The sequence below is a fragment of the Wujia chipingensis genome (genome assembly GCF_014337155.1).
Taxonomy (GTDB): domain Bacteria; phylum Bacillota; class Clostridia; order Lachnospirales; family Lachnospiraceae; genus Coprococcus_C; species Coprococcus_C hominis.
This window is the reverse complement of the sequence record NZ_CP060632.1, coordinates 2,316,790-2,778,162: the sequence shown is the minus strand read 5'-3', so window position 1 is coordinate 2,778,162 and position 461,373 is coordinate 2,316,790. Positions and strand designations below refer to the sequence as shown.

The 461,373-nt window shown below is 43.5% G+C and carries 428 protein-coding genes, 2 tRNA genes, 16 pseudogenes and 2 other annotated features (1 of these 448 only partly in view); of the genes and pseudogenes, 382 read left to right on the top strand and 64 right to left on the bottom strand.

Annotated elements, in window-relative coordinates:
- The 3 genes in view from H9Q76_RS13005 to H9Q76_RS12995 are tightly spaced (at most 4 nt apart) and all read right to left on the bottom strand, a layout consistent with a single transcriptional unit that may run on beyond the window.
- Window positions 1-874, bottom strand: the 5' portion of a protein-coding gene (locus H9Q76_RS13005; RefSeq protein WP_249321286.1) for an asparaginase domain-containing protein. The gene continues 56 nt to the left of window position 1, outside the view; only the first 874 of its 930 coding nucleotides appear in the window; the start codon lies at window positions 872-874; its stop codon lies off the left edge, out of view.
- 4 nt (window positions 875-878) lie between these two features.
- Window positions 879-2,213 (bottom strand): sensor histidine kinase, encoded by a 1,335-nt coding sequence (locus tag H9Q76_RS13000; protein ID WP_117780378.1) that lies wholly within the window; start codon window positions 2,211-2,213, stop codon window positions 879-881.
- Entirely contained in the window at window positions 2,210-2,953 is a 744-nt protein-coding gene (locus H9Q76_RS12995; RefSeq protein WP_249321285.1) for a LytR/AlgR family response regulator transcription factor, read from the bottom strand. Before H9Q76_RS12995 ends, H9Q76_RS13000 begins: the two co-directional genes overlap by 4 nt.
- A 223-nt stretch (window positions 2,954-3,176) precedes the next feature.
- On the opposite strand from H9Q76_RS12995, the gene H9Q76_RS12990 reads away from it, so the two are divergent.
- The 12 genes from H9Q76_RS12990 (at window position 3,177) to H9Q76_RS12930 (ending at window position 16,832) form a co-directional block, all read left to right on the top strand.
- Window positions 3,177-4,616: a hypothetical protein gene (locus H9Q76_RS12990; RefSeq protein ID WP_249321284.1), complete on the top strand. Its 1,440-nt coding sequence runs from the start codon at window positions 3,177-3,179 to the stop codon at window positions 4,614-4,616.
- A 245-nt stretch (window positions 4,617-4,861) separates the two neighbouring features.
- A complete protein-coding gene (cbiD, locus tag H9Q76_RS12985; protein ID WP_227573126.1) occupies window positions 4,862-6,055 on the top strand; it encodes a cobalt-precorrin-5B (C(1))-methyltransferase CbiD in 1,194 nt (397 codons plus the stop codon).
- Window positions 6,040-7,881, top strand: a complete 1,842-nt coding sequence (cobM, locus tag H9Q76_RS13855; protein WP_330594669.1) for a precorrin-4 C(11)-methyltransferase — start codon at window positions 6,040-6,042, stop codon at window positions 7,879-7,881. Before cbiD ends, cobM begins: the two co-directional genes overlap by 16 nt.
- A 101-nt stretch (window positions 7,882-7,982) precedes the next feature.
- A complete protein-coding gene (gene cobJ, locus H9Q76_RS12970; RefSeq protein ID WP_021984583.1) occupies window positions 7,983-8,735 on the top strand; it encodes a precorrin-3B C(17)-methyltransferase in 753 nt (250 codons plus the stop codon).
- Entirely contained in the window at window positions 8,732-9,544 is an 813-nt protein-coding gene (gene cobK / locus H9Q76_RS12965; RefSeq protein ID WP_249321283.1) for a precorrin-6A reductase, read from the top strand. The genes cobJ and cobK overlap by 4 nt, the downstream gene beginning before the upstream one ends.
- Window positions 9,534-10,904, top strand: a complete 1,371-nt coding sequence (gene cbiT, locus H9Q76_RS12960) for a precorrin-6Y C5,15-methyltransferase (decarboxylating) subunit CbiT (RefSeq protein WP_117780372.1) — start codon at window positions 9,534-9,536, stop codon at window positions 10,902-10,904. Before cobK ends, cbiT begins: the two co-directional genes overlap by 11 nt.
- Window positions 10,905-11,086: 182 nt before the next feature.
- Entirely contained in the window at window positions 11,087-12,481 is a 1,395-nt protein-coding gene (locus H9Q76_RS12955; protein ID WP_021984586.1) for a cobyrinate a,c-diamide synthase, read from the top strand.
- Window positions 12,482-12,538: 57 nt separating this feature from the next.
- Window positions 12,539-13,186: a precorrin-8X methylmutase gene (locus tag H9Q76_RS12950; RefSeq protein ID WP_021984587.1), complete on the top strand. Its 648-nt coding sequence runs from the start codon at window positions 12,539-12,541 to the stop codon at window positions 13,184-13,186.
- A 6-nt stretch (window positions 13,187-13,192) separates the two neighbouring features.
- Window positions 13,193-14,254 (top strand): nicotinate-nucleotide--dimethylbenzimidazole phosphoribosyltransferase, encoded by a 1,062-nt coding sequence (cobT, locus tag H9Q76_RS12945; RefSeq protein WP_249321282.1) that lies wholly within the window; start codon window positions 13,193-13,195, stop codon window positions 14,252-14,254.
- Between the two features lie 10 nt (window positions 14,255-14,264).
- Window positions 14,265-15,044: a hypothetical protein gene (locus tag H9Q76_RS12940; RefSeq protein WP_021984589.1), complete on the top strand. Its 780-nt coding sequence runs from the start codon at window positions 14,265-14,267 to the stop codon at window positions 15,042-15,044.
- A gap of 17 nt (window positions 15,045-15,061) precedes the next feature.
- Window positions 15,062-15,763 carry a bifunctional adenosylcobinamide kinase/adenosylcobinamide-phosphate guanylyltransferase gene (locus H9Q76_RS12935; RefSeq protein WP_249321281.1) on the top strand — a complete coding sequence of 234 codons (702 nt, stop codon included), beginning with the start codon at window positions 15,062-15,064 and terminating at the stop codon, window positions 15,761-15,763.
- 247 nt (window positions 15,764-16,010) lie between these two features.
- The gene (locus tag H9Q76_RS12930; protein WP_249321280.1) at window positions 16,011-16,832 is read left to right on the top strand and encodes an adenosylcobinamide-GDP ribazoletransferase; all 822 of its coding nucleotides are present in this window, start codon (window positions 16,011-16,013) and stop codon (window positions 16,830-16,832) included.
- An 11-nt stretch (window positions 16,833-16,843) separates the two neighbouring features.
- On the opposite strand, the gene H9Q76_RS12925 is transcribed toward H9Q76_RS12930, so the two are convergent.
- A complete protein-coding gene (locus H9Q76_RS12925) occupies window positions 16,844-17,881 on the bottom strand; it encodes a hypothetical protein (RefSeq protein WP_196020846.1) in 1,038 nt (345 codons plus the stop codon).
- 284 nt (window positions 17,882-18,165) lie between these two features.
- Here H9Q76_RS12925 and H9Q76_RS12920 point away from each other — a divergent pair, with 284 nt between their 5' ends.
- The 18 genes and pseudogenes from H9Q76_RS12920 (at window position 18,166) to H9Q76_RS12835 (ending at window position 29,890) form a co-directional block, all read left to right on the top strand.
- The gene (locus H9Q76_RS12920; RefSeq protein WP_117780365.1) at window positions 18,166-18,513 is read left to right on the top strand and encodes a bifunctional adenosylcobinamide kinase/adenosylcobinamide-phosphate guanylyltransferase; all 348 of its coding nucleotides are present in this window, start codon (window positions 18,166-18,168) and stop codon (window positions 18,511-18,513) included.
- A 1-nt stretch (window position 18,514) separates the two neighbouring features.
- Window positions 18,515-19,303 carry a histidine phosphatase family protein gene (locus H9Q76_RS12915; protein ID WP_249321279.1) on the top strand — a complete coding sequence of 263 codons (789 nt, stop codon included), beginning with the start codon at window positions 18,515-18,517 and terminating at the stop codon, window positions 19,301-19,303.
- Between the two features lie 122 nt (window positions 19,304-19,425).
- Window positions 19,426-20,415 carry an adenosylcobinamide-phosphate synthase CbiB gene (gene cbiB / locus H9Q76_RS12910; protein WP_249321278.1) on the top strand — a complete coding sequence of 330 codons (990 nt, stop codon included), beginning with the start codon at window positions 19,426-19,428 and terminating at the stop codon, window positions 20,413-20,415.
- Between the two features lie 69 nt (window positions 20,416-20,484).
- Window positions 20,485-20,586, top strand: a pseudogene (locus H9Q76_RS13940) (Fur family transcriptional regulator); the annotation flags it as partial.
- Window positions 20,579-21,199: pseudogene (locus tag H9Q76_RS13935) on the top strand (flavin reductase); the annotation flags it as partial. The pseudogenes H9Q76_RS13940 and H9Q76_RS13935, both read left to right, overlap by 8 nt.
- An 18-nt stretch (window positions 21,200-21,217) precedes the next feature.
- Window positions 21,218-21,760 carry a rubrerythrin gene (gene rbr / locus H9Q76_RS13930; RefSeq protein WP_117947600.1) on the top strand — a complete coding sequence of 181 codons (543 nt, stop codon included), beginning with the start codon at window positions 21,218-21,220 and terminating at the stop codon, window positions 21,758-21,760.
- An 83-nt stretch (window positions 21,761-21,843) separates the two neighbouring features.
- Window positions 21,844-22,242, top strand: coding sequence for a bacteriohemerythrin (locus H9Q76_RS12890; RefSeq protein ID WP_117780362.1), 399 nt, complete (start codon window positions 21,844-21,846; stop codon window positions 22,240-22,242).
- Window positions 22,243-22,511: 269 nt separating this feature from the next.
- A complete protein-coding gene (locus H9Q76_RS12885; protein WP_181985651.1) occupies window positions 22,512-22,682 on the top strand; it encodes a hypothetical protein in 171 nt (56 codons plus the stop codon).
- A 327-nt stretch (window positions 22,683-23,009) separates the two neighbouring features.
- Complete coding sequence (locus H9Q76_RS12880; RefSeq protein WP_249321277.1) at window positions 23,010-24,299, top strand: ATP-binding protein; 1,290 nt, start codon at window positions 23,010-23,012, stop codon at window positions 24,297-24,299.
- Between the two features lie 31 nt (window positions 24,300-24,330).
- Window positions 24,331-24,744, top strand: a complete 414-nt coding sequence (locus H9Q76_RS12875; RefSeq protein ID WP_249321276.1) for a hypothetical protein — start codon at window positions 24,331-24,333, stop codon at window positions 24,742-24,744.
- Between the two features lie 120 nt (window positions 24,745-24,864).
- The gene (locus H9Q76_RS12870) at window positions 24,865-25,281 is read left to right on the top strand and encodes a GNAT family N-acetyltransferase (protein WP_118671615.1); all 417 of its coding nucleotides are present in this window, start codon (window positions 24,865-24,867) and stop codon (window positions 25,279-25,281) included.
- 134 nt (window positions 25,282-25,415) lie between these two features.
- Entirely contained in the window at window positions 25,416-26,009 is a 594-nt protein-coding gene (locus tag H9Q76_RS12865) for a DUF3267 domain-containing protein (RefSeq protein WP_021984419.1), read from the top strand.
- Window positions 26,010-26,083: 74 nt separating this feature from the next.
- Window positions 26,084-26,782, top strand: coding sequence for a transglutaminase-like domain-containing protein (locus H9Q76_RS12860; protein ID WP_249321275.1), 699 nt, complete (start codon window positions 26,084-26,086; stop codon window positions 26,780-26,782).
- 150 nt (window positions 26,783-26,932) lie between these two features.
- The gene (locus tag H9Q76_RS12855) at window positions 26,933-27,664 is read left to right on the top strand and encodes a MerR family transcriptional regulator (protein WP_330594667.1); all 732 of its coding nucleotides are present in this window, start codon (window positions 26,933-26,935) and stop codon (window positions 27,662-27,664) included.
- An 82-nt stretch (window positions 27,665-27,746) separates the two neighbouring features.
- Window positions 27,747-28,676, top strand: a complete 930-nt coding sequence (gene rhuM / locus H9Q76_RS12850; protein WP_118671619.1) for a RhuM family protein — start codon at window positions 27,747-27,749, stop codon at window positions 28,674-28,676.
- A gap of 75 nt (window positions 28,677-28,751) precedes the next feature.
- Window positions 28,752-29,090: a hypothetical protein gene (locus H9Q76_RS12845; protein WP_117684373.1), complete on the top strand. Its 339-nt coding sequence runs from the start codon at window positions 28,752-28,754 to the stop codon at window positions 29,088-29,090.
- A 94-nt stretch (window positions 29,091-29,184) separates the two neighbouring features.
- Entirely contained in the window at window positions 29,185-29,349 is a 165-nt protein-coding gene (locus H9Q76_RS12840; RefSeq protein ID WP_178089311.1) for a hypothetical protein, read from the top strand.
- A gap of 301 nt (window positions 29,350-29,650) precedes the next feature.
- Window positions 29,651-29,890, top strand: coding sequence for a DUF6061 family protein (locus tag H9Q76_RS12835; protein WP_006858432.1), 240 nt, complete (start codon window positions 29,651-29,653; stop codon window positions 29,888-29,890).
- A 76-nt stretch (window positions 29,891-29,966) separates the two neighbouring features.
- On the opposite strand, the gene H9Q76_RS12830 is transcribed toward H9Q76_RS12835, so the two are convergent.
- From H9Q76_RS12830 to H9Q76_RS12795, 8 genes are all read right to left on the bottom strand, one after another.
- Window positions 29,967-32,180: an FtsX-like permease family protein gene (locus H9Q76_RS12830; RefSeq protein ID WP_006858431.1), complete on the bottom strand. Its 2,214-nt coding sequence runs from the start codon at window positions 32,178-32,180 to the stop codon at window positions 29,967-29,969.
- Window positions 32,170-32,937, bottom strand: coding sequence for an ABC transporter ATP-binding protein (locus tag H9Q76_RS12825; RefSeq protein ID WP_006858430.1), 768 nt, complete (start codon window positions 32,935-32,937; stop codon window positions 32,170-32,172). Before H9Q76_RS12825 ends, H9Q76_RS12830 begins: the two co-directional genes overlap by 11 nt.
- A 111-nt stretch (window positions 32,938-33,048) precedes the next feature.
- A complete protein-coding gene (locus H9Q76_RS12820; protein WP_006858429.1) occupies window positions 33,049-34,062 on the bottom strand; it encodes a sensor histidine kinase in 1,014 nt (337 codons plus the stop codon).
- Window positions 34,059-34,727 (bottom strand): response regulator transcription factor, encoded by a 669-nt coding sequence (locus tag H9Q76_RS12815; RefSeq protein WP_006858428.1) that lies wholly within the window; start codon window positions 34,725-34,727, stop codon window positions 34,059-34,061. The genes H9Q76_RS12820 and H9Q76_RS12815 overlap by 4 nt, the downstream gene beginning before the upstream one ends.
- A gap of 108 nt (window positions 34,728-34,835) precedes the next feature.
- Entirely contained in the window at window positions 34,836-35,582 is a 747-nt protein-coding gene (locus tag H9Q76_RS12810; RefSeq protein ID WP_006858470.1) for a DUF6040 family protein, read from the bottom strand.
- Window positions 35,521-37,242, bottom strand: coding sequence for a MobA/MobL family protein (locus H9Q76_RS12805; RefSeq protein ID WP_249321274.1), 1,722 nt, complete (start codon window positions 37,240-37,242; stop codon window positions 35,521-35,523). The genes H9Q76_RS12810 and H9Q76_RS12805 overlap by 62 nt, the downstream gene beginning before the upstream one ends.
- 327 nt (window positions 37,243-37,569) lie before the next feature.
- A complete protein-coding gene (locus H9Q76_RS12800) occupies window positions 37,570-37,884 on the bottom strand; it encodes a relaxasome subunit MobC (RefSeq protein ID WP_118178380.1) in 315 nt (104 codons plus the stop codon).
- Window positions 37,885-38,024: 140 nt separating this feature from the next.
- Window positions 38,025-38,255 carry a helix-turn-helix domain-containing protein gene (locus tag H9Q76_RS12795; RefSeq protein ID WP_004843519.1) on the bottom strand — a complete coding sequence of 77 codons (231 nt, stop codon included), beginning with the start codon at window positions 38,253-38,255 and terminating at the stop codon, window positions 38,025-38,027.
- 171 nt (window positions 38,256-38,426) lie between these two features.
- On the opposite strand from H9Q76_RS12795, the gene H9Q76_RS12790 reads away from it, so the two are divergent.
- The 4 genes from H9Q76_RS12790 (at window position 38,427) to H9Q76_RS12775 (ending at window position 41,621) form a co-directional block, all read left to right on the top strand.
- Entirely contained in the window at window positions 38,427-39,056 is a 630-nt protein-coding gene (locus tag H9Q76_RS12790) for a helix-turn-helix domain-containing protein (protein WP_015529844.1), read from the top strand.
- Between the two features lie 86 nt (window positions 39,057-39,142).
- The gene (locus H9Q76_RS12785; protein WP_006859611.1) at window positions 39,143-40,438 is read left to right on the top strand and encodes a tyrosine-type recombinase/integrase; all 1,296 of its coding nucleotides are present in this window, start codon (window positions 39,143-39,145) and stop codon (window positions 40,436-40,438) included.
- 279 nt (window positions 40,439-40,717) lie between these two features.
- The gene (locus H9Q76_RS12780) at window positions 40,718-41,065 is read left to right on the top strand and encodes a hypothetical protein (RefSeq protein WP_249321273.1); all 348 of its coding nucleotides are present in this window, start codon (window positions 40,718-40,720) and stop codon (window positions 41,063-41,065) included.
- Between the two features lie 97 nt (window positions 41,066-41,162).
- The gene (locus H9Q76_RS12775; protein WP_249321272.1) at window positions 41,163-41,621 is read left to right on the top strand and encodes a GNAT family N-acetyltransferase; all 459 of its coding nucleotides are present in this window, start codon (window positions 41,163-41,165) and stop codon (window positions 41,619-41,621) included.
- Between the two features lie 90 nt (window positions 41,622-41,711).
- Here the strand turns inward: H9Q76_RS12775 and H9Q76_RS12770 are convergent, their stop codons facing one another.
- The 3 genes from H9Q76_RS12770 to H9Q76_RS12760 are packed head-to-tail and all read right to left on the bottom strand — an operon-like array spanning window position 41,712 to window position 43,701.
- Window positions 41,712-42,620, bottom strand: a complete 909-nt coding sequence (locus H9Q76_RS12770) for a TlpA disulfide reductase family protein (protein ID WP_117780002.1) — start codon at window positions 42,618-42,620, stop codon at window positions 41,712-41,714.
- A 30-nt stretch (window positions 42,621-42,650) separates the two neighbouring features.
- On the bottom strand, window positions 42,651-43,565 hold the full coding sequence (locus H9Q76_RS12765) for a 4Fe-4S binding protein (protein WP_249321271.1): 915 nt from the start codon (window positions 43,563-43,565) through the stop codon (window positions 42,651-42,653).
- Complete coding sequence (locus H9Q76_RS12760; protein ID WP_117780134.1) at window positions 43,558-43,701, bottom strand: CD1871A family CXXC motif-containing protein; 144 nt, start codon at window positions 43,699-43,701, stop codon at window positions 43,558-43,560. The genes H9Q76_RS12765 and H9Q76_RS12760 overlap by 8 nt, the downstream gene beginning before the upstream one ends.
- A 98-nt stretch (window positions 43,702-43,799) precedes the next feature.
- Here H9Q76_RS12760 and H9Q76_RS12755 point away from each other — a divergent pair, with 98 nt between their 5' ends.
- The 20 genes from H9Q76_RS12755 to H9Q76_RS12660 all read left to right on the top strand — a co-directional run bounded on the left by H9Q76_RS12755 (window position 43,800) and on the right by H9Q76_RS12660 (window position 66,798).
- Window positions 43,800-44,480, top strand: a complete 681-nt coding sequence (locus H9Q76_RS12755) for a response regulator transcription factor (protein ID WP_249321270.1) — start codon at window positions 43,800-43,802, stop codon at window positions 44,478-44,480.
- Window positions 44,477-45,625, top strand: coding sequence for a sensor histidine kinase (locus H9Q76_RS12750; RefSeq protein WP_249321269.1), 1,149 nt, complete (start codon window positions 44,477-44,479; stop codon window positions 45,623-45,625). The genes H9Q76_RS12755 and H9Q76_RS12750 overlap by 4 nt, the downstream gene beginning before the upstream one ends.
- Before the next feature lie 318 nt (window positions 45,626-45,943).
- Window positions 45,944-46,945, top strand: coding sequence for a calcium/sodium antiporter (locus tag H9Q76_RS12745; RefSeq protein WP_249321268.1), 1,002 nt, complete (start codon window positions 45,944-45,946; stop codon window positions 46,943-46,945).
- Between the two features lie 16 nt (window positions 46,946-46,961).
- Window positions 46,962-47,651, top strand: a complete 690-nt coding sequence (locus tag H9Q76_RS12740) for a TMEM165/GDT1 family protein (protein WP_249321267.1) — start codon at window positions 46,962-46,964, stop codon at window positions 47,649-47,651.
- A gap of 125 nt (window positions 47,652-47,776) precedes the next feature.
- Window positions 47,777-48,769: a Fic family protein gene (locus tag H9Q76_RS12735; RefSeq protein WP_249321266.1), complete on the top strand. Its 993-nt coding sequence runs from the start codon at window positions 47,777-47,779 to the stop codon at window positions 48,767-48,769.
- Between the two features lie 30 nt (window positions 48,770-48,799).
- Window positions 48,800-49,894 (top strand): pyridoxal phosphate-dependent aminotransferase, encoded by a 1,095-nt coding sequence (locus H9Q76_RS12730; RefSeq protein WP_249321265.1) that lies wholly within the window; start codon window positions 48,800-48,802, stop codon window positions 49,892-49,894.
- Window positions 49,895-50,025: 131 nt separating this feature from the next.
- Window positions 50,026-51,105, top strand: coding sequence for a Fic family protein (locus H9Q76_RS12725; protein WP_118374336.1), 1,080 nt, complete (start codon window positions 50,026-50,028; stop codon window positions 51,103-51,105).
- An 18-nt stretch (window positions 51,106-51,123) separates the two neighbouring features.
- Window positions 51,124-52,638: a cobyric acid synthase gene (locus tag H9Q76_RS12720; RefSeq protein ID WP_249321264.1), complete on the top strand. Its 1,515-nt coding sequence runs from the start codon at window positions 51,124-51,126 to the stop codon at window positions 52,636-52,638.
- A 70-nt stretch (window positions 52,639-52,708) separates the two neighbouring features.
- Window positions 52,709-53,257 (top strand): cob(I)yrinic acid a,c-diamide adenosyltransferase, encoded by a 549-nt coding sequence (locus H9Q76_RS12715; RefSeq protein ID WP_249321263.1) that lies wholly within the window; start codon window positions 52,709-52,711, stop codon window positions 53,255-53,257.
- 50 nt (window positions 53,258-53,307) lie between these two features.
- Window positions 53,308-54,840, top strand: a complete 1,533-nt coding sequence (locus H9Q76_RS12710) for a serine/threonine protein kinase (protein ID WP_249321262.1) — start codon at window positions 53,308-53,310, stop codon at window positions 54,838-54,840.
- Between the two features lie 32 nt (window positions 54,841-54,872).
- Window positions 54,873-56,525 (top strand): hybrid sensor histidine kinase/response regulator, encoded by a 1,653-nt coding sequence (locus H9Q76_RS12705; RefSeq protein WP_118374337.1) that lies wholly within the window; start codon window positions 54,873-54,875, stop codon window positions 56,523-56,525.
- Between the two features lie 22 nt (window positions 56,526-56,547).
- Window positions 56,548-58,182 carry a class I adenylate-forming enzyme family protein gene (locus tag H9Q76_RS12700; RefSeq protein WP_249321261.1) on the top strand — a complete coding sequence of 545 codons (1,635 nt, stop codon included), beginning with the start codon at window positions 56,548-56,550 and terminating at the stop codon, window positions 58,180-58,182.
- Between the two features lie 23 nt (window positions 58,183-58,205).
- Window positions 58,206-59,948 (top strand): indolepyruvate ferredoxin oxidoreductase subunit alpha, encoded by a 1,743-nt coding sequence (iorA, locus tag H9Q76_RS12695; protein ID WP_249321260.1) that lies wholly within the window; start codon window positions 58,206-58,208, stop codon window positions 59,946-59,948.
- A 1-nt stretch (window position 59,949) separates the two neighbouring features.
- On the top strand, window positions 59,950-60,525 hold the full coding sequence (locus H9Q76_RS12690) for an indolepyruvate oxidoreductase subunit beta (protein ID WP_118734694.1): 576 nt from the start codon (window positions 59,950-59,952) through the stop codon (window positions 60,523-60,525).
- Between the two features lie 98 nt (window positions 60,526-60,623).
- Window positions 60,624-60,953: a hypothetical protein gene (locus H9Q76_RS12685; RefSeq protein ID WP_021985904.1), complete on the top strand. Its 330-nt coding sequence runs from the start codon at window positions 60,624-60,626 to the stop codon at window positions 60,951-60,953.
- A 36-nt stretch (window positions 60,954-60,989) separates the two neighbouring features.
- On the top strand, window positions 60,990-62,045 hold the full coding sequence (locus H9Q76_RS12680) for a hypothetical protein (RefSeq protein ID WP_249321259.1): 1,056 nt from the start codon (window positions 60,990-60,992) through the stop codon (window positions 62,043-62,045).
- A 1-nt stretch (window position 62,046) separates the two neighbouring features.
- A complete protein-coding gene (locus H9Q76_RS12675; RefSeq protein ID WP_249321258.1) occupies window positions 62,047-62,625 on the top strand; it encodes an FHA domain-containing protein in 579 nt (192 codons plus the stop codon).
- Window positions 62,597-64,396 (top strand): RNA polymerase sigma factor, encoded by a 1,800-nt coding sequence (locus tag H9Q76_RS12670; RefSeq protein WP_249321257.1) that lies wholly within the window; start codon window positions 62,597-62,599, stop codon window positions 64,394-64,396. Before H9Q76_RS12675 ends, H9Q76_RS12670 begins: the two co-directional genes overlap by 29 nt.
- A gap of 37 nt (window positions 64,397-64,433) precedes the next feature.
- Complete coding sequence (locus tag H9Q76_RS12665) at window positions 64,434-66,203, top strand: RNA polymerase sigma factor (protein WP_249321256.1); 1,770 nt, start codon at window positions 64,434-64,436, stop codon at window positions 66,201-66,203.
- A gap of 34 nt (window positions 66,204-66,237) precedes the next feature.
- Window positions 66,238-66,798, top strand: a complete 561-nt coding sequence (locus H9Q76_RS12660) for an alpha/beta hydrolase (protein WP_249321255.1) — start codon at window positions 66,238-66,240, stop codon at window positions 66,796-66,798.
- Between the two features lie 85 nt (window positions 66,799-66,883).
- Here H9Q76_RS12660 and H9Q76_RS12655 read toward each other — a convergent pair whose 3' ends face one another.
- A complete protein-coding gene (locus tag H9Q76_RS12655) occupies window positions 66,884-68,539 on the bottom strand; it encodes a SulP family inorganic anion transporter (RefSeq protein ID WP_249321254.1) in 1,656 nt (551 codons plus the stop codon).
- A 59-nt stretch (window positions 68,540-68,598) separates the two neighbouring features.
- Window positions 68,599-69,954: a sodium-dependent transporter gene (locus tag H9Q76_RS12650; RefSeq protein ID WP_021985910.1), complete on the bottom strand. Its 1,356-nt coding sequence runs from the start codon at window positions 69,952-69,954 to the stop codon at window positions 68,599-68,601.
- 178 nt (window positions 69,955-70,132) lie between these two features.
- Here H9Q76_RS12650 and H9Q76_RS12645 point away from each other — a divergent pair, with 178 nt between their 5' ends.
- The 23 genes from H9Q76_RS12645 to H9Q76_RS12535 all read left to right on the top strand — a co-directional run bounded on the left by H9Q76_RS12645 (window position 70,133) and on the right by H9Q76_RS12535 (window position 93,643).
- The gene (locus H9Q76_RS12645) at window positions 70,133-72,250 is read left to right on the top strand and encodes a glutamine synthetase III family protein (RefSeq protein WP_021985911.1); all 2,118 of its coding nucleotides are present in this window, start codon (window positions 70,133-70,135) and stop codon (window positions 72,248-72,250) included.
- A 141-nt stretch (window positions 72,251-72,391) separates the two neighbouring features.
- Window positions 72,392-72,661: a hypothetical protein gene (locus tag H9Q76_RS12640; RefSeq protein WP_021985912.1), complete on the top strand. Its 270-nt coding sequence runs from the start codon at window positions 72,392-72,394 to the stop codon at window positions 72,659-72,661.
- A gap of 4 nt (window positions 72,662-72,665) precedes the next feature.
- Window positions 72,666-72,881, top strand: coding sequence for a hypothetical protein (locus H9Q76_RS12635; protein WP_021985913.1), 216 nt, complete (start codon window positions 72,666-72,668; stop codon window positions 72,879-72,881).
- Between the two features lie 78 nt (window positions 72,882-72,959).
- On the top strand, window positions 72,960-73,406 hold the full coding sequence (locus H9Q76_RS12630; RefSeq protein ID WP_227573148.1) for a response regulator: 447 nt from the start codon (window positions 72,960-72,962) through the stop codon (window positions 73,404-73,406).
- Window positions 73,403-74,233 (top strand): substrate-binding periplasmic protein, encoded by an 831-nt coding sequence (locus H9Q76_RS12625; protein ID WP_021985915.1) that lies wholly within the window; start codon window positions 73,403-73,405, stop codon window positions 74,231-74,233. Before H9Q76_RS12630 ends, H9Q76_RS12625 begins: the two co-directional genes overlap by 4 nt.
- A complete protein-coding gene (locus H9Q76_RS12620; protein ID WP_195540997.1) occupies window positions 74,224-74,571 on the top strand; it encodes an Hpt domain-containing protein in 348 nt (115 codons plus the stop codon). Before H9Q76_RS12625 ends, H9Q76_RS12620 begins: the two co-directional genes overlap by 10 nt.
- Before the next feature lie 167 nt (window positions 74,572-74,738).
- On the top strand, window positions 74,739-75,287 hold the full coding sequence (gene spoVT, locus H9Q76_RS12615; protein WP_021985917.1) for a stage V sporulation protein T: 549 nt from the start codon (window positions 74,739-74,741) through the stop codon (window positions 75,285-75,287).
- A 173-nt stretch (window positions 75,288-75,460) separates the two neighbouring features.
- Window positions 75,461-75,733 carry an HU family DNA-binding protein gene (locus H9Q76_RS12610; protein WP_021985918.1) on the top strand — a complete coding sequence of 91 codons (273 nt, stop codon included), beginning with the start codon at window positions 75,461-75,463 and terminating at the stop codon, window positions 75,731-75,733.
- A 99-nt stretch (window positions 75,734-75,832) separates the two neighbouring features.
- Window positions 75,833-76,072 (top strand): RNA-binding S4 domain-containing protein, encoded by a 240-nt coding sequence (locus H9Q76_RS12605; protein ID WP_021985919.1) that lies wholly within the window; start codon window positions 75,833-75,835, stop codon window positions 76,070-76,072.
- An 85-nt stretch (window positions 76,073-76,157) separates the two neighbouring features.
- Entirely contained in the window at window positions 76,158-76,409 is a 252-nt protein-coding gene (locus H9Q76_RS12600; protein ID WP_181985554.1) for a YabP/YqfC family sporulation protein, read from the top strand.
- Between the two features lie 39 nt (window positions 76,410-76,448).
- On the top strand, window positions 76,449-76,784 hold the full coding sequence (yabQ, locus tag H9Q76_RS12595) for a spore cortex biosynthesis protein YabQ (protein WP_181985648.1): 336 nt from the start codon (window positions 76,449-76,451) through the stop codon (window positions 76,782-76,784).
- Between the two features lie 31 nt (window positions 76,785-76,815).
- Window positions 76,816-77,127 (top strand): FtsB family cell division protein, encoded by a 312-nt coding sequence (locus H9Q76_RS12590; RefSeq protein WP_181985649.1) that lies wholly within the window; start codon window positions 76,816-76,818, stop codon window positions 77,125-77,127.
- A 183-nt stretch (window positions 77,128-77,310) separates the two neighbouring features.
- Window positions 77,311-79,308 (top strand): SpoIIE family protein phosphatase, encoded by a 1,998-nt coding sequence (locus tag H9Q76_RS12585; protein ID WP_249321253.1) that lies wholly within the window; start codon window positions 77,311-77,313, stop codon window positions 79,306-79,308.
- 69 nt (window positions 79,309-79,377) lie between these two features.
- Complete coding sequence (gene tilS, locus H9Q76_RS12580; protein ID WP_249321252.1) at window positions 79,378-80,796, top strand: tRNA lysidine(34) synthetase TilS; 1,419 nt, start codon at window positions 79,378-79,380, stop codon at window positions 80,794-80,796.
- The gene (hpt, locus tag H9Q76_RS12575) at window positions 80,780-81,301 is read left to right on the top strand and encodes a hypoxanthine phosphoribosyltransferase (RefSeq protein ID WP_021985925.1); all 522 of its coding nucleotides are present in this window, start codon (window positions 80,780-80,782) and stop codon (window positions 81,299-81,301) included. Before tilS ends, hpt begins: the two co-directional genes overlap by 17 nt.
- Before the next feature lie 30 nt (window positions 81,302-81,331).
- Window positions 81,332-83,227, top strand: coding sequence for an ATP-dependent zinc metalloprotease FtsH (gene ftsH / locus H9Q76_RS12570; protein WP_021985926.1), 1,896 nt, complete (start codon window positions 81,332-81,334; stop codon window positions 83,225-83,227).
- 358 nt (window positions 83,228-83,585) lie between these two features.
- Entirely contained in the window at window positions 83,586-85,691 is a 2,106-nt protein-coding gene (locus tag H9Q76_RS12565) for a glycoside hydrolase family 13 protein (RefSeq protein WP_249321251.1), read from the top strand.
- Window positions 85,692-86,017: 326 nt separating this feature from the next.
- Window positions 86,018-86,371: a helix-turn-helix domain-containing protein gene (locus H9Q76_RS12560; protein WP_021985928.1), complete on the top strand. Its 354-nt coding sequence runs from the start codon at window positions 86,018-86,020 to the stop codon at window positions 86,369-86,371.
- Window positions 86,372-86,431: 60 nt separating this feature from the next.
- Entirely contained in the window at window positions 86,432-86,731 is a 300-nt protein-coding gene (locus H9Q76_RS12555; RefSeq protein WP_021985929.1) for a Dabb family protein, read from the top strand.
- 268 nt (window positions 86,732-86,999) lie between these two features.
- On the top strand, window positions 87,000-88,991 hold the full coding sequence (gene uvrB / locus H9Q76_RS12550; protein WP_021985930.1) for an excinuclease ABC subunit UvrB: 1,992 nt from the start codon (window positions 87,000-87,002) through the stop codon (window positions 88,989-88,991).
- Window positions 88,992-89,049: 58 nt separating this feature from the next.
- On the top strand, window positions 89,050-89,370 hold the full coding sequence (locus H9Q76_RS12545; RefSeq protein WP_118545443.1) for a hypothetical protein: 321 nt from the start codon (window positions 89,050-89,052) through the stop codon (window positions 89,368-89,370).
- Window positions 89,371-89,397: 27 nt separating this feature from the next.
- The gene (uvrA, locus tag H9Q76_RS12540) at window positions 89,398-92,232 is read left to right on the top strand and encodes an excinuclease ABC subunit UvrA (protein WP_118670993.1); all 2,835 of its coding nucleotides are present in this window, start codon (window positions 89,398-89,400) and stop codon (window positions 92,230-92,232) included.
- Between the two features lie 421 nt (window positions 92,233-92,653).
- Window positions 92,654-93,643: an aldo/keto reductase gene (locus tag H9Q76_RS12535; protein ID WP_117780027.1), complete on the top strand. Its 990-nt coding sequence runs from the start codon at window positions 92,654-92,656 to the stop codon at window positions 93,641-93,643.
- Window positions 93,644-93,694: 51 nt separating this feature from the next.
- Here H9Q76_RS12535 and H9Q76_RS12530 read toward each other — a convergent pair whose 3' ends face one another.
- On the bottom strand, window positions 93,695-95,080 hold the full coding sequence (locus H9Q76_RS12530) for an MATE family efflux transporter (protein ID WP_118734728.1): 1,386 nt from the start codon (window positions 95,078-95,080) through the stop codon (window positions 93,695-93,697).
- A 267-nt stretch (window positions 95,081-95,347) separates the two neighbouring features.
- Between H9Q76_RS12530 and H9Q76_RS12525 the strand changes: the two genes are divergently transcribed.
- Window positions 95,348-96,133, top strand: a complete 786-nt coding sequence (locus H9Q76_RS12525; RefSeq protein ID WP_021985936.1) for a Uma2 family endonuclease — start codon at window positions 95,348-95,350, stop codon at window positions 96,131-96,133.
- Between the two features lie 161 nt (window positions 96,134-96,294).
- Here H9Q76_RS12525 and H9Q76_RS12520 read toward each other — a convergent pair whose 3' ends face one another.
- Window positions 96,295-96,936, bottom strand: coding sequence for a hypothetical protein (locus H9Q76_RS12520; protein WP_021985937.1), 642 nt, complete (start codon window positions 96,934-96,936; stop codon window positions 96,295-96,297).
- A 443-nt stretch (window positions 96,937-97,379) separates the two neighbouring features.
- Between H9Q76_RS12520 and spoIIID the strand changes: the two genes are divergently transcribed.
- The 15 genes from spoIIID to H9Q76_RS12440 all read left to right on the top strand — a co-directional run bounded on the left by spoIIID (window position 97,380) and on the right by H9Q76_RS12440 (window position 113,447).
- On the top strand, window positions 97,380-97,634 hold the full coding sequence (gene spoIIID, locus H9Q76_RS12515; RefSeq protein ID WP_021985938.1) for a sporulation transcriptional regulator SpoIIID: 255 nt from the start codon (window positions 97,380-97,382) through the stop codon (window positions 97,632-97,634).
- Between the two features lie 88 nt (window positions 97,635-97,722).
- Window positions 97,723-98,499 carry a PocR ligand-binding domain-containing protein gene (locus tag H9Q76_RS13810; RefSeq protein ID WP_207738807.1) on the top strand — a complete coding sequence of 259 codons (777 nt, stop codon included), beginning with the start codon at window positions 97,723-97,725 and terminating at the stop codon, window positions 98,497-98,499.
- A 167-nt stretch (window positions 98,500-98,666) separates the two neighbouring features.
- The gene (locus H9Q76_RS12500; protein ID WP_181985556.1) at window positions 98,667-99,050 is read left to right on the top strand and encodes a DUF3783 domain-containing protein; all 384 of its coding nucleotides are present in this window, start codon (window positions 98,667-98,669) and stop codon (window positions 99,048-99,050) included.
- Window positions 99,047-100,114, top strand: coding sequence for a metallophosphoesterase family protein (locus H9Q76_RS12495; protein WP_249321250.1), 1,068 nt, complete (start codon window positions 99,047-99,049; stop codon window positions 100,112-100,114). Before H9Q76_RS12500 ends, H9Q76_RS12495 begins: the two co-directional genes overlap by 4 nt.
- A 2-nt stretch (window positions 100,115-100,116) precedes the next feature.
- Window positions 100,117-101,802 (top strand): ATP-binding protein, encoded by a 1,686-nt coding sequence (locus tag H9Q76_RS12490; protein WP_249321249.1) that lies wholly within the window; start codon window positions 100,117-100,119, stop codon window positions 101,800-101,802.
- A 58-nt stretch (window positions 101,803-101,860) separates the two neighbouring features.
- A tRNA-Thr gene (locus H9Q76_RS12485) sits at window positions 101,861-101,933 on the top strand.
- 148 nt (window positions 101,934-102,081) lie between these two features.
- Window positions 102,082-103,479, top strand: a complete 1,398-nt coding sequence (locus tag H9Q76_RS12480; protein ID WP_249321248.1) for a hypothetical protein — start codon at window positions 102,082-102,084, stop codon at window positions 103,477-103,479.
- The gene (locus H9Q76_RS12475; protein ID WP_118374362.1) at window positions 103,472-104,134 is read left to right on the top strand and encodes a DUF6320 domain-containing protein; all 663 of its coding nucleotides are present in this window, start codon (window positions 103,472-103,474) and stop codon (window positions 104,132-104,134) included. The genes H9Q76_RS12480 and H9Q76_RS12475 overlap by 8 nt, the downstream gene beginning before the upstream one ends.
- Window positions 104,135-104,159: 25 nt before the next feature.
- Window positions 104,160-105,083, top strand: a complete 924-nt coding sequence (locus tag H9Q76_RS12470; RefSeq protein ID WP_117780032.1) for an alpha/beta hydrolase — start codon at window positions 104,160-104,162, stop codon at window positions 105,081-105,083.
- A gap of 21 nt (window positions 105,084-105,104) precedes the next feature.
- Entirely contained in the window at window positions 105,105-105,959 is an 855-nt protein-coding gene (locus H9Q76_RS12465) for a nitrilase-related carbon-nitrogen hydrolase (protein ID WP_249321247.1), read from the top strand.
- A gap of 118 nt (window positions 105,960-106,077) precedes the next feature.
- Window positions 106,078-106,776, top strand: a complete 699-nt coding sequence (locus H9Q76_RS12460; protein WP_118545455.1) for a response regulator transcription factor — start codon at window positions 106,078-106,080, stop codon at window positions 106,774-106,776.
- Between the two features lie 4 nt (window positions 106,777-106,780).
- Window positions 106,781-109,138: a sensor histidine kinase gene (locus tag H9Q76_RS12455; RefSeq protein ID WP_249321246.1), complete on the top strand. Its 2,358-nt coding sequence runs from the start codon at window positions 106,781-106,783 to the stop codon at window positions 109,136-109,138.
- A 66-nt stretch (window positions 109,139-109,204) separates the two neighbouring features.
- A complete protein-coding gene (locus H9Q76_RS12450; protein WP_249321245.1) occupies window positions 109,205-110,977 on the top strand; it encodes a Na/Pi cotransporter family protein in 1,773 nt (590 codons plus the stop codon).
- A gap of 246 nt (window positions 110,978-111,223) precedes the next feature.
- Window positions 111,224-112,171: an ABC transporter ATP-binding protein gene (locus tag H9Q76_RS12445; RefSeq protein WP_117780037.1), complete on the top strand. Its 948-nt coding sequence runs from the start codon at window positions 111,224-111,226 to the stop codon at window positions 112,169-112,171.
- Window position 112,172: 1 nt separating this feature from the next.
- Entirely contained in the window at window positions 112,173-113,447 is a 1,275-nt protein-coding gene (locus H9Q76_RS12440; RefSeq protein WP_249321244.1) for an ABC transporter permease, read from the top strand.
- 37 nt (window positions 113,448-113,484) lie between these two features.
- Here H9Q76_RS12440 and ymfI read toward each other — a convergent pair whose 3' ends face one another.
- A complete protein-coding gene (gene ymfI, locus H9Q76_RS12435; protein WP_249321243.1) occupies window positions 113,485-114,213 on the bottom strand; it encodes an elongation factor P 5-aminopentanone reductase in 729 nt (242 codons plus the stop codon).
- A 213-nt stretch (window positions 114,214-114,426) separates the two neighbouring features.
- On the opposite strand from ymfI, the gene H9Q76_RS12430 reads away from it, so the two are divergent.
- The 20 genes from H9Q76_RS12430 (at window position 114,427) to H9Q76_RS12340 (ending at window position 134,244) form a co-directional block, all read left to right on the top strand.
- Window positions 114,427-114,981, top strand: a complete 555-nt coding sequence (locus H9Q76_RS12430) for a LytR C-terminal domain-containing protein (RefSeq protein WP_021985953.1) — start codon at window positions 114,427-114,429, stop codon at window positions 114,979-114,981.
- A gap of 75 nt (window positions 114,982-115,056) precedes the next feature.
- Window positions 115,057-115,887: a YitT family protein gene (locus H9Q76_RS12425; RefSeq protein WP_249321242.1), complete on the top strand. Its 831-nt coding sequence runs from the start codon at window positions 115,057-115,059 to the stop codon at window positions 115,885-115,887.
- A gap of 188 nt (window positions 115,888-116,075) precedes the next feature.
- A complete protein-coding gene (locus H9Q76_RS12420) occupies window positions 116,076-117,188 on the top strand; it encodes an ABC transporter ATP-binding protein (protein ID WP_021985955.1) in 1,113 nt (370 codons plus the stop codon).
- Between the two features lie 231 nt (window positions 117,189-117,419).
- The gene (locus H9Q76_RS12415) at window positions 117,420-118,508 is read left to right on the top strand and encodes a PucR family transcriptional regulator (RefSeq protein WP_117780041.1); all 1,089 of its coding nucleotides are present in this window, start codon (window positions 117,420-117,422) and stop codon (window positions 118,506-118,508) included.
- 27 nt (window positions 118,509-118,535) lie between these two features.
- Window positions 118,536-119,225: a cell division ATP-binding protein FtsE gene (gene ftsE, locus H9Q76_RS12410; RefSeq protein WP_021985957.1), complete on the top strand. Its 690-nt coding sequence runs from the start codon at window positions 118,536-118,538 to the stop codon at window positions 119,223-119,225.
- Window positions 119,215-120,123 (top strand): permease-like cell division protein FtsX, encoded by a 909-nt coding sequence (gene ftsX / locus H9Q76_RS12405; protein WP_118670981.1) that lies wholly within the window; start codon window positions 119,215-119,217, stop codon window positions 120,121-120,123. The genes ftsE and ftsX overlap by 11 nt, the downstream gene beginning before the upstream one ends.
- Window positions 120,124-120,134: 11 nt before the next feature.
- Window positions 120,135-121,340 (top strand): murein hydrolase activator EnvC family protein, encoded by a 1,206-nt coding sequence (locus H9Q76_RS12400; protein WP_021985959.1) that lies wholly within the window; start codon window positions 120,135-120,137, stop codon window positions 121,338-121,340.
- A 37-nt stretch (window positions 121,341-121,377) separates the two neighbouring features.
- Window positions 121,378-122,643, top strand: a complete 1,266-nt coding sequence (locus H9Q76_RS12395; RefSeq protein ID WP_118374372.1) for a S41 family peptidase — start codon at window positions 121,378-121,380, stop codon at window positions 122,641-122,643.
- Window positions 122,644-122,837: 194 nt separating this feature from the next.
- Window positions 122,838-124,379 carry a glutamine-hydrolyzing GMP synthase gene (gene guaA / locus H9Q76_RS12390; RefSeq protein WP_118670980.1) on the top strand — a complete coding sequence of 514 codons (1,542 nt, stop codon included), beginning with the start codon at window positions 122,838-122,840 and terminating at the stop codon, window positions 124,377-124,379.
- A gap of 400 nt (window positions 124,380-124,779) precedes the next feature.
- Window positions 124,780-126,057 carry an AAA family ATPase gene (locus H9Q76_RS12385; RefSeq protein ID WP_249321241.1) on the top strand — a complete coding sequence of 426 codons (1,278 nt, stop codon included), beginning with the start codon at window positions 124,780-124,782 and terminating at the stop codon, window positions 126,055-126,057.
- Window positions 126,047-126,676, top strand: coding sequence for a hypothetical protein (locus H9Q76_RS12380; protein WP_249321240.1), 630 nt, complete (start codon window positions 126,047-126,049; stop codon window positions 126,674-126,676). The genes H9Q76_RS12385 and H9Q76_RS12380 overlap by 11 nt, the downstream gene beginning before the upstream one ends.
- Before the next feature lie 26 nt (window positions 126,677-126,702).
- Entirely contained in the window at window positions 126,703-127,596 is an 894-nt protein-coding gene (locus H9Q76_RS12375) for a macro domain-containing protein (RefSeq protein ID WP_249321239.1), read from the top strand.
- 183 nt (window positions 127,597-127,779) lie between these two features.
- The gene (locus H9Q76_RS14020; RefSeq protein ID WP_408646511.1) at window positions 127,780-128,025 is read left to right on the top strand and encodes a TIR domain-containing protein; all 246 of its coding nucleotides are present in this window, start codon (window positions 127,780-127,782) and stop codon (window positions 128,023-128,025) included.
- Between the two features lie 21 nt (window positions 128,026-128,046).
- Window positions 128,047-128,859, top strand: a complete 813-nt coding sequence (locus H9Q76_RS12370; protein ID WP_249321238.1) for a hypothetical protein — start codon at window positions 128,047-128,049, stop codon at window positions 128,857-128,859.
- A complete protein-coding gene (locus tag H9Q76_RS12365) occupies window positions 128,856-129,746 on the top strand; it encodes a macro domain-containing protein (RefSeq protein ID WP_249321237.1) in 891 nt (296 codons plus the stop codon). Before H9Q76_RS12370 ends, H9Q76_RS12365 begins: the two co-directional genes overlap by 4 nt.
- A 13-nt stretch (window positions 129,747-129,759) precedes the next feature.
- Window positions 129,760-130,314, top strand: a complete 555-nt coding sequence (locus tag H9Q76_RS12360) for a TIR domain-containing protein (RefSeq protein ID WP_249321236.1) — start codon at window positions 129,760-129,762, stop codon at window positions 130,312-130,314.
- A 491-nt stretch (window positions 130,315-130,805) separates the two neighbouring features.
- Window positions 130,806-131,489, top strand: coding sequence for a response regulator transcription factor (locus H9Q76_RS12355; RefSeq protein WP_172674890.1), 684 nt, complete (start codon window positions 130,806-130,808; stop codon window positions 131,487-131,489).
- Between the two features lie 51 nt (window positions 131,490-131,540).
- Window positions 131,541-132,494: an ABC transporter ATP-binding protein gene (locus H9Q76_RS12350; protein WP_009263183.1), complete on the top strand. Its 954-nt coding sequence runs from the start codon at window positions 131,541-131,543 to the stop codon at window positions 132,492-132,494.
- Window positions 132,487-133,332 carry an ABC transporter permease gene (locus tag H9Q76_RS12345; protein WP_118734544.1) on the top strand — a complete coding sequence of 282 codons (846 nt, stop codon included), beginning with the start codon at window positions 132,487-132,489 and terminating at the stop codon, window positions 133,330-133,332. Before H9Q76_RS12350 ends, H9Q76_RS12345 begins: the two co-directional genes overlap by 8 nt.
- A gap of 3 nt (window positions 133,333-133,335) precedes the next feature.
- Entirely contained in the window at window positions 133,336-134,244 is a 909-nt protein-coding gene (locus tag H9Q76_RS12340) for a sensor histidine kinase (protein ID WP_118734543.1), read from the top strand.
- A gap of 393 nt (window positions 134,245-134,637) precedes the next feature.
- On the opposite strand, the gene H9Q76_RS12335 is transcribed toward H9Q76_RS12340, so the two are convergent.
- Both H9Q76_RS12335 and H9Q76_RS12330 read right to left on the bottom strand, forming a co-directional pair.
- Window positions 134,638-135,807, bottom strand: a complete 1,170-nt coding sequence (locus H9Q76_RS12335) for a methyl-accepting chemotaxis protein (protein ID WP_249321235.1) — start codon at window positions 135,805-135,807, stop codon at window positions 134,638-134,640.
- A gap of 12 nt (window positions 135,808-135,819) precedes the next feature.
- Window positions 135,820-136,716: a methyl-accepting chemotaxis protein gene (locus H9Q76_RS12330; protein WP_249321234.1), complete on the bottom strand. Its 897-nt coding sequence runs from the start codon at window positions 136,714-136,716 to the stop codon at window positions 135,820-135,822.
- Between the two features lie 255 nt (window positions 136,717-136,971).
- Here H9Q76_RS12330 and H9Q76_RS12325 point away from each other — a divergent pair, with 255 nt between their 5' ends.
- The 40 genes from H9Q76_RS12325 to H9Q76_RS12130 all read left to right on the top strand — a co-directional run bounded on the left by H9Q76_RS12325 (window position 136,972) and on the right by H9Q76_RS12130 (window position 177,726).
- A complete protein-coding gene (locus H9Q76_RS12325) occupies window positions 136,972-139,077 on the top strand; it encodes a PTS sugar transporter subunit IIC/EAL domain-containing protein (RefSeq protein WP_249321233.1) in 2,106 nt (701 codons plus the stop codon).
- A gap of 82 nt (window positions 139,078-139,159) precedes the next feature.
- Complete coding sequence (locus tag H9Q76_RS12320) at window positions 139,160-139,639, top strand: DUF308 domain-containing protein (protein ID WP_249321232.1); 480 nt, start codon at window positions 139,160-139,162, stop codon at window positions 139,637-139,639.
- A gap of 219 nt (window positions 139,640-139,858) precedes the next feature.
- Window positions 139,859-140,257 carry a hypothetical protein gene (locus tag H9Q76_RS12315; RefSeq protein ID WP_249321230.1) on the top strand — a complete coding sequence of 133 codons (399 nt, stop codon included), beginning with the start codon at window positions 139,859-139,861 and terminating at the stop codon, window positions 140,255-140,257.
- Between the two features lie 24 nt (window positions 140,258-140,281).
- The gene (locus H9Q76_RS12310; protein ID WP_249321229.1) at window positions 140,282-141,265 is read left to right on the top strand and encodes a diacylglycerol/lipid kinase family protein; all 984 of its coding nucleotides are present in this window, start codon (window positions 140,282-140,284) and stop codon (window positions 141,263-141,265) included.
- Window positions 141,266-141,345: 80 nt separating this feature from the next.
- The gene (locus tag H9Q76_RS12305; protein WP_249321227.1) at window positions 141,346-141,696 is read left to right on the top strand and encodes an arsenate reductase family protein; all 351 of its coding nucleotides are present in this window, start codon (window positions 141,346-141,348) and stop codon (window positions 141,694-141,696) included.
- A 230-nt stretch (window positions 141,697-141,926) separates the two neighbouring features.
- A complete protein-coding gene (locus tag H9Q76_RS12300) occupies window positions 141,927-142,109 on the top strand; it encodes a helix-turn-helix domain-containing protein (RefSeq protein ID WP_249321226.1) in 183 nt (60 codons plus the stop codon).
- Window positions 142,110-142,150: 41 nt separating this feature from the next.
- A complete protein-coding gene (locus H9Q76_RS12295; RefSeq protein WP_249321225.1) occupies window positions 142,151-142,531 on the top strand; it encodes a hypothetical protein in 381 nt (126 codons plus the stop codon).
- Window positions 142,532-142,673: 142 nt separating this feature from the next.
- Window positions 142,674-143,501 (top strand): phospholipase D-like domain-containing protein, encoded by an 828-nt coding sequence (locus H9Q76_RS12290; RefSeq protein ID WP_249321223.1) that lies wholly within the window; start codon window positions 142,674-142,676, stop codon window positions 143,499-143,501.
- Between the two features lie 188 nt (window positions 143,502-143,689).
- The gene (locus H9Q76_RS12285) at window positions 143,690-143,857 is read left to right on the top strand and encodes a hypothetical protein (protein WP_172678503.1); all 168 of its coding nucleotides are present in this window, start codon (window positions 143,690-143,692) and stop codon (window positions 143,855-143,857) included.
- A gap of 112 nt (window positions 143,858-143,969) precedes the next feature.
- Entirely contained in the window at window positions 143,970-144,551 is a 582-nt protein-coding gene (locus tag H9Q76_RS12280; protein ID WP_249321221.1) for a TnpV protein, read from the top strand.
- A 4-nt stretch (window positions 144,552-144,555) separates the two neighbouring features.
- Window positions 144,556-145,461, top strand: coding sequence for a ParM/StbA family protein (locus H9Q76_RS12275; protein WP_055306297.1), 906 nt, complete (start codon window positions 144,556-144,558; stop codon window positions 145,459-145,461).
- 21 nt (window positions 145,462-145,482) lie between these two features.
- Window positions 145,483-145,914, top strand: a complete 432-nt coding sequence (locus H9Q76_RS12270) for a ribonuclease H family protein (RefSeq protein WP_147581223.1) — start codon at window positions 145,483-145,485, stop codon at window positions 145,912-145,914.
- Window positions 145,915-146,286: 372 nt separating this feature from the next.
- Window positions 146,287-146,655, top strand: a complete 369-nt coding sequence (locus tag H9Q76_RS12265; protein ID WP_055306294.1) for a plasmid mobilization protein — start codon at window positions 146,287-146,289, stop codon at window positions 146,653-146,655.
- Window positions 146,628-148,601, top strand: coding sequence for a relaxase/mobilization nuclease domain-containing protein (locus H9Q76_RS12260; protein ID WP_055306293.1), 1,974 nt, complete (start codon window positions 146,628-146,630; stop codon window positions 148,599-148,601). The genes H9Q76_RS12265 and H9Q76_RS12260 overlap by 28 nt, the downstream gene beginning before the upstream one ends.
- Before the next feature lie 202 nt (window positions 148,602-148,803).
- Window positions 148,804-150,099: an IS30 family transposase gene (locus H9Q76_RS12255; protein ID WP_249321220.1), complete on the top strand. Its 1,296-nt coding sequence runs from the start codon at window positions 148,804-148,806 to the stop codon at window positions 150,097-150,099.
- A 448-nt stretch (window positions 150,100-150,547) separates the two neighbouring features.
- On the top strand, window positions 150,548-153,361 hold the full coding sequence (locus H9Q76_RS12250; RefSeq protein WP_055306292.1) for a Z1 domain-containing protein: 2,814 nt from the start codon (window positions 150,548-150,550) through the stop codon (window positions 153,359-153,361).
- A complete protein-coding gene (locus H9Q76_RS12245; protein WP_055306291.1) occupies window positions 153,351-155,438 on the top strand; it encodes a hypothetical protein in 2,088 nt (695 codons plus the stop codon). Before H9Q76_RS12250 ends, H9Q76_RS12245 begins: the two co-directional genes overlap by 11 nt.
- Window positions 155,438-156,379, top strand: a complete 942-nt coding sequence (locus tag H9Q76_RS12240) for a hypothetical protein (protein WP_055306290.1) — start codon at window positions 155,438-155,440, stop codon at window positions 156,377-156,379. The genes H9Q76_RS12245 and H9Q76_RS12240 overlap by 1 nt, the downstream gene beginning before the upstream one ends.
- A gap of 5 nt (window positions 156,380-156,384) precedes the next feature.
- A complete protein-coding gene (locus H9Q76_RS12235) occupies window positions 156,385-157,107 on the top strand; it encodes a hypothetical protein (protein WP_055306289.1) in 723 nt (240 codons plus the stop codon).
- The gene (locus H9Q76_RS12230) at window positions 157,107-158,438 is read left to right on the top strand and encodes a DNA cytosine methyltransferase (protein WP_118017675.1); all 1,332 of its coding nucleotides are present in this window, start codon (window positions 157,107-157,109) and stop codon (window positions 158,436-158,438) included. The genes H9Q76_RS12235 and H9Q76_RS12230 overlap by 1 nt, the downstream gene beginning before the upstream one ends.
- A 3-nt stretch (window positions 158,439-158,441) precedes the next feature.
- The gene (locus H9Q76_RS12225) at window positions 158,442-159,341 is read left to right on the top strand and encodes a PD-(D/E)XK motif protein (RefSeq protein ID WP_118017673.1); all 900 of its coding nucleotides are present in this window, start codon (window positions 158,442-158,444) and stop codon (window positions 159,339-159,341) included.
- 16 nt (window positions 159,342-159,357) lie between these two features.
- Window positions 159,358-160,617, top strand: coding sequence for a DNA (cytosine-5-)-methyltransferase (gene dcm, locus H9Q76_RS12220; protein ID WP_243003552.1), 1,260 nt, complete (start codon window positions 159,358-159,360; stop codon window positions 160,615-160,617).
- Entirely contained in the window at window positions 160,614-161,369 is a 756-nt protein-coding gene (locus tag H9Q76_RS12215; protein WP_118017669.1) for an HNH endonuclease, read from the top strand. Before dcm ends, H9Q76_RS12215 begins: the two co-directional genes overlap by 4 nt.
- Window positions 161,370-161,371: 2 nt before the next feature.
- A complete protein-coding gene (locus H9Q76_RS12210) occupies window positions 161,372-161,581 on the top strand; it encodes a helix-turn-helix domain-containing protein (RefSeq protein WP_012741086.1) in 210 nt (69 codons plus the stop codon).
- A 13-nt stretch (window positions 161,582-161,594) separates the two neighbouring features.
- Window positions 161,595-162,044 carry a very short patch repair endonuclease gene (locus H9Q76_RS12205; RefSeq protein ID WP_055306284.1) on the top strand — a complete coding sequence of 150 codons (450 nt, stop codon included), beginning with the start codon at window positions 161,595-161,597 and terminating at the stop codon, window positions 162,042-162,044.
- An 82-nt stretch (window positions 162,045-162,126) separates the two neighbouring features.
- Window positions 162,127-163,572, top strand: coding sequence for an RNA-binding domain-containing protein (locus H9Q76_RS12200; protein WP_249321218.1), 1,446 nt, complete (start codon window positions 162,127-162,129; stop codon window positions 163,570-163,572).
- An 815-nt stretch (window positions 163,573-164,387) separates the two neighbouring features.
- The gene (locus H9Q76_RS12195; protein WP_158569753.1) at window positions 164,388-164,546 is read left to right on the top strand and encodes a hypothetical protein; all 159 of its coding nucleotides are present in this window, start codon (window positions 164,388-164,390) and stop codon (window positions 164,544-164,546) included.
- 645 nt (window positions 164,547-165,191) lie between these two features.
- Complete coding sequence (locus H9Q76_RS12190; RefSeq protein ID WP_173849754.1) at window positions 165,192-165,374, top strand: hypothetical protein; 183 nt, start codon at window positions 165,192-165,194, stop codon at window positions 165,372-165,374.
- 43 nt (window positions 165,375-165,417) lie between these two features.
- The gene (locus H9Q76_RS12185; RefSeq protein ID WP_249321217.1) at window positions 165,418-167,127 is read left to right on the top strand and encodes a recombinase family protein; all 1,710 of its coding nucleotides are present in this window, start codon (window positions 165,418-165,420) and stop codon (window positions 167,125-167,127) included.
- Window positions 167,128-168,825: a recombinase family protein gene (locus H9Q76_RS12180; RefSeq protein WP_249321215.1), complete on the top strand. Its 1,698-nt coding sequence runs from the start codon at window positions 167,128-167,130 to the stop codon at window positions 168,823-168,825.
- 1 nt (window position 168,826) lies between these two features.
- Entirely contained in the window at window positions 168,827-170,455 is a 1,629-nt protein-coding gene (locus tag H9Q76_RS12175) for a recombinase family protein (RefSeq protein ID WP_055306279.1), read from the top strand.
- Window positions 170,456-170,522: 67 nt separating this feature from the next.
- Window positions 170,523-171,266 carry a hypothetical protein gene (locus tag H9Q76_RS12170; protein WP_055306278.1) on the top strand — a complete coding sequence of 248 codons (744 nt, stop codon included), beginning with the start codon at window positions 170,523-170,525 and terminating at the stop codon, window positions 171,264-171,266.
- A 288-nt stretch (window positions 171,267-171,554) separates the two neighbouring features.
- Window positions 171,555-172,733 (top strand): Shedu immune nuclease family protein, encoded by a 1,179-nt coding sequence (locus H9Q76_RS12165; RefSeq protein ID WP_055306277.1) that lies wholly within the window; start codon window positions 171,555-171,557, stop codon window positions 172,731-172,733.
- 216 nt (window positions 172,734-172,949) lie between these two features.
- Window positions 172,950-173,240 (top strand): hypothetical protein, encoded by a 291-nt coding sequence (locus H9Q76_RS12160; protein WP_249321213.1) that lies wholly within the window; start codon window positions 172,950-172,952, stop codon window positions 173,238-173,240.
- An 88-nt stretch (window positions 173,241-173,328) separates the two neighbouring features.
- A complete protein-coding gene (locus H9Q76_RS12155) occupies window positions 173,329-175,539 on the top strand; it encodes a DUF3427 domain-containing protein (protein ID WP_249321899.1) in 2,211 nt (736 codons plus the stop codon).
- A 10-nt stretch (window positions 175,540-175,549) separates the two neighbouring features.
- Window positions 175,550-175,936 (top strand): 8-oxo-dGTP diphosphatase MutT, encoded by a 387-nt coding sequence (gene mutT / locus H9Q76_RS12150; protein WP_249321212.1) that lies wholly within the window; start codon window positions 175,550-175,552, stop codon window positions 175,934-175,936.
- Window positions 175,937-175,942: 6 nt separating this feature from the next.
- Window positions 175,943-176,233 carry a hypothetical protein gene (locus tag H9Q76_RS12145; protein WP_021985982.1) on the top strand — a complete coding sequence of 97 codons (291 nt, stop codon included), beginning with the start codon at window positions 175,943-175,945 and terminating at the stop codon, window positions 176,231-176,233.
- Window positions 176,234-176,248: 15 nt separating this feature from the next.
- Window positions 176,249-176,593, top strand: coding sequence for a phenylpyruvate tautomerase MIF-related protein (locus H9Q76_RS12140; protein ID WP_118374049.1), 345 nt, complete (start codon window positions 176,249-176,251; stop codon window positions 176,591-176,593).
- Window positions 176,594-176,748: 155 nt separating this feature from the next.
- Window positions 176,749-177,180: a GNAT family N-acetyltransferase gene (locus tag H9Q76_RS12135; RefSeq protein ID WP_249321210.1), complete on the top strand. Its 432-nt coding sequence runs from the start codon at window positions 176,749-176,751 to the stop codon at window positions 177,178-177,180.
- 87 nt (window positions 177,181-177,267) lie between these two features.
- A complete protein-coding gene (locus H9Q76_RS12130) occupies window positions 177,268-177,726 on the top strand; it encodes a ferritin-like domain-containing protein (RefSeq protein WP_118734533.1) in 459 nt (152 codons plus the stop codon).
- A gap of 179 nt (window positions 177,727-177,905) precedes the next feature.
- Here H9Q76_RS12130 and H9Q76_RS12125 read toward each other — a convergent pair whose 3' ends face one another.
- Complete coding sequence (locus H9Q76_RS12125; protein WP_249321209.1) at window positions 177,906-179,237, bottom strand: sodium-dependent transporter; 1,332 nt, start codon at window positions 179,235-179,237, stop codon at window positions 177,906-177,908.
- Between the two features lie 210 nt (window positions 179,238-179,447).
- Complete coding sequence (locus H9Q76_RS12120) at window positions 179,448-180,296, bottom strand: LysR family transcriptional regulator (protein ID WP_249321207.1); 849 nt, start codon at window positions 180,294-180,296, stop codon at window positions 179,448-179,450.
- Window positions 180,297-180,424: 128 nt separating this feature from the next.
- Between H9Q76_RS12120 and H9Q76_RS12115 the strand changes: the two genes are divergently transcribed.
- Complete coding sequence (locus H9Q76_RS12115; protein ID WP_249321205.1) at window positions 180,425-181,795, top strand: beta/alpha barrel domain-containing protein; 1,371 nt, start codon at window positions 180,425-180,427, stop codon at window positions 181,793-181,795.
- Window positions 181,796-181,810: 15 nt separating this feature from the next.
- On the opposite strand, the gene H9Q76_RS12110 is transcribed toward H9Q76_RS12115, so the two are convergent.
- On the bottom strand, window positions 181,811-183,133 hold the full coding sequence (locus H9Q76_RS12110; protein ID WP_249321203.1) for a sodium-dependent transporter: 1,323 nt from the start codon (window positions 183,131-183,133) through the stop codon (window positions 181,811-181,813).
- A 341-nt stretch (window positions 183,134-183,474) separates the two neighbouring features.
- On the opposite strand from H9Q76_RS12110, the gene H9Q76_RS12105 reads away from it, so the two are divergent.
- Both H9Q76_RS12105 and H9Q76_RS12100 read left to right on the top strand, forming a co-directional pair.
- A complete protein-coding gene (locus H9Q76_RS12105) occupies window positions 183,475-184,344 on the top strand; it encodes an acyltransferase family protein (RefSeq protein WP_249321202.1) in 870 nt (289 codons plus the stop codon).
- 16 nt (window positions 184,345-184,360) lie between these two features.
- Window positions 184,361-184,978, top strand: a complete 618-nt coding sequence (locus H9Q76_RS12100) for a sugar O-acetyltransferase (RefSeq protein ID WP_196020974.1) — start codon at window positions 184,361-184,363, stop codon at window positions 184,976-184,978.
- 52 nt (window positions 184,979-185,030) lie between these two features.
- Here H9Q76_RS12100 and H9Q76_RS12095 read toward each other — a convergent pair whose 3' ends face one another.
- The gene (locus H9Q76_RS12095; protein WP_249321200.1) at window positions 185,031-186,488 is read right to left on the bottom strand and encodes a helix-turn-helix domain-containing protein; all 1,458 of its coding nucleotides are present in this window, start codon (window positions 186,486-186,488) and stop codon (window positions 185,031-185,033) included.
- A gap of 283 nt (window positions 186,489-186,771) precedes the next feature.
- On the opposite strand from H9Q76_RS12095, the gene H9Q76_RS12090 reads away from it, so the two are divergent.
- From H9Q76_RS12090 to H9Q76_RS11925, 34 genes and pseudogenes are all read left to right on the top strand, one after another.
- Window positions 186,772-189,123, top strand: coding sequence for a hypothetical protein (locus H9Q76_RS12090; RefSeq protein WP_249321198.1), 2,352 nt, complete (start codon window positions 186,772-186,774; stop codon window positions 189,121-189,123).
- Window positions 189,124-189,309: 186 nt separating this feature from the next.
- On the top strand, window positions 189,310-190,419 hold the full coding sequence (locus tag H9Q76_RS12085; protein ID WP_249321196.1) for a hypothetical protein: 1,110 nt from the start codon (window positions 189,310-189,312) through the stop codon (window positions 190,417-190,419).
- 237 nt (window positions 190,420-190,656) lie between these two features.
- On the top strand, window positions 190,657-191,952 hold the full coding sequence (locus H9Q76_RS12080) for an IS30 family transposase (protein ID WP_118546369.1): 1,296 nt from the start codon (window positions 190,657-190,659) through the stop codon (window positions 191,950-191,952).
- 449 nt (window positions 191,953-192,401) lie between these two features.
- Window positions 192,402-192,854, top strand: coding sequence for a DUF2975 domain-containing protein (locus H9Q76_RS12075; protein WP_021985995.1), 453 nt, complete (start codon window positions 192,402-192,404; stop codon window positions 192,852-192,854).
- Between the two features lie 33 nt (window positions 192,855-192,887).
- Window positions 192,888-193,109 (top strand): helix-turn-helix domain-containing protein, encoded by a 222-nt coding sequence (locus tag H9Q76_RS12070; RefSeq protein WP_021985996.1) that lies wholly within the window; start codon window positions 192,888-192,890, stop codon window positions 193,107-193,109.
- A gap of 33 nt (window positions 193,110-193,142) precedes the next feature.
- Window positions 193,143-194,765 (top strand): DUF4153 domain-containing protein, encoded by a 1,623-nt coding sequence (locus H9Q76_RS12065; RefSeq protein WP_249321194.1) that lies wholly within the window; start codon window positions 193,143-193,145, stop codon window positions 194,763-194,765.
- A gap of 64 nt (window positions 194,766-194,829) precedes the next feature.
- Entirely contained in the window at window positions 194,830-195,552 is a 723-nt protein-coding gene (gene cobI, locus H9Q76_RS12060) for a precorrin-2 C(20)-methyltransferase (protein ID WP_021985998.1), read from the top strand.
- A gap of 147 nt (window positions 195,553-195,699) precedes the next feature.
- Entirely contained in the window at window positions 195,700-196,617 is a 918-nt protein-coding gene (locus H9Q76_RS12055; protein ID WP_118546292.1) for a ketopantoate reductase family protein, read from the top strand.
- 31 nt (window positions 196,618-196,648) lie between these two features.
- Entirely contained in the window at window positions 196,649-198,484 is a 1,836-nt protein-coding gene (ftsH, locus tag H9Q76_RS12050; RefSeq protein ID WP_117780065.1) for an ATP-dependent zinc metalloprotease FtsH, read from the top strand.
- A complete protein-coding gene (locus tag H9Q76_RS12045) occupies window positions 198,481-199,023 on the top strand; it encodes an HdeD family acid-resistance protein (RefSeq protein ID WP_117780066.1) in 543 nt (180 codons plus the stop codon). The genes ftsH (H9Q76_RS12050) and H9Q76_RS12045 overlap by 4 nt, the downstream gene beginning before the upstream one ends.
- 71 nt (window positions 199,024-199,094) lie before the next feature.
- Window positions 199,095-199,409, top strand: a complete 315-nt coding sequence (locus tag H9Q76_RS12040) for a DUF6110 family protein (RefSeq protein ID WP_117780067.1) — start codon at window positions 199,095-199,097, stop codon at window positions 199,407-199,409.
- Entirely contained in the window at window positions 199,393-201,468 is a 2,076-nt protein-coding gene (locus tag H9Q76_RS12035; protein WP_249321192.1) for a heavy metal translocating P-type ATPase, read from the top strand. Before H9Q76_RS12040 ends, H9Q76_RS12035 begins: the two co-directional genes overlap by 17 nt.
- Before the next feature lie 11 nt (window positions 201,469-201,479).
- Window positions 201,480-201,956: an LURP-one-related/scramblase family protein gene (locus H9Q76_RS12030; protein ID WP_021986004.1), complete on the top strand. Its 477-nt coding sequence runs from the start codon at window positions 201,480-201,482 to the stop codon at window positions 201,954-201,956.
- Between the two features lie 166 nt (window positions 201,957-202,122).
- Window positions 202,123-202,701 carry a TetR/AcrR family transcriptional regulator gene (locus tag H9Q76_RS12025; RefSeq protein WP_249321190.1) on the top strand — a complete coding sequence of 193 codons (579 nt, stop codon included), beginning with the start codon at window positions 202,123-202,125 and terminating at the stop codon, window positions 202,699-202,701.
- A gap of 317 nt (window positions 202,702-203,018) precedes the next feature.
- Window positions 203,019-203,957 carry an ABC transporter ATP-binding protein gene (locus tag H9Q76_RS12020; protein WP_118374039.1) on the top strand — a complete coding sequence of 313 codons (939 nt, stop codon included), beginning with the start codon at window positions 203,019-203,021 and terminating at the stop codon, window positions 203,955-203,957.
- Window positions 203,957-205,123, top strand: a complete 1,167-nt coding sequence (locus tag H9Q76_RS12015) for an ABC transporter permease (protein ID WP_249321188.1) — start codon at window positions 203,957-203,959, stop codon at window positions 205,121-205,123. Before H9Q76_RS12020 ends, H9Q76_RS12015 begins: the two co-directional genes overlap by 1 nt.
- Window positions 205,110-206,288 (top strand): ABC transporter permease, encoded by a 1,179-nt coding sequence (locus tag H9Q76_RS12010; protein ID WP_249321186.1) that lies wholly within the window; start codon window positions 205,110-205,112, stop codon window positions 206,286-206,288. Before H9Q76_RS12015 ends, H9Q76_RS12010 begins: the two co-directional genes overlap by 14 nt.
- A gap of 128 nt (window positions 206,289-206,416) precedes the next feature.
- Window positions 206,417-208,060, top strand: a complete 1,644-nt coding sequence (locus H9Q76_RS12005; RefSeq protein WP_249321185.1) for a putative DNA modification/repair radical SAM protein — start codon at window positions 206,417-206,419, stop codon at window positions 208,058-208,060.
- 9 nt (window positions 208,061-208,069) lie between these two features.
- A complete protein-coding gene (locus H9Q76_RS12000; protein WP_249321183.1) occupies window positions 208,070-208,834 on the top strand; it encodes a TIGR03915 family putative DNA repair protein in 765 nt (254 codons plus the stop codon).
- A gap of 43 nt (window positions 208,835-208,877) precedes the next feature.
- Window positions 208,878-209,423 carry a histidine phosphatase family protein gene (locus H9Q76_RS11995; protein WP_021986011.1) on the top strand — a complete coding sequence of 182 codons (546 nt, stop codon included), beginning with the start codon at window positions 208,878-208,880 and terminating at the stop codon, window positions 209,421-209,423.
- A gap of 46 nt (window positions 209,424-209,469) precedes the next feature.
- Entirely contained in the window at window positions 209,470-209,628 is a 159-nt protein-coding gene (locus H9Q76_RS14015) for an AAC(3) family N-acetyltransferase (protein WP_118374061.1), read from the top strand.
- A 25-nt stretch (window positions 209,629-209,653) separates the two neighbouring features.
- Window positions 209,654-210,043: a ribosomal maturation YjgA family protein gene (locus H9Q76_RS11985; protein WP_330594653.1), complete on the top strand. Its 390-nt coding sequence runs from the start codon at window positions 209,654-209,656 to the stop codon at window positions 210,041-210,043.
- Entirely contained in the window at window positions 210,033-210,674 is a 642-nt protein-coding gene (locus H9Q76_RS11980; RefSeq protein WP_249321182.1) for a GyrI-like domain-containing protein, read from the top strand. Before H9Q76_RS11985 ends, H9Q76_RS11980 begins: the two co-directional genes overlap by 11 nt.
- A gap of 114 nt (window positions 210,675-210,788) precedes the next feature.
- Window positions 210,789-211,181, top strand: coding sequence for a FliH/SctL family protein (locus tag H9Q76_RS11975; RefSeq protein WP_249321181.1), 393 nt, complete (start codon window positions 210,789-210,791; stop codon window positions 211,179-211,181).
- Between the two features lie 102 nt (window positions 211,182-211,283).
- Window positions 211,284-211,895 carry a hypothetical protein gene (locus H9Q76_RS11970; protein WP_118734513.1) on the top strand — a complete coding sequence of 204 codons (612 nt, stop codon included), beginning with the start codon at window positions 211,284-211,286 and terminating at the stop codon, window positions 211,893-211,895.
- A 48-nt stretch (window positions 211,896-211,943) separates the two neighbouring features.
- On the top strand, window positions 211,944-212,399 hold the full coding sequence (locus H9Q76_RS11965) for a GNAT family N-acetyltransferase (protein WP_227573532.1): 456 nt from the start codon (window positions 211,944-211,946) through the stop codon (window positions 212,397-212,399).
- A gap of 75 nt (window positions 212,400-212,474) precedes the next feature.
- Entirely contained in the window at window positions 212,475-212,963 is a 489-nt protein-coding gene (locus H9Q76_RS11960) for a hypothetical protein (RefSeq protein ID WP_118546266.1), read from the top strand.
- Entirely contained in the window at window positions 212,950-213,327 is a 378-nt protein-coding gene (locus H9Q76_RS11955) for a hypothetical protein (protein WP_227573533.1), read from the top strand. The genes H9Q76_RS11960 and H9Q76_RS11955 overlap by 14 nt, the downstream gene beginning before the upstream one ends.
- Window positions 213,328-213,673: 346 nt before the next feature.
- Complete coding sequence (locus tag H9Q76_RS11950) at window positions 213,674-214,183, top strand: hypothetical protein (protein WP_227573534.1); 510 nt, start codon at window positions 213,674-213,676, stop codon at window positions 214,181-214,183.
- Between the two features lie 35 nt (window positions 214,184-214,218).
- A complete protein-coding gene (locus tag H9Q76_RS11945; protein ID WP_249321179.1) occupies window positions 214,219-214,977 on the top strand; it encodes an arginase family protein in 759 nt (252 codons plus the stop codon).
- Between the two features lie 78 nt (window positions 214,978-215,055).
- Entirely contained in the window at window positions 215,056-215,967 is a 912-nt protein-coding gene (locus H9Q76_RS11940) for a hypothetical protein (protein ID WP_249321177.1), read from the top strand.
- Window positions 215,968-216,013: 46 nt separating this feature from the next.
- Window positions 216,014-216,103: pseudogene (locus H9Q76_RS13920) on the top strand (VOC family protein); the annotation flags it as partial.
- 50 nt (window positions 216,104-216,153) lie between these two features.
- Window positions 216,154-216,651, top strand: coding sequence for a flavodoxin family protein BilS (gene bilS / locus H9Q76_RS11930; protein WP_249321175.1), 498 nt, complete (start codon window positions 216,154-216,156; stop codon window positions 216,649-216,651).
- Window positions 216,652-216,682: 31 nt separating this feature from the next.
- On the top strand, window positions 216,683-218,014 hold the full coding sequence (locus tag H9Q76_RS11925; protein WP_249321173.1) for an MATE family efflux transporter: 1,332 nt from the start codon (window positions 216,683-216,685) through the stop codon (window positions 218,012-218,014).
- 377 nt (window positions 218,015-218,391) lie between these two features.
- Here H9Q76_RS11925 and H9Q76_RS11920 read toward each other — a convergent pair whose 3' ends face one another.
- The gene (locus H9Q76_RS11920; RefSeq protein ID WP_249321171.1) at window positions 218,392-219,294 is read right to left on the bottom strand and encodes an AraC family transcriptional regulator; all 903 of its coding nucleotides are present in this window, start codon (window positions 219,292-219,294) and stop codon (window positions 218,392-218,394) included.
- A 203-nt stretch (window positions 219,295-219,497) separates the two neighbouring features.
- On the opposite strand from H9Q76_RS11920, the gene H9Q76_RS11915 reads away from it, so the two are divergent.
- From H9Q76_RS11915 to H9Q76_RS11895, 5 genes are all read left to right on the top strand, one after another.
- Window positions 219,498-221,498 (top strand): glycoside hydrolase family 31 protein, encoded by a 2,001-nt coding sequence (locus H9Q76_RS11915; RefSeq protein ID WP_249321170.1) that lies wholly within the window; start codon window positions 219,498-219,500, stop codon window positions 221,496-221,498.
- Window positions 221,499-221,623: 125 nt separating this feature from the next.
- Entirely contained in the window at window positions 221,624-221,947 is a 324-nt protein-coding gene (locus tag H9Q76_RS11910; RefSeq protein ID WP_249321168.1) for a PadR family transcriptional regulator, read from the top strand.
- Between the two features lie 119 nt (window positions 221,948-222,066).
- Complete coding sequence (locus tag H9Q76_RS11905) at window positions 222,067-224,556, top strand: excinuclease ABC subunit UvrA (RefSeq protein ID WP_118734504.1); 2,490 nt, start codon at window positions 222,067-222,069, stop codon at window positions 224,554-224,556.
- Window positions 224,557-224,638: 82 nt separating this feature from the next.
- Window positions 224,639-224,905 carry a hypothetical protein gene (locus H9Q76_RS11900; RefSeq protein ID WP_249321166.1) on the top strand — a complete coding sequence of 89 codons (267 nt, stop codon included), beginning with the start codon at window positions 224,639-224,641 and terminating at the stop codon, window positions 224,903-224,905.
- 54 nt (window positions 224,906-224,959) lie between these two features.
- On the top strand, window positions 224,960-225,610 hold the full coding sequence (locus H9Q76_RS11895; protein ID WP_249321164.1) for a sce7726 family protein: 651 nt from the start codon (window positions 224,960-224,962) through the stop codon (window positions 225,608-225,610).
- On the opposite strand, the gene H9Q76_RS11890 is transcribed toward H9Q76_RS11895, so the two are convergent.
- Window positions 225,607-226,857, bottom strand: a complete 1,251-nt coding sequence (locus tag H9Q76_RS11890) for a CapA family protein (protein ID WP_021986255.1) — start codon at window positions 226,855-226,857, stop codon at window positions 225,607-225,609. The two genes, H9Q76_RS11895 and H9Q76_RS11890, sit on opposite strands and share 4 nt — an antisense overlap.
- Window positions 226,858-227,053: 196 nt before the next feature.
- Here H9Q76_RS11890 and H9Q76_RS11885 point away from each other — a divergent pair, with 196 nt between their 5' ends.
- From H9Q76_RS11885 to H9Q76_RS11870, 4 genes are all read left to right on the top strand, one after another.
- Complete coding sequence (locus H9Q76_RS11885) at window positions 227,054-228,550, top strand: protein kinase domain-containing protein (protein ID WP_188332057.1); 1,497 nt, start codon at window positions 227,054-227,056, stop codon at window positions 228,548-228,550.
- Between the two features lie 9 nt (window positions 228,551-228,559).
- Complete coding sequence (locus H9Q76_RS11880) at window positions 228,560-229,408, top strand: L,D-transpeptidase family protein (RefSeq protein WP_021986253.1); 849 nt, start codon at window positions 228,560-228,562, stop codon at window positions 229,406-229,408.
- Between the two features lie 61 nt (window positions 229,409-229,469).
- Entirely contained in the window at window positions 229,470-230,072 is a 603-nt protein-coding gene (gene thrH / locus H9Q76_RS11875; RefSeq protein ID WP_117780141.1) for a bifunctional phosphoserine phosphatase/homoserine phosphotransferase ThrH, read from the top strand.
- Window positions 230,073-230,226: 154 nt separating this feature from the next.
- Window positions 230,227-231,615: an MATE family efflux transporter gene (locus tag H9Q76_RS11870; protein ID WP_227573545.1), complete on the top strand. Its 1,389-nt coding sequence runs from the start codon at window positions 230,227-230,229 to the stop codon at window positions 231,613-231,615.
- A gap of 108 nt (window positions 231,616-231,723) precedes the next feature.
- On the opposite strand, the gene H9Q76_RS11865 is transcribed toward H9Q76_RS11870, so the two are convergent.
- On the bottom strand, window positions 231,724-232,101 hold the full coding sequence (locus H9Q76_RS11865; RefSeq protein ID WP_021986250.1) for a metal-dependent transcriptional regulator: 378 nt from the start codon (window positions 232,099-232,101) through the stop codon (window positions 231,724-231,726).
- 244 nt (window positions 232,102-232,345) lie between these two features.
- On the opposite strand from H9Q76_RS11865, the gene H9Q76_RS11860 reads away from it, so the two are divergent.
- The 6 genes from H9Q76_RS11860 (at window position 232,346) to H9Q76_RS11835 (ending at window position 238,740) form a co-directional block, all read left to right on the top strand.
- On the top strand, window positions 232,346-232,558 hold the full coding sequence (locus H9Q76_RS11860; protein WP_021986249.1) for a FeoA family protein: 213 nt from the start codon (window positions 232,346-232,348) through the stop codon (window positions 232,556-232,558).
- Window positions 232,559-232,590: 32 nt separating this feature from the next.
- Window positions 232,591-232,812 carry a FeoA family protein gene (locus H9Q76_RS11855; RefSeq protein ID WP_021986248.1) on the top strand — a complete coding sequence of 74 codons (222 nt, stop codon included), beginning with the start codon at window positions 232,591-232,593 and terminating at the stop codon, window positions 232,810-232,812.
- A 42-nt stretch (window positions 232,813-232,854) separates the two neighbouring features.
- Window positions 232,855-235,359 (top strand): ferrous iron transporter B, encoded by a 2,505-nt coding sequence (feoB, locus tag H9Q76_RS11850; RefSeq protein ID WP_021986247.1) that lies wholly within the window; start codon window positions 232,855-232,857, stop codon window positions 235,357-235,359.
- 408 nt (window positions 235,360-235,767) lie between these two features.
- Complete coding sequence (locus H9Q76_RS11845; RefSeq protein WP_021986246.1) at window positions 235,768-235,929, top strand: FeoB-associated Cys-rich membrane protein; 162 nt, start codon at window positions 235,768-235,770, stop codon at window positions 235,927-235,929.
- A gap of 437 nt (window positions 235,930-236,366) precedes the next feature.
- Window positions 236,367-237,527 carry a rhomboid family intramembrane serine protease gene (locus H9Q76_RS11840; RefSeq protein ID WP_118546240.1) on the top strand — a complete coding sequence of 387 codons (1,161 nt, stop codon included), beginning with the start codon at window positions 236,367-236,369 and terminating at the stop codon, window positions 237,525-237,527.
- A 238-nt stretch (window positions 237,528-237,765) separates the two neighbouring features.
- Complete coding sequence (locus tag H9Q76_RS11835; RefSeq protein WP_249321163.1) at window positions 237,766-238,740, top strand: ATP-dependent 6-phosphofructokinase; 975 nt, start codon at window positions 237,766-237,768, stop codon at window positions 238,738-238,740.
- On the opposite strand, the gene H9Q76_RS11830 is transcribed toward H9Q76_RS11835, so the two are convergent.
- Window positions 238,718-239,608, bottom strand: coding sequence for an AraC family transcriptional regulator (locus H9Q76_RS11830; protein ID WP_117780094.1), 891 nt, complete (start codon window positions 239,606-239,608; stop codon window positions 238,718-238,720). The two genes, H9Q76_RS11835 and H9Q76_RS11830, sit on opposite strands and share 23 nt — an antisense overlap.
- A gap of 262 nt (window positions 239,609-239,870) precedes the next feature.
- Here H9Q76_RS11830 and H9Q76_RS11825 point away from each other — a divergent pair, with 262 nt between their 5' ends.
- Window positions 239,871-241,451, top strand: a complete 1,581-nt coding sequence (locus H9Q76_RS11825) for a family 43 glycosylhydrolase (RefSeq protein WP_249321162.1) — start codon at window positions 239,871-239,873, stop codon at window positions 241,449-241,451.
- A 160-nt stretch (window positions 241,452-241,611) separates the two neighbouring features.
- Here H9Q76_RS11825 and H9Q76_RS11820 read toward each other — a convergent pair.
- A pseudogene (locus H9Q76_RS11820) lies at window positions 241,612-241,785 on the bottom strand (TrpB-like pyridoxal phosphate-dependent enzyme); the annotation flags it as partial.
- Window positions 241,786-241,996: 211 nt separating this feature from the next.
- On the opposite strand from H9Q76_RS11820, the gene H9Q76_RS11815 reads away from it, so the two are divergent.
- The 10 genes from H9Q76_RS11815 (at window position 241,997) to H9Q76_RS11770 (ending at window position 253,616) form a co-directional block, all read left to right on the top strand.
- Window positions 241,997-242,911, top strand: a complete 915-nt coding sequence (locus H9Q76_RS11815) for a hypothetical protein (protein WP_249321160.1) — start codon at window positions 241,997-241,999, stop codon at window positions 242,909-242,911.
- 24 nt (window positions 242,912-242,935) lie between these two features.
- Complete coding sequence (locus H9Q76_RS11810) at window positions 242,936-243,676, top strand: sugar phosphate nucleotidyltransferase (protein WP_118670950.1); 741 nt, start codon at window positions 242,936-242,938, stop codon at window positions 243,674-243,676.
- A 10-nt stretch (window positions 243,677-243,686) separates the two neighbouring features.
- Window positions 243,687-244,244: an aminoacyl-tRNA hydrolase gene (gene pth, locus H9Q76_RS11805; protein ID WP_118670949.1), complete on the top strand. Its 558-nt coding sequence runs from the start codon at window positions 243,687-243,689 to the stop codon at window positions 244,242-244,244.
- A gap of 31 nt (window positions 244,245-244,275) precedes the next feature.
- Window positions 244,276-247,812 carry a transcription-repair coupling factor gene (gene mfd, locus H9Q76_RS11800; protein WP_195541056.1) on the top strand — a complete coding sequence of 1,179 codons (3,537 nt, stop codon included), beginning with the start codon at window positions 244,276-244,278 and terminating at the stop codon, window positions 247,810-247,812.
- The gene (locus H9Q76_RS11795; RefSeq protein ID WP_249321158.1) at window positions 247,802-248,878 is read left to right on the top strand and encodes a peptidyl-prolyl cis-trans isomerase; all 1,077 of its coding nucleotides are present in this window, start codon (window positions 247,802-247,804) and stop codon (window positions 248,876-248,878) included. The genes mfd and H9Q76_RS11795 overlap by 11 nt, the downstream gene beginning before the upstream one ends.
- Window positions 248,879-250,048 (top strand): hypothetical protein, encoded by a 1,170-nt coding sequence (locus tag H9Q76_RS11790; RefSeq protein ID WP_249321156.1) that lies wholly within the window; start codon window positions 248,879-248,881, stop codon window positions 250,046-250,048.
- A gap of 135 nt (window positions 250,049-250,183) precedes the next feature.
- On the top strand, window positions 250,184-250,564 hold the full coding sequence (locus H9Q76_RS11785) for a GntR family transcriptional regulator (RefSeq protein ID WP_249321154.1): 381 nt from the start codon (window positions 250,184-250,186) through the stop codon (window positions 250,562-250,564).
- A gap of 35 nt (window positions 250,565-250,599) precedes the next feature.
- A complete protein-coding gene (locus tag H9Q76_RS11780) occupies window positions 250,600-251,301 on the top strand; it encodes an ABC transporter ATP-binding protein (RefSeq protein WP_249321152.1) in 702 nt (233 codons plus the stop codon).
- Window positions 251,295-252,101, top strand: coding sequence for a hypothetical protein (locus H9Q76_RS11775; protein WP_249321150.1), 807 nt, complete (start codon window positions 251,295-251,297; stop codon window positions 252,099-252,101). The genes H9Q76_RS11780 and H9Q76_RS11775 overlap by 7 nt, the downstream gene beginning before the upstream one ends.
- 153 nt (window positions 252,102-252,254) lie before the next feature.
- Window positions 252,255-253,616: a hypothetical protein gene (locus tag H9Q76_RS11770; RefSeq protein ID WP_249321149.1), complete on the top strand. Its 1,362-nt coding sequence runs from the start codon at window positions 252,255-252,257 to the stop codon at window positions 253,614-253,616.
- A gap of 27 nt (window positions 253,617-253,643) precedes the next feature.
- On the opposite strand, the gene dut is transcribed toward H9Q76_RS11770, so the two are convergent.
- Genes dut through nrdD form a run of 3 tightly spaced genes read right to left on the bottom strand, consistent with a single transcriptional unit; the run spans window position 253,644 to window position 256,765 of the window.
- A complete protein-coding gene (dut, locus tag H9Q76_RS11765; RefSeq protein WP_243023022.1) occupies window positions 253,644-254,090 on the bottom strand; it encodes a dUTP diphosphatase in 447 nt (148 codons plus the stop codon).
- On the bottom strand, window positions 254,087-254,617 hold the full coding sequence (gene nrdG, locus H9Q76_RS11760; RefSeq protein WP_117780105.1) for an anaerobic ribonucleoside-triphosphate reductase activating protein: 531 nt from the start codon (window positions 254,615-254,617) through the stop codon (window positions 254,087-254,089). The genes dut and nrdG overlap by 4 nt, the downstream gene beginning before the upstream one ends.
- Before the next feature lie 21 nt (window positions 254,618-254,638).
- On the bottom strand, window positions 254,639-256,765 hold the full coding sequence (gene nrdD / locus H9Q76_RS11755) for an anaerobic ribonucleoside-triphosphate reductase (protein ID WP_021986224.1): 2,127 nt from the start codon (window positions 256,763-256,765) through the stop codon (window positions 254,639-254,641).
- A 360-nt stretch (window positions 256,766-257,125) separates the two neighbouring features.
- On the opposite strand from nrdD, the gene tig reads away from it, so the two are divergent.
- The 7 genes from tig (at window position 257,126) to H9Q76_RS11720 (ending at window position 266,113) form a co-directional block, all read left to right on the top strand.
- Window positions 257,126-258,277 carry a trigger factor gene (tig, locus tag H9Q76_RS11750; protein WP_118546222.1) on the top strand — a complete coding sequence of 384 codons (1,152 nt, stop codon included), beginning with the start codon at window positions 257,126-257,128 and terminating at the stop codon, window positions 258,275-258,277.
- An 83-nt stretch (window positions 258,278-258,360) separates the two neighbouring features.
- Window positions 258,361-258,444, top strand: a tRNA-Leu gene (locus H9Q76_RS11745).
- Window positions 258,445-258,556: 112 nt separating this feature from the next.
- Window positions 258,557-260,275 carry an alpha/beta hydrolase fold domain-containing protein gene (locus tag H9Q76_RS11740; RefSeq protein ID WP_118546220.1) on the top strand — a complete coding sequence of 573 codons (1,719 nt, stop codon included), beginning with the start codon at window positions 258,557-258,559 and terminating at the stop codon, window positions 260,273-260,275.
- 82 nt (window positions 260,276-260,357) lie between these two features.
- A complete protein-coding gene (locus H9Q76_RS11735) occupies window positions 260,358-261,122 on the top strand; it encodes an ABC transporter ATP-binding protein (protein WP_021986221.1) in 765 nt (254 codons plus the stop codon).
- Window positions 261,119-263,155 (top strand): ABC transporter permease subunit/CPBP intramembrane protease, encoded by a 2,037-nt coding sequence (locus H9Q76_RS11730; RefSeq protein ID WP_118546218.1) that lies wholly within the window; start codon window positions 261,119-261,121, stop codon window positions 263,153-263,155. Before H9Q76_RS11735 ends, H9Q76_RS11730 begins: the two co-directional genes overlap by 4 nt.
- Window positions 263,156-263,194: 39 nt before the next feature.
- Window positions 263,195-264,184, top strand: a complete 990-nt coding sequence (locus tag H9Q76_RS11725; RefSeq protein ID WP_118546216.1) for a glycoside hydrolase family 25 protein — start codon at window positions 263,195-263,197, stop codon at window positions 264,182-264,184.
- Window positions 264,185-264,199: 15 nt separating this feature from the next.
- Window positions 264,200-266,113, top strand: a complete 1,914-nt coding sequence (locus H9Q76_RS11720) for a GGDEF and EAL domain-containing protein (RefSeq protein ID WP_249321147.1) — start codon at window positions 264,200-264,202, stop codon at window positions 266,111-266,113.
- 1 nt (window position 266,114) lies between these two features.
- On the opposite strand, the gene H9Q76_RS11715 is transcribed toward H9Q76_RS11720, so the two are convergent.
- Window positions 266,115-267,386: an ATP-binding protein gene (locus H9Q76_RS11715; RefSeq protein ID WP_118546212.1), complete on the bottom strand. Its 1,272-nt coding sequence runs from the start codon at window positions 267,384-267,386 to the stop codon at window positions 266,115-266,117.
- A gap of 142 nt (window positions 267,387-267,528) precedes the next feature.
- On the opposite strand from H9Q76_RS11715, the gene H9Q76_RS11710 reads away from it, so the two are divergent.
- From H9Q76_RS11710 to leuS, 4 genes are read left to right on the top strand one after another with little or no spacing between them, the layout of a single operon-like run.
- Window positions 267,529-268,911: an AI-2E family transporter gene (locus H9Q76_RS11710; RefSeq protein WP_118373999.1), complete on the top strand. Its 1,383-nt coding sequence runs from the start codon at window positions 267,529-267,531 to the stop codon at window positions 268,909-268,911.
- Between the two features lie 36 nt (window positions 268,912-268,947).
- Window positions 268,948-269,850 carry a hypothetical protein gene (locus H9Q76_RS11705; RefSeq protein WP_021986215.1) on the top strand — a complete coding sequence of 301 codons (903 nt, stop codon included), beginning with the start codon at window positions 268,948-268,950 and terminating at the stop codon, window positions 269,848-269,850.
- On the top strand, window positions 269,850-270,035 hold the full coding sequence (locus H9Q76_RS11700) for a DUF4250 domain-containing protein (protein ID WP_021986214.1): 186 nt from the start codon (window positions 269,850-269,852) through the stop codon (window positions 270,033-270,035). The genes H9Q76_RS11705 and H9Q76_RS11700 overlap by 1 nt, the downstream gene beginning before the upstream one ends.
- Window positions 270,036-270,062: 27 nt before the next feature.
- Window positions 270,063-272,456 (top strand): leucine--tRNA ligase, encoded by a 2,394-nt coding sequence (leuS, locus tag H9Q76_RS11695; RefSeq protein WP_021986213.1) that lies wholly within the window; start codon window positions 270,063-270,065, stop codon window positions 272,454-272,456.
- A gap of 73 nt (window positions 272,457-272,529) precedes the next feature.
- On the opposite strand, the gene H9Q76_RS11690 is transcribed toward leuS, so the two are convergent.
- The 3 genes from H9Q76_RS11690 to H9Q76_RS11680 all read right to left on the bottom strand — a co-directional run bounded on the left by H9Q76_RS11690 (window position 272,530) and on the right by H9Q76_RS11680 (window position 273,715).
- On the bottom strand, window positions 272,530-272,784 hold the full coding sequence (locus H9Q76_RS11690; protein WP_021986212.1) for a hypothetical protein: 255 nt from the start codon (window positions 272,782-272,784) through the stop codon (window positions 272,530-272,532).
- A gap of 16 nt (window positions 272,785-272,800) precedes the next feature.
- Entirely contained in the window at window positions 272,801-273,322 is a 522-nt protein-coding gene (locus tag H9Q76_RS11685) for a hypothetical protein (RefSeq protein WP_021986211.1), read from the bottom strand.
- Window positions 273,323-273,472: 150 nt separating this feature from the next.
- Window positions 273,473-273,715, bottom strand: a complete 243-nt coding sequence (locus H9Q76_RS11680) for a hypothetical protein (RefSeq protein ID WP_021986210.1) — start codon at window positions 273,713-273,715, stop codon at window positions 273,473-273,475.
- Window positions 273,716-273,841: 126 nt separating this feature from the next.
- Between H9Q76_RS11680 and H9Q76_RS11675 the strand changes: the two genes are divergently transcribed.
- The 3 genes from H9Q76_RS11675 to H9Q76_RS11665 all read left to right on the top strand — a co-directional run bounded on the left by H9Q76_RS11675 (window position 273,842) and on the right by H9Q76_RS11665 (window position 277,837).
- Complete coding sequence (locus H9Q76_RS11675) at window positions 273,842-274,756, top strand: hypothetical protein (RefSeq protein ID WP_118546208.1); 915 nt, start codon at window positions 273,842-273,844, stop codon at window positions 274,754-274,756.
- Between the two features lie 27 nt (window positions 274,757-274,783).
- Complete coding sequence (locus H9Q76_RS11670) at window positions 274,784-275,281, top strand: hypothetical protein (RefSeq protein WP_243029295.1); 498 nt, start codon at window positions 274,784-274,786, stop codon at window positions 275,279-275,281.
- Between the two features lie 507 nt (window positions 275,282-275,788).
- A complete protein-coding gene (locus H9Q76_RS11665; RefSeq protein WP_249321145.1) occupies window positions 275,789-277,837 on the top strand; it encodes a leucine-rich repeat protein in 2,049 nt (682 codons plus the stop codon).
- 120 nt (window positions 277,838-277,957) lie between these two features.
- Here the strand turns inward: H9Q76_RS11665 and H9Q76_RS11660 are convergent, their stop codons facing one another.
- The gene (locus H9Q76_RS11660) at window positions 277,958-278,959 is read right to left on the bottom strand and encodes an Rpn family recombination-promoting nuclease/putative transposase (protein ID WP_249321143.1); all 1,002 of its coding nucleotides are present in this window, start codon (window positions 278,957-278,959) and stop codon (window positions 277,958-277,960) included.
- 392 nt (window positions 278,960-279,351) lie between these two features.
- Window positions 279,352-279,592 (top strand) — a binding site (T-box leader).
- 289 nt (window positions 279,593-279,881) lie between these two features.
- Between H9Q76_RS11660 and pheS the strand changes: the two genes are divergently transcribed.
- The 4 genes from pheS (at window position 279,882) to H9Q76_RS11640 (ending at window position 286,350) form a co-directional block, all read left to right on the top strand.
- Window positions 279,882-280,901, top strand: coding sequence for a phenylalanine--tRNA ligase subunit alpha (gene pheS / locus H9Q76_RS11655; protein ID WP_021986206.1), 1,020 nt, complete (start codon window positions 279,882-279,884; stop codon window positions 280,899-280,901).
- A 15-nt stretch (window positions 280,902-280,916) separates the two neighbouring features.
- Window positions 280,917-283,343, top strand: coding sequence for a phenylalanine--tRNA ligase subunit beta (gene pheT / locus H9Q76_RS11650; protein WP_249321141.1), 2,427 nt, complete (start codon window positions 280,917-280,919; stop codon window positions 283,341-283,343).
- Window positions 283,344-283,393: 50 nt separating this feature from the next.
- A complete protein-coding gene (gene queA / locus H9Q76_RS11645; RefSeq protein ID WP_118546298.1) occupies window positions 283,394-284,419 on the top strand; it encodes a tRNA preQ1(34) S-adenosylmethionine ribosyltransferase-isomerase QueA in 1,026 nt (341 codons plus the stop codon).
- Window positions 284,420-284,508: 89 nt separating this feature from the next.
- Window positions 284,509-286,350 (top strand): glycerophosphodiester phosphodiesterase family protein, encoded by a 1,842-nt coding sequence (locus H9Q76_RS11640; RefSeq protein WP_249321140.1) that lies wholly within the window; start codon window positions 284,509-284,511, stop codon window positions 286,348-286,350.
- Window positions 286,351-286,412: 62 nt separating this feature from the next.
- Here the strand turns inward: H9Q76_RS11640 and H9Q76_RS11635 are convergent, their stop codons facing one another.
- The gene (locus H9Q76_RS11635; protein ID WP_249321138.1) at window positions 286,413-287,660 is read right to left on the bottom strand and encodes a M18 family aminopeptidase; all 1,248 of its coding nucleotides are present in this window, start codon (window positions 287,658-287,660) and stop codon (window positions 286,413-286,415) included.
- 311 nt (window positions 287,661-287,971) lie between these two features.
- Here H9Q76_RS11635 and H9Q76_RS11630 point away from each other — a divergent pair, with 311 nt between their 5' ends.
- Together H9Q76_RS11630 and aroA are read left to right on the top strand one after the other, a co-directional pair.
- A complete protein-coding gene (locus H9Q76_RS11630) occupies window positions 287,972-289,000 on the top strand; it encodes a DNA/RNA non-specific endonuclease (RefSeq protein ID WP_249321137.1) in 1,029 nt (342 codons plus the stop codon).
- A 254-nt stretch (window positions 289,001-289,254) separates the two neighbouring features.
- The gene (gene aroA / locus H9Q76_RS11625; RefSeq protein WP_021986200.1) at window positions 289,255-290,535 is read left to right on the top strand and encodes a 3-phosphoshikimate 1-carboxyvinyltransferase; all 1,281 of its coding nucleotides are present in this window, start codon (window positions 289,255-289,257) and stop codon (window positions 290,533-290,535) included.
- 139 nt (window positions 290,536-290,674) lie between these two features.
- Here aroA and H9Q76_RS11620 read toward each other — a convergent pair whose 3' ends face one another.
- A complete protein-coding gene (locus H9Q76_RS11620) occupies window positions 290,675-291,028 on the bottom strand; it encodes a hypothetical protein (RefSeq protein ID WP_021986199.1) in 354 nt (117 codons plus the stop codon).
- Between the two features lie 187 nt (window positions 291,029-291,215).
- On the opposite strand from H9Q76_RS11620, the gene H9Q76_RS11615 reads away from it, so the two are divergent.
- From H9Q76_RS11615 to H9Q76_RS11595, 5 genes are all read left to right on the top strand, one after another.
- On the top strand, window positions 291,216-291,428 hold the full coding sequence (locus H9Q76_RS11615) for a hypothetical protein (RefSeq protein ID WP_249321135.1): 213 nt from the start codon (window positions 291,216-291,218) through the stop codon (window positions 291,426-291,428).
- The gene (locus H9Q76_RS11610; RefSeq protein ID WP_249321133.1) at window positions 291,412-293,232 is read left to right on the top strand and encodes a MutS-related protein; all 1,821 of its coding nucleotides are present in this window, start codon (window positions 291,412-291,414) and stop codon (window positions 293,230-293,232) included. Before H9Q76_RS11615 ends, H9Q76_RS11610 begins: the two co-directional genes overlap by 17 nt.
- 176 nt (window positions 293,233-293,408) lie before the next feature.
- Window positions 293,409-295,496, top strand: a complete 2,088-nt coding sequence (locus tag H9Q76_RS11605; RefSeq protein ID WP_249321131.1) for a hypothetical protein — start codon at window positions 293,409-293,411, stop codon at window positions 295,494-295,496.
- A gap of 171 nt (window positions 295,497-295,667) precedes the next feature.
- Window positions 295,668-297,485: an excinuclease ABC subunit UvrC gene (gene uvrC / locus H9Q76_RS11600; protein WP_249321898.1), complete on the top strand. Its 1,818-nt coding sequence runs from the start codon at window positions 295,668-295,670 to the stop codon at window positions 297,483-297,485.
- Between the two features lie 53 nt (window positions 297,486-297,538).
- Window positions 297,539-298,051 carry a YqeG family HAD IIIA-type phosphatase gene (locus H9Q76_RS11595; RefSeq protein WP_021986194.1) on the top strand — a complete coding sequence of 171 codons (513 nt, stop codon included), beginning with the start codon at window positions 297,539-297,541 and terminating at the stop codon, window positions 298,049-298,051.
- Window positions 298,052-298,130: 79 nt separating this feature from the next.
- On the opposite strand, the gene rpsT is transcribed toward H9Q76_RS11595, so the two are convergent.
- Together rpsT and H9Q76_RS11585 are read right to left on the bottom strand one after the other, a co-directional pair.
- Window positions 298,131-298,394, bottom strand: a complete 264-nt coding sequence (gene rpsT / locus H9Q76_RS11590) for a 30S ribosomal protein S20 (protein ID WP_021986193.1) — start codon at window positions 298,392-298,394, stop codon at window positions 298,131-298,133.
- A gap of 202 nt (window positions 298,395-298,596) precedes the next feature.
- Window positions 298,597-302,496, bottom strand: a complete 3,900-nt coding sequence (locus H9Q76_RS11585; RefSeq protein ID WP_249321129.1) for an EAL domain-containing protein — start codon at window positions 302,494-302,496, stop codon at window positions 298,597-298,599.
- Window positions 302,497-302,704: 208 nt separating this feature from the next.
- On the opposite strand from H9Q76_RS11585, the gene H9Q76_RS11580 reads away from it, so the two are divergent.
- From H9Q76_RS11580 to H9Q76_RS13805, 11 genes are all read left to right on the top strand, one after another.
- Window positions 302,705-303,358, top strand: a complete 654-nt coding sequence (locus H9Q76_RS11580; RefSeq protein ID WP_118670929.1) for a lipoprotein intramolecular transacylase Lit — start codon at window positions 302,705-302,707, stop codon at window positions 303,356-303,358.
- A gap of 37 nt (window positions 303,359-303,395) precedes the next feature.
- A complete protein-coding gene (glgB, locus tag H9Q76_RS11575) occupies window positions 303,396-305,699 on the top strand; it encodes a 1,4-alpha-glucan branching protein GlgB (protein ID WP_249321128.1) in 2,304 nt (767 codons plus the stop codon).
- Between the two features lie 12 nt (window positions 305,700-305,711).
- Window positions 305,712-306,425: a SanA/YdcF family protein gene (locus H9Q76_RS11570; protein ID WP_249321126.1), complete on the top strand. Its 714-nt coding sequence runs from the start codon at window positions 305,712-305,714 to the stop codon at window positions 306,423-306,425.
- Window positions 306,426-306,457: 32 nt separating this feature from the next.
- Window positions 306,458-307,177: an IMP cyclohydrolase gene (locus H9Q76_RS11565; RefSeq protein ID WP_118373988.1), complete on the top strand. Its 720-nt coding sequence runs from the start codon at window positions 306,458-306,460 to the stop codon at window positions 307,175-307,177.
- A 21-nt stretch (window positions 307,178-307,198) separates the two neighbouring features.
- Window positions 307,199-308,380 carry a phosphoribosylaminoimidazolecarboxamide formyltransferase gene (locus tag H9Q76_RS11560; protein WP_117780130.1) on the top strand — a complete coding sequence of 394 codons (1,182 nt, stop codon included), beginning with the start codon at window positions 307,199-307,201 and terminating at the stop codon, window positions 308,378-308,380.
- A 212-nt stretch (window positions 308,381-308,592) separates the two neighbouring features.
- Window positions 308,593-309,066: a transcription elongation factor GreA gene (gene greA, locus H9Q76_RS11555; RefSeq protein WP_021986186.1), complete on the top strand. Its 474-nt coding sequence runs from the start codon at window positions 308,593-308,595 to the stop codon at window positions 309,064-309,066.
- A gap of 18 nt (window positions 309,067-309,084) precedes the next feature.
- Entirely contained in the window at window positions 309,085-310,680 is a 1,596-nt protein-coding gene (lysS, locus tag H9Q76_RS11550) for a lysine--tRNA ligase (protein WP_249321124.1), read from the top strand.
- Between the two features lie 239 nt (window positions 310,681-310,919).
- Window positions 310,920-311,141 (top strand): DUF6462 family protein, encoded by a 222-nt coding sequence (locus H9Q76_RS11545; RefSeq protein ID WP_005340583.1) that lies wholly within the window; start codon window positions 310,920-310,922, stop codon window positions 311,139-311,141.
- 8 nt (window positions 311,142-311,149) lie between these two features.
- Window positions 311,150-311,608, top strand: a complete 459-nt coding sequence (locus H9Q76_RS11540) for a DUF6462 family protein (protein WP_004611514.1) — start codon at window positions 311,150-311,152, stop codon at window positions 311,606-311,608.
- 3 nt (window positions 311,609-311,611) lie between these two features.
- Window positions 311,612-311,896 carry a DUF6462 family protein gene (locus H9Q76_RS11535; protein WP_005340582.1) on the top strand — a complete coding sequence of 95 codons (285 nt, stop codon included), beginning with the start codon at window positions 311,612-311,614 and terminating at the stop codon, window positions 311,894-311,896.
- Between the two features lie 153 nt (window positions 311,897-312,049).
- Complete coding sequence (locus H9Q76_RS13805) at window positions 312,050-312,172, top strand: hypothetical protein (RefSeq protein ID WP_004611516.1); 123 nt, start codon at window positions 312,050-312,052, stop codon at window positions 312,170-312,172.
- Between the two features lie 200 nt (window positions 312,173-312,372).
- On the opposite strand, the gene H9Q76_RS11530 is transcribed toward H9Q76_RS13805, so the two are convergent.
- Together H9Q76_RS11530 and H9Q76_RS11525 are read right to left on the bottom strand one after the other, a co-directional pair.
- Window positions 312,373-313,062 carry an IS630 family transposase gene (locus H9Q76_RS11530; protein ID WP_249321123.1) on the bottom strand — a complete coding sequence of 230 codons (690 nt, stop codon included), beginning with the start codon at window positions 313,060-313,062 and terminating at the stop codon, window positions 312,373-312,375.
- Window positions 313,059-313,523 (bottom strand): helix-turn-helix domain-containing protein, encoded by a 465-nt coding sequence (locus H9Q76_RS11525; protein WP_006855331.1) that lies wholly within the window; start codon window positions 313,521-313,523, stop codon window positions 313,059-313,061. Before H9Q76_RS11525 ends, H9Q76_RS11530 begins: the two co-directional genes overlap by 4 nt.
- A 199-nt stretch (window positions 313,524-313,722) precedes the next feature.
- On the opposite strand from H9Q76_RS11525, the gene H9Q76_RS11520 reads away from it, so the two are divergent.
- The 50 genes and pseudogenes from H9Q76_RS11520 to H9Q76_RS11270 form a co-directional block, all read left to right on the top strand.
- Window positions 313,723-313,872 (top strand): hypothetical protein, encoded by a 150-nt coding sequence (locus H9Q76_RS11520; protein ID WP_015567903.1) that lies wholly within the window; start codon window positions 313,723-313,725, stop codon window positions 313,870-313,872.
- A gap of 292 nt (window positions 313,873-314,164) precedes the next feature.
- Window positions 314,165-315,082 (top strand): ParM/StbA family protein, encoded by a 918-nt coding sequence (locus H9Q76_RS11515; protein WP_249321121.1) that lies wholly within the window; start codon window positions 314,165-314,167, stop codon window positions 315,080-315,082.
- A gap of 14 nt (window positions 315,083-315,096) precedes the next feature.
- Window positions 315,097-315,543, top strand: coding sequence for a hypothetical protein (locus H9Q76_RS11510; RefSeq protein ID WP_005340579.1), 447 nt, complete (start codon window positions 315,097-315,099; stop codon window positions 315,541-315,543).
- A 5-nt stretch (window positions 315,544-315,548) separates the two neighbouring features.
- Window positions 315,549-315,722, top strand: a complete 174-nt coding sequence (locus H9Q76_RS11505) for a hypothetical protein (RefSeq protein WP_015516967.1) — start codon at window positions 315,549-315,551, stop codon at window positions 315,720-315,722.
- A gap of 181 nt (window positions 315,723-315,903) precedes the next feature.
- Window positions 315,904-316,746 (top strand): ICP22 family protein, encoded by an 843-nt coding sequence (locus H9Q76_RS11500; protein ID WP_334298700.1) that lies wholly within the window; start codon window positions 315,904-315,906, stop codon window positions 316,744-316,746.
- Between the two features lie 91 nt (window positions 316,747-316,837).
- Window positions 316,838-322,216, top strand: a complete 5,379-nt coding sequence (locus tag H9Q76_RS11495; protein ID WP_249321117.1) for a SpaA isopeptide-forming pilin-related protein — start codon at window positions 316,838-316,840, stop codon at window positions 322,214-322,216.
- A gap of 73 nt (window positions 322,217-322,289) precedes the next feature.
- On the top strand, window positions 322,290-323,285 hold the full coding sequence (locus tag H9Q76_RS11490) for a DUF5688 family protein (protein ID WP_015567847.1): 996 nt from the start codon (window positions 322,290-322,292) through the stop codon (window positions 323,283-323,285).
- Window positions 323,286-323,394: 109 nt separating this feature from the next.
- A complete protein-coding gene (locus tag H9Q76_RS11485) occupies window positions 323,395-323,934 on the top strand; it encodes a JAB domain-containing protein (RefSeq protein WP_004611525.1) in 540 nt (179 codons plus the stop codon).
- Window positions 323,935-323,938: 4 nt separating this feature from the next.
- The gene (locus H9Q76_RS11480; RefSeq protein WP_249321115.1) at window positions 323,939-324,916 is read left to right on the top strand and encodes a DUF3991 and TOPRIM domain-containing protein; all 978 of its coding nucleotides are present in this window, start codon (window positions 323,939-323,941) and stop codon (window positions 324,914-324,916) included.
- 391 nt (window positions 324,917-325,307) lie between these two features.
- Window positions 325,308-325,832, top strand: coding sequence for a multidrug transporter (locus H9Q76_RS11475; protein ID WP_117715737.1), 525 nt, complete (start codon window positions 325,308-325,310; stop codon window positions 325,830-325,832).
- Between the two features lie 4 nt (window positions 325,833-325,836).
- Window positions 325,837-326,169, top strand: a complete 333-nt coding sequence (locus tag H9Q76_RS11470; protein WP_155881277.1) for a plasmid mobilization protein — start codon at window positions 325,837-325,839, stop codon at window positions 326,167-326,169.
- A gap of 10 nt (window positions 326,170-326,179) precedes the next feature.
- The gene (locus H9Q76_RS11465; RefSeq protein WP_334298713.1) at window positions 326,180-327,604 is read left to right on the top strand and encodes a relaxase/mobilization nuclease domain-containing protein; all 1,425 of its coding nucleotides are present in this window, start codon (window positions 326,180-326,182) and stop codon (window positions 327,602-327,604) included.
- A 29-nt stretch (window positions 327,605-327,633) separates the two neighbouring features.
- Window positions 327,634-328,818 (top strand): hypothetical protein, encoded by a 1,185-nt coding sequence (locus H9Q76_RS11460; RefSeq protein ID WP_249321111.1) that lies wholly within the window; start codon window positions 327,634-327,636, stop codon window positions 328,816-328,818.
- 9 nt (window positions 328,819-328,827) lie between these two features.
- Window positions 328,828-329,232, top strand: a complete 405-nt coding sequence (locus H9Q76_RS11455; RefSeq protein WP_006858865.1) for a hypothetical protein — start codon at window positions 328,828-328,830, stop codon at window positions 329,230-329,232.
- Window positions 329,232-330,350: a PcfB family protein gene (locus H9Q76_RS11450; protein ID WP_117915269.1), complete on the top strand. Its 1,119-nt coding sequence runs from the start codon at window positions 329,232-329,234 to the stop codon at window positions 330,348-330,350. Before H9Q76_RS11455 ends, H9Q76_RS11450 begins: the two co-directional genes overlap by 1 nt.
- A gap of 6 nt (window positions 330,351-330,356) precedes the next feature.
- Window positions 330,357-332,552: a VirD4-like conjugal transfer protein, CD1115 family gene (locus H9Q76_RS11445; RefSeq protein ID WP_117922573.1), complete on the top strand. Its 2,196-nt coding sequence runs from the start codon at window positions 330,357-330,359 to the stop codon at window positions 332,550-332,552.
- A gap of 101 nt (window positions 332,553-332,653) precedes the next feature.
- The gene (locus tag H9Q76_RS11440) at window positions 332,654-332,992 is read left to right on the top strand and encodes a hypothetical protein (protein ID WP_117684373.1); all 339 of its coding nucleotides are present in this window, start codon (window positions 332,654-332,656) and stop codon (window positions 332,990-332,992) included.
- A gap of 301 nt (window positions 332,993-333,293) precedes the next feature.
- A complete protein-coding gene (locus H9Q76_RS11435) occupies window positions 333,294-333,695 on the top strand; it encodes a hypothetical protein (protein ID WP_044986705.1) in 402 nt (133 codons plus the stop codon).
- Window positions 333,696-333,748: 53 nt separating this feature from the next.
- Window positions 333,749-334,591 carry a hypothetical protein gene (locus H9Q76_RS11430; protein ID WP_004611540.1) on the top strand — a complete coding sequence of 281 codons (843 nt, stop codon included), beginning with the start codon at window positions 333,749-333,751 and terminating at the stop codon, window positions 334,589-334,591.
- 12 nt (window positions 334,592-334,603) lie between these two features.
- The gene (locus tag H9Q76_RS11425) at window positions 334,604-335,014 is read left to right on the top strand and encodes a DUF4313 domain-containing protein (RefSeq protein ID WP_249321109.1); all 411 of its coding nucleotides are present in this window, start codon (window positions 334,604-334,606) and stop codon (window positions 335,012-335,014) included.
- 12 nt (window positions 335,015-335,026) lie between these two features.
- The gene (locus tag H9Q76_RS11420; protein WP_118374824.1) at window positions 335,027-335,539 is read left to right on the top strand and encodes a PrgI family protein; all 513 of its coding nucleotides are present in this window, start codon (window positions 335,027-335,029) and stop codon (window positions 335,537-335,539) included.
- Window positions 335,540-335,631: 92 nt separating this feature from the next.
- Window positions 335,632-338,013, top strand: a complete 2,382-nt coding sequence (locus tag H9Q76_RS11415; protein ID WP_119242196.1) for a VirB4-like conjugal transfer ATPase, CD1110 family — start codon at window positions 335,632-335,634, stop codon at window positions 338,011-338,013.
- A gap of 123 nt (window positions 338,014-338,136) precedes the next feature.
- Window positions 338,137-340,029 carry a C40 family peptidase gene (locus H9Q76_RS11410; RefSeq protein ID WP_249321897.1) on the top strand — a complete coding sequence of 631 codons (1,893 nt, stop codon included), beginning with the start codon at window positions 338,137-338,139 and terminating at the stop codon, window positions 340,027-340,029.
- A 50-nt stretch (window positions 340,030-340,079) separates the two neighbouring features.
- Window positions 340,080-340,976: a hypothetical protein gene (locus tag H9Q76_RS11405; protein WP_249321107.1), complete on the top strand. Its 897-nt coding sequence runs from the start codon at window positions 340,080-340,082 to the stop codon at window positions 340,974-340,976.
- A gap of 27 nt (window positions 340,977-341,003) precedes the next feature.
- Complete coding sequence (locus tag H9Q76_RS11400; protein WP_015567852.1) at window positions 341,004-341,222, top strand: DpnD/PcfM family protein; 219 nt, start codon at window positions 341,004-341,006, stop codon at window positions 341,220-341,222.
- A complete protein-coding gene (locus H9Q76_RS11395; protein WP_249321105.1) occupies window positions 341,219-341,587 on the top strand; it encodes a hypothetical protein in 369 nt (122 codons plus the stop codon). The genes H9Q76_RS11400 and H9Q76_RS11395 overlap by 4 nt, the downstream gene beginning before the upstream one ends.
- A 14-nt stretch (window positions 341,588-341,601) precedes the next feature.
- Complete coding sequence (locus H9Q76_RS13850) at window positions 341,602-349,134, top strand: helicase-related protein (RefSeq protein ID WP_330594646.1); 7,533 nt, start codon at window positions 341,602-341,604, stop codon at window positions 349,132-349,134.
- A 13-nt stretch (window positions 349,135-349,147) separates the two neighbouring features.
- Window positions 349,148-349,765 carry a class D sortase gene (locus H9Q76_RS11380; protein WP_118489331.1) on the top strand — a complete coding sequence of 206 codons (618 nt, stop codon included), beginning with the start codon at window positions 349,148-349,150 and terminating at the stop codon, window positions 349,763-349,765.
- Window positions 349,758-350,156, top strand: a complete 399-nt coding sequence (locus H9Q76_RS11375) for a hypothetical protein (RefSeq protein WP_118489332.1) — start codon at window positions 349,758-349,760, stop codon at window positions 350,154-350,156. Before H9Q76_RS11380 ends, H9Q76_RS11375 begins: the two co-directional genes overlap by 8 nt.
- 3 nt (window positions 350,157-350,159) lie before the next feature.
- Complete coding sequence (locus tag H9Q76_RS11370; protein WP_118489333.1) at window positions 350,160-350,849, top strand: SpoVG family protein; 690 nt, start codon at window positions 350,160-350,162, stop codon at window positions 350,847-350,849.
- A gap of 60 nt (window positions 350,850-350,909) precedes the next feature.
- Window positions 350,910-351,830: a DUF6674 family protein gene (locus H9Q76_RS11365; RefSeq protein ID WP_118489334.1), complete on the top strand. Its 921-nt coding sequence runs from the start codon at window positions 350,910-350,912 to the stop codon at window positions 351,828-351,830.
- 135 nt (window positions 351,831-351,965) lie between these two features.
- Window positions 351,966-352,652, top strand: a complete 687-nt coding sequence (locus H9Q76_RS11360; protein ID WP_118489335.1) for a PAS domain-containing protein — start codon at window positions 351,966-351,968, stop codon at window positions 352,650-352,652.
- A gap of 4 nt (window positions 352,653-352,656) precedes the next feature.
- Entirely contained in the window at window positions 352,657-353,037 is a 381-nt protein-coding gene (locus H9Q76_RS11355) for a DUF4186 domain-containing protein (RefSeq protein WP_118489336.1), read from the top strand.
- Window positions 353,034-353,405: a VOC family protein gene (locus H9Q76_RS11350; RefSeq protein ID WP_118489337.1), complete on the top strand. Its 372-nt coding sequence runs from the start codon at window positions 353,034-353,036 to the stop codon at window positions 353,403-353,405. Before H9Q76_RS11355 ends, H9Q76_RS11350 begins: the two co-directional genes overlap by 4 nt.
- 20 nt (window positions 353,406-353,425) lie before the next feature.
- A complete protein-coding gene (locus tag H9Q76_RS11345) occupies window positions 353,426-353,899 on the top strand; it encodes a YaiI/YqxD family protein (protein ID WP_151197305.1) in 474 nt (157 codons plus the stop codon).
- Window positions 353,886-354,104 (top strand): aspartate dehydrogenase, encoded by a 219-nt coding sequence (locus H9Q76_RS11340; protein WP_118489339.1) that lies wholly within the window; start codon window positions 353,886-353,888, stop codon window positions 354,102-354,104. Before H9Q76_RS11345 ends, H9Q76_RS11340 begins: the two co-directional genes overlap by 14 nt.
- A 1-nt stretch (window position 354,105) precedes the next feature.
- Window positions 354,106-354,447, top strand: coding sequence for an arsenate reductase family protein (locus H9Q76_RS11335; protein ID WP_118489340.1), 342 nt, complete (start codon window positions 354,106-354,108; stop codon window positions 354,445-354,447).
- Window positions 354,448-354,690, top strand: a pseudogene (locus H9Q76_RS11330) (macro domain-containing protein); the annotation flags it as partial. It lies immediately after the preceding gene.
- A gap of 54 nt (window positions 354,691-354,744) precedes the next feature.
- A complete protein-coding gene (locus H9Q76_RS11325; RefSeq protein WP_001129922.1) occupies window positions 354,745-355,119 on the top strand; it encodes a TnpV protein in 375 nt (124 codons plus the stop codon).
- Between the two features lie 366 nt (window positions 355,120-355,485).
- On the top strand, window positions 355,486-357,405 hold the full coding sequence (gene tet(O) / locus H9Q76_RS11320) for a tetracycline resistance ribosomal protection protein Tet(O) (RefSeq protein ID WP_151197289.1): 1,920 nt from the start codon (window positions 355,486-355,488) through the stop codon (window positions 357,403-357,405).
- A 50-nt stretch (window positions 357,406-357,455) separates the two neighbouring features.
- A complete protein-coding gene (tet(40), locus tag H9Q76_RS11315; protein ID WP_118489342.1) occupies window positions 357,456-358,676 on the top strand; it encodes a tetracycline efflux MFS transporter Tet(40) in 1,221 nt (406 codons plus the stop codon).
- Window positions 358,677-359,275: 599 nt separating this feature from the next.
- Window positions 359,276-359,785 (top strand): sigma-70 family RNA polymerase sigma factor, encoded by a 510-nt coding sequence (locus H9Q76_RS11310; protein ID WP_105116765.1) that lies wholly within the window; start codon window positions 359,276-359,278, stop codon window positions 359,783-359,785.
- A 94-nt stretch (window positions 359,786-359,879) separates the two neighbouring features.
- Window positions 359,880-360,305: an RNA polymerase sigma factor gene (locus tag H9Q76_RS11305; protein WP_249321104.1), complete on the top strand. Its 426-nt coding sequence runs from the start codon at window positions 359,880-359,882 to the stop codon at window positions 360,303-360,305.
- A gap of 83 nt (window positions 360,306-360,388) precedes the next feature.
- A pseudogene (locus H9Q76_RS11300) lies at window positions 360,389-360,863 on the top strand (RNA polymerase sigma factor).
- Window positions 360,864-361,017: 154 nt separating this feature from the next.
- Window positions 361,018-362,050: pseudogene (locus H9Q76_RS11295) on the top strand (AAA family ATPase).
- Between the two features lie 517 nt (window positions 362,051-362,567).
- Window positions 362,568-363,533 (top strand): MobV family relaxase, encoded by a 966-nt coding sequence (gene mobV / locus H9Q76_RS11290; RefSeq protein WP_001820668.1) that lies wholly within the window; start codon window positions 362,568-362,570, stop codon window positions 363,531-363,533.
- Window positions 363,534-363,541: 8 nt separating this feature from the next.
- Window positions 363,542-364,396 carry a ParB/RepB/Spo0J family partition protein gene (locus tag H9Q76_RS11285; RefSeq protein ID WP_000743700.1) on the top strand — a complete coding sequence of 285 codons (855 nt, stop codon included), beginning with the start codon at window positions 363,542-363,544 and terminating at the stop codon, window positions 364,394-364,396.
- 45 nt (window positions 364,397-364,441) lie between these two features.
- Complete coding sequence (locus tag H9Q76_RS11280) at window positions 364,442-364,672, top strand: YdbC family protein (RefSeq protein WP_001206986.1); 231 nt, start codon at window positions 364,442-364,444, stop codon at window positions 364,670-364,672.
- Window positions 364,673-364,743: 71 nt separating this feature from the next.
- Window positions 364,744-364,935, top strand: coding sequence for a hypothetical protein (locus tag H9Q76_RS11275; protein ID WP_001820669.1), 192 nt, complete (start codon window positions 364,744-364,746; stop codon window positions 364,933-364,935).
- Between the two features lie 54 nt (window positions 364,936-364,989).
- Window positions 364,990-365,181, top strand: a pseudogene (locus tag H9Q76_RS11270) (recombinase family protein); the annotation flags it as partial.
- 7 nt (window positions 365,182-365,188) lie between these two features.
- On the opposite strand, the gene H9Q76_RS11265 reads toward H9Q76_RS11270, so the two are convergent.
- The 6 genes from H9Q76_RS11265 to H9Q76_RS11240 form a co-directional block, all read right to left on the bottom strand.
- A complete protein-coding gene (locus H9Q76_RS11265) occupies window positions 365,189-366,862 on the bottom strand; it encodes a recombinase family protein (protein WP_002604471.1) in 1,674 nt (557 codons plus the stop codon).
- A gap of 77 nt (window positions 366,863-366,939) precedes the next feature.
- The gene (locus tag H9Q76_RS11260) at window positions 366,940-367,113 is read right to left on the bottom strand and encodes a transposon-encoded TnpW family protein (RefSeq protein ID WP_002604472.1); all 174 of its coding nucleotides are present in this window, start codon (window positions 367,111-367,113) and stop codon (window positions 366,940-366,942) included.
- A gap of 458 nt (window positions 367,114-367,571) precedes the next feature.
- On the bottom strand, window positions 367,572-367,814 hold the full coding sequence (locus H9Q76_RS11255; protein WP_002604473.1) for a helix-turn-helix domain-containing protein: 243 nt from the start codon (window positions 367,812-367,814) through the stop codon (window positions 367,572-367,574).
- Window positions 367,798-368,235, bottom strand: coding sequence for a sigma-70 family RNA polymerase sigma factor (locus H9Q76_RS11250; RefSeq protein WP_002604474.1), 438 nt, complete (start codon window positions 368,233-368,235; stop codon window positions 367,798-367,800). The genes H9Q76_RS11255 and H9Q76_RS11250 overlap by 17 nt, the downstream gene beginning before the upstream one ends.
- A 473-nt stretch (window positions 368,236-368,708) precedes the next feature.
- On the bottom strand, window positions 368,709-369,692 hold the full coding sequence (gene rlmN / locus H9Q76_RS11245) for a 23S rRNA (adenine(2503)-C(2))-methyltransferase RlmN (RefSeq protein WP_002584956.1): 984 nt from the start codon (window positions 369,690-369,692) through the stop codon (window positions 368,709-368,711).
- 16 nt (window positions 369,693-369,708) lie between these two features.
- Window positions 369,709-369,894: a cysteine-rich KTR domain-containing protein gene (locus H9Q76_RS11240; RefSeq protein ID WP_003431289.1), complete on the bottom strand. Its 186-nt coding sequence runs from the start codon at window positions 369,892-369,894 to the stop codon at window positions 369,709-369,711.
- Between the two features lie 398 nt (window positions 369,895-370,292).
- Here H9Q76_RS11240 and H9Q76_RS11235 point away from each other — a divergent pair, with 398 nt between their 5' ends.
- From H9Q76_RS11235 to H9Q76_RS11225, 3 genes and pseudogenes are all read left to right on the top strand, one after another.
- A complete protein-coding gene (locus H9Q76_RS11235) occupies window positions 370,293-370,649 on the top strand; it encodes a helix-turn-helix transcriptional regulator (RefSeq protein WP_002584957.1) in 357 nt (118 codons plus the stop codon).
- A 201-nt stretch (window positions 370,650-370,850) separates the two neighbouring features.
- Entirely contained in the window at window positions 370,851-371,180 is a 330-nt protein-coding gene (locus H9Q76_RS11230) for a plasmid mobilization protein (protein ID WP_002584958.1), read from the top strand.
- A pseudogene (locus tag H9Q76_RS11225) lies at window positions 371,141-371,644 on the top strand (relaxase/mobilization nuclease domain-containing protein); the annotation flags it as partial. The gene H9Q76_RS11230 and the pseudogene H9Q76_RS11225, both read left to right, overlap by 40 nt.
- Here H9Q76_RS11225 and H9Q76_RS11220 read toward each other — a convergent pair.
- Together H9Q76_RS11220 and H9Q76_RS11215 are read right to left on the bottom strand one after the other, a co-directional pair.
- A pseudogene (locus tag H9Q76_RS11220) lies at window positions 371,608-372,129 on the bottom strand (helix-turn-helix domain-containing protein); the annotation flags it as partial. The pseudogenes H9Q76_RS11225 and H9Q76_RS11220 overlap by 37 nt on opposite strands.
- 128 nt (window positions 372,130-372,257) lie before the next feature.
- Complete coding sequence (locus tag H9Q76_RS11215) at window positions 372,258-372,476, bottom strand: hypothetical protein (RefSeq protein ID WP_002604486.1); 219 nt, start codon at window positions 372,474-372,476, stop codon at window positions 372,258-372,260.
- Between the two features lie 164 nt (window positions 372,477-372,640).
- Here H9Q76_RS11215 and H9Q76_RS11210 point away from each other — a divergent pair.
- From H9Q76_RS11210 to H9Q76_RS11195, 4 genes and pseudogenes are all read left to right on the top strand, one after another.
- Window positions 372,641-374,334, top strand: a pseudogene (locus H9Q76_RS11210) (recombinase family protein); the annotation flags it as partial.
- Window positions 374,323-374,607, top strand: a pseudogene (locus H9Q76_RS11205) (macro domain-containing protein); the annotation flags it as partial. The pseudogenes H9Q76_RS11210 and H9Q76_RS11205, both read left to right, overlap by 12 nt.
- A gap of 20 nt (window positions 374,608-374,627) precedes the next feature.
- Window positions 374,628-375,017: a DNA-directed RNA polymerase subunit alpha C-terminal domain-containing protein gene (locus tag H9Q76_RS11200; RefSeq protein WP_249321102.1), complete on the top strand. Its 390-nt coding sequence runs from the start codon at window positions 374,628-374,630 to the stop codon at window positions 375,015-375,017.
- A gap of 176 nt (window positions 375,018-375,193) precedes the next feature.
- Window positions 375,194-375,556 (top strand): annotated as a pseudogene (locus H9Q76_RS11195) (methionyl-tRNA formyltransferase); the annotation flags it as partial.
- Between the two features lie 111 nt (window positions 375,557-375,667).
- On the opposite strand, the gene H9Q76_RS11190 reads toward H9Q76_RS11195, so the two are convergent.
- Window positions 375,668-375,868 carry a helix-turn-helix transcriptional regulator gene (locus tag H9Q76_RS11190; RefSeq protein ID WP_004611564.1) on the bottom strand — a complete coding sequence of 67 codons (201 nt, stop codon included), beginning with the start codon at window positions 375,866-375,868 and terminating at the stop codon, window positions 375,668-375,670.
- Between the two features lie 85 nt (window positions 375,869-375,953).
- On the bottom strand, window positions 375,954-376,688 hold the full coding sequence (locus tag H9Q76_RS11185) for a helix-turn-helix domain-containing protein (RefSeq protein ID WP_151197255.1): 735 nt from the start codon (window positions 376,686-376,688) through the stop codon (window positions 375,954-375,956).
- Window positions 376,689-376,923: 235 nt separating this feature from the next.
- Between H9Q76_RS11185 and dinB the strand changes: the two genes are divergently transcribed.
- The 34 genes and pseudogenes from dinB (at window position 376,924) to H9Q76_RS11015 (ending at window position 400,713) form a co-directional block, all read left to right on the top strand.
- A complete protein-coding gene (dinB, locus tag H9Q76_RS11180; RefSeq protein WP_117627418.1) occupies window positions 376,924-378,174 on the top strand; it encodes a DNA polymerase IV in 1,251 nt (416 codons plus the stop codon).
- A gap of 42 nt (window positions 378,175-378,216) precedes the next feature.
- Window positions 378,217-378,459, top strand: a complete 243-nt coding sequence (locus H9Q76_RS11175) for a LexA family protein (RefSeq protein ID WP_151197254.1) — start codon at window positions 378,217-378,219, stop codon at window positions 378,457-378,459.
- 14 nt (window positions 378,460-378,473) lie between these two features.
- Window positions 378,474-378,719, top strand: a complete 246-nt coding sequence (locus H9Q76_RS11170; protein ID WP_154266625.1) for a hypothetical protein — start codon at window positions 378,474-378,476, stop codon at window positions 378,717-378,719.
- Between the two features lie 548 nt (window positions 378,720-379,267).
- Entirely contained in the window at window positions 379,268-379,615 is a 348-nt protein-coding gene (locus tag H9Q76_RS11165) for a helix-turn-helix domain-containing protein (protein ID WP_008395283.1), read from the top strand.
- 150 nt (window positions 379,616-379,765) lie between these two features.
- Window positions 379,766-380,173, top strand: a complete 408-nt coding sequence (locus H9Q76_RS11160; RefSeq protein WP_151197253.1) for a recombinase family protein — start codon at window positions 379,766-379,768, stop codon at window positions 380,171-380,173.
- On the top strand, window positions 380,167-380,388 hold the full coding sequence (locus H9Q76_RS11155) for a terpene synthase (protein WP_249321100.1): 222 nt from the start codon (window positions 380,167-380,169) through the stop codon (window positions 380,386-380,388). The genes H9Q76_RS11160 and H9Q76_RS11155 overlap by 7 nt, the downstream gene beginning before the upstream one ends.
- The gene (locus H9Q76_RS11150; RefSeq protein ID WP_004611636.1) at window positions 380,378-380,698 is read left to right on the top strand and encodes a helix-turn-helix domain-containing protein; all 321 of its coding nucleotides are present in this window, start codon (window positions 380,378-380,380) and stop codon (window positions 380,696-380,698) included. Before H9Q76_RS11155 ends, H9Q76_RS11150 begins: the two co-directional genes overlap by 11 nt.
- A 10-nt stretch (window positions 380,699-380,708) precedes the next feature.
- On the top strand, window positions 380,709-381,080 hold the full coding sequence (locus H9Q76_RS11145; RefSeq protein WP_012741001.1) for a recombinase family protein: 372 nt from the start codon (window positions 380,709-380,711) through the stop codon (window positions 381,078-381,080).
- 2 nt (window positions 381,081-381,082) lie between these two features.
- Window positions 381,083-381,520, top strand: coding sequence for a type II toxin-antitoxin system PemK/MazF family toxin (locus H9Q76_RS11140; protein ID WP_151197252.1), 438 nt, complete (start codon window positions 381,083-381,085; stop codon window positions 381,518-381,520).
- Entirely contained in the window at window positions 381,504-381,716 is a 213-nt protein-coding gene (locus H9Q76_RS11135) for a DUF6462 family protein (protein WP_004611639.1), read from the top strand. Before H9Q76_RS11140 ends, H9Q76_RS11135 begins: the two co-directional genes overlap by 17 nt.
- A 134-nt stretch (window positions 381,717-381,850) precedes the next feature.
- Entirely contained in the window at window positions 381,851-382,027 is a 177-nt protein-coding gene (locus H9Q76_RS11130; RefSeq protein WP_004853384.1) for a DUF6290 family protein, read from the top strand.
- A gap of 32 nt (window positions 382,028-382,059) precedes the next feature.
- Complete coding sequence (locus H9Q76_RS11125) at window positions 382,060-383,295, top strand: tyrosine-type recombinase/integrase (protein ID WP_004611641.1); 1,236 nt, start codon at window positions 382,060-382,062, stop codon at window positions 383,293-383,295.
- 267 nt (window positions 383,296-383,562) lie between these two features.
- Window positions 383,563-384,042: pseudogene (gene metG, locus H9Q76_RS11120) on the top strand (methionine--tRNA ligase subunit beta); the annotation flags it as partial.
- Window positions 384,043-384,571: 529 nt separating this feature from the next.
- Window positions 384,572-384,784, top strand: a complete 213-nt coding sequence (locus tag H9Q76_RS11115) for a helix-turn-helix domain-containing protein (protein WP_008703822.1) — start codon at window positions 384,572-384,574, stop codon at window positions 384,782-384,784.
- Window positions 384,785-384,789: 5 nt separating this feature from the next.
- The gene (gene vanR, locus H9Q76_RS11110) at window positions 384,790-385,491 is read left to right on the top strand and encodes a VanR-ABDEGLN family response regulator transcription factor (protein ID WP_004853366.1); all 702 of its coding nucleotides are present in this window, start codon (window positions 384,790-384,792) and stop codon (window positions 385,489-385,491) included.
- Complete coding sequence (locus H9Q76_RS11105) at window positions 385,478-386,563, top strand: sensor histidine kinase (protein WP_004853368.1); 1,086 nt, start codon at window positions 385,478-385,480, stop codon at window positions 386,561-386,563. Before vanR ends, H9Q76_RS11105 begins: the two co-directional genes overlap by 14 nt.
- Window positions 386,564-386,700: 137 nt before the next feature.
- Window positions 386,701-387,555, top strand: coding sequence for a hypothetical protein (locus H9Q76_RS11100; RefSeq protein WP_243023095.1), 855 nt, complete (start codon window positions 386,701-386,703; stop codon window positions 387,553-387,555).
- Between the two features lie 4 nt (window positions 387,556-387,559).
- On the top strand, window positions 387,560-388,273 hold the full coding sequence (locus H9Q76_RS11095; RefSeq protein WP_004853372.1) for an ABC transporter ATP-binding protein: 714 nt from the start codon (window positions 387,560-387,562) through the stop codon (window positions 388,271-388,273).
- A complete protein-coding gene (locus H9Q76_RS11090; protein ID WP_004853375.1) occupies window positions 388,263-389,447 on the top strand; it encodes an ABC transporter permease in 1,185 nt (394 codons plus the stop codon). Before H9Q76_RS11095 ends, H9Q76_RS11090 begins: the two co-directional genes overlap by 11 nt.
- Before the next feature lie 27 nt (window positions 389,448-389,474).
- The gene (locus H9Q76_RS11085) at window positions 389,475-389,978 is read left to right on the top strand and encodes a hypothetical protein (protein ID WP_044998360.1); all 504 of its coding nucleotides are present in this window, start codon (window positions 389,475-389,477) and stop codon (window positions 389,976-389,978) included.
- Window positions 389,979-390,022: 44 nt separating this feature from the next.
- The gene (locus H9Q76_RS11080) at window positions 390,023-390,979 is read left to right on the top strand and encodes a D-alanyl-D-alanine carboxypeptidase family protein (RefSeq protein WP_118374775.1); all 957 of its coding nucleotides are present in this window, start codon (window positions 390,023-390,025) and stop codon (window positions 390,977-390,979) included.
- Window positions 390,954-391,442, top strand: a complete 489-nt coding sequence (locus H9Q76_RS11075; RefSeq protein WP_227572935.1) for a winged helix-turn-helix domain-containing protein — start codon at window positions 390,954-390,956, stop codon at window positions 391,440-391,442. Before H9Q76_RS11080 ends, H9Q76_RS11075 begins: the two co-directional genes overlap by 26 nt.
- Window positions 391,443-391,986: 544 nt before the next feature.
- Window positions 391,987-392,163 (top strand): DUF6290 family protein, encoded by a 177-nt coding sequence (locus H9Q76_RS11070; protein ID WP_004853384.1) that lies wholly within the window; start codon window positions 391,987-391,989, stop codon window positions 392,161-392,163.
- Window positions 392,164-392,195: 32 nt separating this feature from the next.
- Window positions 392,196-393,431, top strand: coding sequence for a tyrosine-type recombinase/integrase (locus H9Q76_RS11065; protein ID WP_004853386.1), 1,236 nt, complete (start codon window positions 392,196-392,198; stop codon window positions 393,429-393,431).
- A gap of 270 nt (window positions 393,432-393,701) precedes the next feature.
- Window positions 393,702-394,148, top strand: a pseudogene (locus H9Q76_RS11060) (lysine--tRNA ligase); the annotation flags it as partial.
- Between the two features lie 212 nt (window positions 394,149-394,360).
- A complete protein-coding gene (locus H9Q76_RS11055) occupies window positions 394,361-394,963 on the top strand; it encodes a Type 1 glutamine amidotransferase-like domain-containing protein (protein ID WP_118670904.1) in 603 nt (200 codons plus the stop codon).
- Window positions 394,964-395,231: 268 nt separating this feature from the next.
- Complete coding sequence (locus tag H9Q76_RS11050; RefSeq protein WP_238298039.1) at window positions 395,232-395,723, top strand: hypothetical protein; 492 nt, start codon at window positions 395,232-395,234, stop codon at window positions 395,721-395,723.
- 242 nt (window positions 395,724-395,965) lie between these two features.
- Window positions 395,966-396,589: an ATP-binding protein gene (locus H9Q76_RS11045; protein WP_243032653.1), complete on the top strand. Its 624-nt coding sequence runs from the start codon at window positions 395,966-395,968 to the stop codon at window positions 396,587-396,589.
- Window positions 396,590-396,715: 126 nt separating this feature from the next.
- The gene (locus tag H9Q76_RS11040; protein WP_117781707.1) at window positions 396,716-397,408 is read left to right on the top strand and encodes a DUF3879 family protein; all 693 of its coding nucleotides are present in this window, start codon (window positions 396,716-396,718) and stop codon (window positions 397,406-397,408) included.
- A 547-nt stretch (window positions 397,409-397,955) separates the two neighbouring features.
- Window positions 397,956-398,051: pseudogene (locus H9Q76_RS11035) on the top strand (lantibiotic ABC transporter ATP-binding protein); the annotation flags it as partial.
- Window positions 398,052-398,140: 89 nt separating this feature from the next.
- A complete protein-coding gene (locus H9Q76_RS11030; protein WP_330594644.1) occupies window positions 398,141-398,578 on the top strand; it encodes a hypothetical protein in 438 nt (145 codons plus the stop codon).
- Window positions 398,579-398,693: 115 nt separating this feature from the next.
- Window positions 398,694-399,131, top strand: a complete 438-nt coding sequence (locus H9Q76_RS11025; RefSeq protein WP_117781494.1) for a radical SAM mobile pair system MarR family transcriptional regulator — start codon at window positions 398,694-398,696, stop codon at window positions 399,129-399,131.
- Window positions 399,128-399,817 carry a radical SAM mobile pair protein A gene (locus tag H9Q76_RS11020; RefSeq protein WP_117781493.1) on the top strand — a complete coding sequence of 230 codons (690 nt, stop codon included), beginning with the start codon at window positions 399,128-399,130 and terminating at the stop codon, window positions 399,815-399,817. Before H9Q76_RS11025 ends, H9Q76_RS11020 begins: the two co-directional genes overlap by 4 nt.
- Entirely contained in the window at window positions 399,805-400,713 is a 909-nt protein-coding gene (locus H9Q76_RS11015) for a radical SAM mobile pair protein B (protein ID WP_117781492.1), read from the top strand. The genes H9Q76_RS11020 and H9Q76_RS11015 overlap by 13 nt, the downstream gene beginning before the upstream one ends.
- Window positions 400,714-400,890: 177 nt before the next feature.
- On the opposite strand, the gene H9Q76_RS11010 is transcribed toward H9Q76_RS11015, so the two are convergent.
- The 4 genes from H9Q76_RS11010 to H9Q76_RS10995 all read right to left on the bottom strand — a co-directional run bounded on the left by H9Q76_RS11010 (window position 400,891) and on the right by H9Q76_RS10995 (window position 403,231).
- The gene (locus H9Q76_RS11010) at window positions 400,891-401,547 is read right to left on the bottom strand and encodes a DUF1648 domain-containing protein (RefSeq protein WP_118374584.1); all 657 of its coding nucleotides are present in this window, start codon (window positions 401,545-401,547) and stop codon (window positions 400,891-400,893) included.
- Window positions 401,548-401,647: 100 nt separating this feature from the next.
- Window positions 401,648-401,812 carry a helix-turn-helix domain-containing protein gene (locus H9Q76_RS13845; protein WP_330594643.1) on the bottom strand — a complete coding sequence of 55 codons (165 nt, stop codon included), beginning with the start codon at window positions 401,810-401,812 and terminating at the stop codon, window positions 401,648-401,650.
- A gap of 144 nt (window positions 401,813-401,956) precedes the next feature.
- On the bottom strand, window positions 401,957-402,016 hold the full coding sequence (locus H9Q76_RS14010) for a hypothetical protein (protein ID WP_242995531.1): 60 nt from the start codon (window positions 402,014-402,016) through the stop codon (window positions 401,957-401,959).
- Window positions 402,017-402,343: 327 nt separating this feature from the next.
- Window positions 402,344-403,231, bottom strand: coding sequence for an AraC family transcriptional regulator (locus H9Q76_RS10995; RefSeq protein WP_117781490.1), 888 nt, complete (start codon window positions 403,229-403,231; stop codon window positions 402,344-402,346).
- 135 nt (window positions 403,232-403,366) lie between these two features.
- On the opposite strand from H9Q76_RS10995, the gene H9Q76_RS10990 reads away from it, so the two are divergent.
- From H9Q76_RS10990 to H9Q76_RS10895, 20 genes are all read left to right on the top strand, one after another.
- Entirely contained in the window at window positions 403,367-405,625 is a 2,259-nt protein-coding gene (locus tag H9Q76_RS10990; protein WP_117781489.1) for a glycogen/starch/alpha-glucan phosphorylase, read from the top strand.
- Between the two features lie 240 nt (window positions 405,626-405,865).
- Complete coding sequence (locus tag H9Q76_RS10985; RefSeq protein WP_117781488.1) at window positions 405,866-407,197, top strand: ABC transporter substrate-binding protein; 1,332 nt, start codon at window positions 405,866-405,868, stop codon at window positions 407,195-407,197.
- A gap of 98 nt (window positions 407,198-407,295) precedes the next feature.
- Window positions 407,296-408,138, top strand: a complete 843-nt coding sequence (locus H9Q76_RS10980) for a carbohydrate ABC transporter permease (protein ID WP_021984042.1) — start codon at window positions 407,296-407,298, stop codon at window positions 408,136-408,138.
- Entirely contained in the window at window positions 408,138-408,971 is an 834-nt protein-coding gene (locus H9Q76_RS10975) for a carbohydrate ABC transporter permease (protein WP_118374580.1), read from the top strand. The genes H9Q76_RS10980 and H9Q76_RS10975 overlap by 1 nt, the downstream gene beginning before the upstream one ends.
- Before the next feature lie 31 nt (window positions 408,972-409,002).
- Entirely contained in the window at window positions 409,003-410,007 is a 1,005-nt protein-coding gene (locus H9Q76_RS10970; RefSeq protein WP_118374579.1) for a LacI family DNA-binding transcriptional regulator, read from the top strand.
- 32 nt (window positions 410,008-410,039) lie between these two features.
- Entirely contained in the window at window positions 410,040-411,536 is a 1,497-nt protein-coding gene (gene malQ, locus H9Q76_RS10965; protein WP_118374578.1) for a 4-alpha-glucanotransferase, read from the top strand.
- A gap of 189 nt (window positions 411,537-411,725) precedes the next feature.
- Complete coding sequence (locus H9Q76_RS10960) at window positions 411,726-412,766, top strand: alpha/beta hydrolase (RefSeq protein WP_243100424.1); 1,041 nt, start codon at window positions 411,726-411,728, stop codon at window positions 412,764-412,766.
- 168 nt (window positions 412,767-412,934) lie between these two features.
- Window positions 412,935-413,891, top strand: a complete 957-nt coding sequence (locus H9Q76_RS10955) for an L-lactate dehydrogenase (protein WP_117781483.1) — start codon at window positions 412,935-412,937, stop codon at window positions 413,889-413,891.
- Between the two features lie 14 nt (window positions 413,892-413,905).
- Complete coding sequence (locus tag H9Q76_RS10950) at window positions 413,906-414,673, top strand: hypothetical protein (protein ID WP_249321098.1); 768 nt, start codon at window positions 413,906-413,908, stop codon at window positions 414,671-414,673.
- A gap of 157 nt (window positions 414,674-414,830) precedes the next feature.
- Window positions 414,831-415,214, top strand: coding sequence for a hypothetical protein (locus tag H9Q76_RS10945; RefSeq protein ID WP_249321096.1), 384 nt, complete (start codon window positions 414,831-414,833; stop codon window positions 415,212-415,214).
- Between the two features lie 359 nt (window positions 415,215-415,573).
- Window positions 415,574-417,130 carry an ABC-F family ATP-binding cassette domain-containing protein gene (locus H9Q76_RS10940; RefSeq protein ID WP_117781480.1) on the top strand — a complete coding sequence of 519 codons (1,557 nt, stop codon included), beginning with the start codon at window positions 415,574-415,576 and terminating at the stop codon, window positions 417,128-417,130.
- 75 nt (window positions 417,131-417,205) lie between these two features.
- Complete coding sequence (locus H9Q76_RS10935; RefSeq protein ID WP_249321094.1) at window positions 417,206-418,159, top strand: hypothetical protein; 954 nt, start codon at window positions 417,206-417,208, stop codon at window positions 418,157-418,159.
- A gap of 307 nt (window positions 418,160-418,466) precedes the next feature.
- Window positions 418,467-419,729, top strand: coding sequence for a substrate-binding domain-containing protein (locus H9Q76_RS10930; protein WP_117781478.1), 1,263 nt, complete (start codon window positions 418,467-418,469; stop codon window positions 419,727-419,729).
- A gap of 92 nt (window positions 419,730-419,821) precedes the next feature.
- Complete coding sequence (locus H9Q76_RS10925) at window positions 419,822-421,330, top strand: sugar ABC transporter ATP-binding protein (RefSeq protein ID WP_117781477.1); 1,509 nt, start codon at window positions 419,822-419,824, stop codon at window positions 421,328-421,330.
- 18 nt (window positions 421,331-421,348) lie between these two features.
- A complete protein-coding gene (locus H9Q76_RS10920) occupies window positions 421,349-423,001 on the top strand; it encodes an ABC transporter permease subunit (protein WP_249321092.1) in 1,653 nt (550 codons plus the stop codon).
- Window positions 423,002-423,589: 588 nt separating this feature from the next.
- Window positions 423,590-425,194: a response regulator gene (locus tag H9Q76_RS10915; protein ID WP_117781475.1), complete on the top strand. Its 1,605-nt coding sequence runs from the start codon at window positions 423,590-423,592 to the stop codon at window positions 425,192-425,194.
- A 78-nt stretch (window positions 425,195-425,272) separates the two neighbouring features.
- The gene (locus tag H9Q76_RS10910) at window positions 425,273-427,114 is read left to right on the top strand and encodes a cache domain-containing sensor histidine kinase (protein ID WP_118671657.1); all 1,842 of its coding nucleotides are present in this window, start codon (window positions 425,273-425,275) and stop codon (window positions 427,112-427,114) included.
- Window positions 427,101-428,075: a substrate-binding domain-containing protein gene (locus H9Q76_RS10905; RefSeq protein WP_118671640.1), complete on the top strand. Its 975-nt coding sequence runs from the start codon at window positions 427,101-427,103 to the stop codon at window positions 428,073-428,075. The genes H9Q76_RS10910 and H9Q76_RS10905 overlap by 14 nt, the downstream gene beginning before the upstream one ends.
- On the top strand, window positions 428,068-429,111 hold the full coding sequence (locus H9Q76_RS10900; RefSeq protein WP_118671641.1) for a galactose ABC transporter substrate-binding protein: 1,044 nt from the start codon (window positions 428,068-428,070) through the stop codon (window positions 429,109-429,111). The genes H9Q76_RS10905 and H9Q76_RS10900 overlap by 8 nt, the downstream gene beginning before the upstream one ends.
- Window positions 429,112-429,283: 172 nt before the next feature.
- Window positions 429,284-429,898, top strand: coding sequence for a DUF6553 family protein (locus tag H9Q76_RS10895; protein ID WP_118671642.1), 615 nt, complete (start codon window positions 429,284-429,286; stop codon window positions 429,896-429,898).
- 7 nt (window positions 429,899-429,905) lie between these two features.
- Here H9Q76_RS10895 and H9Q76_RS10890 read toward each other — a convergent pair whose 3' ends face one another.
- Entirely contained in the window at window positions 429,906-430,769 is an 864-nt protein-coding gene (locus H9Q76_RS10890; protein WP_118671643.1) for an AraC family transcriptional regulator, read from the bottom strand.
- 246 nt (window positions 430,770-431,015) lie between these two features.
- Here H9Q76_RS10890 and H9Q76_RS10885 point away from each other — a divergent pair, with 246 nt between their 5' ends.
- Both H9Q76_RS10885 and H9Q76_RS10880 read left to right on the top strand, forming a co-directional pair.
- Window positions 431,016-434,054 carry a glycoside hydrolase family 2 TIM barrel-domain containing protein gene (locus H9Q76_RS10885; RefSeq protein ID WP_118671644.1) on the top strand — a complete coding sequence of 1,013 codons (3,039 nt, stop codon included), beginning with the start codon at window positions 431,016-431,018 and terminating at the stop codon, window positions 434,052-434,054.
- A gap of 16 nt (window positions 434,055-434,070) precedes the next feature.
- The gene (locus H9Q76_RS10880; RefSeq protein ID WP_021985028.1) at window positions 434,071-435,456 is read left to right on the top strand and encodes an MFS transporter; all 1,386 of its coding nucleotides are present in this window, start codon (window positions 434,071-434,073) and stop codon (window positions 435,454-435,456) included.
- 75 nt (window positions 435,457-435,531) lie between these two features.
- Here H9Q76_RS10880 and alr read toward each other — a convergent pair whose 3' ends face one another.
- The gene (alr, locus tag H9Q76_RS10875; protein WP_118671645.1) at window positions 435,532-436,701 is read right to left on the bottom strand and encodes an alanine racemase; all 1,170 of its coding nucleotides are present in this window, start codon (window positions 436,699-436,701) and stop codon (window positions 435,532-435,534) included.
- Window positions 436,702-436,878: 177 nt separating this feature from the next.
- On the opposite strand from alr, the gene H9Q76_RS10870 reads away from it, so the two are divergent.
- From H9Q76_RS10870 to H9Q76_RS10860, 3 genes are read left to right on the top strand one after another with little or no spacing between them, the layout of a single operon-like run.
- Window positions 436,879-437,175 (top strand): hypothetical protein, encoded by a 297-nt coding sequence (locus H9Q76_RS10870; RefSeq protein ID WP_021985030.1) that lies wholly within the window; start codon window positions 436,879-436,881, stop codon window positions 437,173-437,175.
- Window positions 437,176-437,179: 4 nt separating this feature from the next.
- Window positions 437,180-438,376: an exonuclease SbcCD subunit D gene (locus tag H9Q76_RS10865; RefSeq protein WP_182439296.1), complete on the top strand. Its 1,197-nt coding sequence runs from the start codon at window positions 437,180-437,182 to the stop codon at window positions 438,374-438,376.
- On the top strand, window positions 438,363-441,611 hold the full coding sequence (locus H9Q76_RS10860) for an AAA family ATPase (protein WP_118671647.1): 3,249 nt from the start codon (window positions 438,363-438,365) through the stop codon (window positions 441,609-441,611). Before H9Q76_RS10865 ends, H9Q76_RS10860 begins: the two co-directional genes overlap by 14 nt.
- Here H9Q76_RS10860 and H9Q76_RS10855 read toward each other — a convergent pair.
- Genes H9Q76_RS10855 through H9Q76_RS10845 form a run of 3 tightly spaced genes read right to left on the bottom strand, consistent with a single transcriptional unit; the run spans window position 441,596 to window position 443,166 of the window.
- Entirely contained in the window at window positions 441,596-442,495 is a 900-nt protein-coding gene (locus H9Q76_RS10855; RefSeq protein WP_118671648.1) for an aldose 1-epimerase family protein, read from the bottom strand. The two genes, H9Q76_RS10860 and H9Q76_RS10855, sit on opposite strands and share 16 nt — an antisense overlap.
- A 12-nt stretch (window positions 442,496-442,507) precedes the next feature.
- The gene (locus H9Q76_RS10850; RefSeq protein WP_117781465.1) at window positions 442,508-442,840 is read right to left on the bottom strand and encodes a DUF3137 domain-containing protein; all 333 of its coding nucleotides are present in this window, start codon (window positions 442,838-442,840) and stop codon (window positions 442,508-442,510) included.
- Complete coding sequence (locus tag H9Q76_RS10845; protein ID WP_118374559.1) at window positions 442,837-443,166, bottom strand: hypothetical protein; 330 nt, start codon at window positions 443,164-443,166, stop codon at window positions 442,837-442,839. The genes H9Q76_RS10850 and H9Q76_RS10845 overlap by 4 nt, the downstream gene beginning before the upstream one ends.
- 283 nt (window positions 443,167-443,449) lie before the next feature.
- Here H9Q76_RS10845 and feoB (H9Q76_RS10840) point away from each other — a divergent pair, with 283 nt between their 5' ends.
- The 14 genes from feoB (H9Q76_RS10840) (at window position 443,450) to H9Q76_RS10775 (ending at window position 461,161) form a co-directional block, all read left to right on the top strand.
- Window positions 443,450-445,834, top strand: coding sequence for a ferrous iron transport protein B (gene feoB, locus H9Q76_RS10840; protein ID WP_249321091.1), 2,385 nt, complete (start codon window positions 443,450-443,452; stop codon window positions 445,832-445,834).
- Between the two features lie 108 nt (window positions 445,835-445,942).
- Window positions 445,943-446,240, top strand: a binding site (T-box leader).
- Window positions 446,241-446,320: 80 nt separating this feature from the next.
- Window positions 446,321-448,009 carry a carbon starvation CstA family protein gene (locus H9Q76_RS10835; RefSeq protein WP_021985038.1) on the top strand — a complete coding sequence of 563 codons (1,689 nt, stop codon included), beginning with the start codon at window positions 446,321-446,323 and terminating at the stop codon, window positions 448,007-448,009.
- 326 nt (window positions 448,010-448,335) lie between these two features.
- Window positions 448,336-449,310, top strand: a complete 975-nt coding sequence (bsh, locus tag H9Q76_RS10830; RefSeq protein ID WP_021985039.1) for a choloylglycine hydrolase — start codon at window positions 448,336-448,338, stop codon at window positions 449,308-449,310.
- 585 nt (window positions 449,311-449,895) lie between these two features.
- Window positions 449,896-450,510 (top strand): TetR/AcrR family transcriptional regulator, encoded by a 615-nt coding sequence (locus tag H9Q76_RS10825; protein ID WP_249321089.1) that lies wholly within the window; start codon window positions 449,896-449,898, stop codon window positions 450,508-450,510.
- A gap of 186 nt (window positions 450,511-450,696) precedes the next feature.
- A complete protein-coding gene (locus H9Q76_RS10820; protein ID WP_118734447.1) occupies window positions 450,697-451,398 on the top strand; it encodes an ABC transporter ATP-binding protein in 702 nt (233 codons plus the stop codon).
- A gap of 1 nt (window position 451,399) precedes the next feature.
- Window positions 451,400-453,901 (top strand): ABC transporter permease, encoded by a 2,502-nt coding sequence (locus H9Q76_RS10815; protein ID WP_249321087.1) that lies wholly within the window; start codon window positions 451,400-451,402, stop codon window positions 453,899-453,901.
- Window positions 453,902-453,995: 94 nt separating this feature from the next.
- Window positions 453,996-454,796 (top strand): SDR family NAD(P)-dependent oxidoreductase, encoded by an 801-nt coding sequence (locus H9Q76_RS10810; RefSeq protein WP_021985044.1) that lies wholly within the window; start codon window positions 453,996-453,998, stop codon window positions 454,794-454,796.
- Window positions 454,797-454,896: 100 nt separating this feature from the next.
- Window positions 454,897-455,670: a sodium ion-translocating decarboxylase subunit beta gene (locus tag H9Q76_RS10805; protein ID WP_021985045.1), complete on the top strand. Its 774-nt coding sequence runs from the start codon at window positions 454,897-454,899 to the stop codon at window positions 455,668-455,670.
- 169 nt (window positions 455,671-455,839) lie between these two features.
- Window positions 455,840-456,748 (top strand): NAD-dependent epimerase/dehydratase family protein, encoded by a 909-nt coding sequence (locus tag H9Q76_RS10800; protein ID WP_021985046.1) that lies wholly within the window; start codon window positions 455,840-455,842, stop codon window positions 456,746-456,748.
- Window positions 456,749-456,795: 47 nt separating this feature from the next.
- Entirely contained in the window at window positions 456,796-457,464 is a 669-nt protein-coding gene (locus H9Q76_RS10795) for a hypothetical protein (RefSeq protein WP_117781657.1), read from the top strand.
- A 317-nt stretch (window positions 457,465-457,781) separates the two neighbouring features.
- Window positions 457,782-459,035 (top strand): ATP-binding protein, encoded by a 1,254-nt coding sequence (locus tag H9Q76_RS10790; protein ID WP_008400146.1) that lies wholly within the window; start codon window positions 457,782-457,784, stop codon window positions 459,033-459,035.
- 288 nt (window positions 459,036-459,323) lie between these two features.
- Window positions 459,324-460,370 carry an EndoU domain-containing protein gene (locus tag H9Q76_RS10785; RefSeq protein ID WP_118671979.1) on the top strand — a complete coding sequence of 349 codons (1,047 nt, stop codon included), beginning with the start codon at window positions 459,324-459,326 and terminating at the stop codon, window positions 460,368-460,370.
- An 18-nt stretch (window positions 460,371-460,388) separates the two neighbouring features.
- On the top strand, window positions 460,389-460,661 hold the full coding sequence (locus tag H9Q76_RS10780) for a hypothetical protein (protein WP_117781655.1): 273 nt from the start codon (window positions 460,389-460,391) through the stop codon (window positions 460,659-460,661).
- 128 nt (window positions 460,662-460,789) lie between these two features.
- Window positions 460,790-461,161: a hypothetical protein gene (locus H9Q76_RS10775; protein WP_249321085.1), complete on the top strand. Its 372-nt coding sequence runs from the start codon at window positions 460,790-460,792 to the stop codon at window positions 461,159-461,161.
- Window positions 461,162-461,373 lie beyond the last annotated feature (212 nt).

Here is a 461,373-nt window from a genome sequence, read left to right as displayed (position 1 = left end):
ATTCTGGAAGCGGGATGATCCCAAGAGATTCGTATATCGCTTTGCTGTCATAATCAGTAGAAGATGCAGAGATTCCGGTCAGATAGACCGGGATCTTTTTTTGTGCCGCCTGTTCGGCGAGTGCAAGCAGAGATGGATTTTTCGTATTGATCGTACCGGAGTGGTAAGCGTGGATCAACACTACGCATGCATTGTCCGGCAGATAATACTGCATACCCGGCATGGACTGGAAGAAGCATACTGGGCAGGATGTATCGAAGTGGACGGATGTTTGCCGCAGGTCGGAAAACTCCTGAAGGACAGGTGCAATTGCATCCGCATATGCATCATAAGAACGTTCGTACAAACTGTCGTCAAACGGATAATGGTTGTAGACGCCAAGTGCATTGTAGATCTTCGGCGTACTTCCGGTGTTACAGTAGGCGATGCCGACGGCTGTTGGCAAAGTTGGGGAAGTGATATAATCAACGGCAGCGGTAAAGTTCGTCAGTCCATTTGCACGCGGATCATCTAAGATATAATTGCTTGACACGAGCAGGATTGGAACCTTTGCATAGGCAAAGCACATACCAAGCGCCGCGGCGGTAAAAGGAAGCGTATCCGTGCCATGCGTCACAATGATGCCGTCAATATCCTTTGTGAGCTGCTCCCGGATGCAGGAGATAAGCAGGTTCAGATGCGAACCATCCATATACTCACTCAGGGTTGTATAAGGAGCTTCCGTCTGAAAGTGCGGGATGGCTGCTCCTTTTTTCTTTTGCTCGGTCTCATACATTGCCAGCAGTCGATATGGCATCTGTGTATCGGTGGAGACAAAGTTCTGCTGTACGGACGAACCAATCGTGCCGCCGGTGAAGATAACTGTGATATTCATAGAATTACTCCGTTTCATTTTCCTTTAGTTTTAACATGATATTCGAGATAAATTCATGTTGTTCGGTATAAAAATTCGAGGAACCGTGGTATTTTTGCGTCGTAGCCTGAATCGAGGCAAGACCGATACCGCTTTTCCGCTCCTTGGTGGAGATGTATTTTCCGTTCCGTGTGCAGACATTGCCGTCAAAGCTGTTTACCATTGTGATATACAGGTGCCCCGGGGTGTCGAGATCCGCGGATAAGCGGATGAAACGGGCATCGGTCCGGACATGGCGGCATGCGGTGACTGCGTTATCAAGCAGATTGCCGAAGATCAGGCACAGGTCAATATCCGAGATCGCTATCTCCTTTGGAATAACAACCTGCAGCTTCGTCCGGATGCCATAGCTTTGGGCGATATCGATATAATAATGAATCGTTGCGTTGACCACGGGGTTGTCACAATAGGTGGCAGGTGCCTGTACATTCGATATCTCGGAAGAATAGTTGGAGATATATTCCTGTAATTTCTCATATTGGCCGGTCTGGGAAAGTTCGTTCAATACTGCAATCGTATGCTTGAAATCATGCCGGATACGGCGTGTCTCATCCAGATACGCCTGCATTTTCTCATACTGGTCTGCCTGAAGCTGGTACATCAGGGCGGTGGAATCTGCTTCGATCTTCCGGGAGGTCGTGACGGCGATGATGTACAACAGGGACTGGAACAGCATGAAGAACAGGAACAGCACACCTTCGATCACCATTGCAATCTGGAAGACCCGCCCGACGCGGATGTTGGCATAATCAATCGGAATCATATAGATGTTGCAAAAGGAGATGATTGCAGGAATCATCCATGCGATTCTCCAGAATAATGTCGTGTTGAAATTCTCAAACAGCCATCGGTATTTGTGCCGCATGCGGAGCAACACAGACATAATGAGGAGACTGACCGCATATTGTATGATCAGACCGGGCACGGAGTCGTCATGTATGTTGGAATGCGGATCGATCCGCGCGATGATGTAATAGTTCATGATGCAGCCGAAGGATAACGCAGCGGTTGCACATAAAAACATGTAAAGTAATTTCAACTTTTCCAGTTTTACAGTCAAAAAATACGCAATCAGACAGATGCCGAGCAGAGGGAAGAAGAATATGTTTGTGTAGTAGGAGCCGGAAGAATCCACCCACGCCAGCATAAAACAGACTGCAACCATGCATGGCAGCAACACCGGATAGAGCTTTCTCTGGGGAATGATGAGCCAGTCCGCAACAGGGATGATGCAAAGAAAGATGCCGGGGAGGATAATGCCGTATTCGGCGGCTCTGTAAACGAGGTTCCAGAAATTCATGAGAGTCCTCCTTTCGTCAATGCCTTCGTGCGCCGCTTAAACTGGTGAGAGATATAAGCCTGTGTGATGGCGGCTGCATTTTTCCTATGAATCGAAAATGTTGTGGAGTCGCACATGGTGCAGGAAGCGTTCTCCATATGCTGCACATAGTCCAGGTTGATGAGTATCCCCCGGTTGATGGTCAGAAACCGTTCGTCCTGTGTGAGGATGGATGCGGCTTCGCGAAATGGCATGCGGCAACGGAACACATCGCGCCCCTGAATCTGTAGATAGTTGGAATCCGAGGTGATATAGCGGATGTCAGAATATAAAACCGGAATCTGCTTCCGGTCTATCGAGATTGAAAATGCCTGTGTGTCAGTCTCTTCTTCCTGCGTGATCGCCAGCTCGTCGAACAGCCGGGCGATCATCTCCCCGGTTACGGGTTTTTCGAGATAATCAAATGCATGCACCCGGAATGCATCTGCCCGATGTTCCGGACTGCTGGTCAGGAACACGATAGGTGTCCGGGGAGCATTCCTGCGGAATTCTGCCGCCAGATCAATTCCGGTTGTATCCTGTAAATAAATATCAAAGATAACAAAAGAATATGAGATCTGTGCGCATGCAGAAAGAAATGCAGCAGATGTCGCGAAGCAGTCACAGGCGATTGCAACATCGTGCGTGCGGCTGTAATCCATAATGGTTTTATATAATTTCTGTAATTCTTCCGGATTGTCATCCACGATGGCAAGGTTCATATTCATTTCCTCTCTGATGAATGGTTAAATTGTAATTTTTAACATTGTAACACAATTTCCTATAGGAATCTATGCATCCAAATGACATTTCGTCCCAGAAAAATGCATTTCGTCCCAGAAGGGTTGACGTGCCCCCAAAGGTATGGTAAAGAAAAAGAATGAAAAAAATGTAAAGAGGATAATATTTGGGACAGGAAAGTCCTGGGTAGTAGGAGGAGAGAAAATGAAAGTAAGAGAGAGGTTAATGCGGAAGGTGATGGCAGTTGTGATCGCAGCAGCCACAATTTTTTCGATAAGCGGAGGGACGAAGGTTGTGCCGGTCAAGGCTGCGGTAGAAGTGGCAGAGGTATTGGATGAGACTGGAATGAAGATAGCGGGATATACAACGTTTGAAGTAGCGGCGAGAAATGTATATAATAATTATACAATCAAGATGCTGGCAGACGCAACGGAGACCTGTTCTGTTGATATTGGAAACAAAAATCTTACGATTGATCTGAATGACAAGAATTTGACGATTACACAGATTTCCACTATGAATGCATTGACGATAAAAAATGGAAGTATGTCAGCGGAAATTGATAATGCAAATGTTGGAAATGATCCAGTGTTGACATTGAATGATGTAAAACTAACGATATCACATCTTTACTGGGCTACTAATGGTGGTGTTGCATTGGAAGGAACAAGTCAGGTGGATATGGTTGGTGATTATTGCTGGCTTGAGAAGCTAACAATGCAGGAAAGTTGTGTGTTTGAGGTTGGAACAAACGCATATATCAATAATTATGGTAATGTCGCGAATGGTTTAGATGTAAAAGAATTTCTGCCAGAAGGGTATCGTTTTAATGCAAAGGGAACAAGAATCTTTGACCAACAGAGGAATGAGGCAAGCAATTATGTACTTCGTTATCGCAGGCTCACCGATTCACAGCTTACCGTTACACTCAATCCGGATACATATGTCTATGATGGCAATGAAAAAAAACCTACCGTGACAGTAACCTATGACGGACAGATACTGACAGAGAACACAAGCTATAAACTGACTTATGCAAATAACAAAGATGCAGGAACAGCGAGTGTCACGATCAACGGAATAAATAGTCTACATGGACAAATTGTGAAAAACTTCATCATCAAAAAGGCAGATCAGAATGCACCGACGGGATTGACACCGACGGCAGAAACAATTGATGGAAAAAATGATGGTCAGATTGCCAATCTGGCAACGACGATGGAATATAGTGTTGATCAGACAAGCTGGACCGCCTGCACAGGCACGACGCTGACGCAGCTTTCCGATGGCGATTATTACGTAAGATATAAGGAAACAAACAATTACTATGCGTCGCCATCTACCAAGGTAGTTGTTGCAAAGGGCGTGGCTCCATCCACAACAGGCGAGCAGACGACGACAGAAGGAACGACAACAACAGAAAATCAGACGACAGGTGAGCAGGCAACCACACAGCAGACATTCGTGGAACAGCCGGATGGAGCAACTACACAGGCAGGTGCCCCGAAGACAACAGAGACAAGCAAGAAAACGGATAAAACGGTTTCCACCGGAGATGCATATCCGATAGCGATTATGATTACGCTTATGCTTGGCGCAGGCGTCGGTATCACAGGTATGATCCGAAGAAGAAAAGAAAAATAGTTAATTGTGCAATTCATACACATGAGAGCAGGATGGAAGTCCTGCTCTTTTTTCGGAAGTAAATCATGTGGTATAGTGAAGTGAGCGCGATATATGACCGGAGCCCATGCGATGGGCGTGGGAGGAAGAAAGTAAGCAGAAAAACCAGGATTGAAAATAGAGGTGCATAGCGGGAACGGAAATAAATTTACAATTTCCGTATGAAATGGTATAAATAAAGAAGATTTTACAGATTGGAAATGCGTATGGAAGAATATGTGATCAAAAATCAAAAAAAGCTCCGGCTGGGCATTACGACAGGAACGTGTAGTGCAGCGGCGGCACAGGCAGCAGCGATACAGCTTCTGCTTGGGGTAGAAAGCCATGCGGTAACCTTGCGCACGCCGAAGGGGATGACGGTTTCCGTTCCGGTGTATCTGTTGGAGGCGGATGCAGACAGGGTAAGCTATAAGGTTGTGAAGGACAGCGGCGATGATCCGGATGTGACAAACGGCACGGATGTCTGTGTGACGGTGGCGTATGCGAAGCAGCGTGTGCGAGAGCAGATAGATGGAAGCCAAGACAGGTCCTGCGCATTTACCAGCGAATCATTTCCATATCTGACATTAGATGGAGGAATCGGCATCGGGCGTGTCACGAAAGAAGGCCTGGAACAGGCAGTCGGACAGGCGGCAATTAATCGTGTACCGCGGCAGATGATATTTGCGGCGGTGGCAGATGTGTGCGAGAAAGCAAATGTCAGTGAGCCATTGCACATCACGGTTTGGATGCCAGAGGGCGAGGCTCTGGCGAAGCGCACATTTAACCCGAAGCTTGGCATCGAGGGCGGACTGTCGGTGCTAGGAACAAGCGGAATCTTAGAGCCGATGAGTGAGCAGGCGATTGTGGCAACGATCGAGACGGAGATCCGGCAGTTGCATGCGGTCGGCGAAGAGAAAATATTAGTCACACCGGGAAACTATGGACAGGCGTATGCGTCTGAATATTTGAAACTTGATCTGACAAAGAGCGTCAAGTCAAGCAATTATATCGGTGATACGATTGACCTTGCAATCTCATATGGCATGAAGGATTTCTTGCTGGTTGGAAATATCGGAAAGCTGGTGAAGCTGGCGGCAGGAATTTTCAACACACATTCCAAGGTGGCAGATGGACGAGGAGAAATCTTCGCGGTGCATGCAGCGATGGCGGGCGCCGAAGCGAAGGTGGTACAGGAAATCTACGACTGTATCAATACCGATCGGATGTTGGATGTGTTGGAACGAGAAGGCTTGCGGGAAGTGGTGATGCAGAGTATCCTTGCGGCGATCGAGAAGCATGTCGCAGGCAGAGTCGGCGATACGATGCGGTTTGGAGTTATTGTATTTTCGGAGAAGTATGGATATCTGGGGCAGACGAGTGATGCGGAAAGAGAGTTAAATAAATGGTACATTTTGTAGGAGCGGGTCCCGGTGCGTGTGATCTGATCACTGTGCGGGGCATGAATCGAATCAAGGAAGCGGACGTGATTATCTATGCGGGTTCGCTTGTAAATCCAGAGCTGCTTTCCTATGCAAAGGCGGATTGCAAGATCTATAACAGTGCGCATATGACACTCGATGCGGTTGTGGATGTGATGCGGGAAGCAGAGGCAGCAGGTAAAGGGACGGTGCGCCTGCATACGGGAGATCCGTCGGTGTATGGGGCAATCCGCGAGCAGATGGATCTGCTGGATGAATATGGAATTGCATATGATGTGTGCCCGGGGGTGAGTGCGGTGTTCGGTGCCGCGGCGTCGCTGGCGTGTGAGTATACGCTGCCGGATGTGACGCAGACCTTGATTCTGACAAGAGCAGAAGGGAAAACGCCAGTGCCGGAGAAGGAAAATCTGCGGAGTCTGGCGGCACATCGCGCCAGTCTAGTGTTGTATCTGTCGTCCGGGCTTGCAAGAAAGGTACGGCAGGAGCTTTTGATCGGTGGATATGCAGAGGATACGCCGGTTGCTGTCGTGTATAAAGCAACGTGGCCGGAAGAGAAAATCATCCGCACGACACTGGCAAAGCTTCCGGAAGATATGGAAGCTGCGGGAATTACGAAGACGGCACTGATCATCGTATCTCCGGCACTTGGAAGTATCTATGAGAAATCAAAGCTCTATGACGCAGCATTTGCAACGGAATACCGCGGTGCGACGGAGATTGCCCTTCCGGCAGGGATCCGCCGCGTGCTGCTTATCACATGCAGTGTGCGTGGGTATGCAACAATGCAAAAATTGGCGAAGAAGCTGGAAAATATTTCCGGTGCAGAAATTATTGCGAAGGTAAAATGCGAGGCGCTTCCAGAGGTTTCAATGAAGGAAACAGTGAAGGCATGTGTTGACGAATATTTTGAACAGGTGGACGCTATCGTGTTCGTAACAGCAAGTGGAATCGCGGTACGGAGTGTAGCGGAACACCTGACACACAAATCCAAAGATCCAGCAATCGTGTGCATGGACGAATGCAGCAAACACGTGATATCGTTGGTGAGCGGGCATGCCGGCGGGGCAAATGCACTCACACAGATGCTGGCGGATGTGATGTGGGCAACACCGGTTATTACGACGGCGACGGACGTGGAAGGACAGTTTTCTATCGATGATTATGCGCGGGAACATAATTTAGTTGTGACGGACTGGGCGAAGGCGAAGGCAATCAGCGCAGAGGTGCTGGCGACCGGGGCGAAGCCTGTGTGGGTGGATGAAGCAGAGGTTTCGCAGGAAGAAGAGAAGAACGCATGCGGGAATAGAATCGATGTTCGGAGATTAAAGATAGGTTCGTATCAGGTTATTGTAACTCCACGAGATATCCTGCCAGATGAGAAAATGTTGCAGCTTGTTCCACTCTGCATCGTAGCAGGAATTGGATGCAGGAAGGAAACATCTTCGGATAAAATCGAGCATGCGGTGCAGGATGCATTTGCGAAAGCAGGCTTGCGGATGGAAGCGTTATGTGCGGTGGCGAGCATTGATTTGAAGAAGGAAGAGGCTGGATTGCTTGAATTCTGCGAGACGAGGAAAGTGCCGTTTGAGACATATACGGCAGAAGAATTGCAGGCGGTGTCGGGGACGTTTTCCGCATCCGAGTTCGTGACAGGCGTGACAGGCGTGGATAATGTATGTGAGCGCAGTGCAGTGAAATATGCAAGCGAGCATGGCGCGAATGATGGAGAGCTGTTGCTTCGCAAGCAGGCGCAGGATGGCGTGACGGTAGCACTGGCGTATGTGGGTGTAGCGAGTGGAAAGTAAGCAGAAAAACCCACGCGGTGGGTGTGGGAGCCGAAAAACAAGCGAAAAAACCCAAACCAGAAGCTATAACATAGAAATATAGAGCAATAACGGAGAGAAATATGAGCGCAGATAGTAAGAAGGAATTGTATATTGTCGGGCTTGGCCCCGGCGCGAGACAGAAGATGACGCAGGAAGCAATCGACGTCGTGGAAGCCTGCGAAGTGATTGCGGGATATAAGGTGTACATTGATTTGCTGAAACCGTATTACCCGGATAAGGAATATCTGGTGAATGGTATGAGGCAGGAGGTAGAACGATGTCGGTTGGCACTGGAAACTGCGGCAGGCGGAAAGAAGACAGCGCTTGTCTGTAGTGGTGACGCTGGCGTATATGGCATGGCAGGAATCACATTGGAGCTGGCAACAGAATTTCCGGAGGTGGATGTACATGTGATTCCGGGCGTGACGGCAGCATTATCCGGTGCGGCATTGCTTGGCGCGCCACTTGGGCATGATTTTACAGTGATCAGTCTGAGTGATTTGCTGACACCGTGGGAGCTGATAGAGCGGCGTCTTGCGGCAGCCGCTGAGGGTGATTTCGCAATCTGTCTGTACAATCCGTCCAGTCACAAACGACATGATTATCTGCAGAAAGCGTGTCAGATTCTGTTACAGAAAAAATCTGGAGATACAATCTGTGGAATCACGCGGAATATCGGGCGCGATGGCGAAGAAAAACGAATTCTGACATTGGATGAGTTACTGGAGACGCAGGTGGATATGTTCACGACAGTATTTATCGGAAATTCCCAGACACGAAAAGTTGGTGACGCGATGGTGACACCGCGCGGATATAGAAGAGATAACGCATGAAAGTAGTCATATTTGGCGGTACAACGGAGGGGCGACAGCTTGCCGAGTATCTGATACAATTAAACAAGAAGCAGAAAATGCAGACTATCGAAGTCCATGTTTGCGTGGCATCGGAGTATGGTGCACAGGTACTGCCGGAGGATGCCGCGCTCAAGGTGCATGTGGGTCGGCTGGAGCAGGCAGATATGCAGGAATTCCTGCAGGCAGTACAGGCGGACCTCTGTGTGGATGCGACACATCCGTATGCGGTGATCGTGACACAGAATATCTATCAGGCGTGTAAGGCGGTGGAAGTTCCGTATATTCGCGTGCGGCGAGAGATGCATACCTGTGAAGCATCGGACAGTGTCTATGTTGAGGATACACAGGCGGCGGTTGATTATCTGAAAGGCGCGACCGGAAACATTCTGATTACGACAGGCAGCAAAGAATTACATTTGTATACGCAGATCCCGGACTATGAATCGCGCTGTACGGCGCGTGTGCTTCCAACGCAGTCTGTGGTAGAGGCATGTACGGAACTGGGATTTACCGGCAAGCATCTGATCTGCATGCAGGGCCCTTTTGATCTGGAGATGAATCTGGCAACTTTGCGCTATGCAAATGCTGATTTCCTTGTGACAAAGGCAAGTGGGAAGAACGGCGGCTACGATGAAAAATGTGAGGCTGCGCTTGCCACGGGAGTGCATCTGGTTGTGATCGGGCGTCCGAAGGAGCAGGTAGAACCGGTGATGTCACTTGCACAGGCAGAAAAATATTTGTTTGATATGATAAGGGGCAGAAAGGAGAATCAAAAGAATGGGGAATAATGAACACACAATCGTATATTTGATCGGTATGGGACCGGGAAATTCGGATTGCCTGACGCGGGAAGCGGTACAGGCATTATCGCAGGCGACCGTATGTATCGGTGCTTCCCGCATGCTTGCGATCTGGAAGAGTCTCTGTGAAGAAGATGGACGCGACGCGGAGCAGACATTTTATAATGCGTATAAGGCAGAAGAAATTGCAGAACTGATTCAAAATCATGTCGGAGAGACGATTGCGGTAGTGTTCTCCGGGGATATTGGCTTTTATTCTGGCGCGAAGAAGCTTTCCATGATGTTGCGGAAGGCTGTGGGGAAAGTCTGCAATATGGTGGATGACACGACAGGAACAACCGAACAGATACAGGCAGATAAAACAATTTATGAGCTTTGTTATATTCCGGGACTCTCGTCTGTTCAGTATTTGTTTGACAAAATTGGCTGGGCATGGGAGGATGCAGAGCTTATCAGCAATCATGGCGTCTCTGCAAATATTCCAGCGAAGGTGCTGCATCATGCGAAGGTTGGTACATTGCTTGGCGGTGAAAATCAGGTGGCAGAGGTCTGTAAGCGGCTTACTGAAGTGGGATTGGGAGAAATCGCGGTAGTCGTTGGAGAGCGGTTGTCATATCCTGATGAGAAAATTACAAAGAAGTATGCCAAAAATCTATGTGAGGAAACATTTGATAAGCTGGCGGTTGCGATATTTATAAATGATCATCCGCAGCCAAGGCGTTTAGCTCCGGGAATCAAAGATGAAATGTTTATCCGGGGTAAGGTGCCGATGACGAAGGAAGAAGTGCGGATGGTTGTAATCGCAAAGCTTGGAATTCAGGAAGACACAGGACTGGTGAAATATGATCAGAACAGCGGGCAATGCATGACAAGCAATCCTGCACCAGTCATTTACGATGTAGGAGCGGGAACGGGTTCAGTATCCATTGAGTTGTCACTCCTGACAGAGCAGGGAACGGTATATGCGATTGAGAAAAAGCCAGAAGCTGTGGAATTGTTGCATGCGAACCGAGAGAAGTTTCATGTGGGAAATATGGAGATCCTTGCGGGCGAAGCATCGGAAGTGATTCCAACGCTTCCTGCACCGACGCATGTATTTATCGGAGGAAATGGCGGAAATCTGTTCAAGATCATGGATCAGATCTATGCGAAAAATCCGAACGCACGCATTGTTCTGACTGCGGTCACATTGGAGACGCAGGCAGAAATGCTTACATTGGCAGACATAGCGAAGCGGCATAACGTGGATTTTAATATGGTACAGATGGCGGTGACGCGCAGCCGCGAAGCTGGCCCGTATCATATGATGCAAGCACAAAATCCGGTGTGGATCGTGACGATGGGATAGAAAATGTACAGGAGCGACCGGAAGAAACAATAGTATAGAAAATGCACAGGAGCGACCGGAAGAAACAATAGTATAGAAAATGCACAGAAACAGCCGAGAAGAAACAATAGTATGGAAAATGGACAGGAACAGCTGGTAAGAATCAATGGTATAACATGTACAGTTACAGTCGGGGAGAAACAATGCAACACAAGAATAATATCCAGGTAAATACCCCACGCGTGATGTTCGCAGCGACACGGAGTGGCAGCGGAAAAACAACCGTGACGTGTGGTGTGCTGGCAGCATTAAAAAAACAGAATATAAAGGTACAGGCGTATAAATGCGGTCCGGATTATATCGATCCGATGTTTCACCGGACGGTGCTCGGAATCGACACTGGAAATCTGGATACCTTCTTTGCGGATGCTGATGCGATTGGACGCATCCTGGCGCGAGACACGAAGGATGCAGAATTGATCGTGATGGAAGGCGTCATGGGATATTACGACGGTGTTGGTGGAACAACGACGATGGCAAGCTCTTATGAATTAAGCAAGGTTACGAAGACACCGGTCGTTCTAATCGTGGATGCGAAGGGCGCGAGTGTCACGCTTGCGGCGATCATCCGCGGAATTATGGAATATAAGAAGGACAGCCGGATTGTAGGGGTGATATTAAACCGTGTATCACCGATGTTTTACAGCCGGATCAAGCATGTGATCGAGACGGAATGTGGGATTCCAGTGCTTGGATATCTGCCGGAAGATGCATCATTTGCGGTACCATCCAGACACCTTGGACTGCTGCAACCGGATGAAATGCTGAAGCAGAGAGACTGGGTGGAAACAGTTGCGGAAGCTGCCAGAAAAACGATTGATATTGACGGGATTCTGGAGATCGCGGCACAAGCAGAGATGTTGCAGATACAGAAGGCGACAGGTGAGACAGAAAAAAGCAAGTTCCCAGCCGGTTATCGCATTGGCGTGGCAAGAGATGCGGCATTTTCCTTTTATTATCGGGAGAATCTGCGCATGTTAGAGGATATGGGAGCGACACTTGTGTACTTTTCTCCGCTGACAGATGCGCATGTGTCGGAGGTGGACGCACTGATCTTTGGCGGCGGTTACCCAGAGCTTTATGCAAAGCAGTTGTACGAGAATCAGTCGATGCGTGCGTCTGTCTGGCAGGCATTGGAAGCAGGCATGCCGTGCCATGCAGAATGTGGCGGTTTCTTATATCTTGGCAAATCACTTGCCGATGCAGAGGGAAATGTATATGAGATGGTCGGTTTCTTGGATGGTGCAGGATTCCGGACAGAGCGGCTACAGCGATTTGGGTATGTGGAGCTGGCACCGCAGGAAGCGGATGCATTTGCCGTGAATACGGTTTTGCGCGGACATGAGTTTCACTACTGGGATAGCACGGATTGTGGCGATGCCTGTTTGGCGTGGAAGCCCCTTTCCAAGCAGAAGACCTATCCGTGTATGGTGAAGAAGAAAGGAACGTTCGCCGGATTCCCACACCTGTATTACGCGGGTGCGGAGAATTTTTTCTATCATCTATTTTTAAATAGTACAGAGAATGAAAATAGATGAAAATAGATAATATAGTTTTTGGTTAGTAATGAGGGAAGAGAAGAGTAAGAGGGTATTATGTTAGAAGAGATACAGTTACAGCAGGTGCTGCCACAGGAAATTGAAAAACGAAGCTTCGAGATTATCACAGAGGAGCTAGGAAATGTTGAATTAGATCCGCTTCAGGCACCGATTATCAAGCGGGCAATCCATACGTCGGCGGATTTTGATTATTTGAAGAATCTGACATTTTCTGAGCTGGCAGTGGAACAGTTCCATACGGCGATTAAAAATGGAGCCTGTATTGTCACGGATACGCAGATGGCGAAATCCGGCATTAACAAGAAAGAACTTGCGAAATACGGTGGTGAGGTCTACTGCTTTATGAGCGATGACGACGTGGCAGAGATTGCGAAGAAACAAGGTTCCACGCGGGCAGTAGCAAGTATGGAGAAGGCGTGCATGTTAGACAAGCCGCTTATTTTCGCGATTGGAAATGCACCGACCGCGCTGGTGCGTCTGTATGAGCTGATCGACGAAGGAAAGCTGCATCCATGCGGCATTATTGGTGTGCCGGTTGGCTTCGTGAATGTGGTGGAAGCGAAAGAACTCATCATGCGGACACCTGTGCCGTATATTGTGGCACGAGGCAGGAAGGGCGGTAGCAATATTGCCGCGGCAATCTGCAATGCGCTGTTGTATGAACTGCGGGATATGGAGAAGTAAGAAATTATGAACGAGACACAGCAGAAAATCTATACACAGGCAAAGGGAAAATGGGATGCGATCGCGAAGCCAATCGACAGTCTCGGCGTGTTCGAGGATATGGTTGCCAGACTTTGTGCGATCGCCGGGACAGTGAATCCCGGTGATTATAAGCGGCGGGCACTGCTGACGCTGTGCGCAGATCACGGCGTTGTGGCAGAGGGCGTGACGCAGACCGATGCCAGCGTGACAAAGGTCGTAGCGGAGAATATTGCACACGGCTGTTCCGGTGTCAATTATATGGCGCAGATGGCAGGCGTGGATGTGTATGCCGTCGATATCGGTATGCGGGGAGAAGCATATCCGGATGCGACATTCGGTATGGGACATATGATAAACCGGAAGGTACAGGCTGGAACCGGGAATCTTGCGAAGGAACCTGCGATGTCGATGGAAATCTGCGACCGCGCAATTGAAGCAGGAAAAGAGCTTGTACGGGAATGTAAAGAAAAAGGCTATGAGATATTAGCGGTTGGTGAGATGGGAATCGGAAATACAACTCCGACCTCTGCCCTGCTTGCGGCACTGCTTGATCTGCCAGCGGATACGGTGACCGGGCGCGGCGCCGGACTCAATAATGCCGGACTTGCAAGAAAGGTGCAGGTGATCACGCAGGCACTTGCGCGTGTGCAGGGAACGACCGATGCGAAGCAGCTACTCGCTGAGCTTGGCGGGCTGGAGATCGCCGGGATGGTGGGCGTATTCTTAGGTGCCAGACAATATCAGATTCCGGTCGTGCTGGATGGTGCGATCACCTGTGTGGCGGCGCTCGTTGCGATGCGGATGGAACCGGAAGTTGTGGATTATCTTCTGGCATCGCATGCGTCGGAGGAAGCGAGTGGAAGGCTGGCACTGAACGCACTCGGACTTCCGGCAGTGATTCATGGCAAGCTGTGTCTGGGCGAAGGCAGCGGCGCAATGATGTTATTTCCGCTTTTGGATATGACATTATCCATCTATAAAAACATGGGAACGTTTGATGATCTGTCAATCGAAGCATACAGCCGGGATGGAAAGCCGGAAGAATAGGGGGGAACGCATGAAACATAGAAAGATATGGATAATTATAGCGGGTGTAGTACTGATTGTGGCTGGCGTACTCGGCGTTGTATTTGTAAGACAAAATTGGAATTCGAAGGATACGGGACCGCATTCGATTGAATTTACGTTTGGATTTGATGAGTTTACATTTATGAAGCATACGCTGTCCGAGGGTGACAGAATGAGTGCGATTATGATGGAGAACAATATTGGCATGGCAAACAGTGTGAATGATACAAGGGATTATTTTGTGTACTATGCTGATAATATGAAGGCGCAGGTTCTGATGTGTCCGTATGAGATTGACGGGGATAGAAACTACAGAGCTTCCGTGTATATTGTCTCGAAAGAGAGCGAAAATGACAGAAGAATCCACATGAGCATAGATAAATCGCAGCCGGAGTATGATACATATTATAAGGGACCGATTCAGATCGGGGATTCGCTGGAGCAGGTATACGAGTATCTTCATATAGATGAGATCAAGAAATATGGAGAACTGGAGGAGAAAAATAACCGGAAATATTACACATGTGACAGTAACCTTGGCGTGATCACGTTTCACGAAGAACCGTTTACCGGATTGCAGGAACTGGAGAAATATAAGACGCCGGAGGAATATTTGAAGACAGGAAATACGATCCAATACATTATTAATTTTGCTACATATGACCTGCAGGTTCAGGTTGATGAAAGCCTGACAGTTTCGCACATTAGTTTAGCCTATGATCCGGATCGGACGACTACAAGCAGTGACCTTGCGGATATGGGCTTCTAAAGAAAGGTAAATAGACGATGTTACATATTGTGTATGGCGGAAGTGCCAGCGGGAAATCATCGTATGCAGAAAGCTTCGCCATGTCCTTGCAGGGCGAAGGACGGCTGCTCTACATTGCGACGATGTATCCGTATAAATGGAATACGACGGAGATTGATCCGGAGACGATGCAGCGGATTGAACGCCACCGCGCGATGCGTGCCGACAAGGGGTTTGATACGGTCGAATGTTACCGGCATGTGGAACATATTGTGGCGAAGCGGCAGGATGTGCTGCTGCTTGAATGTATGTCGAACCTGCTTGCAAATGAGATGTATCTGGAGCCGGATGCAGAAGCGGTAGGAATAGCCGGTAAAGCAGAGGTGGATACAGAAACGGTAGGAATGGCCGGTAAAGCAGGAGCAACGGCAGAGGTGGATACAGAAACTGCCGGAACCGATAGTAAAGCAGATTCCGGTATGTCAGAGACACTGTCACCGGTGAGCAAGAAAATCGTACAGGCGCTCATTGATTTATCTACGCGTGTGCAGGAACTGGTGATTGTCACAAATGATGTGTTCTCCGATGGCGGAAGTCTGACCTACGATGAAAGCACGCGGGAGTATGTGAAGAATCTGGCAGAGATTAACTGTGCACTCGCACGGGAGGCAGCAACCGTGACGGAGGTTGTCTGTGGGATTCCGGTCATAGTCAAGAAAAATCACCCAATGGGGAAGTAAGGTTAAGAGTAGGAATTGGGTAGAAATTGTGAATGGAAGAAAATTCCCCAATCATAATGCAGAAAAATGAGAAATCATTGGGGAGAAAATTGGAATATGAAAAACATCCCCAATTTCAGAGAAATGGGTAAGTCAAAATTGGGTAAAAAGTTTAGAATTATCAAAAAATCCCCATGTAGGAACAATAGCAAGTAGGAGAAATAAGAACAAAAAGTTCGAGTAAATTGATCAGAGGAGATAAGCAACCATGATGAAAGCAATCTTAATCGCATTTTCGACATATTCCAAGATACCAATGCCGCATTTCAAATGGGATCCGAAAGCCTTGCAGTACAGCATGTGCGCGTTCCCGTTGGTTGGGGCTGTGATTGGCGCGGGTGAGTTCGCGATCTGGTATCTCTTTGGTTTTCTCTTGCAGTGGTCGGAAGTCTTCACAGCGGCGCTTCTTACGATATTCCCGATCCTGATCACAGGCGGCATCCACATGGATGGATTCCTAGATACCGTGGATGCGAAATCTTCTTATAAGTCCAAGGAGGAGAAGCTGCAGATTCTGAAAGACCCACATACCGGGGCGTTTGCAATTATCCGCGGCTGTCTGTATTTCCTGATTTATTTTGGATGCATGGCAGAAGTTGTGCATGCGCTGAACAGAGAGATACAATCCGGGACACAGTCTGGTGCGCCGGCACACGCAATGCGGTTGATGGGCGTGTTCGCGGCAGGATTTGTGCTGGAACGTGCTTTGTCCGGACTTTCGGTACTTACATTTCAGAAAGCAAAAAAAGAAGGCATGCTGGCAGATACCGCACGCCTTGTAAATAATCGCTCGAAGGTGATCATGTTCGTATGGCTTATTGCCTGCATTGCCGCAGGCTGTGTGATACAGCCGGTTGCAGCACTTGTGGTCGCAGGCATCGCCATACTGATGTTTTTCTATTATCGTTTCATGTCGTATCGCACCTTTGGCGGGATCACCGGCGATCTGGCTGGATATTTCCTGCAGATGTGCGAACTCTGGATGTTAATTGGAACCGTCGTTTTGGTGCATGTGATTGAACGACGATGACACCAATGCGGTTATTTGTTCGTTGTTTCAGCGTCGGTTGCCGATGCATTTCCTTTGGCAGAATTAACGAGCTCCACGATCTTCTCGTCTGCGGTTAAATATTCGACATCGCCGAACAAAGCCGTTTTCTCTGCCATCAGTTCTTTCACGATGTTTGTTCCATAGCGACCATCAAAGGTGTCTAAGAAATAGTCTTCCAGGGTTCCTTTCTGGATTGGAACGTATGTAAATCCAACTTCATTCTCCGGATATACGTAATATCCGCTTGTCTCACTGTAACGAAAAGTGTCAAAGAAGTTTACCGCAATTCCAAAATCTTCAAATTGCCAGCCAATGTACATTAGATATGATGAGAACTGGTCATCCGATTTTTCCGGATGCAGGAACGTGTCAACGAAGTACTGGGTATTTTCTTCGGCTGACTTTTCTGCATCATAGTCGTTGCCGAAACAGATATAATTCGGGGTACCAAACATGGTTGTCAGCATATCCATATAGATATATGCAGGATTCGGATCGCCGTAAAAGTTGTAGACGTCGTTGTAAGAATCCTCGGAAACCCCGAAAGCATCGTAATCTAAATATGTACTGAACAGTGACCAGAGATTCTTGTCAAGGGCTTCGCCAATGGTCATATCGTCTTCGTCTATCATCAGCTGGGGAAGGGAGTAACTATCCTCATAAAATGATACGGAATATGCAGATTCATCCAGTGCATCCGTAAGTGGCACGCTGGCTGCGCTGTAAGGCATGCTAAAAAGCGTATCCGTCGTAACCGGGAACGTCAGTCCGTACAGACCGGCACCCTCAGGTAATTCCAGTGTCTCTGCGTCTGAAAGCCCGCGGCTAAATACCCATGGACAGATGGCGTAGTCGATCGTACCGGCTGCTGTTTCGCTTCCGGAATTATCGGAACTGCTTTCGCTTGTTACTGCCGGAGCAGGAGTGTCCGACGTGGTATCTTCTTTCTTGCCACAACCGGTTGTCAGTGTAAGGGCGGCTGCCAGTGACAGTCCAAGTGCCAGTGTCTTTGTAAGTTTTTTCTTCATTTTGATAGTCTCTCCTTTAAGTAAATATTTAATAAGACACGCGTTATGCGCAGATAGAATCGTCTGTTGCACATAATCATGTATTGAATATAAATGATACGGAACAATTTTGCAATCCGTCCGTTCAATATATAGACGGACGAGAAGGGGAAAAGGTTGGGAAAAATAAAAAAATTTATGCAATATGAAAATGTATCTTGCAGAAAAAGTATAAAGAAGTATAAAATAATCGAAAAAGTATAAAAAGGTATAAAGAAATATAAAAAGTATAAAGAGGGAACGCTATGATCTTAATAATCGGCGGTGCATATCAGGGAAAGTTCGAGTATGCCAAGGCAAATTTCAAAGAAGGACATCAGATTATCAATAATTTTCATAAATATGTGCGGAAGACGATGCAGCAGGGCGGCGATCCGGAATTAGAGGCAAAGCAGCTTATGAACAAAGCGGTTCTTGCCGGAAATGCAGACAAGCTCGTCTTGGTCAGCGATGAGGTCGGAAGCGGCATTGTGCCGATTGATGCATTTGAACGGGAGTTTCGCGAGAAGAACGGGCGCGTGAATTGCTATCTGGCAAGCCAGGCGGAGCAGGTTATCCGCGTGACGGCAGGAATCGGGACGAGGATTAAGTGATATGAAAGCAAAAATTGTATTAATCCGTCATGGCATGACGCAGGGAAATCAAGAACATCGGTATGTCGGTACGACGGATGAAGGACTGCTTCCGGAGAGTGTGGAAGAGTTGCGAGGCATGCAGGAGTTCTGGCAGAAACAGGTGCCGATGAATGGTAGAACCGTGGCAGATAGTGTACATGACGAAATCGAAATTGTACCGGGGAAAGTCACATGTGAGCAGCACTGTCAAAAAAACGGTAGTAAAGAGCAAATCGTCTACGTCAGCCCGTATCTGCGCGCAAAGCAGACGGCGGATATTCTGTTCCCCGATGCAGGAAAGGTGGAAATCGCGGAATTTGCAGAGTGCAGATTTGGCGATTTTGAATATAAGAATTATGCGGAATTAAATGGCAATCCCGATTACCAGCGCTACATCGACAGCGGCGGTACGACGGCGTTTCCGGGCGGTGAGACAAAAGCGGAGTTTACAGACCGTGTGATGCGGGGATTTGAGAAGGTGTTTGTGGATGTGGAAAGCAGGGAAGAGCAAAAACGGTTACGATGTGACGTTTCATTGAGAATAGAGACGGCGCACACATCCCTGTCAGACACGATCATTATCGTCGCACACGGAGGCACGATCATGGCACTGATGGATCAGTTGTCAGAGCCACACAAGGATTATTTTGACTGGCAGGTGAAACCGGGCGAGGGAATTGCAGGATGGTTAGAAGTGACAGCGGATGGGATGCAGATTGTATCTTATGAGAAAATGAAATTGCCGCACGGTATGAAAAACGGTGCCTGATGCTATGAAATAGATGTGATGGAGGCACTATGTAAAGGCAAAGTTGTGTGAGGTATGTCAGGTAACTAACAGTACGGAATACAAATATGCAATGCAGCGATGAAAGGAAATGTAAAGTGACCGTGTTACAGGAACGTATATTTATCATTATAATTGCATGTGTGCTCGATCTGATATTTGGTGATCCACACTGGCTGTGGCACCCGGTACAGGGGATGGGCTGGCTGATCGACCATGTGGAGGCATGGATGCGCAAGCGGTTTCGGATACGGGAGGAGCGCGATACAGACATCCGCAAAAAACAGGTGGCAGGAACATTTACAGTTGTGATCGTGATAACGGTGTCGCTGCTTGTGGCGGCAGGAATCCTATATGGGTGCAACCAGATTCATCATACGTTGTATCTGGTTGTGGCAATCTGGATGTCATACCAGATGCTGGCAGCCTGCTCGCTTCGTCGGGAGAGTATGAAGGTGTGCAAGGCACTCGAAGCCGGGGATGTGGAACAGGCGAGAACGGCGGTATCCATGATCGTCGGCAGAGATACAGCATCGCTCACTGAGGAAGGCATCGCGAAGGCCGCGGTGGAAACGGTCGCTGAAAATACGTCGGACGGCGTGATCGCCCCGCTTTTTTATATGTTTTTGTTCGGACCGGTCGGTGCGTGGGTGTACAAAGCAATTAATACGATGGACTCCATGCTTGGATATAAGAACGACAAATACCGGTATTTTGGAACGTGTGCGGCGCGTGTGGACGATGTCGTGAATTTCATTCCGGCACGACTTTCCGCGTGGCTGATGGTTGGTGCGGCAGGCATTTTGGGTATGGATATGGCTGGCGCGGCACGGATTCATTTGCGGGATCGACGAAACCATGCAAGTCCGAACTCCGCACAGACGGAATCGGCGTGTGCGGGTGCGCTTGGATTGCAGCTTGCCGGAAATGCATATTATTTTGGAAAGCTATATGAGAAACCAACGATTGGCGATGTGAAAAGGCAGATCGAGCCGAAGGATATCCGCCGGGCAAACCGGTTGATGTATGGAACCGCAGTGTTGATGGTGATCGTGGGTGTCGGCGTGCTGATCGGATGCGGATGTTTCACGTAGTAATAATTACTATTATTATATTGACAATAGAATAAAAGAGAGATACAATCCTTATTAAGAATAGTATGAATTTATAACACTCATGGAATTGAATTTTTGGATTATGATATTTCATTTAAAGGCATTTGCCCGAAATGCAGGGAGAAGGTAAAGGAGGAAAAATATGGATAGGAAAGCAATGTATAAATTGAGTTATGGACTGTTTATATTGACCGCTAAAGAAGCAGAAAAAGATAACGGATGTATCATTAATACAGCCATTCAGGCAGCTTCGGAACCAAACCAGTTAAGTATCTGTGTAAATAAGGCAAATTATACGCATGATATGATTCAAAGAACCGGAAAATTTACTGTATCAGTCTTAAGTCAGAATGCAGAGTTTGAATTGTTCAAACATTTTGGCTTCCAATCAGGAAGAGACACCAATAAGTTTGAAGCATTTGAGCAGTGTGCCAGGGGCACAAATGGTATTTATTATATTACAGAAGGTACAAATGCATACATTTCTGTGACAGTTACTAAAACAGAGGACTTGGGTTCACATACGATGTTTATCGGTGAGATAACCGATATGGAAGTTTTAAGCAATGTTCCTTCAGTAACATATGATTATTATCAGAATAATATTAAGCCTAAACCACAGGAAGTTGGAAAAACAGAGGATGGTCAGACAATATGGCGTTGCAGAATTTGCGGATATGAATATGTAGGCGAGGAATTACCGGATGACTTTATATGTCCTTTGTGCAAGCACCCGGCATCAGATTTTGAAAAAGTAGTAAAGAAAACGGAGGTAAAAGAGATGGCAGCAAACAAATATGCAGGAACACAGACAGAGAAGAATTTACAGGAGGCATTTGCGGGAGAATCTCAGGCAAGAAATAAGTATACCTATTTTGCATCTGTAGCGAAAAAGGAAGGCTATGAGCAGATGTCTGCATTATTTTTAAAGACCGCAGATAATGAGAAAGAACATGCAAAGATGTGGTTCAAGGAATTAGCAGGAATTGGTGATACAAAGGAAAATCTGGCAGCAGCTGCGGAAGGCGAGAATTATGAGTGGACAGATATGTATGAAGGCTTTGCGAAAACAGCCGAAGAAGAAGGGTTCCCTGAACTTGCAGCCAAATTCAGAGCAGTAGGAGAAATTGAGAAGCATCACGAGGAGAGATATCGTGCACTTCTTAAGAATATTGAAACTGCACAGGTATTTGAAAAGAGTGAAGTCAAAGTATGGGAATGCCGTAACTGCGGACATATCGTGGTAGGAACAAAGGCTCCTGAGGTATGTCCAGTATGTAATCATCCGCAAAGCTATTTTGAAGTACATGAAGAAAACTATTAAGGAGATATAAGCATGGAAGTAAAGTATTATATATGTATAGAACAGGTTAATAAAACAAATAAAACAGAAAGTAGGATTAATTTATGTATGAAATGAAACCAGAATATTATATCGGTATAGATATGATAGACGAAGAACACAAGCAGTTATTTAAATATGCAGATGAGGCATATGAACTGCTTCATGATGAGTTTACACCGGATAAATATGATAGGATTGATGTAATATTAGAAAATCTCCGAAATTATACAGTAAAACACTTTAGTGATGAAGAGCAGTATATGGAATCTATTAATTATAAGAAGATATTTACACAGAAAGTTCAACATCAGGAATTTATACATAAGCTTGATGAATTTATGGAACACCACAATGATGAGGTAGAAGATCAAGATGAACAGATTATGGAAATTTTAAAATATCTCACAGAGTGGTTAGTTAATCACATTCTGTATGTCGATGGTCAAATTCCAAAAGGCTGATATAGTAAGAAAGGCTGTTATTTTTAGTGAGTAGCAGCTTTTTTCTACGAATAGTCAAATTATTTATTCTTGAACATTCATGCTTTTAAATTCAATTCATTTAATTTAAGATGCAGAAGAACAAAACACTTGACCAGATCGCAGATGTACGATATCGTGAAGAAACATGCACCAGAATATGATGTGGATGCAATTACAACGGAAGTGCTGGAAACACGGGAAAATGAAAAAGCATAAATCGTTAGGGGAGGAATTTAGGAGGAAACGTTATGAATGTTATAGAGGCTATATTATTTATGATGTATAGAGAGATAAATCGATATATGAAATTAGCTTCGTATAGAAAAAATTATCCCAAATATCAAACAGGCAAAAAAGAAGGAAAAAATTTCTTTTGGAGATTTGGCATATCTGGTCGATTTTTATTCAGTATTATATAATGAACCTATTATAAGCAATAAGTTTATGAATACTGTGCGTGATATAAGAAATGCTTCGGCACATAGTAATTGTTTAATCAATAAGTTGTTTGAAGAATTACCAGCTACACAACAACCAGATGCGGAGATTAAAGACGATTGGTCTTATGATAAGACTGGTCGTCTTTATTTTTTCGGAGTTTGATATGAAAACATGGGAAATTAAAACTTAGTGAAAAAGTGCAGTAAGTTTTAATTACAATATTGATTGTACATAATAAGGATAGTATAATAAATTTAAAATTTACGAGAAAAGTGCAGTAAGTTTTAATTTGAGGAGGCAAATCTGTGGAAAAAATTATAAATAGAGATATCTATTTAAGTAGATTGATAGACAAAAAGGAAAATGGTCTGATTAAGGTTATTACAGGAATCAGAAGGTGCGGAAAAAGCTATCTACTGTTTTATTTGTTTCGTGACTATCTTATATCGAGTGGAGTAAAGGAAGAACAGATTATTTCCATTGCACTTGATGATGATATTTGTGAACAGTATCGTAATCCGGATGAATTATCAAAATACATCCGTTCAAGAATTGTAAATAAAGAAATGTACTATATTCTTATAGATGAAGTGCAATATGCTATTACAAAAAAAGAACTTGAAAATCCGGAAGATGTTAAGCTATATAATGTTTTGAATGGATTGATGCATCTTCGAAATGTGGATATTTATGTGACGGGAAGTAATTCAAAATTACTTTCTCAAGATGTAATGACGGCATTCAGGGGCAGAGGCGATCAAGTTCGGGTATTCCCGTTGTCATTTAAAGAATATTATGATTTTGTCGGTGGAGATAAATCGGAAGTGTATGAATTGTATGCTCTTTATGGGGGAATGCCGCAGCTTTTATCATTCAAACGTGATGAGGAAAAGGTTAAGTATCTGAAAAACTTGTTTTCGGAAGTATATTTCAAAGATATAAGTGAGCGATATATTGTAAAACTTCCCGATGTTTTGACTGAACTAACCGATGATTTGTGTTCTTCGGTAGGTTCACTTACAAATGCAAAGAAGATTGCCGATACATTGGAAAGTGTAAAAAACATTAAGGTGTCTACCAGTACAATCGCAAAATATTTGGAATATTTGATAGAGTCGTTTATGTTCAGCGAGGCAAAGAGATATGATGTAAAGGGTAAAAAGTATTTTGAGTATCCTTTGAAATATTATTGCACGGATGTAGGACTTCGTAATGCCAGGCTTAATTTTAGACAACAGGAAGAAACACACATAATGGAAAATATCATTTATAATGAACTGATAATCCGTGGGTATTCTGTAGATGTTGGCGTTGTTGAAATTATTGAAAATGCTGAAGGCAAAAAAAGAAGAAAACAGTGTGAGATTGATTTTGTTGTAAATATGGGAGCAAGAAGATATTATATTCAGTCTGCATTATCCGTAAGTGATCCTGATAAGATGACAACTGAGTTAAGACCTTTGAAAAATACAAAAGATTTTTTCAAGAAGATTATTATATCAAAGTCAAATGCAAAACCATGGATAGATGAAGACGGTATTGTGCATATTGGATTGTATGATTTTTTGTTAAATCAGAATTCCTTGGAACTGTAAAGAAACAAATCGGAAGTTGTCGGAGGAAAAAATGAAGAAGATATTGGTTATTGTTTTAGTATGTGTACTTTGCATAATGCTTTGTTCGTGTGGAAATGATAGAACGAAATACTATGAGGAAAGAATATCCTCATATGAGGCAATTGCTGAATATGCATTACAAAATTATGCTTCTTCAGATGGAAGTAGAGTATCCATTAAATTGAGTGATATTACAGAGAATAGTTTGAGCAAAGACATTATAGTTGCAGAAGAGAAATTTAAATATATTTGGATAGAAAATAATAGTGTAATATTCTGGAATGATGAGATGAAGACATTAGGTCTTGTGTATTCGGACAATGCGAAAAGTGCCATAAAAGATATTGAAGAATGGTATTCTGATTTAGAAAAAGAAAAAGTAAACAACAACTGCTATTTGATAGGGCAGTTGAATGGTATTTGATAATAATACTTGGTTGTTAAAAACGCGCCCAAATTTCAGTAAGCTGGTGTGTTTAACCGAGAGACAAATTTGGATTTGTGAATTTTGTTGATTTAGATTTTTAATGTTAGGAGGTTATCCATGTTTGATTTAAGTGTCAAATACAATGAACTAACAGCAGAGCAGTTTATTGAATTGTGGGAAACAGTATGGGGAGATGGACCAACTCTTGAACAAACAGAGTTGGCGATGAAACATACCTTATTCAGAGTATCTATATGGGATGGGGATTGTATTGTTGCTATGGCAAGAATGAATGGTGATATGGGGCTTAATTACTATATCAAGGATGTTGTTGTCAGACCGGAATATCAAGGCAAAGGCATTGGAAGAATGTTAATAAATGAATTAAAAAAGTTTGTGAATGACAATGGGGTGAAAGGAACTGATATTTTTGTGGAGTTATGTGCGGTTCCAGATAAGGTACCTTTTTACGAAAAATTTGGATTTGAAGCAAATGAGGCACAAAGATTAAAAATTTTTCATCATGTCGAGTAATATTAAAATTCCAGCTTATGAGGATAAAACTTAGAGAATACAAAACGACTGACTATGAGCAATTGGAGCAATTATTTTATAATACGGTACACAGTGTAAATGCAAAAGATTATACAAAAGAATAGGAAGTAGATATGATAAAAATTGTGTGGTCAATAAATGATATAAATAAATATCAAACAGGAAGCTTGCCGGATGACGCAGTAAAGATAGAAACACCGCAGAGTGTTGGTGACCTGATGAAAAAAGCAGTGCCGATTGCTGCAATTCTGTGCGTTTTTCTTTTTATTGCTATGCTTTGTAAAACGATTATATGCAAGACAGTTGTAATCTCACCAATATTTATTCTGGTTGGATTTACTTTCGGTTTTTTATTGTTAATAATTCATGAGTGGTTACATGGAATTGTTTATCCTAAGGGAGCAGATGTAACAATAGGAAGAATAAAAGGAAAGACAACATTTGTCGCATTAGCATCATATCCATTAAAGCGAAATCGGTTTATATTGATGTGCCTGTTGCCATTTGTTCTTGGATTAGTTCCATTTATATTATTTGTAATTAGTCCTGCTGAATTTAGAGTATTTAATGGATTGAATTTTGGCATGGCATGTATGGGTATGGTTTCGCCATTTCCGGATGTGTTTAATGTTCTTGCCGTTTTAAGAAATTCTGAAAAAAGCGATTCAATAATGTTTTACAAGAACGATATGTATAAGATTTCTTAAATTTCTGGTTGATTGTACAGTTGATCAGATAGGAAAATATAAATCTGCAACTCAAAATATTTTGGAGAAATAGCATGAAAAAATATTTAAGAGAAACAAAAATGCTGGATTATTCAAGTAAAAACATACAGCAATTGATACGGGAAAGAAACTGGAACGACATAGAAGAATTTGAACGACTAAAATCAATTTACACGTTTGTAAGAGATGAAATTTTGTTTGGATATAATATTGATGATACGGTTTGTGCATCAAAGGTTTTGGCGGATGGTTATGGGCAGTGCAATACAAAGGGAACATTGTTCATGGCACTACTAAGAGCTTGTAGTATTCCATGCAGAGTACATGGATTTACCATTGATAAAGAATTGCAAAAGGGAGCAATGACAGGAATTGTATATAAAAATGCACCTCGAAATGTGCTGCATAGCTGGGTTGAAGTGTATTTTGAAGATACATGGTACGAGCTAGAGGCATTTATTCTTGATGTACAATATTTGAGAAAATTGCAAATAAAAAATAGCGATTGCACGGGTGCATTTTGTGGTTATGGTGTAGCGGTGAAAGACTTTAAGCATCCGGTTATTGATTTTGACAGAAATAATACATATATTCAGAGCGAAGGAATCAATCAGGATTTTGGAGTTTATGATTCGCCAGATGATCTGCTAAAGGAACATCATCAGGAAATGTCTGCGGTGAAGGCTTTTTTATACAGAAATTTAGGAAGGCACTTGATGAATCGGAATGTTAATAAGATTAGAAATTCTTGAAATTCATCCGATTGGTCGAATAGTATAACACTATTTTGGGATTGTGAAACATTGAGAGTAATGGAGAGTTGAATTTTGAAAAAGGTATTGACTCCGACGTTGCGTAATAGTTTATGCTGAAGTCACCAAGTTAAGGGAGGAATATGAATGATGACAGTGCATGAAGTTAGTAAGCTTGCCGGAGTGAGTATACGCACTCTACAATATTATGACAAGATTGGTCTTTTACATCCGACGGGATATACCGATGCAGGCTACAGATTGTATGCCGATGCAGATCTGGAGCGCCTTCAACACATCCTGCTCTTTCGAGAATTAGAGTTTCCTCTTAAAGACATTAAGGCGATTGTGAATAGTCCTGATTTTGATAAAAGCAAAGCTCTAGAACAGCAAATAGAACTGCTTCGGATTAAGAAAGAACATATCGAGAACTTGATGAACTTTGCACTTGGAATAAAATTATTAGGAGTGAAACATATGGATTTTAAGGCTTTTGATAGAAGCAAGTTAGATGAGTATTCCAGACAGGCAAAGGAATTATACGGTAATACACCGGAATACAGGGAGATGGAAGAAAAGCAAAAGAATCGAACTGAGAAAGAGGATAAAATCCTGGCAGATAGATTTATGCTTCTTTTCAAAGAAGCTGGAGAGATGAAGAATATGAATCCAGCATCCGGTGATGCACAGAACCTTGTAAAAAGAATACAGGAATATATTACACAGAACTTATATACTTGTACAAATAAGATTTTGCGTGGATTAGGAAAAATGTATTCAGGTGGCGGGGATATTACAACAAATATTGATGCTTATGGAGGTGAAGGTACCGCGATTTTTGTAGCAAATGCAATAGAGATTTATTGCGATAATGCAGAGTAAAATCAGAATTTGCAGGAGTGTGTTACATGTATGACTGTTGAAGATGCGATTAATTATTTGGTGTAATAGGTGGTGATATTTTTTGAAAAATGAAATTGTTTTATTTACAGATGGTGATATAAATCTTGAAGTTGAGTTAAGCCCAGAATTAGAAACTGTATGGTTGACGCAGAAACAAATGGAAGAATTATTTGATGTTAAGCATGCTACAGTGAGTGAGCATATTTCCAATATTCTTTCTTCAGGAGAATTAGATGGAACTTCTGTCGGTTTTTCCGACAAAAGTTCTGGAGGAAGAAAACCCAAGATATATAATCTTGATATGATATTATCCGTGGGATATCGTGTTAATTCAAAACGAGGCATCGCATTTCGTAGATGGGCTAATTCTGTTTTAAAGCAATATGTGATTCAAGGCTATGCTATTAATGAAAAACGATTGCAAGCGCTTGAAAGAACCGTTGATATTCAAACAAAGATGCTTGCGTGCACATTGGAGGTTGAAGAATCAGACATTTTAAAGGCTGTTACCTCGTATACAGATGCATTAATGCTTTTAGACCAATATGATCATCAATCCCTTAAAAAACCTGTGGGAAACAGACCTATATATAAAATAACATATGAGGAATGTAAAAAAATGGTTTCACACATGGAGGATTCATTTAAATCGGATGTATTTGGTGTGGAGAAAGAAAAAGGTAAAGTTGAGGGTATTTTGGCGGCAGTTTATCAGAGTGTGTTTGGTGGAGATGTATACCCGTCATTAGAGGAAAAAGCTGCTAATTTATTATATTTTATGATTAAGGATCATCCATATGCAGATGGATGTAAACGAATTGCAGCATCTTTGTTTTTGGAATTCCTTGCTCGGAATAATGCCTTGTATAGAGATGATAGTAAGATAATCAGTGATGGAGCATTGGTTGCGATTACACTTATGATTGCAGAGTCAAGACCAGAAGAAAAAGATATAATGGTGAATCTTGTAATGAATTTTTTGACAATGTAGTTAGTTCGTGAAATTTATTATTTAATGAAATTGGTAAATCGGAATTTACAGAACTACAAAGAAAGGATACATATTATGGAAGGAAGATTAATAGCATTTGTTATTTGGGTAATAATCGGCGTATTATTTATTGTAATGGGCATTTATGATTTTAATTCCAAGAAAGCAAAACCTTTCGGTTTTTGGGCAAATGCTGAGGTAGCGCCCATAGAAGATGTGAAAGGCTATAATCGTGCTTTGGGCATATTGTGGTGCGTGTATGGTGTTTTGTTTACGTTAATTGGATTGCCTTTATTAGATGGGCAGAATTCGGGTTTGATTATTATACCTATATTGGGTGCAATGCTTATTAGTATTGCGGCTATGGTAGCGTATGTAGTAGGTATTGAACCCAAATACCGCAAAAAGAAATAAATGGAAACTTCAAGTTTGGAGAATTGAGAAAATCGGAATTTTTAGAACAAAATATTTTATAAGATTAATGAGATTTTAAAAAGGAGGATTGGACATGAAAATTTTGAAAAGTATTCTTAATTATATTCCATTAGCCACGTTTATCATATTTGTGGTTACTGATGGTATTTTTTCTCTAACATCAGCATTAATTTTTGTTATTTCAACGATTGGTCCATTAATTAATTGGAAAAGGGAAAAAACAGAGATGAAGAATTGAGAAAATTTCAGTTGATATTTCACATATTTTAGGAAATTTAATAACTGTTATATTTGATTATCAAATTCTTCGCAAACCCTTGAAAATACTAAGTTTGTAGCAAGTGTACTTCCCCTTACTCTTTCCCTTGTGTTACATTCTCCCATTAGCTTTCATGAACCTTAATATGGGAAAAATTAAGGGAAAGAAAATTTCATAACACAGTATAACATATAACAATAACGACATGGTGAACTGATTGAAATGTTTTCGATATTTAACTCTATAACTGATTATCAAAAGAAAATGGAGATAAGATACGATGAGAACAATTTATGCAGAATACAACATAAATCACGATAGTATTGATGTTTACACAAGTGCTGGATATATGCTTCGCATTGACTGCTGGGAAGCTGAAAAAGATTTAAAAACCACATATGGATCAGAATGTGCACTTACTTCATTAGCTGTGGATGAGCCTTTGGAATATGCAAGATTATATCTTGAGGGCAATTTACAGATGTGGGTGGATGCAGAAGATTCATTAGAACTTTATTAAGTGAAAGAGGGATAGTGTTCATTAAGAGTGCTATCCCTCTTTAAAGAATGTGCGAAATGCAATAATTACATATTTTCTATGGATTAACAGAGCGCCTAAAAATAATCCATGTACTTATGAAGTAACAAATCAATAAAATTACCAAAATCCCCATTGTTGCCCCTATTTGTAACATCAATGTACTAAACCCAATATAGGCTGAAATTTCTGCTGATATGGTTTGGATAAAGTAAGCTATTACAACAGCAGCTACAATGATTGCTGTGATAATTGGAAGCCCAAACCAAACACTTAATTGTTGCAAGATAAGTTTTCCGATATGCTTTTCTTCCGCCCCCAATTTTCGGAGTACAGAGAAGCGATATTTATATTGTCCTGCGTCTAAGAGTTGTTGCAAAGAAAGTACGGTAAGACATATAACCATCAGTACGACAGCACCATAAATCATTGCAGTCTGTAAAATAAAGTTATTTGCTATGGAACTATTGATTTGCAGTGTGCTAAAACGCACGCCATAAATAGCCCCGGTTTCTGCCTGCTCGGGATATTTCTCTGTAAAAAGTTTTTCCAGTTTCCTTGCATTTTCATAGGAGATATTTTCCGTTGTTGTAATATATCGGTTTTTTATTACTGGCAACAGCTTTTCACAAATATTGTCTGGAAGTACATACAATACATTTGTATAGGAATTGTACGCTGTTTCTCCAATCGGATCCTCATAATAGGACTGCCCGGAAAGAGTCAATTCTCCTGCGTCTGTCATAATGCTGGTGTGTTCTTTCAAAAAGCTATCCCGTTCTTCCTCGGTGGCGATTGCTTTCCATTGTGTTGTAAATTCATCTTCCTCCAGAGAAATCTGTTCGTAACCCAGCATTTCCCGTATAGTGTTATAATCACTCAAAGAAATTGCTACAATCGGAAAATCATATTTCTGTCTGTTGTGAAAATCGTCTTTCTCTGGCAGATATAGATTGAACGTGCAATCATAAACTGTATCTATTTTGTGTTCTGTCAGAAACTCAGTAATGATTTCATAACTGTCTTGCGGCAGATTTTCTTCTTCATATACGTCATTATATCTTGAATATACCTGCACATCATACATAGAGCGCATATCCAAATAACCTGAAGCCCAGCCCGTCAAAATAGGGGCGGCAATAAACATGAAGATTGCAAGGACAAGGGTTATACAAATCAGCGTCATTGTTTTGCTGGTTGTATTTAGTTTTGATATAATTTGCCCGAAAAAGAACAGGTTTTCTCCCTTGTATCTATGTTCCGGCGATTTTACTTTCCATGCTACAATCAAGCTGCTGGCAAGATAAATCAATGCACAAATAAAGAAGAGCAAATCAATCAATACAAATACCAGATATTGATTCAGTATTCCACCATGTAAAGGCAAATAGTATTGATTGGTAAGAGCAGGTACGCTTGCTGCTAAAAAGGCGTGCAATACAGAACAAATAAGCAGCCCATCAATCAACTTTTGAAAAGCAATTTTTTTCTTTTTCAACATCCATAATGCCGCCCAGCCTAATGTAACAACAGGGAGCAAAATATTTCCCCAATACATGATTTTCACCGGGAAAACAAAGCGGGAGTCATAATAAAATCGGACATTTTGTATTCCTGAAAACAATTCCCATAAAGTAAACATTAAAAACAGAATTACTACGACAGGAATGAATCGGCTCTTTTTCAATTCTGGCTCATTTTCTTTCTCTGCGGAAAGCATATCAATAATTTTTGTTTTTTTGATTGTGCGTGTATTGAAAACTCCTACCACAAAAAAACTTACCACAAAAAATATCACTGTCAGCAAAACGGTGTCCGGGAACAATGTCCATGAGATTTCATAAGGCTCTCCATAAGCAGTAAGGAGCATTGCGGTAATGAATTGAGAGCAAAATACACCGCAAAAAATACCAATCAAAATGGAAAACATACCCATAATCAGTGTTTCTGCAAAGAAAATCCTGCCAATAGTTTTTTGTTCCATTCCCATAATGGACTGGACAGCAAACTCTTTTTGCTTTCGTCTTAGCATATAATGATTGACGAACCGTATCAAAAATAACAACAGCAATGTTATCATGCAGATTGCAATTTTCATTCCGTCACTTAACAGAGTAAAATCATACTCGCTGCCTATATCCGGGCTATAATAACTACTGGAAATAGACAAGAACGCATAAAACAAGGTAACACAGATTGTCATTGTGACAATGTAGACCAGATAGTCTTTTACAGACCGTTTTGCATTTCTGAAAACAAGTTTAGCATACATGGCTTTGTCCCCCTCCGATCATGGTAAGGACATTCAGAATTTTATCAAAAAAAGCACTTCTGCTGTCGTTGCCCTTGCGCAGTTCCATAAAGATTTCTCCGTCTTTCAAAAAAAGAATACGGTTGGCATAGCTGGCGGTAAAAGCGTCATGAGTTACCATAAGAATTGTCGCCCTAAGCTGTTCATTGATACTTTGAATGGTAGACAGCAACATTTGTGAGGAATGGCTGTCTAATGCCCCTGTCGGCTCATCTGCCAGTAAGAGCTTCGGGTTGTTGATAATTGCTCTTGCACAAGCACAACGCTGTTTTTGTCCGCCGGATACCTGATAAGGATATTTGTTTAGAATATCGCTGATATTCAGCTTTCCGGCTATATCCAAAATGCGGGATTCTACGCTCCCGGCAGGGACTTTGTTGATTGCTAATGCCAGTGCAATATTTTCTGAAATCGTCAATGTGTCCAGCAAATTGAAGTCTTGAAATATAAACCCTAAATTCTCCCTGCGAAAACGGGCAAGGGATTTTGGTTTGATTTCCGTTATATCTGTTCCATCTAAAAAAATATGCCCTGCACTTACGGTATCAATCGTAGAAATACAGTTGAGCAGCGTTGTCTTTCCAGAACCGGACGCACCCATAATTCCGAGAAATTCCCCAGCTTCCACAGAAAAGCTAATGTCTTTAATGGCTTTGGTAATATTCCCTTCATTGCCATAATATTTCTGGATATGTTCCAGTTTCAAAATCGTATTCATCTGATAAACCTCCTTAACTGTTCCATATCTTTATTGTAAATGGAGTATCTCATTTTTTGTATCAAGTTTTCTTACACAGTTCTTACAAAAATGTAAGAAGTGCAGAACCTGTCAGCCCTGCACTCCGATAATAAAATCATTCATTTGAAAGATAAGTGAAATCGTTGTTCCTCTGTTTTCGGAATAAGCAGTAAGCCCTATTCCCAGTTTATCACATAGACGCTTGCAAAGATATAAGCCAATTCCAGTAGAATTTTTCCCGGTTCGCCCATTCTGACCTGTAAATCCTTTTTCAAAAATACGGGGTAAATCACTTTTAGGAATACCTATCCCATTATCGCTGATAGATAGCACAATCTTGTCATTCGTTTTTGTTGCCCCAAAGTGCAAAATAGGCTGCTCTGCATGGTATTTGATTGCATTACCGATAATCTGATTTAAGATGAACCGCACCCATTTTTCATCGGTATAAACTTTTGTTTCTATATCGTCTATCTGAATTGACATATTGCTTTGACGCAAAAGATACTTATTATCTGCGATTGCACTATGCACAACATCGCATAAATTGACTTCACGGACAGAATAGTCTTTTTCAGCGTGTTCACTCCGGGCATAGTAAAGTGCCTGTTCTGTATATTGGTTGATATTCTCTAACTCTGCCAATACCTCTCTGGAAAAGGGAGAACGGTTATTCTCACACAGCAGCTTCATCGCTGTAATTGGTGTTTTTACTTCGTGTATCCATTGTTCAATGTATTCTTTATATTCCCTGCGTTCCCTCTGTACTTCGCCAATCCGTTCCAACATAGATTTTTCAGCCATTTTCATAATCTGGTAAAAAACCTGTTCATCAGCCCTTTCCGGCACTTGCATGATTTCCGGCAATAAATATCGTTCTTCTAATTGCTCCGTCATATTGAGCAATTTATTCAGATATTTTTTTCGTGAGAAATAAAATGCCAGCAAAGATAAAACAAGGACAATCGACCAGACTGCAAAAATAAACAGGACTGTTTGGATAGGATTATCGCTTGCAATCAGGAACAAAGCAAGGACAAGCATACCCAGCAGATTGATTAAAATAACGGGGAGTTGATTTTTCAAATATTGTTTTCCACTCATAATGTATATCCTTGCCTGTGTTTTGTTTTAATGAAATCTACAAGTCCGATTGCTGCCAGTTTGTCGCGAATACGGGTAATATTGACACTTAGGGCGTTATCATCAACATAAAGCTGATTGTCCCAAAGAAAATCCACAATATCATTTCTGGAACAGATTTTTCCGGAGTTCTTAAAAAGGTAGTAGAGGATTTTCAATTCATTCTTTGTCAATTCTGCTTTCTGTCCTTTGTACTCTATCATGCTACTCTCCAAATGCAGGGTAGCTTCTCTCCACATATAAATTTCTGTTTGAGGGGAACGGTAGGCTTTCTTTAACAATGCAGCAATTTTAGCAAGAAGAATAGCGGGATTATAAGGCTTTGTGATAAACGCATCTCCACCCAGCATAATGCTGTTCAGTTCGTCCATATCTGTATTGCTGCTTGTTACAAATACAATCGGAATATCTGAAAAGGTGCGAATCCCCGAGCATATTTCAAAACCGTTATTCCCCGGAAGTTTTATATCCAGAATAACCAGATGTGGCGCAGCTTCTTTTAACTGCTCTATTGTTTTGGAAAAATCCGTAACTGCAAATACTTCATATCCATTCCCAGACAAAAGAGTTTTAAGCTGTGTTTGTATCGTAAAATCATCTTCAATGATTAGTATTTTTTCCTTCATAGAGATACCTCCCTGACACTTTATTATACTGTATCAGAGAGGTTTTCTCAATCGTATTATTGAATGGGAATTTTAGAATGATTTTGTACATAGCTTTGTAAAAAATGCTTAATAGTTTCTTTTCTCAAGGTACGATTCTAAATAACACCTAAGTCCAACATATGCGCCCTGCAAAAGTACAAAAAGCAATAGAAGATTTACTGACAGTGCTTTTTTGATTGCTTCTCCAAAATAAATGATGACAGCAGCACTTGTCAGTATCATCAGTAGAGTAATGACATCCCAACACTTTTCCCTATATAATTCTATAACCTTTATTTCTATCAGTATCGCCAGTATCCCTGTTCCTGCCACACATATTCCTACAATCAATATTAGCAATATCCAATATACCATTCCGGCTATAAAAGGATTTGGAATTTTTGTGCTAATCTGTGCCACAGATTGCCCGACCTCAATCGTCCAACCGATAAAAGTTTGTATGAATGACGCTGCATCATGGAAGAATGATTTGCAATCGGAAAGGAGCACATCTGACTGTACTGCCTGAAAAAGAGTGGTTGTCAGCGAATACCATGCAAGAAGGAACAAGGTTGTTTGGAACATTACCGTTTTTGCTTTATATTGTCCTGCAAGTCGCTCTTTTTGTGTTTCGTATTTTGCTTTTGCATTCTGATAGTCTGTCCGGTCACAGGCTTCACATTTTTCATAGAGTACCGGCTTTTCTACCGGTATCTCTACGATTTTCTGATGTGTCCGGGCATAATCCCGTTGTTGTGTTAAGCATCGTATTTTATCTTGACATTCCCCTATCGTGACGTTTGCGCTTCGCAGCTTCTCTTTCTCGTTCCGCAATGCTCTGTCTGCTAGCTTCAAGTCGTTCTTTAATGCTTGAATATTCCCGGCTCTGTTCTCTTTGTTTAATTTCTCGTTCAAGGTCAGAGATTCGTTGAGCTGCGTCTTTAGTTCCACGATAAGCTGGTCTTTCTGTTCCAGTTCTTCTTGTATCTCCTCGGTCAAGAGGAGAAGTTCTTCCAACTGTTCGGCGTTCTTTGATTCTCTGGATTCGTTCATCTATATCACGTCCTTTCTCTATCTGCTGTTCCAGTTCAGCAATTCGGTGTTCTGTTTCAGTAATAAACTGTTTTCGCTGTTCAGTTTCTGTACCAATTTCTGCCATTGCTGATTTTCGTTTTCCCAAAGTTCTATCTTCGTTTTCTGTTCTTCCATCTTGGAAAGCAGTTCCTCGGTATTTGGCAAAATGTTGAGCAGCTCGGATAACTCGCTGTTTAATTTTTGCAATTTCTGATTCTGTTCCTGCATAAGAGAGAGTTGGGTGTCCCGGTTCTGCATTTCCAGAATCATTTCTGCCATTAAGGTCTGCTGTTCTTCGATTTGCCCAATCATGGATTCCATTAAGGGTATAATTTCCCGGCTTTCTTCTAATGTCATTTAATCGCTCCTTCCATAATGATAATGCACCCGATACTTTTCCAAAGGTGTCCAGTATCTTTTGCAATAACGTGTTTTGTTGTTTTATGATTTGATTTTCCGCTACTTTCCACGAACCTTTTATTTCCTGCCCGGCAAGAAACTTTTGTTCAATCTTTCTTGCGTCAGCGCCTTCATGGATGGTAGGAATCTGGAGTTTTCCCTGTTTTTCATAAGAACGGTGATCGACCTGATTATGCAAAGGAAGATGTTCATTACACACCTTTGCCCATTCACTCCGCCACAGTTCACAATTTTTTGGATTGTTCCATCCGTTAGCATCGGTCAGCACCCGTTTCCATTGCAGGCGGTTTCTTGCACCCATCTTCTGAATTCCGTTTTCGTCTAATACAGGGATACGGATTCCATGACGGTCAGGGTTTTTCTTATCCTGCCACCAGTTCGGATGGGATTCATCAATCACGATATTTCCGTTTTTATCTCTGAGAAAATCCCAATCCTTGACTTCTTTCTTTCCCCAAGAATGATCCGGGTTAAAAGGACGCATAGTCAGAAGCAGATGGACATGGGGGTTGCCATCCCCTTTATCGTGGATACTCCAATCAGCACACATTCCTCTATCTACAAAAGTTTTTTGAATATAGTCAGTTGTATATTGAATTTGTTCCTGTCTGTTCCATTCTTTGGGAAGGGCAAATTCAAATGACCTGCCAAGTTGGGCATCTGCATTTTTTTCAATCTTCAATACCTCATTCCATAACCTTTGTTTCTGAAATGTGATTTTAAATTTTTCTAAAGCAGCTTCTTTATCTTCTGATCTTTTGTATCGGACAGATTTTTGAAAGCGTTTTATATTTTCTTCTGGTACTATCTGCCATTCAGGAGGTGCGTTTTCACACATCATCAGCCGAGTGTAGACCACTTCTTTTTTAGAAGTGTAATAACTGATTCTCCCGGTTTCCTCGTTTTTCATCACATCCCCATTGAGATATGCGGAAGCGGAGATAACAGATTTCCCTTTACTTCGTCCGACTATTTTGACTGTGTAATGAAAAATCGCCATGTCTGGATTCCTCCTTTCTGCACATCCGGCATAGATTTCCGGCAACATTGCTTTCGGTTTTAGGAAAAGCAGCATTGCCGGAACGCCCTCTGCGTAAGAGTGCCCTGCGCATAGCAGCCTGCATGGAATGCGCCTCTCTGGCGAAGAGTGCCTCCTGCGGCATGAGCAGGTCTGGCTGAAAGCCCCGCCGACGGAACGAGCCCGGCAAGCGTGAACGCAGACCGGTTGCCACTTGTGGCAAACTTATTGGGACGACCTCTGGTTGTCCATAAGTGCGCCCTTCATGAAAAAGCAATGAAGGGAATGAAAAACTCATCCCCTCCGCCATTACACTTTCTCCATATCGGTATTGACTTCTTTCTGCATTGCCTTTGAGAAAAATTTCCCGTTGGCTTCCTGCCTTTTCAGAAAACCAATCAGCTTTGGGATGTCTTCTTCCTCAATAGGCGCACCGAGAACGGATTCCACCGCACCGCCAATCTGACAGAGCCTATGGGTTCGTTTTTTACTTTCTTCGGCTTTCTTTCGCTTCAGAAGTTCTTTCTTCTGTGCCGCATATCGTTTCGCCTTTTCAAGGCTTTCCTGCTCTTTCTTTTCCATTTCAAGCATTCGTGCTTCATAACTTTTTGTTGATTTTGCCATTCTTACATTCTCCTTTCCTTCACAAACATAAGTTCTCGGTTGCGTATCAGAAGAAGCACATGGTATAATCTTCTTGCGTGTAGGTATATCATGGCTTCGGTCTGATAGAACCTTTGGCGGTTTCTTGGGAAGCCGCCTTTTTAATTTGCCGCAGTTCTTGTTACGGCTTTTACATTTCCTCTATCCCTCAAATCACGACCTTCATTCGCTTCCATAAACATTTCCAGAATATCGGTTTTAATCAGGACTTTACGACCAACCTTTAATACCGGAAGTTTCTTCCATTCTACAAGCTGTCTTAAGGTGTTTCTGCCGATTCCCGTATAGTCGGCAGCTTCTTCGATGGATAATGCAATTTTTCTTTGCGTCATATAATCACCTCCTTGTAAATTGCATTATGCAATTCCTGCGATGTAAGTATATCCTTTTCACATCTTTTTGTCAAGCGTTACGAAATGTTAAAAATAAATATTGCATTGCATATTGCAATTTTGGAAAAACAATGCTATAATTCATACATACCGAAAAAGGAGGCAGTCAGCATGAAAGATAAAGAATTACGCAAGCTGATAGGCAGCAGAATAAAACAGCGCCGTCTGGAATTGAATCTGACACAGCCTTATGTCGCAGAGAAGATGGGAGTTACCGCTTCTACAATCCTGCGTTATGAGAATGGTTCGATTGACAATACGAAAAAAATGGTGCTGGAAGGTCTTTCGGAAGCACTCCATGTATCTGTGGAATGGCTCAAAGGGGAAACAGATGAATATGAAACCGACATTACGGATAAGAGAGAATTACAGATTCGTGATGCGATGGGAGATATTCTGGAACAGTTACCGCTTGCCCTTACCAAAGAAGAAGATGCTTTTTCAAAAGATTTATTACTGCTGATGTTAAAACAATATGGTCTGTTTTTGGATTCCTTCCAGTTCGCCTGCAAAAACTTCAAGGGAAATGCTGGTCAGACGGATATTGCCAAAACAATAGGGTTTGAATCGAATGAGGAATATAATGAGATTATGTTCTTAAGGGAAATCACTCATACCATCAATGCTTTTAATGAGATGGCAGACATTGTAAGGCTCTATTCCAAGAAACCAAAAACAGCAGAACAAAGGCTTGCAAATCTTTTATCAGAAGTCTTATACGAAGATTCCGAATCGGTATAGTAAGACAACCGGAGTTATGATATACTTACACGCACGAAGCATTTCATCAGTTCCGATTGTCTAATATCGAAAGGAGACATACGATTATGGCAAAAGGATCTGTAAGAAAAAAAGGAAAGAAATGGTACTACCGCTTCTATGTAGAGGACGCAAGCGGCAATCTTGTTCAGAAAGAATGCGTTGGAACAGAAAGCAAAAGTGAAACTGAAAAACTGCTCCGTCAGGCAATGGATGATTATGAGAAAAAGAAATTTGTTGCCAAAGCGGATAATCTCACAGTCGGACAGCTTTTGGATGTGTGGGCAGAGGAGGAATTAAAAACAGGTACGCTCAGCAATGGTACGGTGGAGAATTACCTCGGAACAATCCGAAATATTAAGAAACACCCATTGGCAGAACGTAAACTGAAAAATGTAACCTCTGAACATTTGCAATCTTTCTTCGATTTGCTTTCCTTCGGGGGAGTTCATCCCGATGGAAAAGAGAGAAAGGGTTACAGCAAAGATTACATCCATTCTTTTTCCGCAGTCATGCAGCAATCATTCCGCTTTGCAGTATTTCCAAAGCAGTATATTACGTTCAATCCTATGCAGTATATTAAACTGCGGTATCAGACGGATGAAGTGGATTTGTTTTCTGATGAGGATATGGACGGAAATGTCCAACCAATTTCACGAGAAGATTATGAAAGACTGCTTGCTTATCTGCAAAAAAAGAACCCAGCCGCAATACTTCCAATCCAGATAGCCTATTATGCCGGGCTTCGTATTGGAGAAGCCTGTGGTTTGGCATGGCAGGACGTAAATCTGGAAGAACAATGCCTTACCATAAGACGCAGCATCCGATATGATGGCTCAAAGCGCAAATATATCATCGGACCAACCAAGCGGAAAAAAGTAAGGGTTGTTGATTTTGGAGATACACTGGTAGAGATTTTCCGTAATGCCCGGAAAGAGCAGTTAAAAAATCGAATGCAGTACGAAGAACTTTATCACACGAACTACTACAAAGAGGTCAAAGAGAAAAACAGAGTGTACTACGAATATTATTGCTTAGACAGAACGCAGGAAGTCCCGGCAGATTATAAAGAAATTTCTTTTGTCTGCTTAAGACCGGATGGTTGTCTGGAACTTCCGACTACTTTGGGGACGGTATGCAGAAAGGTGGCAAAAGCATTAGAGGGATTTGAAGGCTTTCATTTCCACCAGTTACGTCACACCTATACAAGCAACCTTTTAGCAAATGGAGCAGCCCCAAAAGATGTACAGGAATTGTTGGGACACTCAGATGTCAGTACCACAATGAACGTCTATGCTCACTCCACAAGAGATGCGAAACGAAAATCGGTTCGGCTTCTTGATAAAGTGGTAGGCAATGACTAAAAAATTTCCCTTATTTCCCTTGTGATTATCTCATAAGGGCAAAAATAAGGGAAACTACATATCATTTCACTAATGAACAGGCGGGAAAGCCTGTAAAATAGGGAAAGTTAGAGGAATAATTATATAAATTCCAGTTTGTCGAACACATGAAAATTTGAATTTTAAGAATTGTCTAGGAGATATGATTTATGAAAAAAAACACATTTAATAATTGTAAATATAATTCTTTTACTGTGGTATTTTCTTTCAATGATAGGATTGAAGATTGGAGACAAATACTTGGTAACAGGTGCATTTGAGGAAGAATGGCTATTTATGCTTATTCCGACAATTACATTCGTTTTAATGTTAGTTACAAAAAATGTTGGAAGGAATATACATTTGATATGGTTGGCAGGGTGGTTTGTCACTCAGTTCTTAAGTCATGAATGGTATACTTTATTTGGAAGAGGATTTATGGGAGAAATGGACAAGAAGATTGCCTATTTTTCAGAATGTATTCAATTAATAAATGTGGATGGAAGATATGTTCCTGATGTATATCATATTGTATTACATATTTTGATAATTATTGCATTTGTTGTGACCTTGCTTTATAGAGAAAAAACATTAGTTGACGAAGTGTGAAAATTCCAGTTTATGAGGATAAAACATGAAACTTGGAGAATACAAAACGACTGACTGTGGGCAGATGTTGCTCGATAGATTGTTAAGGGAGTAGGAAATGAACGAGATTTTATACAGAAAGACTACAAAAGATGATATGGAAATCCTCATGAAGCTGAGACTTGAAATGCTTAGAGAGGTAAATGATCTGTCCGGTGAGTATGAATATGATGAGGATTTTATCTCTGAGAGCAGGCGGTATTTTGAGTCAGGTGAGCAGACAACGGTTATTGCACTTGATGGGCAAACTCCCGTAGGCTGTGCAAGCCTATCCTATATATGGATTATGCCGACATTCTCGCACCCGACAGGCAATCGGGCGCATTTGATGAATGTCTATACCCGTGCAGATCACAGAAGAAGAGGCATCTCTAAGAAGATGGTTGAGATTCTGATTGAAGAGGCAAAGGAAAATGGTGTGACAGAGATCAGCCTGGACTCAACAAAGATGGGAAGACCTTTGTATGAAGCATTAGGCTTTAAGGCATCGGATTCATGTATGACGATGGAATTGTAGTCATTATTCTGTATGCGATTTCCGGAAATGTAAATGGATATTCAGGGACAGGCTGGAAAACAATCGTCTTTCAGCCTGTCCCTGATTCAATTATTTATTTGCGCTATCTGCATCAATTACAGATTGGATCTGTTTCATCAGAGTATCATAGTTGTCCTGGTTATCAATTCCTCCAAGCATTGGATCTCCGACAATATTACCGTTTCTGTCAACGAGTATGGTTGTAGGAAATGCCATAATATCGGAAGCGTATTTTCCTGCATCGGAAGAGGCGTCGATGGAGAGATTGCGGTATTTGGCACCCTGGCTTTCAAGAACTGCTGCGGCTTCTTTGATCGCAGTTTCGTTTCCGTCGAAGGTTTCTGTGTTGATGCCGATCACTTCGCCGCCCATGGACTTGATGGCATCGTTTAATTCATTAAGCTTCGATAACTCTGCAACACAAGGCTTACAGCCGGTAAACCAGAAATTGATGACTGTGACTGCATTCCCGGAAAACAGGCTTTCGTCAACCGTATTACCGTCATAATCCTGACCGGAGAAATTGCGAAACGGAGATGTGGATCCGGAATTGTCGTTTGCGTCAGCACTCTCGGAGGTTGTGTCTTTCTTCTCGATTTCGGCGATCTGTTCTTCGATCTTCCGTATAGTCTCAATATCAGTCGTAAGTGTGTTCAATTCGTCTTTTGTAAAAGCATCCTTGTTTGATTCAACGGTGCTGGCTAGAAAATCTGCATAATTTCCGCTTGGATCGGCAGTGCTTTTGTTCATCATGCCGAACACTTTGTTCCATACATCCTCATGATCGGCAAAGATCTGGTTTTCCTGCTGATATAAATCATCCAGTGTTGTGCTGGAATCCCCTGTGGCTTCTGTACTGGCTTCCGTCTGGGAATCCTGTGGTTTTTCCGTGGTTGCAGCGCCCTTTCCGGTGCAAGCCGTAAGGAATAATGCTGCACAGAGTGTTACAATAGGAATAAAAGTTTTTTTCGTTTTCATGATTATTGCTCCTTTGAATTATATTAAAATTTAATTGTTATCGGTTGATTGCGGCTTCCTGCTGTCCTCCTTTTGCTGACAGGCACCGCCTAGAAACTGGTAATGGATTGCGTCTTTTGGACAAGCCTTTATGCAGGCACCGCACCGGATGCATTCCGGATGGTTTGGTGTCTTGCACACGTCAACATCCATTTTACATGCCTTCACACATTGATTACAGCCCACACATTTACTTCCATCCACCCGGATGCTTAGAAGGCTCACCTTGTTAAACAGGGAGTAGATTGCTCCAAGCGGACAGATCCATTTACAGAAGGGCCTGTAGAACAAAATACTCAGCACTATAACTGTAATTAAGATCAGGCATTTAAAGGAAAACAGCTTTCCCAATGCAGATCGTATAGCCGGGTTTCCAATCGACAGCGGGATGGCTCCCTCTAAGACACCTTGCGGACAAATATACTTGCAGAAGAATGGGTCACCCATTCCGATTGAGTTCGTCATAAGCATCGGCAGAAGTATAACGAAAACAACGAGGATGATATATTTGAGGTATCTCAGCGGTTTCAGTCTGGCTGTGGAGAATTTCTTCCCGGGGATTTTATGAAGTAAATCCTGAAACCATCCAAACGGACACAGGAATCCGCATATGAATCTTCCGAGTAACACACCGAGCAGAATAAAAAACCCGGTTATGTAATAGGTGAATTTAAATTTGGACGATCCGACCACTGCCTGAAAGGCGCCGATCGGGCAGGCACCTGTTGCGGCGGGACAGGAATAACAGTTTAATCCCGGCACACAGACTGTTTTTGCTTTGCCCTGGTATATTTTGCCCTTAAACAGATTAGGAATATGGATATTGGTAAGCAGCGTGGCGGCTGCCTGTATCCATCCGCGTATCCGGGCAGTTTTTTGTGATAGTGATTTCTTTTTCTTATCCAATTCCGACACACTCCAGACATAATTTTATAGCTTTGCCCAGCACGGTGGCAGCTTCTCCTCTGACTGCACCATAGCTGATCATGGCGATACCTGTGATGAGCAAAACAATTTGGGATATTTTTCTGCGCTTCAAGATATAATTGCTCCTTTCGTTTGTTGTATTTGTTGACCAGCTGACTTCGGTATTATACAATAGCAGTTGTAAAATTATTGTTAAGAAATGGGAGAAATATTTTGAGATTATTAATAGTGGAAGATGAGAAACAACTATGCGATACAGTTGCGAAAAGCCTGTATGATGCCGGGTATGAGGTGGATACCTGTTATGATGGAGAAACGGCGCTTGAATGCATTCTGGCAGAGAATTATGATTTGATCGTGCTGGATCTGAACCTGCCTGGTATGGATGGGATGGAGATTCTGCGCGAACTAAGACAGAGCAACGAGGAGACGAAGGTGCTTATATTATCCGCCAGAGGACAGATCGCGGATAAGGTTGAAGGGCTGGATGCGGGGGCAAATGACTATATGGAAAAACCGTTTCATCTGCAGGAACTTGAGGCACGTATCAGAAGCCTGACAAGAAGGAAATTTGTGCAGAAGGATGTATGTCTGGAATGTGGCGGGATAAAGTTCGATACGATCCGGCGCGAAGCATACGCCAAAGGGCAGATCGTTCCTTTGACAAGAAAAGAGAATGGAATTTTGGAATATCTGCTGCTCAACCTGGGCAGACCGGTGAGCCAGGAGGAACTGATGGAGCATGTATGGGATGCATCTGTGGACAGTTTCAGCGGAGCCATCCGGGTACATATGTCTTCACTCCGGAGAAAGCTCAAGGCGGTGCTTGGATATGATCCGATCCTGAACAAGGTGGGCGAGGGATATAAACTACGAGAGGAGTCCAATCAATGAAAAAGATGTCACTGCAGTGGAGACTGACCTGTATAATTACCATATATATCGCAGTTATATGTGGCTGTTTGACTATGCTTGTCTATAAAAACGGTGTGTATTATATTGACTCCCTGAAGGAGACTGTCGATGCCAGGGGAGATGAGAAGGCGGATGATGCAGATGAAATCTATATCAGTATTCCGGAAGATAATTGGGATGAGTTTGCGAATGATTTTTCCGTCCAGGTATATAATAACAAGACCGACTACAGGAAAAACAGTCTGATAATCTCGGCGGTGCTGGCGCTGCTTGGCGGAGTGGCTACCTATTTTATAAGCGGACATGCGCTCCGGCCGATTCGTGAGTTCTCGGATAAGATCGAAGAGGTGCAGGCGCAGAATCTGGCTGATTCAAGACTCGAAGAAAATAAGGTGAAAGAACTGAACCAGCTGAGTGTCTCCTACAACAAGATGCTCGGACGTCTCTCGGATGCATTTGAGGTACAGAGGCAATTTACCGCAAATGCAGCACACGAGCTGAGAACCCCGTTAGCTTTAATGCAGGTGCAGCTCGATTCCTATAATTCCGGGCAGCATCCGGGCAGCGATGCCGACACCGTACAGACAATCAAGATGGTTACGGAACAAAACGACAGACTCAGCAAGATGGTGAAGACGCTTCTCGACATGAGTGAGCTTCAGACAGTTGGACGGGATGAGACAATTATGGTCGACGCTCTTGTGGATGAGGTATTGGCAGACTTAGAACCGCTTGCCAGGGAGAAGCATGTAGAACTGACCGGGAACTGCGAGGATATAACGATAGTTGGAAGCGATATTCTTATCTATAGGCTGGTATATAATCTTGTTGAGAACGCAATCAAATATAATCATCCGGGCGGACAGGTCACAGTAAGTGCATTCCGGAAGGAAAAGTGCGTTTGCCTGTCGGTAGCCGATACGGGGAACGGAATCCCGGAGGAGCTTCGGGAGCGTGTCTTTGAGCCGTTCTTTCGAGTGGATAAATCCAGAAGCCGCGCGCTTGGAGGTGTCGGGCTTGGACTTGCACTTGTTTATGAAATCGTGAGAGTACATGACGGAAGTATTACTGTCCGACCAAACCCATCGGGAGGAACGGTTTTTGAAGTGATGTTTACGCAGTGATTTTCGGTTATGAGAAGCATTTCTTCCGGATTCCCCTGTTGACACACACCGCTATATTTGATAAAATTTATCAGGTAATTGAACAGTCCATGAGGGAGTAGTTAGCGCGAAAGTGTGGTTTGTCAACATTCTGATTATAAGTTGAGAGTATAATCTGGCAAATCTTAAATAATGAGACTCATGTATATTGATCAACCGTCTGTGCAATAATCTACACAGGCAGCTGATTGATATACATGAGTCTTTTTTTAAGCTATCCATACTTATGATAGCAGGATTTCGGCTGACGGAAGCTTTGAACGAGAAAAGGAGGAAACCATGGAAAAAATCATTAACAATGCCCCATTTGCCCTTGTGCTTGTATTCCTTGTGATAGGCTTTGTACTGCTTATCAAGGGTGCGGACTTCTTTGTGGAGGGAAGTTCCAGCGTGGCGAAGCGGCTGCATGTGCCGTCGATTATTATCGGACTTACCATCGTTGCGATGGGGACATCCCTTCCGGAAACCGCAGTCAGTGTGTCTGCTTCCCTTGCAGGCAACAATGAGCTTGCAGTCAGCAATGTCGTTGGGTCCAATATCTTTAATCTGATGGTCGTCATTGGCGTGTGTGCCATATTGGCAACAGTGAATGTTGCAAGGGAAACAATCAGGAGAGATATCCCGTTATCCCTTATATGTGCCGGACTTCTGATGCTTCTTGGAATTGTCGGACTTGGCGACAAGACCGGTATGACGCTTGGACATATGGATGGTGTGATATTTATAGTGCTTTTTGCATGTTACATTATCTACATGGTCCGGACTGCGATGAAGGCAAGTAAGGAAGGTAAGAAGGTCGAGATCGAAGGTGGATCGGACGAGGAGATCAAGCTTGTGTCTGTTCCTGTGAGCATCCTGTTTATCATTGGCGGCGCAATCGCAATTGCTGTCGGCGGAGATGTGACGGTTGATGCCGCATCCAGAATCGCAAGCGATCTCGGTATGAGCCAGACACTGATCGGGCTTACGATCGTTTCAATCGGAACATCGCTTCCGGAGCTTGTTACATCTATCGTAGCAGCCAGAAAGAATGAAGTGGATATGGCACTTGGAAATGCAATCGGTTCCAATATATTTAATATATTGATGGTGCTTGGTATAGCATCGGCGATCAGCCCGATCAGCATCATTACAGAAAATATCATTGACCTGTGTGTACTGATCGTATTTACCATATGTGCATGGATCTTTGCAGGAACGAAGAAGAAAATCGGAAGAGCGGAAGGACTGTGTATGGTTGCGCTTTACGCGGCATATGCGGTTTACATCATAGTAAGATAAAGGGGAGCTCGGACAAATGATATTATTCTTCAAGGTGTTTTTCACGGAGTTTATAGCAGAGATGGGCGATAAAACCCAGCTTATGCTGATCGCGCTTACTTCGAAATACAAATTAAGGGACATTATACTCGGTACCGGTGTTGCGATTCTTATACTGAACGGACTTGCGGTTCTGGCAGGCGGACTTGTCAGCGAGTTTGTGCCGGAATGGGTAATCAAGATGATTGCAGCACTCGCATTCCTTTATTTCGCCGCATCCACGATTGCCGGTGACGATGAAGAAGAGGAAGAAGATGGTAAGACGAAGATCAAGTTTGCGCCGCTTGCGGTATTTTGTACATTCTTCGTGGCAGAGCTTGGCGATAAGACACAGCTTACCGCAATCACATTTGGCGCAAATGAAGGCATGCGTGCGGCATTCGTTGTATGGATTGGCTGCTCGCTCGGACTGTTCGCTGCGGATATGCTTGGTATGCTGATCGGATATCTGCTGAAGAGCAAGACGCCGGACGGACTGCTTAGCATGCTTGCATTTGCAATCTTCTCCGTCTTCGGTGTATACACATTGTATCAGGGGCTGAAGCTTGTTTGCGCAAGCGTCTCTCCAATCCCGGTGATTCCGGTGCTTGTAGTTGTGACGATTGTCTTTGCAGGCTTGTGTGCGTTCCTCTTTGTAAGACGGGAGAAAAAGAATAAAACGGCATAAGATGATATTCCCACTGGTGCATTTGTTAGGATTGTAAAATGCGTCAGTGGGATTTTTTTATTGAATTCGGATAAAATATATAGTAAGATAATAAGCAAGATAATAAGCAAGATGGAGTTGGTTAAATGCAAAATTATATACCACCATATACAATATCAAATAAAATGTTGGAGCTTGTTTCAGAGATATCTGAGAAAATAGGAAAGATCAATAGTCACAGGGAATTGGAATCCAGACCGCATTTGCGAAGAAATAACAGAATCCAATCGATACATTCTTCGTTGAAGATAGAAGCGAATTCCTTGTCCTTGTCAGAAGTCCGGGATGTTATAAATGGTCATTTGGTTCTTGGCGACCAGAAGGAAATTCAGGAAGTAAAAAACGCATATGAAGCATATGAGCATATCCCAGACATCAATCCGTTCAGTATAATAGATCTAAAAAAGATACATGGAATTATGACATACCGAACAGTCAATGAATCCGGAGTTTTCAGAAAAGGCGATGAAGGCGTATTTTCCGGTGATACATGCATTTTTGTGGCACCACCTCCACAGATGGTAGACAATTTGATGAATGACTTATTTACATGGATGAAGAAAAGTGAAGGTGTGGTTCATCCGCTTATATTGTCTGCAGTATTTCATTATGAGTTTGTATTTATTCATCCTTTCGCAGACGGAAATGGAAGAATGGCAAGATTGTGGCATACAGCTATCCTGTATCGCTGGAGAAATGTTTTTGAGTATATTCCATTGGAGAGTCAGATAGAAAAATACCAGGCAGAATATTATGACGCAATCGCACAATGTCATGTCAATGGTAATTCAGATAATTTTATTGAATTTATGCTGGAAATGATTTGGCAGATCCTTGACGAAGTGATTGCACAGATTCGCAAATCAGACTCTGAAACATCGGAATATGTAAAACGTATATTAGATGTGATGGAATATGATATCCCATATACATCAAATGCTATTATGCAAGCGCTGGGACTGCGGTCGAAAGAAACGCTTAGGAAAAACTATATCAATCCGGCAATTGAACTGGGGGTTATCAGAATGACGTTACCGGATAAACCGAATAGTAAGAATCAAAGATATGTGAAGCAATAATCTGTTTTATAAAAATGCGAGGAATAAAACATGGAATATAACTATACCCACGGTGGAGATGTCTACCGAAATCCAATCGAATATGATTTTTCTATCAATGTCAATCCACTTGGTATGCCGCTTGCAAGTATTCAGGCGGCGCATGAGGGTGTTGTATTGACTGGCAGATATCCCGATTACAAGGCGGAACAGTTGTGTCATGCGATTGCGAAAGCACAAAATATACCGGCAGACCGGATTATTCCCGGGAACGGCGCAGCGGAGCTTCTGTATGCACTTGGACAGACGATTCCCGGGAAGGCACTTGCAATTGCACCGACTTTTACCGGGTATGCGGAAGCTGTCGCTGCGGGAGGCGGAGAGATGAGTTATGCAGGATGCGAGGATGCGGATGGGGGCGTTGATGATATGAGCGGACAGGATAGGTTGCAGTTTGATTCTGAAACCGTAATTCAACGTCTGCTTGCAAAGCTGGACGATTCCATCCGCCTTGTATTCCTGTGCAATCCGAACAATCCAACCGGAACATTGTTTACGCGGGAACAGATCCTGCGCGTGCTTGCGAAGGCGGAAGCAATGCAGGCGTATGTCTGTGTGGATGAATGTTTCCTGCCATTTTTAGAGGAGGAAGCTTCGTATAGTATGCTGCCTTATCTGGCGAAACATCCGCGGTTGTTAGTGCTCCGTGCATTCACGAAGATTTACTGTATGGCAGGACTTCGACTTGGGTATCTGGCTTGCGGGGATACAGAGTTGCAGTCGAGGATTCGTGCGAAGCTTCAGCCGTGGAATACATCGATTCCCGCACAGATGGCAGGCATCGCGGCATTATCGGATACAGAGTATCTGGCGAAGACACGCGAGAATCTGCAGGCGGAACGCGCGTATCTTGTGCCGAGACTACGTGAGCTGGTGGCGGAAGTGTATGATGGATATGGGAATTTCCTGTTATTTCACGATGAACCGGACTTGAAAGAGCGGATGCTTGAAGTGGGTGTTTTGATTCGTGCGTGCGGTGATTTTGAGGGACTCGATGATACATATTTCCGCATTGGAATCCGTTCCCACAGTGAGAATCAGGAATTCATTCGCAGATTGGCCCATGTGAAAAATGTGGTAAAATAAACTTAGATTTATATAAAGTAGTGAAAAAAGAAATTATAAAATCAAAAAAATCACTGTTTTTTCAAAAAACAGTGATTTTTTTGACCCTGAGTGGTATTATATTACTATAAATGAAAAAGGGGTGTGAATATATGGAACCATATAAAGCAAAAAGTATGCCTTTGGACTATAAAATAGATAAAGATATGTTAAAACTGATTTCAGAAGCAAATGTAAAATATGGGGAATACAAATCATTGTTAAATACGTTGGAATTTGATGCCAGCTATTTCTTGGATTCCGTAATATTAAATGAAAGTTATAAATCGACACAGATTGAGGGAACACAGATATCTCAGGATGAAATGTTTTATCTGAAATATATGGAAAAAACAGATGATAATCAGGAAATACAAAATCTCAAGAAAACAATCGAATATGCGCAAACGTATTTGCAGACGAAAAAGCAAATAAATTATGAACTTGTAAATGAAATGCATAAAATTATATTAGATAGTGTGGGAGGATCGCAAAGAACGCCCGGAAGAATCCGAACGACACAGAATTGGATCGGACCAAGAGGATGTACGATTGAGGGAGCAACATTTATTCCGCCAGTTCCAGAAGAAGTTTATGGATTGCTTATAAATTTATACGATTATATGAATGATGCGTTTACAGATCCTTTGTTGGTAAATGTTGCTTTATCCCATATGCAGTTTGAGACGATTCATGCATATAAGGATGGAAATGGAAGACTGGGCAGGGCATTGATTCCGGTACAAATGGCAATGATGGATGAAAGTACTCCGATTTTGTACATGTCAGAGATTCTCGAATTATATAAGCCATCTTATCAGAGATATCTTATGGAATGTAGAAGAGGCAATGTAGCAGGATATATTAAATTCTTTTTACAGTGTGTGATTGATCAGTGCAATTCATATACTAACAAACTGGAACGAATTAAAGTGATTTACAAAGAAGATATGGAGACAATTAAGCAGATAAAAGGAAATTCGATATATAGAATTATGCCTGTGATTATGAAGCAGATTGTGTTTAATAAAAAAGAAATACAGGATCTGTCTGGGGTATCTGTGAATGTTGTGTCAAGGATAATAGATCAGCTAGTAGATTTACATGTGATTGTACCAGATTCCACGGTTTCGAAAAAAGGATATCGATATCAAAGAATATATGAAGTGTTCGTTGGAACAAATGAGTTTTAAATGACAAGGAGACACAAAATGGCAAAATCAATCATGATTCAGGGCACCATGTCCAACGCGGGCAAATCTCTTATTGCGGCAGGACTTTGCCGCATATTTAAACAGGATGGTTACAAGGTTGCCCCATTCAAATCCCAGAACATGGCATTAAACTCCTATGTGACAAGTGAGGGGCTGGAGATGGGACGTGCACAGGTTGTACAGGCGATGGCGGCCGGTGTGGAACCATCTGTGCGGATGAACCCGATCCTGCTTAAGCCGACGACCGATATGGGTTCGCAGGTGATCGTGCAGGGACAGGTCGTAGGAAACATGCGCGCCATGGATTATTTTGCAAAGAAAAAAGAATATATTCCGGTGATCAGGGAAAGCTACGAGCAGCTTGCTGCAGATCACGACATCATTGTGATCGAGGGCGCGGGAAGTCCGGCGGAGATCAATTTGAAGCAGGATGATATCGTGAATATGGGGATGGCGAAAATCGCGGATGCACCAGTGCTTCTGGTTGGCGACATCGACCGCGGGGGTGTATTTGCGCAGCTAATCGGTACGGTGATGCTCTTGGAACCGGAGGAACAGGCGCGAATCAAAGGTCTGATCATGAACAAATTCCGTGGTGATAAGAAAATATTAGATCCGGGTATTACAATGTTAGAGGAACGGGTAGGTAAGCCGGTGCTCGGCGTGGTGCCGTATGCAGATGTGGATATCGAGGATGAAGATTCTCTTGCGTCAAGTTTGGAAGAGACGCATATACAGGCGGAAATTGATGTGGCTGTGATCCGGTTCCCGCGCATCTCGAATTTCACAGATATGCAGGCGCTCAGCATGGAGCGGGATGTGTCAGTACGCTATGTGACAAAGCCGTCAGAACTAGGAGAACCGGATGTAATCTTACTTCCGGGTACCAAAAATACGATTCAGGATCTGCTCTGGCTGCGGGAAAGCGGACTGGAAGCAAAGATTACGCGTCTGGCGAAGAAGGGCACCATCGTGTTCGGAATCTGTGGCGGGTATCAGATGCTTGGCGAATCACTCATGGATCCATTGCAGACGGAGAGTGCACTTGGTAGTGTGCGTGGTATGGGATTGCTGCCAGTTACAACTGTGTTTGAAGAGGAAAAACAATTGGAGAACCGCGCATACCGGATTGGAATGCTGGAAGGGAATTTTGTGTCACTCAGCAATAAGAAAATTGCCGGTTATGAGATACACATGGGGCGGACGGAAGTTGCTGGCAAAACTAAAACCCCCATTTATCCTTTCGTCAGCGATTCAGCAGGAACCGTACTCGGCTATACGGCAGGAACTGTGGCAGGCAGTTATATTCACGGCATCTTCGATGAAATTGCATTCCGTGAGGCATTTATTGAACTGTTGTATGCGCGCAAAGGGAAAACACGGGGAGAAAGTGAACATTTGACCTTGCAGGAATACCGGGAACAGCAGTTTGACAAGCTGGCACAGGTTCTGCGGGAAAGTCTTGATATGGAGAAAATCTACGAAATTCTGGGACTAATCAAGCAGGGATAAAGTAATTCCTGTGTAAGCGGAAATAAACTCGAAATACAGAAAGCAGTAATAGATTATAAAGGAGACGGAAATGATTCAGATCTATCATGGAGATGGAAAAGGAAAGACAACGGCGGCTGTGGGACTGGCTGTGCGCGCGGTGGGGAGCGGACTTCCTGTACTGTTTGTACAGTTTTTGAAGGATGATACGTCCGGAGAGATTGCAATGCTGCAGAGGCTTGGTGTCGAGACAATGCATGCCCCGCAGATGTATGGATTTGTGAGCCGGATGTGTGAAGAAGAGCTTGCAAAGACGCGTGCATATTTTGCAGATATGCTGGCGCAGGTTGAAATGTGGATTGCAAAACAGAAAAAACAGCATGACGACGTGCGGAAGGAAAATACGGTTGAGGCGGTTGTTGTTTTGGATGAGGTTTTGCACGCTGTAAAGTATGGGTTACTTGATGAGAGTACATTGATGGAAGTGCTGGCGAGCAATCAGGCGCAGATCGAATTCGTTCTGTCCGGACGGAATCCATCGGACAAGCTTCTGGCACTTGCGGATTATGTCACGGAAATGAAAAAGGAAAAGCATCCGTATGAACAGGGAATTTCTGCCAGAAAAGGGATAGAATTCTAAGGACTGTTGTGATAAAATAAAACCGATCATCGACAAAAACAGGAGCGCACATGGAAGCACATCAGTTACCTTCGGGGACGTATCTGGAACAGAATAAATATTATATTGAGCGGGTGCTTGGAGATGGCGGATTTGGAATTACGTATCTTGGGTATGATGTGAAGCTGCAGCGGAAGGTTGCAATCAAAGAATTCTATATGCGCGGGTACTGCTACCGGAATCCCGGAGATCCGAATGTTTACACCGAGGCAGGTGAAAAACGTGAGAATTTCGAGAAGATGAAACAGCAGTATATTGAGGAAGGTCGTGTGCTGGCTGCCTTGGGAGAGCAGCCTGGTGTGGTAAATGTCTACACGTTTATTGAAGAGAACAACACAGCTTACCTTGTCATGGATTTTGTGGAAGGACAGTCGCTGGATGCATATGTAAAAGGTCGGGGAGGCAGGTTATCTGTGTCCGAGACTCTGGCAATCATGCGTCCGGTTATCCGTGCGTTGGCAGGTGTACATAAACGAGGTGTGATCCACCGGGATATCAGCCCGGACAATATCATGATCACACATGACCGAAAGGTGAAGCTGATTGATTTTGGCGCTGCGCGAATGTATGGAAATTATAATTATCTCCGCGTGCAAAAGGGTGGATATTCGCCAATCGAACAGGTGTCACCGGGAGCGCAGATTGGACCGTATTCCGATGTATATGCGCTTTGTGCGACGATGTATACTTGCATGACCGGGGTGAAGGTGCCGCATGCCGTCGAGCGGGCAAAGCAGGACAGACTTGTGCCGCCATCTGCGATGGGACTTGTGATCGCACCGCAGGAAGAAGCTGTTTTGATGCAGGGACTTGCAATTGATCCGGCACAGAGGTATGCAAATGCGGAACAGTTGTATCAGGCATTGTACGAGACGTCGATGGAGCAAACAGGAAGCGTATCCATGATGACGCACAGTGGAATATCTCAGATGTTGGCGGATATGCAGGCAGACCGGAAAAAGCAGGCACATAGAAAAAAGCAGATTGGTATGGTCTGTGGTATTGTTCTGTTGTTGGGGATTGGAACTTTTATATATTTTCAGAGGACGCGAAATGGGGATGAGACAACGGCTGCTTCCGAAGCAACGACACAGCAGATCTTACAGACGGAGATAGATGCGAGTCCGGTGGAGGAAGTGGATTGTACTGCATATGCGCAGGCGTTTTATGATTTATGTGCGAAGCAGCACGAATCAAAGGGGAATACTCTGACACAGAGGGATGAATTTACAGTTGCTGCCAAAGAGACAGCGGCAAAAAGCGCGGCGTTGGTATATACCAGCATGGATGAATTAAATGCCGCGTTAACGGAGATTGGCAATCAGGCGATTGCCACATATAAGATACCGAATACCGGATGGGTGACATATACATTTTCTTTAAAGGAAGATGTCGCGACGGTAAAACAGGCATTGGATACTTATATTGCACAGATGAACGAGGAAAATCAGGGAACCGTGGATTTGGATAATTGTGCGTATCTTGGCGTCAGCGTAGCGCGAGCGCAGGATGGTACATATTTCTGGGCAGTATTTTATCAATAAAGAACAGGAAAACATAAGGAAAAAAGGAGAACATGGGGGATTTTGAAATGGATAAAAACGGGGATTTTAAGGAATCGTCAAAGGACAAATTGAATCGTGCCATCGCATCTATGTGCGATGAATGGTTGTTGATTGAGGAGATTGATCTGGAAGCGGATACATTTGAAATCCTGCACGATAATTTGCAGAAGCAGGGGATTCCGGTACCACGGAATTGTAGTTACAGCCAGCAGAATTTCGAGATGCAGGAGCTGGTTGCACCAGAATATCAGGAATATCGTTATAATTTCGGTGTGCGGGATAATCTGCGCAAGCTTCTGAAGCAGAGCGATACCGCGGAATGCGAGTATATTGTATGCACGGGAGAAAATGTATGGCGCAGAGATGTGTTCAAGGTAGTGGAATGGAAAGATGAGGAACCGAAGATTTTAAACTGGTTCCACATGAATATTGACAGCAAGAAGTCTGCAGAGTTAAAACAGCGGCAGGCGATTCGGGATGCATATCTGCAAAGTGAGCAGGCATATGCAATCAAAAATATGTATCTCAAGCGGCTGAACGAGGAATTGCAGATGCCGATCAACATGATCGTCGGAAATGCATCCGTTGCGCGGACATTTGTCACGAATCCGGAACGTGTGACTGCGTGTATCGAGGAGATTTCCCTTTCAGCAAAGGCAATCTTCCGTATGGTGCGTCAGATGATCAATACAGACGCGATACAGCAGGGTACGACGCTGTTGCAGATGCAGCAGACATCTGTAGAAAATCTGTGGAGAAATACGCTTGATATTGTCAAGCCATCCATGCGGCTTCGGCGGCACACAATGCATCTGGACATGGCACAGCTTTACCATCGCAATGTGATTGGCGATGTGGAGAAGATGCAGCAGATATTGTTGAATTTATTGCAAAATGCAATTGATTATACGCCATATCAGGGCGAGATATTTTGTGGGATCAAAGAGAAACCGATGGACGAAACGACCGGATACTTTGAATTTTATGTGCAGGACAATGGAGTCGGTATGTCTGAGGAGTTTCGGAAGATTATGTTCGAGCCATTTGCAAGAGAGCATTCAGACCGGATTGAGCGTGTGGAAGGCTCTGGCTTGGGGTTGATGATCGTGCAGAATTTGGTTCGTCTGCTGGATGGAGAGATTGAGGTTGAGACAAAGACTGGTCATGGGACGAAGATCACAGTTGGAATGAAACTGCGATATGGAACAGAGTCCAAGGATGCCGCAGAAGAGATTCAGTATTTTGACTGGAGCGATTGGGAATCTGCGCGCGAGAGGAAAACGATGTTTTCCGGACAGCATGTGCTGGTTGTAGATGATAATGATATTACCGCTTCGATTGAGGAGCAGATTTTGACAGAACGTGGACTTGTTGTTGACCGTGCGATCAATGGAGAGGATGCGATCTGCATGTTTGAACGGTCACCGGCGCATTACTATGATCTGATATTGATGGATATGGGATTGCCGTTTATGGATGGTTATGCAACAACAATGGGGATACGACAGCTTCGCGAGGATGGAAGGACGGTTCCAGTGATTGCGTTGTCTTCCCGGTTATATGCAGACGATGAGTTTCATGGAGAAGAATATGGAATGAAAGCAAGGCTTCAAAAACCTGTCAGTGCAAGGAAACTGATGGAAGCCGTGCGCGAATATATATAAAATTAAGGAGTCGCAAAAGAAAATGCCAGTTACAGAGTACCTAGAGAGAAATGCCAGATTGTACCCGGATGAGGTTGCACTGGTGGAGTTGAATCCGGATGAGCCGGATACGAGAAGAACTTCGTGGAAGGAGTTCGAGCTGATACAGCCATCGAGATTTGAGCCGTATCGAAGAGAGATTACATGGAGTGTCTTCGATGAGAAGGCAAACCGGTTTGCCAACATGCTGATCGGGCGAGGCATCAAGAAGGGCGATAAGGTCGCAATCCTGATGTATAACTGTCTGGAATGGCTGCCGATTTATTTCGGCGTTCTGAAGACAGGAGCCATCGCCGTGCCGTTTAATTTCCGGTATGATGCAGAAGAGATTTTATATTGTGCAGAGCTTGCAGAGGTTGATATGATCGTGTTTGGCCCGGCGTTCATCGGTCGAATCGAGACAAATGCAGAGCGGCTTTCCAAGGGAAGACTGTTGATCTATGTCGGGGATAACTGTCCGGAATTCGCAGAGAGCTATCATCAGCTTGTGGCAGATTGTTCGAGCCATGCACCAAATGTGGAGATCACAGATGATGATTTTGGAGCGATTTATTTTTCATCCGGAACGACCGGATTCCCGAAGGCAATTTTACATAAACACCAGAGCTTAACACAGGCCGCACAGATGGAGCAGAAGCATCACGGCACGAGCCGGGATGATACGTTCCTGTGTATCCCGCCACTGTACCATACCGGTGCGAAGTTCCACTGGATGGGAAGTCTCGTGGCAGGCAGCAAGGCTGTGCTCTTAAAGGGCACAAAACCGGAGACGATTCTCTCCGCTGTGTCGAGTGAGCATTGTACGATCGTCTGGCTGCTCGTTCCGTGGGCACAGGATATTCTGGACGCGTTAGACCGCGGGGACCTGAAGTTAGAGGATTATGAGCTTTCGCAGTGGCGGCTTATGCATATCGGTGCACAGCCGGTACCGCCATCGCTGATCAAGCGCTGGAAAGAATATTTCCCACATCACCAGTACGATACGAACTATGGACTTTCCGAGTCAACAGGTCCTGGCTGTGTGCACCTGGGTGTGGAGAATATCCATAAGGTTGGAGCCATCGGCGTGCCGGGCTATCGTTGGGAATGTAAGATTGTGGACGAGAATGGTGTGACGGTACCACAGGGTGAAGTCGGAGAACTCTGTGTCAAGGGACCGGGTGTGATGACCTGCTATTACAGAAATGAGGAAGCAACCGCGGAGACAATCAGGGATGGCTGGTTATTTACCGGAGATATGGCAAGACAGGACGAGGACGGATTCTATTTCCTTGTCGACCGGAAGAAGGATGTCATCGTCAGTGGAGGCGAGAACATCTATCCGGTACAGATCGAGGATTTCCTGCGCAAGCATAATAAGATCAAGGATGTGGCAGTCATCGGACTTCCGGACCGTCGATTGGGCGAGAAGACAGCCGCGATCATCGAGATCAAGGACGGTATGACCTGTACAGAGGAAGAGATCGAGAACTTCTGCTTGGAGCTTCCGAGATATAAGAGACCAAAGCAGATTATTTTCCATGAGATTCCGCGAAATGCAACCGGCAAGATCGAGAAGCCGAAGCTTCGTCAGATGTACGGCGCAGACAAGCTGGTGGAGAAGGAAAATGAGGCATAAAGGATAAAAGGAGTAAATTATAAATGAAAGAATTGATGTTGGGAAATAAGGCGCTTGCACGCGGCTTATACGAAGCTGGATGTAAAGTGATTTCCAGTTATCCGGGTACACCGAGTACGGAGATTACCGAGGAAGCTGCTTTATACGATGAGATCTATTGTGAGTGGGCACCGAACGAGAAGGTGGCTATGGAAGTGGCACATGGCGCGAGTCTGGGTGGAGTCAGAAGCGCAACGGCAATGAAGCATGTTGGATTGAATGTGGCAGCAGACCCATTGTTCACGATCTCTTATCAGGGATTAAATGCAGGTCTGGTTGTCTGCGTGGCTGATGATCCGGGTATGCATTCTTCCCAGAATGAGCAGGATTCGAGACATTATGCAGAGGCAGCGAAGGTGCCGATGTTAGAGCCGGCAGATTCAGAGGAAGCGCGCGTATTTGCAAAGCGTGCGTACGAATTATCTGAGAAGTTCAATACACCTGTATTTCTTAAAATGTGTACACGTGTGGCACATTCACAGAGTGTTGTAAATACAGAGGAGCGGATCGTTCCGGAGCAGGTTCCTTACAAGAAGGACCCGACAAAGGTTATGATGACGAAGAATTCCCGTGATGCGCATGTGCGCGTGGAGCAGCGGACAAAGGATCTGATCGCATTTGCAGAGGATTGTGACTTAAACCGCGTGGAGATGGGCGATACATCCATCGGATTTATCACAAGCTCCACATCGTATCAGTATGCAAAGGAAGTATATGGTGATAATGCAAGCTACCTGAAGCTTGGTATGATCTGGCCACTTCCAGAGAAGCTGATTTTAGACTTTGCAGAGCATGTGGATAAGGTTGTAGTCTTAGAGGAGTTAGATCCATTTATCGAGAATCACTGCAGAAAGCTTGGCTTAGAGGTTGTCGGCAAAGAGACATTCCCGATCTGCGGCGAATTCTCACAGAATCTGGTGCGTACGGCACTTGGCGGAGACGCACCGGATGAACTGGCGATTGCCGATGAGATTCCGGGACGTCCGCCTGTGATGTGTGCGGGCTGTCCACACCGTGGAATCTTCTATATTCTTTCGAAGTTAAAGTGTATGGTCTATGGTGATATCGGATGTTATACATTGGGTGCCGTGGCACCATTAAATGCAATGGACTTAAATGTCTGCATGGGTGCATCGTGCTCCGGTCTGCATGGCTTTAATAAGGCGATGGGTGAACAGGGCGAGAAGATGAGTGTCGGTGTAATCGGTGATTCGACCTTCATTCATTCCGGCATTACTGGTATTACAGATATTGCATATAACATGAGTAATTCAACCGTGATTATTCTGGACAACTCGATCACAGGTATGACCGGACATCAGCAGAATCCGACAACCGGTAAGAACCTGCGTGGCGAGCCAGCTGGAAAGGTAAATCTCGAAGCACTCTGTGCAGCACTTGGATTTAACCGTGTCACGGTTGTTGATCCATACGATCTCGCAGAGGTGGAGCGTGTCGTGAAGGAAGAGCTTGTCGCAGAGGAGCCAAGTATCATCATCAGCCGCCGTCCATGTGTTATGATCAAGGGTACGGTACATAAACCGCCAATCAAGGTGAATACCGATAAATGTGTCGGCTGTAAGATGTGTATGAAGATCGGATGTCCTGCGATTTCCGTGAGGGATAAGAAGGCAGTGATCGATACGACGTTGTGTATCGGTTGTGAAGTATGTACACAGATGTGTAAATTCGGCGCATTGTGTCCGGCAGCAAAGGAGGGCAGGTAAGATGGAGACAAAGAATATTATGATCGTCGGTGTCGGCGGACAGGGTACGTTACTTGCCAGCAAGATCTTAGGGCATGTGCTGCTCTCACAGAATTTTGATGTGAAGGTTTCCGAGGTGCATGGAATGAGCCAGCGGGGCGGAAGCGTTGTCACATATGTAAGATATGGTGAGAAGGTGTATTCACCGGTCATTGATAAGGGCGAGGCAGATGCGATTGTCGCATTTGAGAAGCTCGAAGCGGCAAGATGGATCTCCTACCTGAAGAAGGGTGGACAGATTATCGTGAATACACAGGAGGTAGAGCCGATGCCGGTCATCACAGGCGCTGCGGAGTATCCACAGGAGCTTGTCTCCAAGATGGAGGCAGCCGGTGCGAATGTCGATGCGAAGGATTTCCTTGCTATCGCAGAGGAGGCAGGTTCTGCCAAGGCGGTAAATATCGCACTCATGGGAAGACTTTCGAAGTATTTTCCGGAGATTCCGGAAGCAGCATGGGAGGAAGCAATCGATGTGATCGTTGCGGAGAAGTTCCGTGCTTTAAACCACAAAGCATTTGAGTTTGGAAGAAATGCATAGGCAAGTGTAAACTTTGCCTGAAAACGCCTTTCCTTTGTTCGTGTAATATAAGGACATCAGCAAGAGCTGAAAAACAAACGAACAAAGGAGAGGTAAAAATGAAAAGATTGGAAATTGCGCAGTATATTGCACTTGGAGCAACTTGTATGACAGTATTGGGGTTCGTAATCAACCTCGCCACACAGAGCAGATGGAGCATAACGATGTGTGGATATGGTGTGATGATCGGATTGATCTCATACTTCTTCGGCGGAATCAAAACCGCAGTGAAGATGGCGGGAAAGATTGCAAAATGGGGCTGGATCATTCTGCCGTTTCCGTATGATATCGTGACCGGTCTGGTTGCATTTTTTATTTCGATTTTCGTATTTATGGCGTTGCCAATTATTCCGATCCGTAAGGCGTACAAGGAACAGTCGATGGAGTAAACGGATGCCTGTGACAGGCATCTCACAGGATGATGTATGGAAGAAAATGATTATGAGACAAGATTTATAAGAGAAGAGATCGGAAGATGTGAGGATCTGGATGAGCTGAAAGCGCGGATTTTTCCACTGCTGCAGTCACAGCAGGAGCTGTGGATGCAGAAGATGCAGGAAATCCTTGCGGAGAGCGGACTCACGAAGTCTGCATTTGCGAAGCGGTGCCGCGTGAGCCGGGTGTCAGTCGACAAATGGTGCAAGGGAGCGATCCCGAAGAACCGCGAGACATTTCTTCGAATCGGCATGGCGGCGGAGTATGACTTAGAGAAGATGAACCAGCTTCTGCGACGGTACGGGCAGTACCCGGAGCTTTATTCGAAGAGCTTGGAAGACTGTGTCTGTATCTACGTGTTAAATCACAGGTTTGAAATGGATGGTTCCGGAAACGGTGCATCAGAAAAGTGCGGGGAATCGTATGGACTGACCGCCTATGATTACATATTGTCGCAGATTAAGGAGAACATGACGGCGGATACAGATATGGAAATCCCGGATATCAATACGGCACAGTTTGCCGAGCAGTTATCACAGGTGGAGAATGCAGATGCCTTAACGCAGTTCATCTATGACAATATCGCAACATTCTCCTCAGCATATCAGAAGTTTTATGCCTATGTGAAAATGTATGTGACGATCAATTACCAGCGGTATTCGTCGAGCGTGGCGAATCTGGCAGAGGGACAGGGCTGGTCGTCGTCGCTGCGGCAGTGCGTGTCTGCGATACGGCAGAACAAATGGTATCCGACGCGGAACAAGATTATCTCGCTGGGACTGCATCTGAGCATGGATCATGAGCAGATCGACGAGATGCTTACGCTGGCACATATGGAACCTTTGTGTGCGAAGAACCTGTTTGAGAGTGTGATCCTGTTTATTCTGGATGATGCGGAACTGAACAATATGCTTGATACGGAATCGGAGGAATTCGATCCGGATGAGTTATGCCGCTATGCGCGCAAGGTGCTGCTGGAGCTTGACCTGCCGGAGATTGACGCGTTTCTCGCGGAGCTTCCGGATCTCGATACGGATATATGGTAGGATGGAAAATAATTTAATCGTAATTGAAAATGGACAATTGAATATCTATTTGCTGGACAATCAGGTCGTCTGGGAGGTTGGACGGATGTCGAAGGAGCATACGCCGGATATCCCGATGCATGCAACGACGATCAGCCGCAGACATGGACGGTTCCAGAATATGGACGGTATCTGGTTTTACATGGACGAAAACCCGAAGAACGGTACGATCCGCAATCAGAAGAAGCTTTCTTCCGGGCTGCATGGGCTCGTCAAGCCGGTGATGGTTTCGCCGGGGGATGTGTTCGTCTTCGGTGGCGGCGAGGATGCGGTCGTAAGTCCGGCGACGGTGTGGGCATTCTTCCGGACGCGGTACTATGATGCACCGTGGCGGGCGATGGATTCGCGTGGCTGCAGCAAGTTCCTGATCGTGGATGGAGATATCCGGATGAAATTAGCGAACCCGGAGCCGGGAAGTGTGGTAGAATGTGAACACGGGATGGTGATCTATATGGGTGCGCTTACCTATGTGATCGGACCGTTGAAGGTGATGGGAAGTAAAGGGAGTACAGATGGAACCAATTATTACGGAACAAATTGAGAAATTTCAGTCCGGAGATTTCAGCGGATATGAGAGCTTTTATTATGCGACATCGCAGACGGTCTATACGATGCTGCATACGATTATTCCGGATGAGAACACTGCGGCAGAGCTGATGCCGAAGGTATATGAGAAAATCTATGCGAATGTGCAGACGCTTCCACAGACAGAGGCATTTTATGCGTGGAGCGCAAAGCTTGCAAATGAGGAAGCTTTGGAGTACTTAAAGGGAAACACCACACAGGCAGAGATGGATGTTGTAAATGCACAGACTATGGAATCGGCAGACAGCGGTTCGGATATGCCGTTCTATGATTATGCGGCGGAGGATGAAGCTCTCACAATCACCGAGGAATTGTCTGAGAATCGGGTATTTACAGAGAAAGTAGAGGCTGTGATCGAGGCATTATCGCCGATGGAAAAAATCGTATTCCAGTCGTATTATTATTTTGGAGACAGCGTGCCGTCAATCGTAGAAAAAACGGGATGTACGACGCGGGCGGTAAAGCATACCATCGGACAGACACGGACAGCCTTGCTTTCTGCAATCACCGCGTATGGACAGGCACCTGCATATGCGGTACAGCAGGAGAAGTCGCATAAATTCAGCTTGAAGGATACACCTTGGATGTATATTTTGTTCCAGAATTATATTGGAAAGGTGACGGGCATCGCGCATGTCGGAATCACAGGAAGTGCGGCTGGTGCAATCGCGATGGTCGGACAGGCAGGTGGCGTGGCAGGAACATCTGCGGTAATCGGACAGGCAGGAGGTATTGCAGGAACCACGGCAGGACAGGCAGGGAGTGCTGCAAGTGCAGCGGTAACCGGACAGGCGGGCGGAGCTACAGGTGCAGCAGCGAAAGCATTTGCAAAGGGAAGCGCAAAATTCCTTGGTACGGTTGGCGGAAAAGTGGCAGTTGGAGTTGTCGGAGTTGCAGCGGTTGTCGGCATCGGTCTGGGAATCCATCATGCATCGGCAAAACCGGAAAAACACATTGTAGCAATAGAAGAAGAGAATGGCAGTGGTGCGCTTATGTGGGAGGATGGACCGGCACCTGAAGTTGAGACAGAACAAACGGAAGAGGAGACAATGCCGGAGAACGAAGATGAGCAGCAGGTAAAGTCACAATTAGAAGTAATGCTGGAACAGGCGAGAACGGGGATGGAAGATTATGCTACAACCGGGAAAAGTGAGTATTCAGATTATTACACAATTACAACGTACAGTAAGGAAAACAGTTTTTATGCACTGGAAGATATTGACGAGGATGGAGAAGATGAGCTTTTGTTTGGTTGTTGGAATTCGGAGAAGAGGATGGTAGAAATCCGAGATATCTGTAATTGGGAATATCATCCAGAAGCCAGATATGGGAATTGCTATTATAGTGAAGGAAATGTTATGTCGGTACATGCCTCCGATGATCAAAATTATGATTTGGTATATTATGATTCGTCGTTGGAGGATGATTATTCTTGTACATGTTTATTAGAATTGCGTGGAAGAGATGGCGTAATTAGATATTATGAATTAGGTTATGGTGCTCAACCAGATTATTTCAGTGGACCGATAGAGGTTACATATGATACATTCCTTCAGCAATTAGACGATGATTATCAAAGTCTACAGTATACGGAAATTGATGAATCAACATGGGCAGGGCAGGAAGAAGCACATTCATATAAGAAACTATCGTGGAAACCAATGTTTGAGGACGAAACAATTTTGAACGATGATCCATCAATCCCGGATGCGGATGGGAAATTCTAAATAAAAAAACATTTAAGTGAACAATCAGAGGGAGTAAATGAATCCAATCATTACAGAGCAACTTAACAAATTTAAAAATGGAGATTTTGGAGGGTATGAAAGCTTTTATAATGAGACAGTAAGCACGGTCTACACGATGCTTCATACAGTTGTCCATGATTCAAATGTAGCGACATCGTTGGTGCCACAGGTATACGATAAAATCTACCAGAATGTGACAAGCTTGGAACAGACCAACGGATTTTACCAATGGGCTGCAGAGCTTGCAAATGAGGAGGCACTGGGATATCTGAAGGAAAATGGATGGACAGAGATTCATAATGATTCTGTTGAGAATACTTATGAACAGGCGGTAGACGGGAAATTTTATGATTATGCGGTGGAAGATGAGGCGTTAACTATAACGGAAGATGCAGTTTTGGATACTTCTTTTGTTACAAGAGTGCAGGAAATTGTAACTACGTTGTCACCGATGGATCGTGTCGTTTTTCAGGACTATTATTATTTTGGTGTTAGTGTGCCAGAGATTGCAGTGAAGACAGGATGTAAAGATTCGGATATCAGATATACACTGAGTCAGACACGGACAGCTATTTTGCAGACAATCGCACTGGCGCCTGTGGATGATTCGGAAAATGGAAATTCCAATATCAGAAGATATCGTTTGGCAGAAGTGCCATGGATGTGGATTGCATATCAGAATTTCCTTGCATATACACTTGGGATTGATACGATTAGCATTGCAGGATGGTTGGCCGACATATTTGGACAGATAGTAGGAAGTGGGATAGCAGTAAGCGGAATGGATGCAGAAGGAACTGCAACCGGAGCTGTGTCAAATGGTGCGTTCTCAGTTGGAGCTGGTGTGCCCGCGGGAGAAGCAACGGGTGCAGCGGCTGGAAGTGTCGGAGCTTCTGGTACGAGTGGAGGTGTGGCAGCAATCTTTGGTACAATTGGTGGAAAAATTGCAATCGGTATCGTTGGGACTGCAATGGTAGCAGCAATCGGCGTTGGTGTGCATCACGTTGTGACAGAAAATCAGTCGACTACCGAAAAGACGGCTGTGTCGACAATGGGAGATGCTTCAGAAAACGAAATTATTATGAATTATACTTCCTATGAAGCGGTGCTAGCAGACTTAAGACAGTGTATTGAACAGGGAACAACCTATGTAGCCAGCGAGAATTTTACAGATAAGAGTAAAAATAAAAATGCGTTTTACGTGATTGATGATTTCGATGGGGATGGAACGGAGGAGTTAATAATTGGTCAGTGGAACGCGGTGATTGGAGGAATGGATATTGGGGATATATTTACGATGCGTGACGGAAACGTTGTAAAGATTTTCACCTGCAACTATGGGTATGGTGACAATGGTCAGAGCGCTGTTCTTTATAATGATGGAATCATATATGAAAATGCAGAAAAGATAAATTTTGAAAATGAACAGGCTTTGGAGTGTAAATATGTTTATAATATCAGATGGAGAATTGCAGGCGGAACCTGTAACTTTGATATTGCAAAGATTACATATAGTGCAGATGGGGAAGGCAGAAGTGCATATCAAATAATTTTTATTCATGATGAAAAGGCATTAAGCATGTTTGATAACACAGTTGAAACAGGTTTTTCGGCAGTGCAGAATCTTGTTGATTCTGCGCCAGAAATATATATAAAACCGACGGTAAATGAAGACTTGGGTGATGGTTTAAATATATATAAGACAAGCTGGAAGACCTTATATGATGATAATTCCTATATGAACACGGATAGTGGTCCAAAACCGGATGCGGATGGGAAGTTCTAATACCAAATCAAAAAGAAAAACGAGGAACAAATCTATGAAGAAACTGGCAATATTTTTCCCGGGAATCGGGTATCATGCGGACAAGCCGCTCCTATATTACAGCCGGAAGCTGGCGGGCGAGGCAGGCTATGAGCAGATCGCTTTGAAATACGATTATCATGCGGGGAATATCCGCGGGAACAAAGAGAAGATGGAAGCGGCTTTCCATGTACTGTATGCACAGGCGGAAGCACAGCTTGCAGATGTTGATTTTACAGCATATGCAGAAGTGCTGTTTGTATCGAAAAGCGTTGGTACGATTATCGCATCTGCCTATGCACAGAAACTCGAAGAAACGGGAACGGAAGCAGAACTCCGCCATATCCTATACACGCCGCTTGAGGCAACCTACAACTTTGCCCCGAAGCATGCGGCTGCATTTATCGGAACGGCTGATCCGTGGAGTGATGTGCCTGCAGTGATCCGGATGAGTGAAGCGCAGGGCGTTCCGATGCATGTCTACGAGAATGCAAACCATTCGCTGGAGACTGCGGACACGATGCAGAACCTGAACATCCTGCAGGATGTGATGGAGAAGACCAAAGCAATTATATAATACAAAAGCCCCTGCTGCAGTCCGGTGTGATTGGAAATATATCCACAGACGCAATCGGGGCTTTTTGTTATGGTAAGCAGAATGCTTAATTATCAAACGTTGCCGCTTTTGCTAACGCAACATCGATGTTCACACAGAAGTTCTCTTCGCCAAGTTTTTCTACGAAACCGGCTTTCCCCATCACATGGCGTGGCTGCTCATTCACGTGGGAGAGCAGCAAATGGATGCCTTTCTTCTGGCACGTTTTATATGCTTCCTCGAGCGATTCCAGTCCGGTGATATCCATAGCCGGGACATCGCGCATACGAAGAATCAGAACATTCTTGTGTTTTTCGTGTGTAAATGCAAGGTAGTCATTTGTCTCCGCAAAAAACATCGGACCGAGAATTTCATATACCATTGTGTTGCGTGGTACATTCTTCAGGTCAGTGTGCTCGGAGATCTCATTTTTGTCCAGATCTTCCTTGTAGATCCATGGTTTCACTTCGCCGACATCAGACATTCGCTTCATGAACAGGAATGCTGCCATGACCATACCAATCTCGATAGCCACAACCAGATCGAAGAATACCGTCAGAAGCAGAGTGGTGATCAGGACGAGAATATCGCTTTTCGGTGCGGTTTTGATCATGTGGCCAAATGTCTTGAAGCCGCTCATGTTGTAGGCAACCATGATCAGGATTGCGGCAAGACAGGTCATCGGAATCATAGATGCATACGGCATCAGGAACAGCAGGATCAACAGCAGGGTGATCGCATGGACGATACCAGCGATTGGTGTACGTCCGCCGTTTTTGACATTGGCTGCGGTTCTGGCGATCGCTCCGGTTGCCGGGATACCGCCGAAGAGAGACGACATGATGTTACCGACGCCCTGACCGACTAACTCCGCATTCGAGCGGTGGTGTCCACCGATCATACCATCGGATACAACACAGGAAAGCAGCGATTCGATCGAAGCCAAGATTGCGATTGTAAATGCCGGTGAGATCAGCTCTTTCACCAGTGCGAACGAAAGCTGCGGGGCGGCGAATTTCGGGAAGCCTGCCTTAATCGTGTACAGATCCCCGATCGTAGCAACCGGAAGTTTGCCGAGCTGGACAATCAGTGTGGTTACAAGGATTGCAATCAGGCTGCCCGGAATCTTCGCAGATACCTTCGGCCAGAAGATCTGGATCAGCAGCGCGAGCATACCGATACCGAACGTCATCCAGTCAATCGTGTGAAATGCTTTCGCATAGGCAGCACATTTATCAACAAATTCGGATGGTACAGCCCCCATGGACAGACCGAAGAAGTCCTTGAGCTGTCCGGCGAAGATACCGATTGCGATACCAAATGTAAAGCCGACCGTGATCGTTTTCGGGATAAATTTGATCAGATTGCCGAAATGGCACAGTCCCATGATGATCATGATGATACCAGACAAAAAAGTAGCGATTGTAAGTCCGGTCATGCCATATTGGGCGATGATGCCGTAGATGATAACAACGAATGCTGCGGTCGGACCGCCGATCTGCACGCGGCTGCCACCGAGCAGGGAGATGAAGAATCCTGCGATGATGGCTGTGTACAGACCCTGCTCCGGATTGACACCGGAGGCAATGGCAAGTGCAATCGATAAAGGCAATGCGATGATCGCCACGATGATACCTGCGACGATATCCTTCACAAACTGTTCCTTTGTATATGTTTTCATAGTGCTAAAAAGTTTCGGTTTTATATATTTGAGCTTTTCCATGTCAGTAAAATCCTTTTCGCTTTATTTAAAATGTAGTATAACGATCTCCCCGGATCCGGCTACAGCAATCCCTGAATCAGAATGATCAGAATCAAAACCGGCAGTATAAACTGGAAATACGGCTTTAATTTCCGGCTGATTTTAAGCCCTTTTCCGGTATTTGCCTCTTCGATGTAGTTATCAAATCCAAATCCCCATTTGGTAACACAGAACAACAGATAGACGAGTGAACCAAGCGGCAACAGCAGGTTGCTAACTAAGAAGTCTTCCGTGTCGAGTACGTCACGACCGCCGATCAGATGCACACTGCTCCAGACATTGTAACCGAGGACACAAGGCATGCTCGCGATCAGGATGATGATGCAGTTGATGAGTGACGCTTTGTTCCGGCTGATATGGAACATATCCATACAGAACGAAATGATGTTCTCAAATACAGCGATAACCGTTGAGAAGCTGGCAAATGTCATGAACAGGAAGAACAGTGTTCCCCAGATTCTTCCGCCTGCCATATTTACAAATACATTTGGCAGTGTGACGAAGATCAGACTTGGACCGGCACCGACTTCCACGCCATAGCTGAAGCATGCCGGGAAGATGATCAGTCCTGCCATGATTGCAACAAATGTATCGAGAGCACAGATACGGACGCCCTCCCCGGCAAGCGTATTGTCTTTGCTCATGTAGCTTCCGAAGATCTCCATTGCCGCAACACCCAGACTCAGAGTGAAGAACGACTGGTTCATAGCCGCAGAGATCACATTTCGAAGACCGACCTCGGATACGGTTTTTGCATTTGGTACAAGGTAGAACTTCAGGCCTTCCTTTGCACCGGATAATGTCAGACTATGTACAACTAAGATCACGATCAGTGCAAGCAATGCCAGCATCATGAACTTACTGATCCGTTCCAATCCGTTCTGCAAGCCGCGGCTGCAGATGAGAAATCCTGCGACCACGATAATGACCATCCAGATCGTCATCTGAAGCGGATCACCGAGCAAATCTGTGAATACGGAAGATGTCGCGTCGGTGTCCATACCGGAATGGAAAGCACCTGTGGCAAACTTATAAAAATAAGAAAGCATCCAGCCGGATACGGTTGTGTAATACATCATCAGCAGATAGCATCCAGCCATGGCAAACCAGCCGTGGATATGCCATTTGCTGCCGGGCTTTTCGAGTGCCTTGTATCCAAGCACCGCACTCTTGCGGCTCGCACGTCCGACTGCAAACTCCATTGTTAAAACCGGGAGCCCCATAATTACCAGAAAGATCAGGTAAAAGAGCACAAAAAGACCGCCTCCGTTTTCCCCTGCAACATATGGAAAACGCCACACATTTCCAATACCGATGGCGCATCCTGCCGATACAAGCAGAAAACCAAGGCGGGATTTGAAAGATTCTCGCTGCATATATATTTTCCCTCCTGAATAAAAATGCCGCCAGATGATTCAAAATAGCGGCATATTACCTATTATATTGTTTGACAAAGCAAACTTCATAAAATATACTATAAAAAAAATAATAATACAAGGGGAGAACTTTCAAAATTAATTAAGGAAACGTGAAAGGACAGGTTTAGAAGACAACATGGAAGAAAATGTAAACGTAACAGAGCTGTTTGGCTGTGACGTATTTAACGACGCGGTCATGGAAGAACGACTTCCGAAGAAGGTTTACAAAGAACTCAAGGAGACGATTGAAGAGGGCAAGGAATTGTCATTGGAGATCGCGGATGTGGTAGCCCACGAGATGAAGGAGTGGGCGATCGAGAAAGGGGCAACACATTTCAGTCACTGGTTCCAGCCGATGACCGGTGTGACTGCTGAAAAGCATGATGCATTTATCACAGCACCGAAGGAAAATGGAAAGGTATTGTTATCGTTCTCCGGTAAGGAGCTGATCCAGGGAGAGCCAGATGCATCTTCATTCCCATCCGGCGGACTTCGTGCGACATTTGAGGCAAGAGGTTATACGACATGGGATTGTACATCTCCAGCGTTTGTACGTCATGACTCTGCAGGCGGGATCCTTTGTATTCCAACCGCATTCTGTTCGTACACTGGCGAGGCACTCGATCAGAAGACACCATTGCTTCGTTCGATGGAGGCAGTTAATAAGCAGGCACTCCGTATCTTAAGATTATTTGGAAATACAACTGCAAAACGTGTGACACCATCCGTTGGTGCCGAACAGGAATATTTCCTTGTTGATAAAGAAAAATGGTTAAAGCGTAAGGACCTGATCTACACTGGACGTACATTGTTTGGTGCGATGCCACCAAAGGGACAGGAGATGGATGACCATTATCTTGGTACGATCCGTCAGCGTGTCAGTGCATATATGAAGGAAGTCAATGAGGAGTGCTGGAAGCTTGGCGTCGCTGCGAAGACACAGCACAACGAGGTTGCTCCGGCACAGCACGAGCTGGCTCCGATCTATGCACCGGTCAATATCGCACAGGATCACAACCAGATCATGATGCGTATTTTGAAGAAGGTTGCAAGTCGTCATGGTATGCGCTGCCTGCTTCACGAGAAGCCGTTTGCAGGGGTAAACGGTTCCGGTAAGCACAACAACTGGTCACTCACTTCTGACGATGGAGTTAATCTGCTTGATCCAGGCAAGAATCCACATGAGAATAAAATGTTCCTTCTTGTACTTGCATGTATCTTAAAGGCGGTTGATGAGCATGCAGATCTGCTTCGTGTATCTGCAGCCGATGTCGGAAACGATCAGAGACTGGGTGGCAATGAAGCACCACCAGCGGTCATCTCCGTATTCCTTGGCGACCAGCTCGAGGATGTGCTTGACCAGATTCTGAAGAATGGAGAGGCAACCCATAGTATCAAGGGTGAGAAGTTTGCAACGGGTGTTACAACGCTTCCAGATTTCCGCAAGGACGCAACTGACCGTAACCGTACATCACCGTTTGCTTTTACAGGAAATAAGTTCGAGTTCCGTATGCTTGGTTCCCAGGATTCTCTGTCAAACTGCAACGTCGTTTTAAACACGATCGCAGCGGAGGCATTTGAAGAGGCCTGCGACAGACTGGAGAAGGCAGAGGATTTCGACAAAGAGTTAAACGCGCTGATTGTAGAATATACAGAAAAGCATAAGCGTATCATCTTCAGCGGAAATGGATATTCCAAGGAGTGGCAGGAGGAAGCAAAGCGCAGAGGACTTCCAAACCTTCCGACAATGGTCGATGCAATCCCGGCGCTTACGACGGATGCAGCCATTGATATGTTTGAGCATTTCAAGGTATTTACAAAGGCAGAGCTTGAGGCAAGAGCGGAGATCCAGTATGAGATTTATGCGAAGGCAATCAACATTGAGGCAAGAACGATGATCGATATGGCAACGAAGCAGATCATTCCAGCGGTTGTCAAATACACAACCGTACTTGCAGAATCTGTCAACCAGGTACGTGCAGCTGGCAAGACTTACAATGTAAGCGTACAGGAGAAGCTTCTGGAGAAGACATCAGCCCTGCTTGCAGAAAGCTACGAGGCACTTAATCATCTGGCAGAGGTAACAGCTGAGATCGAGAAGAAGGAAGAAGGTCCGGAACGTGCAAGATATTGTCTGGATGTGATCATGCCAGCCATGACAGAACTTCGTACTCCAGTCGACGCATTGGAGATGATCGTCGATAAGGAGATGTGGCCAATGCCTTCTTATGGAGATTTGATGTTTATACTGTAATGCAACATGTAAGATAAGAACCTGAATGCGGTCGGAGAGTCGGACACGAACCAGTATTCCATGTGGAAGGATTATTTGTCAACCACGGAAGTTCGGGAAATTCTTACATAAAAAAATAAATCGGTGCTCTCGCATGCGGAGATGGATGGGAAAACCTATGCGTATGCGGTTGTGGCGCGGAAAGATCAGCCGGGATTGGTGCTTTGTTATGAGGATGTCACCGGCTATAAGGAAGTAGATAACGAATTATCGTTAGATACGTTATTATCAGGAAATAACTTTACGATGGAGGCGACCATCATTATCACTGATGGCGCTTCTATCATAAATAGCAATGATGAAACAAAGAAAAATAAATCCATTTCAGGAACAGTCGTAGAGACAGCGGAAAAACAGGGCTGGGACGGATAATACGATGCAGAAGATAAAGTCGGACGGACAGACATGGTATGTCATGCGTCGGAGCTACAAGGACAATCATCTGTATGTATTTTATACGTCGGGCGAAATGTTTACATATCGTACAACGACAATGGCGTACGCGGTTTTGTTGTATTTGCTGTTTGTATCATTTTTTCATATGATTCATTATCGATATGCACGAAAAAACACCGAATACATAGAAAAATAATATCAGATCATACAGGCAATCAGCACGATTTATTCAACGGATATCATTCTGTTCCCACAGACAAATACATGGGAGGGATTGAAGATTCCAGAGAATGTTGGAGTTCATCTGCATGGCGGAGAGACGATGGGAGAGCTTGTTGAGACGCAGGCAGCCGCAGCCGGTGTGACTTTCCATCGCGAAAGAGCTGGTGGAACGATTTCTTTTACAAGTGAAGAGGGCGTGGGGACGACCTTTACAATCGAGTTTCGATTTTTACTTGCGCCAGAGACAGAAAAAGGGGATAATAGTAAAGATAATACAATGCAGGATTTTCAGGGAACGCAGCAGATCCGTGCGATGCATCGACCAGATGCAGCGACGATTCCGATCATAGCGATGACAGCAAATGCATTTGCGGACGATATCCAGCAGAGCAAAGAAGCGGGGATGAGTGAACATTTGTCAAAGCCACTCGATGAGCAGAAGATGTTCGCGATGATAAGAAAATATTGTAGGGAGAAAAAAGAGGGGGAGAACCAATGAGAATGAAGAAACTTCGTCAGATCATAGCTGCATGTATGACGGGGTGTGTACTGCTTGCGGGCTGTGGATCAACCGCGACAGAAGGCACACAGCAGTCGTCAAAACTGCCGCAGTTGGTGATTGGCAGTGACAGCTATGAACCGTTTAATTATATCAACGAGGATGGTGAATTTGCAGGCGTGGATGTCGAGCTTGCGCAGGAGGCATGCCGCCGCATCGGATACGAGCCGGTCTTTACACAGATCGTGTGGGAGGACAAGGACGAATATCTGGAGGAAGGAAGCGTGGATTGTCTGTGGGGTAGCTTCACGATGACTGGTCGGGAAGAAGAGTATACATGGGTTGGACCGTATCTGAACAGTCGGCAGGTTGTTGTGGTGCATGCGGACAGTGATATTTTTCAACTATCCGATCTTGAAGGAACGCGTGTAGCAGTACAGGCGACGAGTAAACCAGAACGGGAATTTTTAAATCAGGATAATCCGGCGACACCACAGGTGGGGGATCTGTTCAGCTTTTCTTCTATGGATGAGATTTACGCGAGTCTCAGAAAAGGATATGTGGATGCGATTGCCGGGCATGAAAGTGCGCTTCGTACATTTGTAGAGACCGATCCGGATGCTTACCGGATTCTGGACGAGAGTTTGTATAATTCAGAACTTGGAATCGCGTTTATAAAGGGAAGCGATAACGAAGTGATTGGGAAATTGGCACAGGCATTGAATGAGATGCAGGAAGATGGAACAACAAGGAAGATTATAGAGAAATACGGGTTAAATCCAGAGACAGCATTTAGTGACATGAAAGGAGTACAGGAATGGAAGTAAGAGCATGCTATGAGGAGATGGGATCAAATTTCGATGAGGTATTGAGCCGTCTCGGCAGCGAGCAGATGGTGCAGCGGTTTGCAATCAGATTTTTGAACGACAAGTCCTATGAGACATTGGAGGCAGCACTTAAGGAGAAGGATGTGGACAGTGCATTTCGTGCAGCACACACGCTCAAAGGTGTCTGTGTCAATCTCGGATTTGACAAGCTGTATGAGGTAAGTTCAGCGCTGACGGAGAAGCTTCGTGCAAAAGAGTTAGATGGTACAGATGTGATGTTTGAAAAAGTAAAGGAGCAGTATGACATTACTGTGAATGCAATCCGTAAACTGCAGTAAAATAAAGAGGAATCTATGGCAAAACTTCGGAAAATGTTAATCAAGGTATTATAAAAAAGTTTATTAATTTGTTCAAATAAGAATCGAATATTTCTTTCGATTTTCCACATACTACCCATACAGTACAAAAATGGAAGTATGTCAGGAGAACAGGAGGAAATAATCAAATGAAAGCAACAGGAATTGTCAGACGGATCGATGAGCTTGGCAGAATTGTCGTTCCAAAGGAGATCCGGCGCGTGTTACGGATTCGGGAAGGCGATCCATTGGAAATATTTACCGACAAGGATGGTGAGATCGTCCTGAAAAAATATTCACCAATCGGAGAGCTTTCTGCATTTGCGCAGGAGTATGTTGATGCGATCGCAGCAAGTCTTGGTTGTGGCGTGTGCGTCTGTGACCGGGATCAGATCATCGCGGTCGCGGGAATCTCCAAGAAGGATCTGCTCGGCAAATCCCTGCACCGGGAACTGGAGGATGCGATCAATGACCGGGAAGCGATTCTGGCGCGGAAAGGTGAAAAGAAGTTTATCCGGATTCTCGGGCACGGAGATAATGAGTATGATGGAGAGATCGTGCAGACGATCATCTGCGAGGGCGATGCTATTGGCGCGGTAATTTTGCTCAGCCGGGAAGGAAGCAGGCAAATCGGCGAATCTGAGGTGAAAGCGGCGGCGATTGCAGCGAAATTCCTTGGGAAACAGATGGAAGGGTAAAATTGACATCGAAATTCCCAAAAAGTGCCAAAAACTTGGCTTTTTTCCTTGACAAACAAAGGGCAACAAGGTATAAATATGCGTAGGGCTTTGTTGGCAAAGCTGATAAAAACAAGATTCGACCGCGGGGGATGTGGTCAGGAAACATCGTTTTATTATAGGAGGAAATTTCGATGAACAAGAATGAATTAGTTGCAAAGATGGCTGAGAAGGCTGGACTTAAGAAGACAGAAGCTGAGAAGGCACTTAAGGCTTTCACAGAGACAGTAGCAGAAGAGTTAAAGAATGGTGAGAAGATCCAGTTAGTTGGATTTGGTACATTTGAAGTAGCTGAGAGACCTGCTCGTGAGGGACGTAACCCAAGAACAGGCGAGACAATGAAGATCGCTGCTTCTAAGTCTCCTAAGTTCAAGGCTGGTAAGGCTTTAAAGGATTCTTTAAACTAATCTGATTCTTATCCGAAAAGATTTTTCGATAAAGAGTGAAAAGCTGTCGCATGCTGCGGCAGCTTTTTCATATGAGAGGAAAGTAAGGAGGAACGTGCTATGCGTTTGGACAAATATTTAAAGGTATCGCGTCTGATTAAGCGTCGTACCGTAGCAAATGATGCATGCGATGCAGGCAGAGTCATGGTCAATGATAAAGTCGTGAAAGCATCCTATGATGTGAAGCTTGGCGATGTGATCGAGATATCGTTTGGTAATAAATCCGTGAAGGTTAAGGTGACAATGATCGCGGATTCTACGAAAAAGGAAGATGCAAAAGAGATGTTTGAATATCTCTGATGGAAGGTAGAAGGCTCATAAATCGCAGAGTGCCTGCATATATTTATGCTATAACAAGTGTGCAGGAGCATACATGGAAAGTCATATGATACATATTACACAACGCGCACATATGAGCCTCACCGGACTGGAAAAGGTGATATCGATGGAACCGGAGCTTGTTGAGGTAGAAACAACAGCAGATCATCTTGCCATCAAGGGGCAGAATCTGCACGCAGAGAAGCTGGATATGGAGAAGGGTGAACTCCAGTTGACCGGAACGATACAGGGGATGCTTTATTCGGACAAAAAGGGAAAGAAGAAAGCCGCGGCGATCGCCAAACGGCTGTTTCGATAATTGACAGATGTATTGATACGACAGGGTGCCATGTTTATCATGAGTGTTGCCGTGGGAATCGCCCTCACACTGTCGTATGATCTTTTGCGTGTATTTCGACGCGTGGTATCTCATAATTCAATTTTAATAGCAATGGAAGATGTCTGCTTCTGGCTGATCTGGACCTATGTGACGTTGGAGTGCATCCACGTATATGGGGATGGTGTGCTGCACTGGTATATGGCGGTTGGCATTTTGTTTGGCGTTGTATTGTTCCATTACACTATAAGTTGTGCCTTGTTAAAATCTGTAAACAACATCTTGTACAAGGTAAAAAAATCCGCGAAAAAGCACAAGAAATTGTTGAAAAATAGCGATAATAAGGGTAAAATGTAAATATCTTTAGGTATGAAAAGTGGGTATGGAAATGGCAAAAAGCAGTACAAAAAAATCAGTTCGATATCGTCAGTCGCCGGTGATCACATTTCTGGTTGTTGCGGCGGTTATATTTATATGTGTGACTTCGATTGTGCGTGCGACAAGTCTGCACACGAAGAGTAAGCAGCTGGCAGAGACCGAGAAAACGATGGAGTTGAAGGTCGAAGAGGCAAAGCAGGAGCAGGCGAACCTCGATGCACAGGAGAAATATATGCAGACGAATGAATATATAGAGGACGTGGCAAAGGACAAGCTCGGGTTAGTGAAACCAGATGAGCTGGTTATCCGTCCGGCAGAATAAATGAATCAGAGATAAGAAGACAGAAAGCTTCCGGTAGATTGCCGGAAGCTTTTTTGCGTAAAAATGTCTATAAATTTTATCTCCCAGCTGTCACTGTTAGACATACACAGTCGGAAGAATTGTATAAACTTGTATGGCAAATTTGAAACAGACGGAAACCATCGGGTAGAGGGGATTGAGAAAATGAAAGTGGCGAAGCTTTTTTCTGGTATTGCAGATATTCTGATTGCATATTGTGTGGGACATTGCAGTCTGCTTGGCACAGCACCATTTGGGACGGCAATCATTGGTGCGGGCAGCGCCTGCGGGAGAAGTCCGTGGATGTTGCTGCTCGGATTGCTCGGCGCATTTTTTGAGCAGGGTGGTTTTGAGAAACAGGGACAGATGATCTATCCACTGATCTGGGTGATGGCAGCTGTGCTTGTACGCGTCAGAAAGTTGCAGCTATTATATCCGCGTTCGTTTCTGTTGTCTGTCCTTGTCGGACTGGAGACGATCGTTCTCCAGATCGGTGCGGCGTTCTGGCTGCCAGGGGCAATCGGAATCCCTCTGGCGTGCGCAGAAGGTGCGCTCGTTTTTTCTTTTATGTTAGCGTATTGCTTTTCTTATCGGAATCTGAGTGGGGATAAGCTCCTTTTTTTAACAGACACCCAGACGATGCTTGCGGTGCTGATTCTTGCAACAACCGTACTTGCCGGGATGCCGGTTCAGCTTGGCGGAGTCGTCGAGGTGCTTGCGAGCGTGTGCCTGTTTACAATCTTTTATATATCGTATCGGTTTGGATTTTCGGCTGGCGTTTCCTGGGCGGCAATCTCCGGAGCCATCTATGCCCTCCGGACAGATGATATGCAGATGCTTGCCGCGTGGGTATTTCTCGCAGTACTTGTAAATGGTTTGACCGAATTCCTGCATATGGGGCGGTATGGAAGCGTTTTGATTTTTGCGGCGAGTGATTGCCTGCTTGGATATTTTGCGTTTCCGCAGATGCTCTCTGAGGCTGGCATCAAGGCGATTGCGACTGCGGTGTTTGTGCTGTTTTTTTTACCGGGACGCCTGTTCGTGCAGGTGCGTACGCAGGGGGATGCCATGGCACTTTCCGGGGCAGAATGGGGCAAGCTTACGCTTTCCCGCGTGCGCAGCTTCTCGGATGCGTTGAAACGGATTGATTATACGTTTGCAGGGACGGAGGGGCAGCGGATTGGATTTTCACAGATCGGAACGATGCTGGAGGATTTTACAAAGCAGTTGGACAGCCCTGTTGCGATGCGTAAGGATGCGGAGACGGCGATCGTGTCGGAATTGGGCAGGATGGGCGTACATGTGAAATCGCTGACGCTCTTAAAGGCGCAGAATGGCAGATACCAGCTCTATGCGGATGCCCGCGTGGGACGTGGCAGACTGGTCGGTGCAGAGGCGGTGCGCAAGATTGCAAGCAAGGAGACGGGAATCCCGTTTGAGATCGGGGAGGACAGCCGCCAGATGGTTGGACGGAGCTATGACCTTGTTATATTAAATCAGAAGCCTGCGTTCCGCATTCAGACAGCAGCCCGTCGACTTTCCTGTCAGGAAGATGTGATATCGGGAGACAATTTTTATATTGGGAATCTGAAGAATGGACAGGCGCTTTTGATGATTGCTGATGGCATGGGAAACGGTGTGCAGGCGGCGAAAGACAGTGAAGCGCTGCTCTCTGCGGTCGAGGAACTTGTCATGACCGGATTTGAACAGGAGATGGCAGTGCGGCTTGTGAATGCGTATCTGGCAGAGAAGAATAAGGGGGAGCATTTTACAACACTGGATATGTTGTTGCTGGATCTGTACACAGGAGTTGGACATCTGGTAAAATACGGCGCCGCAACGACTTATGTGTGCCGGGGAAACTGGATGGAGTGTATCAAATCGACATCGCTTCCGGTTGGGGTGATGGAGGATGCTGGATGCGAGTGCAGCAGTAAGAAATATTATGCCGGCGATCTGATTGTCATGGTGAGTGATGGCGTGCTGGACAGTATTTTGTTTGAAAATAAAGACGACTATATGCATACACTGCTGGAAGCGTTAAAGGATGAGGAGCCAGAGACTGTGGTGGAGGCGGTCATCCAGGATATCCGAAGCGTCTGTGGAAAACGATTGAAGGATGATGCAACGATTATTGTGTGCAAGGTCATGAAAAATCTGTGAATCGCTATACGAAAGGTATCGTTTGTGCTAATATAAGGATGGTAAAAACTGACAAATGACGGAGTATGTATGAATTATTTTGAGCAAAAAGTCTACAATTATATACAGACACACGGATTGATCGAACCGGGAAATCGACTGGTAGTCGGTGTGTCGGGTGGTGCGGATTCCGTGTGCCTGCTACGCGTGTTAAAGGCGCTTATGCCAGTGTTGCATATCCCTTCGCAGGGCATCGTTGTGGTGCATGTGCATCATGGCATCCGGGGCGCGGAGGCAGATCAGGATGCCGCATTTACCAAAGACTTGTGTGCAAAGCTTGGATTCCTGTATCAGGAATATCGGAAAGATATTCCGGCGTATGCGAAGCAGTTAAATATGACTGTTGAGGAAGCGGGACGGGAGTATCGCTATCAGTGTATGGAAGAACTGGTCATGCAACTGAAATTCGATAAGATCGCCGTCGCGCACAACCAGGATGATGTCGCGGAGACGGTGCTGTTCCATATGCTTCGGGGCAGTGGATTGAACGGGCTTGCCGGGATCGCGGCGAGCAGGGGGAATATCATCCGCCCGCTGCTCGGTGTGTCGCGTGCAGAAATCGAAGCGTATCTGGAAGAATGCGGACAGGATTTTTGTCAGGATTCGACAAATGCTGAGCTTGCGTATGCACGGAATAAGATCCGTCACAGTATATTGCCAGTGATGAGGGAATTAAATGAACGGGCAGTGGAGCATATCTGCCAGCTGGCGCAGGATGCGGCACAAAGCTATGACTATATTCATACGCAGGCGATGGAACAATGCGATACAACAGAGGATGAGGATGCCTTTGGCAGAACGGTGACACTTTCGATTGCAGAACTGTATAAAGTAGGACCGGTGCTGCAGGAGCATATTGTATGGGAAGCAATCGGACAGGTTGCACAGCGCAAGAAGGATATTACGCGGCGGCATATACAGGCGGTTGTGGCACTGATCTATCAGGATTCTGGAAGCAGTGTACAGCTTCCATATGGTATCCATGCGAGAAGAAATTATGGGGAGCTGATCCTGTCGGATAAGGTGCAGGCAATGACGGATTACCGGTTTGCGATTGCACAGACCGGTGATTATGAAATCCCGGATCAGGGAACACTTTCGGTATCTATCGAGGATTTTACTTTTACGGAGCCAATTCCGAAAAAAAACTATACGAAATTCATTGACTATGCTAAAATAAAAGGTACTCTGTGTGTCCGGACACCGGAAGACGGAGATTATATCGTGATTGATACGGCTGGAAATACGAAGAAACTGTCGCGTGTATTTATCGATGCGAAGATCGACCGGACCAAACGGGCAGGATGGCCGGTGCTTGCATGCGGACAGGAAATCGTATGGGTAGTTGGACTGCGGTTTTCGCCAGCGTATCATGTGGATGAGCAGACAAACAAAATTATGAAAATACAGTATGGAAGCAAAGGAGATCAGAATGGAACAAAAGATTGATGTTATGATTGATGAGGCAACTGTGGAGGCAAGAATTGCAGAAATCGCACAGCAGTTAAGCAAGGAATATGAGGGAAAGACGATTCATATTATCGGTGTTTTAAAGGGAAGCGTGTTCTTCATGTGTGAGCTTGCAAAGCGTCTGACTGTACCAGTGACGATGGATTTCATGTCTGTTTCCAGCTATGGAAATGATACCAAGTCTTCCGGTGTTGTAAAGATGATCAAGGATCTCGATGAGAGTATCGAGGGAAGAGACGTGGTACTGATTGAGGATATTATGGATTCCGGTCGTACACTTTCTTATCTCATCAATATATTGAAGGAGCGCAAACCGGCAAGCTTTAAGGTAGTCACATTACTGGATAAGCCGGATCGCCGTGTTGTAGAGTTGGAGCCGGACATCACCGGATTTGTGATTCCAGACCGCTTCGTTGTAGGATATGGTCTTGATTGTGCACAGAAATACAGAAATCTTCCATATATTGGTGTGATTTCTGAGTAATACATAAATTTATCCAGAAGGGAGCATAGCATGAAGGGATTAAAAAAAGGACTCGGAATCTACCTGATTCTGTTCTTTGCGATGTTCTGTGGCATTATTTGGTACATGAACAAAAACTCAAAGACAGATTCCGGTTATACGATCGTCGATTTTCAGGCAGAAGTATCCGAGGATTTGATAGGCTCCGTTGAGATCTATCAGAATAAGGAGATACCGACAGGAACGGTATACATCACGTATCGTCAGACAAACGAAGAAAAAGAATTTTATGTGTCGGATGTCAATAAGGTACAGCAGATTATCATGAGCAAAGGAAACGGAAATATCCGCCTGGAGCTGCATGATGTCAGTGGTCAGAGCAACGTCTGGACATGGTTGCCGACAGTCGTGCTTATTGTAGTATTGCTGGTCGTTGTTATGATATTCATGGCAAATATGTCTGGTGCCGGTGGCGGTGGTGGTGCCGGTGGCGGCAAGATGATGAACTTTGGCAAGAGCCGGGCACATATGTCAAACGAGAACGATCAGAAGTATACATTCAAGGATGTCGCTGGTCTGGAAGAAGAAAAAGAGGATATGGCGGAGATCGTAGATTTCCTGCGGAATCCAAAGAAATATAACACGCTGGGTGCACGTATTCCGAAGGGCGTTCTGTTAGAGGGACCTCCGGGAACAGGTAAGACACTGCTTGCAAAGGCAGTTGCCGGAGAAGCTGGTGTTCCGTTCTTCTCGATTTCCGGTTCGGATTTCGTCGAGATGTTCGTCGGTGTTGGTGCGAGCCGTGTGCGTGATCTGTTTGAGGATGCAAAGAAGAATGCACCATGTATCGTGTTTATCGATGAGATTGATGCGGTTGCCAGAAAGCGAGGCTCTGGTCTTGGTGGCGGTCATGATGAGCGTGAGCAGACATTGAACCAGATGCTTGTTGAGATGGATGGTTTCGGTACGAACGAAGGTATCATTGTGCTTGCGGCGACAAACCGTGTGGATATTCTTGATCCAGCGATTTTGAGACCGGGACGTTTTGACCGTAAGGTTATGGTCGGCAGACCAGATGTTAAGGGACGTGAGGAGATCCTTCGTGTCCATGTCAGAAACAAGCCGTTGTCTGATGATGTCGATCTGCATGAGATCGCAAGAACAACTGCAGGCTTTGCTGGTGCGGATCTGGAGAACCTGATGAATGAGGCAGCTATCTGTGCAGCTAAACAGAATCGGCAGTTTATCAAGAAGGAAGATGTTGACAAGTGTTTTGTCAAGATTGGAATTGGCGGTGAAAAGAAGAGCCGTCTTGTACCGGAGAAGGAGCGGAAGATTACCGCTTACCACGAGAGTGGACATGCGATCTTGTTCCATTTACTGAGCGAGGTTGGACCGGTGCATCTTGTATCCATTATTCCAAATGGACGTGGTGCTGGCGGATATACGATGCCATTGCCGGAGAATGATAATGTGTTTATGACGAAGAAGCATATGCTGCAGGATATCATGGTCAGCTTTGGTGGACGAATCGCAGAGGAACTGATCTTCGGCGATATCACAACCGGTGCTTCTGCAGACATCAAGCAGGCAACCCAGACCGCACAGGCGATGGTTGTCAAGTATGGTATGTCTGAGAAGGTTGGGCTGATTAACTACGAGGTAAACAGCGAGGAAGAGGTATTCCTTGGCAGAGATCTCGGACATGCGAGAAATTACAGCGAGAAGGTCGCCGCGATGATCGATAAGGAAGTGCGCCGAATTATGGATGAGTGTTATCAGGAAGCAAAGCTTATCATCGAGAGTCATATTGACGTATTGCATCGTTGTGCAGCTGCTTTGCTGGAGAAAGAACGTATCAACCGTGCAGAATTTGAAGCACTTTTTGAAGTAAGTCCAACAGAAACTTATCCGGATGGACTGGATACAACCGGATTGAATCTGTAATCGATTGTGAAAAATGTAGTGATAGAAACTATGGAATTGTGCAAGATGCACAAAAATACGACAAAAAACGAATTTTTGCGACATGATTCAAGAGAATATGCACAAAAAAAATCTGAAAAAAATTAAATGTTTGGGCAGACTTTTTAGGGTTTATATGTATAATAATACTTGTAACCCCCCCAATACATTATATAGTTTTTTGCTACACCCCAAAGTAACAAAATACCTTCTCCGAAAAGGACAGCCGATCGTTGGCTGTCCTTTTCCCTTTCTATTTTTAATTTTTTATTGTGTAAATTCCTGTCCTGTATTAAAATAATAGATAGTCGTCAAAAAAGAATTAGGGAGGATACTCTTGATGGTGGAGAATCAGAGACAGGCTCTCAAAGTATTACAGTATGTATATAATACAAAGACTGCATTGAATTTCGGTGCATTGTTTGCGGACGGAACGGATAGCTACCGGCATCCGGCAGAGTTAAAGATTGGAGATTCGGTGACATTGCGGTTCCGTACAGGAAGAAACAATGTAGATGCTGTCTATCTGGTTTACAATGGGGAGCGTTGTAACATGCAGGTGGAAAGCAGTGACGAGTTATTTGATTATTATGCATATACCATTTCCGAGGTAACGGATGACATAGACTATTATTATATGGCGCTTGCCGGGAATGTTATCTGCTATTATAACAAGCTTGGCACACAGAAGGATTTGAATCCAGATTATAATTTCCAGATTGCGCCGGGATTCTCGGTTCCGAAATGGGCGAGAGGTGCTGTGTTCTATCAGATTTTCGTGGATCGTTTCTACAATGGAGATCCGTCCAATGATGTCGAGGACAACGAGTACTGCTATGTCGGGGAAGGCACGCGCAAGGTCAAGGACTGGTTTAAGTATCCGGACAATATGGATGTCCGCAGCTTCTATGGTGGTGATCTGCAGGGTGTTATGGATAAGCTTGATTATCTGCAGGGACTTGGCGTGGATGTCATTTATCTGAATCCGATTTTTGTTTCTCCATCCAATCATAAATATGATATTCAGGATTACGATTATGTAGATCCTCATTTTGGAAAGATCGTCAAGGATGGCGGAGAATGTCTGCCGGAGGGCTGCAAGGTCAATAAGGAAGCCAGCAAGTATATTATGCGTGTGACAGATAAGGCGAATCTGGAGGCCAGCAACGAGTTGTTCGCACAGCTTGTGGAGGAGATTCATAAGCGCGGCATGCGTGTAATCTTGGACGGTGTATTTAACCATTGTGGTTCTTTTAACAAGTGGCTGGATCGAGAATGTATTTACGAGAATCAGGAGGGCTATGAGAAGGGCGCTTATGTGGATTATCAGAGCCCGTACAGAAGTTTCTTCAAGTTCCAGGACCCTTGGCAGTGGCCATACAACGGCACATACAATGGCTGGTGGGGACATGATACCCTTCCGAAATTAAATTACGAAGAATCTGAGAAATTATATGAATATATTATGCGTATCGGTGAAAAATGGGTTTCTCCGCCGTACAACGTGGATGGCTGGCGTCTGGACGTGGCTGCCGACCTTGGTTATACTGAAGAGTTTAACCATCGTTTCTGGCGTGATTTCCGGACAAGAGTGAAGGAAGCAAATCCAGATGCACTGATCCTTGCGGAGCATTATGGTGATCCAAAGGCATGGCTTTTGGGCGATCAGTGGGATACCGTTATGAACTACGATGCATTTATGGAGCCGATTACATGGTTTTTGACCGGTGTGGAGAAGCACAGTGATGAGTTCCGCGGTGACCTGCTTGGAAATCCAGATGCATTTACTGGTGCGTTGCGCCACCATATGTCGCGGTTTAATCAGAACTCTCTGGAAATCGCGATGAATGAGCTGTCCAATCATGATCATTCACGATTCCTGACACGTACAAATCGCCGTGTTGGACGAATCCATACGATGGGACCGGAGGCCGCCGGTGAGAACATCAACAAGGGTGTATTCCGTGAGGCAGTTGTATTCCAGATGACGTGGCCGGGCGCACCGACAATCTATTATGGTGATGAAGCCGGACTTTGCGGCTGGACCGATCCGGATAACCGGCGTGGATATCCGTGGGGCAGAGAGGATCAGGAGCTGATTCAGTTCCACCGTGATATCATTAAGGTACACAAAGACAGTGCGGCGCTGATGAAGGGATCTGTGATGTTCCTGCATGGTGAATATAAGGTAGTCAGCTATGGACGGTTCCTGCCGGGCGAGGCAGTGGTTGTGATTTTGAACAACGATTACGAACCACATGAGCTGAACCTGCATGTGCGCAGACTTGGTGTACAGGATGGTGCGGTGATGAAAGCCTGTATCACGACGACGGAGAGTGGCTATCAGATGGATGAGACAGAATATGTCGTTGCAAATAACAAGTTAAAAATTACGGTTGGACCGATTTCAGCGGTTGTACTGAAATATACAGAGCCTTCTGTATAAATTAAAAATGATATATAATTTGAGTCCCTGTTTCGGAAACGGAACAGGGATTTTTTATACCCATAGTTGCATCAAAAGGAACTTTAGCTAGTTTTATGCAAAAACCCAATATGTGAGAATAAAAACAGATTGTTGCGAAAAGCGAGGGTATGCATAAAGTGGTGCTAATGTCGTTAAAACTATATCTTGCATGGGGATGCCTGACGCTTGTCGTTATGATTTTAGGTATTTTGATATATATGATGCTTCAGGAACGAAAGCGGGGAAAGAAGTCCTGAGTAGTTTGCCAATATATATAGACACAGTGGAAAACGAGGTGTAAAAACATGCAGGATCGTGCTTTTTATGAGCGCATAGGAGCAAAATTTCAGAGTGAACGGGAACGGCAGAAGATAACCAGAGAGCATATGGCGGAGCAGATCAACATTTCATCCAAATTCCTGTATGAGATTGAGAGCGGAAGAAAAGGTTTCTCGTGTGAGATATTTCGGAATATGTGTAAATATCTGCATGTAAATGCAGATTATATTCTGGAGGAAGATGATGTCGCCAGCAGTCAGATGCGGATTGAGACGATGACACGTGATTTCTCCATAGAGGAAATGAATTATCTTGTGAAAATGATCGAGGGAATCCGGGAGATGCGCAAGGCATACGAGCAGAATGATAAAATTGGTTGACAGCCGGGACATCCTGTGCTATTTCTTATACAGATAAGAGATACGATCAAGGAGGCAATTATGGTTAAACATATTATTTTGTGGACATTGAAGGAGACAGATGCGGACAAGAAGGCAGAGATTCTTGCCAATATGAAGGAGCATCTGGAAGGCTTGGCAGGTAAGGTGCCTGGACTTCTTGAGGTGCATGTAAGAACGAATCCACTTGCGTCTTCGAATGCGGAGGTAATGTTGGATACGACATTGGAGAATGAGGAAATGCTGAAGGGATACCAGAAGCATCCGGCGCATGTAGAAGTTGCAAATACGTATGTGCGTCCATATACAGATGTGCGTATGTGCATGGATTACGAAGTGTAACGAATAAAAAGAATGGAAAACGCAGAGGATAACGGGAGTGCAGGGCATTTCCGTTATTTTTATGTGTGTGGAAGTCAATAGTATGGAGATCGGAGTGCATTTTATCGGGAAAGAACATTTGTTCTATACAAATAAAAGAAGATGTGGTAGAATGATATGTGTTATAAACAGTTAGGATAAATTCTAAGAAAGCCACGCGCTTTCGGCAGTGGGTAACAAAAACATTAAAAGAAAATGATTCAAGCACAGTAAAAGGAGAGAATTTATCATGGATCATTTTGAATTAGTATCGGAATATGCACCGACCGGAGATCAGCCGGAGGCGATCGAAGGACTGGTAAAGGGCTTTCAGGAAGGAAAGAAATGCCAGACACTGCTCGGTGTCACAGGTTCCGGAAAGACATTTACGATGGCGAATGTCATCGCCCAATTAAATAAACCGACGATCATCATATCGCACAACAAGACATTGGCGGCACAGCTTTACAGTGAGTTTAAGGCGTTCTTTCCGCACAATGCGGTGGAGTATTTTGTATCGTATTACGATTATTACCAGCCTGAGGCATATGTGCCGTCGACGGACACGTATATTGCGAAGGATTCTGCCATCAATGATGAGATCGATAAGATGCGGCACAGCGCGACATCAGCCCTGATCGAACGGAAGGATGTAGTCGTCGTATCTTCCGTATCCTGCATCTATGGTTTGGGTGATCCGGAAGAATATAAGAACATGATGCTCTCGCTCCGCCCGGGTATGGAGAAGGACCGGGATGAACTGATCCGGCAGTTGATTGATATTCAGTACACACGGAATGAGATGGATTTCACGCGAGGAACTTTCCGTGTGAAGGGCGATATCGTAGATATCCTTCCGGTATCGACGTTTGAGGATGGTATCCGGATTGAGTTTTTCGGCGACGAGATTGACCGGATCGTGGAGTTTGATCCATTGACCGGTGAGATCAAGCGTGCACTTTCCTTTGCCTGTATCTTCCCGGCATCGCACTATGTTGTTGCGCCGGAGAAGATGAAGCATGCAATCGTGGAGATAGAAGAGGAACTAAAGCAGCAGGTGGCATATTTCAAGGAGAATGACAAGCTGCTGGAAGCACAGCGTATCCGTGAGCGGACAGAGTTCGATATGGAGATGCTGCAGGAGACAGGATTTTGTTCGGGCATCGAGAATTATTCCCGGATACTGGCGGGTATGAAACCGGGTGCCACACCGAACACACTGCTCAATTTCTTCGATGGCGATTATCTGATTATCGTGGATGAGTCGCATATCACATTGCCACAGGTACGAGGCATGTATGCGGGTGACCGTTCCAGAAAGACGACATTGGTTGATTATGGATTCCGTCTGCCGTCAGCGCTGGATAACCGTCCGCTGAATTTTCAGGAGTTTGAATCCAAGATCGATAAGATCTTATATGTATCTGCGACACCGTCCGATTATGAGAAGGAACACGAGGAGAACCGCGTCGAGCAGATCATTCGCCCGACCGGTTTGTTAGACCCGGAAGTAGAAGTACGACCGATCGAAGGACAGGTGGATGATCTCGTATCAGAAGTCAACAAAGAGGTTGCAAAGGGCAATAAGATATTAGTTACGACACTGACGAAGCGTATGGCAGAGGATCTGACCGACTATATGAAGCAGCTTGATATCAAGGTCAAATATTTGCATTCCGATATTGATACGCTGGAACGTCTGGAGATCGTACGTGATCTTCGAATGGGTGTATTCGATGTATTGGTCGGAATCAACCTGCTCCGTGAGGGACTTGATATCCCGGAAATCACACTGGTTGCGATTCTGGATGCGGACAAGGAAGGATTTTTACGATCAGAAACATCACTCGTGCAGACGATTGGACGTGCTGCGCGTAACGTGGATGGACATGTGATCATGTATGCCGATACAATCACGGATTCGATGCGGCATGCAATCGACGAGACGAACCGCAGGCGGAAGATTCAGGACGCCTACAACAAGGAACATGGCATTACACCGCAGAGTATCAAGAAGGATATCCGCGATCTGATCAGTCTGGATACGGGTGAGAGCGTGACAGCGAAGAAGGAACGCGAGAAAGATCCGGAATCCATGACGAAGAAGGAATTGAACGCCGAGATTGCACGTCTGACGAAGAAGATGAACAAGGCGGCGATGGAGCTTAACTTCGAGGAGGCAGCCGTGCTTCGTGATGAGTTGAAAGAATTAAAGATTGCCTTGCGGGATTATGATGATTAGTTTACAATTATTTTAGTTATACTAAGTCTTAAATAAAATGAATAAGGAGGAGCTTGCGATGGAAAGAGATGAATTGATTGAGGAGATCTCAAGAAGAAAAGGAATTGCGATGGAAGAGGTTGCAGAAATCTTAGATGAGGAGGATGCAATCTGCCTCGAAGAGGAAGAAAAATTTGTACAGCAGATGAAGAAAAAGAAGAGAAGAAAGAAGATGTGCATGCTTGGAACAATCACAATATTCCTTGCAGGTGCAGTGTGTGCACTTTTTGTCCTTGACAAGAAGGAGAAGATCAATATGTCAGATTTAGAGGACATGGTGAAAGATAACGTGAAGAAATATACAGACAAGTATATGGATAAGATTAAGAAATTTAGCTAGACAAAGGAGTAAGCGGAAACAGACGTCATGAGTGAACATAAGTATATCACCATCAAAGGTGCAAGAGAGCATAATTTAAAGAACATTGACATTAAGATTCCGCGTGATCAGTTTGTAGTATTGACAGGACTTTCCGGTTCCGGTAAGTCCTCTCTTGCTTTTGATACGATCTATGCGGAAGGGCAGCGGAAATACATGGAGTCTCTGTCGTCCTATGCACGGCAGTTCTTAGGACTTGCGGACAAGCCGGATATTGACTCGATTGAGGGACTTTCTCCGTCCATTTCCATCGATCAGAAATCAACGAACCGGAACCCGCGTTCCACGGTTGGAACGGTGACGGAGATCTACGATTATCTGCGTCTGCTGTACGCGCGTATAGGAATCCCGCATTGCCCGAAGTGTGGCAAAGAGATTGCCAGACAGACCGTCGATCAGATGGTCGATGAGATTATGGAGCTGCCTGCGGGTACGAAATTCCAGTTGCTTGCGCCTGTTGTGCGTGGACGGAAGGGCGAGCATGTCAAGCTGCTGCAGCAGGCAAAGAAAAGCGGTTATGTGCGCGTGATCGTGGATGACAGTATGTATGATCTGTCGGAAGAGATCAAGCTTGATAAGAACAAGAAGCATAATATCGATATTGTTGTGGACCGACTCGCAGTCAAAGAAGGCATTGAAAGCCGTCTGACGGATTCCATTGAGACTGTCCTGAAGCTGGCAGAAGGCTTGGTGAAGGTTGATGTGATCGGCGGAGAAACGATGTTATTTTCGGATAGCTTTTCCTGCCCGGATTGTGGCATCAGCATCGAGGAGATCGAGCCGCGAAGCTTCTCGTTCAACAACCCATTTGGCGCATGTCCTTGCTGTACGGGACTTGGATTCAAGACAGAATTTGATATTGACCTGATTATTCCGGATGACAGTCTGACTCTGAATGAGGGTGCAATCGCCGTACCGGGCTGGCAGTCGAGTGGTGATAAGAAGAGTTATGCACATGCATGCCTCGAAGCACTCGCAGAAGAATACAAATTCTCTCTGGATGTGCCGTTTAAGGATCTGCCGGAAGAGGCAAAGCATGTGATCCTATACGGAACTGAAGGCGAGAAAATCTATGTACACTATAAGAGTGCGTATAACGGAAAAGATGCATTCTATGCAAATTACGAAGGACTGCTTCGGAATCTGCAGCGCCGGTACAGAGAGACGACTGCAGAATCGGTCAAGCAGGACTATGAGACCTATATGACTGTGACACCATGTGAGGTGTGTCATGGTAAGAGATTGAAGCCGGAGTCGCTGGCAGTTACGATCGGTGGAAAGAACATTGCGGATGTCACAGATCTGTCTGTGGTAGCCTTGCATGATTTTATCTCGAAATTAGAGCTTACCGACCGGCAGAAGATGATCGGCGCACAGGTGTTAAAAGAGATTCAGGCGAGACTTGGATTCATGATCAATGTTGGTCTGGATTACCTGACATTATCGCGTGCGACAGGAACCTTGTCCGGTGGAGAAGCGCAGCGTATCCGTCTGGCAACCCAGATCGGTTCCGGTCTGGTTGGGGTTGCGTATATTCTGGATGAGCCAAGTATCGGACTGCATCAGCGAGACAACGATAAGCTGATTGCGGCACTGAAGCGTTTGCGGGATCTGGGAAATACATTGCTTGTGGTAGAGCATGACGAGGATACGATGCTTGCGGCAGATCACGTCATTGATATCGGACCGGGCGCAGGTGCGAACGGCGGTGAAGTCGTGGCTCAGGGAACCGCAGAGGAGATCATGCAGTGTCCGGAGTCTATCACGGGTGCCTACTTAAGCGGCAGAATCAAGATTCCGGTACCGGAAGAGCGGAGAACGCCAACCGGATATATCGAGGTACTTGGCGCCAGACAGAACAATTTGAAGAATATTGATGTGAAGTTCCCACTTGGCGTGATGACCTGCGTGACAGGTGTATCAGGCTCTGGAAAGAGTTCCCTCGTCAATGAAATCTTATATAAGCATCTTGCTAGAACGCTGAACCGCGCGAAGGTAAAACCGGGCAAGCATGACGATATCACAGGACTTGACCAGTTGGACAAGATTATCAACATTGACCAGTCTCCAATCGGCAGAAGCCCACGTTCGAACCCGGCGACTTATACGGGTGTCTTTGATCTGATCCGTGACTTGTTTGCGAATACAAAGGATGCAAAGGCAATGGGTTACACAAAAGGACGATTCTCATTCAACGTTGCCGGTGGCCGATGTGAGGCGTGCCGTGGTGATGGTATCATCAAGATTGAGATGCATTTCTTAGCAGATGTATATGTACCATGTGAGGTCTGCCATGGAAAGCGGTACAACCGGGAGACATTGGAAGTGAAATACAAAGGCAAGAGTATCTACGATGTACTTGATATGACAGTCGATGAAGCGTGCGAGTTCTTCGCGCATGTGCCATCTGTCCTGCGCAAGATTTCGACCTTACAGGAGGTTGGACTTGGCTATATCAAGCTTGGTCAGCCATCGACGACATTATCCGGTGGAGAAGCACAGCGAATCAAGCTTGCGACAGAGCTTTCACGCCGCAGCACAGGCAGGACGATCTATGTCTTAGATGAGCCGACAACGGGACTTCATTTTGCGGATGTACATCGTCTGGTCGATATTCTGCGTCGGTTGTGTGAGGGTGGAAATACGGTTGTAGTTATTGAGCACAACTTAGATGTCATTAAAACCGCCGATTATATCATTGATATCGGACCGGAAGGCGGCGAAGGCGGAGGAACAGTTGTTGCAACCGGAACGCCGGAAGAGATTGCCAAGTGCAAGAAGAGTTATACGGGGCAGTATCTCAAGAAATATTTGAAGAAGTAAAAGTTGAGGCTGTAAGAATACTCCAAGAATTCGTTCAGGGTAAAATTTTAAAGGAAAATCGTAAGAAATTATATTCTTTTCGATTTTCCTTTTGTTTATAATAATTGCGAAGCAGACGAGGTTTTTATAGATATATTCTGACACTGGCTTCGTGTAATATGTGATATATTGAAGCTAAGAGATGCTAAATGTTCTGTTGAAAACATCGAAAACGTACGCAAACGCCGCCAATTCGCCATCCGTGGCTCAGTGGCGGCTTGTTTGAACATCGTGTTCAAACATTGCTGATAACTTACAGAACATTAAGAATCTCTAAGCTTCAAACATATTCATATAACACGAAGCCAGTGTCGGAATATATCATATACATGGGACTTTCTGCTTCGCAAAAAATTAGTTGGGTATACGAGGAGGGTACAACATGTATATTGCAAAAGAAACAAGATATGACAATATGAAGTACAATTACTGTGGCGCAAGTGGCTTGAAGCTTCCTGCGGTATCGCTTGGGCTTTGGCACAACTTTGGTTCGAACGGAAATTTTGATACGATGATGGATATGTGCGAGACAGCCTTTGATAACGGTATCACACATTTCGATCTGGCGAATAATTATGGCCCATATGATGGCGCTGCTGAGGAGAATTTTGGCAAGATCTTAGATAAGAGTCTGCGTCCATATCGGGACGAGATGATCATCTCTACGAAGGCCGGATATACGATGTGGCCGGGCCCTTACGGCGACTGGGGCAGCAAGAAATATCTGGTAGCAAGCCTCGATCAGAGCCTGAAGCGGATGGGACTTGACTATGTGGATATCTTCTATCACCACAGACCGGATCCGAATACCCCGCTGGAAGAGACTGCCTGCGCTTTGGATGGCATTGTACGAAGCGGAAAAGCGTTGTATGTCGGAATCTCCAACTACAATAAAGAGCAGACAATCGAGATTGCAAAGCTTTTCAAGGAGATGAAAACGCCATTTATTATCAACCAGAGACGGTACAATATGTTTGACCGTGAGATGGAAGAGGATGGATTAAAAGATTACGCAGCCGCAAACGGCATCGGTATCATCACATTCTGTCCATTGGCACAGGGTTTACTTACAAATCGTTACTTAAATGGTATCCCGGAGGATAGCCGTATCCGTACCGATGGCAGATTCCTGAAGGAGACTGCTATCAATGAGGAGACGATTGCAAAGGTTCGTGCACTCAACGTGATTGCAGAAAACCGTGGTCAGACATTGGCAGAGATGGCACTTGCATGGATTCTGCGTGATAACGACATTACAAGTGTGTTGATTGGTGCATCCAGACCATCCCAGATCTTAGACAACATCGGCATGCTCGCAAATATGACATTTACACAGGAAGAACGCGAGAAGATCGATCGGATTACAAAATAAAAAACAAGCCGTGCATGGGTTGTAGAAATACCCATGCACGGCTTTTGTAATTTATACAGTTTGTTGTGAATTCAGCCGCGACAGCTCGCGCAATTCCTTGATCGTAAATACACCACAGACCACAGCGGCTGCGACATCTGCAATCGGGCCAGCATACATGACACCGTCGATTCCCATGAAGATCGGGAAGATCACGATGAGCGGCAGCAGGAAGAGAATCTGTCTCGTCAGTGACATGAAAATACCAAGCTGCGATTTGCCGATGGAATTGAAGAAATTCGCAGTTACAGGCTGGATGCCGTTGATTAAGGTGAAGAACATATAAATCCGGAAATACCGTTCGGAGAACTGATAGTACAGCTCACTTCCTTCTCCGAAGACACGGATGATCTGTCTTGGGAAAAGCTGGAAACATGCAAATGCAATCAGCGACAGGAAGGTTGCGGTAGCAAGTGCCAGAAGATATGTTTTCTTCACACGGTTGTATTTCTTTGCACCGTAATTAAATCCGATGACCGGCTGGATGCCCTGTGAGATACCGATGACGAACGACATGAAGATCATGTTGACCTTTGTGATAATACCGGCACAGGCAAGTGGAATATTACTTCCATAGACGGATGATGCACCGTAATGTGACAGGACGTTGTTCATCACGATCTGCACGACAGTCATAGCAATCTGGTTGAAACACGCACTGGCACCAAGGCGCATGATGTTTGCAAAATTATTTCCACGGATGCGGAAACACCGTCTGCGCAACCGGATAGTCTTGAAATGAAACATGTATCGCAAACTGATGCAGAAGGATACAATCTGTCCAAGAATCGTTGCAAGTGCGGCACCACGCATTCCCATGTCCAATGTAAAGATGAAGATTGGATCAAGAATCGTATTTACAATGGCACCGATCAGCATGGAAATCATTGAATAACGCGGACTTCCGTCGGCGAGGATCAGCTTGCTCATACCAGTGTTTGCAATCAGAAATGGAAATCCAATCGCAACAATGCGGGTATATTCCTGTGCATACGGCAGAACTTCCGCTGTTGCTCCGAAGAATTTCAGCATGGGTGTAAGCAGGATCGAGGTAAATGCGAATAATGCAAGGCCGAAGATCGTCATCAGGCAGATACCACAACCAGCGTAATTGGCAGCTTCTTCCTCCTCTTTTGCGCCAAGCTTCAGGGAGACATTGGTCGCACTTCCGATTCCGAGCAACAGGGAAATTGCTGTACATGTCGTAGACAGTGGAAAGGTAATGTTTGTCGCTGCATTTCCGTTGATTCCAATCCCCTGCCCGATGAAGATCTGGTCGACAATGTTATAAAGGGCAGTTACCAGCATCGAAATGATGCATGGAATTGCGAATTTGACAAGTAATTTGGATTCTTTCTGTGTGCCAAGTGGATTGGCAGATTTTATGTTCTCATTCATATTTTTCACCATTTTTCTGTAGTATGTCCATTTATTCATTATTAAACTATCACTATCCGAGAAAAAATGTCAATTATAAGTTGCATTTTTAGTAGAAACGAGTTCTTAACTGAATAAAAACGGATACTTAACGGATGTAACATAGAATAAAAAAATCAAATATTTGGATATAAAAAGGGTAAAAAACGGTTGATTTATACATAGAAGAGTATTATACTAAATATAAAGGTATCGGTAATGAAAGAATTTTTCAAAGGAGTGATGCATATGACAATCGAAGAAATGAAAGAAAAGAAGCGGGAACATGGGTACACGTATAACATGATGTCGCAGATGTCGGGAGTTCCGCTTGGAACCGTGCAGAAGATTTTTACGGGTGAGACGAAATCGCCGCGCTATGATACGCTTGAGGCATTGGCACGTATCTTTGAAAATGGCGACCGTGATTACCTGTATGCGGATATGGTAGAGGATTCCGGAACAGCATACGCGGCAAAGGTTCAGGGACAGTATACGCTGGATGATTATTATGCGCTGCCGGAGGATCGCCGGGTAGAGCTGATTGATGGCTGTATCTATGATATGGCGGCACCTTCGACGATTCACCAGTTGATTGCAGGGGAAGTTCACAGGCAGATATCAAATTTTATTCTGGAGCATGATGGACCGTGCATGCCGTTTATCTCGCCGGTGGATGTACAGCTTGACTGTGATGATAAGACGATGCTGCAGCCGGACGTCGTCATTTTGTGCGACATTGACCGGATGAAGGTGCGTTGCATATATGGTGCGCCGGACTTTGTGCTGGAGGTAATCTCAAAATCCACCCGGCTTCGCGACTATGGAAAGAAGCTTTCCAAATACATGGATGCCGGTGTGAAGGAATACTGGATTGTGGACCCATACCAGAAGCGCATTATGGTGTATGAGTTCAACAAGGAAATCTTCCCTGTGATTTATGGAATTGATGCGGATATCCCGGTCAGTCTGTATGATGGCAGGTTAACGATCAATTTGGCGGCGTTAATAAAGAAGATTGAGAAACTGTTGTAATGAAAAAGTAGTAGTTATTCGAATAGAGGTTAAAGATTCTGTGTAATAACATGCAATAAAATATCCTGTTGGAAGCGTTGACAAAGCTTGAGGCAAATGTTTGTTGAACGATACACTATTTTTGGAGGGGTGTTCAACCAAAGTGAGTGCTTTTCATCCATTTAACATTTTTCGTCATCAGCCAGTTCAAACATATCACCATGCAATTCATAATGAACATATTGGTATCTATCAGCCATATATTCTGTACCAATTTCAAATGCCTGTAAAAAATTCTCATCACGCATTAATAACTGTACAAAAACAGGAAAATTGAACAAAATAAATGTAAGCATATATCTATGTGACGCGCTCATATTTGATGCCTGTTCATCAATCCATTCAGACAAACCATTCAAATACGTAATACATGTTTGAATCAAATCAAGCCATTGCATATATACATTCTGACTAAAATTCTGAAATGTTACTGTATAAACACGGTCAGCCATCTTTTCATTAACAGGCTTTGCCTTTAATTTTTCTAAAGCCGATTCTTTCCCAGTTGCTACAAAATGATACATTACATCATATACATTCTTTGTAAAATCTTCTCTGGATAAGAAAGCACCATAAATATATGGTAACTGCACCTGCAGCCAACGTTCAAAACCTTTTGAACAAATATAATCGCCATCATTTTCCACCAATGCAAAACTGGCATCTAATAACACAAACGTTTCTTCGTCTAGTGTCAAGACATCGCCAAACAATGCACGTAAACACACCATATAGGCATCTTTATAATCCTTATAATTAGACATAAGTTATCGCTCCTTTCCTGATACTAAATCATTATGTTGAACGATACACTATTTTTGGAGGGGTGTTCAACCTATTACATCTAGTAGCGACAAACCATCATATATACAATATGTAGTCATTTGTTCCTTGCTTATATTAAATTATAACATAATATGACAGTTGCTACCAACTGTTTTTTCTTGATAATCAGTTTCGCCGGACACCATATAAATATTTTGATATTGTTTTTCGGTAAGACGTAGAAGCCTGGCGATTCCTGTTTTAGGTGCGAATTGTTCAATACACCGGTAGTGTTTTTCTGAGTTTTGTATACTTTGCTGCAAGTGCTTCAATGTAGTCAACATTGTCAAGATTTATCTGAGAAATATAGGGAGCTATCGGTATCATATTACCGTAACCATCTTCATACACTGTACAAACAGTCAAACAGAGGTTTGTATAGTTGAGAGATTACATTGAAGAACGGGCACTTGAAATTGGTGAATACATCATTGAGGAGGGGGCAACGGTCAGACAGGCTGCGCGGAAGTTCGGTATTTCGAAGTCAACCGTACATAAAGACGTCACGGAACGCTTAGAGCAGATCAACCTGCGTCTTGCACACGAGGCAAGGAAGGTGTTAGATGTCAACAAGTCCGAGCGTCATATCCGGGGTGGACTTGCGACGAAAGAAAAATATGCACATATGGAACATTGATTAAGATTGTAAAAAACCACCAAAAATGATATACTAATTTGTATAATATTACGAAATGGCGAAGCCATGAGAGATGGGGTGGAAGTATATGATTCGTATCGAAGATTTTTGTGACATGAAGAAGTTTGAGGACATCATGAAGAACTGGGCGATGAGTACCGGACTTGCAACAGTGGCTGTTGGGGCAGATGGAAAGTACATCAGTGAGTGCTACAACTTTACAGAGTTTTGTATTGATCTGACTCGTGGAAGTGCAGAAGGACGCAGACGCTGCGAGAAGTGTGACCGGGAAGGAAAGGGCGTGTATTCCTGCCATGCAGGACTCGTGGATTTTGGAATACCGATTACCCTAGATGATGGAACGGTGCTGGGAAGTGTAATTGGCGGACAGGTGCTGCCGGAGCATCCGGATGATGATGCATTCCGGAAGACTGCGGGAGAGCTTGGTATCGATGCAGAGGCCTATGTTCGGGCATTGCACAAGGTGAATGTTAAGACAAGGGAAGAAATCGAGGCAGCAGCGACGCTGCTTGGCGATGTGATTAATATGTTTGTGCGCGCATCTTATACTTCTGCAGTGAATAAGCGTTTGCTGGATAAACTGCAGACGGGGATCCAGGAGTGCGTGGAATACATTGATGATGCAAGTGAGAAGACACAGAAAATCGAGGAATTTAGCGGCCGTCAGAGAATTCTTGCTTTAAATGCCGCGATAGAAGCGGCACGTGCAGGGGAAGCTGGGCGTGGTTTTACAGTAGTTGCATCGGAAGTGCAGAAGCTGGCAGATGGTATGAGCCAGGCAAGTTCCCAGATTGTGGACTCGTTGCGGAAACTTTCAAAGAACATTCATGAGTTAAATGAATAAAGGAAAATCCATGGGTGATGGATCGAATTAAGAAGGGCTGTTCGCGAAAAGGGTGGACAGTCCTTTCTTTTGTGAAACTCTCGTGAATTTCTGGAAAAGCTTGATTTCAATGTACCGATGCGATAAAATAATCAGAAGTATGTAATGTGGGAATGGAGGCGGATGCGATGCCAACGATACTTTTATACAGTGTTCCAGCGGAACAGCACAGACAATTAGAAGCACTTGGCATGCGTCTTGGATATTCCTGCAAGAAGATTGCGCGCAAGCGCTTTTTACAGCCAATCGGCTGTCATGCCGGATTGCCGGGATTTGAACAGAACGGGGATTGGTACGAAGGAAAAGATCTGCCTGATCCGATGATATTATTTTCAGAGTTTTCGGATGGGTTGTTGAATCGTTTTCTTGCGGCATGTAAAGAAGATGGCATGCCGCAGATCGATTATCGGGCAGTTGTGACAGAACATAACATTCACTGGAATGTGTTGGATTTATATCAGGAACTGGTGCAGGAACATGAGAGCCTGCATGGAGGCAAGGTAACACTATGAAATTCATACATATAGCAGACGTCAATCTGGGTGCGCAGCCAGACCGCGGAAGAATCTGGAGTGATGTGCGGGCAAAGGAGATTTATAGTACCTTTCACCGTGTGATTGAGGTATGCGAAGAACAGAAAATTGAATTGCTTTTGATTGCGGGAAATCTGTTTTACACAAAGCCGACGGAACAGGATTTGAAGGAACTGGATTTCCAGCTTCGGAAGATTCCAAATACAAAGACGGTAATTATTGCTGGCGATCAGGACTATATTGATCCGGGTTCCGCATGGGAGACATATACATTTGAGAGTAATACGATCGTGATGCCACGGGATCAGGCGGCAAGCGTGTATTTTGAGGATCTGAATGTCTGTGTCAGCGGATACAGCTATGGACATGCGACGTACACTGGACGGATTCTGGAACGCATGCGACCGGGTAAGCCGGATGCATACAATATTCTGCTTGGACATGGCGGAGACATGGAACATATGCCATTTTCGAAAGAACATGTCGCGAAGCTGGGGTTCCAGTATGTGGCACTTGGACATATGCACAAGCCGGCACATATATTGAAAAATCATATGGCATTTGCCGGAACACTGGAGCCACTTTCTTATACAGAGACTGGAAAGCACGGCTATATTTTAGGCGAGGTGTCAACTTCAGGTGAGGCGACGATCACATTTGTGCCATTTGCATGCAGAAAATATGTGAATATGGCGATGGATATCAATTCGACCTATACAAATGGAGATATCTGCAATCTTGTAGAAGGAAAGATGCAGGAGCTGGGGGCGGATAACATTTACCGGATTTTGCTGCGTGGACGTGCCGCTCAGAATATGGAGATCAACTTAAGCGAACTGACACGCCGCTATTGCATCAACGAAGTGATCGATAAGACAGAATGCGACTACGACATGGACGAGCTGCACGTGTCGAATCATGACAATCTGCTTGGCAGACTGATAGACGAACTGACAGACGATAAAAAAGGCGGCGATAAGGCGATTCGGGATAAGGCATTGCATTATTGTATGGAAGCCCTGCTTGGAGCAGGAGAGAAATAACGATGTATTTCAGTAAATTATTATTAAAAGATTTTGGAAAATTTCATAACCGCGAGATCAATTTGAAGCCGGGTGTGAATGTTGTGTATGGCACGCGAAATGCGGGCAAGAGTACGGTCGCGGATTTTGAATATGCAACGCTGTACGGTATCGGTACATTTCCAGAGACGGAGGACGATGATCTGGCGCATCATAAGCCGATGGATGAACACGGCTTTTCTGGAAAGGCATATGTGATAAAGGATGGAGACGAGTATCTGGTGGAGCGCAGCTTCCGCAAGCACAATATGACGACGCAGGTCTTAAATGTGAAGAATGGTCGTGTTGGCAAGCTCAAGCACAAGAACAGCTTGTATGAGTCGCTGACAGGTGTAGACAAAAAGACATATAGTGATGCACTCTATATTCGTCAGCAAAAAGATACAGAAAATGAAGCAGAAGAACTCAATACATTTGTTACCAATCTGGCAACCACCGGTTCTTCCAATCTGGATAAAAGACGGGCGCTGGCAATCCTGCGCGACCAGAAAAATGCACTGGATGTGACGGAGACGGAGCAGCAGATTGCAGAGCTGAAAGAAGAACTGAAACAATACGATGGTGACGAAGAAGCGCTGAAGGAAGTCCGTAAGAAGATTGCGGACAATGATGAGGAGTTTGCAATCGAGACGGCGAAGCGGAAACGCGAAGCCAGACGGTTAATTGATACAGAAAAAGGCACGAAGTATGAGGAAGACGATGAGTTAAACGAGCATCTGGATTCCTTGCAGGAAAACAGTGTGTTTCTGGATGCCGATTTGCTGAAGGATTATAAGGCACCGAAGAAGCTGACAGATCGTTGGTGGATGATTGCCTTGACGGGATTGCTAGTCATTGGTGTAATTGCCGCACTTGTATATATCCTTCCATTTGATGATGGTGTGCGGCAGCTCTTTGTTGTGTGTACAGCATTGTTTGTAGTTATGACGATCGTGGACGGCTTGCACAGAAAAGGCGCGCTGGATGGAGAAAATCAGGCACCTTCGGAGGAAGAATTCAAGAAGATCGTCTATGAACTGGAACGTAAAAATGAGGCGTATGAGGATGTCGAGATCGACATGAGTTTCGCGCGGAAATATATGGATCTTAAGGAAGATCTGCGGGCAACGGAGGCAGAGATTCTGGAGCGAAAGAAGCAGAAAGCACAGATGGAGGATGAAATCCGTGTGTGCGAAGGCAGAAAACAGGCAATTGAACGAGAGATTTATGCGACGACGCTTGCTATCAATACGATTCAGGAGCTTTCCAGAAGCTATGTAGAAGAGTGGAATTATATTATCAATGATCACATGACGGATATTATGCAGCGCGTGACAGGTGGATTGTATGAGGACGCGAAGATTGATGAAAAGCTTCGACTGGTGATTAAGAAAAATGGCGCATTTACGGATATTACACAGATTGATGCGACGGATTTACCATTGGTGCGGATGGCAGTGAGGGTAGGAATTGCAACACGGTTATGCAAAGAGCATATGCCAGTTGTGATCGACGGCTTGCCGCAGATGAACAATACGCAGATGCAGGGATTTTTTGCGAGTATAGAGGAGATTCCATCCGAGCAGATTTTGATTCTGACGGATGATAAACAGTTGGTGTCAAAAATAAAGGATACAAAGTCAACTTATGCTTTGACAAATCTGAGTTAGTGTGGTAGAGTATCACATGCAGCTGGGATTTCTATGCGAATAGAAAGATGGTTGTCATGCTACTGTGGCTCAGTTGGTAGAGCGATTCACTCGTAATGAATAGGTCGTCGGTTCGAATCCGATCAGTAGCTTGGAGATATGCGGGTTGACGATATGTCAGCCCGCTTTTTTCTTAGTGTAAGTTCTGCGAGCGGGAATGTATGAAATTGTATAGATTTATGCAGGATATGGATACAAAATGACGCATGCAGGTACATGATGAAGTTGGGACTGAATAAAATGAGTAAGAAAAGACAGAAAACGACAAATAAAAAAACAGCGCAGAATACGCAGAAAAAATCGGACACAAAGCCGGAAGTGAAACCGACGGATTCGAAGATGAAATCTGTAAAGAGACAGCCAAAACGAATCCGTGAAGCGCGATTTGACAAGCTGGATAATACCGCGAATCTCTTCCCGGTGATTGCCAGCCGCAAATCAAGCAATGTCTACCGGATCGCGGCAACACTGACCGAGGAGATCCAGCCGGAGAAATTGCAGCAGGCGCTCGACATGGTGCTTCCGTATTTTGATGTCATGCATGTGCGTATGAAGACGGGTGTATTCTGGTATTATTTCGAGGATAATCCGAACCAGGCGCCGCGTGTGATGCAGGAGGACATGGGACCTTGCCAGTATATCAATCCGCTGTTAAACCGGGAGTATCTCTTCCGTGTGTTATATTATGAACGAAGAATCAGTCTGGAAGTCTTTCATGCATTGACCGATGGCAATGGTGCGCTGATGTTCTTAAAAGAACTCGTGTACCAGTATCTGCGTCTGGTGCATCCGGAGATCGGAAATAGCGAGCGGATGGAGCTGCATGAGGAGACGACCGTCGACCGGGAGGACAGCTATCTGAAGCATTATAAGCGTCCGGCGAAGAAGAGCTATAAGACGGAGAAGGCGCTTGTGATCCGTGGGGAAATGTTCCCGCGGGAATATTTCGGAATCATGCACGGCTATCTGCATCTGCCGGATGTCAAGCGCGTGGCGAAGCAGTATGGAGTGACTGTCAATCAGTATCTGCTCGGTGTATTTGCATGGTCGGTATATAAGGGCTATATGCACAGTATCCCACACCGGCGTCCGCTTGCGGTATGCGTGCCGGTAAATCTGCGTCCATATTATGGTTCTGCAACAACGAAGAATTTCTTCGCTGTCGTGTCGGCAATGTTCCGGGCGGAGCGGGAAGATTATACATTTGAAGAAGTGCTGGCACAGGTGGCAGAGAGCCTGAAAAGCCAGATCACGAAGGAACACCTAGAAGAGATCATGGCATACAATGTGTCAAACGAGAAGAACAAGGCATTGCGTGCAACGCCGCTCTTTATCAAGAATATTGCGATGAAGATTATCTATCAGATGTCTGCAAAGGCGAACTCCGGCTGTGTGACGAACCTTGGTCTGGTGAAGCTTGCAAGCCCGTACGACGCGTATGTGGAGTCGCTGTATGCAACCTTGTCCATGTCGAAGAATCAGAACCTGAAGGCAGCGGTTGTGTCGTATAAGGATACGCTGGTGTTCACATTCAGCTCGGCAGTGCGGGAAGTCGATGTGCAGAAGGTATTCTTCCGCAAGCTTGCAGAAGATGGAATTGATGTCTCGGTAGAGACGAATGGAGTGTATTATGAGTAAATGTAATCGCTGTAATATAAAAGTGAAGGATGACAGCCTGATCTGCCCACTTTGCAAGGGCGCGCTGTCGGAGACAGAGCATGTGCAGCCGGTCTATCCGGACATGTTCCCGAAGCAGCAGCGGATGCGCCTGGCAATCCGCATCGTGACGTTCTGTGTGGTTGTCGGTGTGGTCGTGCTTGGTATCGTGAATTATATGACCTATCATGGCGTCCGCTGGTCACTGGTAAGCCTTGCAGGAATTGCGTATCTGTACTTTACATTTACGTTTACTGCACAGCCATTGGCAGATGAACAGCAGAAAATCATATTTCAGGGAGTAATCAGTGCGGCACTTGTGCTTGCGGTCGATTTTTCTCTTGGCTATGAAGGCTGGTCCGTCAATATCGGAATTCCGGTTGTCGTGATTGCGACGAATATTACGATCTTCGTATTCATGATGGTGCGACGCCGTGACTGGCGAAGCTATATTATGCCGCAGCTCGAACTGACGTTGCTCGCAGCCGTTGAGTTGTTGTTAGTCAGCCTGGAAGTTGTCACATGGAAGCTTCTGACACTGGTTGCAGTATTTACCGTACTCGTCCAGCTCTTCGGAATCTTCATGATTGGCGGGCGAAGCACCACGCTCGAACTAAATCGCCGCTTCCGTGTGTAGTATCATTATCAAAAGAGAGGTATGTATGAAGGAGAACGACAAGACAAGTCACCGCGCAGAACTGATGCGTGATATCGTAGCCATGGTCAACCAGAACCCGGTTTTAAAGCAGGCATGGCAGAGAAAAAAGGAAAAATCTATTCAGAACACAGAATTTGAATACCCGGAGCACCTTTCCGTAGAACATATCGACATGGGACTGTTCAAGATGGAATATCTGACATGGAACGGATCAGAAAATCCATATGTGATATTGCAGCTTCATGGCGGCGGGTATATGTCCGGGCTGCAGGGACAGTACCGGAAGATGGCAGGGCTTTACGCCGAGATCAGCAGTGGAGCGGCAGTGCTTTCTGTGGATTACCGGCTGGCACCAGAGTACCCATTTCCGGCGGCATTAGAAGATGCGGTTGCCGCATATAAATGGCTGCGCGATAAAGGCTATGAATCCGATCGAATCATCGTAGTCGGCGATTCGGCGGGCGGCGGTCTGGCGATGGCACTCTGCATGGAACTGCGCACAAATGGCGAGCCGATGCCGGCGGGATTAGTTGCGATGTCGCCGTGGACCGATCTGGCAATCACGGGAGAATCGTACACGAAGAACCGGGAGATCGATCCGGTCTTTGGTGCAGATGGCGGTGGAGAGATGCTGTTGCACAGCCCTTATATCGGGGAAAATGATGCGAAGAACCCTTTGATTTCACCCATGTACGGAAACTTTACCGGATTTCCGCCGATGCTGATTCAGGTCGGGACACACGAGATGCTGTATGATGATGCGGTATCGGTTGCGAAGAAGGCAAAGGAACAAGGAGTTCCGGTACGATTCACAGTATATGAAGGTATGTTTCATGTGTTTCAGATGAGCGGCACGGTGATACCGGAGTCAAAGCGCGCATGGGAAGAGGTTGGCGCATTTATGCATAAAGTAATGGGACAGTGGTAAAATTGTGGAGGTAGACAGCGTATGCGGATCGCACTGGCACAAACGAATATCCTATGGGAAGATAAACAGGCGAATCTCGTCCGGGCAGAGGAATTTGTGATAGCTGCGGGCGCGGAGATCATATTGTTCCCGGAGATGAGTCTGACGGGATTCTCGATGCATACCGATGTGACGGCAGAAATTTGTCAACCGGATGCTGAGATACAATCGCGTGCGCAAATGGATAGCACTCCGGACATGACGAACCAACCAACAACCGGCTGGACGATTGAACAGATAAAAACACTTGCAGATCGGCACCACACGATAATTGGTATCGGCTGGGTGAAAAAGACAGAACCACTCTGTGAAAATCATTATTCGATCGTGACACCGGATGGAAAAATTGCAATGGATTATGCCAAGATCCATCCGTTTTCCTATGGGGAAGAACATGCACACTTCCGTGGCGGAGAGAAGCTTTGCACCGGAAGGCTCGGAGAATTTCAGGCAGGACTTGCCATCTGCTATGATCTGCGCTTCCCGGAACAGTTCCGGGCGATGGTTCCGGAGGCTGAAATTTTTATCGTGCCTGCGAACTGGCCCGAATCACGTGTATCACATTGGAAAGCACTTCTTGCCGCACGCGCAATCGAGAATCAGTGCTATGTGGCAGGGGTGAACTGTTGCGGTGATATGGACGGACAGTATTATTCCGGGGATTCGGGGGTGTATGCTCCGGATGGCAGCCTGCTTGTGCCGATGAGGGAAATCCGGCTTGCAGATGATTCCTGCAAGGAAGAAAAACTACTTGTGTATGATATACAAAACGATGTGACAAAGATCCGGGATGCATTTCCTGTGTTGCAGGATCGAAAAGAAATGAAATGTTCTTAATAAAATCTTAAATATATGAAATCTAGTATCTTAAAATTCATTTTGCGATAATACAGGTATCATAGCAACAGGGGTACCTGTATGGTCGGAGATTACCGATAGGGAAGAGGAGAACAATATGTATAACATTTTAGTCTGTGATGATGAGAAGGATATCGTGGAGGCACTTGGTATTTACCTGTCTGCAGAAGGGTACCAGGTGACGAAAGCGTACAACGGACAGGAGGCATGTGAGAAGCTGAAAACCGGTGATGTGCAGCTTGTACTGATGGACATCATGATGCCGGTGATGGATGGTATCACAGCGATGAACGAGATTCGCAAGATGTCCAATGTTCCGGTCATTCTGCTCACAGCGAAAAGTGAAGATACAGATAAGATCCTTGGTTTGTCGGTTGGCGCCGACGACTATATTACCAAACCATTTAACCCGGTTGTTATGATCGCAAGAGTAAAAGCACAGCTGCGCCGTTACATGATGCTTGGCGGAAATGTTCCGAAGGAACCGGAAGCGGATACGCTTACCATCGGCGGCGTCTGTCTGGATGACAGGGCGAAGAAGGTTACGATTGACGGAGATATGGTAAACCTCACCAAAACAGAGTATGCAATTCTGAAATTCCTGATGGAACATCCGAATACGGTCTATGCACCGAAGGATATCTATCGTGCAGTCTGGGAGGATGCTCCGTTTGGACAGGAGGGCACCGTTGCGGTACATATTCGCCACTTGCGTGAGAAAATCGAGGCAGATCCTTCGGAACCACGCTACATCAAGGTAGTCTGGGGACAAGGGTATATGTTTGGGAAGGAATGATAAAATGGACAAATTAAAGAAAAGTGCAGTGGCAAAGGTGGTTGCTGCAATCCTGCTTTCTGTATCGCTTTTTATGGCAGTGGTTTCCGGCTGTGTGGTAGTTGCGGCGATTTCGTACGGCGATTCCCGCCAGATGCAGGCGGAGGCGATTTACGATGGCTATATGGGAAATCTCGTGGATAATTCCTCGTATCAGGTGGACGAATACTACAAGGCATATGTGGAAAGTCAGGATGATACGCAGGAGAATCATACGATACGGTATTATAAGGATTATTTCAATGAGAAAAACAGCAATTTCTACTTCGAGGTCGTACCAGATGATGCAAAGAAGTATCCAACCTTGTCGAATTACAAGGCAGAAGAGTATCAGTATCATGACGTAAGATCCAGGCAGATAATGACCTATACCGGACAGACGACGATCACCTGTAAGCTTTCTCTGGAGGATATCATTGATTTCTGGAAGAACAATTATGTACCGGACGAATATGATGAGGATTACAGCAGCTATGAAGCGGACGAAGATGTATTTGCAACATCCGGGGAAGTTCCTGCGTCAATCCGTGACATGTACTGGGATTGGAGCAATATTTCCTTTGCGGATATGACCGTGGTTGACACTGCCGTAGATGACGAAGGCAATGCGGATCCGTATATTCAGCTTGACAATACAAATTTTATTTATTATCTCTCGAACAATTCCGCTTATCAGAAGGCAGTTGCACGTGCGACGAAGAAAGCCGGTGATGTGCAGATATACAATGAGAGCCTGACGCTGGATTATGACGGCAGCCTGACGCAGGGCATTGATATGTATACACCGGTTTCTTACACGCTGTATGCCTATGTCAGATCCGACCTGACTGCACGTGATATCTATGCAGAGTCGATCGTGCTGCGGTATTGTAAGCCGGTTATAAAGGCGGCACCCTATACGCTTGCTGCTTCGATCATTTTGATTCTGGTTATGGGCGGATTTTTGATCACTGCATCCGGGCACAGAAAAGCGCAGGAACAGATTACCTGCAATGCGTTCGACCGGATACCGTATGATCTGTTTTTGTATGTATTCTTCGCGGCTTTTGCAACGGGAGTCAATGTAATTAATTATTATGTATATTCCGGGATTGATGAGCTGTTTTTAGCAGCAATCTATCTGGCTGTCGTGGCGTTGCTTTTCCCGCCGCTTTTGATGACGACATCAACCAGAATGAAGGTTTCCGGCTGGGCAATGTTTGCAAACACATTGATCTGGCGGCTTTGTAAATTGCTTGTGTGGGTTGTAAAGTGGGTGTTTGGCAAACTTCGGGATATCTTCCGTTTCCTTGGAAGATATTTTAACCTTTATTGGAAATGGATTGGCGGATTGGCAGGAATCGCACTGCTCCGGTTTATTCTCGTGGCTGCGAGTGGTTCTGCCGGACTGGCAATCGTGCTGGATCTGGTATGTGCGGCTTTGCTTGCGGTCTTCCTGATCCGCGTGATTGTGCAGATGTATCGGCTGAAGGATGGCGCGAAGAAGATTGCAGACGGCGAGACGGATTATAAGATCGACACGGCACATATGCTGCCGGAATTTGCGGCACATGGCGAGACATTAAACTGTATTCAGGACAGTGTGCGCGTGGCAGTGGCAGAGCGGATGAAGAGCGAGCGGATGAAGACGGAGCTTATCACGAACGTTTCCCATGATATCAAGACACCGCTTACGTCTATTATCAATTACGTGGATATCCTCTCCAAGGCGGGAGATTTAAGTGACAAGGAAGCGGAATATCTGGAAGTGTTGCAGCGGCAGTCTGCAAGGCTCAAGAAGCTGATCGAGGATCTGATTGAAGCGAGCAAGGCGTCTACGGGCAATCTGGAAGTGCATATGGAACCGACCGATGTGGAAATGCTCTTAGAACAGGCACTCGGAGAATTCGAAGAGCGGCTTGCGGCATGTAAGCTGCAACCGGTAGTGACGAATTATCTGACGAAGAAATACGGTACGCAGGCAGACTGCCATGTCATGGCAGATGGCAGACATCTGTGGCGCGTGTTCGACAATCTGATCGGAAATATCATCAAGTACGCCCAGCCAAACAGCCGGGTATACATCGATATTGACGAGGCAGAACCGGGAGAGATCACAGTGACCTTCAAGAACATTTCGAAGGAACCACTGAACATCTCCGGCGATGAATTAAAGGAACGGTTTGTGCGTGGTGACCGTTCGAGAAATACAGAGGGCAATGGATTAGGGCTTTCCATTGCGCAGAGCCTGATGGAATTACAGAACGGCAAAGTGGAAATAATGATTGACGGAGACCTCTTCAAGGTTGTATTATTGTTAAAGACCGGAAACTGTAAAAATTAGGTGAATTTTGGGTAAAATCCAGCAGACCGGCTTATAAAATGTCAATAAAGAGAATAGGAGAAAAAGATGGATATTTTTGACGTTCTATCCATGGTTGGTGGTCTCGCATTGTTTCTGTACGGTATGCATATAATGGGAGATGCATTAGCGAAGATGTCAGGTGGTAAGCTGGAAAAGGTTCTCGAACGCCTTACCTCCAATAAGTGGTCTGCTGTGTTGCTTGGCGCAGGTGTAACGGCAGTCATCCAGTCATCCGGAGCGACGACGGTTATGGTCGTTGGTTTTGTTAACTCCGGTATCATGAAGCTCAGTCAGGCAGTCGGTATTATCATGGGTGCGAATATCGGTACAACGGCAACCTCATGGCTGCTGTCACTGTCCGGTATTGATGGAGGAAGCTTCTTCCTTCAGATGCTGAAGCCGACCTCTTTTACGCCGATTTTGGCTGTGATTGGTGCGATTTTAGTTGTATTTTGCAAGAGTGAGAAGAAGCATAACATCGGAACAATCTTACTTGGTTTTGCGATTCTGATGTATGGTATGACCGCAATGAGTTCGGCAGTGGAACCACTCAAGGATGTTCCGCAGTTCACACAGATTCTGACGAAGTTTGAGAATCCGCTTCTCGGAGTTATTGCAGGTTTTGTATTGACGACGATTATGCAGTCTTCCTCTGTGTCCGTAGGTATTTTGCAGGCACTTTGTTCCACGGGCGCTGTCTCCTATGCACTTGCTCTCCCTATCATTATGGGACAGAATATCGGCAGCTGTACGACTGCGATGATCTCAAGTGTGGGAGCAAGTAAGGATGCAAAACGCGCGGCAGCGGTTCATTTTTACTTTAATGTAATCGGAACGGTTGTATTCATGTTAGTATTTTATATCTCCAATGCATTTGTACATTATGCATTCCTGCCGCAGGCGGCAAATGAGGTAGGAATTGCAACGATCCATTCGATCTTTAATATTGCCGCAACGATTGTGCTGCTTCCGCTTTCCGGATTCCTGGAGTTTCTTGCTGTCAAGACCATCAAGGATGACGACGAGGAAGAGGATGAGCTTAGCAAGCATGACAAGGTACTGCAGCTTTTGGATCCTGTATTCTTAGAGAGACCTGGTTTCGCAATCATGCAGTGTCGGAAGGTAGCTTCTGAGATGGCAGAGCTCTCCATGAAATCTGTTGGACGTGCAGTCGGATTGCTTACCGCATACGACGAGGAAATAGCGGAACGGATCCGCAAGGAAGAAGATACCGTCGACAAATACGAGGATCAGCTTGGCACATATCTGCTCCGGCTCTCTACGAAAGATCTTTCGAAGGAAGATGGACACCGTCTGTCACTGATGCTTCATTCGCTGGGAGATATCGAGCGTATCTCGGATCTGGCTGTGAATATACTGCTGGCAGTGGAACAGATGCATAAGAAAGAACTGATCTTCTCGAAGAAGGCGATGGATGAGCTTGCTGTCTACAGCAAGGCACTCAAAGATATCCTGACGATGACAGTTAATGCATTTGAGCAAAATGACCGTTATAAAGCAGCGCTTGTACAGCCTTTGGAAGAGTTGATGGACGATATGAACAAAGAGCTCAAGAAACGTCATGTCAAGCGTCTTCGTAAAGGCAAATGTACGATTGAGCTTGGACTTAGTCTGTCAGATATCTCCGATACTTATGAGCGTATCTCTGATCACTGCTCGAATATTGCAACCTGTGTAATCCAGGTGGAGGATGATGAACTCGATGCACATGAGCACCGCAAAGAAGTGAAGGAGCAGGATGCGAAGTGGTACGACGAACAGTACCGTGCATATGAACAGAAGTATGCACTGCCATAACAGTTGATAATAATAGAAAGATATGCACGGATGTGCATGCCGGTCATCATGCGGATACATGGTGATGGATCATAACATGTTTTCGATAGACCAGCATTTTATCTGGCAGACAGATGAAATGCAGGAGCAGATAGTTGCAAATGACAATTGATTCTGCTATATTGGGAACATGTTATTTTTATACAAAATTTCGGATTTGTATAGTACGTAGGAATAACAAAATCGGTAGATAGGAAGGAAGAGGTTATGAAGCTCGAATTAAAAGATATAAGAAAAAGCTTCGGGGAAAAAGAAATCCTGCATGGGGTCAGCTTCGCGGTGGAGAGCGGACGGGCGCTCGGACTACTTGGTCGAAATGGTGCTGGTAAGACGACAACTATCCGGATTATCATGGATGTATTCCATGCAAATTCCGGCGAGATTATGCTTGATGGAGAAATATTTCGTCCGACGGCAAGCCAGGTTGGATATCTGCCGGAGGAACGGGGACTTTACCCGAAGAAGAAAGTACGTGACCAGATGGTGTATCTGGCTATGCTTAGGGGCATGAATAAGAAACAGGCGAATGAGAGCACAGTGAAATGGCTGGATCGTCTTCATGTATCCGAATATATTGACCGGAATTTAGAGACATTATCAAAAGGAAACCAGCAGAAGGTACAGCTTGCGGCAACTCTGGTCGGTGAGCCACAGTTAGTCATATTAGACGAGCCGTTTTCCGGGTTAGATCCGGTCAATGCACAGGTGTTAAAGGACGTCATCCGGGAATTGATCCGCGAAGGTCGCATCGTTATTTTCTCCAGCCATCAGATGAGCTATGTGGAGGAATTCTGCGAGGATATCGCAATTATTAACCATGGCGATGTCGTATTGTCCGGACATCTCGATGATATCAAGGATACGTACGGACGTGGCAGAAAGACGATATCGGCGGACAATTACAGCCCACAGGAGCTGGCTGATATCTGCAGGGAGAAGCTGTCTTCTTATGCAGCTGTTGAGCGCGTGACTAAAAAGTACGTGGTGCTTGAACTGAAAACCCAGGCTGATATGTGGCAGATCCTTGATATTTGCAAACAGGCAGGAGTTGAAATTCACCAGTTTGGAGCCTATGAGCCATCCTTGAATGATATCTTTATCTCTTGTGTCGGGGATGAAGAACCGGACACAGAAGCAGCAAAGGAGGCGGTATAATATGAAACAGTTTTTCACGATATTAAAGTTTGAACTGGACAACTATTTTAAGAGCAAGTCATATGTGATATCCACAATCCTGATTGCTGTTTTGGCAGCGGGCATCATGTTCGTGCCGCGTGTCAAGGATGCAATTACGGGAGATAAGAAGGATTCTACCGTTCAGGACAGCACTTCAAAGGAGGATTCTTCCGCAGATGCGGATGCAGAGCATACATACGGGGTCTACGATCCGGATGGAATTTTGATCATTGACGTGGATGGCTCGGTATGGGGGTCTATGGAAACAGGAATAAATCTGGTCAGCTTTGACAGTGAGGATGCTTTGAAAAAAGCGGTTGAAGACGAAAAAGCGGCCGCCGGATTTGCGGTTCGTTCGCTGTCTGATTACGATTATTATGTATATAACAAGAGCATGGATAATTCCGATGCAGCTGTCTTTGACAGCTATCTGGGGATGCTTGTCAAGCTGGATTACTGTGAGAAGCATGATCTGGATCTGAATGAATTCATGGAGGCGTCATATAAGGAGATTACCCATGATGAGTATGTCCTTGGCAAGGACAGCACACAGAATTTCTGGTATTGCTATGTGCTTGTGATCCTGATATTTATGCTCATCATCATGTATGGCATGAGTATTGCGTCTTCTGTTACAAATGAGAAGAGCAACCGTTCCATCGAGATTCTGGTTACCAGTACCGATTCAACGGCGCTGCTGTTCGGCAAGGTATTTGCAGGTGCCGTGGCAACGGTATTTCAGGTTGGAATCATTGCTGTCTGTCTGCTTGGTTCATACCAGTACAATAAAGATTTCTGGAGCATTGACCTTGGCATGTTCCTGGATATCCCAGCCAATGTATTGGTTGTATTTGCAGTATTCGGCATTGGCGGATTCCTCTTCTATGCGTTTCTGTACGGCGCGCTTGGGGCGCTGGTATCGAAGATTGAGGACTTGAACAAGTCTGCCGGATCAGCACAGATGATTATCATGATCGTATATTTTGTTGTGCTGCTTCAGCTTGACAAGGTGGATGGTGTACCGATGAAAGTCTGTTCTTTCCTGCCGTTTAGCTCTTACAGCGCCATGTTTGCACGTGTGGCGATGGGACATGTACAGATATGGGAAATCATCGTATCTGCGGTCATTCTGTATATTTCCGTTGCTCTTATGGGTGTGATCGGAGGTAAGATCTTCCGGAGTTCGACATTGCGTTACGGAAATCCGATCAAGCTTACAACAGCAATCAAAAACCTGCGTAAGAAGGATTCATAACGAATTCAGAAAAGAATTCGGAAAAGAAAAATGGTGGCTAGATCCAGCCACCATCGAATTTCAATATTTCGCCGGTCATATAATCCGGCATTGCCAAAATATGAGAGATACAGGCGGCGGCTTCTTCGGGAGCCGCCATTTTTTCTGCCGGGATTTCCTCACAGAGCGTCTTCTTCTCTTCGACAGACAGATGACCGTTCATGGTCGTGTCCACCGCACCGAAAGCAATCGCATTGACCGCGATATGGCTTGGGGCAAGTTCCTTTGCAAGCGCCATTGTCAGACTGTTGATGGCACCCTTCGTCGCGGAATAAGCAACTTCACAGGAGGCACCGACGAGTCCCCAGACCGAGGAGATATTCAGGATACGTCCATACTGGTTTCGCACCATATCGGGAATCACTGCGTGGCAGGTGTTGTAGACGGAAGTTACATTGATGCGCAGGATGCGGTCGAATTCTTCCGGCGTCATGTCCTGAAAAAGCCCGACGAGCGAGATGCCTGCGTTGTTGACGAGTATATCGACCGGATGTCCGGATGCGACAAGTGACCGGACGCATTCTTCAACAAATGCAAAGTCGGATACATCCCCGGTAAATGGAATGCATTCGCAATTGGTTGTGGTGTGAATCTGATTCGCGACGGCATTTAATTTTCCGTCGGTATTCCGGCTCATAATGGCAACACAGTCGTATTCTTTTGCTAACTGATAGGCGGCAGCTTCGCCGATTCCGCGGGAAGCACCGGTAATAAGAGCTGTTTTCATGGGATTGGGACCTCCTTGTTATTCTTGAAATATCTATAGCAGGATGCAACTTTTTCACAAAAAATCCATACTACGATTATGCTATAAATGGTTGAAAAAAACAACAACATTTGCTATACTTGAAAAATGTATTGAAAAAAAGACTAGAATGAGCGACGGTAGATACGAATAGAAAAAGATGGAAACAACGTATGACGTAGATAGGAGAAAATTATGAGTGGAAAAAAACAGCAGACGGCAGCAGGATTGTTCTTTTCAATGTTGCTTCGCGCAGCCGTTATTATATTAGGACTTGCCATTGTGGCATTTGGCGCATTTTTTGTAATGCAGGCATTAAAGGGGAACACAGCGAAGGATACGCCTGCGACAACCCTCGATGAGAATGCATTGACGGATTCTCAGGTGGATGATCTTCAGATCACACCATCCACAGAGGCTGAGACAACCGAAGCTGCACAGGAGGCTGAGACAGTCAGTGCAACGGATAGGAAGATCCTGGTGCTGAACAGTACCGATATTGCAGGACTTGCCGGACGCTGGTGTGATACGTTAAATGCAAATGGATATGCAAATACAAATGCATCCGATTACACAGAAGCACTTGCAGACACCAAGATCGTAGCAAGAGAAGATGGCGTAGGCAAAGAACTGGTACAGTATTTTGCAAATGCCAGCTATGAAGTTGGAACTGTGACAAGCAATGTGACAGAATCCACAGACGGTTACGATGTCGTGATTATCATTGGTGCATCCGACAGCAATCATTAAAAACGAATAAAAATGAAAGATGGACTCCATACTAGATGTTAGTATGGAGTCTTTTTTCGTGTGGAGGTTTGTGTGATGACTGCAAAACGATATGGCTTGATGACCGTGGGAGCATTTTTGATGGCATTCTCGGTTGTTGTATATTTTAACCCACTGGAGCTGGTGACCGGAGGTGTGACCGGACTGGCAATCCTGCTGGAGCATCTGTTTCATATCCAGCTGTGGCTGGTCAATGCAGCGGTCAATATTCCATTGTTTATCATAGGATATAAGGTGCTTGGAAAGCAGATATTTTACCGGACGGTCTATGCGACGGTTTGTCTGTCTGTGTTCCTTGGGCTGCTCCGTCCATTGCCGCTTCTCACCGGGGATGTACTGGTCGACGGACTGTGTGGCGGCGTAATCATGGGTGGTGGACTTGGCTTGATCTTCCTGCAAAATGCGTCCTCCGGCGGCGCAGATATGACAGCGCAGATCATTAACCGGCGCATCCCGCATGTATCGGTTCCAAAGCTGATGGCAATCGTTGACGGGATCATTATCCTGTTTGGAATTGGCGTGTTCGGACTGCGCAACGGAATCTATGCGCTGATCGTCCTGTTTGTCATGACGAAAGTATCTGATTTTGTGCTGGAGGGACCAAACCATGCCAAGCTTATGTATATCATATCAACCGAGGAAAAGGCACTCGCTGAATACATTACCGGGCAGCTGGGGCGCGGTGTCACGCGTGTGCCGGCACAGGGCGGATATACCGGCTGCCCGAAGCAGATGCTGCTCTGTGCACTTAGTTCAAAAGAAATGGTAAATGTCAAGCGGAAAATTTATGAGCTGGATGACCGGGCAATCTGTTTTGTGGGGGATATTCGGGAGGCTTATGGTGAAGGTTTCACAAAATATAGCTAGTCAGAATTCGGTAAAGTTTGTGAAAAATCCACAAAAAAATCATGAAAAAAATTTTCATATACAAATTACACAATATTTTTCCGCCTTATTTGTTGAATAGTAATATGGCAACTTCGGGCTATTTGGTGTATCATACAAACATCATGAGTCAGATGATTATAGCTAAAATCTAAGGAGGAAAAATCAAAATGGCTAGTTTACAACTTAAGAATGTTTATAAAATTTATCCAAATGGCTTCAACGCTGTAAAGGACTTCAACTTGGATATTGAAGATAAAGAGTTCATCATCTTCGTTGGACCTTCAGGATGTGGTAAGTCAACAACACTTCGTATGATCGCAGGTCTTGAGGATATCAGTTCCGGTGAGCTTTGGATCGGTGACAAGATGGTTAATGATGTAGAGCCTAAGGACAGAGATATTGCGATGGTATTCCAGAACTACGCTTTGTATCCACATATGTCAGTTTATGATAACATGGCATTCGGTCTGAAGCTTAGAAAGGTACCAAAGGAGAAGATTGATAAGCAGGTACATGAGGCTGCTAAGATTCTTGATATCGAGCATCTGCTTGACAGAAAGCCAAAGGCTTTGTCAGGTGGTCAGAGACAGCGTGTGGCTATGGGACGTGCAATCGTTCGTGAGCCTAAGGTATTCCTTATGGACGAGCCTCTTTCAAACTTGGATGCTAAGCTCCGTGTTCAGATGCGTGTTGAGATCTCTAAGCTTCACCAGAGACTGCAGACAACTATCATTTACGTAACACATGACCAGACAGAGGCTATGACTCTTGGTACAAGAATCGTAGTTATGAAGGATGGTATCATCCAGCAGGTTGATACACCTCAGAATCTGTATGATAAGCCATGCAACCTCTTCGTAGCTGGATTCATGGGTATGCCACCTATGAACTTCATCGATTGTAAGGTTGTTAAGTCTGGAGCAGATGTATTACTTATGTTCGGTTCTCACTCAATCAAGGTTCCTGATGCTAAGGCTCAGAAGCTTATCAGCGGTGATTTCCTTGATAAGGAAGTTGTTCTTGGTATCCGTCCAGAGGATATTCATGATGAGCAGCTCTTCATCGAGTCTTCACCTGAGAGTGTTATCGATGCAAGAATCAATATTTACGAAATGCTTGGTGCTGAAGTATATCTGTACTTCACAATCGACCAGTTCGATATCACAGCAAGAGTAAATGCACGTACAACAGCAAGACCTGGTGATACAGTTCAGTTCGCATTCGACCTGAGCAAGATCCACATCTTCGATAAGGAGACAGAGGAGATTATCATCAACTAGTCAGGTGCTGCGTTCTAAAATTTGAACAAAGTGTGATTTTTCAGAGGAAATGCATAAAAATTATGCGTTTCCTCTTTTTTTTTTTACATTTTTCGTGTAGAATGTACTTTGTATGAGTATAGGCAATGTTGAATAATTGGAAAGTATTTGACATTGACAGAAGAATGTATAAATGTTACAATTTTGTTACAGAATTTTTAAAAATTCACAACAAAGAATAGGGGTGGACGAATGATTTCGAATCAGATACTGCAGGATACGGTTACCGGAATTAAATCAATTACACGTGTAGAACTCTGTGTGATGGATACCGAAGGTAAGATACTTGCGACAACTATGCGCGGAATGGAAGAATATGAGGATGAGGTTGTAAAATTCTCTGAATCAGCGGCGGACAGTCAGGTGATCCGTGGCTTCCAGTTTTTCAAGGTGTATGATGAGAATGAACTGGAATATGTCATACTGGCAAAAGGGGATGCCGAGGATGTCTATATGATTGGAAAGATGGCAACTTTCCAGATCCAGAATCTTCTGGTGGCATACAAGGAGCGTTTTGACAAGGACAACTTTATCAAGAACCTGTTGCTTGACAATCTGCTTCTGGTAGATATTTATAACCGTGCGAAGAAGCTGCATATTGAGGCAGATGTAAAACGTATCGTGTTTATTATCGAGACAAAGACGGAGAAGGATACCAACGCATTGGAGACAGTCAGAACGTTGTTCTCCAGCAAGACAAAGGATTTCATTACGGCAGTTGACGAGAAAAACATTATTCTGGTCAAGGAAGTAAAGCCGAGTGAGACTTACGAAGATATGCGCAAGACTGCAAAGGTAATTGTGGATATGCTGAATACAGAAGCCATGTCATCGGTCAATGTGGCATATGGTACGATCGTCAACGAAATCAAAGAAGTTTCCCGTTCTTATAAGGAAGCAAAGCTTGCACTGGATGTAGGAAAGATCTTTTATAGCGACAGAAAGATTATCGCATACAGCAATCTCGGAATCGGCCGACTGATCTATCAGTTGCCACTTCCACTTTGCAAGATGTTTATCAAGGAGATTTTTGATGGTAAATCACCAGACGAGTTCGACGAGGAGACATTGACAACAATCAACAAGTTCTTCGAGAACAGTCTGAATGTATCTGAGACATCCCGTCAGCTTTACATTCACCGAAATACTCTGGTTTACCGTCTGGATAAACTTCAGAAGAGTACCGGACTTGACCTCCGGGTATTCGAGGATGCCATTACCTTCAAGATTGCCCTTATGGTTGTGAAATATATGAAGTACATGGAGTCGTTAGAGTATTAAAAGACACGCTCAAAAGGAGATAATAAGATGTTAGAACTGAGTCATGTGAAAATGAGGTATCCGGCGAGTAAGACGTATGCCTTGAACGATGTAAGTTTGAAGATAGAAAAAGGCGAGTTTGTGTTTATCGTAGGTTCTTCCGGATCAGGTAAGACGACACTGATTAAGCTGCTGTTAAAAGAATTGGACCCGACCTCTGGTAAAATCAAGGTCGCAGACACAGATTACAGTAAATTGAAGAGAAAAAATATTCCTAAGATTCGACGTAAGATTGGTGTTGTATTTCAGAACTTCCGCTTACTCAAGGATCGCACGGTATATGAGAATGTTGCATTTGCACAGCGTGTCATTGAGACACCAAGCCGCTACATTCGTCGGCAGGTACCAGCGATGTTGACATTGGTCGGACTTGCGGATAAATATAAGTCATTTCCAAAGCAGTTGTCCGGTGGTGAGCAGCAGAGAGTCGCACTTGCGAGAGCGCTGGTAAATAAGCCGGAGATCCTGCTTGCGGATGAGCCAACCGGTAACTTGGATCCAAAAAATTCATGGGAAATTATGCGTCTTCTGGAGGATGTCAACAAGAAGGGAACAACGGTTGTTGTTGTAACGCATAACAAAGAGATCGTCAATATGATGAAGAAACGTGTAATCACGTTGAAGCATGGCGAAATAATCAGCGATGAGCAAAAAGGTGGGTATATTGATGAGGATTAGTTCATTCATGTATAGTATCAGACAGGGTATTAAAAATATTAAACGAAACCTTTTGTTCTCATTGGCATCCATCGGAACAATCGTTTCCTGTCTGTTCTTATTTGGTTTATTTTATTGTGTGATTGTGAATTTCCGTACAGCAATGACGGATCTGGAGAATACAGTTACGATTTCTGTATTCTTTGATGAAGGTGTAACAGATGAGAATATCACAATGATCGGTCAGCAGATTCGACTGCGTGATGAGGTCAATACACTGGATTTCATTTCCGCAGATGAGGCATGGAAGCAGTATGCAGAAGAGAAGTTTGATGATCCGCAGGCAGCGATTGATGCATTCCAGGGGGACAACCCATTGAAGAACAGTGCATCATATAAGATCACATTGAAGGATCTGTCAAATCAGGCAGAATTTGTACAGTACTTAAAGGGATTGACCGGTGTACGTAAGGTACTTAGCTCCGAGGTAACTGCAGACGGTGTGGCAGCACTGAACAGCGTTGTCAGCTATGCATCCATCGGAATTATTGTGATCCTGTTGCTCGTATCGATCTTCCTGATCAGTAATACGATTACAATCGGTATTACTGTGCGTAAGGAAGAAATTGGTATTATGAAGCTGATTGGTGCGACAAACTTCTTCGTACGTGCGCCATTCATTGTAGAGGGTGTTGTGATCGGACTTGTGGGATCATTGATTCCATTGATCTTGATCTACTATATGTATGATACAGTGGTTCAGTACATCATTGGCCGGTTCTCCGTTGTACAGAGCTTATTTGCATTTGTACCGGCAAAGGAGATATTTTCAGTTCTGATTCCATTATCTGCGGGTATTGGTATCGGACTTGGTTTGATTGGTAGTTTATTGACAACACGGAAACATTTGAAAGTTTAGGAGGGAAGCATATGAAGTGTAAAAAGCTTGTGAGAGCAATCATTGCATTTGCTGTGGCTGGAAGCATGAGTATGACGGTAAATGCGACGAGTATTTCGGACCTGAAGGATCAGAAAGATCAGAAGGAAAGCAAGAAGGAAGAAGCAGAAGCCGTTCTCGCCCAGTTGGAGAAAGAACAGAATTCGATTCTGGATGCGATTGCAGAACTGGATGCGCAGGTAACGGAATATACAAATGAAATTACGGATCTGGAGGCGCAGCAGACTCAGCTCGAAGCAGATATTGAGACGAAGCAGACCGAGCTTACGGCTGCACAGGAGAAGGAACAGGAACAGTATGAGGCGATGAAAGAGCGAATCAAATACTCATACGAAAATGGTAATCCATCGTATCTGGATGTACTTTTCTCAACCTCCGATATCTCGGATATCGTAAATCAGGCAGAATATGCAGATCAGATTTATTCTTACGATAAGAATATGTTTGATGATCTGGTAGAGACACGACAGACGATCGCAGATACAAAGGCCGGTCTGGAAAAAGATCTGAAGGATGTTGAGGATATCAAACTGGAAGTGGAAGACAACAAGGCTGCTGTCGAGGTTATGATCGAGGGTAAGCAGGTACAGGTAGCAAACTACGAATCATCCATCGGTGATTACGAGGCAACGATTGCAGAGCTGGAGCAGGATATCGAGGCAACCAATCAGGCAATCGCAGCCGCAGAGGAAGCATATAGACAGCAGCAGGCAGCCGCAGCGGCCGCGGCAGCAGCTGCAGGAAGCACAACAACGGCACCGACAGATGTAAATATCACATATACAGGTGGAAGCCTGCAGTGGCCAGTATCAACTGGAGGAACGGTTACTTCCAGATTTGGACCGAGAGAGAGTCCTGGAGGTATTGGTTCGAGATATCATCAGGGATTGGATATTGGATGTCCGACAGGAACACCGATTGTAGCATGCGAGGCTGGAACGGTAATTGCGGCGTCTTACTCAAGCTCGATGGGTAATTATGTAACGGTTGCACACAGTTCGTCTATGTCAACTACATATATGCATAATTCAAGCTTGTGTGTCAGCGTGGGACAGACGGTATCGCGTGGACAGGTCATTGCGCTTGCTGGAAGTACCGGAAATTCGACAGGTCCACATTGTCATCTTGGATTAAGAATCAATGGCAGCTATGTTGATCCATGGCCGTATTTACAATAAGATGAAAGCGCAAGGTTAAAGGAGAGTAAAAGTAGACGTGAAAAAGAACATGAAAAAACTATGGGCTTTGGCGTTGGCAACCGCGTTATCTGTTGCATGTATCGGTTGTGGAAATCAGACAGAGTCAAAGAAGAATACACGGGAATCCATTGATGTACAGACGGATTCGGATGCAACACAGGCAGATACGTCAGAACCAGTAGTTGCATCGGATCTGTGGCAGGACAGTTCAGTTGCAAAGAAGGTCGATGAGATCAATTCCCTGATTGACAAGTATTATTATTTCGATGTTGACCGGGATAAGCAGGAAGAAGCGTTGTATGACGGAATCATGGATGGTCTGGATGATCCGTACTCTGTCTATTATACAAAGGAAGAGTATGCAGAACTGCAGGAAGATACTTCGGGTGAATATGTAGGTATCGGTGCAGTTGTGACGATGAATTCCGATATGCGTGTCGAAATCGTACGTCCGATCAAGAACAGCCCGGCTGAGCAGGCTGGACTGAAGGCAGGCGATATTTTAGTTCAGGTAGATGACACGGAGATTACCGATCAGGAGCTTTCTGTGGTAGTAGATATGATCCGTGGCGAAGAAGGAACGAAGGCACATCTGAAGATTTACCGTCAGGGCGAATCCGATTATCTGGAGTTTGATGTAGAGCGTCGTACGGTGGAGAATTACACGGTAGAAAGTGAGATGCTGGATGATCAGGTTGGTTATATCGCAGTTACACAGTTCAACGACAATACAGCACAGGAATTTGAAGATGCTATCGATGAGGTGCAGGCAAATGGAGCCAAGGCAGCTATCATTGATTTGCGTGATAATCCGGGTGGACTTCTGACAGCCGTTGTTGATATGTGCGATTATATCATGGACGACGGTGTCATCGTATCCACGAAGGACCGTGATGGAAATGTGCTTGGTGAGTACAAAGATACGGGAAAGCACAGCGTAGATATTCCATTGGTTGTACTTGTAAATGGCAACAGTGCCAGTGCATCTGAGATTTTCTCCGGAGCAATGCAGGATTCAGGTAAGGCGAAGCTGGTTGGTACAACGACATTTGGTAAGGGTATCGTTCAGTCAGTCATACCGCTTTCCGATGGAACTGCTGTGAAGCTTACGGTTGCAAAGTATTTTACACCAAATGGAAACGATATTCATAAGAAGGGCATTACACCAGATTATGAGGTAGAACTTCCAGATGGACAGACATCGGCTGTCAATATCGACCGTGCAGATGATACACAGTTACAAAAAGCGCAGGAAGTTATTGCAGAGATGCTAAATAATTAGTATAATAAGCAGGGGTTTTATCGAAAGATAGGACTCTTGCTTATTTTCTTATAAATATAATAAGAGGATGAGTAATTATATACAATCGTGGTTACAACACATGATATAATGAGGCACGCTGATGCGTGCGCAGGTCATCACGTTATTGCATGGTGGCAAGAAATACAATAAATCAGAGAAGAAGGGAGACGCACATGAATAAGGAAATGATTATCGTGCTTGATTTTGGTGGTCAGTACAACCAGTTGATTGCACGTCGTGTCCGTGAATGTAATGTGTATGCAGAGGTACATCCGTACACCTTGTCGCTCGACAAGATCAAGGAAATGAATCCAAAGGGAATCATTTTCACGGGTGGTCCAAATAGTGTGTATGGCGAGGAGTCACCACGCTATCAGAAGGAAATATTTGATTTGGGAATTCCGATTCTCGGAATCTGTTATGGCTCGCAGTTGATGGCATATATGCTTGGAGGTACCGTGGAAACTGCGCCAGTCAGTGAGTATGGCAGAACCGAAGTGGATGTAGATAACAGCAGTGCTATCTTCCAGGGCGTAAAGCCACAGACAATCTGCTGGATGAGTCACACAGATTATATTTCAAAGGCACCAGAGGGGTTTAAGGTTGTTGCAAAGACACCAGTTTGCCCAGTTGCAGCGATGGAGTGCCCGGAGCGCAAGCTGTATGCGACACAGTTCCATCCAGAGGTTATGCATACTGAAGAAGGACAGAAGATGCTGTCAAACTTCGTTTATAACGTATGTGGATGCTCCGGCGACTGGAAGATGGATTCATTCGTAGAGACGACGATTCGCGAGATCCGTGAGAAGGTTGGAGACGGAAAGGTATTATGTGCCCTGTCCGGTGGTGTCGATTCCTCCGTAGCAGCCGTTCTTCTCTCAAAAGCAGTAGGAAAGCAGCTTACCTGTGTATTCGTTGATCACGGCTTACTTCGTAAGAACGAGGGCGATGAGGTCGAGGCAGTATTTGGCCCGGATGGCCCATACGAGCTGAACTTTATCCGTGTCAATGCACAGGAGCGTTATTATAAGAAATTAGCCGGTGTTACCGAGCCAGAAGCAAAACGTAAGATTATCGGCGAAGAATTTATCCGCGTATTCGAGGAAGAGGCAAAGAAGATCGGCGCGGTTGACTTCTTAGTACAGGGAACGATTTACCCAGACGTGATCGAGTCTGGGCTTGGAAAGTCTGCAGTCATCAAGAGTCACCATAACGTAGGTGGACTTCCAGATCATGTTGATTTCAAGGAAATCATCGAACCACTCCGCCTGCTCTTCAAGGATGAAGTAAGAAAAGCCGGATTGGAACTTGGTATTCCAGAATACCTCGTATACCGTCAGCCATTCCCAGGACCGGGACTTGGCATCCGTATCATCGGGGAAGTAACCGCAGACAAGGTTCGTATTGTGCAGGATGCAGATTACATCTATCGCGAAGAAATCGCCAAAGCAGGGCTTGCCAAGAACCTGGGACAGTATTTCGCAGCACTGACCAACATGCGTAGTGTCGGCGTTATGGGCGATGAGCGAACCTACGACTACGCGATTGCACTTCGTGCAGTCAACACCAGCGACTTCATGACCGCTGATTGCTCCGAGATCCCATTCGAAGTACTGCAGAAGGTTATGACAAGAATCATAAATGAAGTAAAGGGCGTAAACCGTGTAATGTATGATCTGACGAGTAAACCGCCTGGAACGATTGAGTTTGAGTGATAACGAGCCAAACACGACATAAGTAAATACGGCATCTGCGAAGCAGATGTCACACAAGAAAGGATGAGCCGTCATGCTTGCATGAAACGGTTCATCCTTTTCTTGTGCGTAGACATCCGGCTGATCAGCCGGATGCGGTATTCCTTAATGAAAGTACTTGGCGACAACATACAGCGAGATGAAGCGAAGCGGAATCGAGCTGAGGAGGGAGTAAGCGGTAGCGCAGGCGGTAATATGAGGTGCATGGCTGCTCTCAGGTCAATAACAAGAGGGAGGCTAAGGGTTATCTTCCTTTTGCATGTCGACTAACAATATATTTCGTGAAAAAAAGTTGCATAAAAAATAATTGATGATATAATAATGATAAGTAAAGAAGAAAAGTGACTTGGAGGAATGAGCCATGATTATAGAGATAAGAGCAAAAAACTGTTATGCATTTGAGGATGACATTACATTTTCGATGAAAGCAGATATGCGAAATAAAAAATTTGGAGCAAATGTTCACAAAGAGAATAATTTTAATGTCCTTAAAACGGTAGGAATATATGGACCAAACAATGCCGGTAAAACATGTCTAATCAAGTGCATTAGGGCAATAAGAAATGTACTTTTAAATAAGAAGAATGGACTGATGCCAAATATATTTACTGATAGTGATGTATGCGAGTTAGGTGTTACATTTATGGCATCTGGAAGAAAGTTTTCTTATGATTTTAAGTATGATGCAGAAAAAGAAGAATATATATATGAGTCATTTTCGGAGATATTTAAAGATCAGTACAACAACGAAAAGGAAGTTTGTTGGTTAAAAAAAGATACTGTTAGTGAAATATATGAGTGTATTGATGAATCCGTTCAGAATATGATTTCAGTTGTATCGAAGAATAATTTGCTATGCTATGTGGTAGATACAAGTAAATTCGAATATATCAACGAGATGAAGCAGATTCTTGTCGGATTTGCAGAAAAAATTGATATCATCAATATGAATAACATACCTATGCAGCACACGATTGAACTCATGAAGAATAAGAATCAGTTGCAACAGAAGGTTGTTGAGTTCATAAAAAATGCTGATTTATATATGGATAATTTTGAATATGTGGATATGGATAAGATACAGCTGAAAACTGGTGAAGGTGATGAAAAGCCAGATGAGAAAGTGCTTGATATTCCGGAGAACATTATGGATCAAATCAGATTGGTATCCACTTATAAAGGAGTCCATGTACCAAGTATGATGTTTGATTCTACAGGAACAAAGAAGATTGCTGCTATTGCCAGCTATGTAATCGAAGCACTTGAACAGGGCAGAATTTTAGTCGTGGATGAGCTGGACAGCAGTATTCATTTTAAGCTCACCAGAGCGATTGTTGCCATGTTTAATAATGAATTGAATACAAGTGCACAGATGATATTTACAGTACATGATATAAATCTTATGGATTGCAAGAGAATGTTCCGGAAGGAGCAGATTTGGTTTGTTCATAAGGATGAAGAAGGCGTATATGTGTATTCACTTGCAGATTTTACAGCACAGCAGGGGGTGCGAGATACGACAGATGTTATGGAAAAATATAGAAAAGGTGCGCTTGGCGCTTTACCTGATCCAGAATTGATTAACTCTTTGCTTAGCATTAAAAGTGGTGTAAAGGGGGATGATGCCGATGCCAAATAAGCTCCCTAAGTTTTTGGATAACCATAAAATCTGTATTATCTGTGAAGGTAATGAGGAATATGAGTATCTAAATCGATTAAAAAATTTAAAAGTATGGAACGAGCAATATGATATTTCATTGGTCAATGCTGGTGGAAATGGAAATATCCCGGCGAGGTATCAGGACCGATATCAAAATGGGGCAGATGAACTTGTGCTTGTGTTCTGTGATACGGAAAAGAAACCACATGAGCAGTATGAAGATATTAAACGTAAGATTAATGAGTTTCATGGTGTGGATAATGCAGCAGATGAAGTGATTATATTTGGTAATCCATGTACGATGCAAATTATATCTAAACATTGGACCAATGAAAATCTGAAATCTCCAGCAAAACCGGTGAATGCTCCCTTGATAAAGGAATATACAGGGGTGGAGAATTACAAAGGAAGGGCAGACCAGATCAATGAGGTTATGAAGTATGTTACTGTAGAGAATTACAAAGATATGAGTCGACGAGTGAAAGATTTGGATTCGGATGATTCTGTTACTGGTAGCAGTAATTTTGGAAAGTTCATAAAGCTGTTTGAGAGTGATGATAGTGGGTGGATTGAGAAGATTAATGAACAAATAGAGTAGTATAAGGAGAGTACAAAAGTTATATTATGAACAAAGTAAACGTGATAAAACAAAATTTGGAGTTCATAGGTAAAACGTGGATTAAGTGTATTGGTACATTTGCAAGTATATTATCGCTTTTCTTTTTGTTTTGGACTTGGGATGATATACGAATTACGTCAACACAATATAAATGTGTGATAATAATATTATTATGTGTGCTTGCGCTCATACTTGCAATTCTATGGACGTGTATTTTTAAGAGAACAAAGACAATTTGGGAAAGTCCATCTGGGAAAATAAAAGTATGTTATTCTGATATTATGAAAGATGGGTTTGACAAAAGGAACAAGGAAGAAAAGTTATTTGTAATTCCGGTTAATTCATGTTTTGACACTATTGTAGATGAAGATATATCAACATGTTCAAAGCCATTGGTATCACCTAATTCGCTACATGGAAGATGGATAAAAACAATGGTTAATAAGGGATTTACTATAGAAGAAATAGACAACAAGATACATAATTGCTTGGAAATGCAAAATTTAGTGCCCAAAAGTATTATTGCTGACGAAGATAAGGAACGTGGGAAAAGAGAAGTATATGAGTTAGGTACAGTGGCGATGATTAGGGGAAATAACAATAGTACCTTTTTGTTACTTGCAATTTCGGAATACGATAAAGATAATATCGCTCATACTTCTGTCGATGATTTAGAAATGTGCATAAAATCACTTCTTAATTTTTACGATCAACATGGTCAAGGGCATAGATTGGTAATTCCATTGATGGGAACAAACCTTTCGAGAGCAGGATTGTCACATAATGATTCACTGAGAGTAATAACATCGTTATTTCAATTGTATGGAGATAAAATACATGGAGAAGTTGATGTTGTTATATATAAAGGAGATAAAGATAAAGTAACATTAGACATATAGTAAAGGAGGAATTTAATATGTCATATCGAAATGCAAATTATAGTGCGTTTTATGTTTCGGAACCATTTAGTGAAAGTAATTTAGGGGCAAATTCAACACATGATTTTGTTTACTACAATATGCTAAGATTGTGGAGAGGATAATAGTTTTCCCTTTAATGATGCACATGATAAGACATATAATGTGCGAGATGGTAGTGATTGGGAAAAGACTCTTAAGCCTAGACTTCATACAAGACTTGACAATTCTAAGAACATTATTTTATTTTTAAGTTCCATTACTGCCAATAGTCGTGCATTGAGGGAGGAAATGAATTACGGAATAGGTACAAAAGGTTTACCGGTAATTGTAATTTATCCAGATTACGACAAGAAGTCAGATATAGTTGATAGTAATAGCGGCATAGCTAATTGCCATGTAATCACATGATAAAGATGAGAGGGATACAGTATGGGATTAAGTTCTTTGACAAGATATAATCTTTTTATGGAAAGCGGAGATTCAATAGAAAGTGATGATGGAATAGTACGCTTTAGGGATTACTTATCAGTTAAGAATATGTATTATGATTCTGCAAGACTCATACGGGGCTTTGAAGACATTATTAATAATGAGGAAAGAATGCCTCAAATGGAAGAATATCAAGGAATCTTTGATCGTAATGCAAACGAAGTCCAAGATTTATTGTTCGTGCAGAGAATAACAAATCAAATACAGCAACAAATGAGTAAAAAAATGGAAAAAGAACAGTCTTCTTCCAACTCATTTAAAACATACTTTAGATACTTGTTAAAGGCTATTGCAGATTATCAAGAAGAAGTTATAGAAACCAATTTTATTGGGCTTTCGGACAATGAGATCATTCGTACCGCGAGAAAGCAAACCTTTTTGTCATACGCATATTACGACAAGGGGTTAACTCAAGCTTTGTTTTACTATTTTTGGCTTCGCTCTGGCTTTTTATATGTTAATTGGATGTGGGATGGAGCAAATAATCACAGTTCCGCCACCAAGGAGAAATTGGAAGATGCTTTAAAAGATAGCAATCAGTTTTTGTTCCTGAGAACGACGAATAGTGAGTTACGAATTCGAGGTAATAATAACAGCATTCGCCAATGGTGTGCTTGGGAAATCGGAAATTTCTACACAAAGCATAAAGAAGAAAAATATTACACAAGTTTTTATGATAAAACAGAACCTCGAAACGATATCTTAGATACATTTAGTCCAATGAGAGAAGTAGTTCTAGGAGAGATACGATGAAAATATTATTTCGTACAATGAAATATAACTGGCGTTACATATTTTCTAAAAGTAACAAAATCGCAGTAGCCCTATTTTCTGTTTGGGGGTTTGTTACATTAGTTACACCTACAGATATTATGTTAAATTGTATTGATAATGTAGTTCTGCGAATAATTGTAGCCGTGCTTATTTTGATGGTAATCTATTTTGCTATAGTAATAGGGGGCACGATTTATACGAAGCAAAGAAAACAAGTGAAAATTTTTGATCTTCACTCAAATCATTCGTTGTTTGTGGAATATGGGGATTTATTTAATAGCGGAGATCCAAATGAAGAGAAGAACATTGCTTTTGCTGGGAATCGATGTTTCGACACGATTGTGGATGATGATTTAATAGGGTCAAAAAAAATTCACGGTATGGCACTTAAACGAATATATGAGCAAGGCAATAGGGATTCAGATACAGTCTCGAATGAGATACAAAACAATTTGTCATTGCATGGATATAAGTATACAGATCTCAAACAAAAAGAAAAACGAAGTGGAAACTTGCGTCGATATGATGTCGGATCGGTTGCTGAAATAAATGGTCTCAACAATGAACAGTATTTTATCTTGGGGCTAACATATTTTGACAATGAATTAAGAGCCCATGTCGAAAAGATAGACTATATAAAAGCTATAGCTTCTTTAGTAAAGTATATTTCAGAACGCTCTCAAGGGTTTTCTACATATATGCCTGTAATTGGGACGGGAGGGGCTGATGCAGGCTGTGTAAATGACTTAGTTGTCTATATTGTTAAAACAATTGAGCTTTTTAAGGATGAAATAGATTGCGATATACATATTGTTGTAAGTGATAAAGAAGAAAAATTAGGTTTGATGAACCTGAAAATGTTATAGGGAGGAACCACACGTGAACAGAACAGGTACATATGTTGCCTTTGACGGGCAGGGATCGACAGATCCTACAGAAAGCGATATTCATTATTTTAACTTGCTGAAGGCATGGAATAAATCTGGAAGTATAGATTTTAGGTTTACTAATTCACATGAAAAAACTTATCAGGTACGTGATAGCTCATCAAAAGCAACGCTTTTTAACAGATTAGAAACTAGATTATCAGCGAGTAAGAATTTTCTTCTGATTATATCGGATAAGACAAATTATGACAGAGGAATTCTTAATTGGGAAATTGAAAAGGCCGTTGATTATTATGAGTTGCCAATCATAATAGCATATCCAGGGTATTCTAAGATTGGCGCACCTTCAGAATTGAATAGCATGTGGACAAAATCTTTGGCGGAACGAATAAAAAATGCAAGGGCACATTGTATACATATACCGTTTAAAAAAGAACCGATATTTGACGCGATTAATCAGTTTTCTGTTGTTAATTCAAAGTATCCTAAGGGAGGCGCTTTGGGGTGTTACTCAGAGGAAGCGTATAAAAGCTGGGGTATTGTTTAGCAACGTGAAAACGAGCTTCGGCTTATATGCTATTCTGGGTACAATTTGGATACAGCAGCTTTGAAACCACATTAACAAGATACAAAATCGTATCAAAATGATACGGTTTTGAAACGCAATAACAATTAAGTAACATGAAAAATCAAATCCGAAAAAGAGTTTGAATAACGGATTAAAATGCCGAAAGCCTGTATTTATGCGGGCTTCCGGCATTTGTTTTATCAAATGGCTCTAGTTTGGCTCTATTTGTGGGCGGGATAAGGGTTGCGAAAGCACTGATGGAGAAATAAAGGCATAATGGTAAGGAAAAAGTGATATATGCATCTTGGAAGCACAGGAATACTGAAAATTATAAGTTCAGCTGGAACAAAAGTATGTTATGTACTGGAAAATTCCGGGGATCTGTGGGGAGTAATTGCGGGAAAAAAGGGAAAAGCGTATAATGCAAGAAAATAATGTTTTCACAGTGTAAAATAGAGGAGAGAACTATCATGCAGAAAATACTGATTGTAGAAGATGATACAAATATCAATAATCTGCTTCAGGAAGCATTATCCAAAGCAGGCTATTCCTGTGAGCAGGCGTTTTCCGGAACTGAGGCAAAGCTGCTTTTGAATATGCAGGAGCATAGCTATGCACTGGTGTTGCTGGATTTGATGTTGCCGGGAATTACAGGAGAAGCAGTTCTGGAGGAAATACGGAAAAAGGGAAATCTTCCGGTTATTGTTTTGACTGCGAAAGATAGCTTGGATGAAAAGGTAAAGGTTTTAACTAGTGGGGCTGATGATTATATAACGAAACCTTTTGAAATCAGAGAGGTACTGGCAAGAATTCAGGTACAGCTTCGTCATACAGAAGAAAAGGAAATAAAAGAATCTAACCTTTCGTTCAGAGAGATGGTATTGAACAAAGCTACTTTTCAGGTCAGCATTGGTGGAAAAATACTTCCTAAGATAACAAGACAGGAGTTTGCGATTTTAGAATTACTGCTCAGAAATCCGAAGCAGGTTTTCAGTAAAGAGGACATTTTTGAATATGCGTGGGACGAACCATATATGGGTGAAACAAAAACTCTGGATGTACATATAAGCAATATTCGTAAAAAGATAAAAACAGTTACATCTGAGGAATATATTGAAACAGTCTGGGGAATCGGTTATCGTCTTCATCTATAATCTTTACTCTTTTTTTACTATTTATTTGCGTTTGATTAGGATTATTCATTTATGATAAATGCAGATAAGAAAAAGGAGATGAAAAACTTGAGCGAAATGTTATTGGAAACAAGAAATTTGACTAAGCAATATGGACACCATAAAGCTGTGGACAGTGTCAATATGCATATTAAAAAAGGTGCTATTTATGGTTTTATCGGTCGGAATGGAGCTGGGAAGACAACTTGTCTGAAGATGATCAGTGGACTTTCCAAGCCAACTTGTGGAGAAATCGAGATGTTCGGATACAAGGGAAAGGATTTGCAAAAAGTTCGATCACGGATAGGATGTCTGATTGAGGCACCGGGACTTTATGGAAATATGACTGCATATGAAAATCTGAATATCAAATGCAAGCTGTTTGGAATAAAGAAAAAAAGTTATATTGAAGAAATATTGAGAATTATCGGTCTGGAGGATGTGGGAAAGAAAAAAACAAAACATTTTTCACTTGGAATGAAACAACGTTTGGGAATTGGTCTTGCTTTGGTTGGAGAACCAGATTTATTAGTTCTTGATGAGCCAATCAATGGATTGGATCCACAGGGTATTGCAGAGATCCGGGACACGATTCAGAGACTTCAGAAAGAGAAAAATATGACAATATGCATTTCCAGTCATATTCTTGAGGAATTATCGAAGATTGCTACTGATTATGGAATTATTCATAATGGAAGTTTATTACAGGAAATTACAAGAGAAGAATTAATAAGAAGATGCAGTGAACGGATAGAGTTGACATTGGATCATCCGAAACAGGCGATTCCGGTGATGGATTCTATGGGATTTACCAACTATCAGGTAACAGATAAAGAGCATATTCATATTTTTGAACGATTGAATGAAAGTGCAGCGTTGAATATGGAACTTGCAAAGTCAGGAATTCCGGTAAAAGGGATTTCCATAACCAGTGAAGAACTGGAAACTTATTTTCTGAATCTGACGGGAGGTGCGGATCATGCTTAATATAATAAAAATGGATTTATACCGGATGCTTAAAACCAAAAGTATGTATGTAATCTGGATCGTACTGGCTGCAATATTATTGATTACAACATCTTTATGCAAGACAGATTATGAGCTTTTGACTGAAAAGGATGCCATGAAACAGGAGCAGGTTACTGAACCTGCTGTGGATAATATTAATGTGGGAATGATGGTAACGTTGCCTACGGAGCCGGGAGAAAAGGTGACGGTATATGATATCTTTTTTGCCAATTCCCAAGGAAAATTGTATGCACTGCTTTTGGTGATTTTTACTGTTCTGTTTTCAACAGCGGATATCAGTAGCGGATATATTAAGAATATAGGAGGTCAGGTTAGAAATAGAGGAACTCTGATTTTTTCCAGGGCAATTGCCTTGGCTGTCTTTACGGTACTGACAATGGCAGGTGCATTCTTATTTCAGGCAGCGGCGAATGGTATTGTTTTCGGGGAATTGGAATGGGGAAATACAAAGGCAATTTTATCTTATTTTGTGACTGAACTGGCTCTTCATTATGCACTTGTGCTGATTTGTATGGCGATTGCAATTGTTTTGAAAAATAATGTAATCAGCATGGTCATTGCTGTCTGTCTTAGCATGAATGTAATGACCATTGTGTATGGGGTGATCAATAGTGCTATTCAAAAAATAGGAATTCAGGATTTCCAGATTTATAAGTATACGATAACAGGAAAATTATCACTGCTTCCTATGAATCCGAGTGGAAATGAGTGTTTGGCGGCATTTGGTGTGGCAATAGTGTTCATCGTTATGATGATATCAGTAAGCAACGTTGTTTTTCAAAAGAGGGATATTTAACGGATGTATATCGTAATTGGGATATTAGCAGGAATTATTATCTTACAATTTATTATTATGTGGAAATACCAGCGGCAGGTGAAAGACATCTGCCGCCAATTGGCGTTTATGATGAAACATGACAGTAACATGTTGATTAACCATGAATTTGATGTGGGTGGAATAGGAAAGCTTTCTGACAAGTTGAATGAGCTTCTGGAACTGCGAAGAAAAGAGAAGCAGCATTATCAGGAGAAAGAAGCTCTGATTACGGACACATATACAAATCTTTCTCATGATATCCGCACACCACTGACATCTTTGGACGGATATTTCCAGCTAATGGAAGAATGTGAAAATATAGAGGATCAGGAACGTTATTTAAGCATTATCCACGAAAGAATTCATAGTCTGAATGAAATGTTGGAAGAACTTTTTATGTTTACAAAGTTAAAAAACGAATCTTACAGTTTGGAATTGACATTGTGCTGTATGAACCGGATTTTGAAAGAAACAGTTTTTTCATACTATGATGAATGGGTAAGAATGGAAATTCAGCCGGATATTCAGATTACGGAAGAACAGTTGTATATACATGGAAACAGGCAGGGACTCCGCCGTGTTATCCAAAATGTGATAAAAAATGGGCTGGATCATGGAGAAAAGAAGATTAGCATTGTGTTGGAACGTGATCAAAATCAGGCGGTGCTTAGAATCAGCAATCAGGTTACACATCCAGAACAGATTAATATAGATCAGGTATTTGAGCGGTTTTATAAAGCAGATGTTGCCAGAAGTAAAACATCTACTGGATTGGGACTATCTATTGCAAAGGAGTTGGTTAGTCGGATGGATGGAGAGATTGAAGCAAAAATAGAAAAAAAAGAGTTTATTGTTGAAATGAACTTTCCGATTGTAACCGATGCTAAATAGTATTTTGCGACGTAGAGGGATAATCAATAATTTTTATTTATCCTTGCAGAAGCATTAGTTCTTATGTTAGGATACTATCTAAGGAAAGTACCCATGACAAGGCGTTAAGCGTCCGGGGGACACTTGTTTAGCACCGACCGAAACGGAGTGTAGACGTGGCGCCGATGACGACTTATGAGATCATTTCGATTTTCATTGGGATATTAGCATTGTTGATGTCCTTTGGTAGCTTGATTTTTGCAGACTTAACTCAACAGAATACGAACGAAAAACGCATGTCAATCAACTTGACATGCGTTTTTTATGACCATTTTTTACAGCTTGTTTAGCACCCTGCTTTGCAACAATACAACAATATTCATCGCATTCATGTAATGTATGCAGGTTGTCCAATTACAACCGACTCTTCACATAATCCCGAATAAAGAAATCATCTCCCGGCATCTGGCAGCCGACGATGTAAAGCCCCTCATTATCAGAGCAGCGGATAACACGTCCTTCCAGTACGTCGTGTTGAGGCAGGTCAAAGTTGTGAATTTTCACACGGATGTCGACGCCCTTATGGGTAGCAAAGTAGTTGTCATGTGTCAGGAATGCAAAGCCGTTTGCACTTAAGTTATCGAGCTTGCCTTCCATGGTTGTTGTGCCATCTGCCAGAGTGATCGTGCAGGCATTGGAGATATCCAGACGAGGGTATTTCCGGCGGTTGTTAATCTTCGGACGGGATTCAATCTGAATCGTGAAGTGGGAAGCCGCTTCTTGCGCGGTATGGACAATCTTAGCCGGATCCCAGCAGTAAAGCACGTTGCCGACAGTTACTTGCAGCTTACGTTCTGTCACCTCCGTAAGCTTCGGTGCATTTGCAAGGGTGATTGATAACGTATTGTTCTCACGTGTCAGTACCTCGCCGTAATAGTTCTTTCCGTCCTTCAGTGCCACACTCAGTTTCATGCCAGGCTGTACATCTTCGGTTCCCATGAAACCACCGATTCCAAGCTCGCACATGAGGGATTCGATGACGGTCTCAATGGAGTTGATGCTGTTGGCTGATTCATCGTATTTGCTGAGCATGCGGTTGTTGATCTCATTGGAGTCGCTGATGCAGGTTGTCATGTCGCCGACGATATCCGTTACCTGATTCAGATTGTCCACAAGATGGATGTTGGAAGCCTCGACTTCCTTCATGGCGTGGTCGATGACCTGAATATTCTCACCGATCTTATTCGTATCGGAAGCGATTTCCGTCATACTCTTACCGGTCTGCGTGACCTTGGTCAATGTGAGCTGGATCAGCTTCAGGGTTTCTTCCATCGAAGCGGTCATCCGCTCAGAAGTCTCTTCAAGATGCTCGAGAGCCTGCCGAATCTGATTGGAAGAGGACTTGGTTTCCTCGCTTAATGTACGGATCTGATCGGCTACGACTGCAAATCCCTTTCCGGATTCGCCGACGCGGGCAGCTTCAATCGATGCATTTAATGCAAGAAGATTCGTCTGAGATGTGATATTCTCGATGACACCGGTTTCGTTCTTCACCATGGCGAATTCAGATTTGAAATTCTGCAATGTCTGCTCGATCTACCCGGAGAGCGAAGCCATCGTGTTCGTCGTTGTTACAAGATCTGCCAGATCCTCGGAGCTTACCTTCGCGTGCTGCACCGAAGTGCTCGCAAGTGAGACCATTTGCTCAATCATCTCTGCCACATGGTTGACCTGTGCGTGTATGTCGGATGTCATTTCGTTTGACGAGGTTGTACTGCTCTGCAAGTCAGAGTTATGATCGCTGAGCCGGTTCAGGCTGTCTACAACAATCGTGGCACCGTGTGTGTTCTCGGATGCAAGCTCACGGACAACGGTAATGCCGTTTGTGATCGTGTTACATGCCTGCTTTACCTGTTCCACAGTCGTGACAACACGATGAAGGTCTGCCTTGATGCTGTCTGTCATGGCACCGTCAGACTCAATCAGGTGCTTGATGGACATGACATAGCAGATATAGCAGAGTATGATACAGGCGAGCTCGAGCTGATAATTCTTCATATCGGAGGCGGAGTTGAATCCCTGTGAGATACGATAGGCAGCACCTCCGACGATAATCAGGGAGTTTGCGATTCCGCAGCTTACCATGAATCGGATACTCTTATAGAGGACCAGAAGACTTGTCACAGGAAGAATATACGTGAATGCAATCGGGGATTCTGTCGTGCATACCACAAATGTATAGAAAATACCATACCCAATGACCAGATTAAACTTGTATTGGTCGGTGTCAAAGCCCTTTACACGAAGCAGAATCTCGCCCGAGATAATCGGAAGCCAGCAGAGAACTAAAAAAACAATATAATAAGAAGTGCCACGTAGATGGTTTGCTACATCAGCACCATAGTTGGCAGAAAGTAATGCTACGAAAATAATCCAGATCCGTCTGGCTCTCCGGTTCGCCTTTTCCTTAAAAACAGATCCGCCGTAATTCATAATTTTTCTCCTTCGTGGAATATATATCCGTGGCAATCTGTTGCTCATCAGTTTCATTCGTTTTTATAAGGTGTCTGTAAATACATCTGTCGTAAACTTTATTATAGCATAGTATTGTTATAAATGTAATTACAGATAATGTATTTTCTCCTGGGGTGAATGTGAAAGAATTGGTAAATAGGAAAGTTCAGATGTGGTTGAGCTTGTGCTGTATCCATGTTATAATAAAGTATTATGAATTGAGGAAATATACGAATGAAAAAAATGGAAAACAGAGTATTAAAAGCAACGAATAAGATAGAAAAAAGCTGTGCCTTTGGTGCGATCCGCAAGGGGATGATTATGCTTATTCCCCTGCTTGTTGTTGGCTATGGCGCATTGATGATCATGAGTCTGCCGATAGCAGGCTATCAGGATTTTATTGCACATATCTGGTCAGGTCATGTTATGGATATGCTGCAATTTATATATCATGGTGTAAATGATATTTTTGCGGTTTTGCTTGCAGTGACGACGAGTGTCAGCTATGCGCTGATCAAATCCAGAAAGAAAAGTGGATTTGTGGAGCCGGGGGATGCGATTGTACTGGCGGTTGTTACGCTTGCCAGTTTTGCCGGATGTGCAGGAATCCAATATGGGAGTTTTTCGATAAAGGCATTTAGCAATATGAATACATTCACTGCACTGTTTGTATCCCTTGGTGCAGGATTTTTGTATTTCAAATTAAAGGATATAAATTTTATGTCAGTGAGAAACAAGGAAATAGATACTGACAGTGGTTATATGCATGCAATCAATGGAATTGGCTGTACTTTGGGGATATTATTCGTGTTTAACTTGTTTCATCAGGTACTATATGTGACGAGCGGGGTAAATGGAGTACAGGAATTGTTTGAGCTTGGAGTAAATCGTCTGTTTGGTTCGATTGATAATAATTTCTGGTCTGGAATCTTAATCATTGTGGAGACACATGTATTTTGGTTTTTTGGGGTGCATGGAAACAATGTATTAGATGTTGTGATCAAACAGAATTTCTCAGATGTATCTGTTGGTATATTCAGCAAGTCTTTTCAGGATGTGTTCGTAATCATGGGGGGAACCGGCGTGATGATCTGCCTTGTAATCGCGGTTTTGCTGTTTGCGAAGACGAAGAGTCTGCGGAATGTTGCGGGTATGGCGGCACCGGCAGTTTTGTTTAATATCAGTGAGATTGCGTTGTTTGGAGTTCCGGTCATTTTGAATCCGATCTTTATTGTACCATTTTTGGTAGTTCCGATCCTGAATTTCCTGATTACATATGCGGCAATGTATTTTGACATTGTTCCACATGTGGTAGCATCGGTGGAGTGGACAACGCCAGTTCTTCTGAGTGGATATCAGGCAACTGGTTCGTGGAAAGGAGTAGTGCTTCAGCTTATATGTATTGTGATCGGCGTGTTTGTATATCGTCCGTTTATCCGGATGTTTGAAATGCAGCGCCGGCAGCAGATGATACAGAATGTGAACCAATTGGTAGAAGAATACAAAAAGCAGGAAGAAAGTGGAGTTCTGTTCGCATTTACAAAACGGGAAGATGTATGTGGAAATACGGCACGGCTGCTGGCCGGCGAATTGAAGGAGGCAATTGAAAATCACAGTCTGTTTCTGATGTATCAGCCACAGGTGGACAAGAATGGGCATTGTTCTGGTGCGGAGGCTTTGATTCGGTGGAATCATCCCGTGTTTGGAAATATTTACCCACCACTTATCATTCAGCTTGCAAAAGAACTTGGAATTATGCATGCGCTTGATGCAGCAATCTTAGATGAAGCGGCAGCGGCGAGAGCCAGACTGACTGATTATGTAGACGAAAGCTTTGATATCTCTGTCAATCTGACCAATGCGTCACTGCAGTGGGATGGATTGGTGGAAGCGGTGGAAAACAGCGTGAAGACACATGGAATTTCCTGTAGCCAGTTGTGTCTTGAAATCACTGAGCAGGACGCGATATCTTCGACAGAGGATGTGGTACATAAAATAGAAGAATTGAAAGCACACGGACACCGGTTTTTGATTGATGATTTTGGGATGGGGCATACCTCCCTGCTCTACTTGCAGACGGGATTTTTTGCAGTCGTGAAACTGGATGGATCTTTGACGCGGAATGTGCTTGAAAACGAAACCAATGCGGAAATCATCGGTTCGATCACCAAGCTTGGGGAGTCGATTCATTTTACAACGATTGCAGAATGGGTGGAGTCAAAAGAACAGTTAGAGAAGCTGAAAGCATTGGGGTGTGATGTATTCCAGGGCGCTTATTACAGCCGGGCAATCGGGTATGAAGATCTGGTTGAATGGCTTATATCATACAGAGATTCATAATTGTCCGTTGCATTTGAGGCAGATATGAAGTAAGCTGTTGGATGAGTTATTATAGGAGATAATTGATAAGGAGGAACAACATATGAACCAGAAAGAAAACGTAGCGTCAGCTTTGGGATCCATATTGCTTGGAATTTTGCTAATTGTTATGAAAGGAAAAATTATTACCGCAGCCATTACGCTTCTGGCAGTATTTGTAATTGTTGGAGCCATTATGGATTTTGTGGCAGGACTCGTAAATTATGGAATTGTGAAGTCAGTTGCCGGAATCTGTATTTTGGTATTTGGCTGGGTATTTGCAAGTCTTGCATTCTATATTCTGGCAGCAGGAATCATTATAATGGGGCTTCTGCAGATCTCTTCGATCAAGAAGACCATGCCGGTTAACCTGACAGCCGGAGAGCGGTTTCAGGAATATTTCAGACCGGGGCTGATGGTGGCTGCGGGTGCGTGCCTGCTCTTCAACCAGAGCGGAACGATTGCGTGGGTATTTATTGCAACGGGTGTGCTGTTGGTAATAAATGGTATCATGACGTTGGTTGGCGCAAATAAAACCTATTAGGTATAGGTAATTGAACTATGAGTTTAACTGTAATGGTGAAATAAGTCTTGTATATCTAAACGGAATGCGTTATACTAACAATAGCTTCGGAAAATCAGAGTATTTTCTTGAATGAAACTAAATAGAACGAAGAAGGCAGATTGTAGACGAAGATAGACAGTTCTACAAGTCTGCCTATTTTTATCAAAAAATCTATTGTTTTTATTCAAGGAGGTATGTATGATGAATACAACAACTACAATCGATAAGGCAACAAATAACCAGAATGCATTTAATTATGCAGTTTATATGATGCTCGGCAGCTACTTCAAGCAGATGGAAGCTGTGTCCGAGTGTTATGTCCAGAAGCTGTATCTCTACTATGTGGAGAATAAGCGGGAGCACCAATACAGCTTTGAGGATATTGCAATCCGTTTTGTGGAGCGGGTTTTGCAGAAGCAGCTGCCAGAGGAGATCTGGCAGGAGCGGGTGCTGGTATCGTTCTTTGCGAGGGACGGCAGGAACTATGTTGCCTTCCAGGGAGCCCGTTACACATTGGTTGTGCAAAACGACTACCGTGAAGCACGCACGAAGCTGCAGTATCAGCTGTATGAAGATACGCCCGCTATCGAGAGATAGCGGCGTGTGGAAAGGATAACAAGAATGTACCATATAATCGTAAATCCGACCTCATCTTCTGGAAAAGGAATGGATGCATGGAGGGAGATAAAAGACATATTAGACCGAAAAAACGTGGCGTATAAGGTGTATGTACTGCGGAAGCCGGGAGAAGCAACGATGGTTGCAGGGAAACTTACAGCAGGAAGGAACATGGCTTTAAACGAAACGGCTGCTATGGATCAAAGCAAGGAAGTGGTTCGGGGAAATGAGGAAGATATCAATATTTTAGTGATTGGCGGCGACGGAACATTAAATGAAGTCCTAAATGGGATTCAGGAATTTGATCATACGACGTTATCGTGTATTCAGACAGGATCCGGAAATGATTTCGCTAGAAATATGCATTTGGAAAAGAATGTGGAACGTGCAATTACGCATCTGCTTGAAAATCCGGAGGAAATTGCGCTTGATTATGGAGAAGTGACAACGAATCATCAGGGAAGCAGTGCAAAACGATTTTTAATTAGTTCTGGGGTTGGCTATGATGCAAATATCTGCGAAGAGGTCAGCCGGAGCCGACTGAAAATGGTGTTAAATAAGATTCATCTTGGTAAATTGGTGTATGTGCTGATCGGCGTTAAGCAGATATTTGCAAAGAAAACGGTACGCGCAAAATTATACCTGGACGATGCGCCGGTGATGAAGCTTCCGGAGCTGTTCTTCGTCGTTGGGATGAATCATATGTATGAAGGTGGTGGAATCCCATTTTGCCCAAACGCAGATCCGACAGATGGAAGATTGGATGTCTGCCTAGTGAAAGGCATGTCAAGGTTGAAGCTTCTTCTGGCAGTTGTGCTTGTTTATTTCAAAAAACATTTGTTGTTTAAGGACATTACGAATCACAGGTGTAAGAAGATGCGTCTGGTGACGGAGACACCGCAGTGGATACATATGGATGGTGAGACACCATATCAGGTAAGCGAGATTATCTGGGAGAGCAAGGGCAAACTGCGGTTTGTGCGGTAAATTCAGAATGTAAGAAATAAAATAAGATATGATACAAGGGCGTGAAGTTATAAATACGCACGCAGAAAAGGAGATCTACAATGGAATTTATATGTTACCCAAAATGTTCCACCTGCCAGAAGGCAAAGAAGTGGTTAGATGAAAATAAGATTGAGTATACCGAACGTCATATTGTAGAAGCGAATCCAACGGAGGAGGAGTTAAAGACGTGGTATGACAGGAGTGGGCTTCTGCTTAAGAAGTTTTTTAACACAAGTGGCATGCTCTATAAGGAAATGAAGTTAAAGGACAGGCTTCCAGAGATGAGCGAAGAGGAACAGATCAAGCTTCTTGCGACGAATGGTATGTTGGTGAAACGACCATTGGTTGTGGATGAAGAAAAGGTGCTGGTTGGCTTTAAGGAAGCGGAGTGGAAGGAAAAGTTGATATAGGTATAGATGTGTACTCCTCGCAAGGACAATGATGTTGTTGCGGGGAGTTTTTTATATAAGAGTAAAGATTTACTAGAAGATATTGTTTAGCATAGGATAGAAAATTCTTATAAGAATATTCATAATTGGAATAATGGATTGTATATATAAGAAGTATATGATAACATGCAAGAACAATAGAAATAAGAAATTACGCGATATATGAAAGGGGTGAAGGTATGGAGGGCGTAATGAAAAGGATAAAAGAAGAGCGAGTGAAAAGAGGGCTTAATCAGACAGCAATAGCTAGATATTTAAATATATCCCAATCAACATATTCCAAGATCGAAAAAGGATCTCAAAAGTTACTGGCTGAGGATCTTGTTAAGCTAGCATTTTTTTTTGATATGTCGATTGATGATTTTTGGAGATGACAGTATGAGTAATAAATTATAAGGAAAAGTTGGAGAAAGTAATGAAAAGAAAAAATGAATTTTTATATGAATTTATATATGAACAGCTAGCAAATGGTGTAAAACGTACATTTGTTCAAATTGATGAAATTGCTAAACAGAGATTAGGAGATTTATATAATCAAAAGCAATTAAGAAATTTACTGTATAATTTAGTATCAAAAAATGAACTTGGCCAAGATGGGAATGAATATTATTGTTTGTGTAAAAAGGAAATCGGAATAATATCAGAATATCTGCGAGAATTAGAAAATATATGTAGGAAAACGGAACGAAAATTAAAAAATCCATTTGAAAATTATCATGGTCAAGGTCTCCTAGAGGCAGAAAAACTTTATAGAATAAATAAAGAAGTTTTAAAATTGATCAAGTCATATGAGTAAAATTTAAAAGAATTCTAAGAAAAGCGGCGTTATAGCGCCGCTTATTTAGATGATTTTGATTGTTGGTTCTTTGAGCCGCATATGCTATAATTTGATAAGACTTTAACACGGAATGATTTCGAAGATATGGGGAGTACAGATCATGAACACAATTGACGAGTTAAAACATGGATTTGAAACTGCGTTTATAGATGCAAATATAACATCAAATTTGGCATATAAACCGCAATTTGTATCAAACAATTACAAAGAGGGAAAGAAAGTTCTTGCATCTATTGAGGAAGAACTTTTGGCGTGCGACTGTTTTCAAATTAGTGTTGCATTCATCACATTAAGTGGGATTGAACCGTTGCTCCAAACATTAAAAGAGTTAGAGAATAAACATGTTCCAGGGCAAATACTTACAACAAACTATCTTAATTTCACAGAACCAAAAGCTCTTAAAAAGTTGAATGAGTTTGAAAATATTACATTAAAAATGTATGATATAGATGATGCTCATGGCGGATTTCATACAAAAGGATATATTTTTAAGAAAGAAGAAATCTATCGAATCATCATAGGTAGTTCCAATATGACAAAGTCTGCGCTTACAGTGAATCGAGAATGGAACACAAAAGTGATTTCAACAGAGCAGGGGGAAATGGCCCAGGAGATTATTTCGGAATATGAGGCATTGTGGAATTCCGAATACGCAATTGAATTTGATGACTTTTATGAGAAGTACAAAGAGCAATATGAGATTATTAAGCAGCAGAAACAGATTGCGAAACAAGAACCTGTAACATCTCTTGAAAAATATAAATTACACCCAAATAAAATGCAGCTTGCATTCATATCCAATTTGAGACAAATTGTGGGTGCAGGACAGGAAAGGGCACTTTTGATTTCGGCGACAGGGGAACGTGGTATATTTGTGACAGGTGGAAGAAACCCAGGATTTACAAGGGTTTCGGAAGCCTGGTCCTAGACGTTTCCGTGTGAAAATTGTCCGGATTAGCTCTGGACGGGAAAACTTAACAGGTATTTTTGCTGATAGGACTAAATTGACACAGAGAATCGAAGATTTAATCGGTTCCATATTGAAGTCAATATGGTCTTATTTTTTATACCCTTTTTTCGGGTGGCTCCCGATGGGTGGAAAGGAGAGTTGAATTTATGATTTTAGAATTTGTTGGCAGAGTTTTACTGAATGTTTTAAAGGCTATGGTATGGATGGCGTTGTTAATGCTTCGGTGTGTACTGGGATTGGCGAAGCTGACATTATTAGTGTTTGGGCTGGTTGCAAGAGTATTTCTTGTGTTTGCTAAGGCAGTAGTCGATTAGGATGGAATGGTGATTTTTGTGTGTTCCAGCGTTACAGATAATTTAACTGTCAGGTGTGGACAGCATTTATACATAGCTTCGCAAGAGGCAATGAGAAAGGAGGATTTTCTGCATGGCAGAACATTTGAGGGCAGTAACTCTCCGCGGGCTGGCGTTAAGGCAAATAACGATATTTTTAAGGCGCAAGGCGCAGAAAGGACTTTTTATGGAAGAAAAAGCAAAGGTGACTGCAGCACCTACAATTGCAGAACAGTGTGGTATTAAGTACAAAGAGGTGGATGGATTGTTTTATCCGATTTTGGGAGAGTCGGATCCGAGAAGTTATGCAAGTCTTGGAAAGTATGGACACCGTTATCTCAGGGTTTTGATGGAAAATGACCGTTATCTGTATAACAAGTATTTTATGCAAGGGGTACTTTTTGATAAAGCAGCGGAATATGAGAATTATGCATGGCAACTGTATGACACTGTTTTACAGGGAATAAGCAAGGTAAGAGGAATTGCTTTGGATACTTTGGAAGAAAAAGGATTTCAGGTAACATTTCATGAAAACATGCAGGCGGCAATGACAGCAGATGAGATTGTAACAGAGGATTTGTTTGCAACAATTGATTACAACAAGCGTGTACGTCTGGAACATGCAAAGGAAAATATCGCATTTGAACATGCGGAGACACAGAGAATGGAGGCATGAGTTTATGGAAGAGAAAAGAATTTATTATGTGGGAATTGACCACGGGAATCATTTAATGAAAACATCAAACCATGTGTTTGAGAATGGTGTGGAAAGGCAGGCTGTAAAGCCTACCTTCCAGGCTAATACACTGGTTTATGATGGAGCATTTTATAAGATTGGAGAAAAGCGTAACAGTGTGAAGGACAGTAAGCTTGCAGATGATGATTATTATCTGTTGACACTTGCGGCACTGGCAAAGGAATGTCAGTCAGGGAATATTCCAAATGGTGCCAGAGTGGTGCTTGGAGTCGGACTTCCTTTAAAACAGTTTGCAACGGTAAGAAAGCAGTTCGTGAAATATTTGAAACGTGGAAATCAGCCAGTGCATTTTAAATTTGAGGATGTGGCATATGATTTTACCATTGAAAATGTACTGGCATTTCCGCAGTGTTATGCAGCAGTGGCAGACAGGCTTGGCAGTATGAAGGGGGAATATCTGATTGTGGATGTGGGTTCCTGGACGATTGATATCATGCATGTGAAGGATGGTGTTCCAGTGGAAAGTAAATGTGAGACCTTCACGGAGTCCATGATTTCTGTTATTCAGGAAATCAAGAGCAGAAGCAGTGAGGTTTTTGGAAAAGAGATTTCGGAGAATGTGATTACAGATTATATCAGCAATCTTGGCGGCAATTATCCGGAAAAGTATGCAAGGATTATGGACGAGTCGCTTGAAAAGTTTGTTGCAAGAGTGGAAGGAGTTCTGAAAGAGAACGGGCACGATACGGAATTTACCAACATTATTTATGTGGGTGGCGGAGCAAAGGCAATGGAGAGATTTGGAAAACATGGGGATAACATTTCATATGTGACGGATGTCAGAGCCAATGCAAAGGGCTATGAGTTTCTTGCAAAACAGATGGCATAAAGGCAGGTGGTACACATGGTAATGGGATTTAGAGAGAGGCGGCTTGGCTGCCGTCTCTATGTGGACCGCCAGTCGGATGCAAATATTCTGAAAAAACTGGACAGGATGCTTGTGGATGGAAGCTATTCAAATCAGACGGAGCTTATCAAGAGAGGTATCGAGCTGGCTTATGAAGAAGTGTATGGAGAAGAAGGTGGCAGGTCCTCCGGTATGTCTGATGTTGATATAAAGAAGCTTGCAGGAGAGATTGCCGGGGCATTGAAGCCGGAAATCGAGAAATTACTTGTAAAGTATGAGGTGAGAGTTGACACAGCGGAAACACCATCATCACCAACACCCACTTTAGCATCAACGCATGATGCACCACAGGATAATACGGCATCTGTCCCTGATGATGAAGTCATTATTCCAAGTCAGACATTCAATTTTCTAAAAGGACTGAATGATGATTAGGCAGCTACGTCAGCGACGTCGAATTGACGACAATGGAATCCTGAATGACGGCAGATTGATGTCATTCATATATAAAATAAATATATCTGACGGCAAACTGACGCCAGTTAGCGGATGGTTTGCTGTCGGTATTTTGGCACATATTTTGTGCCATATATTGGGTGCAGGAGCTCCTGCCAAGATGAAAAAATGGTAATTGCGGTTAGCAATTATATTTTTTCGGGGAAAGGTCCGACCTTTCCCGAATCTTGCAAAACAAGTGAACAGCAACAGAAGCAGGTTCTAAAGAAGAATAAAAAAAGGAGGTCACAGCCATGAGCATGGTAAGTGAGATTGTGATGCAATTAATTTTGAGAATTGGAGGTTATGTGTATGGCAGATGGAAACAGAAGATACAGGTCTGACAAAAAGCTATATAAGGTTTCTTTTAAGTTGTCAGAGGAAGATAAGCGACTGTTGGAAGAGGGGGCAAAAAAGGCTGGAATGAATATCAGTGAATACCTGCGCAATCTGGTGCGTGGCGGTGGAAATGTGGATGCATCTTTTACGACAGACAGGGGGATTTTTATCAGACAGATAACAGGAATTGCTACCAATGTGAATCAGATTGCGAAGGTAGTAAATACCCAGGGATATGGTTACACGAGGGATATCCTTGCTGTTAAGCAGGATTTGGAGGATGTTAAGAGGCTGATGAGGGAGGTGCTTACGGTATGGCAATCACTAAGATACAGTGCCTGAATGAGGCACATACCGGGAACCCGGCGGCACATCTTAAGAATGCTCTTTCGTATATTCAGAATCCAGAGAAAACAGAGGAAAATGTTATGGTGGGCAGTATAAACTGCCTTCCGGATACAGCCTTTGAGCAGATGATGGATACGAAGGTTACTTTCGGAAAAACAAATAAGCGACAGGGATATCACATTATCATTTCCTTTGCACCGGGAGAAGCGACAGAGGAACAGGCGCTGGATATCGTGGCACGTTTTGCACAGGAATACCTGAAGGATAAATATGAGGCAGTATATGCGGTTCATAATGATAAAAAGCATATGCATGGGCATATTGTTTTTAATAGCGTCAGTTTTGAAACGGGGATGAAGCATGAGTGCAAAAAAGGGGAATGGAAGCATCGTATGCAGCCGATTACAAACAGACTCTGTAAAGAGTACGGACTGTCTATTGTGCCAGCAGAGTATGTAAAAGAGCCTAAAAATTTATCAAGGAAGGAATGGGAGCGTGAACAATGTTTTCGCAAAATGATTCTGGCAGATGCAGAGTTTTGCCAGAGTCAGGCGGGAAGCTTTGACCATTTTATATTCCTGATGAAGAGAATTGGGTATCAGTTTGAGTACGGGAAGTACCTTTCGGTAAAGGTTCCGGGTGGTAAATGGTATCATGAACTGGATAAGCTGGATGAACGCTTTTCAAAGGAAAAATTCCGATTTTATCTGGATATGCCTTTTTCCAGACCGAGATTTGTTGTGGGTAATACTGTGGCAATTCATAAACGTGGAATAACGGATTTTCAAATGAAGTATTATCGCAGAATCTATCAGGCGAGAATGGTGGAACAGCGCCGATTTGATAAGCATTCTGCATATCTTGCGAAAGAGCTGGAGCGTATGAAGCAGCTGCAGGAACAGTATTTGTTTCTTGTGAATAATAATATCAAAACTGTGGAGGGACTTGTGACTTATCAGGTTTTGGGAGAGCGGGATGTAGAGAAAATCTCTGAACGTCAGCAGGAATTGTATCAGCAGAACAGAGCAAGAAAACGTTCTTGCAAAACAGAGGAGGATATTCGTGATTACCAGATCTGGCATATGGGAGTACAGGCGGAGCTGGACGAACTTAAGGCGGAGAAAAAAGCACTTAATAAGAATTTGAGGATTGCTGAAGGGTGTGTAGAAGAGTATAAGAAGTTTTCAATGTTGGATTTTTCAACTAGTGAGGATGAGATTCGTAATTCAATAGAAGTGCCGGAGTATCCGTATGCGGAGGAGAAAAATATTGCGCTATCTGTTAATGATGCAGTGTCTGATATGGAAGATATTTCAGTAATGAATGAATCAGAGGATTATGATATTTCGTTAGGCGCAGAGGTATGTGAACAAATTTCAGCAGAAGATACCATGGATGCCACAGTAGGAGATGCCAGCGAAGCGAATAATGTGGAGAAATATGTTGGTGATCGGCCAGATGATAAAGGCAGCTATGAGGCATACAAAAAGATGACTCCAATGGAAAAGGCTCAGATGCATGGATTTAGGGAACTAAATAGTTACGACACAGTTAGGTCAGTTGTACAGATGAAGTTTCTGGACATGGGGCATATTGCAGATGTGGATGAACTTCTGGAAGAGACGGATTTGATTTATAAGGGCATGTGTGAATTGGTTGTCAAAAATAAGACAGAAGAGGTGCTGGATGAGATTAAACAGCGGGGAATTGCTTTTGATGATTTGCCTGTTATCGAGAAGGCAAGGATGCTACAGTTTCAGCCGGACAATAATTCATACAATATTCAGCTGTACAGTGCTGTTTGCAAGGTATGTGGAGTTGATACTTCTGATGAGGATAAGATATTTGAAGATTATCAGGCTATTTATGAAAAGACATTGGAAATGGAGCAAGAAAGGGTTATTGAAAGAAAGGATGGAGACAGAGAGAGGGCACGATAGCGTGCCCTCTGTCAATATAGGGCTTATTGGCTTAATTGTAATCCAAGATTCCATACCAGCTATCTTGGATAAGTGTAAAAGTTAATAGTTATCAGTGTAAAAGAAAGGTATGGATTTTCTTTTACAAATGAATTGAGACTGACTGGATAGTTGGTCTCTTTTCTGTTATGCTTTGATTTCTGGCGGCTGGAAAGGAGTCACCATGTCAAAGTTTTTATCTTATGAAGATCGAATGATTATTGCTCAACGCCTTCAGGAGAATGCATCCTTTGGGGCAATTGGCAAAGAGTTAGGAAAGGACCGTACAACCATTGCCAAGGAGATTAAAAAGTATTCCTATGACAAGAAAAGCGGTCGTCCTGGATATCCGTATAATCCTTGTAAATTCCGTGCTACATGCAAAGCAAAAAGGATTTGCGGAACAAGCTGTACACACCAATCTGCTTACAAATGCAGCCTGTGCTCTGAATGCATCTTACATTGTTCTGATTTTGTAGAAGATGTCTGTTCTGTCAAAAATAAGCCACCTTATGTTTGTAATGGCTGCAGTCAGCTGTCGAAATGCACGTTATTAAAACGTATTTATGATCCGGCAGATGCACATGAGCGTGCACATCATGCTGTTTCGGAAGCCAGAACCGGTATCATGTCCAACGAAGATGATATTGCAAGAATTAACGGGATCATCAGTCCTTTAGTTAAAAACGGGCAGTCGCTTCATCAAATCTATCTTGCTCATGTAGATGAACTGATGTGCAGTGAAAAGACATTGTATAACTATGTGGATGCCCAGCTCTTTGATATCAGGAACATTGATCTGCCCCGTAAAGTGAAATACCGTCCCCGTTATAAGAAGCCTGAATTTAAAGTTGACCGGGGCTGCCGTATTGAACGAAGCTACGCTGACTTTCAAAAATATCTGGGAGCAAACCCGGAAACGACCATTGTACAAATGGATAGCGTGATTGGTCGTGTGGGAGGAAAATGTCTTCTTACCATACACTTTGTAGAAAGCAGTCTCATGCTGGCTTTTTTGCGGGACGCAAATACATCAGCCTCTGTAATAGAGATCATAAACTTATTGGATGAAGTCCTTGGGGCAAAAACATTTAATAGCTTGTTTCCGGTTATTCTGACAGATAACGGAAGTGAGTTTTCAAATCCAAAGGAAATCGAAAAACGTAGCACCATTCCATGCAATAGAACAAAGATATTTTATTGCGATCCAAGTGCTCCTTATCAAAAAGGAGCCTGTGAAGTCAACCATGAATTGATACGTCGTATCCTGCCAAAAGGAAGCAGTTTCGATGAGCTGACACAACAGGATATTACTCTGATGATGAACCATATCAATTCTTATAAAAGAAAAAAGCTGAACAACCGTAGCCCATACGAAACATTCAGCTTTTACTATGGAGAAGATGTGCTTAAGAGACTGGGATGCTCACCGGTTGCCGCCGAGAACATCATCTTAAAGCCTAAACTTCTCAAAAAGTAACAAATAAATTTGCTGAGTGCCGCCAGAGCCAGAATAGAACAACTCTATCCAATCAAAAACGGGGATGGATTCTCCGAATACAAAAATTTCGAGAGAGAATTGATCTCTGGTTGTTGTACGCAAATTTATTGCTGAACGTATTATATCATATCGAAATAGAAATGAAAATTCGGGAATCTTGCTTACAAACCGGGAATTTCATTTACAAACCGGGAATCTCGCTTACAAAACAGGATTTTCATTTACAAAGAGGGAGTCTTGGGTTACAAAGGGGATTCTCGGGTTACTATTTACCATAGGGCTTATTGATTGGAAATTTTGATTGGAGACATTTCCTTGAAAAGTAAAAAACAAAGTTGACGATATAAAACTCTGGTTTTATAATAGGGTTATGGAAAAGGTAAAAAATTGTCGATAAAATTTCAAATGTACCAATGGAGGAATGCATATGTCTAATTTTGGTTTGCCTGAATATGATCAACACAGAGAATGGATTCGTAATGCGAGAAATCGTAACATGAAGTGGGAAGAGATTGATTATGCGGGGCGTGGTAATGATGAAGGATTATCAGAATTCCTAACCCAACAGTCCTTATTGAATTTTTGGAAAGAAGTTAGTTGCAGTGAATGGAAAGAACTCGTTCGCTTACAAAAAGAGGCAGAAGAACAGACACAGGTTATAGATTATCTTAGTGGTCAGGCTATGATTATGGGTGAAGGCGAAGATAATGATGTTACAGTACCAGCAGATCCACAATCCGCATGGCAGTTATATAGAAAAAAATTGATTAAGGGTGGTTTTAAAGAAGAAATCGTTGATGAGATGGAGAGAACTACATTAAAGATTTTGAAGAGACTGAGCAGTGACACAACCGAAATGAAACCAGTTAAGGGATTGGTTATTGGTAATGTTCAGTCTGGAAAAACTGCAAATATGGCAGCTTTAATGGCTATGGCGGCTGACTGGGGATGGAATATGTTTATAGTTTTATCTGGAACCATCGAAAATCTTAGACAACAAACACAAAACCGGTTATTAAATGATTTAAATTGTCAGGGCAATCTCAATTGGAATGGTTTAGAGCATTTATCTAAAAAACCAATGCTAGGACAAAGGACACAGGATTTGCACTTTGATAAAACGTCAAAACAGAGATATTTTACAGTTTGTCTGAAAAATCCGGGAAGACTTAGGGGGCTTATACAATGGCTGCAATCTGATGGTAATAAACAAAAACAGATGAAGATACTGGTTATAGATGACGAGGCTGACCAGGCTGGTATTAACACAGCAAATGTTAATAGTTCAACGATTAGAACAATTAATAGATTGATAAGAGATTTGGTAAATGGAAAAAATGAGAAATCGCAGGAAATCAGCAATAAATATAAGGCGATGAATTATATTGGATATACAGCCACGCCATATGCAAATATATTAAATGAGGCTGGAGAAGATTCGTTATATCCTAGAAATTTTATATCAACATTAAGTGTATCAAAGGAATATTTTGGACCACAACAGATATTTGGACTTGAGGGTGGGGATTATGATTATGATGGTTTAGATATCGTGAGAATTATTGATGAGGATGATCTTCAGGCAATCAAAGAAATTCATGAAGAAGGATCACCGTATGTTCCGCTCGCGTTACAGGATGCTATATGCTGGTTTCTGTGTGGCGTAGCCTGTATGAGAATATGGGGATACGGAAAGCCGATTAGTATGCTGATACATACAAGTCAGAAAACTGATCATCATCAGAATATTGCAGAAGCGGTCAGAGATTGGATTGTGAGCAAAGATGTAGATGAGATGATTAGAAGATGTGAAAAAGTATGGAATACAGAAACCAGTCAATTTACATTTGAAAAGTTTAGAGAACAATATCCACAATACGATAGGAAGGATGAAGAAATAAACAGATATCCTTCATTTGAGGACATACGTAAGGAAATTACAATTTTGTTGAGTAAAGAACCAACTAATATTCCATTGGATGAGGACGATGAGTTCGCATATCACGAAGGAATTCATATGTGTATTGATAATTGCAAGAATAATGGAATTACCGACGATGGAATGTATGTCAGATTGGCATATCCTACGGCTGATAACATGCCAACACCAGCACCGGCGTTTATTGTTGTGGGTGGAGCAACTTTGTCCAGAGGTTTAACGATTGAAGGACTTATCAGTACATTTTTCCTTCGTTCTGTTAGTCAGGCGGATACACTTATGCAAATGGGGAGATGGTTTGGATACAGAAAAGGGTATGAGTTGTTGCCGAGATTATGGATTACATCTAAGACAAATGATCAATTTAAATTTCTTGCAGCGCTGGATCAGGAGTTACGTGATGAAATACATGAAATGGACACCTTAGGAAAGAGTCCTGCAAATTATGGACCAAGAGTGAAAAATACTCCTAAAGCAAGCTTTATACGTATAACTGCAAAAAATAGGATGCAGAGCGCACAAGCAACAGATATGGATTTCAGTGGCTCTTTTAATCAGACATATTTGTTTGATAATGATGTAGCAGTGCTGAAACATAACATTGTTGAGACTGAAAAGTTTATTGCTTCATTAGGACAACCGGAAGAACGAAAAGAATGCAATCAACATGCGGAGAATTCTTTTATTTGGAGGAATGTTGAATTCTCTTTGGTGAAAAAATATCTTGAAGAGTACAAATTTAATTCGAGATTAGGAGTTTTCAATGATATAGCTTCTGTTATTGCTTGGATTGAAAAAATTTCAGCAGAAGGGAAACTTGAAAATTGGAATATTATTTTGGCTGGAAAAGGTAGTGGTTCTGTTTGGAATTCACCAGTAGGTCCGGTAAAAAAGGTAAGCCGTACAAGGAAAAAATTGAAGAATGAATCGGATACGGTAATAAATATTGGTGTTTTAAGGGATCCAAAAGATATTATAGCTGATATAGATTTGGAAGGACAGCCGCAAGAGATTGTGAGCAAGGTTAAGGATTTTAAATCAAAATATGCAAAAGAAATTAGAAGTTTAGCTGGTTTAGATTCAACTCCACAGTTGATTGTTTATGTAATAGATAAAGATTCAAAAGCGGTAAAAGGCTCTGATACGAGAGAAGATCTAAATTCGGTTGAGGATATTGTAGGTATTTGTATGAATATTCCGGGTGGAAAGCGCGGAACAGATTATACAGCGACTGTATCTATACATATGCAAAATAATCCGTTTGACGACGAAGGTGACTTGGAGGGAACAAATGAAAATTGAAATTGCTGAACCTGGTAGAATGACCCAGTCGGGGAGTTCATTACTAAAATTGATACAAAATAATAATATGCCTATTTTAGATTTGTTGGTTCGAGAATCCATACAGAATAGTTTGGATGCAAAAAATGATACAGACCCATATGTGACTGTAGATTTTTTTACAGGAGAATTTAATAAAATATCTTTAAATAAGGAATTAGAGGGCATAACAGAAACTTTAAATAGAAAATATTGGAAAGACACGTATAAATTCATAGCAGTACGTGATTCAAATACTGTTGGACTGACAGGCAAGCTGCATTATGATGAAGTAACAGATAACCAGTATGGAAATTTATTAAAGTTGATTTATGAAATAAGTAAACCACAGGAAGCAGAAGGTGCAGGTGGTTCATGGGGACTTGGTAAAACTGTATATTTCAGAGTTGGAATAGGACTGGTTGTTTATTATAGCAGAATACTGAATGAAGAAGGAATATATGAGTCGCGATTAGCAGCTTCACTGGTGGAAAATGAAATGAATGCTGACTCACTTATTCCTGCTTTGCCGGGAAAATCAAAGCGAGGTATAGCATGGTGGGGACAGGAAATCGGAAGCAACAAAACAAAACCTATTACAGATGAAAAGTATATTGAAAAAATTTTAAATATATTTGAAATTGAACCATATGAAGGTGATTTAACAGGAACCACAATAATCATTCCTTATATTGATGAACAGATGTTACTTGAAAATAATCAGATAGAATATAAAGATAGTGAAGATAATAGAATACGTCCTTTTTGGAGATGCAGTATTGAAGATTATCTTCGAATCTCTATACAAAGATGGTATGCTCCGAGATTAAATAATGAAAAATATCCATATGGGAAATTTCTACGCGCACGAATCAATAAAAAAGGAATTGGTTTAGACAATATGGAACCTGCATTTCAGATTGTACAAGCACTTTACAATAGGGCTGTGTCAGAAGAGGCTGGGAATGATATTTTGGCACAAGACGGCGTGGAGTGTAAATCAGAAGACATTCTTTTGCGTAAGGTATTGGAAACAACAAAGGCTGGTACGATTGCGTATACGAAAGTTCCACGTAAAATATTGAAAACAGGATATCCAGATAACAAACCAGAGCCGTACATGTATTTTAATTGTGAAATAAAGGATAAAGAAAAGAATAAACCTGTTTTATTTTTTACTCGTAAACCAGGGATGATTGTATCATATGAGGATGTGGGAAACTGGGTTGATGGAATAAGTGCTTCTAGTAAAGATGAATTTATTTTTGCTATTTTTGTGCTAAACTCAGAAAATAAACTTACTAATACAAGAGAGCCATATAGTCTTGAGGAATATGTAAGAAAAAGTGAGATGGCCGATCATACTTCTTGGGGAGACTTTAGTATGGGTAATAATAACCCGAGAATTGTGTCAAAGGTACAAGCGCAGGTTAATAGTAAAATTTCTAAGGAATTTTTTGTAGAGGAAGAAGATACAACTAGCAGATTAAACTCTGGTCTTGGAAAAATGTTTGGAGATTTGTTATTACCACCTGAAAATTTTGGTAAAAAGCCAAGTGGCGGAACAAGTGGTGGACAAGGTGGAAGTGGACACACCGAAACACATAAAAATGTTGTTTTTGGTTATGAATCATCAAAAACAAAATATTTTGCGAATGGGATGATGGTTAAGTTAACAATCAAATCGCGAAGAAAGATTTTGGCTACAGGGATTAATTTGGCAATTGATTCTGAGATAGGTGCAATTAAACCTAAAGACTGGGAAGAAAAAATGGGATTATCCATGCCGTTCGAGATAGTTTCTGCAGATATTGTTGTTACAAAAGTAGATAAACTTAAAACAAATTTAAAAATGGCAGTAGATAGCAGTAATGAAAGTTCTGGAATAAGTGACATTTCCTGTGAATTACTTAAAACGAAAAATGGTGCTGGTTATGGTATACATGTAAGGTCAGATGCTGAGCATTTGATAGAAATGGAACTTGATATTACTTTGCAGTTGAATAGAAAAGATATTAAACCATTGTTTAATGTTGAAAAGAATGAAGGTGATAAATAATGGCAGCGAATATTTCACTTTTTCCGGTAATAACGGATGATTTGTTAAGTAAAACTAGATTCCAGGCATCACCATATCAGCTTTATTATGTAAGAGATGATCAGGAATATGTATTGCGTACGGAAGAAGTTGATAGCAGTACTATAGTTCATAAAGTGATCGATGATGAGGGAATATGGTCTCCGGATGATTATCAGTTATGTATTAGAAGAAAGTATTCAATTCGTACATATCAGTGTTTGTTTGGACTAAACGGAATAGCATGTAATAATGCAAAACTGGGAATAGCATTAATGTGGACATCCCCTGATTCAAAGCAAAGAGGTGTTATTCCGATTGGAGAGATAGAAAATTCCCAAAGAGATTTGGAATTTGAGTTAAATTATGAATTCTTAGAAGCTCAATTAAGAGGAAGTGTGGAATTTTCGACAATTATTTATTTGAAAGAAGCAGGCACTCCGCTTTGGGGAGAGGAACATCTGGCTAATCAATATGGATGTATTTTAGGAGAGTTAGATAATAAATTTGTAATAAGGCTAGATGGAAATGGTTCAGTATTTCCTATGTATGAAATACATGAACCGGGTCAGCCATTGTGGTATGTAAAATGTGATTGGATAGATCCTACATATGACCTGTTTTCAGACAGTGTTTCTATATACATAAATACTGCACACAAAAATTACAAGTATTTAGATAAAACGAAAAGAACATATGATGAGCAACTTTTAAAGGAAATAATGGCAAGTGCACTAGGTGTTATTATTACAAAATTAAAAGAACAGGAAGATTATTGGGATGTAACTACTTCTGGTGAGGACTTGCAAAGTGGTAGTGTGTCAGAAGCTATCCACTATTTCATTGATACATTGGAGTGGGATATTTCTGGACCGGAGGCAATGTCATTGTCTATAAGAAAATTTTTTGATCAGAGGATATAGAAAGTATGATTATTAAAACATTAAATCGTTCGGAGGCTCAGAATGCAATGAAAGAATGGGTTTTGAATTATCCTTCATTGCCGGAAGTCGAGGGAGATTATTTGAAGATACGTAAAGATATACAAGAGTTTAATCAAAAGGTGAGAAGTGAGTGCCCGGATACTATAGCAAAAAAAGACTACTACATAGATGCTCACATTGGAATTTTGTTGTACGACTATTTGTGGCGTGTGCCGGGATTTAACCTTAGAGCTGCAGCTAATGACGATTTTTGGAGATATCTTTCGATAAAGGTTATACCAGATGTCGTTGCTGAAAGATGGGGATATGAAAATGAGAGTCATTATTGGAGCAAACCTGCAAGAATATGGCTTAGATCAATTTGGTGGTACGTACATTTGTCGTGGCAGGGAGATATGCAGACAACTGCCAAAGTATTGGAGGCTTCCTGTTTTACAACTGACAGTATATTGAATTTAGAGGAAAGAACAGGACGTAAGGGAACGTTTATAAATGTATATAGATACATTATGTATTACTATAGTCATATACAGCAACAGGTTCTTGATGAATACAATAAGAACACAAAAACGCAGCAGGATGATTTATTCAGAATTGTAATGAAATTGAACACTGCTAAAGTGATGGTTGTGGATCCGGCATTATATTTGGGTGGCGAAAAAGAATATGTACGTTCTTTATTTATGGACGCGGGGGTGCGTGTGTAATGTTACCTAAAATTATTGATCTGTTTTCAGGGTGTGGTGGATTGGCACTCGGATTTGAAAAAGCGGGTTTTGATATTGTGGCAGGAATTGAATTGATGCCAGAAGCATGTAAAACCATTTCTTACAATCTTTCCTGGCGCTATGGAAAAAAAGAAACACATATATGCGGAGATATAACAGAAATAGAAGCAAGTGTGTTTAAAAATAGTTTTGGAGATGAAGGGTGTATTGTTATAGGAGGACCGCCATGCCAGGCGTATTCTATGGCAGGTCGCGGGAAACTTAGATCACTCGGTGAAGATAGAGTAAATATAAAAGATGCAAGAGGATATCTGTATCAGGATTTTTTGAGATTTGTATTCGAATTGGAAGCAAGAGCTGTTGTGATGGAGAATGTTCCGGAATCAACAAATTTTGGCGGTAAAAATATACCAGAAATAGTATGTACTGAGTTAACTAAAAAAGGTTATAAGGCATATTGGACAATACTTAATTCTGCCGACTATGGTGTTCCACAGGTAAGAGAGAGAGTTTTTGTTGTAGCAATCAAGGGGGATGAAGGAAAAGAGATAAAACTACCAAATCCAACACATCGAAATGAGGTTGATGTATTGACTCAGCATCAAAAACGATTTGAGGGATATAAGCAATGTCAATTTTTTGTGGAACCCAATGGAACAACAGATGAATTAAAACCATGGGTTACTGTAGGAGATGCTTTTTCAGATTTACCAGAAGTATTTCCGACAGCAGACTCAAAATACAAATTGGTGTCATTAAATATTGAGTATCCATATAAAACGGAAGCACAGAATGAATATCAAAAAATAATGAGAACCTGGTATGGTAAAGAGGGATTTGGTGTTTCGGCAAATGCATTCAGAAGGAATACCAGAGATTTCCCGATCTTTGAGAGAATGCAACAAGGAGATAATTATATTGCGGCGACAAAGATAGCAGAAGAGCTATTCTATGAAGAGGCAAAACTTTTTGGGTATGAGAAGGATAGTGAGGAATACATTAGTCTCTATAATAAAATGGTTCCGCAATATGATAAAGAAAAATTTGAGAATAAATGGAAAAAACTTGATGTAACAAAACCATCTCATACATTAGTAGCACATTTGGGAAAGGATACATATAGTCATATTCATCCAATTGAACCAAGAGGAATTACCGTAAGGGAGGCTGCAAGGTTACAATCTTTTCCAGATGATTTTTTCTTTGATTGTTCTATGGGCGATGCATTTAAGCAAATTGGAAATGCTGTACCTCCGCTATTGGCGTATGGAGTTGCAAAAACAGTGTTGAATACTTTTGAGGAGGAATAGGCTATGGGAATACTGGAGGAAATTAGAGAGTATTTCGCATCGACGCAAAATGGTGCAAGAGAAATTAAAACGTTACCAAAAGAATACTCAGCAATGGTTATCCGTGATAATGAAGGATATGGTGTTGCTATTGAATTTGATGATATCAGAGATATTTCAGAAAAATTTGCCAATAGCAGATTGTTTTCCAGAACTCTTGCGATTGGTGGGATAGAAAAAAAGTATCTTATTCTAAGTTGTATGTTGGATAGTTTACGATATGAATTTGCTACGGTCTGTGCGCAGTTTGTAGAGCCAGGAATTGACGGAATGGATAGAAAAAATCTTATGTCTGAACCATTGGAATGGTGGAAAAAGTGGCGTGAGTTAATGGGAAATACCATTTCTAATAAGGAAGCCTACAGTGTAATTGCAGAAATGATGGTTTTAGATGATTTATACACTCAGGATAATACTGTGGAATGGACAGCTGTTAATTCTGGGAGCCACGATATAGAGGGAAACGAGAGCAGCTATGAAGTTAAGTCAACAGTAAAACGTTATGGTGCTACTATTACTATATCTGGACAGCATCAGCTCCAAAGTTTAAAAAGATTACAGCTATATTTCTGTAGATTAGAACAGTCAAGAACAGGAATATCTATAAATGATATGAAGGATAGACTAGTTGCAGATGGATATGATAAAGATAAGATTGAACAGCAGTTATATCAGTTGGGATATGAGCGGGGTGCAAGTATAAGGGAAGAAAAATACAAAGTATTAGAAAAAAGAAAATATGAGGTCGATGATACATTTCCGAAGATAACAAAAGCCTCATTTAAGGATGATCATATACCGGAGTCAATAACGCAAATTACATATACCATTGATTTGGATGGCTTGGAATATACTGTATGGTGATCCCGGGAGAAAAGAAATGTTTAGAGTAATTGAAACTTTTAGTGGAATTGGCAGTCAGGCAAAAGCATTAACAAGAATTGGAAAACCTTTTGAAATTGTAAATACTGCAGATTGGGATATTAACGCAATACTGGCATATTGTCTGATACATAAAGGCAAAATTGATATTAATAAATATGCAGATATTTCAGATGAAGATGTTACAAATTTTTTAAAAGGTTTATCGCTGAGTTCCGATGGAAAGAAACCTATGAGTGATGAGGCGTTTAGGCGAATGCCAATGCATTTGAAACGAAGATTGTATGCAGCAATAAAAGAAACAAGAAATATGGTAAGTATTACGGATGTTATGGGAAGTGATATACCCGACAATATTGATTTGTTCACATATTCATTTCCTTGTCAGGATTTATCATTATGTGGATGCTGGCATGGGAATAAAAGTGGAATAGCAAGGGATGCACATAATCGTTCTGGTATGCTTTGGGAAGTTGAACGTATATTGCTTGAAATGAATGAAATGGGAAAAGAATTACCTCGCTTTCTGCTTATGGAAAACGTGACTAATATTCTGTCAAAACCACATGCTGCAGATTTTGGTGATTGGAAGGAAACTTTAGAAAATCTGGGATATTATAATAAAATATATAGGCTTAATGCTCAAAATTTTGGTATTCCTCAAAAAAGAGAAAGAGCGTATATGATCAGTATATTGTGCAAAAATAATGCAGAAACGATAGCCCAAGTAGAAAAGTACTTTGAAGAACATAATTTGGAAAAGGATGAAGCAACGCGTTTAAAGCAAAGGAATTTAAGGTTAAAAGACATTCTTTGTTTAGATTACGATGATGTTCCCCGATATAAGGAAGAAGCTGATGCAAGTAAACCTAATGATACGCCTTCCAGAAGAAAAATATGGGAAGATAATGAATTGTTGTATGATGGAAAAGAGATTAGGGACATCGTTGTTAATACAGTAACGACAAAGCAGGACCGTAATCCTAATTCCGGCTTGATTATTTATAAGAATCGGGCAAGAGGAAAGACAAAATGGAGATATCTGACTCCAAGAGAGTGCTTTAAGTTGATGGGATTTGATGAATCGGATTTTGACAGGATAATTAGTGATAATCCTATGGTAACAAAGAACAGATATTTGTATTCAACAGAGAAGCTTATTAAACTGGCAGGTAATAGTATCGTGGTTGATGTTTTGGAAGCTATTTTCCGACAGATAATGGATATTAATGGGAAGATTTTAGGTGAAAGAAAATGACAATAAATCAGAAAAAGTCTTTAGTGGCATTTTACATTTCAAAGTTTAATGATGATGCATTTCGTGAATTGGGATATAGTGGACCGGTGTCAAAAGCGATGGATGACTTATCAGTACGAATTACCGGTCCGGGTGTTGAACCTAATGCTTATTTAAGACGAAGACGGGATGAATTTGATGTGTTTTTTGATAATGGAAGAGCTGGACAACATAACAGAAAACCAACAGCGACTGTAACAGAACTTTATGAGCAATGGGATGTAATGGAGTTTAAAGAAATAACAGAAATTGTGAAATCAGTTTTGGATGGAACAATGGAAGAAACTCAGGTGATAAATTTAGATGTTGATGGAGAAAAAGTTTCAGAATATGATGTTGAACAGTATTTAAACTTTGATGACAACACAGCAGCATTAAATAAGACGGTAAAATCTGTGATAGAACGTACCTATTCTAAAAAGAAAGTAAATATGTTAAAGCGTCTATATGCGTATAGATGTCAGATATGTGGTCAAAATGTCGGTGAAGAACATGGCGTTAATATTGCGGAAGCTCATCATATTAAGTATTTTTCAAAGAGTGTTGATAATTCATCAGATAATCTTCTTATATTGTGTCCAAATCATCATAGTCTGATTCATGTATTAAATCCAAAATTTGATTATGATGAATTACAGTATATTTATCCAGACGGAAAGACTGATAAAATTATATTGGATTTGCATCTGACTCATGGTAAGGAGGAAGAATAAAAATGACAATATCTGAGCAAATAAAAGTATTATGTGTCAGACAGAAAATAAGTCTGGCAGAGTTGGCAAGGAGATTGGGAACAACACCTCAAAATTTTAATGCAAAACTGAAAAGAGAAAGTTTTACTGTGGCAGAGCTTGAGGATATAGCAGAAGCCGCGGGAGTTACTTTTGAAAGAAGTTTTGTGTTGGATGATGGAGACACAGTATAAGAAGGTGATATATATGGCGGATGTTTTGACTAAAGAACAACGGCATAAAAACATGAAAAATATTCATGGAAAGGATACTAAAATTGAAATTATCCTTAGAAAAGCTTTATGGGCAAAAGGTTATCGGTACCGGAAGAATTATAAAAAGTTACCGGGAAATCCGGATATTGTGTTGACAAAATATAAGATAGCAATTTTCTGTGACGGAGAATTTTTCCATGGAAAGGACTGGGAAGTATTAAAACCCAGGCTGGAGAAGAGCAATAACAGTGAATTTTGGATAAGTAAGATATCTAGAAACAGAGAGAGGGATGATGAGGTAAACAAAAGATTGTTGTTTGAAGGGTGGACTGTTATCCGATTTTGGGGTGATGATATTAAGAAGCATACGGATGAGTGTGTGAAGGTTGTCGAGGAGGCAATATTTGATTTGAATTTTGATGAAAGTGAAGACTTTAATTAAGAATAAAGTCTGAGTTATAATTTAAATAGAAAAAATGAGACTAATAGATAGCAGTTCTATTTTAGGAAAGGTGGATATTTGCATGGATTATAAAAGCAAAGTGAAAGAGCTAATTGAATATCCTAGAGAAGCGAATTGGTATGAATTCAAGACCAACTGGTATGAGCCAGCAGGAATTGGTGAATATATTTCTTCGTTGTCAAATGCTGCCGCATTGGAAGGGCGCGAAGCCGGATATTTGGTATGGGGAGTAGACAATGATACTCATGAAATTATTGGAACAACTTTTGATTATACGGTTGATGTAAAGAATGAGCCACTAGAGCATTATTTGGCAAGACAGGTTTTTCCGGATAACAATTTTTCATTTCACGAAATTACAGTAGAAGGAAAAAGGGTTGTCATTTTAGATATACCTGCAGCAACTAAAGTACCGACCAGTTTTGATAATAACAGATATTTACGCATTGGATCCAGTAAAGTAAATCTGAATAAATACCCAGAGCGTGAGTCGAACCTATTTCATGTATTGCGTGTTGGGCTACCTACGATTTGTAATACAGAATCGGAGAATCAAGAATTAACATTTGATAAATTGTTTGTATATTATGCATCAAAGGGAATTACACTAAATAAAAGAACTTTTAAGAAGAATCTTGGCTTTTTGCTGGACAATGGGAAATATAATATGTTGGCGCAGTTAATGTCAGATAATAGCGGCATTCCGATACGTTTTGCAATTTTTAAAGGTAAAGATAAAACATCCACGATGTATTCTGTTCGTGAATTCGGAAATACCTGCTTGCTGATGTCGTTAGATAAAGTTCTTGAGTATGGTGGTGTACTGAATGTTCCACAGGCAGATGAACGAGAAAGAATAGTGGAGAGAAAAGAGATTCCTCTATTTGATGAAGAGGCATTCCGAGAAGCAATGATAAATGCATTTGTGCATAATCAGTGGACAACGGGGAATGCGCCAATGATAACAGCGTTTTCTGACAGAATAGAGATTTTATCCAGAGGAACAATTCCTCCGGGACAGACAATGGAAGGATTTTTCGCGGGTGAATCTGTACCGGTAAATCAAAAATTATCAGATATGTTATTGCAACTGCACATAAGTGAGCGTACAGGTCGTGGAGTCCCAAAGATAACAGAGGTTTATGGAAAAGGAACATATGAGTTCAGGGAAAATTCTATTGTCGTGTCCATTCCGTTTACCAGGGTATCAACAGAGGATGAGGACCCAAGATGGACCCAAGATAGGACCCAAGATAGGACCCAAGATAGGACCCAAGATGGAACTCAAGAAGATAGTAAGGGTAGTTCGGAGGATGAGAAAATTAAGCGTATTTTGGAATTTTGTCAAACCCCGAAAGGTATATTAGAAATCACAGAAATGTTAGGATATTCCGGAAGAAAGCCAACGAAGAAATATGTCAAACCATTGGTTGAACAAGGACGTTTGGCGATGACGATTCCGGATAAGCCTCAAAGTAAGAATCAAAAGTATGTAACCGTGAAGTAATTAATGGTGGGTGAATAGAACGATGGACTAGTTTGGAAGGGCATTTTAAAGAATAAGAAGTATTGTGCTTATTTCAACCAAAATCTGGTGCGTTTTCCTTAAAAAACAGCAACCCTGTCCATAGACAAACACAAAAACCCATCGTATAATGAATACACGATTTGCAAATTTCATACTCTGCCGAAGTGTACAATTACTGACCGAAGCGGTATGATACTTTTGCATAAATCAGAAAAAGGTCACAAACTGACACCTTTTTCGAGAAAATAAACCATGATAGTACCTTGTGGACGACACCGGATTGGTTTATACTATATCCAGGCTTGAGACAAGCCAATGAGAAAATGAAAATTGACAACTGAATATCAGTTACAGATTTGAGTAAAATTACGGATCATATACCCGCAGGATGAAAGTCACAGTTATCATATTAGTAGGCTGATGGATTGAGAGATGAAGGTCAAGAGGCTGGACGGAAGTTCGGGCAATGCGGGAGCAGGTATGTTGCGTAAGGATAATAACCCATGAGGGGCGAGAAGTTCGTCCCGATCCCCGTAATGCAGGTAGGGGAGATAGTGCTTCTCCGGAATGGAGAAGGGCGTCGTGAACACAGATAGTGGCTCATCTGTAATTCCCGGAGGTGAGTACACCTCTACGTATACGGGGCGATGAGGGGTCAGAAAGACCGGCGTATACCTTCATAGGACGTTAAGAGAAGTCCAAAACAGAATTAGTGATAACCAAAATCGTTATCCATAGTTTATGCATTTTCAAATGAGCTATGGGTAGCGATTTTTTTAATGGAGGTAACGCAGATGGAGGAAAAAATAGATATTAAAGCAAAGACAATTAAGATGGATACGGGTAAAGGGAATACCATAAAAGTAACCATGTCATACGGTGAACAATCAACTTTGGAAGAGTTGTTGATAGCCTATTTGGGGCAGGAAATAGCAGGTGGAAGTGCAGCATAATAGTGGCTGCCCGATGATTTATAAGGGCTCGTGTGATGGTTGTGACTGGTAAAAATGCTGAAAATTATATTTTGTCAGAAAATGTGGAAAAAAGTGGTAGACAAATATTTGCTTGGAATGTAATATAAGCATGTGGCAGGAAAACAGATTAAAAAATAGCCACAATACCTGTAAAACATTGCGAACGCCTAGCCAACGTGATGACCAATGTTAAGTTTTTCTAATTGAATAGTTGACAGCAAGACAGCTTGAAAATGTCGGTGCAGATGAGACACCATGAAATAATAACCGCTGTCCATGGTCAACAAAGTAAGCGCAAGCTTACATACATATTTACATACGGAAACATCGTATGGATGCAGAGTATGGCGTCAGAGATTATAAGAATATATGACGTCAAAACAGTTTAAGTTGAAATGAATATCGAACCAGAATGAAGAAAAGATGTAAGTTATTTAGCTTTTCTGTAGGGTTTGTGCTTTTCGGCTTTCGTGTGTAAATGTGATATGTAGCGCGGTTGTTACAGCAGATGTAACAAGAGACTTTGTTAACTATGGAGAGCGGTTTTTGTGTCGCATGATTTAGCCATAAGGAGGACATTTTCAGGCTGTTTTTCATTTTTGAAGGGAAGGAGAAGAGTGTATTTTGCAGGAAACAGATACGAAAGAGCGGAATGTGACGGAGTGTTCGCAGCATGATGCAAAACAACAGGGAAAGGCGAAACGGTATGGAAAATATACTGTTCAGTCCACCTTTGCAGGAAGCTGTAGCATTACGGATGTTATGAATTGCTATATAGAACGGAAAGCGTCACTTAGATATCAATAGAAGCTATTTTTACAGCAGTTGAAGAACGATAGGAGGAATTGTAATGAGTAAGAAACAGATTGATATATACAGAACAGGAATTTATCTGAGATTGTCTCAGGGAGATGAAGATATTGATGGACTGGAGAAGAAGGAAAGTAACAGTATTTCCAACCAGAAACTTTTGCTGGAGGGATTTATAGGTGCCAATGATGATTTGAAGCTGGTGGATATTTTTATTGATGACGGTTACAGCGGAAGTAATTTTGACAGACCGGAGTTTCAGAGGATGATGGCATCCATGAAAGCGGGGAAGCTTGACTGCATTATTGTAAAAGATTTATCCCGACTTGCCAGGGAGCGTATTGGTGCGGATGAGCTGATACAGAAAACTTTTAAGAAATATAATGTGCGTTTTATTGCGGTATCGGAAGGGTACGATAGCCTGACTGCCAGTAGCAGTGAGACGCATACGATCATTCCTTTCAAGAACCTGCTGAATGAGCAGTATAACGGTGATACGTCCATGAAGGTTCGTACCAGTCAGGGCATTTTGAGAAGAAATGGGCTGTTTATCGGCGCATTTGCACCATATGGTTATCAAAAGGCAGAGGATAATAAGAATCATCTGGTGCCGGATCCTTATGCAGCCGGTGTGGTTCAGGGGATATTTGCAAAGAAGCTTTCGGGAATGAGTGCATCAGGAATTGCAAGGATTCTTAACAAGAATGGCGTGCTTGCACCATCGGAATATAAGGCAAAATGCGGAGAAAAATACAGTACCAGTTTTAAAGGCGCAGGACAGTCAAAATGGTCTGCCCAGACAGTGTCCGGGATTCTTAAGAATGTGGTGTATATCGGAACATTGGCGCAGGGAAAACGAACAACTGTCAGTCACAAGGTTAAGAAGGAAATAGCAGTACCGGAATGTGACTGGGTGGTAGTGGAGAATGCGCATGAAGCAATTATCAGCAGGATGGACTTTGATGCAGTACAGATTCTGATGAGTCGGGATACCATAGCAGTTGCTGGAAAAAACGAATCATATATGTATGCGGGAATTTTATATTGTGGTGATTGTGGCAGCAGTATGGTTCATCGCAAGGAGTCATACAAGGGCAGGGAATATATCAACTATATCTGTTCTAATTATAACCGGAACGGTAAAGATGCCTGCAGTCGTCACTGCATCCGTGAGGAGGACCTGAATCAGATTGTGCTGGGAGAATTACAGGGATATATCAACAGTATGTGCGACTGTGAAAAGGTGCTGGCACATCTGGATGAGCTGAATGTGAATTATGATGAGGCCGTTGCCCATGATAAAGAGATTGTTGCACTGAAGCAGGAGCTTACAAAATGTTCTGCATTTAAGGCTTCACTGTATCAGGATTTGCGTGATGAGATTATCAGCAAAGAGCAGTTTACAAGGTACCGCGAGGAGTTTTCGGCAAAAGAGCGGGAGCTTGAACAGGCAATCAGGGAGCAGGAGACAATCATCCGCAATATATATGAAAATGGAATTGTTGTGGCAAAGGATCTGGAGCAGTTTCGTGAAGGTCTGGTGATTGGAAATCTGGATCGTGTGGCACTTGTTTCATTTATTGACAGAATTTTGATCTATGATGATTTCAGGGTGGAAATTGTGTTTAAGTATCGTCAGGAGATGGAAAAGGTTACCGGATTGTTTGATGTCGTTAATGAGAAAGATGCGGAACCTGTGTACACCATGGTAGATGGTTTGCCAGTGCTGGAGCTTAAGGAGGCGGTGTAAATGGCGAGAACGAAGAACAGATTTAATGCAGTTCAGATACCGGAAGCGGTAACAGCTGGTGTACCTGTAAAGCAGAGAAAATCCTTTCGTGTTGCACTTTATGCCAGATTGTCGGTGGAACTGAAATCCAGACCGTCGGAGTCCATAGCCAACCAGCTGAGTATTTTAAGAGAATTTATCAAGGATAAGGCTGAATTTGCAGAATACCATGAATATGTTGACAGTGCAGTGTCGGGAACCAGTTTTGACAGACCTGCATTCGGGCAGATGATGGATGATGTCAGAGAAGGGAAAATCAGCTGCATTATTGTGAAGGATATGTCCCGTTTTGGCAGGGATTATATCGAAGCCAGCAACTATATTGAGACGATATTCCCGTTTCTTGGGGTACGTTTTATATCGGTAAGTGATCATTTTGACACGGAAGCAGAATTTAACCAGAATAAGGCGTTGGAAATAGCGTTGAAAAATCTGGTGAATGACATGTATGCCAAGGATATTTCAAAGCGTGTTTCAGTCAGTCGCAGGCTTGATATGGAAAGGGGCAAATTTACCGGAAGCAATGCACCATATGGTTATAAGGTGGATAGCGGGGATGCACTTCGCAAGTATGTGATAGACAGGGACGCGGCGGCAGTTGTCCGTCAGATTTTTGAACTGGCAGCAGATGGAGTGACGCTCAGGGAGATTGCGAAAGCACTTCAGGAGTATCGTCTTGCATTACCGGGAGATTATCTGAAAACGGGGAATCTCTATGTGGAGGAAGGTGCAGAAGCAAAGGCATGGTATCCTGGTACGATTTCCAACATTTTAAAAAATCAGGCTTATATTGGAAATATGGTACAGGGGAAAAGGCGTACCAGCCTGTATGATAACGAGGCAAGGCATGCTACGGATGAAAATGATTGGATTGTGGTTGAAAATACCCATGAGGCAATCGTGGATAAGGAGCTTTTCAACAAGGTAAGAGCTGTTATGTATAAGAAGGTGGAAGAAAGCATTTTCACATCTGACAGGGGAAAGAATCTGCCGATAAAAGAGGACATTTTTGCAGGAATTTTATTCTGTGGAAATTGTGGCAGAAGAATTCCTTTAGCTTCCAGAATCTTGGAGAAGGATGGAGTGTTGGAGCGTCAGTATTTTTATTCCTGCAGATACAATTATGATTTCGGTGGGAAACAGTGTGGCTGTACCATTATGGAGCAGGAGCTTATAAAGGTGGTGCATAACCTGCTTACAACTCAAATTGCAGTACTTACAGACAGTGACAGGACGGAGGCTTCCATGCGAGGCGTGATGGACAGGGAACTGAAAGAGCATGATATGCGGATTCAGAAGATTCAGAAGCAGATTGACAGGAAGAATTACGAAGAAAGCAAAGAGTATCAGTCTTATGTTACCGGAGAGATTACCAGGGCAGATTTCAAGTGCAGGCAGAAGAAAAATGCAGATGCCATAATGAGACTTTGGGGGCAGATAACGGATGAGGAAGCAAGCCGTAGGCGTGTGAAGAGATTCTGTGAGAAGAAGATACAGTGGCTGAAAGCGATTTATCGTTTTCAAAGTGAGGTCTCCCTGGATAGAAATATGATTAAAATACTGGTCGACAGTATTTACCTGTATCCAGATAAGAGGCTGGTAATTAATCTAAATTTTAAAGACGAGTATGCCAGGATGACAGACGGAGAGGAGATTTAAAATGGAGCAGATAGCAATATATTTGAGATTATCAAAGGAAGATGAATTTGTAAAAGATGAGAGCAACAGTATTACCAATCAGCGTGCTTTTATCCGTGGATTTATCAATAAAAATAAGGAACTTCGCAAAGTGAGTGTGATGGAGTTTGTGGATGATGGCTATTCGGGTAAAAATATGGATCGCCCAGATATGCAGAGAATGCTGGAACTGGTGAAAAGAAAGCAGATTTCATGCATTATTGTAAAGGATTTCTCCAGATTTTCCAGAGATCATATCGAGCAGGGAAAGTATATTGAACAAATATTTCCTTTTATGGGTGTGCGATTTATTGCCATAAATGATAATTATGACAGCGCAGATTATGTGGGTGGTATCGGTGAGATTGATGTTGCATTTAAGGGGATTCTATATGATTTCTTCAGTGAGGAACAGTCCTCCAAAGTATCATTGACACTTGATACAAAGCGTGGCAGCGGTAAGTACATAGCTACCTATGCACCTTATGGTTATGTGAAAAGTCCAGAGGACAAGCATAAGTTGGTTGTGGATGAGTTTGCCAGTCAGATTGTAAAGCGCATTTTCAAAGAGTTCCTGTCTGGAAAATCTATGTATAAAATTGCAGAAGGACTGAACTGTGATGGAATAGATACACCGGGAGTGTATATTGCCATGCAAGTAGGAGGTGAAAAGCAACTTGCCAGATATCGTGAGAAAAAGCCTCTCTGGAATAATGTTGCAATAGGAAGAATCCTCGGAAATGAGCAGTATACCGGCACGATGGTTTACAGTCGTTTCAAGAGTGAGAATGTCGGTGATAAACACGCAAAAGCACTCCCAGAGGATGAATGGAAGCGTGTGGAAAATTGTCACGAAGCAATTATAAACAAGGCGGATTTTGAAAAAACCGTTGCCATGCGAAAAGGAAATACATGTGCCAGTGCCAAAAGAAAGCATGAAACACATTGCCTGACTGGAAAAATGATCTGTGGTAACTGTGGACATCGCCTGTCTCATACTTATGCCGGTCGACCGAAGTATTATTGCGCAAATCATTATCTAGATAAATCGGATGGAAAATGCAATATCAGTGTGCTGGATGCCGATATAGAAAGCATTGTGAAGAAAGCACTTCAGATGATGATTGATGTACTGGTAGATTCCAGAAAGGTTGTGGATATGCAGCGGGAAAAACAGGCAGAGCGATTAAAGCAGGCAGAGAAGCATCTTTCAGATATGGAGCATAGTCGTGAACTGATCGAAAAGGACTTGCGTGAAGCTTATGAAAGTTACAAGCTTGGTATGACAGATAAAGAAACATATCTGGAACAGCGTAAGATATATGAGCAGATGCTTGAGCGACTGCAGGAGAATATCGAAAAGCAGAGGGCAGCAGTCACCAAGATGGCAGATGTGGATGTGCCGGAAGTGGCAGGTTTGGAAATGCTGGGAGGACAGCTGAAACTGACCGGACTTAATAGGGAAATGGTTGGTGCTTTTGTGGAGGAGATTGTCGTGTATGCTAAGGATAGGGTGGAGATAAAGTGGAAGTTTAAGGATGAGTTTGGGGAGATGGGAAAGGTCGAAAAAGATAGAACATTCGGTGGAGAATATGGAAATGGGGTGGTATAATTAAAATGTGTTAAATATAGAAAAATTGTATCTGATATTTATATATTAAAGGCACTGGAGGTAATCAATGAATTATTTGTTTGGATTTTTTATTTGGTGGATTATTTTTTTGGTAATATGCTTGAGTACTTATTGTTTTGAATGGCAGACAAAGAATTTCGTGAGTACATTTAGAAAATACGCGCAGATGATCTTGTATATGCTTTTTATGTTGAGTGGATATATAATGGCATTTCTGGCATCGTATATATGGAGTTGGAAACAATGGAAGGGTTCTGCGTTGGCTGGCGCACTTATATTGCTGATTACATGGAAAATTGCATATAAGATTTTTGGCTGGATTTGGAGAGAAAGAAATGTAGATACAGGAGTCATTGAATACAATATAGAATTGTCAGATGGAGAAAGGCAATGGTGTAATTCAATAAGTATCGGTGGCATGATTGTAATAGGTATAATTTTGTTTGCACAAACTGGTGAAGAGGATTATTTTGAAGTAATAAGTATGGCTTTTTCTATTTGGATGGGGTCATATATTTCGATTCAGAAAGTACAGCAAAAGAATACAATTAAAGAGGTGCTGAGGGATTGGAAAACGGTGTTCGAAGTAAGGAGTAAATTAGTGCCTATTACAGGGACAATTTTTATGTTTGTGCTTGTGTGTTTTATAGCACTAAATTATTTTGAACAAGCTAGAATGATATTTGATGAAATGATAATAGGATTTGCAATTGGAAGTATTTCGTTCTTATTGGGTATTGTTATCAAGAATAAATATCAAAAGAATTCTAGATTTGAAGCTAAGAAATAGTGTCATGAGTAATGTTATGTGAAGGAAGGATAGAAAATATCGTTTGGAATTTTAGTAGAAATAATTTGAACATATAATGTATGGAGACTTTGATGCAAAAATTGAATGTGTAGAAAACGATTCAGTGAAGAAAACACTAATCCGATACAATACATATTGCACTTAAATATTTCTTTTTATAGAAACAAATCGTTACACATTGAATGAGTAACTGATGAAAATAAGACAAAAGAATTGCTAAGACGGTAGAATAGAGATGGAATAATGCAAGAATAGGGAGTATAAGAAATGTCATCAAAATCAATTAAGGTGGTGTGCGAAGAAAAATGTTTGAATATTATTTATTCGCCTGCAATAAACTTTGATGTAATTGAACAAAATATAAATGACGGAACTTGGATAAAAGGAACTTTTTGGGTAAATAAGACAAACATAGTTGAAATTAATCAGGATGACGAATCAATTTGTTTTACAATTGCAAAAACTAAAGGAAATTACTATTTGCTTGATAGAGAAGTATTTGGAATTAAGCATAATATTTCAATTGAGAAAAAGTTGAATATCTCAGATAAGTGGTTTATTACATATCCAAAAACTTCAGTGATAAAAAAGATAGATGAATTATTGCAAGATGATTTGTGTATAGTGGCTGATGAAAATGGAGAGGAAAATTATTTACCGTCGAGAGCATTTCTTGAGTTGATAGAAGTATTTCCAAATTCATATGAGGTAAAAAAATATGTATCTTCTAGAATATCATATTTGCTTTCGACCTATGTCGAGGGCGTATGGAAAAACAAAGAGTCGTATGAAAGATACTTAGAGAAAAAGGAAGCAAATTTGCCATTATCTTCTTTTCCTAATATTAAGTTAATGGGATATGAAATGTATAAGAAGGCTTATGATGAACTTGAACTAATGCTTGAAGATTCAATGTCATATTCAGAGAAAGAATGGCAAAGGCGAATTTATGAGATAATTTGTGTATTATACCCCAAGTATATTGCTCGCTTTAGGGAAATTGAAGTTGGAACAGATGGCCGTCATATGAAAACACCAGATTTTATTTTGGTAGATTCAGCCGGTTTTGTTGATATTTTAGAAATTAAAAAGCCTGATGGCATTAAAGTTGTTTCAACTACAGAATATAGAAATAATTACGTTGCAAGTAGAGATCTTGAAGGAGCAATAGTTCAAATAGAAAAGTATATATACATTCTTAATCATGAAGGAGAAGCAAGGGTAAAAAAGATACAAGATAAGGTGCGAAATCATTTGCCTTCAAATTTTCGCTTAAAGGTAGTTAATCCGCAAGGGATTTTGTTACTTGGAAGAAGTAATAATTTAACAGATGAGCAATTATTTGATTTTGAAATTATAAAACGTCAGCACAAAAATATTGTAGATATTATGACTTATGATGATTTGCTTAAGAGATTTAGAAATATCTTAAATCAAATAAAATAGTAAAGAATATAAGGTAATGATGCATAAAGATGATATAGTTCTGATATGTGTCAGGGTTATATTGTTATTTGGGAAAATGTGAACGTATTATAAAGATAATAGATGAATTTATTGAGTAGTACATATTGGTGCAACTAGGTGATTGCAAAGCGGGAGTCATAACCCGCTACCGCATTATGAAAGGTAGGTGCATATCTAATAATGGAAACATTTAGAATGGCTGGTGATAATAACCGGTTGTATTTTAAAAACTACGAGAGAAGACCTGATGATGAAGAGTTTGCAGAGGTTATGAAAATTCTTAAAGAAGAAGGTGCAATTATTAGTGATAAATATATAGCACCAGATTGTGATTGGTATCAGAATTGCACTATTGGAGAAGGTGTCTTTGATATTCTTTATTCGATTGATGGAGATGGAACTTTTCTCTATACAGAAAGTGGCAAAACGCTAGAAGTATTAGAACGCTTATTTGCGAACAACCATAATAAGAATACAACTGAATAACAACCCTATCAGAAAAAATATCAAAAACCTTCCCATCACACCCTTGACACGAAGGGGAACAGGAAAGACTTATGCATCGGCTTTTGCTATGCGGGAATTAGGATTTCGTAGAGTTTTATTTTTGGTACATCGAAGTCAATTAGCGAGACAGACAAAGAAAGCTTATCAAAATGTATTCTCAAAATCAGTATCAATGGGATTGGTTGGCACTGGGAATGCAGAATATGATAAAGATTATGTGTTTGCAACTGTGCAAACATTAAATAAGGATCAAAATCTTAAGAAGTATAGTCCGGATTCGTTTGATTGTATTATACTGGACGAGGCGCATCATTCATCAGCAAACACTTATCAGAAAATTATGCATTACTTTACACCGAAGTTATGGCTCGGTATGACAGCGACGCCAGATAAACGTGATGATGAGATTGAAGGAAGAAATATTTACGAGATATTTCATCATCAGATTGCGTATGAGATCCGTTTGCAGCAAGCAATGGAAGAAGATATGCTTTGTGCATTTCATTATTTTGGAATAAGTGATATTTCGACGTTGGATGAAAAACAACTTGCAAAGGCGAAGATTGGAGATCGAGATTTTAATAATTTAACTAGTGATGAACGTGTGCAACACATCGTAGAACAAGCGAATTTCTATGGCTATAGCGGAGAGCGTGTAAAAGGGCTTATATTCTGTAGTCGGATTGATGAGTCTGAGGAACTGTCAAATAAATTTAATCAAGTGATTAATCCAGAGACAGGGAAGCGATATAAAACACTTGCATTAAATGGAACAGCAACAGAGGAAGAACGGCAGCACGCATTTGAACGCCTTGCAATGAATGAAGGCGATTCGGAAGAAGAACCTCTTGATTATATTTTTTCGGTTGAAATTCTGAATGAAGGTGTGGATATTGTTGAGGTGAATCAGGTTATTATGCTTCGACCAACACAATCTCCAATTGTATTTATTCAGCAGCTGGGTAGAGGCCTTCGGAAGGCGGAAGGAAAAGAGTTTGTTGTAATCTTAGATTTTATTGGAAATTATAAGAACAACTTTATGATTCCTATTGCACTTTCTGGTGATCGAACATATAACGCGGATAATATTCGAAAATATGTTATTAGTGGCAATAATATAATACCAGGTGGTTCAACTGTTCATTTTGATGAAATAGCCAAACAGAAGATATTTGCTTCTATTGATAAGATTAAGGGGATAAGGTCAATAATAAAAGAGAGCTATTGTTCGTTAAAAAATCGGTTAGGTCGGGTACCGTATTTATTTGATTTTTATGAGAATGGTGAGATTGATCCCCTTGTAATTATTAAGGAATATAAGACTTACCAGAATTTTTTAGAATACATGGAAAAAGAGCTATATGTCGGGAAGGTAGCAGAAAAAGAAAAAATAATATTGGAATATTTGTCTAAGACAATATTAAGTGGGGTGCGTCCATATGAGCTGGAGATTCTGAGAAGGGAAATTCGTACAGGAAATTTGAATATTGGAGAATTCTGTAAGGATTTTGAAGAAAAATATCAGTTCTCGATTGATGAAAAGTCATTTTATAATGCGATAGATGTATTGCAAGGGCGATTTGTTGGGAAGGATGATGAATATAAAAAATATAGTGATATGGATTTGATTGTGTTAGCTGATGGTGATAACTCATTAAAAAAGAGTGCGTGTTTGTCGTATGAGTTTAGGAAGAGATTACGCCATTCGGAATTTTCTAAGCAGGTAGATGATATTATATCAGTGGGATTGAAACGATATTCTGACAAATATGCAACTGTGGATGGCACACCATTTGTCCTTTATGAGAAGTATTCTAGGCGAGATGTGAGTTTCTTGATGAATTGTGGAAAAGATTTATCGTCCACAATGTATGGAATGAAACGGATAGGTGAGGATGTTTTTATCTTTGTGACATATCATAAGGAAAAAGTGAGCGATGAGAAGACTTATGTTGATGGAAAACCAGATTATGCGGATGCGTTTGAGGATAATATGATATTTCGATGGGATACACAGATTGGTCGGGGTATAGAGAGTTCATATGTGAAAGATGTTTGTAATGCAAAGAGAAAGCATTTATTTGTGAAAAAAAGTGATGCAGAGACGAATTTCTATTATATGGGTCAATTTGATATTATGGAGAAGAAAGCTGCAAAGAAGAAGGACAATAAAGGCAAAGAACGCGATATAGTAAAGATTCGGACGAAGATGCATCATCCGGTTAGGGAGGACCTGCTTCGGTATTTGCAGAGCGATATATATACAGAGAAAGAATAAAGGAGAATGTATGAAAAAAGTGAGAGTTGTGGCAGCAGTTATACGCCACGAAGATAAAATATTTGCCACGCAACGTGGATACGGAGAGATGAAAGGCGGTTGGGAGTTCCCAGGAGGGAAGATTGAAGAGGGAGAGACCCCACAGCAGGCTTTGAAGCGAGAAATTGAAGAAGAGTTAGATTCTGAAATTCAGGTAGGAGATTTAATAGATACAATTGAGTATGATTATCCTTCTTTTCATCTGTCAATGGACTGCTTCTGGTGTGAAGTTCTGAAGGGAGATTTGGTATTAAAAGAGCATGAAGCCGCTAAATGGCTGGATAAGAATTCTCTTGATAGCGTAGCCTGGTTGCCTGCCGATATTACATTGATTGACAAAGTTAAGAAAGGACTATAACATACAATGAAACCAAAATCTCCACAAAGCATACAACTTTATAACATTATGCTTCGCCTTGGATACCCAGAGGAATTTGCAGACATTGTGACGAAGAATCTGAATACGGACTTTACGGCGACGCGGATGATGGGATATCTGTATCGGTATTCGAATCCAAGATTGGAGGATGTGGCGGATGAGATGCTGGCGATTCTGGATGATCGGAACCGAATCATGGAGAAGAAGGAACTGGAAGAAATCAATAAGAAGTGGAACGAATTTCTTCATACGGGTATACCGGATGAGGACGAATAAGAGGAGGACAAACAAATGCCATTTATCAATTCAAAAATTAGTGTAGCATTAACGGATGCACAGGAGCAGGAAATTAAGTCAAGACTGGGACAGGCAATCACAGCCATTCCGGGAAAGTCAGAGAGCTGGCTTATGGTTGGCTTTGAGCCAGAGTATAAGTTGTATTTCCGAGGATCAAAGGATCAGCCGATGGCGATGGTGGAGGTAAGTGTGTACGGAAGCGAGAATCCGTCCGCGTTCTCCAAGCTGACTGGCGAGATCTGCAAGATATTTGAGGATGTGCTTGGAATTGCACCGGATCATGTCTATGTGAAATATCAGGCGGTTGCAAACTGGGGCTGGAACGGCGGCAATTTCTAATTACAAAAGAACGAATAAAGGCGCTTTTGATTAAATATAAAAACGAAAGCGTCTTTATATTTTTATTTGGAAGATTCTGCAGAATGTCTGTTGCATATCCTTGGAAGATGATATAAGTTAGGGAAAATATCAGTAAAAGAGGAGTGTGACTGCTTATGCAGATAAAAACTGCAACAATGGAAGATTATGATATTGCATTTTCCTATTTTGAGAAGCTTTGGACATTTAACACATATGACTATGAAGAAACGAAAAAGGTATACGAGAAAGTGCTTGCAGATGCAAATAGTTTTTTGTTTTTTGCATTAGATGACGCAGGAAATTATCATGGATTGTGTCATGGTAGTTATTTTGAAACATTTTGGATGACAGGGTGTACCTGTTATGTGGCAAGTCTGATCACGAACAAAGAAGATCGTGGAAAAGGGTATGGAACATTTTTATTGGATTATTTAAAAGAAAAATCAAAAGAGAAAGATTGTAAAGCATTGATATTGGATTCCGGATTGCCACGCGTGGAGGCACATGGCTTTTACGAACATTATGGATTTGCAAAAAATTGCTATGGATTTCAGCTTGTTTTGTAGTCTGATGCAGACAAAGGCATAAAACCAAACAGATCTGTCAATAATACCATTGCGATAAAAATAAGACAAAATAAAGGAGTCAAAGCAATGGAATTAAAAGAGAAAGAACGTACCCTGATTCAGGATTTGCAGACACAGGAGCAGAGCTGCGTGGAAAAGTATGGGAAATACGCAGCACAGGCGAAAGATCCAGAGCTGAAAAGTCTGTTTGAGACGATTCAGAAGGAAGAACAGAAGCATTACGATACGTTGCAGCAGGTGTTAGATGGTTCTGTTCCGGCGTGCGATTGCAACGATACGCAGGGAAAAGACTACGAGCCGAAGGTAACGTATGGTACATTGGATAATTCCGAGGATAAAAAGCATGATGCATTTCTGGCGACGGATTGTATCGGAACGGAGAAGCTGGTGTCCGGTGAATATAATACCGATGTGTTTGCATTTGCGAATACCGCACTTCGGAAACTGTTGGCCGATATCCAGATTGAAGAGCAGAACCATGCGGAGATGATCTACAAATATAAAACTGCAAATGGAATGGCATAAGCTATTATAAAACAGAAAACGGATGGTTGACATTGTGCAATCATCCGTTTTCTGTGCAATAAGCTGTCATACAGAAATTGTGCTTGCACAGACTTCTATAAGAGGATCAATGTTCATCAAGCTGATAGGCGGGATGACAATGTTTGTATATCGAGTAGGTGTCAGCCTGCTCGGTTCATTTAGAATGCCACTTTCATTGCGAGTGCAATCACACATAGAATGATTGCGATTGGCACATACAGGTATCGCCCAAGGAAATACCACAGCTTTCCGCGTGGCTTCCTGCCGCCTTCATTGATCGCTGCAAATAAATCTTTTTTCTTCATAATCCAGAACCAGGAGATTGCACCAAGCGTTGCACCGATTGGGATGATGTAGATGGAGACGAGATCCATCCATGTACCCCAGCGTGTGATGGCTTCCATGCCGATTCCGGCACCAAGGCAGATCACGCAGATAATGCCGAGTGCGACGGTACGACGCAGCTTCGGGAAGCGGTGCAGAAGGGATTCAGCAACGGCTTCGAACATGTTCTGCAGGGAACTTACACCGGCGAAGATCATTGCTGCATACAGGATGATCGCAAAGATCTGTCCAAACGGAATATCCTGCAGGATTGATGGCAATGTGATAAAGAGCAGGCTTGGCCCTGCGTCCACACTGACATTGTAGGAGAAGCATGCCGGGATGATCACAAGCGCGGCAACCAAAGCTGCAATTGTATCGAAGATTGCGGTATGTCTCGACACTGCGATGACGTCTTCTTTCCGGTCTAAGTAGGATCCATATGCGATCATTCCACTTCCGGTTACGGACAGGGAGAAGAACGCCTGCCCCATGGCAGTGATCCAGACAGTCGGATCTTTCAATGCTTCCCATCTTGGGATAAACATGAATTCATACCCGCTTGCTGAACCGGGCAGCAGAGCTACGCGGGCTGCGAGTACAACGAAAATCAGGAAAAAGAGCGGCATCATGATTTTGTTGCTTTTTTCGATACTACTGGCACCAAGCAACAATGTAAGCAAAGTACCAATGATAACAATAATATGGAATGGTACAACCGAGAAATCCGTCATGGAGAACGATTCGAACCATTCGGAAGTGTTGACCTGCATCAAAAGACCGGTTGCAGAGTCAACAAATGCTTTTAATACATAGGCAACGATGATTGAATAGCCGATTGCGATGCACAGGGAACCTGCGAGTGGCAACCAGCCAAGTGCACGCCCAGCAGGCGCGAGTTTTTCATTTCGTGAGCGCCATGCATTTTCATAGGAACCGAGCGTTCCGGTGCGCGACCAACGTCCGATCGCGAACTCGGCTGGAAGTCCGACGTAGCTGAACAAAAATATAAATAATAAATAGATGAGAAGAAAGGCACCACCGCCGTTACTTCCCATTTTATTTGGAAATCCCCAGACATTTGCCATGCCGACTGCGGAACCGACCGATGCAAGAATAAATCCCCAGCGGCTTTTGAACGATGTTCTAGTTTGTTCTTTTTTCATAAATGTACCATACCTGTCTAATTTAGTTTGTAGTTTATCTATTCTACCATAAAAGCTTGCAATCAATCAATGCGGGTTGGGGAGAAAATGTGAAATGGCGCAAAACTCCCCAACCGGAAGCTTTTGAGAAGCAAGCAGGTTGGGGAGAAAGTAGCGGAAAGGGGAAAACTCTCCAATAAATGAGGCACGCTGCCGCGTGGTGACATGAAATTACATAAAAATCGACTGGCACAATTCCCGCTTACTGTTCTTGCAGATCATGTAACTGTTGATGACCGGTGTTTCCAAGTCCAGTAATGGAATGACGCGGAGCTTGCCCGCTTCTAAGAATGGACGAGCTGTATCCGCGGGCAGGAACGTATAGCTTTCCGAGCCGAGCAAAAAAGGAATGATCTTGGAACAGTCATCGATTTCCAGTGAAAACTGATGGTAGCGCGGAAATAAGTTTCGGATGAACTGTCCGACATCCTGCAGGGCGAAATTGCACATCAGATAATTCTCGGCAATCAACGCCTGCTTCGTGATACCGCGTGCATACATCGTATTATAATAATCAGTCACTAAAATCATCTTATCCTGCTTGTAGACCTCGCAGTGATAGGATGATTTTTTCATAGGAAGATAGGTGAAGATCACATCGAAGATATCGTTCTGCAGTTGTTCCATCAGTAGGTTGGAAAGACCAATCGTGATCTTCAGGGCGTCGTTTGGAAACTGTCTTTGATGCTCTAAGATGATCGGCGCCAGATGTCCTTCGTAGATCGAATCGGAGCAGCCGATGCGCAGATGGTTTTCGTATTTGTGTAAGGAACTGATTTCGGAGAGTGATGCATTCGTCAGTGTGATGACTTTCTCCGCATAGTCCTTGAACTGCTCGCCTTCCACGGTCAGCTCCACGCTGCGGTTGTTGCGCGTGAAAAGCGCGATATTCAGCTCTTTTTCCAATTCGTGAATGCGGTTTGTCACGGTAGACTGGGCGACAAAAAGCTGCGCGGCGGTGCGTGTGTAGTTTTTCGTATTGGCAAGTGTCAGAAATGTATTCAATGCTTCGATATCCATAAAAATCTCCCATTATTCATAAATTTGATTATTACTATCAAAATTATCTATTTTACATATAATATAGCATGTGTTTATAATGAGTGCAACAAAAATGGATGAAACATCCGAAGGATGGAGGACGGCATATGCAGGAAATCAGACTAAGCAACAAGACGAACAAATTGGAACTGGATCCATACAGCTATCAGTTACAGGACGTGGAATCCCCGGAGCTTTTCCGCGAGATGTTCCCGTATACGGAGACACCGAAGATTGCGTTTAACTATCGCCGGGTGCCTGAGAATATGCCGGAGGATATCTTCATCACGGATACGACATTTCGTGACGGACAGCAGTCGCGCGCGCCGTACACGATGGAGCAGATGGTGCATATCTATAAGCTCCTGCATGAGCTTGGCGGACCGAACGGCATGATCCGCCAGACCGAGTTCTTTGTGTATTCGGAAAAGGACCGCAAGGCACTTGAGAAATGTATGGAGTTAGGCTATGAGTTCCCGGAGATTACAACATGGATTCGTGCGAATAAGAAAGATTTCGAGATGGTAAAATCCATCGGAGTCAAGGAGACGGGCGTGCTTGTGAGCTGTTCGGATTATCATATCTTCCACAAGATGGGACTGACAAGGAAGCAGGCATTAGACAAATACCTTGGGATCGTGTCAGACTGTATCGAAGCAGGACTTCGCCCAAGGTGTCATTTCGAGGATATCACACGCGCGGATTTCTATGGATTTGTCGTTCCATTTGCAAACCGTCTGATGGAAATGTCCGAGCAAAGCGGCGTGCCGATCAAGATCCGCGCCTGTGACACGATGGGATTTGGCGTGCCGTATCCGGGCGCATCGCTGCCTCGAAGCGTATCCGGTATCATCTATGGATTGCAGCATTATTCCGGTGTGCCATCCGAGATGCTGGAGTGGCATGGCCACAACGATTTCTATAAGGGCGTCGTAAATGCGACAACTGCCTGGATGTATGGTGCAAGTGCCGTCAACTGTTCGCTGCTTGGCATCGGGGAACGTACCGGAAATGTACCGCTTGAAGCGATGGTATTTGAATATGCATCCCTGCGCGGACACTTAAATGGGATGAATACGAAAGTGATCACAGAGATTGCGGAATATATCAGCAAAGAAACCGGCTATGAGATTCCGCCGATGACACCGTTTGTCGGCGAAAACTTCAACCTGACAAGAGCCGGCATCCATGCCGATGGCATGCTCAAAAATCATGAGATTTACAATATCTTCGACACTGACACACTGCTTGACCGCCCGCCAAAGGTTTCAGTCAACAGCACATCCGGCATCGCAGGTGTCGGCTACTGGATCAACCAGTACCGCAAGAAGAAGGGGCTTGAACCGGTTGATAAGAAATCGCCCCTGGTGCGTCGTGTGTACGACTGGGTACAGGAGCAGTACGACGAGGGACGAATTACAATTATCAGTGATGCAGAACTCACACGACAGACCGAGCTTGCGATGGAAGCAGAATAGTGAATCTACGAATCATTACCCAATCCCACCCAGTGCGATACCAAGGATCAGCACAAGGATACAGATTGGACAGTACAGATATTTACAGACAGGTACATACTTGTCTGTAAATTTTTTGTTACGTCCAAGGTTGACCTGCTCCTCGACATAGTTCTTACCGTATACCCAGAAGAACATGATACCGGCGAGACCTGCACCAAGCGGGCAGATGTAGATGGACAGGATATCCATCCAGTCGGATACGATTCCCTGAATACAGATGGACACAATCACGCCGATGACACCGATGAGAAGACAGGAGAGCTTGCGGTTTAAGTGAAGCTTTTCCTGCACCGTTGCGATTGGTGCTTCGTATAAGTTAAGCAGAGACGAAAGTCCTGCGAAGAAGACTGCCACGAAGAAGATGATCGCCACGATGTGTCCGCCTGGCATAGACTTAAATAAGCTAGGAAGGAAGATAAACATCAGTCCGGGACCTCCCTGGTCAAGCTGTGCACCGGTTGTCGCCATCGCCGGGATAATAACAAGTGCTGCAAGCATCGCGGCGATGGTATCGAATAAGGCAACACGACCAGCGGAAGCAGGAATATCCTCGTTGTCCGGCAGATACGAACCATAGATTAACGTTCCGTTTCCGGCAACAGACAGGGAGAAAAATGCCTGCCCCAAAGCGAAGATCCATGTCTCCGGCTTTGCCAGAGCAGAAGGCTCGACGCGGAAGATATACTTATAGCCGTCGATGGCGCCCGGCTGGCATGCGGTGTAGATTGCAAGGATCAAAAACAACAGGAAGAACACCGGCATCATGATCTTATTTGCCTTCTCGATACCATTTCCGACACCGAACATCAGGATTATAACAGCAACTACAAGTGCGATGATCTGCCACAGATTGTTGCCGAAGGCAGAAGCCATTCCACCAAACGATGCGGCGAAGGAATCGATACTATTCGGGGCAAGTGTGCTTCCGGTAAATGTTCCGATCATGTATTTCAGAATCCATCCCATGACAACGGTATACCCAATCGCCATCGCAAGAGAACCAAGCACCGGGATAAAACCAAGTGTTTCGCCGACCTTACGTCTGTCGCGGGATTCACAGGCGGCACCAAAGGCATCGATCGGACCGGATCGTGTGCCTCGTCCGAAGCTCATTTCCCCGATGACACCGGTCGATGCAATCAAAACGACAAAGATAAAGTATGGGATCAGATACGATCCGCCACCATAGAGGGATACACGTGTCGGGAACATCCAGATATTGCCCATGCCGACGGCAGAGCCGATGCAGGCGAGGATGAAACCGAGACGGTTAGTAAAAGATTCACGTTTGCTCATATAATTTCTCTCTCTCTGAATATTTTGAAAATTATTCCGCACGAACTATGCAGAAAATGAAAAATCTAAAATCTACTATACAGTATAACTGCCAAAATGTAAAATGAATAATAAAAAACGCACGGAAAGGCGGTTGTTTTTTGACGGATTCTATACTAATATACATAATAAATTAAAATGTTTTTTTGATGGGAGATAAATATGAGAATCGGGAAAATAGAGCTTATGCGTTTTCTGGGGGCTGTGCTGATCATGAATGCACATTTTGGCTATCAGGACCGACCATTTCAACTAAGCTGGTTTTTTGTAGAGTTCTTTTAATAATAACCGGATATTTTACAATGAGACATTTCGAGAAACAGGAACCACAGGAACACTTTGAAGCTGTGAAAATAGCGGTTGAGTATACGGGAAAGAAGTTTGTACAGTTTCTCCCGTATACTACGGGAGCGATATTGATTACATATATTGCTATGAATTGGCATTATATAGGAGAAGGTGCATTTGGAAACTTCATACGGTCATTTGAAAATATGCCGTTTGAGATGCTATATCTGTCTGAGGCTGCACCGGAGGGATCGTTGTTGTTTACAATGTGGTTTTTATCAGCGATGTGTCTGGTATTCCCGTTTTTCTGCCTGTTGTTGATGATGCGGAATCGCCGGTTATCTGGCATGATTTGTTTTTATGTAGCACTTTTTTATTATCTTCATACATATGATTATGGTGCACATGAGTTTCCAAATCGATTGGTACGAACATTTGCGGGTCTGTGTCTGGGCGCGACTATAGCGTTGTTGGCGGATTGGTTAAGAGGGATTTCATTAAATCGAACATGCAGGGTGTGGCTGTCAGTGCTGGAAGTAATCACATATGTGTTTCCAATTGTGACCTGTTACCCGCATTTTAAGTTTCTGCGTGGAAATCTGTTGTGCTTTGTGGTAAGTGTGACGATTATATTTTCCGGTCAGAGCATGGTGCCGGATATGTCCTGTCGATTTTTCTCATGCCTGGGCAGGCTTAGTATGCCGTTATATGTATGGCATATAGCAGTGTTGAGAGTAATTGAGAGATTCTTCCCTGATGTTGATATGTTGACAAAGGTGCTTGGCTTTTGGCTTGGTACGTTTGCTTTGGCAATAGGAAATATGTATCTGGTTGGATTCGTAAAACATCGTTTAAGAAAAGATAAGGAATGTACTATGAACTAAGAAAGAGGTGCAAGACATGACAGAACAGGAAAAGATGCTGGCAGGCAAGATCTACGATTCATCGGACGAGACGTTACTTGCCATCCGTACAAAGGCACATAAGCTGTGTCAGACCTATAACCAGACTGCAGACACCGAGGAGAAAGCGCGGGAGCAGATAATGCGTGACCTGATCCCTGATTGCGCGAAGGGCGTGTATCTGCAGGGACCGATCTATTTTGACTATGGGAAATTTACGACAATCGGTGAAAATACGTTTGCAAACTTTAATTTCACGGTGTTAGATACCTGTCCGGTGCATATCGGCAATAACGTCTTCATCGGACCGAATGTATCGCTTGTGACACCGATGCATCCGTTTCGCTATCAGGAGCGTAACATCAAGTTCAGGCAGGATGGCACGGCATACGATGATGAGTACGCAAAGCCAATTACGATCGGAGATAACTGCTGGCTTGCAAGCAATGTCGTTGTGACCGGTGGTGTGACGATCGGCGAAGGCTGTGTGATCGGTGCAGGCAGTGTGGTGACAAAGGATATTCCGCCACATTCCCTGGCGGTTGGAAATCCGTGTAAGGTAATCCGGCAGATCACGGAGGCAGATTCCATTCGAAATCGGGAAGATTTGTGGTAGATGAAAAAAGAGGGCAGCTTACCCTCTTTTTTGATATCTGACTTGCAGCCGCTTATAGCTGCTTTTTTAATTGCTCGATTTCTTCCTGAAGAAATCGGTTCGTCTGTTCTACGCTGCACACATATCCGTATTCTGGCAGCGTCTGGATGAAGTCCATGATACTGCTGCAAAGTGTGTGCTCTTCCAGTGGAAGAATCATGGAATTCCCATCGTTTCGTACCAGCATCAGGAACGTCATGGATGGCGGTGTAAACGCGATGGAAATATTCAGAGACGTATGTATTTTGGAAGGATCTAATAGCAGAAAATGATAGTCTGTATCATTTTGGTTTGCCTCTATAAATTTGCGGAGAATATAAATACGGTCTTCGATATCAAAGCGGGCAGCGAGCGTATCCGGAAAATTCACATTTTTTCCTTCCGCGGTAAATAATTTTAAGCCTTCCAGCGTGAAGAGAATCGTATGGCTTTCCTTCGTAAGCTGACCGATCCGTTCTAATAATTTGGCGCGGATGACATCCTTGTAAGGGGATTCCAACATGTATTTGTCAATCATTTCCGGCGTGAGATATTTCTCGATGGTGGGCTGGATATTCAGGCAGATTGGATAGTTTAATGCCGGATCTACTCCATTTAATACATTTAACAGGTCAAGTGGTGTCTGCGCACCAGAGGTCAGGATATTTGACCGGGCAAGAAGCTGCTCGTAGTTGTGCAGATAATACTCGTGAATTGCTTTGTCGCTCAATATCAAGGCTGTCTCATAGGTTGGGGACAGCAGGATGACGTGTGTATTCGTGATGACATAATATGGGAACGCGGTTGCCTGTTGTTTAAAACGATTTCGCGCAGAGTAATAATAGTGCACTTCAAATGTGCCAGGAAATGCGGCAAATGATGGCAGCAGATTCTTCAAAATCTGAATGTTGTGTATATTATCATAGTTTTCGCCGTCCATCTGCGTTTTCTGATATTCGATTAAGTGCTTCACATGCAACGGCTGAAAGGTTGGATGATACAGTGGTTTGAAGAAGATAGACGCGTATGGGTGACTCATATCAGCAAATGTATATATAAATGGATGATCTTCGGTTGTCACATTTTTCAGGGCGACAGAATAGATTGCGTTTACAATCTGATAGGTGCCTTGAATCAACATACAGTTCGACCAGGTATCGACATTTGATACAATCAAATCATAAGGGGAATCGTCTGTCTGGTAGAGCGTCGATGTGGACATTTCCAAAATACGCTTGATTTCCATATGTGTCTGGAAACGCTCGGTTCCAATCTGATTGATCAAAAAAGCCTGTTCTAATTCTTCCTTGTCAATCGGCGAAAGTGCGAAAAACGGAAGAAGCTTTTCGTAGATTTCTTTTGTGATTTTTCTTTGCCCGGATAAGATCTTCTGAAGTGTTGTACGATTGAGGCCGCTTTGCTGAGAGATAGAATATACCGTATATCCGTTTGATTCGATGTAGTGCTTGATCAAAGCCTGTATTGTATCCATAATTTTCCTCACTATACTTTAATGCTATGTATATTTTAAAACACAACTATATAAAATGCTATCGCTAAAAATTACAAAAACCGTCACATTTTTTGTCACATATTGAAAATGCATATTTTTTTCTTATAATTGGAACTGTATTGGCAAGGTAGACGGAGAAAAGGGGAGAATGTAATACGTGTTTGTGACAATGATTATATAAACTCCTTGCACATATCGGAAAAGTCTGCGTAATTGCAGACTTTTTTGCTTTGTCAATAAAAAATAACAAAGGGGGCTTTATATGAGAGCAATGAAATGTTGGAAACGGCTGACTGCATTTTTGTTGTCATTCGTCATGGTGCTTGGATTGGTTCTGACAAATGGAATCACCTCCGAAGCAGCGAGGAAAGAAACTGCATGGACAGAAGACGGGGAAATCGAAGTAACTGTTCCAAGTGTTATGTACAAGACACATGTGCAGTCATTTGGATGGGAGAAAAGCTGGAAGAAGGACGGACAATCTTCCGGTACGTTTGGAAAGGCAAAACGTCTGGAAGCCATTCAGATTCAGGTAGACGGTGGTTATGGTATTGGAATTGAATACCGTACGCACGTGCAGAGCATTGGCTGGCAGGGCTGGAAGCATGATGGACAGTTATCCGGTACAAGTGGACAGTCAAAGCGTCTGGAGGCAATTCAGATTCGTCTGACTGGTAATAATGCAGATTTATATGATGTATATTATCGTGTACATGCACAGACCTATGGCTGGATGGGCTGGGTAAAAAATGGAGAGCCAGCAGGTACAGCAGGACAGGCGAAGCGTCTGGAGGCAATCCAGATTATTATAGTTCAGAAATGGGAATCTCCAGTCTACATGTACAATGCAAGCGGAGAGTCATTAAAGGGCTCTGAAAGCTGTGGATTTGTCGGAACAGCAAAGACAAATACATCCGATGCAAATGGTGTGGTAACATATAGAACGCATGTGCAGAGTTATGGAAACCAGAACTGGGTAAGCGATGGCAGTATTGCCGGAACAAGCGGAGAGGCGAAGCGTCTGGAAGCCATCTATATCAAGTTAAATGCATCGAAGCTTGGCTATACCGGAGGTATCCGTTATAAGACACATGTACAGTCATTTGGATGGGAGAAAGAATGGAAAAAGGATGGTCAGATGTCTGGAACGAGCGGAAAGGCAAAACGTCTGGAAGCCATTCGAATTGAGCTGACCGGCACGATTTCTTCTTATTATGATGTATATTATCGTGTCCACGCGCAGTCATACGGCTGGATGGGCTGGGCAAAGAACGGAGAGACTGCAGGTACAGCAGGACTTGGAAAACGATTAGAAGCAATTCAGATCTGTCTGGTAGAAAAGGGCAGCGATGCTCCAAATGCATTGCCGGCAGCTTCCAATGCCAAGGCTTATCAGGGAACACCGGAGCCAGTAGATAATAGTATCATTTATGTATATTCATGGAACACAGAACTGGGAGAACGTCTGGAGTATTTTAAAGATAAATATCCACAGTATGCAGACAAAGTAAAATTTGAAAATCTGGGACTTAGCGGAACAAGCGATGAATACAAGAAAGAAATCGAAGCTGCATATCAGAAGGGCGGTCAGAAGGTTCCTTCGATTGTAGCGATGGATGAGGATGTTTCAAAATATTTTATGTCTTCGGACATGTTTGTGAGTATGGACAGCATTGGTATTACAAAGAAGGATTATAGCAATGCATTCCAGTACACCATTGATTATGCAACCGTAAATGGCAAGTTAAAAGGACTTTGCTGGCAGGCAACACCGGGATGTTTTGTCTATCGTACAGATATTGCACAGAAGGTGCTTGGAACTTCTGATCCGGCAAAGGTACAGACATATGTAAAGGATTGGGATGCCTTTATGCAGACTGCAGAAAAGATGAAGCAGGCAGGCTATAAGATGGTATCCGGACCAAAGGAAATCCAGAATGCGGCATTGGCAGATCGAAAGAGTGCATGGGTAAATGATGGTACTGTTACGATTGATCCGGCTGTTGACAAATATTTAGAGCTGGCAATGCAATTGATCGACAATGGTTATACAAACAAGAATGATCCTTGGACCGATGGCTGGGTAAGTGATTTCACAGGTGATGTATTTGGCTATTTCGGATGCCCTTGGTTTGTATACTGGACAATCAACGATGAGGAAAGTGGTTCCGCTACAGCAGGAAAGAGAAATATCTGTGCAGGCCCTTCTGCTTACAGCTGGGGTGGTACATATCTTTCTGTAACGGATAAGTGTCCAAACAAAGAGCTTGCAGCGCTTGTATTAAAGACACTTTGCTGTGATACCGATGTGATGTATAAGATTCAGGACGAGACCTTGGATTTTGTAAACAACAAGGCAGCCGTTCAGAAGATGATTGCGAATGGAAAGGGTGCAACTCCGATTTTGGGAGGCGCAAATCCATTGCAGACATGGTATAATGTAGCAGTCAAGGTTGATGGATCAAAGGCAACACAGTACGATTCGGTAATTGATGGATATCTGTATACAGTTATCGATGGATGTGAGGGTGGACACCACGAGTCGAAGGATGATATGAAATCAATGTTGAAAGCGATGATTAAAGAGGGATATCCAAATTTAACAGTGAAATAAAGAACGTTGTTTTTGACGATAAGGAGCACAGGTATTGCTTGTGCTCCTTCTTTTGTTTTGTAAATAGAATGTAAAAAAAACAAAGTTATTGCAAATTTATTATCATGTGTTATACTAAATATAGTTTCTGGCTATATAGTTTTAATAACCATGGAAACGTAGGATAAAAAAGGAGGATTTAAAGGGATGAGAGGCAAAAAATGTTGGAAAAGGGTGACAGCCGTCCTGATGGCATTCATGATGCTGGTCGGACTAGTAATGACAAATGGCATTACGTCGGAAGCATACTGGTATAACAGCGAGGGTGAGCGTTATCCGAATGTTGGGTATAGAACCCATGTACAGTCAAAAGGCTGGGAGAGAAAATTGACTTTGAACGGAAGAACATCCGGAACAGTCGGAGCAGGAAAACGTCTGGAAGCAATCCAGATCATTGTAGAGCCAGGGTATGGTGTTGGCGTTGAGTACCGTACACATATTCAGTCAAAGGGCTGGGAGAAAACATGGAAAAAAGATGGTGAAACATCTGGTACAAGTGGAGAGGCAAAACGTCTGGAGGCAATTCAGATCCGCCTGACTGGTACAAACAAGAACAAGTATGATATTTATTATCGTGTACAGGCACAGACTTATGGCTGGCTTGGCTGGGTAAAGAATGGTGCTTATGCAGGAACTGCAGGACAGGCAAAGAGACTGGAAGCAATCCAGATTATCATTATGCCAAAGACAGATTATCCAACGGATTACGAGGGCTTTGATGGAACGATCGGTGGTGGATTCGTAGATATGGGTAAGAACCCGACAACCAATGGTTCAGGTGCAGTTTCTTACATGACACATGTACAGTCATATGGTAACCAGAAATGGGTAAGTGATGGTTCTATCTCCGGAACAAGCGGAGAGGGAAAGAGACTCGAAGCAATCTCGATCAAGGTAAACAATGCACAGTTGAATAATATCAGCGGTGGTATTGCATATACAACGCATGTACAGACTTATGGCTGGTCACAGGGCTGGAAGTATAATGGAGCAGCATCTGGAACAAGAGGAGAAGGAAAGCGTCTGGAGGCAATCCGTATTCAGTTAACAGGCCAGCTGGCACAGTACTATGATGTATATTATCGTGTACACGCACAGACTTATGGCTGGCTCGGCTGGGCAAAAAATGGCTCAATTGCAGGTACATCCGGTTTAGCAAAGAGACTGGAAGCAATTCAGATCGTGATTATTCCAAAGGGTGAGCATGCTCCAAACCCATTGCCGGCAGCACCGGGTGCAGCAGCATATGTGCATTAATCGGAATACATAACAGAAGATTGGAAGAGACATTATGAGTGATCATAATGTCTCTTTTTTTATGCCGTCAATTGTAATCTGAGATTCCATACCCGCCATCTCAGACTTCTTTAAAAGTTAATAGTAGTAAGTGTAAAGGAAGGGTATGGATTTTCCTTTACAAATTCAAGAGACTGACTGGATTGTTGGTCTCTTTTTTGTTATGCTTTGATTTCTGGCGGCTGGAAAGGAGCTACCATGTCAAAGTTTTTAACATATGAAGATCGATTAGTTATTGCACAACTCCTTCAGGAGAATGTCTCTTTTGGAGTTATAGGAAAGAAGTTAGGCAAGGATCGTACCACGATTGCAAAGGAAATAAAAAAGCATTCCTATGATAAGAAAAGTGGTCGCCCAGGATATCCTTACAATCCATGTAAACATCGCAGTACATGCAAAGCTAAAAAGCTGTGCGGAAACAGTTGTACGCATCAATCAGCGTATAAATGCAGTCTGTGTTCCGAGTGTACATTACATTGTCCGGATTTTGCAGAGGATATCTGTTCCGTTAAAACCAAACCTCCATATGTATGTAATGGTTGCAGCCAGCTTCCCAAATGTACCTTGTTAAAACGCATTTATGACCCGGCAGATGCTCATGAAATGGCACATCAGTCTATTTCGGAATCCAGGACAGGTATTTTATCCAATGAGGATGATATAGCAAGAATCAACGGAATCATCAGCCCCTTGGTTAAAAATGGACAGTCTCTTCATCAGATTTATATAGAGCATGTTGATGAAATCATGTGCAGTGAAAAAACATTGTATAACTATGTTGATGCCCAGCTTTTTGATATCCGTAACATTGATCTGCCTCGTAAAGTAAAGTATCGCCCGCGATACAAACAGCCTGAATTCAAGGTAGACAGAGGATGTCGTATTGGTAGAAGCTATACTGATTTCCAGAAGTTTCTTGAAACAAAGCCGGAGTCTGCTGTTGTACAGATGGATAGTGTTATCGGACGTGTGGGAGGCAAATGCCTGCTTACTATACATTTCGTTGAAACAAGTTTAATGCTTGCATTTCTACGAGATTCAAATACTTCAGCATCTGTCATACAGATTATAAATCTGTTGGATAAAGTCCTTGGAAATGAAGATTTTTCACGGTTGTTTCCGGTTATTCTTACGGATAATGGAAGTGAGTTTTCAAATCCAAAAGCAATTGAAAAACGAGATACGATTCCATGCAGCAGAACGAATGTATTTTACTGCGATCCAAGTGCACCTTACCAAAAGGGAGCCTGTGAAGTGAATCATGAGCTGATACGTCGTATCCTGCCAAAGGGAAGCAGCTTTGATGATTTGACACAGAAGGATATTTTTCTGATGATGGATCATATCAATTCTTATAAAAGAAAAAAGCTGAACAACCGTAGCCCATACGAAACGTTCAGCTTTTATTACGGAGAAGATATACTTAAGAAACTTGGATGTAAACCGGTTGCCGCCGAAAACATCATCTTAAAGCCTAAACTTCTCAAAAAGTAACAGATAAATTTGCAAAGTGCCGCCAGAACAAAGACAGCAGAATGACTTCAAAACAGGGATGGATTCTCCGAATACAAAAATTTCGAGCGGGAATTGATCTCTTATTGTCGTGTGCAAATTTATTGCTGAACGTATTATAACATGTCAATGTACAAATGAAAATCCGGGAAATTCGCTTACAAAACGGGATTTTCGTTTACAAAGTGGGAATCTCGTTTACAAAATGAGATTTTCATTTACAAAGAGGGACTCTTGCGTTACAAACGGGACTCTCATTCTACATTTCACCCTCTTTTTTTATGCACAATTCCTCATTTGGTTGATAAACAATAAAAAGTTATCGAAAAACAATAAAAATATATTGACATTCAATAATGAATCGTGTAAAGTGTAGAAAGGTTAAGAAATAAAACGCGCAGTTTAGAAAAGATGTGGGAGGACATATAGGTATGAAAGAAAATAAAATTGCCGGCGCGACGAAGGTCCTGCTGGATATCATGTATTTTGTTGGAATGGTTGTGACGCTGACTTTACCGGTGTCATTCAAATGGTATGGAACTGTGATCAATCCATTTTTCGGAGAATATTATATCTGGATGGTGCTGATCTTCATGACGGCAGGTGTGTTCGCAGTGCTGATTCTAAGAGAGCTTCGGAAGATGTTTCGGACGGTGCTTGCGGATGACTGCTTCGTGAAGGAAAATGTGAAGAGCCTGAACCGAATGGGCATATACAGCTTCGCAATCATGGCGGTGATGCTTTGCAGGATTCCACTTTACTTCACGCCAGCTGTATTTATCATTGTTGTAGTATTTTTGATCGCAGGTCTTTTCTCCCGCGTGCTTGCCATCGTGTTTGACAAAGCGGTGCAGTACAAGGAAGAAAATGATTTTACGATTTAGGGACGTTACCATATAAGAAAAGGCGGTGGTGATATGGCGATAAAGGTGAATCTGGATGTGCTGATGGCACAGAAGAAAAAGGGGCTGACAGAGCTTGCGAAGGAAGTTGATATTACGCTTGCGAATCTGTCGATTTTGAAGAATAACAAGGCGAAGGCGGTGCGGTTTTCCACATTGGAATCGATCTGTAAGGCACTCGACTGCCAGCCGGGAGATATATTGATCTATGAGGATGAAGAGGATAACGACGAATAAGATAGAACGTATCTGGAAAGGAGCGTTTTCAATATGGGAAATGAACAAAAACAAGAAAATTTAAACAATCAGAATATACAGGAACAAGAGCCAAAACAGATGATGCCATATGTAGATAATCAGGATATGAAGGAACGGGCAACCCGGTTTGGAACGGGTGGATTTGCGGCAATCATATACGCGGTTGTGACAACCATCTGCCTGTATAAAAATGCATATGGTATTATGACGGTTTTATTTGCGGCTGCAACGATTGGGTTCTTATATTATGTCTGCTCACATGCACCACAGAGCAAGGCGTACGATAACCGCGAGGATAAGACATCAAATCCGCATACGATGATTTATTACATAGGAATTCTGCTGCTTGGCGTATCGATTTTCCTGACTGGAGATCGCTTCCTGATTGCATGTAATTACATAGGAATCTATCTGCTTTCGATGACGGTTTTTTTTACCTGCTTTTGCGATGCAGAGAAATGGGGTGTCGGGAAATATATTCGTGCTGTGATAGGCACCGTGTTCTCGCCGCTTGGGTATCTGTTCCGTGGATTCAGTGACTGCTATGTGTATGTGAGACAGCGGGAAAAGAAAAAATCCAAGGCAATCTATGTGCTGGTTGGTGTGCTGATTGCACTGCCATTTCTGGTTTTAATGTTGATCGTGCTGTCCGAGGCTGATGCCATCTTCAAATACATTGTCGACCGGAGTATTGGAAATCTGCAGTTATCCGGGAATCTGGCAGGCTTCGTGATGATGCTCGTTGCGGTATTTGTCACCGTATATGGAATCTTCTGCAAGATGGTGATACAGCCGCCGAAGATCGACTGTGAAGAAAAGCGGATGGTGGAGCCGATGATCGGTATTACGTTCTGTGGTCTGCTGACTGCATTATATGCAGTGTTCGCAATCATTCAGATCCTGTCGCCATTTCTTGGAAAGCAGATGCTGCCAGCCGGGTATTCGTATTCGGAATATGCGAGACAGGGATTCTTCCAGTTGCTTTTTGTTGCGGCTGTAAATTTGGTAATTGTTCTGGTTTGCAACCGTGCATTTGCAGAAAGCCGGGTGCTTCGGACGATTCTTACGATCATGTGTGGCTGTACCTATGTGATGATCGGCTCTTCGGCAGTGCGGATGTTGATGTACATTCGGGCATATCATCTGACGTATCTGCGTGTGCTGGTGCTGTTTGGACTGCTGGTATTGGTTGTGCTTTTCACTGGCACGATCATCTATCTGTATAAGAATACATTCCCACTGATGAAATATATGATCGTTGCATGTGGCGGTTTGTATATCGCGTTTGCGTTGTCACATCCGGATACGTATATCGCGTGTTATAATCTTGCGTGTGCACGTGCGGATGTGCAGACATGGATGGCGGAGGATGTCGATACGGACGATATGGAGATCCGGCTGATCGACCTGATGCAATATGATCTGCAGGCTGGCTCGGCGGATCGGACGCCTGCGGTGTTTGAGTTTTTGGAGTGGGCACAGGCACGTGGAATCTGGACCGATGAGAACGATGATGAGGCGCAGAGCCTGCTTACCTATCATAGTAATCTATGTACGAGCCGACGGGGTATCCGGACCTTTAATGTGAGCACGTATCGTGGAAAAACGGCACTGGAGAATTACCTGGAAAATTAAAATATGACAGACAGCTATCAGTTAGCGAATCTGGCTGGTATGTGTTGCAGGAGGAAACAGATAGATGGAAGGAAGATTGATTGGCGTCGGAGTCGGCCCGGGAGATCCGGAGCTTCTGACGCTGGCAGCGGTGCGTGCGATCCGGGAGAGTGACTGCATCTTACTGCCAAATGAGAAGAAAGAAGAATGTTATGCTTATAAGATCGTGCGGCAGGTCGTACCGGAGATCGAAGAAAAGGAGATCTGCCCGATGCAGTTTCCGATGACGAAGGATGCGGATGTGCTTCGTGCGGCACAGGATCGCTGCTTTGCCGAGGTGCAGGCACGGATGCGGCAGGGAAAGACGCTTGTATTTCTTACGATCGGTGATCCAAGTGTGTACTCGACCTATCATTATATTCACCGGCGAGTGCTTGCGGCGGGGATGCCTGCGTCGATGATCAGCGGCGTGCCTTCTTTCTGTGCGGTGGCGGCAAGACTTGGAATCTCCCTTGCGGATCAGGGCGAGGAGATCCATATTATTCCGGGCAGCTACGCGGTGGAAGATACCGCGGACTATGACGGGACACGGATCTATATGAAGTCGGGGAAGAAACTGGAACAGCTGATCGGCATGCTTCGGACAGAGCTTGTGCGGAGAAGACAGCAGGGAGAATATTTGGAGGTCTATGGCGTCTCGAACTGCGGACTGCCGGAGGAACGTGTGATGCATGGGATAGATGCGTTGACACAGGCGGCAAGCTACCTTACAATTGTGATTGTGAAGGTGAAAAAACAGGACAAATAACGATATTTTCATTAAAATTCTTCCAATAACGGATTTGTTCACAAAACAAACATAAATCTGTTATAGAATATGTATCACAGATCAGAGACAGAAGAAAAAAGAGGGAAGGAGAAACCACTTGAGCATATAGAAAGTGGCAGATCGTATATGAAATATGCAATTATAGGAGCCGGTGGATGCGGCGGAAGCATTGGTGCATTCTTAGCGGAAGCCGGACAGGATGTAACATTGATTGCGCGTGGCGAGCATCTTGCAGCAATCAGAGAACATGGTATATGTGTGGAGTCACCAAGCCGGACATTTACCGTGACAGACATAAAGGCAGTTGATGAGGCAGGATATGCGGAGATTCCGGATGTCCTGTTTGTGTGTGTCAAAGGATATTCGATTCCGGATATCATTCCATTTTTGAGAGAACATAGTGATGCGGAGACGTTGATCGTTCCGATCCTGAACATCTACGGAACCGGTGCAAAGCTGCAGCAGGCGCTGCCGGATGCAACAGTTGTAGATGGCTGTATCTACATTGCGGCGGAGATCAAGGAGCCGGGTGTGATCTTACAAAAAGGCGATATCTTCCGTATCGTATTTGGCGCACGGAAGGGACAGGCGCTTTGCCGGAAGATGTTCCTCTTAGAGCAGGAATTAAAGGCAGCAGGCATTGATGCGGTACTTTCTGACCAGATCGAGCGGGATGCATTTCAGAAATACGCGTATGTATCGCCGATGGCAGCCTGCGGTCTGTATTATGATGCGACGGCAGAAGTATTCCAGCGCGCAGGAGAAGAGCGGATGCTTTTGATCCGGTGTATGAAGGAGATTGACGCACTTGCAACAGCAATGGGAATCCCATTTTTGGTTGATATTGAGAAGACGAATCTGGACATCTTAGATGCGCTTGTACCGGAGGCTTCGACTTCCATGCAGCGCGATATCTGGGCAGGAAAACCATCGGAAATCGATGGATTGCTGTATGAGCCGCTTCGTCTTGGAGAACAATATGGAGTAGAGATGCCGAACTACGAGATGATCGTGAAGGTATTGAAGGAGAAGTACGGAGAGTAATAATCTAGACAAAGAAAGGAAGTATGCAGAGATGAAAGAAGTAAAATCACCAAAACGTCCGTTGATCTTCTATTATGGAATCGTGCTGGTAGTATTGCTGGTGTTTAATTTATTTATCACCCCAATGCTGGCAGAGCGGCAGGTAAAGGAAGTTGATTACGGAACATTCATGAAGATGACCGAGGATAAAGATATCGGTCAGGTACAGATCGACAGTACACAGATCACATTTACGGATAAGGCGGAGAGCGCAATCTACAAGACCGGACTCATGCCGGACGATGACTTGACACAGCGGCTCTATGACAGCGGTGCGAAGTTCTCGAAAGAAATCGAGACGAGGACATCTCCATTTATGAGCTTTTTGATGTCGGTTGTTCTTCCACTGTTGTTGTTCTGGATTCTTGGAAGATTCCTCGCAAGGAAGATGATGGAACAGGCTGGCGGTAAGAATTCCATGATGTTCGGTATGGGTGGAAAGAGCAATGCGAAGGTATATGTGCAGTCCACCGAAGGAATTCATTTTACAGATGTCGCCGGTGAGGATGAGGCAAAGGAAAACTTAGCCGAGATCGTTGACTACCTGCACAATCCGACCAAATATACCGACGTCGGTGCGTCTATGCCGAAGGGACTTTTGTTAGTCGGCCCTCCGGGAACTGGTAAGACAATGCTTGCTAAGGCGGTTGCCGGTGAGGCAAATGTACCATTCTTCTCAATCTCCGGTTCCGAGTTCGTAGAGATGTTTGTTGGTATGGGCGCATCAAAGGTGCGTGATTTGTTCAAGCAGGCAAAGGAGAAAGCACCATGTATCGTATTTATCGATGAGATTGATGCGATCGGTAAGAAGCGTGACGGCGGCAAGTACGGCGGCAACGATGAACGGGAGCAGACATTGAACCAGCTCTTAACTGAGATGGATGGATTTGAAGGAAATAATGGTGTTATCATTCTGGCGGCAACGAACCGTCCGGAATCCCTTGATCCGGCACTGACTAGACCGGGACGTTTTGACCGGCGTGTACCGGTGGAACTGCCTGACCTGAAAGGCCGTGAGGCAATCCTCAAGGTACATGCAAGAAAAATCAAGGTTGGCGATGATGTAGATTTCCATACGATTGCACGTATGGCATCCGGTGCATCTGGAGCCGAGCTTGCGAATATCATCAACGAGGGCGCGCTTCGTGCTGTCCGTTCGAACCGGACATTTGTAACCGAGGCAGATCTGGAAGAAAGTGTCGAGGTTGTAATTGCCGGTTATCAGAAGAAGAATGCCGTGCTTTCGGATAAGGAGAAAAAAACGGTTGCATATCATGAGGTCGGACATGCATTGGTGGCTGCGTTGCAGAGCCATTCTGCACCGGTACAGAAGATTACGATTATCCCACGTACATCCGGTGCGCTCGGATACACAATGCAGGTGGAGCAGGCCGACAAATATCTGATGACGAAGGAAGAAATCGAGAACAAGATTGCGACACTCACCGGTGGCCGTGCAGCAGAGGAAGTGGCATGCGGAGAGATCACAACCGGTGCTTCGAATGATATCGAGCAGGCAACGAAGCTGGCGCGTGCGATGATTACCCGGTATGGTATGAGCGAGGAGTTCGATATGGTAGCGATGGAGACGGTAGAAAACCAGTATCTGGGTGGGGATACCTCTCTTTGCTGTTCTGCAGATACACAGAAAGAGATTGACCATAAGGTGGTCGAGCTTGTGCGCGCACAGCATGAGAAGGCGAAGAAGCTGCTTGTCGATAACAAGCGTCTGCTGGATATTCTGGCAATGCACCTCTATGAGAAAGAGACAATCACCGGTGATGAATTTATGGAGATTCTGAATAAGGAAGGGGGAGCCGCTCTATGAAAAGACACACAGGCTATGGATGGCTGGAACTGATCGAGGGTATTCTTCTTATAATCCTTGGCGCTTTGGCGATTGCATCGCCGGGGGGGATTCTGCGTTGGATTACGATCTTCTATGGTGTGATGGCAATCGTGACCGGAATTACCGATATTATCTTCTATGCCAAGTCGGAACGTTACATTGGGTTTGCACCGTGCGTGTCTCTGGCTGCCGGGGTGATCAGCGTGATCACCGGTCTGGCGCTGATGGCATATCCGCACATAGGCGAACTGGTTGTAACATTGCTGCTTCCGCTATGGTTTATCGCACACAGCGTATCGAAGCTGTGTCATCTTGGATTTATCCGGAGTTTGTACAGAGGAAGGTATTTCTATGTCTCACTGGTCATCAATGTGATCGGTCTGGTAGTAGGTGTGCTGATGATATTCTGGCCGCAGATTGCTTTGTTCTCAGTCGGATTTTTGATAGGTACATACCTGATTATATTAGGAGTAGACAGTGTAGTATCGGCTTGCAGTAAACTTGGAAAGGATTGGTAAAAAAATATTTATTTTTTAGAAAATTTGTGATAATATATGTAGTTAGATTAGACTAACAGGAGGTAATTATTATGTCAAATTTTTTTAAAAAGATCGATGGAAAGAAAACAGGGATTTTTGCAGCAGGTGTATTGTTCGGAACAGCAGGAATCAAGCTTTTGACAAGCCGTGATGCAAAGAAGGTTTACTCACATGGTACAGCCGCTGTCCTTCGTGCAAAGGACTGCATCATGAAGACCGTGACCAATGTACAGGAGAATGCAAGCGATATCTATGCAGAGGCAAAGCAGATCAACGCAGACCGCGAGATCGAAGCAGAGGCACAGGTAGTTGAGGACGAAGCAGAAGCAGAGGAGCAGGCGACAGAAAATGAAATTTGTGATTAAACATGAGATACGAGGCAGAATTCGTTTTCATGTTGCACAGAAGAACATGTCGTACCGGGAAGCCGATATCCTTCAGTATTATCTTGACAGCATGAAACATGTCAGTTCTGCGAAGGTAAATCATTCGACCTGCGATGCGGTTGTCTGTTATGAGGGAAGCCGGGAAGTGATGATAACAGCGCTCCGGCGGTTCCATTATGAGACGGCAGATGTGCCGGAATCCTATCTGGAAAATTCTGGAAGACAGGTGAATGAAGAGTACAAAGAAAAACTGGTAGACAAGGTTTTAATGCGATGCATCAACCGGATGTTCTTACCGATGCCGATCGCGAACACCCTGACTGCCATCCGTTCGGTAAAATATATCACGAACGGACTGAAAACATTAGCAAATCGAAAGATCGAAGTTCCGGTTCTGGATGGCACGGCAATCGGTGTATCCGTATTCCGTGGAGACTTCCAGACGGCAGGATCTATTATGTTCCTGCTTGGAATCGGCGAGATCTTAGAGGAGTGGACACACAAGAAATCCGTCGGGGATCTTGCACGGAGCATGTCCTTGAACATCGGAAAAGTCTGGTTGAAGAAGGACGGACAGGAAGTGCAGGTATCTGCAGAATCTATCCATGTGGATGATGAGATCGTGATCCATGTCGGAAATGTGATCCCATTTGACGGAACGGTTGTCGATGGCGATGCGATGGTGAATCAGGCATCGATGACAGGCGAACCTTTGCCGGTACATAAGCAGGCAGATTCCTATGTCTATGCAGGAACGGTGCTGGAAGAAGGTGAGCTTTGCATCCGTGTCCGCCAGGTCGGTGGTTCGAGCCGGTATGAGAAGGTTGTCACGATGATCGAGGAATCCGAGAAACTCAAATCTTCTCTGGAGAGTAAGGCGTCGCATCTGGCAGACAAGCTTGTACCGTATACGTTACTTGGTACAGCCGCAACGTATCTTTTCACACGGAATGTGACGAAAGCACTGTCGGTCCTGATGGTTGATTTCTCCTGTGCGTTGAAGCTGGCAATGCCGATTTCCGTATTGTCCGCAATCCGGCAGGCGAGCAAGTCAAGCATTACGGTAAAGGGCGGTAAGTTCTTAGAGGCGATGGCGGAAGCGGATACGATCGTATTTGATAAGACCGGAACGCTGACGAAAGCAGCACCGCGCGTGGTTGATGTTGTATCGTTCTGCAATGAAAGCAGCGATGAACTGCTGCGGATCGCCGCATGTCTCGAGGAGCATTTCCCTCATTCGATGGCACGTGCAGTTGTTGATGCGGCAAGCGAAAAGAATCTGGTGCATGAAGAGGTCCACTCGAAGGTGTCCTATATCGTAGCACATGGTATTTCTACTACGGTAGAAGGAAGAAAGACAATTATCGGAAGCTATCATTTTGTATTTGAAGATGAGGGCTGTGTGGTTCCGGAAGGTATGCAGGAGAAGTTCGATGCATTGCCAGAGGAATATTCACATCTGTATATGGCAGTAGAAGGACGACTGGTGGCTGTCATCTGTATCGAAGATCCGATCCGTGATGAGGCAGCCGATGTGATCCGGACACTGAAAGAGCTTGGATTTGCAAAGGTTGTTATGATGACCGGTGACAGTGAGCGGACAGCCTGTGCGATCGCACGGAAGGTTGGCGTGGACGAGTATTATTCTGAGGTACTTCCAGAGGATAAGGCAAGCTACGTGGAGCGTGCGAAGGCAGAGGGACATAAGGTTATCATGATCGGTGACGGTATCAATGATTCACCGGCACTTTCGGCAGCGGATATCGGTATTGCAATCAGTGATGGTGCAGAGATTGCACGGGAGATCGCGGACATTACCGTTGGAGCAGATAACTTGAATGAACTGATCACATTGCGGAAGATCAGTACCGCACTGACAAGACGAATCCGAAGAAATTACAGAACGATCGTTGGATTTAATACCGGACTGATCGTACTTGGTGTTGCAGGCGTGATCCAGCCGACAACCTCGGCGTTGATGCACAACACATCGACACTGGCAATTGGGCTGCATTCGATGAAGGACCTTGTATTATAAGGAGATAACCTATGCGGTTAATGATAAAGCAGCGCGTATTTGCGTGGACGGATACGTATGATATCTACGATGAATATGGCAATCCAAAATATTTTGTGAAGACGGAATTCTTCAATATCGGTCATCATATGCATATCTATGATATGTATGATCAGGAAGTAGGCGTGATCCATCAGGAGATATTTCATCTGCTTCCGGTGTTCGAAGTCGAGATCGGCGGACGGACAATCGGTCGGATTCAGAGACGATTCTCCCTCTTTACGCCGAGATATGATATTGAATATCATGGCTGGCAGGTGCAGGGTGATCTCTTCGGATGGGATTACGACGTGTATGATGGCAGTTATTGCATCGCACATATCGGCAAGGAATTGTTCCGCTGGGGCGATACCTATGTGATAGACATTGCGAATCCAGAGGATGAGATCTTAGGATTGATGCTCGTACTCGCAATCGACGCCGCAAATTGTAGCAACAATAATGATTAATCAGTGAGAATATAGAATCAGAAAAGGAAACGTTGGGCAGATGAATGTGCAGGAGACAGGAATGTAGCTGCATCTCATCGAGATCTGCTTGACGTTTCTTTTTTTATTCACTATAATATAACGAAAGTTACATAACAAATGTTATAAAATAAATATGGAGGGGCTTATGCCAAGGGCAACAAAATTTTTGAAGGAAGATATTATTGAGGCAGCGTGTGCGGTTGTGAAGAAAGAAGGCCTGTCTGCAATCAATGCCCGCCGGGTGGCGAAAGAGCTTGGTTGTTCGGTACAGCCGATCTTCTATCAGTTTGAGAACATGGAGGATCTAAAGCAGGCGACGATCTTACACATCCGGAAGATATACCAGTCGTACATGATTGCAGGTTCCAAGGAAGAAAAAGCGTATCGGGGCATGGGACTTGCGTATATCCGGTTCGCGAAGGATTACCCGGATTTCTTCAAGATATTATTTATGGGAGATTCGAAGATTTCTCCGACGGAATTTATTGAGAAGGATAATATGGGAAATCAGATTTTAGAGAAAGGTGCAGAATTCACCGGGTATGACAGGACGGAACAGGAAGCATTTCATCTGAAAGTGTGGATTTTCACACATGGAATCGCAAGCATGGTTGCAACGGGAACGGTTGCATTTACGGATGAGCAGATTGAAGAACTGCTAACGGACACCGTAAGACAAATGAAGATCGGAAGCATGTATGACAAGAAGCCGAGGGATGAATAAATATGAACCACGGAAATTGCGATATTGATTTCAGTATATATTTTAATATTGATTTATAAAGATATACGATATGTTTGAATCATAGAAGTTCTTAATGTTCTGTAATTATATTAGCCATGTTTGAACACGATGTTCAAACAAGCCGCCACTGAGCCATGGATGGCGAATTGGCGGCGGTGGCGTATTGGATGGAAATATAGATCAGAACATTTAGAACTTCTCAGATTCAATACATTGTATATCGTATAAATCAATATTGAAATATATAGAAACAATATCGCAATTGCTGGGAATAAAAAGGAGAGTGGAAAAGCGAAATGAGCGCAGTTGTAGAAGTAAAGAATCTGACAAAGGAATATAAACAGAAAAAGGCGGTCGATGATCTGTCGTTTGAGATCCGGCAGGGAGAGATCCTTGGGCTGCTTGGTCCAAACGGAAGTGGAAAATCAACCACGATCAACTGCATCCTCTCGCTGTTAAAATACAGCGCGGGAAGTATCAAGATCTTCGGAGAGGAGATGACACCGGATGCCTATAAGATCAAGCGGGATATCGGTGTGATTTTCCAGGAGGTAGCGGTGTTTGAGGAGCTTACGGTGTATGAGAATATTGACTATTTCTGTGGATTGTATGTGAAGGATAAGCAGGAGAGAAAAAAGGATATCGAGGATGCAATCGCATTAGTCGGACTGGATGAATTCCGCAAATATTATCCGAAGCAGTTGTCGGGCGGATTACTCCGGAGATTGAATATCGCATGTGGTATCGCGCACAAGCCGAAGCTGATCTTCTTAGATGAGCCGACCGTTGCAGTCGATCCGCAGAGCCGGAACAACATTTTGGATGGTATCAGGAAGCTGCGGGATGATGGCGCGACAATCTGTTACACGACACATTATATGGAAGAAGTCGAGATTCTGTGTGACCGGATCATCATATTGGATAGGGGAAAAATCATTGCGCAGGGAACGTCCGACGAGTTAAAGGCACTTGCGAAGATCGAGGAGAAGGTTACGATCGAGACGAAGCATTTCAAACCGGAATTCTTAGAGAAGCTGCAGGCGGCACCGAATGTTGACAAGGCAGAATATGCCGGCCATCAGCTTGTAATCACCTATAAGAGCGGAAAAAATAACGTGGCGAAGCTGATCGAGGAACTGAGTGCGGCGGGAATCACCTGCAACAAGATCTTCTCCGAGCGTCCGACGCTCAACGATGTGTTCCTGGAGCTGACCGGAAAGGAGCTTAGAGACTGATGTTTGGACATAACTTTAAGTATACATTCAAAGTCCTGATGCGGAACCGGATGCTTTTGTTCTGGACATTTGTGTTTCCGCTCGTGCTTGGCACGATGTTCAAGCTGGCATTCTCCAATATCGAGAACAGCGAGAAGCTGAACGTGATCCCGATTGCGATTGTCGATAACGAGGATTTTCAGGGAAACGAAGCATTCCGCCGGACATTTGAGACTTTGAGCGATGAATCAAGCGATGAGCAGATGTTTGACACGGTGTATGTGTCGAAGGATGAAGCAGATACGCTGCTTTCGGATGGGGATGTCGACGGCGTGCTGTACATGAATGGCGCGGAGCCGGAGATCTGGATTCACGAAAATGGTATCAACCAGACAGTGCTTCAATATGTGGTAGACGAGATCGTACATACCTCTGCAATCATGGAAAAACGTGTACAAAATGAGCTTGAGCAGGGCGCGATGCCGGATATCGAGGGACTCTACAAAAATGTAATGGAGCAGGTGGCAGGCAGAAAGTCGAATCTTGTCGATGCATCCCGTGCGAATATGAGTTATACGATGATTGAGTATTACACATTGATTGCGATGGCTTGTTTGTATGGCGGTATCCTCGGAATGACGGCACTGAGCAGGAACCTTCCGAACATGGGAAATCTCGGAAAGCGTACAGCCATCGTTCCAATCAGCAAGGCAAAGACGATGTTTTCATCCCTGCTTGCCGCATATTGCACACAGTTGATCGGGCTTGCGATTCTGTTTGTGTATACAATCTTCGTGATGAAGGTCGATTACGGGGAGAATCTGCCATACGTAATCCTGCTGGCACTTGCGGGGAGTCTGGCGGGGCTGACGCTTGCAATCATGGTGACTACGGTTGTCAAGACCGGCGAGAATGGAAAGCTTGGAATCCTGATCGGCATCACGATGGCGTGCTGTTTCCTGTCTGGCATGATGGGAATTACCATGAAATATATCATCGAGAAACATGTGCCGTTCTTAGATAAAATCAACCCGGCGTCGATGATCACGGATGGATATTATGCACTGTATTATTATGGCGTGGACAAGCGTTTCTGGATGGATGTAGCGAGTCTTGGAATCTTCTCTGCCTTCATGCTGCTTGTGTCCGCACAGGGATTAAGGAGGCAGAAGTATGACAGTATTTAAAGCATTTCTGCATGTATTGAATAAATGTAACGGCATGGTGATCCTGTATACGGCGCTGCTTTTATTGTTCGGTGGCATCAACGCAAAAAGCGGGGATACAACAAGCCAGTTTACTGCGGACAAGCCGGAAATCGTCATTGTAAATCAGGATGAAAATGTCGGAATCACGAAGAATTTTACAGATTATATCGCGGCACACAGCAAACGGAAAGAACTGAAAAGCGAAGAGGACATAGACGATGCAATCTTCTACCGGCAGGTAGCATTTGTAATCTATATTCCGCAGGGCTACCGGCAGGCGGTACTGAACGGCGAAACCCCGGAACTTCGGTACAAGAGCTGCCAGTCGGCGGATGCGAGCTTCGCGCAGATGATGGTCGAAAGCTATCTTGCCATACAGCAAAACTACGTGGATGCCGCTCTGCAGGCGAATCCGGATGAAAAAAACATATCTCTGAATGAGGAGGAAGTCTGTAAGGATATCACGCAGACTTTGGAACAGACATCAACCGTGCATGTGACGACGACACTTGATACAAACAGCATGTCGAAGGCAGCGGGTTATTATAATTTTGCAAGCTACAGTCTGCTTGCCGGTGCGATCTTCGTGATCTGTCTGGTACTTACGAGTTTCCAGGAGCTGCCGATCCGCAAGCGTATCACGATCAGCAGTATGAATTATAAGAAGCATAATGCGATCCTGCTTGCATCGAATCTGCTTTTTGCAATCGCACTATGGCTGTTTTACGGTCTGATCAGTTTCGTGATTGTCGGGAAGGTAATGTTTCGTGCGCAGGGAGCCATGTATCTGGCGAATTCGTTCGTATTCACCTTGTGTGCATTGACGATGGCATTCCTGATATCAAGCATCTTCAACAACAAGGAGGCGGTCAATGGAATCGTGAATGTTGTGGCACTCGGCTCGGCATTTCTGTGTGGTGCATTTATTCCGGTTGAATGGTTGCCGGATGGTGTGCTTGCCGTGGGCCGTATCTTCCCGGCGTACTGGTATATTCAGACGAATGAATATCTGAAGACACTGGAGACGGTAAGCGTCTCGGGGCTGAAACCGGTATTTATCAATATGCTGGTGATGGCTTTATATGGCGTGTTCTATATTATTGTGGCGAATATCGTGTCGGCGAAGAAACGGGTAGTGGCGTAATCTTGAAACAGGTGAAGTGGAAATTCTGCTTCGCCTGTTTTGATGTTTTTAGAAAATTTATGAAAAAAACAAACGGATGTTCGCAAAAAATCCTTGCATCCAAGAACGTTTGTTCGTATAATGAGGACATGAGTACAGAGATTACAAACAATTACATAGAAGAATATACAACACAGGAGAAGCTGCAGATTCTTGCGGATGCTGCCAAATACGATGTGGCGTGTACGTCGAGCGGATCGGATCGCCGGGGGAAGAAAGGAGAACTCGGGAACGCGGCAGCTTGCGGCATCTGTCACAGCTTTGCTTCGGATGGCAGGTGTATCTCCCTGCTTAAGATCTTGATGACGAATCACTGCGTCTATGATTGCAAATACTGCATCAACCGTGCAAGCAATGATGTGAAGCGGGCGACCTTCACGCCACAGGAGATCTGCGAGCTGACGGTCGAATTCTACAAGCGGAATTATATTGAAGGCTTGTTCTTAAGCTCCGGCGTTCTGAAGAATCCGACATACACGATGGAGAAGATGTGCGAGACATTGCTTCTGCTTCGGACGAAATATCATTTTAACGGCTACATCCATGTGAAGACGATTCCCGGCGCATCGGATGAACTGCTTGCGGCAGCAGGATATCTGGCAGACCGTATCAGCGTGAATATGGAACTGCCGACGGAGGAAGGACTGCGGACACTGGCACCGAATAAGACGATGCAGACGATCTTAGATCCGATGGGAAAGGTGCGGAACACGATCGCGTCGCATCGGATGGCAATCGGGAAATCCGCACACATGGAGCGAAGCAAAGGCAATCAGTTCCTGAAGCAGAGTATCTTCGGGACAGAGTCGAAGAAGCAGTTCGCGGATGGATTGATGAAGGAGAAGAAAGCCGGGAAAATCGTTGCGGATGGAGCAGTAGTTCAGGAGTCTAGGAGTTCTTATGGAAACAAGGCTGAAGAGGAAAATTATGGCGCAGGTTCAGGTGGTTCGGTAACTGGAGAGACAGATGTGCAGAATACGATTGCGAATCTGGCTGCGAAGATGAACGGAACGGTTCTGGACAGTGCTCTCACATGGGATAACGCATATCAGCTAGCACCGCTCGATATGTCGAAATTAAAGCGGCGGTTTGCACCGGCGGGACAGAGCACGCAGATGATTATCGGGGCAACCGGCGAGAGCGATTATACGTTGCTGCAGACGACACAGCAGTTGTATCAGGGCTTCGACTTGAAACGGGTCTTTTATTCGGCATATATTCCACTGAATGAGGATAAAGTGTTGCCGCAGATCGGAACACCGCCACCGCTTCTGCGGGAACACCGGTTGTATCAGGCGGACTGGCTGCTCCGGTTCTATGGATTCCAGGCGGGAGAATTGTTATCGGAAGAGAAGCCGAATTTCAATGAACTGGTTGATCCGAAGTGCGACTGGGCACTGCGGCATCTGGATCAATTTCCGGTGGAAGTGCAGACTGCAAGCTATGCGATGTTACTCCGTGTGCCGGGCATCGGACCGAAATCGGCAGGGCGGATCGCATATGCAAGACGTTATGGCAGGCTGGATTTCGCTTCCCTGAAGAAGATGGGTGTCGTGCTGAAACGGGCACAATATTTCATTACCTGCGGCGGCAGGCAGATGTATCACACACCGATCGAGGAAGGGTATATCACAAGGCAGTTGACCGGTGTCGATCAGAAGGATATATGGAAGGCGGAGCACGCGAATGAATCGTTCACGCAGATGTCTCTGGCGGATTTCGGAATTGGGTAGATTGTAGTTATGAAGATATATACATGTAAAGACCGGTTGGAGGATATTATGACCTGCATCTACGATGCATGGGTGGAAGCCTTGCGGATCGGTCACGAACAGATACAAGTGAAGAAAGAGCCAGTATTTCAACAGACGATGTTCGATGAGTACATTCATGTGGATGGCGATGCCAAAAAGGCAGAGAAGGTGATTCGTTCCATCCGTAGAGATATCTCGGATGAGGCGTATCTGGATGTCTATTATGCGACGCTTTCCGCAGAGGAAGATGCATTGCAGGCAATCTATAATTTCCTGCGGGTTGGATTCGCCGCTGGCTGCCGTGTGCTTGATTATTATACGAACCCGCATGTGATGCGGATATTGGAACTGCGGCGGAAGGTGGGGAATGAGAGCCACCATTTCCGGGAATTCGCGCGGTTTCAGTCGTTAAACGGGAAAGTCTATGTGAGCCATCTGGAACCGAAAAGCGATGTGATCATGCTGGTTGGCAGACATTTTGCAGATCGTATGCCGTCAGAGCATTGGATGATCATTGATGATACAAGGAAGACCGCATGCGTGCATCCGAAGGATGGGACGAATTATCTGCGTTATCTGACCGATGCGGAATTTGAGACGCTTCGGAAGACGGAGGAGTACGAGGATGAATATACCGATATGTGGAAGACATTTTTCCACGCGGTTGGAATCAAAGAGCGCGAGAATTATATCTGCCAGCGGAATCTCTTCCCGATCTGGAAACGGAAACATGTGGTGGAATTCAAGGATTAGATATGGTAGTATCTTAGTAGAAAATACAGGAGGAACAGATACGATGGCATACTTCTATTTTACAAGACATGGACAGACAATTTGGAATGTGGAGAATAAAATCTGTGGCGCGACGGATATTGCACTCACAGAACTTGGACATACACAGGCAAAGGAATTGGGCGAACGGATCAAGGCAGAAGGAATCCATATTGATAAGATTCTGTATTCACCGCTGATGCGTGCGGCAGATACCGCAAAGCATATTGCGGAAGTGACAGGCGTTCCGGCAGAGGAAGAAATGCGCTTAAAAGAGCAGAATTTTGGACGGTATGAGTCCACCCCGCGAAATGGTGCGGAATTTTCTGTTGCCAAGGCGCAGTTTGTCAACAGCTATGATGGTGGAGAGTCCATGCTGAAGCTTTCCCAGAGAATCTATAATCTGCTGGATGATATTAAGAAAGAAGCGGAAAGCGAAGGAACGGTGTACCTATTGGTGGCGCATAACGGAATCTCCCGTATTATTGAATCATATTTCCACGATATGACGAATGAGGAATTTGCAGCATTTGGGATAAAGAATTGTGAGTTGAGAAAGTATGAATTTTAAGGGAATTAGTCGGGTATTTTCGACAGAAAATGAAACATAATGAGACATATGGGGAGAAGATTTTACACAGATTGGAGAAGATTTCGAGAAATTCCATACAGTACATACCGTTCAGATTGGAAATGCAACAGTCAAATTAATGAGTCAGAGACAGATCGTTGACTATGCGGTTAAATGGATAGAAGAAAACAGAGGAAGATTATAGTGCATGTTGTTGAATGGAGAAGAACATGAAGCGAATCGGATATGCAATAGCAACTGTGATTTTGCTATTGATTGAAGTGTTGATTGCGATATATGTGCATGATGCATTTGTAAGACCATATATTGGTGACGTGCTGGTTGTGGTTGTGATATATACGTTTATAAGAATATTTGTACCGGAGCGATGCAAACTGTTACCGCTGTATGTATTTATTTTTGCGGCACTGGTCGAGGCTTTGCAGATGTTCCATATTGTGGAAGCATTAGGCTGGCAGAAAAATCGTTTCTTAAGTATTCTGGTCGGTTCCGTATTTGATTGGAAAGATATCCTGTGTTATGCCGTTGGGTGTATATTGCTTGGCGTGTATGAGGTGTTGAAGCGAAAGAATGTAAAAGGGAGAACAAATGGCGTTTGATTTTAAGAAGGAATACAAGGAATTTTATATGCCGAAGAACAAGCCGGAGATAGTGAATGTTCCAAAGGCAAACTATATTGCAGTAAGAGGAAAAGGCAATCCGAATGAAAAGGATGGTGCGTATCAGCAGGCGATTGGCGTTTTATATGCAGTTGCATATACACTTAAGATGAGTTACAAGACGGATTACAAAATAGATGGATTCTTCGAATATGTTGTGCCACCGCTCGAAGGCTTTTGGTGGCAGGATGATGTTGATGGGATTGATTACTCGAATAAGGATGCATTTAATTGGATTTCCGTGATAAGACTTCCAGATTTTATTACGAAGAAGGATTTTGACTGGGCGGTAGAAACCGCTACAAAAAAGAAGAAACTGGATTGCTCGTCGGCAGAGTTTATCACGATAGAAGAAGGCTTATGCGTTCAGATTATGCATTTTGGAGCATTTGATGATGAACCGGCGACTGTTGAAATCATGGATACATATTTGCAGGAAAATGGATATAAAAATGATCTGTCAAGAGATAGATTGCATCATGAAATTTATCTTTCAGATGCAAGAAAAGTTGCTCCTGAAAAATGGAAAACGGTTATCCGGCATCCGATAGCATTGTTAGATACCAAGTGATTAACTGGCAATTTCTGGTGTATCAAACGAACAATATTTGTTGGATATGTAAATGAGAATCTTGCAAAGGCAGAAAAGGGCGAGAAGGATTATGAGACTGCAATCAGAGATGCGGTGAACCGTTGCATTGCAGAGGATATCTTAAAGGATTTTTTGCTGGAACGCGGAGAGGATGTGCAGAAAATTATGATGTTTGATCTGACATACGAAAAGCAGATGGAGAATGCGAAGCAGGAATGGTTTAACGATGGTGTGGAAGAAGGACGTGCGGAAGGGTATTCATCTGGAATTGCAGAAGGTCGCGCAGAAGGGTATCGTCGTCTTGTGAATTCAATTATCAAAAAACTTCAGAAGAATAAGTCGCTTGAACAGATTGCAGATGAGCTTAAAGAATCTGTTGAAACTATCCAGCCGATCTATGATATTGTGAAGAAGCATGCTCCGGAATACGATGCGGACACAATTACTACGGAAGTGCTGGAAGCACGGGAAAATGAAAAAGTATAATTGTTAGTAAATAAAGGTAGGATAGATGATAGAAAGTCAACTGTCCTGCTTTACATATATAATAGGCATTTTGTTGTTTGAAACTCAATTAGGGGCATAAAAGTGAGACATTTTATAGATTTTATAAAAAGTAAAAAACAAATGAAACCGGAGTTATTCAGCATTTCATGTGAATATGATGGTTATGATTTAGTCTTTGAGGAAGGGACTATAGATGCAAAACTTTACGAAGCATTCAATGAGATAATTACGGACAGGCGATATGATATAAATACTCTGCCGGAGTATCATGTGCTGCTTGACCGTAAAGATGAGGAACATTTCAATACTTTCTATGACTGTTGGATAAGAGAATTGGAGAAAAATGGTTTTGCTTTTTTATTGGACAATACCATCGGAATAGATAGCTTTGTAAAAGGAATTAATAGAATTTTGTTGAGTATTGGTTCAGGAAAACAATTGAACGCGGAGAGGGTAAATTCTGAATATCGACGTGAAGTTATGAATTATTCTTTGTCTGGAAAAGAGATTACATCTGAAATAAACTACGATATACTGGAAGCAAATATCGTTGCCAAAGAACTTCGGGAAATTGGATATGAATTGATTTGCCTGTTTAATGGCTTCGATAATAACATAAAGACAATTATCAGGATAGATAGAATAACTGAGCTGAAAGAGATTGAGGCGAAGATAAAGCATGGGGTGGATTAGCTGCCAAGGGTTACGAGAAATTATAAGTAAAATCAGGGGGAGGATACCATGAAAATAGAGTATAGAAGACTGACAGAGAAAGAACTGAATACGTTTATTGATATGCGGATAAAGCAACTGAGAGAAGAAGGTGCTAAGGAGGATATTGATTTGGTACCTGCATTAAAGCAGTATTATATACGCCATATGGGAGATGGAACATTCGTGTCTTGGCTTGCTTTTGACGGGGATAGGATTATTGGAACGAGTGGGATATCTTTTGTAGAGAAACCGCCATATTTTGGCTGCCCAAGTGGAAAGATAGGGTTACTATCCAGCATGTTTACTGATCCGGACTACAGAAGAAAAAGTATCGCAAAAGAGCTGTTAACACGCGTTGTTCATGATGCAAAAGAATATGGCTGTGGAACAGTGCAGATCACAGCGTCAGATATGGGCGTTAAGTTATATTCGAACTTTGGATTTGTTCCGAATAAAAATTTTATGCAATATAAACTTTCGTGATTCTAACCATTGTCAGTGAAAGTACAGAAAAATATATGAGTGTTAGGTGAGACCACTCATAAGGAAAGGATTATCATGGATAAAACGATAAATGATTTTATTAATCTTTGGGTTGGAAAACGGCTTGAAGGGCTTAACTGCATATGTGAAATGCTGGATTTCTGTTTCAGCGATAATCTCGTATTGCATGGATTGGGATTGACTAGAATTTTTCTTAATGATGACTTGATAATAACAACGATGGATTACAATTCTTGGGATCAAGAAGAGAGCAAACATAATGATGAATGGTTCAATACAGATAAGTTTCGGAATCAGATAATTGGTGGAAAAGTGACAAGCATATCCATTAGTAAATCCAATGATTTGTTCGTTGAAATGGATAACGGCGTGAGAATAGAATGCTATATTTCCAATGCTTATCCGCATTATGAAGAGGAATGTGAACAATGGCTTTTATTTGAACATACAGAGGATCATTCAGGAAGAATATTGACTGCATATAATAAAAGGCTGGAGAGTAACATTGGAAATAGCAGAGGGGACAAAGATGTGGTGGTATGAAGATGTATCAAGAGCTGATTTTGAAGCGGTTAAAGATACGATAGAACAAATTATGCTTCAATTAGGTGCTTCAAAATACGAAATCCGTTTACCTTATGAGGTTAAAACAACAAGCTGTTCAGATGATTTTGAAGAAATGCATCGTTCTGAACGATCAGTATTTACATATAAAGGATTATTTTTCAGAGTGGATGAAGTCCTTTTTAGTAAAAAGCCCTTTATTGTAATAGAATGTGGGGATTTGGATGAGCTAATGAACAATATTATGGATGATGCAGAGCCTTTTCCATATGATTTATCCTATGAAGAATTGTGTGACGAGGTGAAGTATTCTTTGGGAATCGAACCATATCCGCAAGAGTAAAAGTTTATAATTTCTAAGAGGTGAAGTGTGACTTGCAGTTTGGTACACGGTTGATCAGATAGGAAAAACACAATAAATATAAAAATGCTTGACGACATAGTTCAATTCATTTAATTTAAGATACAGGAGTATTCAAGTAAGGATTATGAGTCTGCAATCTATGATATTGTGATGAAGCATGCTCCGGAATACGATGTGGATGCGATTACTATGGAAGTGCCGGAAGCACGGGAAAACGAAAAAGTGTAAATAGTTATGAGGTAAATAAAGGCAGGATAGATGATTGAAAGTCAACTGTCCTGCTTTCCGTATATAACAGGTTATTGATGGATTATGAGGATAAATAATGGGAATATTTGATAAATTAAAAAGGAAAAGCAGTAGTTTAACAATTGAAAAAATTATAGCAACAGATTATAGTCAAAAGTATTTTGATGAGTGTAAATATATATGGAAAAATTATGTTCCTAAAAGTGGACAGGCAGATAATTTACAGGGAGAGTTGTTAAGAGAAATAGAAGAACTTCGTTGTGAAGCGCAAGACGATGGTAATATAAATTGGGATGAAGATCATTCTTATTTCTGCAATTTTATTAGTAAGAAATTATTAGAACAGTCAATATTTTCGAACATAGAAAAAGAAGAAATAACGTTAATAATGTCTTATATAAAAGAGTGTGGTATGTATGCTCAAAAATTTAACAGCGGTATAATTCCAGAAAATGAGGTTGATATTGATAAAATTGCTTATACAGATAATAATTTGTATGACATTATTTGTGATAAAATAGGGCAATTACAGAAAGAACATAATCTTCCAATACCATACGAAAAAAATGATACTATTAAAAGATAACTTTCTGTTTGTATATTATTAGGGGTGAATTACAGATGAAACCATATCATTTGATTTTGGATTTTACACATGTATATGATGATGAAATATGTGCAGACAGAGAGCAATTTTCGTGGATTGACTGTTCAGATATTGAAGGAAGCAACCTGTATTGTTCTCCACAGGCAGAGCGGGAGATTTGCAGGAGAATAGAGCCGTATGGAGTGCATGGAATCCATTTTGTGGATTCTGGCAATTATCATTATGTTACGAAGATATTTACGGACCAGATTCACAGCCCGTTTTCTTTGATTGTTTTCGATCATCATACAGATATGCAGCAACCGTTAATGGAAGGAATGATGAGCTGTGGCGATTGGGCGGGAATGGTTCTTGATCAGAATCCGGCATTGCAACAATTTATTTTGATCGGGCCGGCGGAAGACGATATAAAACAAATTCGTACAAAGCATCTGGATAAACTCATAACTTTTTCCGCAGAGGAAATCCGTAAAGGAGAAGGTGTGGAACGGTTAAAACGGATTCACGGCGGTGTACCGTTGTACATTTCAATCGACAAGGATGTGCTTTCTGAACAATACAGTGAAACAAATTGGAATCAAGGCGAACTGACGCTGGGGATGCTTGAACATATGCTTCAATATTTTCTGGAGCGGGCACCCGTATATGGTATAGATATCTGCGGGGAATGCTCTACAGCGATAGCCCTGCCGGAATATTTTCAGGCAGAGGGTGTAAATGGTAAGACAAACGTAGAGCTGTTTCGATTTTTGCGTAGTTATTGTTGTAGTTGAGCTGGATACAAATGTGCGAAATACAAGAGCAAGAAATTTGTACCAGAGGTTAGGGTATGAAGAGATAGGAACCGATAAATGAAGCAAACCACACAGAAAACTGTATATTACCACCTTCCGGGGTTATTTGAATTCTATGAGTTATACGAATTATTTCTGCCGTTATTTCGTAAGCATCGGGAATACTTTTATGATTGGTGTGAGATTGGTTCCATCTATGGGGCACCGGCAGATTGTATCTGGGGCGGTGGACGGATCGGAGACGGCGAACACAGTGCACAGGAAGTGCTGCATCTGATGCAGGAATATGGTATTTCCACGAGATTGACATTCAGTAATTCGTTGCTGCAGGAAGAACACTTATCTGACAAGAAATGCAACACACTTTGCACGTTATTTGAAAAAGGTGGAACAGTGCAAAATGGAGTGATTGTGCATTCGGATTTATTACTGGCGTATCTGAAGAGGCAGTATCCGGGCTTGTATCTTGTCTCATCGACCACAAAGGTTCTGACGGAGTTTGAACAGTTCCGGGATGAACTAAAGCGGGACGACTTTCGTTATGTAGTGCCTGATTTCCGGTTGAATAAACGGTTTGAAGATCTGCATACGTTGACGGATGAAGAAAAGGCGAAGGTTGAGTTTTTGTGCAATGAATGTTGCTGGTTTGGGTGCAAAGAACGGAAAGTATGTTATGAGGATGTGAGCCGGAAAGCACTTGGCATAAAAGCACCGGATCATCGATGCATGGCACCAGAGTCGGAACAGGGATACCGGTTCTCAAAGGCAATGTCGAATCCGGGATTTATTGGAGTTGATGCGATAAAAGACGTCTATCTGCCGATGGGATTTTCCAATTTCAAGATTGAAGGACGCGGATTAGGAAGTGCGTTGGTGTTGGAATTTGTGCTTTATTATATGACGAAGCCGGAGTATCAGATTCATGTGAGGGAAGCGATTTATCTGGATAATATGTTGGATCTGTTCTGAGGAGAAATGCGGAATATAAGTTTCTGCATTATAAGGAGAAGCAAATATGAAATTAAGAAATATACTTATTGTCGTGAAAGACATAGAGCGTGCAAGAAAATATTATCACGACTTATTTGGACTGGATATGCTATTATTATGTTACTCTAATAGAAGTTAGCAGGAAATGAAGGGAGATAAAGAAGGATGACATCAAATAATTATTCGATAATTTTCAGCAGCGTAACCGGTAATACAAAGAAACTGGCAGATACAATCCATGAAACGCTGCCTCAGGATATGTGTGATTATTTTGGCGGGAATGAATTACAGGTACCGGAATCTGATTTGCTGTATATCGGTTTTTGGACGGACAAAGGAAACGCAGACAATAAGACATTAGAATTGTTATCGAAACTAAAAAATAAGAAGATTTTTTTGTTTGGAACAGCCGGCTTCGGTGGAAGCAACACATATTTTAACAAAATTCTTGAGCAGGTCAGACAATCTATTGATTCCAGCAATGAGGTTATCGGAGCGTATATGTGTCAGGGAAAGATGCCGCAGTCTGTGCGCGACCGTTATATTAAAATGAAAGAGAATCCGGAACATCCGGCGAATCTTGATATGCTGATTGAGAATTTTGATCGCGCTTTATCCCACCCGGATGCGGATGATCTGGAAAGATTAAAAAAGACATTATGAACAGACCGGGAAAGTTCAGGAGGAAACAATAATGTCAAAAGATGAATATTTAATTACAGATGCGCCTCTGAAAGCGTTGACCGTATTTGCGATGCCTATGATTCTCGGCAGCTTCTTCCAGCAGGTATATAATATGGCTGATTCCATAATCGTTGGTCAGTTTGTTGGTTCTTCCGCGCTTGCGGCTGTTGGTGCCTGTGCAGCGCTTACCAATGTTTTTATTTGTGTAGCATTGGGTGCCGGTGTGGGTGCCGGTGTGCTTGTAAGCCGTTATTTTGGTGCCCGAAATTATGGAAAAATGAAAACAATAGTGTCAACATCGTTGATCAGTTTTTTAAGCTTGAGCATACTTCTGAGTGTCCTTGGATTTTGCTTTTCTGATTTGATGATGCGGTTATTACACACACCTGCGGATATACTGGATGATGCGGTGCTGTATCTGCGGGTCTATTTTATGGGATTTCCGTTTCTGTTTATGTATAACATTCTATCAACCATGTTTACTTCCATCGGGGAGTCGAAGATTCCATTGGTGCTTCTGATCGTATCGTCGATATTGAATATTCTTATGGATCTCTGGATGGTGGCCGGCCTGGGTCTGGGCGTGTTCGGCGCAGCCCTTGCGACTCTTATTGCACAAGGAATTTCCGCAGTGCTGTCTTTCCTGATTTTTATTCATCGGATGCGGCAGTATCAGAGCCCTTTTCGCTGGTTTGAACGGCAGGAACTGTATTCCATGCTTCGTATTGCCGTTCCTTCGGTTCTCCAGCAGTCCACCGTGTCGATCGGTATGATGATTGTACAGGCAGTTGTAAATCCGTTCGGTACACAGGCACTTGCCGGTTATGCTGCGACGATGAGGGTAGAAAATGTTTTTTCACTGATATTTGTATCTATTGGCAATGCGGTGTCCCCATACGTTTCCCAGAATCTTGGTGCGAAGAAACCACAGCGTATCAAGAAGGGCTATCATGCTGCATTGGTGTTAGATGTGAGTTTTGCAATCCTTGCGTTTGCCGTCATTGAAACACTGCATACGCAGATTTCCTCGTTGTTCCTGGGGAAAGACGGAACTGCTTTTGCATATCAGGTATCCGGGGATTATATGAGATGGATTGGATATTTCTTTATCTTCATGGGTATCAAGATGGCGACAGATGGAGTTCTTCGGGGGCTCGGAATCATGCGGCCGTTTCTGGTTGCCAATATGGTAAATCTTGCAATTCGTCTGGCGGTTGCTTTGATTTGTGCACCGAGGTTTGGAATCGCATTTGTCTGGCTTGCCGTACCTGCCGGCTGGCTAGCAAACTTTCTGATCTCTTATGTGGCGCTCAGAAAATCATGGCCGAAAATCCTGCACTGAATAAACACGGTGCGTGTTCGCTCCCATGCATAAGGCGGAAAATGGCGTTTCTGGTTCCGACATTGCTTGGGTATATCGATAAGACAAAAAAACAGATGATTATAAATGAAGCTCGGGATGTCTGGGGTGCTTCGCAGGCAGCCTTGACAGAATGCTACGGATTGCACCCGGAAAGCTTTGAGGCTTCCTGTAAGTTTACTTCGTCCATAGGTGGAAGGACCGTGAAAAATCTGGGAAGAATATCGAACGGTGCCCTTGGAGCACTGCAGAAAGATCCGGGCGATACGGTGGAAGCGGGAACATCCAGCCGCAGAATTGCCTGCCATCCAGGGAATAATAAACGATCGGATGGCAGCACGGAGAATAATTCGCCTGTATTACCTTTGCGTATGTTTGTTCCGATAGGCTTTGGGCGTACAACACATAATTTCTTTAAATTTGCGAATAAAATAACTGACATTTTCAAATCCGCAATCCAGTGCGATATCAAGCACTGGATTGTTTGTCGTTTCAAGCAGAATACATGCCTTTTGAATGCGGTAATTAAGCAGATACTGAATCGGAGAAACACCTGCAATATCCTTGAAAAAACGGCAGAGATACTGGCTGTTGCATGGGATGGTATCCGCCAGGTCCTGCAATGTGACAGGCTGGTTATAATTATGCTCCATATAAGAGATGACAGACTTATAGTTCTGTATTTTCTTTTGGTTTGTCTGTGCGTGTGCATTTTGGACTGATTGCATGAGATTGGCTGTATAAATGGATGATATAATATCGAGAATCAGTAGTTTGCTTGTCATATACCAGCCGTAATCCATTTCTGCGGCAGTATCCATAAGAGCCTTGATTTTAGGTGAAAGGGCGGCATGGATGGATGAACCGCAATGGTAGATATTTGGCAATAGAGCCAGTTGGTTTATCAGTGGTCTGATACATTTTTCCTGCATTTCATCTTCATAGGAAAAATCCAGAATACACGGGTCGAATAAGATCACGTTGTGCTTGGTATCGGAGGAATTCCCCTTGATCTGATGCAGGTCACCGGGATTCAGGATACAGATATCTCCTTGTGATAAGGTAAAGCTCTGCAGATTGATTTCAAATTCAAAGCTCCCCTTCTCAATATAGAGAATTTCCATATAGTGGTGCCAGTGGCGCGCAACAAAGAAATATTCCGGATAGGGTGTACCGGCCCCTGTATCAAAATGTAATCTGGAAATAGGATGTTCTTTTGTTCCGTAATGAATATTTTCTTTTAGAGAAATGTCCTGGTTCATATCGTATAATCGTTCCTTTTTTGAAAGTAGATTCGCACCAGACCTGTGCCTGCATAAGTTCTTATAGTTAAAATATGCTATTTTTTAAGAAAAGTCAATATTGTGTCATAAAATAACGAAGATAATGCAAGAATATTAGCTTGCTTGACAATATAATGATATTAACAAAACGTAAGACAAAACAATCGGAAGGAGAATGCGAAATGATTAAAAAATATACCTATGGAACCCCGTTTCCAACAGAATCTGTGACAGAACCATTTGCAGCATCGGAAGGAATGCCGGAGTTTGGCGACATTCATTTACAGGAAGGATTTTCTTTCACTTATAAGCTTCGTGATGAGGATGTCGTATATGGACTCGGTGAAGCAAACCGTGGCATCAACAAACGCGGCTACCAGTATATCAGCAACAATTCAGATAATCCCCATCATCATGAAGATGTATATTCGCTGTATGCTGCGCATAATTTTATTATCGTGTCAGGGGAGCAGACGTTTGGACTTTACTTTGATTATCCGTCAACACTCACCTTTGATGTCGGTTACACAAGATCGGACGAGCTTCATATCTTCTGTGAAAGGGCAGATCTTGATCTGTATGTTATTACAGGCGAAAAACCATACGATATTACAAAGCAGTTTCGGAAGATGATTGGCAGAAGCTATATTGCACCGAAATTCGCGTTTGGCTTCGGGCAGAGCCGCTGGGGATATAAAACGCCGGAGGATTTTGTCGCGGTGGCAGAAAAATACAGGGAAAATCATATTCCGATAGATATGGTTTATATGGATATTGACTATATGGATAACTATAAAGATTTTACGGTAAATGAGGAGTTCCGTGATTTCCCGCAGTACGTAGAGAACCTGAAGAAGGATCATATCCGGCTTGTTCCGATTATTGATGCAGGCGTAAAAATCGAAGAGGGATATGATGTGTACGAGGAAGGCGTCGAGAAGAATTATTTCTGTAAGAGACAGGACGGAAGTGATTTTGTAGCCGCTGTCTGGCCCGGATATACACATTTTCCGGATGTATTAAATCCGGATGCCAGAAAATGGTTTGGAGAGAAATATAAGCGCCTGACGGATGCCGGCATAGAGGGATTTTGGAACGATATGAACGAACCTGCGATATTTTTCACACCGGAGGGTGTAAAAGATGTAAAGGAAGCGATGAAAGCGTTCATTGACAAAGAGGAAACCGTGCAGGATGTATGGGCAATCAGGGCGCAAGTGACCGGCCTTGCGAACAACGCGGAAGACTATGCATCTATGTATCACAATGTAGATGGCAAGATGGTGCGGCATGATCAGGTGCACAATCTGTTTGGATATAACATGACGCGTGCAGCGGGGGAAGGACTTCGTGAGATTTCGCCGGATAAGCGTTGCCTGTTGTTCTCACGTTCATCCTATATTGGCATGCATCGCTATGGCGGGATCTGGACCGGTGACAACAAATCCTGGTGGTCACATATTCTGTTGAATCTGAAGATGCTGCCATCCTTGAATATGTGCGGGTTCTTATATACCGGTGCCGATCTGGGTGGCTTTGGCTGTAACACGACACGGGATCTGCTGCTCCGCTGGCTGGCACTCGGTGTATTTACGCCGCTTATGCGGGATCATTCCTGCGAGAACACGAGAGAACAGGAGTGTTATCAGTTTGAACACATTGAGGATTTCCGGCATATAATCGGTGTGCGGTATCGGTTGATTCCATACATTTACAGCGAATATATGAAGGCTGCACTGACCGATGACATGATGTTTAAGCCGCTTGCATTTGAGTACCCGGAAGATCGGATGGCTGTAAATGTGGAAGATCAGTTGATGCTCGGAAATGAAATCATGATCGCACCTGTGTATACGCAGAATGCAATCGGCAGATATGTGTACCTGCCGGAAGCGATGATGCTTGTCCGTTTCTGCCCGGACGGAAAAATCGAACAGACGGAAATGCCGAAGGGACATCATTTTGTCGAGGTTCCGTTGAACGAGGTTATCTTATTTATCCGTCAGGGCAAGTGCATTCCGCTTGTGGATGCTGCAGAGTGCGTGGATGAGATTGATATGGACAGCCTGCAGCTGATTGGATATGCGAATAGCACCTATCAGTTATATGACGATGACGGTTATACGAGGGCATATGATCTGGAAAAGTCAACCGTCTGGTTGAAGAAGGAAGAAAATAAATAAATTTATAATACCACAGCTACTTGACAATACAAAGTAGCTGTGGTATTTTCTTATCATACTACTTGGCGATACAAAGTAGTGTGATAGAAGAAATACGAAAACTGCCCCATAATGGAGGAGCTATCATGATAGATACACAATTAATGAAAGGAATTCTGGAAGGATGCGTGCTATCGGTGATTGCGGAACATGAGACATACGGCTATGAGATTCTGCAACGGCTGACGGAATCTGGATTCACTGAGCTTGGCGAAGGAACGATGTATCCGGTGCTTACGCGGCTGGAGAAGAACGGCTGCATCCAATGCCGCAAAGAGAAATCCCCGCTTGGACCGATCCGGAAATATTATTCGGTGACCGATGCGGGGGCGAAGCATTTGAAGGAATTCTGCGAGAGTTATAAGAGCATTACGGAAAGTGCAAAGAAAATTTTGAAGATGGAGGAGTGAGACGGATGAAGGCGGAGAACCTGACACTTGCTGAGTATGTTGCAAAGGGCGGCACGGCTGAGTAAATAAAATTTAGAAATACAGATTGACTGGATCATTGGACGAAAAGAGGAACGAACATGGCGGAGAATGAACCGAAGAAGATTGTAGTACGGGGTGCAAACGTACATAATTTGAAAAATATCAATGTGGATGTGCCATTACATCAGATCGTTGGGATTGCAGGTGTGTCCGGTTCGGGCAAATCATCACTTGCGCTTGGCGTGTTGTATGCTGAGGGTTCCAGACGATATCTGGAATCGTTGTCGACTTATACAAGGCGGCGGATGACCGGGGCGGCAAAGGCAAAGGTGGATGAAGTGTTATATGTACCGGCAGCACTGGCACTGCATCAGCGGCCGGGCATTCCGGGGATTCGCAGTACATTTGGAACCGGGACGGAGCTTTTGAACAGCCTGCGGTTGATGTATTCCCGGCTGGCATCCCATCGCTGCCCGAACGGACATTATGTGCCGCCCACATTAAAGGTGGCAGCAGAACAGGAGATTTTGTGTCCGGAGTGCGGGGCGAAGGTGCAGGCACCAAGTGCGGAGGAACTGGCATTTAATTCGCAGGGGGCGTGTCCGAACTGTGGCGGAACTGGCAGTGTCCGAACGGTGGATATTGATTCGCTTGTGCCGGATGATTCCATCAGCATTGACGATGGCGCCGTTGCACCTTGGAACAGTCTCATGTGGTCTTTGATGACAGATGTCTGCCGGGAGATGGGCGTGCGTACAGACGTTCCATTTCGTGAGCTGACGGAGCGGGAGAAAGACATTGTCTATCATGGACCGGCGGAGAAAAAGCATATTTTGTATAAGGCGAAAAAATCGAATCAGGCGGGTGAACTTGATTTTACATATTACAATGCCATTTATACAGTGGAAAATGCCTTGGCGAAGGTGAAGGATGAAAAGGGCATGAAGCGTGTTGAGAAATTCCTTAAGGAAGAGGTATGTCCGGCATGTGGTGGCAGCCGGCTTTCTGAAGCGGCGCGGGCACCACGGCTGCGCGGAATTGGATTGGATGAAGCCTGTAAGATGACGCTTGGGGAATTGGTCGACTGGGTAGCTGGTGTGCCGGATTCTTTGCCGGAGGAGATGCGGCCGATGGCAGAGGCAATCTGTGAGTCGTTCCAGACCGTAGCCAGACGGTTGATGGATTTGGGACTTTCTTATCTTTCACTTGATCGTGTAGCATCTACACTTTCGACGGGGGAACGGCAGCGGATGCAGCTTGCACGCGCCGTGCGGAATCGTACAACCGGTGTATTATATGTATTGGACGAGCCGTCGATCGGACTGCATCCATCGAATATTCAAGGCTTGAATGCTGTTATGCATGACCTTGTTGCAGACGGAAATTCGGTGCTTCTGGTCGACCACGATACACAGATCTTATCGGAATCGGATTGGATTATTGAGATGGGACCAGAGGCAGGTGCCGGTGGTGGTTATGTGATCGCACAGGGTGATATTCCGCAGATTATCGCAAATCCGGATTCGATGATAGGACCATTTCTGGCGCGGAAAGCGGATATGCGTGTGCGTGAGCAGGCGCGCGCGGAGGAAAAGTTTGACTTTGGAACACTGCATCTGTCGACGGATGCGATTCACACGGTCAAACCATTGGAAGTGGATATCCCGAAGGGGCGTCTGACCGTAGTAACCGGAGTGTCTGGCTCTGGAAAAACAACGATGGTTTTAGAAAGCCTGATTCCAGGCTTGGAAGCATCCCTGCAGGGAGCCACGCTACCAGCACATGTAAAGCAGATTTCGGCAGAGGGAATCGCACATGTGAAGCTGATCGACGCATCGCCAATCGGAATCAATGTGCGGTCGACAGTCGCAACGTATGCGAATGTACACGATGAACTGCGGAAGATATATGCAAAGACACCAGATGCGAAGGAAGCGGGATATAAGGCAGGCGATTTCTCCTATAATACCGGAAAGCTGCGATGTCCGGTGTGTGATGGAACAGGACAGATTAGCCTCGATGTGCAATTCCTGCCAGACGTGGATGTACCATGTCCGGAATGCAACGGATCACGGTATGGGAAGGAAGCATGGCAGATCGGCTATGAGACGAAACAGGGAGCGAAGTATTCCCTGCCACAGTTGATGGATATGGATGTGAATACTGCGTTGGAAGCAGCGGCGGAGTGGAAGGTCGTGCGCCAGCGCCTGCAGGTATTGAAGAATCTGGGACTCGGTTACCTGACGCTGGGTGAGGAGACGCCGAGCCTGTCTGGTGGAGAGGCACAGCGGTTGAAGCTTGCCAGCGAGATGGGAAAAGGACAGGCGGATTCGGTCTTTGTATTCGATGAGCCAACGATTGGGCTGCATCCGCTGGATGTGCAGACATTGCTTGGCGTATTTCAGGCGCTTGTCGATCAGGGTGCAACCGTGCTTGTGATCGAGCATGATTTAGATGTGATCCGGAACGCCGACTATGTGATAGACATGGGACCGGGCGGTGGTGCCGCCGGTGGCCGTGTCGTTGCGGTTGGAACACCGAAGCAGATCGCAGCAAATAAAGACAGTATTACGGGAAAATATATTTAAAGTCATAAATTCTCCTTGACTCTGCACTTGGTGCATGCTGTATAAATCGCATATAGACCAACACTGTGGGAGGGAAGAACAAATGAAATTCATGTTATTGTTGGGATTGATCGGACATATTTTCTGTGGAGCATCGGACTGGCTGCTCACCTATGCACCGAATGGCAAGGTGAACCTGACGGACTTGAAGGATTATGAGAAGTCGAGTGTTTCGTTTCGGGGGATGCCGAGATGGGCATGTATCTTCAATCTGCTTCCGTTAGCTGTCGTCACATTGCCGACGAAGCTTCCTGTGAAGGCAAATGTAATCGGTGCAGGGATGTTCCTCGGACTCTTGTTTTTGATGTAAGATCTTGTTAAAATGGTGTTCAGAATGTGCTAGAAAAACAGGATGGAACATACGATGTTACTGGATAAAGATATACGGGAACCATTATTTGAGTTCCTCGAAGAGCGGTACGGTAAGGTGCGGATCTTGGAGGAGAAAACCGTCGGGAATTCGCGGGCGGATGTCGTGATGGTGATTCCCGAAAAGATTGTTGGAATCGAGATAAAAAGTGATGCGGATACATACACGCGGTTAGAGCGGCAGGTCGCAGACTACGATCTGTATTTCGATGCGAATATCGTGGTTGTCGGGAGCTCACATGCAAGTCATGTTGCGGAGCATGTGCCGGAGCACTGGGGGATCGTGTCGGTAGAACAGGAAGAAGACCATGTGGATTTCTATATTGTGCGGGAGATGAGCGACAATCCGTATGCACAGCTTCTTCGGACGATTCGTGTGCTGTGGCGCCCAGAGCTTGCACATATTCAGGAAAAATACGGACTGCCGATGTACAAGCAGAAAAGCAAGGATTTTGTCCGTACAATCATTGTAGACCGGTTACCAGTCGAGGTGGTTCATAAGGAAATCAGTGATGCGCTATTTGAGCGGGATTACACCGCGATGCTTGCGGAGATTCAGGAATTCCGTAAGGCACAGGCGGCAAAACGCGGCAAGACTGTGCGCAAAAAAAGAAAAAAGTATCGAAGAAAAAAGCGGGATGCCTAGTAAGGCAGTTCCCGCTTTCCTTGCATAAAGTCGATTACAAGCTGCTTGTCCGTCTCGTTTTCAATGACGGCAGGCTGGTAGTTGTTGGATTCCCCGGTGTAGACATAACATGGAATCAAGGTGATGTCTGTATTCGCTACGGTGAAACCACCAGTCGCTGCATCCTGTGTGATCGTCAAAGTCTGGTTATAGATCAACGTTCTGTTCTCCGGGTAATTATTTCCACCGAAGATAAAATTCCCCAGTGAATATACGATGTTCACACCGTTGTAAGTCTCCATCGGCTGTAAGACATGTGGGTGGGAACCGATGACGAGGTCGGCACCGTGGTCGACTAAGTTATGGCAGGACGCCTGTTTCCAGTCCTCGTAGGCGTGTACCTTCTCTTCACCGCCGTGGAAATATACAACCTGATAATCACTGTTTGCATTTGCCTCTTCCAGATCCACTAACATTGCCTGTTCAGCTCCGGCGGAGTACATGCTTCCGAATACAAATGCAATCTTGAAACCATTGATTTCCTTGTAGACGATCTTTCCGTCCTTGCCCCAGTCAACACCTGCCACATCTAAGGCAGCACGCGTATCCATGTTGCCATCGGTGCCGAAATCATAAGTGTGGTTGTTGTCAATCGAGACAATATCGACGCCATTTTCCGGCAGGAGCTTGGCAGTTGCAGCGTGGGAGCGGAACCAGAATGCACGGAAGGTATATTCCGGCTTCTCCATGCTGACAGTCGTTCCGGATTGTTGTGCAAGTGCAACTGCAGAGTTATATTCCGCAACCGCATTATTGTATTGTTCGAGTGCGGCGGCTTCGCCCTTATCCGTTTTCGCCAGATTGTCATTGTCGGAGAAAACATTTTCACAATTCGCAATTGTGATATCATCATTTAAGAAATAATCCCGTACATTTTCGAAGAAATACGTGCTCGGCTGGCTGTTCGCCATGGCGTCGATGCTGCTGGTAGCGGTGTCGTTACCCGCGAGCATGATATCGCCGACGAAATTCATGCTGATGGTAAAGGATTGGGAAGCTGGTTTTTCATCTGCCCCGGCGTTGGTTACCGTTGCAACGCTGCCACTAACTGGCTGATAGGAATCCAGCCCGGAAAGGTCGATCGGCTGTGAGATTTCTGCCTCGGAGGTATCATCTGTATGGGACGAATCCTTCCGCAGATTGATCGCGACGAGACTGACCGTGCCGATGATCGTCAGAATAATAAAAAATATGATAATCTTTCGCATAGTAAATCCTCATATCTTCTGTGAATGCGTTTGTTTCAAATCATAACAAACGCAAAAAGGAAACAAATAACAATATATAGAATACCACATTTTTCCGGTAAAGCAAATATAAATAAATTCAAGATAGCGGCTAGTCAACTGGGATAAATGGTGGTAAACTATGCCTAGTTTAAATATGATAAAAAGGAGACATGGGATGAATTATCCATTGACTTTGGAACAATATATTGCACAGATGCCGATGCAGGAAGCAGAGCTTGCACGTATGGGTGCGCAGATTGCGGAAGCGCTTTCCGTGATCCACCAGCAGGGACGTGTGCATGGGGATGTAAAGCCGGGGAATATCTTGGTTGTGTCACCCGGAAATTATCAGTTGATCGGGTATGAGAACGTGCGGCAATATCCGGAGGGGACAATCCCGACATTTGTTGCACCGGAGCTGACACAGGGTGGCGCTTACCATGCAGGGACGGATGTGTATGCACTCGGCATGCTGATGAAATCGCTGATTCCGAAACAGGGCATCAGTGGTGTGTTTGACGAGATTATCCAGAAAGCGTGTGAACCAGATCCGGCGAGACGTTATGCGACGGCATTGGAATTTGCAGAGGAATTACAGATGCTTGCGGATATTTTGCAGGAGCCAACGGTAGGAACCGGGCAGCAGATGTATGTACAGGAAACAGAGCAACCATCGATGCAGCCAATGTACGCGCAGAAACAGGAGCAATCATCGAAACAGCCAACTTGCGGGCAGCCATTGGTACAGCAGCCGAGGAGACAGTCACCGGCGCAGCAACCAACAGATCTGGTCAATCACCGAAGAAATGTACAGCAGGCGGATGCATATAATACACAGGAAGAGATGCATCTGCAACCGAAAAAAGAAAAAGTGACAAGGGAGACGCAGAAGGCGTCCTTGATGTTGCGGTTTTTACTGCCAATTCTGATTGTGCTGATCATAGGTGCGGCTGTTGCAATCTATGTTGTATTGATCCATCCAGTCAATCAGGAGGAAGAAACGACAACCGCGGCGCCAACAACCACGGAGGTAACGACCGAAGCAACGACGACAGAGGAGACGACTGAAGCAACCACAGAGGAAGCGGAATGTCCATATGAATATTCCCAGAAGATTACGGTAACCGCACATGCGGGAAGCACATCTGGAACGCTGACCGTTTATAACTGGGAACATGGCGACTGGGTTAACAAATATTCTGTTGCATGTGTGCTTGGCAGAAATGGAATCGGTTCTGACTACGGAGAAGGAAAAGGTGTCACACCGATGGGAACGTTTAAGCTTGGCTTTGTGATGGCAAATGTTGATCCGAAAAATAACATGAATTTTAAACTGGCAAGTGACTCAGCCGCAATCGTAGATGATGCAGAATCCGAACTGTATAACACACTTGTCGATACGAATACGGTAGGCGATGTGAGTGTTGATCATGTCGGAAGCAATATCGTAAACGGAAAATTAAATGCAATTATCTTTATCGAACATAATGGAGATGGCTTGTCTTCGGATGGCGTGACACCGGGAAAAGGCTCAGTCATTACGATCTGTGGAAATTATAGCAATGTCAGTGAGACAGCAGGCTGTATTGATATTTCAGCAGAAAATATGACAGAATTGTTGAAACTGTTGGATGGAAACATGAATCCACATATTGAGATTACATTGAATTAGGGGGTATCTATGAAGAATTTGCGGATGTTGTTCTGTATGTTGATGGGGCTTTTGATCGGTTCAGTTCTGGGAATTGTAATCGCAAATCTCACACACAATCAGCAGAAAAAGAAACACGCACAGATGGCAGCCACGGAGGTGACTGCGACTGCAGATGCAACGGCAGGGGATGTGGCAACGCCGATGGAGGAGCAGATGCATACAGCCCAAGATGCGACTGGGACAGATGCGGCGGTTCCTGATGAGGCACAGCCGGAAGCTTTGACAGAGATTTTGAATCGGAGTCTGGTCAGCTATGCACAACTGGCGGAGGTTTCCTGCAGACAACTGGTTGTCGTAGATGCAGATCACGATAAAGCGACGATATCCATGTATATCTGTGATACGGACGGAAAATGGACGGATACCGGACTGACAACCGAGGGCTATGTCGGGGCAAATGGTGTGAGCCGGGAGTCTTATGAGGGAAGCCGGATGACACCTGCCGGGGTATTTCCAATCGGCGAAGCATTTTATATAGAAGAGAAACCGAAAACGGGTCTTTCAACATTTCAAATTACAGAAAATACATATTGGGTTGACGATGAGGACAGTGAATTATATAATCAACGCATAGAACTTGATGGAGAAAAGACCTGGCAGAGTGCAGAACGTATGATTGAATACACGGATGCTTACAAATATGGATTTGTCGTGGAGTACAATCAGAATCCGGTGGAGCCGGGGCGTGGTTCGGCGATTTTCTTCCATGTGGGGCAGCAGCCGACACTGGGATGCATTGCAACAACGGAGGATATGGTGCTTGCATATCTGGCAGAATTATCGAAAGATATGCACCCGTATATCGTAATTCAATAGAAAATTTAACATCAGGTTAAATGGATGATAAAAATAAAAAACGGAGGATAGAGTTATGGCAATGAATATTGTATGTTTAGATTTAGAGGGCGTATTGGTACCAGAGATCTGGATCGCATTTGCGGAGGCAAGTGGAATTCCGGAACTGAAAAAGACAACAAGAGATGAACCAGATTATGATAAGCTGATGACATGGAGACTTGGCATCCTGAAGGAGCATGGACTTGGTTTGAAAGAGATTCAGGAGACAATCGCGAAGATTGATCCGATTCCGGGTGCAAAGGAATTCTTAGATGAGTTGCGCAGTTTGACACAGGTAATCATTATCAGTGATACCTTTGCACAGTTTGCAACACCACTGATGAAGAAGCTTGGTTGGCCGACGATTTTCTGTAACTCTCTGGAGGTTGCAGAAAGTGGAGAAATCACAGGCTTCAAGATGCGTTGTGAGCAGTCAAAGCTGACAACGGTTAAGGCATTACAGTCGATCGGATTTGAGACCATCGCCAGTGGAGATAGTTATAACGACCTTGGTATGATCAAGGCTAGCAAGGCAGGCTTCCTGTTTAAGAGTACAGAACAGATCAAGAAGGATAATCCGGAGCTTGCAGCATATGAGACTTACGATGAGCTGCTTGCTGCAATCAAAGAGCATCTGGATTAATCGGATAAAAATCGTTCTCTTATAACGAGGAATGAATAGAAATCGCTGTGAGCAACGCCTGTATTTGCTTATGGCGATTTCTTTATGTGCAAAAACTGCCATGCACAGATGTATGTACAAGATTTGAGAGATATAATTAGGAGGAATCTGGAAGATGTCAGAAGAGAAAAAAGAAATGAAAAAATCATCCAGCCCGGCGAAAGATCTGACCGTAGGATCGCCGATGAAACTGATTCTCGGATTTGCATTTCCGATGTTTCTGGGACTGTTGTTCCAGCAGTTTTACAGTCTGGTTGATACGATGATCGTAGGAAAATATCTGGGCGTGGATCCATTTGCAGGCGTTGGCTCGACAGGCAGTCTGAATTTTATTGTCATTGGATTTTGTATGGGACTTTGCAGTGGATTCTCGGTTCCGATCTCACAGAGCTTTGGTGCCAAGGATTTTCCGCTGCTGCGGAAGATGGTGACAAATTCTGTGTGGCTGTGTACATTTTTCAGCGTTGTAATTACAACTCTGATGCTTTTGTTCTGCCGCCCGGTTTTAACATGGATGAACACCCCGGAGAATATATTTGAATACGCATATATTTACATATTTATAATCTTTGCGGGAATTCCGTGTACGATTCTGTACAATATGACGGCAGCTATCCTGCGTGCGCTGGGAGACAGCAAATCGCCGATTATCTTCCTTGCGATTTCGTCTGCCATCAATATCGGTCTGGATCTGCTGCTCATCATAGTGTTCAGGATGGGCGTCGATGGTGCGGCGCTTGCAACCGTTGTTTCCCAGGGCGTATCAGGTGTGATCAGCATTATATATATTAAGAAAAAATTCGATATTCTTGCGATGGAGAAGGGAGACTGGAAGCTGGAGAGACATCTGGCAGGAAAATTGACGGGTGTTGGAATTCCGATGGGACTGCAGTATTCCATCACGGGAATCGGTTCGGTAATTCTGCAGACAGCGGTAAATGGACTAGGTTCCATCTATGTTGCATCTATGACAGCCGGCTCGAAGATCAATATATTTCTTGCGTGTCCGTTTGATGCGCTTGGTCAGACGATGGCACCGTATGCCGGACAGAACATCGGAGCAAGGAAGCTGGATCGTGTAGGGAAAGGTCTGCGTGCCGCATGTATCATTGGATTTATCGTGTCTGGACTGATGGTAATCGTAGTGAAGTTGTTCGGAGACCAGCTTACAATGCTGTTCTTAGATGAGAAGGATCCGGTTATCATGCAGAATTCAACACAGTTTTTGATCATTGTATCGGCATTTTACTGTCTGCTTACCTTGGTCAATACGGTTCGCTTTACAATTCAAGGTATGGGATTTTCATCACTCGCCATTATCGCAGGTGTGATGGAAATGATCGCGCGCGGTATCGCGGGTATGCTGCTCGTGCCGGCGTTTGGCTATCTCGGAGCCTGCTATTCCAGCCCGCTCGCATGGCTGCTTGCGGATGCATTCCTGATTCCGGCGTTCTTCCTGTGTAAACGCAAGGTCGCGCGGCAGCTGGAAGTCGGGAAAGCATAGTCAGGACTTGAATCTGGAAATTAAAATAAGAAAGCACGGTTTGATGTGAATCAAATCGTGCTTTTTATGTAATATATCGTTATCTGAACAATATTTTCATGCGGTCATTTATGCCTGACTCATGTGATTGATGTAATGATTCTTTAACGCCTGAAATGTTTCATCGCTCAAGTCATGTTCGATTCGGCAGGCATCCTCGTAAGCAGTCTCTTCGTTCACACCAAGAGACATAAAAAGATGGGCAAGCGTTTCATGCCGCTCGTAGATCTTGGATGCGATCTTCATGCCTTCCTCTGTGAGTGATAAATATCCTTTGTCATCGACATTTATATATCCGTTTACACGGAGGTTCTTCAGATACACGCTGACACTCGGCTTGGATAATCCAAGATGGTGTACGACATCAATCGAACGAACGTGCTCGTGTGATTTGCCGAGAAATAAAATTGCCTCCAGGTAATCTTCGGCTGATTCCTGTATTTTCATAAACCAATCCCCTTTACATAATAAGTGCTGTTAACGTCGCTATGTCTGAATACTAACACAAATTTTACAGGTTTGCAAACGCTTTGCAAAAATGCTTTATAAATAAGAAATACAAATATAAAAATCCGATGTATTTTTTATTGACAAAATAGTTAGTTTGGGCTAATATTGTGTCGACAGAAAGTTAGTTGTTCTAAACTAACCTGAAATAAAGTATGAATACTACAGAAAAGGAGTGATTTTTATGCCACTGTCAATGGTAGAAGAAGGAGAACCAAAAACCATCGTGAAAGTGGGGGGAAAAGAGGAAGTTCGTAAATTCCTTGAGAACCTCGGCTTTGTGGACGGTACAGTTGTAACCGTTGTATCTTCGCTGGGCGGAAACATGATTTTGAAGGTGAAAGATTCAAGAGTGGCTCTTGGTCGTGACATGGCAAGTAAAATCCAGGTAGCCTAGAAGAACGTATTCGTAAGAGAGGAAGTGAAACAATGAAGACATTGAATCAGGTAAAAGTAGGGGAGACCGTAAAGGTAACAAAGATCGCAGGCGAAGGCCCTATCAAGAGAAGAATCATGGATATGGGTATCACAAAGGGCGTTGAGATCTACGTGCGTAAGGTAGCTCCACTTGGAGATCCGGTTGAAATTACAGTTCGTAATTATGAGCTGTCTGTTCGTAAGGCAGATGCTGCAATTATCGAAGTAGAGTAATCACCCAATGTCAGGGAATGTAAAAAGATAAGGAGAGAAATCATGGCAATTACAATTGCACTCGCAGGTAACCCGAACTGCGGTAAAACGACATTGTTTAACGCCTTGACCGGCGCAAACCAGTATGTTGGTAACTGGCCAGGTGTTACGGTAGAAAAAAAGGAAGGTAAGTTAAAGGGACATAAAGATGTTGCCATCATGGACTTACCTGGTATTTATTCTCTTTCTCCATATACATTGGAGGAAGTTGTAGCAAGAAATTATCTGATCGGTGAGCATCCAGACGCAATCATCAATATCATTGATGGTACGAACCTGGAGCGTAACCTGTATCTGTCTACACAGATCATCGAGCTTGGCATCCCGGTTGTTATGGCTGTCAACATGATGGATGTAGTCAGAAAGAGCGGCGACAAGATTGATATCAAGGCACTTTCCAATGCACTTGGCTGTGAAGTCGTTGAGATCTCCGCTTTGAAGGGCGAAGGAATTAAGGAAGCTGCAGACAAGGCAGTTGCAGCTGCAAAGGCAAAGAAAGCCGTTGCACGTGTACATAAGTTTGACGATGCAGTGGAAGCTGCTATTGATGCAGTGGAAGCAAAGCTGGATGATTCAGTAGCAGAAGCACAGAAGCGTTTCTTCGCAATCAAGGTTCTTGAGAAAGATAGCAAGATTGGCGATCAGCTTAAAGTTATCCCAGATGTATCTGCAGAGATCAAGACACTGGAAGATAAGTTTGACGACGATACAGAGTCAATCGTGACAAGTGAGCGTTATGCGTACATTTCTTCTATCATTGGAAAATGTTTGAAGAAGGCAAAGTCAGGAAAGAAGCTTTCTGTATCTGATAAGATTGACAAGATTGTAACAAACCGTATTTTGGCACTTCCTATTTTTGCAATTGTCATGTTCTTAGTATATTACATTGCAATGCAGACCGTCGGTGCTGCTGCAACAGACTGGACAAATGATAACCTGTTTGGTGATGGTTTCCATTTGTTTGGTATGGAGAAGAATGACGATGGCGTTGCTTACAGCGACGATGCAGATGCTTACGCAGAGGCAATGCAGATCATCGATGGATTCATCTCTTATGGTGAAGAAAATGGTGTAGAAGTTGGTGATATTGCAGATGCTATGGATGCAGAGTCAGATGAGTTTGATCCAGCAAACGCTGCAAAGGCTGCTGACGAACTGCTGACAGTATTTGATGCCAATACAACAGCAACTTATCTTGTAGAAGATGAGGAGACACTGGCAACTGACGAGACAGAGTCTACATATGCAGATCTGCAGAGCGCAGTTGATACATACAAGTCTTATGGTTGTGAAGAGCCAGATCCTGCAGATTATGGCGTATTTATTCCTTCTATCCCGGATCTTGTATCAAAGGGACTTGAGAAAGCAAATTGCGCAGATTGGTTACAGGGATTGATCGTTGATGGTATCATCGCCGGTGTTGGTGCGGTACTTGGTTTCGTACCTCAGATGCTGGTACTGTTCATCCTTCTTGCAATCCTTGAGTACTGTGGATACCTTGCCCGTGTTGCATTCATCATGGACCGTATCTTCCGTAAGTTTGGTTTGTCTGGTAAGTCCTTCATCCCAATGCTCGTAGGTATGGGATGTGGTGTTCCAGGTATCATGGCTTCTCGTACAATTGAGAACGAGAAAGACCGTCGTATGACAATTATGACAACAACCTTTATCCCTTGTGGTGCAAAGGTTCCATTTATCGCAATGATCGCTGGTGCTATCTTCAATGGTTCCGCAATCATTTCAACCGGTGCTTACTTCATCGGTGTTATTACAATCATCTGTTCAGGTATCATCCTGAAGAAGACAAAGATGTTTGCTGGTGATACATCTCCATTCGTTATGGAGCTTCCAGCTTACCACTGGCCAAAGGTTGGCGCTGTTTTACGCAGCATGTGGGAGCGTGGCTGGTCCTTCATCAAGAAGGCCGGTACAATCATCCTTCTTTCTACAATCGTTGTATGGTTTACAACATACTTCGGATGGGTTGACGGAAGCTTCGGAATGCTTTCAGAGGATCAGATGGATTATAGTATCCTCGCTAAGATCGGTAACGCAATCTGCTGGATCTTCAAGCCACAGGGCTGGGGCAACTGGCAGGCAACGGTTGCAAGTGTAACCGGTCTTGTAGCAAAGGAGAATATCGTTGGTACGATGGGTATTCTGTACGGTGGCGGAGACGCAACTGTTTACCAGACACTGGCAAGCAAGTTTACAGAGCCAAGTGGTTTGTCATTCCTGTTGTTCAACCTTCTCTGTGCGCCATGTTTCGCAGCAATGGGTGCGATCAAGCGAGAGATGAACAGTGCAAAGTGGTTCTGGTTCGCAATCGGATATCAGTGTGGTCTTGCTTATCTTGTATCACTCGTTGTATATCAGATTGGTGTGCTCATTACAGCAGGTACATTTGGTGTAGGAACGGTTGTAGCGTTCTTGATCATCGCCTTCTTCCTGTATATGCTGTTCAGACCAAACAAGAATGCACAGTTTGCAAAGATCAAGACAAACTAATTCATAGTTTTTAAAAAAGATTGTATAGCACCGGAGCATATCCGGTGCTATATTAAGTATGTGGGAATTGTGTTTGTAAACCATGGAAAAGATGAGATAGAAGGTGCATATATTTCCATCTGATATCCATAATATAGGGATGTATTGTAGCTAAGAAGTTCTAGGTGTTCAATGTAAGTATTGTGAGTGGACGCCAACGCCGCCAATTCGCCGTCCATGGCTCAGTGGCGGCTTGTTTGAACATCGTGTTCAAACATGGCTGGGTAAATGAGTTGAACACCAAGAACTTCTAAGCCACAAACATATTCTATATCATGGATATTAGATGGAAACATATGAACCATCTACACCATTGGTTTATATGGTTTGCAAATACAATAAATATTACCTTGTAAGGAGGTCGTGGAAATGAATTTAGGTACATTTTTAATATTATTGGTAGTAGTTGCGGTGGTTGGTTTGGTCATCCGGGGGATGGTGAAGGATAAGCGTGCCGGCAAGTCAAGCTGTGGCGGGGATTGCAGTCACTGTGGAAGTGTCTGTCATGCACCGAAAAAAACACAGAAATAGAGCAAACAAGCGGAGTAATCCACAAGGAATATCGTCCAGTTAAGAATAATTATCAACAAGTAAAAAATATGAAAAAAGTGGTTGACTTTTTAGTTAGTTTACGTTAACATACAACATGTAGTTAGCAACAACTAACCACAACGAAACATAAATTCGCGTACATGGAATTTATAATCGACTCCTTTCTCTAACAGCCCCGCGCTACTCCACATAGCGCGGGGTAAATTTTTGCGTGATAATCGCCCAAGCACATGCATCGCTGCAAGCTTGCTTGCAAGCAGGTTGGGGGAAAAATGGCGGAACAAGAAAAAAGCCCCAATCGGAAGATAAAATAAAGCGGGATGCAAGTTTTGGTTGCCTAGAATGGGAAGGTAGAATATAATTGTTGCAGTGTGATAGAAACAAAAGATATGCACAAGTAGAAAGGGGATGTACAAGTGCAGTTAAGAAGAGATAATGAAACGGATCAGGAGAGAAAATCAGGCCCATATTATGGCATGCCGTCGCAGAAATATGAGAATCAGAATCCATATACAAACCAGAATCCTTATGCATATGAAGATCCGTATGTGGTTCATACAGTGCCACCGGTTCAGCCCGTGCGTGCAAAGCAGACGATTCCGATTGTTACAATCCTGATTATTGTGGCGAATGTGATTGCGGCGATTATGTGTATTGGTATCGAAAACACATTCCAACTTGCAGGAATTAACTATGAGTACATCACGATAAACCACGAATATCGTCGTTTGATCTCTTATATGTTCATACATGCGGATTTTGAGCATTTGATAGGAAATATGGTGGCGCTCTTTCTGTTTGGTAAACTGGTAGAACAAAGGCTTGGTTCCCTGCGGATGGCAATCATCTATTTTGGTTCCGGCGTTGGAGCAGGATTCCTCTCGATGGAGATTGCACACAAGCTGCATCCGGAGAGTCCACGGTTTGCCGCGGGCGCGTCCGGGGCTGTCTTCGGAATTATATGTGCAGCAGTGTTCCTCCAGATTATGGGACGGAAGAATGCCGAGCGGAAGGATATGATTATCGCTATTGCACTCGTGATTGGATATGCGATTTATTCTGCAGGCGGGAATGTGGATATCTATGGACATATCGGCGGCGCGATTGTTGGCGGTATTTTGGCGTTTGCGTTAAATGTAAAGAAATGGCAGGGCTTCATAGAGAATCAGTTCTGCAAGATCTTGGCGATTATAGCGACAATCGTGCTCTGCGTGATGGGCGTTGGTGAGGCACATATTGGCAAGGATCAGTCCTCTCTGATGGATAAGCGGGTAATGTATATCCGGGAACAGCCGGTGGCAGATTATGAGATGAAGAGCTATGGAACGAAAACCTATGGCGAAGCTTTGGATGATTACTGTACGAATACAAAATGGGAATCCTTTACCGCAGAAAGTGGAGAACAGGTCGTACAATTCAATGGAAACGCGTATTATAAGGGAAGCGAGAAGGAAGTGATCATCCAGTTTTTGATCACGGGTGACTGCGAATCGTATGAGCTGTCGTATTTTGCATTCGACGACACTGCGTGCAACTGGCAGCAGGTAGACGCATTTTACAAGACAATATGTAAGTGATTTTATAATTGTGCAACATAGTAGATGTATATGATTGTGCAGATATTACCAATTCTAAAACAGACCGTTGAAGCACGTTGGTACTTAATGAACGGCAAACTTGTTTGGCGTGAATTTAGTACCATTACGTGATGAACCGAGCGAGAGCGTGTCTGTGTAGAATTGGTAATATCTGTACAATACACATACAATTATCAGTTGCACAATTGATAATAAATAATCCGGAGGATAAGACAAAATGAGTGAAATTAAGAAGATAGCGGTACTGACAAGTGGTGGTGATGCACCGGGAATGAATTCGGCGGTTCGTGCGGTCGTGTTCAGCGCGAACAATCTCGGTATCGAAGTCGTTGGTGTCCTGCGCGGCTACGAAGGGTTGATAGACTGGGAGACGGTTCCGCTTGGATTAGACGATGTGCGAAACATCAACAATCAGGGAGGGACGATTCTCTTCACAAGCAGGAGCGAGCGCTTTTTAGATCAGAAATACAGACACATTGCGGCTGAAAACCTGCGTGCACATGACGTGGATGCGGTTGTCGCAATCGGTGGGGACGGTACGCTGCGCGGCGCAATCAAGTTCAAGGATGAAGGTGTGGATATTGTCTGTATTCCGGGAACGATCGACCGGGATGTGGCATGTTCCGAATACACATTGGGATTTGACACAGCAGCAAATACCGCCATGGAAGCAATCGATAAGATCCGCGATTCATCGGTATCCCATGGTCGCTGCAGCGTCGTAGAGGTCATGGGCAGAAAGCGTGGTTATATCGCGCTCTGGGCAGGCATGGCGACATCCGCAGATGCTATCGTATTACCGGAGAAATGGGACGGAAACTTCGATTACATTATAAATGCACTGCGTAAACGGCACACCGATGGCAGAAACAGCTATCTGGTTGTCGTGGCAGAAGGTGTAACGGATGCAGGCAAGCTGGCAGATCTGATTCAGAAGGAGACAGGAATTGAGTCGCGTGTATCTGTGCTTGGATATATCCAGCGAGGAGGACAGCCAACGGCGAAGGATCGTATGTATGGTTCGCTGATGGGCGCGTATGCAATTGAGATATTGCGACAGGGCAGAGGTAACCGGATCGTTGCGATCAAAAACGATATTCTGGTTGACTATGATATTGCGGAGGCAATCGGCCTGCATAACAACAATCTGGATTCCTTCCAGTACCAGCTCAGTCTGATGCTGGCAGAGTAATGGAGGTATTGGTTGTATTATGAATTCTGCGGAATTCAGTCGGGGTACACCCTTTTTGTAGTTTGAAGATACGGAGGAACGATGAGATAGAGTGGAATCCACAGCTCATTGCGACCTCCGTTATATTTTTTTCAGGGTCAGAGAGCAACAGGCATGCATGATAAATGCGCTGTGCATTTACATAATGGTAGAAGGTATCGCCTGCAAATTGTTTGAAAAGCCGAAGAAAATGATACTTGGAAAATCCCGTCATGGATGCCGCTGTATCAACGCATAGATTTTCTGCGTAATGCTGATGGATGTATTCACATACAGATGAAAATGCTTCGGTATAATGTCTTTTCTTGTCAGGAGATATATCATGGAAGACTGCACTTTCGTCAGACAGTGTGCGCCCAACCAGCAAAAAAAGCTGAACAAGGAAATGAAACACCGCAGTCTCACGGAACCGGTTTTCGCCGAAATACTCTTCTGCACAGGAGGAAATCAGTTGGGCACATGTATCATGAATTTCAGGGAGTGTGTTCCCGTTGATCAGTGTAACTGGAGAGAGTGCTGCCTGAATTGTTGAAAAACAGTCAGATTTAATATAATGGAAGAAATCTGCCAGAAAAATATAACGTTGACCATGACAGGCTGGAATGGAATGAACAGTTCCAGGTGCAATGATCAGGATATCCCGCTCCTTCAGATAATAGTTTGTCCCATTGCAGATGATAGTATAATCGCCTTTGACAGGCATGATGATTTCTGTGGATGCATGCCAATGTGGCACATATGTTTCGTATTGCGTGTTGTTATATAACAACACAGATTCATAATCGTGAAATTTTATCTGTTCATAAGAACCATCCAGGTTAAGTGCCATGCTAATATTTTGTCTCCATTCTATAATCAAAAAATGCTTTTGGATGTTGATGATTTTATTAAATTATAACGAAATAGAAAAAAATATCAAGAAAATTATGAAAAACAGCAAAAATATTCGTAAAAAAATAGCAATAATTGATAACTAAATAGCAATGATTCGGTAGATAGTGAAAAAAGATTACGATAAGATATAGTCAGATCAGGGCATGAGGAAATAATATCTCACTTTGCATGAATAGAACGAGCAGGAGGACAAGATTATGAGAAAGAAACAAGTGTTTAATCCTTTTTTACCTTTGAATGAGTATATCCCGGATGGGGAACCACATGTGTTCGGAGACCGGGTGTATCTGTATGGTTCCCATGATCATGAGGGGGGATATACATTCTGTATGGATGACTATACTGTGTATTCGGCACCGGTAGATGATCTGACAGATTGGAGAAAAGAACGAGTGATATATGAGGCAAATCAGGATCCTGCTTACCCGGAGCTTTGTTATATGTATGCACCGGATGTTGTGCAGGGAAATGATGGAAAATATTACCTGTATTACGCGATGTCCGGCGATTATGGCGTGGGTGGTTATACATGTCCGATCAGCGTGGCTGTATGTGATACGCCAGCGGGAAAATATAAATTTTTAGGGCATGTGCGCAATAAAGATGGAAGTCCGATGATGCGGTATGTATGCTTTGACCCGGCGGTGCTGAATGATGATGGCGTGATAAGACTCTATTATGGTACACAGTATGATTACGAAGAACAGCCAGACTTCCCGGAAAATGATGCCTATGTGAAACAGGAGATGGAGATGTTTGGGCGTACAAGAGAAGAAATCCTGTCATACCCGGACAGCATTATGGGACCTGTGATGCTGGTGCTCGAGGACGATATGCTGACCGTGAAAGAAGAGCCGAAGCATATTATTCTGTATAAGGTGAAAGGAACATCATTCGAGGCACATCCGTTTTTTGAAGCTTCTTCCATGCGAAAAGTTGGAGATAAATATTATTTTGTCTATTCATCAAAGCAGAATCATGAACTTTGTTATGCTGTAAGTGACCAGCCGGATGGTGGATTTACGTTTGGAGGAACGATTGTCTCAAATGGCGATGTCGGGCTGGATGGCAGACCATTGGAAGAGAAACTTAATATGACCGGTACGACACATGGAAGCATTATTGAAATAAATGGTCAGTGGTATGCGTTCTATCACAGACTCACACACAAATCCGACTATAGCAGACAGGCGTGTGCAGAGAAGATAAAGATCGAAGCAGATGGAAGTATTCGGCAGGTGGAGGTTACAAGCTGTGGATTAAATGAGGGACCGCTTGTTGCGGAGGGGAGCTATCCAGCAGTGATTGCCTGCAATCTGACGAATGGAAGTATGCCGCATGGAAATAACAGCATATATAAAGAAGAATTCCCCAATATAACCAATAGTGGAGAAGAACGTTTCATTGGCGAGATTGATCATGGAACGTTGATAGGGTACAAGTATTTTGAATTTAAGAATGTAACCAGAATCGGAATTGTTGGACGAATTGAGACAGAAGAAAATAAGGCGCGATTCGATACACCAGCCCGGCTCGATGCACGGAGCAGACTGATTCATAAACCAGTAGATATGCCGGTGCCTGAAAATAATTTCTTCGAATTGCGTTTGGAACCAGAAGGACCAGCCTGCGGGAAAATCAACATAACAGATGCAGAAGATGAGCATGCATGGGAATGTTTCACCGGGGACGTCCAGATTCCAGATGGTATACATGCGTTGTATCTGGTTTACCACGGAAAAGATAAATTTCAGATGAAAGAACTGAAATTCTTATAGATTGCAATTGAACAGATAAAAAGAAAGCTATGTGTATATGTCTGCGCGACCGCTGATAGTCAGACAATGGAAAACAGAAAATACACATAGCTTTTTATGTACTCTTTTTAGATATGAATGATGTAAATATAAATTATACGGTTGGCAGGGTTGCAAATGACTTTGCAAGTTCGGTACAGAAGATATGGGACAGCTCGTCCAGTGTCACAGGCTGTAACGTAGCCGGATTCAGAATTGGTGCAGGCTTTTTCTTCATGTCCGCACGCACATTGTACCACTGGGTTGGCATCTCGTTTTCTTCAAGATAGATCTTGTATGGGATTTCTTTTGCCATGTTTGTTCTCCTTTTCTTTTTTTGTATTTTCTTTGTTGTAAATAAGCTCTAAAACAAAATATAATTTGTTTTACATTATTTTTATGTGTTTTACAATATTCTCAAGTAAAAACAACAAAAGAAGTGTGAAACTACAGTGAAAATAATGACAGTACGAATAGAAATGTGCTATAATTACATTAATTATGCAATAGAACTTGAGGTGTGAACATTGAGCATAAAGAAAAGAGCCTTCTATTTCTTCTGCGCGTGCTGCCTGCTTTTCAGTCTGGTGGGATGCGGAAAGAAAGAGGATACAACACTGGCGGATGGAATGTTCCTGATGTTGTCATCGACAGTCAAAGGCGAGGCAGTTGAGACATATGAGATGTATACGCTGCATGCGGAGATCAGTGACAATGGAAATGTCCGCATTTATGCAGATGACTTTAATCGTTGGGTGCCGAGTGATCCATGCCCGGAGGAGACGGTTCAGTTATCGGCAGATACAATTCAGCAGATCAAGGATATCATAGATGATATTGACCTGTATCATATGCGAAGAAATATCGGAAGCCGGGATTTGAAGGACGGAGAATACAAGGAACTGACGTTGTATACGGCGTCGGGCGAGCATGTATCTGGAGGTTTGAATCCATCAAACCGGGAATTCCTGAAGCTATATGATTATGTGGAAGATCAGATTCGGGAGGTGGAATACCGATATCGGACGAAGATCGCCGAGATGCAGAAGAAAGCCATCTCTATGGAACAAAATAAGAATGTGTATATTACGGATTCACAGGAAGAGACAATCGTTGCACAGGACGAGATCAATGATGTTTATGTGACCTGTGGAGCGCAGCATACAAGGTATGAGGAAACGGCTACCGCAGATGCAGAAGAACCAGTCAATTATTATGTAACATTTCTGCTTGCGGATGCAGGGGCGGAAGCGTTGCGGGCGGATACAAAGAGCTGCAACGAGGACAATGCCATGTATTACAAGGTGTATCAGGACAATGCATATGCATTTACGTTCTGTGTACAGGAGCCTGTCATGACAACTGAGATTTATGTATACGAGACAATGGATGCAGAAGAAGCAGTTGCGAAAGCAAAGGAACTACGGGATAGTTTGTATTAAATATAGAAAAAGGTTGGAAGAAAGATGAACAAATTAAAAGCAGTAATTTTGGCAGCAGGAAAAGGAACACGAATGAATTCTGATTTACCGAAAGTCATTCATAAGTGCTTAGGCAGACCGATGGTGCATTATGTGATTCAGGCGTGCAAGGATGCAGGAGCCGGTGAGGTATGCGTGATTGTCGGCTATAAGGGCAGAGAGGTCAAGGATGCGATCTATGATGTCGTAGATTATGTAGAACAGAAAGAACAGCTTGGAACTGGACATGCTGTCAAATGCGCCAAGGATTTTATTGGTACAGAGGGCGATACACTGGTGCTCTGTGGAGACACGCCGTTGATTACTGGAAAGACATTGACAGAACTTGTCGAGAAACATCGCAAGGAAGCAAATGGCGTGACAGTATTGTCTGCAATTCTGGATGATGCAACCGGGTACGGACGTATCATCCGTGATGCAGCAGGCAATTTCGAGAAGATTATCGAGCACAAGGATGCAACCGAAGAGGAGCGGGCATGCAAGGAAGTAAATTCCGGTATGTATATTTTTAATTCCGAGGCACTTTCTGCAAGTCTGGATCTGCTGAGCAATGATAACGCCGCTGGAGAATATTACCTGACGGATACGATTGCACTGATCAAAAAGATCGGTCTCAAAGTATCGGCACTTCCGCTTACCGGAGATGCCTGTGACGAGATCCGCGGTGTGAATACGATCGATCAGCTCGAAGAAGCAGAACAGATCATGTGTCACCGTGAGGACTAGGAGGCAGACGATGAAAATAATCGTAGGACTGGGAAATCCGACGAAGGAATATGCCGGAACAAGGCATAATGTCGGGTTCTCCGTGATATATAATATCAGTGATGCATATAATATTCCGGTTGAGACGAAGAAGCATAAGGCGTTGATCGGAAAGGGTATCATTGAGGGTGAGAAGGTCATTCTTGCCATGCCGCAGACATATATGAATCTGAGTGGCGAGAGTGTGCGGGAACTGATGGACTATTATAAATGTGATCTGTCAGATCTGATCGTCATCTATGATGATATCAGTCTGGATGTCGGCAAGCTTCGCATCCGTGCGAAGGGCAGTGCCGGTGGACACAATGGCATCAAGAATATCATTGCGCAGCTTGGCACACAGGAGTTTACACGAATCAAGATCGGTGTCGGAGAAAAGCCGGCGAAGATGGATTTGGCGGATTATGTGCTGGGGCGGTTCTCGAAAGAGGAACAGCCGATTATTCGGGAGAGCGCTGACCGGGCGAGGGAAGCGGTCTGTGAGATGATCACACACGATGTGGCTTCCGCCATGAACAAGTTTAATTAGGGTAAGAAATAATAGAAAAGAGGATCAGAAAATGAAGGCATTGACACTTGCATTTCAGGATGATCCAAGGTTTGCAGAGTTAAAAAAACACCGGGATGAATCAGGCGGTATCCACCATGTATGGGGGATGGATCGCCGGATCACCCCACTTTTGATGGAGGCACTGTCAGACACAAAACGGTTTCGCCTGATCGTGACCTATGAGGAGCGACGCGCGCGGGAGATCGTCGAGGACTATCGGTTTTACAGCCGTCAGACCTTTTATTATCCGGCGAAGGACGCTCTCTTTTATTCCGCAGATATTCACAGTAACAATACCGTGCAGGAGCGTCTGGAGATTTTCAAGAAGATCGCAGAAGGGCGACCATGTACCGTTGTTACGACCATCGAGGGATTGATGGATAAAATTCCATCCATCTCGCATATCATAGAAAATATATTGACGATCAAGGTCGGAGATACCTTGCAGCTCGATACATTTTCACGGAAGCTCACAACACTTGGATATGAAAAAACTTCAATCGTAGAGACACCGGGGCAGTTTTCGGTCAGAGGAGGAATCATCGACATCTTCTCCCTGACGGAAGAGTGCCCTTATCGTGTTGAGTTGTGGGGAGATGATATCGACAGTATCCGGAGCTTTGACGTGGAAAGCCAGCGTTCGATGGAACGTGTCGAGGAGTTTGTCATCTATCCATCTACGGAGATGGTGCTCGATGATGTGCGGATCAGCAAGGGGATTGCCAAGCTGGAGAAGGAGCATAAGGCACAGGCGAAGCTTTTGAAGGAACAGTTCCACACGGAGCAATACGCACGGCTGAACAAGATGGTGGAGTCGGTATTAGAGGAGTTAAAGGAGTTTAATTCCACGATGGGATTAGACAGTATGGTGGAATATTTCTACGACGACACGGTGTCGTTTTTGGATTATTTCCCAACAGATACGGATATCTTCATTGACGATCCAGAGCGTGTGAACCAGCGTGCTGGTGCGTATGCGATGCAGTTTGGCATGTCGATGGAAGGCCGTCTGGAGGGCGGTTATGTTCTGCCGACACAGGCAAATGTGCTTTATGATGCCAAGACCGTTGTGGCAAGACTGGTAAATCGTACGCCGATCTTGCTTTCGGAGTTGTACAAGAAGCAGCCAGCATGGAAGGAACAGTACGCATTTCAGATTGATGCAAAGGGGCTTGTCAGCTACAACAACAGCTTCGAGGATCTGATGAAGGACATCGAGAAATATAAGAAGAAGGATTATCGGATTCTGATCCTGTCACCATCCGCGACACGAGGCAAACGTATCGCGAAGAACTTACAGGATAATGATGTCATGGCGTACTTTACCGAGAACCGGGAACAGCCGCTCAAACCGGGAGAGGTACGCATCAGTGTCGGTCGAATGGAGACGGGATTTGAGATTCCGGAGTGTCATCTGCTTGTGATCGCAGAGGGTGATATATTTACCTCTAAGGAACTGAAAAAACGAAAGAAGCTGCCGAAATATGCCGGTGAGAAGATTGCCGGATTCTCAGATATTTCTGTTGGAGATTATGTCGTACATCAAAATCATGGTGTCGGAATCTACCGCGGTATCGACAAGGTGGAAACCGATGGACGCATGAAGGACTATATCAGTATCGAGTATGCGAAGGGCAGTAAATTGTTTGTGCCTGTGGAACAGCTCGACCGCATCGGCAAGCTGTCCGGCAAGGATGGCGCACGTGTCAAACTGAATAAGCTTGGCGGACCGGAGTGGGAGAAAGTGCGCACACGTGTCAAGGGACATGTGGAGGATATTGCAAAAGAACTGATCGAGCTGTATGCGATCCGATCGAGCACACAGGGCTACAAATATTCGGAGGATACCGTATGGCAGCGGGAGTTTGAAGAGATGTTCCCGTATGAGGAGACATTGGATCAGCAGAAAGCCATTGACGATACCAAACACGATATGGAGAGCGGTAAGATCATGGATCGTCTCGTCTGTGGAGATGTCGGATTCGGAAAGACAGAGGTTGCCATCCGGGCAGCGTTTAAGGCAGTACAGGATAACCGGCAGGTAGCCTATCTGGTACCGACGACGATTCTTGCCGAACAGCATTACAACACATTCTGTGAGCGTATGAAGAACTATCCGGTTAATATCCGGATGCTGTCCCGGTTTTGTACACCGAAGGAAGTAAAAGAGACGTTGGAGCAGATGAAGTCTGGTATGGTCGATATCGTGATCGGTACACACCGGCTGCTTTCCAAGGATATTGTATTTAAAAATCTGGGACTTTTGATCATTGACGAGGAACAGCGGTTCGGCGTCAAGCACAAGGAACAGATCAAGCAGATGAAGAAAAATGTGGATGTGTTAACTCTCACGGCGACACCAATTCCACGAACCCTGCATATGAGTCTGGTTGGACTGCGCGACATCAGTCTGCTGGAAGAGCCGCCAGTCGACCGGCTGCCGATCCAGACGTATATTATGGAGTACGATCTGGAGTTTGTAAAAGAGGCAATCAACCGGGAGCTTGCGCGAAACGGACAGGTATATTATGTGTATAACCGGGTAGAGACGATCGCGGACATCACGGGACAACTCCGTCAGGTGCTGCCAGATGCAACGATTGAATTTGCACATGGCAAGATGCCGGAGCGGGAGCTTGAAGCGATGATGCGCCGTTTTATCAAGGGTGAGATTGATGTGCTAGTATCGACGACGATCATTGAGACGGGACTGGATATCCCAAATGTCAATACGATCATTATACATGATGCAGACCGGTTCGGTCTGTCACAGCTCTATCAGCTGCGGGGACGTGTTGGACGTTCCAACCGGAGTGCCTACGCATTCCTGCTCTATAAGCGCGATAAGATGATAAAAGAAGTCGCAGAGAAGCGGCTGAAAGCAATCCGGGAGTTTACAGATCTTGGCTCCGGGTATAAGATAGCAATGAAGGATCTGGAGATTCGTGGAGCCGGAAATCTGCTTGGACAGGAGCAGTCGGGAAATATTGAGGCAGTCGGTTATGATCTGTATTGCCAGATGTTGAACGATGCGATCCGGCGTCTGTCTGGTGAGACGGTGCGTGAGGAGTTCGTGACAAACGTAGAACTTCCGCTCAATGCCTATATTCCAGACAGCTATGTGAAGAATGAATATGTGAAGCTGGATTTGTATAAGAGAATCTCAAAATGTGCGAACCGCGAGGATAATGATGCCATCTTAGAGGAGGTGCGTGACCGGTTTGGAGAGCCGCCAAAGCCGTTCTTCCGCTTGCTTGATGTGGCGTATCTGAAAGCAATTGCACATGAGGTTTATATTACGGATATCAAATACGTAGGCGACGAGGTGCGATTTTACATGCTGCCGCAGGCACCTGTGCAGGCGGAACGGGTCAATCCGTTATTGAAACGGTATAAGAACACATTGCGGCTTACCGCGGGCAAACAGACATATTTCCGTATCCGTATGTCGAAGCTGATCGAGGAAGAGATGGTATCTTCCTGCGAGAAGGTAATTGAGGATATCCGCACATTGTATAATACGGAGGATGTGAACCATGAAGCATAATAGACGTTGTCGAAAACTAATTGCAATATTGTTGTGTATCTGCCTGATGGTGCCGATGCTTTCCGGCTGTGGAGAGAAAAAGGAAGAAGAAACAAAGCAGACAAGCAGTGGAACACTGGTGTTTCAGTATGGAAATAATCTGGTAACCAAGGGCGAGGTATATATCTATATAGAAACCGTGCGGGAGCGGTATGAGATGCAGTACGGCAGTGATGTCTGGCAGACGGTGCTTCCGGATGGTGGTGCGGGAACTTCTATGGAGAACCTGACGCGTGAGGAAGTTGTAAATGAGATTGTCCGTGTCAAGACGTTGTGTGCGCATGCAGAGGAGCTTGGAATCACACTGGGCGACGATGAACTGGCAGAGTTAAATCAGAAGGCAGATGATTTCTGCGAGGGCCTGACGGACGAACAGTTACAGAATATGGAGATCACAAAGGAAAAGGCCGAGAAGGTGATGCAGGAAAATGCAATCGCATCGAAGGTGGAAGCAAAGATCTTAGATGACCGGAAGATTGAGATTTCTGATGAAGAGGCGCGGATGACGACCTTCTATGATATGTATTTTGCATGTTATAGTATGGATGAAAATGGCGTGATAACCCCATACACGGATGATCAGAAGAAACAGCAATATGAAAATGCGCTACAGGCGTGCAGCACACTTGCGACGGCAGACTTGAAGGACAACACAGGTGCAGCAATTGAGAAGCTGGCAGAGTACTACCAGCTGGATCAGGCGCAGACGCAGACGATGAGTCCATCGCAGATTCTGGAGACATACGGACAGGATGTGTATGATCTGCTCTACAGCATGGAGAATGGACAGTACAGCACGGTTGTGGAGACTCAGTATGGTTATCATGTATTCCAGATGATTGCTCTGACTGATCAGACGAAAACAAATGAGCAGAAGATCGTGCTTTACAATCAGCAGGTACAGGAAGCTTTATCGGATACGCTTACGAAATGGCAGGCACAGATCGATCCGATCTTCAAGTATCCGGACAGCGTAGATATGGACGTGTATGATACGATTGTAAATGATACAGTTGGGACAAAATAAATGAAGAAAAAAATTTTTTATTGTACCATAATGTATATTGTTACATATATTTTGATCGTTGGTATTTCTGTGCAGGATTATAACATATTTTCCACAGTTGTAAGGAATCAAACAACGGAAACTGTACGCTATACAATTATTCCATGGCTATGGGTGTCAAGGCTGATTAACTGGGTGCCTGTGTTGCTTGCATGTTGTATGGTTTATACAATGATTAAAAATGTAGTTGTTTTAGAGAGCTTTTTGTTTGCGGGAATCAGTATATGTAAGATGTTAATTCAGTTGTTCCCACAGGCAGATAAAACGACTATTATAATATACCTGCATATTTCATCAGTTGTGATATACCTGATATTGACAGGTAAGATAGAACAACGGGTAAGTGCATGGCGTTGTGTCAGGGATGCATTTGCAAAAAAGACAGTGCGCAGAGCTGTAATAATTTTTGCAATATGTGGGATCGTATGTAATCTTGCATATATATTTGCACCAAAGAAGACGTTTTATGCATATATTCCAGAGGAAACGAGGACGACGGTTGTATGTGAGGATTTGTCTAGTTACTATCCATATGCAGATTTAACGATAGAGCATGAATATGCAATCATCGGATTGGCATGGAATCATAAGGATTTTCAAGGTTGCGTGGTGAAGGCAGAAAAGCCTGGAACAGATGTAATCCGTATAAAACAGAGTGGGGATTTGAAAGGAACTGTAGAAGTAGAATATCCAGTGACGGTTGATGAAAAACTAAGATTCCATATCAAACCGAGTGTATCATATTTGTATCATCGGTACTGTGCAAATGTGAATTTTTGTATTGGTATGATATTGTTGCTTGTGGCTGTCTGGAACAGTGGGGATACCATAACAGAAACTAAGCGATGTGTGAAAATGGCGTGCATTCTGTTGACGTTGATAATTTATGGCATGTGTATAGGTGTAGAGGCGGCACAAATAGGTGTTAAATATGTTGCTCTATTTATATTGTTTAGTATATATGTTTTGTTAGATTGTTTTAGATTGAGAAGCAAAAAAACAAATGGAATATTGGGTGCGGTTTTGATATGCTTATTTTTGTATAGCAGTTATTATGTGGAATTGTTGTTATGGTTATGGTTTGCCTGGCAGGTGTTTTCATATAAAAATAGTCAATCGAGTAGGTGTTAACCTGCTCGATTTTTTGATTAAAAGCAATTATGAAACATGTTCGGCATATTTTTATAAAAAGTACTTGACAAAACTGTATTGTTGTATTACTGTACTATTTAGATAATACAACAATACAAAAAGGAGGAACAACGATTGGCGTGGAAGTTTAACAATGAATCTCCAATCTACTTGCAGATTGTGGAAATCATCAAGACGCAGATCGCGCAGGGCGTCTTAAAGCCGGGTGATCAGGTACCGGCGGTGCGGGAGCTTGCAGTGACCGCAGGTGTGAATCCGAATACGATGCAGAAAGCACTGGCAGAGCTAGAGCGCGAGGGCGTGCTGTATTCCCAACGGACAGCCGGACGATTTGTTGCAGAGCCGAAAGCAGGAGGTGGAAGCTTGAGAGAGGAATTAAGTAAAAAGCATATACAGGCTTATGTGGATAATATGCGGAGTCTTGGATATGCGGACAGCGAAATATGTGCAGTGCTTGAAACATTCCTAAAAGAATCAACTGCGAAAGCAGAATAAGCAATCAGAACCATAAATCAGGAGGAACGGAAACTATGAGTAATTTAGTAGAAGTATCCGGTGTGAAGAAAGGGTATGGGATCTCGAAAACTGTATTTGAGAACCTGAACCTGACATTGCCGGAAGGAAAGATCATCGGTCTGCTGGGACCGAACGGAAGTGGCAAGACAACACTTATCAAGATGCTGGTTGGTTTGCTGCAGCCGGAGAAAGGAAGTATCCGCATCTGTGGGCATGCGGTAGGACCGGAGTCAAAGGCGGTTGTGTCGTATCTGCCGGAGCGGACGTATTTTAACGAGTACTTAAAGATCCGCCAGCTTGTCAATATGTTCAAGGATTTCTATGCGGATTTTGATGAGGCGCGGGCATATGACATGATGCAACTCTTAAATATCGATCCGAACATGACACTCAAAAAGCTGTCCAAGGGTAACAAGGAGAAAGTACAGCTGATTATGGTGATGAGCCGACGGGCAAGGCTGTATGTCTTAGACGAGCCGATCGCAGGTGTCGATCCGGCAGCCAGAGACTATATCATGCAGACAATTCTTACAAACTACGATGAGAAAGCGACGATCCTGCTGTCCACCCATCTGATCTCGGATATCGAGAACATATTGGATGAAGTTATCTTCATCAAAGAGGGAGAGATTCTCTGTCAGAAGGATGCGGATGCATTGCGGGCAGAAAAAGGACAGTCAATTGATGAGATATTCAGGGAGGTATTTCGATGCTAGGAAAATGTATAAAAAATGAATTTGTAAACCGTTCCGGATTAGTCGGAATGATATCTGCCGGTGTGATGCTTTTTGCGGTTATCGTGCTCGGGCTGGATAAATTATATAACGTGGTTGGTACGACTGCATTTGCTGTATTTGTAAAGCTTGTAGACGTGATGTTTGCTCTGGCAATGTTTGCCGTGATTGTGATGGTTGTACTGCTTCCATGCCTTGATTTCCGGAATCGCTTCTTCAAGGATCAGGGGTATCTCACCCATACCCTGCCGGTAAAGACATCCACACTCATTGGCGCGAGACTTATCTGTGATCTGGTGATGATTGCTTGGATGGTTGCTGTTTATGGGCTTGCTGTCTGCGTCGCAACGGGGAATTTCGAGGTGTTCAGTGATTTCGTAGGGTTCGTACAGCAATTCCTTTCGATGTCCGGGATGACAGTGGATCGGGGTCTGATTGTGCTGGATGGTGTATTGGCACTTCTTATGATGTGGCTCGGTGTGATGTGCAATATCTGGACGATCAATGCCGCCTATGCATTTGGTCATGCATTCACAAAGGGGAAACGCATATGGTCAGTTATGATTTTTGCTCTGATCCAGATGATATACGGCATACTTGTTGTTGTGTTCAGTGAGATTCTGTCAAAGCAGGATATTGACTTATTTCTGGAGCAGATCTCATCGACAGCAAAGCAGTATCTGATTGTGCTTGTGACGGTTACGATCATAGAGGTTGTCGGAATTGCGGTACTTTCCGTGGCTACAACGCTTACCTGTAAGCATAAGCTGAATCTGGAGTAAAAGAAAGCCGTCCCTCTCTTTTAGTGAAATCCCTCGGAATTTTCATATTCCGGGGGATTTTTGTAAATTAGTGGTAGACAGCTGACGCAGCATGACATATAATTGGTGCGGGGACAAACGAAAAAAGCACCAAGTATATCGTAGGGGGGATAAATGATGGTGAAATATACGAAACATGCGAAGAAAAATGTCGTGATAAGATTGATTCCGCCCGTGGCGGGAGTTTTATTACTGGCATTTATTTTTTTGCTCACAACTTATATGGCGAAGCAGACGGTCAGTGGCGTGGCAGATGAGACGTTGCTATATGCACGTCAGACCTGTGAACGGTACGACAATTATGTGAGTGATGATAAGACGAAGGATCTGATCAATCTGCAGGAAAAGGCAATCTCGATTGCAATGTATGAGCAGTATGGAGTAACAATTCACAAGGACATTTTGGATGCGTATGTGGTGGATGGGAATCTCACCGGGGTTGTCGTGACAGACAAAGCGGGGAATTGCGTTCTTTCCAGTGGAGAAGATGCACAGATCCTATTTGAGAAGGAACTGAAGGATGATTCTGTATCGCAGATTCTGGAGCATCCGGAAAAATCTTATATGGAGCGGCTGCAGATAGGAGAAAAGACATATGATTTTGCAGTCGTCGCAAGAGAGGGTGTGACCGGATTGATCCTCTGTTATCATGAGGTGGAACTCCGCCCAATGGGCGTGAATGAAATCTCCCTTGATACAATGCTTTCCGGACATCAGTTTAAGATGGATGGTATGGTAGTTATCACGAATGGTGAAATCGTGTTGAATACAAATGAGAACCATGTGCAGGGGCAATCCGTGGTTGGATGTCCGATTGACATCACAGATGATACGGCATGGAGGGAAGGCAGGATTACAAAATTAAAATATAACGGGAAACGTTGGTACGGAAGGCAGATGCGATATAAGCAGTATAGATTGTATGTGGTATATCCTTCGAGTCAGGTGTTTGCAACACGAACGACGATTCTGGCGTTTAGTACAGCCGTTTATATCTTTTTCCTGCTGGTTCTTACGTTTTTGCGAAACCGGTCGGCACAGAATACGATGCGGGAGATGCAGAAGCAGTTTCGGATTATCAATGCGGTCGGAAGTATTTATAAACTGAATCTTCTGATCCACCTGGATACGGGAGAGTGGGAAGCCATCAAAATGCCAGGCGAAGTCGGCGCGGTGCTGCAGAAACAGGCAACTGCAAAAGTTATGCTGGAAAGCTACATTCAGAATTTCGTGGGACAGGCGTATAGGGGCGCTTATCAAAAATTTGTCAATCTGTCAGACCTGGATGAGCGTCTGAAGGGAGAATCCTATATTACATTTGTCTCAGAGAATGATTTTGGAATTTGTGCCTGTTCGATTTTGACACCACAATGCTGGGATGCAAAGGGACATGTGACCTCGGTTGTGTTTGCTGTGCGGGATGTGACAGCAGATATTCAGAAAATGAAACAGAAACAAATGGGTGCACTTGCTTAGTGCACCCATTTGTTTTGAAATAGTATCTTATCGTCCCGTGGAACCAAAACCACCGGCACCGCGTTCGGTTTCTTCTAATTCGTCAACCACTGCGAAATCACCAACAATATATGGTGTGATGACAAGCTGTGCGATACGCTCCTTTGGCTCAATCGTCTGTGGCTCGTTGCTGTGATTGTGTAGAGCAACCATGAACTCACCGCGGTAATCGGAATCGACAACACCGACTTTATTTGCAGGAGCCAGATGACGTTTGGCAGCCAGTCCGCTTCTGGCATAGACAAGTCCGGCATAACCTTCTGGAATCTCCATGGCAAGTCCGGTATGAACCATCACCGTCTCATGTGGTGCAATCGTAAGTGGCGCATCGATACATGCGTACAAATCGGCACCGGCAGCGTTGGTAGAACCGTAGGTTGGCAGTACTGCGTTTTCGTCTAATTTCTTAACATTTACCTGCATATGGGTAATCATTTGTAAAATTCCTCCTCCAGACAAACTTTGTTTTCTGCAAGCGAACGCTTGACGTTGATGATTCTCTGGTTGGAGGAGCCGCGGAAGCGGAGGGACAAATCTTTCTTATCCATTTCGAATTCCCCGTCGACCAGTATATCGATGTAGCGGAGCAATTCACGTGTCTCCGGCCACATCACCATCATTTTTCCCTGTATATCTTTTTCAAAATCATAGCCTGTGTAGCACCACACATCTTTCTGTGGGTACAGAGACTTAAACCGTCGAAGCAAAGGCAGCAGTCCCTGCTGGTTGACATATTCGAAAGGTTCCCCGCCGAGTAGCGACAGTCCCTTGATATAGTCTGGTTTCAGATAATCCAAGATCTGCTCAATCTCCGCTTCTGTAAATGGTTTTCCGTAGTTGAAATCCCATGTTTCTTCGTTAAAACAGCCCTTGCAGTGATGGGAACAGCCGGACACGAACAGGGAAACCCGCACGCCGAGTCCGTTTGCCACATCAATGCGCTTGATATCCGCATAATTCATATCTATTTTTTAACCTCGACTTTACAGATGTAATACACGTGCTTTGATCTCTTTCGTCTTGCCGACATTCCAGAAATTCTCGCCGAGGTAGCCGCAGGTACGACGTGTCACATTCATCTTGGAGTGATCCTTGTTGCCGCACTGTGGACATTCCCACTCGTTGTCGTCGTTGATCATGATTTCTCCATCGTAATCACAGACATGGCAGTAATCGGATTTCGTGTTGAACTCTGCATACTGAATGTTGTCGTAGATGAAACGCACGATCTCTTCGAGTGCCTCTAAGTTGTGGCGCATGTTTGGAATCTCCACATAAGAGATCGCACCACCAGAGGAAATGGTCTGGAACTGGCTTTCAAAACGGAACTTGCTGAATGCGTCGATCTTCTCGCGGACATCCACATGATAAGAGTTCGTATAATAGCCCTTGTCTGTGACGTCTTCAATCGTGCCGAAACGCTCCTGGTCGATTCTTGCGAAACGATAGCAGAGGCTTTCTGCCGGTGTGCCATACAGACCGAAACCAAGACCGGTTTCTTCCTTCCATGTATCACAAGCCTTGCGCAGACGGTTCATAACACGAAGGGCAAATTCCTCACCTTCCGGTTCGGTGTGGCTCTTGCCAGTCATAAGCTTTGTTACCTCGTACAGGCCGATATAACCAAGGGAGATTGTAGAGTATCCATCCTTCAATAATGGATCAATCTTTTCACCTTTTTTCAGACGGGCAATCGCACCGTACTGCCAGTGTACCGGACTGACATCCGAGGTAACACCAAGCAGTGCATTATGTCTGCACATCAAAGCTTCGTAGCACAGATCCAGACGCTCGTCGAGCATGCTCCAGAACTTTTCCTCATTGCCCTTTGCCAGAATACCAATCTGTGGAAGGTTCAGGGATACAACACCCTGGTTGAAACGTCCTTCCCATTTATAATTTCCGTTCTCATCCTTCCATGGAGAGAGGAACGAACGGCATCCCATACAGGAGAATACATTGCCTTCGTAGTTTTCACGCATCTTTTTCGCAGAGATGTAATCTGGATAGAGGCGCTTGGCTGAACATTTGACCGCCAGTTTCGTAATATAGTCATATTTTCCGCCCTTTAAGCAGTTGTGCTCATCCAATACATAAATAAGCTTCGGGAATGCAGGTGTCACATACACACCCTTCTCGTTTTTGATGCCCTCGAGACGTTGACGGAGAATCTCCTCCACGATGATTGCATTTTCCTCGATATACTCGTCGTTTGGATCGAGATTCAGGAACAATGTCACGAATGGGGACTGTCCATTGGTTGTCATCAATGTATTGATCTGGTACTGGATTGTCTGGACACCGGAACGAAGCTCGTCCTGCAGGCGGTCCTGTGCCATCTGCTCCAGGATTGCATCGTCAATCTTATCTCCGAATTCCTCAACCAGTTTGTTCTTATATTTGTTGTAGCTCTTGCGCAGATATTTGCCGAGATGACGGATATCTACAGACTGTCCGCCGTACTGGCTGCTGGCAACCGAGGAAATAATCTGTGTCATAACCGTACAGGCTACCTGAAAGCTCTTTGGGCTCTCAATCAATTTTCCGTTCATTACAGTCCCATTATCAAGCATATCGCCGATATTGATCAGACAGCAGTTGAAGATTGGCTGTAAGAAATAATCCGCATCGTGGAAATGCAGTACGCCCTCATCATGTGCCTTAGAAATCTTCTCTGGCAGCAGAACACGACGTGTCAGATCCTTGGATACCTCACCGGCGATCAGGTCACGCTGGGTAGAGGCAACCGTTGCGTTCTTGTTTGAATTTTCTTCCATAACATCTTTGTTACGGTTTTTAATCAGACTTAAAATAGAATCGTCCGTTGTATTTGCCTTACGGACAAGCTCGCGGGTATAACGATAAATAATGTAAGTCTTGGCAAGTACAAACTTGCCGTCCGCCATCAGCTTCTGCTCGATGATATCCTGGATATCCTCCACCAGCATACGTGGGCGGTTCTTGCTTTCAATCCCCTGAACAATCTCCTCAATTTTTTCATCGGTTACTTTTTCACCTGGTTCAACCTCAGCATTTGCCTTTTTGATGGCAGTGATGATCTTGCTGCGGTCATAGGTCACTGTATGACCATCTCGTTTGATAACTTTCATAAACCCTCTCCTAAAACTATCTGTCAGTGTATTTCTTTGGTATCCAAATAAAAAACGTGAATACGGTTTCACATTATATCATCTGACTTGTGGTTTGTAAACATGAAAACACTAAATCTAGTATGAAAAAAATGCACAAAAACTAGATGTTGCGATTTTTTGGACTCCTAAAATGCCGAAAAACCGCGTATTCAAGCCATTTTTGTGCCTTATACATGCCGGAAAAAATGTGTATGCCCTGTGATTTCTTTGTGAAATATGAAAATTGCCTTTTCATTTTCCTTAAAATATGGTATAAATGCTAGGGATTTAAGTTTTTAAGTCTTATATTTTTAGGTAGAATCAGAAGGGATATGTATTATGAAGAAGTTTAAAACACTTGGGTATGTACTGAGTCTTGCGCTTGGGATGACAATGCTTACCGGATGTGGAAAGAAGGTAGATGGCGTTGACCAGCAGAGTATGATTGACAAATATGCAGCGTATTGTGACCTGCCAGACTATAAGGGACTGGAATATGAAGAGACAAAATCGACCGTGACAGATGCGGATGTAAAAACAAAGATTGATTCCCTGTTGCAACAGTATGCAACGAAGACACAGGTAAAGGAAGGAACCGTCAAGGAAGGCGATAATGTCAATATTGATTTCGTTGGCAGTATCGATGGCGAGGAATTCGAAGGTGGTAATTCAAATGGCTCTGGTTATGACCTGACACTTGGAAGTGGATCCATGATTCCGGGCTTTGAGGATGGTATCATAGGACATAAGGTTGGTGAGACGTTCAACATCAAGGCAACGTTCCCGGAGAATTATGGTAAGGATGAGCTGAACGGAAAGGAAGCAGATTTTAAGATTACGATCAACTACATTACAGAGACACAGCTTCCGGAGTACAACGATGCATTTGTTGCTTCTTATACAGATGCAACAACAATTCTGGAATATGAGGATTCCGTCAGAAAAGATCTGGTTGAGCAGTATGACAAGTCGGATAAGAGTGCCAATGAGAGCGCAGTTATGCAGGTGCTTGTAGAGAAGACTACTTATAACGAGTATCCAGAGCAGGAAATGCAGGATCTGATCGATAAGAGTATTTCTCAGCAGGAGCAGGCAGCTTCCCAGTATGGCTATTCACTTGGCGATTATGTAACAGCCAGATATGGTTTCCAGAGTGAGTCTGATTTCCGTGAGTATGTACAGGGACTGGCTGAGGATTACATGAAGGAAAAGATTGCGGTATGTGCAGTTGCAAAGGATGCCGGAATCACCGTTGATAAGGCAGAGGTTGATGACTACAAGAAGACAATCATGGATTATTATGGTTACGATGATGAGTCCAGCCTTGAAGAGAATTATACTTCTGAGGATCTTGTTTATTATGCACTGGCTCAGAAGGTCGTTGATTACCTGTTAGAGAATGGCAAGGGTGTACAGGCAACCGCCAGTGATGCAACCGTTGAGACACCGGCTGCAACTGGCAGTGATGCCTCTGCAACGGACGCAGAATAATTAAAAATGAAAAAGCGTTTCGATTTTATCAATTTTCCTGTTGACATTTGCGGATAGAAATGATATGATACGAAACGCAGTACGCGGAAGTGGCGGAATTGGCAGACGCGCAGGCTTCAGGTGCCTGTGGTAGCAATACCGTGTGGGTTCAAGTCCCATCTTCCGCATCAAAAGGGATAGGCAATCGCCTATCCCTTTTTTGATGCGGAAGATGGCTGCAGAAGAGGTTTAGAAAACAGCTTGCCCATATAGGATAAGTTTGGTAAAATAGTAAGTACTATGGGAAAAACGATATCTTCAAAATTTCACAGGATGCGTGCGGAAGATCTGAAGCGACAGGTGGAACTCAGTAAAAGAAAAGCCGAATTTAAAATTCCACCATTTGTTGTGAAGCAGTTTGACATTGACGAGTTGCACGAGGAGGGACGGTTATGCTATCGGCTCGTGCCCAAACAGGGATTTAATGGGACTTACATTATGTATCTGTATTCCAGTAAGCTGTGTTTCCGGATGAACCCTGCAGAATGGATGTTCCTTGCGAAGACAGCACTTGCGTGTCATGCGGGAATTTTCCTGCCGATGTATCCGCTTGCACCGGAGCATTGTTGCCGGGAAGTTTTTCAGATGCTGGAACCGGCGTATGCGAACTGTACGAAAGGACAGGACGTGGAACGCGTGGTGCTTATGGGCTGTGGCGCTGGCGGTGGTCTGGCATTGTCGCTTGCGATGGCGGCATGGCGGGAAGGCTTGCGCAAACCGGATCAGTTGTATCTGCTGTCGCCGATGATGGATACCGAGTTTTTTGATAAGAGCTTAGAGCAGGAACTGATCGAGAATTCCAAGCAAGCAAAGTGGACATTTTATAATGAGCATGTCAAAGAGTTCCTGAACTCCTATTGGGTGCGTGATTATGCGGTAAAGACGGAGTATACCAGTCCATACTATGGAGATATGACCGATATCTGTGACGATGTTGTGCTGTTTTCCGGGGTGCAGGATTTGTATCACTGCTATGCGCGGGAGTTTTATAAGAAAGCGAAGAAGGCTGGCGTGAATATCCGGTTCTTTGAATTTGAAGATGAAGCGGAAGATTTCATGATCTACGATAAGACAAAGGAGTACAAGAAAGCACAGGGCTTTTTGATCGACTGTATCAACGGAACATTTGATACGTCGCTGCGTGCGATCTATCCTTTGAAAATGATGTCAGACTGGTCTAAGAAATATCCAGAATATTTCAAGGATGACTGGGCGTCTAAGTTTATATATGACCATAAATTTGATTTTACCAGACTGAATCCACATATCAGTGAATACCAGAATATCCGCATGGCAGCGGATGCGAGTGCCTGCGATACGCTGGTGCGCCGGTTTACGGAGGAATTCCCTTGTGGAACGGTTGTACATATGGCATGCCGGCTGGACAATATGTTTGGCAGAGTAGATAATGGAAGAATTCAGTGGTATAGCGTAGATTCTCATAATATCATGTCAGTCCGGCGGGCGATGTATGGCGTGCGCGAGCGGGAGAAGACGATTGGACGGCGCCTGATGGATTTTTCGTGGTTAGACGAGATCCGGTGTAAACAGAATCAGGGTGTCATGTTCGTGTGTGACGATGGATTTTCATACTTGAATAAGAATGAGGTGCGCGACCTGATTGCGAAGATACGGGCGTTGTTCCCAGGTTCCCATCTGGTATTCACTGCATCATCCACATTGGCGAATGCGACGGCGAACACATGGAAACATAGTCAGACCGTACAAAAACGGAAAAAACGGAAGTTTTCAGTAAACAATGCTGCGCAGATGTTTGGTGCATGGCGGCCAGATTACCACATTATCGACGAACAGCCGATTTTTCGATATCTGGAGATACCAAAGAAGCTGGGCTGGGTTACAAAATTAATGTGCCGTTACAATCTGATTGGTTATAACCACAGAATCATACATGTCAAGCTTGGCAGTGAAGAATATAAGATCAATTACAAATATTAAGGCTGTCCGTGCAGAAACCGGACAGCCTTTTTCTTTTTGAAACGGAACGTATAGTAATGGATGAATTGGGAAAGGAGAAGGAATGTTAGAGGCAGAAAATCTGGTAAAACAGTTTGAAAAGAATGAGAAGAAGCATAAGAAGGTATTATTTTCAGCGGTCGATCATGTAAGTCTGCACATAAAGGAGGGCGAGATCGTCGGGGTATTAGGTCCAAATGGCGCAGGAAAGACGACGCTGCTGCGGATGCTTGGCTGTCTGATGCAGCCGACGGAGGGTGTAGTCCGATATACCGATGGCGACCGGATTATCACTGATCAGACAGAGATCAAACGGCAGATTGGCTATCTGTCGGGCAATACGAAGCTGTATGGCAGACTTTCCACGCGGGAGCTGCTGACGATTGCCGGGAACATCTACGGATTGCCGGAGAATGTGATTCATGCGCGGATTGAAGAGATTGCACAGATTTTGTCGCTGGAGGATTTTATCGACAACCGGATCGAGAAGTTGTCTACCGGACAGACACAGCGGGCTTCTATTTCCCGGTGCCTGATCCACAGTCCGAAACTCTATATTTTTGATGAGCCAACTCTGGGACTCGATATTGTGAGCAGCAGTGCGATTGTTGATTTCATGCGGGCGGAGAAGGAGCGCGGAAAGGCAGTGCTTTATTCCACACATTACATGGAGGAAGCGGAACTTCTGTGTGACCGGATTTTGATGCTGGCGCATGGACGTGTAATTGCAGAGGGGACTCTGCCGGAGATCTATGCACAGACAGAAACAACGAATCTACGGGATGCATTTAAAAAGCTGATACCTGCAGGAAAGGAGGAAATGTCATGAATTTCAAGGTGATCAAACAACTGTATAAGAAAGAAATATTAGACGTCCTCCGGGATAAAAAGACGATCATTATGATGGTGATCGTGCCACTTTTGATCTATCCGCTGATGTTTGTTGGCGGTATGGTCATGATGTCAAAAGTGACAACACAGATGGATACACAGACATATGAAATTGCGGTTGATTTTATGGATACGAATCCGGAGCTCGTCGAGATGTTTCTGCATCCGGATGATGACACGCTGCATTTCAAGCTGTGCGATCTGAATGTTATGGATGCAGATATTTCGATGATCCTGCGGGGAGAAAAGATCAATGCGATCGTATATGAAAATGAAGATGGAACCGGATATAATATCGCGTATCTGTCCTCGGTTACGAATTCCAGCTATGCGGAACAGAAGGTGCGTCAGGTACTCTCAGCGTATTCGGATTCCCTGACGAATCAGAGTCTGGAGGCGGCAGGATTAGACCCGGATACGGTGTTACATCCATTTGAGGTAGAGGACGACGACCGCGCGAGTACTGAGGAGACGACCGGAAGTCTGCTCGGTGTGATCGTGCCATTTATGCTTGTTGTGAGTCTTCTGATGGGAACGATGTACCCGGCGATCGACACGACAGCCGGAGAGCGGGAGCGCGGAACGCTTGAGACGATATTGACGCTGCCGGTCACGAATCAGGAACTGATCTTCAGTAAGTTCCTGACCGTTGGAACGATTGGCGTGGCATCTGCTTTGTTAAATGTCCTTTCAATGGGTGGAATTGGTGTATATCTGTACAAACTGGCGGCACAGACGACCAGTATGGTTTCGAAAATACAGGTGTCAAAATTCGTTCCGGCAATCTTAGTCTGCTGCCTGTGTATTCTTGCCTTTGCGGTCTTGATCAGTGCGCTCTCTATGTGCTTTTGCGTATTTGCAAAGACCTATAAGGAGGCAAATAATTATATTACGCCGCTTATGCTGCTTGTGATGTTTGCATCATTTATTGGGTTTATGCCAAATGTCACACTTACCCGGAATATGGCACTTGTTCCGGTTGCCAATATCTGTCTGCTGATCCGGGATCTGCTGGCGTTTAAGTTCAGTTTTTCATCGATTACGATTGTGCTGTTCAGCAATGTAGCATACGGAATTATTGCAGTGCTTGTGCTTGGAAAGCTCTACAACAGTGAAGCGATTTTGTTTGGCGATGGAACTGGAAATGTACAGATCTTTGAACGTCGAAGCAATATGATCAAGGGTGGCGTACCATCGGTTGGAGATGTCTGTCTGGTACTGCCGGTCGTGCTCGTGCTGATGATCTATGCCGGTGGTTTTGCCAGTGCGAAGAGTATGCTTGTTGGATTGCTTGTCACACAGGGCATTGTCGGTGGTGTTCCGCTTCTGACTGCGTGGTATACAAAGAAGGATATGCGAAAGACATTTCGTATCCGGCTTTGTCGTCCGGGATTTCTGCTTGGCGGACTTGTGCTGATGATGGGAACGATTCTGGTAGGTATGCTCCTGACGAGTATCACAAGCATGTTGTTCCCGGAGAGTGCGGAGAGTATGACAGGATCTATGGAAGCGATCTATTCATATGGATATGGTGTCTGCCTGCTGCTGATTGCCCTGCTTCCGGCGGTGTGCGAGGAGCTTTTATTCCGTGGATTTTTATTATCTTCGCTGGAACATACGATGAAGAAACGGGCGGCAATCCTGACGGCGGCAATCGTGTTTGGACTGTATCATATGAATCTGGTGCAGACACCGACGACAGCACTGATCGGTATGGCACTCTGCTATGTGGCGGTGCAGTCGGAAAGCCTGCTGCCGGGAATGCTGATGCACTTTTTCAACAATGCATTGTCTGTGACAGCCGCATTTTATCCGAAACAGGTCGCACGTGTCCTGCCGATTTTTTCGGAGAATGGCGTGCCGGCCCTGGTGCTGATTGTCGGCGGAGTCGGGTTGTGCGTGCTTGGCGTATATATAATAAAACGCTCGAAAAATAAGGCGTTTCCGGTTGAGTCAGATGCCCGTTTGTGATATGATAGAAAGTAGGTTAAGAAAGGTTCACCAAAGAGTATGGAACAGCAGAAAAAAAGAGATTATGAGATATACTGGCCACATGTGATACTGGTTGGAGCCATTGCACTCGTGCTTGTCCTGATCGGTGTAGTCATAGGTGTCAATATCGGAAAAAGCAAGAAATATAAGCCGGTTCCTGTGACGGGACAAGGGTATACATGGACATTGCAGCCGGGCGCAGAAGCGCAGATGATCTATACGAACTTCTGGCAGTTTGCGAAAGCCAGTTATGTGTTGGTTGGCGATATTCCGAATTGTGAATTTTATAAGATTGTAAAGGAAGTGCCGCGCAACGATTTCCAGACAGATAATTTCTACATGGAGGACGGCGATAGCACGATCATGGCATACCATGCCGGAGATGGCAGCCGGTTGTCTGAACTTGCTGTGGATGTGTCTTCCTATCAGGCAGAACTGGATTGGGATGCGTTGAAGCAGGCAGGCGTTACAATCGCATTTATCCGGGTTGGATACCGGGGCTATGGCTCGGAAGGCAAACTGGTGGCAGATGAGATGTTTCAGACGCATATTGAGGGCGCCAAAGCAGCCGGAATCAAGGTCGGAATTTATTTTTACAGCCAGGCGATCAGCTACGAGGAAGGTGTGGAGGAAGCACAGTTTGCGCTGAATCTGGCATCTGCATATACGCTCGATATGCCGGTTGTGATTGATACAGAGGAGGTCTATGCGGACGGAGCGAGAACCGCTGACCTCTCTAATGATGCACGGACGGATAGCGTTGTCGGATTCTGCGAGACCGTGAAGAGCGCAGGCTACACACCGATGATCTATTCGAACCGGAACTGGTTTGTACAGAAGCTGGATATGACAAGACTGGGAGATTATAAGCTGTGGCTGGCACATTATGCGAATCAGCCGGATTTCCCATATCTGTATTCTGGCTGGCAGTATACAGGAACTGGCACGATCGCAGGAATCGGACAGGAACTGGATTTGAATGTATGGATGGAAGGTAGTGTTTATTAGGAACGGGGAGTGCCTATGTTGAATTGGGATCTGGCATATGACTATGCGGCGATTTATCTGCTGCTTATTATAATCATATGGTATTTTCATGAAAAAAGAATACCGCTTGCGAGTCACCGGACATTTTTAGTGGCACTTGCCGCAGTCTTTGTCTCAACGGGACTGGAGATCGTCAGCACGAAGCTGGCACAAATGTCCGGCACGGAAGGAAATGCTGGATTCTGGGTGACAAGCACCTTGCAGCATCTGGCACTGAATGCGCTTCCACTGCTGTTTGCATACTACGTGCTGCAGATCGTACATATCAATGCAAAGCAGATGCTGCATGCCAAATGGATGCTGGCATTGTGTGGCGTGGTTGATGTGGCTGCACTGGTGACGAATCCATATACCCATTGGGTATACGAGGCGGAAGGCTGGCAGTATACCTATGACTATGGAGTGCTGGTGCTGATCACGGCTGCGATAGCTGCAATTGTGGCAAGCTCGGTCGTGGCATTGCACCGGGTGAATCATACATTGTTTGCCAAGGCAATGGTTGTACTGTTTCATATGCTGCTTGTTGTGTTAGCGGTCTTTTTGCAGTTAAAAACACATGTATTGCTGTTGAATTTTGTGACAGCAACGGTCTGTCTGACGATTTATTATTATCTGCAGAATCCAAATGCGGTCATTGATACGGTGACAAAGCAGTTTAACCGGCGTTTTTTTGGCGAATATCTGCACACCTTTTTTATTAACGAAAAACCATTTGGAATCGTAGTCGTTGCGATGGATGATTTCAAGTTTATCAATAAGACCTATGGCGTTGAAAATGGAGATAATCTGCTTCGGCAGATCGGCGCTTTCATGGAGACGCTTCCATTTGCCAAGACGGTGTTCCGTCTGGGCGCAGACCAGTTCTGTATCGTGTTATACAAGGATCTGGATCAGATTGACGCGGTGGCACAGACGGTACATGAGCGGTTCCGCCATCCGTGGTACAGTGAGAATCAGGCAGGCATTATGATGTCTGCATCCATCTGTTGTGTGAATTGTCCGACAGATGCGTCTGCATATGGACAGCTGGTCGAGGTTATGGATTACTCTATGTCAATGGCGAAGCGGTTGCAGAAGGGTAGAATCACGTATGCAAAGGATTACGATTTAGGCAAGATCAAACAGGACAAAGCGTTTGAAAAGGCGGTCAAGCAGGCACTCGACCGGGATGAGCTGATGGTATATTATCAGCCGATCTTCTCGGTGGAGAAGGGCGTTTATAACTCCGCTGAAGCACTGGTACGCTTGCATGATGAAGAACTTGGCTGGATATCACCGGAGGATTTCATCCCGATCGCGGAGCGGAACGGTATGATTATTGAGATGGGAGAAGTGATTCTGGATAAGGTGTGCCGGTTTATTCATGATTTCAAGCTGGCGCAGACGACGGTAGAGTACATCGAGGTCAATATCAGTCCGGTGCAGCTGATGCAGCAGCATTTTTCAGACCGGGTAAAACAGATCATGGAAAAATACGATGTGCGTCCGAATCAGATTAACATTGAGATTACGGAGACTGCGACCATCAGTATGGCGGATACGGTCAATGCAAATATCATGGATCTCGTACAGTATGGAATTAAATTCTCTCTGGATGATTACGGCTCTGGCTATGCCAATATTGATTATATCAACCATATGCCATTTTCAATCATCAAACTGGATAAGTATATTATCTGGGATGCATTTAAGAGCACGAAAGCTGGAATTACGTTGAAGCATACGATTGGTATGCTGAATGAATTAGAGTTACATATCGTGGCAGAGGGCGTGGAGACCGCGGAGATGCGCGATCACCTTGCCGACATTGGCTGCCATTTTATGCAGGGGTGGTATTACAGTAAGGCTGTATCCGATCAGGATTTCATCCGTTTGATCGAGATGCAGTAGTTTACATGTTCCACAGACCGTAAGCTGGGATATTCAGGGTGTCTCCATCGAGAGACACCTGATTGAAGCTTACTTTCACTGCAATGTTTGTATTTGAATTTTTACTTCGGAATGTCTTAATATTCTGTGCCTTTGAATTCGGGACGAAACGGATATCGACCGGAACCGGGGCATCTTCTCCTTCATAGACAAACGGAACGCGCGCGGTTGCGCCGGATACCCAATAGTACAGATACGGAATCTTGGAGCTTAACTCCTGGAAGATAAACTGCTCTGCAATCGCACCACATTTTTCTGCCAGGATATCGTTCACATCAATCTCCTCATTCATAGGAAGTCCATAAGCGGCACGGAGCAGGCCGTGATCGATGAAGAACAGCTCAAAGGATTTGTAATCAACATGCTCTTCCAAAGGAAGGTTTCCAGATGTCAGACGTGGCAGTTTCCGGGCGATTCCGAGGTTGCATAATGCCTGTGCTGCTTCGGCGTATTCCCGGCTGCGTGCATTGGAATCGACGGACTTGTACATGAATTTCTTGTTCTCGCGGGCAAGCTGCTCCGGGATACTCCGGAAGATGCGCTTGCATCGCTGGTAGAGTGCGACCGGGTAAGTCTGTTTCATAAGCTGGACATAGTCTTCCAACAGTGCCTCCTGCATCGGACGGATGATGGACAGATCCCGGTTCTTCAGATACGCATGGACTACGCCCGGCATACCGCCAACTAACAGGTATTCCCGGAGCATAGAGGTGATTGCGCCGATTTCAAGATTGGTAAGCGGCGTGTCCTTATGCTTTGAAATTGCATCTATGAAAGGATGTGCCTTGCTTGCAATCATATATTCTTCAAAGGTCATCGGACGCATGCGGAAGATCTCAAAAACGTCCGGGTGACTGTATTCAAACTCTGTAAATTCCATCGAGGATGCGATCAGACAGATGGTGTAATCTGGATGATTCTTGCGGAAAGCATAGAAAAATTCCGCGCAGTCCGGCACTGCCTGTACCTCGTCAAAGATAAAAATACAATCTGATGCGTCTCCAAACGGAAAACGTTGAGACAGCAGCAGATCCAGATTGGAATCGCCGGCGATGGCATCCTGACAGGCAGAATCTTCTGCCAGATTGATATAGCATTGCTGCTTGAAAAAGGCTGTGGCAAAATCGCGAACCGCCCATGTTTTACCGACACCCTTTGCGCCCTTTACATATAAGATTTTGCGCTTTGTCTGGTCGTACCAGTTAGCAAAGTCGTTGATGATATTCCGATACATCTGTGCATACACCCCTTTGCGTATTATATGAAAATATTTTAGTCAATAATATAGGGAGTGTCAACAAGAATTAGGTTGTTTCTACCAATTAAAAATGCTATAATAAATCGTAATTATTGTATGAGTAGAAGGAGACAGATGCGTGAAAAATAAGTGGAATAAAAATATTCTTCAACTTGGGGTTATGCTTGCACTTGCTGGCTGTGCATGTATTTTGTTTGCAGAAGTCATAAAGCAGTGGAAGTCTATTTTCGGATTTCTCGGGAATGTTGTCTCTGCGATGACACCGATCATTATCGGACTTGTGATCGCATTTATGTTGAATCCAATCATGATCTATATCCGGCGTGGGCTTTCCTTTTTGATCTGTAAGATTAAGAAAGAAGCGGAATACGATAGGGTTTATAAGAAGGTGAAGGTTCCGGCTTTGATTCTGACGGTGCTTTTGTTCCTTGGATTGCTGGTTGGATTGTTGTGGCTGGTAATCCCACGTGTGTATGAGAGTCTGACAGATCTTGTGAACAGCACAGAGGATTATATCAATTCAGCTGAGGCGTGGATCAAAAAAGTATTTGCACAGAATCAGATGATTGAGGATAAGTTGTCACAGGTGCTTGATTATGCAGAAAATAATGTGTTTACGATTCTGAAGGATAAGATCATGCCGAACCTCGACACAATCGTGAAAACGCTTTCTTCCGGCGTGGTTGTCGGAATCAAGGCAGTCATGAATTTCCTGATCGGTCTGATCGTTATGATCTATCTGCTGATGAGCAAGGATGTGCTGCTGGCGCAGTGCAAGAAAGTGATCTATTGTCTGTTCTCCAAGAAGACAGGTAACAAGATCATGGAAGGATGCTCGTATGCAAATGTCGTGTTCGGCGGATTTATCAATGGTAAGATCTTAGATTCCTGTATCATTGGAATCATATGCTTTATATTTACTTCAGCCGTACACATGCGGTATGCGGTGCTGATCAGTGTGGTTGTCGGTGTGACAAATATCATTCCATTCTTCGGACCGTTTATCGGAGCGGTACCGGGTGCGTTGTTAGCACTGATGGATGATCCAATCATGTTCGTGGTATTTATCATCTGGATCATTGTATTGCAGCAGTTTGATGGCAATATCTTAGGACCATTGATCTTAGGCGATGCAACCGGAATCTCCGGTATCTGGGTATTGCTTGCAATCTTAGTGGGTGGTGATCTGTTCGGCGTGGCAGGTATGATCTTAGGTGTTCCGGTATTTGCGTGTCTGTATGCATTTTTCGCAGTACAGCTCCGGGACAAGCTGCGTGCGAAAGATTTATCTTCAGCCACAGGCGATTATATCCGCTTGAAGAAATTCGACGAGGAGACTGGAGAGCCGATTTACCAGGAGCGCCACGATGAGCGAAAGACATTGAGGGAAAGCCGGATGAAGCAGGTGTTCCGCCGCTGGATGGAGAAGATGCATCTGAAAAAGCATGAAAATGCGACGAAGGAAGCAGAGAAAAAAGAAACAGAGAAAGACGAGAAATAAAGGGTTACAAACATAGAGAGACAAGGAGGAGCGAGTATGGCAAAAGGTAGTTATGCAACAAAGCAGATCTTAAACTGGATGGAGTATTTTTCAAAAGAGATGCAGGTAAGTCCGGAGAAGATCAAACTTCTGGATATTTGTGGAAAACAGAAAAATGTAATACCGACCGTGGAAGGACACAAACGTGTGCTGATTTTTGCAGATGAATCCCATGAGGATCTGTTCTATGATTTCTGGGAGGCAGGCTTTGGCGATTATGATATGTGGTATGCGGTTGGCATCGAGGAAGAAGGACAGGTAAAACATGTCAAGATCAAAGAGGTGATCAACCGAAAGATCACAGGCCCGACAGTAATCTTCATTCTGAATGAGAAGACAAGAGAATCGTACCGGATCGGTATGCGCAACGAGATGTTCTCGAAGGGACCGATCAAGTATGTTGGCAAGGAAATCCGTGCCGTCATCATGAGTCTGCTCGGTGTGGATTCGCAGGATACGATCTGTTTAGTTGATGCAGAGAGTATCGCAATCGAGGCAGCTTTTGTGGCAAGTGATGGCGCAATCATCTGTGTGGAGAATGATAAGGGCGCCAAGGATACGATGGAGGATAATGTGAAGCAGTTTGGCGTGCACAACGTCCAGATTATCCCAGACTTATCCGAGGGATCTATGGCGAAGATTCCAACACCAAGACTTTCCTTTATCGTTGCGAACAAGCATCTCGAAGAAGATATTCAGAGACTGCTGAAGAAGAATCCGAAGATGCAGTTTGTCATCTATACATTGGAGTTAAATATCCTGTCTGGCATCAAGCCACTCTTTGATAAGTACGGTATCTCAAATATGGAGGTATTGCAGATCAATGTGGCAAAGACAAACAAAGATAGTATGTTTGTAAATCAACCAGCCCCTTGGCTGATTACCGGAGAGGTGTTATAATGGCAATCGAAAATTTACCGAAGGATCCGATGATGCTCTTAAGCTTTGTGAATACGAGACTGCGTGATGACGGCATCAATCTGGACAGCTTTTGTTTACAATTCCGGACTGCAAGAGAAGATCTCGAGCAAAAACTTGCGGCTGTGGATTATAAATATGATGATAAATTAAACCGTTTTGTATAAGAGGCGGATTTAGTAAAAGGAGACATTATGAGACACAATTTCAAAGTAATCGAGAAAAAATGGCAGAAAAAATGGGAAGATGCCAAGGTGTTTGAAGCACAGGACTTCTCAGACAAGAAGAAATTCTACGGATTAGTAGAGTTCCCTTATCCAAGTGGAGCGGGTATGCATGTAGGACATATCAAGGCTTATTCCAGTGTAGAAGTCGTATCCAGAAAGCGTCGTATGGAGGGTTACAACGTATTGTTCCCAATCGGATTCGATGCATTTGGTCTGCCAACAGAGAACTATGCAATCAAGACAGGTACCCATCCGCGTCAGATCACAGATCAGAATATCGCGCGATTTACCGAGCAGTTGAAGCGGGTTGGATTCTCGTTTGACTGGAGCCGTGTGATCGATACAACCGATGAGAAGTTCTACAAGTGGACACAGTGGATTTTCCTGAAGATGTTCGAGAAGGGACTTGTATTCCGTGATACAGCACTCGTTAACTATTGTCCAAGCTGTAAGGTTGTTCTTTCCAACGAGGACAGTCAGGGAGGTAAGTGTGATATCTGCCACAGCGAGGTTGTACAGAAGTCGAAGACGGTTTGGTATCTGAAGATTACAGAATATGCAGATAAGCTTCTGCAGGGTCTGAAGGATGTCGACTATCCTGCAAATGTAAAGCAGCAGCAGGAAAACTGGATTGGTAAGTCTACTGGTGCATTTGTAAACTTCGATGTCGATGGAACAGATGAGAAGCTTCAGATTTATACAACAAGACCAGATACATTGTTCGGTGTAACTTTCATGGTTATCGCACCGGAGCATCCGCTGATCGATAAATATGCTGACAAGATTACAAATATGGATGCCATCAAGGCATACCGTACGGAATGCCAGAAGAAGACCGAGTTCGAGCGTACACAGCTTGTCAAGGATAAGACAGGTGTGAAGATCGAAGGTCTTATGGGTATCAACCCGATGAACGGCAAGAAGATTCCGATCTTCATTGCTGACTACGTTATGATGGGATATGGTACTGGTGCGATCATGGCAGTACCGGCTCATGACCAGCGTGACTATGATTTTGCAAAGGCATTTGGCATTGATATCATTCAGGTTATCAAGGGTGGCGATATCTCGAAGGAAGCTTATACGGGTGACGGTGAGATGATCAACTCAGAGTTCCTGAATGGATTTACAAATAAGAAGGATTCTATCGCCCGCATGGTTGAGGAAATCAAGAAGATGGGTGTTGGCGAAGCAGGCGTACAGTTCAAGATGAAGGACTGGGCATTCAACCGTCAGAGATATTGGGGTGAGCCAATTCCTCTGGTACATTGTCCATCCTGTGGTGTCGTAGCCGTGCCATATGAGGAGCTTCCTCTGGAGCTTCCAGATGTGAAGAACTTCGAGCCGGGTGAGGACGGTGAGTCTCCACTGGCAAAGATTGATTCCTATGTAAACTGCAAGTGTCCGAAGTGTGGCGGTGATGCAAAGCGTGAGACGGATACTATGCCACAGTGGGCAGGATCATCATGGTATTTCCTGCGTTATATTGATCCAAACAACGATAAGGCATTTGCAGATCGTAAGAAGATCGACTACTGGATGCCGGTTGACTGGTACAACGGTGGTATGGAGCATGTAACTAGACATATGATCTACTCCAGATTCTGGCATCGTTTCCTGTATGACCTCGGCGAGGTAAATACACCGGAGCCATATGCAAAGCGTACGATTCAGGGACTGATCTTAGGACCAGATGGTGATAAGATGAGTAAGTCCAAGGGAAATGTTATCGATCCACTTGACATCGTAGAAGATTACGGCGCAGATACGCTCCGGACATATGTATTGTTCATGGGTGATTATGCAGCCGCAGCTCCTTGGAGTGACAGCTCTGTAAAGGGATGTAAGCGTTTCTTGGAGCGTGTAGCAGGTATGACAGATATGGTATCGGATGATCCTTCCACAGATGCTTTGGAGGTAAGCTTCCACAAGGCAATCAAGAAGGTAAGCAGTGATATCGAGGAAACAAAGTTCAATACAGCAATCGCAACCTTGATGGCACTGACCAATACTGTTTACAGTGCTGGTAAGCTGAGCAAAGAACAGCTTGAGATCTTCATCAAGCTTCTTTGCCCGTTTGCACCACATTTGACAGAAGAAATCTGGGAGTCTCTCGGACATGAAGATTTCTTGTCTGTCAGTGCATGGCCACAGTACGAGGAAGAAAAGACCGTTGATGCAACGATCGAGATCGGTGTACAGGTCAACGGTAAGGTAAGAGGAACGGTTCTTGTCGCAAAGGACGAGGATAAGGATGCCGTACTTGCCCGTGCAAAGGAGATTGTCGCTGATAAGCTGACTGGCAACATCGTAAAAGAAATTTACGTACCGGGTAAGATCGTAAATATTGTATGTAAGTAATATTTGCTGAAGAAATAGAAAGAAAACGGTTGCCTGACATTGTTTTTGTACCGTGTCAGGCAGCCGTTTTTTGTTACAGGAAAAAAGATTTGATCATCTGGAATTTCTGACGCTCCGCCGGAGACATGCTTTCTTCCATCGCTTCGAGAAGCAACGCGGATTCTTCTTTCGTGAAACTTAAGTTCCGGCGTTTTAATTCCTGATTGATCTGCAGGATCTGCGGCAGCAGCTCCTCGGCGGACTGGTATTTGCTCTGCTCCTTGATTTCGTTGATAATTCGTAATTTGGTTGGATGGATGTTTCGAAGTTTCGGGTTTTGTTCAAACATAGGAGAACCTTTCTATTTATTGGGAATTCAGGATATCCATGACGCTGGAATAAAGATCCTTGTGCCTGCCTGACTGGTTGTTGCAATTATGATCTGGATTTCTACCAATGTCCTGCCGCGGCGCATAGTCGGGTGGCGGAGGTGGTGCACCGCAGCCCGGTTGTGGCGGGAAATCACAGGGATTTCCACAATTATTATTTGGTGGCGACCCCTGTGATCCAGAATCATTCATCGCCTGCATGACCTGCATCATTTTGAGCATCTGCTGCATGTTCTTGATATTGCCTGCAAAATCGCCCGGCAGGAAACGGCACATGCATTCCATCATTTCTTCGGAACTTTCCGGGTGACAGTCGAACCCGCAGGAGGCAACATAGTCCGGGTGGTCGAAGCATTGCATCAGGGCGCGGATTTCCTGATATTTGATTAAGAGGATCAACGGTTTTTTGTAGGCATAGTCCACAAAAGGAATCATGGCTTCCAAGAAAAACAGGGAGTCGTCATGGATCAGTTGATCGAGCGGATGATTATGCAGCATGGCGGATGCTCTGAAATCTTGTTAGTCTAATATATGTGCGACTCTGTAAAAATATGAGCCGGAGGAAGAGGATGCAACCGCTGTCATACAACAGATAACAAAAACTCCCTTACAAGTGAACTTGCAAGGGAGTCCCGAAGAATTCCTCTATTAACAACCGCAGCCGCAACCGCCGCCATTGTTATTTCCGCAGCAGAAGAGGAGAATCAGGATGATCCAGATACAGTCATTGTCGCAACCGCAACCGTTTCCACCGCAGAATCCTCCGCCGCCACAGCCACCGCACAATAACAACAGGATGATAATCCAGATGCAGGAACAGTTGCTGCCATTTCCGATGTTAAAACCATTTCCACAGCCGCAACCGCACTGTGTAGCTGACAAATCGCTCATGAGATGCCTCCGCTAAAAATTCTTATGGTTTATACTATGCGCCTGCCTGCGAAGTGTTAAAAAAAGTTGAATGGAAGTTCGTTAAATGTTAAGATAGAGAAAATTGACAAAAGGCGACAGGATTCGATGAAGCACAAGAAGTTTGAAATCATAATGATAAAAAATACATTGGCGATGATGCTCCCTATCATGGTCTTATTGCTTGTACTCATTTTTGTGGGGGTGCGTTATTCGCTGTTCCATGTGGTGCAATGTTATGAGCTTACGAAGATTGAGCCGATTGAGGATCAGATTGCGCAGCTATATTCAGATGGCACTACAAGTGTCCGGTACAATGCGGAGAATCTGTATTACACGGGATATAATTATCTGGTGGAAAACAAAATCAAGGGTGCCTATTATTATTGCTTTGAAGATGATCATATGGTGTTTCTGCTTATTAAAACAAAACAGCCACAAAACAGTATTGATAAGCGGACAGTGAAGGGACGTATCGTAAAGGACGAGGTAGTTACAGATCATATCATAGCCGGATTGTCAAAAAATGGAGAGGTTCCGATGAACATTTTAGATGGATTCTATGATTCTTATGTCATCAGTGAACCGGATTTCCCATATGTGTATACGGGGATTGCGTATATTATTGTTGCGGCGTTGTCGATGCTGTATGTCTTTGTGCTGGCATATGTTGTCCGGTTGTGGATGCGGCCATACAAGAATCCGCAGGCAAAGAAGCTGCGTGCCTATGGGCGTAGAAGTGCTGTGATCGAACAGCTCAATACAGAATTACGCGATAAATTATATTTTCATTATCATGGAATCTATGTGACAGATAATTTTCTGGTTGCAACATATTGGTTCCATACGGACGTAATCCGCCTCGATGATGTGCGGTATCTGTCCAAGAATCGGGTGGAGGAAAGGGGTGGTAGAGAATTGTACCGGCTGACCTTGTCAGAACCGGAGACGGATTTGTTTTATGAAATTGATTTTAGAGAAGAAGAGTTGATTGACGCGTGCGTGGATGCGATTCGGGGATAATGATGTAGATGATGGAGGATGGAACGCATGAATATAGTTTTGGAAATCATTATTTTTAATGTCGTGGTATTTACGATCTGCGGAATCAATATGGCAAAAAAAGGAAGACTTGGATTGATACAAGAGTATCCAAAAGCAATACAGAATCGATGCAGAGAGCTTGGACTGATCGAGGAAAGCTCTGGCAAGTTGATGAAAAAGGCAACGATCGGTAAGATTGGATTTTTTATCGGATACATAGTTTTGCAGACGGTATTGGCGTATTATATCGGAGGAGCACGCACGTTTTTCACAGGCTGGCTGCACGGTTATCTCATGTGGGTGGCAGAAATGTGGTTTGATGCACTGGTTGTGGACTGCCTCTGGTTTTGCCATAGCAAGAAAATGGTAATTCCGGGAACCGAGGATATGGTCGATGCTTATCACGATTACTGGCATCATATCAAATATGCGGTGATCGGAATGTTTACGCAGGCGGTGATCGCCCTGCCGGTAGGACTTTTCGTGATGTTGTTAGGGAAGTAATGGGATGTAAAACAAATGAAATTTGTGCAATAGGTAAATTATTATTTACCTATTGCATGTAGCTGTGTATTGCTGTAAAATTATTAAGAGTTTGAAATTTTCAAGAAGGAGTGCAGGGAATGTATCGTATAAAAGCTAACAAAGAAATACGTGTAAATGCGGTATCCTGCATGATCCCGAACCTCAAAATAGAACGTTTGTTCATCGGGGGGGGTACTGCTCAGCAGGAAAATTGTTGAAGCAGAGATAGAGAAATTCGAATCTCGCAAATTCATTTCCAGTTCGGAGAACTCACAGAATCGATATAACTATATAAAGAACATGAAAGTAGTCGGGCAGAGATGCGTGGCTTTTTTTCGTGCGCAAAAATGGGGACTGTTGTAACGTAACAGGAATGCAAAAAGCAGATTTGTATGTGGTAAATATTCGAAAAGTGATGACTCTGTGACGAAAATCGGAAAGAAGAAAAAATAAGTGTATGATTTACACGGAAAGAGAGGACAAGGGATGAGAAGAACAAAAAGATTTGCCAACTTCGCGCTCGCCGCATGTATGGGCGTGAGTCTGCTTGTCAACGTGCCGGCAGGAACCGTGTCTGCGGCAGAACCGACAGCCGAAGTTGTAGCAGAGGGAGCGACAGAAAGTGAAACGGTGGAAACCAGCAGTGAGGATGCGACAGCAACGGATGCGGGAAGCGGAGTAGCGGAAGAAACTTCGCTGGAGCAGGCAGAAGAAGTCGTGGCAACTGGTGCCGAGACGAGTGAAGCAGATTTTGAGTGGAATGGAACGAGGATTACAAAGTATATTGGTACAAGTACTGAGGTTGTAATTCCGGGTAGGTGTACAGAGATTGGGGAGAATGCGTTCCAAAGTAATTGGACTATAGAAACAGTTGTAATTCCGAAAAGTGTTACAAAAATAGGAAAGAGAGCGTTTGCTGATAGCAGACTTTTGAAAAATATTGTAATTCCTGACAGCGTAAAAGAGATTGGAGAAGGCGCATTTGCCATAACAAGTCTGAAAAGTGTTAAGATTCCGGAAGGCGTAACAACGATAGAAGATGGCTTATTTTCGTCATGTTTTGCACTGACCAGTGTCACAATACCAGACAGTGTGGTAACAATCGGTGATGCGGCATTCTATGAGTGCGTTTTGTTAGAAAACATTGTTATACCAGATGGAGTAACGACAATTGGAAAATCTACATTTGAAAGCTGTCGCGGATTGAAAAGCATAAAAGTTGCGGATGGAAATACAATATATGACAGCCGGGAAGGTTGTAATGCAATTATAGAAAAAGCAACGAATACGTTGATTTATGGCTGTAAAAATACAATGATACCGAATAGCGTGACAAAAATAGGGGATGGTGCATTTCATGAATGTACAAAATTAACAAGTATTACTATCCCGGATGCTGTAAAAGAAATAGCAGATGATGCATTTAGCTATTGCTACAACTTAAAAATCATCCGTGGTTATACAGGTTCCTGTGCAGAAACTTACGCAAAGAAATATGGTTACACATTTGAAGATGTCCAAGGGAAAATTACTACCTCCTACCGCACCCATGTTCAGTCCTTCGGCTGGCAGGCGCCTGTGACAAATGGTACTATGAGTGGTACAAGCGGCAAGGCAAAGAGACTTGAAGGAATCGAGATCTCCGTGAGCGGAAATGCAAATCTCGGCATCCAGTATTCTACGCACTGCCAGACATACGGCTGGCTTCCATGGTCCGCAAATGGGGAGATGAACGGAACAACCGGTGAGGCAAAGCGTCTCGAAGCAATCAAGATTCAGTTGACCGGTGCAGATAAGGACAAGTACGATGTATATTATCGTGTGCATGCACAGTCTTACGGCTGGCTTGGCTGGGCGAAGAATGGTGAGCCATCTGGAACAGCCGGTTATGCAAAACGGCTCGAAGGAATTCAGATTGTAGTTGTAAAGAAGAATGAAAAGGCACCGGGACTTGATTATGCGAGGGTGAATGCATCGAAGGGTGTGCATGATTCCCGTGCATATATAGCAAAGACAAACGGCGCAATCACAATTCCGGGATCAACCGACAGCACAAATATTATGTACAAGACACATGTACAGAGCTTCGGCTGGCAAAACTGGGTATTGAATGGTACGATGAGTGGAACATCCGGCAAGGCAAAGAGACTCGAAGGAATCAACATCAAGCTTTCCAATGCAGCGTATGCAGGTGGAATCCAGTATCGTACCCACGTCCAGACTTATGGCTGGGAGAAGGAATGGAAAAAAGATGGCGCGATGAGTGGAACAAGCGGAGAAGCAAAGCGACTGGAAGCAATCCAGATCAAGCTTTACGGCGAGATGGCAAATCGCTTTGATGTATATTATCGTGTGCATGCGCAGTCTTACGGCTGGCTTGGCTGGGCGAAGAACGGAGAAGAAGCCGGAACTGCCGGATTTGCGAAGCGTCTGGAGGGAATCCAGATCGTGCTTGTACCGAAGGGTGGCACAGCACCAGCGAACAACTATAAAAATATTCAGTCTGTGAATACAAAGGCTTATATCAAGAAGTAATAATCATATAATTGAAGAATAAAAAATGTGGAAGGTGTACTTCATTATCGAAGTACACCTTCCGTTCTTTCTTTGTATGACGTTTTGAAACTAAGAAAAGTATTTGTTGATTTAGGATAATTATTGATTATTCAAAATCTCGTCTAATTTCTCCTGTGTAATCTGGAGATGATCGATGATCCAATCATCGGATTTACCAACTTCAAGATAAGCAAGAACTTTGCCTTCGATTTTGCCCTCAGACAGTCCCTCCTGTCTGCCAATTTCTTTTAATTGTACCAGTGCCTCACACATATTTACATCCTCCTTTTCCAATTCCTGTTTTGGTATATTCATGTTACACGCCTCACTTATAATGCCTGCCGTCAGTGAATCCAGATGCGACAGGTCGTTTTTATTTTGATTTACATAGTTGTTCATATCCTGCCAGTTTGTCGATGCCTTGATTACCCCAAGTATATGCCGGAGTGGCGATTTCATACGCGCAAGCTGCTTGCTTGTAACGCTTTCTGGTTGAAGAATTGCTGTGCGGTAGTCCGGCACATATGCAAGTAGTGTTTCAGGTACTCCATCCAGATTAAACATTTCGTGAAGTGTTTTAGGGGCATCCCAAGTTCCTTTTCCTAAGTATACAACGACTGTGAGAACGGGGGTAAATGTTTCGCCCTTTTTTATCCCTGACAGAAACTCATTTCTTGATTTGAGCAGGTGATTCTCCCGGTTGTATTTTTGCCTGGCAGATAATTGCCTGGACAAATTAAGAGCATCGTATTCAAAGTTCCGAATCGGCATTGCATAATGTATATGCGATTGGATTTCTGCGCCTACAATGATGCGCACTTCCAATTTCCCGTTTTGTGTTTGAAGCATACGTAGGACATCACGGTATTTCTGATTGCTGAATGCTTCTGCTTTTCTTTGCGTTTTGTCCGTTTTTTCTTCACTTTCGGTTATGCTCACAAAATCATCATCGAAGATTGTGTGTTCTTCCGTTGGATCAAGCGGCGATAAATCCTGTGCGCGGATCATTGACTCACCATCGAAGAACAGCACATTCATTGTGTCGGCAAAGACGAGGTCGTTCTCGTATAATTCCTTTGTCATGTCGTCAAGTTTTCCCATATGTAATTCCTCCTTTTCTGCCGTGCATTTGATGTGTGGTGGAGGAAAAAATAGAAAGAACCTGAGAGTACAAAGGTTATAATTAAAGATATTTTACCACATAAATCAAATACAACAAGCGATACATAATAAAATAATTGGGATTTTTCGTGATATAAGAGCTATATCACTGGTTATCAGATGAAATCTGACACCGCCACAACATCAAGTTGCGTGTTATCAACAAATGCATGCTATCATACTTGTTGTGGGGGTGTAAAGGGGTGAATTATAATTTACTTGAATCCGTTGCTGATTTCGGGGTTGACACAACTGTTTATTGTGCTAAAATGTTTTTTTGATAGGTGCATTTGCGGAATGAATGATGATGCGCCTGCAGGAACATAATAAGCAGAAAGACGTTGAAGGTGCAACAAGGATTTTCAAGACCTGACAGAGAGACGGGGTCATGGCTGCAAGCCCTGTTCAGTAGAGGAAGATCTCATTTTCACACTGGAGTCGCGGATTTGAACATACCATTGTCGTGGTGCAGTGGAAAGTAGGATTCGTCGTGTTATGCACGTTACGCATACAATGAGAGCGACTGTCATAGTCGAATCAGGGTGGTACCGCGGATATTACTTCGTCCCTAGTCAAGGGCGAAGTTTTTTTGTTGCCTTTTATGACTGGTTAGAAACACATATCAGATGATTGCAGTTCCAATATGTGGATTGAGTGATTCGTAATTACCAATTCTAAAGCAGACCGTTGAAGCACGCTGGTACTTAATGAACGACGGATTTATCGTCGTGAATTTAGTACCACTGCGTGATGAACCGAGCGAGAGCGTGTCTGCGTAGAAATGGTAATTATGAATCGCTCGTATGATGTGTTTCTGGTTTGCAATCATCTGAAATTGGTATAACATGGAGGAAAACAGGAAATGAAAGAAAAGTTGCAAAGCATCAAAGAACAGGCACTTTCCAAGATCGCCGAGGCACAGGATATCAACCTCTTGAATGATATCAAGGTGTCGATCCTTGGTAAGAAGGGTGAATTAACCCAGGTATTGAAGAGTATGAAGGATGTGGCTCCGGAGGATCGTCCGAAGGTTGGACAGATGGTAAATGAGACACGTGCAAACATCGAGGCAAAGCTCGAGGAGAAGATGAAGTCCATCAATTCTGCTATGCGTGCAGAGAAGATGAAGCGTGAGACAATCGATGTTACACTTCCGGGTGTGAAGAAGATCGACGGACACAGACATCCAAACCAGATCGCGCTTGAAGATCTGGAGCGTGTATTTATCGGTATGGGATATGAGATCGTATCTGGACCGGAAATCGAATATGACAAATACAACTTTGAGCTTTTGAATATCCCTGCAAACCATCCGGCAAAGGATGAGCAGGATACATTCTATATCACAAAGGACATTCTGCTTCGTACGCAGACATCACCGGTACAGGCAAGAATCATGGAGCAGGGCAAGCTGCCAATCCGTATTCTGTCACCGGGACGTGTATTCCGTTCTGACGAAGTAGATGCAACTCATTCACCATCTTTCCATCAGGTTGAGGGACTGGTTGTTGACAAGGGAATCACAATGGCAGATCTGAAGGGAACACTCGATCAGTTCGCGAAGGAATTCTTCGGTGAGAAGACAAAGACGAAGTTCCGTCCGCACCATTTCCCATTTACAGAGCCTTCTGCAGAGGTAGATATCACATGCTTCAAGTGTGGCGGCAAGGGCTGTCGTGTATGTAAGGGCAGTGGCTGGATTGAGATTCTTGGTTGTGGTATGGTACATCCACACGTATTGGAAATGTGTGGCATTGATCCGGAAGAGTATTCAGGATTCGCATTTGGTATCGGACTGGAGCGTATCACACTTCTGAAGTACGAGATCGATGATATGCGTCTCTTGTACGAAAACGACACAAGATTTTTGAATCAGTTCTAAGATGGAGGTAAGAAGATGAATACACCGATTTCATGGTTAAAAGTATATGTTCCTGATTTAGACGTGGACGTACAGGATTTCGTAGATGCGATGACACTGTCCGGTTCCCATGTAGAAGGATACGAGAAAAAAGATAAGAACTTAGAGAAGATAGTAGTTGGTAAGATCGAGAAGATCGAGAAGCACCCGGATGCAGATAAGCTCATTATCTGTCAGGTAAATATCGGTGCCGGGACGATCCAGATTGTGACAGGTGCCCCCAATGTAAAGGAAGGCGACCTCGTACCGGTTGTCTTAGATGGTGGTAAGGTTGCAGGCGGACATGATGGCGAGCCACTTCCGGAGGACGGCATCAAGATCAAGAAGGGCAAGCTTCGTGGTATTGAGAGTGATGGTATGATGTGCTCCATCGAAGAGCTTGGTTCATCCAGAGATCTGTACCCGGAAGCACCAGAGTATGGTATTTACATTTTCGGGGAAGAGTCAGGCGTAAAGCCGGGCGACGATGCGATCGCAGCACTTGGTCTGCATGATTCTGTTGTAGAGTACGAGATCACATCGAACCGTGTCGATTGTTTCTCGATGATCGGTATGGCAAGAGAGGCTGCAGCAACATTTGACAAGGAATTCCATGAGCCGGAGATCAAAGTACAGGGCAGCGGCGGTGATGTGAATGATTACATTACGGTAGATGTACAGGCGCCGGATCTGTGCCCGCGTTACACAGCCAGAGTTGTGACAGATTTGAAGATCGGTCCTTCACCAAAATGGATGCGTGAGAGACTGGCTTCCCAGGGAATCCGTTCCATCAACAATCTGGTTGATATCACAAACTATGTTATGGAAGAGTACGGTCAGCCAATGCACGCGTATGACTTAGATACGATCGCAGGCAAGAAAATCGTTGTAAAACGTGCCAATGACGGTGATACATTTGTGACACTCGACGGACAGGAACGTAAGATGGACAAGGATGTTCTGATGATCTGTGATGGCGAGAAGGAAATCGGTATTGCCGGTATCATGGGTGGCGAAAATTCCATGGTTACGGATGACATCAAGACATTGCTGTTCGAGGCAGCCTGCTTCGACGGTACGAATATCCGTCTGACAACAAAGCGAATCGGTCTTGCGACAGATGCAGCCGCAAAATTCGTGAAGGGACTTGATCCAAACTTGGCAGAACAGGCAATCAATCGTGCCTGCCAGTTGATCGAGGAGCTTGGCTGTGGTAAGGTCGTGGACGGTATGGTGGATGTATATCCAAACCCGGTCAAGGAGGTTGTACTTCCGTTTGAGCCTGAGAAGATGAACAAGCTGCTCGGAACAGACATTTCTTCTGATGTTATGCTTTCCATCTTCAAGAAGCTGGAGCTTCGTTATGACGAGAAGACAAATATGCTGACAATCCCTACTTTCCGTCAGGATCTGAAATGTATGGCAGATCTTGCAGAGGAAGTAGCACGTTTCTATGGCTATGCAAATATTCCGACGACTCTGCCACACGGCGAGTCCACTGCAGGTAAGAAGAGCTATGCAGAGCGTGTAAATGATATCGTAAGAAATATTGTCGAGGGCGATGGTTTCTCTGGAGCTATGCATTATTCGTTCGAGAGTCCGAAGGTATTTGACAAGCTGCTCATCCCACAGGATTCCGTATATAGAAAGGCAATCCAGATCATGAACCCACTTGGCGAGGACTTCTCTATCATGAGAACGCTTCCGTTAAATGGTATGCTGACATCCCTTTCTACAAACTATAACCGTAGAAATAAACATGCGAGACTGTATGAGCTTGCAAATGTATATCTGCCGAAGGCACTTCCGTTGACAGAGCTTCCAGATGAGCGTATGATGCTGACACTTGGTATGTTCGGCGAGGGCGATTTCTTCGATCTGAAGGGTGTGATTGAAGAGCTGACAGAGAAGCTTGGATTTGCAAAGGAAGTAAGCTACGAGCCAACATCTGAGCATCCATTCTTACATCCGGGACGTCAGGCAAATATCACGAAAGGCAAGCTTTCGGTTGGTTATCTCGGACAGCTTCATCCAGAGGTTGTTGAAAACTATGGCATGAAGAAGGAAGTCTATGTCGCAGTTCTGGATATGCAGACAGTTACAATGCTTACGACATTTGACAGAAAGTACGAAGGTATCGCGAAGTTCCCAAGCGTTACACGAGATCTGGCACTGGTTGTAGATAAGAGTGTATTTGTTGGCGAAATCGAGAAGGTCATCAAGAAGTGTGGAGGCAAGATGTTAGAGAGCTATAAGCTGTTCGACGTTTACGAGGGCGCACAGGTGGCACCGGGTAAGAAGTCTGTTGCGTACTCTCTCGTATTCCGTGACAAGACAAAGACTTTGACGGATGCGGATGTTAATCCAGTCGTAGAGAAGCTTCTTGCAGAGCTTTCGAAGATGGGCATCGAGATCCGTGCATAATAGCATAGTTCTGCGTGCAGAATTTTATGGAGCAGATAAATATGAACGAAATGAAATTAAGTGATTTTAATTATGAATTGCCACAGGAGCTGATCGCACAGGATCCGCTCCTGAAGCGAAGCGATTCCCGGCTTATGGTGTTGAACCGTGCGACTGGAGGAATCGAACACCGACATTTCTCGGATGTGATCGAATACTTAAATCCGGGTGATTGTCTGGTTATCAATGATACAAAGGTCATTCCAGCCAGACTGATTGGCGTCAAGGAAGATACAGGGGCATCCATTGAGGTGCTGCTGTTGAAGCGCCACGATGATAAGGTCTGGGAGACGCTGGTAAAGCCGGGGAAAAAGGCACGTGTAGGTGCGCGTATTTCCTTTGGTGAAGGCAAATTGGTCGGCGAGGTTATCGACATTGTTGAAGAGGGCAATCGTCTGATCCGTTTTGAATACGAAGGAATTTTTGAGGAAGTGTTGGATGAGCTTGGACAGATGCCGCTTCCACCGTATATTACACACCGTCTGGAGGACAAGGATCGTTATCAGACGGTCTATGCAACACATACCGGTTCGGCAGCAGCACCGACGGCAGGCTTGCATTTTACGAAGGAACTTCTGGCGCAGATCAAAGAGAAGGGCATCAAGATTGCAAGAGTGACCTTGCATGTCGGACTTGGTACGTTCCGTCCGGTGAAGGTGGAGAATATTTTAGAACATCATATGCATAGTGAGTTCTATGTGATTGATGAGGAAGCTGCCAATACGATCAATGAGACGAAGGCAAATGGTGGCAAGATCGTATCGGTTGGTACAACGAGCACGCGTACGCTCGAGACGGTTGCAGATGAGAACGGACATGTGCGTGCCTGCAGTGGATGGACGGATATCTTTATCTATCCGGGATATAAATTCAAGGTGGTTGACCGCCTGATTACGAATTTCCACTTGCCGGAATCCACATTGTTGATGCTGGTTTCTGCATTGTATGACCGCGAGAAGATTCTTGAAGCATATAAGATTGCGGTTGAGGAGAAGTACAGATTCTTCTCATTTGGAGATGCTATGTTGATTTTATAAAATTGGAGAATGGCGTTGATAAGAAAATAGAATACGATATATGATGGTATAATCGTATAAAGATTAACAAAGAAATGGAGGAAAAAGTTATGAGTCGTTTGAAGCAGGCAGTGAAGATGCTACGGTATAACTTTTCCTCCATTGCTTTTTTTGAGATAGTTTACCGGGTATTGTCATTGGCAATTCTGACACCGGCAATGTATGGACTGCTGAATGTGTCAATGGATATCGCAGGCGTTTCGTATCTGTCATCCGGAACGATCTACCGGTATATGCGGTCGCCGATTACCTATGTGGCATTCCTGCTGATTTTGATTCTGATCGCATTTTTCCTACTGATTAATCTGTCGGGAATTATTTACAGTATGGAAGCGTCGGTGCGGCGCGAGAAGCTGAATCCGATGGATATTTTGCTGCATGGAATCGGAAATGCCTGCCGGAGTCTGACACCGAAGAATCTGCTTACACTTGGTTATGTATTGTTTGTTCTGCCATTCACATATTCGCTGACATTGTCAGGCACGTTGCTCGGCTTGAAGCTGCCGGAATTTTTGACACATTTTCTGAAGAATTATAAGTTCGGAGTGATGGGGGGGCTTGCCATCTACCTTGTGCTCTGTCTGACCTTCTTCAAAGAAATTTTTACGCTCAACTATTTTGTCCTGTATAAGGTCAATTATAAGCAGGCACGCCGTATGAGTAAACAGGCGATGAAACGGCATGTATTACTTATGATGATCGGTGTCATTTCATTAAATCTGGCGATTGCCGTCATTGCGGTGCTGCTGGAAGGTGCATTTGCAGCGGGAATCTCGAAGGTTGTACTTAACCTGATTCCGAACAAAACGGTTGTGACAGTGATTGATACAATCTTCCGTGTCGCGACGGTGATTCTTTATGTGTTGATTGTCATAGTTGCAACGCCGCTGATTCATGCATATATCTGCGCACATTTCTATGAACGTGAAGGCGATATGGATTATGAGGAGTTCAAGAAACTCCATGTAAATAAGATTCAGGAGCGGGAGGAGAAGATTCTTCTGAGCCGTTCACGGAAGAAGCAGCGTACATTTTTGGCTTCTATTGTTGCGTTCGGTCTGATACTGAATGGCTGTTATGTGTATCTGTCAACCAACAATTACATGTCCTTTCGTATTGCATATCCGACGAATGCATCGGTGACAGCGCATCGCGGGGATGCCGGAAATGCACCGGAGAATACAATGCCTGCATTTGAAAAGGCAGTGGAAGCAGGTGCGGATATTATTGAGTTGGATGTACGACAGACGGCGGATGGCGTGTATGTAATCATGCATGATGAAAGTCTGAACCGGACCGCGAATGTCAAGCGTAAGGTCGGTGAAGTGGATTATGATTATATCAGCAAGCTGGATGTCGGAAGCTCCTATGACCGGTCGTATGATGGCACGCGGATTCCGACGTTGGAGGAAGTGCTGATTTTTGCCAAGGAAAATGATGTATTCTTGAATATTGAGTTAAAACCGGCAGATACTGATCAGAATTATGTGCAGGGCATTGTGGATCTGTTGCATGAATATGATTTTGTGAATCAGTGCATGCTTGGCTCACAGAGTGTCGCGGCGTTACGCGAGGCAAAGGAACTGGATCCGGATATCTCAACGCTCTATATCATGACGATGGCATTTGGCGATTTCGCAGGCATGCAGGGAATCGATGGATTCAGCATCAAACATACGTATATTAGTAACAACATGGTAAGTCGGATTCACGCAAAGGGAAAGAAGATTTACGCATGGACGGTAAACAATGAGTCGGACATCAAGGATCTGTTGCTACTGGATGTGGACGGAATCATCACGGACGATCCTGCCAATACAAAGGAAGTTATATCCAACGCAAATGATTCCATCATTGAAGATTGGATGAAACGGTTGATCTATAAATACTAGATTGAAAGTAAAAACAGATTGATTGGAAATGAAAAGGCTGCCAGATGTGGCAGCCTTTTTTGCTATGGTGACGTGAAAAATGCAGTGATCAGATCAGCTAAAGCGGTGTAGTCATCCTTGTGCATCAGCTCGCTCGCAGAGTGCATGGCAAGAACCGGAATACCGATATCGCACGCGCGCATTGGCAGGTAGGAGGATACGATCGGACCAAGAGTCTGCCCGCCCGGCATGCCGGAACGGTTGACGGTGCGCTGCAGGGCAATTCCATTTGTGTTGCACAGGTCAATGATGCAGGCACCAGATTCACTGTCACATACATAACGTTGACTGGCACTTGATTTCAGGACAGCACCGTTTCCGAGCAGAACTGTATTGGTAATGTCGGATTTCTCGCTGTAATTTGGATGTGTGGCATGTGCGACGTCCACGGACAGATAAAATCCATCTTCAATCAGTGAAAGCTGGCTGCTTGCAGCCAGGCGTTTTATGATATCGGAGAGTAATGTGCTGTCAGCTCCCTGCTTGGAGCGGCTTCCGATTTCTTCATTATCAAAAAGTGCGCCGATGCAAAGTGTATCGGAAGGCTCTGCGCTTGCCAGTCCTTCTAGGATGGCACAGACCGAAGAGATATTGTCGATACGTGGACTTGTCACAAATGCATCATTCATACCGACGGTCGTTGGTGCATCGCAGATGTACAGGTACAGATCGAAGTCTAAAATATCATCTGGAGAGATGTTTAGTTTTTCTGCCACATAAGAAAGCAGAAAATGGGAATCTGCTGCGGGCGCGACCATATCTACAATCGGAATCAGTTCCTTCTGTACATCCAGTTCTCCTTCTTTGCCGCCACGTTTCAGATGCGGAGCAAGGTTCGGGATGATAGCAACCGGTTTTTGGGAATCGAATAGACGGACTTCCGGGTGGAAGCTTGTGTCGCCCTTGAGGATAACTTTTCCTGCGAGTCCGAGCGGACGGTCAAACCATGTTTCCTTGATAAGTCCACCGTATGGTTCCACGTTTATTTGCAGATATCCCAGCTTTTTTAATTCCGGGTTCGGCTTTACCTTGAGCATCGGGAAATCCGTATGGGCGCAGGCGATGCGCACCTGTGTGCTCTGTGCGCCTTTGACGAACGGAATCACGATCGAAGAAAATGGGGCAAGGTAGTATCTGCCAGCGGCGAGCTCGGTGAGATTTTCCCGGTCGGATATCTGTGTGAAGTTATGCGCATCTAAATATTCTTTAGCAAGGGCGGCAACATGGAATTGGGTTTTGCCGTTCTGTAAGAAACGCAATAAAGTTTTCATGTGATGATCTCCTTTCGAAATCGTGTGGTTCATTTATGTAGTATAGAGAGTTCCTAGTGAGATTGCAAGGCTGGGAGGAAACTTTTGTTGGCGAAATGGGCGTAGAGAGGAAATTTCTGGGAAGAAAACCCACGCGGTGGGCGTGGGGAGCAGCAGAGAGCAGGAAAAGCCCAAGTATAGCTTGTGCATATGGAATAAGGAACGTATAATGGATGTAGTATTATATATGCAACATAAGATAAAACAGATTAGTGAAGAACATGCAATGAACATGGATAAGAACATGCAGTGAATATGGAGAGAAACAAGCAGTGAAAAAGATTATAATAACGCTGAAATATATGGTAGCTAGTTTGCTCATCGCGCTTTCGTTCGCGGGATGTGTAGCCGGGCAACCCGCCGCGGATGATTCGACCACGGCTGCCATAGAAGCGCAGGATATAACGGAGAATCCTGACACGCGAGATAAAGACTCGCAGCCAGATGCACAATCGGAGAATGGGCTTCCGCGTGCAATCCAGACGGGAACTCCAGTTTCGCTTGCTGACATTCCGGCTTACGACGGAACGTCGTATATCCAGCTTGAGAATAATATGCCGGATTTTACAGAGGAAGAAAAGAAGAGTACGGAAGCGTTTGAACGATATAGTGATCTGGATTCGCTTGGACGCTGCGGGCAGGCGTATGCGAATATCTGCCCGGAATTACAGCCGACGGAAGAACGGGGCACAATCGGAAATGTTCGTCCAAGCGGCTGGCACACGGTGAAGTATAATGATCTGATCGACGGGAATTATCTCTACAATCGCTGCCATCTGATTGCGTACTGTCTTGCCGGTGAAAATGCAAATGAGAAGAACCTGATTACCGGGACAAGATACCTGAATGTGGATGGGATGCTTCCATTTGAGGAAAAGGTAGATGCATATGTAAATGAGACTGGAAATCATGTGCTGTACCGGGTGACACCGATTTTTGAAGGGGATAATCTGGTTGCTTCCGGCGTGGAGATGGAAGGATGGTCTGTCGAGGATGAGGGAGCTGGAATTTGTTTTCATGTGTACTGCTATAATGTACAGCCGGGAATTGGGATCAACTATGCGGATGGAACAAGCTGGGAATCTGAAATACAGGAACAAACACCGAATTCAGAACTAATGGGGGACAATAAAAATGAAACGGCACAGACCTATATTTTGAACACAAACACGAAGAAGATTCATCGTCCGACTTGTTCGAGTGTCAGCCAGATGAAGGAGAAAAACAAGCAGATCTATGAGGGAACGGTGGAGGAGTTAGAGGACATGGGATATACCCCGTGTAAGAAATGTAATCCGTGATTGTAATCAGGCTTCCTATATGTGCATCGAGGCAAAATAACACGTAAAATAATATGCAAACAATCCGCGGATGTGTGTAAAACAATCCATAAATCGGTTGTTGCTGGAAATGAGCCGTGTTATAATGATGTAGATTTTTATGGCGAGACGTTCAGACTTGAAAATGGAAACAAAAACTGTGTACGGATGCAGGATTTGAAAAGACTTAAATATGCGTATTACATAATATTAGACATACAGAAAGAGAGAAAATTATGAAATTATCAAGAGTTCATGGACTCTCCGGCGAAGTGACAGTACCAGGAGACAAGTCCATTTCCCACAGAAGTATTATGCTTGGCTCGATTGCGAAGGGCAACACGGAGGTAGAGGGATTCCTGCAAGGGGCTGACTGCCTGTCGTCGATTGCCTGCTTTCGTAAGATGGGTGTCGAGATCGAGAATAACGGAGACAAAGTATTGGTACATGGTCGTGGCCTGAGAGGCTTGAAAGCACCGGATTCGATTCTGGATGTTGGAAACAGCGGAACGACAACACGTCTGATGTCGGGAATCCTTGCGGCACAGCCATTTGTATCAACGGTCAATGGCGATGCGTCGATTCAGAAACGTCCGATGAAGCGGATTATCACGCCGCTTTCCCAGATGGGTGCAGATATTCGGAGCTTACGCGGAAATGACTGTACACCACTTGAGATTCATGGAACGAATTTGCATGGCATACATTATGATTCGCCGGTGGCTTCGGCACAGGTCAAATCAGCGATTCTGCTTGCAGGACTTTATGCGGATGGCGAGACATCTGTGACAGAACCAGAAGTAAGTCGGAACCATACGGAGCTGATGTTTGAAGAATTCGGCGTGGATATCCGTACAGAAGGAAAGAGCGTGTATGTAAAACCAGCAGACGAGCTGTATGCAAAGAAAGTAATTGTGCCTGGTGACATTTCTTCGGCAACATATTTTCTGGTAGCGGCTGCGATTACACCGAACAGCTGTGTAACGGTGAAAAATGTAGGCATCAATCCGACACGAGATGGTATCCTGCGTGTGCTTTCGGATATGGGAGCGGATGTGACAGTTGAGAAGACATCTGGCGAGATCGGAGAGCCGACTGCTGATGTGACAGTTCGCACCTCGGATCTGAAAGGCTGTGTTGTTGGCGGAGAAGTGATTCCAACTCTGATTGACGAGATCCCGGCGATTGCGATTCTTGCCTGCTTTGCAGATGGTGAGACAATCATCAAAGATGCGGCAGAATTGAAGGTAAAAGAATCCAACCGGATTGATGTGATGGTAGATAATCTGAAGAAGATGGGCGCAGATATCGAGGCGACCGAAGATGGTATGATCATCCGCGGTGGCAGACCGCTTCACGGCGCAGTGATCGACAGCCATTTGGATCACCGGGTTGCGATGAGCTTTGCGGTTGCTGCAATGAATGCAGAGGGCGAGACAGAAATCACCGGCGCTGAATGCGTGGATATTTCGTACCCGGGATTTTATGAAGACATGCGCAAGCTGGTGAAACTGTAGACCGGACAGCAAAATAGACAGATAGATCAAGTGTGCAAAGCCAATACATAACATGGATTTACGCTTTGCAACCAAAATAAAAAGTTCGATGAAACATGAATCGTCTCATCGAACTTTTTATTTCCCGGATTCTCAGCAATTACTCCGCGTCAGCATCTTCAGCCTTTGCTTCTTCTACAGGCTCCTCAGCAGCTGCTTCCTCTGACTTCTCGGAATCATCTGGATTGATCGTCACGTAATCACGGTTTGCATCTTCCATCTCAAGATCGAGATCATCTGCAAACAGATCATCCTCTTCGATATCATCCTCGTTATCAAAGATCTTTGGCATTTTGTCCTTGATTGTTGTCTTTACTTTGTTGATCTTTTCATCAACGTTGTTATCCTGATATACCTTAGATTCTCTGATCTTGTCCTTGAATGCATAGCACAGACCACCAACTGCGGCTGCGGCAACTGAAAATTTTACGACACCTTTAAAAAACTTACCCATGTCTGAATCTCCTTTTCCATAATTATCTATATTTTACCACGATTATATAAAGACTATTCTAATACATGCAATAATAAAAAGCAAATGAAAATCTGTGGTTCACAGAAAGTTTAGAATTATTTCTTTGCCTTGCACTGTGGGATATGGTAGACTAGATTGTAGTAAAAAGACCGGAGGGTAATATAAAATGAAGAATTTAAAAGAATCCGAGAAGAATTTCCTTACCTGTGCGATTTTGATTGCGCTTGTTGGAATAGCATTGGTTTTCTTAGACCAAACTACATTAGGAATCCTGAGCATCATTGCGGCAGGCGTGTTTGTAGCAATCTTTTTCAAGATGGTAATCACGAGAAAAAAAGAGGAAAAAGAGGAAGAAAAAAGGCATGATGACAGTAAGTGAGAATCGAAAGCAGTTTGAACAGTGGACGCTGGATTATCAGAACCAAAAGGAACGGGCGGACCGGTTATTCAGCCGGATTTCCACGTTTCGTATCCTGACATTTTTAATCGGTGCGGCTGGCTTGATCGTCGGAATTACCGAAAAAGAAAAATCATATGCAACGCTTCTGGTGATCGCCGGTGTGTTGTTCCTGCTCGGCTTTGTAGCACTTGTGAAATGGCACAGTGTTGTAGCGGAACGACAGGAGTCGCTGACGGAGAAATGGGAGGTCTGCCGGCGTTATTGCAATCGTTTTACCGATGGATGGCGGAAGTTTGAAGAGAAAGGAACTGTGTATCTGCGCGAGGACGATTGTGTTGCCGCAGATATTGATTTGCTTGGAGAGAATTCTCTGTATCAGATGATTTCTGTCTGTCATACAGAGAAGGGAAAACAGACATTTGCAGACCATCTCACAACGCGGTATATTGAGGAAGCGGAGCGGGAGCAGCGACATGCTGCAATCAAAGAGCTTTCGGGGAAACCGGAATTTGCCGTAGAGTTTGAGACAGCCGGACGCAGGATGGAAGCGGAAAAAGAAAAGTTTGACGCGGAAGCGTTTGAAGATTTCTGCGGGGACGTGGCACAGGGCAAGCTCCCGGCATTTGCACATGTATTGCGTTTTTTGTTGCCGGTTTGTGAGATTGCGAGTCTGGTATTGTTCCTGACTGGCACGATTTCCTATGGATATCCACTTGCTGGATTTCTGGCATTGCTTGTCATTTCGTGGCTGACCAAGTTCATGACGGACGGTATCATTCAGCCGGTTTATTATGCAAGTACCGTGAGCGGAGAATACGAAGTGATGCTCTCCTTGGTCGCAGAACAGGCATTTCAGAGCGAAGTCCTTGCCAGGATGCAGCAGCGCGCAGGCGGGGCGACCGGAGCGGTCCGGGCATATCATAAGCTAAAAGCAATCAGCCAAGCATATAATATTTCCTTCAATCCATTGGTACACCAGATCTTATGTGGACTTCTTTTGTGGGACTATCAGCTTGCAGCGGTCGTTTCCCGGTGGAAGAAAACATATGGAACGCAGGTTGCCGGATGCTCGGATATGATTGCGGAGCTGGAAGATCTGATGAGCTTTTCTGTGCTGGGAATGGTACGGGAGACTGGAGAAGGGCAGATTGATTATACGGAGACAGAGGTGCATCTGGAGGGAACGAATCTGTATCACCCATTGCTGTTGCCAGATCAGGCACAGGGCAACGATGTAACACTTGGCTCTGGTATCACGATTATCACGGGATCAAATATGTCTGGAAAGACAACCTTTTTAAGAACGGTTGCCATCAATCTGGTACTTGCTTATCTTGGTGCACCAGTCTGTGCAGAAACATTGAAGGCATCTTATATGCGCATCTTTACATCTATGCGGGTAAAGGACGATGTGGCGCATGGTATCTCCACCTTCTATGCGGAGATTCTACGCATCAAGGAGATGGCTGTCTACCGCAAAGAGGAAAAACCAATGCTCTGTCTGATCGATGAGATCTTCAAGGGGACCAATTCCGCAGATCGTATCGTCGGCGCGAAGGAGGTTATCACGAAGCTCGCAGGCAGCCGTTGCATGACGGTTGTTTCTACACATGATTTTGAGCTTTGCAGCATTACAGATAAGAACCAGACACCGGCGGTAAACTATCATTTTCAGGAATATTATGAGGGAGATGAGCTGCGGTTTGACTATAAGATCCGCGATGGCAGATGTACAACGACAAATGCGCGGGCAATCCTTCGGATGGCAGGCTTTGAGGTCTGATGATTTGTGAAATATTGTACAATTTTGATAAAAAATAGGCTTCCATTTGTCGAAAACGCTTTGTCAATTATGCACAATGCCAATTATGAATTATTGACAAAGCGAAGGTTGACTTTGCCTCGTATTTTGTTATAAAATCGAAGTAGTGAAATTTAATTACAAGGGGGTATATGGCAATGGCATTACCAGCAAATATTACCGCAGGATCAGACAGCAATGTCCTTACAATTGCGGCATCAAATAACAAAGGACTGTTGATTCGTTTCCTGAATGAGCAGGTAGAAGATGGATTTTATGCATTGGTTATTGACTATTTAAAGGATAGTAATTTTGACCTCAAGAATATGATGGTTGATGACGATGTAAAGACACAGTGTACAAAGCTTTACGAGTTGGGTGAGTTCGTAGACACCAACATCAAGGCGACAGGACGTTATGAGATTGAAGAGTGGATTGAACCATTGTTCAAGTTTGTATATGGCGATATCGATCCGTTGGATGTGGATGCTCCAATCAGCACATCCGGTATTTATCGTTACAGCATCTGGCTGATCTATCTGTATCAGAGAGAGTGCTTCGGTGATGCGATGCGTCTGATCGGTGAGCGTATTGCACCATTGCTGATCAATCTGAGCTATCAGATTTTAGAGGATGATGACAGACCGAAGAACTTTGATAAGGCAATTATGGGTTATCTCGATCTGATCAACGTTATCATGGAGATGGGACTTCCGGCAGACAATGCAAATTCGGATGCATATATGAACAATCTGGAAGTATTGTTTGATTATGTAGTAGAAGACCCACATGTAGGAAATGATTATAAGATTCAGTTCTCAATCGGACTGTTCAACGCATATATTCACAACAAGGAATACAGCAAGGCATTTGAGTTTTATGGATTGAATGCAGAGTATATTCCAATCGACAATATGTCAGTCTATGAGAGCTTCAAGGAATTGATCCGCAACACGAATTCGGCAGCCGATACAACCGTGCTGAGCAGAAGTGTGATCAATGCAATCTCTAAGCAGGAGATCTACAACAAGCGTATTGATACACTGATCGCAGAGGTATCTTCCTTTGTAAGAAAGGTATATCTCTATATCGAGAACGAGCCAAATATGAAGAAAAATCTGCAGATTCTTGGCGCAGGTGCTTCCTTAAGTGACAAGCACAATATCTTCGAAGGCTTGTACGAGTATAACCTGGTGTTCTATGAGTGTGGAATCAAGGATCTGGTAAATCAGGACAATTCCAACAAGTCATGGGAAGAAAAGTACGAGATTCTCGATTTACTCTATACAACGTTGAATGTTATCTTTGATGGCTACAATGTATATGAGATCTCAAACAAGATTGAGCATCAGTATGTAGAGCTTACATGGATTGGAAATTATGTTAACGCGAATCCTTCTCTGCTCAAGCTGTTCTTCAGTGTAAAGGAGAAGATTAAGGCGTTTAAGGTTCGTAAGAATTCTATCCTTGAGAAGTCTAAGACAAACTACGAGATCAAGCAGATGATTGATGATCGCCAGAAGGCACTCGTATTTATGACAGCAGAGGATATGATCTGCAACGGTTTGAACAGTGGTAGAATCAATATTATTAATAATAACTATGATCCAAAGGTAGCTGAAAAGCAGTTGATTAAGACCTACGCAGAGATTGTAGTTCCTGCAAAGTACAAGAAGGCAGAGGCACCACAGTCTGGCGGTAAGTTCTTCGGTAAGAATTCTGGGCCTGCGATGGATCCAGATCTGCAGAAGCTGTTGTCTGACACAAAGATAGAGGAGATGCTCCTGAAGTCTGAGTGGCTGTGGAACCAGTATGAGGACAAGGGAAATGATCAGCAGACACCAGAGGAAGCTACATACAGTGTTGTATGCCTGATCAAGGTAGTAGAAAAGCTCCTTGACAGAAAGGGTGGAAGCTCTTCGCGTTCAGAATCCTCTCCGAACAAGAAGGTTATCATCACAAAGACTGGTAAGGTTATCGAATTATCTGATGAGGGTGCACAGACACAGAACAATAATACAACACTTCAGCCAACCGTGATCGAGAACCTGAACAACATCATCGTGACATTGAAGGACAAGTCCGATGCAAATGTAAAGTATGTACAGGCGTATGTAAATGACTGGTTGAATTCTGTTGTAGATGCGAAGCTGGATAAGAACTCTATGCTGCAGTTATATGAAGCAGAAGAGCTTCGTAACAAGACATTGACGGTGATCAAGAAGCTTCGTGCAGATCTTTTATAATCAGACCACAAAAAAACCTTTATTATAAAGTGGGAGGTATCTTACGGATACCTCCTAATTTTATTCTGAATACCTGCACAGAACAGGAGTCAATCGAACATGGCAGAGAAGAGACAACGAATCAATGTGAATATTTATCGTGCCAGCCACAACGCGGAGGAAAGTCAGTATATATTCGACGTGGAGGAGGAACTGAAAAAGCTTCCGAAAAGTCCGGGTGTCTATATCATGCACAGCAAGAATGATGATATCCTCTATGTGGGAAAGGCAGTGAGTCTGCACAGCCGGGTGCGGCAGTATTTTCAGACCGGACATGGACACGGAGGATCTGCAAAGATTGCCAAAATGGTGTCGCAGATCGCGTATTTTGAATATATCGTGACAAGCTCTGAGATGGAAGCACTTGTGCTGGAATGCAATCTGATCAAAGAGTACCGCCCGAAGTATAACACGATGATGACGGATGACAAAGGTTATCCGTATATCCGCGTGACGGTGGAGGAAGCTTTCCCACGGTTTTTATACAGCCATTCTATGAAGCGGGATCATTCCAAATATTTCGGACCATACACCAATGCACGGGCAGTCAAGGATATCCTGGAATTGATCAATAAGCTCTATCATCTGCGTACATGCAACCGCAGACTGCCGCAGGATATCGGCAAGGATCGCCCATGCCTGTATTACCAGATCGGGCAGTGTAAGGCACCTTGCAATGGGAAGATCAGTCAGGAGGATTACGGCAGACAGGTGCAGGCGGCGTTGTCGTTCCTGAATGGAAATTACAAGGAGATATTGACGGAACTTCAGGAGCAGATGCGGGCGCAGGCGGAAGAAATGGAGTTTGAGAAAGCGGCTGAGACGCGGGATCTGATCGAGAGTATCCGGCATATCGAGGATAAGCAGCAGATGAATAAGGCGTCTGGTGAAGATCGGGATGTTATCGCGTGTGCATCGAACGACAAGGATATTGTCGTGACCGTATTCTTCGTGCGGGATGGTAAACTGCTTGGACGGGAAAATCATCATATGAATGGCAACAGCAAGGAACGGTTGTCAGAGGTGCTGGCGGCATTTATCAAGCAGTTTTATTCGGGGACACCGTATCTGCCGAGAGAGATTCTGGTTCCGGAAGTGCCGGAGGAACAGCAAATCTTAGAGGCGTATTTGAGTGAACGGCGCGAATCGAAGGTGCAGATTGTTGTGCCGCAGAAGGGAGACAAGAAAAAGATCTTGGATCTGGCGGCAGAAAATGCGAGATTGGTACTAGCGCAGGATATGGAACGTGTGAAGCGGCAGGAGAAGCGGACAATCGGAGCGGCAAATGAGATTGCGGAGCTTCTTGGAATTCCGTCGGCGAACCGGATGGAGGCGTTTGATATCTCCAATATCTCTGGCGTATTGTCAGTGGCGTCGATGGTTGTGTTTGAACAGGGAAAGCCGAAGAAGAATGCGTATCGTAAATTCCGGCTGCGGACGGTAACGGGTCCGGATGATTATGCATCCATGAAGGAAGTGCTGTCGAGACGATTCACAGATGAGAAGATGGATGTTTTGCCAGATGTCATTATGATGGATGGTGGTAAAGGACAGGTAAACGTTGCATTGATGGTATTGGATAGCCTGGGGCTTGACATTCCAGTGTGTGGTATGGTAAAAGATGATAACCACAGAACAAGAGGCTTGTATTATAATAATGTGGAAGTGAAGTTCCCGAAGGGCAGTGAAGCGATGTTGATGGTGACGGCACTGCAGGATGAAGCGCACCGCTTCGCGATAGAATATCACCGGCAGCTCCGCAGCAAAAATCAGGTACATTCCGTGCTCGATGAGATACCGGGGGTAGGTGAGAATCGGCGGAAGCAGCTGCTTAAATATTTCGGTGAGATACGGAAGATCAGGGAAGCGACAATCAGCGAGCTTGCAGAAGTGCCGGGAATTCCAGAGTCCATTGCGAAGAATGTGTATGAATTTTTTCATGCGGAATAAACTGTCTAACCGGTATTAGAAAACAGACGAATAAAGACTTAGGAGAACACGATATGTTTCAGAGATTTTTTCCAAACGAATATTACGACAGCACCTATCATATTGATTTTCAGGCATTCTATGACAAAGGATACCGCGCGGTGCTGTTCGATGTTGACAATACACTGGTGGAACATGATGCACCTGCCAATGCGCGTGCAAAGGCATTGATACAGAAATTAAAGGATATGGGATATGGTGTCTGCTTCGTGTCAAATAACGATGAGGAACGTGTAAAATCCTTCAATGAACAGGTTGGAGCAACTTATGTATATAAGGCAGGAAAACCGTCAGCCAGAGGATATGTGCAGGCAATGCAGAAGCTTGGTACTGACCGGACGAATACGTTGTTTGTCGGAGACCAGATCTTTACTGATATCTGGGGTGCAAACAATGCGCAACTTTACAGCATCTTAGTACAGCCGATTGCAAAGCACGAGGAGATTCAGATTGTGTTAAAACGAATCCCGGAAAAATGGGTGCTGCACAGCTATCTGAAGAAACATACATTGCAGACAGGAAAGTAAAAAAGAAAACACACGAAAAAGAAAAAGACGCGGAAAGCGTCTTTTTCTTTGGGTTAAAATATATTTATCAATAAAATAATTAAGCAAGCTTGTTAACAGCAAGTGTTAAACGGGAAATCTTTCTTGAAGCGTTGTTCTTGTGGTAGATTCCCTTTGAAGCAGCCTTGCTGATCTCGGATGTAGCAACCTGAAGTGCAGCTTCTGCAGCAGCCTTATCGTTTGCCTCGATAGCAGCCTCAACCTTCTTAACTAAAGTCTTAATCTTAGACTTGATCATTTTGTTTCTTAAAGTCTTTGTCTCGATAACAAGAATTCTCTTCTTTGCGGATTTGATATTAGCCAAACCTGACACCTCCATAAAATATTATAATAGTTTAAGTTTATATAATTATCACTTTGGTCAAGACACGAACAATCCGTCCACACCACTAGACAGATTGGACCAGTGAAAATTTCTAATTGTGTTCACACACAAACCATAGAATAGCAAAAAGCCATTTTTCTGTCAATACTTTTTGATGAAAAAACCCGTAAAAACCTAAATTTTAGCTTGCAGAATAGTCCTGGATCATCTTATCGTAATCTGCGATTGGCATAGGTTTTGCAAACAGGAAGCCCTGACCGATTTCACAGTTGATGGAACTGAGCATTTCCAGCTGTTCGACAGTCTCGATGCCTTCGCTGACAACGCGGATATCGAGGGTGTGTGCCATCTCGATGATACTGCGCAGGATGCTGATTGCATTTTTGTCGTTTGTCGTTGACCGGGACAAGAAATCATGGTCAAGCTTGATGACATCGATCGGCAGATCCTTGAGCAGTGTAAGGGAAGAGTAGCCAGTTCCAAAATCGTCCATGTTGATGATGAAATCCATCGATTTCAGCTTGTTCAACACATCGATCATCTGTGAGTAATTCTCAGAGAAAATACTCTCGGTGATTTCGAATTCCAGATAATGATGTGGAATGTAGTACTTCTCGACGATCTCCTGTACTTTTGACAGGAAGTCCGGATGCGCCAGCGTTACCCGTGACAGGTTCACGGAGAACGGAATGACGTAGATGTCGGAATCGAGATACCGGCGGATGGACTTACAAGCCTGCTCGAGCATGAAACAGTCGATCTGATAGATGAAACCGTTCTTCTCGAAGGATGGGATAAAGGCTGCCGGTTCCAAAAATCCCTTGGAAGGAGATAACCAGCGCACCAGAAGTTCTCCACCGATCAGGCTCTTCGATGCAATATCGTACTTTGGCTGTACATATGCACAGAATTCGTTGTTCTCAAGGGCACCGTGGATGCTGTTCTCAAGCTGTGCATCGTTCAATACCTTCTTGTGGTATTCGTCATCATAGAATGCATACGATACGCCGGTTGAAGCATCGATGGACTTGCCAGCCATCATTGCGCGGTCGACTAAGCGGTTGATGCTGTAGCTGTGCATTGTTTCGTCGATGATAAGAATTCCGGTCGTGAAGTCTACGACGAACCGATCCTGAATGGCAAGGCATGCATCATGCACCTCTGCCTTGATGTTGTTGAAGATGGACATAAACTGATCTTCTGCCTTGTAGTGAATCAGCATGATGTAAGTATCGCTGATGACACGGGCAAATGTCTCACCTTCCTGCATATATTTGTTCAATACATCTGCGACTGCCTTGAGCGTCTGATCGCCCACATTATGACCATAGGTTTCGTTGATGTATTTGAAGTTCTTGATGTTAAAGTAGAACATAACATAATCGGTGTCCGGGTTGTCGTTTAAGATTGCCTGTGCATCGACCTTGAACTTCTCGAAGTTTCCATATCCGGTTACAATATCGCGGTAAGAAGCCTCGGCAATGCGCTTTTCGATGTTGATGTTCTGCTCGAGTTCCTTGCGGAGCTGTTCTGCCTTTGTCTCCTTGTGTGCGGAGGTTGAAATCAAAAATGTATGGCTGCCGGAACTCCAGTTGATCGTTGTCATATGGACATCCAGCGGCTCGTCGAGCGTGCGATTGTGCTTGATGCAGCCAACAGTCGGATTACTGTCAGAGATCTTATGTACCGGACAATCACGGCAAGGCCCGCTTTCCTGCTGCAGGCAGGTGTAGCATTTGCTGTTTAAAGCAAGTTTTGGGAAATATTCCCGCGCACATTCGTTGAAATACATGACGTCGTAGGAGTCCTTGTCGACAACGACCATCGGATTCTGTACGAGATCAAACGCCTTGATCGTGTCATCACGCAGCAATGACATCGCACGGTTTGCCTGTTTTGTCTTGATCGCTTCTCCGAACAGGCGGAAGATCTGCTTAAATGCGGTCAATGTCTGCGCGTTCCATGTGACGTCTTTGTCCATGGAATAGAAGCTGATAAAGCCAATCCGTTTGCCGTTTGTATTGATATCGCACTGCATGAGCTTGCGGATGCCTTCCGCATACGGGTTCATGCTTGCGGTGTTTGTCTTGATCAAAGATGTATCGGAGGAATAGGTAATGCCGTCCGTTCCCATCGCAGATAATTCCTCCAGAATCGCAGCAGGCGTATGCTGGCGGAGCGTCATATCGTTGTTGATTCCCTTTTTGCACCATTGATGCGTACAGTCAACGAAGCTCTTGTTGTAGCTGTATTCCCAGATGCTGATCTTGTCGATGGCGTAGTGCTCGCCTACGATTGCCATTGCCTGTTCGATCGCAGTGTAGGTGTTGGTGCTGGCAAACAGTGTAGAAAGCAGGGAATCTAAAAGAGCAGAGGTTTCTGTTTCTTTTACTGTCGGCTCGGAACGATCATTTTCGTACTTCCCACGTTCCATATCATCGGCATAGAAGAAGTAGCCGTTCTTGCCGTTTAACTTCGCCTGATACAGGGCAGTATCAGCATTTTCCAGCAGGACGTTATATGGAATCTGCTGGTTCGTTGCGGCGATACCGATACTGAGTGTGACCTTGCAATCGTGCTGGTACAGCTCACGCAGACGATCGGCGATCATAACGGCTTTTTCGCTTGCAAGCTGGGTATCTAACACATTGGACAAAAATACGCAGAATTCGTCGCCGCCGAGACGCCCGGCAATGCCGTAATCGCCTTTGAATTCCTGCAGCGCCTTTGCGATGTCGACGATGACTTCGTCACCCTTCAAATGTCCAAATGTATCATTGATCTTCTTGAAATCATCAATATCGACCAACATCAGAACCTGATAGCTGTTTCCGTTTAGTTCACGCAGGGATGCTTGAATTTTGCTCTCGGTTGTCGCCTTGTTGTAAAGTCCGGTCATCTGATCGGTCTCTGCACGGATCAGAAGCTTTTGCTGTTCCACCTTCTGGGCATGGATATTCCGGAGCAGACCAACGACACGAAGCGGCGTTCCCTCCTCGTCGTAGATGGTGGAGAATGTGGAGAAGTACCACTGGAAACCACCATTTTTCGTATTTAATTTGAACTCTGTCGAATGATATTCTGTGCCGGCTTTTGCCAGATAAAACAGCTCCTCGATCGCGGACTGTGTATCGTAAGAGACGAGTCCCATCTTGAGCATATTTTCGGTCGGGTTCTCAATCACAGATTCACCTTCAAAGATATGGTTGAACTTCTCGGCAAAGGTGATCGTATCGGTTGCAATATCATATTCGTAAGGAAGTTCCTCAGAGATATCAGAGATGATCAGATATTTCTGCTCTTCAAGCATTGCCTTTGTCTCTGCAATCTTCAGACTTGTAATATCTGACATAACGAGGTTTACAACTGGGAAGCCTTGTTCCTCGGAACCGGAGCGGGCGATGACTGCATTGACCCATTTGATATTGCCATCCGCACACTGGATACGGAAGTTCATGATCTTGGAATTCTCCTCGTTTTCCGTCAGGTCAGCGAGTGCGTCAATCACAAGCGCCAGATCCTCACTCAATACGAGCTGCAGTGTGCTCTTGCCGAACTTCTCCTTGTAATCATGCTCAGAGTAGCCGCACATATCATAAAAGAAATTATTTGCCCATAAAAGAGAGAGATTGTTGTCGAGCAGATGCTTGCTCACGCCGCTCGGAACGGTATTTGCGAAAATCTCCAGATCGGTCTTGGCACGGACGGTCTCGTTCGCTGCATTTTCCAGATTCGTGATATCGGTAAAAACGCACTGTAATACGTCACGACCATCGTTCAAAGAAAATGCCTGTCCGTTGCAAAGCACCGTCAGAACCGTACCGCTCTTTGTCACGATCCGATGCTGGATACTGATCAGATTCGAGATACTTAACTGATAGTTCATGGAGGCGATCACTTCTGTGAAGTCCTCCACATATAACAGATTATCCAGGGTACAGATCTTCTTGGACAATTCACGCGGAGAATACCCGGTCATTGTACAAAGTCCCTGGTCAAAGTCTAAAATATTGTATGGTGCATCTGTCTCCAAGACAAATGTAGCCACGTCATTTCCATTTACAAAATTGCTTGATGCCATTATCGCCCCACCACCTCATGCTGTATAAAAAAACTACTATTATTATAGAGGAAAACAGCATATGACGCAAGGCAAAAATGACGCAGAATTCCAGCGATATTGGACGCATTTATAAAATGGTTTCTTTACTTTGCAGGGCGGAAATGGTAAAATAAATAAGCTTATAGGTTTTTAAGATTTTACAGGAAAAAGATAGTAATCAATTATTATGAAAAGAGAAGAATATAGAAAGTTTCAATGGCTGGCGAGTGTCTGCATTGCGGTGTTTATTTTGAGCTTTGCTGTGTGCCTGCTGGCGTTCAACCGGAGTGTGTACCGGCTTTCATCGACGGATTACTGCAACGGTGCGACGGTGGAGATCAGCAAGGCAGAGGCAGAGCTTTACTACGGACAGATTGCAGATTCGTATTGTCGCTTTTTTACAGGAAAATACAGGATTGCAGGATATGAATTATCGGACGAAAATGTGCATCAGCTGAACCGATTGAAAGGGTATTACCGGTTCGCATGGATTTTAACCATTGCATCGCTGGCTGGGATGATATACAGTTTTCGCAGGCTTTGGCGCAGGCGGGAGACGATGCCATGTTTTTATGGAAGTGCAGGCGGCGCGTGTCTGGTGGCGCTTTTGATGCTGCGGATCGTGACATCAAAAAGAGAGGTCTATGCAGGACTTCGGAATATGATATTCCGTGGCGATTATGGCTATTTTTCTTCCGGAGATGTGCTGTGTAAGATTCTGCCGGAAACCTTTGCAAGGAATCTGGCGTTGCTATATCTTGGCATAGTTGCAGCGGAGATTTTTGTGTTTGTGATGATTCGTGTGTGTGTCCGTCTGGCGGGGCGACCACACCGGTTTTAGATTTAGAGAAGGATATTTTTAAGGAGGGTTACAAAATATGAACAAACGACTGGAAGATTGGGTAAACTGGATTTTGTACGATGAATTGAAAAATGGGGTTATCAATGCACCGAAGCATCTGCTCGGAAACCATGTTTATGGCGATGGACAGGTGATCACCGTATATCGTCCATATGCAGAGAAAGTCTGCGTCGAATCTCCGACAGGCAAAAACCGTGAGGAGATGGAATGTCTGGCAGAGGGCTTCTATGGATTTTACAGTGCAAAGAAGAAATATAAGGGAACAAAATACCGCATCGAGACAACCTATCAGGATGGTACAACGGTTGTGACTGCCGATGCATACGCGTTTGACTCACAGATCACAGAGTTTGACACATATCTTTTTGCAGAGGGCAAGCACTATGATGTCTACGAAAAGTTTGGTGCGCATCCGATGACAATCGATGGTGTGAAGGGAACATACTTCGCAGTATGGGCACCGCATGCGAGACGTGTCAGTGTCGTAGGTGATTTTAACATGTGGGATGGCGCACTCAACCCGATGCAGATGATGCAGACCTCCGGTATCTATGAGCTGTTTATCCCGGATGTAGCTCCGGGGGCTGTCTACAAATATCAGATTCTGACAAGAGACGGTGAAATCTTATACAAGGCAGATCCATATGGAAACCAGTGTCAGGTAAGACCGGACAATGCGAATGTCGTTGCGGATCTGACCGGATATAAGTGGAAGGATACGGACTGGATCGAGAACCGGAAGCAGCAGACGCGTGAGACCGAGCTGAAAAAGCCGATGGCAATTTATGAGTGCCACCTCGGTTCGTGGAAGAAGAAAATTGAGGATTCAGATTTTGGATTCTATACCTACCGTGAGCTTGCAAAGATGCTCTGCGATTATGTAAAGAAGATGGGATACACCCATGTCGAGCTGATGGGTATTGCAGAGTATCCATTTGATGGATCATGGGGTTATCAGGTAACGAATTATTATGCACCGACCAGCCGTTATGGCTCGCCGGAGGATTTCATGTATTTTGTAGATCACATGCATGAAAACGGCATCGGTGTGATCTTGGACTGGGTGCCGGCACATTTCCCGAGAGATGAGCACGGACTTGGAAGATTTGATGGCATGCCGCTTTATGAGCATCCGGATCCAAGACGCGGCGAGCATCCGGACTGGGGAACCTATATCTTTGATTTTGGAAGAAATGAGGTCTCTAACTTCTTAACAGCCAATGCGTTGTTCTGGGTGGAGAAGTTCCATGTGGATGCATTGCGTGTGGATGCGGTCGCTTCTATGTTGTATCTGGATTACGGAAAGCAGGATGGACAGTGGCTGCCGAATAAAGATGGTGGAAATGAGAATTACGATGCAATCGAACTGCTCCGCAAGATCAATACGGTTATGGAAGAGCGCAATCCGGGCGCGTTCCTGATTGCGGAAGAGTCTACGGCATGGGCAGGTGTCACAGCACCGGCAAGCATGAAGGGGCTTGGCTTCCTGTACAAGTGGAATATGGGATGGATGAATGACTTCTTGGAGTATATGAAGATGGATCCATATTTCCGTTCATTTAATCACAACCGACTGACATTCAGCCTGTCATATACATATGCAGAGAATTATGTGCTTGTGATTTCACACGATGAGGTCGTACATCTCAAGTGCTCCATGCTCAACAAGATGCCGGGTGTAGAAATGGATAAGTTCGCAAACCTGCGTACGGCTTATGGATTTATGTATGGACATCCGGGCAAGAAGCTTTTGTTCATGGGACAGGAGTTCGGACAGCTTCGTGAGTGGAGTGAGGCAAGAAGTCTTGACTGGTTCTTATTAGATCAGCCTCTGCATAAGAAGATGCAGAAATGGGTGGCAGATCTGAACCATATGTATACAACCTATGACGCATGCTACTACAATGACAACAATCAGATGGGATTCGAGTGGACCAAGGTCGATGATGCAAATACAAGTATTATCGCGTTTGTGCGTCGTGGAAAGACGGTGAAGGATCAGTTGTTGTTCGTATGCAATTTCGTTCCGGTAGAGCGTAAGGATTACTGGATTGGAGTGCCTTGCCTGACCGAGTATGAGGAGATCATCAATTCGGATGCGAAGATCTACGGCGGTTCCGGTACGAAAAACGGTAAGGTAAAGGCATTTGAAGAAAAGTGTGATCGTATGCCGTATGCGATCAGCATTGATATCGCACCGCTTTCCATGATGGTATTCAAGTATGATTATGTAGATAAGAAGCCAGCCATAGCAAAGAAAGCGGCTGTGGCAAAGACTTCCACAGAAAATAAGTCAGTAGAAAAAAAGACGACGAAATAATGGCAGAAAGATATGAGTAAGAAAAAAGCAGATAAGAAAAAAGGCGGATTTGTGCGGGCAATCAGGAATATATTTGTGTTCCTGATTGCGTGTGCGCTGCTGATCCTTCTTGGGTTGACAGGAATCTATATCTATGTTAAACATGATGTGAATCCCCGTCTGCTGAAAGAGGAGGACGCAACTGCACTTTCGGATGTGGATTGTATTATCATTCTTGGGGCATCTGTAAAGAATGGAGATACACCGAGTCCGATGCTGCGGGATCGATTGGATGAGGGGATTGCACTTTACAAGGCAGGCTGTGCACCGAAGATACTGATGAGTGGTGACCACGGCAGCGAATATTATAACGAAGTCAGTGTCATGAAGAACTATGCGATCAAGCAGGGCGTTCCGTCGGAGGATATTTTCCTGGATCATGCGGGATTTTCTACTTATGAGAGTATGTACCGTGCCAGAGCAATCTTTGGCGCGGAAAAAGTTGTGATCGTCACGCAGAAATATCATTTGACACGTGCGGTCTACAATGCCAAGAATCTCGGTATGGATGCATATGGAGTGGCGGCAGCATCGATTAACTACGGTGGACAGACCATCCGGAATATCCGCGAGTATCTGGCAATCAGCAAGGACTTTGTTATGACATTTATCAAACCGGAGCCGACTGTACTTGGTAACCCGATTTCCTTAGATGGAAGCGGGGATGTTACCAACGGCGCAGATTAACATAGACACAGAAAAGAGGAGGAGCGAAGAGCGTGAAGATGATTTCATTGGAAGAAGAATTGAAGGGCAATGCGTACCCGGGCAGAGGTATCGTAATCGGAAAGTCACAGGATGGCAAGAAGGCGGTAACTGCATATTTCATTATGGGACGCAGCGTAAATTCACGGAACCGTGTATTTACAGAGACAGAGGATGGCATAAGAACAGAGGCAGCAGATCCTTCCAAGCTGACAGACCCACATCTGATCATCTATGCACCGGTGCGTGTATTAGGCAACAAGACAATCGTGACAAATGGAGATCAGACCGATACGATTTACGAGTTGATGGATAAGCAGCAGACATTTGAGCAGTCTTTACGCACGCGAGAATATGAGGATGATGCACCAAATTATACACCACGTATTTCCGGCATTATGCATGTGGAAAATGGTTCGTATAATTATGCAATGTCCATCTTAAAATCCGCAGACGGAAATCCGGATTGCTGTGAGAGATTTACATTCTCTTATACAAATCCACTTCCGGGAACCGGACATTTCATTCACACCTATATGGGTGATGGCAATCCACTTCCAAGCTTTGAGGGTGAGCCGAAGCTGGTTGCAATCCCGGATGATATGGATGCATTTACCGATATGCTGTGGAACTCTTTGAATGAGGATAACAAGGTATCTTTGTTTGTTCGCTATATCGATATCGAGACAGGTAAGGCAACATCAAAGATTATCAATAAATACGACAGAGTCTAAGAAAGCGGAGGATGAAAAATCATGGCAAACGAAATTATGCTTAAGTATGGATGTAACCCGAATCAGAAACCATCTCGTATCTACATGGAGGATGGAAGCGAGCTTCCAGTCAAGGTGATCAATGGCAAGCCGGGTTATATCAACTTTTTGGATGCATTTAACGGCTGGCAGCTTGTAAAGGAGCTGAAAGAAGCAACCGGACTTCCGGCAGCAACTTCCTTCAAGCATGTATCTCCGGCGGGTGCGGCTGTGGGACTTCCGCTTGATGATACATTGGCAAAGATCTACTGGGTAGACGATCTCGGCGAGCTTTCTCCACTGGCATGTGCCTACGCGAGAGCCAGAGGTGCCGATCGTATGTCTTCGTTCGGTGATTTCATTGCACTTTCTGATGTGTGTGATAAGGATACAGCAAGACTGATCAAGCGTGAGGTATCCGATGGTGTGATTGCGCCGGGCTACACAGATGAGGCAATTGAGCTTCTGATGCAGAAGAAAAAGGGCAATTACAATATTATTCAGATTGATCCTTCATATGTACCAGCTCCAATCGAGCACAAGCAGGTATATGGCATCACATTTGAGCAGGGAAGAAATGAGCTTCCAATCAACGATGAATTGCTTTCAAACATTGTGACAAAGAACAAGGATCTTCCAGAATCTGCAAAGAACGATATGAAGATTGCTCTGATCACGCTGAAATATACACAGTCAAATTCTGTATGCTATGTAAAGAACGGACAGGCAATCGGTATCGGTGCCGGTCAGCAGTCCCGTGTACATTGTACAAGACTTGCCGGACAGAAGGCAGATAACTGGTATCTCCGTCAGGCACCACAGGTTCTGAATCTGCAGTTTGTAGATTCACTGGGACGTGCAGACCGTGACAATGCAATCGATGTCTACATCGGTGATGAGTATGAGGATGTACTTCGCGAGGGCGAATGGCAGAAGCGTTTCAAGGTAAAGCCACCGGTATTTACACGTGAGGAGAAGCGTGCTTGGCTCGATGGAAATACTGATGTAACACTTGGTTCTGATGCATTCTTCCCATTCTCTGATAATGTAGAGCGTGCAAAGAAGAGTGGTGTGAAGTATATCGCACAGCCGGGTGGTTCTGTACGTGATGATCTTGTCATCGAGTGTGCAGACAAGTACGATATGGTTATGGCATTTACAGGAATCCGTCTGTTTCATCACTAATCGGATGTTGTAAAGCGAAATAATAGTAGAAAGAAAAATGTGAATCCGCAAGGTCAGAAATGGCTTTGCGGATTTTTGTAATGTGTGCCGAATAATATTGTAAAATCCAATAGAAATCTTATTTGACATATGACGGAATATCCGATATAATTCAAGCATGTATGCTCGGAAGAAGTCTGAGCAAATATGTCGTGAAAGAAAGGAAAATAGAGATGGCTGAGAAGAAAAATCTGTTGACTAGAGAAGGTCTTCGTAAGTTAGAGGACGAGTTACAGGACTTAAAGGTAAATAGACGTCAGGAAATTGCACAGAAGATCAAAGAAGCAAGAGAGCAAGGAGACTTGTCAGAGAACGCCGAGTACGATGCTGCAAAGGACGAGCAGAGAGATATCGAGGCTCGCATCGAAGAAATCGAGAAGATCCTGAAGTATGCAGAGGTTGCTGACGAAGAAGAAGTAGAGCAGGGTGTTGTAAACTTTGGTTCTGAGGTATCTATTCTGGATATCGATATGGATGAGGTAAATACATTCAAGATCGTTGGTTCTACTGAGTCCAATATTCTGGAAGGAAAGCTTTCCAATGAATCTCCACTTGGCATGGCTATTTTGAAGAAACGTGTAGGCGAGACAGTCACAGTGGAAGCACCAGACGGAAACTTTGATTACCGTATTTTGGATATTCGATAAGAAAGAGAGAGTTAAAAAGTGGCAGAGAATAAGCAGCAGGATACAAACAAGCTGTTGCAGGTGCGTCGCGACAAGCTCGCAGAGCTGCAGGCAGCAGGAAAAGATCCATTTGAGATTACGAAATATGATGTGACAAATCACAGTGAAGATGTAAAGGAAACTTACATTGCGCATGAAACAGAGCTTCTGGCAGGCAGACCGGCACCGGATGTAGAGGGACTGGATGACGAGCAGAAGAAGGAAGTTCTGGCAAACGATTACAATGAGAGAAGAACAATCATGGATGGCTCTCCGATTCATGTAAGTATTGCCGGACGTATGATGTTTAAGCGTGTCATGGGTAAGGCATCTTTCTGTAACATTCAGGATTTGAAGGGAAATATTCAGGTCTATGTTGCAAGAGACCAGATCGGCGAAGAAAGCTATGCAGATTTCAAAAAGTCTGATATTGGAGATATTTATGGTGTGAAGGGATATGCATTCCGTACAAAGACGGGTGAGATTTCCATTCATGCCGAGGAGATGACACTTCTGTCAAAGTCTTTGCAGATCCTTCCGGAGAAGTTCCATGGACTGACTGATACGGATATGCGTTATCGTCAGAGATACGTAGACCTGATCATGAACCAGGAAAGCAAGGCAGTGTTCATCAAGCGTTCGCAGATTCTGAAGGAGATCCGTAATTTCCTTGCAGGTCGTGATTTCATGGAAGTTGAGACACCAATGCTCGTATCGAATGCAGGTGGTGCCGCAGCAAGACCATTTGAGACACATTACAATGCATTAAATGAGGATGTAAAGCTTCGTATCTCACTGGAATTATATCTGAAGAGACTGATCGTTGGCGGACTGGAAAGAGTGTTCGAAATCGGTCGTGTATTCCGTAATGAGGGTGTGGATACCCGTCACAATCCGGAGTTTACATTGATGGAGTTGTATCAGGCATATACCGATTACGAGGGCATGATGGAACTGACAGAGTCTATGTTCCGTTACCTTGCAGAGAAGGTATGTGGCAGTACAAAGATTTCTTACAATGGTATTGAAATCGATTTTGGTAAGCCATTTGAGCGTCTGACAATGAATGACGCGATCAAGAAATATACAGGTATTGATTTTGATCAGGTAGCAGATGATGCAGAGGCGAAGAAGCTGGCTGACGAGCACCATATCGCATACGAGGATCGTCATAAGAAGGGTGATATTATCAACCTGTTCTTCGAGGAGTTCTGTGAGGAGAAGCTGATCCAGCCAACATTTATTATGGATCATCCAATCGAGATTTCTCCACTTACGAAGAAGAAGCCTTCAGACCCAAGCAAGGTAGAGCGTTTCGAGCTCTTCATCAATACATGGGAGATGTGTAATGCATACTCCGAGCTGAACGATCCAATCGATCAGCGAGAGCGTTTCGCCGCACAGGATGCAAATGCAGCTGCAGGTGATGACGAGGCAGAGCATACAGATGAAGATTTCCTGAATGCTTTGGAGATCGGTATGCCTCCAACGGGTGGCATCGGTTACGGTATCGACCGTCTGGTGATGCTGCTTACAGATTCGCAGGCAATCCGTGACGTACTTCTCTTCCCGACGATGAAGAGCTTGGATAAATAAACCTAGTGTTTATGCGGGGTTGAGGCATTTGAGTACGTCAAAGGACGCATTAAAAGACGCATTTTGACATAGTCATTTACATCAGTATGAAAGAGTACACAATCTGAAAAGAAAAAGATTCAATCAAATATGAACTACTAAGAGGACATTTTCTAAAGAAATTTAGAAGATGTCCTCTTTTTTGCGTTATGGAGAAAATACGTCATTTGTTATGAAGTCAAAGTGAAAGGAGCACAGCAATGAATGAATCAAAGAAGAAAGATAGATATGAGGATGCAAAAAAGTTTGTAAGATATTCAGATGGTGCAAAAATGTACAGTATGGGAATGACAAAATTTCAAGAAGTGGCTAAGGATGCCAAGGCTTGTTATAAAATTGGTCAGCTTGTACTTGTTAATACAGAAATATTGGATAAGTATCTTGAAACTTTTCATATTACAGATTCTGAGTTTTATAAGTAGGTGATGTTATGGTAAATACATTGAGTGGTTCAGTTTGTGCCTATAGAAAAGAAACTGTAAAACCAAGATTTATTCGTATTGATGAGGTAATGGCTTTATTAGATGTAACACAAGATGAGGCAATGGATATAGCGTTGGCTGCTGGAGCAAGATATCAGCTTGCAAAGATTATATTAGTACATAAGGAAAGGTTGATGAAATTTATGAAACATTCTGCAAGAGTTCCTAGTTCAAATAAAATTGTGGAAAAGAAGTTTGTGAGAATCGGAGAGGGTTCAATGACTTACAGCATAGGACATCATAGATTTATCGAAATGGCTAGAGCAGCTGGGGCTGTATATAAGATAGGCGAAGCAAAAGGAAATACTATTCTGATTAATCTGGAGGTGTTTGATGAATATATGGAGCAATTCAGAGAACCGCCAACAGAAATGAAACATCCATTGCCAAATGTGAAAGGAGACTGATGAATGAGTTACTCATATAAGTGCTATTCAGATACAAAGGATTTTATGAAAAAATTTGTCAATGCAGAGGAAGGAGCGATTATTTATGGGATAAGTAAATCGAGAATCATAGTAATTGCGAGAGAGGCAGGAGCAGTCTATAAAGTCGGTAATTCAGCATTAATCAATACGGAATTATTTGAAAAATATCTTGAACGATTCAGAGAGCCGGCAAGAGAACTGCCTAAGCATACATGGAACAAATTAAAGGAAATGACAAATACACCAAAAACTGGTGAAAATTCGTAAAAATACACCAGTGGTGTCACTTCCGTAAAATTAAAGTGCATTGTAGAATATCAATTGTCCAAGAGAGATTGGACATAACAATTGAATAATCAGTTACAGATTTGCAAAGTAGTTTGCACTACAGAATTTCTGTAGGTAGTAAAATTACGGGGCATGTACCTGGAGGATGAAAGTCACAGCTATCATATTAGTAGTCTGATGGATCGAAAGATGAAGGGCGAGAAGCTGGATGGAAATCTGGTAAAAGGAATCGGCATGTTGCGTAAGGATAATTAACCACAGAGGGCGAGAAGTTCGTCCTTATCCTCAAAAGGCTAAAAGAGGAGATAGTGCTTCTGATAATTCAGAAGGGCGTCGTGAAACACATTTTGTGGCTCGTCTGTAACTCCCGGAGGTGAGAACACCTCTTTGTACACGGGGCGATATAGGAGTCTAGTGTACTGTATCATTGATATTTAGTATATCTGCCACTTTAATTAAAAAGTGACAGATGATAGTGTCGGATACAGTGATATCAGTTTTTCCCGTGCATCCCCTGTTTGGAAATGCCACTGTATCTTAGCTGTATCCCAATTACGTTCCATTTCCCATGCTGATAACTCACATTTAAGTTTGTCAAGGGTGGATATTCGACGCGAAAGACATTGGCGTGTCATTACATTAAGCTCAATTTCAGCCATGTCAAGCCAACTTCCATGTTTAGGCGTATAGTGGATTTCCAGTCGTTTTATGATCCTTCTTGCTTCTGATGGTGGAAATGCTTTATAAAGTGAAGCAGCTTTATGGGTGTTTAAATTGTCCATTACCAGTATGATTTTCTTTGCATCTGGAAACATTTCATCTGACAGATATTTGATTTCCATTGCCCAGTCAATTGCAGTACGGTGTTCATGGACACTCACATGGTGTCTGCCGCCAAGTGGTTCAACAAAAGCAAATATGCTGCAGGTGCCATTCCTCTTATATTCGGAATCCGTTTTCTGGTTGTCACCCGGACGAACAGGCAGTGGCTGCCTTACATCATCCAAAAGCTGGTATGGCTTTTCATCCATACAGACAACAGGGTACATCGGGTCATATGGGAGTTCATAAACATCAAGGACATCTTCCATGCAGGCTACAAAATCAGCATCTTCTTTTGACGGAATACACCAGTAGTCATTCATGTGAGGTCGAAGTTTATTTTTTTTAAAGCCCTGCCGATGGTATCTTTACTGACTGGAACATCAAGTACAATTTTTGCCTGTTCTTCCAGCAGACGGAGTGTCCAGCGGGAATGTCCTTCCGGTGCAGGACTGCACGCAATTTCAATAATACGAGCCTCAGCACGCCCATCAAATTTTCTGCGTGCATTATCAGAATTGACATTCCGGTTCATTGTACGGATACCCTGGATGCCTTTTTCGGAATAAAGCTTTACAGTATTCATGATAGTAGCCATACATACGCAATTTGTTTTGGCAGACTGTGCATGGGTAAGAACTTTACCGTGTGCCTCATCTAGATCAATGATAATCTGGCATCTGTTTCGAACAGTTTTGGTTGTTTGCTTTTTACGCATAACAGATTTTAGTTCCTTGAGTTCGTCATCCGTTAATGAAATATTATATTTTTTTGGTCTTGCCATCTAAAATCACCGCCGTTTCTTTTTAGTATATCATGAAACGGTTTGTCAGACCATAAAATTAATTAAATATCAATGATACAGTACACTAGAAGACTGGCGTGTACCTACATGCTTAGCATTAAGCATAGCCATGTAGACTATATCACTTCCAAATTCAAATTTTGTCTATATGGCAACTAATTTGAAGGAGGACAAAGTGATGATGGGATTTAGCATAGCATTTATAATTATTGTTCTTATCGTATTGTATTCATTAGCAAGGACAGCAGGTGAGTCGGACAGGATATTGGAAAATATAAGAGAGCAATCACTCCTTGGAAGGGAGGAGAGCTCTGGTGGGAACAGTTGAAAAAAGAGATAAGCATAAGAAACGCAGGTTTGTATCTCCAGAAGAAAAGCTTGAAAGAGAATTAAAAGATTGTATGCATTGTAGATTCTTCTGGGGACATAACAACAGATGTGCCAATGGAACATGTTGTAAACCATCTAAGAAAAAAGAACAGAAACTTCCGACGGAATGTGTCGGATGTCCATATTATCGAGGGAATGGTTATTGTTTTCCTTGTATGCGAAAGCTGATAGGAAAGTAGGTGGTTAAGATGTTCAAGTGGCTGTTTAAGAAGAAAGGATGTGCAAAACACATGAATAACAAGTTAGAAGTAATCGGCATTGATCATGGCTGGTCAATGATGAAAACAATCTCTCAGGTATTTGTCACAGGAGTTAAGGAGATTACAACTACTCCGGCACTTTTCGGTGATGTACTTGAGTATGAAGGAAAGTTTTACAAGGTCGGAACTGTAAGGCAGGAAGTAAAGGATACAAAGGTCGAAGATGACAGCTTTTATCTTCTCACTCTTGCAGCAGTTGCTAAGGAACTTAAAAGAAGAGGTCTTGCAGAGGCAAAGGTATTCCTTGCAGTAGGACTTCCACTTACAAGGTTTGGAGCAGAGAAGAATGATTTTATCAAGTACCTGACAAAGAATAAGCGTGTAAGCTTCAAATATGAGAATGAGTCATATCATATTGAAATTGATGATGTGGCAGTATTTCCTCAGTGCTATGCAGCAGTAGTGGACAAGATTCCTGCTATGGCAAAGAAAACACTGATAGTAGATATTGGAAGCTGGACAATCGACATTATGCCGGTAATCAACAAGTCACCGGATGAATCAAAGTGTGTGACGATTCCAAAAGGTCTTATTACCTGTATGCGTTCTATCAATGAGCAGTGTGTAAGACAGCTTAACGGAGAGGTAGACGAGTCAGAGATACAGAACATCATGCGATATGGCAGGTCAGATATTGATGATGAATACTTTGCCATTATCAAGGCTGAGATAGAGGATTTTGTTGATAAGGTATATAACTCAATCCGTGAGTTTGGGTATAACTTAAAGACTACACCGATTGTATTTGTCGGTGGCGGGGCAGTTGTGATGAAGAATTTTGGCAGTCACGATGCAAAGAACATTTCCTATAACCTTGATGTAAAGGCAAATGCAAGAGGATATGAACAGCTTGCCACGATGGGACTTAAAAGCACTAAGCGATTATAATAAGGAGGCAGATGATGGGAAGAAGACTTGAATATGAAGTAAAAACTTCTGTCCGCCTCAACATGAGCAATCCACAGCATGTGAAAATCAATGATGTGATTCAGAACCTTGATCCGAAGATTTTCAAATCTAAGAATCAGTTCATCATAGATGCGATTCAGTTCTACATTGATAATTATGGAAAAGAAACCTTTGTTATCAAGAAGAAGGAAAAAGAGCGGGCTGAATATATCCGGTCAGAAGATATTGATGACATTAAGGAAGAAGTCATTGAAGCAGCAACCAATGAGGCTAGGAAAGAGGTCATAAGGCTGTTAGGCGGAGTGATATCCGGGATGAATGTTGGTCAGCCGGTAATAATGCAGGCAGCCAATAGTGAAGCACAAGAACCTACAGAAGATGTTATGGACGATGCAGATGTTGCAGGACTTGCAATGGGATGGATGTCGAAAGGAGACTGATTATTATGAGAAGAGTTATGGGAGCCGTAGGAACAGTGATTTTAGAGATACTCAAGTGGATATTAAGGATAATTCTTGGAGCGTTGAAGCTGGTCTTAGGACTTGCCAGAATAATTCTTCTTCTATTCGCTATGGTGGCAAGGATATTTCTTTCATTCGTAAGAATGGGCACATTCTGAGAGGAGGTGAGCGTATGCAGGTAAAGGGTTTATTCTTAAATTATAAGAAAAACAGAAGACTTATGCAGTATTTCTTTAAAATAAGAGAGCTGGTATAATGAAAGGAGTTTAAGATGCACAGAATACGGGACAGTCCTATGTGTCCCGTGCATTACAGATAAATAGTTCACCGCAAGGGTGGATGGCACGGAACACAAAGCCCGTCCCCCTTGCGGAGAAGGGATGGGCGATTACTATGAAGAAGATAAGTATTATCTTATTATCCGCAGTACTGGTCTTTTCAATGGCTGACTGTAATGGTGGTAAGGAAAAGGCTGATAATCAGACAGAGAAACAGACGGAAAGCGTAAAGCCAACTGAAGAAGCAGAAATGGCAGCGGAAGCTGTCACAGAGGTCACAACCGAAGCTGGAAGTGAAGAGACAGAGAAAGATATTGCCGAGGTTAAAGATTCAGAAGAGAAGACTGATAAGGAAGATAACCAGTCTGCTGATAATGAAACTGCTTCAAAGCAGAAAGAAAAGTCAGAGCAGGATGACGAGCCGGAACAGAAAGCTCCTGCAAGTGGTAATAAGGAAGCTGGTGGAAATCAGAGTAATGCAGGTAATGGTGGTCAGACTACAGACAGTCCGAAAGACAATGTGAGCAATCCACAGCCTGCATCCGTGGCGTACAGTCCACAGAATGTTGTGTCACTTGCAACAGCAAAGTGTCAGGCAGGAGGGATGATTACCACACAGCAGAATTTACAGAATCATTTGAATGACGGCAGTATCACGCAGGAAGAGTACAATGAGTATTATCCTTACGATGGTATGGAAGGCTCTTATTATAGTGTGTTTGTAGAGACAGACCTCAACAAAGCAAGTACCATTGATGGACAGCGGTTATCATCTGAGGATGCAATCGCAGAGTATATTGCAAGTATGTTACTTTTGGAAACAGATCCGGTATTCTACATCAGTTATGATGGAGTTTACACGACAGGCGGCACAGACTATTACGAGTTTCGATGTCACAGATAAATAAAAACGAATAGAAGCAGAAGGAAGAAAGATGTAAGCCATAAACTTATGTCTTTCTTTTTTTATGCGAAAATTAAGGAGGAAAGAGCACATGAAACAGAAACTAAAGCGTTTTATGGCAGGATTTTTGGCGATGCTCACACTGGTAGGAACACTCTTTACGAATGGAACAACAGCATTTGCAGCCAGTCCGCAGGCAAATATTGCGTTCTGGAATGCGTCAGTCAAAAATTCCGGAGAAGTAAGTGAGCTGAAGTCCGGATATAATCATGGCAAGATTCTGTATTCAATTCTTGACGGAAATTCTGCATATTGTATGAATTTCGGATTAAGAGCAGATGGCGGTCAGCTTATGAACAGCTACGATGATGCGAGCACATCAATGTCAGCACAGCAGAGAAAGCTTTTAAGTTACTGCCTTTATTATGGGTTTAACAGTACACAAAAGGCGGCACCAAGCAACAGCCAGTGCGATGAGTATATCGCAACTCAGGCAATGGTATGGGTAATTGTAGCAGATATTTTTGGAACCGGAAGTGGTGATTCGGCAGCTAGAAAGCTCTGCAACACAGCACCTAGTCCTGATTCTTCATACAGCTATTATGAGAGACTCAGGGACAATATCAGCAGTTCCTACAATGCAACACTTCCAAGTTTTGCATCACGCAGAACCAGTGAGGCACCAACTTATGAATTAAAGTGGAATGAATCAAATCAGAGATTTGAAACAACATTATCTGACAGCAATGGTGTTTTATCAGATTTTGATTTTGGCATCAGCGGATATTCTGTTGATAAGAATGGCAACAGTATTACAATCTCTTCAACGAGCGTGAATACCACAGCTACAACAGGAACATTCACATCCAATGCTGGCAAGGTTGAGACAACATCAAGCTGTGTATTCTGGCTTACAGGAAAGAGCGGATATCAGGAGTTTATTTCTGAAAGACCGACAGCAGATCCTATCAAAGCCTATATCAAGGTCAAGACAGAGAACATCGGATATGGTGAGCTTACAAAGACAGACGAGTCAAGCGGAGTGAAGCTTTCCGGTGCAGTCTATGGAATCTATTCTGACAGCGGATGCACAAACAGAGTACAGACCATGACAACAGATGGAAACGGATATGCAAAGTCAGCTGCACTTGTTGCAGGCACTTATTATGTAAAAGAGATTACCGCTCCAAAGGGATATGTCCTTTCCGGTAAGGTTCATACACTTACTGTAAAAGCAGGACAGACAACGGGAATCTCTGCAACAGATAAAGAGCAGCTTGGAGCAATCACAATCTACAAAGAGGGTGAGGTGCTTAGCTCATGGAATGGAAGCAATTTCACCTATGAGAAAAAGAAGCTTTCCGGAGCAGCATTCAAGGTAACTGCCGGGGCAGATATCTACAAGGCAGATGGTACAAAGGTGTATAGTGCTGGCGATGTTGTAGCAGAAAGCCTAACAACAGGAACTGACGGACAGGTGGTATTATCTGACCTTCATCTTGGAACTTATGTGGTTACTGAGATTAAGAGCATTGACGGATATACAATCAATACCACACCTCAGACAGTAGCAGTTGAGTATAAGGACCAGACTGTGACAGTCCAGTATGAATCAACTACGATTGAGAATACAAGACAGAAAGCGGATGTATCTGTCGTAAAGAAGGACTCTGACACAGAGAATCCTCTTGATGGCGGCAAGTACACACTTTATGCCGGAAATGACATCAAAAACTATGCCGGACAGGTTATTGTGACAAAGGGTACAGCTCTTGAGACAGTAACTACAGGTGAGGACGGAAAGGCAAGCTACAGCGTAGATCTGCCAATCTCTAACGGATATTATGTCTCAGAGACACAGGCACCATATGCGTATATCAGAAACAGTAAAGATGTTTACAGCTTCAATTTCAATGTATTACCTGAAACACAGGCAAAGGCATCATTCAGTCACACATTTGTAAATGACAGAACTACAGCAAAGATTCATATCTACAAGGTAGACAAGGAATCAGGCAAGGCAGCAGCCCAGGGAGATGCAAGCCTTGAGGGAGCTGTCTATGGTCTTTATGCAAGAAACGATATCCAGCATCCGGACGGAGCAACAGGTGTTGTTTTCAAAGCAGGAGACTTGGTTGCAACTCTTACAACAGATAAGACTGGCGAGGCAGAGGTTAATAACCTTTATCTCGGCAACTATTATGTGAAAGAAATCACACCATCAGAAGGATATCTTTTAGATGAAGAGGAGCATGATGTAGTATGCGACTACGAGGGCGACTTAGTAGCAGAGGTATCAAGAAGCACAACCTCAGCAGAGCAGGTCATCAAGCAGCCATTCCAGCTTATCAAGGTATCTGACAATGGCGATGATACTGAAGCAGGACTGCTTGCAGGTGCAGAGTTCACAGCTTATTTGAAATCATCTTTACCTGTAAAGGCAGATGGAAGTTATGACTTTGATAAGGCAACTCCGGTAGTAATCGGGGAAAACGGAGCAACAACAATCACATCCGATGATAAGGGACATGCAGTTTCCATTGCAATTCCTTATGGAATCTATGTGGTAGTTGAGTCAAAGACTCCGCATAACATGAAGGCAATCAAGCCATTTGAGGTAAAAATCAGCGAGAACCATCCTGACAAGCCTCAGACATGGAGAGTATTTCTTGACAGGGAATTTACTGCAAAGCTTCGTGTGATCAAGAAGGATTCTGATACAAAGCAGACAGTACTTGTACCAAATGCAGAGTTTAAAATCTTCAATATTGATAAGAACGAGTATGTGAAGCAGTACACAACTTATCCGTCAAAGGTAGAGCATACTTCATTCTTTACTGATGAGGACGGAGATTTAATCTTACCGGAAGCTCTTAAAATCGGTAATTATCGTATTGAAGAGGTCAAAGCACCATTCGGATATGTTGTAAATGATAAGTATGTCAACATCTCTGTTGATACTGACACAGCATTTGAAACAGATGGTGATACAAATGATGCGATCATTACCGTGGAATATTCCGATGCCCCTGCAGTAGGAGAGCTGACTGTAGAAAAGAAGGGAGAGGTACTTGATGGATTCAAGGGAGGACTTCTTGCAAGCTCATATGAGAAAGAGTTTGTTTATAAGGAAGGCTCACTTGCCGGAGCAAAATTCAAAGTTTATGCTGCCGAGGATATTTACACAGCAGACAACCAGAAGGATGCAGGCGGAAACCGAATTAAGTATTACAGCAAGGGAGACCTTGTGACAACTCTTACAACTGGCAAGGATGGAAAGGCAACAACTAAGAATCTTCCTCTTGGACAGTACAGAGTTGTGGAAGTGGAAGCTCCATACGGATATGTATTAAATCCGAATGAGCAGAAAGTGACATTCACATATGTGGATGATAAGACACCTGTTATCAAGGAAAGCCTTACTTTCTCAGATGACAGACAGAAGCTTGATATGTCAGTGACTAAGCTTGATGCAGAAGATAACACACCGATTGCAGGTGCAGTATTTGGTCTTTATGCAGATGAGGATATCAAGAATGCTGATGGCAGAGTTATTATCGAGAAAGGCACACTTCTTGAGAAGGCAACATCTGATGAGAATGGAAAGATTGCTTTTGTTAAGAATTATCCATTTGCAAAATATGTTGCAAGAGAGCTTGTAAAGCCTGCCGGATATGTGACAAATGAGGAAGCAGTAAACTTTGATACAAAATATCAGGGACAGGATGTTAAGACTGCTGTATATAACAGCGAGTATAAAAACACACCTACAACCTTTGAGTTTACAAAGACAGATATCACAAGTGGTGCAGAGCTTACAGGTGCAACACTTACTGTACTTGATAAGGATGGAAATGTGGTAGACACTTGGACATCTGATGCCAAGGAAGCACATGTGATCAAGAGACTTGTAGTTGGAGAGACTTACACTCTTCGTGAGGAATTTGCTCCTTACGGATATCTGAAAGCAACCGATATTCAGTTTACTGTAGAGGATACAGGAGATGTGCAGCATGTAGAAATGAAGGATGAGGTTCCGACTGGTTCTATCGTGATCAACAAGGATGGCGAGTTTGTAACAGATACCACTCTTATGAAGGGACACTGGTATGATTTCATTTTCAATTACTTCAAGGACAGTCTTGCAGGAGTAACCTTTGATGTATATGCAAAAGAGGATATTGTGAGTGCAGACGGACTTGGAACTGTATACCACAAAGCTGGTGACAAGGTAGCAACCATTGTTACGAACGATAAGGGCATTGCAAGAATTGATGACCTTCCACTTGGCAAGTATTATCTTGTAGAGACAAAGACATTAGATGGATTTGTGCTGGATGATACACCGATTGATGCAGACCTTTCTTATATCGACCAGAATACAAAGGTTGTATTTGCGGGAATGGATGTAACCAATGAGAGACAGAAGGTGCAGATTACTGTCACAAAGACTGATTCAGAGACGAAGAATGCTCTTGAAGGTGCAGTATTCGGCTTATTTGCGAAAGAGGATATCGTAAATAAAGATGGAAAAGTCATTGTCAAAGCAGATACACAGATTGAGAGAGGTGTTACTGGAAAGGATGGCAAAGTAACATTTACCTCTGACCTTCCGCTTGGACAGTATTATGTCAAAGAGATTGAGGCACCAAAGGGCTATGTGAAGTCTGATAAGATTTTTGATGTGGATGCTTCATATCAGGGAGATAAGGTAAAGGTTATCGAGTTTAAGGCAGCATTTGAAAATGCACCGATCAAGGTAGAAATTTCAAAGACTGATATCACAGGCAAGAAAGAATTGCCTGGAGCAAAGCTTTCGGTTATTGATGCTGATGGAAAGCTTGTTGAGAGCTGGACATCAGAGGCAGGAAAGACTCATATGATTGAGAGACTTCCTGTCGGAAAGTACACACTCAGAGAGGAATCTGCACCATATGGATATAAGGTGGCAAGTGATGTAACCTTTGAAGTAAAGGAGAAAGCAGAAATCCAGAAGGTATCCATGAAAGATGAACAGGCAGTCGGTAAGATTGTCATTGAGAAAACTGACAAAGTAACCGGAAAGCCGATCGAGGGTGTTGTATTTGAAGTAAGGGATAAGGACGGAAAGGTGCTTGATACACTCACTACTGACAAGAATGGTCATGCAGAGAGCAAGGAGCTTCCTATCTGTACTTACAATGAGGATGGTTCATTTAAGGAAGATATCCATTATACAGTAGTTGAGACAAAAGCAGCTGACGGATATATCCTTGATGAAACAGCTCACGATGTAACTCTTCGATATGATGACAATGCACCGGAAGTTGTTGTAACAACACTTAAGCTTGTCAATGTACCGACAGAGCCTAAGCTTCCACAGACAGGCGACAATGCAAATCCGCTTCTTTATCTTGGAATCGGTGCACTTGCACTTATTACAGGTGTTGGAGTCGGACTTCGTGGAAGAAAGAAAAAGAATAAACAGTAACAATTAACCTTGCGGGGAATGTAAGCCAGTAACTTATGTTCCCCGCTTTTTTAGATTAAGGAGGAACCGTAATATGATGAATTACGAGATTTTTAAGGAAGTAGTAAAAGAAAAGTTTATGGATTATATGCCTGAGAAGTTCAAAGGAATGGAGCTTGTGGTAGAACCCGTGGAAAAGGTGAATGTGACTCTTGATGGCATCATCTTAAGAGAGGAAGGCAGGAACATTTCGCCTACGATTTATATCAATGACATGTATAAGAAGTATCAGGATTGTGGTGATCTTGAGGAAACACTTATGGCTGCATGTGACTTCATGGAAAGGGCATATGAGCAGGCTCCGGTTGTTGATGTGGACAGCATTATGAGAGATGCTAACGAGAAGATTGTATTCCAGCTCATCAATACAGAGCAGAATAAAACATTTTTGGAACAGGTGCCTCACAGGGAGTTCCAGGATCTTTCTATTGTATATAAGGTAATAATCAGTGCAGATAAGGATGCGGTGCAGAGTTCAAAAATTACAAATGAATTTGCGAAAAGACTTGGAATGAGCGAGGAACAGCTCTTTAAGTGTGCAGCGGAAAACACAAGAAGACTCTTCCCACCTGTCGTTCGTAGCATGAATGACATTATGAAAGAAATGTTCGCAAGGGATGGGATGCCACAGGAGATCGCAGAGATGATGATAGCTGAGATTCCACCGGAGCAGACGATGTGGGTGATTTCCAATGAAAATGGTATCAATGGTGCAGCATCCATGCTTTATGAGAATGAGCTTCATGAGCTGGCAGAGAGTTTAGAGAGTGACCTTTATATTCTCCCTTCGAGCGTGCATGAGGTTATTGCAGTATCTTCAGATATGGGAAGCCCTGAGATGCTAGCACAGATGGTAGTCGAGGTAAATATGCAGGAGGTGTCTTTGGACGAGAGACTTTCCAATCAGGTATATCACTATGATAAGGATTTAAGAAAACTCACCCTTGCAACTGATACACCAAACAAGAGACTTGATGGTATCGTTGCAGAACCTCCCCTTGTATATGATGCGAAGGAAAAGTCCAGATAGGAGGCAGTTATGGAGCAGGAACTTACAATGGAAGAACTCATTGCTCTCATAAACAGCCAGAAAGGTGACTTTGTTATCCGTGTCGAGTTTGGAGAGGAGGCGGTGTCTGATGCCAAAGAAGAATGACTTCAAGCTTGATGTGGTTTCGGTAAGACTTGTAAAGGATGCTCCGATTTATTCGGAGCACACCTTTAATAATCCGGCGGATATAGCTGCTGTCATGGGAGACTGTATGTGCCAGTTTGACAGGGAAGTAGTGTGTGTGGTCAATCTAAGGTCAGATTTAAAACCTATCAATGTGCATTTTGCAAGTGTTGGTTCTTTAAATGAGGCAATGGCACATCCGAGAGAGCTGTTTAAATCAAGTATCTTAAGTAATGCTGCAAGCATGATGTTAATCCATTGTCATCCATCCGGAAATGTATTCCCAAGCAAGGCAGACACGATGATGACAGACCGCATGAACAAGCTGTGTGAACTGATGGGAATACCGCTCATTGACCATATCATAGTCGGTGGTGACAATCGTGAATTTTTCAGTTTCAGGGAAAAAGGCATGATTGATAATCCTAAGATTACCCTGAGCACGGATTACCGGACACTTGATATCAAGTCACCGCTTGTAGCAGAGCAGGGAAAGGCAAGGTGAAAGCATGGATGGAAGATTTACGGATGAAGAGCTTGCCATAGCAAAGAGTGTTGACCTGTGTGCAGTTGCAGAAAGCCTTGGGTATACAGTAAAGAGGATTGGCAAATACCACACTTTAAAGGAGATGGATTCCATTCGTATCTATAACAGAAGCCATTGGTACAGATGGTCAAGGCAGTTTGACAAAGGCAACAATGGCGGCTCACAGATAGATTTCTTACGGGTATTTTGTGGAATGAGTGTAAAAGAGGCTGTGTTCTGGCTTTTAGATTTTGCAGGATACAGAAGAATCGAGAATCCTGTAAAGCAGCCACTTGTTCATCAGGTATCGCAGAAGCAGGCAGAGGAGAGAAAGCCGTTTGTCCTACCGGAACCTGCAGGAGATAATTCCTATCTTATTTCATATCTGAATCAGGAGAGAGGAATCAGCAGAGCAGTCATAGATCTGTTTTTAAAAGATGGACTGATTTATGAGAGCAGGCATTACCACAATGTTGTTTTCAAGGGAAATGATAAAAATGGAGTGACAAGATTTGCAAGTATGCGGGGAGTGTTTGATAAGCAGGGTAAGCCATTCAAGTGTGATGTCACAGGAAATGATAAGAACTATGGATTTAATGTGGTAAATGTTAACAGTACAGAGCTTGTAGTATTTGAGGCAGCAATCGACCTTATGAGTTATGTCGATATCTTCGCGGATTATGAATCAAATAAGCTGGCACTTGGGATGCTTGCAGATGCACCACTTGAGACTTTTCTTCGGGAACATCCGCAGATTACTTCCATCCGGTTCTGCCTTGATGGAGATGAGCCGGGGAGAAAAGCAGCAGCTGAACTTATGAGAAAGTATTATGAGCTTGGATATGAGGTAGAAGACTGTCCGCCTCCAGCCGGATATAAGGATTACAACGAGTGGCTTGTGGCGGCAAAGCTTAATCTGAACCAGATGAATCAGAGAGCAGATGAACCAGTCAGGGCATGAGAAATCGGATTTTGATGTGTGGGGGCAGAAAGCGCCCCCAAAACAGCAAAGTGGGGGCAGAAAGCGCCCCCAAAATGTCAAAGTGGGGGCAAAAAGTGCCCCCGCAATTTGGACACGACAAAATCCGGACTGGAGTAAAAATAAAAGTGGGGGCAGAAAGCGCCCCCAAAATAACAAAATGGGGGCAGAAAGCGCCCCCAAAGTAGCAAAGTGGGGGCAAAAAGCGCCCCCACTTTCATAAACAGAGGGTTTTAGGGAGATTTTCTCCCTAACTAGATGGCATTAGGACAGAGATGTCTCTAATGCGTATCTAGCAGTCGCCGGGGACTAACTGGAGACTGGAGCTTTGGTGAATATTTACTAAACACGGATAAGGAGGTGCAAGGAAGCAATGGATGCAGAAGTTACGCTATTTTCAAAACCAGAAGAACTGATTGCCTGGGCAGACACATTTGATATCTTACTTAACCCTTCGATAGAAGATGCTGCAATATTGCTTAATTATATGGAAGGTCATGATTATGCTATTGGCATAGATTCTGATGGAAAGATGTACAGACAGGATGTAGCTGAGGAGAATGGTGAAATTGAACCATACCCGATAGATGATGTTATAGATACTGTTTGTGAATGGAACTATGAACTGATACTTGATGCTGATGCACACAGGAATGATCCAAAGGATTTTAAAGATTACAGTGAGTTTCAGGATAAGTATGACAGTTTGAAAGCAGATGAAAAGAGGCTGGACAGGTTGTTTGAAAAGACCTGTTATGCAAAGGAGATTGATGAAATGGCAGCTGCTTTGGTGGAATCATTCATTAGTCATCTAAGTAGCAGGGATGATTTGGAAAAAGCTGCGGTGACAGTTGCAGAAGGAATTAAGGATTATAGTACGGGTAAGAGAGGAAGGTGAGTCTATGGCAGATAAAGTTCATTGTATTAGGAAAACACTAAGACTAATGCCAGAGGAAGCCAAGATTCTTGCAAAAAAGGCATGTGATAATGGAATGAATGAGGCTGAGTATATCCGTCTTCTTATCAGTCAGAAACCAAATGATTATCCGGAAGTAAGGAAGATTCTGAAGGAACTAATTAATGAAGTCAACAGAATTGGAATAAATATCAATCAGATAGTATTTAACAATAATGCCGGGCTGTATTCCAAGGAAGATAAGACACAGCTGATAGCTTATATGCGAAAACTGAATCAGAAGGTAGATGAGGCGGTGGTAAAGATTGGCAATCAGTAAAATCCTTAATATGAAGGATTGTGGTGGGCATTTTCACGGAAAACATCTGAAGAAATCTCTTGATTATGTGATGAATCCAGAGAAAACACAGGATGGAAGGCTCGTTGGTGCAATCAACTGTCAGGTCGATTCTGCTTTTGAACAGATGAAAGCTACAAAACGGAAGTTTGGAAAAGTTGATAAAAGGCAGGGATATCATATCATTCTCTCATTTAAGGAAGATGAAGTGAATCCTGATACGGCATTTGAGATAACCCGCAGATTCGTGGAAGAGTATCTTGGAAAATCATATGAGGCAGTATATGTGGTGCATGATAATACAGCACATGTTCATTCACACATTGTATTTAACAGTGTGAGTTTTGTGGATGGGAAAAAGTACCGCTATGAAAAAGGAGACTGGGCAAAGTATATCCAGCCAATCACGAATAAGCTGTGTCAGGAATATGGTCTTTCAATCATTGATGTTGATGATGGCAGTAAGGAAAAAGAGCATGAAAGCTATAAGGACTGGAGCGAATATCGTGAAGGCAGTTTTGTATGGGCAGATATGATTAAGAGAGACCTGGATTCCTGCATACTGCAAGCAGGAAATTATGAGCAGTTTCTGGAGCTGTTATCTGACAAAGGATATGAGGTCAAGCAGGGAAAGTATCTGGCGGTAAAGCCACAAGGAATGACGAGATTTCGCAGATGTAAGACATTAGGTGACATGTATTCTGATGAGGCAATCCGGGAAAGGATAGAAAAAGAGGATATTTCATTTTACCGGGAACAGCAGAAAGAAGTACAATCGGTTCTTTGTAAGTGTAAGGTGAGAAGATACCGAAGGGCAAAGATGTCGGGGCTTCAAAAGAGATACTATGCAAAGCTATACCGGATAGGAAAGCTGAAAAAGAAGCCATACAGTCAGGTATGGAAGTATAAGGATGATATCCGTAAGATGCATAAACTGCAGGAGGAGTATTTGTTCCTTGTAAATCATGACATTCATTCAGCAGAGGGGCTTGTCAGTGTAATCAGCTCATTGACAGATAAAAGAAAAGAAGTTTCAGCAGAGAAAAGCCGCATTTATAAGGCTAGGGAGAGAAGTCGAGAACTTTTTGATATAGCAGATGATATGAAAGAGTTAGAACCTGCTGAGAAGTCTTTCCTCCAGGGAGATGAATTTTTTACGGATGAGCATCTGCAATGGGAAACTTTGAAACAGAAGCTTTTATCACAGGGATATAGCCTTGAAGAGGTGGAAGCACTGCGTAAACATTATAAAGAGGAGTATTCCAAAGCATGTGCAAAAGAAAGGGCAGTATTCAAAGAGTTGAATATTGGTAAATCTATATGGAAGAGTCTTATTCCAGATAGCGTATCAGATGGAAAAGATGCACAGTACAACAAAGAGACAATACGAGACAGGAAAGAGCAGCCAGAACGTTAGGCTGTTTTTTTAGTAGTTAGGAGGCATATATGGAAGAAAACAGAGAACCGCTTAGTGCGATAGCAATCGAGAAAAAATTGCAGCTTCTCCGAAATAAGCATTTTAGTGAAGATACGATTGCTCTTGTAAAAAGTGATTATGAATATGGACTGAAAGAGGAGGAGATCAGCCTTTATCTCAATAAGTCATACGACATTGAACAGATGAAGATTTTATCGGAATGTCTGCACAAGGATGTTCCAAAAGATGTGATTGATATTATCAAGAATACCAAGTATTCGGTTCATCAGATGCAGGTGTCCCTTGAATTTTATGAAAAGGGTGTACCTGTTCAGACAATTAAGGAGGTTATGGACAAAGGGGAAAAACCTATTACCATGCGACGATTATATGAGGAAGTTCTGGAACAGCTGAATAAAGTCAAGAAACAGATTCCGGAAGAGTCTGAGTATGTGAAAGCACTCATTTCTCAGATGGATGAAGTGGTTGAAAAGATCAATCACCAGAATGAAAGGTATGATGCCCTGAATAAGAAGCTTTCTGAAATAGAGACTTCCAAAGATGATGAGGAAGTTAGGGAGCGTCTGGTCAAGGAGAACCAGGATAAGGACGCTCTTATCAACAGTCAGCAGAATGAACTGAATAAGGCAAGCAGTACAATTGCAAGACTCAGGGATGATATTGAGAAAAAGGATAAGGAGATGAAGCGTATGGGAGACAGAATAGAGTCATTGGAAGATAAGATCATAAGTGTTGCCACAGAGAATAAAAAAGAAGCAGAAAGTAAGGCAGAGCCGCAGGAAAGCCAGTCCGTATCAAAGGCAGATAAAAAGATGGTTGATACAGTTGCAGTTCCTCAGAATATGCAGGCTGTGGCAAACGGGATTCCGGTCTATTATCAGATTCCGATAGTTGATGGTACTGGAAATGTGGTGCAGAGACTTCCGATTGAGAGAAGTGTGAGAAAGAGCAGCAACAGCGGAGTGGCGAGCCTTTTTGCAAGACTGTCATTTAAGAAAAAGTCAAGGGCAGATATTGTAAAGCTGGTTGCATCGGGAGACCTTGTTCCGGCGCAGCTTGTGCAGATTAAGAGTGCAATAGAAAAGGGACTTACTGAGTCACAGCTTGTAGAGCTTATAAACAACAACATTTCAGCGGAAAAGATGAAGGAGATCATTGAGATTGCTGTGCTTGAAAACAGCATGGCAGATTAGGAGGAACTTATGAATTTAGCAGTAGTAAATGAAGCAGTAACAGAAATGAATGGTGTGGAGCATCAGTTTACAGAGGAAGAGAAAAACTTTGTTGTCCAGTTCGCATTCAGAAGTGGCAGCAAGGAAGACACGATTTCTCTTATTGAAGCTTTGGCACATTCAGCGGATAAGGCTGAGTCGGACGAGATTATGGTCACATACAGGTCTAAATATGATATGAAGCCTGCATGGGTGGAACAGGTGGAAAACCTGCTTGTGGCACTTGAAATGTATCGTATCGAGGAGGAGAAAGCAATCAATCATCTGGCAGATATTTTGACTGCTTATGGTATTGATGTATCAGCCGAGGAAATCCGTACTACAGAGACAGAAACGCTTAAAACAACAGTCAGAGAGAAAGTGGAGGTGCGATAATGGCAGAAGAGATTCAGGAAGCGGTGCAGATCATCCGTGTAGCTTATGATGGCATTGAGATTGCCATGAAGGTAGGAAGCGGCAGCATTGCTGCCATGCAGAAGGCAATAGATTTCTTAAAAGGGATGCTTGATTATGAAAAGTCACTTGGCAAGACATCCATGAGAAAGCTGATCTTAAAAGGTGGCGATTTACAGGTGTTGCAGTTTAATACCGAAGATATGAAAAAGGTTGAAAAGATGGCAAAGAAGTATGGAATCCTGTATTCGGTACTTCCAGACTGTAACAGGAAAGATGGACTGAGTGAGGTAATCTTTCATACAGAGGCAGTTCCCCGTGTGAATATGATGATACAGAAGCTCAAGTTTGGTAAGATTGCCACATTTGACGATTATCTGAAGAATGGAGATGAAAAATCCCTTGGCAAGCTGATGGATTTTTTGAAGAAACAGCAGGGAAACGAGAAAAGCCACACGATAGAAGGGGATAGGGTTAATACCGCCATTGACGGACTGATCGAAAAGGTCGGAATGTTTGCAATGGAAAAGAAAGCTATCAGTGTGGATCAGGTCAAGGAGAATTTCAGTATCAATGGTGAGCAGGCTGAAAGTGTTATCAAACAGCTTGAGACAATCGGTGTGCTTGGCAGTAAGAAGGAAGATGGTACGCATGCAGTCATGATGGATAAGGATGCATTTATCAACCGTGTCAGAGGATATCAGGACCTTGCAGAGAGAATGAGGGCAGTAGCCGCATCAAAGAATGCCAATCTTTCGGATGTTACAATCAGTAAGAAACTCATTATTGAGGAGAATGACCATGCAGTTAAGACAAGAATCCCCGGAACATGGGGAGACGAAGCAAGATATGTATGGCTTCGTAAAGAAAACATTATGGACATCCATAATGGAAAGACTATGCTCACGTTTCTCGATTCCAATAAGGATTATAAGCTGTATGACAGCCAGAATCGTGTTGTAACAACACAGAAGGGAACAGAGCTTTATACGCATTATGATAAGGTGGAGGCATCTGTCAGGGAGCGTTATGAGAAAGTCCAGAAACAGCAGAAAAAGACCACGCAGCAGAAAACAGTCACTACCAAGAAAGCGAGGTAGCAGCCTATGCAGACAACAAAGAAAAAGCCGTCACTGATATTCATCCTTGTGGGTGCAGTGTTAGCCGGGTACCTTGGTTATCTGATAAATGGTGCGTGGTCGGAGGGAGTGGCATTTAATGAATTTATGAACAGATTCAATGAAGTATGTGCTGCTCCCTTTGCAAACTATTACAATACGAATACTATAAAAGCGGTAGCCATTGCATTAGGAATCTATGCGATGGCTATTGTTATGTATTACACCAGCCAGAGAAACTATATGCCCGGCAAGGAGTTTGGTACAGCGAGATTTGAAAATCCAAAGCAGGTTAATAAGATACTGGCGGATAAGGACGAGAATTTCAATCGAATACTAAGCCAGAATGTGAAGATGTCACTTGATTTCAGAAGGCTGAAGCTCAATGGAAATATTCTTATCTGCGGTGGTTCCGGTGCCGGTAAGACATTTTATGAGGTAAAGCCGAATCTGATGCAGATGCCACATAACTGTTCCTTTATCTGTACTGATCCAAAAGGTGAGATTCTTAGAAGCTGCGGGCAGATGTTAAAGAATAACGGATACAATGTGAAGGTCATCAATCTGCTTGAGATGGATAAGTCAGACTGTTACAATCCGTTTTCCTATATCAGGGAGGAAACGGACGTGGTAAAGCTGATTACCAATCTTATCAGTAATACCACACCAAAGGGTTCCACTCCAAGTGATCCATTCTGGGAGAAAGCAGAAGGATTATTTTTACAGTCAATCTTTTATTATGTATGGCTTGAAGTACAGCCGGCAAAGAGAAACTTTGAGACAGTACTGAAGCTTCTTGGAGAAGCAGAAGTGACAGAGCAGGGAAAGGCATCGAAACTGGATGTGCGAATGAAGTTCTTAGAGGAGAGTTCTCCACTTGGAGCTAATCATCCGGCAGTAAAACAGTACAACAAGTGTATGAGAGGTGCAGGAGATACAGTACGTTCCATTATTATCAGTGCAAACTCAAGACTTGCATTTCTTGAGAATAAGCAGGTTTTACGACTTCTTTCTAAGGATGAGCTGAATCTATCTGATATAGGTATTGGAGTCAATGGTGATGGAGAGACGAAGACAGCACTCTTTTGTGTAATCCCCGATAGTGACAAGTCCTATAATTTTATTATCGGAATGCTCTATACTCAGATATTCCAGGAATTGTACTATCAGGCGGATTTTAACTGCGGTGGCAGACTCCCGATTCATGTGACATTTATGTTAGATGAATTTGCGAATGTTGCATTGCCAGATGATTTTTGTTCGCTGCTTTCTACAATGCGAAGCAGGGAAATTTCCAGTATTATCATCATACAGAACTTTGCCCAGTTAAAGGCACTTTTCAAGGATACTTGGGAAACCATTCCAGGCAACTGCGATACTTTCATCTATCTTGGAGGCAATGAGCAGAGTACGCACAAGTATGTCTCGGAACTGCTTGGAAAAGGCACGATTGATAAAAAATCAAGCGGAGAGACAAAGGGGAGGCAGGGAAGCTCGTCAAGAAATTATGATGTTTTAGGCAGGGAACTGTTTACACCCGATGAGGTAAGAAAGCTGGATAATAAGAAATGTATTATTTTTATCCGTGGATTTGATCCTATCATGGACAACAAGTTTATTCCATTTAATCATCCGATGTTTAACCAGACAGCAGATGGCAAGGGAGAGCCTTATGTTCACGAGATAAGAGGAGCAAATAATCTTATCGGTCCGCCATTTGAGATTCTTTCAGACAAGGCAGTTAAGTATTATGAAAAACTGAAGGATAAGGGCGAGAATGTGTATATAGATTCTCTAACCTATGAGCAGTTTATGATGCTTGGCGATGCGGAATTAAGCAGAAGATTCTCCATGCAGGATGAAGCAGAGCAGAAAGCAAAGATAGACAGGGAACAGGCAAATGAGCTTGAGTATGTCGATGAATCGCAGAAAGCAGATAGTACAGCAACTGCCAGTGGTTCTAGTGGAAACGCTGGTGGTAAGCCTGTAAGGAATCCTGAAAGGGAAAAGCCTAAGTGGGAAGATACTATTACAAACCGAATGCTTCATTGGTCATATACACCTGAGCAGAAAGAGGAGCTAAAGATGGCACTTGCGGCAGGAATTCCTAGAGCAACGATACTGACTTATTTCTATCCAGAGGTAACGGTGGAGAAGATGAGTTCTTATCGAAAGAAGCAGTAAGTTATCGCATAGGCACAGAAGTTGTGGTATACTGTGTCTATGTGAGATTAAAGAAACTTACAAATCGGAATTTACAGAACTACAAAGAAAGGATACATATTATGGAAGGAAGATTAATAGCATTTGTTATTTGGGTAATAATCGGCGTATTATTTATTGTAATGGGCATTTATGATTTTAATTCCAAGAAAGCAAAACCTTTCGGTTTTTGGGCAAATGCTGAGGTAGCGCCCATAGAAGATGTGAAAGGCTATAATCGTGCTTTGGGCATATTGTGGTGCGTGTATGGTGTTTTGTTTACGTTAATTGGATTGCCTTTATTAGATGGGCAGAATTCGGGTTTGATTATTATACCTATATTGGGTGCAATGCTTATTAGTATTGCGGCTATGGTAGCGTATGTAGTAGGTATTGAACCCAAATACCGCAAAAAGAAATAAATGGAAACTTCAAGTTTGTCTGACTGATAAATAATTTAATAACTGTTTTACAAAGCACTTTAGCCAATAATAGGTTAGAGTGCTTTTTTCATGCCATAAAAGGAGGTGGTTGAAGCACAACGCATCGGGGAAAGCCCGATTAATCTTTACAACAGGCATTGCCTGATAATCATATAGTAAAAAAACAAAGACAGAGAGGAATGTATATATTCCATTCGGAAATCAGCCGGATTGGAATGTGTACATTCCTTTCTGGCTTTTTCCATATCTGTCACACATCAAGAAAAAGGAGATTTTTATCATGAGAAAAGAACAGATTACAGTAACTAACAATTCAGTCTGCAATAGTGCAGAAAACAAGGGTTTGGAGGGAAAAGGCATGAAGAGAAGATTACTTCATTTTAAGAAAAGAATGGTTCCGGCAGTATCCGGAGCACTTATGGGAGTAATGCTTATGAGCACTACTTGTTTTGCAGCAGGTACAGGTACTTCCGCAGTAACACAGCCGCTTGAGAATTTAAAGACACTTATCATTGCAGTCATTGGTGCGGTCGGTGTCATCATTCTTGCAAAGAATGTTATGGAGTTCGCACAAGCCTATCAGCAGCAGGATTCATCTACCATGAACTCCGCTCTGAAAGGAATTGTAGCAGGTGTCATGATGGCTGGTATTTCAACAGTTCTGACATTCTTAGGCTTCTAAGATGGGGAAAAAGAGTTCCCCTTTTAGTAAAAGGAAAGAGGTGAATAACAAGTATGGATATTTTTAAGCTTGGAGACAAGATCCTTGCACTTCTTGAGGCGGTGTTTGGATTTTGGAACAATCAGATATCCCTGGTCTTTGCAATGCTTGGACAGTCACCGGTCAGTTTCAAGGGCGGAGGTCCTTGGGCAGTTATTGAGGGTATTGAGCCGGTCTTTGTAGCGGTCGGCTCATCCCTCGTTGTGCTGTTCTTTGTTATCGGTTTCTGCTCGGAAAGCATAGATGTAAAAGATGAGATGAGGTTTGAGTCTATATTTCGTATGCTTATCCGATTGGGACTTGCAGAATGGTTTGTTGCAAATAATGTCACGATTATGAAGGCATTTTTTACTTCCATAGGAAATCTGGTAGGACTTATATCTGCCGGGACAACAACGCAGCTTGCCATTGACAGTACACAGGCAGATATCATTAAAGGACTCGGATTTGGTGAAAGTCTGGTAATGCTGATACTTACAGCTTTGCTTGCAATCATCATTATTATCTGTGGATTCTTTATCATCTACACAGTGTATTTCAGGTTCTTAAAGATACTGATTATTGTGCCGCTTGGTGCGATTGCATGCTCCACAATGGCAGGAAACAGAATGGTCAGTCATACAATGGCTACCTACTGCAAATATTTTCTTTCGTGTGTATTCGAGGCAGTAACGATGGCACTTGCAATTGTGGTATGTAATGCATTTATCAATGCAGGACTTCCAGCATTTACAGGAAGTTACGCTGACTGGGCACAGACGCTTATTTATTTGTGTGAAATGACATTTACGATAGCAATGACTGTTGGAAGTGTGAAGGGTGCACAGACACTTACAAGCAAGGCATTTGGATTATAGAAGGAGGCAGAAATGGATAATGAAAAGAAACAGGTTACTTATAATTCAAGCATAACCGGAGAAACGCAGGTGACATTTGATATCCAGCAGTATATGAATAACAGGGCAATGTTTATCGGTCTTATGTGTAATGAAGATGGATATGAGGAGCCTTTTGGGGATGTGACTGTGAATTTGTCGGTTGCAGCACCAAATTACAGCGGATATCTGAATGTGAATGACATGCCGGATATTGAAAAGTTTATTACAGATAACGACCTTGGAGAGTTTACAGGATTCACGCAAAGGAGTGGTTTCTGCGAATATCCGCTTTATCTGTTCAATGTAGATAAGCTTAGAGAACTGTGTCCGGATGGAATGGATAAGTATGAGGCGAATATTGGAATGACAAGAAAGCCGGAGACAAAGGATTTATCAAGATAGGAGGCAGGGACAATGGTAATCGAAGTAAACAAGGATATTGACCGCTATCAGGAATCGGTTGCGATGGGACTTACTGCAAGGCAGCTTATATTTTCCATTGCAAGCGTAGTAGTCGGTGGCGGTATCGTCCTTCTTCTTTACAAGTATATCGGTCTTACGGGTTCTGCTTATGTGGCAATTCCCTGTGTGGCACCGATTGCACTTGGCGGATTCTATTCCTTTAACGGGATGAATTTCTACGAGTATATGGGAAAGAAACTGCATTTTATGTTTGGAAACAAGGCACTTACCTATGTATCAACAGAAGGAGAGCCTGCAATAAAGCAGTTAGAAGTAGAGCAGAATGAACAGGTAAAGAAGAAAGGCAGAAAGGCTGAACCGGAGACTGTAACAGCTGATTCGGCTGTAAAGAAGCAGGAGGAGTTTGAAGAAATGAAGAAAAAGACAAGAAACATGCTGCTTGGACTTGTCGCAGTCATTGTGGCGGCAGCAGCTGGTATTGCAGCATATAAGGCAATGCATTAGAAATAAATAGTATCTGACCGCAAGGTCGGGAACACAGCCCGCAGGGTGAAGTTCCCGGCGGGCTTTCATTATAAGAAAGCGAGGTTAGAGACATGGGTTTATTTACAGACGGATTTAAGTTATTAAAGAAGGCGAGTGAGCCTTTGTATAAGACACCTAAATCCATTCAGGAAACCATAGAGATTATGGCGGTGGCTGAAAACGGCATTTTTGAAGTAAGCAAAAATAAGTATTCCAAATGCTACCGCTTTCAGGACATCAATTACACGACAGCAACCGAGGATGAGCAGATCGGTATTTTCGAGAGATACTGCAAGTTCTTAAATTCGCTGGACTGTAATTATAAGATTACGATCAACAATAAGAACAAAAACATGGATGAACTCCGTGACAAGGTTCTGATTGCTGAGAAAAATGATGGTTTCAATAATTACAGAAGAATTTACAATGACATCATTGAAGAGAAGATTATTGAGGGCAGACAGGGGATTGAGCAGGAGAGATACCTGACAATCACGATTGAGAGAAAGAACTTTGAGGAGGCGAAGGCACAGTTTGCAACCCTTGAGGCAACGATACACAAGGCTTTCATTGAGCTTGGTGCGGAGATTGTGCCTCTTAATGGAAATGAGAGGCTGAAAGTGCTTTATGACTATTATCATCTTGGAGATGAGGGCAGCTTTGATTTTGATATCAAAAAGGCAAAGAAGGTCGGGGCAGATTTTAGAAATGACCTGTGCAATGGGATGGTGAAATATTTCCCGGACCATTTTGAGGATGAGAGTAAATTCTGCAAGGCACTTTTTATCAAAAAGTATCCGAGCAGTTTGTCAGACAGATTCATCAATGAGATTACTTCCCTTCCGGTTCATTCTATCACGAGCATTGATGTGGTGCCTGTTCCAAAGGATCTGACAACGAAGGTGCTTCAGAAAAAATACCTTGGTATTGAGTCGGATATTATCAAACAGCAGAGAGTTCGTAATAAGAATAACGATTTTTCTACGGAAATTTCATACGCCAAGAGAACGGAGAAAAAAGAAATTGAGGAAATCATGGATGACGTCCGTGAGAATGACCAGTGCCTTTTCTTCGTGGGAGTAACCATTATTCTTATGGCAGAAAGCAAGAAGGAGCTTGAGAGTGTATGTGAGACTGTGGAGACCATCGGAAAGCGTAACAGCTGCACGATTGATACACACTACTTAAAGCAGAGGGAAGCTCTCAACACAGCACTTCCGATTGGTGTAAGACAGGTGGAGACAATGCGTACCCTTCTTACTCAGTCACTTGCGGTACTTATGCCATTCAATGTGCAGGAGCTTAATGACAGCACAGGCAACTATTATGGTATCAACCAGATCAGCAAGAATGTGAATATCGGTAACAGAAAGAAGCTTATCAACGGAAATGGCTTTGTATTTGGTGTGCCGGGTTCCGGTAAATCCTTCTTCTGCAAGATGGAGATGGGCAGCGTATTCTTGTCGGGAGATGATGAGATAATCGTCATAGATCCAATGAACGAGTACTTTGATATAGCTGATACTTATGGTGGAACAGTGGTAAATATGTCTACCTACACGGATAACTATGTGAATCCGCTGGAGATGGATGTATGGAGCCTTGATCCGAATGATTCCAAGGGAATGGTTAGAGAGAAGGGCGAGTTTATGCTTGGACTTTGTGAGCAGTGTATCGGGGACAGTTTAAATTCAAGACAGAAGTCAATCATCGACCGCTGTGTGAGAAAACTGTATATCGACATTGCAAGGAGCAAAGAGAAGTATATCCCTGTAATGAGTGACTTTTACGATATCCTTATGGCGCAGCCGGAGGACGAGGCAAAGGACATTGCATTGTCACTAGAGCTTTTCGTAAATGGTTCACTTAACATCTTCAATCACCAGACAAATGTGGATGTGGATAACAGATTCACAGTATATGGCATCAGGGACTTAGGTACAGAGCTTAGTCCTATCACAATGCTTGTCATGATGGAGTCTATTCAGAACAGGATTGTTGAGAATGGCAAGAGAGGCAAGGCAACATGGCTCTATATTGATGAGTTCCACGTCTTACTTAATTCTGAGTATTCTGCAAAATATCTGCAGCAGCTCTGGAAGAAAGTAAGAAAGCAGGGAGGTCTTTGTACAGGTATCACGCAGAATGTCGTCGATCTGTTGCAGAATTACACAGCAACCACAATGCTTGCAAACTCTGAGTTTGTGGCACTTTTGAAGCAGGCAAATACGGACAGTTCCAAGATGGCGGAAGTTATCGGGGTATCAGAGGCACAGCTAAGATTCGTAACCAATACTGCATCGGGAATGGGACTTATCAAGTGTGGTTCTGTGGTGATTCCATTTGATAATCAGATTAGTAAGGATACAGATTTGTACAGGCTGTATAATACCAACATTCATGAGAAGATTGCGGAACAGAAGAAACGTGAAATGCAGAAAAATGTCGAATAATGTTGATAGAGGTCGCAATTTGCGACCTCAAAGCATAGCCATCCGGGAAGCTGGGTGGCTGTTTTGCATTTTGAGTGAAAGAAGGTGAGAACATTGAAGATAAAAAAGGTGGATGACAAGCCGATGATCATTCACACAAAGGAGAAAGCTAAGATTCATGCCCACGAGCCAAAGGGTGCCAAGATTAAAGGCAACAACATCTATACAGTAGAAAGAGGTCCTAAGACTATCGGTGCAAAGGTATCTGATGATAACAAGAAGTCCTATCGAAAGAGTACCATTCATCAGTCAGAGCCGAAGAATAAGGGACTATCAAGATTCAAGCGAAACCTTAAAGAATCAAACACTTCCATCAAGACTAAGAACACCAATCTTCACATTGCAGGAAGAACAGGTGTACTTGCAGCCGGGGCAGTAACGGAGCAGGTGGAAGGCGGGGATGAGGTATCGCAGGCAGCATATCTTGCATATGAAGCAAGCCAACCTGTTACCGGAACTGCTTCCAAGGGGGCAGCACTTTTCAGGAAAAAGGCGGCAGCCGAGGCAAAGAAGCGTATCAATAAGGTAGAGGCAGGAAAGAAGCTGGCAAAAAAGACAGCAAAGAAAGCTGCCAAAGATACAGCCAAGACGGTAGCTAAAGAGACGGCAAAAGAAACAGCCAAGACAACTGCCAAGGTTGCAACAAAAACTGCGACAAAGGCAGCTGCTACAGCGGCAGGAACAGCGGTTGCACCGGGAGTTGGTACTGCAATCGGCATGGCAGCCGGATATGCTGCAGGTGTGTCCATAGAGGTCAAGGATGAAAAGATGACCAACCGGAGCAGGAAGATAAAATTCTTTCTGGATAAGATGAAAGCACAGGAGAATCAGACAGACAGCGTGGCAAAACTGGTAAAGGATCTGATTGTGCGAAAAGCGATTACCTGGGTAAAGGCAGCTGCACCGATTATCGGATTGGTGCTTTTATTACTTGTTCTTGTAGTTGCCATGATTGCGGTTCCGGTTATAGCGGTGATAGCAATCCTTTACAATTCTCCATTTGCTTTATTTCTGCCACCACTTGAATTAGGAGATACCGTGCAGACAGTAACGAGTGCTTATGTGCAGGAGTTTAACCGGGATGTGAATACGAAAGTGAATGAGCATACCGGATATGACCTTGGAGAGCTTGTATATGTGGATTATGAAGGTATGGAAGAAAACCCAAGCAATTACTATGACATCATGGCAGTCTATATGGTCAAGCATGGTATCGGAGATACTGCAACAGTCATGAATGACATTTCAAAAGGCTGGCTGCAGGCAGTAGTAAATGATATGTGTTCATACACCACAAGCACAGGAACAAAGGATGTGGAAGAAACAGATGCAGACGGTAATGTAACTACTGTCACGAAGTCGGTTCTGTATGTGAATGTCACACTGAAATCGTACAGAGATATGATTTCGGTCTATGGATTTAATTCTGATCAGGTGGAAATGCTTGAGCAGATCATGAGTCCGGAGTTTATGGGACAGCTTGGATATGCCGGAAGCGGAAGTGGCGGCGGAGGCGGAAGTCCTGGAGTAAGCTCCATGACTGAGGATGAAATCAATGCCATCCTAAACGGAATTACAGACAGCAGGCAGAAAACAGTCTGCTCCTATGCACTTCACAGAGTTGGCTTCCCTTATAGTCAGGATTTAAGAGACAGCGGTAACTATTATGACTGCAGCTCCTTAGCCTATTATTCATGGAAGGATGCAGGCGTGGATATTAGTTACGGCGGTGCAACCACAGCGGCAGCGGAGGCACAGGGACTGGATGAAGCCGGAAAGACAGTCTCCTTTGATGAGTTACAGCCGGGAGACCTTATCTTCTACAGTTTTACAAGCAACGGAAGATATAAGAACATCAGCCATGTGGCAGTATATGTCGGAAATGGCAAGGTGGTAGAGGCACTTAATGAAAGTCTTGGTGTGGTCTACAGGGATGTGGCAAGCACAGGAAAGATTGTTGTGATTGGAAGACCATAACAGAAAATTTGCGGAGAGGGCATAGTCCCTCTCTGAGACTGGAGGTAAGAATGGATTTAAAAGATATGATACTGGTAACAGAAAACGACAGGGGAACAGAGATAAATATGCTGATGACTCTGGATGATTATAAGAGTTTTATAGCAATTGATGACATGTCAGAGCTTGCAGACCATCTGTTGCAGCTTGGAAGGACACTTGGTGAAGCAGATAACTTCACAGAGTATTACAGGGCAGCAAATGTAACTGTATCTGCGAGATTCTGTCTGGATGATATTCAGCTGGGACACTTTCTTCAGGGACTTTATAACGATTCCAAAGAAATTCGGTTTGATAAAGAAGCCAGTTCTTCTGAATGTGTTGCAAAGCTTAAGGAGATTGGAATGACCGATAAGGGCTGGGTGGATGATTTTAACCTGCATTATGAAAGTGTGGACAGATTATTTGAAAGGGGACAGACATTCCATAACTTCAATGACCATGATTACATGGTGCTTGAAGCATTATCACCAAGGAATCTTGTGGTGATGGATATGAAGTCAGGTTCCCTTACAATCGCCCTTGGTGCGACAGAGTATAAGCGTTATCCGAAGGATGAGAAGCCTACAAAGGACAATACCACAATCGGGGTATCGTGGGAGCATGGCATTTATCTTGGTTCCACACTCTCAACCACGAATTTCAAGGCATACAAGAGGGAGTATGGCACACCGGAAAAGATAGAGGATATCTATGATTACAGGGCAAAGCTAAAGCAGAAGTTCTATTTTTATCAGGATATGTCAAAGGATGATGATGTACCGAAGAAGCTGCAGAATGACTTCCTTCACCAGATGTATGAGGATTTTGGAACGATTGAAGAGGACTGTTTTTACGACAGGCTGGAAGATGGAAAGTACGATGGAGGCTTTAAAGAAAAACAGGTAAAGGAAGAAAAGAGCCGGTGATGATATTTTTACAGGAGGCGATATCATATGGAACAGGAATTTGATGTTGAGATAAAAGAAGTGCTTTCACGAGTACAGAAAGTAAAGGCAGAGTCGCTTGACGATGCCATCAATAAGGCAATGGATATGTATTATGCAGAGCAGATAGTCCTTGGAGCAGAGGACATGAAGGGAGTTGATTTTGCACCTATCAGCGAAAGTCAGCTCCCTTCTTCATTAAAAGAAAACGGAGGAAGAGCAAGATGAAAAGTGATTCAACAACAGTAATTAATAACATGGAGTTTTTAGTAAAGGAACTTCATAAGGAGTGGGACAGATCGGGTGCTTCTAAGGCATCCGTTATTATTTCCCTTGAGGAAGTAGATGGTATCAATGATAAGTTAAAAGAGATTATCTATCAGACACAGAAGTCAGTCGATGAGGATGAGCTGACCTTTAAACAGAGCATTGCAAAGTCCAAGGAGTGCTATGTGCTTCTTCGTGTGGTGCGTAAGATTGTAAAGAAAAAGGATAAATGCGAAAAACAGGCAATCGACAATGAATTTGCAATCGAGCTGGATAAGGATGAGTTAAAGCTATTTAAGGGATTGTTTGCAGAGATGTTTAAGTAGAGGAGGACAAAGGTATGGGCGTTGATATGAAGGTCAAAGCGATATACGATTCTGAAATTGGTAACATCACCAGATCAGAAAAGAACTGGAAGGATGTGTTAAAGGTCGCAGGTCAGTTATACCGCTATGAATTTGACAATATCGTTATGGTAACAGCTCAGAGACCTCCGGAAAAAAGCACACTCATGGCAGATTATGATACCTGGAAAAAGGTGGGAAGATATGTAAAGCGTGGTGCGAAAGGCTGCGCTATCTTCCCGTCGAGGGCGCTGAATCCACGCATGAGGTATATCTTTGATATTAGTGATACCGGAGGGAAGAATGTCAAACTGACATGGGACCTTGAGGGAGAAAATCTTAAGGATTATGTGGATTTTCTTGTGTCAGAAGGTCAGATTGAGCAGTACGATAACAGCGACAGGGAGTCTCTAAAAAATATATTAAAACAGTTTACAGGAACAGATGTTTGGCTTATAATAAAAGAAGAGTTCGGAGACCGAATGACCGAGCTTATGCAGCTATCAGGTAGTGTGATAAAGGAAGAAAGTAAGAAACGCAATGGCTTACAGCAGGAAATGGACATGGAGCAGCTTGTATATGCAAGTGTCATGTATGCTGTAGGGACGAGATGCGGATTTGACTTATCTGTGCAAGAACAGGATTTTAGTCAGATCGTAAATATCAAAGACGAAGAGATTATTTACCGTCTTGGTTCCATTGTATGCGATGTCTCCTGTAGTGTTCTTAGAGAATTTAGTCGTAACTTAAAGGCAATCGAGAGCGAAAGGAGAATTGGATATGTTAGAAGAAATGACTTACAAGGAAGTGGACGGACTGCTTTATCCGCAGATAGAGATGCCGGACGAGACGGAGGATCTCACGAAGCTGGGCAAATACGGAAGGATGGCGATGAACTATCTAAAGGAGAACGAGCCGGCAAGATACAAGACGCTGATGAGATTCGGGAAGATGTACGAGAAGATGTCAGCGGTAGAGGAGGAAGCGAACCAGCTGTACGACCAGCTGGAGATGCAGTATCTGGCGAAGCACAAGCCACAGGATCCGTCATCGACAATGGAGATGTGGAAGATAAGAGAGCAGGCGAAGATGCAGGCAGAGGAAGTGGTACTCCATCAGATAGTGATGCGATTCCACTAGAATCGGATGATACAGAACTGAATAGGGAACTTGATGAAATCAATTCATTGGGTGTTAGTAAGGAAGCCGAATATACACAGGCTTCCTTTTTTTTCGACCAGAACGGGCAGGCAAGTATTGGCACCATTCATACTGAAGATGAAAACAATAATCAGTTTATGCGTCAGTTCGAGCAGGACAGAAAAGCTGCATTAGCAGGTAAATACAATTATCTGAATCCAAAGAAGTCAGCCACAGTATCAGGTGAGTATATCAAACAGGTGCTTATGAGAGGTACAGGTTTTATCGGTGGCAAGGGCAGAGTATGCAAGATTTTTGAAACAGAGATTGATGCAGGAACCAGAGCAAAGCGTATCAAAGCAGAATATGGTCAGGGAGGTGCAGGCTGGCCGGTTGACGGACTAGGACTGCACGGATATGACACATTTCATGGGAATGGACTGCGTTTTCAGTGGCGAGATGAGGATGGAGAGGTTGAAGGATATGTTTCGTGGAAAGATATCGAAAAAGAGCTTGGTGTACTTATTCTTACAGGGGAATACCAGCCTGAGACACCTCGTATTGATGAGCTTGCGATGGACGGACTCCGTGAGGATGATGAGGTCATTGATGCCGAATACCGGGAAGTGGAACCGGAGGAGGCAGAAGCAGAGATTGATGATTATGCAATACCGGATGAGCCGGAGAGCTATGCTTCTAACAGAGATTATGTAAGTGCAAAAGGCATGACACCACAGGAAACTGCCGATGAAGACCGCATGGTAACACAGGCAGAATATGGTGCAGAGATAGAAGCTGAAACAACTGAAAAAGATCCATCAGAGCTTCAGTATATTACACCGATTGATTATGCCAAGCGTATTGCAGAGCTTGATGAAGACCTGCGTGATGCGGCGGAGATTCTTGTAACAGATTGCAGCTGCTACACTCCATTTAGGGCATTCCTTATGGATGTGGTGCAGTCTGATTTTGCATTTATGCCAAATAAACTTGACCTTATCAGGGATATTGCATTAGGGACAGATAATGCAGAAAGAAAGGCATATTCCAACAATAAGTATGGTCTTGTGGAGTACTCAATCAGAAGCGGATATGTGAAGATCAGCTATAAGAACAGGAATGGTGTGCGTAAGGAAGGTGCACTCGACTGGCGTGAGTTATACGAGATTTTATCCTATATGGTAAAACAGCCATTTTACTGTGGAGAAGACCAGAAAAGGTATTATCAGGAGACAAAGCAGAAGGCTGACAGGGATAAGATGAATCCGGTCTATAAGAGATTCTTTGATATCGAGGATAGTGTAAAAGCTAATCGTCTTGAAACCAGGGAAAGAGCAACAGCGAATGGCTGGGAAACCAAGATTGATGAGAATGGACATGTGATTTCAGATGATGCGGTACAGAAAAAATACAACTTCCACTATAATCTCTGGGAAATGGAAAAAGGTGGAGCCAAGACCAGATACCAGTGGAATATGGATGCAATCCGCACTTTAAAGCAGATTGAATCAGAAAACAGGCTTGCCACACCGGAGGAACAGAAAGTTTTGTCGAAGTTTGTTGGCTGGGGCGGACTGTCACAGGCATTTGACGAGGAAAACGCAGGCTGGAGCAAAGAATATGCAGAGCTGAAAGACCTTTTATCTGATGAGGAATACAGTGCTGCAAGGGCAACAGTAAATAACGCCTTTTATACTTCACCGGAGATTGCCATGTGCATAAATTCGGCACTTGTCCAGTTTGGTTTCAGAGGCGGCAATGTATTAGAGCCATCTATGGGTATCGGTAACTTCTTTGGAAGTATGCCGGCACCAATGCAGAGAAGCAAGCTGTATGGGGTGGAGCTTGACAGCATTTCAGGAAGAATTGCAAAGCAGCTTTATCAGAATGCCAATATCAGTATCACAGGATTTGAGAATACCACATATCCGGATAACTTCTTTGATGTGGTTGTCGGGAATGTGCCATTTGGAGATTACAAGGTATTTGATCCGAAGTACAACAAGTATAACTTCCGTATTCATGATTATTTTCTGGCAAAAGCACTTGATCAGGTAAGACCGGGTGGCATGGTTGCTGTAATTACCACAAAGGGAACACTTGATAAGGCAAATCCTACTATCCGAAAGTATCTGGCTGAAAGAGCAGAGCTTGTGGGAGCAATAAGGCTTCCGAATACTGCATTTAAAGACAATGCAGGAACCGAAGTGACAGCAGATATCCTGTTTTTGCAGAAGAGGGAGAGAAAGATTGATATTGAGCCTGACTGGGTACACCTTGGTGTGACTGAGAATGGCATTGCTGTCAACTCTTATTTTGCGGAACATCCGGAAATGATGCTTGGGGCTATGGAGTATGACACAAGGATTTACGGACAGGACAGCAGATATACAGTCTGTGTGAATGATGATGAGAACTTCAATATGTATGAAGCATTAAACAAAGCTATCGGTAATATTAAAGCACAGATGACAGATTTTGAGAGAGTGGCAGATGAGGCGGAGCAGACGGAGGAAGTTATCCCGGCTGATCCGGATGTGAGAAACTACACTTACACATTTTTTGAAGGAAAGCTCTATTACAGGGAAAATTCCGAGATGGTAAGAAAAGAAGTATCACAGACTGCCGAGGAGCGAATCCGAAGCCTTGATGAAATCAGACAGATAACAAGAGAGCTGATTGATATCCAGATGGATGGCTGCAGCGAGGAGGAGCTTTCTGATAAACAGAGACTTCTTAATGTAAAATATGATGATTTTGCAAAGCAGTATGGAGCCATTACTTCAAAAGCAAACAGAATAGCTTTCAGGGATGACAGCGATTACCCACTTCTTTGCAGTCTTGAGGAAGTAAATGAAGACGGGGAGGTGAAAAAAGCGGATATGTTTTATAAGCAGACGATTAAGGCAAAGGCTGTCATAGACAGGGTTGAGACTGCTGTGGAAGCATTAAATGTATCCGTCAATGAATTTGGATATGTAAACCCTGCCTATATGCTTTCTATCTATGAGCCGGATATTACTAATGCAAAGGAAGAGCTTGCAGAAAGGTCCGGACAGACAGCGGATGAGATAACGCTAAGTGATGATGCTTTGGTAGAGCTTAGAAGAGCAGTTCTTGTGGAAGAACTGGATGGACTGATTTTCTTAAATCCCGACCGTTACAACGAGAATAATCCAGACATCGGATGGGAGACAGCAGACGAGTATCTGTCCGGAAATGTGAGAGACAAGCTTCGTGTAGCAAAAGCTATGGCAGCGGATACAGACAATCCACAGGCAGAAAGATTTGCAGGCAATGTGGCAGCACTTGAAAAGGTGCAGCCGGAATGGATTGAAGCATCAGACATTGATGTAAAGATTGGTACGACATGGATTGAACCGCTTGATTATGAGCAGTTTATCTATGAACTTCTCAATACGCCAAGGCGGGCAAGGGCAGTCAGAAGCCAGTATTACAATACAGGCATTCAGGTACACTTAAATAAGATGAGCATGGAATGGTTCATCGAGAATAAAAGCATGGATAAGCATTCAGTGGCAGCTACTAAGACCTATGGTACAAGCCGCATGGATGCTTATTCTATTTTTGAGGATACGCTGAATCTTAAAACTGTAACAGTAAGGGACAGGATTGATGACGGAGATGGCCAATATCATTACGAAGTCAATAAGAATGAGACAATGCTTGCAAGGGAAAAGCAGAACATGATTAAAGAGAAGTTCAAGGAGTGGCTGTTTTCAGAGCCGGAGCGCAGACAGAAGTATGTGGAGTATTACAACGAGACATTTAATAACATCCGTCTGCGTGAGTATGACGGAAGCCACTTACAGTTTCCGGGAATGAATCCGGCGATTGAGCTAAAGCCACACCAGAAGAATGCGGTGGCAAGAATTCTTCTTGGAGGAAATACCCTGCTGGCACACTGTGTCGGTGCCGGAAAGTCCTTTGAGATGATGGCTGCCTGCATGGAACAGAAAAGACTAGGACTTGCCAATAAGACCATCATGGTTGTTCCAAAGCCGCTTATCGGTCAGACTGCATCAGAGTTTTTAAGGCTTTATCCATCAGCCAATATCTTAGTTGCCACAGAGCGTGATTTTGAAAAGAGCCGCAGAAAGCAGTTTGTATCAAGGATTGCGACAGGCGACTATGACTGCATTATCATGTCCCACTCGCAGTTTGAGAAAATCCCAATCTCAGCAGAGAGAAAGGAGCGAATGCTTAATGAGCAGATTGATGAAATCAGCTATGCGATTGATGAGATGAAGGAGCGTAACGGAGAGCGTTGGACTGTAAAACAGATGGAAAGCCAGAAGAAAAAGCTGGAGGAACAGCTGAAGTCTCTATCCGATGAGAGCAGGAAGGATGACCTTATAACCTTTGAGGAGCTTGGCGTGGATTCTATTATGGTGGATGAGGCGCATAATTTTAAGAACCTTGCGATTTTTTCCAAGATGAATAATGTGTCAGGCATCAGCAGCAGTGGAGCGAAGAAGTCAACGGATATGCAGCTAAAATGCCAGTATCTATCAGAGATAAATGATGGCAGGGGCATTGTATTTGCAACAGGTACACCGATATCCAATACCATGTGTGAGATGTATGTCATGCAGCTTTACTTACAGAAAGCGGCACTTGAAGAGATGGGGATTTATCACTTTGATTCATGGGCAGCGAACTTTGGTGAAGTGACAACAGCACTGGAGCTTACTGTAGAGGGAAGCGGATTCCGTTTTAAGAGCAGATTTAATAAGTTTACGAATCTGCCGGAGCTTATGAATATCTTCCGTGAGGTAGCAGATGTGCAGACCGCAGACATGCTTGACCTTGATGTGCCAGCTCTCCGTGGCGGGAAGCCTATCATAGTTGAGTCGGAGCCTGACTGGTATGTAAAGCAGGTCATGGAAGATTTTGTTGTGAGGGCAGAGCGTATCAGAGGCGGTGGAGTTGATCCAAGCGAGGATAACTTCCTGAAGATTACCCATGAGGCAAGACTACTCGGAACAGATGCCAGACTGATTGATAAGGATGCACCAAACAATCCGGATGGAAAGCTCAATAAGGTAGCAGAAAATGTCTGGAAAGAATATGAGAAAGGAAATGCCAACGGTCATATAGGCTGCCAGCTTATTTTTTCGGATATCGGCACACCGGGACCGGATAAGGACTTTACCATCTACGATTATCTGAAGGAAACACTTATCCAGTATGGTATTCCGGCTGATGAGATAGCATTTATCCATGATGCCAAAACGGATGCACAGAGGGATGCACTTTTTAAGGAAATGAGGACAGGTAAAAAGAAAGTTCTTATCGGTTCAACGGACAAGTGTGGAACAGGTGTCAATGTGCAGACACACCTTGTTGCAATGCATCATGTGGATTGTCCGTGGAAGCCTTCTTCTATTGAACAGAGGGAAGGACGAGGCATACGACAAGGCAACGAAAATGAAGAGGTGGCAATCTACAGATATGTCACCAAAGGAACCTTTGATGCATACAACTGGTCGCTCGTCGAGAATAAGCAGCGATTCATCAGTCAGGTCATGACAAGCAAGGCTGTAAGCCGAAGCTGTGAGGATATCGACGAGGCTACACTTTCCTATGCAGAGATTAAGGCGGTTGCTACAGGCAATCCTCTTATTCGTGAGAAGATGGAGATTGACAATGATGTCCAGAGATTAAAGCTATTAAAGGCATCCTATGACAATCAGAGATATGGCTTGCAGGATAACTTTATGATTAAGTACCCGAAGCTCATTAAGACAGCAACGGAAAAACTTGCCAATGTAAGAGAGGATGTAAAAGCAAGGGATAAAGAGCTGATTGATAATCCGGAATTTGCCATTACCATAGGCAGGGCAACTTACACAGAGCGAGTGGAAGGCGGAACGATGATGCTTGAAGCAATCAGCAAGTGCAAGACCGGAGAGACAACTGCAATCGGTAAATTCCACGGATTTGAACTGCTTGTGGAAAAGAACTTCCTTGGCATCAATTATATGGTGCTTCGTGGAAAGACTGAGTACAAGGCAGAGCTTTCCACAAGTCCTGTCGGCAGTATGGTAAAGCTGGAAAACCTGTTCAATGGACTCCATGAGAACATCGATTTCTTAGAAAAGAAGATTGAGCAGTACCAGAATGACCTTGAAGCATCAAAGGCAGAGTATGACAAGCCATTTGCGTACAGTGAGGAACTGAATGAAAAACTGGCAAGGCAGTGTGAACTGAATGCCCAGCTTGACCTTGAGAACGCAAAGGCTGTGGATGCAGACCTGAGCGGACCGGAGGAAGAAAGAGAAACAGATGACAGGATGGAATCTGCAGCAATTGTGGCAGAGGATAAAGGTGCTTATCCAGCCGACAGAGAGGGCAGAACACGATAGGAGAGTGAATAATATGAGCATAAGAAAAGTGGTCGCAGGACTACTGATTACAGCAGGGATTGCCATTATGGCAGTCCCTTTTTTCTGGCGGACAACCGGAGAAAAACAGACAGAACAGCTCATACGTGAATTTGAGCAGACATTGGAGGATGATTACGATGAAGAAACAGATGTGGAGGAAGAGCAAACCTTCATTAGTGAAGAGGATGAAGCCATTCTTAAAGAAGGCGGTGTTATCGGCATCATTGAGATACCGGGCTTAGATATCAGGTATCCGGTAATGGAAGGAACCACAAGCAAAGTACTTAATGCCGGGATTGGTCATATAGAAGAAACAGCAGGAATCGGTGAGAGTGGCAACTGTGTGTTATGCGGTCACAATGGCAGCAGATATGGCACATTTTTTACAGCGCTGAAGCAGATATCCATAGGCGGTGAAGTGATGATAACCGACAAAAAGGGACTGAAACACATCTATGAGGTAACAGAGACAGAGGTAGTAAATCCGTATGATAACAGCATCAAGACACAGGGTACAGAAAAAGAACTAACTCTTTTTACCTGTTCCCAGAAAGGAACCATGCGTTTTGTGGTCAGGTGTATTTACAAGGAGGCGGTGATGGATGAATAAGAGATACCGGTTAGGTGAGATAGAAGAGGCAGTATCGGAAATGGAGGAGTTAATCGGGCTTGAGGATGATATTGCAGAGATTGATGATGACTTTCAGATAGTCGTAAGCGGCTGGTCAGTATATGTCGAAAGCCTGAATCTGACACTCAGACAGGGAATAGCCTGTGTATGGGATGAGGAGGAAGGATTATTTATGCCTGATTTTGATGTGACTATCGTGTATGAGGGGAACATTGAAACACAGGAGTGGCTCTACTACGAGCAGGATGGAATGGTCGTTACACTTGGCAACTGGTTAAATGGTAGATTGTCTTGTGAACAGATAGAACAGCTTTGGTGTGATCTTATCATACCAAAGCAAAACAAAGAACAAAAAGAAAGCGAGGAATAGCATATGAAGTATTCAATTAAGGTAAATGAAGTAAGAGCAAAAGAGGGCAGCAATATCAAGGGATTTGCAACAGTAGTATTTGGTGATTCATTTAAGATTACCAATATTGCAATTCTTGAGAATAAGGACAAGGGAGAGCTTTTTGTATCAATGCCTAGATACCGTTCCAATGAGCGTGATGAAAGCAATGGCGTGATCTATAAGGATGTGTGCAATCCTATCACAGCAGAGTTTCGAGAGGAACTCTATACCAATATCCTTGATGCCTATGCAAGAATCAGGGAGCCGGAGAAAGAGGAGACACAGAAGCAGGACAGAACACAGGAAATGCCTGAGTTTTCCGTAACTGTGACACCTTATGAGAGGGAAGGCAGCAATATCAAGGGGCTGGCACGAATTTACTTTGAAAACAGTTTCATTGTAAATAACATTAATATCGTGCAGGGCAAAGAGAAGATCTTTGTATCAATGCCTTCTTATAAGACAAAGCAGGTGGATGAGCAGGGCAAGCCAATCTATCAGGATGTCTGCTATCCGGTCACAAAGGATTTCAGGGAAAAACTCTATAATGAGATTATCTCGGAATATGAGAAAGCAAAGGATAAGAGCAATGAAAAAGCTAGGGAGAGTGCTGAGAAACATCATGGCAATCCCGATAAAGAGAAGGACAAAGAGACAACACCCTTTCGATAATTAGCAATCGGAGAACAGGGGCGGCCAAGGCTGCCCCATTTACAGAATGGAGGAAACAGAATGGATATGGAAGCAGGAAAAACACTTACCAATGAGGAGGTCATAAGGGAACTTCTCGAATTATTAAAGAAAAATGCCATGAAAGAGCAGGCAAATGATGTATTTGAGATATGCAGCTATGTGGATGGACTGGAGAAAAAGATTGATTCCATGACGGAAGAACTAACCAACATGCAGAACCAGATCAAAGAAATGCAGGAGGATACACTTGTCAATAATGTTAAAAAGGCATTGGCGGAAGCACGGGAGCGACTTAATACCAGATGTGAGCAGATAAAGTCGCAGGTATCAGAAGTGAAAGCACAGGTCAAATCTACAGCAAAGAGCATAGTTGATGAAGCAAAGGCAAAGGGAAGAGCAGCATTATACAGGGTATCTGAGTTCTTAGGAATTAAGAAAAGACTTCTTGATATCCGGGAAAATGTAAGAGGTGCAATCAAGACTACGGATAAGGATATAGCAAAGACAGCACTTCTTGCAAAAGGATTTCGTGAAGCCGGGCAGACAGTAGCCAATGCATTCCGCACTTTTGCTGACAAGCCGGAGGTGGATTACTCACGGAAAGAGCAGAAACATCCCATTACAAAGGCGGTGCTTGCACCTATGAAAGCAGTGAAAAAGATACTTGTATCAATGGAGCTACATCTTGATGCTTCGATTAATAAGCTGGATAATCTGGCTATGAATGTGCAGCTTGATAAGGAAGAGCATATGGAGAATGTGAAGGAGCAGGAACAGACAGAGCCGGAGAGGGCAGAAACTGAGCGAGTGGAAGCAGAGATTGTATATTCACCAATGGTCGCTGAACCGCAAGAGTATCAGTATAATGCAGATGCATTTGAGGCTAGAGGTGTGGATGAGGTGAAGCAGGAAGCGGCACATAAGGAAGTATCGAAGGTAAGAGAAGATAAAGCCAGATAGATGTGAGGACGTGGGAGAGATTCTGCGTCCTTTTTTAATGCGGATAAATATGATAGATGTTATAATGTGAAAAGATAAGTGCGAAACATGTGCTATACTAGCAAAAGTTGTTAATTACATAAAGGTGGGAGAAATTTGACAAAAAGTAAAAAGACAAAAATACATAAAAAGGTAGATGGTCAGCTTTTTCAGATGAATAAAACATTTAGTAATCTCAAGATGAAACAGAAGGATAAGATTACAGGCTGGGTGTTTGATGAATACAAAAGATATGTTACAGAGCATGATAAAGCACCTGATTTACTGGCAGATGAACAGATTGTTGAAGCTGTACTTGATAAGATAAATGAGGCACAAATCTGGATACCTGATGGAGAGATATACGATTATTATCGAAGAAAGAAGCCACAACTTCAAAAGAGGCTAGATAATGAAAAGGTGATTAAGTTTAAATCCTATGTCAGTTTTTATAAGAGCATTGTTGATCAGGACAGGGCATCCGTTGTTATATGCAATCTCAAGCATGAGATTATCTACATGAATCCGGCAGCTGTTATCAGCTATGCAAAGCGAGGTGGCGATAAACTTATTGGAAGAAGTCTGTTAGATTGTCATAATCCGGAATCCAGAGATAAAATACAGCAGGTAGTGGAATGGTTTGCAGCAAATGAAAGCCATAATATCGTCTATACTTTTCATAATGAGAAACAGAATAAAGATGTTTACATGGTGGCACTCAGAGATGAGGGTAAGCTGATAGGATATTATGAGAAACATGAATATCGAAATGTAGAAACTATGAAACTATACGATTTGTGGTGATGATATGACTAAGGATGAATGGTACAGGCAGTTATTTGAGCGACTGGATAATTCCAAGTTCAGAAGCAGTTTCCATCTGAAGCAGAAAGATATTGATTACATAAATGAAAAAGGTCTTGATACAATAAGACAACATGCAAAGGATTTTATAGCAAAGAGAGAAGCTCCGGCATATATAGCAAATGATGGCAAGCAGACACCTATGCGTGGACATCCAGTATTTATTGCTCAGCACGCAACAGCAACATGCTGCAGGGAGTGCATCCGAAAGTGGCATAAAATGCAACCCGGCAAGGAATTGAGTCAGGTGCAGCAGGATTATCTTGTAGATGTAATTATGACATGGATTCAAAAAGAAATGGGGAGGCAGGAACATAAATCATGAGTTTAAAAAATGTATTGATTATTGTTGATAACATTGACGAATCAATTGATTTTTATGAAGAATTGTTTGGATTGCGTGTGATTACAAGGATGGAAGGTAATGTGATAATGTCTGAGGGGCTTGTGTTGCAGGATGTAGATGTATGGTATGATAGTACAAAAATACATACAACTCCACATAACAATATGACGGAACTTTATTTTGAAGATAATGATATAGAAGGTATTATTGAAAAACTGGAGTCTGGCAAGTATGTTGTAAGTTATGTTACGGAATTAACGGAACTTGAAGGTGGACAGAAACTTGTAAGATTCTATGATCCGTCAGGAAATCTTATAGAAGTACGCACACCAGTTAATTACAACTGAAGAAAGTGGATTTGAGGAAAATGCAGATATTTGTAGATGCAGATGCGTGTCCAGTAGTGGACATTGTAGAGACAATAGCAGAGAAATACAACATTTCAGCCACCTTGTTATGTGATACGAATCATATTTTGTATTCTGATTACAGCGAGGTGATTGTAGTAGGTGCAGGAGCAAATGCAGTAGATTATAAACTGATCAGCATTTGCCATAAAGGGGATGTGGTAGTATCGCAGGATTATGGCGTCGCTGCTATGGCACTTGGGAAGGGTGCATATGCTATTCACCAATCCGGCAAGTGGTATACGAATGAGAACATAGATCAGATGCTTATGGAGCGGCATCTTAACAAGAAGGCAAGACGCAGCTCTCACAAGAATCATATGAAAGGACCGAGAAAGCGTACAGAAGAAGATGACGTACGCTTTGCACAGTCCTTTGAAAAACTTATACTGATGGCAAGATCAAAAGAAGGTGCTCAGAGTGGGAATATTTAAGAAAAAGACAGTTACAAAGACATATGATAAGGGAAATAAGAAACCAGTAATCAAGGCGAGCATTTGTAATGGTGAGCAGGTTGCAGGCTTTAAGGACCTTCATACAGGGAAGATAGAAGAGGTTATGTTGATTAAGAATCAAGCAGATCTTGATGTATTCAAGAAAATGTATGGAATAGATGGAGAGATAGAGAAGGAATACTGATATGAATATACAGATATTTGGAACGAAGAAATGCAATGATACTAAGAAGGCGGAGCGTTTTTTCAAGGAGCGGGGCATAAAGTATCAGTTCATTGATATGAAAGAAAAAGGTATGAGCAAAGGAGAATTTAATTCGGTAGCTCAGGCAAATGGTGGATTAGAAAATATGGTTAACTGGGATGGCAAGGACAAGGATTTACTTGCTCTTATTAAGTATATCGCAGATGAAGATAAGCTCGAAAAGGTACTTGAGAATCCACAAGTAATTAAAATACCAGTAGTAAGAAACGGAAAGCAATCAACACTTGGTTATCAGCCGGATATTTGGAAAGGATGGAACTAAATGTACTTAATTAAGACTTTAATGGGAGATATAACAAAAGTAACAGATGTGCAGGCAATTGTGAATGCAGCAAACAACTCTCTTCTTGGCGGAGGTGGTGTAGATGGTGCAATTCATAGAGCAGCAGGACCGGAGCTTCTGGCGGAGTGCAGGACACTTCACGGATGTGAGACTGGAGAAGCAAAGATAACAAAAGCCTATAATCTGCCATGTGATTATGTGATACATACTGTAGGACCGATGTAGGACGGATTTTGCGGACATTCAAAATAAAAAAGAATGTGGAGGTAACAGACAATGGCAAAATCATTATTTGAGGAACTGGGCGGCAAATACGAAAGGCAAGGGGATTATTTGATACCGTGCTTAACTGTACCCGCCGAAGAAGAACAGGCAATAGGCATCTGGGGGCAACGGCATTTAGATTATCTAAAACAGTACCGTAAAGTTACATACACCAATCTTCTTACAAGCGGCAGGCTAAACGCCTACCTTGCCGACATCAACAGACAGGCACAGGAACGCTTTGAAAGGCTCATAGAGGGTATGAAACAGGCACAGGGCATAACGGAACAGCTAAAGGCAGAAAACGCCTTAGAATGGACAGGATGCCTCAATAACATAAGGGCTTGTGCGAGGGAGATTGTGGAAAAGGAAATTATTTTTGCATAAACAGATGATTAGTGGCAGGGGGAAATCCTGCCGCTTTTTCTGCTTTAGTTTGTCAGCTTGACAAATAAAGGGTTAAGGAATATAATTAGATTCAGTATTATACAAGGAGTTAATAAATATGCGGCAAGGTATTCTTAAATAAACTGTCAATTTGATAGTGGGAACAAAAAGTAGCAGTCCCGTTTCACTTTTAATATGGGGCTTAGTTTTTTGTACCCAGTTTAAGAATACTTTTATCATGTAATTTTATATGCCCGAAAACATATAAGTGTTTTGGGGCTATTGGAGTTATTTACCCAGTGATAGGAGTATTTATCACTGGGTATTTTTATGCCCTTTTTTGGGTGTTGATAGGAGGAAAATCACATGAAAATAATTAACTTAGGCATTCTGGCTCACGTTGACGCAGGAAAGACAACATTAACGGAAAGTTTATTGTATACCAGTGGTGCAATTGCAGAACTAGGGAGCGTAGATGAAGGCACAACAAGGACAGATACAATGAATTTGGAGCGTCAAAGGGGAATCACTATCCAGACAGCAGTGACATCTTTTCAGTGGGAGGATGTAAAAGTCAACATTATAGATACGCCAGGCCATATGGATTTTTTGGCGGAAGTATACCGTTCTTTATCCGTATTAGACGGAGCAGTATTATTAGTTTCTGCAAAGGATGGCATACAGGCACAGACCCGTATACTGTTTCATGCACTACAGATAATGAAGATTCCGACAATTTTTTTCATCAATAAAATTGACCAAGAGGGGATTGATTTGCCAATGGTATATCGGGAAATGAAAGCAAAGCTTTCTTCGGAAATTATAGTGAAGCAAAAGGTTGGGCAGCATCCCCATATAAATGTAACGGACAATGACGATATGGAACAGTGGGATGCGGTAATTATGGGAAACGATGAACTATTAGAGAAATATATGTCAGGGAAACCGTTTAAAATGTCAGAACTGGAACAGGAAGAAAACAGGAGATTCCAAAACGGAACGTTATTTCCCGTTTATCACGGAAGCGCTAAAAACAATCTGGGGATTCGGCAGCTTATAGAAGTAATTGCCAGTAAATTTTATTCATCAACGCCTGAAGGTCAATCTGAACTATGCGGGCAGGTTTTTAAGATTGAATATTCAGAGAAAAGGCGGCGTTTTGTTTATGTGCGTATATATAGCGGAACATTGCATTTGAGGGATGTTATTAGAATATCTGAAAAAGAGAAAATAAAAATCACAGAGATGTGTGTTCCGACAAATGGTGAAATCGTCCCGGCTGACCATGCCTGTCCGGGAGAAATTGTTATTTTAGCTGATGATACTTTGAAACTGAACGATATCCTGGGAAATGAAAAACTCCTGCCTCACAAAACACGGATTGATAATCCCATGCCATTACTTCGGACAACGGTAGAGCCGCAAAAGCCGGAGCAAAGGGAAGCCCTGTTAAATGCCCTCGCAGAGATTGCTGATACAGACCCTCTTTTAAAATATTATGTGGATACTACAACGCATGAGATTATACTTTCTTTTTTGGGGAATGTGCAGATGGAAGTCATTTGTGCCATCCTTGAGGAAAAATATCATGTGGAGGCAGAAATAAAAGAGCCTACTGTTATATATATGGAAAGACCGCTTAGAAAAGCAGAATATACCATCCACATAGAAGTCCCGCCAAATCCTTTCTGGGCTTCTGTCGGGTTGTCCATAGAGCCGCTCCCTATTGGAAGCGGAGTGCAGTATGAAAGCAGAGTTTCACTTGGATATTTAAATCAATCGTTCCAAAATGCGGTTATGGAGGGGGTTCTTTATGGCTGCGAGCAGGGGCTGTATGGATGGAAAGTGACAGACTGTAAAATCTGTTTTGAATATGGATTGTATTATAGTCCTGTAAGTACCCCCGCAGACTTTCGGCTGCTTTCCCCTATCGTATTGGAGCAGGCTTTAAAAAAAGCAGGGACAGAACTATTAGAGCCATATCTCCACTTTGAAATTTATGCACCGCAGGAATATCTCTCACGGGCGTATCATGATGCTCCAAGGTATTGTGCAGATATTGTAAGTACTCAGATAAAGAATGACGAGGTCATTCTGAAAGGAGAAATCCCTGCTAGATGTATTCAAGAATACAGGAACGATTTAACTTATCTCACAAATGGGCAGGGAGTCTGCTTGACAGAGTTAAAAGGATACCAGCCAGCTATTGGTAAATTTATTTGCCAACCCCGCCGCCCGAATAGCCGTATAGATAAGGTTCGGCATATGTTCCACAAGTTAGCTTAACAGCTTGCAAAAGTCATATAAAATGAGATTTGAAAGGAGAATGTAACTTCATGTTTGCTAAAAATTCAAAGGCATATTCTGTCTACCTGCTGTTCCGATTTGTCTGTTCCCTGGCGGTTTCTATGTCCACAGTGCTTTCCATCGTGTACCACCTGGAGGTGGTGCAGCTGGATGCTTTCCAGCTTGTCCTGGTAGGGACGGTTCTGGAGACCTCCTGCTTTCTGTTCGAGATACCCACCGGTGTGGTGGCGGATTTGTATAGCCGTCGGCGCTCGGTGCTGATTGGAATGTTCCTCTACGGCCTGGGCTTTCTGATGGAGGGTGCGCTACCGTGGTTCGCGCCGGTTCTGCTGGCCCAGGTTGTCTGGGGTTGCGGTGATACCTTCATCACCGGCGCTCTGGAGGCGTGGATTGCCTCGGAGGAAGAGGACAAACCCATAGACAAGGTGTTCCTGCGGGGCAGTCAAATGGGGCAAATCGGCGGCGTTCTGGGCGTGGTGCTGGGCACACTGCTGGGAAACATAAACCTGCAAATGCCTCTCATCTTGGGGGGCAGTTTGTGCTTGTTGTTGGGGCTGGTGTTGGGTCGCATCATGCCAGAAACCAACTTCTCCCCTGCTATTGAGGAACGGCAGGGCTTGCTTAAAGACTTTGTCTGCCTGTTCAAGCTCAACCTGGGCTTTGTGAAAGGCGCACCTGTGTTGCTGGCGCTCTTAGCAATCACACTATGCGGGGGACTTGCCAGTGAAGGCTTTGACCGGCTCTCCACCGCTCATTTTCTGGATGACACGGTAATACCCGTTATCGGGCCGCTGAACAGCGTCACTTGGTTCGGTGTTATCAGTCTTATCGGCAGCGGCTTAGGTATTCTGGCTTCTCAGTTGCTCATCGCCCGCATGGAGAAAAAAGGGACTGTCAGCCGAACCAGTGTGGTCATGTCCACCAGCGCCGGGTATATCCTGTTCCTGGTTCTCTTCGCGGTGGGGCGGAGCTTTTGGTTCATGTTGTTGGTGTTCCTGCTGGCGGGGCTTATGCGCACCATCAAGGAGCCTGTGCTGGCCGCCTGGATGAACGACCATGTGGATGAGAAAATGCGCGCCACAGTCTTTTCCACCAGCGGACAGCTGGACTCTTTCGGGCAGATCATCGGCGGGCCTATTGTGGGGCTGGTAGCCCAGCAGGTGTCCATACCCTGGGGGCTGGTCTGTACCGCTTTCCTGCTGTTGCCCGCGCTGTTCTTAGTGCCGGTGGCGGGAAAGAAGCGGGATTGATATGGCATAGTTAAGTTTACTGACGAGCGGGAGATTACTTCCGCTCGTCTTCATTTAGTAGCGCAAAATTTGAGGACTCTTTATTTCCTTATTCGGTATAGCGGAGGCGGCTGTCAATTCGACATAATTTTCTTGTGATACTTTACCGCACATGAGCATTTGTTTCGTATTTGAAAGAACAAACTCACCAAATAAAAAAAACGATATTCGGGTGGGTTATTTTGTTATACCCTAAATTACCCTCTGAATTTGTTTTTAAATTTGGAGGGATTTTTTTATGTCCTTTTTTCGGGCAGTTATCTATCTGCTCATACGAAGCAAAATTTATCAATACATAGCATATCAGAGAACGGCAGGAAACCAGTTAAAAAAATTTCTGCCAGTGCAACGGTACTTCTCACCTTGAAAGTAGAAGTACAATCTCCATACAATAGAATTACTATTTCCTATAACCGTAAAGGTCACAGAGCCTTTGCGGTTTTTCTTTTGTCGATTTTTGTTGGAAAGTGCCGTAGGGCTGTTTCTGATATGCGGTGTCGTTCTCCGCCTCTCCATCTGGATTTTTTACATTTCAAAAATTCAGATGGGAGGTATTTATGGTGAAATATGCACCAAGAAAGGTATATATCAGAGAAAGTGGCGGCTATGTGGAATTATCCTACACGGAGTTCTGCCGTTGCAGGGAATCCGACCAGACCTATATGGACAAGCTGTTTATCCCCATTCAAGGCTGTCTGCTTGAAGTCGTGAGGGAGCAATACACAGACTTCTACCGTGACAAGGAACGGTGGCGTTATCTGCAAAAATTAGATACAAAGAATAGACTGCTATCTCTCGACGGATTTACGGACAGCGAGGGGAATCCTCTGGACTTTATCACTGATGAAGCGGTGGACATTGCAGAAACCGTTGTCAATGCGGTCATGGTGGACAGGCTGAAAGCCGCCCTGCCTTTGCTGTCGGATAGTGAACAGGAGCTGATACAGGCAATCTTTTTTGACGGACTTTCCGAGCGTGAAGTCGGGGCGAGGTTGGGCATAACCCAGAGCGTTGTAAACAAACGCAAAGCCAGAATCCTAATAAAACTAAGAAAGATAATAGAAAATTAAAATTTAAGGCGTTCAGCCCCCTTGTTTTTTCCTTTGGGAAGATGAGGGGGCTTTTCTCTGCCCTCTCAATCAATTCTGATTGGAGGAAGTAAGAATGGCATACAACCACGGACGGGAGGACAGGAAATGGCGTATCTGGAAAGAAGCGGAGGAAAAGCTGCTGCGTGAGTGCGGCGTTGATGAAGCGACCATTGAGCAGATACGCATGGCGGACAGGGCAGACTTCAATTCCAACAGGCGGTTTTACCGATGGACGAATGACGTTGCGGAATATCTTGAGGACATGGCAGGCAGGGAGCGGCAGGCGGAAGTGGGTACGGTTGCGGAGTTACTGGAAGAGATTGAGAGCGAAAATCTCTATCAAGTATTAGTCACGGTGGACGGGCGTACCTTGAAAATCGTCCTGCTGAAAATGCAGGGGTATTCCACAAAGGAGATTGCCCCGCTTGTGCCTTTGACGACTGGTGCCATCTATGCGAGGTTAGACCATCTGCGGAAGAAGCTGCGGAAAATTTTATAGCTTCTAAAACAGCCTGCCATCCTGCGGGCTACTGGGTGAGGGATGGAAATCCCCTCACTCATTTTTTGCAGGAGGACAACAGGATGGCATACAGGGTTAAGGCATACACGCTTCGGGAGGAATCCACGGAAAGCGGCACAAGGTATTTTATCAGCTTTAAGGACGGGCAGGGCAAATCCCACGAGTTGGAAGTGTCGGAACAGTTCTTTATGGAGTTTCGGCAGATGGAGCGCAGGAACAGGAATCTTTTCTAATGGGACGAGCGGCACAGGGAGTTTAACGAGGTATGGGACGAAACCCTTTACAGACGGGCGTTGCGTGTGCCTAAGAGCCTTGATGAACGCATGGTTGAGGAAGAACGGAATGAAACGCTCTATAAGGCGGTTGGGAGCCTTCCAGAGATACAAAGGCGGCGTTTCCTGCTCTACTACGAGTATGAGTTCAATTTTTACCAAATCGCCGCTATGGAGCATTGCACCGCTTCGGCAATACAGAAATCTGTTGCGATTGCAAAGGAGAAAGTAAAGGCGGAAATTGAAGAAATATCTCCAACCGTGACCGACACCGCCCGAAAAAGAAATCTGTTTTTTATTTGTGTGGGATTGGCGGCATTACATACTCTCACTTTTTTCCGTGGGAGTAAATCTATTTTTAAGGAGGTCAACGCCTATGTGCAACGAAAACAAAGACACCGCCCGAAAGGAGGAAAGCCATGCAGAAGTTACAGACAGTCAACGCCGAAACGCTCCTTTATGAACCGCTTGAGAAACCATCCTTTGTGGTGGACAGCCTTATCCCGACAGGCTTATCGCTGTTCTGCGGCTCACAGAAGATAGGCAAAAGCTGGCTCATGCTGAAGCTATGCTTATGCGTGTCGCAGGGAATCCCTTTATGGGATATGCCGACAATGGAGGGCGATGTGCTTTACCTCTGCCTTGAGGACACGTTCTGCCGCATACAGGACAGGTTATTTCGTTTGACGGACGAAGCAAGCGGGCGGCTCCACTTTGCCGTGGCAAGCTGCAAGCTGTCAGACGGTCTTATCGTGCAGCTTGAAGATTATCTGAAAGATTACCCAGACAGCAGGCTCATTGTCATTGATACCTTGCAGAAAGTCCGTACAGCTTCAAAAGACAATGCCTATGCAAGCGACTATGGGGACATCTCCCTCATCAAAGACTTTGCCGACAGGCACTCTCTGGCGGTCATTGTCGTACACCACATCCGAAAGCAGAATGACAGCGACGTGTTCAACAAGGTGTCTGGGACGACAGGATTAACGGGGAGTGCGGACGCTACCTTTGTTCTGGAAAAGGAGAAACGTGCGTCTGACACCGCCAAGCTGTATGTGACGGGCAGGGACACGCCTTATCAGGAATACACGCTGCGTTTCCGTGATTGCCGTTGGGAGCTTGTGGAGCGGAAAACGCAGGAGCAGCTTGCGAAAGAAACGATACCAGATGTCCTTTTTCGGTTGGTGGATTTTATGAGGGATAAGGAAGAATGGATAGGCACGGCAACGGAACTGTTAGCCGCTATGGGGGAAACGGAAACCATACCCACGGTGATTACGAAATGGCTGAATGAATACCGCACCACATTTTTAAGCGAGAACCGTATCTGCTACCAGTACAGCCGCAGGAAAGACGGCAGGCGGATTGCCCTTGCAAGGAGGGCGGGTGACAGCGGTGATGGTGGTGACAGCGATATTAGGATACCCCCCTGTTACTGTCATTGACGCTTAAAGCCATGTAAAGCTGGCGGCTCTGCCCTGCGGGTGACAGCAGTGACGGTGGTGACAGTGATTTTAGGATACCCTGCCGCTGTCATCCCTACGGGAGAACACCCCGTAAACGCAAAATGCAGGCGTGAGATTTACTCGCCCTTTTCGGTCGTGTAAAACCACCCCTGCGGTCAGAAAAATCATTCCGATTTTTCCGACTGCGTTTACAGGGTGTAACACACTACACTTTGCCCTGCAAAGTCGTGTGCCAGACGTTCCCTCTGGACTCCCTTAAGGCAGGGCTGTGCCCTGCTATCCTACGCCTTACGGCTTCGGATAAAAGAATGGCGGCATGACGGTGACGGCTCTTGCGAGGGGGGTATCCCAAAAACACCGTCATCATCGACATGACCGTCATGCAGGGGGTGAGGGTGACAGTTGCGGCAGTCGGCAGGGGGTATCCCAAAACTGCTGTCACCACCGTCACCGCTGTCACCCCAAAGGACGGTCACCCGCCGAAAGAAAGGAGGAATCCGCCTATGCCTTATGCAATCCTGCGTTTCCAGAAACGAAAAGCGGGCGGCGTTGCGGCTTGTGAACGCCACAACGAGCGGAAGAAAGAAGCCTACAAAAGCAACCCAGATATAGATATGGAACGCTCTAAAAACAATTACCATCTCATAGCACCACCAAAGTACACCTACAAGAAAGAGATTAACCGCATGGTAGCCGAAGCGGGGTGCAGGACAAGGAAAGACAGCGTGATGATGGTGGAAACGCTCATCACAGCTTCACCAGAATTTATGAACCAGTTACCGCCCGAAGAACAAAAAGCGTATTTCCAGACGGCTCTTGACTTCATTTCGGAGCGTGTTGGAAAGCAGAATATCCTCTCCGCTGTCGTCCATATGGACGAGAGAACGCCCCATATGCACCTCTGCTTTGTGCCGATTACGCCAGACAATAAGCTGTCAGCGAAAGCTATCTTAGGCAACCAGAAATCATTATCCGAGTGGCAGACCGCCTACCATGAGCGGATGTCCTCACGGTGGAATCAGCTTGAACGGGGGCAGTCCTCAATGGAAACCAAGCGGAAACACGTCCCCACATGGCTCTATAAATTAGGCGGCAGGCTTGATAAACAGTATGAAGAAATCGTGTCTGCCCTATCCGACATCAACGCCTTTAACGCAGGGAAGAAAAGGGATAAAGCGTTAGATTTACTCTCTGCATGGCTGCCAGACGTGGAGAAATTCTCTAAGGAAATCGGGAAACAGCAGGCGTATATCGACAGTTTGAAAGAGAGAATTGGGCAGGAATCAGACTATGCGGGGCGTATGCGTGATGAAAAGTACGAGCAGGAACTAAAGGTGCAGAAAGCGAATCAGAAGATATTTGAATTGCAGAGAACCAACGAGCAGATGGGGCGGCTGCTGTCAAAAATACCGCCCGAAGTGTTGGAAGAATTGCAGAAAAATCATAGAAGCAGAGCGAAAGAAAGGTAGATATGTGAATGAAGAAACAGGATTTTAAGGTGTTAAAGACCAAAGACTTGTACCCGTTCCCCGACAATCCGTTTCATGTGGCAGAAGATGAAACACTGTCAGAGTTAGCGGAAAGCATCAAGGAATTTGGCATTGTCACGCCGATAATCACACGCCCGAAAGAGGACGGGGACGGTTATGAAGTGATTGCAGGACAGCGGCGTGTCCGTGCTTCTGAACTTGCAGGGATAAATACCGTGCCTGCGTTTGTCCTGCCCTTAGACCGTGACCGAGCCATCATCACCCTTGTAGACAGCAATTTGCAGCGTGAGAATATCCTGCCATCGGAGCGGGCGTTTGCTTACAAGATGAAATCCGAAGCCATGAAGCGGCAGGGTTTCCGCACAGACTTAACCTCGTCACAAGTTGTGACGAAGTTGCGGACGGACGACAAGGTGGCACAGGGCTTCGGCGTGGGCAGGATGACCGTGCAGCGTTTTATCCGCCTGACGGAACTGATACCGCCGATTTTGCAGATGGTGGACGAGGGGAAAATCGCCCTCACGCCTGCGGTGGAACTGTCCTTCTTGAAGAAAGACGAGCAGGAAAACCTCTTTGCCACGATGGAGAGCGAAGAAGCAACGCCCTCACTCTCACAGGCACAGCGGATGAAACAGTTAAGCCAGAGCGGGCGGCTTGACATGGATACGATATTTGCGATTATGACGGAGGAAAAGGGCAACCAGAAAGAAACCTTGAAAATCAACACAAGCAAGCTGAAAAAATACTTTCCGAAGAACACAACGCCGAAGCAGATGGAGGAAACCATCATCAAACTTTTGGAGCGTGAGTTGCAGAGGAAACGCAACCGTGACAGCCGCTAATCTTCTTTTTTCGGGAAGTAAATACAGAGAGTTGAGGTATGGAGAATGAGAGAAATCCAGTATGAAATCGTAAAGGAAATCGCAGTATTGTCTACGGGCGACAGTGGCTACACAAAGGAAATCAATCTCATTTCATGGAATGGGAAAGAGCCGAAGTATGACATCCGCAGCTTTTCCCCGAACCGTGAAAAGTGCGGCAAGGGAATCACGCTGAACGCTGATGAAGCGGCGGCACTCCTTAAAGCATTACAGAAAGAATTAAACAGCGAGGATTAATGGTATCTGATTGGCAGGGCGGGGACATTTCCAAACTCTTCCCTGCCCTGTCTGGAAAGGAAGATTTAAGTATGGGCGAGGATAAGAAAGCAGATAAAAAGAGAAAGCGTATCGTGCCAAAAGCACCAGTGCAGATGATAATCAGCCGTGAATATGTCGGCACACAGACCGTTACAGAAGCGTTTGTCCCGATTATCTCCGAGGATATTCGGAAGAAGATTGCCGAGGGCGACACCTTCGACAATGAGGGGCTGTCCGCTTAGAATGTACGCAATGGGACATGAAAACAGATAGGACAGATACGGAGGTTTTACAGTATGGCAGGAATCAAAGAAGAAAAGAAAATCTATTTAGTCGGCATTTATTGCCGCTTATCTAAAGACGATGGTACGGATAACGAGAGTGCGAGCATTGCGACACAGAAATCCATCCTCACGGATTATGTGAAAAAGCAGGGATGGCACATAGCAAAAACGTATGTGGACGATGGTTATTCTGGTACAAATTTTGCTGGGGTTAGATAGCGATACTTTTTACATCTACCATGTTGCGGCGGTCATGGTTGACAACTTGCGTCGGCTCCTGCTCGGTATCAACCTGTCCGACAAAGCTATAATGGATTTCGATTTTCCGGGTGTTGGTTTCCCGGTCTAATTCATGTATCAAAATACGGTCGATAAACTCATGGACGTTTTCATAGGTCAATTCCTGTATGTCGCTGTATTTCCCGACAATCTGAATAAACCTTGATATATCCCTTTTTCGCTCGGTAACGGTTGCGATCTGCTGTTGTAACTCGTCTATCCTTGCGGCAAGGGATTTCTTTTCGTCCTCATAGCCGGAAGTTAGAAACACAAACCGTTCATCTGTCAGTCTGCCTAATGCGTTGTCCTCATACAGCTTGCGGAAAAGCGTGTCAAGTTCGGTCATACGCGCCTGTGCTTTGAAAAGTTCCTTTTGCTGCTGCGCTAATGCCTTTCTCGCTTCCATGTCGCCGTACTCGGTAGCTTTACAGATAAAGTCCTGTTCGTGTTCCTTAACATACCGCAAAACCCGCCGCATATCTTCCAGCACTAAATCAAGAAGTACGTTTTTGCGGATATAATGAGAGGTACACTCGCTGCCTGTCCTTGCCCTGTTGCGCCATGCGCCGCAAGAATAGGAAAACTTGCGCGGCTCGATATTTACGCCCTGTTGGTAATACATCTTATGTCTGCAACCAGCGCAAAACAGCAAGCCGGAAAAAATATCAATCTCCGCTGCTTTTGTCGGGCGGTGGCGGGTAGCAATCCGCTTTTGCGCAAGTTCAAAGGTTTCCTCGTCAACAAGCGGCTCATGGGTGTTTGGGAAGAAATAGCGTTGTTCTTCTTCGTTCTTCCGGGTCTTTTTCGACTTGTAGGATACCTTGTGAGTTTTCGCGGTTATGGTATGCCCTAAATATTCCTGCCTTGCTAATATGTCATAGAGCGTTTTGTCCGGCCAAGTATAGGGGGCGATCATTGCCCGCTGATACCGCGCCTGTCCTGTACGCTGATAGCGCAACGCTCCAATCGTCAAGACTTTGTTTTCCGCAAGCCATTTTTGGATTTCGCACATACGCACGCCGCTAACAAACATAGCGAAAACCTGTTTGACAATCGGCGCGGTTTCCGGGTCGGGTATAAGGTGGTGGCGGTTGTTCGGGTCTGGGATATAGCCGTATGGATATTCCCCGTTGACGCGCTCGCCTTTTTGCGCCTGTGCCTGTTTAACTGCGCGGATTTTCTTGCTTGTGTCGCGGGCGTAAAACTCGTTAAACCAGTTCCGCAAGGGGGTAAACTCGTTATCCTCCCGCGCTGTGTCAACTCCGTCGTTGATCGCGATATAGCGTACTCCGTTTTCGGGAAATACAATCTCTATGAGTTCGCCCGTTTTCAGATAGTTTCTGCCAAGACGGGAAAGGTCTTTGGTAATGACCGTCGCCACTCGTCCGGCTTCCACTTCCTGCAACATCGCTTGCAGCCCCTCGCGCTCAAAACTCACGCCGGAAAATCCGTCGTCCACAAAAAACTTTGTGTTCAAAAAATGGTGTTCGTCCGCATAGCGTTGAAGTATCATTTTTTGGTGCTGTATGCTTCCGCTTTCTCCGGCTTGCATATCCTCTTGACTTAAACGGCAGTAAAGGGCGGTGATTTTATTCGACTGTAACATTAGTCCTCCTTTCCGACAGCCGAATAAACAGGTATAATGTGTTGCTATCATTATACCATATCCCGCCGCCTAATGCACTACTCGGACGCTAAAAATCCCGGATTTCCGGGCTTTTTCTGCAAATCCTTTACAATGAGTTTCTCAATCTTTTTATGGATTGTATCGGTTGCCTTTTCACTCGGCAACGCTTGAACAAGATAGGTGATTTTCCCTATTTTGCGTTCGGTTGTAATTGTCTGTTTTTTATCCATTAGAAAAACCTCCTTTTCCTGTATGGATAAACTATATTCGTCAAAAGGCAAAAACGGGCGGTTGTTAGCTGCAACCTCACGGGAGTTTCACCCCGGCCCATGCTTATGGGTGCGCCGCGCAATACTTTGAGGGTGTTCAACGCGGGAGTATCATTGTGCCGCCTTGTATGTCGTCGCCCACAAGCTGCTAAACCTGTTTTACGGCGCGGTAGTTCTCGCTCGGCTTTTCCCCTATGGGGAAAAGCTGTCATGGCGTACCCGCCGACTGGCTCGGTACAGACGGAATGTACCCGTTTGCCTGTTATGCTGCGCACCAAAGGCCGCTTTCTTTGTCAAAGAACAATAGGCTTTGTCGGCCTGCAAAAGCACATCAACAGCGGATATGCTTTTGCGGAACGACAAATAGCCCATAACGGGAAGCGTGGAAAGGGGACACGCTCCCCGCATGGGCTAAAAGATTATCCTACATGAAAAGCAAGGGTGCGGGTAATAAGGCGCACTTGCAGCCTGTTACGCATTTCCTCGTCCACATAGGAATAGGTATTGCCCGCGTCGTCTTTCAGCGTGCGGGTACAAAGTTTCGCTATGTAACCCTCGTAGTGCTTCAAGATCGCGCACATGGCGGTTGTGTCGCCGTTTGCCGCTGCGGAAATGACAGGGAACGGCAACAGATTTTCAGACTTCCTAACGGTATTCATCATCTGCTTTTCCCTCCAAATACTGTTTGATTTTCGCAAGCGCGGATTTCCTGTGCCGGAAAACCGTCGTGCGTACAACATTCAGCAGTTCGCCAATTTCCGCGTCGCTCATATCCAAGAAGTAGGACAAAAGGATAATGTCGCGTTTCCTTTCGGGCAAAGCGTTAAGGGCTTCGGCAAGCAGTTCATTTTTGACGAGTACATCAAAGCCGGACACTTGAAAACGGAAATAATCGCTTTCGTATTCGTCCGTTGTGAAAAGCTGCGCGAGTTCGCTTTCGCTCAAATCCGAAAAAGTAACTTCGCGTGCTGCGCGTTTCGCAAGAGTGCGGCGGTGGCTTTTCGCTTCGCCGACCAAAGTTTTCTTTGCTAATGCGTCGTACTGATGTTGTATTCTTTCCTTGTCGGAAGAAGATAGCTCCATAGAGTTCACCTCCTTCCCGCGTGGAGTAGAGGACGGGAGTTAAGGGCTTGTCCTCTCTGCCCCTTTCGCTCCGTACCCGTTCTGGAGATGGCTCTTGAGTGCGCTTTTCAGAAAAAAGTTGAAAAAAGCAAAATGCGCCCGTCCGCAAGACGCGGACGGGCGCAAAGGAAATGTAAGCAGTAGCTAAATGTATTGACAGTTCACATTCATAGCCGGAATATCCCGCTTGCGGAGCATAGCTTTTTTTGACCGCAAAGCATTAGGCGGGTTACAGTAAATAAAAATGGACACGGCGATACCTCCCCGATACCGCCGTATCCTTAAAAAAGGGCGACTTTAATACACTACCCGCAATCCATTCTATAATAGGGAACAGCGGCTTTTGCGCAATATTAAATAAAAAAGCCGATAACACATAGGTTTTTTGACCTAATGCGTTATCGGCTCTGCGTCTATGCGTCTGGCACTTTTAATCATTTTTTTTTGAATTTATTATATGTGTTAGCTAACTGTCCACAAGCCGCGTTAATCTCTCTGCCATGAGAAACTCTCATAGTAACTTCAAGTCCTGCTTGCTCTAATTGATGTTTGAATGCAACTATTTCCCGTTTCTGTGGTGCTTTAATTCTTGAATTGCTTGTTGGGTTGTATTGTAACACGTTAATCATAACTTTTTTGCCCCGAAACCATTTTGCAAGTTGTCTTACATCTGAGGGCCGGTCATTTATACCCGGTAAAAGCAAATACGCAAAGACAATTTTGCGATTATGCCTTTCAGAATAGGATAAGGCTTGCTTAACAACATCTTCAATAGCATATATGCGCATGTGAGGAATAATACGATTTCTTGCAGATTGTGTTGCTGCGTGTAAAGATATTGTCAACTGAATTTTAAGATGTTCCTCGCGCAATTTTTTTAATTGATCGACCGGACCAACTGTTGATATGGTAATGCCGTCGGTTGGAAAGTTGAGCCCATATCTATCTCGGAGAATATGGATTGCTTTTATCAAGTTGTCATAATTGAATAAAGGCTCTCCCATACCCATAAAAACGATACGGTTTACTTTTCGACGCAACAATATAATCTGTTGTACGATTTCTGACGATGTTAGATTACGAACAAAGCCATTTCGCCCGGACTCACAAAAAATACAACCAACAGGACAACCGACTTGTGTGCTCACGCAAACAGTTCCACCATCTCGCCGCTTGATAAAAACCGTTTCAATGTATTTGTTGTCTTTCAGTTCGTAAACATACTTTTCAGTATCACTGCTTTTGCAAATATTTTTTACCAACATTGATAGATTTTTTTTGCGTGGTAATTGCTTATATAATTCTTCATATAAGGCTTTTGCTTCATTCTCGCCAATAACTTCCGACATTTCTTTGTAAGTAAATCCGTATGGATCATTCCGTACTTCCGCAGGCGTATATTTAGGTAAACGTTTCATTTTTATATCCTTTCTTCTAAATAATAAAAGTTTGTTTTTCTGTATTTTTGATTACAATCTCTAATTTTTCTACATCAATGATATGCGTCAATTTGCATTTAGGGCAGAAAAGAGGAAAATCTTTTAATACAGTATTATGAAATACTTGAACTCTCGTCTTTCCGTTACAAATCGGACATTTTATCCAATATTTTTTAAGCATTATATTTCACTCGTCCTTTTTACACAAAAAAATGCAGGTCAATCCTCAACATGAGCATTGACCTGCATTTATAATGCACAGAGCAGTACAACAAAACTAAGGCATAGCTTGCACTATGTCTATACTATATCTATACGTCGTTAGTTTTTTGTATAGCATCCGCAAAATAAGCATGACAAAAAAGCCCATGTTGAAAATGGGAAAATCCTTTTTTTCAATGCTTATCTAATACGCATGCTATGCAACATAAACGCCACCTCCTTTTACATAAATTTTATTTTATCAGAAAATCAGTCTACTGTCAATACACAACAGGAAGTATTTAACCTAATGATATGAATTGTGTGGACATATCCAAAAAGAAAGGTGAACTGTAAAATGTAACAGGGTGAATGAAAATGGCAAAAAGACCCGTACCATTGTACGACTTTAAGGCTTTCGGGGCAGCTATAAAAGCCGCGAGAAATGAATACGGCGAGAGCCGCAAAAAGGTAAGCGACGAGTTATATATTTCCCCGCGCTACCTTGCGAATATCGAGAACAAGGGACAACAGCCGAGTTTACAGGTATTCTATGACCTTGTAACCCGGTATCATATTTCGGTAGATCAATTTTTCTTCCCGAACAGCAATGCGGAGAAATCCACCGGGCGGCGGCAGCTTGACGCGCTGCTGGACGGTATGAGCGATAAAGGCATACGGATTGTAACCGCAACAGCAAGGGAGATAACGGAAGTCGAAAAAGCAGAGGATTAACCTCACAATATGAGAAATCGGGAGATTGCAGCGCATGGCGGCTGCAATCTTTTTTTGCGTCCAAAATCAAAGGAACGCGCAACAAATACCGCCTTTCGGTGGGGGTATGGAGTAGATAGCAAGCACAGCAAACGAGTACCCGTTTGCGGAAAATGCTTGTTGGGATAATCCCAAACCCTTATACCGAAAGGCGGTGCGGAAATGGAAAACCGAAAGAGAAATATACAGATGAAGTTTTACGTTACGGAAGAAGAAAAGCGGCTGATCGACGAGAAGATGAAGCAGCTTCCCATAAAGCAGTATGGGGCATACTTCCGTAAAATGGCGATAGACGGGTATATTCTTGTCGTTGACCGAAGCGACACAAAAGCATATATCCGGGAACTGCAAGCGGTGAGCCGGAACATCAACCAAATTGCAAAACGCGCCAATGCGACGGGGACGGTTTACAGGCAGGATATAGAGGACATTAAAAAGGCGGTGGACGAGATATGGCGGTTACAAAGACGCACCCTATTAAATCAACCTTAAAGGCTGCGATAGACTATATCTTAAATCCCGAAAAGACAGACGGGAAGCTGCTTGCGTCCTCTTTCGGCTGCGGGCTGGAAACCGCCGATATTGAGTTTGCATGGACGCGGGAAGCTGCCGGAGATCGCGGCACACATTTAGGGCGGCACTTGATACAATCCTTTGCGGTGGGAGAAACCACACCGGAAGAAGCGCACAAAATCGGCATGGAACTTGCCGGGGCGGTATTAGGCGGCAAGTATGAGTTTGTTTTGACAACTCACGTCGATAAAGACCATCTGCATAATCACTTGATTTTTAACTCGGTCAGCTTCGTTGACTACAAAAAGTACCATTCCAACAAACAAAGCTATTACCATATCCGGCGCACCAGCGACAGGATATGTAAAGAGCATGGGCTATCCGTCGTCGTGCCGGGACAGGACAGAGGGAAGGGATTTAGGGAATGGAAAGGAATGGAATGGGTACTTGATAAATCAGTAATTGATTGTTCTTTACTTGATATATCTTTATTTAATTGCGTTGGATTTTCCAACGTAGGTTTTTCCAACGTAGGTTTTTCCAACGTTGGATTATCCAATGTTGGATTTTCCAATGTAGGTAAATCCGATGTAGGCGGCTGTTCGCTGCTGGTAGCTGCTTCCGGCTCTTTGGGCTGCGGCTGCTCGTATATGACATAATCCGCACCGCGCAAACGTCCTTTCTCGTCGCGTTCCCGGCTGCGGACGATATATCCGGCTTTTTCAAGTTCTTTGACCGCTTCGCGGATTGCGTCGATCTTCTCCCGGTTGATATGGGATAAGCCCGCAAGGGTATAATCCCAATCTTCGGGCAGCGAAAGCATTTGCGACAACAAGCCCTTTGCCTTTAAGGACAATTCCTTGTTTCGCAAGTGGTGGTTGCTCATAACGGTATATCCCGTATTTCGCTCCACTCTGAAAACTGCCATATTTCCTCACTTCCTCTCTTGGTATGCGTGGACAATTAGAAAGCCGTTTTCGGCTGTTTTGGTATTGCAATATGCCCTTTGCCGTTTTCGCGTCTGCAAAGCCGCATGGCACAAGGGCTTTTGCCCGTCTATTTGTCCATGCTGGCGTGCGTTTTCCGCGTCCTTTTGCCGGGGCAATAGGGACACTCTTTGAAAACGCAAAACTCATATTTCCACCCGGGGCGGTAGAAACGGCAAGTGCCGCAATCTTCATCATCTCCGGCACAACCGGATTGATAGCGGTCAAATCCCGGCTTCTGCTGCATGAGCAATTCAAACGCCCGCTGCTTGCCCTTTGTGAAATACATTCCGGCTGCACCTCCTTTCCTGCGGGCATAAAAAAACGGCGTTACTTTCTCCCCCAAAGGGGTTAAGGTAACGCCGTTTGTGTGCGTATTCAGTTTTTAACACATTCCCTGTCTATCCGCTGTCCGCAAAACCATTGATTTTATTAGCTTTTTGCCGCTATCGCTATCACACCTCATTATTCCAAAGACCAAGTTTCCAGAATATGATAAAAGACATTGAAAGCGGTCTGATAAACTGCGTGATTACGAAAGATTTATCCCGTCTGGGGAGAAACTATCTTGATTGTGGGTTATATCTGGAAGTTTTCTTCCCAGAGCATAACGTGAGGTATATAGCGGTCAATGACGGCGTAGATACCTTGAATAAATCTGCTATGGACATCACGCCTTTCCGCAACATTTTAAACGAAATGTATGCCGCTGACATATCTGTTAAGATAAAATCGGCATATCGGGCGAGGTTTCAACAGGGGAAATTCATGGGAACTACCGCCCCTTATGGCTATATCAAAGACCCTGCCGACCACAACCATCTGCTGATAGATGATAAAGTGGCACATGTTGTAAAAGAGATATTCGACCTTGCATTAAAAGGGAATGGAGTTGCCAAAATTTGCAGACATCTTAATAAACAGCATATCCTACGCCCTGCCGCTTATGCGGCGGAGCGTGGCGAAACAGGCTTTGAACGTCATTTTGAGGGGAACGAGGACAAACGCTATATTTGGAGTGGGAACAGCGTGAGGAGCATTTTAAGAAGCCCGATATATGCGGGAAATCTTGTAGGCTACAAACGGATTGCCGCCAATATGAAAAGCAAGAAACGCCCCTCTAAGCTGCCCGAAGAATGGGAAGTGATACCCAATACCCATGAGGGAATAGTCACGCAGGAGGAATTTGATATTGTCCAACAGCTTATTACAAGTCGTAGGCTTCCACAGAACAAGGGAGGATTTGTAAATATTTTTGCAGGCGTTATCAAGTGTGTGGACTGCGGATGTGCTCTGCGGGCAATGAACGTACACAGGAGGAAACGCCCAGAGATTATCGACTGTGTACAGTATTCATGTAATAATTATGCAAGAAACGGAAGAAGCGAGTGTAGTGCCCACAATATAGAAGCAAGGGATTTATTCAATGCCGTTCTTGCCGACATCAACTGTTTTGCGGATATGGCAGTGAATGATGAAAAGGCGGTCAGGGCCATAGAAAAGCGGCTCACGGAAACAGACCAGAGCAGGGCGAAAGCATTAGAGAAAGAACGTAAGAAGCTGAACAAACGCCTTGCGGAACTGGACAGGCTGTTTTCCTCTCTCTACGAGGATAAGGTCATGGAGCGTATTACCGAGCGGAATTTTGAGATGATGTCGGGGAAATACCAGAAAGAGCAGCTTGAAATTGAAGCAAGGCTGAAAGAGGTGACGGAAACTCTTAATGAAAGCTACGAGAAATCACGGGGAATCCGTGACTTCCTCGCCCTTATCCGAAATTATCAAGGCTTAAAAGAACTGGATGCAACAGTTATAAACGCACTCATAGACAAGATACTTGTTTCGGAGCGTGAGAAGATGGCAGACGGAACAGTGAAGCAGGAAATCAAGATTTACTATAAATTCATCGGCTTTGTCGATGAATTACATATCATACCTACAAAACGGTGGGCAGCAATGCCCGCTAAAAATTGTACGGTGTGCGGCGTTGAATATGTCCCGGGCTCTGGTGCATCAAGGTATTGTCCTGCTTGTGCCAAGAAGATACGGAGGGAGAAATCAAACGAGAGCAAACGCAGGAGCAGAGAACAGAAAAGGATAGCATGTATGAACTGTCCGCAAAAAATGACCGACTGATATGGAATGCAGGAAGGAATAGAGAAGAGGAACTTCTTGCTAACTGCTATTTTAATTCTATGAAGCTGGCAATGGATAATGGAATCAGGTCTATTGCATTTCCTTCTATATCAACTGGAGTATATAGTTTTCCGGTTGAGTTGGCAGCAAAGATTGCAGTACATACAGTAAATAGGTTCTTGCAGGATAATCCGGATTGTTTTGATCTGGTGGAGTGGGTGCTATTTGATACTCATACTGAATCAGTGTATGAAGCTGAGGTTGATAAATTATACGATAAATAAAACGACAAAAGGGAGCTTTTATGTACGCTGAAAAAACAGATTATGATGATATTGAAATGTCGAGCAGGTTACGGAATATTCTCAGAAGAAATGGATTTGAGTCATTGGAAGGATTGAGAGAATATCCAAAGGAGCATTTTATAAAATTTCGTAATATGGGACAGGCAACATTGCAGGAATTATATCAGATTTGTGAAGAGCAAGGGGTAAAGCTGCGCAGTGTAGAAGATCTGAATGATCGGGAGCATGGAGTCAGATTTGATGACTTCCTATGTATGGATGCGTTTAGAATGGGAATAAAAAGCAAAGATGATTTGAGAAGATACAGTTTTGAGGAACTTGAAAAGATGTGCCCGAAGGACAAGAGACTTTTTGTTCGATTAAAAAAATTGAAGACTGTTTATGGATGAAATAGGACATTTCTTCCTAAAAACAGTATGTTTATGGTATACTAGCTAGTAGTAATGCAGTTTCAACCGACATTACATATTATGATGAGAAATTAATGCAAAGGAGTTACAATCAAATGGATAACAATGAAGTAGTAACAGAAGAAGTGGCAGCAGTTGTTGAAAATAATACAGGTATTGAAATAGAGCCTTTATTTGATGAGCAGGTTGATTTTGATACATTCTCAAAGTCAGACTTCCGTGTTGTAAAGGTAAAAAATTGTGAGGCAGTACCTAAGAGTAAGAAACTTCTTAGATTTACACTTGATGATGGTACAGAGAATGAAAGAACTATTCTTTCAGGAGTACATGCATTTTACGAGCCGGAGGAACTTGTAGGTAAAACTTTACTTGCAATCGTAAACCTTCCACCGCGTTCTATGATGGGAATAGATTCATGTGGTATGCTTCTTTCTGCAATTCACAATGTAAATGGAGAAGAAAAACTGAATCTGGTAATGTTAGATGATGCAATACCAGCAGGTGCAAAATTGTATTAAGAGTATAAATGTCACATGGTTGTTAATAACTGTGTGGCATTTTATTGTTGTTGTTGATAAGGATATGAAAAGCTGTCTAAAATAGAAGGAGAGCCGGATTGCTGCTCCGACTCAATCTTCCACATGGAATACATCTTCCACCAGCATATTAAAGTACTTTGATATCCGCAGCATAAATTCGGCAGATGGGGTACTGTCCCCACGTTCTATCCTGCCGACAGTTTTGGTGCTGTATCCGATAGCAGCGGCAAGGTCATCCTGGTAAATGCCTCGCTGTTCACGGATTTCTCTGATATTATTGGTAACCGCCATAAGAATCCCTTCTTTCAGTTCTATAGATATTTTCTTATTGTCAATTATGCAAAATAATGTGTCCGATAAAAAGGACTTGCAATTTTTATCGGCAATGTCCTGCAATAGCAGAAGCATCAGATTTTCCAAGAACTTTTCCAAATATATCTAAGCGGTCATTTTCACTAACCTTGATAGGTGCATACTTTTCATTGAGTGAGATAAGGAAAATTCCGTCTTTATCGTTTTGTAATTTCTTAATATAGGCATCTCCGTTCAGAGCGAAGATGCCGATTTCTCCATTAGCAACAGATTCCTGCTGTAATACCCATGCAATCTGACCATCGTGGAATTCAGGTTCCATACTGTCACCACTAATACGAACACCGAAAGTAGTATCTTCCGGTAAGATAGATTCATCTATACATACAGTCTCTTTCGGTCCGTCTACAAGGAAGTTACCGGTTCCAGCTGATACAGCATTTTCAAAAATATCAATGCTTCGGAATGGAATTATCTTAGCAGTCTGCTTTTCATACATTCCGGATGCGTGGAGCAGATTAATATAATCCATAGCTTTTTCCCTGCCTTCATCAGTAAGTGATGAAAAAGGATCAGCAGGATTTACTCCAAAATATGCTTCATACATATTAGTAATACCAAGGATTCTACACACCTTGTAAAATATGGTAACGCTTGGTTCAGCAAGATTTCTTTCCCAGTTAGATATAGCTTTGTAGGAAATGGTAACACCTTCCTTAGCTAATTCATCAGCGAGATCCTGCTGGAGCAAGCCTTTCTTTTTTCTATATGATGAAATGATTTCTCCGATTGAGTACATGCATACGCCTCTTTTCTTTCATTTTGTTGATTTCAAATGTCTCTTTTCACTCCATAGTATATAGCAATAGTGCCAATTATTCAAGTTAAAAATCCAATATAATGGGAAAAAGGACACATGTGTCCGTTGACAGTCGATTATTCTTGGGGTTATACTATGCCCTGTAAGAAACATTACTCATATACTTGGACTAAAGGTTATGGTAGTGACAGATTAAATGCAGGAGGTGATGAAGATGGGAGACAGGGTAATACTTCATTCAGATATCAACTGTTGTTATGCCTCGATTGAGCATCTGCATCATCCGGAGCTTGCAGGAAAGCCACTGGCAGTAGGCGGTGACCCGGAGGCAAGACATGGGATTGTCTTAACAGCCGACTATATTGCTAAGAAGTACGGTGTGAAAACAGGAATGGCACTCTGGCAGGCAAAGCAGGTCTGCCCTGACATAACATTTGTTTCACCAAGAATGGACTTATATCTTCGGTTCTCAAGAATGGCTCATGAGATATATGCAGAATATACGGACAGACAGGAGCCATATGGAATTGATGAGTGCTGGCTTGATGTGACAGGGAGCAGTTCCCTTAAAGGAGATGGATTGCTTATCGCACAGGAAATCAGCAGGAGAATGAAGTCAGAGCTTGGCATCACAGTAAGTGTTGGTGTTTCTTTCAATAAGATATTTGCAAAGCTGGGTTCTGACTACAAGAAGCCGGATGCAATCACAACTATGTATAAGAGTGAGTTTAAGCAGAAGGCATGGTCACTTCCGGTGGCAGATCTTCTATACGTTGGCAAAAGTACGAACAGAAAGCTTGCATTATTTGGTATCAAAACCATAGGTGATCTTGCAAGGGCAGATGAAGATGTGCTTAATAGTCACCTTGGAAAGATGGGCAGTATCTTATGGTCGTTTGCTAATGGCTATGATGATTCACCTGTCAAGCTGGAGAATACCCACGCTCCAATCAAATCGGTGGGAAACAGCACAACGACACCAAAGGATTTAGTATGCGATGAGGATGTAAAGATTGTTCTTTATATTCTGGCTGAGAGTGTTGCAGCAAGACTTCGTGAGAATGGATTCCGGTGCAGAGTGGTTGAGATAAGTGTCAGGGATAATGAGTTATTCTCTTTTACCCGTCAGAAAAAGATTGACCATGCAACAAACATCACCGGAGAGATAGCTGCATATGCTTATCAGATATTTAAGGAAAACTATAACTGGAGCAAGCCAATCCGTAGTGTTGGTGTCAGAGGTGCAGATCTGGTAACAGATAATTATTGGGAGCAGATAGATTTGTTCTCAAGTGTGGAGAAACGGGAAAAGCAGATGAAGATGGATAATGCTGTGGATGAGATTCGCAGAAGATTTGGATTTTACAGTATCCAGAGGGGACTCATGTACCGGGACAGGATTCTGTCGGCAGTCAATGCAAAAGAAGAACACACAGTACATCCACATGGGTACTTTTCAGGTTAGCAACGAGAAGTGCCAATAGAGTAAAGAAGAGGGAGGCGGAACATGAGCGAAGCAGCAAGAATTAATCTGGTAGACAGAGCACCATTGACGGAGAAGCAGCAGAATGTGTATGAAAGCATTATGCAATATCAGCGTGTGAATGGCTATGCTCCTACTATCAGGGAGATATGCAGGATGGTAGGGGTGGCATCGACTTCAAGTGTTTATGCACATCTGAAAATATTAGAAGAAAAAGGCTATATAGCAAGGAAGATGGATGCTTCCAGAGCAATAGCAATCTTGTAAGGAAGGTGATTACATTGAGCAATAAGGTATATGTTGATGTACTTGCAGAGTTTTCAAAGGACGGACTGCTCATTCCCAAAGAGATAACATGGGAAGATGGCAGAAAGTATGAGATTACACGAGTAAAAGACAAGCGCAGGGCAGCCAGTACAAGGGCTGGTGGAGTTGGAGAGCGTTATACCTGTGTGGTAGATGGAAAGGAAATATTCCTTTTCTATGAAGATAACAATATGTGGTTTATGGAAAGAGCTGGAGCCTGATGTGATTGTGTGCTGACAGCACACAACATGTCAGTTGGCTTTAGATCAGCAAAGTCGGGGAATGTGCAGACATTCATCGGAACTCCCGGCAAAAGGCTTGCAAAGGTGATTTCCCTTTCCTTTACGAGTACAGAATTGTAGATTGATGATTTTGTATGAATAAGGAGCGAACTGAATTGAACAAAGGAAATGTTATAGAAATTAGATGTAAAAAATGCAACAAGTTAATGATGGAATACTTTGTATGCGGTGATGATTCCGCTGTGGCACTTCAGAATATTGGAATTAAGTGTGACAGATGCAAGCGAGTGATGATACTCAAGAAGTATTCCGAGGGAATGATGAAGGAACATTCTGAGAATGGGACTTTCAGAATATAACGATTGACAATTAAATTACAGCCCACCTGATAAGGGCACATCAAAAGATGGAAGCACCAGAGACGCAGGGGAAACGAACAGTATCTAGGATACTGGTTTCCTCGTGCGTCTTTTTGTGCTGTAAAGGTAATCCGACTTGTTCGTTTCCAAGGGCGGCAAGGTGGATTTATGAGCAGTAAAGCACAGACAAGAGAAAAGGATTATGAGAGAGGAATACGAATTGCTGATAGAAGAAAGGAGATAGGATTATCACAGGATGAGTTAGCTCATAGAGTAGGTATAGGCAGACAAGCATTATCTGCGATTGAAAATGGTGGAGATTTTAAGACACAGACATTAGATAATCTAGCAATCGTACTTGGTGTATCTGTTGATTTCATAATGTATGGAAAGAATGAAGAAAAGTCGGAACTATTATCTGAGGCAATGGATGTTCTTTCAGATATGGATGAATTGCAGATAAGACAGTGTCTTGCAATGATGAAAGCAATGAAAAGCGTGTCAGTTGAAAAGTGATTGTCGTGTTTACACGACATAATTGTCGCCTGTACACGGTCGGCAATTAAGGTGTGGCAGATTACAATATACTTGTGCTTGAGATACAGCACACCACGAGAGTGGAGGCGCCAAAACTCTCCAATACGAAATCGTAAAGGAGATAACAAAATGAATAAAAGAGATTTTAACGTAGTAGGAAACGAAGGTACTGATACTCAGGAGCTTGCTAAGGGAATTGCATTTGTAAAGTCCCGCAGAGCAGAACCTAATGTAGTCCAGATGGTCGAGAATATTCGTGATCAGGCAATGCCTAATGGAGTAATAATAAATGATGCGTATTGTGATCGTTCAATGACAAGGGACTATGACAGAGAAGCACTGAATGCTTTCTTTGCAACACTTAAAGAGGAAGATTTTGAGGTTGTAGTAGTCAGAAGCCTGAATGAGATCACCGATGACATTTATGATCTGGAGGAATTTGTAAAGACCATCACAGATATGGGCATATGGCTCTATTCTCTTGAAGTTGGTCCGGTGCCAATTACTGCATCTCATGCAGAGGATTTTGGATGCTAACGGAGTCCTTTGGTAGAGCGACAACAGAAAATCATTCCGGTCGGGACAAACAAGTCCCGGCTGTGAAGGATTGCAGATTTACACAGACTGTGTTCGGAACAGTTGTACATGATTCAAGTGGGAAGTGGCTTGGTCAGTATGAAACAGAAGATGCAGCTGTAGAGATGATTAGAGAAATGGCACAGGACATTGGAGGGTACGACGATGAAATATGAAGGATATAAAATTGGTCCGGTGATTCGTGATATCCGTAAGGACAAGGGACTTCTCATTGAAGAGGTTGCTGCTAAAACTGGAATAAGTGTTTCGACACTTGGACAGGTGGAGCAAGGAGGAAGAAACCTGAGCATGAAAAATTTGTATATGCTTATGGAAGTTTATGAAACAGACGCAAATAGCTTACTTGCAATAGACTGTACACCGGATTCATTAGATTCGAGGCTAAAGCGGTTACCTGCAGATAAGCAGGATTATTTGAAAAAGACATTTGATTTTATGATAGAGCAGGCTTTGAAGTCAGCATAGGAGGCAGAGAATGAGAAGAAAGATTAAAAAGATGGATTGCATAGAATATCTTTCAGTGCAGGCTCCATTGGAAAAAGTAAATATGCTTGAAGACAAGCAGAGCAAATATATACATGAATTTGTAAAGAGAAAAGAATATTCAATCGTGGGAAAGATGAGACGCAATGGCTTTTCGCAGAGAGATGTTGATCGCCAGTGGAATCAGATTGTGAATATGATCCGCAAAAAGCAAATCAGTGGAGTAGTTGTTGCGAATATGGCAGCTATATCCAGCAGTGTCGCAGATGCTTATTTTAAGGTAGGACTGGTTATTGAAGCAGGCGGCATTGTGGTGACTGTAGATGAGGGCAGATTGGATATGCACATCAAGAAGGGAGCATAGATATGAGCAGACGAACAGAAAAAAGAAAGTATGGTAAATATAATAAATTTGATGTCGTGTATGCGGATTTTGGGAAAAACCCACATGGCATTCAGGGCGGAATCAGACCAGGAATAATTATTTCATGTGATGCAAGCAATCATGATGGTGCACCGCAGGTGTCAGTAGTCCCTTTGAGCAGTAAGTTAAAGGATATTCCGGTACATGTGATTTTAAATCCGAAGGATGTGAGTGGATTTGGATTAAGTAAGATCTCTGATTTTATGCCTGAAGATGCACAGACAATTTCAAAAGGCTGCATTAGAGCAAAAAGTGGAACTGTCATTAAGGATTCAGGCGTGAGAGAAGAAATAGACAGAGCATTGATACGACAGTTTGATCTGTTACCTGTAGCTCGCAAAATGGTAATGGAGGAGTTAGCAAATGGACAGCAGAACTAAAAAGACTAATAATAAAAGATTTGTCAGATATTCGGAAGGGGCAGAGATGTATTCAATGAGCGTGTCAAAATTTATGCAGTTAGCGAAGGATGCAAAGGCATGTTATAAAGTGAATCAGCTGGTGTTGGTTAATCTGGATATTATTGACGAATATCTTGAAACTTTCCACATTGTAGATGACGAGTTTTATAAGTAATTATGAGAAATGACGCATTAGTATAGAAGAAATACAAACAAGTATGGAGAAAAATGAGCCAAAAGAGAAAAAATGTATTGACTTTCGGTCAGACCAAAAGTATAATATGATTAAGATATGAAGGAGGCATACAGATGGCTAGAACTGGAAGACCAAAAGCAGAGAAACCTTTTGATCATAAGGTGACTGTTAAATTCAAAGAAGAGGAATACCAGATAATGGTTGAGTATGCTGAGACTCATAATCTATCCATTTCGCAATTGATTAGAATGGGTGTTGAATTACAAATGAAGCAGCAGGCTAATCAGTAGAACAGGCTCTTTTCTCTGGAAAGGAGAGAATAATGGCTTGTAGAAAAGATGGTAAAGGCAGAGTATTAAGAAAGGGTGAGGGTTACAGAAAAGGCGATGGAAGATACTCATATGTATATATTGATCCATTAGGCAAGAAAAGGACCATTTATGCAAAGTCTTTGGTAAAACTTCGAGAAAGAGAAGAACAGTTACAAAAAGACCAGTTGGATGGACTTGATATCTATGTCGCAGGAAAAGCTGATGTAAACTTTTTGTTTGACAGGTACATATCAACTAAAACAGAATTGCGTAGCACTACTTACAGTAATTATTTGTATACATGGAATCATTTTATTCGTGATACATTTGGTAAGAAGAAAGTAAGAGATGTGAAATACTCAGACGTGTTGTTCTTTTATACAGACTTGATTAATAATCAGGGATTACAGATTAATACGCTTGAGACAATCAATACAGTATTAAGACCTACATTTCAGCTTGCTGTGAGAGATGATATCATAAGGAAGAATCCGGTAGACGGAGCATACTGTGAAGTAAAGAAGCGTAATGGTGGTGCCAGAAAAACAAGGCGAGCGTTGACTGTGGATCAGCAGAGAAAATTCATGGAGTATGTAGCAAAGAATCCGTTCTTTTATCACTGGTATCCATTCTTTGTATTTTTGTTAGGAACTGGATGCAGAATAGGAGAAGCAATTGGGATACGCTGGGATGATATTGATTTGGAAAATCGAATCATTGATATCAATCATAGCTTAACATATTACCAGAGAGCGGATGATTCATATAAATGTGAGTTTAGAGTATCTTTGCCAAAGACGGAGGCAGGTAATCGTAGAATACCTATGATGCAGCAGGTATATGATGTGCTTCAGGAAGAATATGAGAGACAGAAGCAGGAAGGCTTTTGTGTTGAGAATGTGGATGGAATGACCAATTTTGTATTTACAAACCGATTTGGGATGCCACATAACCCAGCAGCAGTAAACCGGGCAATCAAGAGAATTGTGGATACACATAATTCAGAAGAAGAGGTGGCTGCTAAAAAGGAGAAGAGAGAACCTGTTATGATTCCAAGATTCTCCTGCCATATCTTCAGACATACGTTTGCATCAAGATTTTGCGAGAATGAAACCAACATCAAAGTAATTCAAGAGGTAATGGGACATGCTGATGTATCGACTACCATGAACATATATGCAGAAGCAAACCCAGATGTTACCAAATCAGTAATTGAGAAATTATCAAAAAATATGGATATTTTTTAGAAAAGAGTCCTGCGATTGAACTCTTTGAAGATTGAAAATATACCTATTCATACTGGGATAAATATGCTATACTCATCTAGTATTGAAGTGTTTGACACGGCAGTACATGTCTTAAAATAAAAAGACGTATTTTAAGGCGGATGACATCTTTTAGACGCACAAAAGTCAAAAAAACGTCCAAGAGTGACCAAGTATATAGAATCCGGGAAAGCCTATTTTCCAAGGGTTTGCAAGGATATACAAGAGTTAGCTTAGCAATCAAAAAAATTCCCTACAATGAAGTCATTAGATGGTGTAAATAAGAAAAATGATGTAAATAATACAGCTTCTGAAGCACCTGAAAAAAATGTAAAAACTGAGTCTGAAAAGATTGATTTCTCTAATGTGAAGATTGAGCCAATCTTTGAAAAAATGGTAGATTTCGATACATTTGCAAAATCTGATTTCCGTGCAGTTAAAATTTTAGCTTGTGAAGCAGTACCGAAGTCAAAGAAGCTTCTGAAGTTTACATTAGATGACGGAGAACGCAAAGACCGTGTGATTTTAAGCGGTATTCACGACTATTACGAGCCGGAAGAACTGGTTGGTAAGACAGCAATCGCTATCGTGAACCTGCCACCGAGAAAGATGATGGGAATTGATTCCGAGGGTATGCTGATTTCAGCAGTACACGAGGAAGACGGTCACGAAGGACTAAACCTTCTGATGGTAGATGACCACATTCCGGCAGGTGCAAAGCTCTATTAAGAAGTACCGTTTTATCTTACAAAACGGGATGTACTTCATTTGTGAAAAAGCTCTGAAAATACACAAATACACCAAATTTACACCAAATGGTGCTTGAAACGGTGCAGAGCCTAAAAAATCGCATAATTACAGGCGATACAACAGAATTTATAAGGGCGGTGTCTGAAATTATCGGACATCGTCCTTTTCTGTATTCGAGTTAAACAATACACATATTTCAGCTCAAAATCGAGACAAAAGCCTTGAATGTTAATATGCGTTGCTTGAAGCAACGGGCAGTCCAACATACAATTAGTCTGTCAGCGCCAGAAAGGTTAGACAGAGCATTTTTTGTAAATCGGCAGGGCAACCCCCTTACTCGTGCCGGAGCAACATATATCTTGTGTAAATATGTTCAAATGGCTGGATTACATATCAGAAAGATATTGCGCCGGTTTGAAAACTAAAAGTATCAAAATACAGACTTAATAATTGCAATTTCATTCTCAAAGTACTATAATACAAACTATATTTGGGTGGAGGTGCGGAAATGAAAGTACGGTACAACAAACTTTGGAAACTACTGATTGACAAGGGAATGAAAAAGAGTCAATTACGAGAAGCGGTCGGGGCAAGCAAAAGTACATTTGCGAAACTCGGAAAAAATGAAAATGTTACCCTTCCCGTGCTGTTGAATATATGCGAATATTTAGAGTGTGATTTTGGCGACATAATGGAAGCCGTACCCGAAAATGAGGTGTAGGATCAATGAACAAGAAGATTTTAATTGTGGATGACGAAAAAGAAATCGTTGATCTGCTTGAAGTGTATTTGAGTAACGATGGTTATTCAGTATATAAATGTTATAATGGGTTAGAGGCGATGAAATGTATCAAACAGTCGCAGATTGATTTAGCGATACTTGATATTATGCTGCCGGATATTGATGGTTTTCGACTTTGCCAAAAAATTCGGGAAAAGTTTTACTTCCCTATTATTATGCTTACCGCCAAAATTGAGGATAGCGACAAGATTATGGGGCTTACGATTGGTGCGGATGATTATATAACGAAACCGTTTAATCCTTTAGAGGTTGTGGCAAGAGTAAAGACGCAATTAAGGCGTTATCAGAGCTATAACAGTCCTAATTTGAGTCAATCCGAAGAAAAAGACGAGTATGACATCAGAGGTCTACTGATAAACAGAGTCAGCCACAAGTGCTACTTGTATGGCAAAGAAATAGCCTTGACTCCGTTGGAGTTTTCTATTCTGTGGTATCTGTGCGAACATCAGGGTAAAGTTGTCGCCTCGGAGGAATTATTTGAAGCCGTGTGGAAAGAAAAGTATCTTCGCAACAGTAACAATACGGTAATGGCGCACATTGGGCGGCTTCGGGAAAAATTGAATGAACCTTCAAAAAATCCGAAGTTCATTAAAACTGTTTGGGGGGTAGGGTATGAAATTGAATAAAAAAGAAAAAAACTATCTGCTCTCTACCTTGTTCAAAGGGTATGTAATTCAATGTGCGATTTGCTCTGTGCTTATTTTAGGCGGTACTTTTCTTTTAGGAATTATGGCAGAAGAAATTCTCCGCAAGTATGTTTTGTATTATTACTTGTATTACAGAACAGAATATCTTTATATAGTGGCTGTAATCGTGTGGGGTGGCTGTATTATATACTTGACATACCTACTTTTGAAAAAAGTAGTCGCCTACGTGTACGAGGTACAGGCTGCGACAGGAAAAATGTTCGATCAGAATGTCAGTTACATTGAAATGTCCCCGGAGTTGAGTGAAATCGCCGCTAACATCAATCAGTTAAAACAGGAGGCTGAAAGTAATGCAAGGCTTGCAAAAGAAAATGAGCAGCGAAAAAATGACCTGATTATGTATCTTGCACACGATTTGAAAACACCGCTTTCTTCTGTAATCGGGTATCTTACTTTACTGCGTGATGAGTCGCAAATCTCAAAGGAACTTCGAGAAAAGTACCTTTCAATCACTCTTGGTAAGGCAGAACGGTTAGAGGATCTGATTAACGAGTTTTTCGAGATAACACGATTCAATATATACGATATTACATTACAATACACGAAAATCAATTTAACTCGCCTGCTGGAGCAACTTGTATATGAATTTAAGCCTATGCTCAACACAAAGAATTTGCAATGTAATCTTTGTGTTGATGATGATATAATGCTTCGATGTGACGCAGACAAAATTCAGCGTGTTTTTGATAACCTTTTGAGAAATGCGGTTATCTACAGTTTTGAAAATACGGATATCACGATCAGCGCACAATGTCAGGAAGATACGGTCAGCATTATTTTTTGTAACCACGGCGATACTCTGCCGGAAGAAAAGTTAAACAGGATTTTCGAGCAGTTTTATCGGCTTGACGCAGCGAGAAGTACAAGCAGTGGAGGAGCTGGATTAGGTTTGGCGATTGTAAAGCAGATTGTTGAACTACACAATGGTACAATCGTTGCAGAGAGCCAAGAGGATCAAAACAAGTTTTCAATTACTTTGCCGTTGGCGTAGGAAAATTGTAAGAATTTGCATAGAAAAAAAGAGGAATATCTTACGAGCAATCAAGAAAATACGGGCTTCTGTTTTGGTACAATAAAAGTATCAAGATAGAGGCTCGTATTTTTTGTGATACAGCATAAGGAGGAATGATGAAGTTGCTAAGAAAACAAATGCTGCTATGTTCTATTTTGTTTCTTGTATTTACGCTATCTGCCTGCTCTGCAATTGGGCAGACAGACGAAAACAATCTTACAGATAGCGCAACATCCGCAGAAAAAACGGTATCAGTTGTACGAGGGACAATTACTCCAACCGTTTCAACGCAAACGACTATTGTTCCGGCAGTACCGTTTATTATTTCCTCACCCGAAAATGGCATATTTAATACAGCGGTAGAATTAGAAGAAAAAATCACTGCCGGGCAAATTATTGGAACTGTGAACGGCAAAGAATTGAAATCTCCGGTGGATGGTACAGTTACCTCTATTGCCCCATCCAATGAAAGCGTACCGAGTAATTATCCCGTAGCGATAGTGCATTATACAGGATTTGCCCTCAATGTAGAGGCAGATAATTTTTTGAGTACCTTACCGGAGTATGCAGAGTTGAAAGCAAAATTTCAAGTATATGATGGTGTAGGACCAACCGATATGATTGCCGTGGTGTCGCCTGCCGCAGATGAAAATGCGTTTACGGGAATCGTGCCGCAAGAGGGCATTCTGCAATGCTTGATCAGTCAAACAGTCGATGTGAAATCGGGGCAAAGTGCAACGGTAGTCATAACGGCGACAACGAGAAATGATGTCCTTATATTGCCGCTGTCGGTAATAGCGGGTAGACAAGGTACGGGATTGGTTACTGTAATTACTCCGAATGGAGAAAGAGTGGAAACAAAAGTGACATTGGGTGTGACAGACGGAGCCAATATAGAAATACTGTCCGGCTTAGAGGAGGGCGATGTGGTTTCTGCTACTCCGCCAAACCTTGATCCGAGGGGGAATTGATAAAATGAAAGGAATTTCCGAAAAGACTTTAATCAAAATAAAGGATTTGAAAGCAAGCGTCAAATTGAATAATGGCGATATGCTGACAACAGTAACCAACGCTAATATGGAATTGCAACGAGGGCGCAGTTATGCCATTGTCGGAAAGTCCGGCTCAGGCAAAACAAGCCTTATATCTATTATTGGCTTGTTAAATCGGGAATATGAGGGCGAGTACCTTTATGATGGTATATCTATTTCTGCTTTGAAAGACCGTGATCTGTCTATACTGCGAGCCAATAATATCGGATTTGTATTTCAGAATTACTCTCTGATTAAGCACTTGCGGGTATGGGAAAATATCGAATTACCCCTACTCTATGCCAAAAAGTCGTTTACCGCCAAACAGCGTCACGAGATAATTACAGGCTTGCTAAAAAGTGTCGGCTTAGAAAGCAAGGAAAATGATTACCCAATCAATTTGTCCGGCGGTGAACAACAAAGAGTTGCAATCGCAAGGGCGCTTGCAGTATCTCCGGAAGCCATTTTATGTGATGAGCCTACGGGAGCGTTGGATAAAAAGACGGGAACGCAGATTATGGAACTGTTGCACAGCGTCGTAAAAGAAAATGGAATTATGCTGCTGTTGGTTACGCACGATCCTGATATTGCAGATACCTGTGATACGATTTTTGAAATGGATGGAGGGAGGATAACTTGTGCTAAAAATGATACTTAAAGACCTTCGTCTGTCTCCACTTAGAAGTATTCTGACAAGTGTTTCAATGCTTGTAGGCATTATCGCAATGATTGGATCGGTATTAGTTGGTACGCTTGGACGGGAGTATTTGATTTCCGTAAACGCACAGGTATATGGCTGGTCACCTACTTACTCATTCGTGATAACGGAATCCGATTTTCACGATAGAAATAAAATGGAACAATTATTCCAGAGATTTGAAGCCATTGATGATGTAGCCGCTGTTACTTTTTCTATGGGAGAGGATATTCGATTTGCACCAATGAAAGATTTAACGCCAATACCGCCGAATGATGTTTACCAAAACCTGATGGCTTTTGATGTAGTTTGCACCACGGAGGCATATAGTCAAGTCTATAATCTTCCAATGACATCCGGTAGATGGTTAGAGCCTTTGAGTGAGGGCGGATCGCTTGAAGTGGTCATAAACAAAGAAGCTAAAAACTATTTTAATGATTCGCCCTATGCTGCAGGAAATGTAAAAAGCACACTTTCGTTAACCCCATTCAATATTGTCGGAGTAGTAAACGATGGCAGGGATTTTCCGACTATCTATGCGGATTCTGCGGCGATCCTCAATTTCGCACCAGCAATGTGGCAAGTACAAAATGCAAATGTGTATTGGCATCCCACAACAGGACTGACAATCGAACAGATACATTCTGCCCTTGGCGACATTTTGACTGATACCATTGGCGGTTACTGGGAAAGTGCTGGGCGGAGTGATATTGGAGATACCTATGATTCGGTATTGTCCATACTGCAATTAGGGCTTTTGGTTACTTCGCTTTTGTTGCTGTTTGTTTCCGTATTAGGGCAGATCAATATCGGACTATCTTCATTGGAACAGCGCACACATGAGTTGCTGATCCGCAGAGCGATAGGTGCTTCACGAACAAATATTGTGGCACTGGTTTTAGGCTCACAGTTGATTTTATCAATATTCGTTTGCTTTGCAGCTATTTTGATTTCGCTGATTTTGGTGCATTGTATTGGAGCGTTGCTCCCTGTGGATTCCCCGGTGGGAACACCGAGTTATCCAATCAGCGTTGCTGTTGTTGCAGTTGCTGTGTCTGTGCTTACAGCATTATTGGGCGGATTATTACCAGCATTGAAAGCAGCAAAATTAGAGCCTGCATTGGCTCTTAGATAATAAAACTCAATTCAAGGAGGAAACAAAATGAAACGAACAATCTCAAAATCCGAAAGACCGTACAGACTGTTACTGTGTGTTATGATTTCTTTGCTGGTGATTATGCTGGCAGGCTGCTCCACTTCTTCGGACTCCGACACAAATACAAGAGGTTTCACGGACTTTGCTACCATTGAAGAAGAATACCTAACGACCATTGAGAGTTTGAATTGGCCGGAGGGCGTTACTCCGCCTGATGCTTTGGAAGGCGAAGATACGGGAGCGTCTTTTCAGATAGGATATGGCGATACAAAAGCATCTAACCTTTGGGAATATTCTTGGATGCAGGAATGGCTTGATACTTACAATACGAATCCGGAAAGGGCGGCAAAAGCCTTAGCTGAACTCGAAAAAGCCTTTGATATGCCTTATATGGGAACAGATCGCTGTGATGACGCCACACGCAAATATCTTCGTGATAATATTGATAAAGCTAAGTTGGGAGATCCGTCTGGATTTACAGAGTGTATTCAGGCAAATTATGCCGATTAAAAAATGGCACATAAGAGTTTTGGGGTTGGGAGGTGAGCACATATATGCAGAGAAAACGCCGTAAGAAAAAACGATTTGGAGTATTTTTGTTTTTGCTTGTAGTTTGTATCGGCATAGGTATAATGTTTGTGCCGTGGGCAATGCAGCCGGAAAATTTCAGAGAGGTAAAGAATAAAATAAATGGTTTTCTCTACAAAGAAGATTTTCCTGACTCTTATAATGCAAAATCGCTGATTTTGGTGGATTGTTCTGATGATGAAATATTTGTTTCAAAAAACGAGAACGAGCCACAAATTCCTGCAAGTTTAGCCAAGCTGTTTGTTATTGAGTATGCGTCAACTTTAGCAGACCTTGATAGTATCGTTGTTGCAGACTATGGTGCTATTTCACTCACGAAACCCGGCTCGTCTGTTGCTCAAATCAAGGAAAAAGAATACTTTTTACACAATCTATTTGCGGCAATGTTAGTACCGTCAGGGAATGACGCAGCTTATGTGGTTGCTGATTATTGTGGAGGATTACTTTCGCCGCAAGCAGAAAGCAGTCAAGAGCGTGTGAGGATTTTTATGGAGAACTTAAACCTGCATTTGCAACAGCAGGGGTACTTAGACACAGTTTTATATGATCCGAGTGGTTTTGATATGGAGGCACATACCACCACTTTAGATTTGAAAGAAGTAGTATATCGGTTGTTGGAATACTCGTGGTTTAGAGAAATTGTATCTCAAAACACTTATACGGCAACACTGCCTGATGGCAGTACACAAATATGGCAGAATACAAACGCCTTCCTTGATCCGACATCCGAATATTACAACGAAAATGTATGCGGAATTAAGACTGGCTCTCTGTCTGACGACTATAACTTGATTGTGCTTTACCAGCAGCACGGAAAAGAGTTTTTGATATGCAGTTTAGGCTCTCAGTCCGATTCCTCTCGTTATGACGATGTGAATTTTATTCTGAAAACGATTGATGAATCGTATTATCTCACGCAATAAATCTTATGTTGTCCAAGACAAAAAAACTAACCAAGGGGGTGATAATATCGGACGAATCGTAATAATGGAGTTCAAAACACAAGACTCAACAGCCTTTGACGATATGCTGGCTTTTGTAAAACAGCACCCTGATTTTGAAAAATTAGAGATTTCATATGAGCCGACATTATCCCTTTCCGGCTTAGAAATCAATTTGAGCCGGCGCAGAGTTATCAATAACGGTCAGGAAATTGAACTGACCGTCAAAGAGTATGATATACTCTGCTTACTCGCAGCCAATAAAGGTCGTGTTCTTACATACGAGCAGATTTATGATAAGGTGTGGGGCGAAATATCAGCAGGCAATGAAAAGGATACCGTAGGCTTTTACATTCGGAATCTTCGTAAAAAACTTTGTGATACAAACTCTCACTTTTCCATAGATAGTGTTCGTGAGATCGGCTACCGCTTTAACAGTCAGTAAGCAGTCCCTCGTAGTTCATAATGAATTGCGAGGGATTATTCATTTTCTAAGACGGTATGTCGGAATTTGATAAATCCCTGCAAATGTTGATTTTATACGACGGTTAAGAGAAATATCGTGTCTAAACTTGCGACTGGACTTTGCATTTTCTACGAGTTATCTTCGTAATATCTCGACATTATACATTATACTACCCCTATCTACAAAATGAGAGGGCACTGAAAAACATACCATTTTTATTTTGACTTTAATAAAAAAGAAAAAATTCATCAGAGTTTTTATGATTCTGGTGGATTTTTTGTTAGGCGAAATATAAATTGCTTGTCTTTTTCGGATAAAGTTCTTATTTTTCATTCATTAATTTAATTATTCTCTTAAGATTTACTGCAAAGATTGTCATTGCTCCTTGCATTTCCATACAAATAAGACCTGATGATGATGCTACAAACAAGTATGGAGAAAAATGAGCCAAGAGAGAAAAAATGTATTAACTTTCGGTCAGACCAAAAGTATAATATGATTAAGATATGAAGGAGGCATACAGATGGCTAGAACTGGAAGACCAAAAGCAGAGAAACCTTTTGACCATAAGGTGACTGTTAAATTCAAAGAAGAGGAATACCAGATAATGGTTGAGTATGCTGAGACTCATAATCTATCCATTTCGCAATTGATTAGAATGGGTGTTGAATTACAAATGAAGCAACAGGCTAATCAGTAGAACAGGCTCTTTTCTCCGGAAAGGAGAGAATAATGGCTTGTAGAAAAGATGGTAAAGGCAGAGTATTAAGAAAGGGTGAGGGTTACAGAAAAGGCGACGGAAGATACTCATATGTATATATTGATCCATTAGGCAAGAAAAGGACCATTTATGCACAGTCTTTGGTAAAACTTCGAGAAAGAGAAGAACAGTTACAAAAAGACCAGTTGGATGGACTTGATGTCTATGTCGCAGGAAAGGCTGATGTGAACTTTTTGTTTGACAGGTACATATCAACTAAAACAGAATTGCGCAGCACTACTTACAGTAATTATTTGTATACATGGAATCATTTTATTCGTGATACATTTGGCAAGAAGAAAGTAAGAGATGTGAAATACTCAGACGTGTTGTTCTTTTATACAGACTTGATTAATAATCAGGGATTACAGATTAATACGCTTGAGACAATTAACACAGTATTAAGACCTACATTTCAGCTTGCTGTCAGAGATGATATCATAAGGAAGAATCCGGTAGACGGAGCATACTGTGAAGTAAAAAAGCGTAATGGTGGTGCCAGAAAGACAAGGCGAGCGTTGACTGTGGATCAGCAGAGAAAATTCATGGAGTATGTAGCAAAGAATCCGTTCTTTTATCACTGGTATCCATTCTTTGTATTTTTGTTAGGAACTGGATGCAGAATAGGAGAAGCAATTGGGATACGCTGGGATGATATTGATTTGGAGAATCGAGTCATTGATATCAATCATAGCTTAACCTATTACCAGAGAGCGGATGATTCATATAAATGTGAGTTTAGAGTATCTTTGCCAAAGACGGAAGCTGGTAATCGTAGAATACCTATGATGCAGCAGGTATATGATGTGCTTCAGGAAGAATATGAGAGACAGAAGCAAGAAGGCTTTTGTGTTGAGAATGTGGATGGAATGACCAATTTTGTATTTACAAACCGATTTGGGATGCCACATAACCCAGCAGCAGTAAACCGGGCAATCAAGAGAATTGTGGATACACATAATTCAGAAGAAGAGGTGGCTGCTAAAAAGGAGAAGAGAGAACCTGTTATGATTCCAAGATTCTCCTGCCATATCTTCAGACATACGTTTGCATCAAGATTTTGCGAGAATGAAACCAACATCAAAGTAATTCAAGAGGTAATGGGACATGCTGATGTATCGACTACCATGAACATATATGCAGAAGCAAACCCAGATGTTACCAAATCAGTAATTGAGAAATTATCAAAAAATATGGATATTTTTTAGAAAAGAGTCCTGCGATTGAACTCTTTGAAGATTGAAAATATACCTATTCATACTGAGATAAATATGCTATACTCATCTAGTATTGTAGTGTTTGACACTGCAGTACATGTCTTAAAATAAAAAGACGTATTTTAAGGCGAATGACATCTTTTGGACGCACAAAAGTCAAAAAAACGTCCAAGAGTATCCAAGTATATAGAATCCGGGAAAGCCCATTTTCCAAGGGTTTACAAGGATATACAAGAGTTAGCTTAGCAATCAAAAAAGCTCCCGACAATGAAGACCTTGAATGATGTAAAATCTAAGGCTGCTGAAGAAGTGAAAGCTGAGCCTGAAAAGATTGATTTTTCTAAGGTAAAGATTGAGCCTTTATTTGAAGAAGCAGTAGATTTTGACACATTCAGCAAGTCAGATTTCCGTGCAGTAAAGGTTAAAGAGTGTGTTGCAGTACCGAAGTCAAAGAAACTGTTACAGTTCACTCTTGATGACGGAACAGGCACAGACAGAACTATTTTAAGCGGTATTCATAGCTTTTATGAGCCGGAAGAACTGGTTGGAAAGACTCTTATCGCTATCACAAATCTTCCACCGAGAGCTATGATGGGCATTGACTCTTGTGGTATGCTCCTCAGTGCTATCCACGAAGAAGAAGGCGAAGAAAAGCTCCATCTTCTGATGGTTGATGACCACATTCCGGCAGGTGCAAAGCTCTATTAAGAAGTACCGTTTTACCCTACAAAACGGGATGTACTTCATTTGTGAAAAAGCTCTGAAAATACACAAATACACCAAATTTACACCAAATGGTGCTCGAAACGGTGCAGAGCCTTAAAAATCGCATAATTTTCAAGATGAATGGGCAGTCCCAATCGGGATTGCCCATTTTCAGAAAGAAAAAGATAAATTGGTATTTATAAAGGAGAATATTGATGAAACTATTTTTATGTTCGCACTTTTCAAGTGTGGGAAGTCTGATAAAGGAAGAAATTGAAAATAAGAAAGTCGCATTTATTCCAACAGCTTCACTGCGTGAAGGCTACACCGGTTATGTCGGCTCGGCTCGAAAATTATTCAAAAAGTTGGGAGCGATCATAACTGAAATTGATATTTCAACGGAGGCTTATTCAACGATACAGTTTGTTTTTGAAGAAGCAGATGTGATATATTTTACCGGCGGAAATTCTTTCTTTCTTATGGACCAGCTCCGTAAAACGGGAACTGATGGACTGCTGAAAAAGGAATTGGCAAATGGAAAATTGATGATCGGCGAGTCGGCTGGCGCAATTATATGCGCTCCAAGCATCCAATATATCGAGCAAATGGATGAAAAGCCGGAGGACTACTCACAAGAAGATGATGCAGGGATTGATTTGATTGATTTCTATGTTCTTCCGCATTATCTTACAGCACCATTTAAGAAAGTTACCGAGAAAATAATGACTGAGTTTTCGGATTTGAATCTATGCCCAATTAACAACCGTCAGGGAATTGTAATTGATGGTGAAGATTCAAAGGTTATTTGTAAAGACTAATTTGAAAATTCAAGTTTGTCGAACTGACAAACCATAACAATTTAATATAAACAACAGCGTTAGAGCATTTATGTGATTGAAACATAGATGCTCTTTTTTTGTGCCCTTTGGGCAATGTATATGAATGTAACTTTAGGACATTTTGTCCAGAAGTTCAGATAAAGGAAATTAAGGAGGAACAAGAGATGTGCATTAAAATGTGTATCCTATGGGTGAGAGCACCCACAGACAGAAGCCATAGGAAAACATATAACAGGAGGACAGAACAATGGTCGATGAGTTGACGCAGGAGTCATTCCAAACGGGAAAGGCGATTGTGACTGTCAGCGTGGATCTGATAACAGCCATTGCGGAAGCCTGTAAACGTTCAGAAGAGAAAAATCCCGGTATGAGTGCGGAGCAGAAGGAAACTCTGCTCGGCAAGGTAGTCGATAAGGTGGTTTCCAACTATAAGGAGACACATGGCTCGTTAAAGGATTTTAACCAAGAGGGTAAAGATGTTACTTCCATAGATGTGAATGATGAGAGAACCGCAGAGATATTAAAGAAAGCGTGTAAAAAAAGTCATATTCCGGTGGATATGAGAGAAGTCACACGGGCAGATGGTTCGGTAACACATACAGCATGTGAACCTTATTTTATGACGATGCTATTTGTAGTATTCATGGCAAGAAGCAGAAAAGCGGAGTTTCAGATACCATTTGAACGACCAAAGATGAAAATGCTCCTGCAGAGTATCGGTATCTCAGTATGCTTCTGATGATGTAGCTGACCGGATAGGATTGATAGAATGATTTGCATGATGTTGTGGTATTAATTGCGGGTATGAGTGAAAAATGGTATAATCAATGTGTATTTTTCGATTATAAGTGGTTAGGATTATATAGTATATGACACAAAAGAGGGGAAACAAGGGATGGCTTTTGAAGAAGAACTTAAAACACTAATAGAAAGAACAAAAAAGAATGGCACAGATACCAGTATGTTCTTGAAAAAATTAACATGGGAATGACAATAAAGGGAATGTACAGACAAGATGTATATGAACTTCCTACAGATAGCATAAGAGAGTTGATTGCAAACGCAGTGGCTCATCGTAGTTATCTTGAGCCGGGAAATATACAAGTGGCATTGTATGATGACAGACTAGAGATTACTTCGCCGGGTATGCTACTGAATAATGTTACGATCGAAAAAATGATAGAAGGTTACTCAAGACCGAGAAATCCCGCAATCGCAAGAGCTTTTGCGTACATGAAAATTATTGAAAAATGGGGAACTGGAATACCGAGGTTATTTGCAGCCTGTGAGGAATATGGATTACCGAAGCCGGAGTTGATTGATTTTGATGGCGATTTCAGAGTAAATATGTATCGAAAAAGGGATGCTAATACAGAAACTAACACAGAAACTAACATAGAAACTAACACAGAAACTAACACAGAAAATGTAGGGAGAATAATTAGGCTCATGGGTGAACAGCCTTCCATTACAGTAAAGATGATTGCACAGCAGCTTGGGCTTTCTGTTGGAGGAGTTCGCTATCATATCAATAAATTAAAGAAAGATGGTGTTGTGGAGCATATCGGTTCTTCTAAGAAAGGTACATGGGTAATCCATGATTAAAATTGTTGTATTGCGAGTGGAATAGTATACTAAAAGCAAAAGGTGAACAATTAAAGCGATTATGCCGATATACAATGTGAGTCAGTAAATGGATTTACAATATAATGTGCACAAGGAGGTTACATTATGTCAAAAATTACAGATTATGCTTTTTTGTTTCAAAATTCATCCGGAAAGTCGGCATTTAATCCAATAGGGAGTTTCCAATTATCCCAGCTCAATAGCAGTGCAGTACAATCACAGTTAAAAGCAGCAGGGATTAACACAAACAGCAAACAATATAAAACCGTTATAAGTAAAATGATGCAAAATGCAAACGGAATGATGTATACCAATCCGGCAGCCATAAAGAATTTGATGAAGAACTATGACAAAGATGGGGACTATATTTCTCCGGCAACTGGTCTTGCCGGTATGGACGCAACGGATATTCCTATTTCGCAGAGACACGTGATTATTGATATTCCTGAAAAAAACAGACAGGAAATGTTTGATAATGCAAAACGGGAGTTCCTTGAAGAAAATGGAATTGCAAACGGAGATACTACAAAACGTTCAGATGTGTTTTACCATTATCAAAAGTCTGCAAAGAAGCGGGACAGATTAAAGGGGACGTGGACTTTAGAACAATATGAACGACAGTATAATCAAGCTTTTTATGATGCGGCAAAGGCTGCCGATCCAACATGGAAACCTGGAAAAGCGATAAAAGCAGGTGCGTTGGATGGGATTACAAGAGAGCAAATTGATAAATCATTGACTGTAACGATGGGACAATATGGAGAAATATTCAAGAGAGGTTTTGATCTGAAATTATAATGATCTGAATATATTAGTAGACAGAACGGCATTTTGTGTAACAAATGCCGTTCGGATGCCTTTTCTATAACTTTACTGCAAAGCATGAGGATTAAATATCTTCATGCTTTTTCCCTAGATAGGTGTCAATTTCCTTCTGGTGGCGCTGCAGCTCCTTTAGATCACGCTCGTTTTGTTGCTGCTGCTCCTCAAGGTTATACATATCCTGCTCAGCCTGCTCGAGTCGATTTTGCAGTATTTTGATATTGGAACTGGTGATTGCAGTGAGGTCTATGTTGTGGCTTTCCAGTGCGAATTTCGCATCATGGTAGGCGTTTAGCTGGAGACATAGCTTCGTATGTAGCTTTCCGCTTTTCTTTTCGTTCTTTCGCTCTTTCCTTTTGCGTTTTCAGATAGGCCTGTCGTCTCGAAATTCTCTTTTTTATGTTGTCGTCGGTATAGAAGGAACCGAGAGAGTATAAATTTAGCAAACTTCATCAAATCTTTATTTTTCCCTGATAGATTATATTTCAGTAAGAAATAAAATATAGAAGGAAGGATAGAAAAGATGGAAATGATGTTGCAGACACAAAATTTGTGTAAATATTTTAAAAAGCAGAAAGCAGTAAATAATGTTTCACTCAATATAGAAAAAGGACAGATAGATATAAGAGAAAAAAAGTAGAGAAGACAATAGTTGCAAATCCGCATTCTCTTTCTGAAACAGTACAGTATGCAAAAGAAAAATACGGATTGACAGAAACTGCTCCAGGCGATAGAGAATATATTGAACAAATAAAATGCCTAAAAGAAAGTTTGATTTTGCAACATAAACCAGAACTTTTGGGTGAAATGAAGGATATTCCATTACCAGATTATTTTAATGAAGCATCCGTTATAGAGTATTTTGGTAAAATAAAGACTCGAAGTGAAATGATTGCTGAAATGCCCGATAGTATAATTCCTATGGATTTTCATTTGTATAAAATAGAAATTAATGATAATTTTCTTGAAATGGAAATAGATTATACTTGGAATATATTTGGAATGTCTTATTCAGGAAATAAAGCGGTAATGAAAAAGTTTAAGAAAATAGCCAGAGATTTATACAGTTATTATGGTGTTACTGAGGAAGATATTATAAATAAGACAGAAAGATATTCGTCACTGGTAACGAGCTTGAGTTCATAACTTCCGGTTTGGAGAATTGAAAAAAACGGAATTTACCTATTAAGAAATATAAACTCTTGACAATAAAGCTCCTATATAGTATGTTTCTAATAAACTACTATATAGGAGCTTTTGTATGGAAATGAATGGAGGATTTCTTGTCACCAAAATAAAACAGCTTGGAGACCGGATTTTCGAGAAGATTCTCAGTGAAAAGAATATTGATGCGTTTAATGGAGCCCAGGGACGTATTCTTTATGTGCTGTGGCAGGAGGATGGTATCTCAATCAGGTCACTCTCGACTAAATGCGGATTAGCGATAACATCTCTTACTACGATGCTGGAAAGAATGGATAATCAAGGGCTGATAAGCCGTGTTCAGTCTGAAACGGACAAAAGGAAAACACTCCTGTTTCTGACTGAGAAAGCACATGCTTTAAAGGGCGAGTACGATTCTGTATCTGATGAGATGGGCAGTATTTACTACAAAGGTTTTTCAGAGGAAGAAATTACCCGGTTTGAGGAATGCCTCGACCGCATCAGAAAGAATCTTGAGGAGTGGCAGAAGTCATGAGTATTTGTATCAAAGATCAGATTCAGAACATGAATATCGTCATTGGCTGCACAGTGGGGTGTACATATTGCTATGCCCGCAACAACGTGAAACGCTGGCATATGATTGATGACTTCGCTGACCCTGAATTCTTTCCGGGTAAGCTCAAGATGATGGAAAAGAAACGTCCGAAGAACTTTCTTCTTACCGGGATGAGTGATCTTTCCGGATGGAAGCCGGAATGGAGAGACGAGGTATTTGCAAAGATCCGTGAAAATCCACAGCATCAGTTCCTGTTCCTTACCAAGCGACCTGATTTGCTGGATTTTGATACCGATCTGGAAAACGCATGGTTTGGCGTTACGGTGACGAGGAAAGCAGAACTGTGGCGTATCGACGCCCTTCGGAAAAACGTCAGAGCAAAACATTACCATGTTACCTTTGAACCGTTATTCGACGACCCCGGCACAGTTGACCTTTCCGGAATCAATTGGATTGTTGCGGGCACCATGACCGGAGCTCAGAGCAGGAAGATTCATACGGAGCCGGAATGGGCATGGTCTCTGGCGGACCAGGCACATAAGCTCGGCATTCCGGTGTTTATGAAGGAAGACCTTGTCCCTATCATAGGGGATGAAAATATGATTCAGGAAATGCCGGAAGAATTTAATAAAGTGTTAGAGGTACAGAAATCATGGAAGAAGTAATAAATGGAATCCTCATTCGTGAGGTGGAAACAAAGAACATCATGACTAAGTCTAGTCTGCCGGTAGGCGGTTACTCGGTCAATCCCTATGTGGGCTGTACGCATGCCTGCAAGTATTGCTATGCTTCTTTTATGAAGCGCTTTACCGGGCACAAGGAGGAATGGGGCACTTTCCTTGATGTGAAGCATTGGCCGAAAATTAAAAATCCGAAGAAATATGCCGGACAGCGGGTGGTCATTGGTTCTGTGACAGATGGTTACAATCCACAGGAGGAGCAATTCGGGAATACCAGAAAACTTCTGGAGCAGCTGATCGGCAGTGACGCAGATATTCTGATCTGCACAAAGTCGGATCTTGTGGTACGGGATATTGATCTGCTGAAGAAGCTTGGACGTGTAACCGTTTCATGGTCGATCAACACGCTAGATGAAAATTTCAAGAACGATATGGATTTTGCTTCGAGCATTGAGCACCGTATCGCTGCTATGAAGCAGGTATATGAGGCAGGTATCCGTACAGTCTGTTTCGTATCCCCGGTATTCCCCGGTATCACGGATTTTGAAGCAATCTTTGAGCGGGTAAAGAATCAGTGCGATCTGTTCTGGCTCGAAAATCTCAATCTTCGAGGCGGTTTCAAAAAGACAATTATGGATTATATCGCCGGAAAATATCCTGATCTTGTACCACTTTACGACGAGATCTATAACAAGCATAACCGCAGCTACTTTGAAGCACTTGAAGTAAAAGCTGAGAAAATGGCTAAGAAGTATGATTGTGCCTTTGTGGATAATGAAATGCCTTATGGCAGAGTCCCGCAGGGGCATCCGGTGATCGTAGATTATTTCTATCATGAGGAAATCCGTGGGACAGAGAATACCGGAAAAAGAAATCGCTAAATTCAAGTTTATCTATTTAATCCTCCGAAACCCTTGTATTTTCAAGGGAAATCGGCATTTTAATGTTCTTACCTTATGTATTCAGTTGTAGTGCTATACTAATGTTGTAACATTAGTATAGCACTACAGTGTTTGATAAATGCATATAAAAGTTTTCAATAAACACGTATTACTATATCAATATTTTTTGGATAATGTGTAGGTATAGTAGGTGTCAATAATCAAAAGAATTGCTACGATGCCCATTGTCCACCAGAAACAAGAAAAGCCTTTCGTTAAAAAGCATACTATGATTATAATAACCCCGCCTACAATAAATGAAATACCGCCAAAGCGTTGGCTTTTTTTCCACGTTGTTTCATTTTTCATACTCCATACTGTTCTCAGTCCTGCGATTGAGTTCATTCGTAGTTTTGGCATAATATTGCCTAATATAATCATTGCAACACCAGGCAGTCCAAATAAAAGTTGATTAATATCAAGTGCAATTGAAGAAAGATTTTCAATCGAATTGAAATCAGCATACAAGAAATAACCTGTCATAGCGTTAAAAAGTGTAAGAGATACAATTCCTGCCACAATACATACATTTTCGTTGTTACTCCCATTTTCTTCTTGTTTTGAAGAGGATTTAGCCATACCAAGCATAAAGTAGCCAAATAAAACTGTGATCACAGGGAAAATTAATGTTTCGTATTTACTGCCCCAACGTGTTACTTGATTATTGAAATCATAATGAGCTGGAATTCGCTCTGGTAAGAACGGTAAGGCAATCAAAACAACTATCAATGGCAAAAACATAAGACTATAAAAAATGATTTTTTTCTTTTTCATTGTTGACCTCCACGTAATTTACTTATCCACATAATTGTTTCATCAAGGATAGATAAATTTAATTCATAGTAAATAAAATTTTTATATCGAGTTTCGTAAATCAAGTCTGCCTTTTTAGCTTTGATAAATGATAGGATAATGCCTGTGGTGTCATATCCAATGCGATAGCTAAATCGCCTGAGCTTATTTTTCCTTCCTGTAAATTTAGCAGAATTTTTCGATGAGTATCGTCTGCTAAAGCAGCTAACACTTCATTTATAGCCAATCTTCCACGCCCTAATCTATTTCAAATAATCTTTAAATAGTTTATATCAGTTTAGCATTCGTTTTTCAATGGCTATTTCAAAATATTTTTAAATAGCAAAACAAGGGCAGTAAGCTAAAAGCTGGCTTACCGCCCTAATTTTTACTATGCGTAGATAATCTCGTTGTAAATGACTTCTCTAACTCTGGACTGAATTTCATTCATTTTCTGCACCCACAACATAGCATTGTCGGCAAGGTAAGAGAAAGAGGTCCTTTTGTAATGTCCCCATTATATTCAATTAGAATTTATTTCTTTCGGTTCGTCTGAAAATGAGTAAATAGTAGCAATTCCATTATCAAATGCGAATACAGCAATAAGGTTGTCATCAACTGTATACATAGAACTCAAAGAAGCCGTATTGCCTTCCGTTATTGCAACACGGGCTTCACGGCGTGTATCTTCTGTAATGCTGCCTTCTACTCTTATCCATGTGTAGTAAAGCCAAATGGCGACGCGTGGTACACGAATACGAATGAGTATGCGGCAGACTCAGCTGCGTACCTGCCTTGGTGTTATACCATATTTTCTTTTGAACATCCGGTTGAAATTCGACAGATTTGAGAATCCACATTTCTGTGAGATTTCAAGAATCGAATCATTGGTAGATGTGAGCATTGCACGTGCTTCTGTGACACGGAAGTCATTCACATATGAGATAAAGCTCATTCCGGTATGGATCTTAAAAAATTTCATAAAATGCGATGGACTATAGTGGCAAAATTCTGCAATTTCTTCGATGGATATATCTTCATAATAATGTGTGGAGATATACCGGATGATACTTTTCAATTTCTCTTCATGCTTATCACTTTGCGCAGTCTCGTTTACTTTTGGCGGGTGCGTAATCAGTAGGTATACAATCTGGATAAGCCCCCCCTTGATAAAAAGCTGATACGCATAGTCTCTTTCATCGCTTTTTTCATCTAATAAATCAATAATATTGCTGATTTCCTTGTATAACGCGTGCCCGGGTGTCAGATAATGACGAATCTGGATATCTCCGTTAAAAAAAGGATCGATAAATTTTTGCTGCGTCACGTCATCTGCACCAAAGGCAAGAAAGTGCTTTGAAAAAAGTATATTTTCATATTCCATAGTCGAATTCTGTTTACCTTCAATGGAATGAAGCATTCCGGGAAGAACGATTACGATATCTCCGGATGAAACCTTATATCTCTGAAAATTGAGGGTAACGTATCCGCGTCCCTTCTTAATAACGATCATTTCGAACTCGTCATGCCAATGAACCGGTACACTTGCAAAATCCATCGGAATCGAACATATATAGGTGTTATATTGATATTCATTTTGAAAGTGAATCTTGTTTTCATTTAATTCGATATTAGACGCAGAGTCTGGATTTACAATCTCTTTCATGGCAAACACCCTCCTAATTGATAGAATAGTATCATATTATGATACTATTTTGCAAGAGAAACGTTTCCAATTCGTGATATTGTATTACTATAAAAGAGCGTACAAAAGCTCAAGTGAAAACGAAAGGGGTATACGATGAAGGTAAAACAGGAACTTGAAAAACTGCTTGGAAAAGAAATCGCACAAAGCAGCAATGAAGAAGTATATTATGCATTGCTCAACCTGACAAAGCAGTTAGCAGATGACCGCCGCATGGAAGAAACGAAAAAGAAGATTTATTATGTATCGGCAGAATTTCTGATTGGAAAGCTGCTCTCGAATAACATGATCAATCTTGGAATCTATGAGGACGTCAAAAAAGTGCTTGCCGAAAGCGGAAAGACACTTGCGGAGATTGAGGAGATTGAGGTAGAGCCATCTCTTGGAAATGGCGGTCTGGGGCGACTTGCTGCATGTTTCCTTGATTCAATCGCAACACTTGGATTATCGGGTGCGGGTATTGGATTGAATTATCACCTTGGCTTGTTTAAGCAGGTGTTCGAAGACAGAATGCAGAAAGAGCAGATTAATCCATGGATCAAGGATCAAAGCTGGCTTAGAAAAACAGATGTGACATACCCTGTTACATTTGGAAAATGCACGGTGCAGTCGAGATTGTATGAGATTGATGTAACAGGTTACAATAACCGTACCAACAAATTATGCCTATTCGATGTAGAAACGGTGGATGAGTCCATCGTAGATGCAAATCATCAGTTTGATAAAACAGACATAGAGAAGAACCTGACATTGTTCTTATATCCGGATGACAGTGACGAAGATGGAAGAAAGCTTCGTATCTACCAGCAGTATTTCATGGTAAGCAATGCCGCAAGACTCATTATCGATGAGTGTAAGGCGAAGGGAAGTAAACTTTATGATTTGTTCGACTACGCAGTAATCCAGATCAACGACACACATCCAACCATGATCATACCTGAGTTGATTCGCCTGCTTGTAGCGGAAGGGATGAACATGGATGCGGCGATTTATGTTGTAAGTAAGACCTGCGCATATACAAACCATACAATTTTGGCTGAGGCACTTGAGAAATGGCCTAGACATTATCTGGCAGAGGTTGTTCCGCAGCTTGTCCCGATTATTGAGATTCTGGATGATAAGGTAAGAAGACGGTTTAGCGATGAGAGTGTGGCAATTATCGACCGGAATGATCTCGTTCACATGGCACATATCGATATTCATTATGGATTTAGTGTAAATGGCGTTGCGTATCTTCATACAGAGATTTTGAAGAATTCGGAGCTTAATAATTTTTACAAAATCTATCCTGAGAAGTTCAACAACAAGACAAACGGCATTACATTCCGCCGCTGGCTTCTCTATTGTAATGAACTGTTATCTGATACGATCACGGAGTGGATTGGGGACGGATACAAGAAAGATGCAATGGAATTAGAAAAATTACTTGCATTTGTAGACGATGATGACAAACTTGAAAAGCTTCTTGAAATTAAACATCAGAACAAGCTTCGCGCCAAAGAATATTTCAAGGAAACACAGGGAATCGAATTAAACGAAAACTCAATTTTTGATATCCAGGTAAAGCGTCTGCATGAGTACAAGCGTCAGCAGTTAAATGTACTTTATGTTATTCATAAGTATCTGGAGATTAAAGCGGGCAAGCTGCCGACTACGCCGGTTACGGTTATATTTGGAGCAAAGGCTGCACCTGCGTACACGATTGCAAAGGATATTATTCATTTGATCCTGTGCCTTCAGGAATTGATCAACAACGATCCGGAAGTGAGCCCGTATCTGAACGTAGTTATGGTAGAAAACTACAATGTTACTCTTGCAGAAAAATTAATTCCTGCCTGTGATATTTCGGAGCAGATCTCACTTGCATCAAAAGAAGCAAGCGGAACTGGAAATATGAAGTTCATGTTGAACGGCGCGGTTACTCTCGGAACAGAAGATGGTGCGAATGTTGAAATCCATCAGCTTGTTGGTGACGACAATATCTATATCTTTGGAGAGTCAAGTGATTCGGTGATTGAGCATTATGCGAAGGCTGACTATGTCTCAAGAACATATTATGAGAACAATCCGGTATTGAAGGAAGCCGTTGATTTTATTATCAGCGACGCAGTGATAGCACTTGGAAATGCAGAAATGCTGCATCGTTTGTATAATGAGCTTCTCAACAAAGACTGGTTCATGACATTTATTGATTTTGATTCTTATGTTGATGCCAAGGAACGTGCCTATAAGGAATATGAGGACCGTAAGGCGTGGGCGCAGAAGATGATGGTGAATATTGCGAAAGCAGGATTTTTCTCATCCGATCGTACAATTGCTGAATATAATAACGATATTTGGAAAATAATAAAATAGGATCCATTGATAGCAAATGCACGCAGAAATTGGTGATAAGTAACAAAAAAAATTCAAAATTGCTGTGTAATTTGACTAAATAAACAAAAAGTTGACTTTTTTGATTGCAAAAAGTTTTTAAATGTTGTATCATTGACTCATGAAATGGAAACGTTACCAAAAACGATACAACAAACGTTTCCAAGGAACGTATACGTAACTATAAACAAAGCAAATGAAAAGATTAGAGGAGGAAAAAGCATGAAGAAGAAATTAGCAGTTTTAGGATTAGCTGCAACAATGATGATGTCACTGTTTGCAGGTTGTGGAGGAAAGGGAACTTCAGGAGGGAAGGATGCATCGGCTGATAAGGGTTCGGTATATTACTTGAATTTTAAGCCGGAAGCAGATGCCCAGTGGCAGGAGCTTGCCAAGATCTACGAAGAGGAGACAGGCGTAAAGGTAACCGTTGTTACAGCTGCATCCGGTCAGTATGAGACAACTCTTAAGAGTGAGATGGGTAAATCAGAATGCCCTACATTGTTCCAGGTAAATGGTCCGGTTGGCTTAGCATCGTGGAAAGATTACTGTGCAGATTTGTCTGACACAGAAGTTTACAAGCAGCTTACTTCAGAGGATTTCGCTTTGAAGGATGGCGATAAGGTAGCAGGTATCGGATATGTTATTGAGTCCTATGGTATCATCTGCAACAAGAAGCTTCTTGCCGAGGCAGGTTATTCCATGGATGACATCAAGAACTTTGCAGATCTGAAGAAGGTAGCAGAAGATATTACAGCAAGACGTGATGAGCTTGGATTTGATGCATTTACATCTGCAGGTATGGATGGTTCATCAGACTGGAGATATAAGACTCACCTTGCAAACCTTCCTGTATACTATGAGTATCAGGCAGACGGAATCAACAACACAAAGGCAATCAAGGGAACATACCTGGATAACTACCGTCAGATCTGGGATCTGTACATTAATAACTCAACTACAGATCCTAAGCAGCTCAGTGTTAAGACCGGTGATGATGCAGTTGCTGAGTTCGTAGCAGGAAAAGCGGTATTTTACCAGAATGGTACATGGGCATACTCAGATATAAGCTCAGTCGGAGATGAGAATCTTGGAATGCTTCCGATTTATATCGGTGTAGACGGAGAAGAAAATCAGGGACTTTGTACAGGTACAGAGAACTACTGGTGTGTAAATGCTAAGGCTTCCGAAGCAGACATCAAGGCAACAGAAGATTTCATGGCATGGCTTGCTACAGACGATACAGCGCTTAAGGCAATCTGTGGTTCACAGGGTGCAATGCCATCCGGAGCAGACGGAATGGGATTTGTTACTCCATTCAAGAAGAACCTTGAGTCAGATAACCTTCTTGTGAATATCGCAAGCCAGTATGTTGCAGATGGCAAGACACCTGTAAGCTGGAACTTCACAACAATGCCTTCTGAGACATGGAAGAACGAAGTAGGATCAGCTCTTACTGTATACGCTTCCGATCAGACAGATGCGAATTGGGATCTCGTAAAGAAAGCATTCGTTGAAGGCTGGGCTACAGAGAGTCAGGCAGCAGGAAACTAGGATCAAGAAGCCTGATAAAACAACCTGTAATTAAAAAGGGAGGATATATTTCCTCCCTTTTTTAGAAGGTAGTTGTTCGAGGGCGTAGGAGGTATAAGATGGAAAAGGCAGTAAAAAAATATTGGCCAATATTTTTGTTACCGACTATGGCTGCATTTTTGATAGGATTTATTATTCCTTTTATTGAAGGTATTTACTTGTCTTTCTGTAACTTTACAACAATCAAGGATGCAAAATTTGTCGGAATACAAAACTATATAGAAGCATTTAAAGATTCAAATTTTCTTGGATCATTCAAATTCACTACTTTATTTGCAATCGTTTCGCTTGTGTTGATCAATGTACTTGCATTTTTGGTTGCTCTGGCGTTGACACAGAATATCAAAGGAAAGAATATTTTCCGTACAGTGTTTTTTATGCCAAACCTGATCGGAGGTATTGTATTAGGTTATGTATGGCAGCTGATTTTTGATGGTATTTTCGTGAAGTTTGATACAGCCCTGAAGTTAAATGAAACATTAGGTTTCTGGGGACTGGTTATTCTTGTAGGCTGGCAGCAGATTGGTTACATGATGATCGTATACATCGCGGGACTTCAGGCGATCCCTGGTGATATTCAGGAGGCGGCTATGATCGACGGAGCTACCAGAATGCAGAGATTGTTTAAAATTACAATTCCTAACATGATGCCATCGATTACAATTTGTACATTCCTGACGATTACGAATTCGTTCAAGTTATTCGATCAGAACCTTGCTCTTACAGGTGGTGAGCCACTTCATAAGACAGAAATGCTTGCCCTGAATATTTATAGCACATTCTATGGCAGAGTAGGAGCTGAAGGGGTTGGACAGGCGAAGGCAGTTGTGTTCTTCATAATTGTAGTAGCGATTGGATTGTTACAGTTAAAGTTGACAAGGGATAAGGAGGTGCAGCAGTAATGAAAAAGAAAGTGATGGGAATACTTGCAACATTATTTTTTACACTCGTTTCAATTATATTTGTTGCTCCAATCTTTATCGTATTGATTAACTCGATGAAGTCGAAGACGTTCATCAACCTTGAGACATTTAAGCTGCCTACAGAGGAAAGCTATGTTGGACTCGAAAACTATAAGACAGCAATTACGCAATATGATTTCCTGAAAGCTGTGGGCTGGACATTATTTATTACAGTATTTTCAGTTGCGGTTATCCTGATCTGCTGTTCCATGACAGCATGGTTTATAACCCGTGTTAAGAATGTTTTTACAAAAATGATTTACCTCTTATGTGTGTTTTCTATGGTTATACCGTTCCAGATGGTTATGTTTACACTTTCCGGAACGGCAGACTCCCTCCATCTGAATACACCTTGGGGAATCGTGATTGTATATCTCGGTTTTGGTGCCGGACTTGCGGTATTCATGTTCACCGGATTTGTAAAATCAATTCCGGTAGAAGTGGAAGAAGCTGCAATGATTGATGGCTGCTCACCACTCCGGACATTCTTCTGTGTAGTAGTTCCTATGATGAAGCCTACATTCATTTCCGTAGGTATTCTGGAAGCAATGTGGATCTGGAATGACTTCCTTCTTCCATACCTTGTACTTGATATTAAGGAATTCAAGACAATTTCCATTGTCATCCAGTACATGAAGGGAAGCTACGGACGTGTTGATATGGGTGCGATTATGGCATGCCTGATCATGGCAATCATTCCGGTTGTTGTATTCTACTTATGCGCTCAGAAATATATTGTCAAAGGGGTTGCGGCTGGCGCTGTTAAGGGTTAATATATAATCACATTTTTACAGGAGCGATTATATGACGATCAAAGATATAGCAAAATTATCTGGATACGGTATTGGCACCGTATCCAGAGTAATAAACAAACAACCGGGTGTAAGTGAGAAAGCGCGCGAAAAGATATTGAAAATTATCGAAGAGAGCAATTTTGAACCAAACGGAAATGCCAGAAAGCTGAAACGATGTGGCGGAAATACAGTTACAATTATCATGAAAGGCCGGCACAATAGTTTCTTCATGGAGATTCTTGACCGGATTACACTTCTGCTGTCAGAGCTGGACGAGGTTGTATCCTGCCAGATTATCGATGAAGATGGGGACGAGGTTGCAGAGGCATTAAAATTCGTTCGTGACAAAACCTCAAAAGCGATTATTTTTCTCGGTGCGAATTTAGCTCTTTTTGATGAACGTATGAATGAACTTGAAATCCCCTGTGTTGTTGCAACTACGAGTGCAAGGGAGTTAGCGTTCGACAATGTTTCTTCCGTATGTGTCGATGATGAGGCTGCAACCATGGAGCTCGTGCAGTATTTAACAGGCTACGGACACAAAGATATTGTCGTAATGGGGGGCGAGATTTCAGATAAACAGATCAGTTTCTCGCGTTATCTTGGGTGTAAAAAAGGCTTTGAAAAAAGTGGTCTGGAGTTTGATCCGGATAAGAATTATATGGCTTGCCGGTATTCGTATGAGGCAGGTTATGAGACAACAAAAAAGTTACTTGAAAAAAACATACATGTGACAGCCATTGTCGGGCTGTCAGATACGATTGCGGTTGGCGCAATTCGGGCAATCGAAGATGCCGGGAAAAAAGTACCGGATGATATATCGGTGGTAGGCTTCGATGGTACAGTCATATCGAGATTTTACACACCGAGAATTACATCAATGGGTCAGGACATAAACAGTATTGCGAAGCGGAGTGTGGAGCTTTTGATGAAGCACATACATTATACACTGGGGTGTGAACATGATTATGCCCCACACAATCTGATCGAGGGCGAAAGCGTACGCAGAGTATAATTGTTATGCCTTGACGTATATGGAGGACATATATGGATAAAACAGCAGGAATATTGTTCGCGATTTCCAGTCTGCCATCAAAGTATGGAATTGGCTGCTTTTCCAAAGAAGCATATAAATTTGTGGATTGGTTAGTGGAAGCCGGTCAGACGTTCTGGCAGATTTTACCTTTGGGACCTACCGGATATGGAGATTCTCCATACCAGTCGTTTTCCACATTTGCCGGGAATCCGTACTTCATAGATCTGGAAACTTTAATTAGCGAAGGTTTATTGACAAGAGAAGAATGTGATAGTGTTGACTTTGGAACAGACGAACAGTCTGTTGATTATGAAAAACAATATAATGGACGGTATGTATTGCTCCGCAAGGCTTGTGAGAGAAGCGGGCATAAGAACAGTACAGAGTATAAGGCGTTCTTAGATAAGAATGAAGCGTGGGTGTATGACTATTGCTTATATATGGCAGTGAAAAATCATTTTGGTGGAATGAACTGGACTGAGTGGCCGGAGGCAATTCATAGTCGTACAGAAGAAGGTTTACGTGAATATAAAGAGAAGCTGGCAGATGAAATTGATTTTCAGTTATTTATGCAGTTCCAGTTTTTCAACCAGTGGTATAAGCTCAGAGCTTACGCCAATAAAAAAGGAATTAAAATTATCGGAGATATTCCGATTTATGTATCATTGGATAGTGCAGATGCATGGTCGCATCCGGAATTGTTCCAGTTAGATGAACAATGTACACCGAAGGCTGTTGCGGGATGTCCGCCGGACGGATTTTCGGCGGATGGGCAGATGTGGGGGAATCCTCTTTATGATTGGGATTACCACAAAAAGACAGCGTATGCATGGTGGATCGAACGGCTTTCATTCTGCTTTGAATTATATGATGTTGTACGTATTGATCATTTCCGTGGTTTCGATGAATATTATTCCATCCCATATGGGGATAAGACCGCGGTAAATGGCAGTTGGAAAAAAGGTCCGGGCATGGATTTGTTCCATACAATCGAAAAGAAGATTGGCAGAAAATCCGTGATTGCGGAGGATCTTGGCTATATAACGGATACCGTCCGTAAGCTTGTTGCGGATAGCGGGTTCATGGGGACGAAAGTGTTGGAATTCGCATTTGACACAAGAGATACGGGTTCGGCGAGGGAGTATTTACCTCATAATTATATTGAGAATTGTGTAGCTTATACAGGCACGCATGACAATGAGACACTGGTCGGCTGGTGGCAGGAGGTCGATGACGAAGGCAGGAAAAAAGCAAGAGATTATCTGTGTGATTACTATACACCGGCAGATAAAATGTATATTCCGCTCATTGGCGTAATCATGCGAAGTAATGCGAAAATCTGTATTGTTCCAATTCAGGATTACCTTGGCTTAGACAACAAGTCGAGAATGAATACGCCTTCTTCGGTTGGCAGCAATTGGAGATGGCGGGTAGACAGCAAAGAGTTAAATAAGACTTTAGCCAAGGAGATAAAAGCGATTACGGTTCGTTATGAACGCTGTAACTAATTTATAACTGACGATTTATTGAATGCGCCCCGGGGTTTTATGTTACCAGGGGCGTTTTTCATAGATACGCCGGATAAGCAGAAAAGCCTGCAGGATTATCTTAATATGGCGGATCAGTCTATGTATGAGAATAAGAGAAAAAAGAGGACAACATAAGACAGAGGGACGATTATGAGGAGGAGATCGGTTATGATAAATGTTACAGAGATTATGAAGCGTGGAGCGGAGAATAAAAAACTTCCGCCATGGGTGAACATGCGCCATGCGTGGATGGTGAATGATGGATTGCGCGACAAAGATCTGGAATATCCGGAAAATGTTGTACAGATTAAGAATTTAGATTATAAGAAAAGATTGGATGCAGAGCAGTTTGCTGCGATTTTGGATAGCTGGAAGATGGATAAGAAAAGGGAGATGCTGTATGCATCATCCGGGGATGCGTCGGACATTGATTCAGACAGTTATGTATCGAACAGTCTGTTTGATCTTTGTGTGCCGGCATCTTATATGGGAGACTCGGATAAAGCATATCCGGTGATTGTCAGTGTGCATGGTGGTGGCTGGTTTTATGGAGATAAGAAACTGTATAGCCATTATTGCTGTCATTTGGCACAAAGCGGATTCGTAGTTGTGAATTTTAATTATCGTCTGGCACCGCAGAATAAATATCCGTCTGCCATAGAGGATGTAGCATATCTCGTAAAATATATTGATGATCATGCGCGGGTGTTTGGCCTGGATATGAATCGGTTTTTCATGTTGGGAGATTCGGCGGGAGCACAGCTCACTGCGCAGTATTGCATTGCTGCGTCAAATCAGGAATATCGGGGGAAACTGGATTATTTTACCTATGATAAGCTGCCGGTTCGTGTTTGCCTGAATTGTGGTGCATACGACATGGGAAAACGGGATGACATGATCTCAAACTGGTATCTCAGGAAAGATGGCACGCTGGTTGTGTCTGAAGAACAGTACCAGTTGTTCATGGATCAGTTAGCATATATGAATGCGGATTTTCCGGAAGCGTATCTGATGTACAGTGTGAATGATGATCTGCGGTTTCACACGATAGAACTGGATAAGAGGATGAATGATATTGGTGTAGCACATGTAACGCGGGCGTTTGGTGCGGGCCATCCGGAAAGTGGTCACGTATTCCATCTGAATCTTCGAAATTCGGATGGTGTACAGTGCAATGAGGAAGAGTGTTTATTTTTCAAAAACAAATAGAATTACAATTTTATTATTGACAATATAGTAGAAACAAAACATATAGAGGACAGTGATCTGCGTGTTTTTTTATAAATACAAATTGACAAATTATAGAATTATTATTATACTAAAGTAGTAATAATTATCGTTATTAAATCACTGTATATATGAAAGGGGGAACCATTTATGGGAAATAATAAAGTGAATGCAAAAAAGGCGGTTATGATCGGTTGTGGATTTGTGGGATCGGCATCCGTCTTCGCTTTGATGCAGAGTGGGTTATTTACAGAGATTGTATTGATTGATGCAGACAGAAACAAAGCAGAGGGAGAGGCAATGGATATCAGCCATGGAATCCCATTTGCTTCTCCAATGCGGATTTATGCAGGAGATTATGACGATGTTGCAGATGCGGCAATCGTGATTATCTCCGCGGGAGCCGGACAGAAACCGGGGGAGACAAGACTGGATCTTGTGAACAAGAATGTGGCTATTTTCAAGTCTATTATCCCGGAGATTGCAAAGCGGAATTTTAGTGGAATCCTGCTTGTGGTAGCGAATCCGGTCGATGTCCTGACACAGGTGGCAATCAAATTGTCCGGACTTCCGGAGCAGCGGGTGATTGGTTCCGGCACAGTGTTAGACAGTGCCAGACTGAAATATAAGCTGGGTGAACATCTGTCTGTGGATAGCCGGAGTGTGCATGCATTTATCGTGGGCGAACATGGCGACAGCGAAGTCGTTGCATGGTCATCTGCAAATGTCTCCGGTGTGGAATTAAGCGAGATGTGCGAGATGCGTGGACATTACCAGCATAAGGAAAATACGAGGGAGATTGCAGATGCAGTAAAGAACAGTGCATATGAAATTATCAACCGGAAGCATGCGACGTATTATGGAATCGCGATGTCTGTAAGGAGAATCTGCGAGGTGATCATGCGGGATGAGAAATCGATCCTGCCAGTCTCACACATGATACATGGTGCGTATGGTATCGAGGATGTGGTCTTAAGTATGCCGGCGATTGTCGGTGCAGATGGCGTGGAGACAGATATTCCAATCAAGTTAAGCGGCGAAGAGGCTCTGAAATTAAAGGAATCGGCAGATGCATTGAAAGAGATTCTTGCATCGCTGGAGTTATAGAAGGAGGAATCGTCATGGATTTACGGGTTGGAGTGTCCGCGGTTGTTATGAACTGGCTGATTATGTTATATTTCATTATTTTATTTGCGGAACGCGTACAGAGCATCGTGCGTTCTATAAGGGATAAGGACGTGAAACTGTTCGGAAGCGGCTTCAATAGTTATGTGTATCTGGCTGTGTTCTTATCGCTTGCTGCATTTCTTGTTTTATTGGCAGTGGGGAATGCAGCGTTCCTAAAATCATTATTTACGCTGGATATAAATGTGTATCATTCCATTGATTACCGGATGCTTTCCATAACCGCAGGAGTCATTCTTGTGTCCGGAATGGTACATACGGAATATACGATTCCGGGAATCCAGTTTGCATCTTACGGAATGCTGATTGCGGCTTTGGTTATCAAGACGGCATGCGTAAACGCACAGGCGGAAGATCGTGTATTGTTATGGATGTCTTTAATCTACCTGATATTATTTTCCATGGCAATTCCGGTCATGTATCATTCGGAAATTGAGAAAGCCATCCTCTTTCATGTGATAGAGGCGGTTGTTTCACTTGCACTTGTTGCAGCGTTCGCAGTCTTGATGTACAAAGTGCTGATAGGAAATGCAGTCAATCTATTCTATGTAATTCCGGTAGCCATTGCCGTAATCGGAGATACAATTATCGTGGCGATGCGTTGGAAAGAAAAGGTGAATGGCTTTGTTCTGATATTCCTGATCGCAGCGTCGGTCATGTGGATTGCCGGAAGGATCGCGGCAGCGGTGCGCCTGCATGGATAGGATATAAAAGTTGTTGATAAAGATAGAATGAAACTGTTGTCAATGTTAAGTTATGCAAGCATTGGCAGCAGTTTTTTGTGTGTACAGCTTTGTCGAAGTATGATAGAATCAGACATAAGTATGTAATCATTTTCTAAGAGAAAATAGGGAGGAACGAATGAAAGAATTATTGCAGTTTTTATTAGGAATCGTACTTACAATCATCGGGGTGATCATCTTCTTGCAAAACGTTGTCGTGAGCAGCTTCACTTTATTTTACCGCATGGGGCGTGTGAATGTAGGTGGGATTCTGATCGTTCTGATCGTAGTTGCATTTATCGCATTTATCGTAAAACCGAATATGCTGACCGGACTTTCACTGATCGGATTGTGCATTACATTTTTTGTATGCCTTGTCATTTCACTGAACATATCCATGCGTTATATGTCCGGTCTGGAGCTGGCACTGATCCTCGGCACAATCGGCGTCGGTGTCGGATTCATCATCAAGGGCTTGCTTGGCGTGAACAAGGCAGACAAGCAAAACAAGAAAAATAAATAATTTGGCTGGACTTTTACATCTGGCAACAAGGTAAAAAGAATGGTTCAATAAAAAAATAGAGGAGAAACTTGCAAAACGTATTGTGAATTGTATATATATGGAAGTGCCACATTCTGATAATATAAATATGTTTGAAACGTAGAAGTACTTGATGTTCTGTAAGTAAAATAGCAATGTTTGAACACGATGTTCAAACAAACCGCCACTGAGCCATGGATGGCGAATTGGCGGTGGTTGCGTTCGGTATCAGAAGGTAAATCAGAACATCTAGAACTTCTTGGTTTCAATACATCTTATATTATCAGAATGTGGCACGGACATATACACAATTCACAATATGTTTCGCAGAACAAAAACAGATGATTTTAAATGTTGAGAACTTAACGCACGGTTTTGGCGATCGTGCAATCTTTAATAATGTATCATTCCGCCTGCTTGCGGGCGAGCATATCGGTCTGGTCGGCGCGAATGGCGAAGGAAAAAGTACGTTCATGAATATCGTGACCGGCACACTTGCACCGGATGAAGGCAAGGTGGAATGGAACAAACATGTGCGGGTTGGATATCTGGATCAGCATGCCGTGCTGGAGAAGGGCATGACGATCGAGGATGTTCTGAAGTCCGCTTTTTCGTATCTATTTGATATGGAGCAGAATATTAACGAGATTTATGAGAGCATGGCAGATGCGACGGACGATGAAATCGCGGAGATGATGGAAGAGGTTGGTACGCTGCAGGATATGCTGACGAACCACGATTTTTATATGATCGATGCGAAGGTCGAACAGGTGGCGCGGGCACTTGGACTTCTGGAACTGGGGCTTGACCATGATGTGACGGATTTAAGTGGCGGACAGCGTACGAAGGTACTGCTTGCGAAGCTGCTTTTGGAGAAACCGGAAATCCTGCTTTTGGACGAGCCGACGAACTATCTCGATGCGGAGCATATTGAGTGGCTGAAGCGGTATCTGCAGGAGTATGAGAATGCATTTATCTTAATCAGCCATGATATTCCATTTTTAAATGATGTTGTAAATATCATCTATCATATGGAGAATCAGGAGCTGAACCGCTACGTCGGAAACTACGATAAGTTCTTGGAAGTTTATGAGGCGAAGAAGGCACAGCAGGAGGCAGCCTACCGGAAACAGCAACAGGAAATCAATGAGCTGAAGGATTTCGTGGCAAGAAACAAAGCGCGGGTTGCCACAAGAAATATGGCGATGTCGAGACAGAAGAAGCTTGACAAGATGGACGTGATCGAGCTTGCCAAGGAGAAACCAAAGCCGGAGTTTTATTTCAAGGAAGCCCGGACACCGGGCAAGATGCTGTTTGAGACAGAGGATCTTGTGATTGGATACGATAAGAATGCACCGCTTTCCAAGCCGATCAATCTGCGGATGGAGCGCGGCGAGAAGATTGCAATTATTGGAACAAATGGAATTGGTAAAAGTACGTTGTTGAAGAGTCTGCTCGGTATTGTTCCGGCGTTATCCGGCAAGGTTGAGTTGGGCGACTATCTGTACAAGGGATATTTTGAACAGGAGATGGCAGGCACGGACAATACCTGTCTGGAGGAGATCTGGCAGGAATTTCCGGGATATTCCCAGTACGAGGTGCGTTCGGCACTGGCAAAATGCGGACTCACGACGAAGCATATCGAGAGCAAGGTGCGGGTCTTAAGTGGTGGAGAGCAGGCAAAGGTACGTCTGTGTAAGCTTATCAACCGGGAGACAAATCTTCTGATCTTAGATGAGCCGACGAACCATCTGGACGTGGAAGCGAAGGACGAGTTAAAGCGTGCTTTGAAAGAGTATCACGGTTCGGTGCTGCTGGTGTGTCATGAGCCGGAATTTTATTCGGATATTGTGACGAAGGTATGGAATCTGGAAGAGTTCAGCCGTCTGGCTGTATAGAAAATAAAACTTGCTATCCCTGTGAAAAGGAAATATGATGAAACGTAAGTGTCAAGTAGAGGAGGAATTTGCCGGATGGCATCGAATAGAAGAATCTTAACGAAATTAGCCGGGGAACTGCAGGCAACACGGACAGGAATGGGAAGCCAGCTGCATGGCGTGTACCGGGGATATACATATGTCGTGAAACCGGGTACCGGTTCCGGCAAAAAAATGATGATGGTTGCATTTTCGGTTTCCAACGATCAGACACCAGCATCTGTCGATGTGTGGGGAACGATGCGCGCGGTACTTCCGAGCGGCGGCAGGATCATACCGAAAGGATTTAGCATTGCGGTATATGTTCCGGTTCGTGGTGGCACAAAAAAGAACGTGCAATTGATCAAGAATCTGATAGAAGGTATGATCACGCAATTTGAACGATATCAATATTATAATTGTGATGCCAGGGGCGTGCAGGGGCCAACGAATGTCTATCAGGTGGAGGATGGCTATTCCTTTTTAAATGAGGAATCTGCGAAGATGACGGAATATGCGTTGAAACTGAACCAGGAAGAGGATTATGTTGTGCGTGAAAATTATGCACTCGGTCTGCTCGGAGCGATTGGTGGTGGCGTTCTGGGTGCGCTGTTGATTTTCCTGATCGCACGCATTGGATTCGTGTCAAGCTATGCCGGGCTTGCGATGGGAGTCGCGGTTATCTATGGATATAAGTGGAAAGGCGAAAAGCTGTCGACCATAAGTTTTCTGTTGTGTGTTGCGGTATCAGCTGCATGGCTATATCTGGCATTCCGGGTAGACATGGCAATGGCGATACAGGCGTCTAAACTTTCAGATTACTACTATAGAGCTTCTTCGTTCCAAAGCTGTTTTGTACATGCGAAGGAGCTTATGAGATGGTCTGGCAACATGGATATCTATTATGAAAGCCTTATCAAAATGATGGCGTTTGGTATGGTCGGCGTTCTGGCATTTGGCTTTACAGAAATACAGGGGCAGCGGAAAAAATATAAGATGAAAAAAATGTAGAATACGATAGAAGAAAGACGTGATCCGAAAAAAGTTGGCAAATATGCTTCAAAATCATGAGAAAAACGAAATTTTTTGTGCAATTTCGAGGTGATCACGGACAGATTCGTCAAAATTCATATAAAAATTTCATATAATCAAAAAAAATTGCTAATATATCCAAAAATATTCTATTCTTTCCGGACCTCATTCCAAATATAATGAATTTAGTCAATGAGACAGGGAATGATTCAAAAAAAATGTACAAAATGAACAAAAAGTACGAAGGAACATTTCAACAAGTATTTCATTCATAGGAGGAAAGAGTATGAAGAAGAAAAAAATCTTAGCTGTAATCGCAGCAGCAACAATGGCACTGTCAATGGTAGGATGTGGATCATCAGGTGGAGGTTCTTCATCAAGCGGAGTTGCAAACAAGGATAAGCCGCTTGTATGGTACAACCGTCAGCCTTCTAACTCATCAACAGGAGAGCTTGACAAAACAGCCCTTAACTTTAACAAAGATACTTACTATGTAGGTTTCGATGCGAATCAGGGTGCTGAGCTTCAGGGTGAGATGGTACTTGACTACATCAAGAAGAATGCAGCAACGATCGACCGTAACGGTGATGGCGTAATCGGATATGTACTCGCAATCGGCGATATCGGACATAACGATTCCATCGCACGTACAAGAGGTGTCCGTTCCGCACTTGGAACAGGCGTTGATGCAAATGGCGCAGTTGATTCAGCACCAGCCGGTACAAACGTAGATGGATCTGCAAAGGTTGTTCAGGATGCAACACTGGAAGTAGATGGAAAGAAATACACAATCCGTGAGCTTGCTTCCCAGGAGATGAAGAACTCTGCAGGTGCTACATGGGATGCAGCAACAGCAGGTAACGCAATCGGTACATGGACAGCTTCTTTCGGTGATCAGATCGATGTAGTTGTTTCTAACAACGATGGTATGGGAATGTCAATGTTCAACGCTTGGGCAAAGGACAACAAGGTTCCTACATTTGGATACGATGCAAACAGCGATGCAGTAGCAGCTATCGCAGAAGGCTACGGCGGAACAATTTCACAGCATGCAGACGTTCAGGCTTACCTTACACTCCGTGTTCTTCGTAACGCACTTGACGGCGTAGATGTAGACACAGGTATCGGTACAGCAGATGAAGCTGGTAACAAGCTTGATGAGGGTGTTGATTACAGATACTCAGCAGAAGAGAGATCTTACTACGCTTTGAACATTGCAGTAACAGCAGATAACTACCAGGATTTCACAGATTCAACAAAGGTTTATGACAAGGTTTCTAAGCAGCTCGATGCTAGCAAGAGCCCAGAGAAGAAGGTATGGCTTGATATCTACAACGCTTCTGATAACTTCTTAAGCTCAACATACCAGCCACTTCTTCAGAATTACGATGATCTTCTGAACCTGAAGGTTGATTACATCGGTGGTGATGGTCAGACAGAGTCTAACATCACAAACCGTCTTGGTAACCCTGGTGAGTACGATGCATTTGCAATCAACATGGTTAAGACAGACAACGCAGCATCTTACACATCAATTCTTAACAAGTAAGAGAACTGATTGAACGAACGGTAAATGATTTAACCAAAGAAGGGTGTCACCTAAAATTGATACCCTTCTTTTTAAGAAAGGGAAGTAGAGATATGGCAGATGATAAGAATAAATACATCTTATCGATTCATGGCATGAGTAAATCATTCGGAAGAAACAAGGTTCTTAACCACATTGATTTGAATGTGAAGCCAGGATCCATCATGGGACTTATGGGTGAGAATGGTGCCGGAAAATCGACAATGATGAAATGTCTCTTCGGAACCTATCAGAAGGACGAAGGAACAATCGTATTAGATGGCAAGGAAGTTAATTTCTCTGGACCAAAGGATGCACTCGAAAACGGAGTTGCAATGGTACATCAGGAATTAAATCAGTGTCTGGAAAGAAATGTAATTGATAATTTGTTCCTCGGTCGATACCCAAAGAATTCGCTTGGTGTGGTCGATGAGGGCAGAATGAAAAAAGAAGCATCTGATCTGTTCAGAAAGCTTGGAATCACAGTGAACCTTACGCAGCCGATGAAGAAGATGTCTGTATCAAAGCGTCAGATGTGTGAGATTGCGAAGGCAATTTCATACAATTCAAAGGTAATTGTACTTGATGAGCCGACTTCATCCCTGACAGCACCGGAAGTAGCAAAGCTCTTCAAGATGATGCGTCAGCTTAAGGATCAGGGAATCTCCCTGATTTATATCTCCCATAAGATGGACGAGATCTTCGAGATCTGCGACCAGATTTCCGTATTGCGGGATGGCAGCCTCGTAATGACGAAGGACAGCAAAGATACAAACATGAACGAACTCATATCAGCCATGGTAGGCCGTTCTCTGGATAACAGATTCCCGCCGGTTGATAATACACCGGGAGAGACGATTCTCTCCGTGCAGAACCTTTCAACAAAATATGCACCGAAGCTCCAGAATATCTCCTTCGATGTGAAAAAAGGCGAGATATTTGGTTTGTATGGATTGGTCGGTGCAGGTCGTACAGAGCTTCTTGAGACGATATTTGGTATGCGTACGAGAGCAGCCGGAAACGTTATCTATGATGGTAAGATGATGAATTTTGCATCTCCGAAGGATGCGATGAATCATGGATTTGCCCTCATTACAGAGGAGCGTAAGGCAAATGGTCTGTTCTTAAAAGCAGATATAACATTTAACACAACCATTGCAAATATGAATCATTATAAGAGTGGACTTGCACTCTCACATGATGACATGGTGCGGGCAACCGCAGAGGAAATCAAGGTCATGCATACGAAATGTATGGGACCGGATGATATGATTGCAAATCTGTCTGGTGGTAATCAGCAGAAGGTAATCTTCGGTAAATGGTTGGAGCGGTCTCCGAACATCTTTATGATGGACGATCCGACAAGAGGTATTGATGTTGGAGCAAAATATGAGATTTACGAGTTGATCATTAACATGGCAAAGCAGGGTAAGACAATTATTGTTGTTTCTTCTGAGATGCCGGAGATTCTCGGAATCACAAACCGTATTGGCGTTATGTCGAATGGCCATCTGGCAGGTATTGTCAATACGAAGGAGACAAATCAGGAAGAATTATTAAAGCTTAGTGCGAAATATTTGTAATAGAGAGGAGTTTTGGCGATGGCAGATAAAAGTATGATCCTTTCGGCAGAAGCGGAAGCAGCGCTTTTGAAACCGATTGATGAATATGTAGGAAAAATACAGAAGCAGATCGATGCACTTCGTGTAGATGGATCTGACAAGGTTCGAAGCTTAAAGAACCATATCGCAATTGCGAAGGAAGATAAGAATTTAACAAAGGAAGAGAGAGCAAAGATTATTGCGAAGGATAAGGCGGACTTAGAGAAAGCAAAATCTGTAGAATCTGCAAATAAGGATAAGGTATCCAAGCTCATTTCCGATGCAGAGAGCTATCTCTCCAAGCATTACAAGAGTGACTACTATGAGAAGGTAGTTGCGAGCTGTGAGGCAGAGAAGGCAGCAGAGAATGCCTCTTATGACAAGATTGTGGCAACCATTAAGACAGAGCACGAGCAGGCTTTGGCAAAGCTTTCTGATTCTGAGGAAATCAAGGATGAGAAGTATGTATATCGTAACCGCCTGTTCGATGCACAGATGACACATGAGTCTAAATTGCAGGAAATCAAGGATAGAAAGCACGATGCATTTGCACATAAGTTTCATTTGATCGATCTGCTCCGTATGTCTAAGTATACATTTGGACAGAAGCAGGCACAGAAGGTAGAAAACTACAAATACACATTCAATACAACACAGTTTATGTATAAGAATGGTCTGTACATTGTAATTTTACTCATCTTTATTGCATTGTGTATCATCACACCGATTGTAAAGCATACACAGCTTTTGACACTGACAAATATCCTGAATATTTTGCAGCAGGCTTCGCCTCGTATGTTCTTAGCCCTTGGTGTTGCCGGCCTGATTCTGTTAACAGGTACCGACCTTTCCATCGGACGTATGGTAGGTATGGGTATGGTAACCGCAACTATCATCATGCACAGCGGTGTAAATACCGGTGGCGTATTCGGACATATCTTTGATTTTACAGGTATTCCGGTAGCGGGCAGAGCAATTATTGCACTTGTTGCATGTATCATACTTACAACCGTATTTGCAAGTATTGCCGGTTTCTTCATGGCGAAGTATAAGATGCATCCATTTATTTCGACAATGGCGAACATGCTGATTATCTTCGGACTTGTAACATATGCAACAAAGGGTGTATCCTTCGGTGCAATCGAGTCAAGCATTCCGAACATGTTTATTCCAAATCTTGGTGGATTCCCAACCATCATTATCTGGGCAGTTGTAGCAATCATCGTTGTATGGTTCATCTGGAACAAGACAACATTTGGTAAGAACCTTTACGCTGTTGGTGGTAATCCGGAAGCAGCTTCTGTATCTGGTATTTCCGTATTCAAGGTAACAATGGGAGCATTCATCTTAGCAGGTATCCTTTATGGATTTGGTTCATGGCTTGAGTGTAACCGTATGGTTGGATCCGGTAGTGCCGCATATGGACAAGGCTGGGATATGGATGCGATTGCAGCCTGCGTAGTAGGTGGTGTATCCTTCACAGGTGGTATCGGTAAGATCTCCGGTGTTGTAACTGGTGTACTGATCTTCACATCCCTTACATACTCTCTGACAATCCTTGGTATTGATACAAACCTTCAGTTTATCTTCGAAGGTATTATCATCCTTGCAGCTGTAACACTTGACTGTCTGAAGTATGTTCAGAAGAAGTAATCAAAGGAATCAAATAAAGTTGTAAACGAAGGAAGGGTCGCCTTGTCTATCGAAGAGGATGGAGAGGCGGCTTTTCCTGTATATTGTATATAATGTCAAAACGCAATAAAACAGTGCCACATATATACTGGTTTTATTTTGCGTTTTTAATATATGAATTGGAGTAGGAAGTAAGCTGGTTGGAGTAAAAACTTGAAAATGAGGGAAAATCCCCCAATAAGGCAGGAGTAGGAAACAAGTCAGTTGGAGCAAAAACTTGAAAATGAGGGGAACTCCCCCAATGGAACAAGAGCAGGAAGCAAGCTGGTTGGAGCAAATTCTCGAAATAGAGGAAAAATCCCCAATGGAACAAGAGTAGGAAACAAGTCAGTTGGAGCAAATTCCCCAAATAGAGGAAAAATCCCCAATTGAGCAATAGAAGGAAGCAACCAGCTAGATATTTAGGTATCTTTATAGTGATAACTTTGGTATAATAAGGACAATAAAACAACAAAGAACAATAAGAATTGCCGGGTAGTTCGGAAGCATCCTAACCAAAGACCAGATGCTTCCGAACTACCCGGCAGGCGATAACAAGTGGGGTGCAACATGGAAAAATATAAAGTGCTTTTGGTGGATGACGAAGCAGAAGTCATCGAAGTAATTGAACAACGCATACAATGGGACGACCTTGGATTTACCGTCGTTGGAAACGCAACCAACGGAGTGAAAGCACTTGAACTGGTAGAGAAGCTTCAACCGGATGTCGTAATTACAGATATCAAGATGCCATATATGGATGGATTGGAGTTATCCCGTCGTTTAAACCGGGATTACCAGAACATTCACATCATTATTTTTACCGGGTTTGATGAGTTTGAATATGCAAAGGAAGCGGTGCATCTGGAGGTTGAGGAATATATGCTGAAACCGATAAATGCAACGGAACTGTCTGATTGCCTGAAACGTCTGAAGGACACACTGGACCGGGAACGGGAAGAAAAACTGAATGTAACACGTCTGGAGAATTATTTCAATGCAGCACTTCCGGTACTGCAGAATAACTTCTTTGTATCTCTCATTGAGGGACGGGTGACAGAAGAAAACTGCGGGAAATTTTTTGCCGCGTATCAGATTGATATGAAAGGACCATATTATGGATGTGCAATTTTCCACACTTCGGAACATCATGTGCCGGACGGTATGAATCCGTTGCTGCTTGCGATGTCTGTTGAACATGAGATCAAGGAACGGCTTGCGACAGAGTGGAAGAGCCGGGTATTCTCTTATCTTGGCAATACACTGATGCTGATAGAGCTTTCATCGGAGGACGCGATTGTGCAGTTTACGGATTCGTGTGATCGATTCTGCAAATGGGCTTATCGTGTGATGGGGGCGGTGGTTACGGCAGGTATCGGTCGTGTATGCGACAATATGGCGAATATTAAAACGTCTTACGATGGTGCCAGAGAGGCAGTATCATACAGGGTACTGTATGGAACGAAACGCGCGATCAATATTGCCGAGCTTGCACCGAAGGAACAGGAAACGACCTTGCAGCCGGAAGATACAAGAATGCATGATTTGTTCAAAGCCATTCATTTAGGGTTAAAGGAAGAGATTGAGAAGGTCGTTGTAAACGAAATAGAAAAGCTGCACAGCAATGCACAGACGGTCAGTCAGTATAATCTTGCAATCATGGAGATGGTGGGAGCATTTTACAGGTTTTGTGCAAATAATTTCCTTGATTTTAATGATTATCTGCACGGAATCCAGAATCCTTACGAGACGATTCCGCAGATGGATGAGAGTACACTTACGGCATGGATGCAGGGAGTTTCCGTAGAGCTTGGGGAACAGTTGAAAAATGCTCGAAACAGTACATCGAGACGGCTTGTGACCGATGCGCAGAATCTTGTACGTGAGCGCTATATGGAGCCGGATTTGTCATTGGACACGATCTGCTCTGTGCTCGGGGTATCGAATTCGTATTTTTCGTCGGTGTTCAAGAAGGAGACAGGAAAAGCGTTTATTACGTATCTGACGGATTACCGGATGGATCATGCGGCAACACTGATACTGGAAACAAATGAGAAGAGCTATCAGATCGCTGAGCGAGTGGGATATTTGGATGCGAATTATTTCAGTTATGTATTCAAGAAACGATTTGGCGTGTCACCGTCGAAGTACCGGGCACAGCATACGAATCAGTAAGAAAAAAATAGGGGAAATGGATTGAAAACAAGAGAGATGGGAAAATTGCAAAAGAAGGAAAGCTGGCTTCAAAAGTGGATGAAAAAGCAGGGCTGGACACATCATAGGAGATTTATCGGACTGGATATCCAGTCAATCATTATGGCGGTTCTTACTGCACTTACGTTGATTACGACAATTACAATTGGCCTGCTTTTGTATAATCGTTTTAAAATGGCGATGAAGCAGACGGCTGTGTCGAATGCAGAGAGTATGGTCGAAAGCACGGTGGATAAGCTGGATGCGGAGTTGTTGAATGTCCGTCAGATAATGAATGCAGTGAATTATAATATCATTCAGGAAAATGATATCTCCAGTGATGATTTTAACCGCCAGTTCAGTCTGCTTTATGAAATCAACACAGACAAGGTTCAAAGCATGGCGCTGTATGACAGCAATGGTGCACAGCTTATGGCGGAGCCGGTTTCGGAACGCAAGAAGGGCGTAAAGGCATCCGAACAGGACTGGTATACAAACGCAGAGGAGGAGATTGAGAATGTGCATTTCTCCCTGCCGCATATTCAGAATCTGTTTGAGGATGGCACATACCGGTACTACTGGGTTATTTCCCTCAGCCGTTCCGTGGATATTAACGATGGGGAAAAACCGCGCAGCGGTGTACTGCTGGTAGATATGAAATATTCTGTGATATCAAATACGATGAAGCGGATCAATGAGTCCTCAAACGGTATTTATTATTACCTTTGCAGCCGGGATGGACAGATGATTTACCATCCGAGACGTGCAGATATTGACCGTGGATATTTTTCGGAAAACTGTGAGATGACATCGCAATTAGAAGACGGAACGTATGAGCTTTCGCTGAACGGTAGACCGGGAAATGTTGTTGTGAGTAGTGTGGCATATACCGGCTGGAAGCTGGTCGGTGTGATTCCGGAGCGTGTACAGACAGCAAATATCAACCGGTTCCGGTATTATATTATCACAGCCATTCTGATTTTGATGATGATGCTGCTCGAAGTAAACCGGATCATATCAAGAAAGATTTCACGTCCGATTCTGCGGCTGAATGAGTCAGTCAAGGCATATGAGACAGGCGGGGATACGGATATCTATATTGGCGGTTCCTCGGAGATCAGGCATCTCGGATATTCGGTCAAGAAGTCCTATGAACAGATAGAGAATCTGATGCAGGAGATTATCCGGGAACAGACTGAACGCAGAAAGAGTGAGATGGATGCACTGCAAAGTCAGATCAATCCACATTTCTTATATAATACACTCGAGTCGATTACATGGATGGTTGAGGCACAGAAGAATAAGGAAGCGGTTCTCATGATTTCGGAGCTTGCCAGACTGCTTCGGATCAGTCTGTCAAAGGGCAGAACCGTAATCCGGATCGCGGATGAGCTGCAGCACAGCCGAAGCTATATGAATATCCAGCTTGTTCGCTATAAGGAGCGGTTCCAGGTGAAGTTTGATATCGACGAGGAAGTCAACGATTATTGTACGGTCAAGCTCATCGTACAGCCGATCTTGGAAAATGCAATCTATTATGGGGTTGGAAATATGGACGAGGATGACGGCGGAATGATTACGGTAAGCGGTGAGAAAAAGGGAGATGATATCTATCTCTCGGTCGAGGATAATGGCATGGGTATGAGTGAGGAAACGGTTGAAAATGTCCTCAAGGATAACAATAAAGTACCAAAGCATGGTTCCGGGGTAGGACTCATCAATGTGCACAACCGGATTCAGTTGATGTTTGGTAACGAATATGGTCTTCTTGTTTACAGTGAGCCTGATGAAGGAACGAAGATTGTGATACACATTCCGGCAATTCCGTTTACGGAGGAGAACCGGCAGCAGCTCGAGGCGCAGAGCTATAGAAATGGGAGGGCTACAGATGAAACGAGATAAATTAACATTTCTCATTGCAGAGCTTATTCTGATTGTCCTCGCAGCCTTCTTCATACATAAAATCTTCCAGGAGGATGTCGCTCAAAAGCGTGTAGCGGTTATCCTGCAGAATTCCGGTGACACCCGGTGGGAGGGTGTAATCAATGGATTAAAGCAGTCTGCGAAAACCAATAATCTTCATCTGATTATCTGTAATACGGATGATATTGTAAGCGCGCAGGACGAGCGGGAGCTGATCGAGGAACAGCTGGAAAACGATGTGGATGCATTTATCCTGTGCCCGGCACCAGGCACAGATACGAAGGATATGTTAGACTGGCTCGGCGAGCAGAAGAAGCCATTTGTACTTCTGACAGAAGATGTTTATACCGGTGAACAGCCAGAGGCAAGCGGGTATGCGACAGTCAAACCGGATAATTACCAGATTGGATACACACTTGGCACGCAGCTTATTACGCAGGACGAAGATGGGCTGAAAGGAAAAAGGATTGGCGTGATTGCCGGACGATCCAAGACGGAGGCAAGTGTGAATCGTATCCAGGGACTGAAGGACGCATTGGAGAAACAGGATTGCGAGATTGCATGGGAGTATAATGAAGAAAGTGACACGGATATCTGTGCGGTTGTTGATGCACAGGAGTCCGTCGATTATATGGTGGTAATGGATACACAAGCCTTGGATACGCTGGGTGAACACGCGGAAAATGGTGTGTATAAGGATGCGAAGATCTTTGGCGTTGGTACGAGCATGAAATCGATTGCACTGCTCGATGCAGGACAGGTGCAGTGTCTGGTAATCCCGGATGGATACGGGATTGGTTATGAGAGTGTCGAGGAAATTGAAAAAGAACTGACACGGACATTTTACACGTTGAAGAGCCATGAGAAGGAAGTAAAAGTTATTTATAAAGAAGATTTGTTCTCGGATGAGATAGAAAGGTTTTTGTATTCGTATGAGTAGAAGAGACGTAAAGAAGAATATGATAGCATGGTTGTGCGTGTGGGTATTTTTGATTTCACTGACAGGCTGCGGAAAGCAGGACACAAAAGCCGATCATATGTTGCGTGTTGGTGTCGTGACATATACACCGGACGACCCGTTTATCAATGCAATGACAGATATAATAAAAAGTAATCTGAAAGCAAAAGAGAGCAATACGATGAAGGTAATCGTATCTGTAAGAAGCGGCGACAATGACCAGCAGGAGCAGGACGAGATCGTTGAGGAAATGATTGACGCCGGATGTGATGTTTTGTGCGTGAATCTGGTTGACCGGACAGCCCCGTCGAATATTGTCCGTATGGCGCGGCAGAATGATATTCCGGTTATTTTCTTTAACCGGGAACCGGTGCAGGAGGATCTTCTTCAGTGGGATAAGCTTTTCTATGTTGGCTGTGATGCAGCACAGTCCGGTGAGATGCAGGGCGAGATCGCAGCGGAATATATTAAGAATCACCCGGAGGTCGATAAGAATGGCGATGGGAAGATCCAATATGTGCTTTTAGAAGGGGAAGCCGGACATCAGGATGCAATCAGCCGGACAGACCTGTCGGTTAAGACGATGATTGAGAATGAAATAGAACTGGAAAAACTCAGTTATCAGTTTGCAGACTGGAACCGCGCACAGGCGGAAAACCGGGTGAGTCAGTTGATCGATCAGTATGGTTCTGAGATTGAGTTGATTTTATCGAACAATGATGAGATGGCGCTGGGGGCTGTTGAGGCGTACAAAAATGCCGGCTACAGGCAGGCGGAGCGGCCGATTATTTTCGGCATTGATGGTCTGACCGATGCATTGGAGGCAGTGGAACATGGTACGATGCAGGGAACGGTCTATAACGATAAGGAAGATCAGGCGAGGATGATCGCACTTTTGACGGTCGCATTGTTTCAGGGAAGCGATATCGAAGGGTATGGACTGGAGGATGACATCTATTATATGTCACAATATCGTAAGGTTGATGGGGACAACGTAGATACATTCCTTGGAAAGTAAGGAAGGCTGCAACTGGAATTATGCAGAAAATGAATGCACGGATGAATGAATGGATGTATGACTGAATGCGCTGAAGACTAAATGCGTGGATGAATGGACGCACGGATGAATGGATGCGTGGATAAATAGATGCAGATGTTGATTGGCAGTATAAAGGAAACGGAGAACAGCTATGCAGGAGACATGGTTAGAGCAATTTTACAACGAAATGGACGCGGAGAAGCGGCTGGACATATTGAATACGAATGCAGATAAAACTGTGAACGCAAGTGAAATAGCAAATCATTCTGCGGGAAAGCCGGAGGAAGTGGATGCGGCGTTTATAAAGAAACTCTGGGTGGCGCGTTACGGAAAGCGCAAACCGAAGACCGATGCATTCGTCGGGTATCTGATGCAGCTCAAATACATTGCGGAGAGTGGGGCAAATGATATCGGTGGACAGAAGCGCAAGCAGGCAGTTGAGACCGTCTCCGGACTGTGCCTGTTTGATGCAGACAAGCGGCCGGAAGCCGAACAGGAAATTCTGCTGTCTGAGATGACGCATGCATTCCGGAAGTTTATTGATGTAAGCAGAAACGGCAGAGGCTTTACGTCGATCGTTTTCGGTATGGGGCAGTTATCCGATGAGGGCGTGGCAAAGAAAATCGCAGAACAGATTAGTGCGATTGCATTTACCGCGCCGCACATGTTGCATATGGAGAAGGAATTTGCATTGCTGCAGGAGGCCGCAAAGCGGGCATTCCGGGAGGAATACCCGAACCGGGAGCATTTCCTGAAGAAACTGTAATCTGAAATTAGGCAAGGGGTTGTCTCTTTCTGTATTGGGAAGGAGAGACTCCTTTTTGTTTGCGAAACAGCCGGCTGAAGTAGAGCTGGTCATCGTATCCGACGATCTTCGCAATCTCGTAGATGGAATAATTGGTCTGTTCCAGAAGAATCTGCGCATTGTTGACGCGCAACGATACGATAAACTGCATCGGTGTCATGCCGGTGTATTTCTTGAAGTTCCGGATAAACCAGCTCACACTCATGCCCCTTGTCTGGGCGTAATTTTCTATACTGATATCCTGATTGTAATTCTCATTGAAATAGGTAACAGCACTGTGCATCTCCCGATCCAGATATTCGTTTTTCAGAATGTGCTCGCGCGTGAGTTCCCGTTGAAACACAATAAGCAGATGGCGAAGCAGCAGGGCGAGCATTTCCTCATAGTGATCCTGACAACGCTGCAATTCCTGTATGATCTGTTTGAACAGCCGCTCGTACTCGAGCGAGGAACCGACGGGGAAAACTCTCTGGTTATCTTGCAGACCATAGCTTCGCAGAATATTTTTTACATCGGAACCCGTGAAGTGAATCCAGTAAACTTCGGTTTTATCTTCGCCATAATATTCGTATTTCTGTAATTCCTTTGGACGGAACAACACCATATTTCCGGCAGGGACGATCGTCTCATTTTCCGGTTTATCGAAATGAAAATGTCCAAGCCCGGACGAGATATAGATAATTTGATAATCCAAACGTCCCTTTGGACGGTAGGTCGGCATCTTCGGATCATCGGTCAGACGATAAATGCCACAGCTCCCGACGACGAGCGGACGGCTCTTGTCCTTGAAATCCTGATGAGAATGATTTAAGTAACCGGTATTGATATACATAGGGACACCTCCTATTGTTTATTGTATCATGTCGCCTGCGGCTCCATGTTTGTATTCGCATTATGCTGGTATGTGCAAGCACATCCCATCGCAATGCTCATTGTATCATTTCGTCCATATTTTGTCCATTCCTGTTCATAGACTTTTTGTACGGAAATCAGTATTATAATATCAGACAATACGGAAAGACAGAAAATATGAACGGTTCATAGACAACAAAAAAATACATATATAGGAGGACGATTTATGATTGTGCCACGTTATTATGAAGATTTGGATTTCTTACATGAACATACAATGCCGCCAAGAGCGTATTATATACCAGCTTCCCACCGAATGGAGGATCTGGTAGAGCATCGGGAGGCATCCGACCGCGTACAGATGTTAAACGGGATGTGGAAATTCCGGTATTTTGAGAGCATCTATGATGTGAGGGATGCATTTTATGAGAGCGGTTATGATACGTCGGATTTTGATGAGATTCCCGTGCCTGGTGTCTGGCAGATGGCAGGCTATGACACGCATCAGTACACGAATTTCCGCTATCCATTTCCGTTTGATCCGCCGTATGTGCCGCAGGATATTCCGTGTGGTGCGTATGTGCATACGTTTTCTTATGCGAAGGATGAGAAGGCTCCGAAGGTGTACCTGAACTTTGAGGGCGTGGATAGCTGCTTTTATGTATGGGTGAATGGCACCTATACCGGATACAGTCAGGTGTCCCATGCAACGAGCGAGTTCGATGTGACAGACGTGATAGAAGAGGGCGAGAATACGATTGCCGTACTTGTCTTGAAATGGTGCGATGGTTCGTATCTCGAAGATCAGGATAAGTTCCGGATGAGCGGTATCTTCCGGGATGTCTATCTTCTGAAGCGGCCGGAAAAGGCGGTGCAGGATTATCGGATCACGACGGAAATCACGGAAGCGTGTGCGAAAATTACATTGGATATCAGCTACTATCAGGAGACTCCGGTTACCGTATCCGTGGAGGATGCGGCAGGGACTGTGGCTGCACAGGCAGTAATCAGCAAGGCGGGAACTGTGACATTGGAGATTGCGAACCCGGAGCTTTGGAATACGGAACATCCGTATTTATACACGCTTATCCTGCAAAATGCGGATGAGACAATCGAGGATGCAATCGCTTTGCGCACGGTAGCAATACAGGAGCGGGTGTTATATTTCAATGGACAGGCAATCAAGCTGCGCGGTGTGAACCGGCATGACTCGGATCCGGTCACAGGATTTACAGTTGATGTTGCAAAGATCAGGAAAGATCTTGTCTTGATGAAAGAGCACAATTTCAATGCGATTCGTTCGAGTCATTATCCGAATGCACCGTATTTTTATCAGATGTGCGACCGCTATGGATTCCTCGTGTGCGATGAAGCAGATATCGAGGCACATGGACCATTTATGCTGTACCGCAAGGAGGATACAGACTACAACCGCTTCAAAAAATGGAACGAGAAGATTGCAGATGATCCGGCATGGGAGCAGGCGATTCTCGATCGCGTGAAGCGTATGGTTGCGCGTGATAAAAACCGCTTCTGTATCATTTTCTGGTCGATGGGAAATGAGAGTGCGTATGGATGCAATTTTGAAAAGGCGCTTGCATGGACAAAGAAATACGATCCATCCCGTATCACGCAGTATGAGAGTGCGCGGTATCGGAATTACGATGTGACGTATGATTACTCAAATCTTGATCTGTACAGCCGGATGTACCCGGCACTTTCCGAGATCGAAGAGTATCTCGAGAAGGATGGCAGCAAACCGTTTCTGCTTGTGGAATATTGCCATAGCATGGGGAACGGGCCCGGCAATCTGGAGGATTATTTCCAGATAATCCAGAAGGATGCACGGATGTGTGGCGGATTCGTCTGGGAGTGGTGCGATCATGCGATTGCGCACGGACAGGCGGAAAATGGAAAGACGAAATATTATTATGGCGGCGATCACGGCGAGACAATCCATGATGGAAATTTCTGTATGGATGGACTGGTGTACCCGGATCGTACACCACATACAGGATTGCTTGAATATAAGAATGTGTACCGTCCGGTGCGTGTTGTATCTTATGATGAGAAGACCGGCAGACTTGTGTTGCATAACTATATGGATTTTGATGATATAAGCGATTATGCAGACATCTTGTATGAAATAACTGTGGATGGTCTGTGCGTGCAAAAGGGTGTGCTGGATGAGGTATCGATCGCACCGCACAGCGACGGTGTGATGACGCTCAAGTTGGACATTCCGCAGAGCGGCAAGGTGTATCTGAAGCTCCGGTATCAGTTGAAAAAAGAACTTCCATTGCTTCCGGCAAAGCATGAATTAGGATTTGATGAGGTGCTGCTTGCCAATGTCGATGGCAGAAACCAGACGGCAGTCAAATGGCTGGCAGAAGCGGAAGAGAAAAATGAGATCAGCGTCAGCGAAACCGATACAGAGATCACATTAAAGGCGAGCGATTTCACATATGCAATCAGCAAACGAACCGGACTTTTTACGAAGCTTCAATATGCAGGACGGGACTATCTGAACCATTCGATGGAACTGAACATCTGGCGGGCACCGACGGATAATGATATGTATATCCGCGCAAAATGGGAAAACGCACATTTTCACGAGGCGTACACAAGAGCGTATAAGGTGGAGACAATTCAGAACCAGTACGGCGTGATTGTGATGAGTCATGTCGGCGTTGTAGCACCAACGGTACAGAAGATTCTGGATGTCGAGCTCGTGTGGAAGGTGGAAAGTTCAGGAAGAATTACCGCATCCATGGAGGTAAGCAAGGATGCAGAGTTCCCAGAACTTCCGAGATTCGGTGTGCGTGTATTCTTCAACAAGAATCTTTCTGAGGCTTCGTATTATGGCATGGGACCGCAGGAGAGCTACCGTGACAAGCACAGAGCTGCGAGTCATGGATTGTATCGCAGTGCGGTGAAGGATCTGCATGAGGACTACATTATGCCACAGGAAAATGGCAGTCATTTCGATTGTGATTATGTCGAACTGTACAACGGCCGGTATGGAATCGCGGCAGCGTCTGAGACACCATTTTCATTTCAGGCGTCAAACTACACACAGGAAATGCTGGCACAGGCAAAACACAATTATGAATTGGAAGAATCGGACAGTACGGTATTATGTATTGATTATGCGTTAAATGGCATTGGCTCCAACAGCTGTGGACCGGAGGTGCTTGCGGCATATCGATTCGATGAGAAGGAATTTCAGTTTGGGTTTACACTTGTTCCGTATGTGAAGGGATGATATGAGGAGAAAAGCTATGGAAGAGAAAAAATATTTAAAATGGTATAACAAGGTGGGCTACGGTTCCGGCGATATTGCCGGAAATGTAGTGTATGCATTTTTGACATCGTTTGTCATGATCTATCTGACCGAGACGGTTGGGCTTGCGTCCGGAATAGTTGGAACTTTGATCGCATTTTCGAAGTTGCTGGATGGATTTACAGATGTTTTCTTTGGTTCACTGATCGACAAGACACACAGCAAGCTTGGGAAAGCACGTCCGTGGATGCTGTATGGATATATCGGCTGCGCAGTCACGCTGGTTGCATGCTTTGCGGTACCGACAAGCCTTGGCAAGACAGCACAGTATACGTGGTTCTTTCTGGCATACACACTGTTAAATGGCATTTTTTACACGGCAAATAATATCGCGTATTCGGCACTTACATCGCTGATAACGAAGAACAGCAAGGAACGTGTACAGATGGGGTCTTACCGGTTTATCTTCGCATTTTCGACAAGTCTTTTGATCCAGTCGATTACCGTTGGATTTGTTGACCGCTGTGGTGGTGATGCGGCGGCATGGAGACTGGTTGCAATCATTTATGCAGTCATTGGACTGGTTGTAAATACGATTTCCAGTCTCTCAGTGAAGGAGCTTTCAGAGGAAGAGTTGAACGAGGGCAAAACGCAGGATAATGAAGAAAAATATGGACTGATTCAGGCGTTCAAGCTGCTTGTGAAGAACAAATATTATATGATGATCTGTGGGACATATATCTTACAGCAGTTGTACAGTGCGATGATTGGTGCTGGCTTGTTTTATATGACATGGGTGCTCAAAAATAAAAACCTCTTCGGATGGTTTGCATGGGCGGTCAATATTCCTCTGATTATTGCGTTGATCTTCACGCCGACATTGGTAGGAAAATGGAAGGGCATGTATAAATTAAATATGCGAGGCTATATGCTTGCTGTAATTGGCAGGGCACTGGTTGTCGTGGCAGGTTATATCGGCAATGTGCCATTGATGCTTGTATTTACAGCTGTTGCTGCGCTCGGTCAGGGACCGTGGCAGGGCGATATGAATGCCATGATCGCATCCTGTTCGGAATACACCTATCTCACACAGGGAAAGCATGTCGATGGAACGATGTATTCCTGCACGTCATTGGGCGTGAAGATTGGTGGCGGTATCGGAACTGCGGTTGTTGGATGGCTGATGGAATTGAGCGGCTATGTTGGCAAAAATACGACACAGCCGCAGTCTGCATTGGATATGATGCAGTTTATGTACTTGTGGCTGCCGTTGATCTTCGATGTATTGATTCTGGTTATTCTTTCCAAGATGAATGTGGAAGCAGAAAACGAGCGGATAAAATTGCAGCGGGGTATTGGTTCGGATATCCGTCATGAGATATAGGAAGCTGGAACGCAAACAAAAAGCTGGGACAAAAATCCCAGCTTTTTATGCTTATGTAATTACTTGCGCAACAATTTACCCACGCAACAGCAATTCTTTCTCGATCATCTTTCCATTCCGGTAGTAGAATCTTGGAACTCGCTTGCTGACGGCACAGGTTAATTCGTATGGAATCGTGTTTGCCAGAGCTGCCATAACGTTGATGGAATTCTTCTTTCCGAAGATTTCAATCTCGCTTCCGACATCGATTTGCATCTTGTCAGTCAGATCAATCATACACATGTCCATGCAGATCTTTCCGCGCTGTGGAACTGGACCTTCGTCCGACATTAGCGTGCAGCGATTGGACAGGGCACGGAAGAATCCATCGGCATAGCCGTAAGGGATGACACCCATACGCGTTGTCTTGTCCGTTACATAGATGCCGCCGTAGCTGATTGCGGTACCAGTCGGATAGGTCTTGATCGTGCTGACAGTCGTCTTTAAGCTCATGACTGGCTGGAGTCCAAGCTCATCTGCGAATTCACCATAGCCATATAACAAAAGTCCCGGTCTTACCATATCGAGCCATGTTTCCGGGTAGCGTGCAACCGCACCGGTATTGGCACAGTGGCGGATGGCGAACCGTCTGCCGAGCTTTTCCTCGACGCTTTTGATCACGTCAGTAAATAATTGGAACTGATGCTCCGTGTAGGCTTTGCATGCATCGCCTGGCTCATCCGACACAGCAAAATGTGTAAAGATACCTTCGGCGTAAAGCCCCGGAAGCGAGCAGCCCTCACAGATACCTTCCACACCAGTATCAAAATAATCCCCGTCGCACAGATATCCCAGACGGGACATTCCAGTGTCAACCTTGATATGAATCTTCAATGTGCCACCGCATTTCACGGCTTCTTCGCTGTATTCAAGTGCCTTTGCTTTACAGGTGACAGCCTGTGTGATGTTGTACTCAATCAGGCGGCTGACCTGCTCCTTTGGCGTATGTCCAAGAATCAGAATCGGCATGGTAATGTCATTTAAGCGAAGCTCAATCGCTTCGTCGATGCTGCTGACCGCCAGATAATCAGCACCAAGCTCCTGCAGCAGGCGGCTGACCTGTACGGAGCCATGTCCGTAGGCATCTGCCTTGACAACGCCTAAAAATTTGACATTTGCGCCAATGCGGTCACGCAATGTTTTATAGTTATGAGCAAGGGCATCTAAGTCGATTTCAGCCCATGTTCGTTTCAATGTGGAATCCATCTTTCGCACCTCGATTATGCAATATTTTTATACCTATTCTAGCACAAACCGACAAGAGATTCCATAGATGGATGCAGGAAAATGAATCAGTTTCTTTTTTGTTTAGAAAATATGCTTCCGTATGCTATAATGATAAAAGTATAATTTATAAGAACGAAACATATGGGAGGAATACGCGTGATTACAGGCGATGTGATATTTGATTTACCATTTTATAATGCAAAAGGAATTCTGACGGGGGGCGATATTTATGGACCGCGGTACCGGATCGCAAAGCTCACGGTCGAGCATGAACCCGTGGAGGAAGGTGGCGAGACGACTTCCGAGAATTTCTTTGAAGTGTGTATATGGCATGCAAGTACCTGCTATGAGAAGACACCGGAGGAGCAGATCACAAGGAAAACATTTCCGTTTGATGCAGAGGGAAGGGAAGCTGTGCTTGCATGGTTGAATGAACAGATACCGGAGAGGTGAGAGTATGAAGTTTTTACATTTGGCAGATTTACATCTGGGAAAAACATTGGGGGATTTTGATCTGAAGGATGACCAGCGGTACATCCTGCAGCAGATTTTGGAAATTGCAGAGACAAAGCAGGTCGATGCGGTTCTGATTGCCGGAGATGTGTTTGACAAGACGGTACCAAGTGAAGGGGCGGTGCAGATCTTGGACGAATTTATCTGTGAGTTGGTTGAACGGCATTTGCAGGTCTATATGATCAGCGGAAACCATGATTCGGACGAGCGGCTGAATTTTGGAAGCAGCTTGTTTGAGGCAAATGATGTGCATATCGCTGCCAAATATCAGGGGAAATTATTTCATCATGTGATAGAGGATGCTTATGGAGCCGTACATATCTATCAGCTCCCGTTCGTGAAAGCATCGCAGGTGAAGCGTGCGTTCCCGGAGGCAAAGATCGAGACGTATGAGGATGCGGTGCGGGAGGTACTGGCACACGCAGAGATCAATCAGAAGCAGAGAAATATTTTAGTGGCGCATCAGTTTGTATCAGGAAAGGGCAAAGATCCAACACTGGGCGGTTCTGAGGGTGCATTGACGCAGCATGTTGGAACGGTAGAGAAAATCGGGTATGACTGTTTCGATGCATTTCGTTATGTGGCACTTGGACATATCCATTCCTCGCAGAGTGTCGGCAGAGAGGAAGTGCGGTATGCTGGTTCCCCGCTCAAATATTCTCTGTCAGAGGCTGGCCCGGTGAAGCAGATTCCGGGCGGCGTGCGCGAGCGGGATGGAGCAAAGCAGGTGCCAATCGTGACAGTGGATGGAGAAGGACAGGTGACGATCGAGCTGGAGAAGCTCGTTCCGCTGCGGGATCTCATTCATATCCGGGGAACATTTACAGAGATTGTAAAGGAAGAAAATCAAATCGAACATACAGAAGATTTTGTTTATGTAACGCTGACGGATGAGGACATTGTCCCGGATGCAATGCGGATCATGCGACAATATTATCCGAACACGATAAAGCTGGATTATGATAATTCCCATACGCGAGAACTTTCCCATGTGGATGTGGTACAGGCAACACAGAGCCGGTCATATGAGGAACTGATTGGTGATTTTTATAAGCAGATGTATGGTGCCCAGATCAGCGAAGAGGAAATGGATATGATGAAGGACGTTGCGAAGGAGGTGGGAATCTATGAAGCCGACTAAATTGGTAATGCAGGCGTTTGGGACGTATGCAGAGCAGACGGAGATTGATTTTACCCAATTTGAGGAGAAAGGTCTGTTCCTGATTTGTGGAGATACAGGTGCAGGAAAAACAACGATCTTTGATGCGATCAGCTATGCGCTTTATGGGGAAGCGAGCGGAAGCTACCGCGATACGAAGAATCTGAAAAGCGAGTACGTGGATAAGAAAGTGGAAAGCTTTGTCGATTTTTATTTTACGCATCAGGGCAAGGACTATCATGTGTGCAGAAAACCGAGCTTTAAGTATACCAACCGAAATGGCAAGCCGGATGAGCAGGCAGAAAAGGTGACTTTCTATCAGCCGGATGGAACAACGCTCGAAGGTGCGAAAAACGTTGATGGAACGAAAGAGAAGCCAGGCGCGATACCTCAGCTTCTGAATATGGATGCCGGACAGTTTATGCAGGTTGCGATGATCGCGCAGGGAGAATTCTGGAAGCTGTTAAATGCAAAGACAAACGAACGTACAGAGATTCTTCGAACAATCTTCCAGACCGATGCCTATAAGAAACTGGAACTGAAACTGAAAAATCGTATGGATGTAAGTTTTGCCGCGCGTAAGGAAAGGGAGCAGAGTATCTCCCAGTCGTTCCGTGAGGTAAAGGTAGAGCCAGCGGAGATTTCAGAAGGAATATCTGGAATTTTGGCAGAGGACTTGGCGGAGGATTCGGAAGAACAACCGCGGTCGGTGGTACAGCGTATCTGTGACTTGCAGGAGAAGCTGCAGGACAGCAAAGCGGTGTGGAATATCGAGGAAATGCTTACGTTGCTGCAAGCTGTGATCGGGGAAGATACAGAAAAAGCAAAGCAAAAAGAAACTGTGCTTGCACAGGCGGAGGAAGAATTACAGAAGTTACAGGGCACACTCGTATCGGCAAAGGATAACAATGCAATTTTAGAGCGGTATGCACGGACGAAGGAAGAGCGGGAAGTATTAGAATCACAAAAGGGATTATTTGAAGAACGAAGGATACAGCTTGATCGCACGAAGCAGGCAACCTATAAAGTAAAGCCGGAGTACGATGCATGGAGTGCCAAGGAACATGAATGGGAGCGGACAAAGCAGCTGATCACAGATGGCGCGCAGACGCTTGCGGATTGTCAGACACGTGCTGGGATGGCAGATGCAAAAGTGAAAGAGACGGAGGCTTTACGACCAGAAGCGGAGCAATGCCAGAAGATCGTGGATAAGGTGCGCGAGGAAGAACCACGTTACAAAGAGCGGGAAATGCTACAACACGAACTTGGACAAATCCAGTTGCAGCTTGCCGCACAGGAACAGCAGGAAGTCGAACTTGGAACAGCGGAACAGACGTTACAGAAGCGGATTGGAGAGCTGCAGGAGCAGCAGGCAATGTGGAAGGAAGAGCCACAGCAGCTTGCGCAGGCACAGGCGGCGCATGATAAACTGTTGGACAGCCAGAAAAAGACAGAATCCATTGCGAAGAATCTGATTCCTGCATGGAGACGGAAGCAGCAGGAGTTAGAGGAAGCACAGAGTGAATATCGGAAAAAGCAGGATGCGTATGAGTCTGCGAAGGAAGCATTTACCCATGCAGACAGACTTTATCGGGCGAATCTGGTAGGAATTCTGGCAAGTGATCTGGCAGAGGGCGAACCGTGTCCGGTGTGTGGAGCTACGCATCATGAGAAGCTCGCGACACTGGTTGAGGCATCTGTGACGGAGGAACAATGCAAAGAATTAAAGGCAGCGGAAGAGAAAAAACTGGATGCTTTTAATCAGGCAACTGCCAGCGCTTCGTCTTTGCGAGCAGATGTACAGGTAAAGGGGCAGCAGATAAAAGAGGAGATACGGGGATACATGACACCTGAGTTTATCGGTGGTGTTGAGGCATTAGAGGAATTGATTGTAAGCTTCGAGAGACAGCGGGAAAAGCTGGTGGATACTGTTGCGCAAAGCAGAGAGCAAATGGATACATTACAGCAAAACTGTGAGAAGCTGCGCGAGGTGGAAGCTATGCTTGCACGTGCACAAGGGACAGAGATGGCGCGGCTTGCAGAGCAGCGAAAGTCGCTTGTAGAGGAGCGACAATCGCTCATTGCGAAGCAGGCTGCTTCACAGGCGACCTTAGCAGCATTACAGACATTATCGTATCCAGATTGGGAAGCCGCCATGCAGGCGGGGAATCATGCACTGGCACGTGTGACGGAGATTCAGACAGCACTTGATACAGCAGCGAAAGAAAAGAAATCCGCAGATGAGGCGGTAGCACGTGTACAGGCGTCCATAGCAACGCAGAAGCAGGCACTCGAACAGCAAAAGTCCGATGCGCAGATGTTAAAACAGCGATTAAATGAGAAGCTGACGGCATGCCAGTTTGCATCGGTAGAGGAAATGCAGGCGCAGGTGGCAACAGATGCAGAGATACATGCGGAGGAAGCGAAACTGGCAGATTATGACAAAAAGGTAACGGAGGTTGCCGCCAGACTGTCACAGTTAGAACAGGAGCAGGATGCCAGACATCGGACGCTGGTTGATTTCGAACAGTTACAGCAGGAGCATACAAGCAAACGTGTACAGGTGGAAACACTTCGAACGGCTTTGCAGGCGATTACATTCCGTATCCAGAATAACTGCGAGAAACAACAGAATATCCGTGCACAGCAGGTGGCATACGAGAAAGCAAAGAAGGAAAATGATACGAGCTATCGGTTGTACACGCTTGTATCCGGGCAGACAAGAAACGGAAAGATTACGTTTGAGCAGTATATTCAGGCAGCAGGCTTTGACAGCATTCTTCAGGCTGCAAACCGGCATCTGCTTCCGATGAGTGACAACCAGTTTCAGTTGTACCGGCAGACGAATGCAGTTGGAAAACAGACCAATACATTTCTGGATCTGGAGGTGCTGGATATCAGCACAGGAAAACGCCGCCCGGTTGGAAATCTGTCAGGCGGCGAAAGTTTTAAAGCATCGTTATCTCTGGCGCTTGGCTTGTCGGATACAATTGCGGAAAATCGAGGCGGTATCCAGATGGATGCACTGTTTGTCGATGAGGGCTTTGGTACGTTGGATTCGAAGTCGTTGGAGGAGACAAAGGATGCGTTACTCAGCATGTCAGGAGAAAATAAGCTGGTCGGCATCATCAGCCACCGGGATGAACTGATGGATATTCCACAGAAGCTGCGCGTCACAAAAGGCAGAGGCGGCAGCCGGATTCAGATGGAACTGTGAAACTCGATCGTGTAAGTGTGCACGGTTTCGGCGTTTGCGATAAGCTTCTGCTCGCCCGGCTTCTCACTCAGATCTCCGGTGAAATCCATGTTATCGGTACGCCCAATCCAAGGCTCTAAGCAGACATACGGGCCATCCGGTTTTGACCAGATTCCGACGTATGGGAAGTCTGTGCAGGTAAGTGTGACAAATGGCTTCTTGTCCGCATCGACGAGTCCGACACTTGGAAGCTGTCCGTCCTCGAAGACCAGCGCGTCCTTGTCAAACAACGTATCTGTAACAGGAACGTAGGCGTTACCGGCGTCGTTGAATGGATAACTCTTGCTCGTATCGGCAAGTCCGGAACCGGCTGCATCGAGCAGGAGATAGTGTCGTGGATTTGCATCCGGCAGGGCGATGGAATATTCGCTCCGCGCATGTCCCGGTGCAATCTGGAATCCCGGATGTCCGCCGATGGAATATAACATTTCATCGGAACCAAGATTTTTCACTGCCCATGTGACGTGCAGGAGACGAGGATTTTCTGCATCGAAGCGGTGTGTGATTAGCAGTTCGAATTCAAATGGATAGATCTCCAGTGTCTCATCGGAATACACAAGCTTGTGCGTGATAGAATCAGTGGTTTCCTCGATGCAGGTAAATTCCGCATCGCGCGCAAATCCATGCTGTGTCTTCATGGCGTATGTATTTCCGTTGTAACGATAGGCACCGCCCTTCACCTTTCCGACAAATGGAAACAGCACCGGAGCATGACGGTTCCAGACTGCTGGATCGGCGCACCAGATCCGCTCGAAATCCTGTGCCTTATCGTAGACGCTTGTAAGCTCGGCACCGTGGTCGGATACCGTGACTTTTAAATAATCATTTTCGATCGTATGTAACATGTGTGATACCTCCTAAAACAAATTCTCTTTCGTTAACATTTCGTCGACAATACTCAATATCGAATTAAGCTCATAGCGGAACCGCAATCTGGTTTCATCCAGACGGGATTTGCTCCAAAGTGTCTTTGTGAGTTCGAAAGAATTTTTCCCGTTATTTAGTGCCAGCGTGACTCTGCTGTTCTCAAATTCAATCTTCGTGTAGCCGTCGACCTTCTCATCTGCAGCAACAATATGTTCCATGAATTGTGGCGTGAGAATATAGAAGGCAAGCTCGTCATCGGAAGTGATTACCTTGAACTGCTGGTTGAATGGATCGCTCTCCATCTCAACTTTGTTCTGGCTCATGCCGAGAAATTCTGCCGCACCGCTGACGATACCGGAGAGAAAACCATTTTCTTTGCGTGGTAGCGGGTTCTTTTCCGTCCGTTTTTATCCCGGTAGGTATCCTTATACTGCAGATGCAGATCGCAGAAGGTAAACGGAACCCCGCGATAAGTACCGGATACATAATCCGAGCCGGAGATACGATCGTAGTTTGGAAGAATGTTGCAGTTTTTCACGAAGTCCGGGTTGATATACTCATTTGGTGCGTATTTTTCAACCTGTACCTTCTCTGCAAGCACGCCTTTGACAAGGTATTCACCGGTCAGAGATTTGATTTTCCGTTCCAATGCATTTACAGACTTTCCGAGTACGACCAGAAATCTGTGATATAATCTGTGAATCGGATAGTTTTGAATCCATAATGTACACCCCCCACTTATTTTGTAATATTTTGCATTATTATACATGGAAAAAACGATGAATGCAATGGAACTGACCGGTCGGATGCTGTATTATTTTTTGTTCTGCCTGTAATAATGTTTGCGTTGATGGTTATTCAGTTGTATTATGTAATTTGGATTGTAAAATATGTAGAAATATAAGAGATGTTTGAGATGGAGATGATGATAGATGACAATGGATGAATTACAGCCGGGGCAGAGTGCTTATATCACGGCGGTCGGCGGAGAAGGTGCCTTGCGGCATCATCTTCTGGATATGGGACTGACGCCGGGAACGGAAGTCACTCTGCAGAAGATTGCACCGATGGGTGACCCGGTACAGATGAAGGTGCGCGGATATGAGCTTACGCTGCGCTTGAGTGAGGCACAGAAAATAGATGTGGATCATGTGCATGAAAAGGAAGCGGAGGCGCCAAAACAGAATGTGCGTTATGAGTCGATTGAACACCCGGGAGTTGGTGAGTTAGGACAGGCGGATCCCACTCATGTACATGACGAGAAGACGGCTGTTCCGAAGGGCGGTAAGCTGACATTTGCGCTTGCCGGCAATCAGAACTGTGGCAAGACGACACTGTTTAACCAGCTGACCGGCGCCAATCAGCATGTCGGGAATTTCCCCGGTGTGACGGTTGACCGGAAGGATGGTACGATCCGGAATCATCCGGAGGCAACAGTGACAGATCTGCCTGGTATATATTCGCTTTCCCCGTATTCAAGCGAGGAGATTGTGACGCGGGAATTCCTGATTGAAGGTAAGCCAAGCGGCATTATCAATATTGTGGATGCGTCGAACTTAGAACGGAATCTGTGTCTGACGATGCAGCTGATGGAGCTTGGAATCCCGATGGTGCTTGCACTGAATATGATGGATGAGGTACGGGCGAACGGTGGTACGATCCGTGTCAATGAGCTCGAGCAGATACTTGGAATTCCGGTGGTGCCAATCTCGGCTGCGAAGAATGAAGGTATCGACGAACTGGTAAGCCATGCCATGCATGTGGCAAGATACCATGAACCGCCGGGAAGAATTGATTTCTGCCCGGACAGTAAGGATGACAAAGATCCGGTTGGAGCGGTGCATCGCTGTATCCATGCGGTTGCGCATATGATTGAAAATGATGCGAAGGAAGCCGATCTTCCTGTGCGGTTTGCTGCAACAAAGCTGATTGAGAAGGATACACCGATCGAGGATGCACTGCAGCTTGCAGAAGATAAGAAGGAAGCATTTGAGCAGATCGTGTCGGTCATGGAGAAGGAAACCGGGCTTGACCGGGAAGCGGCAATCGCCGATATGCGGTTTCAGTTTATCGGGAGATTGTGCGAGAAGACGGTTGTGCGTCCGCATGAGAGTAAAGAACACCGGAGAAGCGTAAAGATAGATAAGCTTCTGACAGGAAAATACACAGCGATTCCGTGCTTCATCGGGATTATGGCGATTGTTTTTGCCATGACCTTCAGCCTGCTTGGTGCGTGGTTGTCCGATGTGATGGCGCTTGGCGTTGATGCGGTCATTGGATGGATCGACAAGGGACTTATCGTTGCGCAGATTAATCCGGTGGTACGTTCTCTTGTGGTGGATGGTATCTGTCAGGGTGTCGGAAGTGTCATCAGTTTTCTGCCAACGATTGTGATCCTGTTTTTCTTCCTGTCGATTCTGGAAGATACCGGATATATGGCGCGGGTTGCATTTGTCATGGATAAACCGCTTCGTAAGATCGGATTATCGGGCAGAAGCTTCGTGCCGATGCTGATTGGATTTGGATGTTCCGTGCCTGCGATCATGGCGACACGGACACTCTCGAGTGAACGTGACCGGAAGATGACGATCCTGCTGACGCCATTTATGAGCTGTAGTGCGAAGCTGCCAATCTATACACTTATGATCAGTGCATTTGTGCAACGGCAGTATCGTGTGTTTGCGATGGTCGGACTTTATCTGATCGGAATCGTGTGTGCAGTGATCTACGCACTGATTCTGAAGATGACGAAATTCAAGGGTGAGCCGGTTCCTTTCGTGATGGAATTGCCGAACTACCGGCTGCCGTCTGCCAAAAGCGTGCTGCACCTGATCTGGGAGAAGGCAAAGGGATTTATCCAGAAAGCATTTACGATTATCTTCCTTGCCTCGATCATTATCTGGTTCCTGCAGACCTTCGATCTGCGGTTCAACGTAGCTGCGTCGGCAGACCAGAGTATGCTTGCCTTAATCGGAAGCCTGATTGCTCCAATCTTCAAGCCCCTTGGATTCGGTGACTGGAGAGTATCAACGGCGCTGATTACAGGATTTACCGCAAAAGAGAGCGTGGTATCAACGCTTACGGTTCTGCTCGGTGGTGATGTGACGAGCGTGGCAACGTTATTTACTCCGTTTACGGCAATGGTATTCCTGATCTTTACGCTGCTTTATACACCATGTGTGGCTGCGATTGCTACTGTGAAGCGGGAAATGGGCGGCACAAAAGCGGCAGTGATCACGGTTATTGCGCAGTGTCTCATCGCATGGGTTGTTGCATTTCTGGTGCACGCAGTTGGATTAGCATTCGGCGTGGTATAAATGGTTGCTTCATAAATCAAAGCATAAATGAAGTTTTGATTGCGAAAAAAATTCAAAAAAGTACTTGACATTCGTTTTTAATAGGACTAGTATGTCGGTAAACAAAGAGCAAATGCTGAGAACAGAACAAGGTTTTCGAAAGGAAATACTTCAGAGAGCTGTCGGCTGGTGTGAGACAGTGTAGGATTTCGGGAATTATCCTCTGCGAGCAGTGCACTGAATTCCTAGAAGGACATTAGGTGTCACCGGTTTTCTACCGTTACATAGAAGCTTATTTCACAGATGACATGTTGAGATGATGCAAAAGATGCAAATATATCGATATGCGGTCTGTAAGATAAGAATGAGTGGTCGCATATGCGGCAAATAAAGTGGTAACGCGGAAGTTTAAACCTTCGTCTTTATATAAGACGGAGGTTTTTTATGTGTTTACTCTTTGTAACAAAAATATTCAGAAGGGAGCCGCCGCGTGGCGGGTGAGGAAGTATGAATGGTTTAGTAATTGTTTTAATCGGAATTGTAGTGTTGTTCGCGGGCTATCTTTTCTATGGCAGATGGCTTGCAAAGAAATGGGGACTTGATCCGAAAGCTGAAACTCCGGCAGTGAAGTACGAGGATGGAGAAGACTATGTTCCATCATCCAAATTCACGGTATTTTCACATCAGTTTTCATCCATTGCAGGTGCAGGCCCTGTAACCGGACCAATCCTTGCATCTGTATTCGGCTGGGTGCCGGTATTGCTCTGGCTGTTGATCGGTGGATTGTTCTTTGGAGCCGTACAGGATTTCGGTGCTTTGTATGCATCTGTGAAGAACGAAGGAAAATCGATGGGTATGATCATCGAGAAGTATATCGGTAAGGCAGGAAGAAAGCTTTTTATGCTGTTTTGCTGGTTGTTCACATTGCTTGTTATCGCAGCATTTACGGATATGGTAGCCGGAACCTTTGTTGGTAAGGGTGTTGCAGATATGGCGAAGGAGACAAGCTACGCAAATGCATCCGCCGCTTCTATCTCTATGTTGTTTATCGTAGCAGCAATTGTATTTGGTGTAATTCAGAAACATGTAAAGAATATGAATGAGGGCGTCAGAGCTGTCATTGCAATCGCACTTTTGGTAGGTATGTTTGCGCTTGGTATGCATTTTCCATGGTATGCTACAAAGAGTGCATGGATCTACATTGTTATGGCATATCTGTTCCTTGCATCGGTTATGCCAATGTGGTTACTGATGCAGCCACGTGATTACATGACGACATTCATGCTGCTTGGCATGATCATCGGTGCGGTTGTCGGTGTTGTCGTAGCACATCCAACGATGCAGCTCAATGCATATAACGGATTTAATGTCGGTGGAAATTATCTGTTCCCAACATTGTTTGTCACGATTGCCTGTGGTGCCGTTTCCGGATTCCACAGTCTGGTATCTTCCGGTACATCATCAAAGACGATCCGGAACGAGAAGGATATGCCGATGGTTGGTTATGGTGCCATGATTGTAGAGTCCTTGCTTGGTATCATCGCGTTGGTTGTTGTTGGTGCTGTTGCAGTCAATGGTACGAAGCCGGAGGGAACACCATTTGCAATCTTCTCCAGTGGTGTTGCAGGATTCCTGGAGAAGCTTGGTCTGCCGGTTCAGCTCGCAACTGTATTTATGACAATGTGTGTATCTGCACTTGCACTGACATCGCTTGATTCCGTTGCGCGTATCGGTCGTATGTCTTTCCAGGAGCTGTTCCTCGGCGATACAACCGATACATCCAAGATGCCTGTATGGCAGAAAATTTTGACTAACAAATATTTCGCAACTGTGGTAACATTATTCTTTGGATATTTACTGACACTTGGTGGATATACTAATGTATGGCCTTTGTTTGGTTCTGCAAACCAGTTGCTTGCAGCGCTTGTATTGATTGCGCTTGCAGTATTCTTGAAGACAACCGGAAGAACCGGCTGGACACTGTACGCACCAATGTTCATCATGCTTGCCGTAACATTTACTGCATTGGTACAGAAGACAATCGCACTTGTAAAGAACATCGCCGGCGGAAATGCAACAATGCTCGTCGATGGACTGCAGTTTATCGTCGCAATCCTGCTGATGGTACTTGGTGTGCTGGTTGCATTTAGTTGTCTGAAGAAGCTGTTCACGAAGAAAGCAGAGGCTGAAAATTAGGAGAATTACGAAATAATATAACAAAAATCGTACGTATATTACATATCAGATTTGTATAATATAGGATGTATTGAAACTAAGAAGTACTAAAGATGTTCTGATATAAGTTTTGATAACGGACGCAACCGCCGCCGATTCGCCGTCCATGGCTCAGCGGCGGCTTGTTTGAACATCGTGTTCAAACATTGCTGGATATTTACAGAACATCAAGTACTTCTATGTTCCAAACATATCTATATTCCACAAATCTGATATGTTTATATACGTACGATATTTACAAATAGGTTTCGTAATAACAAATTTTTGACTTTGGAAGGAGATACAGGATGTGTACAGCAGCGACGTATAAGACGAAGGATTTTTATTTTGGACGGACGCTTGATTATGAGTTTTCGTATGGCGATGAGGTGACGGTGACACCGCGGAATTTCTGTTTCCGGTTCCGGCACATGAGTGAAGTGAAGACACATTATGCTATGATCGGTATGGCGTATGTGGCAGACGATTATCCGCTCTACTATGATGCAGTAAATGAGAAGGGACTTGGTATGGCGGGCTTGAATTTCGTTGGGAATGCGAAGTATCAGGACGTGCAGGCAGGGCGTGAGAATGTGGCACAGTTTGAGTTTATCCCATGGATTTTAAGTCAGTGTGCAACGGTGCTCGAAGCACGCAAAGTGTTGGAGAAGATGAATCTCGTTGGAACGCCGTATAGTGAGAAGCTGCCATGTGCATCGCTGCATTGGATGATTGCAGATAAGGATGCCGCAATTGTGGTAGAATGTGTGGAAGATGGCTTGCATGTCTATGACAATCCGGTTGGAGTGCTGACCAACAATCCGCCATTTCCGGTGCAGATGTTCATGCTGAACAATTACATGCATGTATCACCAAGCCAGCCGGAAAATCACTTTGCGAAGGAGCTGCCGCTTGCGACATATAGTCGAGGCATGGGTGGACTTGGACTTCCGGGCGATCTTTCGTCGGCGTCGCGGTTTGCGAAGGTCGCATTTACGAAGATGCATGCAATCTCCGGAGAGTCAGAGGCGGAGAGCGTGAGCCAGTTCTTCCATATCTTAGGTTCGGTAGAGCAGCAGCGTGGCTGTTGTGAGGTGGAACCTGGGAAGTATGAGATTACGATTTATACGTCCTGTGTCAATGCGGACAAGGGAATCTATTATTATACAACTTATGAGAATCATCAGATTCAGGCGGTGGATATGCACCGGGAGAATCTGGATGGAGATACACTTCGACGGTATCCGCTGATCAACGAAGAGCAGATTCGTGTGGTGAATTAAGAAGTGTGGATAAAATAATGAAATAGTTTGCTTTTTGCAGCAGCTAGGGATTTAGGCAGTCGATGAAAGTCGGCTGCTTTTTTATGTTAGTTTGAGTGGTAAATTGGGGGAAAAGTTGAGAAATCGGAAAAATCCCCCAACCGGAAGCTATTGGGAAGCAAGCGTGTTGGGGGAAAAGTTGGAAAATTGGGAAAATTCCCCAACCGGAAGCAGCTGAGAAGCAAGCGTGTTGGGGGAAAAGTTGAGAAATCGGGAAAATCCCCCAACCGGAAGCTAAAGGGAAACAAGTGGGTTGGGGGAAAAGTTGAGAAATCGGGAAAATCCCCCAACCGGAAGCTGTTGGGAAGCAAGTGGGTTGGGGGAAAAGTTGGAAAATCGGGGAAATCCCCCAAATTAAAAAATAAGGGTTGACAGTTGGCGCAATATACGTTAACATAACGGTGTTATGTAAGGAGCCTCCTACAGGCGAAGCCTGTATTAAGATGGAGGCGACGACCTGCCGCATCACGAAGTGATGGGGCGATACCCGAGGAGCCTCCTACAGGCGAAGCCTGTATCAGGATGGAGCGAAAAGGAGCAAGAAAAGTGGAAAAGGAAACAAGGGAGTTGCTGTTGGCGAGTGCCAAGCAGGAATTCTTGGAAAAAGGATATCAGGGAGCCTCGCTTCGATCAATCTGTAAGAATGCCGGGGTGACAACCGGTGCATTATATTTCTTCTTTCAGGATAAGGAAGATTTGTTTGCGGCAATAGTGGAGCCGGTTTTGGAAAAGCTAAAGCACATGCTGCAACAGCATATGCGTCAGGAACTCATGGAACTGCAACAGTTTCCGGATGCAAGGGAAGATAACATGCAGGATGATATGTTTGCAAGTACGCAGATTATCCATCTTCTATATGCGAACTATGATATGTTTACCTTGATTTTGACGAAGAGCCAGGGGTCTCGGTTTGAAAATTGCATCGATGAATTCGTGGCAATTATGGAGAATGGATATCAGGTCTTTGCAGCAGAACAGGCGAAAGTGTTGGGCGTGGAATCACCGGATGAATATACGTTGCATTGGGTGGCACATGTACAGATCAATGCATTTTCTCACTTACTGCTGCATGAGAAGGATGAGCAGAAGGCGTTGAAGCATATGGAACAGGTTATGAACTATCTGCTGGGTGGATGGAACGCCATGTTTCAAAAGCAATAAAGAAAATCAGCTATGTATGCATTAATATGTTGCATAGCTTTTTATAAGACGACGACATAACGATGTTATGTCGTTAGCAATCTTAGGTAAAAAATCTTTCAGCTTAATGCAATCAAAACATAACACTGTTATGCGACAAAGAAGATACAAATAAAATAAAAAGAAAACACAAGGAGGATCAATAGGATGTATGTAGAGGTATCAGATGTAAAGAAAAGCTACGGTGAGGGTGGCAGTTATATGCAGGTATTGAAAGGCGTGTCGGTTGGTGTCGAGAAGGGAAAGATGTGCGTGATTCAGGGAACGAGTGGTTCCGGTAAATCCACATTGTTAAACTGTATCGGTGGACTGGATGTGGTAGATTCCGGTTCGATTCAGGTCGACGGACAGGAGATGGTAGGACTTAAAATGGATGCGCTCTCTGATTATCGTAGAGATTATCTTGGATTTATCTTTCAGTTTTACAATCTGGTTCCGAACCTTACCGTGCGCGAGAATATTCAGGTATGCGAATATCTGACTGATCAGCCGTTAGATATGGATGAGCTTCTGGATGTGCTTGGACTCACCGAGCATCAGAACAAATTCCCATCGCAGTTGTCCGGTGGACAGCAGCAGCGTTGCGCGATTGCCCGTGCACTCATCAAGAATCCGAAGCTTCTGCTCTGCGATGAGCCAACTGGAGCACTGGATTCAAGAACTTCCCGGGATATCCTCATTTTGTTAGAGAAGATCAATGCGCAGTATGGCACAACGATGATCATCGTCACACATAACAACGCAATCAAGGATATGGTTGATCAGGTAATCGTCCTGAAGGACGGACAGATCAAGAAAAATTATAACAATGAAACGAAGGTGCCGGCAGCAGAATTGGAGGATTTGTAAGATGCAGAAAGTATTACGCAAAAGAATTTTCAGAGATTTCAAAGAGAACCTGCCGCGTTATCTGGCACTCGCATTTTTGTTGATTCTCAGCATGTACATGGTTGTGAGTGTTGTTGGAGCAGCAGAGACGGTTATGCGTGGCACAACAACCGAGGCGGAGAAGCAGAACGTCGAAGATGGTCAGTTTTCCCTCTTTGTTCCGATGAAGGAGAGCGAGTGGGACGCACTGACGGATAAGGGAATTACATTGGAGAAAATGTTTTTCTTAGATTATGCTGTCGATGGGGATAAGACAATTCGAGTATTCCGCAATCGTACCGAAATCAATACGATTGCGATTTGCGCGGGTAAGCTCGCACAGGCAGACGATGAGCTTGTTCTTGAGCGGCAATATGCGGAGAAAAATGATATACACGTGGGAGATACAATTGTTCTTGGTGACCGCACATATAAAGTAAGCGGTATCGGCACGGTGCCGGATTACGACAGCCCATTGAAATCACTCAGTGACACAAGCTGTGACAGCCTGAATTTCGGCTTGGCATTTGTGACAGATGAGGCGTACACGACACTACAAAAGGAAGGCAAGAGCGCGAAGTCTGAGGAATATTATTATGCATATAAGTTAAATGATGCGATGACCGATGATGAATTAAAGGCAGAGTTAAAGAAGCTTTCCTTCTCATCCGACGATGTGGATGATGTGTATTTTCAGGAGTATTGGGACCGGACGCTCGGCAGGGAAGAGGAATTTCGCGATGGAATTAATGAGCTTGCTGACGGTGCAAAGGAGCTTGCTGAAGGACTTTCTGAGCTGACAGACAATAACCCCGCTCTTCAGAACGCAGCCGACGGTGCATCTGATGTACAGGATGGCGTGCAGGAATTGAAGGATGAGACAGAGGATATGCTTGATGAGATCTTCACTGCCGATGCCGATAACCTGCTTTCCTTTGTAACTGCAGAGGACAATGTGCGTATCCATGCAGCGGGCGATGATGTGGAGATGAACAAGACAATTGGAATGATCGCGGGCGTTCTGCTCCTTGTGTTGATCGCTTATGTACTTTCTGTATTCGTGGTACATTCTATCGATCAGGAGAGTGCCGTGATCGGAGCCCTCTATGCACTCGGTGTAAAGCGAAAGGATCTGATGAAGCATTATATCCTGCTTCCGACTTTGATTTCCCTGATCGGAGGTGCGATTGGAACAGCACTTGCTTACACAAGGATTGGCGTGTGGTATCAGATGCAGGATGCATATAATTATTATTCTCTGCCGGATATAGCGGTGCAGGTACTGCCATATACAATCATATATGGTGTTGTGATTCCGCCAATCATATGTCTGATCGTGACGAGCCTGGTTATCCGTAAGCGCCTGTCCCGTCCGGTGCTTATCCTTCTGAAAAATGAGCAGAAGGCCGCAAAGGGCAAGGATGTGAAGCTCGGCAACATGAAGTTCATGAAGTTGTTCCGTATCCGTCAGATCCTGCGTGAGAGACGGACGGCACTTACCGTTGTATTTGGTATGTTTGTAAGTATCCTGCTTTTGGTAATGTCCATGGAGATTTATACATATTGTCATGCTGTACAGGACGATTATGTCGCAGATACGAAATTTGAATATATGTATACCTATAAATATCCAGCCGAACAAGTGCCGGATGGCGGCTATGAAGCTTATGCCAAGACGTTGAAGAAGGAAATCTATGGATATAACTTCGATGTAACAGTGCTTGGCATCAAGGAGAACAATCCGTTCTTTGATGTGATACTATCTGATTCTGCAGATAAGGTAACAATCAGCTCATCCATTTCTTACAAATATGGATTGAAAAAGGGGGATGTGATCACCCTGAAGGATGAGGAAAACGGAAAGATCTACGCATTTGAGATTGAGGCAGTGACACAGTATGCCCCAAGCTTCATGGTGTTCCTTCCATATGATAAGGCACTTGATCTGTTCGGCGAGCAGGAGGATTATTACAATGTCGTATTTGCAGATCATGATCTGGGTGTCGAGGGTGGACGTCTGTATTCGACGCTGACACGTGACGACGTGAAGAAAGCAGCCGGAATCTTCTCCGACCAGATGCGGTCGATGATCATTACGATCGGTGCTGTATCTGCCTTGATCTTTGCCATTGTCCTGTACCTGATGATGAAGGTTATGATCGATCGTTCTTCGTTCAGCATTGCGCTGATCAAGATCTTCGGTTACCGGAACAAGGAAGTGAAAAAGATGTATCTGGATGGAAACTTCTATATCGTTTTGATCGGTGCGCTTGTTTCGATTCCGCTTGCGAAGGTACTGCTTGATGCGACGTACGAGCCGCAGTTCGTGCCGAACATTGCGTGTGGTGTCGACAAGTCCTTTCCGGCATGGCTGTATCTGGCGATGTTCGCAGGTGTACTTGTATTGTATTTCATTATCAATCATTTACTTGTGCGGAAAATCAAGCAGATGCTACCGGCCGAAGTGCTGAAGAATCGCGAGTAAAATGAGAAAAAAACGCATGTATCCTCATTGAGAAGCATGCGTTTTTTTGGTACAATATACATATCTGAATTATGATACGAAAGGGGATTATGACATGGGATTTTTAGAAGGTAAAGTAGCAATTATCACAGGTGGCGGACGCGCGGTTTTGAGCGACGGAAGCTGCGGTTCGATTGGATATGGAATCGCAACTGCCTATGCGAAGGAAGGGGCAAACCTTGTCCTGACCGGACGGAACGTGCAGAAACTTGACGATGCAAAAGAAGAAATCGAACGCAAATATGGCGTGAAGGTGCTTCCGGTACAGGCAGATGTAAGCGCCGGCTCTGACAACGAGGCAGTCGTGGCAAATGTTGTAAAGCAGACGATCGATACATTTGGAAGAATTGATGTACTGATCAACAACGCGCAGGCTTCTGCTTCCGGTGTGACGATCGCCGATCATACAACCGCACAGTTTGACCTTGCGATTTATTCCGGATTGTATGCAGCATTTTATTATATGAAAGCATGCTATCCATATCTGAAGGAGACGAAGGGCTCCGTGATCAATTTTGCATCGGGCGCAGGCTTGTTCGGAAACTTCGGACAGTGCGCTTACGCTGCAGCGAAGGAAGGCATCCGTGGACTGACGAGAGTCGCAGCAACCGAGTGGGCTGCCGATGGCATCAATGCGAATGTGGTATGTCCGCTTGCATGGACTGCACAGCTTGAGAATTTCGAGAAAGCATATCCGGATGCATTTAAGGCAAATGTCCACACACCGCCGATGGGACATTTTGGGGATGTAGAAAAGGAAATCGGACGTGTCTGTGTACAGCTTGCGTCACCGGATTTCAAGTATATGAGCGGTGAGACACTGACATTAGAGGGAGCGCTTGGTCAGAGACCATAAACGGTTAAAAAAAGTAAAATAGAAATTAACAGTTGCCACATAATTCGCTATGATTTGCCATTGAAGAAACGAGTTCCAACGAGGAGTTAAGTATGAGACGATGTGCAGATCACAAGCGAATTATTGTGGCAATTTTAATTGCAGCCTTAAGTATTCTGTGCGCAGTATCTTAGATCTTTTCCAGGGTATCGGTACAATGTTTGCGCAGTCACCACAGATTGCGATTGCGAGAGTCGTGTTGATCTTTTTAGGATTCTTATTGGTGTATTTAGGCGTGAAGGGAACGTTGGAGCCGCTCATCATGGTGCCGATGGGACTTGGTATGTCTGCGGTCAATGCGGGCGTTTTGTTCCTCGGTGAAAATCAGATCGGAAACCTGATCATTGATCCGCTACTTTCGACGACCGATGAGCTGATGACATACATGCAGATCAATTTCCTGCAGCCGATTTATAACCTGACGTTCAGTAACGGATTGATCGCGTGTCTCGTATTTATGGGAATCGGTATCCTGTGTGATATCGGTTATGTGCTTGAACACCCATTTATCAGTATGACGATCGCGCTTTTTGCGGAGCTTGGTACGGTTGCAACCTATCCGATCGCGCGTGCGATGGGGCTTGACGCCGGTTCTTCGGCAGCCGTTTCCATCATTGGCGGCTATGTTGTATATTTCTTTAAGAAAGGAAAGTTCAATCCGACGGTTGGCATCGCAGGTGTGTCGTGTGTGCCGTCTACGGCGAAGGTTGCACAGAAGGCTGCTGCAAAGGCAAATCCGGCAGCATTTATTCTGGATTATGCTCTCGGCGCGAATATCTGCGGCGTTATCACAACGGCAATCCTGACCGGTATCTATATTACGTTACTTAGTTAAATCAAAATCCCCTTCTGTACCGGAAGCAAGCGAAATATGCTCTGGTGTGGAGGGGATTATTTGGTTGAGATTGAGTTTTGTTTGACATAAAATATGATACATAATAGAATTGGTTTAAGAGATAAAAAGAGGTTAACAAATCGGTATTTTTAGAACTAAGGAGGAATTTATGAAAAAGATACTAGTAACAGGGGGAACAACTTTTGTAAGTAAGTATGCAGCTGAATATTTTGTGAATATGGGCTATGAAGTATATGTACTTAACAGAAATACTAAGTCACAAGTTCGGGGAGTAAAACTCATTGAAGGCGATAGACATAATTTGAATGGTATATTGAAAAACCTCTCTTTTGATGTTGTGGCTGATATAACAGCTTATAACGAAAAAGACATTATTGATTTTGTTAAGGAATTAGGTTCTTATGGACAGTACATTATGATTAGTTCAAGTGCTGTGTATCCAGAGTATGGAGTTCAACCATTTCTTGAAGAATCAGAAAAAGCCGCAAATATCTTTTGGGGTACATATGGAACTGATAAAATAGCAGCTGAAAAGGCATTACTTGAAAGAGTGAAAGATGCGTATATATTAAGACCGCCATACCTATATGGGCCTATGAATAACGTTTATAGAGAGGCGTTTGTATTTGATTGTGCGTTAGCAGATAGAAAATTCTATTTACCAAAGGATGGAGATATGAAATTACAATTTTTCCATGTGAAAGATTTGTGCAGGTTGATGGAAGTGATTATAAAGGAAAAACCAGAGGAGCATATTTTAAATGTTGGTAATGCTGAAGCAGTATCTATAAAAGAGTGGGTTACAAAATGTTACGAGAGTTTAGGAAAAAAGCCGACTTTTGTAAATGTCTATGAGGAAATTGAACAGAGAAATTATTTTAGTTTTTACAACTATGAGTACTATTTGGATGTGTCTCGTCAAGGCGAGATATTCTCGGAAACTACAACTTTAGAAGATGGATTGAAGGATGCAGCTGAATGGTATCTTGAACATAACACTGAAGTTAATAAGAAACCATATTTTGAGTTTATTGATGAAAACTTAGTGGAAAGTTAAATTCCAGTTTATAGAGTTAAAAAATATAAGTTAAGGAGGCATGTATTATGAAAAAAGTAATCTATCTGCTTGTATTATGTATGGTGCTGGGAATGGCTGGATGTGGAACGAATCAAGAAAATAAAGAACCTGTGTCTGGAAATGTGTCCGTAGAAACAGAAAATAAAGAAAATGATGATGTAGTACAAAATGAGCAAATAGCAGATACTGGCTCATATCCTCCATGTGTTATGGTTGATGGTGTTATATATAAAGACACAGGATATGTAGCGTCAATGCCTGGTTGTGGAACAATGGATGGAGAAATTGTGTCAACAGTGGCAGGGACAGAGTTACCATCTGAAAATAATCAATCAAATTTCGGAAGCGGATATCATTATCAAAGGAGTTCTGAAGGTCAGCTCATAGTAGTCATTGATGACGAACGAATCATATTTAGAGATATTGAAAAAGATGATACGTCTATTCCAATAGAGGTTATCAATTTTAATGCAAAAGTAAAAGAAATTATCGATGATGGAGAACTTCTTGTAACGCATGTGAGTACAGCTGAAGGCTTTTGTCAGATGAATGATGGAGAGTATTATGTATCGGCAGAAAATTTAGCGGAAGATGTTCAGGTGGGAGATATCGTTACAATATGGTTTAATGGAATGATTAAAGAAACATACCCTGCTCAATTGGGGGTAGTTTATAGAATCATTAAAACACAATAATTAGTCAACTTCAAGTTTGTTGAACTGAATCCGAAAAGCATTAGGGCGCAGAGGAGATAGAATCCTTTGCGTAAAAGACTAACGAACATATTTAATGAAACATCGGAACCATCTTCTTTTTGTTGTCTACCTATAATAACGATTGGAGTAATCGATTATAGACACCCCTGCAATCAAAAAAATCTGAAAATATATTTATCAACATTACATAAAAGTGTGTAGATGCACATAAAATGGGAATGCATATTGAAATTCACGTCGCTCTGTGATAGCATTACTAAAAAGTGTGCAGATGCACGGAAAGGGGGAGCGTAACGATGGAGATTAAAAGAGACGCTTACCTACAGCAGCTGACCCTGCGAAAAGATAATGGAATGATAAAGGTGATTACCGGCATTCGTAGATGTGGCAAATCCTTTTTGCTGTTTACCATCTTTAAGAGATACTTACTGGAGAACGGCGTTGATGTTGATCATATTATTGAGATTGCATTGGACGGTATTGAAAATGAGGAACTAAGAGATCCTAAGGTGTGTTTCAAGTACATCAAAGATGCCATGAAAGACGATGGCAAATACTATCTGCTTCTTGATGAAGTGCAGTTTATGTCACAATTTGAGGAAGTGCTGAACAGCCTGCTCCGCATGAGCAATATTGATGTGTATGTCACCGGAAGTAATTCCAAGTTCCTGTCCAGCGACATTGTGACCGAATTCCGTGGCAGAGGTGATGAGATTAGAATCTACCCTCTCTCCTTTGCAGAGTTTTATTCTGTCTATGACGGCGATTATGATGATGCATGGGATGACTACATGATCTACGGAGGATTGCCGCAGATCGTAAGTTTCCAGAGCGAACGACAGAAAGCGGACTATCTGAAGAACATCTTTGCAAATGTCTATCTGAAGGATGTTATTGAAAGAAATAAGATTCAGAACGTGGATGAGATTGGGATTCTGGTTGATGTGCTTGCATCTGCAATCGGCGCACCGACCAACCCTTCAAAGATTGCCAATACCTTTGCTAGTGAGCGTCAGATGACTTATGCTAATAAAACCATCTCCAAGCATATCGACTATTTGACAGATGCCTTTTTGATTTCCAAGGCAAGCCGATACGATATTAAGGGCAGAAAGTATATCGGTGCAAATCTGAAATACTACTTTACGGATCTGGGACTGAGAAATGCACGTCTGAATTTCAGACAGCAGGAGCCTACTCATATCATGGAGAACATTGTTTATAACGAGCTGTTGATCCGTGGCTACAATGTTGATGTGGGTGTCGTGGATATCTTCGATAAGGATAAAGAGGGCAAACGTGTTCGCAAGCAGTTGGAGGTTGACTTTGTGGTGAATCAAGGAAACCAGAGATACTATATCCAGGTTGCATATGACATGACTTCGGAAGAAAAACAGACGCAGGAGTTCAATTCTCTGCGTAATATCCCGGACTCTTTCAAGAAGATCGTCATTGTAAATGGCAGCAAAAAGCCTTGGAGAAATGATGAAGGTTTTGTCATCATGGGAATGAAGTATTTCTTGCTGAATGCGAATAGTCTGGAATTTTAAGTCGATTTGAGTTGTTGCTGTGTTGTTGTTCTATTTCAAAAAAGAGTGAACACGCTGGGAGAATGTCGTGATGTGACAGACCAATATCAAACCGGACGAAGTGCATATTTGCGACTGGGACAATTATTTATGAGATTATTTGCTGGATTGCTATAAGAATCTGATGAAACGACCTTTCAAAAAACAGTTGATTTAGAAGTTAACTGTTTTTGAACCTCTTCTCAGACACAAGAACAGCAGATTGCGGGTCTCGAAGCAACCCAAAGAGAAGTCGATGAGTTTATTAACTTGACGGTAGATCGTGATAATTCGGCATCATCCGAAATCTCACGTGCTAAGAAGGACTTTTACAAACAATACTCTTATCTTAAGCCTGACTGCGAAAAGACCGACTGGGAAAAATTTTGCGAAGGTTTGAAAAAGGTCGGTCAGTGGTGTAAAGATCACTGGAAAGAGATCGTTCTGGTAATTGAAATCGTAGTGGCTGTTGTCTGCATTTGTGTTCCTGGCTTACAGGGTATAGGCACTGGCATTCTTATCGGAGCTTTAAAAGGTGCTTTGACCGGTGGCTTGATTGGCGGAATTACCAGTATGCTAACAGGAGGCTCATTCCTAGAAGGATTTGCCCAAGGTGCATTAGATGGTGCCATAATGGGTGGTGCCTTGGGCGGCGTAGGCGGAATCGCCGGCAAATTCATAACCTGCGGTTCTAAATTAGGAAACGCAATCCAGACAACCTCTAAAATCAGCGGGGCCATTTCTAATAGTATGGATGGTTTTGACATGGTATCATTAGGATTGGGGATGATTGATCCTAATAACCCAATCACGGAACTTAACAACAAAATGCATCAGAGCGATGTATACAACAAGTTCCAGATGGGGGTAAGCTTGGTATCTTCGTTCTCAGGTGCTGCTTCTCAGAATATGGCGTGCTTTGTTGCTGGTACATTGGTACTTACAACTGCTGGTCTGCTCGCTATTGAAAAGATAAATCCTGGTGAAGGCGAAGGTCCAGATGATCCTGGGCACGGTCCAAATCGCGGATTTGGCAATAGTGCTTTTCCAGATACTTGGTCCGATGATAATGCTATTAAGGCTGTCGAAGATGTTGCGAATAGTCCAAAATCAATTTGGCAACAAGCTACAGGTCCAGGAAGTGGTCGAAATGCACCGAAAACTATTGGTGGTCCAGATCCAAACGCTCCTCTTACCACAAGAAATGGTAGACCAGTTAGATTTACTGTTGAAGGACAAAACCATAGTTTAGATATTAGAGTGATTGTTGAACCAGGCGGTGAAGGGATAGTAACTGGCTTTCCTATTAATCGCTAATTATGAGAGGAGATTAAAATGGTAAAAGACGCATATGATATGTTCTTCAAAAATATCTCTATGCAATTTCATGACGACTCTCTTGTGAATGCTCTTGTGGAAGATGCTGAAGAACTGGCGAAATATGGAGAAAAACGGGTGGCTCTTGAAAATTTTTTGGAGAACGTTTTAGCTAATGAGGTTACGATTTCAAAAGAAGCTGTCACTTTAGCAGAAAAAGCATTCAGTGATGCTCCAAATGATTATGATATAGAGCTAATAAACGAACTGAAAAAAACCGATGTTACGTAAGGGGATGATTTGGATGCCAATGGACAAAAAAGATCAACTTGTAGAATTAATTTCAAATGCGGAAACTTCCTTTTATAATGGGCAATTACAAGAGGCGTTCAGTCTTTCTTTATCAGCTATAAAACTCGATGAGAACTGTAACATATCAAAGCTCCCGGCAGAGCTCCAATCATGTCAAGGTATATAGCGGAAATGCTGTCAGAAATTACAAATCACGTTATGGGAAAGGCAGTCGGTCAACTTATACGGTGCTGCAAATTAAGCCGGATTCACCGGTCAATGGTGCCAATGTGTTCTGGTATGAGGGAAATTGCAGCATTCTGGGCAATAAGAATGTTTATATAGGATATAGTGATAATTCCATGTCGGTCTTATCACAGTTTGAACTGGTGATTACGCTCATAAGCGGTGCATTTTTATTATTCCATGCAGTTTCAGCACGGTTGCTCAGTAAGAAAAATCCATATGGCGGGAAGCTTTTCTGGTTCTTTAAATTTTGACCGGTCCTGTAGTTTATCTTTTGTTTGGATATATTATTATGTTCGCATGGTTAGCCATAATGATAACCGCAATGATTCTGCTTCGAAAAAATAAGGCAAATTTTCTATCTTTTATAATACCGTGGTTCGTGGGATTCGTTGGGTGTTTGGTAGTAGTGTTTGTAATACTTTGATTTTCAACGATTATAAAATATGAATCCGACATGATGATG

Coding starts and splice junctions, on each gene's coding strand:
- H9Q76_RS12635 (WP_021985913.1), top strand. CDS start 72,666: ATGCAGAAGATAAAGTCGGACGGACAGACATGGTATGTCATGCGTCGG.
- H9Q76_RS11905 (WP_118734504.1), top strand. CDS start 222,067: ATGGCGGAGAATGAACCGAAGAAGATTGTAGTACGGGGTGCAAACGTA.
- H9Q76_RS12670 (WP_249321257.1), top strand. CDS start 62,597: ATGGAACCAATTATTACGGAACAAATTGAGAAATTTCAGTCCGGAGAT.
- H9Q76_RS11530 (WP_249321123.1), bottom strand. CDS start 313,062: ATGAATGACTACTGGTGTATTCCGTCAAAAGAAGATGCTGATTTTGTA.
- spoVT (WP_021985917.1), top strand. CDS start 74,739: ATGAAAGCAACAGGAATTGTCAGACGGATCGATGAGCTTGGCAGAATT.
- H9Q76_RS12660 (WP_249321255.1), top strand. CDS start 66,238: ATGAAGAAACTGGCAATATTTTTCCCGGGAATCGGGTATCATGCGGAC.
- H9Q76_RS11350 (WP_118489337.1), top strand. CDS start 353,034: ATGAGTTTAAAAAATGTATTGATTATTGTTGATAACATTGACGAATCA.
- H9Q76_RS12655 (WP_249321254.1), bottom strand. CDS start 68,539: ATGGAAAAGCTCAAATATATAAAACCGAAACTTTTTAGCACTATGAAA.
- H9Q76_RS11405 (WP_249321107.1), top strand. CDS start 340,080: ATGGATTTAAAAGATATGATACTGGTAACAGAAAACGACAGGGGAACA.
- H9Q76_RS12565 (WP_249321251.1), top strand. CDS start 83,586: ATGGTGGAGAATCAGAGACAGGCTCTCAAAGTATTACAGTATGTATAT.
- H9Q76_RS11455 (WP_006858865.1), top strand. CDS start 328,828: ATGAATTTAGCAGTAGTAAATGAAGCAGTAACAGAAATGAATGGTGTG.
- H9Q76_RS11380 (WP_118489331.1), top strand. CDS start 349,148: ATGAGCATAAGAAAAGTGGTCGCAGGACTACTGATTACAGCAGGGATT.
- H9Q76_RS11540 (WP_004611514.1), top strand. CDS start 311,150: ATGGTAAATACATTGAGTGGTTCAGTTTGTGCCTATAGAAAAGAAACT.
- cobI (WP_021985998.1), top strand. CDS start 194,830: ATGGAAGGAAGATTGATTGGCGTCGGAGTCGGCCCGGGAGATCCGGAG.
- ftsE (WP_021985957.1), top strand. CDS start 118,536: ATGTTAGAACTGAGTCATGTGAAAATGAGGTATCCGGCGAGTAAGACG.
- ymfI (WP_249321243.1), bottom strand. CDS start 114,213: ATGAAAACAGCTCTTATTACCGGTGCTTCCCGCGGAATCGGCGAAGCT.
- H9Q76_RS12315 (WP_249321230.1), top strand. CDS start 139,859: ATGATGAATACAACAACTACAATCGATAAGGCAACAAATAACCAGAAT.
- H9Q76_RS10925 (WP_117781477.1), top strand. CDS start 419,822: ATGGCAGATGATAAGAATAAATACATCTTATCGATTCATGGCATGAGT.
- H9Q76_RS12250 (WP_055306292.1), top strand. CDS start 150,548: ATGTCTAATTTTGGTTTGCCTGAATATGATCAACACAGAGAATGGATT.
- H9Q76_RS11675 (WP_118546208.1), top strand. CDS start 273,842: ATGAAGCACAAGAAGTTTGAAATCATAATGATAAAAAATACATTGGCG.
- H9Q76_RS11610 (WP_249321133.1), top strand. CDS start 291,412: ATGATGACAGTAAGTGAGAATCGAAAGCAGTTTGAACAGTGGACGCTG.
- H9Q76_RS12040 (WP_117780067.1), top strand. CDS start 199,095: ATGTCAAATTTTTTTAAAAAGATCGATGGAAAGAAAACAGGGATTTTT.
- H9Q76_RS10960 (WP_243100424.1), top strand. CDS start 411,726: ATGATAAATGTTACAGAGATTATGAAGCGTGGAGCGGAGAATAAAAAA.
- H9Q76_RS12445 (WP_117780037.1), top strand. CDS start 111,224: ATGAAGCTCGAATTAAAAGATATAAGAAAAAGCTTCGGGGAAAAAGAA.
- H9Q76_RS12010 (WP_249321186.1), top strand. CDS start 205,110: ATGACAGTATTTAAAGCATTTCTGCATGTATTGAATAAATGTAACGGC.
- H9Q76_RS10955 (WP_117781483.1), top strand. CDS start 412,935: ATGGGAAATAATAAAGTGAATGCAAAAAAGGCGGTTATGATCGGTTGT.
- cobM (WP_330594669.1), top strand. CDS start 6,040: ATGGTACATTTTGTAGGAGCGGGTCCCGGTGCGTGTGATCTGATCACT.
- H9Q76_RS11900 (WP_249321166.1), top strand. CDS start 224,639: ATGAAATTCATGTTATTGTTGGGATTGATCGGACATATTTTCTGTGGA.
- aroA (WP_021986200.1), top strand. CDS start 289,255: ATGAAATTATCAAGAGTTCATGGACTCTCCGGCGAAGTGACAGTACCA.
- H9Q76_RS10800 (WP_021985046.1), top strand. CDS start 455,840: ATGAAAAAGATACTAGTAACAGGGGGAACAACTTTTGTAAGTAAGTAT.
- H9Q76_RS12295 (WP_249321225.1), top strand. CDS start 142,151: ATGAAAAGAAAAAATGAATTTTTATATGAATTTATATATGAACAGCTA.
- H9Q76_RS12830 (WP_006858431.1), bottom strand. CDS start 32,180: ATGTATGCTAAACTTGTTTTCAGAAATGCAAAACGGTCTGTAAAAGAC.
- H9Q76_RS11830 (WP_117780094.1), bottom strand. CDS start 239,608: ATGGCACTTAACCTGGATGGTTCTTATGAACAGATAAAATTTCACGAT.
- H9Q76_RS12875 (WP_249321276.1), top strand. CDS start 24,331: ATGAAGAAGATATTGGTTATTGTTTTAGTATGTGTACTTTGCATAATG.
- H9Q76_RS11910 (WP_249321168.1), top strand. CDS start 221,624: ATGATAGATACACAATTAATGAAAGGAATTCTGGAAGGATGCGTGCTA.
- H9Q76_RS11175 (WP_151197254.1), top strand. CDS start 378,217: ATGAGCGAAGCAGCAAGAATTAATCTGGTAGACAGAGCACCATTGACG.
- H9Q76_RS11280 (WP_001206986.1), top strand. CDS start 364,442: ATGAGAGAAATCCAGTATGAAATCGTAAAGGAAATCGCAGTATTGTCT.
- H9Q76_RS11705 (WP_021986215.1), top strand. CDS start 268,948: ATGGCAAAAGGTAGTTATGCAACAAAGCAGATCTTAAACTGGATGGAG.
- H9Q76_RS12625 (WP_021985915.1), top strand. CDS start 73,403: ATGAGAATGAAGAAACTTCGTCAGATCATAGCTGCATGTATGACGGGG.
- cobT (WP_249321282.1), top strand. CDS start 13,193: ATGAACGAGACACAGCAGAAAATCTATACACAGGCAAAGGGAAAATGG.
- H9Q76_RS11985 (WP_330594653.1), top strand. CDS start 209,654: ATGAAGCGAATCGGATATGCAATAGCAACTGTGATTTTGCTATTGATT.
- H9Q76_RS12750 (WP_249321269.1), top strand. CDS start 44,477: ATGAAAAAGATGTCACTGCAGTGGAGACTGACCTGTATAATTACCATA.
- H9Q76_RS12890 (WP_117780362.1), top strand. CDS start 21,844: ATGTATGAAATGAAACCAGAATATTATATCGGTATAGATATGATAGAC.
- H9Q76_RS11140 (WP_151197252.1), top strand. CDS start 381,083: ATGAGCAGACGAACAGAAAAAAGAAAGTATGGTAAATATAATAAATTT.
- H9Q76_RS11215 (WP_002604486.1), bottom strand. CDS start 372,476: ATGTATTTCACAAAGGGCAAGCAGCGGGCGTTTGAATTGCTCATGCAG.
- H9Q76_RS11515 (WP_249321121.1), top strand. CDS start 314,165: ATGAATAACAAGTTAGAAGTAATCGGCATTGATCATGGCTGGTCAATG.
- feoB (WP_021986247.1), top strand. CDS start 232,855: ATGGCAATTACAATTGCACTCGCAGGTAACCCGAACTGCGGTAAAACG.
- H9Q76_RS11420 (WP_118374824.1), top strand. CDS start 335,027: ATGGTAATCGAAGTAAACAAGGATATTGACCGCTATCAGGAATCGGTT.
- H9Q76_RS11690 (WP_021986212.1), bottom strand. CDS start 272,784: ATGTTTGAACAAAACCCGAAACTTCGAAACATCCATCCAACCAAATTA.
- yabQ (WP_181985648.1), top strand. CDS start 76,449: ATGAGTGTTGCCGTGGGAATCGCCCTCACACTGTCGTATGATCTTTTG.
- H9Q76_RS12095 (WP_249321200.1), bottom strand. CDS start 186,488: ATGGATACAATACAGGCTTTGATCAAGCACTACATCGAATCAAACGGA.
- mutT (WP_249321212.1), top strand. CDS start 175,550: ATGAAAAAAGTGAGAGTTGTGGCAGCAGTTATACGCCACGAAGATAAA.
- H9Q76_RS12200 (WP_249321218.1), top strand. CDS start 162,127: ATGGATTATAAAAGCAAAGTGAAAGAGCTAATTGAATATCCTAGAGAA.
- H9Q76_RS11715 (WP_118546212.1), bottom strand. CDS start 267,386: ATGTATCGGAATATCATCAACGACTTTGCTAACTGGTACGACCAGACA.
- H9Q76_RS12415 (WP_117780041.1), top strand. CDS start 117,420: ATGATTTCGAATCAGATACTGCAGGATACGGTTACCGGAATTAAATCA.
- alr (WP_118671645.1), bottom strand. CDS start 436,701: ATGGATTCCACATTGAAACGAACATGGGCTGAAATCGACTTAGATGCC.
- H9Q76_RS12705 (WP_118374337.1), top strand. CDS start 54,873: ATGGGGGATTTTGAAATGGATAAAAACGGGGATTTTAAGGAATCGTCA.
- H9Q76_RS11155 (WP_249321100.1), top strand. CDS start 380,167: ATGCTAACGGAGTCCTTTGGTAGAGCGACAACAGAAAATCATTCCGGT.
- H9Q76_RS11235 (WP_002584957.1), top strand. CDS start 370,293: ATGGCAAAAAGACCCGTACCATTGTACGACTTTAAGGCTTTCGGGGCA.
- H9Q76_RS11980 (WP_249321182.1), top strand. CDS start 210,033: ATGGCGTTTGATTTTAAGAAGGAATACAAGGAATTTTATATGCCGAAG.
- H9Q76_RS11055 (WP_118670904.1), top strand. CDS start 394,361: ATGAAACTATTTTTATGTTCGCACTTTTCAAGTGTGGGAAGTCTGATA.
- H9Q76_RS11095 (WP_004853372.1), top strand. CDS start 387,560: ATGAAAGGAATTTCCGAAAAGACTTTAATCAAAATAAAGGATTTGAAA.
- H9Q76_RS12915 (WP_249321279.1), top strand. CDS start 18,515: ATGAAAGCAAAAATTGTATTAATCCGTCATGGCATGACGCAGGGAAAT.
- H9Q76_RS11460 (WP_249321111.1), top strand. CDS start 327,634: ATGGAAGAAAACAGAGAACCGCTTAGTGCGATAGCAATCGAGAAAAAA.
- H9Q76_RS12795 (WP_004843519.1), bottom strand. CDS start 38,255: ATGACGCAAAGAAAAATTGCATTATCCATCGAAGAAGCTGCCGACTAT.
- H9Q76_RS10805 (WP_021985045.1), top strand. CDS start 454,897: ATGTGCAGATCACAAGCGAATTATTGTGGCAATTTTAATTGCAGCCTT.
- H9Q76_RS11260 (WP_002604472.1), bottom strand. CDS start 367,113: ATGGATAAAAAACAGACAATTACAACCGAACGCAAAATAGGGAAAATC.
- ftsX (WP_118670981.1), top strand. CDS start 119,215: ATGAGGATTAGTTCATTCATGTATAGTATCAGACAGGGTATTAAAAAT.
- H9Q76_RS12225 (WP_118017673.1), top strand. CDS start 158,442: ATGGGAATACTGGAGGAAATTAGAGAGTATTTCGCATCGACGCAAAAT.
- H9Q76_RS11500 (WP_334298700.1), top strand. CDS start 315,904: ATGGCACGGAACACAAAGCCCGTCCCCCTTGCGGAGAAGGGATGGGCG.
- H9Q76_RS11940 (WP_249321177.1), top strand. CDS start 215,056: ATGAAGCAAACCACACAGAAAACTGTATATTACCACCTTCCGGGGTTA.
- H9Q76_RS12475 (WP_118374362.1), top strand. CDS start 103,472: ATGAGTAAATGTAATCGCTGTAATATAAAAGTGAAGGATGACAGCCTG.
- H9Q76_RS10980 (WP_021984042.1), top strand. CDS start 407,296: ATGGAAAAGGCAGTAAAAAAATATTGGCCAATATTTTTGTTACCGACT.
- H9Q76_RS12680 (WP_249321259.1), top strand. CDS start 60,990: ATGGAAGAAAATGATTATGAGACAAGATTTATAAGAGAAGAGATCGGA.
- vanR (WP_004853366.1), top strand. CDS start 384,790: ATGAACAAGAAGATTTTAATTGTGGATGACGAAAAAGAAATCGTTGAT.
- H9Q76_RS12860 (WP_249321275.1), top strand. CDS start 26,084: ATGAAAAAATATTTAAGAGAAACAAAAATGCTGGATTATTCAAGTAAA.
- H9Q76_RS12545 (WP_118545443.1), top strand. CDS start 89,050: ATGGAAAGAGATGAATTGATTGAGGAGATCTCAAGAAGAAAAGGAATT.
- H9Q76_RS11265 (WP_002604471.1), bottom strand. CDS start 366,862: ATGTTACAGTCGAATAAAATCACCGCCCTTTACTGCCGTTTAAGTCAA.
- pheS (WP_021986206.1), top strand. CDS start 279,882: ATGAAAGAAAAGTTGCAAAGCATCAAAGAACAGGCACTTTCCAAGATC.
- H9Q76_RS11440 (WP_117684373.1), top strand. CDS start 332,654: ATGGAAGGAAGATTAATAGCATTTGTTATTTGGGTAATAATCGGCGTA.
- H9Q76_RS11370 (WP_118489333.1), top strand. CDS start 350,160: ATGAAGTATTCAATTAAGGTAAATGAAGTAAGAGCAAAAGAGGGCAGC.
- H9Q76_RS11040 (WP_117781707.1), top strand. CDS start 396,716: ATGTCAAAAATTACAGATTATGCTTTTTTGTTTCAAAATTCATCCGGA.
- H9Q76_RS12340 (WP_118734543.1), top strand. CDS start 133,336: ATGTATATCGTAATTGGGATATTAGCAGGAATTATTATCTTACAATTT.
- dcm (WP_243003552.1), top strand. CDS start 159,358: ATGTTTAGAGTAATTGAAACTTTTAGTGGAATTGGCAGTCAGGCAAAA.
- H9Q76_RS12030 (WP_021986004.1), top strand. CDS start 201,480: ATGCGGTTAATGATAAAGCAGCGCGTATTTGCGTGGACGGATACGTAT.
- H9Q76_RS11365 (WP_118489334.1), top strand. CDS start 350,910: ATGGATATGGAAGCAGGAAAAACACTTACCAATGAGGAGGTCATAAGG.
- H9Q76_RS12530 (WP_118734728.1), bottom strand. CDS start 95,080: ATGAATGAGAACATAAAATCTGCCAATCCACTTGGCACACAGAAAGAA.
- H9Q76_RS12650 (WP_021985910.1), bottom strand. CDS start 69,954: ATGCAGCGAGAATCTTTCAAATCCCGCCTTGGTTTTCTGCTTGTATCG.
- H9Q76_RS11780 (WP_249321152.1), top strand. CDS start 250,600: ATGAGTAATTTAGTAGAAGTATCCGGTGTGAAGAAAGGGTATGGGATC.
- H9Q76_RS11130 (WP_004853384.1), top strand. CDS start 381,851: ATGGCTAGAACTGGAAGACCAAAAGCAGAGAAACCTTTTGATCATAAG.
- H9Q76_RS12400 (WP_021985959.1), top strand. CDS start 120,135: ATGAAGTGTAAAAAGCTTGTGAGAGCAATCATTGCATTTGCTGTGGCT.
- H9Q76_RS11335 (WP_118489340.1), top strand. CDS start 354,106: ATGAATATACAGATATTTGGAACGAAGAAATGCAATGATACTAAGAAG.
- H9Q76_RS12710 (WP_249321262.1), top strand. CDS start 53,308: ATGGAAGCACATCAGTTACCTTCGGGGACGTATCTGGAACAGAATAAA.
- H9Q76_RS11720 (WP_249321147.1), top strand. CDS start 264,200: ATGTTGAATTGGGATCTGGCATATGACTATGCGGCGATTTATCTGCTG.
- H9Q76_RS11775 (WP_249321150.1), top strand. CDS start 251,295: ATGCTAGGAAAATGTATAAAAAATGAATTTGTAAACCGTTCCGGATTA.
- H9Q76_RS12000 (WP_249321183.1), top strand. CDS start 208,070: ATGAAGATATATACATGTAAAGACCGGTTGGAGGATATTATGACCTGC.
- H9Q76_RS12090 (WP_249321198.1), top strand. CDS start 186,772: ATGAGAGCAATGAAATGTTGGAAACGGCTGACTGCATTTTTGTTGTCA.
- H9Q76_RS11430 (WP_004611540.1), top strand. CDS start 333,749: ATGGATATTTTTAAGCTTGGAGACAAGATCCTTGCACTTCTTGAGGCG.
- H9Q76_RS12770 (WP_117780002.1), bottom strand. CDS start 42,620: ATGAAAACGAAAAAAACTTTTATTCCTATTGTAACACTCTGTGCAGCA.
- ftsH (WP_021985926.1), top strand. CDS start 81,332: ATGAAGGGATTAAAAAAAGGACTCGGAATCTACCTGATTCTGTTCTTT.
- H9Q76_RS12425 (WP_249321242.1), top strand. CDS start 115,057: ATGACTGCAAAACGATATGGCTTGATGACCGTGGGAGCATTTTTGATG.
- H9Q76_RS12105 (WP_249321202.1), top strand. CDS start 183,475: ATGAGACATTTCGAGAAACAGGAACCACAGGAACACTTTGAAGCTGTG.
- guaA (WP_118670980.1), top strand. CDS start 122,838: ATGAATAAGGAAATGATTATCGTGCTTGATTTTGGTGGTCAGTACAAC.
- H9Q76_RS11470 (WP_155881277.1), top strand. CDS start 325,837: ATGGCAGATAAAGTTCATTGTATTAGGAAAACACTAAGACTAATGCCA.
- H9Q76_RS11425 (WP_249321109.1), top strand. CDS start 334,604: ATGGATAATGAAAAGAAACAGGTTACTTATAATTCAAGCATAACCGGA.
- H9Q76_RS12790 (WP_015529844.1), top strand. CDS start 38,427: ATGAAAGATAAAGAATTACGCAAGCTGATAGGCAGCAGAATAAAACAG.
- H9Q76_RS11160 (WP_151197253.1), top strand. CDS start 379,766: ATGAATAAAAGAGATTTTAACGTAGTAGGAAACGAAGGTACTGATACT.
- H9Q76_RS11525 (WP_006855331.1), bottom strand. CDS start 313,523: ATGGCAAGACCAAAAAAATATAATATTTCATTAACGGATGACGAACTC.
- H9Q76_RS12525 (WP_021985936.1), top strand. CDS start 95,348: ATGACAATCGAAGAAATGAAAGAAAAGAAGCGGGAACATGGGTACACG.
- nrdD (WP_021986224.1), bottom strand. CDS start 256,765: ATGAAAGTTATCAAACGAGATGGTCATACAGTGACCTATGACCGCAGC.
- H9Q76_RS12245 (WP_055306291.1), top strand. CDS start 153,351: ATGAAAATTGAAATTGCTGAACCTGGTAGAATGACCCAGTCGGGGAGT.
- H9Q76_RS12300 (WP_249321226.1), top strand. CDS start 141,927: ATGAAAAGGATAAAAGAAGAGCGAGTGAAAAGAGGGCTTAATCAGACA.
- H9Q76_RS10895 (WP_118671642.1), top strand. CDS start 429,284: ATGCAGGAGACATGGTTAGAGCAATTTTACAACGAAATGGACGCGGAG.
- H9Q76_RS12270 (WP_147581223.1), top strand. CDS start 145,483: ATGGGATTTAGAGAGAGGCGGCTTGGCTGCCGTCTCTATGTGGACCGC.
- H9Q76_RS12685 (WP_021985904.1), top strand. CDS start 60,624: ATGAAAAGATTGGAAATTGCGCAGTATATTGCACTTGGAGCAACTTGT.
- cobJ (WP_021984583.1), top strand. CDS start 7,983: ATGAGCGCAGATAGTAAGAAGGAATTGTATATTGTCGGGCTTGGCCCC.
- H9Q76_RS12870 (WP_118671615.1), top strand. CDS start 24,865: ATGTTTGATTTAAGTGTCAAATACAATGAACTAACAGCAGAGCAGTTT.
- H9Q76_RS11955 (WP_227573533.1), top strand. CDS start 212,950: ATGTGGTGGTATGAAGATGTATCAAGAGCTGATTTTGAAGCGGTTAAA.
- H9Q76_RS12075 (WP_021985995.1), top strand. CDS start 192,402: ATGAAAGAAAATAAAATTGCCGGCGCGACGAAGGTCCTGCTGGATATC.
- H9Q76_RS10935 (WP_249321094.1), top strand. CDS start 417,206: ATGGCATCGAATAGAAGAATCTTAACGAAATTAGCCGGGGAACTGCAG.
- H9Q76_RS11535 (WP_005340582.1), top strand. CDS start 311,612: ATGAGTTACTCATATAAGTGCTATTCAGATACAAAGGATTTTATGAAA.
- H9Q76_RS11950 (WP_227573534.1), top strand. CDS start 213,674: ATGGGAATATTTGATAAATTAAAAAGGAAAAGCAGTAGTTTAACAATT.
- H9Q76_RS12305 (WP_249321227.1), top strand. CDS start 141,346: ATGGAATTTATATGTTACCCAAAATGTTCCACCTGCCAGAAGGCAAAG.
- H9Q76_RS11090 (WP_004853375.1), top strand. CDS start 388,263: ATGATACTTAAAGACCTTCGTCTGTCTCCACTTAGAAGTATTCTGACA.
- H9Q76_RS12940 (WP_021984589.1), top strand. CDS start 14,265: ATGAAACATAGAAAGATATGGATAATTATAGCGGGTGTAGTACTGATT.
- H9Q76_RS11570 (WP_249321126.1), top strand. CDS start 305,712: ATGAGTAAGAAAAAAGCAGATAAGAAAAAAGGCGGATTTGTGCGGGCA.
- H9Q76_RS12035 (WP_249321192.1), top strand. CDS start 199,393: ATGAAATTTGTGATTAAACATGAGATACGAGGCAGAATTCGTTTTCAT.
- H9Q76_RS11065 (WP_004853386.1), top strand. CDS start 392,196: ATGGCTTGTAGAAAAGATGGTAAAGGCAGAGTATTAAGAAAGGGTGAG.
- H9Q76_RS13000 (WP_117780378.1), bottom strand. CDS start 2,213: ATGAATTTCTGGAACCTCGTTTACAGAGCCGCCGAATACGGCATTATC.
- H9Q76_RS11995 (WP_021986011.1), top strand. CDS start 208,878: ATGGCATACTTCTATTTTACAAGACATGGACAGACAATTTGGAATGTG.
- H9Q76_RS12355 (WP_172674890.1), top strand. CDS start 130,806: ATGCAGAAAATACTGATTGTAGAAGATGATACAAATATCAATAATCTG.
- H9Q76_RS12290 (WP_249321223.1), top strand. CDS start 142,674: ATGAACACAATTGACGAGTTAAAACATGGATTTGAAACTGCGTTTATA.
- H9Q76_RS12025 (WP_249321190.1), top strand. CDS start 202,123: ATGCCAAGGGCAACAAAATTTTTGAAGGAAGATATTATTGAGGCAGCG.
- H9Q76_RS11825 (WP_249321162.1), top strand. CDS start 239,871: ATGAGAAAGAAACAAGTGTTTAATCCTTTTTTACCTTTGAATGAGTAT.
- H9Q76_RS11615 (WP_249321135.1), top strand. CDS start 291,216: ATGAAGAATTTAAAAGAATCCGAGAAGAATTTCCTTACCTGTGCGATT.
- H9Q76_RS11735 (WP_021986221.1), top strand. CDS start 260,358: ATGTTAGAGGCAGAAAATCTGGTAAAACAGTTTGAAAAGAATGAGAAG.
- H9Q76_RS11670 (WP_243029295.1), top strand. CDS start 274,784: ATGAATATAGTTTTGGAAATCATTATTTTTAATGTCGTGGTATTTACG.
- uvrB (WP_021985930.1), top strand. CDS start 87,000: ATGGATCATTTTGAATTAGTATCGGAATATGCACCGACCGGAGATCAG.
- pth (WP_118670949.1), top strand. CDS start 243,687: ATGAAAATAATCGTAGGACTGGGAAATCCGACGAAGGAATATGCCGGA.
- H9Q76_RS10920 (WP_249321092.1), top strand. CDS start 421,349: ATGGCAGATAAAAGTATGATCCTTTCGGCAGAAGCGGAAGCAGCGCTT.
- H9Q76_RS11230 (WP_002584958.1), top strand. CDS start 370,851: ATGGAAAACCGAAAGAGAAATATACAGATGAAGTTTTACGTTACGGAA.
- H9Q76_RS11400 (WP_015567852.1), top strand. CDS start 341,004: ATGGAACAGGAATTTGATGTTGAGATAAAAGAAGTGCTTTCACGAGTA.
- H9Q76_RS11185 (WP_151197255.1), bottom strand. CDS start 376,688: ATGTACTCAATCGGAGAAATCATTTCATCATATAGAAAAAAGAAAGGC.
- H9Q76_RS12805 (WP_249321274.1), bottom strand. CDS start 37,242: ATGGCGATTTTTCATTACACAGTCAAAATAGTCGGACGAAGTAAAGGG.
- H9Q76_RS12045 (WP_117780066.1), top strand. CDS start 198,481: ATGAAAAGACACACAGGCTATGGATGGCTGGAACTGATCGAGGGTATT.
- ftsH (WP_117780065.1), top strand. CDS start 196,649: ATGAAAGAAGTAAAATCACCAAAACGTCCGTTGATCTTCTATTATGGA.
- H9Q76_RS11050 (WP_238298039.1), top strand. CDS start 395,232: ATGGTCGATGAGTTGACGCAGGAGTCATTCCAAACGGGAAAGGCGATT.
- H9Q76_RS11480 (WP_249321115.1), top strand. CDS start 323,939: ATGGATGGAAGATTTACGGATGAAGAGCTTGCCATAGCAAAGAGTGTT.
- H9Q76_RS11355 (WP_118489336.1), top strand. CDS start 352,657: ATGACTAAGGATGAATGGTACAGGCAGTTATTTGAGCGACTGGATAAT.
- H9Q76_RS11635 (WP_249321138.1), bottom strand. CDS start 287,660: ATGAAAACTTTATTGCGTTTCTTACAGAACGGCAAAACCCAATTCCAT.
- H9Q76_RS12815 (WP_006858428.1), bottom strand. CDS start 34,727: ATGAAGGAAAAAATACTAATCATTGAAGATGATTTTACGATACAAACA.
- H9Q76_RS12590 (WP_181985649.1), top strand. CDS start 76,816: ATGGCAAAAAGCAGTACAAAAAAATCAGTTCGATATCGTCAGTCGCCG.
- H9Q76_RS13805 (WP_004611516.1), top strand. CDS start 312,050: ATGTACCTGGAGGATGAAAGTCACAGCTATCATATTAGTAGTCTGATG.
- H9Q76_RS11345 (WP_151197305.1), top strand. CDS start 353,426: ATGCAGATATTTGTAGATGCAGATGCGTGTCCAGTAGTGGACATTGTA.
- H9Q76_RS10835 (WP_021985038.1), top strand. CDS start 446,321: ATGAATGGTTTAGTAATTGTTTTAATCGGAATTGTAGTGTTGTTCGCG.
- H9Q76_RS11240 (WP_003431289.1), bottom strand. CDS start 369,894: ATGCTTAAAAAATATTGGATAAAATGTCCGATTTGTAACGGAAAGACG.
- H9Q76_RS11945 (WP_249321179.1), top strand. CDS start 214,219: ATGAAACCATATCATTTGATTTTGGATTTTACACATGTATATGATGAT.
- H9Q76_RS12620 (WP_195540997.1), top strand. CDS start 74,224: ATGGAAGTAAGAGCATGCTATGAGGAGATGGGATCAAATTTCGATGAG.
- H9Q76_RS10790 (WP_008400146.1), top strand. CDS start 457,782: ATGGAGATTAAAAGAGACGCTTACCTACAGCAGCTGACCCTGCGAAAA.
- H9Q76_RS11925 (WP_249321173.1), top strand. CDS start 216,683: ATGTCAAAAGATGAATATTTAATTACAGATGCGCCTCTGAAAGCGTTG.
- H9Q76_RS12490 (WP_249321249.1), top strand. CDS start 100,117: ATGTATTTCAGTAAATTATTATTAAAAGATTTTGGAAAATTTCATAAC.
- H9Q76_RS12215 (WP_118017669.1), top strand. CDS start 160,614: ATGACAATAAATCAGAAAAAGTCTTTAGTGGCATTTTACATTTCAAAG.
- H9Q76_RS11010 (WP_118374584.1), bottom strand. CDS start 401,547: ATGAAAAAGAAAAAAATCATTTTTTATAGTCTTATGTTTTTGCCATTG.
- H9Q76_RS12640 (WP_021985912.1), top strand. CDS start 72,392: ATGGATGGGAAAACCTATGCGTATGCGGTTGTGGCGCGGAAAGATCAG.
- H9Q76_RS11700 (WP_021986214.1), top strand. CDS start 269,850: ATGGCAATCGAAAATTTACCGAAGGATCCGATGATGCTCTTAAGCTTT.
- H9Q76_RS12520 (WP_021985937.1), bottom strand. CDS start 96,936: ATGTCTAATTATAAGGATTATAAAGATGCCTATATGGTGTGTTTACGT.
- H9Q76_RS10795 (WP_117781657.1), top strand. CDS start 456,796: ATGAAAAAAGTAATCTATCTGCTTGTATTATGTATGGTGCTGGGAATG.
- H9Q76_RS12085 (WP_249321196.1), top strand. CDS start 189,310: ATGAGAGGCAAAAAATGTTGGAAAAGGGTGACAGCCGTCCTGATGGCA.
- H9Q76_RS12330 (WP_249321234.1), bottom strand. CDS start 136,716: ATGAATTACGGCGGATCTGTTTTTAAGGAAAAGGCGAACCGGAGAGCC.
- H9Q76_RS12320 (WP_249321232.1), top strand. CDS start 139,160: ATGAACCAGAAAGAAAACGTAGCGTCAGCTTTGGGATCCATATTGCTT.
- thrH (WP_117780141.1), top strand. CDS start 229,470: ATGAATATTGTATGTTTAGATTTAGAGGGCGTATTGGTACCAGAGATC.
- queA (WP_118546298.1), top strand. CDS start 283,394: ATGAAATTAAGTGATTTTAATTATGAATTGCCACAGGAGCTGATCGCA.
- H9Q76_RS12725 (WP_118374336.1), top strand. CDS start 50,026: ATGGAACCATATAAAGCAAAAAGTATGCCTTTGGACTATAAAATAGAT.
- H9Q76_RS12935 (WP_249321281.1), top strand. CDS start 15,062: ATGTTACATATTGTGTATGGCGGAAGTGCCAGCGGGAAATCATCGTAT.
- H9Q76_RS12260 (WP_055306293.1), top strand. CDS start 146,628: ATGGCAATCACTAAGATACAGTGCCTGAATGAGGCACATACCGGGAAC.
- H9Q76_RS10815 (WP_249321087.1), top strand. CDS start 451,400: ATGCAGAAAGTATTACGCAAAAGAATTTTCAGAGATTTCAAAGAGAAC.
- H9Q76_RS11415 (WP_119242196.1), top strand. CDS start 335,632: ATGGGTTTATTTACAGACGGATTTAAGTTATTAAAGAAGGCGAGTGAG.
- H9Q76_RS12925 (WP_196020846.1), bottom strand. CDS start 17,881: ATGAAGAAAAAACTTACAAAGACACTGGCACTTGGACTGTCACTGGCA.
- rlmN (WP_002584956.1), bottom strand. CDS start 369,692: ATGAAACGTTTACCTAAATATACGCCTGCGGAAGTACGGAATGATCCA.
- H9Q76_RS11395 (WP_249321105.1), top strand. CDS start 341,219: ATGAAAAGTGATTCAACAACAGTAATTAATAACATGGAGTTTTTAGTA.
- cobK (WP_249321283.1), top strand. CDS start 8,732: ATGAAAGTAGTCATATTTGGCGGTACAACGGAGGGGCGACAGCTTGCC.
- H9Q76_RS12255 (WP_249321220.1), top strand. CDS start 148,804: ATGTCAAAGTTTTTATCTTATGAAGATCGAATGATTATTGCTCAACGC.
- H9Q76_RS11730 (WP_118546218.1), top strand. CDS start 261,119: ATGAATTTCAAGGTGATCAAACAACTGTATAAGAAAGAAATATTAGAC.
- H9Q76_RS11595 (WP_021986194.1), top strand. CDS start 297,539: ATGTTTCAGAGATTTTTTCCAAACGAATATTACGACAGCACCTATCAT.
- H9Q76_RS11275 (WP_001820669.1), top strand. CDS start 364,744: ATGGGCGAGGATAAGAAAGCAGATAAAAAGAGAAAGCGTATCGTGCCA.
- H9Q76_RS10890 (WP_118671643.1), bottom strand. CDS start 430,769: ATGTATATCAATACCGGTTACTTAAATCATTCTCATCAGGATTTCAAG.
- H9Q76_RS12950 (WP_021984587.1), top strand. CDS start 12,539: ATGTTAGAAGAGATACAGTTACAGCAGGTGCTGCCACAGGAAATTGAA.
- H9Q76_RS11025 (WP_117781494.1), top strand. CDS start 398,694: ATGGAAATGAATGGAGGATTTCTTGTCACCAAAATAAAACAGCTTGGA.
- H9Q76_RS12055 (WP_118546292.1), top strand. CDS start 195,700: ATGAAATATGCAATTATAGGAGCCGGTGGATGCGGCGGAAGCATTGGT.
- H9Q76_RS11920 (WP_249321171.1), bottom strand. CDS start 219,294: ATGAACCAGGACATTTCTCTAAAAGAAAATATTCATTACGGAACAAAA.
- H9Q76_RS11020 (WP_117781493.1), top strand. CDS start 399,128: ATGAGTATTTGTATCAAAGATCAGATTCAGAACATGAATATCGTCATT.
- malQ (WP_118374578.1), top strand. CDS start 410,040: ATGGATAAAACAGCAGGAATATTGTTCGCGATTTCCAGTCTGCCATCA.
- H9Q76_RS12015 (WP_249321188.1), top strand. CDS start 203,957: ATGTTTGGACATAACTTTAAGTATACATTCAAAGTCCTGATGCGGAAC.
- H9Q76_RS12180 (WP_249321215.1), top strand. CDS start 167,128: ATGGCGAGAACGAAGAACAGATTTAATGCAGTTCAGATACCGGAAGCG.
- H9Q76_RS12120 (WP_249321207.1), bottom strand. CDS start 180,296: ATGGATATCGAAGCATTGAATACATTTCTGACACTTGCCAATACGAAA.
- H9Q76_RS11510 (WP_005340579.1), top strand. CDS start 315,097: ATGGGAAGAAGACTTGAATATGAAGTAAAAACTTCTGTCCGCCTCAAC.
- H9Q76_RS12645 (WP_021985911.1), top strand. CDS start 70,133: ATGGAAGAAAATGTAAACGTAACAGAGCTGTTTGGCTGTGACGTATTT.
- H9Q76_RS11495 (WP_249321117.1), top strand. CDS start 316,838: ATGAAACAGAAACTAAAGCGTTTTATGGCAGGATTTTTGGCGATGCTC.
- H9Q76_RS12230 (WP_118017675.1), top strand. CDS start 157,107: ATGTTACCTAAAATTATTGATCTGTTTTCAGGGTGTGGTGGATTGGCA.
- H9Q76_RS12610 (WP_021985918.1), top strand. CDS start 75,461: ATGAACAAGAATGAATTAGTTGCAAAGATGGCTGAGAAGGCTGGACTT.
- H9Q76_RS11085 (WP_044998360.1), top strand. CDS start 389,475: ATGAAACGAACAATCTCAAAATCCGAAAGACCGTACAGACTGTTACTG.
- H9Q76_RS11680 (WP_021986210.1), bottom strand. CDS start 273,715: ATGAGCGATTTGTCAGCTACACAGTGCGGTTGCGGCTGTGGAAATGGT.
- H9Q76_RS11860 (WP_021986249.1), top strand. CDS start 232,346: ATGCCACTGTCAATGGTAGAAGAAGGAGAACCAAAAACCATCGTGAAA.
- H9Q76_RS10900 (WP_118671641.1), top strand. CDS start 428,068: ATGAGTAGAAGAGACGTAAAGAAGAATATGATAGCATGGTTGTGCGTG.
- H9Q76_RS11190 (WP_004611564.1), bottom strand. CDS start 375,868: ATGGCGGTTACCAATAATATCAGAGAAATCCGTGAACAGCGAGGCATT.
- H9Q76_RS11435 (WP_044986705.1), top strand. CDS start 333,294: ATGAGAAAAGAACAGATTACAGTAACTAACAATTCAGTCTGCAATAGT.
- H9Q76_RS11115 (WP_008703822.1), top strand. CDS start 384,572: ATGAAAGTACGGTACAACAAACTTTGGAAACTACTGATTGACAAGGGA.
- H9Q76_RS11870 (WP_227573545.1), top strand. CDS start 230,227: ATGTCAGAAGAGAAAAAAGAAATGAAAAAATCATCCAGCCCGGCGAAA.
- H9Q76_RS11880 (WP_021986253.1), top strand. CDS start 228,560: ATGAAGAATTTGCGGATGTTGTTCTGTATGTTGATGGGGCTTTTGATC.
- H9Q76_RS11580 (WP_118670929.1), top strand. CDS start 302,705: ATGAAAAGAGAAGAATATAGAAAGTTTCAATGGCTGGCGAGTGTCTGC.
- H9Q76_RS12365 (WP_249321237.1), top strand. CDS start 128,856: ATGAAAATATTATTTCGTACAATGAAATATAACTGGCGTTACATATTT.
- H9Q76_RS12110 (WP_249321203.1), bottom strand. CDS start 183,133: ATGAGCAAACGTGAATCTTTTACTAACCGTCTCGGTTTCATCCTCGCC.
- H9Q76_RS11150 (WP_004611636.1), top strand. CDS start 380,378: ATGAAATATGAAGGATATAAAATTGGTCCGGTGATTCGTGATATCCGT.
- H9Q76_RS12380 (WP_249321240.1), top strand. CDS start 126,047: ATGCCAAATAAGCTCCCTAAGTTTTTGGATAACCATAAAATCTGTATT.
- H9Q76_RS11285 (WP_000743700.1), top strand. CDS start 363,542: ATGAAGAAACAGGATTTTAAGGTGTTAAAGACCAAAGACTTGTACCCG.
- H9Q76_RS12440 (WP_249321244.1), top strand. CDS start 112,173: ATGAAACAGTTTTTCACGATATTAAAGTTTGAACTGGACAACTATTTT.
- H9Q76_RS12275 (WP_055306297.1), top strand. CDS start 144,556: ATGGAAGAGAAAAGAATTTATTATGTGGGAATTGACCACGGGAATCAT.
- dinB (WP_117627418.1), top strand. CDS start 376,924: ATGGGAGACAGGGTAATACTTCATTCAGATATCAACTGTTGTTATGCC.
- H9Q76_RS11725 (WP_118546216.1), top strand. CDS start 263,195: ATGGAACAGCAGAAAAAAAGAGATTATGAGATATACTGGCCACATGTG.
- H9Q76_RS11145 (WP_012741001.1), top strand. CDS start 380,709: ATGAGAAGAAAGATTAAAAAGATGGATTGCATAGAATATCTTTCAGTG.
- H9Q76_RS12385 (WP_249321241.1), top strand. CDS start 124,780: ATGATTATAGAGATAAGAGCAAAAAACTGTTATGCATTTGAGGATGAC.
- dut (WP_243023022.1), bottom strand. CDS start 254,090: ATGATTACCCATATGCAGGTAAATGTTAAGAAATTAGACGAAAACGCA.
- H9Q76_RS11770 (WP_249321149.1), top strand. CDS start 252,255: ATGATGGTGAAATATACGAAACATGCGAAGAAAAATGTCGTGATAAGA.
- H9Q76_RS12990 (WP_249321284.1), top strand. CDS start 3,177: ATGAAAGTAAGAGAGAGGTTAATGCGGAAGGTGATGGCAGTTGTGATC.
- H9Q76_RS10850 (WP_117781465.1), bottom strand. CDS start 442,840: ATGAGCCAGAACAAAGTTGAGATGGAGAGCGATCCATTCAACCAGCAG.
- H9Q76_RS12100 (WP_196020974.1), top strand. CDS start 184,361: ATGACAGAACAGGAAAAGATGCTGGCAGGCAAGATCTACGATTCATCG.
- H9Q76_RS11445 (WP_117922573.1), top strand. CDS start 330,357: ATGCAGACAACAAAGAAAAAGCCGTCACTGATATTCATCCTTGTGGGT.
- H9Q76_RS12345 (WP_118734544.1), top strand. CDS start 132,487: ATGCTTAATATAATAAAAATGGATTTATACCGGATGCTTAAAACCAAA.
- H9Q76_RS12125 (WP_249321209.1), bottom strand. CDS start 179,237: ATGAAAAAAGAACAAACTAGAACATCGTTCAAAAGCCGCTGGGGATTT.
- H9Q76_RS12885 (WP_181985651.1), top strand. CDS start 22,512: ATGAATGTTATAGAGGCTATATTATTTATGATGTATAGAGAGATAAAT.
- H9Q76_RS12690 (WP_118734694.1), top strand. CDS start 59,950: ATGGAGACAAAGAATATTATGATCGTCGGTGTCGGCGGACAGGGTACG.
- H9Q76_RS12285 (WP_172678503.1), top strand. CDS start 143,690: ATGATTTTAGAATTTGTTGGCAGAGTTTTACTGAATGTTTTAAAGGCT.
- H9Q76_RS11520 (WP_015567903.1), top strand. CDS start 313,723: ATGATGGGATTTAGCATAGCATTTATAATTATTGTTCTTATCGTATTG.
- H9Q76_RS12145 (WP_021985982.1), top strand. CDS start 175,943: ATGAAACCAAAATCTCCACAAAGCATACAACTTTATAACATTATGCTT.
- H9Q76_RS12210 (WP_012741086.1), top strand. CDS start 161,372: ATGACAATATCTGAGCAAATAAAAGTATTATGTGTCAGACAGAAAATA.
- H9Q76_RS11200 (WP_249321102.1), top strand. CDS start 374,628: ATGTACGCTGAAAAAACAGATTATGATGATATTGAAATGTCGAGCAGG.
- H9Q76_RS11845 (WP_021986246.1), top strand. CDS start 235,768: ATGAATTTAGGTACATTTTTAATATTATTGGTAGTAGTTGCGGTGGTT.
- H9Q76_RS11965 (WP_227573532.1), top strand. CDS start 211,944: ATGAAAATAGAGTATAGAAGACTGACAGAGAAAGAACTGAATACGTTT.
- H9Q76_RS12280 (WP_249321221.1), top strand. CDS start 143,970: ATGGCAGAACATTTGAGGGCAGTAACTCTCCGCGGGCTGGCGTTAAGG.
- H9Q76_RS12175 (WP_055306279.1), top strand. CDS start 168,827: ATGGAGCAGATAGCAATATATTTGAGATTATCAAAGGAAGATGAATTT.
- H9Q76_RS10905 (WP_118671640.1), top strand. CDS start 427,101: ATGAAACGAGATAAATTAACATTTCTCATTGCAGAGCTTATTCTGATT.
- greA (WP_021986186.1), top strand. CDS start 308,593: ATGGCTGAGAAGAAAAATCTGTTGACTAGAGAAGGTCTTCGTAAGTTA.
- H9Q76_RS12160 (WP_249321213.1), top strand. CDS start 172,950: ATGGCTGGTGATAATAACCGGTTGTATTTTAAAAACTACGAGAGAAGA.
- H9Q76_RS11250 (WP_002604474.1), bottom strand. CDS start 368,235: ATGGAGCTATCTTCTTCCGACAAGGAAAGAATACAACATCAGTACGAC.
- pheT (WP_249321141.1), top strand. CDS start 280,917: ATGAATACACCGATTTCATGGTTAAAAGTATATGTTCCTGATTTAGAC.
- H9Q76_RS12115 (WP_249321205.1), top strand. CDS start 180,425: ATGCAGGAAATCAGACTAAGCAACAAGACGAACAAATTGGAACTGGAT.
- H9Q76_RS10865 (WP_182439296.1), top strand. CDS start 437,180: ATGAAGTTTTTACATTTGGCAGATTTACATCTGGGAAAAACATTGGGG.
- H9Q76_RS12065 (WP_249321194.1), top strand. CDS start 193,143: ATGGGAAATGAACAAAAACAAGAAAATTTAAACAATCAGAATATACAG.
- H9Q76_RS13850 (WP_330594646.1), top strand. CDS start 341,602: ATGGGCGTTGATATGAAGGTCAAAGCGATATACGATTCTGAAATTGGT.
- H9Q76_RS11490 (WP_015567847.1), top strand. CDS start 322,290: ATGATGAATTACGAGATTTTTAAGGAAGTAGTAAAAGAAAAGTTTATG.
- H9Q76_RS10775 (WP_249321085.1), top strand. CDS start 460,790: ATGAGAACTGTAACATATCAAAGCTCCCGGCAGAGCTCCAATCATGTC.
- tilS (WP_249321252.1), top strand. CDS start 79,378: ATGAATTATTTTGAGCAAAAAGTCTACAATTATATACAGACACACGGA.
- H9Q76_RS12135 (WP_249321210.1), top strand. CDS start 176,749: ATGCAGATAAAAACTGCAACAATGGAAGATTATGATATTGCATTTTCC.
- cbiD (WP_227573126.1), top strand. CDS start 4,862: ATGGAAGAATATGTGATCAAAAATCAAAAAAAGCTCCGGCTGGGCATT.
- H9Q76_RS11640 (WP_249321140.1), top strand. CDS start 284,509: ATGAGTCGTTTGAAGCAGGCAGTGAAGATGCTACGGTATAACTTTTCC.
- mfd (WP_195541056.1), top strand. CDS start 244,276: ATGAAGGCATTGACACTTGCATTTCAGGATGATCCAAGGTTTGCAGAG.
- H9Q76_RS10985 (WP_117781488.1), top strand. CDS start 405,866: ATGAAGAAGAAATTAGCAGTTTTAGGATTAGCTGCAACAATGATGATG.
- iorA (WP_249321260.1), top strand. CDS start 58,206: ATGAAAGAATTGATGTTGGGAAATAAGGCGCTTGCACGCGGCTTATAC.
- H9Q76_RS11795 (WP_249321158.1), top strand. CDS start 247,802: ATGAAGCATAATAGACGTTGTCGAAAACTAATTGCAATATTGTTGTGT.
- H9Q76_RS12350 (WP_009263183.1), top strand. CDS start 131,541: ATGATAAATGCAGATAAGAAAAAGGAGATGAAAAACTTGAGCGAAATG.
- H9Q76_RS11865 (WP_021986250.1), bottom strand. CDS start 232,101: ATGAAAATACAGGAATCAGCCGAAGATTACCTGGAGGCAATTTTATTT.
- H9Q76_RS12165 (WP_055306277.1), top strand. CDS start 171,555: ATGTCATCAAAATCAATTAAGGTGGTGTGCGAAGAAAAATGTTTGAAT.
- H9Q76_RS11135 (WP_004611639.1), top strand. CDS start 381,504: ATGGACAGCAGAACTAAAAAGACTAATAATAAAAGATTTGTCAGATAT.
- uvrA (WP_118670993.1), top strand. CDS start 89,398: ATGAGTGAACATAAGTATATCACCATCAAAGGTGCAAGAGAGCATAAT.
- H9Q76_RS12005 (WP_249321185.1), top strand. CDS start 206,417: ATGAGTACAGAGATTACAAACAATTACATAGAAGAATATACAACACAG.
- H9Q76_RS12555 (WP_021985929.1), top strand. CDS start 86,432: ATGGTTAAACATATTATTTTGTGGACATTGAAGGAGACAGATGCGGAC.
- H9Q76_RS12800 (WP_118178380.1), bottom strand. CDS start 37,884: ATGGCAAAATCAACAAAAAGTTATGAAGCACGAATGCTTGAAATGGAA.
- H9Q76_RS12265 (WP_055306294.1), top strand. CDS start 146,287: ATGGCAGATGGAAACAGAAGATACAGGTCTGACAAAAAGCTATATAAG.
- H9Q76_RS12930 (WP_249321280.1), top strand. CDS start 16,011: ATGATGAAAGCAATCTTAATCGCATTTTCGACATATTCCAAGATACCA.
- H9Q76_RS12240 (WP_055306290.1), top strand. CDS start 155,438: ATGGCAGCGAATATTTCACTTTTTCCGGTAATAACGGATGATTTGTTA.
- H9Q76_RS12820 (WP_006858429.1), bottom strand. CDS start 34,062: ATGAGTGGAAAACAATATTTGAAAAATCAACTCCCCGTTATTTTAATC.
- mobV (WP_001820668.1), top strand. CDS start 362,568: ATGCCTTATGCAATCCTGCGTTTCCAGAAACGAAAAGCGGGCGGCGTT.
- H9Q76_RS12785 (WP_006859611.1), top strand. CDS start 39,143: ATGGCAAAAGGATCTGTAAGAAAAAAAGGAAAGAAATGGTACTACCGC.
- H9Q76_RS11325 (WP_001129922.1), top strand. CDS start 354,745: ATGGCAAAATCATTATTTGAGGAACTGGGCGGCAAATACGAAAGGCAA.
- H9Q76_RS12470 (WP_117780032.1), top strand. CDS start 104,160: ATGAAGGAGAACGACAAGACAAGTCACCGCGCAGAACTGATGCGTGAT.
- feoB (WP_249321091.1), top strand. CDS start 443,450: ATGACAATGGATGAATTACAGCCGGGGCAGAGTGCTTATATCACGGCG.
- H9Q76_RS11810 (WP_118670950.1), top strand. CDS start 242,936: ATGAACAAATTAAAAGCAGTAATTTTGGCAGCAGGAAAAGGAACACGA.
- H9Q76_RS11070 (WP_004853384.1), top strand. CDS start 391,987: ATGGCTAGAACTGGAAGACCAAAAGCAGAGAAACCTTTTGACCATAAG.
- H9Q76_RS10970 (WP_118374579.1), top strand. CDS start 409,003: ATGACGATCAAAGATATAGCAAAATTATCTGGATACGGTATTGGCACC.
- H9Q76_RS12195 (WP_158569753.1), top strand. CDS start 164,388: ATGGAGGAAAAAATAGATATTAAAGCAAAGACAATTAAGATGGATACG.
- H9Q76_RS12480 (WP_249321248.1), top strand. CDS start 102,082: ATGAGTAAGAAAAGACAGAAAACGACAAATAAAAAAACAGCGCAGAAT.
- H9Q76_RS10945 (WP_249321096.1), top strand. CDS start 414,831: ATGAAAGAATTATTGCAGTTTTTATTAGGAATCGTACTTACAATCATC.
- H9Q76_RS11545 (WP_005340583.1), top strand. CDS start 310,920: ATGAATGAATCAAAGAAGAAAGATAGATATGAGGATGCAAAAAAGTTT.
- H9Q76_RS12140 (WP_118374049.1), top strand. CDS start 176,249: ATGCCATTTATCAATTCAAAAATTAGTGTAGCATTAACGGATGCACAG.
- H9Q76_RS12460 (WP_118545455.1), top strand. CDS start 106,078: ATGTATAACATTTTAGTCTGTGATGATGAGAAGGATATCGTGGAGGCA.
- H9Q76_RS12185 (WP_249321217.1), top strand. CDS start 165,418: ATGAGTAAGAAACAGATTGATATATACAGAACAGGAATTTATCTGAGA.
- H9Q76_RS12375 (WP_249321239.1), top strand. CDS start 126,703: ATGAACAAAGTAAACGTGATAAAACAAAATTTGGAGTTCATAGGTAAA.
- H9Q76_RS11255 (WP_002604473.1), bottom strand. CDS start 367,814: ATGATGAATACCGTTAGGAAGTCTGAAAATCTGTTGCCGTTCCCTGTC.
- H9Q76_RS12995 (WP_249321285.1), bottom strand. CDS start 2,953: ATGAACCTTGCCATCGTGGATGACAATCCGGAAGAATTACAGAAATTA.
- H9Q76_RS10880 (WP_021985028.1), top strand. CDS start 434,071: ATGGAAGAGAAAAAATATTTAAAATGGTATAACAAGGTGGGCTACGGT.
- H9Q76_RS12235 (WP_055306289.1), top strand. CDS start 156,385: ATGATTATTAAAACATTAAATCGTTCGGAGGCTCAGAATGCAATGAAA.
- H9Q76_RS12450 (WP_249321245.1), top strand. CDS start 109,205: ATGGATATTTTTGACGTTCTATCCATGGTTGGTGGTCTCGCATTGTTT.
- H9Q76_RS12840 (WP_178089311.1), top strand. CDS start 29,185: ATGAAAATTTTGAAAAGTATTCTTAATTATATTCCATTAGCCACGTTT.
- H9Q76_RS12370 (WP_249321238.1), top strand. CDS start 128,047: ATGGGATTAAGTTCTTTGACAAGATATAATCTTTTTATGGAAAGCGGA.
- H9Q76_RS11075 (WP_227572935.1), top strand. CDS start 390,954: ATGAATCGTATTATCTCACGCAATAAATCTTATGTTGTCCAAGACAAA.
- H9Q76_RS12715 (WP_249321263.1), top strand. CDS start 52,709: ATGATTCAGATCTATCATGGAGATGGAAAAGGAAAGACAACGGCGGCT.
- H9Q76_RS11855 (WP_021986248.1), top strand. CDS start 232,591: ATGAAGACATTGAATCAGGTAAAAGTAGGGGAGACCGTAAAGGTAACA.
- H9Q76_RS11375 (WP_118489332.1), top strand. CDS start 349,758: ATGAATAAGAGATACCGGTTAGGTGAGATAGAAGAGGCAGTATCGGAA.
- H9Q76_RS12205 (WP_055306284.1), top strand. CDS start 161,595: ATGGCGGATGTTTTGACTAAAGAACAACGGCATAAAAACATGAAAAAT.
- H9Q76_RS10855 (WP_118671648.1), bottom strand. CDS start 442,495: ATGTTACATACGATCGAAAATGATTATTTAAAAGTCACGGTATCCGAC.
- H9Q76_RS11790 (WP_249321156.1), top strand. CDS start 248,879: ATGAAGAAAAAAATTTTTTATTGTACCATAATGTATATTGTTACATAT.
- H9Q76_RS12455 (WP_249321246.1), top strand. CDS start 106,781: ATGGACAAATTAAAGAAAAGTGCAGTGGCAAAGGTGGTTGCTGCAATC.
- H9Q76_RS11960 (WP_118546266.1), top strand. CDS start 212,475: ATGGATAAAACGATAAATGATTTTATTAATCTTTGGGTTGGAAAACGG.
- H9Q76_RS12130 (WP_118734533.1), top strand. CDS start 177,268: ATGGAATTAAAAGAGAAAGAACGTACCCTGATTCAGGATTTGCAGACA.
- H9Q76_RS12835 (WP_006858432.1), top strand. CDS start 29,651: ATGAGAACAATTTATGCAGAATACAACATAAATCACGATAGTATTGAT.
- H9Q76_RS11165 (WP_008395283.1), top strand. CDS start 379,268: ATGAGCAGTAAAGCACAGACAAGAGAAAAGGATTATGAGAGAGGAATA.
- H9Q76_RS12080 (WP_118546369.1), top strand. CDS start 190,657: ATGTCAAAGTTTTTAACATATGAAGATCGATTAGTTATTGCACAACTC.
- H9Q76_RS13810 (WP_207738807.1), top strand. CDS start 97,723: ATGATTCGTATCGAAGATTTTTGTGACATGAAGAAGTTTGAGGACATC.
- H9Q76_RS12155 (WP_249321899.1), top strand. CDS start 173,329: ATGCGGGAATTAGGATTTCGTAGAGTTTTATTTTTGGTACATCGAAGT.
- H9Q76_RS11605 (WP_249321131.1), top strand. CDS start 293,409: ATGGCATTACCAGCAAATATTACCGCAGGATCAGACAGCAATGTCCTT.
- H9Q76_RS10915 (WP_117781475.1), top strand. CDS start 423,590: ATGGAAAAATATAAAGTGCTTTTGGTGGATGACGAAGCAGAAGTCATC.
- H9Q76_RS12865 (WP_021984419.1), top strand. CDS start 25,416: ATGATAAAAATTGTGTGGTCAATAAATGATATAAATAAATATCAAACA.
- H9Q76_RS12495 (WP_249321250.1), top strand. CDS start 99,047: ATGAAATTCATACATATAGCAGACGTCAATCTGGGTGCGCAGCCAGAC.
- H9Q76_RS11015 (WP_117781492.1), top strand. CDS start 399,805: ATGGAAGAAGTAATAAATGGAATCCTCATTCGTGAGGTGGAAACAAAG.
- H9Q76_RS11665 (WP_249321145.1), top strand. CDS start 275,789: ATGAGAAGAACAAAAAGATTTGCCAACTTCGCGCTCGCCGCATGTATG.
- H9Q76_RS10910 (WP_118671657.1), top strand. CDS start 425,273: ATGAAAAAGCAGGGCTGGACACATCATAGGAGATTTATCGGACTGGAT.
- H9Q76_RS11740 (WP_118546220.1), top strand. CDS start 258,557: ATGGGAAAAACGATATCTTCAAAATTTCACAGGATGCGTGCGGAAGAT.
- H9Q76_RS12735 (WP_249321266.1), top strand. CDS start 47,777: ATGCAAAATTATATACCACCATATACAATATCAAATAAAATGTTGGAG.
- H9Q76_RS11620 (WP_021986199.1), bottom strand. CDS start 291,028: ATGGGTAAGTTTTTTAAAGGTGTCGTAAAATTTTCAGTTGCCGCAGCC.
- H9Q76_RS10950 (WP_249321098.1), top strand. CDS start 413,906: ATGGATTTACGGGTTGGAGTGTCCGCGGTTGTTATGAACTGGCTGATT.
- H9Q76_RS12720 (WP_249321264.1), top strand. CDS start 51,124: ATGGCAAAATCAATCATGATTCAGGGCACCATGTCCAACGCGGGCAAA.
- H9Q76_RS11895 (WP_249321164.1), top strand. CDS start 224,960: ATGTTACTGGATAAAGATATACGGGAACCATTATTTGAGTTCCTCGAA.
- leuS (WP_021986213.1), top strand. CDS start 270,063: ATGAGACACAATTTCAAAGTAATCGAGAAAAAATGGCAGAAAAAATGG.
- H9Q76_RS11660 (WP_249321143.1), bottom strand. CDS start 278,959: ATGGGAAAACTTGACGACATGACAAAGGAATTATACGAGAACGACCTC.
- H9Q76_RS11585 (WP_249321129.1), bottom strand. CDS start 302,496: ATGGCATCAAGCAATTTTGTAAATGGAAATGACGTGGCTACATTTGTC.
- H9Q76_RS11100 (WP_243023095.1), top strand. CDS start 386,701: ATGAAGTTGCTAAGAAAACAAATGCTGCTATGTTCTATTTTGTTTCTT.
- H9Q76_RS12920 (WP_117780365.1), top strand. CDS start 18,166: ATGATCTTAATAATCGGCGGTGCATATCAGGGAAAGTTCGAGTATGCC.
- H9Q76_RS12310 (WP_249321229.1), top strand. CDS start 140,282: ATGTACCATATAATCGTAAATCCGACCTCATCTTCTGGAAAAGGAATG.
- H9Q76_RS11485 (WP_004611525.1), top strand. CDS start 323,395: ATGCCAAAGAAGAATGACTTCAAGCTTGATGTGGTTTCGGTAAGACTT.
- H9Q76_RS12700 (WP_249321261.1), top strand. CDS start 56,548: ATGCCAGTTACAGAGTACCTAGAGAGAAATGCCAGATTGTACCCGGAT.
- H9Q76_RS10780 (WP_117781655.1), top strand. CDS start 460,389: ATGGTAAAAGACGCATATGATATGTTCTTCAAAAATATCTCTATGCAA.
- H9Q76_RS11410 (WP_249321897.1), top strand. CDS start 338,137: ATGATCATTCACACAAAGGAGAAAGCTAAGATTCATGCCCACGAGCCA.
- H9Q76_RS12775 (WP_249321272.1), top strand. CDS start 41,163: ATGAACGAGATTTTATACAGAAAGACTACAAAAGATGATATGGAAATC.
- H9Q76_RS11125 (WP_004611641.1), top strand. CDS start 382,060: ATGGCTTGTAGAAAAGATGGTAAAGGCAGAGTATTAAGAAAGGGTGAG.
- H9Q76_RS11105 (WP_004853368.1), top strand. CDS start 385,478: ATGAAATTGAATAAAAAAGAAAAAAACTATCTGCTCTCTACCTTGTTC.
- H9Q76_RS12955 (WP_021984586.1), top strand. CDS start 11,087: ATGCAACACAAGAATAATATCCAGGTAAATACCCCACGCGTGATGTTC.
- H9Q76_RS12675 (WP_249321258.1), top strand. CDS start 62,047: ATGGAAAATAATTTAATCGTAATTGAAAATGGACAATTGAATATCTAT.
- H9Q76_RS11915 (WP_249321170.1), top strand. CDS start 219,498: ATGATTAAAAAATATACCTATGGAACCCCGTTTCCAACAGAATCTGTG.
- H9Q76_RS12745 (WP_249321268.1), top strand. CDS start 45,944: ATGGAAAAAATCATTAACAATGCCCCATTTGCCCTTGTGCTTGTATTC.
- H9Q76_RS11890 (WP_021986255.1), bottom strand. CDS start 226,857: ATGCGAAAGATTATCATATTTTTTATTATTCTGACGATCATCGGCACG.
- H9Q76_RS12845 (WP_117684373.1), top strand. CDS start 28,752: ATGGAAGGAAGATTAATAGCATTTGTTATTTGGGTAATAATCGGCGTA.
- H9Q76_RS11885 (WP_188332057.1), top strand. CDS start 227,054: ATGAATTATCCATTGACTTTGGAACAATATATTGCACAGATGCCGATG.
- cbiT (WP_117780372.1), top strand. CDS start 9,534: ATGGGGAATAATGAACACACAATCGTATATTTGATCGGTATGGGACCG.
- H9Q76_RS12535 (WP_117780027.1), top strand. CDS start 92,654: ATGTATATTGCAAAAGAAACAAGATATGACAATATGAAGTACAATTAC.
- bsh (WP_021985039.1), top strand. CDS start 448,336: ATGTGTACAGCAGCGACGTATAAGACGAAGGATTTTTATTTTGGACGG.
- H9Q76_RS12855 (WP_330594667.1), top strand. CDS start 26,933: ATGACAGTGCATGAAGTTAGTAAGCTTGCCGGAGTGAGTATACGCACT.
- H9Q76_RS12585 (WP_249321253.1), top strand. CDS start 77,311: ATGAAAGTGGCGAAGCTTTTTTCTGGTATTGCAGATATTCTGATTGCA.
- H9Q76_RS10820 (WP_118734447.1), top strand. CDS start 450,697: ATGTATGTAGAGGTATCAGATGTAAAGAAAAGCTACGGTGAGGGTGGC.
- glgB (WP_249321128.1), top strand. CDS start 303,396: ATGAACAAACGACTGGAAGATTGGGTAAACTGGATTTTGTACGATGAA.
- rbr (WP_117947600.1), top strand. CDS start 21,218: ATGGCAGCAAACAAATATGCAGGAACACAGACAGAGAAGAATTTACAG.
- H9Q76_RS12325 (WP_249321233.1), top strand. CDS start 136,972: ATGAAAAAAATGGAAAACAGAGTATTAAAAGCAACGAATAAGATAGAA.
- H9Q76_RS11685 (WP_021986211.1), bottom strand. CDS start 273,322: ATGCTGCATAATCATCCGCTCGATCAACTGATCCATGACGACTCCCTG.
- H9Q76_RS11835 (WP_249321163.1), top strand. CDS start 237,766: ATGAGTGAAATTAAGAAGATAGCGGTACTGACAAGTGGTGGTGATGCA.
- H9Q76_RS10995 (WP_117781490.1), bottom strand. CDS start 403,231: ATGAAAGAGATTGTAAATCCAGACTCTGCGTCTAATATCGAATTAAAT.
- H9Q76_RS10990 (WP_117781489.1), top strand. CDS start 403,367: ATGAAGGTAAAACAGGAACTTGAAAAACTGCTTGGAAAAGAAATCGCA.
- H9Q76_RS11560 (WP_117780130.1), top strand. CDS start 307,199: ATGGCAAACGAAATTATGCTTAAGTATGGATGTAACCCGAATCAGAAA.
- tig (WP_118546222.1), top strand. CDS start 257,126: ATGAAGAAGTTTAAAACACTTGGGTATGTACTGAGTCTTGCGCTTGGG.
- H9Q76_RS10885 (WP_118671644.1), top strand. CDS start 431,016: ATGATTGTGCCACGTTATTATGAAGATTTGGATTTCTTACATGAACAT.
- H9Q76_RS12665 (WP_249321256.1), top strand. CDS start 64,434: ATGAATCCAATCATTACAGAGCAACTTAACAAATTTAAAAATGGAGAT.
- H9Q76_RS10940 (WP_117781480.1), top strand. CDS start 415,574: ATGATTTTAAATGTTGAGAACTTAACGCACGGTTTTGGCGATCGTGCA.
- H9Q76_RS11080 (WP_118374775.1), top strand. CDS start 390,023: ATGCAGAGAAAACGCCGTAAGAAAAAACGATTTGGAGTATTTTTGTTT.
- H9Q76_RS11505 (WP_015516967.1), top strand. CDS start 315,549: ATGAGAAGAGTTATGGGAGCCGTAGGAACAGTGATTTTAGAGATACTC.
- H9Q76_RS12605 (WP_021985919.1), top strand. CDS start 75,833: ATGCGTTTGGACAAATATTTAAAGGTATCGCGTCTGATTAAGCGTCGT.
- H9Q76_RS10975 (WP_118374580.1), top strand. CDS start 408,138: ATGAAAAAGAAAGTGATGGGAATACTTGCAACATTATTTTTTACACTC.
- H9Q76_RS12500 (WP_181985556.1), top strand. CDS start 98,667: ATGCCAACGATACTTTTATACAGTGTTCCAGCGGAACAGCACAGACAA.
- H9Q76_RS11450 (WP_117915269.1), top strand. CDS start 329,232: ATGGCAGAAGAGATTCAGGAAGCGGTGCAGATCATCCGTGTAGCTTAT.
- H9Q76_RS12170 (WP_055306278.1), top strand. CDS start 170,523: ATGAATTATTTGTTTGGATTTTTTATTTGGTGGATTATTTTTTTGGTA.
- H9Q76_RS10810 (WP_021985044.1), top strand. CDS start 453,996: ATGGGATTTTTAGAAGGTAAAGTAGCAATTATCACAGGTGGCGGACGC.
- H9Q76_RS11045 (WP_243032653.1), top strand. CDS start 395,966: ATGGGAATGACAATAAAGGGAATGTACAGACAAGATGTATATGAACTT.
- nrdG (WP_117780105.1), bottom strand. CDS start 254,617: ATGAATTATGCGGATATCAAGCGCATTGATGTGGCAAACGGACTCGGC.
- H9Q76_RS12420 (WP_021985955.1), top strand. CDS start 116,076: ATGGCTAGTTTACAACTTAAGAATGTTTATAAAATTTATCCAAATGGC.
- H9Q76_RS12730 (WP_249321265.1), top strand. CDS start 48,800: ATGGAATATAACTATACCCACGGTGGAGATGTCTACCGAAATCCAATC.
- H9Q76_RS12600 (WP_181985554.1), top strand. CDS start 76,158: ATGATACATATTACACAACGCGCACATATGAGCCTCACCGGACTGGAA.
- H9Q76_RS11465 (WP_334298713.1), top strand. CDS start 326,180: ATGAAGGATTGTGGTGGGCATTTTCACGGAAAACATCTGAAGAAATCT.
- bilS (WP_249321175.1), top strand. CDS start 216,154: ATGACATCAAATAATTATTCGATAATTTTCAGCAGCGTAACCGGTAAT.
- H9Q76_RS11305 (WP_249321104.1), top strand. CDS start 359,880: ATGGCATACAACCACGGACGGGAGGACAGGAAATGGCGTATCTGGAAA.
- H9Q76_RS12020 (WP_118374039.1), top strand. CDS start 203,019: ATGAGCGCAGTTGTAGAAGTAAAGAATCTGACAAAGGAATATAAACAG.
- H9Q76_RS12740 (WP_249321267.1), top strand. CDS start 46,962: ATGATATTATTCTTCAAGGTGTTTTTCACGGAGTTTATAGCAGAGATG.
- H9Q76_RS12465 (WP_249321247.1), top strand. CDS start 105,105: ATGCGGATCGCACTGGCACAAACGAATATCCTATGGGAAGATAAACAG.
- H9Q76_RS10930 (WP_117781478.1), top strand. CDS start 418,467: ATGAAGAAGAAAAAAATCTTAGCTGTAATCGCAGCAGCAACAATGGCA.
- hpt (WP_021985925.1), top strand. CDS start 80,780: ATGGAACAAAAGATTGATGTTATGATTGATGAGGCAACTGTGGAGGCA.
- H9Q76_RS12825 (WP_006858430.1), bottom strand. CDS start 32,937: ATGAATACGATTTTGAAACTGGAACATATCCAGAAATATTATGGCAAT.
- H9Q76_RS12430 (WP_021985953.1), top strand. CDS start 114,427: ATGAGTGGAAAAAAACAGCAGACGGCAGCAGGATTGTTCTTTTCAATG.
- H9Q76_RS10860 (WP_118671647.1), top strand. CDS start 438,363: ATGAAGCCGACTAAATTGGTAATGCAGGCGTTTGGGACGTATGCAGAG.
- H9Q76_RS12070 (WP_021985996.1), top strand. CDS start 192,888: ATGGCGATAAAGGTGAATCTGGATGTGCTGATGGCACAGAAGAAAAAG.
- H9Q76_RS11475 (WP_117715737.1), top strand. CDS start 325,308: ATGGATGCAGAAGTTACGCTATTTTCAAAACCAGAAGAACTGATTGCC.
- H9Q76_RS12560 (WP_021985928.1), top strand. CDS start 86,018: ATGCAGGATCGTGCTTTTTATGAGCGCATAGGAGCAAAATTTCAGAGT.